This is a genomic window from Chitinophaga eiseniae (assembly GCF_012641265.1).
GTDB lineage: Bacteria > Bacteroidota > Bacteroidia > Chitinophagales > Chitinophagaceae > Chitinophaga > Chitinophaga eiseniae_A.
Genome location: NZ_JABAHZ010000001.1, coordinates 173,015 through 634,387, shown reverse-complemented (window position 1 = coordinate 634,387; position 461,373 = coordinate 173,015). Strand labels below are relative to the sequence as shown.

The 461,373-nt window shown below is 47.4% G+C and carries 346 protein-coding genes, 4 tRNA genes, 2 pseudogenes and 1 riboswitch (2 of these 353 only partly in view); of the genes and pseudogenes, 137 read left to right on the top strand and 215 right to left on the bottom strand.

Going from position 1 to position 461,373, the window contains the following annotated elements; translation table 11 throughout:
* Positions 1 to 362, bottom strand: partial view of a DUF6934 family protein gene (locus HGH91_RS02450; protein ID WP_168736865.1) — the 5' portion only. The gene continues 178 nt to the left of window position 1, outside the view; only the first 362 of its 540 coding nucleotides appear in the window; its start codon is at positions 360 to 362; its stop codon lies off the left edge, out of view.
* 225 nt (positions 363 to 587) lie between these two features.
* On the opposite strand from HGH91_RS02450, the gene HGH91_RS02445 reads away from it, so the two are divergent.
* Both HGH91_RS02445 and HGH91_RS02440 read left to right on the top strand, forming a co-directional pair.
* Positions 588 to 3,035 (top strand): outer membrane beta-barrel protein, encoded by a 2,448-nt coding sequence (locus HGH91_RS02445; protein WP_168736864.1) that lies wholly within the window; start codon positions 588 to 590, stop codon positions 3,033 to 3,035.
* Between the two features lie 19 nt (positions 3,036 to 3,054).
* The gene (locus tag HGH91_RS02440; RefSeq protein ID WP_168736863.1) at positions 3,055 to 3,540 is read left to right on the top strand and encodes a MarR family winged helix-turn-helix transcriptional regulator; all 486 of its coding nucleotides are present in this window, start codon (positions 3,055 to 3,057) and stop codon (positions 3,538 to 3,540) included.
* 31 nt (positions 3,541 to 3,571) lie between these two features.
* Here HGH91_RS02440 and HGH91_RS02435 read toward each other — a convergent pair whose 3' ends face one another.
* Positions 3,572 to 4,228, bottom strand: coding sequence for an RNA polymerase sigma factor (locus HGH91_RS02435; RefSeq protein ID WP_168736862.1), 657 nt, complete (start codon positions 4,226 to 4,228; stop codon positions 3,572 to 3,574).
* A 139-nt stretch (positions 4,229 to 4,367) separates the two neighbouring features.
* Here HGH91_RS02435 and HGH91_RS02430 point away from each other — a divergent pair, with 139 nt between their 5' ends.
* Positions 4,368 to 4,739, top strand: a complete 372-nt coding sequence (locus HGH91_RS02430) for a hypothetical protein (RefSeq protein WP_168736861.1) — start codon at positions 4,368 to 4,370, stop codon at positions 4,737 to 4,739.
* Positions 4,740 to 4,793: 54 nt separating this feature from the next.
* Positions 4,794 to 5,117, top strand: coding sequence for a hypothetical protein (locus HGH91_RS02425; protein WP_168736860.1), 324 nt, complete (start codon positions 4,794 to 4,796; stop codon positions 5,115 to 5,117).
* A 30-nt stretch (positions 5,118 to 5,147) separates the two neighbouring features.
* Here the strand turns inward: HGH91_RS02425 and HGH91_RS02420 are convergent, their stop codons facing one another.
* Together HGH91_RS02420 and HGH91_RS02415 are read right to left on the bottom strand one after the other, a co-directional pair.
* Positions 5,148 to 5,942, bottom strand: coding sequence for a hypothetical protein (locus HGH91_RS02420; protein ID WP_168736859.1), 795 nt, complete (start codon positions 5,940 to 5,942; stop codon positions 5,148 to 5,150).
* Between the two features lie 17 nt (positions 5,943 to 5,959).
* Positions 5,960 to 7,081, bottom strand: a complete 1,122-nt coding sequence (locus tag HGH91_RS02415; protein ID WP_168736858.1) for a hypothetical protein — start codon at positions 7,079 to 7,081, stop codon at positions 5,960 to 5,962.
* Positions 7,082 to 7,231: 150 nt separating this feature from the next.
* Between HGH91_RS02415 and HGH91_RS02410 the strand changes: the two genes are divergently transcribed.
* The gene (locus HGH91_RS02410; protein WP_168736857.1) at positions 7,232 to 8,506 is read left to right on the top strand and encodes a Na+/H+ antiporter; all 1,275 of its coding nucleotides are present in this window, start codon (positions 7,232 to 7,234) and stop codon (positions 8,504 to 8,506) included.
* A gap of 17 nt (positions 8,507 to 8,523) precedes the next feature.
* Here HGH91_RS02410 and HGH91_RS02405 read toward each other — a convergent pair whose 3' ends face one another.
* The 4 genes from HGH91_RS02405 to HGH91_RS02390 form a co-directional block, all read right to left on the bottom strand.
* Positions 8,524 to 11,313: a family 78 glycoside hydrolase catalytic domain gene (locus tag HGH91_RS02405; RefSeq protein WP_168736856.1), complete on the bottom strand. Its 2,790-nt coding sequence runs from the start codon at positions 11,311 to 11,313 to the stop codon at positions 8,524 to 8,526.
* 233 nt (positions 11,314 to 11,546) lie between these two features.
* Positions 11,547 to 12,188 (bottom strand): hypothetical protein, encoded by a 642-nt coding sequence (locus tag HGH91_RS02400; protein WP_168736855.1) that lies wholly within the window; start codon positions 12,186 to 12,188, stop codon positions 11,547 to 11,549.
* Positions 12,189 to 12,237: 49 nt separating this feature from the next.
* The gene (locus HGH91_RS02395) at positions 12,238 to 13,143 is read right to left on the bottom strand and encodes a sterol desaturase family protein (protein WP_168736854.1); all 906 of its coding nucleotides are present in this window, start codon (positions 13,141 to 13,143) and stop codon (positions 12,238 to 12,240) included.
* 319 nt (positions 13,144 to 13,462) lie between these two features.
* Positions 13,463 to 14,278 (bottom strand): DUF1080 domain-containing protein, encoded by an 816-nt coding sequence (locus tag HGH91_RS02390; protein ID WP_168736853.1) that lies wholly within the window; start codon positions 14,276 to 14,278, stop codon positions 13,463 to 13,465.
* A gap of 98 nt (positions 14,279 to 14,376) precedes the next feature.
* Here HGH91_RS02390 and HGH91_RS02385 point away from each other — a divergent pair, with 98 nt between their 5' ends.
* Complete coding sequence (locus HGH91_RS02385) at positions 14,377 to 16,272, top strand: hypothetical protein (RefSeq protein ID WP_168736852.1); 1,896 nt, start codon at positions 14,377 to 14,379, stop codon at positions 16,270 to 16,272.
* A 50-nt stretch (positions 16,273 to 16,322) separates the two neighbouring features.
* Here HGH91_RS02385 and HGH91_RS02380 read toward each other — a convergent pair whose 3' ends face one another.
* From HGH91_RS02380 to HGH91_RS02320, 13 genes are all read right to left on the bottom strand, one after another.
* A complete protein-coding gene (locus tag HGH91_RS02380) occupies positions 16,323 to 17,132 on the bottom strand; it encodes a hypothetical protein (RefSeq protein ID WP_168736851.1) in 810 nt (269 codons plus the stop codon).
* A gap of 66 nt (positions 17,133 to 17,198) precedes the next feature.
* A complete protein-coding gene (locus HGH91_RS02375; RefSeq protein WP_168736850.1) occupies positions 17,199 to 18,671 on the bottom strand; it encodes a hypothetical protein in 1,473 nt (490 codons plus the stop codon).
* Positions 18,672 to 18,760: 89 nt separating this feature from the next.
* Entirely contained in the window at positions 18,761 to 21,997 is a 3,237-nt protein-coding gene (locus HGH91_RS02370) for a TonB-dependent receptor (RefSeq protein ID WP_168736849.1), read from the bottom strand.
* 105 nt (positions 21,998 to 22,102) lie between these two features.
* Positions 22,103 to 23,077, bottom strand: a complete 975-nt coding sequence (locus HGH91_RS31170; protein WP_168736848.1) for a FecR family protein — start codon at positions 23,075 to 23,077, stop codon at positions 22,103 to 22,105.
* Between the two features lie 101 nt (positions 23,078 to 23,178).
* On the bottom strand, positions 23,179 to 25,035 hold the full coding sequence (locus HGH91_RS02360; protein ID WP_168736847.1) for a sigma-70 family RNA polymerase sigma factor: 1,857 nt from the start codon (positions 25,033 to 25,035) through the stop codon (positions 23,179 to 23,181).
* A gap of 215 nt (positions 25,036 to 25,250) precedes the next feature.
* Entirely contained in the window at positions 25,251 to 27,389 is a 2,139-nt protein-coding gene (locus tag HGH91_RS02355) for a hypothetical protein (RefSeq protein ID WP_168736846.1), read from the bottom strand.
* A gap of 10 nt (positions 27,390 to 27,399) precedes the next feature.
* Positions 27,400 to 29,646 carry a glycoside hydrolase family 20 zincin-like fold domain-containing protein gene (locus HGH91_RS02350; protein WP_168736845.1) on the bottom strand — a complete coding sequence of 749 codons (2,247 nt, stop codon included), beginning with the start codon at positions 29,644 to 29,646 and terminating at the stop codon, positions 27,400 to 27,402.
* A gap of 92 nt (positions 29,647 to 29,738) precedes the next feature.
* Entirely contained in the window at positions 29,739 to 31,211 is a 1,473-nt protein-coding gene (locus HGH91_RS02345) for a SusD/RagB family nutrient-binding outer membrane lipoprotein (protein WP_168736844.1), read from the bottom strand.
* 18 nt (positions 31,212 to 31,229) lie between these two features.
* Complete coding sequence (locus HGH91_RS02340) at positions 31,230 to 34,694, bottom strand: SusC/RagA family TonB-linked outer membrane protein (RefSeq protein ID WP_168736843.1); 3,465 nt, start codon at positions 34,692 to 34,694, stop codon at positions 31,230 to 31,232.
* A 20-nt stretch (positions 34,695 to 34,714) separates the two neighbouring features.
* Positions 34,715 to 35,695, bottom strand: coding sequence for a FecR family protein (locus tag HGH91_RS02335; protein ID WP_168736842.1), 981 nt, complete (start codon positions 35,693 to 35,695; stop codon positions 34,715 to 34,717).
* An 80-nt stretch (positions 35,696 to 35,775) separates the two neighbouring features.
* The gene (locus HGH91_RS02330) at positions 35,776 to 36,372 is read right to left on the bottom strand and encodes an RNA polymerase sigma factor (protein ID WP_168736841.1); all 597 of its coding nucleotides are present in this window, start codon (positions 36,370 to 36,372) and stop codon (positions 35,776 to 35,778) included.
* Between the two features lie 90 nt (positions 36,373 to 36,462).
* Positions 36,463 to 37,407, bottom strand: coding sequence for a dihydrodipicolinate synthase family protein (locus tag HGH91_RS02325; protein ID WP_168736840.1), 945 nt, complete (start codon positions 37,405 to 37,407; stop codon positions 36,463 to 36,465).
* A gap of 4 nt (positions 37,408 to 37,411) precedes the next feature.
* Positions 37,412 to 38,956 carry a sodium:solute symporter gene (locus HGH91_RS02320; protein WP_168736839.1) on the bottom strand — a complete coding sequence of 515 codons (1,545 nt, stop codon included), beginning with the start codon at positions 38,954 to 38,956 and terminating at the stop codon, positions 37,412 to 37,414.
* 135 nt (positions 38,957 to 39,091) lie between these two features.
* Between HGH91_RS02320 and HGH91_RS02315 the strand changes: the two genes are divergently transcribed.
* Entirely contained in the window at positions 39,092 to 39,955 is an 864-nt protein-coding gene (locus HGH91_RS02315; protein WP_168736838.1) for an AraC family transcriptional regulator, read from the top strand.
* A gap of 66 nt (positions 39,956 to 40,021) precedes the next feature.
* On the opposite strand, the gene HGH91_RS02310 is transcribed toward HGH91_RS02315, so the two are convergent.
* The gene (locus HGH91_RS02310; RefSeq protein ID WP_168736837.1) at positions 40,022 to 41,104 is read right to left on the bottom strand and encodes a Gfo/Idh/MocA family protein; all 1,083 of its coding nucleotides are present in this window, start codon (positions 41,102 to 41,104) and stop codon (positions 40,022 to 40,024) included.
* A gap of 117 nt (positions 41,105 to 41,221) precedes the next feature.
* Between HGH91_RS02310 and HGH91_RS02305 the strand changes: the two genes are divergently transcribed.
* The 7 genes from HGH91_RS02305 to HGH91_RS02275 all read left to right on the top strand — a co-directional run bounded on the left by HGH91_RS02305 (position 41,222) and on the right by HGH91_RS02275 (position 47,168).
* On the top strand, positions 41,222 to 42,037 hold the full coding sequence (locus HGH91_RS02305) for a DUF4272 domain-containing protein (RefSeq protein WP_168736836.1): 816 nt from the start codon (positions 41,222 to 41,224) through the stop codon (positions 42,035 to 42,037).
* 236 nt (positions 42,038 to 42,273) lie between these two features.
* Positions 42,274 to 43,005 (top strand): HAD family hydrolase, encoded by a 732-nt coding sequence (locus HGH91_RS02300; protein WP_211092177.1) that lies wholly within the window; start codon positions 42,274 to 42,276, stop codon positions 43,003 to 43,005.
* The gene (locus tag HGH91_RS02295; RefSeq protein WP_211092176.1) at positions 43,005 to 43,847 is read left to right on the top strand and encodes a phosphoribosyltransferase family protein; all 843 of its coding nucleotides are present in this window, start codon (positions 43,005 to 43,007) and stop codon (positions 43,845 to 43,847) included. The genes HGH91_RS02300 and HGH91_RS02295 overlap by 1 nt, the downstream gene beginning before the upstream one ends.
* Positions 43,837 to 44,391, top strand: coding sequence for a TerD family protein (locus HGH91_RS02290; RefSeq protein ID WP_145667271.1), 555 nt, complete (start codon positions 43,837 to 43,839; stop codon positions 44,389 to 44,391). The genes HGH91_RS02295 and HGH91_RS02290 overlap by 11 nt, the downstream gene beginning before the upstream one ends.
* A gap of 25 nt (positions 44,392 to 44,416) precedes the next feature.
* Complete coding sequence (locus HGH91_RS02285) at positions 44,417 to 45,031, top strand: TerD family protein (RefSeq protein ID WP_168736835.1); 615 nt, start codon at positions 44,417 to 44,419, stop codon at positions 45,029 to 45,031.
* 60 nt (positions 45,032 to 45,091) lie between these two features.
* A complete protein-coding gene (locus tag HGH91_RS02280) occupies positions 45,092 to 46,192 on the top strand; it encodes a toxic anion resistance protein (RefSeq protein ID WP_168736834.1) in 1,101 nt (366 codons plus the stop codon).
* A 13-nt stretch (positions 46,193 to 46,205) separates the two neighbouring features.
* On the top strand, positions 46,206 to 47,168 hold the full coding sequence (locus tag HGH91_RS02275; protein ID WP_168736833.1) for a hypothetical protein: 963 nt from the start codon (positions 46,206 to 46,208) through the stop codon (positions 47,166 to 47,168).
* 42 nt (positions 47,169 to 47,210) lie between these two features.
* On the opposite strand, the gene HGH91_RS02270 is transcribed toward HGH91_RS02275, so the two are convergent.
* The 13 genes from HGH91_RS02270 to HGH91_RS02210 form a co-directional block, all read right to left on the bottom strand.
* On the bottom strand, positions 47,211 to 48,011 hold the full coding sequence (locus HGH91_RS02270; RefSeq protein ID WP_168736832.1) for a DUF475 domain-containing protein: 801 nt from the start codon (positions 48,009 to 48,011) through the stop codon (positions 47,211 to 47,213).
* Between the two features lie 24 nt (positions 48,012 to 48,035).
* Positions 48,036 to 49,544 carry a helix-hairpin-helix domain-containing protein gene (locus HGH91_RS02265; RefSeq protein WP_168736831.1) on the bottom strand — a complete coding sequence of 503 codons (1,509 nt, stop codon included), beginning with the start codon at positions 49,542 to 49,544 and terminating at the stop codon, positions 48,036 to 48,038.
* Between the two features lie 27 nt (positions 49,545 to 49,571).
* The gene (locus HGH91_RS02260) at positions 49,572 to 50,972 is read right to left on the bottom strand and encodes a protein phosphatase 2C domain-containing protein (RefSeq protein ID WP_168736830.1); all 1,401 of its coding nucleotides are present in this window, start codon (positions 50,970 to 50,972) and stop codon (positions 49,572 to 49,574) included.
* Positions 50,973 to 50,984: 12 nt separating this feature from the next.
* Complete coding sequence (locus tag HGH91_RS02255; RefSeq protein ID WP_168736829.1) at positions 50,985 to 52,040, bottom strand: TerY-C metal binding domain-containing protein; 1,056 nt, start codon at positions 52,038 to 52,040, stop codon at positions 50,985 to 50,987.
* Complete coding sequence (locus HGH91_RS02250) at positions 52,040 to 52,669, bottom strand: AIM24 family protein (protein WP_168736828.1); 630 nt, start codon at positions 52,667 to 52,669, stop codon at positions 52,040 to 52,042. The genes HGH91_RS02255 and HGH91_RS02250 overlap by 1 nt, the downstream gene beginning before the upstream one ends.
* A 12-nt stretch (positions 52,670 to 52,681) precedes the next feature.
* Positions 52,682 to 53,317 (bottom strand): vWA domain-containing protein, encoded by a 636-nt coding sequence (locus tag HGH91_RS02245; RefSeq protein WP_168736827.1) that lies wholly within the window; start codon positions 53,315 to 53,317, stop codon positions 52,682 to 52,684.
* Positions 53,318 to 53,333: 16 nt separating this feature from the next.
* On the bottom strand, positions 53,334 to 53,972 hold the full coding sequence (locus HGH91_RS02240) for a vWA domain-containing protein (RefSeq protein ID WP_168736826.1): 639 nt from the start codon (positions 53,970 to 53,972) through the stop codon (positions 53,334 to 53,336).
* Positions 53,973 to 54,020: 48 nt separating this feature from the next.
* Complete coding sequence (locus tag HGH91_RS02235; RefSeq protein ID WP_168736825.1) at positions 54,021 to 54,704, bottom strand: TerD family protein; 684 nt, start codon at positions 54,702 to 54,704, stop codon at positions 54,021 to 54,023.
* 9 nt (positions 54,705 to 54,713) lie between these two features.
* Positions 54,714 to 55,289 (bottom strand): TerD family protein, encoded by a 576-nt coding sequence (locus HGH91_RS02230; protein ID WP_168736824.1) that lies wholly within the window; start codon positions 55,287 to 55,289, stop codon positions 54,714 to 54,716.
* Between the two features lie 105 nt (positions 55,290 to 55,394).
* Complete coding sequence (locus HGH91_RS02225) at positions 55,395 to 56,852, bottom strand: aminoacyl-histidine dipeptidase (RefSeq protein ID WP_168736823.1); 1,458 nt, start codon at positions 56,850 to 56,852, stop codon at positions 55,395 to 55,397.
* Positions 56,853 to 56,948: 96 nt separating this feature from the next.
* Positions 56,949 to 58,649 carry a GMC oxidoreductase gene (locus HGH91_RS02220; RefSeq protein ID WP_168736822.1) on the bottom strand — a complete coding sequence of 567 codons (1,701 nt, stop codon included), beginning with the start codon at positions 58,647 to 58,649 and terminating at the stop codon, positions 56,949 to 56,951.
* A 129-nt stretch (positions 58,650 to 58,778) separates the two neighbouring features.
* On the bottom strand, positions 58,779 to 59,597 hold the full coding sequence (locus tag HGH91_RS02215) for an HAD-IIA family hydrolase (RefSeq protein ID WP_168736821.1): 819 nt from the start codon (positions 59,595 to 59,597) through the stop codon (positions 58,779 to 58,781).
* Between the two features lie 194 nt (positions 59,598 to 59,791).
* Positions 59,792 to 61,333: a DUF4139 domain-containing protein gene (locus HGH91_RS02210; protein WP_168736820.1), complete on the bottom strand. Its 1,542-nt coding sequence runs from the start codon at positions 61,331 to 61,333 to the stop codon at positions 59,792 to 59,794.
* A 180-nt stretch (positions 61,334 to 61,513) separates the two neighbouring features.
* Here HGH91_RS02210 and HGH91_RS02205 point away from each other — a divergent pair, with 180 nt between their 5' ends.
* The 9 genes from HGH91_RS02205 to HGH91_RS02165 all read left to right on the top strand — a co-directional run bounded on the left by HGH91_RS02205 (position 61,514) and on the right by HGH91_RS02165 (position 71,680).
* Positions 61,514 to 62,521: a lipid A deacylase LpxR family protein gene (locus tag HGH91_RS02205; protein ID WP_168736819.1), complete on the top strand. Its 1,008-nt coding sequence runs from the start codon at positions 61,514 to 61,516 to the stop codon at positions 62,519 to 62,521.
* Positions 62,522 to 62,652: 131 nt separating this feature from the next.
* Positions 62,653 to 63,567 carry a helix-turn-helix domain-containing protein gene (locus tag HGH91_RS02200; RefSeq protein ID WP_168736818.1) on the top strand — a complete coding sequence of 305 codons (915 nt, stop codon included), beginning with the start codon at positions 62,653 to 62,655 and terminating at the stop codon, positions 63,565 to 63,567.
* A gap of 227 nt (positions 63,568 to 63,794) precedes the next feature.
* Entirely contained in the window at positions 63,795 to 64,823 is a 1,029-nt protein-coding gene (locus HGH91_RS02195; protein WP_168736817.1) for an efflux RND transporter periplasmic adaptor subunit, read from the top strand.
* A gap of 52 nt (positions 64,824 to 64,875) precedes the next feature.
* Positions 64,876 to 67,995 carry an efflux RND transporter permease subunit gene (locus HGH91_RS02190; RefSeq protein ID WP_211092175.1) on the top strand — a complete coding sequence of 1,040 codons (3,120 nt, stop codon included), beginning with the start codon at positions 64,876 to 64,878 and terminating at the stop codon, positions 67,993 to 67,995.
* Between the two features lie 56 nt (positions 67,996 to 68,051).
* Positions 68,052 to 69,335 (top strand): TolC family protein, encoded by a 1,284-nt coding sequence (locus HGH91_RS02185; RefSeq protein ID WP_168736816.1) that lies wholly within the window; start codon positions 68,052 to 68,054, stop codon positions 69,333 to 69,335.
* Between the two features lie 12 nt (positions 69,336 to 69,347).
* Positions 69,348 to 69,947 (top strand): TetR/AcrR family transcriptional regulator, encoded by a 600-nt coding sequence (locus HGH91_RS02180; RefSeq protein WP_168736815.1) that lies wholly within the window; start codon positions 69,348 to 69,350, stop codon positions 69,945 to 69,947.
* Between the two features lie 279 nt (positions 69,948 to 70,226).
* Positions 70,227 to 70,547 (top strand): ArsR/SmtB family transcription factor, encoded by a 321-nt coding sequence (locus HGH91_RS02175; protein ID WP_168736814.1) that lies wholly within the window; start codon positions 70,227 to 70,229, stop codon positions 70,545 to 70,547.
* Positions 70,544 to 71,044 carry an SRPBCC domain-containing protein gene (locus HGH91_RS02170; RefSeq protein WP_168736813.1) on the top strand — a complete coding sequence of 167 codons (501 nt, stop codon included), beginning with the start codon at positions 70,544 to 70,546 and terminating at the stop codon, positions 71,042 to 71,044. Before HGH91_RS02175 ends, HGH91_RS02170 begins: the two co-directional genes overlap by 4 nt.
* 147 nt (positions 71,045 to 71,191) lie before the next feature.
* Positions 71,192 to 71,680 (top strand): DinB family protein, encoded by a 489-nt coding sequence (locus tag HGH91_RS02165; protein ID WP_168736812.1) that lies wholly within the window; start codon positions 71,192 to 71,194, stop codon positions 71,678 to 71,680.
* A gap of 3 nt (positions 71,681 to 71,683) precedes the next feature.
* Here the strand turns inward: HGH91_RS02165 and HGH91_RS02160 are convergent, their stop codons facing one another.
* The 10 genes from HGH91_RS02160 to HGH91_RS02115 form a co-directional block, all read right to left on the bottom strand.
* Positions 71,684 to 72,328, bottom strand: a complete 645-nt coding sequence (locus tag HGH91_RS02160; protein ID WP_168736811.1) for a class I SAM-dependent methyltransferase — start codon at positions 72,326 to 72,328, stop codon at positions 71,684 to 71,686.
* Between the two features lie 51 nt (positions 72,329 to 72,379).
* Positions 72,380 to 73,423, bottom strand: a complete 1,044-nt coding sequence (locus HGH91_RS02155; protein WP_168736810.1) for a Gfo/Idh/MocA family protein — start codon at positions 73,421 to 73,423, stop codon at positions 72,380 to 72,382.
* On the bottom strand, positions 73,395 to 74,501 hold the full coding sequence (locus tag HGH91_RS02150; RefSeq protein ID WP_168736809.1) for a radical SAM protein: 1,107 nt from the start codon (positions 74,499 to 74,501) through the stop codon (positions 73,395 to 73,397). Before HGH91_RS02150 ends, HGH91_RS02155 begins: the two co-directional genes overlap by 29 nt.
* Positions 74,502 to 74,715: 214 nt before the next feature.
* On the bottom strand, positions 74,716 to 75,678 hold the full coding sequence (locus HGH91_RS02145; protein WP_168736808.1) for a class 1 isoprenoid biosynthesis enzyme: 963 nt from the start codon (positions 75,676 to 75,678) through the stop codon (positions 74,716 to 74,718).
* Between the two features lie 240 nt (positions 75,679 to 75,918).
* Positions 75,919 to 76,893 (bottom strand): Gfo/Idh/MocA family protein, encoded by a 975-nt coding sequence (locus HGH91_RS02140; protein WP_168736807.1) that lies wholly within the window; start codon positions 76,891 to 76,893, stop codon positions 75,919 to 75,921.
* Positions 76,894 to 77,040: 147 nt separating this feature from the next.
* The gene (locus HGH91_RS02135) at positions 77,041 to 77,718 is read right to left on the bottom strand and encodes a hypothetical protein (protein WP_168736806.1); all 678 of its coding nucleotides are present in this window, start codon (positions 77,716 to 77,718) and stop codon (positions 77,041 to 77,043) included.
* Between the two features lie 10 nt (positions 77,719 to 77,728).
* Positions 77,729 to 78,697: a hypothetical protein gene (locus HGH91_RS02130; RefSeq protein ID WP_168736805.1), complete on the bottom strand. Its 969-nt coding sequence runs from the start codon at positions 78,695 to 78,697 to the stop codon at positions 77,729 to 77,731.
* Between the two features lie 69 nt (positions 78,698 to 78,766).
* Complete coding sequence (locus HGH91_RS02125; RefSeq protein WP_168736804.1) at positions 78,767 to 79,570, bottom strand: polysaccharide deacetylase family protein; 804 nt, start codon at positions 79,568 to 79,570, stop codon at positions 78,767 to 78,769.
* 79 nt (positions 79,571 to 79,649) lie between these two features.
* Positions 79,650 to 80,684: a ferredoxin--NADP reductase gene (locus HGH91_RS02120; RefSeq protein ID WP_168736803.1), complete on the bottom strand. Its 1,035-nt coding sequence runs from the start codon at positions 80,682 to 80,684 to the stop codon at positions 79,650 to 79,652.
* Between the two features lie 112 nt (positions 80,685 to 80,796).
* Complete coding sequence (locus HGH91_RS02115; protein WP_168736802.1) at positions 80,797 to 81,384, bottom strand: helix-turn-helix domain-containing protein; 588 nt, start codon at positions 81,382 to 81,384, stop codon at positions 80,797 to 80,799.
* A 220-nt stretch (positions 81,385 to 81,604) separates the two neighbouring features.
* Between HGH91_RS02115 and HGH91_RS02110 the strand changes: the two genes are divergently transcribed.
* Together HGH91_RS02110 and HGH91_RS02105 are read left to right on the top strand one after the other, a co-directional pair.
* Positions 81,605 to 83,635 carry a TonB-dependent receptor gene (locus tag HGH91_RS02110; protein ID WP_168736801.1) on the top strand — a complete coding sequence of 677 codons (2,031 nt, stop codon included), beginning with the start codon at positions 81,605 to 81,607 and terminating at the stop codon, positions 83,633 to 83,635.
* Positions 83,636 to 83,646: 11 nt separating this feature from the next.
* Positions 83,647 to 84,672: an AAA family ATPase gene (locus tag HGH91_RS02105; RefSeq protein WP_211092174.1), complete on the top strand. Its 1,026-nt coding sequence runs from the start codon at positions 83,647 to 83,649 to the stop codon at positions 84,670 to 84,672.
* Positions 84,673 to 84,913: 241 nt separating this feature from the next.
* On the opposite strand, the gene HGH91_RS02100 is transcribed toward HGH91_RS02105, so the two are convergent.
* Positions 84,914 to 85,789 carry a DUF72 domain-containing protein gene (locus tag HGH91_RS02100; RefSeq protein ID WP_168736800.1) on the bottom strand — a complete coding sequence of 292 codons (876 nt, stop codon included), beginning with the start codon at positions 85,787 to 85,789 and terminating at the stop codon, positions 84,914 to 84,916.
* A gap of 98 nt (positions 85,790 to 85,887) precedes the next feature.
* Here HGH91_RS02100 and HGH91_RS02095 point away from each other — a divergent pair, with 98 nt between their 5' ends.
* A complete protein-coding gene (locus HGH91_RS02095) occupies positions 85,888 to 86,880 on the top strand; it encodes an SUMF1/EgtB/PvdO family nonheme iron enzyme (RefSeq protein WP_168736799.1) in 993 nt (330 codons plus the stop codon).
* Positions 86,881 to 86,936: 56 nt separating this feature from the next.
* Here the strand turns inward: HGH91_RS02095 and HGH91_RS02090 are convergent, their stop codons facing one another.
* The 4 genes from HGH91_RS02090 to HGH91_RS02075 form a co-directional block, all read right to left on the bottom strand.
* On the bottom strand, positions 86,937 to 88,100 hold the full coding sequence (locus HGH91_RS02090; protein WP_168736798.1) for an acyltransferase family protein: 1,164 nt from the start codon (positions 88,098 to 88,100) through the stop codon (positions 86,937 to 86,939).
* Between the two features lie 212 nt (positions 88,101 to 88,312).
* Positions 88,313 to 89,878 (bottom strand): DUF6770 family protein, encoded by a 1,566-nt coding sequence (locus tag HGH91_RS02085; RefSeq protein ID WP_168736797.1) that lies wholly within the window; start codon positions 89,876 to 89,878, stop codon positions 88,313 to 88,315.
* A gap of 19 nt (positions 89,879 to 89,897) precedes the next feature.
* A complete protein-coding gene (locus HGH91_RS02080; protein WP_168736796.1) occupies positions 89,898 to 91,292 on the bottom strand; it encodes a M48 family metallopeptidase in 1,395 nt (464 codons plus the stop codon).
* A 101-nt stretch (positions 91,293 to 91,393) separates the two neighbouring features.
* Positions 91,394 to 91,726: a winged helix-turn-helix transcriptional regulator gene (locus tag HGH91_RS02075; protein ID WP_168736795.1), complete on the bottom strand. Its 333-nt coding sequence runs from the start codon at positions 91,724 to 91,726 to the stop codon at positions 91,394 to 91,396.
* Between the two features lie 108 nt (positions 91,727 to 91,834).
* Here HGH91_RS02075 and HGH91_RS02070 point away from each other — a divergent pair, with 108 nt between their 5' ends.
* Both HGH91_RS02070 and HGH91_RS02065 read left to right on the top strand, forming a co-directional pair.
* Positions 91,835 to 92,248, top strand: a complete 414-nt coding sequence (locus tag HGH91_RS02070) for a DUF6194 family protein (protein WP_168736794.1) — start codon at positions 91,835 to 91,837, stop codon at positions 92,246 to 92,248.
* Between the two features lie 84 nt (positions 92,249 to 92,332).
* Positions 92,333 to 93,151, top strand: a complete 819-nt coding sequence (locus HGH91_RS02065) for a helix-turn-helix transcriptional regulator (protein WP_168736793.1) — start codon at positions 92,333 to 92,335, stop codon at positions 93,149 to 93,151.
* 2 nt (positions 93,152 to 93,153) lie between these two features.
* Here HGH91_RS02065 and HGH91_RS02060 read toward each other — a convergent pair whose 3' ends face one another.
* A complete protein-coding gene (locus tag HGH91_RS02060; protein WP_211092173.1) occupies positions 93,154 to 93,600 on the bottom strand; it encodes a YybH family protein in 447 nt (148 codons plus the stop codon).
* A gap of 97 nt (positions 93,601 to 93,697) precedes the next feature.
* Here HGH91_RS02060 and HGH91_RS02055 point away from each other — a divergent pair, with 97 nt between their 5' ends.
* Genes HGH91_RS02055 through HGH91_RS02030 form a run of 6 tightly spaced genes read left to right on the top strand, consistent with a single transcriptional unit; the run spans position 93,698 to position 99,496 of the window.
* On the top strand, positions 93,698 to 94,756 hold the full coding sequence (locus HGH91_RS02055; protein ID WP_168736792.1) for a tellurite resistance/C4-dicarboxylate transporter family protein: 1,059 nt from the start codon (positions 93,698 to 93,700) through the stop codon (positions 94,754 to 94,756).
* 38 nt (positions 94,757 to 94,794) lie between these two features.
* The gene (locus HGH91_RS02050; protein ID WP_211092172.1) at positions 94,795 to 95,859 is read left to right on the top strand and encodes a hypothetical protein; all 1,065 of its coding nucleotides are present in this window, start codon (positions 94,795 to 94,797) and stop codon (positions 95,857 to 95,859) included.
* A 37-nt stretch (positions 95,860 to 95,896) separates the two neighbouring features.
* On the top strand, positions 95,897 to 98,110 hold the full coding sequence (locus HGH91_RS02045) for a molybdopterin oxidoreductase family protein (protein ID WP_168736791.1): 2,214 nt from the start codon (positions 95,897 to 95,899) through the stop codon (positions 98,108 to 98,110).
* Positions 98,111 to 98,134: 24 nt separating this feature from the next.
* A complete protein-coding gene (locus HGH91_RS02040) occupies positions 98,135 to 98,704 on the top strand; it encodes a 4Fe-4S dicluster domain-containing protein (protein WP_168736790.1) in 570 nt (189 codons plus the stop codon).
* A gap of 10 nt (positions 98,705 to 98,714) precedes the next feature.
* Complete coding sequence (locus tag HGH91_RS02035) at positions 98,715 to 99,239, top strand: Rieske (2Fe-2S) protein (RefSeq protein ID WP_168736789.1); 525 nt, start codon at positions 98,715 to 98,717, stop codon at positions 99,237 to 99,239.
* Positions 99,236 to 99,496 carry a DUF6755 family protein gene (locus tag HGH91_RS02030; protein WP_168736788.1) on the top strand — a complete coding sequence of 87 codons (261 nt, stop codon included), beginning with the start codon at positions 99,236 to 99,238 and terminating at the stop codon, positions 99,494 to 99,496. The genes HGH91_RS02035 and HGH91_RS02030 overlap by 4 nt, the downstream gene beginning before the upstream one ends.
* A gap of 68 nt (positions 99,497 to 99,564) precedes the next feature.
* Here the strand turns inward: HGH91_RS02030 and HGH91_RS02025 are convergent, their stop codons facing one another.
* Positions 99,565 to 100,116, bottom strand: a complete 552-nt coding sequence (locus HGH91_RS02025) for an RNA polymerase sigma-70 factor (protein ID WP_168736787.1) — start codon at positions 100,114 to 100,116, stop codon at positions 99,565 to 99,567.
* A gap of 184 nt (positions 100,117 to 100,300) precedes the next feature.
* Between HGH91_RS02025 and HGH91_RS02020 the strand changes: the two genes are divergently transcribed.
* The 3 genes from HGH91_RS02020 to HGH91_RS02010 all read left to right on the top strand — a co-directional run bounded on the left by HGH91_RS02020 (position 100,301) and on the right by HGH91_RS02010 (position 106,316).
* Positions 100,301 to 101,275 carry a FecR family protein gene (locus HGH91_RS02020; protein ID WP_168736786.1) on the top strand — a complete coding sequence of 325 codons (975 nt, stop codon included), beginning with the start codon at positions 100,301 to 100,303 and terminating at the stop codon, positions 101,273 to 101,275.
* Between the two features lie 222 nt (positions 101,276 to 101,497).
* Complete coding sequence (locus HGH91_RS02015; RefSeq protein WP_168736785.1) at positions 101,498 to 104,674, top strand: TonB-dependent receptor; 3,177 nt, start codon at positions 101,498 to 101,500, stop codon at positions 104,672 to 104,674.
* Positions 104,675 to 104,693: 19 nt separating this feature from the next.
* Complete coding sequence (locus tag HGH91_RS02010; protein WP_168736784.1) at positions 104,694 to 106,316, top strand: RagB/SusD family nutrient uptake outer membrane protein; 1,623 nt, start codon at positions 104,694 to 104,696, stop codon at positions 106,314 to 106,316.
* A 72-nt stretch (positions 106,317 to 106,388) separates the two neighbouring features.
* Here HGH91_RS02010 and HGH91_RS02005 read toward each other — a convergent pair whose 3' ends face one another.
* Both HGH91_RS02005 and HGH91_RS02000 read right to left on the bottom strand, forming a co-directional pair.
* Positions 106,389 to 106,982: a hypothetical protein gene (locus tag HGH91_RS02005; RefSeq protein WP_168736783.1), complete on the bottom strand. Its 594-nt coding sequence runs from the start codon at positions 106,980 to 106,982 to the stop codon at positions 106,389 to 106,391.
* 90 nt (positions 106,983 to 107,072) lie between these two features.
* Positions 107,073 to 108,005, bottom strand: coding sequence for a Dyp-type peroxidase (locus HGH91_RS02000; protein ID WP_168736782.1), 933 nt, complete (start codon positions 108,003 to 108,005; stop codon positions 107,073 to 107,075).
* Between the two features lie 97 nt (positions 108,006 to 108,102).
* Between HGH91_RS02000 and HGH91_RS01995 the strand changes: the two genes are divergently transcribed.
* Both HGH91_RS01995 and HGH91_RS01990 read left to right on the top strand, forming a co-directional pair.
* A complete protein-coding gene (locus tag HGH91_RS01995; protein ID WP_168736781.1) occupies positions 108,103 to 108,567 on the top strand; it encodes an ankyrin repeat domain-containing protein in 465 nt (154 codons plus the stop codon).
* An 84-nt stretch (positions 108,568 to 108,651) separates the two neighbouring features.
* Positions 108,652 to 108,855, top strand: a complete 204-nt coding sequence (locus HGH91_RS01990) for a hypothetical protein (protein ID WP_247651634.1) — start codon at positions 108,652 to 108,654, stop codon at positions 108,853 to 108,855.
* Positions 108,856 to 108,888: 33 nt separating this feature from the next.
* On the opposite strand, the gene HGH91_RS01985 is transcribed toward HGH91_RS01990, so the two are convergent.
* Complete coding sequence (locus HGH91_RS01985; protein WP_168736779.1) at positions 108,889 to 109,782, bottom strand: SDR family oxidoreductase; 894 nt, start codon at positions 109,780 to 109,782, stop codon at positions 108,889 to 108,891.
* A gap of 125 nt (positions 109,783 to 109,907) precedes the next feature.
* On the opposite strand from HGH91_RS01985, the gene HGH91_RS01980 reads away from it, so the two are divergent.
* Entirely contained in the window at positions 109,908 to 110,495 is a 588-nt protein-coding gene (locus HGH91_RS01980; protein ID WP_168736778.1) for a Crp/Fnr family transcriptional regulator, read from the top strand.
* 19 nt (positions 110,496 to 110,514) lie between these two features.
* Here the strand turns inward: HGH91_RS01980 and HGH91_RS01975 are convergent, their stop codons facing one another.
* Positions 110,515 to 111,036: a GNAT family N-acetyltransferase gene (locus HGH91_RS01975; protein ID WP_168736777.1), complete on the bottom strand. Its 522-nt coding sequence runs from the start codon at positions 111,034 to 111,036 to the stop codon at positions 110,515 to 110,517.
* A 172-nt stretch (positions 111,037 to 111,208) separates the two neighbouring features.
* Here HGH91_RS01975 and HGH91_RS01970 point away from each other — a divergent pair, with 172 nt between their 5' ends.
* Positions 111,209 to 111,778 (top strand): GNAT family N-acetyltransferase, encoded by a 570-nt coding sequence (locus HGH91_RS01970; protein WP_168736776.1) that lies wholly within the window; start codon positions 111,209 to 111,211, stop codon positions 111,776 to 111,778.
* 32 nt (positions 111,779 to 111,810) lie between these two features.
* Here HGH91_RS01970 and HGH91_RS01965 read toward each other — a convergent pair whose 3' ends face one another.
* From HGH91_RS01965 to HGH91_RS01950, 4 genes are all read right to left on the bottom strand, one after another.
* Entirely contained in the window at positions 111,811 to 112,227 is a 417-nt protein-coding gene (locus tag HGH91_RS01965; protein WP_168736775.1) for a DUF4345 domain-containing protein, read from the bottom strand.
* A gap of 123 nt (positions 112,228 to 112,350) precedes the next feature.
* The gene (locus tag HGH91_RS01960; protein ID WP_168736774.1) at positions 112,351 to 112,902 is read right to left on the bottom strand and encodes a dihydrofolate reductase family protein; all 552 of its coding nucleotides are present in this window, start codon (positions 112,900 to 112,902) and stop codon (positions 112,351 to 112,353) included.
* A 64-nt stretch (positions 112,903 to 112,966) separates the two neighbouring features.
* Positions 112,967 to 113,752: a helix-turn-helix domain-containing protein gene (locus tag HGH91_RS01955; protein WP_168736773.1), complete on the bottom strand. Its 786-nt coding sequence runs from the start codon at positions 113,750 to 113,752 to the stop codon at positions 112,967 to 112,969.
* A gap of 53 nt (positions 113,753 to 113,805) precedes the next feature.
* Positions 113,806 to 114,642 carry a hypothetical protein gene (locus HGH91_RS01950; protein ID WP_168736772.1) on the bottom strand — a complete coding sequence of 279 codons (837 nt, stop codon included), beginning with the start codon at positions 114,640 to 114,642 and terminating at the stop codon, positions 113,806 to 113,808.
* Positions 114,643 to 115,063: 421 nt separating this feature from the next.
* Between HGH91_RS01950 and HGH91_RS01945 the strand changes: the two genes are divergently transcribed.
* From HGH91_RS01945 to HGH91_RS01935, 3 genes are read left to right on the top strand one after another with little or no spacing between them, the layout of a single operon-like run.
* Positions 115,064 to 116,581, top strand: coding sequence for a hypothetical protein (locus HGH91_RS01945; protein ID WP_168736771.1), 1,518 nt, complete (start codon positions 115,064 to 115,066; stop codon positions 116,579 to 116,581).
* A 2-nt stretch (positions 116,582 to 116,583) separates the two neighbouring features.
* Entirely contained in the window at positions 116,584 to 116,946 is a 363-nt protein-coding gene (locus HGH91_RS01940; protein WP_168736770.1) for a hypothetical protein, read from the top strand.
* A 3-nt stretch (positions 116,947 to 116,949) separates the two neighbouring features.
* On the top strand, positions 116,950 to 117,672 hold the full coding sequence (locus HGH91_RS01935; RefSeq protein ID WP_168736769.1) for a hypothetical protein: 723 nt from the start codon (positions 116,950 to 116,952) through the stop codon (positions 117,670 to 117,672).
* A gap of 107 nt (positions 117,673 to 117,779) precedes the next feature.
* On the opposite strand, the gene HGH91_RS01930 is transcribed toward HGH91_RS01935, so the two are convergent.
* Genes HGH91_RS01930 through HGH91_RS01915 form a run of 4 tightly spaced genes read right to left on the bottom strand, consistent with a single transcriptional unit; the run spans position 117,780 to position 119,877 of the window.
* The gene (locus HGH91_RS01930; RefSeq protein WP_211092171.1) at positions 117,780 to 117,923 is read right to left on the bottom strand and encodes a hypothetical protein; all 144 of its coding nucleotides are present in this window, start codon (positions 117,921 to 117,923) and stop codon (positions 117,780 to 117,782) included.
* Between the two features lie 57 nt (positions 117,924 to 117,980).
* Complete coding sequence (locus HGH91_RS01925; protein ID WP_211092170.1) at positions 117,981 to 118,160, bottom strand: helix-turn-helix domain-containing protein; 180 nt, start codon at positions 118,158 to 118,160, stop codon at positions 117,981 to 117,983.
* Between the two features lie 6 nt (positions 118,161 to 118,166).
* On the bottom strand, positions 118,167 to 118,844 hold the full coding sequence (locus HGH91_RS01920; protein ID WP_168736768.1) for a LytR/AlgR family response regulator transcription factor: 678 nt from the start codon (positions 118,842 to 118,844) through the stop codon (positions 118,167 to 118,169).
* Positions 118,810 to 119,877: a sensor histidine kinase gene (locus HGH91_RS01915; RefSeq protein WP_168736767.1), complete on the bottom strand. Its 1,068-nt coding sequence runs from the start codon at positions 119,875 to 119,877 to the stop codon at positions 118,810 to 118,812. The genes HGH91_RS01920 and HGH91_RS01915 overlap by 35 nt, the downstream gene beginning before the upstream one ends.
* 193 nt (positions 119,878 to 120,070) lie before the next feature.
* Between HGH91_RS01915 and HGH91_RS01910 the strand changes: the two genes are divergently transcribed.
* From HGH91_RS01910 to HGH91_RS01895, 4 genes are all read left to right on the top strand, one after another.
* Positions 120,071 to 120,733, top strand: coding sequence for a DUF4395 domain-containing protein (locus HGH91_RS01910; protein WP_168736766.1), 663 nt, complete (start codon positions 120,071 to 120,073; stop codon positions 120,731 to 120,733).
* A gap of 2 nt (positions 120,734 to 120,735) precedes the next feature.
* A complete protein-coding gene (locus HGH91_RS01905) occupies positions 120,736 to 122,238 on the top strand; it encodes an aminotransferase class V-fold PLP-dependent enzyme (RefSeq protein WP_168736765.1) in 1,503 nt (500 codons plus the stop codon).
* Between the two features lie 94 nt (positions 122,239 to 122,332).
* Positions 122,333 to 123,124, top strand: coding sequence for an SDR family oxidoreductase (locus HGH91_RS01900; RefSeq protein WP_168736764.1), 792 nt, complete (start codon positions 122,333 to 122,335; stop codon positions 123,122 to 123,124).
* A gap of 16 nt (positions 123,125 to 123,140) precedes the next feature.
* The gene (locus HGH91_RS01895) at positions 123,141 to 124,058 is read left to right on the top strand and encodes a helix-turn-helix domain-containing protein (RefSeq protein WP_168736763.1); all 918 of its coding nucleotides are present in this window, start codon (positions 123,141 to 123,143) and stop codon (positions 124,056 to 124,058) included.
* Between the two features lie 50 nt (positions 124,059 to 124,108).
* On the opposite strand, the gene HGH91_RS01890 is transcribed toward HGH91_RS01895, so the two are convergent.
* A complete protein-coding gene (locus HGH91_RS01890) occupies positions 124,109 to 124,462 on the bottom strand; it encodes a hypothetical protein (protein ID WP_168736762.1) in 354 nt (117 codons plus the stop codon).
* A 91-nt stretch (positions 124,463 to 124,553) separates the two neighbouring features.
* Positions 124,554 to 125,300, bottom strand: coding sequence for a hypothetical protein (locus HGH91_RS01885; RefSeq protein WP_168736761.1), 747 nt, complete (start codon positions 125,298 to 125,300; stop codon positions 124,554 to 124,556).
* A 135-nt stretch (positions 125,301 to 125,435) separates the two neighbouring features.
* On the opposite strand from HGH91_RS01885, the gene HGH91_RS01880 reads away from it, so the two are divergent.
* Positions 125,436 to 125,753, top strand: a complete 318-nt coding sequence (locus tag HGH91_RS01880; RefSeq protein ID WP_168736760.1) for a DUF3175 domain-containing protein — start codon at positions 125,436 to 125,438, stop codon at positions 125,751 to 125,753.
* Positions 125,754 to 125,761: 8 nt separating this feature from the next.
* Here HGH91_RS01880 and HGH91_RS01875 read toward each other — a convergent pair whose 3' ends face one another.
* From HGH91_RS01875 to HGH91_RS01860, 4 genes are all read right to left on the bottom strand, one after another.
* On the bottom strand, positions 125,762 to 127,588 hold the full coding sequence (locus tag HGH91_RS01875; protein ID WP_168736759.1) for a cbb3-type cytochrome c oxidase subunit I: 1,827 nt from the start codon (positions 127,586 to 127,588) through the stop codon (positions 125,762 to 125,764).
* Positions 127,589 to 127,871: 283 nt separating this feature from the next.
* Positions 127,872 to 127,963, top strand: a riboswitch (TPP riboswitch).
* Positions 127,964 to 127,996: 33 nt separating this feature from the next.
* Entirely contained in the window at positions 127,997 to 128,452 is a 456-nt protein-coding gene (locus HGH91_RS01870; protein WP_168736758.1) for a protein-disulfide reductase DsbD domain-containing protein, read from the bottom strand.
* A gap of 157 nt (positions 128,453 to 128,609) precedes the next feature.
* Positions 128,610 to 129,401, bottom strand: coding sequence for an ABC transporter permease (locus tag HGH91_RS01865; RefSeq protein ID WP_168736757.1), 792 nt, complete (start codon positions 129,399 to 129,401; stop codon positions 128,610 to 128,612).
* A 2-nt stretch (positions 129,402 to 129,403) separates the two neighbouring features.
* Positions 129,404 to 130,315, bottom strand: a complete 912-nt coding sequence (locus HGH91_RS01860) for an ABC transporter ATP-binding protein (protein ID WP_168736756.1) — start codon at positions 130,313 to 130,315, stop codon at positions 129,404 to 129,406.
* A gap of 347 nt (positions 130,316 to 130,662) precedes the next feature.
* On the opposite strand from HGH91_RS01860, the gene HGH91_RS01855 reads away from it, so the two are divergent.
* From HGH91_RS01855 to HGH91_RS01845, 3 genes are read left to right on the top strand one after another with little or no spacing between them, the layout of a single operon-like run.
* Positions 130,663 to 131,535 (top strand): pentapeptide repeat-containing protein, encoded by an 873-nt coding sequence (locus HGH91_RS01855; RefSeq protein ID WP_168736755.1) that lies wholly within the window; start codon positions 130,663 to 130,665, stop codon positions 131,533 to 131,535.
* Positions 131,536 to 131,541: 6 nt separating this feature from the next.
* A complete protein-coding gene (locus tag HGH91_RS01850; RefSeq protein WP_317166800.1) occupies positions 131,542 to 132,315 on the top strand; it encodes an ABC transporter ATP-binding protein in 774 nt (257 codons plus the stop codon).
* Positions 132,315 to 133,082, top strand: a complete 768-nt coding sequence (locus tag HGH91_RS01845; RefSeq protein WP_168736753.1) for an ABC transporter permease — start codon at positions 132,315 to 132,317, stop codon at positions 133,080 to 133,082. Before HGH91_RS01850 ends, HGH91_RS01845 begins: the two co-directional genes overlap by 1 nt.
* A 19-nt stretch (positions 133,083 to 133,101) precedes the next feature.
* On the opposite strand, the gene HGH91_RS01840 is transcribed toward HGH91_RS01845, so the two are convergent.
* The 3 genes from HGH91_RS01840 to HGH91_RS01830 all read right to left on the bottom strand — a co-directional run bounded on the left by HGH91_RS01840 (position 133,102) and on the right by HGH91_RS01830 (position 134,726).
* Positions 133,102 to 133,542: a hypothetical protein gene (locus tag HGH91_RS01840; RefSeq protein WP_168736752.1), complete on the bottom strand. Its 441-nt coding sequence runs from the start codon at positions 133,540 to 133,542 to the stop codon at positions 133,102 to 133,104.
* Between the two features lie 114 nt (positions 133,543 to 133,656).
* Positions 133,657 to 134,202 carry a putative immunity protein gene (locus tag HGH91_RS01835; RefSeq protein ID WP_168736751.1) on the bottom strand — a complete coding sequence of 182 codons (546 nt, stop codon included), beginning with the start codon at positions 134,200 to 134,202 and terminating at the stop codon, positions 133,657 to 133,659.
* Positions 134,203 to 134,222: 20 nt separating this feature from the next.
* Positions 134,223 to 134,726, bottom strand: a complete 504-nt coding sequence (locus HGH91_RS01830) for a transposase (protein ID WP_168736750.1) — start codon at positions 134,724 to 134,726, stop codon at positions 134,223 to 134,225.
* A 148-nt stretch (positions 134,727 to 134,874) separates the two neighbouring features.
* On the opposite strand from HGH91_RS01830, the gene HGH91_RS01825 reads away from it, so the two are divergent.
* Positions 134,875 to 135,564 (top strand): MarR family winged helix-turn-helix transcriptional regulator, encoded by a 690-nt coding sequence (locus tag HGH91_RS01825; RefSeq protein WP_211092169.1) that lies wholly within the window; start codon positions 134,875 to 134,877, stop codon positions 135,562 to 135,564.
* Positions 135,565 to 135,627: 63 nt separating this feature from the next.
* Here the strand turns inward: HGH91_RS01825 and HGH91_RS01820 are convergent, their stop codons facing one another.
* The 6 genes from HGH91_RS01820 to HGH91_RS01795 all read right to left on the bottom strand — a co-directional run bounded on the left by HGH91_RS01820 (position 135,628) and on the right by HGH91_RS01795 (position 147,067).
* Positions 135,628 to 137,433 carry a glycoside hydrolase family 97 protein gene (locus tag HGH91_RS01820; protein ID WP_317166799.1) on the bottom strand — a complete coding sequence of 602 codons (1,806 nt, stop codon included), beginning with the start codon at positions 137,431 to 137,433 and terminating at the stop codon, positions 135,628 to 135,630.
* A gap of 157 nt (positions 137,434 to 137,590) precedes the next feature.
* Complete coding sequence (locus HGH91_RS01815; protein WP_168736747.1) at positions 137,591 to 139,303, bottom strand: RagB/SusD family nutrient uptake outer membrane protein; 1,713 nt, start codon at positions 139,301 to 139,303, stop codon at positions 137,591 to 137,593.
* Positions 139,304 to 139,314: 11 nt separating this feature from the next.
* Positions 139,315 to 142,608: a SusC/RagA family TonB-linked outer membrane protein gene (locus HGH91_RS01810; RefSeq protein ID WP_168736746.1), complete on the bottom strand. Its 3,294-nt coding sequence runs from the start codon at positions 142,606 to 142,608 to the stop codon at positions 139,315 to 139,317.
* Positions 142,609 to 142,885: 277 nt separating this feature from the next.
* Positions 142,886 to 144,055: a FecR family protein gene (locus tag HGH91_RS01805; protein WP_168736745.1), complete on the bottom strand. Its 1,170-nt coding sequence runs from the start codon at positions 144,053 to 144,055 to the stop codon at positions 142,886 to 142,888.
* 98 nt (positions 144,056 to 144,153) lie between these two features.
* Positions 144,154 to 144,762, bottom strand: a complete 609-nt coding sequence (locus HGH91_RS01800; RefSeq protein ID WP_168736744.1) for an RNA polymerase sigma factor — start codon at positions 144,760 to 144,762, stop codon at positions 144,154 to 144,156.
* Between the two features lie 523 nt (positions 144,763 to 145,285).
* Positions 145,286 to 147,067 carry a phospholipase D-like domain-containing protein gene (locus HGH91_RS01795; RefSeq protein WP_168736743.1) on the bottom strand — a complete coding sequence of 594 codons (1,782 nt, stop codon included), beginning with the start codon at positions 147,065 to 147,067 and terminating at the stop codon, positions 145,286 to 145,288.
* Between the two features lie 470 nt (positions 147,068 to 147,537).
* Here HGH91_RS01795 and HGH91_RS01790 point away from each other — a divergent pair, with 470 nt between their 5' ends.
* A complete protein-coding gene (locus HGH91_RS01790) occupies positions 147,538 to 148,107 on the top strand; it encodes a hypothetical protein (protein ID WP_168736742.1) in 570 nt (189 codons plus the stop codon).
* 211 nt (positions 148,108 to 148,318) lie between these two features.
* Positions 148,319 to 150,910, top strand: coding sequence for a protease pro-enzyme activation domain-containing protein (locus HGH91_RS01785; protein WP_168736741.1), 2,592 nt, complete (start codon positions 148,319 to 148,321; stop codon positions 150,908 to 150,910).
* 84 nt (positions 150,911 to 150,994) lie between these two features.
* Here the strand turns inward: HGH91_RS01785 and HGH91_RS01780 are convergent, their stop codons facing one another.
* Together HGH91_RS01780 and HGH91_RS01775 are read right to left on the bottom strand one after the other, a co-directional pair.
* Complete coding sequence (locus tag HGH91_RS01780; protein ID WP_168736740.1) at positions 150,995 to 151,588, bottom strand: dihydrofolate reductase family protein; 594 nt, start codon at positions 151,586 to 151,588, stop codon at positions 150,995 to 150,997.
* 47 nt (positions 151,589 to 151,635) lie between these two features.
* Positions 151,636 to 152,499, bottom strand: a complete 864-nt coding sequence (locus tag HGH91_RS01775; RefSeq protein ID WP_211092168.1) for an alpha/beta fold hydrolase — start codon at positions 152,497 to 152,499, stop codon at positions 151,636 to 151,638.
* Positions 152,500 to 152,663: 164 nt separating this feature from the next.
* Here HGH91_RS01775 and HGH91_RS01770 point away from each other — a divergent pair, with 164 nt between their 5' ends.
* The 3 genes from HGH91_RS01770 to HGH91_RS01760 all read left to right on the top strand — a co-directional run bounded on the left by HGH91_RS01770 (position 152,664) and on the right by HGH91_RS01760 (position 156,060).
* A complete protein-coding gene (locus HGH91_RS01770) occupies positions 152,664 to 154,367 on the top strand; it encodes a DUF4157 domain-containing protein (protein ID WP_168736739.1) in 1,704 nt (567 codons plus the stop codon).
* 70 nt (positions 154,368 to 154,437) lie between these two features.
* A complete protein-coding gene (locus HGH91_RS01765; protein WP_168736738.1) occupies positions 154,438 to 154,824 on the top strand; it encodes a hypothetical protein in 387 nt (128 codons plus the stop codon).
* 48 nt (positions 154,825 to 154,872) lie between these two features.
* Positions 154,873 to 156,060, top strand: coding sequence for an exo-beta-N-acetylmuramidase NamZ domain-containing protein (locus HGH91_RS01760; RefSeq protein WP_168736737.1), 1,188 nt, complete (start codon positions 154,873 to 154,875; stop codon positions 156,058 to 156,060).
* Positions 156,061 to 156,210: 150 nt separating this feature from the next.
* On the opposite strand, the gene HGH91_RS01755 is transcribed toward HGH91_RS01760, so the two are convergent.
* A complete protein-coding gene (locus HGH91_RS01755) occupies positions 156,211 to 159,933 on the bottom strand; it encodes a T9SS type A sorting domain-containing protein (protein ID WP_211092167.1) in 3,723 nt (1,240 codons plus the stop codon).
* Between the two features lie 593 nt (positions 159,934 to 160,526).
* On the bottom strand, positions 160,527 to 161,261 hold the full coding sequence (locus HGH91_RS01750; protein WP_168736735.1) for an SDR family NAD(P)-dependent oxidoreductase: 735 nt from the start codon (positions 161,259 to 161,261) through the stop codon (positions 160,527 to 160,529).
* A 127-nt stretch (positions 161,262 to 161,388) separates the two neighbouring features.
* Here HGH91_RS01750 and HGH91_RS01745 point away from each other — a divergent pair, with 127 nt between their 5' ends.
* Both HGH91_RS01745 and HGH91_RS01740 read left to right on the top strand, forming a co-directional pair.
* Positions 161,389 to 162,408, top strand: coding sequence for a phosphotransferase (locus HGH91_RS01745; RefSeq protein WP_168736734.1), 1,020 nt, complete (start codon positions 161,389 to 161,391; stop codon positions 162,406 to 162,408).
* A 141-nt stretch (positions 162,409 to 162,549) separates the two neighbouring features.
* A complete protein-coding gene (locus tag HGH91_RS01740; RefSeq protein WP_168736733.1) occupies positions 162,550 to 164,631 on the top strand; it encodes a DUF748 domain-containing protein in 2,082 nt (693 codons plus the stop codon).
* 65 nt (positions 164,632 to 164,696) lie between these two features.
* On the opposite strand, the gene HGH91_RS01735 is transcribed toward HGH91_RS01740, so the two are convergent.
* The 4 genes from HGH91_RS01735 to HGH91_RS31475 all read right to left on the bottom strand — a co-directional run bounded on the left by HGH91_RS01735 (position 164,697) and on the right by HGH91_RS31475 (position 168,435).
* Positions 164,697 to 165,308, bottom strand: a complete 612-nt coding sequence (locus tag HGH91_RS01735) for a hypothetical protein (RefSeq protein WP_168736732.1) — start codon at positions 165,306 to 165,308, stop codon at positions 164,697 to 164,699.
* A gap of 31 nt (positions 165,309 to 165,339) precedes the next feature.
* On the bottom strand, positions 165,340 to 165,765 hold the full coding sequence (locus tag HGH91_RS01730; RefSeq protein WP_168736731.1) for a hypothetical protein: 426 nt from the start codon (positions 165,763 to 165,765) through the stop codon (positions 165,340 to 165,342).
* Positions 165,766 to 165,881: 116 nt separating this feature from the next.
* Positions 165,882 to 166,523: a response regulator gene (locus HGH91_RS01725; protein WP_168736730.1), complete on the bottom strand. Its 642-nt coding sequence runs from the start codon at positions 166,521 to 166,523 to the stop codon at positions 165,882 to 165,884.
* Positions 166,513 to 168,435 carry an ATP-binding protein gene (locus HGH91_RS31475; protein WP_168736729.1) on the bottom strand — a complete coding sequence of 641 codons (1,923 nt, stop codon included), beginning with the start codon at positions 168,433 to 168,435 and terminating at the stop codon, positions 166,513 to 166,515. Before HGH91_RS31475 ends, HGH91_RS01725 begins: the two co-directional genes overlap by 11 nt.
* 80 nt (positions 168,436 to 168,515) lie before the next feature.
* Between HGH91_RS31475 and HGH91_RS01715 the strand changes: the two genes are divergently transcribed.
* From HGH91_RS01715 to HGH91_RS01655, 13 genes are all read left to right on the top strand, one after another.
* The gene (locus HGH91_RS01715; protein ID WP_168736728.1) at positions 168,516 to 168,977 is read left to right on the top strand and encodes a hypothetical protein; all 462 of its coding nucleotides are present in this window, start codon (positions 168,516 to 168,518) and stop codon (positions 168,975 to 168,977) included.
* A 189-nt stretch (positions 168,978 to 169,166) separates the two neighbouring features.
* A complete protein-coding gene (locus HGH91_RS01710; RefSeq protein WP_168736727.1) occupies positions 169,167 to 169,760 on the top strand; it encodes an RNA polymerase sigma factor in 594 nt (197 codons plus the stop codon).
* An 82-nt stretch (positions 169,761 to 169,842) separates the two neighbouring features.
* Positions 169,843 to 171,069, top strand: coding sequence for a FecR family protein (locus tag HGH91_RS01705; RefSeq protein WP_168736726.1), 1,227 nt, complete (start codon positions 169,843 to 169,845; stop codon positions 171,067 to 171,069).
* A gap of 57 nt (positions 171,070 to 171,126) precedes the next feature.
* Positions 171,127 to 174,495 carry a SusC/RagA family TonB-linked outer membrane protein gene (locus HGH91_RS01700; RefSeq protein WP_168736725.1) on the top strand — a complete coding sequence of 1,123 codons (3,369 nt, stop codon included), beginning with the start codon at positions 171,127 to 171,129 and terminating at the stop codon, positions 174,493 to 174,495.
* A 10-nt stretch (positions 174,496 to 174,505) separates the two neighbouring features.
* Positions 174,506 to 175,987 (top strand): RagB/SusD family nutrient uptake outer membrane protein, encoded by a 1,482-nt coding sequence (locus HGH91_RS01695; protein WP_168736724.1) that lies wholly within the window; start codon positions 174,506 to 174,508, stop codon positions 175,985 to 175,987.
* 17 nt (positions 175,988 to 176,004) lie between these two features.
* A complete protein-coding gene (locus HGH91_RS01690; protein WP_168736723.1) occupies positions 176,005 to 176,784 on the top strand; it encodes a DUF4397 domain-containing protein in 780 nt (259 codons plus the stop codon).
* A 60-nt stretch (positions 176,785 to 176,844) separates the two neighbouring features.
* Positions 176,845 to 177,564, top strand: coding sequence for an RNA polymerase sigma factor (locus HGH91_RS01685; RefSeq protein ID WP_168736722.1), 720 nt, complete (start codon positions 176,845 to 176,847; stop codon positions 177,562 to 177,564).
* 99 nt (positions 177,565 to 177,663) lie between these two features.
* Entirely contained in the window at positions 177,664 to 178,581 is a 918-nt protein-coding gene (locus tag HGH91_RS01680; RefSeq protein ID WP_168736721.1) for an ABC transporter ATP-binding protein, read from the top strand.
* A gap of 21 nt (positions 178,582 to 178,602) precedes the next feature.
* The gene (locus HGH91_RS01675; RefSeq protein WP_168736720.1) at positions 178,603 to 180,942 is read left to right on the top strand and encodes a Gldg family protein; all 2,340 of its coding nucleotides are present in this window, start codon (positions 178,603 to 178,605) and stop codon (positions 180,940 to 180,942) included.
* A 64-nt stretch (positions 180,943 to 181,006) separates the two neighbouring features.
* Positions 181,007 to 183,334 carry a Gldg family protein gene (locus HGH91_RS01670; protein ID WP_168736719.1) on the top strand — a complete coding sequence of 776 codons (2,328 nt, stop codon included), beginning with the start codon at positions 181,007 to 181,009 and terminating at the stop codon, positions 183,332 to 183,334.
* A gap of 1 nt (position 183,335) precedes the next feature.
* The gene (locus tag HGH91_RS01665) at positions 183,336 to 184,694 is read left to right on the top strand and encodes a MutS-related protein (protein ID WP_168736718.1); all 1,359 of its coding nucleotides are present in this window, start codon (positions 183,336 to 183,338) and stop codon (positions 184,692 to 184,694) included.
* Positions 184,660 to 185,982, top strand: coding sequence for a MutS-related protein (locus HGH91_RS01660; RefSeq protein WP_168736717.1), 1,323 nt, complete (start codon positions 184,660 to 184,662; stop codon positions 185,980 to 185,982). Before HGH91_RS01665 ends, HGH91_RS01660 begins: the two co-directional genes overlap by 35 nt.
* A 2-nt stretch (positions 185,983 to 185,984) precedes the next feature.
* Positions 185,985 to 186,929, top strand: coding sequence for a serine protease (locus HGH91_RS01655; protein ID WP_168736716.1), 945 nt, complete (start codon positions 185,985 to 185,987; stop codon positions 186,927 to 186,929).
* A 75-nt stretch (positions 186,930 to 187,004) separates the two neighbouring features.
* Here the strand turns inward: HGH91_RS01655 and HGH91_RS01650 are convergent, their stop codons facing one another.
* Complete coding sequence (locus HGH91_RS01650) at positions 187,005 to 190,154, bottom strand: TonB-dependent receptor (protein ID WP_168736715.1); 3,150 nt, start codon at positions 190,152 to 190,154, stop codon at positions 187,005 to 187,007.
* A 660-nt stretch (positions 190,155 to 190,814) separates the two neighbouring features.
* Here HGH91_RS01650 and HGH91_RS01645 point away from each other — a divergent pair.
* The 5 genes from HGH91_RS01645 to HGH91_RS01625 all read left to right on the top strand — a co-directional run bounded on the left by HGH91_RS01645 (position 190,815) and on the right by HGH91_RS01625 (position 199,050).
* Positions 190,815 to 191,402, top strand: a complete 588-nt coding sequence (locus tag HGH91_RS01645; RefSeq protein ID WP_168736714.1) for an RNA polymerase sigma factor — start codon at positions 190,815 to 190,817, stop codon at positions 191,400 to 191,402.
* Positions 191,403 to 191,501: 99 nt separating this feature from the next.
* Positions 191,502 to 192,629, top strand: a complete 1,128-nt coding sequence (locus HGH91_RS01640) for a FecR family protein (RefSeq protein WP_168736713.1) — start codon at positions 191,502 to 191,504, stop codon at positions 192,627 to 192,629.
* Between the two features lie 279 nt (positions 192,630 to 192,908).
* Positions 192,909 to 196,367: a SusC/RagA family TonB-linked outer membrane protein gene (locus tag HGH91_RS01635; protein ID WP_168736712.1), complete on the top strand. Its 3,459-nt coding sequence runs from the start codon at positions 192,909 to 192,911 to the stop codon at positions 196,365 to 196,367.
* Between the two features lie 12 nt (positions 196,368 to 196,379).
* Complete coding sequence (locus HGH91_RS01630) at positions 196,380 to 197,837, top strand: RagB/SusD family nutrient uptake outer membrane protein (protein WP_168736711.1); 1,458 nt, start codon at positions 196,380 to 196,382, stop codon at positions 197,835 to 197,837.
* A gap of 22 nt (positions 197,838 to 197,859) precedes the next feature.
* Positions 197,860 to 199,050 (top strand): thioredoxin family protein, encoded by a 1,191-nt coding sequence (locus HGH91_RS01625; protein ID WP_168736710.1) that lies wholly within the window; start codon positions 197,860 to 197,862, stop codon positions 199,048 to 199,050.
* 122 nt (positions 199,051 to 199,172) lie between these two features.
* Here the strand turns inward: HGH91_RS01625 and HGH91_RS01620 are convergent, their stop codons facing one another.
* The 7 genes from HGH91_RS01620 to HGH91_RS01590 form a co-directional block, all read right to left on the bottom strand.
* Entirely contained in the window at positions 199,173 to 200,261 is a 1,089-nt protein-coding gene (locus HGH91_RS01620) for a tail fiber domain-containing protein (protein WP_168736709.1), read from the bottom strand.
* 78 nt (positions 200,262 to 200,339) lie between these two features.
* Complete coding sequence (locus HGH91_RS01615) at positions 200,340 to 202,382, bottom strand: hypothetical protein (RefSeq protein ID WP_168736708.1); 2,043 nt, start codon at positions 202,380 to 202,382, stop codon at positions 200,340 to 200,342.
* A 28-nt stretch (positions 202,383 to 202,410) separates the two neighbouring features.
* On the bottom strand, positions 202,411 to 207,894 hold the full coding sequence (locus tag HGH91_RS01610) for a hypothetical protein (protein ID WP_168736707.1): 5,484 nt from the start codon (positions 207,892 to 207,894) through the stop codon (positions 202,411 to 202,413).
* A 14-nt stretch (positions 207,895 to 207,908) separates the two neighbouring features.
* On the bottom strand, positions 207,909 to 210,068 hold the full coding sequence (locus tag HGH91_RS01605; protein WP_168736706.1) for a hypothetical protein: 2,160 nt from the start codon (positions 210,066 to 210,068) through the stop codon (positions 207,909 to 207,911).
* 15 nt (positions 210,069 to 210,083) lie between these two features.
* Positions 210,084 to 215,555: a DUF6603 domain-containing protein gene (locus HGH91_RS01600; protein ID WP_168736705.1), complete on the bottom strand. Its 5,472-nt coding sequence runs from the start codon at positions 215,553 to 215,555 to the stop codon at positions 210,084 to 210,086.
* Positions 215,556 to 215,566: 11 nt separating this feature from the next.
* Positions 215,567 to 218,365, bottom strand: coding sequence for a hypothetical protein (locus tag HGH91_RS01595; protein ID WP_168736423.1), 2,799 nt, complete (start codon positions 218,363 to 218,365; stop codon positions 215,567 to 215,569).
* 572 nt (positions 218,366 to 218,937) lie between these two features.
* Complete coding sequence (locus HGH91_RS01590; RefSeq protein WP_168736704.1) at positions 218,938 to 219,246, bottom strand: RNA recognition motif domain-containing protein; 309 nt, start codon at positions 219,244 to 219,246, stop codon at positions 218,938 to 218,940.
* 301 nt (positions 219,247 to 219,547) lie between these two features.
* On the opposite strand from HGH91_RS01590, the pseudogene HGH91_RS31470 reads away from it, so the two are divergent.
* A pseudogene (locus HGH91_RS31470) lies at positions 219,548 to 219,688 on the top strand (transposase); the annotation flags it as partial.
* A 104-nt stretch (positions 219,689 to 219,792) separates the two neighbouring features.
* Here HGH91_RS31470 and HGH91_RS01580 read toward each other — a convergent pair.
* Positions 219,793 to 219,876, bottom strand: a tRNA-Leu gene (locus HGH91_RS01580).
* Positions 219,877 to 220,291: 415 nt separating this feature from the next.
* On the opposite strand from HGH91_RS01580, the gene HGH91_RS01575 reads away from it, so the two are divergent.
* Positions 220,292 to 221,776, top strand: a complete 1,485-nt coding sequence (locus tag HGH91_RS01575; RefSeq protein ID WP_168736702.1) for an arylsulfatase — start codon at positions 220,292 to 220,294, stop codon at positions 221,774 to 221,776.
* A 59-nt stretch (positions 221,777 to 221,835) separates the two neighbouring features.
* On the opposite strand, the gene HGH91_RS01570 is transcribed toward HGH91_RS01575, so the two are convergent.
* From HGH91_RS01570 to HGH91_RS01540, 7 genes are all read right to left on the bottom strand, one after another.
* Positions 221,836 to 222,588, bottom strand: coding sequence for an ABC transporter permease (locus HGH91_RS01570; protein ID WP_168736701.1), 753 nt, complete (start codon positions 222,586 to 222,588; stop codon positions 221,836 to 221,838).
* Between the two features lie 13 nt (positions 222,589 to 222,601).
* Complete coding sequence (locus HGH91_RS01565; protein WP_168736700.1) at positions 222,602 to 223,393, bottom strand: ABC transporter ATP-binding protein; 792 nt, start codon at positions 223,391 to 223,393, stop codon at positions 222,602 to 222,604.
* A gap of 204 nt (positions 223,394 to 223,597) precedes the next feature.
* On the bottom strand, positions 223,598 to 224,233 hold the full coding sequence (locus HGH91_RS01560) for a response regulator transcription factor (protein ID WP_168736699.1): 636 nt from the start codon (positions 224,231 to 224,233) through the stop codon (positions 223,598 to 223,600).
* 9 nt (positions 224,234 to 224,242) lie between these two features.
* A complete protein-coding gene (locus tag HGH91_RS01555; RefSeq protein WP_168736698.1) occupies positions 224,243 to 225,022 on the bottom strand; it encodes a sensor histidine kinase in 780 nt (259 codons plus the stop codon).
* A complete protein-coding gene (locus HGH91_RS01550) occupies positions 224,992 to 225,630 on the bottom strand; it encodes a hypothetical protein (RefSeq protein ID WP_168736697.1) in 639 nt (212 codons plus the stop codon). The genes HGH91_RS01555 and HGH91_RS01550 overlap by 31 nt, the downstream gene beginning before the upstream one ends.
* Before the next feature lie 30 nt (positions 225,631 to 225,660).
* The gene (locus tag HGH91_RS01545) at positions 225,661 to 226,200 is read right to left on the bottom strand and encodes a hypothetical protein (RefSeq protein ID WP_168736696.1); all 540 of its coding nucleotides are present in this window, start codon (positions 226,198 to 226,200) and stop codon (positions 225,661 to 225,663) included.
* A gap of 100 nt (positions 226,201 to 226,300) precedes the next feature.
* Entirely contained in the window at positions 226,301 to 228,502 is a 2,202-nt protein-coding gene (locus HGH91_RS01540; RefSeq protein ID WP_168736695.1) for a B12-binding domain-containing radical SAM protein, read from the bottom strand.
* Between the two features lie 267 nt (positions 228,503 to 228,769).
* On the opposite strand from HGH91_RS01540, the gene HGH91_RS01535 reads away from it, so the two are divergent.
* From HGH91_RS01535 to HGH91_RS01515, 5 genes are all read left to right on the top strand, one after another.
* The gene (locus tag HGH91_RS01535; RefSeq protein ID WP_168736694.1) at positions 228,770 to 230,026 is read left to right on the top strand and encodes a peroxiredoxin family protein; all 1,257 of its coding nucleotides are present in this window, start codon (positions 228,770 to 228,772) and stop codon (positions 230,024 to 230,026) included.
* Positions 230,027 to 230,105: 79 nt separating this feature from the next.
* The gene (locus HGH91_RS01530; protein ID WP_168736693.1) at positions 230,106 to 230,750 is read left to right on the top strand and encodes a YceI family protein; all 645 of its coding nucleotides are present in this window, start codon (positions 230,106 to 230,108) and stop codon (positions 230,748 to 230,750) included.
* Positions 230,751 to 230,946: 196 nt separating this feature from the next.
* Positions 230,947 to 231,912, top strand: a complete 966-nt coding sequence (locus tag HGH91_RS01525) for a cytochrome-c peroxidase (protein WP_247651632.1) — start codon at positions 230,947 to 230,949, stop codon at positions 231,910 to 231,912.
* A 20-nt stretch (positions 231,913 to 231,932) separates the two neighbouring features.
* Positions 231,933 to 234,488 carry a TonB-dependent receptor plug domain-containing protein gene (locus HGH91_RS01520; protein ID WP_168736692.1) on the top strand — a complete coding sequence of 852 codons (2,556 nt, stop codon included), beginning with the start codon at positions 231,933 to 231,935 and terminating at the stop codon, positions 234,486 to 234,488.
* A gap of 18 nt (positions 234,489 to 234,506) precedes the next feature.
* Positions 234,507 to 235,298 (top strand): DUF4397 domain-containing protein, encoded by a 792-nt coding sequence (locus HGH91_RS01515; RefSeq protein WP_168736691.1) that lies wholly within the window; start codon positions 234,507 to 234,509, stop codon positions 235,296 to 235,298.
* A gap of 212 nt (positions 235,299 to 235,510) precedes the next feature.
* Here HGH91_RS01515 and HGH91_RS01510 read toward each other — a convergent pair whose 3' ends face one another.
* Entirely contained in the window at positions 235,511 to 237,415 is a 1,905-nt protein-coding gene (locus tag HGH91_RS01510; protein ID WP_168736690.1) for a TonB-dependent receptor plug domain-containing protein, read from the bottom strand.
* Positions 237,416 to 237,529: 114 nt separating this feature from the next.
* Entirely contained in the window at positions 237,530 to 238,768 is a 1,239-nt protein-coding gene (locus HGH91_RS01505; protein WP_168736689.1) for a PQQ-binding-like beta-propeller repeat protein, read from the bottom strand.
* A 68-nt stretch (positions 238,769 to 238,836) separates the two neighbouring features.
* On the opposite strand from HGH91_RS01505, the gene HGH91_RS01500 reads away from it, so the two are divergent.
* Positions 238,837 to 238,965, top strand: coding sequence for an alanyl-tRNA synthetase (locus HGH91_RS01500; RefSeq protein ID WP_168736688.1), 129 nt, complete (start codon positions 238,837 to 238,839; stop codon positions 238,963 to 238,965).
* Positions 238,966 to 238,975: 10 nt separating this feature from the next.
* On the opposite strand, the gene HGH91_RS01495 is transcribed toward HGH91_RS01500, so the two are convergent.
* From HGH91_RS01495 to HGH91_RS01455, 9 genes are all read right to left on the bottom strand, one after another.
* Complete coding sequence (locus tag HGH91_RS01495; protein WP_168736687.1) at positions 238,976 to 239,740, bottom strand: isocitrate lyase/phosphoenolpyruvate mutase family protein; 765 nt, start codon at positions 239,738 to 239,740, stop codon at positions 238,976 to 238,978.
* Positions 239,741 to 239,761: 21 nt separating this feature from the next.
* A complete protein-coding gene (locus tag HGH91_RS01490) occupies positions 239,762 to 240,544 on the bottom strand; it encodes a PhzF family phenazine biosynthesis protein (protein WP_168736686.1) in 783 nt (260 codons plus the stop codon).
* 152 nt (positions 240,545 to 240,696) lie between these two features.
* A complete protein-coding gene (locus tag HGH91_RS01485; RefSeq protein WP_145673430.1) occupies positions 240,697 to 240,918 on the bottom strand; it encodes a CDGSH iron-sulfur domain-containing protein in 222 nt (73 codons plus the stop codon).
* 38 nt (positions 240,919 to 240,956) lie between these two features.
* Entirely contained in the window at positions 240,957 to 241,340 is a 384-nt protein-coding gene (locus HGH91_RS01480) for a VOC family protein (protein ID WP_168736685.1), read from the bottom strand.
* 95 nt (positions 241,341 to 241,435) lie between these two features.
* Positions 241,436 to 242,779 (bottom strand): MBL fold metallo-hydrolase, encoded by a 1,344-nt coding sequence (locus HGH91_RS01475; RefSeq protein WP_168736684.1) that lies wholly within the window; start codon positions 242,777 to 242,779, stop codon positions 241,436 to 241,438.
* An 11-nt stretch (positions 242,780 to 242,790) separates the two neighbouring features.
* Entirely contained in the window at positions 242,791 to 243,213 is a 423-nt protein-coding gene (locus HGH91_RS01470; protein ID WP_247651631.1) for a DUF6691 family protein, read from the bottom strand.
* 18 nt (positions 243,214 to 243,231) lie between these two features.
* On the bottom strand, positions 243,232 to 243,801 hold the full coding sequence (locus tag HGH91_RS01465; RefSeq protein WP_211092166.1) for a YeeE/YedE family protein: 570 nt from the start codon (positions 243,799 to 243,801) through the stop codon (positions 243,232 to 243,234).
* A 75-nt stretch (positions 243,802 to 243,876) separates the two neighbouring features.
* Positions 243,877 to 244,677 carry a sulfite exporter TauE/SafE family protein gene (locus tag HGH91_RS01460; protein WP_168736682.1) on the bottom strand — a complete coding sequence of 267 codons (801 nt, stop codon included), beginning with the start codon at positions 244,675 to 244,677 and terminating at the stop codon, positions 243,877 to 243,879.
* A gap of 44 nt (positions 244,678 to 244,721) precedes the next feature.
* Positions 244,722 to 245,369 (bottom strand): Crp/Fnr family transcriptional regulator, encoded by a 648-nt coding sequence (locus HGH91_RS01455; protein ID WP_168736681.1) that lies wholly within the window; start codon positions 245,367 to 245,369, stop codon positions 244,722 to 244,724.
* Positions 245,370 to 245,674: 305 nt separating this feature from the next.
* Here HGH91_RS01455 and HGH91_RS01450 point away from each other — a divergent pair, with 305 nt between their 5' ends.
* Complete coding sequence (locus HGH91_RS01450; RefSeq protein ID WP_168736680.1) at positions 245,675 to 247,534, top strand: tetratricopeptide repeat protein; 1,860 nt, start codon at positions 245,675 to 245,677, stop codon at positions 247,532 to 247,534.
* 146 nt (positions 247,535 to 247,680) lie between these two features.
* Here the strand turns inward: HGH91_RS01450 and HGH91_RS01445 are convergent, their stop codons facing one another.
* Positions 247,681 to 248,844 (bottom strand): FecR family protein, encoded by a 1,164-nt coding sequence (locus HGH91_RS01445; protein ID WP_168736679.1) that lies wholly within the window; start codon positions 248,842 to 248,844, stop codon positions 247,681 to 247,683.
* 47 nt (positions 248,845 to 248,891) lie between these two features.
* Complete coding sequence (locus HGH91_RS01440; protein WP_168736678.1) at positions 248,892 to 249,470, bottom strand: RNA polymerase sigma factor; 579 nt, start codon at positions 249,468 to 249,470, stop codon at positions 248,892 to 248,894.
* A 228-nt stretch (positions 249,471 to 249,698) separates the two neighbouring features.
* On the opposite strand from HGH91_RS01440, the gene HGH91_RS01435 reads away from it, so the two are divergent.
* The 5 genes from HGH91_RS01435 (at position 249,699) to HGH91_RS01415 (ending at position 260,198) form a co-directional block, all read left to right on the top strand.
* Entirely contained in the window at positions 249,699 to 253,178 is a 3,480-nt protein-coding gene (locus HGH91_RS01435) for a SusC/RagA family TonB-linked outer membrane protein (RefSeq protein ID WP_247651630.1), read from the top strand.
* Between the two features lie 24 nt (positions 253,179 to 253,202).
* Complete coding sequence (locus tag HGH91_RS01430; RefSeq protein WP_168736677.1) at positions 253,203 to 255,146, top strand: RagB/SusD family nutrient uptake outer membrane protein; 1,944 nt, start codon at positions 253,203 to 253,205, stop codon at positions 255,144 to 255,146.
* Positions 255,147 to 255,186: 40 nt separating this feature from the next.
* Positions 255,187 to 256,398, top strand: a complete 1,212-nt coding sequence (locus HGH91_RS01425) for a DUF5000 domain-containing lipoprotein (RefSeq protein WP_168736676.1) — start codon at positions 255,187 to 255,189, stop codon at positions 256,396 to 256,398.
* A gap of 19 nt (positions 256,399 to 256,417) precedes the next feature.
* The gene (locus HGH91_RS01420; protein ID WP_168736675.1) at positions 256,418 to 257,611 is read left to right on the top strand and encodes a DUF4998 domain-containing protein; all 1,194 of its coding nucleotides are present in this window, start codon (positions 256,418 to 256,420) and stop codon (positions 257,609 to 257,611) included.
* A gap of 205 nt (positions 257,612 to 257,816) precedes the next feature.
* The gene (locus HGH91_RS01415) at positions 257,817 to 260,198 is read left to right on the top strand and encodes an ABC transporter permease (protein ID WP_168736674.1); all 2,382 of its coding nucleotides are present in this window, start codon (positions 257,817 to 257,819) and stop codon (positions 260,196 to 260,198) included.
* Positions 260,199 to 260,283: 85 nt separating this feature from the next.
* Here the strand turns inward: HGH91_RS01415 and HGH91_RS01410 are convergent, their stop codons facing one another.
* Together HGH91_RS01410 and HGH91_RS01405 are read right to left on the bottom strand one after the other, a co-directional pair.
* Positions 260,284 to 260,910 (bottom strand): response regulator transcription factor, encoded by a 627-nt coding sequence (locus HGH91_RS01410; protein ID WP_247651629.1) that lies wholly within the window; start codon positions 260,908 to 260,910, stop codon positions 260,284 to 260,286.
* Entirely contained in the window at positions 260,903 to 262,858 is a 1,956-nt protein-coding gene (locus HGH91_RS01405) for a sensor histidine kinase (RefSeq protein ID WP_168736672.1), read from the bottom strand. The genes HGH91_RS01410 and HGH91_RS01405 overlap by 8 nt, the downstream gene beginning before the upstream one ends.
* Positions 262,859 to 263,032: 174 nt before the next feature.
* Here HGH91_RS01405 and HGH91_RS01400 point away from each other — a divergent pair, with 174 nt between their 5' ends.
* Positions 263,033 to 263,422: a hypothetical protein gene (locus HGH91_RS01400; protein ID WP_168736671.1), complete on the top strand. Its 390-nt coding sequence runs from the start codon at positions 263,033 to 263,035 to the stop codon at positions 263,420 to 263,422.
* A 79-nt stretch (positions 263,423 to 263,501) separates the two neighbouring features.
* Here the strand turns inward: HGH91_RS01400 and HGH91_RS01395 are convergent, their stop codons facing one another.
* Positions 263,502 to 263,852 carry a winged helix-turn-helix transcriptional regulator gene (locus HGH91_RS01395; protein ID WP_168736670.1) on the bottom strand — a complete coding sequence of 117 codons (351 nt, stop codon included), beginning with the start codon at positions 263,850 to 263,852 and terminating at the stop codon, positions 263,502 to 263,504.
* A 134-nt stretch (positions 263,853 to 263,986) separates the two neighbouring features.
* On the opposite strand from HGH91_RS01395, the gene HGH91_RS01390 reads away from it, so the two are divergent.
* The 5 genes from HGH91_RS01390 to HGH91_RS01370 all read left to right on the top strand — a co-directional run bounded on the left by HGH91_RS01390 (position 263,987) and on the right by HGH91_RS01370 (position 269,460).
* Entirely contained in the window at positions 263,987 to 264,364 is a 378-nt protein-coding gene (locus HGH91_RS01390) for a DoxX family protein (RefSeq protein ID WP_317166809.1), read from the top strand.
* A 100-nt stretch (positions 264,365 to 264,464) separates the two neighbouring features.
* Entirely contained in the window at positions 264,465 to 265,874 is a 1,410-nt protein-coding gene (locus tag HGH91_RS01385) for a TolC family protein (protein ID WP_168737826.1), read from the top strand.
* A gap of 45 nt (positions 265,875 to 265,919) precedes the next feature.
* Positions 265,920 to 266,876: an HlyD family secretion protein gene (locus HGH91_RS01380; RefSeq protein WP_168736668.1), complete on the top strand. Its 957-nt coding sequence runs from the start codon at positions 265,920 to 265,922 to the stop codon at positions 266,874 to 266,876.
* Between the two features lie 6 nt (positions 266,877 to 266,882).
* A complete protein-coding gene (locus tag HGH91_RS01375; RefSeq protein ID WP_168736667.1) occupies positions 266,883 to 268,052 on the top strand; it encodes an ABC transporter permease in 1,170 nt (389 codons plus the stop codon).
* 106 nt (positions 268,053 to 268,158) lie between these two features.
* Positions 268,159 to 269,460 (top strand): amylo-alpha-1,6-glucosidase, encoded by a 1,302-nt coding sequence (locus tag HGH91_RS01370; RefSeq protein WP_168736666.1) that lies wholly within the window; start codon positions 268,159 to 268,161, stop codon positions 269,458 to 269,460.
* Between the two features lie 60 nt (positions 269,461 to 269,520).
* Here HGH91_RS01370 and HGH91_RS01365 read toward each other — a convergent pair whose 3' ends face one another.
* From HGH91_RS01365 to HGH91_RS01355, 3 genes are all read right to left on the bottom strand, one after another.
* Positions 269,521 to 269,883, bottom strand: a complete 363-nt coding sequence (locus HGH91_RS01365) for a VOC family protein (protein ID WP_168736665.1) — start codon at positions 269,881 to 269,883, stop codon at positions 269,521 to 269,523.
* 128 nt (positions 269,884 to 270,011) lie between these two features.
* Positions 270,012 to 271,286 (bottom strand): hypothetical protein, encoded by a 1,275-nt coding sequence (locus HGH91_RS01360; RefSeq protein WP_168736664.1) that lies wholly within the window; start codon positions 271,284 to 271,286, stop codon positions 270,012 to 270,014.
* A gap of 159 nt (positions 271,287 to 271,445) precedes the next feature.
* Positions 271,446 to 271,521, bottom strand: a tRNA-Gly gene (locus HGH91_RS01355).
* A gap of 110 nt (positions 271,522 to 271,631) precedes the next feature.
* On the opposite strand from HGH91_RS01355, the gene HGH91_RS01350 reads away from it, so the two are divergent.
* The 4 genes from HGH91_RS01350 (at position 271,632) to HGH91_RS01335 (ending at position 279,947) form a co-directional block, all read left to right on the top strand.
* The gene (locus HGH91_RS01350) at positions 271,632 to 271,997 is read left to right on the top strand and encodes a DUF6660 family protein (protein WP_168736663.1); all 366 of its coding nucleotides are present in this window, start codon (positions 271,632 to 271,634) and stop codon (positions 271,995 to 271,997) included.
* Between the two features lie 201 nt (positions 271,998 to 272,198).
* A complete protein-coding gene (locus tag HGH91_RS01345) occupies positions 272,199 to 276,524 on the top strand; it encodes a CusA/CzcA family heavy metal efflux RND transporter (protein ID WP_168736662.1) in 4,326 nt (1,441 codons plus the stop codon).
* A gap of 21 nt (positions 276,525 to 276,545) precedes the next feature.
* Positions 276,546 to 277,850, top strand: coding sequence for an efflux RND transporter periplasmic adaptor subunit (locus HGH91_RS01340; RefSeq protein ID WP_168736661.1), 1,305 nt, complete (start codon positions 276,546 to 276,548; stop codon positions 277,848 to 277,850).
* A gap of 42 nt (positions 277,851 to 277,892) precedes the next feature.
* The gene (locus HGH91_RS01335; RefSeq protein ID WP_168736660.1) at positions 277,893 to 279,947 is read left to right on the top strand and encodes a heavy metal translocating P-type ATPase; all 2,055 of its coding nucleotides are present in this window, start codon (positions 277,893 to 277,895) and stop codon (positions 279,945 to 279,947) included.
* A 39-nt stretch (positions 279,948 to 279,986) separates the two neighbouring features.
* Here HGH91_RS01335 and HGH91_RS01330 read toward each other — a convergent pair whose 3' ends face one another.
* Entirely contained in the window at positions 279,987 to 280,487 is a 501-nt protein-coding gene (locus HGH91_RS01330; RefSeq protein WP_168736659.1) for a YdeI/OmpD-associated family protein, read from the bottom strand.
* Positions 280,488 to 280,742: 255 nt separating this feature from the next.
* Between HGH91_RS01330 and HGH91_RS01325 the strand changes: the two genes are divergently transcribed.
* From HGH91_RS01325 to HGH91_RS01315, 3 genes are read left to right on the top strand one after another with little or no spacing between them, the layout of a single operon-like run.
* Complete coding sequence (locus HGH91_RS01325; RefSeq protein WP_168736658.1) at positions 280,743 to 281,840, top strand: TlpA disulfide reductase family protein; 1,098 nt, start codon at positions 280,743 to 280,745, stop codon at positions 281,838 to 281,840.
* Between the two features lie 31 nt (positions 281,841 to 281,871).
* Positions 281,872 to 283,566, top strand: coding sequence for a sensor histidine kinase (locus HGH91_RS01320; RefSeq protein WP_168736657.1), 1,695 nt, complete (start codon positions 281,872 to 281,874; stop codon positions 283,564 to 283,566).
* The gene (locus HGH91_RS01315) at positions 283,559 to 284,311 is read left to right on the top strand and encodes a LytR/AlgR family response regulator transcription factor (RefSeq protein WP_168736656.1); all 753 of its coding nucleotides are present in this window, start codon (positions 283,559 to 283,561) and stop codon (positions 284,309 to 284,311) included. Before HGH91_RS01320 ends, HGH91_RS01315 begins: the two co-directional genes overlap by 8 nt.
* A gap of 74 nt (positions 284,312 to 284,385) precedes the next feature.
* On the opposite strand, the gene HGH91_RS01310 is transcribed toward HGH91_RS01315, so the two are convergent.
* The 6 genes from HGH91_RS01310 to HGH91_RS01285 all read right to left on the bottom strand — a co-directional run bounded on the left by HGH91_RS01310 (position 284,386) and on the right by HGH91_RS01285 (position 294,570).
* A complete protein-coding gene (locus HGH91_RS01310; RefSeq protein WP_168736655.1) occupies positions 284,386 to 286,371 on the bottom strand; it encodes an FAD-dependent oxidoreductase in 1,986 nt (661 codons plus the stop codon).
* Positions 286,372 to 286,384: 13 nt separating this feature from the next.
* Positions 286,385 to 287,833 (bottom strand): RagB/SusD family nutrient uptake outer membrane protein, encoded by a 1,449-nt coding sequence (locus HGH91_RS01305; RefSeq protein WP_168736654.1) that lies wholly within the window; start codon positions 287,831 to 287,833, stop codon positions 286,385 to 286,387.
* Between the two features lie 24 nt (positions 287,834 to 287,857).
* Positions 287,858 to 291,127, bottom strand: a complete 3,270-nt coding sequence (locus HGH91_RS01300; RefSeq protein ID WP_168736653.1) for a TonB-dependent receptor — start codon at positions 291,125 to 291,127, stop codon at positions 287,858 to 287,860.
* 241 nt (positions 291,128 to 291,368) lie between these two features.
* Positions 291,369 to 292,541 (bottom strand): FecR family protein, encoded by a 1,173-nt coding sequence (locus HGH91_RS01295; RefSeq protein WP_168736652.1) that lies wholly within the window; start codon positions 292,539 to 292,541, stop codon positions 291,369 to 291,371.
* A gap of 73 nt (positions 292,542 to 292,614) precedes the next feature.
* Complete coding sequence (locus HGH91_RS01290) at positions 292,615 to 293,217, bottom strand: RNA polymerase sigma factor (protein WP_168736651.1); 603 nt, start codon at positions 293,215 to 293,217, stop codon at positions 292,615 to 292,617.
* 84 nt (positions 293,218 to 293,301) lie between these two features.
* Positions 293,302 to 294,570 carry a Gfo/Idh/MocA family protein gene (locus HGH91_RS01285; RefSeq protein ID WP_168736650.1) on the bottom strand — a complete coding sequence of 423 codons (1,269 nt, stop codon included), beginning with the start codon at positions 294,568 to 294,570 and terminating at the stop codon, positions 293,302 to 293,304.
* Positions 294,571 to 294,816: 246 nt separating this feature from the next.
* Between HGH91_RS01285 and HGH91_RS01280 the strand changes: the two genes are divergently transcribed.
* From HGH91_RS01280 to HGH91_RS01235, 10 genes are read left to right on the top strand one after another with little or no spacing between them, the layout of a single operon-like run.
* Positions 294,817 to 295,449 (top strand): hydrolase, encoded by a 633-nt coding sequence (locus HGH91_RS01280; RefSeq protein WP_168736649.1) that lies wholly within the window; start codon positions 294,817 to 294,819, stop codon positions 295,447 to 295,449.
* 22 nt (positions 295,450 to 295,471) lie between these two features.
* Positions 295,472 to 296,863: an alginate export family protein gene (locus HGH91_RS01275; RefSeq protein ID WP_247651628.1), complete on the top strand. Its 1,392-nt coding sequence runs from the start codon at positions 295,472 to 295,474 to the stop codon at positions 296,861 to 296,863.
* Positions 296,864 to 296,883: 20 nt separating this feature from the next.
* Positions 296,884 to 297,639, top strand: a complete 756-nt coding sequence (locus HGH91_RS01270; protein WP_211092164.1) for a M17 family peptidase N-terminal domain-containing protein — start codon at positions 296,884 to 296,886, stop codon at positions 297,637 to 297,639.
* Positions 297,632 to 299,506: an amidohydrolase gene (locus HGH91_RS01265; protein ID WP_168736648.1), complete on the top strand. Its 1,875-nt coding sequence runs from the start codon at positions 297,632 to 297,634 to the stop codon at positions 299,504 to 299,506. The genes HGH91_RS01270 and HGH91_RS01265 overlap by 8 nt, the downstream gene beginning before the upstream one ends.
* A gap of 10 nt (positions 299,507 to 299,516) precedes the next feature.
* Positions 299,517 to 299,948, top strand: coding sequence for a DoxX family protein (locus HGH91_RS01260; RefSeq protein WP_168736647.1), 432 nt, complete (start codon positions 299,517 to 299,519; stop codon positions 299,946 to 299,948).
* A 9-nt stretch (positions 299,949 to 299,957) separates the two neighbouring features.
* Positions 299,958 to 300,431, top strand: a complete 474-nt coding sequence (locus tag HGH91_RS01255) for a Dps family protein (protein ID WP_168736646.1) — start codon at positions 299,958 to 299,960, stop codon at positions 300,429 to 300,431.
* Between the two features lie 26 nt (positions 300,432 to 300,457).
* On the top strand, positions 300,458 to 301,141 hold the full coding sequence (locus HGH91_RS01250; RefSeq protein WP_168736645.1) for a YoaK family protein: 684 nt from the start codon (positions 300,458 to 300,460) through the stop codon (positions 301,139 to 301,141).
* Between the two features lie 4 nt (positions 301,142 to 301,145).
* The gene (locus HGH91_RS01245; protein ID WP_168736644.1) at positions 301,146 to 303,398 is read left to right on the top strand and encodes a histidine kinase dimerization/phosphoacceptor domain -containing protein; all 2,253 of its coding nucleotides are present in this window, start codon (positions 301,146 to 301,148) and stop codon (positions 303,396 to 303,398) included.
* Positions 303,399 to 303,402: 4 nt separating this feature from the next.
* On the top strand, positions 303,403 to 304,767 hold the full coding sequence (locus HGH91_RS01240; protein ID WP_168736643.1) for a sigma-54-dependent transcriptional regulator: 1,365 nt from the start codon (positions 303,403 to 303,405) through the stop codon (positions 304,765 to 304,767).
* An 8-nt stretch (positions 304,768 to 304,775) separates the two neighbouring features.
* Positions 304,776 to 305,408, top strand: coding sequence for a TMEM175 family protein (locus HGH91_RS01235; RefSeq protein ID WP_168736642.1), 633 nt, complete (start codon positions 304,776 to 304,778; stop codon positions 305,406 to 305,408).
* Here the strand turns inward: HGH91_RS01235 and HGH91_RS01230 are convergent.
* Positions 305,405 to 307,021 (bottom strand): sigma 54-interacting transcriptional regulator, encoded by a 1,617-nt coding sequence (locus HGH91_RS01230; RefSeq protein WP_168736641.1) that lies wholly within the window; start codon positions 307,019 to 307,021, stop codon positions 305,405 to 305,407. The two genes, HGH91_RS01235 and HGH91_RS01230, sit on opposite strands and share 4 nt — an antisense overlap.
* A gap of 183 nt (positions 307,022 to 307,204) precedes the next feature.
* Between HGH91_RS01230 and HGH91_RS01225 the strand changes: the two genes are divergently transcribed.
* On the top strand, positions 307,205 to 307,786 hold the full coding sequence (locus tag HGH91_RS01225; protein ID WP_168736640.1) for a Crp/Fnr family transcriptional regulator: 582 nt from the start codon (positions 307,205 to 307,207) through the stop codon (positions 307,784 to 307,786).
* A gap of 3 nt (positions 307,787 to 307,789) precedes the next feature.
* Here HGH91_RS01225 and HGH91_RS01220 read toward each other — a convergent pair whose 3' ends face one another.
* The 5 genes from HGH91_RS01220 to HGH91_RS01200 form a co-directional block, all read right to left on the bottom strand.
* Positions 307,790 to 308,407, bottom strand: a complete 618-nt coding sequence (locus HGH91_RS01220; RefSeq protein ID WP_168736639.1) for an alpha/beta hydrolase — start codon at positions 308,405 to 308,407, stop codon at positions 307,790 to 307,792.
* Between the two features lie 7 nt (positions 308,408 to 308,414).
* Positions 308,415 to 309,350: a ring-cleaving dioxygenase gene (locus HGH91_RS01215; RefSeq protein ID WP_168736638.1), complete on the bottom strand. Its 936-nt coding sequence runs from the start codon at positions 309,348 to 309,350 to the stop codon at positions 308,415 to 308,417.
* 10 nt (positions 309,351 to 309,360) lie between these two features.
* Positions 309,361 to 309,672, bottom strand: coding sequence for a hypothetical protein (locus HGH91_RS01210; protein ID WP_168736637.1), 312 nt, complete (start codon positions 309,670 to 309,672; stop codon positions 309,361 to 309,363).
* Between the two features lie 9 nt (positions 309,673 to 309,681).
* Positions 309,682 to 310,407: a pirin family protein gene (locus tag HGH91_RS01205; RefSeq protein WP_168736636.1), complete on the bottom strand. Its 726-nt coding sequence runs from the start codon at positions 310,405 to 310,407 to the stop codon at positions 309,682 to 309,684.
* 161 nt (positions 310,408 to 310,568) lie between these two features.
* Positions 310,569 to 311,390, bottom strand: a complete 822-nt coding sequence (locus HGH91_RS01200; RefSeq protein ID WP_168736635.1) for an alpha/beta fold hydrolase — start codon at positions 311,388 to 311,390, stop codon at positions 310,569 to 310,571.
* A gap of 272 nt (positions 311,391 to 311,662) precedes the next feature.
* On the opposite strand from HGH91_RS01200, the gene HGH91_RS01195 reads away from it, so the two are divergent.
* Positions 311,663 to 312,190, top strand: a complete 528-nt coding sequence (locus HGH91_RS01195; RefSeq protein ID WP_168736634.1) for a hypothetical protein — start codon at positions 311,663 to 311,665, stop codon at positions 312,188 to 312,190.
* 50 nt (positions 312,191 to 312,240) lie between these two features.
* On the opposite strand, the gene HGH91_RS01190 is transcribed toward HGH91_RS01195, so the two are convergent.
* Both HGH91_RS01190 and HGH91_RS01185 read right to left on the bottom strand, forming a co-directional pair.
* The gene (locus HGH91_RS01190) at positions 312,241 to 312,696 is read right to left on the bottom strand and encodes a hypothetical protein (RefSeq protein ID WP_168736633.1); all 456 of its coding nucleotides are present in this window, start codon (positions 312,694 to 312,696) and stop codon (positions 312,241 to 312,243) included.
* 73 nt (positions 312,697 to 312,769) lie between these two features.
* Entirely contained in the window at positions 312,770 to 314,287 is a 1,518-nt protein-coding gene (locus HGH91_RS01185) for a serine hydrolase domain-containing protein (protein WP_168736632.1), read from the bottom strand.
* A 137-nt stretch (positions 314,288 to 314,424) separates the two neighbouring features.
* On the opposite strand from HGH91_RS01185, the gene HGH91_RS01180 reads away from it, so the two are divergent.
* Positions 314,425 to 315,228, top strand: a complete 804-nt coding sequence (locus HGH91_RS01180) for a DUF5995 family protein (protein ID WP_168736631.1) — start codon at positions 314,425 to 314,427, stop codon at positions 315,226 to 315,228.
* Between the two features lie 160 nt (positions 315,229 to 315,388).
* Here HGH91_RS01180 and HGH91_RS01175 read toward each other — a convergent pair whose 3' ends face one another.
* The 17 genes and pseudogenes from HGH91_RS01175 to HGH91_RS01095 all read right to left on the bottom strand — a co-directional run bounded on the left by HGH91_RS01175 (position 315,389) and on the right by HGH91_RS01095 (position 331,461).
* Positions 315,389 to 315,799: a VOC family protein gene (locus HGH91_RS01175; protein WP_168736630.1), complete on the bottom strand. Its 411-nt coding sequence runs from the start codon at positions 315,797 to 315,799 to the stop codon at positions 315,389 to 315,391.
* A gap of 85 nt (positions 315,800 to 315,884) precedes the next feature.
* Positions 315,885 to 316,292 carry a VOC family protein gene (locus tag HGH91_RS01170; protein ID WP_168736629.1) on the bottom strand — a complete coding sequence of 136 codons (408 nt, stop codon included), beginning with the start codon at positions 316,290 to 316,292 and terminating at the stop codon, positions 315,885 to 315,887.
* 89 nt (positions 316,293 to 316,381) lie between these two features.
* Positions 316,382 to 316,960 (bottom strand): Crp/Fnr family transcriptional regulator, encoded by a 579-nt coding sequence (locus tag HGH91_RS01165; protein WP_168736628.1) that lies wholly within the window; start codon positions 316,958 to 316,960, stop codon positions 316,382 to 316,384.
* A gap of 44 nt (positions 316,961 to 317,004) precedes the next feature.
* A complete protein-coding gene (locus HGH91_RS01160) occupies positions 317,005 to 317,637 on the bottom strand; it encodes a hydrolase (RefSeq protein WP_168736627.1) in 633 nt (210 codons plus the stop codon).
* Positions 317,638 to 318,120: 483 nt separating this feature from the next.
* Positions 318,121 to 318,642, bottom strand: a pseudogene (locus tag HGH91_RS31580) (PDDEXK nuclease domain-containing protein).
* Positions 318,643 to 318,741: 99 nt separating this feature from the next.
* Positions 318,742 to 319,134: a RidA family protein gene (locus HGH91_RS01150; protein ID WP_168736626.1), complete on the bottom strand. Its 393-nt coding sequence runs from the start codon at positions 319,132 to 319,134 to the stop codon at positions 318,742 to 318,744.
* An 81-nt stretch (positions 319,135 to 319,215) separates the two neighbouring features.
* Positions 319,216 to 319,908, bottom strand: a complete 693-nt coding sequence (locus tag HGH91_RS01145; protein WP_168737823.1) for a helix-turn-helix transcriptional regulator — start codon at positions 319,906 to 319,908, stop codon at positions 319,216 to 319,218.
* A gap of 205 nt (positions 319,909 to 320,113) precedes the next feature.
* Positions 320,114 to 320,197: transfer RNA gene (locus HGH91_RS01140), tRNA-Leu, on the bottom strand.
* Positions 320,198 to 320,291: 94 nt separating this feature from the next.
* The gene (locus tag HGH91_RS01135) at positions 320,292 to 320,702 is read right to left on the bottom strand and encodes a carbohydrate-binding protein (protein WP_168736625.1); all 411 of its coding nucleotides are present in this window, start codon (positions 320,700 to 320,702) and stop codon (positions 320,292 to 320,294) included.
* A gap of 196 nt (positions 320,703 to 320,898) precedes the next feature.
* The gene (locus tag HGH91_RS01130; protein WP_168736624.1) at positions 320,899 to 322,044 is read right to left on the bottom strand and encodes a glycoside hydrolase family 76 protein; all 1,146 of its coding nucleotides are present in this window, start codon (positions 322,042 to 322,044) and stop codon (positions 320,899 to 320,901) included.
* Positions 322,045 to 322,052: 8 nt separating this feature from the next.
* Complete coding sequence (locus tag HGH91_RS01125; RefSeq protein ID WP_168736623.1) at positions 322,053 to 323,177, bottom strand: SusE domain-containing protein; 1,125 nt, start codon at positions 323,175 to 323,177, stop codon at positions 322,053 to 322,055.
* 25 nt (positions 323,178 to 323,202) lie between these two features.
* Positions 323,203 to 324,810 (bottom strand): RagB/SusD family nutrient uptake outer membrane protein, encoded by a 1,608-nt coding sequence (locus tag HGH91_RS01120; protein ID WP_168736622.1) that lies wholly within the window; start codon positions 324,808 to 324,810, stop codon positions 323,203 to 323,205.
* A gap of 19 nt (positions 324,811 to 324,829) precedes the next feature.
* The gene (locus HGH91_RS01115; protein WP_168736621.1) at positions 324,830 to 328,312 is read right to left on the bottom strand and encodes a TonB-dependent receptor; all 3,483 of its coding nucleotides are present in this window, start codon (positions 328,310 to 328,312) and stop codon (positions 324,830 to 324,832) included.
* Positions 328,313 to 328,366: 54 nt separating this feature from the next.
* Positions 328,367 to 329,380, bottom strand: a complete 1,014-nt coding sequence (locus tag HGH91_RS01110; RefSeq protein WP_168736620.1) for a FecR family protein — start codon at positions 329,378 to 329,380, stop codon at positions 328,367 to 328,369.
* 147 nt (positions 329,381 to 329,527) lie between these two features.
* A complete protein-coding gene (locus HGH91_RS01105) occupies positions 329,528 to 330,142 on the bottom strand; it encodes an RNA polymerase sigma-70 factor (RefSeq protein WP_168736619.1) in 615 nt (204 codons plus the stop codon).
* Between the two features lie 190 nt (positions 330,143 to 330,332).
* The gene (locus HGH91_RS01100) at positions 330,333 to 331,085 is read right to left on the bottom strand and encodes a helix-turn-helix transcriptional regulator (protein WP_168736618.1); all 753 of its coding nucleotides are present in this window, start codon (positions 331,083 to 331,085) and stop codon (positions 330,333 to 330,335) included.
* A gap of 73 nt (positions 331,086 to 331,158) precedes the next feature.
* Positions 331,159 to 331,461 carry a hypothetical protein gene (locus HGH91_RS01095; protein ID WP_168736617.1) on the bottom strand — a complete coding sequence of 101 codons (303 nt, stop codon included), beginning with the start codon at positions 331,459 to 331,461 and terminating at the stop codon, positions 331,159 to 331,161.
* Between the two features lie 88 nt (positions 331,462 to 331,549).
* Between HGH91_RS01095 and HGH91_RS01090 the strand changes: the two genes are divergently transcribed.
* Positions 331,550 to 332,686 carry a TlpA disulfide reductase family protein gene (locus HGH91_RS01090; RefSeq protein WP_168736616.1) on the top strand — a complete coding sequence of 379 codons (1,137 nt, stop codon included), beginning with the start codon at positions 331,550 to 331,552 and terminating at the stop codon, positions 332,684 to 332,686.
* A 58-nt stretch (positions 332,687 to 332,744) separates the two neighbouring features.
* The gene (locus HGH91_RS01085) at positions 332,745 to 333,506 is read left to right on the top strand and encodes an XRE family transcriptional regulator (RefSeq protein ID WP_168736615.1); all 762 of its coding nucleotides are present in this window, start codon (positions 332,745 to 332,747) and stop codon (positions 333,504 to 333,506) included.
* A 68-nt stretch (positions 333,507 to 333,574) separates the two neighbouring features.
* Here HGH91_RS01085 and HGH91_RS01080 read toward each other — a convergent pair whose 3' ends face one another.
* From HGH91_RS01080 to HGH91_RS01040, 9 genes are all read right to left on the bottom strand, one after another.
* Positions 333,575 to 334,264, bottom strand: coding sequence for an ATP-binding cassette domain-containing protein (locus HGH91_RS01080; RefSeq protein ID WP_168736614.1), 690 nt, complete (start codon positions 334,262 to 334,264; stop codon positions 333,575 to 333,577).
* Positions 334,258 to 334,566 carry a hypothetical protein gene (locus HGH91_RS01075; RefSeq protein ID WP_168736613.1) on the bottom strand — a complete coding sequence of 103 codons (309 nt, stop codon included), beginning with the start codon at positions 334,564 to 334,566 and terminating at the stop codon, positions 334,258 to 334,260. The genes HGH91_RS01080 and HGH91_RS01075 overlap by 7 nt, the downstream gene beginning before the upstream one ends.
* Before the next feature lie 110 nt (positions 334,567 to 334,676).
* Positions 334,677 to 335,183: a hypothetical protein gene (locus tag HGH91_RS01070; RefSeq protein ID WP_168736612.1), complete on the bottom strand. Its 507-nt coding sequence runs from the start codon at positions 335,181 to 335,183 to the stop codon at positions 334,677 to 334,679.
* A 67-nt stretch (positions 335,184 to 335,250) separates the two neighbouring features.
* Positions 335,251 to 335,751, bottom strand: coding sequence for a 2'-5' RNA ligase family protein (locus tag HGH91_RS01065; protein WP_168736611.1), 501 nt, complete (start codon positions 335,749 to 335,751; stop codon positions 335,251 to 335,253).
* Positions 335,752 to 335,839: 88 nt separating this feature from the next.
* On the bottom strand, positions 335,840 to 338,098 hold the full coding sequence (locus HGH91_RS01060) for a GH92 family glycosyl hydrolase (protein WP_247651627.1): 2,259 nt from the start codon (positions 338,096 to 338,098) through the stop codon (positions 335,840 to 335,842).
* Positions 338,099 to 338,211: 113 nt separating this feature from the next.
* On the bottom strand, positions 338,212 to 339,771 hold the full coding sequence (locus HGH91_RS01055; protein WP_168736610.1) for a RagB/SusD family nutrient uptake outer membrane protein: 1,560 nt from the start codon (positions 339,769 to 339,771) through the stop codon (positions 338,212 to 338,214).
* Between the two features lie 47 nt (positions 339,772 to 339,818).
* Positions 339,819 to 342,818, bottom strand: a complete 3,000-nt coding sequence (locus HGH91_RS01050) for a SusC/RagA family TonB-linked outer membrane protein (protein ID WP_168736609.1) — start codon at positions 342,816 to 342,818, stop codon at positions 339,819 to 339,821.
* Positions 342,819 to 343,390: 572 nt separating this feature from the next.
* A complete protein-coding gene (locus tag HGH91_RS01045; protein ID WP_168736608.1) occupies positions 343,391 to 345,934 on the bottom strand; it encodes a galactose oxidase in 2,544 nt (847 codons plus the stop codon).
* Positions 345,935 to 346,073: 139 nt separating this feature from the next.
* Positions 346,074 to 346,361 (bottom strand): hypothetical protein, encoded by a 288-nt coding sequence (locus HGH91_RS01040; protein WP_145673267.1) that lies wholly within the window; start codon positions 346,359 to 346,361, stop codon positions 346,074 to 346,076.
* A gap of 352 nt (positions 346,362 to 346,713) precedes the next feature.
* On the opposite strand from HGH91_RS01040, the gene HGH91_RS01035 reads away from it, so the two are divergent.
* Positions 346,714 to 347,190 (top strand): group II truncated hemoglobin, encoded by a 477-nt coding sequence (locus HGH91_RS01035; RefSeq protein WP_168736607.1) that lies wholly within the window; start codon positions 346,714 to 346,716, stop codon positions 347,188 to 347,190.
* A gap of 9 nt (positions 347,191 to 347,199) precedes the next feature.
* On the opposite strand, the gene HGH91_RS01030 is transcribed toward HGH91_RS01035, so the two are convergent.
* Positions 347,200 to 348,168 carry a D-2-hydroxyacid dehydrogenase family protein gene (locus HGH91_RS01030; protein WP_168736606.1) on the bottom strand — a complete coding sequence of 323 codons (969 nt, stop codon included), beginning with the start codon at positions 348,166 to 348,168 and terminating at the stop codon, positions 347,200 to 347,202.
* A 130-nt stretch (positions 348,169 to 348,298) separates the two neighbouring features.
* Between HGH91_RS01030 and HGH91_RS01025 the strand changes: the two genes are divergently transcribed.
* A complete protein-coding gene (locus HGH91_RS01025; RefSeq protein WP_168736605.1) occupies positions 348,299 to 348,631 on the top strand; it encodes a hypothetical protein in 333 nt (110 codons plus the stop codon).
* Positions 348,632 to 348,643: 12 nt separating this feature from the next.
* On the opposite strand, the gene HGH91_RS01020 is transcribed toward HGH91_RS01025, so the two are convergent.
* On the bottom strand, positions 348,644 to 349,126 hold the full coding sequence (locus tag HGH91_RS01020) for a hypothetical protein (protein ID WP_168736604.1): 483 nt from the start codon (positions 349,124 to 349,126) through the stop codon (positions 348,644 to 348,646).
* Between the two features lie 89 nt (positions 349,127 to 349,215).
* Positions 349,216 to 349,917: a DUF2461 domain-containing protein gene (locus HGH91_RS01015; RefSeq protein ID WP_168736603.1), complete on the bottom strand. Its 702-nt coding sequence runs from the start codon at positions 349,915 to 349,917 to the stop codon at positions 349,216 to 349,218.
* A 155-nt stretch (positions 349,918 to 350,072) separates the two neighbouring features.
* Between HGH91_RS01015 and HGH91_RS01010 the strand changes: the two genes are divergently transcribed.
* Positions 350,073 to 351,125, top strand: a complete 1,053-nt coding sequence (locus HGH91_RS01010) for an AAA family ATPase (RefSeq protein ID WP_168736602.1) — start codon at positions 350,073 to 350,075, stop codon at positions 351,123 to 351,125.
* Here the strand turns inward: HGH91_RS01010 and HGH91_RS01005 are convergent.
* The gene (locus HGH91_RS01005; protein ID WP_168736601.1) at positions 351,122 to 351,862 is read right to left on the bottom strand and encodes a LuxR C-terminal-related transcriptional regulator; all 741 of its coding nucleotides are present in this window, start codon (positions 351,860 to 351,862) and stop codon (positions 351,122 to 351,124) included. The genes HGH91_RS01010 and HGH91_RS01005 overlap by 4 nt on opposite strands.
* A 429-nt stretch (positions 351,863 to 352,291) precedes the next feature.
* On the opposite strand from HGH91_RS01005, the gene HGH91_RS01000 reads away from it, so the two are divergent.
* Entirely contained in the window at positions 352,292 to 352,669 is a 378-nt protein-coding gene (locus HGH91_RS01000; protein WP_168736600.1) for an iron chaperone, read from the top strand.
* Between the two features lie 48 nt (positions 352,670 to 352,717).
* On the opposite strand, the gene HGH91_RS00995 is transcribed toward HGH91_RS01000, so the two are convergent.
* Positions 352,718 to 353,794: a M48 family metallopeptidase gene (locus HGH91_RS00995; RefSeq protein WP_168736599.1), complete on the bottom strand. Its 1,077-nt coding sequence runs from the start codon at positions 353,792 to 353,794 to the stop codon at positions 352,718 to 352,720.
* Positions 353,795 to 353,800: 6 nt separating this feature from the next.
* Positions 353,801 to 354,769 (bottom strand): YjgN family protein, encoded by a 969-nt coding sequence (locus tag HGH91_RS00990; RefSeq protein WP_168736598.1) that lies wholly within the window; start codon positions 354,767 to 354,769, stop codon positions 353,801 to 353,803.
* Positions 354,770 to 354,924: 155 nt separating this feature from the next.
* Between HGH91_RS00990 and HGH91_RS00985 the strand changes: the two genes are divergently transcribed.
* The 7 genes from HGH91_RS00985 to HGH91_RS00955 all read left to right on the top strand — a co-directional run bounded on the left by HGH91_RS00985 (position 354,925) and on the right by HGH91_RS00955 (position 361,720).
* On the top strand, positions 354,925 to 355,782 hold the full coding sequence (locus tag HGH91_RS00985; protein ID WP_211092162.1) for a helix-turn-helix domain-containing protein: 858 nt from the start codon (positions 354,925 to 354,927) through the stop codon (positions 355,780 to 355,782).
* Positions 355,783 to 355,869: 87 nt separating this feature from the next.
* Positions 355,870 to 356,631: an MBL fold metallo-hydrolase gene (locus HGH91_RS00980; RefSeq protein ID WP_168736596.1), complete on the top strand. Its 762-nt coding sequence runs from the start codon at positions 355,870 to 355,872 to the stop codon at positions 356,629 to 356,631.
* Between the two features lie 190 nt (positions 356,632 to 356,821).
* Complete coding sequence (locus HGH91_RS00975; RefSeq protein WP_168736595.1) at positions 356,822 to 357,286, top strand: GbsR/MarR family transcriptional regulator; 465 nt, start codon at positions 356,822 to 356,824, stop codon at positions 357,284 to 357,286.
* Between the two features lie 63 nt (positions 357,287 to 357,349).
* A complete protein-coding gene (locus HGH91_RS00970; protein WP_168736594.1) occupies positions 357,350 to 358,681 on the top strand; it encodes a TolC family protein in 1,332 nt (443 codons plus the stop codon).
* Positions 358,682 to 358,689: 8 nt separating this feature from the next.
* A complete protein-coding gene (locus tag HGH91_RS00965; protein ID WP_168736593.1) occupies positions 358,690 to 359,787 on the top strand; it encodes an efflux RND transporter periplasmic adaptor subunit in 1,098 nt (365 codons plus the stop codon).
* Entirely contained in the window at positions 359,784 to 361,046 is a 1,263-nt protein-coding gene (locus tag HGH91_RS00960) for an ABC transporter permease (RefSeq protein ID WP_168736592.1), read from the top strand. Before HGH91_RS00965 ends, HGH91_RS00960 begins: the two co-directional genes overlap by 4 nt.
* A gap of 2 nt (positions 361,047 to 361,048) precedes the next feature.
* Positions 361,049 to 361,720 (top strand): ABC transporter ATP-binding protein, encoded by a 672-nt coding sequence (locus tag HGH91_RS00955; RefSeq protein WP_168736591.1) that lies wholly within the window; start codon positions 361,049 to 361,051, stop codon positions 361,718 to 361,720.
* Between the two features lie 7 nt (positions 361,721 to 361,727).
* Here HGH91_RS00955 and HGH91_RS00950 read toward each other — a convergent pair whose 3' ends face one another.
* From HGH91_RS00950 to HGH91_RS00935, 4 genes are all read right to left on the bottom strand, one after another.
* A complete protein-coding gene (locus tag HGH91_RS00950; RefSeq protein ID WP_211092161.1) occupies positions 361,728 to 363,164 on the bottom strand; it encodes an MFS transporter in 1,437 nt (478 codons plus the stop codon).
* A 46-nt stretch (positions 363,165 to 363,210) separates the two neighbouring features.
* Positions 363,211 to 364,140: an alpha/beta fold hydrolase gene (locus tag HGH91_RS00945; RefSeq protein ID WP_168736590.1), complete on the bottom strand. Its 930-nt coding sequence runs from the start codon at positions 364,138 to 364,140 to the stop codon at positions 363,211 to 363,213.
* A 76-nt stretch (positions 364,141 to 364,216) separates the two neighbouring features.
* The gene (locus HGH91_RS00940; protein WP_168736589.1) at positions 364,217 to 364,777 is read right to left on the bottom strand and encodes a TetR/AcrR family transcriptional regulator; all 561 of its coding nucleotides are present in this window, start codon (positions 364,775 to 364,777) and stop codon (positions 364,217 to 364,219) included.
* A 120-nt stretch (positions 364,778 to 364,897) separates the two neighbouring features.
* Positions 364,898 to 366,109, bottom strand: coding sequence for an NAD(P)-dependent oxidoreductase (locus HGH91_RS00935; protein WP_168736588.1), 1,212 nt, complete (start codon positions 366,107 to 366,109; stop codon positions 364,898 to 364,900).
* A gap of 244 nt (positions 366,110 to 366,353) precedes the next feature.
* Here HGH91_RS00935 and HGH91_RS00930 point away from each other — a divergent pair.
* Both HGH91_RS00930 and HGH91_RS00925 read left to right on the top strand, forming a co-directional pair.
* Positions 366,354 to 366,437 (top strand) — tRNA-Leu (locus HGH91_RS00930).
* Positions 366,438 to 366,829: 392 nt separating this feature from the next.
* A complete protein-coding gene (locus tag HGH91_RS00925; RefSeq protein ID WP_168736587.1) occupies positions 366,830 to 368,011 on the top strand; it encodes an aspartyl protease family protein in 1,182 nt (393 codons plus the stop codon).
* A gap of 121 nt (positions 368,012 to 368,132) precedes the next feature.
* Here HGH91_RS00925 and HGH91_RS00920 read toward each other — a convergent pair whose 3' ends face one another.
* From HGH91_RS00920 to HGH91_RS00875, 10 genes are all read right to left on the bottom strand, one after another.
* Entirely contained in the window at positions 368,133 to 369,746 is a 1,614-nt protein-coding gene (locus HGH91_RS00920) for a hypothetical protein (protein WP_247651626.1), read from the bottom strand.
* Between the two features lie 55 nt (positions 369,747 to 369,801).
* Positions 369,802 to 371,820 carry an alginate lyase family protein gene (locus HGH91_RS00915; RefSeq protein WP_168736586.1) on the bottom strand — a complete coding sequence of 673 codons (2,019 nt, stop codon included), beginning with the start codon at positions 371,818 to 371,820 and terminating at the stop codon, positions 369,802 to 369,804.
* Between the two features lie 16 nt (positions 371,821 to 371,836).
* Positions 371,837 to 373,471 carry a hypothetical protein gene (locus HGH91_RS00910; protein ID WP_168736585.1) on the bottom strand — a complete coding sequence of 545 codons (1,635 nt, stop codon included), beginning with the start codon at positions 373,469 to 373,471 and terminating at the stop codon, positions 371,837 to 371,839.
* Positions 373,464 to 375,305, bottom strand: coding sequence for a glycoside hydrolase family 97 protein (locus HGH91_RS00905; protein WP_211092159.1), 1,842 nt, complete (start codon positions 375,303 to 375,305; stop codon positions 373,464 to 373,466). The genes HGH91_RS00910 and HGH91_RS00905 overlap by 8 nt, the downstream gene beginning before the upstream one ends.
* Positions 375,306 to 375,424: 119 nt before the next feature.
* Positions 375,425 to 379,909, bottom strand: coding sequence for a cellulose binding domain-containing protein (locus tag HGH91_RS00900; RefSeq protein WP_168736584.1), 4,485 nt, complete (start codon positions 379,907 to 379,909; stop codon positions 375,425 to 375,427).
* Between the two features lie 69 nt (positions 379,910 to 379,978).
* Entirely contained in the window at positions 379,979 to 381,439 is a 1,461-nt protein-coding gene (locus HGH91_RS00895) for a glycosyl hydrolase family 28 protein (RefSeq protein ID WP_247651625.1), read from the bottom strand.
* A 120-nt stretch (positions 381,440 to 381,559) separates the two neighbouring features.
* The gene (locus HGH91_RS00890) at positions 381,560 to 382,573 is read right to left on the bottom strand and encodes an IPT/TIG domain-containing protein (protein ID WP_168736583.1); all 1,014 of its coding nucleotides are present in this window, start codon (positions 382,571 to 382,573) and stop codon (positions 381,560 to 381,562) included.
* A gap of 35 nt (positions 382,574 to 382,608) precedes the next feature.
* Positions 382,609 to 384,381, bottom strand: coding sequence for a RagB/SusD family nutrient uptake outer membrane protein (locus tag HGH91_RS00885; protein ID WP_168736582.1), 1,773 nt, complete (start codon positions 384,379 to 384,381; stop codon positions 382,609 to 382,611).
* A 43-nt stretch (positions 384,382 to 384,424) separates the two neighbouring features.
* Positions 384,425 to 387,670 carry a SusC/RagA family TonB-linked outer membrane protein gene (locus tag HGH91_RS00880; RefSeq protein ID WP_168736581.1) on the bottom strand — a complete coding sequence of 1,082 codons (3,246 nt, stop codon included), beginning with the start codon at positions 387,668 to 387,670 and terminating at the stop codon, positions 384,425 to 384,427.
* 314 nt (positions 387,671 to 387,984) lie between these two features.
* Complete coding sequence (locus HGH91_RS00875) at positions 387,985 to 392,130, bottom strand: hybrid sensor histidine kinase/response regulator transcription factor (protein ID WP_168736580.1); 4,146 nt, start codon at positions 392,128 to 392,130, stop codon at positions 387,985 to 387,987.
* 364 nt (positions 392,131 to 392,494) lie between these two features.
* On the opposite strand from HGH91_RS00875, the gene HGH91_RS00870 reads away from it, so the two are divergent.
* Positions 392,495 to 394,954, top strand: a complete 2,460-nt coding sequence (locus tag HGH91_RS00870; protein ID WP_168736579.1) for a glycosyl hydrolase family 95 catalytic domain-containing protein — start codon at positions 392,495 to 392,497, stop codon at positions 394,952 to 394,954.
* A 116-nt stretch (positions 394,955 to 395,070) separates the two neighbouring features.
* On the opposite strand, the gene HGH91_RS00865 is transcribed toward HGH91_RS00870, so the two are convergent.
* From HGH91_RS00865 to HGH91_RS00805, 13 genes are all read right to left on the bottom strand, one after another.
* The gene (locus HGH91_RS00865; protein ID WP_168736578.1) at positions 395,071 to 396,276 is read right to left on the bottom strand and encodes an alginate lyase family protein; all 1,206 of its coding nucleotides are present in this window, start codon (positions 396,274 to 396,276) and stop codon (positions 395,071 to 395,073) included.
* A 261-nt stretch (positions 396,277 to 396,537) separates the two neighbouring features.
* Complete coding sequence (locus HGH91_RS00860; RefSeq protein ID WP_211092158.1) at positions 396,538 to 398,145, bottom strand: glycoside hydrolase 43 family protein; 1,608 nt, start codon at positions 398,143 to 398,145, stop codon at positions 396,538 to 396,540.
* Between the two features lie 12 nt (positions 398,146 to 398,157).
* Positions 398,158 to 399,528 (bottom strand): family 43 glycosylhydrolase, encoded by a 1,371-nt coding sequence (locus HGH91_RS00855; RefSeq protein WP_168736577.1) that lies wholly within the window; start codon positions 399,526 to 399,528, stop codon positions 398,158 to 398,160.
* A gap of 519 nt (positions 399,529 to 400,047) precedes the next feature.
* Positions 400,048 to 401,640, bottom strand: coding sequence for a GH39 family glycosyl hydrolase (locus tag HGH91_RS00850; protein ID WP_168736576.1), 1,593 nt, complete (start codon positions 401,638 to 401,640; stop codon positions 400,048 to 400,050).
* Between the two features lie 23 nt (positions 401,641 to 401,663).
* Positions 401,664 to 402,566, bottom strand: a complete 903-nt coding sequence (locus HGH91_RS00845) for an alpha/beta hydrolase (RefSeq protein ID WP_211092157.1) — start codon at positions 402,564 to 402,566, stop codon at positions 401,664 to 401,666.
* A gap of 22 nt (positions 402,567 to 402,588) precedes the next feature.
* Positions 402,589 to 404,694 carry a beta-galactosidase gene (locus tag HGH91_RS00840; RefSeq protein WP_211092156.1) on the bottom strand — a complete coding sequence of 702 codons (2,106 nt, stop codon included), beginning with the start codon at positions 404,692 to 404,694 and terminating at the stop codon, positions 402,589 to 402,591.
* Between the two features lie 34 nt (positions 404,695 to 404,728).
* A complete protein-coding gene (locus tag HGH91_RS00835) occupies positions 404,729 to 406,651 on the bottom strand; it encodes a glycoside hydrolase family 97 protein (RefSeq protein WP_168736575.1) in 1,923 nt (640 codons plus the stop codon).
* A 24-nt stretch (positions 406,652 to 406,675) separates the two neighbouring features.
* Positions 406,676 to 408,136, bottom strand: a complete 1,461-nt coding sequence (locus HGH91_RS00830) for a cellulase family glycosylhydrolase (RefSeq protein ID WP_211092155.1) — start codon at positions 408,134 to 408,136, stop codon at positions 406,676 to 406,678.
* 25 nt (positions 408,137 to 408,161) lie between these two features.
* Positions 408,162 to 409,379 (bottom strand): glycan-binding surface protein, encoded by a 1,218-nt coding sequence (locus HGH91_RS00825; RefSeq protein WP_211092154.1) that lies wholly within the window; start codon positions 409,377 to 409,379, stop codon positions 408,162 to 408,164.
* Positions 409,380 to 409,403: 24 nt separating this feature from the next.
* The gene (locus HGH91_RS00820) at positions 409,404 to 410,981 is read right to left on the bottom strand and encodes a RagB/SusD family nutrient uptake outer membrane protein (RefSeq protein WP_168736572.1); all 1,578 of its coding nucleotides are present in this window, start codon (positions 410,979 to 410,981) and stop codon (positions 409,404 to 409,406) included.
* A 27-nt stretch (positions 410,982 to 411,008) separates the two neighbouring features.
* Positions 411,009 to 414,167: a SusC/RagA family TonB-linked outer membrane protein gene (locus tag HGH91_RS00815; protein ID WP_211092153.1), complete on the bottom strand. Its 3,159-nt coding sequence runs from the start codon at positions 414,165 to 414,167 to the stop codon at positions 411,009 to 411,011.
* A 130-nt stretch (positions 414,168 to 414,297) separates the two neighbouring features.
* Positions 414,298 to 414,465 (bottom strand): hypothetical protein, encoded by a 168-nt coding sequence (locus HGH91_RS00810; RefSeq protein WP_168736571.1) that lies wholly within the window; start codon positions 414,463 to 414,465, stop codon positions 414,298 to 414,300.
* A 128-nt stretch (positions 414,466 to 414,593) separates the two neighbouring features.
* Complete coding sequence (locus tag HGH91_RS00805; protein WP_168736570.1) at positions 414,594 to 418,685, bottom strand: hybrid sensor histidine kinase/response regulator transcription factor; 4,092 nt, start codon at positions 418,683 to 418,685, stop codon at positions 414,594 to 414,596.
* Positions 418,686 to 419,320: 635 nt separating this feature from the next.
* Between HGH91_RS00805 and HGH91_RS00800 the strand changes: the two genes are divergently transcribed.
* Entirely contained in the window at positions 419,321 to 421,171 is a 1,851-nt protein-coding gene (locus tag HGH91_RS00800; protein ID WP_168736569.1) for a cellulase family glycosylhydrolase, read from the top strand.
* Positions 421,172 to 421,290: 119 nt separating this feature from the next.
* Here the strand turns inward: HGH91_RS00800 and HGH91_RS00795 are convergent, their stop codons facing one another.
* The 5 genes from HGH91_RS00795 to HGH91_RS00775 form a co-directional block, all read right to left on the bottom strand.
* Positions 421,291 to 422,307 (bottom strand): zinc-binding alcohol dehydrogenase family protein, encoded by a 1,017-nt coding sequence (locus tag HGH91_RS00795; RefSeq protein ID WP_168736568.1) that lies wholly within the window; start codon positions 422,305 to 422,307, stop codon positions 421,291 to 421,293.
* A gap of 9 nt (positions 422,308 to 422,316) precedes the next feature.
* The gene (locus HGH91_RS00790; RefSeq protein ID WP_168736567.1) at positions 422,317 to 422,652 is read right to left on the bottom strand and encodes an L-rhamnose mutarotase; all 336 of its coding nucleotides are present in this window, start codon (positions 422,650 to 422,652) and stop codon (positions 422,317 to 422,319) included.
* 13 nt (positions 422,653 to 422,665) lie between these two features.
* Complete coding sequence (locus tag HGH91_RS00785; protein ID WP_168736566.1) at positions 422,666 to 423,682, bottom strand: aldo/keto reductase; 1,017 nt, start codon at positions 423,680 to 423,682, stop codon at positions 422,666 to 422,668.
* A 17-nt stretch (positions 423,683 to 423,699) separates the two neighbouring features.
* Entirely contained in the window at positions 423,700 to 424,968 is a 1,269-nt protein-coding gene (fucP, locus tag HGH91_RS00780) for an L-fucose:H+ symporter permease (RefSeq protein WP_211092152.1), read from the bottom strand.
* 95 nt (positions 424,969 to 425,063) lie between these two features.
* Positions 425,064 to 426,710 carry an alpha-L-fucosidase gene (locus tag HGH91_RS00775; protein WP_168736565.1) on the bottom strand — a complete coding sequence of 549 codons (1,647 nt, stop codon included), beginning with the start codon at positions 426,708 to 426,710 and terminating at the stop codon, positions 425,064 to 425,066.
* Positions 426,711 to 426,979: 269 nt separating this feature from the next.
* Between HGH91_RS00775 and HGH91_RS00770 the strand changes: the two genes are divergently transcribed.
* On the top strand, positions 426,980 to 427,861 hold the full coding sequence (locus tag HGH91_RS00770) for a helix-turn-helix domain-containing protein (protein WP_168736564.1): 882 nt from the start codon (positions 426,980 to 426,982) through the stop codon (positions 427,859 to 427,861).
* A gap of 15 nt (positions 427,862 to 427,876) precedes the next feature.
* On the opposite strand, the gene HGH91_RS00765 is transcribed toward HGH91_RS00770, so the two are convergent.
* Positions 427,877 to 428,977: an endo-1,4-beta-xylanase gene (locus HGH91_RS00765; RefSeq protein ID WP_168736563.1), complete on the bottom strand. Its 1,101-nt coding sequence runs from the start codon at positions 428,975 to 428,977 to the stop codon at positions 427,877 to 427,879.
* Positions 428,978 to 429,022: 45 nt separating this feature from the next.
* Positions 429,023 to 431,929 carry a family 43 glycosylhydrolase gene (locus HGH91_RS00760; RefSeq protein ID WP_168736562.1) on the bottom strand — a complete coding sequence of 969 codons (2,907 nt, stop codon included), beginning with the start codon at positions 431,927 to 431,929 and terminating at the stop codon, positions 429,023 to 429,025.
* A 267-nt stretch (positions 431,930 to 432,196) separates the two neighbouring features.
* Here HGH91_RS00760 and HGH91_RS00755 point away from each other — a divergent pair, with 267 nt between their 5' ends.
* Positions 432,197 to 436,318 (top strand): two-component regulator propeller domain-containing protein, encoded by a 4,122-nt coding sequence (locus HGH91_RS00755; protein WP_168736561.1) that lies wholly within the window; start codon positions 432,197 to 432,199, stop codon positions 436,316 to 436,318.
* 67 nt (positions 436,319 to 436,385) lie between these two features.
* Here HGH91_RS00755 and HGH91_RS00750 read toward each other — a convergent pair whose 3' ends face one another.
* From HGH91_RS00750 to HGH91_RS00695, 12 genes are all read right to left on the bottom strand, one after another.
* Positions 436,386 to 438,533 (bottom strand): endo-1,4-beta-xylanase, encoded by a 2,148-nt coding sequence (locus tag HGH91_RS00750; RefSeq protein WP_168736560.1) that lies wholly within the window; start codon positions 438,531 to 438,533, stop codon positions 436,386 to 436,388.
* Positions 438,534 to 438,561: 28 nt separating this feature from the next.
* Positions 438,562 to 439,512, bottom strand: a complete 951-nt coding sequence (locus HGH91_RS00745) for a DUF5627 domain-containing protein (RefSeq protein ID WP_168736559.1) — start codon at positions 439,510 to 439,512, stop codon at positions 438,562 to 438,564.
* 52 nt (positions 439,513 to 439,564) lie between these two features.
* Positions 439,565 to 441,334, bottom strand: a complete 1,770-nt coding sequence (locus HGH91_RS00740; protein WP_168736558.1) for a RagB/SusD family nutrient uptake outer membrane protein — start codon at positions 441,332 to 441,334, stop codon at positions 439,565 to 439,567.
* A 33-nt stretch (positions 441,335 to 441,367) separates the two neighbouring features.
* Positions 441,368 to 443,917, bottom strand: coding sequence for a SusC/RagA family TonB-linked outer membrane protein (locus HGH91_RS00735; protein ID WP_410493790.1), 2,550 nt, complete (start codon positions 443,915 to 443,917; stop codon positions 441,368 to 441,370).
* Between the two features lie 316 nt (positions 443,918 to 444,233).
* Positions 444,234 to 446,111 carry a RagB/SusD family nutrient uptake outer membrane protein gene (locus HGH91_RS00730; RefSeq protein WP_168736556.1) on the bottom strand — a complete coding sequence of 626 codons (1,878 nt, stop codon included), beginning with the start codon at positions 446,109 to 446,111 and terminating at the stop codon, positions 444,234 to 444,236.
* Between the two features lie 11 nt (positions 446,112 to 446,122).
* Positions 446,123 to 449,260 (bottom strand): SusC/RagA family TonB-linked outer membrane protein, encoded by a 3,138-nt coding sequence (locus HGH91_RS00725; protein ID WP_211092151.1) that lies wholly within the window; start codon positions 449,258 to 449,260, stop codon positions 446,123 to 446,125.
* Between the two features lie 369 nt (positions 449,261 to 449,629).
* Positions 449,630 to 451,549: an alpha/beta hydrolase-fold protein gene (locus HGH91_RS00720; RefSeq protein ID WP_168736555.1), complete on the bottom strand. Its 1,920-nt coding sequence runs from the start codon at positions 451,547 to 451,549 to the stop codon at positions 449,630 to 449,632.
* A 68-nt stretch (positions 451,550 to 451,617) separates the two neighbouring features.
* Entirely contained in the window at positions 451,618 to 454,008 is a 2,391-nt protein-coding gene (locus HGH91_RS00715; protein WP_168736554.1) for a beta-L-arabinofuranosidase domain-containing protein, read from the bottom strand.
* A gap of 113 nt (positions 454,009 to 454,121) precedes the next feature.
* Positions 454,122 to 456,074, bottom strand: a complete 1,953-nt coding sequence (locus tag HGH91_RS00710) for a family 43 glycosylhydrolase (protein WP_168736553.1) — start codon at positions 456,072 to 456,074, stop codon at positions 454,122 to 454,124.
* A 360-nt stretch (positions 456,075 to 456,434) separates the two neighbouring features.
* Positions 456,435 to 459,320 (bottom strand): glycoside hydrolase family 38 C-terminal domain-containing protein, encoded by a 2,886-nt coding sequence (locus HGH91_RS00705; RefSeq protein ID WP_168736552.1) that lies wholly within the window; start codon positions 459,318 to 459,320, stop codon positions 456,435 to 456,437.
* A 429-nt stretch (positions 459,321 to 459,749) separates the two neighbouring features.
* Positions 459,750 to 460,958, bottom strand: coding sequence for a DUF4998 domain-containing protein (locus HGH91_RS00700; RefSeq protein WP_168736551.1), 1,209 nt, complete (start codon positions 460,956 to 460,958; stop codon positions 459,750 to 459,752).
* 28 nt (positions 460,959 to 460,986) lie between these two features.
* Positions 460,987 to 461,373 carry the final stretch of a DUF5000 domain-containing lipoprotein gene (locus HGH91_RS00695; protein ID WP_168736550.1) on the bottom strand. 783 nt of this gene lie beyond the right edge of the window, so the window shows 387 of its 1,170 coding nt (coding positions 784-1,170); its start codon lies beyond the right edge, outside the window; the stop codon is at positions 460,987 to 460,989.

Genomic DNA, 461,373 nt, shown 5'->3' with positions numbered 1-461,373 from the left:
TGTTTATTTGTTAGAAACATCCTGTGATAGAGATAGGCTCTTGCATCATCAGCCCCATTAATACCTATTGCTGTTGACGGATACTTCTCTAAAAACCATAATCCGAATAGCATGATTGTTGAAAATACCTTATCGCTCTCCGCATGGTCCAATTTTACATCATGATCAACATTTTCATCTCCTCTCTGGGGGCCAAAAGCAAGATTAAAAACATTTGGCAGCAACGGATTTTTGAGTGGTTCAATTTTTACTTTCAATAAGATATTTTCATTATTCCTTAACCTGGAATAGAATTTCATGTATCTCAAATCGGAGGAAAGATCAACCGGTTTAATCGTCTTTTTAAAGTTTATTTTAATCATAGATAACAGTCTTTTATTCAAAAATCATCTGTCAATACAAAAATACCTTTACTACATCAATCAAGTGTTTAACGAATGTTAACAACGAAATCACTTATCTCCCCTACCATTCCTCTGACAAAAAATACTCCGTAAGTAATAACATTTGCCGTACATGTAAATACCAGTACAAATTCATGTCACATGGCACAAACAGGCTAATTTTACTATTATAAAGACTCCAAAATGAAAAAGACACACGCCTATTTCTTTGTGCTTTTAATTTTAGTAACTACTTACATAAATAAAAGCTACTCACAGGCAAAATCTACGACTTCCGCCATTCATGGCCGCATTCTATCAACAGATAACGCACCCGTAAAAGATGTACTGGTACAACTTCGCCAGGCCACAGATAAAAAGTTGCTGAAGATGGAATACACAGACAGCACCGGGAACTTCCGGTTTGATAAGATTCCCGATGGCAATTACCAGCTGACTACACAAAGCATGCTGTTTATCCCGTATGAATCGGCCACCTTCCGTCATGAAGGCATTACCCGGCTGGCAGCTATTTCACTGCAGTTGCAATCCAAGCAACTCAAAGAGGCAACGGTAACAGCCAACAAACCGTTTGTACAACAGCAATATGATAAAACGGTTATCAATGTAGCCAGCTCCATATCAGCGGCTGGCAGTACGGCACTGGAAGTCCTGGAAAAATCGCCGGGCATTACCATCGATCAGAATGATAATATAGCCATGCGTGGACGCCAGGGTGTGCTGGTGATGATAGACGGTAAACAAGTACCCATGTCAGGGCAAGAGCTGGCGACGATGTTACGGAGCATGTCGGCCAATCAAATCGAAACCATTGACCTGATTACTAATCCCTCTTCAAAATATGACGCAGCCGGCAACGCTGGTATTATTGATATCCGATTGAAGAAAGGCAATAAATCCGGTACCAATGGGAATATATCATTGAGCTACGGACAGGGAAAATATCCTAAGGTGAACCCTGCCCTCACCTTCAATAGTAAATATCATCGCCTGAATATTTTTGGCGCCTATAACTACAATTATCGGCAGGAACTGAATGCGTTAACTATCTATCGCCAGTTTTATAACGCCGACAACCAGTATACCGGCGGCACCAACTACGACAACCGGTTCCGGTTTAACGCCGGCAGCCACAACGCCAGGATTGGAGCCGACTATAACATCAGCAAAAACATCGTGGCCGGGTTTGTGGTCAATGGTATTTTTAATAACATGCGCATCTTTACCAACAGCCCCGCACAATCGCTCGATGCAGCCGGACAGCCCGCCGGCACCTTTATTACTACCGGTACCAATACACCGCGCCGTAATAATCGCAGTATTAATTTCAACTATAAACAAACCCTCGATACCAGCGGCCGGCAACTTACCGCCGACCTCGACTATGCACGCTTTAATGCCAGCCAGGCACAGTATTATACCACCCGTTTTTTTGATAATCACCAGCTTGAAAGTAAAAATCCCTACGAACTTTTTGGTGATCTGCAGGGCGACCTGAGCATACGCTCCCTGAAAGCAGATTATACCCAGCCATTAAAAGCCCTGGGGGCCCGGCTGGACGCCGGCGTTAAAAGCAGCTGGGTAAAAACAGACAACGACGTCCGGTTCTTCGACAGGAGTAATGGTGGTAACGTATTAGATAAAGGCAAGAGTAACCAGTTTATCTACAAGGAAAATATTAATGCCGCCTATATCAATGTTGCCAAAAAATGGAAACGCTGGGATACGCAACTGGGGCTAAGAGTGGAAAACACCAATGCCGATGGCCTGCAGGTAACAGACAGCACGGCCTTTACCCGCCATTATACACAACTGTTTCCCAGTGGTTATCTCGGTTATGCCATTAATGCCGACAACGACCTGGGCATCACGGTGAGCCGGCGCATTGAGCGCCCCTCCTACCGCCAGCTGAATCCTTTTAAGATATTCCTGGACCCATATACGTACGAAGCCGGTAATCCCTACCTATTACCAGAGCTCACCACTTCTACAGAGCTAACATATACTTTCAAACAACAGTATACCGCCAAAATCGGTTACAGTCGCACGAAAGACAATATCATTGAGGTATTGTCGCCCGACACGGTAGTTGGTTCCGTTATCCAAACGGGCCGTAACCTGGCAGTATATGACTATTACAATATGAGTGTTAGTTTCCCCGTCAACATTGCCAAATGGCTTAGCAGTACCAACACGGTACTGGTATTCTATGGCCGGTATAAAGGCAACCTGGTGAATACCCACCTGGATGTTAGCCGGGTGGCGGTAGAACTTAATTCAGTGAATACCGTGACTATCAACCCATTGACCAGCCTGGAAATTACGGGTAGTTACAACAGCCGCTCCTATTACGGGTTCCTGGATGTGAAAGGCTATTGGTTTATGAATATTGGCGCACAGCGGCAGCTGTGGAACCGAAAGGCATCTGTCAAATTAAATGTCAGCGATATTTTCCTGACCAACCAAACCAACGCTGTAACACGGCTGACGGGTTATGGTGAAAGCTTTCGTCAACGGCGGGATACACGGGTAATGACCCTCACGTTCAATTATCGTTTTGGTGGTAACGGCGGAAATAATAACGCCAGGAAAACCGGTGGTGCGGAAGAAGAAAAGCGAAGGGCCGGATAAAAATTTATACATTTAGCGCATGAATTTAGTTAATGAACTGGAGGAACTGGCGCTGGCTACCCGCTTAAAGCGGTTGGGAGAACGTTTATCCGCAGACGTTAGCCAGATATATAAGGAGTCGGCGCTCGACTTCGAAGCCAGGTGGTACCTGGTACTGGAGTTGCTCAGCCGTCAAAAGCAGCTGGGAATTACAGAAATTGCTGCCATGCTGCAACTCAGCCATCCGGCGGTAGTGCAGTTTGTAGACCAGATGACAGAAAATGGATTAATTAAAACCGCGCCGGATCGCAAAGATGCCCGGAGACGGTTGGTGTCGCTAACGCCGGCAGGTAAACAGATGCATAAAAAGATGGCGCCGTTGCTGGAAGTGATTAAGGAGGAAAACAGGAAATGGCTGGCAGCTGCCAGTGCCGACCTGTTGCAAGTGCTGACTGAGCTGGAGCAGTCGCTGGATGAAAGAAGTATGTACAAACGGATCAAGGTGAGCCTGATAGAAAATTCCTGATGGCGAGCCCTGATCCGTTTGCGGATATGACCTAAATGCCCAGGTGGTTCATTACCTTGTTCACGATGCGGTCGCAACGGATCAAATGGAATGGGAATACCAGGTCATTTTTATAATACTCAGAAATTTTACCACGCAGGATCAATTTTGCCCTTAGTAGTCTCACCTTAACATTTACCGGCGAAATCTCCAGGACTTGCGCGGTTTCGGCGTTACTGAGCTGTTCAATTTCCCTCATAACAAATACCACCCTGTATTTCTCGGGTACTTGCATCAGGGCATGTTCCAGCGCCTCGCCTAGTTCTTTATCAATTACTTTCGCCACCGGGGATTCTTTTGTTTCGGTCATACCGGCCGAATGGTGTTCATCAATTACAGATATATCTTCCCTGACCCCACGTTTTCTTTTTTTCAATTGCTGATTACATTCATTAATCATGATTCGTTTCAGCCAGGTGCCAAAGGCAGCCTCCTGCCGGAAAGAGCTAAGATGCTGATATGCATTGATATAAGCTGTCTGCATGACATCTTCTACGTCTGCATCGTTGTTGAGGATAGTCATTCCTATCCGGAACATGCTCGGATTATGCCGGCGCATCAGCTGTTCAAATAGCTTTTTTTCTCCTGCCAGGATCTTATTGATTATTTCATTATCAATTTCCCTGTCTGTTAATGAGATTGTGGTCATTATATCTTATTGGATGATGAAAGTTGAGAAAAGTTACAAAATTTTTTTCCTCTTTTTTGTAACCCTGGAAACAATTTGCACTCTAATTAACAGGAGCCGGCCTTAAACCGGCCAGAATGCGAACCTAAAAACCGAAGTCATGGCAACTGTTAATCAACTCCAGCGCACGCTACAGGCTACTTATGGGATTGTTCCCATTGTTGCAGGGTTGGATAAATTCACCAATATCCTCACTGACTGGTCTGCTTACTTATCGCCTGCCGTAAAAGGTATGCTTCCATTTGATGCCCTGGTTTTCATGAAAATAGTAGGTGTTATTGAAATTGTAGCCGGTTTACTGGTATTCTTCCGTCCTCTTTTTGGCGCCTGGTTAGTGATGATATGGCTGATTTGTATTGCCCTGGAATTAATTACCACCGGGCACTACTTTGACGTAGCTGTCCGGGACCTGGTAATGGCCATAGGAGCCTATACCCTGGCGCAATTGACTAAAAATAAAAGTTTAGCATAGTACTTTATAACCCGTATCCGTTTACTATTATTAACCGTTTAAGCGACTCAGCCAATGCATAAGAGCAAAATATTTAACCTGCAGGGTATCAAAATGCCAGCGTTAACACACGAGCGTATCCAGGAACTGAAACTAACACCCAAAGGCAAGATGATCCTTAATACCAACATGGAAGCATTCCCATCTTTACTTAAAATGATGGAAACGTCCCTGATTGAGCAACTCGCCCAGTACGAATTGATGATCCGTAACAGCCAGGACGCTATTAAGCGTAAAATGAAACTACTGGAAATGCTGGATGACCACCTGTATTGGGAGTTCGCCTACCATATGATGTTCATCAAATGGCGGGAACAACAATTACCTAAAGCTTCCTGAGGCCAGGAAGGTCTGCCTTTCCGGACCTTTCTAGCCCGGCCAGTTGGCCAACAATATCTTAAAAGGGCCGTCTGCCTGTAAAGGCTCTGCCAATGCTATGATCACACAATAAATATTACCATTTCGATCTTTCAACTGTTCCCATTTGTGCTTCCGGAAAGTGTATAATGTTATCTTGTAGACGATTTCATTGGAGCTTTCCAGCAGTTCCCTTTTTACACCATTATCTTTAGCGATCACCTTGTTAATATCATCGTCAGAGAGCCCACAATGGATGTCTATAAAATCGAGATGTCCATCATGGTTGATATCGGCATAATGGAGCCCGGTAATACTGAAATTATGTTCAAACACCTGTAATACCGTGTCCTGGTTGGTGATGGCAATTACCGGGTACCGGTAATACGTACAACTGCTTCCATTACAATTGATGGTCGGCTCCGCCTCCATCGCGATAAAGCCCGTCCCGCCGTAACGTATTTCTCCGTGGGGAGTGTACCTATAGTGGTAGTATCCCCTGATCGTATCTTCAAATCGTTTGTTGTATATACCCAAAAAATCCGGATAGTCGACATACTTCGGTAAACGTTTGTCTATCCAGGTATAATATTTCACCACTCCCAGGCTTCTTCTAGCCCAGTATCCGCCTGCGGCAAACAAGGTATCGCGTTTACCCTTTCCCTTATTGATATTAATATCAACTACTTTTACATTGACAGCGCGAAAAACGCTGTCAATGAACCGGGTGAAGGAAGGATATTCTTTTTGTTGGGCCAATGCCGGGGTGGAGAAAAGCAGGAGTCCCCATATCAGGATTCGTTTCACGATGGCAGCCTTAAAAATTATTTTTGCAGTAATTTAATCTGTGCTTGTTGCTCATCTACTCTTTTATTCAACTGGATGATATACAAGGTAAGTTCTTCTACCTTTTTCAGTAATAGCCGGTTCATTTCACCTAAGTCCTGTCCATTTTCCACTACCTCTTTTGCAGAAGGAATTTCCGGGAGATGCTGGTGAGTAGCCACATATTGCTCCAGGGCCGCTATAGACGGCAATGAATAATCAGTAGCAAAAACATAGTCGGGCCAGTTAGTATATGCCTTCACCACTACCCTGGTAAACACACCTGCACCATTTACCGCCAGCTTATAACCTTTGGTATCGGGTGCGCCTATGCCTATATTACCATTGGCTTTTATTACAAAAAGGTTGTCGGTGTTATTGTTGACGGTGAATACGTTATTATTCAGGAGTTTCCGCTGTTGCGCATTTTTGGATAAGCCGGTTATCGTTACCGCACCTATATTGGGCTGATCGACCAGTGGTACAATATCTTCTGATTCGCCCAGCATATATAATCCGTAGCCACGGCCACGGGACCAGGCACGGCCACGCAGGGTGGGAATATAGTCGGTGTCGGCCCCCGCAGCATTGTATATCACCATTTCTCCATCTCCCCCGGTATTATCTACCTGGGTATATTTCGCTAACACAATGCCATAGGGCGCCGCTACATGGAACCTGGCAGCCGGTTTTTGGACGCCTACGCTGACATGACCACCGGAAGTGATCCGCATCCTTTCCAGTGGCCCGGCTACAGAACCAGTGGTATGAAAAGTCAGATCCATTCCCTGTACCAGTGCGGCATTTGCCTGGTAAATATTTATTCTTTCCGCCCGGATCCGTGCGCCGATGAGGCCAGGCGTCACATCTCTCCATCCGTGAAAATCGATATTATAAGCACCGCCGGTAGGCGCCCACAATGGGACGTTCTGGTTGCCGGGATCTCCGCTCCGGCCTATATCCAGCACGGGGATACTACTATCCATCGCCAACTTGGTGAATTGTGCATTGTAACGTTTAATGGAGTCTTGCGCAAAGCTTACCTGCGCCATTAACAAACAGGCCATTACAGCCAGATACATCATAGGCTGATCCATAAAGATCAGGGATACTTTTTTCATACGTTATATTATTATATCAACAGAATACCAGGTAATAGAAGAGGGTTTGTCAACAAACAATTCTTTTCTTTACAATGATAAATATAAATTCCCACCCCACAAATATCTATCTAAAAAAACCTACCTTATATCTTTGCAGTAAATCATATCATGGAACTCTACAGCATTGTTATCTTTATATTGGCTATTATGATCATCTTATCGGCGATGGCAGATAAGATTAAGTTGCCTTACCCGGTATTGCTCATCAGTGCTGGTATTGGCATTGGCTTTATACCGGCGTTGCCCAATATTTCGTTGAACCCTGATGTGGTGTTCCTTATCTTTCTGCCACCCTTGCTGTACGATGCCGCCTTTAATATTTCGCCACAGGAATTCAAAACCAATTTTAATACGATTGGTACCCTCGCCATCGGGCTTGTTTTTTTAACGGCAGCAGCTATCGCGGTGGTGGCGCATTACCTGATTCCCGGAATGACCTGGCCCCTGGCCTTTGTGTTAGGTGCTATCCTCTCTGCTACCGATGCCGTAGCTGCTATGAGCATCACCAAAGGACTAGGCCTTTCCCATAAAACCATTACCATTCTTGAAGGTGAAAGCCTGATCAACGACGCCTCTGCCCTGGTGACCTACCGTTTTGCCATTGCGGCAGCCATGGGTACGGCCTTCGTGTTCTGGAAAGCATCGCTGGAATTTATTGTGTTGATGGCGGGCGGCGTATTGGTGGGACTTGCCATCGGTAAGCTATTGCATATCATCCTGAAAGTGGTACATAAAAACGACCTGGTAACCATCAGTTTTATGCTCCTGATGCCCTTTGTTACCTACCTGCTGGCGGAAGAGCTCCATGTGTCGGGCGTGATTGCCGTAGTAGTGCTGGGCCTCATGACCGCCAGGATCAGCAACCGGGCCTTCCCTGAAAAGTTAAAGCAACAGTCAAGGGCTATCTGGGACATTATTATTTTCCTGCTCAACGGGCTCATTTTTATATTGATAGGATTACAGTTTCCTTATATCATTAAAGACATCCCTGCCGATATGATATTTCCCTACATCGGCTATGGTATTATCATTACCCTGGTAGCGCTGGTGCTACGCATGGCCCGTATCTTCACACAGCAACTCAACCTGGAACAGGCCTTTAAGAAAGGTAAGGGCAGGATCACAGAAAATGCATTACTGGATTTTAAGAACAGCCTGATTATCGGCTGGTCGGGCATGCGGGGCATTGTTTCCCTGGCCATCGCCATCGGGCTACCGATGACATTGGGAGATAATAAATCATTCCCGGAAAGAAATGCTATCTTATTTATTTCCGTGGTCGTAGTGCTGTTTACCCTGATCGTACAAGGTATTTCCCTGCCTTGGATTGTGAAGGCGGTGAAGCTACCAGGTACACATCCAAAGAAAGTACATAGTGCATAAAAAGGAGCGCATGTTTTTTACATTGTGGTGCTAAAAACATAATTACCGGCTGGCAATTCATATGCTACCTCTCCATTTTGCCTGCGCTGCTTTTTAAGTGGCGCCTGGCCAGCATTGAGGCCGGCAGCTTCCTGTTCCGTTAATTCCAGTGTGGCCGAGCAGTTAGGTGGCACCGACAGTTGTAACGTTAACTGGCCGTTTTCTTTTTTCCAGGCCGTTTTTATGATTCCTGCAGAAGATCCGAAACTGGTATTAGCCCAGGTCACTTGAGGACTATTGAAAGATGGCAGCCGTATAATAAAATGCTGAAATCCTTTCGTAGAAGCGGGATCGCGCCGTATACCAGAGACACCGTTGATATACCAGGCGCCCGGGTAAAGAAAGGAACTATGCAAAAGAGAATGTCCCGGTAAATCTTTCTCCCACATTTCCCAGATAGTGGTGGCATCGTTGGCCTTCATATAACCCCAACCAGGGTACGAAGTTTGGGAGGTCATGCTATACAGGAGGTCATCGCGGCTTTCATCGCGGAGCAACCGGAACAACATGGCGCCACCTGTAATCCCCACATTGATATGTCCTCTGCGTGCTACCAGGATTTCATTTTCCAGCCGTTTCATCACTGCGGCACGCTGATCAGGCGCGGGGACTTCAGCCAGCAGGGCGGCGGCCATGTTGGCCATGGAGCTATCGGAATAGCTATGGTCTGCGGCGTTATAAAACCGGGCGTTGATAGCGCGACTGGACAGCTCCGCCTGTTGCAGCCATTCAGCCGCTTCTTTAGTTTTGCCCAGCACTTTCGCTATTTTAACGGCGGTGCGCAGGTTAAATACGCGGTAACAATTGTTCAGGCAAAGCGTTTGTGGTTTATCGTTATTCATCCCTTCAGCGGTAGCGCCTGGCCAGAGCCAGTCTCCCAGGAAATCCCAGTTGCCGCCAAATCGCTGTAAGAGATGATCTTTGGTTTGGGTATCCAGGAAAGCCAGCCAATTTTTTATCATCTCAAAATTTCTTTCCAGTACCCGCCGGTCACCTTCCTGCTGGTAAATGAACCAGGGCAGGGATACGCAGATGCCGCCCCAGGGCGGACCACCCCCACCCATATACGTAGGTGCGGAATGAGGTTGTATGCCTTTATGCAGGTGACGGCCGCTCATCAGTCCCTTGTGTGCCCAGGCTGTATCGTACATGTTGCCTACAACGGCTTCCGATCCCTGTACATCGCGCCAGTCTTCCATCCACTTGGTATAAAAGGCGCCGAGGTGATAATTATACATCCCCGTTTCACAGGTGGCGTGTGCATCACCGCCGTAGCCCAGTCGCTCCCGTTGCGGGCAATCTACAATATACCCCCCGAGCGACAGGTTTTCGTAAGTCCATCGTACCCGGTCGTAAATCCAGTTTTGGAGGGAGTCGGAGCAGGTAAAAGTGCTGGCAGCAGTATATCCTGTTCGTACCAGCCACCCATGGATATCGGTAAGTGCAGGCGTGTATTTTAATCCCTGGATGGTGATCCAGCGCCCGGAGCTGTAATTAAAGCGATTGTGAAAAGTGGCGGTACCATCATTACCGATCACCACTGCACTGTGCAGCGCGAAAGTCATAGGTACCTGCGCTCTTTCTGAAAACAGGAACCGGATAGTATCGCCGGGATGACCATGCACCTGAATGGCTGTCCATCCGGCAAAGTTGACGCCCATGTCTGCTACATAGCTGCCATCGGGCGCTGTTGTGACAGATACGGGGTTTATTTCATTCATTACCAGGTTAGGTTCCACCATCTGGGCCGACAGCAACAGGCGTGGATGATACACCACCACTGATTGCCAGTTGCTTTCATCGCATCCGGCTGTATTCCAGTCGTTCATCTCTTTGCGTGCATCCCAGATCTCTCCGCCCATTTTATGGAAGTCCCAGGTGCCCAACAGCCTGTTGGGGCTGGGATGTGTGCGCCAGGAAGCATCTGTTTTAATGAGCATGAAAGGCGTAGTGGCGTTCCCGTTATAAAGTGCTGCCTGCGCAATTACAATAGGTGTATTGGGCTTACCCGGTGTAATGTATGGCCCGAATATAGACCAGGAAGTGCCCAGCCAAAGAGCAATTACATTCTTTCCGGGCTTTAGTTCCTTTGCAATATCGTAGGCTATATAGCGGGCTCTTTTAGTGTGATTACTTACCGCCGGGGCCATCACGCCATCACCGATTTTTTTCCCGTTGACATACAATTCGTGATATCCTACTGAAGCCACAAACATGTTGGCTTTGCGTGGCACCTCCGTTAAGTCAATTGTTTTTCTAAGCCAGGGGTCGTTGATATTACAATCGCGTTGACGCGGATCAAATACTTCTGCGGTGCCTATCCAGGAAGCTTGCCATTCGCCGGGCTGAAATAACCCGGTAGTCCACTGTGCCGTTTCACTCCAGGGCGAGATACGCCCCTGTTCGTCCTTTACACTTACTTTCCAATAATACAACCGATCCGACTGCAAGGGTTTGCCTTTGTATTCAATCTGCTGCATGTCGCTGGAATTGATCCATCCGGACGACCACCATGAACCTTTGTTGTCGTTTAATTCTTCCGGCGTGGCTGCCACCAGGATGCGATAGGCGGTTTGCCGTTGCCCGAAGGCCCTGGGATCGGTGGCTTCAAATGTCCAGCCCAGTCGTGGATGCGGTTCATCTATGCCGCTGGGATTTACCAGGTATTCACAACGAAGATGAGCGGGTAACAGGGAGCTTCCCCCGTTAGCCAGCGTGGGGGCAGCCCATAGTAACAATAGCCAGCCCAGGAATAAAACCCTTTTCATAGTTGTCAATGCAGCTCTTTTATATTAATAGATAGTACGCGGCCCATTTGTTTGCCGTTGCGGTATGTCACTACTTGAGCATTGTCTTGCTAAACAGATAAGACCAGGCTAACAAGGAATGCTGCAAATTTTCATTGTTCAGGGAGCAGCGGTTATCCAATATTACAGGTAAAATCTGATGCGGGCATCCTGTCCCATCCTGCCTCTACGTGTAAGGGATACGGTTATACCAACTAAAACCTGGCGATCAGGTCTTCCATAGTGATCTCCTCCGTGCTGAGCTGCCGGGGGCTTCCATATTTTTTCAGGTACTTCCATTTATGTGCTGCGGCAATTGAGAGCGGCATAATCTGTTCGCTGAGGGTGTATACCTGGTGGCCGGTAAGCCGGGTAAATTCTTCCGGGTAGATATCAAAATTCAGGCAGGGCAGTCGTTTGCTTAACTGGTAATTGTTGTCCCATAAATAAAGGACGGCATCTTGTTTATAGGCTACCAGGTATAAATCGCCTTCATCTTCATACTCCGCTGCCAGTGCTATCTGCAGGGCATTTACCCGGGTGACGGTAAGCCCGTTCTGCATCAGCAGCGAGTTGGCGGCCGACCATTTACGCTTTATGCGCCTGTTGTTCTGGTATCTCTCAAAAGGGGCAAATAAGACAACAAAAAAACAAAGTCCTGCCAGCGTACCAAATACCGCCACGCCCATTCCGGATTTGATCATGGTGGCCATATCCGCAAAGGCAATACCTGTGATAAAAATCAACAGGAGGTCATATACCTTCAGACGTGATACGGCCTTCTGGCTGTATTTCAGTTTCAGCTTATTCAACAGGCGGATTTCATCCGGGAAAAAGGGTCTATTGATTAGTTTCATATTAATTGACAGGTATAGGAGCAGGTAATAAAAATAGCCTGGGATACCGCTACACCACTGCACTCCCCTCTTCTTCCGCCAACTGCCGCTGCAGGTCTTTACTGGTTTGCGACTGTCCATCATGGCTCCATCCCGGCGCATAAAACAGGTATTTCAGTTTATCTGCCGGTGAATCGGCTTTTTTCATGTCCTGCCACAGGGCAATAAATTCATGAAAAATGATGTTCACGGGGCCACGGTTTTCCAATTCTTTTACCAGTCCGTACTTCACCTTATCTTCCGGCAGTTCTTCCTGGAAGGTGCCAAACAGACGGTCCCAGAGGATCAGGAGCATGCCCATGTTTTTGTCCAGGTACCGGTAATTGCTGGCATGATGTACGCGGTGATGAGAGGGCGTCACAAATATATACTCAATTACCGGGTGCAGTTTCCCGATAGCCTGGGTATGGACCAGGTTGCCGTAGATCTGTGTAATGTAGTAGGCAAACAGGATATCCAGGGCGCTAAAGCCCAGCAGGCTCAATGGCACGAAGAAGAATAACCGGTACATGGGTTCAAATACACTGGAACGGAACCCGGTGGTAAGGTTAAACTGTTCGGACGAATGATGGGTAACATGCACGGCCCAAAACAGCCTGATATAGTGCCCGGTGGCGTGCAGCAGCCAGTACAGGAAATCCTGTAGCAGGATCAGTACCGTCCAGTAAAGGAACACATTGGGAATGATAAAAAAGCGGTAGCGCCGATAACAGAAATCCAGTAAAAGGTAAGTACCGGATTTCATAACCACGTTTACGAGGAAGTTAACGCTCATCAGGTAAATGGTGGTCAGGGTGTCTTTGGAATCATAGTATTTCTTATCGTGTTTGTAGCTGAAATAAGATTCCAGGAGGCTTAAAATAATAATAGTTCCGAACAAATAAACAATAGCCGAACTCAAAGTTGATTCTGTCATAGGTAATACATTTCCGGGGGATTTCTCCCATTACAGGTTTCCCTTGCAAATTTAGACGAGTGCCGGGAAAAAAACCCCTATACTACCACTAAAAATTATTTTTTGCAAGGAAAAGGCGATCAGCGGTCGTGTATTGGCGATGAACGTTCTTATTTTACCGGCAGGAACCGGAAAGGATATTTTTCCCGCCAAGCTGCAAAGCAGGAAAGAATTTAAGATGAAAAGAGCGAATTTCAAGCCCGCAAAGCGGGTTTAAAATTCGCTTCAATCTCCACTCCTTTATTACTTTGCGTCCTGGCGAGAAACAGTGAAGTGCAATTTATTTCCTGGCAGGCGCCGGGGTCAAATCCATGATCTCAATATGCCTGAAGTCCACTGGTTGCCCTTCGCTCTGCAAGGCAATGTAGCCTTCCGACAAGAGCTTCCCATCGATCTTGATGGCCGGATTATAGTCATGCACTACGCCCCCGCCAATCTGCGGCTTGGAATATTGTAATACTGTATCGCCGTTGATAATATGCGTGATCAGGGAGTCGCCCAATACGATCAGCTCCCCGCGTACCCATTGTTCTCCTTCATAAGTATGGGAAGACGATTCGATGCAATGCGTTTCATCCAGCTTTCCTTTGTATACCACGTTGGTACCCGGGGAACACATGTTGCCCGTGGGCCGGCGCTGACCATTCCCTAAGCCCGCCAGCAGCTGCATTTCTATAGAAATAGGCCAGTCCTGCTCTTTAGGCATGGTACGCGGATCCTGTGAATGAAACATGACGCCACTGTTGAGCAACGTATATTCCGGCGCGGTAGGGCACCACTTCCCTACAAAGCGGTACTCGAACTTCAGGTGATAATGCGAAAAAGGCTGTTTATAATACAAGTGGCCAAACTGGTCATTAAAGTCGCCATACTGGTCATAGCGCACTTTAATAATGCTGTCCTCTACCCGGAAGGTATTGCCGAAGTTGTCGCCCACCTCATGGTGATGAATTTTGACTATCCAGTCATTGATATCCTTTCCATTAAAAAGAGGGATCCATTTAGGCGGGGTATCTTTTTTCACTGTTCCTGCACAAGAGATAAAACCGGCAAACAAGGCCATGGCCAGCGTCCGGGAAAAACGATGCTTTATCATAACGTTAGAATTATTCGACCGGCAAAATAGCTTTTTAAAACAAAGAATAAAAGTGTTTATTCCTATATTTGGCCCTTTGCCAAAACCCGGATAGCGGAATGAATAAGTTGATACTACTGGTAGCGCTTTGTTTGTTAGCCACCAATGCTCTAGCACAGGAATTACATGAAAACATTACCAAACAGGATATTTCCATCCTGCTATTGCCCAATAGGGAAAAGGGGTTGCTGAGAGGACCTGTAAAATCGTACCTGCAATGTATCACCAATTACGATGGGAAGGGTACGCCCAGCAATGCTTTAACTTATCAAGCGTTTGAGTTTACGTTATCAGGTTGGCCGTCGAAGCTGATGAGCTATACCAGCACCGATAAAAGTATCCCTACAGTATATTATTACACCGGTAACCGGATAGACAGCAGTGATGGACCCGGGAGGAAAATATACCTGTACAACGACGACAACAGCATCCGCCAGATAGATACCTATGGCTACATGGAGGGCGACAGGTATACCCTTCAGCAGTCCGTGCAGCTTTTCTACGACAAGCGTCGCCTGGTAAACAAAAGTATTACTACGCAACGGGATCAGCCGGAAACTACCACTACGTATACTTACAATAAAGCGGGGAAGTTAACCGGATCACATACGACCAGCACCAACCAAGATATGGAATGGAGCCGCGAGTTTGAGGAAAAGGCGCAACTGTTGCGGTTTAAGACCAGCTATAAAAATACGCCGGCCAACAATTTCATGACCACCATGGAGTTGAATAAACAAGGAGATATATCAGCTACCACCTATAGCGGTAACGGGAAAGTATATATTAATACCTACCAATATGAGTACGATGCCAAGGGGAACTGGATTAAACAAACCCGGTTAATGAATGGACAAATGGATTATGTGGCACGTCGCTCCTACCAGTACTACCCAGAAGGCAACGGGCAAACCGGGCTTGCCACAACTGCCCCCGACATGCCGGCCCTTCCAAACCTGTTGCTGGCAGCGGAAGTAGTAGACTCCTTTACCGCTGCACTGAACCAGCGCCAATATACGCATGCCTGGCAATACTGTACCGGTAAGCGCTGGGGCACTGCGGCACAGTTTTCCAGTGTAAAAATGTATGGTGGCATCACCGCAGCAAGGCTGCTAAAGCCGCTTTACCAGTCTATTCCCGGAGCTGAGCGTACTATCAACATCACAGCAACCGTGGCGGTCGACGACCCGGTAAACGGCAACGGCATCTTTGAGCAGGAATACCAATTGCAACGTGGCGATAATGGCTGGAAAATAGCAGGGATACGGTTGATCAGCAGCAGCCGGGCCAGCGACAACTGGAGCCTGCAGGTGGCACCCGTGCCGGACTTCAACGCAGACCAGGTGATGCACCTGTCCAAGGCGGTGTATGATACGGTATCCTTGTTGGCCGATGTAGGCGATCACGACAGCATCGTCAGATCCCTGGATACCCTGCGCTTCTTTAAAACAGATAAAAAACTATATGCGCTGGCAGTATTTACTAACCAGGGACCCCAATACGGCGCCGCCACTGGTTGGTGCGACATCCTGCTGTTTAGCAAAAACGCTGATAAATGGCGGCTGCAAACCTTTCTCCTGAATGCCGGTGGCGGTGGCATGTACGGCTATTCCGGCCGCTTCCTCAAACTATTGCGTACCGGCGATGAACAACTCGGTATTGTACTGGAAGGCGGACTTACCCACATGGGAGAAAATGTATCCTGGGTAGATGTTGTTGGATTACAGCGCGATCAGTTGTCGCCGCTTACGCACCTGGTTACTTCTTATGAATATGATAACGGTAGTGATAGCCGCCGGTGTTACGACAACAAATTCCGCTTTGAGAAAAACGGTCGCCCGGGATATGATCTGATCGTAGAAACCGCTTCTTCCTGCGGTGTGGCGCCGCGGAGATATATTATACCCTATAGCGACGGGTATAAGTTACCCAAGGCACTGGAACAGGAATTATAAATCATTTTCTGTAAAATAATGCCCCCGCTTCTGGCGGGGGCATCTTAATTTTATAACTGGAACGCTATCTGTGTATCCGTCATATAGTACACCTTACTGCCGGTATCGTATGAAAGAGGGAAAATGGAAATGCCGTTGATGAGACCGGCCGCCGCCTGGGCGTTGCTATCATCATTAATAAAGTTATAGGCAGAATTTTCGGGGGCACCAAAATCACGGGTATATTCTGCATTGGGGTCTACACCGTTTGCGGCGTCACGAATAACAATGACGTAGAGGTTCCTGGTGCCATCGGCTGATTTTACGGGCAGTACTACTTTCTCAGACATGCCTCCTAATGGTATATTTTTAAGGATAGTAACGGAATCTGCGGGATTTGCCGTATAGTCTTTACTGTTGTTGCGGAAGATCGTTACATTGATTTTTCCGGAACCGAAATTGGTAAACTTATTAATAAGAATAAATGCAATGCTGTCGGTAGAAGGATGTTCAAAATCGCTGCCTTTCACAAACTGGTTAAATCCTAATGCAGGATCGTAGGCATAGGACAATGACAGACTGTTGGTGGTGACATTCACGGTAGTATCTTTCAATACCGTGGCGCTGCCTTTTTTCCGTATGCTGAGCTGTAATTGACTTTTCTGTTTTAACAACACGCTAACGCTGTGGCCTTTAATATTTTCAGCGGTCCTTTCCAGGCGTCCATCCACAAATACATCCAGTGTATCCGTGGTGGTTAGTACAAAGGGAACTGACAATTCCATGAACTTCTCTCCTTCCAGCAGTGTGCCTTTTTTACAGGAAAACAATCCTATTCCTGCCAACAGGCAACATAAGAATCTTACAATAGAATACCTCATTTGATAATACATTGATTAAAAAGTGACCGATCCCCCGGAGGGGACCAGTCACGCCATAAAAACTGATTAGTAATTGAATTTAGTCCATCCGGTAGCCCAGTTGTTGGCAGCTACACCATCGAATGCACCTCTGTAGGTAGTACCTACTAAACCAGCAGGTAAGCCGGTAGTTAAACCACCTGTCAGCGCAGGAGAAGCTACCGCAGGAGCGCCTGTTCTTGGCAGATAGAAGTCAACAGGAACCCTGTTGAACGGATCTTTCAATCTGATAGCCAGGTTAGCATCTGTTGCATTAGCATAGCCGGTGTTGTTATCAGCCGGGTCAGCATAAGGCTTGGTAGCGCTGTAAGGATAAGCAGGATTGCTGTGGAAAGGCACATTGAATGCGTGTACCAGGTTATTTTTAATCTTAGATACACCATCTCTGTACTTTTCCTGAGTAGTCTGATCTGCTGCAGTACCACCGGTAGGAACAGTGTTATCCAGGAAGATACCGTTGTTGAAGCCCAGGAATACTGAGTTGTACACTTCAAACTGGCTGCTTCTTCTCCATTGTGCAGCTACACCATATTTGCCGGTACCAGAAGGGGCAAAGTTGGTTTTAGTAGCCAGCGCCTGGTTAGGCTGACCAATGATAGTGAGGTTAGCAATCAATGGTTTGGTTACCGGGGAACGAGGGTTACCAGTAGCGTTGTTGTCGGACTCGATACCGTTAGAACCGCTCTTATCAGCACGGGTAGTATCTTCTACTACTAACGCGTACTGAATACGGCCACGGAAGCCATTGTCGAAATCCAGACCATCATCCAGCGGGTTTACTACTACCACGTGTGTAGCATTTACAGTACCGCCAAAGAATTCGATACCATCATCAGCAGCTTTGTACACTTCTACGTAGTCGATAGTAGTACCACTACCAACACCGCCGAGGGTTAAACCGTTGATTTCATTGTCGGGTGACAATTCAAAACCAGCATACTCAATACGTACGTATTTCAGGATACCGGAGTTGTCGGTGTCAACAGAACCGCCATAGTAAGGAATCAATGGAGGTACACCGCCAATACCTTCGATACGGGCAGTATCACCCAGGTTGGTGGTAGCACGGCCCAGAATGATGATACCGGAAGTTTGGCCGGATGCAGGGCTGGCGCTGTTGGTAGTGAAAACAACGGGAGCGCTGGAAGTACCGTTGGCTTCAATTTTAGCACCACGGGTAATTACCAGACCACCACCTGGAACGCCGGCAGCGCCTGGGATTCCTTTGATAGTAGAACCGGCATCGATCTGGATTACATCCAGGGTGTCTACGTATACCAGGCCACTCAACAGGTAAGTACCGCCTGTGAGGTGAATGGTATCACGTACCGCTTTGCCGGTACCCAGTACACCGCTGAGGGTAGCACCATTAGGTGGTACAATCTGGGTAGCACTTACCGGGCGATCTGCTTGCTGATGTGCGTCTTTCTTACAAGAAACTGTGAGTACACTGGCAGCCAGGATAGTTGCAGCTGCAGCGTAGAGGTTAAACCTGGTCATCAATCAAAGATTTAAAATTAGAAAATAGGAAACTAAAAACTGTATATACCGGTAATACATTCATTTACTAACGCTGTGACGGGGTTTCCTTAAAAACTGTATCCCAGCGTAAAACTGTACGTTCTGCCTGGCGTGAGGCGATGCTGAACAAAGTCCTTATCCTTTTGATACATTAATTGCTTCGCGGTACGTTGCTCTCCGGATGTTTCTTCTCCATCGCCGTGGTTAATATAGATCAGTGAATAACTGTTTAACAGGTTGCTCACGTTGGCGCGAAAAATCATTTTATCTTTCAGTAGGCGAATGGCGACCTGTCCGTCCAGCGACTCCAGGGGGCGTTCATACTGTGAAATATAAAAGTTCTGGCTCGGTACAAACAGGCGGTTAGTCACATAATTATACATCAGGCTCACAGATACGGGCTTGATATCATAGTAGGCTCCTGCATTGACCATCCAGTTGCTGGCGCCCTGCTGCGGTCTGTTTTCCCACTCTCCTATGCTTTGTACCAGCACCATTTTATTGGAGCCCGGAGGGTCTTCCTTATACGTTATACTGGAAGCCTTTTTTACCCTGGCAAACAACCGGGTGCCGTTGGCGTATAAAGTAAGATTTCGGATGACTGGCACCCGTGTAAAAGCCAGTGATTTGCGTATTTCCACCTCTATTCCCCGGTTCTCCGCCACATGACTGTTACGCAGCGTGTAGAAGCCACCGTTGAAGTCCTTAAAGATCTCCATGGGGTTATCTATTTTTTTATAGAAAAGGGATAAAGACAAGATCTCTCCTGGTCCGGGATAATATTCGTAGCGGAGGTCCAAGTGTTTGATGCGTGTAGATACGATCGGGTCATTGCTCATGTATTCATCTCCCAATTCAAAATCATATTCCTTGAAAAAGGTCAGTTCGCGTAAATCAGGACGGATAATACTCTGGGCGTAGGAACCTCTAACATTCATTTTATTAGTAGGGCTGTAAGTCAGGCTGGCGGAGGGAAACAGGTTCCAGTTCTTTTCCCGGTTATACAGGGAGCTCAAGTCATACTTATTGGCATTGCCAATACTACCAATCACTTTTTCCAGCACTTCATTTACCTTATTCAGGTTATAATACTCTGCTCTCAGGCCCCATACCAATCTTAATTTACCCGCTAGCTTCTGGTCAAACATACCATACACAGCATGCAACGTAGCGAAGCGATGGAAGTCATCTCCAAAATTATCAAAGGCAAACTTGTAATCAGAGTTGGCGGGGTCAAAGAACGAAGGCACCGGCAGCGGTATTTTTGAAACCGGACCTGCTGTAGAAGCACGTGCTACGTAAAAAGAACGGTCTTTATACCAGCCTGCATACCCTGCTTTAAACGCGTTGGTTAATACGGTATTGCCTATATTAAAACGGAAAGGTATCTGCGTATTTACATCCCAGTTAAAGTCCGACTCATAGGCTCGTGTCCACCAGCGCATAGCCCCATCAATCCCCCTGGCCTCGGGCGGTCCCACCATCAGGTAGGGATCAGTAGTGATGCTATCATCCGGCGCCGCCGCATTCATGTGGTGATTGTCGGGACGTTGCCGGTCTAGTTGAACGTACGTGCCAAGCCATTGTATCTTAATGCCTTTTCCACCAATACTGTGTTCCCCTTTCAACTGGGTTTGCCACAAGCGGGTCCATTGCACGTTATCGTAATACCCTACTTTCTGTCCGATGATACCACCTCCCATATCACTTAATCCCTTCCCAAGGATCAACTGCTGATCCAGTGTATTAACGTATAACGATTGAAGACTGATCTTATGCTTGTTAGTGGTATACCCCACGCCTGCCAGGAATCCCATATTGGTGGTGAAGCCATATTGGTTTCCCCGGAAGATGATAGAATCATCGCCATTGATTTTGCTAGGTTCGTAGCTAAAACCATCCCGTTGTGATTCTACGCGTTGGGTTTGCAGCGTATTGCGATAGCTCACCGCAGCCAGCAGTCCCAGCTGACGGCTATTACTAAGGTTATTAACATGCCCCCATGCCAGCTGGTAATTTTGTGAGGGATGAGCTTTCATATTATAGAGTCCCCAGTTGTTATTCATCACCTGTCCTTTCTTCAGGGGATATTCATAGTTACCGGTTCCCGGCTGAGGGGTAAGGCCAGCGGTTTCCGCCCGGATAGAAGAAAGATTGGGCCAGCTAAGCTTTCCGAAAAGTTCCCGGTGCTCCGACGGGCGTCCCAGGTATTCTTTGTCCAGCTTCAGGCTGAGAAATTGTTTGCCGGTGGTATTGTCGTTTATGCTTCCTCCCACGCTGACAGTAAAGAAATTCTGTGTAGGAATGGCTTTCGTTTCCACGTTCACCAGCCCTCCGCCAAACTCAGCGCTCATATCCGGCGTAATGGTTTTATATACCGTGATATTATCGATGATATTAGAGGGGATGATATCGAAACTGAAATTCTTCCGGTTCAATTCTGTGCTGGGCATCAGCTGACCATTGAGCATGGCGCCGTTGTATCTTTCGCTCATACCGCGTACCACCACATATTTATTATCTACCGTCGCTACGCCGCTTACGCGTTTTAATACTTCTCCCACATTCTTATCTGGAGTACGGGCTATTTGTTCCGCGCTGATACCATCGGTTAAAGCGGCGGCATTTTTCTGTCGGTTATACAATGAAGCAATGGATTCTCTTTTAGCGGTAGCATTGACCGTTACGCCTTTCAGGTTGGAAGCAGTGGCTGCCAGCATCACGTCTTTTATGGTTGCCTGGCCAGCTTTCACCGCGATGTTAGCCACACGGGTATTGGTAAATGCCAGGTGGCTGAATTGTACTTCGTATATGCCTTCGGGTAAGGGAATAGTATAAGTGCCATCAACCCGGGAGGTAGTTACTTTAGTGCCTTTATTAACAGAGATGGTAACGCCTGGTACCGACTCATTCTGGTCATTAAAGATCCGGCCCTGTAGACTACCCATGGCGGATTTTCCGGCGCCTTCGTTTTTATTGCTTTTACTACGGATAGCAATGATATTTTCTTTCAGTTCCACCTCCAGTGGCAATTGTTCATCTACCAGCTGTAAGAGCGCAGATAAAGGCATCGGGCTTTTAGGAATATTCAGGCGCAGGGAAGCTATTTGTGCAGGGTCGTACAGGTACCTGTAATTTCCCTGCTGTTGTTGCAGCGAGGTTAGTATAGCGGCTACCGGCTGTTTGCCAACCGGTAATTTCACCAACTGCTGTAAGCCTTCCTGGTGCTGGGCATACAGCGTTGTTAAAGGTAGGAAAGAAACAAGACACATGATCAAAACGATACTTCGTACAAATGACCTCATTGATAGTATAGCTTTTATTTGTTTTTAAAAATGATCCGTATGGGCAATAGTATAGCTGCTCAGCATATTGCTATGCTGTAGTACATTACTTGTTGTATCAAAAATTTACTCTTTGCTGATCTTACACCCCGATGGTGTATAGGTCACCTGTAGCTGATGTACAAAGGTGATGGCTGCTACAATGGTTTTGAAATCGTCTGATGTATTGAATGTACCTGAAATACGCTGCTGGCCTGCCGTTTCCGTTGCTGTCAATTGCTGGTTATACTGGTACGATAACCGGCGGCATACTTCTTTCAGGGTAGTATTATTAAAATAGATCTTATCTTTTATCCATCCGGTAGATTGTTTTACCAGGCTATCCTGCATAGGTTCCATCAGCTGGTTATCTTCAAAATCCACTTTCATACCGGGTGTGAGTATACGGTCGCCGGCGCCGGCGGTGGTAACAGCCACCTTGCCTTCCAGCAGACTTACGCGGATAGCGGTATCCCGTATGGTAAAGGCGCTGATATTAAACGCGGTTCCGAGTGCCGTAGTGGTAATGCCGGCCGTGTGTACGCGAAATGGTTTGCTTTTATCGGGCGCCACTTCGAAGTACGCTTCTCCCAACAGTTCCACTTCCCTGGCAGCTTCATTATAATTATCCGGATAACGGAGCACCGCATTTTTGTTGAGCCATATTTTGGTGCCATCGCCCATTATTACCGAGCGGATCGCGCTGCCGCGGTTGTCCAGTTCCTTCCACTCCTGCCGGGCTACCTGGCTGACTGCCGCTTTCTTTTTACCGGCAGTCAGGGCGTAAAAGATGGCTGTTGACAAAACAAGTAAACCCGTACATACCGCTGCATACCTGGCCCAGCTGGCCCGTAGTATGCGGATCTTAGCCTGGCGGGGTAGCGTAATAGGCGGTGGTGTTATAGTAGCAGAAGGATTTTCAATGGCATCCTTCCATGTCGATTGTAAAAATCCATCCAAAAGGGCATGATCACCGGCATCCAGGTAGGCCTCCACCAGGACGCGTTCTTCGGCCGTGCATTGTTGTTTAAAATAACGTTCTAATAGTTGTTGTGTGATCACCTCTTAATATTTGAATGAATTATACAAACAGAACGAATGGCGATAAAAAAATGAGGAGGAGAAAAAGGTGAATTCACATTTTGGTAACATTGGAGATGAAATCAGGGATGGGTAACCATTACCGGGTAGGCCATGGCCCCAGGCGTAATGTGCTGCCGGGGGGCATTTGCGCTGGCAGGGGCTATACGGCCACCAGGAGCGCCTATCAACTGCAATGCCCTGGCCAGCAATGGATCGCTGGTATTGCCGAGTGGCTGCAGCGGCAGGCTGGCCAGTTCATCTACCGGGTAAGCAGGCACCAGGCCCTGGTGGTAGCCACCAGCGCCGGTAGCATTCAGCAGTTTATAGGTAATGGGCATGAGCACCCAGGGAATTCGTTTAGGGTTACGGGTATCCGTAATAGTGATCATGCCTTCATCTTTGCCGAGGGTGGTGCCGCCTACCTGGATCACTGTAACATAGGGTTTCAGACTGTTAACCACCATTTCTGCTGCAGAGGCGGTATGTGGCCCTGTTAATATATATACTTTATTTAAAGGTAGCTGCAGCGCCTTTACCTGTTCAAAGCTCACAGGAGTGCCTTGTTCCGGTAACGCCATCGCCCGTTCAAAAGTGATGCTACGGTTACCCAGCCGGCTATTACCGTTATATTGGGCAAAGATATCCGTGGATTTAATATTGTTGCTCACCAGGGCGCACAGTACCGCCGCCATGGCCACACTTCCGCCGGGACTATAGCGCAGGTCGATCACCAGGTGCTGAATGCTTTGCTGATGATAGGTATTGAATGCCTGGAGCAGCGCGGCTGATTGCAGGTCGTCGAAATAATTAAAGCAGAGATAAGCCACGGGTTGAGGCGTACGGGTAAGGATAAGAGACTGCTGCACTGCTGGTTCTTCTGTGATGCCCCCTCCGGTCACAGGTTGTTCGGTGGTTTCTGTTACCTTCCCGTCGGCAGCCTTGTCGGCCATCCTGAGCTGGCCTTTGCGGTCTTTGACCAATGCCGACAACAGCGTGGGAGCATTGCCTACGCTGAGCGTCTGGCCGTTGATACGGGTAAATAACTGGCCCCGCGTGAGTCCTTTGGACGCAGCGGGCGAGCCGGGTTGTACGAGCTGTATAATTCCCAGCGCACCACCTGGCGCTTTATCATCGCTCACCACCGTCACTTCCATACCATAAACGCTTCTTAAACTGGCGGGGTAAGTATTCCAAACCGCAGGATCATATAAAAAAGAAAAACGGTCGGCCGCATTTTTTAACGAGTTAAAATAGGCAGGCGCTTCGCTGGAACCATCGGGACTGCCCGGTAGTCCATCTTTCCAGTAGTAGAACCATTGCATGCTATCCAATATCCAGCGGTTTACTTCCGCTGTGGTAACCGGACCGGTGGGAGTAGATGGCCCATCATTTCCCTTGCGGCAAGACCATAATACCAAAGCACCCACCAATATCACGGTGGTGTTGCCAATTCTTTTGCGGATAAAATGAGTGGCGGTTTTAAGGTGGGTACGTACTGTTGTTACAGAGATGTTGAGCATAGCGGCTATTTCTTTATGTGAATACCCCGAATCGCGGAATTCGTATACGGTGCGGGGCTTGTCGGGCAACAGTTGCAGGATATTACTCAACCGGTGTTTCAATTGTTTGTAATCGATATTGGTAACGGTTTCGTCGACACTGCCGGTGGAGGTATGCAGTATATCCTTATATGCCTGGGCGCTGGTGGTCGCCCTTCGGCTCTCATCGATGACTACCCGTTTGGCAATAACAAATAACAAGGGAAATATATCTTCCTGATTACTATCAATGGTATCTATTTTTTCCCAGAGGCGGAGAAAACATTGCTGGGTAATATCTTTCGCCCGGTGTGGGTCGCCACAGAGCTTATAGGAGAAGTCATAGACCTTCTGATAGTTAACATTATACAACTTGATAAAAAATACCGCTGCAGACATTAGGTTGAAATATGATAACCAAAATAAGCTGTTACTATTAACGCAATGTTAATGGCGGCGGTTTTTTTTCAAGTCGCGTATTTATAGTTGGATTACAATTGTTTAAAAACTATTATTTGTTTCACGCAAAGGAGCTAAGGAGCAAAGACGCAAAGAAATACTAAGGATATCAGTAAAATTCCTCTGCATCTTTGCTCCTTAGCTCCTTTGCGTGACTATTCGAGCACTTTGAGGTAGCGCGCCATCCAGTAGGGCAACAGGAACTCGTCGCCGGCCAGCTCTGAATCGCCGTTATGACCGCCATCGAGGGTAAAAGCATTGGCATTGTGCCGGTGCACGGGCAGTTCATCGAGTGGCAGCAAGGTCGCCGTGGTCTGGTTGCGGAAATTAGCCGGCAGCAGCGTAATATCCTGACGGTGACTATTCGTGATGGTCCAGGTGATCAGATCCATGGGGAAGGTTTGCAACCACCAGGTGGTAGCTGTTGCATCAAAATCTCCGGCAGTAGCCATTGTAATGAGGTTCCACAATGCATTCTTTTCTGGCCGTTCCATTTCCCAATGATTGCGGATAGCTGTTTTATATTGTTCTTTCAGTTCCGGCGTAAAGGCATAACGGTATAACACCCAATAGGTAAGAAATGCCATTTCATCATCGGAGTGGTTCCAGCCGCCGTTACCCATATCGATGCCCATATGCAGGTAACCCGGCGTAGGCTTGATGGTACGGTAGTCGATGAGTATATTTTTCAGGTAACCATGTTTTTTGATCAGATCATAGGCAGCTGTTTTGTAGCGTTCTTTACCTGTGAGGGCATAGGCCAGTTGCAGCCCTGCCATGATGGTAGTGCTTCCCAGGCGGCGATCGCCGATGGTGGTGGGATACCAGTTGATGTACTCCGGTCCCCAGCGGCCCCAGAGCGTAGGCTTATTATCGATATCCGTGAGGGTATATTTATGGTCGAGGATATGCGTCATGATCTTATCAATGAAAGCAGTGACCCGTTGTTGCTCTTCCGGTGTTTCGGCCACCATTTCATGTAGTACGGCCGCAATCCATATATAGGCCACAAATTCGTCGCTGCTGGTATGCCCTTTCCATTCCCATTCGGGGTCTGGTGAATCTCTCCATCGTTCCGGATCTGAATTTTTGTATCCTTTTCTTTCGAAGGTACGGGAAGGAAAACCGGTCAACTGGTTAACAGACAGTATTCTTTCAAAGGCTTCAAAGGCTTCCCAGGCATAGCGTTTGGCTGCCGGCTCTTTGGTAGTGGCGTACCGGAATGCCTGGCTGCCCAGGTAGAAGCTGGACCACAGGCCGTCATTGTCGGTATCGGCCATTTGGGCGGTACTTTCATCCCCGGGGGGATCCAGCTGGAGATTCGCGATGAATCCATAGCGGATATGTTTTTCGCGGATCTTGCGCTGGAAATAAGCTGCTTTCTGTGCCAGCGTTTGCCGGTTGAAAGTGATTTTATTGAGACCTGTACCGGTTAAAACATACACATCGCCGTTACTATCCACGGTCATGCCTTTTACGCTGTCCTGGTCCAGCCAGCGGCGGGAGGCAAAATACCGGCAGGCGTTGTCGCCTTTCAGGAATGCGCCTTGTGGGGTACCGGCCCATACCTGTCCATTTACGATGAGTAACTGCTCAATATCGGTAACGGGTATACTCAGTTGTAACGATAAGCTGGTATCCCCGCTATGGCGATTTACGGCGTAATACCCGTGATGGGTGCCCAGCACAATATCCTGCCCGCTGAAAGCCATGGCGGTGGCGTTGTTTACGCGGTGTACGGGAATAAACTGATTATCTTTCAGCTGGTATACTGCTTTGGACGTTAGTATGAAAAATTCGCCCCCATTCGCTTCCATTGAAGTAACACCTTCCCGGATATCAGGCAGTGATGTTAGCTTTCCATTGTCGGCAATAGCCATCGCCTGAGCGCCTGCCAGCAACATACGACCATTCACGTCGACGGCTACACGCTTAAACTTTCCGGATGGGAGATTAATGTAAGGAATACCGGCATAGCCGTTGGTCAGGCATTTATCGGCATACAGGTAGTATAAATGTCCGCTGCCCTCGCGGATAGTAACATCCACGGGAATCTTTTGTGCCAGGGGACGAAAGCGCAGGTCCCTGACCAGCTCCTGCCCGCTCAGGCGATAAAAGCCTTCTTTGGTAAGCACCTGCACGTTATCATTGTAATCGGTGACTACCTTTACCATATGTAAGCCTTGTGGCACGGTGTATTTTACAGACACCGCCTGCGTAAAGGGATCATCGGGCGTAGCCCAGGCGGAGCATGACAGCAGCAGGCCCGTGGCCAGGTAAATAACTTTCTTCATCCGTATGCATTTATAATTTAATCAGCCACACTTCGGTGACCCTTGAATGTTGGCGCCAGTTCAGATGTTCTTCGTCGATGTTGTCCCAGGTGAGCAGCAGCGTACCGGTTTTAGTCAGGTCTGCCGGTACCGGAAATTCCTTTAGTTCGCCGATGCCTTTGCCATACAGACCGGGCGTGAGTCGCACGCCATTGGCTTTCAGCAGGCTTTCCCCATAGCCGGTTACCCTCACTACATACCGTGCGGTGGTGTCGAGGTGATCGTAACGCAATGCCGACGGCCAGCGCAGGCTCACCATCCACGACAGGCGTTTGCGGCTGTAGCCGCTCTCCCACCAGTCGAAGCCCGGCGTATCGCTGCGGCGTACGAGCGGATCGGTATGTAAATCTTCCGACCGGAGTACATGGGGAGATTTGGAAATATTGGCTACCGCGTCGTAAAAACTGCCCGGGCCGGGGTTTTCCCAGTGCGCCAGCGTATCCAGCGCTTTACGTTGTGCCGTTGCCGGTAGTGTGCGGATATATTTGAATTTATCTTCCAGCCACCAACGATTATTCAAAGGCCTGTCGAGGAAGTCGAGCACCGCTCCCCTTTCCGGGCCTGCGGCTTTGTATTTGGCGACGCTGGTTTGCAGCGCAACAGATTGATACAGTGCCTCGCATAAATCGACAATGCGCTGGCGCCATACTGGCGCTACTACCGTATCCGCCTGTTGTAATATTTTTTCTGCGCGGGATATTACATCGCCGCTATCCAGCAGTACCTGGTTCACGGCTGTTTCCAGCGCAGCGTCGCGAATGGCACGCTGCCGCGTATAGGCGTCGTAGTAAGCCCTGAGCAAGCACATTTGCCAACGCCAGTTGGTGCTGAGTTCCGGGTGCTGCTGTTCCAGCTGCTGCCACCATCCGAGGGTGGCAGCAATACCGGCGTTGCTGGCAATAGGCCCTTCCCAGTTTTTTTCCAGCGCCAGGATTCCTTCTGCGGCAGCATCCCTGGCGGTAGAACCAAAGAAGAAATTGGCGTATTGCTGTATAATTTCCCGGACATCTGCCTGGCTATTCCAGCCGAGCATACTCCAGGTCATTTTATTAATGTCATCATGGGCGCCATCAGAGTAACTGATAAATCCATCCATCACAGGCGCTATAAACCGGTAGATATTAGCGTAGTACTGCGGTTGCGGATTCACCGGTTCCCGGCCCAGGGTAAACGCAAAGGCCGGATCCCACCATACCACGGGGTAGTCGCATCGTACGGTGTGGGTAATATCAGGATAGTGGCGAATCTTATACCGGGCCGGCAATGCTGCCCGTGTATCTTCCAGCGAGGGGCTGGAGGGACCTACCACGATCCCTCCCAGCCACCGCGGCTGGTGTTGGGTGATATAGGAATAAACGAACGTACAGGCATCGGGGTTAAAGCCCTGGAGCGATAACCAGATCAATGCTTTCGGGTGATATTTTTTTAGCCGGGGCGCCAGCTCTTCGAGGAAGGGCAGCACCGACTGTGGGGTATTGTCGCCCGGATCGCCGCCCGGGAAGAATACGGCATCCAACCGGGGCGACTCCCGGAAGAGGGAATCGAATTGTAGGAGGAAATGATTTCTTTTGGCGGTATCCTGCAAATCAAAGGTGGCGGGCGTCCACACGGAAAAGTCCAGGTCGTATTTTTTACAGTATTCGCTGATGCGAAGATTCATGTCGTGGGAAGGAAGATGGAAATGCGGCGATGGCGGCATAAAGGGAATAGCCTCAATGCTGTTAGCCCCAAAGATGGCCAGTTCGCGGATATAGCGTTCGTATTGTTCCGGCGTCCATCCGTCGTAGGAGTTAGCGAGATTGCGGTAACCGATCTGGTGGCCGCGGATCGCCTTTTCCGGGGTAGCCGTCACATTGATCCCGTCTGCCAGCTGTACTTGCTGCGGCAGGTAGGTCATAGTACGGAGCAAGTACCCTACTCCATACAGCAAACCACGTGTATCCGGCGCCGTTACCCGGATCTGCCGGTGGCCAGCAGCCGGAATGTATTCAACATGATAAGATTCGGGGGCTCCAGGCGCTAATATTAACAGCATCACATCGCCGGTTGGTGGCATCCTGGTGGCAATAGGCCAGGAAAGACCGGTACGGCGCTGTACTTCTTCCTGCAATACCTGTGCAGCAATCTGTTTGTCTTTACAAACGATGGTAACCTCCTTCCATACAGCAGCAGTGCATAGCAGTGGAATTAATAGCAATAAAGTAAGGAATCCTTTCATTATTTCACCCAGGAAAATTTAACAGGAATAAAGTATAAGGAATAGCAGGACAGGTACAGCCCCCACCTCAGTGAGGGCTGTGTGTAATAATATTATTTCAGGTACCACATCAGGGTAGTCTGTTTATCCGGACCAAACTGCGTTAACGCCTTCAGGTATTCGTCGTTGTTCGTATCACGCTCACCGGTGGGATAGATGTAGCGCTTGGGCAAGCTGGTGGAGGCAGACAGCGGACCTAGTACGAACTTAGGAAAGCCGGTACGGCGGTTATCGAACCAGGCTTCTGCTCCTTTCAGGAACCCGGCAATCCACTTCTGACCTATCAGCTGTTCCAGCGTACCGTTATATTTAACAGACGGCTGATCGTAGAAGTGGGCATCGATGGCCACCTGGTCTACGCCGTAGTATTTCATACTGGCGCCAATACCATCGTAGTAGAGACTTTCCGCAGTTTTACCTGCTACGGTTATTTTACCAGCCTGTACACATTCTGCCAGGATGAAACATACTTCCGCATAAGTCATCATGGAAGCTTTCACCATAGGATGACTATTACTTTTGAACATAGCTGACAAGCGGGAAATATGATCTGCTCCGCCGTTGTAATCATATGGTGCAGGAATGGCATTGGGTACGCCCACGTATGGATTGTTATCAACAGTACCACCCGTCAGCACATCTACTTTGGCGATCCAAACACCGAGACGGGGATCGTTGCGTTGTTGTAGCGCATCAACGATTTCCTTACTGGGCTTACGTTTATCAAACTCTGAAAAAGAATTGGCCAGGAGCCCACCCGGCCAGCTGTTGGCGCCCACATCTCCCAGGTACTTTATTTCTGCGTTGTCTGCATTACTTTCAAAGATGGGATACTTTACCTTATCATTGATAATGGCCTGCATATCGGTAAATGCGGGCGCATAACTCTTTGATATGCGCAGCAGCATTCTTAACCGGAGCGAGTTGGCAAACTTACGCCACAGCAAAGGATCCCCGCCATACATCGCGTCTGCGGTAGCATCTACTCTATTGGTAATCGTAGCCAACTGGTCGTTGGCTTCTTTAAGTGACTGAAGCAAAGCAGGGTATACTACCTGTTGCTGATCATATTTAGGATGCAGGATCCGGTCCTCTTTCAGGCGCAACGCCTCACTATATGGGATATCGCCAAACAGGTCGGACAGATAGGCAAAGTTAAATGCCTCCAATACTTTTCCTACGGCTATATATTGCGGTACGTTCTGCTTTTTAGCCTGGTCCATCATTTCATAGTTGACCGAGAGTTTGGAATAGTTACCATCCCAACTCTGAGGGCCCCAATCGAACTTATCATTACCTTCGTTACGTACCATCGTAATGTAACGCCCAGCAGATGCGGGTTCATTGAAGTAGGCATCTTCCTGGTAATCATAAGCGGTATTGATCAACGAGGTAGACAGCAGGAATTCAGGGTTGATCACCTGCGATTTGTTCGGATTTACATTGATGTCTTCCAACCCCTTCTTACAAGCGGAGGAAAGTATCACCAGGCAAAACAGTAGATATATAACAGGTATGCGTTGCATAACCAACTATTTATTAGTTTAAAAATTGAATCCCAGTTTTACGCCATAGGAACGGGTATATGGTAAGCCCCAGCTGGTAACACCTGGTGAAAAACTGCCGTTGGCAATGGTCATGGCCGTTTCCGGATCATACCCTTGTTCAGCGGCGGTCCAGGTAAACAGGTTCCTGGCGATAAATGCGATGGAGAGATTGCTGATGGGCGCTCTGCCTAACACTTTCTTCGAAAAGTTGTATGTCAGGGAAGCTTCTCTCAGCTTCACATAGCTGGCATCGAAAGTAGAGCGACTATTGAAACTCCAGTAGTATTCCCCGTAGTAATTTTCCGGATCCGTCACGATATCATTGAGTTTATATTTACCTGGACTTTCTTCCACATATCCAAACAGGATCATTCCATCGGTACGGTTGTAAGTACCATCGTTCCAGGCCAGTCCGCCGGTTTGCGGATCGCGGCCATGGATGGTTGTTTGCGTACGTCCATCACTCAGGAGATTTTTAGCAACATAAGAGAAGAACTTTCCTCCCTGGCGCCAGTCGATCAGCAGATTCAGCGTAAACCCTTTGTAGGTAAAGGTATTAGTGATACCCACCATAAAATCGGGATTGTAGTTACCAATTTTAACGTAATCATTTACTTTCTGATAACTCCCGTCGTTGGCCAGCAAAGGCTGTCCTTTAAATTCTCCGTCTGGCACCGTAGCCCAGTTCTGGGCATACATATCACCCATTTCTGTTCCCTCGGCCACCAGGAATCGGATGCCTTCTGCCCCGCCTACGAGGTAGTTGGTAATGCCCGGCATCAGCTCAATGATCTTATTGCGATTCTTGGTGTAATTAACCTGTAAATCCCAGCGGAAGGCGCCTTTAACCGGGGTGGCATTCAACCCGATTTCAATGCCTTTATTTCCTACTTTACCTGCATTTGTCAACAAGTTGCTATACCCGGTAGCCATTGTTACCGGAATCCGTAGAATCTGGTTTTTGTTGATGGTATTATAGTAGGTGACATCAATTCCCAGTCTTCCATCCAGGAAACGAACGTCGGCCCCGAACTCATGGGAGGTAGCAATCAGGGGTTTCAATTTATTATTCAGCAAGGCATTGTCAATGGTGGCGCGCTTCACATTTCCCCAATCCTGCCCGAATCCAAAGGTGTTATATAAGCTATAAGGGTCCGTATCTCCCCCAACTTGCGCCCAGTTAGCCCTTACCTTCGCAAAAGAAAGTATGTTCGATTTGATATTCAACATATCCGTCAATACTACGCTGAGGGAAGCAGAAGGATAGAAATACGAGTTGTTTTCAGGAGGCAATGTACTTGACCAGTCGTTGCGGGCAGTGAGATCCAGGAAGGCGTAGTTACGGAAAGCCACCTGTCCCATGCCGTATACGCTGTTAATACGTTTTGTAAAACGATAAGAATCATTGAAGACTGTGCCTGCCTTGGCATTTGAAATACTGTATACGCCGGGCATTACCAGGCTTTCTGTTTTTTGCGTAGTACCGGCGCCGGACTGGTTCATCCGGTTAGCGCCACCAGATACAGAGAAAAAGAAATCCTTATTAAGTTGCTTCTTATAGCTCAACAGGAAATCTGTATTCTGTTCCCGAAAAGTTTCCGTTTCGATGCCATAGCCACCATTGGGATTCTTAATAGCGCTGAAGGCACGCTTACTTTCCCGGTATTCAGAATAGTAGTCCATACCGCTACGGGCCATCAGTGTCAGGTCCTTTGTGATATCTATATTCAATTCCACATTTCCCATGATACGATCACGGTTATATCCATTGGTCAGCTCATACGCTACGAAGTAGGGATTGTCAGTAGACCCCGGTACATGTGAGAACTGCTGCAGTCCTTCTTTTCCAGGAATCCAGTAGTTGCGGAGCTTCCTGATATCTACGTTTGGCGTGGTAGTATATACAATGCTGGATACACTTCCACGGTTGTAGGTAGGCCTGTTGTCGCTGGTGTTTTTCGTATAGCCAATATTGGTACTCACGCGTACTTTCGGATGCAGCGCATACCCGGCGGATAGATTAATGGTATTTCTTTTCAGATCGGTGTTAGGGGTAATACCTTCATTGGCAAGATTAGTATAAGACAGACGGAAATTACCATCTTTATTATTACCGGTTACGGCTATATTGTTGGTTAAAGTAGAGCCGGTACGGAAGAAATCTTTATGGCGGTTAGGATAAGATACCCAATCGGTGGGGATAGGGTTACCGTTAGCATCCAGGGGGCTGTCCCATTGTATATGTTTGGTACCTACATCGAGGCGGGGTCCCCAGGTGGCATCTGAAATAGTTTCATCGGACCCGGTACGATCCCCTGCACCAAATTCGTTCTGGAATTTTGGGAACAGGGTAGCACGGTCGAACAGGGCACTGGAATTAACGGAAACGCCTAAACCTTTTTTGGCGCCGCTTCCTGACTTCGTGGTAATCAGGATTACCCCATTGAGCGCACGGGAGCCGTACAGCGCAGATGCGCTGGCTCCTTTCAGTACAGTCATGCTGGCAATATCATCCGGGTTGATATCAGAAATGGTGCTGCCATAATCCACCACCACCTGTCCTACCGGTTGTTTGGGCGCGCGTACAGCAGGTGCAATGGGCACACCATCTACCACATACAGCGGTTGATTATATCCGTCCAGCTTACTTTGTCCACGGATCACTACCAGTGAAGTGGCGCCGGGATCAGAGCTGGTGCTGCGTACATTCACCCCAGCTACTTTACCCGACAAAGCATTGGCAACGTTTACATCCTTTACCGTATTTACCTGGTCGCTTTTTAAGGTGGCAATAGAATAACCGAGCGCTTTTTCCTGGCGTTTAATACCGAGGGCGGTCACTACCACATCGTCCAGGCTGCGTACTTCAGGGCTCAACTGTACCTGCAAAAGGCCGCTGCCTGCTACCAGTTCCTTCGCCTGGTAGCCTACATAATGAAATACCAGGATGGCGTTTGCGCCGGCAACCTTCAAAGAAAAGTTGCCATCCGCATCGGTAGCGGTACCATTGTTGGTGCCTTTTTCACGTATGCTTACGCCGGGAACAGGATTACCTTTTTCATCGGTCACCTTTCCTTTTACAATTTGCTCTGCTGCTTTGGTGTTGATGGCAGGCGCGGCATCGGCGCTGCGAATAGCATAGTCATGCTCACTTAATTTTACCGCCTGCAAACCCAGCGGCAGCAATGTTTTGCGGAGTTGTCCTTCGAGGTCGGCCTCTTTTCCGCGGGTAGTCCTGGTGGCTACAAATTTGCCGGCTACCTGTACGGGGGCATAGTTAAAGCTGACACCATAGCGTGTTTCCAGGTTGGCCAGCATTTGCTGTAAAGGAACTGATCCTGCTTCCCGGGAGGTGCTACCACTGCTGACCATCAATTGCTGCGCACCGGCGCTGGTGGCCCAAAGCAATAATAGCAGCATGACGCTCCAGGGAGCATAAAGCTTCGTAAAGCTCTTTTGCATAACTGTAAATTTTAAAAACTTTATTCAAAAATGATGACTGAATTGTTTTGTTTCATTTTCAGCTGATGCACCGTGGCGACCGCCTGCAATAATATTCCCGGGTTGCCTGCGGGTGCAGAACCGGTGAATAACAGGCTTTCCATTCTTTTATCCCTGAATTGAATACGATATCCGTAAAGATCTTCCAGTTGTTGTGCTACCTCAGATAAGGAGGTATTGTTGAACACCAGGCGATGTTGCTTCCAGGCTGTTAGCTGTGCCGGATCTGCGTGTAGCCGTTGAGAGGAGTGTTCTCTGAATTGCATCATGTCGCCCGGCAACATTTTCAGGCTATCATTGACAACGATTTTCCCTTCTTCCAGCAACACATTAATAGTATGGCGGCGGTTATATACATTAAAGGCAGTGCCTTTTACTTCTATGGTGACATCCGGCAGCAGTACACGAAATTTAGGATGCAATCCCGCAGGCGCCTTAGATACATTGAAATAGGCCTCCCCTTCCAGGCTCACGGTCCTTACCTGTTCTTTCGTCCATTGCGCAGGATAGCTTACCGCGGAATTGGCATTGAGTTGTACCACAGAACCATCAGGTAAATGGATGGTTTTAGTTTCGCCAAAACCGGTATGTACAAAAATTTTCTCCGGATGACGATCTTCCTGGTAATACCAAACTGCGACAAACATCAACAGTACAGCTGCTACTGCACTAACGGCATACCCTATACGCCTGATCCAAAGTCCGTTATTTTTTTTAACGGATTCGTCCAGCAATTGATCTATCTGCTGTTTTATATCGTCCATTTCATGAGGGCGTACTTCGTTGGTACGAAACCGGAGCGCCAGTACCATAGCTCGGGCTTCCTGTAACAAGGCTTCTTTTTCGGGATGAGCCGCCTGCCAGCTTTCCCAGAAAGCCCGGTCAGTACCGCCTTCCAGCACCCATTCCCGAAATGAAACATCTGCCGCAAAATCAGCAGCGTCATACACATTGTAATCCATAAAAATACCTTGTACTATTAAGAAGAGTCAAAAAACGGGCGGATGCCCTCAGGAAAAAGAAAGAATTTTTAAACTTTTTTTTAGCGCAGCATCAGGGCGGATTCATTGACCGCCAGCAACTCCTTTAATTCGGCGATAGCCCTATATATTAAAGTACGGGCGTACTTTACTTCCTTTAATACCATAATCTCTGCAATGGCTTCATAACTCAGGTTTTCGTAGAAACGAAGATAGATAGCTTCTTTTTGCCGCAGGGTGAGTGCCTGCAACTGCTGCCGCAGCAGGCGGGCAGCTTGTTCGTCGTGTTGCCGGTTAATCAGGATACTCTCCGGCGACAACTCCAGCTCAAAACCGGAAAGCGTACCCTCTTCCAATATCCCTGGCTGCCGGGTTGATTTTTCCAGGTAACGGAATAGCTTCCTGCGGGCCGACACCATCAGGTAGCTCTTGATATGTACCTCCCGCGCAAGACCAGCGCGTTGCAGGAACAACTGTGAGAAGAAGTCCTGCAACACATCCTTCACCAGTCCGCGATCGGCGGTAAACCGGATACAATAACGGAACAGCAGCGGAAAATACCGCCGGTATATCTCTCCGAAGGCTTCCCGGTCTCCATCACAAAGCCGGCTCCAGAAGAGCTTTTCGTCGTGCTGCGGATTGTAAGTGCTGGTGGACATCAAATTATGTGAATTAGGAATAAGGATCTTTCTCTAAACTACACATTAACCGCATGCAATCATCATTGCTACCCTAAATATAACAACGAATTAATGTGATGTCAAGGGGGCGCTTACCACTTCCCGGATTTGCAGCCGCTCGCACCATCCTTTAAAGTCGCGGTAAATCTGCTGCAATACCAATTTCTGTTCAGGCGTCAGTTCCAGCGCGTGTGCACGACTAATGGTGCGTACCGGCATGCCTCTCAGCTGCATAAAATATTTGGCGCTGAGGGGATAAGCCACATGAATCAACGGGTCTACCCTGCGCAATTCCTCCTGTATCCATTTTACGTCCTCCTGGCGGCTTTCGTCGTTCACATGGTTACAGAGCCAGACCAATATCTCCGGGTAAAAATTACCGGAAATAGACGACATACCCGCCGCGCCCATCTGCATGGAGCTTACCCCATTGGGTGTATGCGCATCATAGAATTCCAGGCGGCTTCCTTCCACTACGGCCAGCTTGGCCTTTACCTGGTCTACATTGCAGGAGGTATCCTTGTGGTAAATCAGGCGGTTGGTATCAAGTAGAGTGCGTAATATCTCTGGTGTAATGACCCGCTTATAAGGCGCCGGGCATTCATACAATCCCAGCGGGATATTGCCGGTTAATGAAAACATCTGTTCAAAGCGCTGCAGCAATACTTCGTCTGGCTCATCTACATTGGCAAAGTGCCCCGTGATCATAATTACAGAATCTACGCCGGTATCATACAACTTTTCGGTAAACAGGGCCTTATCAGGGATGGTAAGGCCAAATGAACCGGTGGCCACTACCGGCACCCGGCCATTAACATAGCGTACTACATGGCGGGTCAGGTCTAGTCGCTCATCTTCACTGATACTATACATTTCAGATGACAAACAATTGGCGAAAAAACCTTTTACCCCGGCTTCCAGGTAAAAGTCTACCAGGTATTCCACCATGCCCATATCAATCTGCGCTTTCAAATTAAACGGGGTGATCATCACCGGTACAAATTTCTTTTGCATATCACTAAGAGGTTTTAGACGAAGAAGATGGCTGTGCCTGCAGTCGCGAGAGCAGCATGCCCACCAGGAAAATAGACAGGGTGCCCACCACGATAATCATATGCACATGCAAAGGGCTGCGCAGATGCTGCCAGGTGGCCGGCAGGTATTTCGACAGCGACATCCAGATAATAATCAGCATCCCAATAATCGTTGCTGTCAACGCCGCCGCGTTCTTTGTTTTTGATATCATACCCAGGAGAAACAAGCCCAGCATACCACCGGCAAAAATGCCCGACAACTCCCACCACATGTCCAGGATACTCTTTACCCCTATCATAGCGATACCAAAAATGATAGCCAGCATACCACTCACGGTAGTGGCTATATATAATACCCGCATATCTTTCCGGGGAGTGGATACCGGGGAGATATACCGCTGGTAAATATCTTTCAGGAAAACAGTTGCCGTACTGTTCATACCACTACTCACCGTACTCATAGCGGCCGAAAGAATAGCCGCCACAATCAACCCCAGTAAGCCTTTCGGCACTTTCATCACCATAAACAACGGTAATACTTTATCGCCATAATCGGCGGGCGACAACGACTCCGGCGCTACCTGCCTTTCCGTGGCTACCTGTTGTTTTATCATCGCCAGCATATCGGGGTGCTGTTGTACATAGGCGTATAATGCCGTGCCGATAAAGAAAAACACCAGGCTTACCGGTACATACCACCATACGCATACCCAGATACTGCGGGAGGCTTCCTCCGCAGAGCGGGCTGTATGATAACGCTGCACATAGTTCTGGTCCATCCCGAAATTATTCAGGTTAATAAAGAACCCATATAAAAATACCACCCAAAAAGTAGAGCTGCCCAGATCCAGTATATTAAAGCTTCCCAATGAAAACTTCCCATCGGCCACGCCTATATGAAAAATGTCCGTTACGCCATGTTGCATGCCACTGATCACCAGCCCCAGTATAATCAACGCCCCGGCTGTTTTGATAATTCCCTGCAATACTTCCGTCCAGATCACTGCTTCCATTCCTCCCAGCACTGTATACACAATGATACAGCTGCCGGTAACGGTCATAATGGTACGCATTTCCAGCCCTGTGAGCGCCTGCAGTGCCAGTGCCACCCCAAAAAAAATAGTCCCCATCCTGGCCAGCTGCGTTAGTATAAAGCAGATCATGGCGTATGTCCGGGCCCAGGGACCGAAGCGCCGCTCCAGGTGCGTATACGCACTTACCTCCCCGCTGTGGCGGTAGAATGGTACAAAATAACGCGCGGCAATAAACGCTGCTGCCGGCATCGACAAACTGAAGACAAACGCGTTCCAGTTGCTGCCAAACGACTTCCCCGGCACTCCCAGGAAAGTATTACTACTTAAAAAAGTGGCGTACAGCGATAATCCCAACGCCCAGCCTGGAATATTTCCGGATGCTGTTGTAAATTGAGCTGCATTCTTATTTTTCCTGGAAAACCATACGCCTACCAGGATCATACAAAGCAGGTAAATCGCAATAACAGCCAGATCTATTAAAGGCAAATGATGCATATCAGTTTTTCTATTTATTGCTTACGTGGAAAACAGGAATATAACGCATTTCGGTTGATACCACTAAGGTTGATAATTTTTACGGTTCAAACAATGTTGAATGTTATGAAAAGAATGGCTTAAATTACTATCACCATGAGTCACACTGCCGCCAACATGCCGGGTACCTGGACGCTGCCAGCCCAGCTGCAACGCAAGCTGGAAAAGCACCCGCTGGGAAAAAATCTTTTCATTACTGCTATCGGGCATTACCCCGAACATACTGCCGGCGCCATCCGCGAATCAAATGGCACGCTGGTGTATACCCTGTTGTATGTACTGCAGGGCAAAGGTACGGTGGCCATCGGCAGGCGCAGCACTGCGCTGAAAGCTAACCAATACCTCCTGGTTCCCAAAGGCACTGCTTTCCAGGCCGATCCAGACACCGACCTTTCCTGGCGGATTTATACCCTGCAATTTGCCGGGCAACTGGCCGATGATATTTATGGATACCTGGGCACTAACCTGCAACCACGTACCATTCCCCCGCTGGTAGGCCGCAATGCACAGTTTGATGATATCCTGCACCACCTCGATCTCATGAATAATATTGAGAACCTGCTGTACGCCAACTTCCGCTGTTACAGCTTCCTGGGCACTTTCCGGCTCAGCGTTTTCAATTATATGAAAAAGGGCGCCGACAATATCATCGAGCAATGTATACAGCTCATGAAACAACGGCTGGACCAGCACCTGACGCTGTCCGGTCTATCCCGGGAAATGGGGATCTCCGCTTCTTATCTCTCTGCACTGTTTAAAGAAAAGACCCGCTATGCTCCGATACAGCTGTTCACCTCCCTGCGCATGCAGAAAGCCTGTCAGCTACTAAAAGAAACGCCCTGGAGTGTCAAAGAAATTGCAGCGGAAATGGGTTACCCCGACCCCTATACATTTTCCCGGTCATTTAAACTGGTGATGGGCGTAGCACCAAAAACTTTCCGGGACAAACGAGGCAACTAAGGGTCTATAATAAATGATGCCGTACCCGACGGGTACGGCATCATTTATTATAGAAATAGTTAACGGTTATAGCATCACCACTTTACCGGTACGTACCGATTCATCGCAGGCGAAGGCGATACGCAGGCTGTTGATGGCATCCTGCACATGATCGGTGAGATCGGTGTCCTGCTGGATAGCATGCAGAAAATAGCGCTGTTCACGGTTGCAGAGCTCCTGGTGATCCGGCTCTTCTTCCGTATTAATCCAGCTATCGGCTTCTACAAATTGCCCATTGGCATCCAGGGCGGCATGGTGGAAACGCAGGGACTCTGTTTTCGTATGTGCGGCCACGTTATCGGAGTTGCCACTGCGTTCCGCTTCTTTTGCCACAATAGAAACGGCGCCTTTAGGCCCGATCACATCCTTCACAAAGAAGGCGGTCTGGCTCATCATGGGCCCCCAGCCGGCTTCATACCAGCCTACGGAGCCGTCTTCGAAACGTATCTGCAACTGGCCGTAGTTATAGTTGCCATCTGCCACCTCGTTTGACAGGCGGGCGCCGATAGCGCTTACCTGCAATGGCTTAGAGCGGGTCATCTGGCACATTACATCGATGTAATGTACACCGCAATCCACGATGGGGCTCAGGCTTTTGAGGAGGTTGCGGTGTACCTGCCACATGTTACCATGACTTTGCTGGTTGAGATTCATCCGCATTACCAGGGGCTTGCCCAGCTGGTGTGAGAGTTCCACAAATTTTTCCCAGGAAGGATGGTGCCGTAAGATATAGCCTACCACCAGTTTTTTGCCTGCCTTGCGGGCGGCGGCCGCTACGCGTTCTGCACCTTCCACGGTATCAGCCAGTGGTTTTTCGATGAATACATGACAACCATTTTCAAAAGCGGTGATCGCAAAGTTTTCATGTGTGTCCGGGTAAGTGGATATGCAAACAGCATCCGGGCGGGTAGCTGCCAGCGCTGCTTCATAGTCGTTGAACAAAGCATAGCCTCCACCCAGGCTGTTGTTCAGTACTTCTTTACTTGTTCCGGTAGAGACAAGACCGCAGATGTCAAAGCCATCCAACGTATGATAGGCCGTTGCATGGGATGCGCCCATGTTACCACAGCCAACTACTAACACGCGTAAACGTTTTGCTGTTTCAGACATAATTTCCTTAGTTTTTCATTATCCAGATTCGTAAGATACAGTGCCGGCAATAGAATTGCAAGTGCCGGCAGCGCTAATTCTTTCAACAAACTGTATATTTACGTTTTAACCTACTGTATGAATCGAGCAAAAATAGTTGTTGTTGCCGGCGCAGCTGCGATGATAGTAGCCTGCGGACAAAGCCAGCATAATACTAAAGAAAAAGACCATGTTGATACGACGGCTGTTGTAAAAAGCAACGGCGCCTTTCCTTCAGCCAGCGTACCAGTAGAAGATATCGACCCAACTCCCGATCAACAGGCCCGGCGCAGCGCTTCCGAAAAGATCTGCGCTGCTCATGGCATCCCTATTTATAAAAACCCACGTGCATTGTTCACCATGCCGGAAAACGAAGTCACCCTCCGCAGCAAAGACGAAGTGGTAGACCGGGCCATTGCACTATGTTTCATGGAATTGAAAAGTGAGCAACCCGCTAAAGAAGTGCTGGATGAATATAGCAACCATTACCGGGTGATGGAAAAACTGAGCGATAAAGAAACCGCGTTTGTAACATCAACGAATCCTACCAGCCAGGATATGACGGATGCCAACTGGAGGGCAGAAGGCGCGCATGTGATGCTCTGGGCATTGGGGTATATCGACAGTTTGTCGTATCCTTCTGCACCTTGTAATGTGGCGGAAGATGTACATCATATTATCAGTACATCTGAAGCGGATTTCCGGAGTAAAGCAAAGCTGCGCAGCAGGAAAGAAATCCTGCAGCAGGCGGACCTGATTTTGAGATATGAGTGGGCCTGTGTAGATGCGCGTTTAAATAATGCACCAATGCCCGGAGGCCTGATCAGTGATGTAGTGACAGAACGGCACTATGCCCTGAACTGGTTGATCCGCTACCTGAACCAGGATTGGGACAATGTCAGCACGGATTCCTGAGAAAAGACACAGGTGACGGGGATGGGGAAAATCCGCATATTACCAATCCTTTAATTCACAAAAAAATCGCGCGGAATGCAGGATTATATGCTATATTAGACAAGTGGGACTAACGATCGGCAGGCTTTTTGATAATAAGCGACCAACTATACTTAGTTCAAAACGATGAAAACAGGCTTACAAGAGAGCCCAAATAATAACATGATGCCACGGGTTAACCCTGAAATTGTAGAAGCATGGGGCAACACCAGATCATAAAGCTGGAAAAATACATGAATCAATACCAACATTATTCTTTTGACCTCTGGTTAACACTCATCAAATCCAATCCTTTATTCAAACAGGAGCGGACGCGTTTTTTTTATACCCACTTCAACCCGCTGCAGAAGCCGGAAGCTGAGGTGGGCCGGATTTTCCGGAAGGTGGACCTGATGTGTAATGCTATCAACGAAAAAACGGGTGGCAATATCGATGCAGAGGAAATGTACCTGATGGTCATCAATGAGATCAGCGATTTCAGTCATTCGTTCGACAACATTGATCTGCCGGCACTTTACCAGGAAATGGAAAGCCTGGTGCTGCGGTACTTGCCCGTGGTTTATTGTTCGCAAACCATGAAGGTGCTGCAGCAGCTAAAACAAAACCCGGATACGACGGTGAGCCTGTTGAGCAATACGGCTTTCATCAAGGGGAGTACGCTGCGTAAAGTATTGCAACAGCTGGAACTGTCGCCCTATCTCGATTTCCAGCTGTATTCCGATGAAGTGGGCATGTCTAAGCCCAATGCGGCATTGTTCCGGCTCATGCTGGATACCGTGGCCGCCAACAGGCAGCAACCGGCTGCCTTAGCGGATATCATTCATATTGGCGACAACAAAAGAGCGGATATACTAGGCGCGGATGCCATGGGCATTGCTACGCTGCTGATCAATTCTAATCACCAATGTATTTCAACCCTGCTTAACTGATGACGACTACTTATTCATTGCACAAAATTACCGATACCGGCAATTTCGGATTTTGCCCTGATGACTACAGCCGTTTCAAGTTTGGAGACGATGAAGTGGCAGAACGCTTTGGCATTGGCCTGGCAGAAGGGTTTATCAAGGCATACCTGGAAAATGGCCCGGTACCCCAGCTGGTAGTGGTATCCAGCCCCTACTCTTTTATTCCTACCGCCACCTTTGCCATGAAAAACCATTTCGTTTTTCGGCTCAATCGCTGGCTGGCGATACATGGACACCCGGTGTTACAGGAAACCAAAGTACACCGCACCATTACCTATAAAGAGGATTATGGGGAGCTGGATGCGGCACAACGACTGAAACTGATCGGCAACGATAGTTTTCATATCGACAAAGCATTCCTGGAAGGGAAAAAAATCCTTTTCCTCGATGATATCAGGATTACCGGTGGACATGAGAAAATGATCCTCAAAATGGTGGATACCTACGATCTGCAGAATGACATCTACCTGCTGTATTATGCCGAATTGCAGAATAAGAACATCCATCCCAATATTGAGAACTATCTCAATTATCATTTCGTGAAGTCGATTTTCCACCTGGAAAAAATCATCCAGCAAGAACAATTCTTTATCAACACCCGCCTGGTGAAGTACATATTGAACTATGACTATGAATCTTTTTGTATTTTCCTGCAAAATCAATCGGATAAATTCATAAATCTTTTGTATAATATGGCACTGGGTAATGGCTATCACACCATTGAAGCCTACCAGAAAAACCTTAACTTTATCAGTAATTACTTATTCAACAGTAAACATAAAAGCGTACAACATGGCAATTAATTTGCAAAAGGGACAGCGGCAGGCGATCAATGCGCCTAAATTCACCATAGGATTAGGATGGGATGCCAACGCATCTACTACTGGCACCAGCTTCGACCTCGATGCCTCCATCTTTATCATGGGAGAGAACAGAAAATTATTGTCTGATCAGCACTTTGTTTTTTATAATAACCTGGTTTCCCCCGATGGCGGTGTAGAACATACCGGCGACAACCTTACCGGTGAAGGCGCCGGCGATGATGAGCAGATCAAAATTGACCTTTCCAAAATGGATCCCCGGGTAACAGAAGTATGCGTGGTAGTAACCATTCATGAAGCGGAAAGCCGTCGCCAGAACTTCGGACAGGTAAGGAATTCCTATGTACGTGTGTTTGACCCCGTAACTAACGAGGTGATCCTGAAATATGAGCTGGAAGAAGACTTTTCTATTGAAACAGCCGTAGAATTTGGCCGCATTTATAAACGTAACGATGAATGGAAGTTTGAAGCCGTAGGCGTAGGCATGAAAGGCGGACTCCAGGATTATCTCAACAAATACAATTAATCTATTTTTAAATTATTATATCCTTATGGCAATCAATCTTCAGAAAGGCCAGCGTATTAATCTCGAAAAAAGCAATGGCGCCAAACTGCAACACATTTGTGTAGGCATTAACTGGGGCGCTATCGAAAAGAAAGGCCTCTTTGGTTTATCCAAAACCAAGGAAGCGGTAGACCTGGATGGTAGCTGCGCCCTGTTCAACGAACAGAAACAACTGCTGGAAGTAGTATACTTCGGTAACCTCCGCTCAAAAGATAATTCCATTATGCATAGCGGCGATGACCTCACCGGTGATATGAACGGCAACGACGGATTGGATAATGAAGTGATTACCGTTGATTTCTCCCGCCTGAATGCCAGCACCAACTATGTGGCGTTTGTGCTCAACAGCTTCCGTGGCCACGATTTTGGCACCATTCCATTTGCCTCTATCCGCATTTATGAAGGCACGCCTTCCCGGGTAAACGAAGTATTTGCTACCTATGATATTGCCAGCGGTCCGGGCTTTGCCGGCCACGTATCCATGGTGATGGGCGTGTTTTACAAAAAGAACGGCGAATGGAAATTCAATGCTATCGGCGAACCTACCAGGGATAAGAAGCTCCAGGAAACGGTGAACACCGTAGCCATGAACTACCTGTAGTCCCTGTATTTTTCTGATCACTTATTGTAAAGTCATCATCACTATATAATCAGATACCTTATGGAAGTAAACCCAAATGTTACAGACCAGACCTTACCCGCAGTGCGGTTGGATAAAGACGGCAACGCCGACTTATCCCAGATTACGCCGCAGGATGCTCAAAAATATTCAGATCTGAATAAGTCGCTGGTCATTACGGATGTCAACTCCATCCTGAATTATGGTACCGAGGTACAAAATTCAATGGAAAGGTACAGCAACGAGTTTCTCACCTCTGTACGTACCTACAATTCCGGCGAAGTAGGCGGTTTGATTAACGACCTGCTCTCGGAATTAAACTATATTGACGTTGATGAACTGAACCAGGGCGCCTTTAAAAGCTTCTTGTCTAAGGTGCCTTTCCTGAAAAAGATTGTGTTCGACGCACAAAAGCTTTTCCAGAAATATGATACCGTTATTGCCAATATCGACAAGATCACCAACAAAATAAAAGCGGGTCGTATCAACTCCCTGAAAGATAACAGTTCCCTGCAAACGATGTTCGACAGCAACGTGAACTATATCAAACAGATGGAAGACCTGATCATTTCCGGTCAGCTGAAATTCAATGAGCTGAATGAGAAGCTGGCACAGATGGAAGTGAATGCTGCCAACTATAACGACTATGAAATTGCCGACCTGCGGGAATTCATCAGCCGTTTGGACAAGCGCCTGGCCGATATGAAAGTAGTACGTTTTATCATGCTGCAATCGCTGGCACAGATCAGGCTGGTACAAAACAATAATACGTCGATCGCTGAAAAAGCACAGTCTATTATTTCCACCACCATCCCGGTATGGAAAAACCAGCTGACCATTGCGGTGGCCCTGCAAAGACAGAAAGCCAACGTAGAAATGCAGCGCAAGATTTCTGATACGACCAACACCATTTTGCAAAAGAATGCCGACCTGCTGAAACAAAACAGCATTGAGGTAGCGAAAGAAAATGAAAAGACCGTTGTATCGATCGACACCCTGAAACGCACTACCCAGTCGTTGATAGAAACACTGCATGAAGTGAAAAGAATTCATGACCAGGGCGCTGAAAACCGCAAAGTGCTGAATGGCGAACTGCAAAACCTGGAAACAGAACTGAAGAAAAACGTAACTAACGTTAGCTAATTGAGATAAAGTGATGGAGGATAACCTGGCAAGAATATTAAATGACTCAAATAAAACCATCAGCAAACTACAATTGCTGTCCGCTTTTTTTGAAGAGGAGATTATTTACAAAATATACCTCCGAAGCCAGGTTGTCCATAAATTATTTGAAACCAACCCGGAACTGGATATCAATAAGCTGGAACTGTTTCACCTGCAATACACCGCCACCGCCATTGAATTGCTGAAGAAAATAAAAAACAGCAACGAACGGAATGTGAGCCTGATCTTCGACGAAATACAGATCAATAAAGAGTTGATCGACAAAATCAATGACTCCGTTTTTTCAGAAAAGAATTTTAACCTGGACAAACAAAAGCAGGCACTTAAAATTAACCTGTCTCTCCGGAAATTATACCAGGTACTCTCCGATGGCTCCGAAGACTATCCTTTCTCCAAAAACATCAATGCCTTTAGCGCACGCTTTTCCCAGGATTTTTATTTTGATATTTCCCCGGAAACACTGCAGGCATTGACGAGCTTTAACCCGGAAGAAGTTTACCGGAACAACTATGCCATTATCCAGAAAAAGCTGATGGGATGGCTTTGTAAGACGGATTTCCGCAACGAGTTCTTCTACGGACTGAAAGCAGGGAACGTAGTGGTGGAGATTTATAAATTCACTACAGAGGATAAATTCTTCATTTATTATCCTTCCAAAAATCTCTTTCTCTTTTGTGATCCTTCCCAGGTAAAAGATATCGACTGGACCAATACCCTTTCTAAAAAGGCAAAACTGATACAGGAGTTAACCGATAAAAACGATCAATTGATGAGCCGGGCCAATATCCTGAAAGTGGCCATACCGGACAATGTAAAAGGGGTACTGGAGGAGTATTGCGAAAAAATCGGGGATGTAAATTTCCTGCAGAATATAGGCAACTTCGATGTGCAGACGAATATTTTAAGGACGATGCTGAATACCGACGCTATCTGATAAAAGAATTGCACCAATCCGGAGACTGGTGCAAATCCTGTTTTATTTCTTTTCCAGCTCAGTGGAAGTATTGCGCTTAGGCACGTTCAGCAGGGCTGAGGTAATAATCGGTACGATAAAAATACCCACTGTTAAGATAGAGGTCATAATATCTGCCTGGGAACTTTCCAGGAAGTGTGTCAGTCCTGACTCCGGGAAGAAGTGCTCGTAGATAGACAAGGTCAGTTTTACACCCAGGATGCCGATCACAATAAAGGCGGCTGCTTCCAGGAACGCAAATTTCGTCATCAGTTTTACAAAGGCCTGCGCTACAAAACGCATGGCCAGGATACCAATAAATACACCGAGGCACACCAGGATGATATTGTCGGTAAAGGCTACCGCCGCAAAAATATTATCGATGGAAAAGGCCATATCCATGAGCTCTACCAGGGCCACAGTGGCCCAGAAAGGCCCTATGGCGCCCACAGTTACCTTATATAGCCATTTTTCAGATTTATCAATACTTTCTTCCTCTTCTTCGCCATTGGAAGCCTCTTTTGCTTTTTTGTCTCTCCACCAGCCATATACCAGGTATAACAGGTACAGACCGCCCAATGGTTTCAGCCACCAGATTTTAATGAGGAAGGAAGCGAACAGCATCGCTAAACCGCGGAACAGGTAAGCGCCCAAAATACCATATTTCAGGGCTCTGTCACGTTGTTTCTCCGGCAAATCCATTACCATAGTAGCTAATACGGCTGCATTATCTACTGACAACAGGCTTTCGATGATCACAAGGTTCCCTACTATGATCAGGGAAGGTATGGGATTGTCAATAATGTGTTGGATTAATTCATTCATCGCTGTTTGTTTTTTATATAGGTTTTATTGATTGGCCATTGTAATAATTACGACTCGTCCTCCCTCCTCCCGGGACAACAACAGTTTTTTCCCGTCTGTTAATTCCACCATGTTGCCAACAGGGATCTCCTTGTCTTCCGTGAGGTCTTTCAGTGTTGGTAATTGCTGGTTTACCAGTACCCATTTGCCGTGGTAAAAAGTAAAGTAGCCCACCGGCACCTTTTGTTCCGCGCTGAGCCGCTCATTGCGCACCACATTGCGGTTCACATGCCATTGAAACAGGTATTGGTTATGGTATACCATCAACCGGTGATTTTCGGGCCTCCACACCGTAGGTTTAAACTCGTAATAGAGATCCAATACTGGCAGGGTGCCTTTATGCGGCGTACCGCAGAACGGGCATTTGGGAGAAACCGTATTGTCGAACACGTACCATTGTTGTTCGCAGACCGGGTTGCTGCAAGGCTGCATCAGGTCGGTCGTTTTCAGTAGCGCCTGTTCCCACATATCGGCGGGTGGCCGCTGCGCGGGATCATGTAATCCTGTCACGAATGCCTGGTGAAACAGCTCTTTCAGGTAAGGGCCTGTAATGGTATATGGTATTTTAGTGACATCTGCCCAGGGCAGTTCTTTGGGATTAAGGTGCTGCACTTTGGGCCGGTTAGACGCATCTGCCGGGTGTTCTATAAACAACGCCTTTTCTCCCATCGACAACAGGTCATCTTTTTCTGTATCCAGGTCGTGTACTTTTCCACCTTTGAGGGGATGGCGGTACAGGAGGTACATATAAATCATCACTGCCAGCGCATGCAGGTCGGTAGTGCGATTGGGCAGCTTCCTGCCCGGGTCTTTCACATCCAGGTGTTTGGTAGCCAATACTTCCGGCGCAATGAAATCGGCGGTACCGATAACATCCGGCGGATACAGGCCAGGTACCACCAGTCCGTCGATATCAATAATGGCGGCAGATTTGCTAACGGGGTCTACCAGCACATTTTTATAGGAGAGATCTGAATGCGCGAGGCCTGCGGCATGCAAGCGCTTTACGCCACGGACTATATTTACGCATACCTGGTAATAGCTGAGCCAGTTACCCAGTTCTGTTTCATCGAGCCGTAGGGCAAATTGCTTATTGCGGAATTTGGGAGAAGCAAACCACTTCCCTTCTTTCTCTTTCCCTTTGATAAGATCGTTGGCGGCATATCCCTTCTTAAAGAAAAAATGGCCGGGATAGCAGGGAACAATGAGTCCTACCTGCTTATCGGTAGCGATCATGTCGGTAGGCCAGCAGTACAGGTCCTTATAATAGTTGCCGCCTTCGCGGTTAAAAAAGCTGGTGTGATAGTCGGTCACAATTTTTTTCAGCCTTTCTTTGGCGTTATAATCGGGCATATCCCGGTAAAAAGCCACTACATAGGATTTATCCGGGCTGAAGTATACGTCTTTCATCCCGCCGCGCATAGGTTGCCCGTTATCAACGTATTGATAAGTTTTCCCTGTATGAATGACGGAGGTGACTGTTTTTGTGTTCATATAGCTTGCATTACCGGCCCATGTAGGTTAACTGATAATCATTAAAGTCCGGTCGTCGTGATTACCGGGACTCCAGAAGTCCATCCAGTCAGATAGCTGTTGCGCTATGGCCGGAGGATACGTATCCAGTTCTACGATGGCATTCTCTTTATTATCTCCGCCCAGGTCGGCCAGCAGTGCATTCCAGGCACTGACTTTCTCCAGGTTGGCTTCTACTTCAAACTTAGGATCGTAAATACCGTCTGTCATGAGCATCAGGTAGGAAAAGTCTGGCACCAGCTTAAAACCGAAGCGGGTAGCAAATGTATCACTTTTAAAGATTTCCGGCATCGTGATAAACCTGGTTCCTCCTCCAAACTCCCCTACATCCAGGCGGTTCATCAGGGTGATGGCCGACAAATCCTTATTTAACAAGCCAATGGGGCAGTCGCCCACCCCAAAACTCATGATAACATAGCCACAAGGATACTTTTTCAGTAGTGCAAATATAAGGGTCGCATGAAAATCTTTAACAGGAACTTGTTGGTTATGCGCAAATTCCGCGATTTTTTTATGAGTGGTAAAGGCAGCTTTTCCCAGCTGGTCGTATACGAAGCGGGTGAGTTGCTTTTCCGTTTTTTCGCTGGGATTGGCGGCATGTTCTGCCAGGAGGGCATCGAACGGCGCCAGTGCCGCATTGGTAAAATGCTGTTCAAAGTATTCCACGATATGGGCGCAGGCCATGTGGGCACCTTCCCGGGCCAGTGCCGCGCTGCCGGCGCCATCAGACACCGCCAGCACCGTCCAGCCGGTATCGGGGAAATGCCGGAATGCGAAATCATCGTCCCGGAACCCACCGGTATTGGCGTGAGAACGCCCCCGCCGCGAGGCCACCACCAGTCGTTTATCGCCCAATACCGCCGATTCCGCCGCATTGTCCTCTCGCCAGAACGGCGCGGTGCTATCGCTACTGATATTCTTCCACAGCGACCTGGGGTCGGGATTCACAATAAGCGCCACCAGTTTTTCGTGCAGTGGCGTTTCCTCCGGCTCGCCCTGGAGGCGGTAACTGAACGTTATCCGCCAGTCGCCATTTTGGGTGGGTGTGCCGCTGATCACCGAGGCGATGCTATCGAACTGTAAACCCACGGCTTCCAGTCCTGTTATGGAAAAGGTGGTGAAATCCGTCCAGTTGAGTTGTTGGAAATCAAGCCTGGCTTCATATACTTTACCCACGGTGGCATTGGGAATCACAACGGTTTGTTGCTGAATATCCGCCAGCCTGCTTTTTAACTGCCATGTGTCCATAAGGAACTGTTGATTTTCCAATATTTGTTTTACCCGGTGCAGGTTTTCTTCCTCTTGTACAAAGGTCTCAAATAATTGCTCCCGGTTACTGATATCGATCTGTTGTGCGCGGAAGAGCGCCCGGATAAATGATTTTTCCATACAACGCTTATATTAGCCCTGGGCCCGGTTTACATCAAACCCGCCATCGCTGATGCCGTAGGTGTTGCGGCTACCACAACCCGGGCAGCTGCTCACCGTTTCCGTGCCGATACAATGAATCTGACCACAACCGCACATAGCGAAAGCGGTTTGATTGCCGCAACAGGGACAGGTGGGATTACCGATCAGCTCATCGCTATTGATGCGTACCGGGCCACCGCTGTGATCCGACAGCTCATCGTACGATGCATCTAACGGAAACGCTCCTACGAGACGGTACGACAACCGATCCAGGCTCAGGCCATAAATTTCGGCTTCTTCTACCGATCTGCGGTACTTCATCAAATAAGCGCGGCCGGTATTTTGACATTTGCCGGCTACCACGGCATAATTGCTGTCCACTCCCTGCATAGATGGCAGGGATTGGGTAGTATCTACTTTGGTGAGCGTATCATCTTCCAGTATACGGGCCAGCTCAAACCCCGAGGCGTTGTTTTCCACGCTCTGGCTACTGGTTTTAACGGAATCTGTTACCCATTTAAAGAATTCTTGATAAGCTGCGGCGCTGGTATTTTTGAAATGCAATACATTTTCGGTCAACTCCTTCAATAAACTCAGGTCGGCCTCATTACCGAAAGACACCGCCACCATATTGGCGGCGCGTTGCCAGTTTTGTTTCCACTCGGCAATAGCCGGGCGGGTATCATCGGTAGGTACCCCATCAGTAAATAAAAAGACGATTGGCTTCCAGTCGCCTTTTTTCTCGTAGGTAGTTTTCACCTGGTTTTTCCGGAGCTCCATCATCAGTTGTCCCAGCCCCCTGCTCAGGGAAGTGCCGCCGCCTACCGGAAAGCGGGGCGGATAAAATTGGATGATCTCCTGTAAAGGCACCAGCGTTTTCGCTTGCCCGGCAAACACCAGGATAGATACCCACACCGTTTCAATGGCATAGGGATCTGCTTTCAATGCCTGGATGACGGTCGACAATCCCTCTTCCACCTGCTGGATGGGTTCTCCCACCATGGATTCAGAAACATCTATCAAAAAGTAAATTGGTAGTCTTCTCATTATCCAAAATTTACAGAAGTGACGTAAACGGTGCCGGGGCCGGTGATCTTCAACATGGTAAGTCCCTCTCCTCCCAACATATTATTTCCTGAAAAGTGCGACGACATCCGGTTTTGCATGTCTGCATGCATGCAGATGAAACTTTTTTCATCTACAAACACCGTTTGTCCTGCCGCCAGATCCAGCGTGATAGGGGTTCCTATCACGTCTATAAACACCGTACAAAAGCCGGTCAACTTTTGCATGATCAAACCGGTACCGCCGATGAGGGAAGTCAGGTTCATTTTCACATCAATATCTACTTTATCGGACGAGGCTACATATACACCGGCGCGGCAGATAATGCCTCCCGACAATTGTTTCAGGTTAATGGGCAACAGCCCTACTTTGCCGGCTACCACGAGCTTTCTTGGCTGTGGATGGGCGTTATTGAGCGCTACCTGGAAAATGCTTTCGCCGGTTAACTTTCTCTTGATTAGTCCGGCTACTCCTTTATCAAATACATTGATGGTAGATTGGATACCTTCCTCATAATAAATCAATGCACCTTTTTCGCAATAGAATTTCTCCTGTGGGTCTAACTCTACCTGCAGGCACTTAAAGTCGTGCCCTATCAATTTTACGTTCATGCCTGGGGGTTATCAGATAATTAAATTCACTTCCTGGGGAGGTGGTGGCAGTACTACCTGTGAGGTAGTGCCCATACTTTTGTTGCCTTGCTCTATGGTGTCGGATACCCATTTAAAAAACTGTTTCAGGGTGGCGCTGTCGGCTGTGTCCAGGTGTACAACGGTATCTGCCAGTTCGCGCAGCATCTCATTGTCGGCTGCTTTGCCGGCGGCACAACCTACGATAGCAGCGAAGTTCAGTTCCTTTACCTTTGGAATCATGCTGCGATATAGCTGCAGATCGGAAGGCTTACCATCGGTAAAAATAAACAGCAACGGGCGCCAGTCGCCTTTCTGCGTGGGCGTTCCTTTACGCACGTCGGCGCTTACGCGGGCATGCAGGAATTCAAGGCCGCTGCCCGTGTGGGTAGGGCCGCTTTGCGGACAGGTGATTTCGGGCAACTGGAAGCTGACTAATTCAGTGAGTGGCATGAGCTCTTTTACATCCCGGTCGAACGTGATGATACTGAGCCACAGGGAGTCCAGTGCCTGTGCATCCATGCGGAGGGTATTTACCATGCCGCTCAGTGCATTGTTAAGTGCCTGAATGGGTTCTCCAAACATAGAACCCGAGGTATCCAATAAAAAATATACGGGTAGTCTTCGCATGGTTAAATTTTAATGCTTATACCACAATGTTCAATTCAGCCGGAGGGGGTGGTAGTTCGTCCAGGCCGGTGAGTTCTTTGCCGGAGTGTTCTATTTTCGTAGAGCTGACCCCGATAGAGGCGGTTACCCAGGCAAAAAATTTAGAGATGCTGTGACTGTCGGCGGTATCGAGCCTTACCACGTTGTCGGTTACCTGTTTCAGCACCGCGGAATCGGCGCCGTTGCCGGCAGCACAGGCCACGGTATATGCTGTTTTACGTTGCTTATAGGCAGCCAGGCCGCTTTGCCAGTTGTCGGTAGGGATTCCGTCTGTCATGATAAATACCAGCGGCTTCCAGTCACCTTTCCGCTCGGTGGTAGTTTGGGCCACTTCCCGGTCTATGCAGCTGGCCAGCAGTTGCAGCGCCTCTCCCATAGCCGTAGTACCGGACGCGCGGATATCGGGTACCTGGAAGGAAGATAAGTCGGTAAGTGGTACCGCCTGCCGGGCGGTACTATCAAAAGTGATGACACTGATAAATGCGGTTTCGATAGCCTGCGGGTTTTGCCGCAATGAACTGATCATTACCTGCACCCCATTTTTCACGGCTTCTATAGGCTCTCCGCTCATAGAACCGGAGGTATCCAGCAAAAGATACACGGGTAGTCTTCTCATACAATACAGAATTAAGTGTTGCTACAGAAAGGGGTTAACGGTTTAACATCAGGAATAGGTCAACTTCTTCAGTTCATCAATAAAACTATCAGATTGATGTGGCGTACCAATGGCCCTGAATTTCCAGGCGCCGTCTTTGCGATAGATCTCTGCAAAGGTCATAGAGCACATCCCGTTATAGGTGCTGTCGCCCGACAGGCTGAACTTCGCAATCTCCTTCCCCTTTTTGTCTACCGCGCGGATAAAGGCGTTCTCTATCATGCCAAAGTGCTGATTATTCTGACGGCCCTGGTAGATGGTGACCATGAATAATATTTTCTGATACCGGTTATCCAGTTCATTGAGCTTGATGATAATCTGCTCATCGTCGCCATCGCCGGCGCCGGTACGGTTATCACCGGTGAGCCAGATATGACCGGATGGATGTTTCATAGAATTGAAGAACACCACGTCTCCTTCAAAAAGGCCCATGCTTCTGCCATCGCGGGTTTGCACGGTGCGGCCCAGGTTCGCTACTTTGCCATTATTGTCGAGCAGCAAGGCTACTGCATCCAGGTCGTATTCTTCTTCTTTCTGCGCACCGCCAAACAGTTTGCCGAAAAAGCCATCATCCTTTTTTTTCTGTCTTACATCCCAGCCCAACCCGATAGTAACGGTAGATAGATCAAACTCTTCTCCGGAGTCGTTTTTACGAAGGTCTATCGTTTGACCTTTCACTAAATTAATAGCCATATGTGAGGTTTATTTAATGATCTGACCTTTAAAATATTTGGAGAGGAAGAACGCCAGGTCTTCTTTATAACCTTTGCCGGAAGCTTCAAATTTCCACTTACCATCTTTCACGTACAGTCGGCCGAATTCAACGCCTGTTTCAATCGAGAAATCTTCTCCCAGTTCATATTTGGCGATTTCCTGCCCGTTGGCATCGTCTACGATACGGATATAGGAATCGCGCACCTGTCCGTAGTTTTGCTTGCGGTTAAATGCGTCATGGATTGTTACTACAAACAGGATTTCTTTTACCTTAGGATTTACTTTGGAGAGATCTACCTGGATCACTTCATCATCTCCCACAGCGCTATTACCACCGGTAGGGTCATCGCCGGTATGGTGCAAAGCGCCATCGGGTGAGTCGGTATTACCATAGAAAACAAAGTATTCTTCCTGGAGAATTAATCTGTTTTCATCAATCATAAAAGCAGATGCATCGAGGTCAAAAGCTTCCCCGGTGCCTTCGTTGGGATGCCAGCCTAAACCCACACTGATACGGGAAAGGCCTATATCAATTCGTTGTCCTTTTTGTAAGTTAATCGCCATTGTTCTGAATTTTATCTCAGGAAAGGTAAACTATATAATCTTATCAGAAAAGAGACAGGGTATACCAGCTACCTGACACACCCTGATTTGTAATTATTTTAACAACTACTTCGCCGGTATTTCCCGGAGGATATGCAACAAATAATTATAGAACCGGCCTACAGAAGATATCTGTACCCTTTCATCCGGGGAATGCGCCCCGCGGATGGTAGGGCCAAAAGATATCATGTCGAGCTTGCCCTTGAAATGCGCACCTAAAATACCGCATTCCAGTCCTGCATGGCAGGCGCCCACTTTAGGCATATGTTCAAAATGATCTTTATACAAATCGAGTAAGAGGCGCAATATGGCGGAATCGGCATCTGGCCGCCAGCCGGGATATTCTCCGTCCTGTACTACTTCTGCATGGATATTTTCGAATGCTGCACGCACCGCAAAGGCCACATCTTCCTTGGTGCTGGCTACGCTGCTGCGCTGCAGCGACTGCGTAACAAAAACTCCATTCTTAGCGATGACCCTGGCCAGGTTGGAAGAGGCTTCCACCAGGTCGGCGATATCGGGACTCATCCGGAATACGCCGTTGTGGGTAGCGTATATAGCCCGCAGTAATTGCATAAAATAGGCCGGATCCATTATCACAGGCGGCGCCGCCACTGGCGTTAACTCCACTGCCAGCCCAGGTTCTATCGCCTTGTATTCTTCTTTGAGCGTTGCTGTAAAATCCTCTACGAATGCGGTGAACGAACGGCTATCCGCTTCCGGCAATACGATGGTAGCGGTGGATTCACGGGGAATAGCATTGCGCAGGCTACCTCCATCCAGGCTGGCCAGCTGTATATCGAACAGCTGTTTGGCTTTATACAACAGGCGATTCATCAGCTTATTGGCATTGCCTCTTCCTTTATGAATGTCCATGCCGGAGTGACCACCCAGTAAGCCTTTGATGGTGATGTCGAAACCCTCGGCACGGGCAGGTACAGGCACTTCCTGGTAAAGCCCTTTGGTATTGGTATCGAGTCCACCGGCGCAACCAATCGTGAGTTCATCTTCCTCCTCAGTATCCAGGTTTAGTAAAATGGTGCCGGAGAAATTGGAGGGGTCGAGTTGCTTGGCACCCGTCATCCCGGTTTCTTCATCGATGGTGAACATGGCTTCCAGTACGGGATGCGCAATGGTTTTATCGGCCAGCACCGACATAATCGCAGCCACGCCGATGCCGTTATCAGCGCCGAGCGTAGTGCCACGGGCTTTCACCCAGTCGCCGTCTACATACATATCGATGCCCTGGGTATCGAAATTGAATACGGTATCGTTATTTTTCTGGTGTACCATATCCAGGTGCGACTGTAGTATCATCGTTTGCCGGTTTTCCATCCCCGGAGTAGCTGGTTTGCGGATCACCACATTACCTGTGGCATCTCTCCGGGTATCGAGGCCCAGGCTTTTACCAAAATCTTCGATGAAGGCGATGACCCGCTCTTCCTTTTTAGAAGCCCTGGGCACGGCATTGAGGTCGGCAAAATATTTCCACAAAGGTTGTGGCGACAAATCTTTTAGTTCCATGCTGTTTATTGTTAGGCGCAAACCAGTGGCAGATAATTGCCGGCCAATCTGCGCCGGGGCAATGTATACAAATCCTTCCAATCCATCAAAAAAGCGTTACAGGTCCTGCCGCTTCAGGGCTTTCACGGCATAATCGGCAGCTCTTGCCGTGATAGCCATATAAGTAAGGGAAGGATTCTGGCAGGCGGAAGAAGTCATACAGGCGCCGTCTGTGACAAACACGTTTTTCACAGCGTGTACCTGGTTCCATTCATTCAGCACAGAAGTACGGGGATCCTTTCCCATACGGGCCGTGCCCATTTCATGGATGGCCATACCGGGATAGGAATCGCGGTTGAATGGTTGCACATTTTTCAATCCTGCGGCTTCCAGCATGGCTACCGCTTCCTGGTCCATGTCTTTGCGCATTTTTCGTTCATTGTCTTTGAATTCGCAATTGAACTTCAGTACCGGTTGTCCCCAGGCGTCTTTGATGCTGTGATCGAGGGTTACCTGGTTTTCTTCATAGGGCAGGCATTCGCCAAAGCCCATCAGTCCCATTTGCCAGGGGCCGGGTTCCGATAAATAGTCTTTGAAGGTATTACCGATGCCCAGTTCTGCAATGCCCCTCGCCCATCCACTGCGACTGCTATAGCCGGTGTAACCAAAGCCACGGAGATAAGCACGTTTATCGGCGCCTACATTTGCGAAACGGGGAATATAAAATCCGGCAGGACGTTGCCCGAAATAATATTTATCGGCAAAATCATCAGAGGTACCGCTGGCGCCTGCGTGAAAATGATGGTCCATCAGGTAGTGCCCCAATACCCCACTATCGTTGCCCAATCCATTGGGGAAACGGCTGGATACGGAGTTCATCAGCAGGAAGGTGCTACCCAGTGTAGAGGCATTGAGAAAGAGAATACGGGCGTAATATTCCGTCATCTCTTTGGTATGTTTATCGATCACCCGTACCCCGGTTGCTTTTCCTTTTGCGTCATCGTAGATGATACTGTTTACAATAGCGTCGGTATGTAAGGTGAGGTTACCCGTTTTCATGGCAGCAGGCAACGTGGAAGATTGTGTGCTGAAATAGGCGCCAAACGGACATCCGCGGCTACAGCGATCCCGGTACTGGCATTTTCCACGGTCGCCGATAGGTTGCGTGAGATTGGCCGTACGAAAAATGGTCATATGCCTTCCCGGAAACGAGGCTTCTATCCTGCCCTTCACCTGCTTTTCAAAGCAATTCATTTCCATAGGTGGTTGAAATACGCCATCCGGTAAATGCGGTATGCCTTCTTTTTGCCCGCTGATACCTGCAAAGGCTTCCACATGGTCATACCAGGGCGCCAGGTCTTTGTAACGTATGGGCCAGTCGATACCGATACCATCTTTGGCGTTGGCTTCAAAATCGAGATCGCTGAGCCGCAGCGATCCACGGCCCCACATGATGGAGCGACCGCCAACAATGTCGGGGCGCATCCAGTCGAAACGTTTTTCTTCTTTGTAGGGACTGTCACTGTCTTTCAGCCAGTAGTCGGCATTGAACTCGGTATACAGGCGGTCGCGCACCTGGTAAGGATGGTCTTTTTCCTTGTCCAGCGGCATTTTGCCGCGGTGCATAACTTCCCACGGCGCTTTGGTAGCGGTGGTATAATCTTTAATGTGTTCCAGTTGTTTTCCTCTTTCAAGCAGCAATACCTTCAGCCCTTTCTCACATAATTCTTTTGCTGCCCATCCGCCCGAAATACCCGATCCTACTACAATAGCATCATAGGTATTTAGTTCCTTTGCTTTTCCATTGACATTGATCATAACGTACAGATATGAATTGGTTGTCGGGAAAATAGTGAAATAATAGGAAAAGCAAAACAGAATTGGTACGGATGGAAAATGACGCTCCGCCCCCGCAGGCGCGGGGACGGCAGCCTGTCGTTTCAGTTGTTAATACATGACGTCTGTCAGCACGGTGTTACCCACTACCCGGGCAAACAGCTCTTCATTCAGCAGGTCTTTAATTGACCTGATAATGAAATCTGGAGAATAACCAAAATGCGTAAGGTCTTCTTCTTTGGTTACGCCTGAAAGCGTAAGAATGGTGGTAAAGCCCATGGATCCTGCACCTAAAATGTCGGTGCCCATGGTATCGCCTATCATCACCGTTTCGTCGGTGGTAAGTTGTAATGCTTTCCGGGCCATGCGCATCATCACCGGGCTGGGCTTGCCTACGCTGAAAGCTTTGATGCCACTGGCCGTTTCCAGCATGGCTACCATGGCGCCACATCCTGCGCGGTATTTGCCATCACCCATGGGGCAGTTGGGATCGAGGTTGGTAGCTATCAGCTTAGCGCCTTTCATAATCATATTGAGCGCTTTGTCTACCGACTCCAGCATGATCGTTCTGCCTTCCCCGATAATTACATAGTCGGGCTGATCATCTACAATAGAATAACCCGCATTATATAATTCGGTGAGCAGTCCTCCTTCCCCGATAACATAGGCGGTGCCATTTTCCTTCTTGGAAGCGAGGTAGCGCGCAGTAGCCATGGCACAGGTAAAGATGTCGGCATCCGTTACCCGGAATCCCATCTTATTCAGCTTGTAACAAACATCGCGGCTGGTCTTTTGACTGTTGTTTGTCAGGAACAGGAAAGGCAGGCCTTGATCTCTCAGACCATTAATAAATTCTACGGCACCTGGAATGGGTTCACTGCCCTTGTAGATAACGCCGTCCATGTCGATAAGAAATCCTTTTTTTTTCATAGCATTCAGATGTTGATTATTGTATAATGGTCAATAAAAACGATCATAAAAACTATGGAACGGATAAAGGCTGGAAGCTGTGTAGATACAGCGGTGTATGATGAAGCGGTGTATGAAGTGCAGATACCGGAGTACCAGATATCTGCACTAAAGATAAGGATAAATTCCAGGAAAGCAACAACTTTTTAAAAAAATTAATTAACCAGCACCTGGTAGATATATCGCACTACTTTCTTCTCTCCCGCCTTCAGTGCCAGCTGCCAGTTCATTTCAGAATAAGGATTTTTATCTCCCTGTTGTGTTTTACGTTTTACTACATTACCACCGTCGCTCAACGGGTCTACGGTACCATTCACGCATTTCTTTACATTCACGGTAACCTCCTTCTGTTGAAAATTATTAATTGTCACGGTACCGGTTACTGTCACTTTTCCATATACGGCTTTACCTACCTTTTTGAAATTATCCACGCGGCCGGTTTCTTCCTCTTTGTTCTGTAAAGTGATATCGATGGCTTTGGATATCTGTATAGCATTATCGGCGCCTACCGGCGTGTATTTCAACTGGTTTTGCGCGAGGAAGTTGCCTTGTTGATCCATGAGCATAATGGGCGCCGTGGTAAATGGTTTGTTTAGTGTATTTTTAATTTCGTACGCATGGTATACGTCTGCAAATCCGCCGCCCTCAGTACTTTCATCACCGCCCGACTGGTAAGTACCTACGTTGTCGGGGATCGTACAGCTATATTTTTCTTTGCAGGCAATGGTACCGGTGAAGATGGGAAAAGTAGCCGTAGCCTGTTTAGGCAGCGATATTTTGCCTAATTTGTAAATATAGAAATCGCCCTGCTTTTCGCCGTCCCGGGAGAAGTCATCCGGGGCTGCAGCTTCATCGACTGCGCCACGGGCTTCTGTCATCACGATGTTATTGCTCAACTGCGACATATGAAACTTCGCGGTCGCAACATCCACTCCCATTTGCATAAAATCGAAACTCATCGGATCGCGTTGTGCGCCGAAATACAATACCGGCGAACCCACTACCAGTTCAGTTTCCACATCGGTCATACGTTTACCGGGGTTGGTAAGGGTGGCCTTCATTTCCAGGTAAGCAGTTTTATCATCTGTTATTTTCAACAGATAGGAAGGAGTCCAGTTCAAACCATCCCGCATGTAGAGCTCTTTCAATGCAGTTTCCCTGACGCTGTTTTCCAGTTCCACGACGACCATCCGTGCAATGCTGTCTTTTGCGAAAGCCAGCGGGCTATTGTCCATATCTACCTGGTAAATGGACGATGTTTGCAGGGCCGTTACTTTGTTGTCGTCTTTTTTAAGCTGCACCAGGTTGGCCGCAGGACTTACCGACAGGATAGTACCTGTGATGGAGCGGTCGCCCCGTTCGCCTGCCATGTAAGACAGTGTTACCTTTTTGCCGGTGTTGGCCATCAGCATCTGGGGAATAGTACCAATGGCGCCCTGTACTTTCAGGGTATCTGTTTTTACATCTACTCTTTTGACGGTGTTACCTTTGGGGGCGCCTATCCAGTAGGTTCCCAGCAACACGGCGCCGGGATCGGGTAAGGTGGCCAGTTTTCCGTTTACCGGCACCGTGCCTTCGTTAACAATCAATGCGGTGCCATTTTTAAACACGGTTACTTTCTTTGGGGGAACTCCCTGCTGGGCCATGGCAGTATGCAGCACTAACAAACTGGCTGCGGTAAATGCTATCTTGTACATCTTTATAAGAAAAATTTTCGGTGAATATAGGTAAAATCCAATGGTCACGGCCTTTGCCAAGTAATCGAGTCCAGGAGTTTTTATGTATAGCGACGACAAACAACTTTCAAATGGGCGACAAACAGCACTTTATTTATTGTTCCCGAAGTACGATATTTGAGGAGTCCTGAAGAGCACAAGATGAGCAAAAAGATCCTGTCCCTTTTACTATACAGCTGCCTGCTGATAGTAGGGGGTAACGCCAACGCACAATTGAAAGACAATAGTTATTTATTCCGGCTGTACGACGATAACGACGGCATCAATATTACCGGCAATGGTACCGATGAAGCGTACACGAATGGTACCCGTTTCGACCTGTTTTATATGCCCCGGAAACTACCCCGGACTATACCTGACCGCTGGATGCCCCGGGCCGGCCAGGAGAGCGTGAATACCTATGGCTGGGGATTTATGCAGGCGATGTTTACTCCCCGGATCATTAAGCGGGAAGTACCGCCTCCTGGCGACTATGCCTATTCGGCCGGACTATTTATCATACGCAGCCTGCATTCGGCTAATCCCGTACGCAAATACAATCTTCAAACTTCCTGGGTAGCCGGCGTTATGGGCCCCTGGGCGCTTGGCAAAGAAACACAAACAACGGTGCACCGCCTGCTCGGCTTCCAGACGCCCAGAGGCTGGAGCAGCCAGCTCAAAAACGATGTACTGCTCAATTTAAATATCGCTGCAGAGAAGCAGTTGTTCGGCTATAAACGATTCATAGAAGTAATAGGCGGCACGGAGTTATGTGCCGGCACTATGCTCAATACCCTGTCGGCTTACTCGCTGATCAGGATCGGTAAAATGCAGCCTTATTTCAATGGCTATCTCTCCCAATACGCCACTAATACCGGGGATGCCCAACACTGGCAGTTGTACTTTACCGTGCAGCCCAGCGCCCGGCTGATGCTGACCAACGCGCTGATAGAAGGCGGTATGTTTTCGAACCGCGAGTCGGCCCACCGCACAATGGCCGATGGTCATTCCACCTTTGCTATGCATAAGCTGCTGGGAGGTATCGACTACGGCGTAGTAGCCGTTTATCGCCAGGTAGGTTTCTCGTTGTCGCAGAAAAGTGTTTCTTCTATGATTAAGGGACTACCGAGTGTGGAGACGGGCAATATTTCTCTGTATATTGCATGGTGACAACAACCGACTTTCTGACCAATTTTACCGACTTCTAAACCTTTGACGGCAACGCAGATCGGCTGAACTTCGCAACATGCTGACACCAGTAGCATCGGGAAAAGTAGACCGGGAAATTATTACTCCAGGAAATGGCACATAAAAAAGAGCGGGAACATATTTATAAACATGCCGCCTTCATGCAGGAAAACGGCCTGCCTGATATGGCAGGAAATATCGGTCTTTCCGTGTATACCGATATTAACCTGGCTGAATTTGATGCCGTAAAAACTGATTTCAGATCCGACTTCTTCACCATCCTGCTGGTACAAAAAGGTATCTTCAGGGGGCATATAAACAGGCAGGAACTCATGTTGGATGCCGACAGCCTGTTGGTAATTGCGCCTAAAATGATCAAGAGAATGGTGTCGGTAGAAAAAGACTGTGTTATTTCCGCCATGAGCTTTACGATGGACTTAATATCGGAAATAGGCATTCCTCCCGGCAAATGGGAACTGTACGATTATTTCACCACCAAGTACTCTCCCCTCTGGCATTTGAACAAAGCAGATGCGCAACTGGTATACCAGCATTTTAAGCAGCTGGTTTTCCGCTGTGAGCAACTGGTCAAAAGGGCGCCTTTTGCCAAAGAGCTGTTGCACCACACCTTTTTTCTCCTGCTCTACGAACTGTCGGCCATGGGTACACGGTACCTGGAGCAGAAAGGACAGACCACCGTTTCCCGGAAAGAAAGCCTGGTAATGAACTTTACCAGCCTGGTACAATCGCAGTTCCGGGAACACCGGCACCTGCAGTTCTATGCTGAGCAGCTGTACGTAACGCCTAAATACCTGACGGAAACGGTGAAGGAACTCACGGGGAAAAATGCGGGAGAAGTGATTGACGATTTTGTTACGCTGGAAGCCAAGCTATTATTGGATGATCCGCAGCTTAGCATTTCACAGATAGCAGAAATACTGCATTTCAGTGATCAATCCTTCTTCGGAAAATTCTTTAAAAGACATACCGGATTCTCTCCACGGGAATTCAGAAATCTTCATCTATAAAATATTAAAATAATTGTTACGAATCGTGTAACAGTTGTAGGTTTTATCAACAGGCCGGCGCACTCCTGCACCGGCCTTATATTTTCGTATATCCATTAACGTAACCACACTATAACAAACCGACTTTCTGACCAGGTTCCCCGATATATCAACCTTTTTCACCGCTTCCACCGCCCCTAATTTTGCGTTACATTTTTTGCATTCAATCATTGTTATAAAATCTGATTATGTCGACGACATTCCAATCTGCTGCATTTTTTATGGTGGCAGCGCTGCTTACCAGTTGTGGCCACCAGGAAGAAAAGAAAGCACCTCCGGCGCCTGTTAAAGTAAGTATACTTAAAGTACAGCAAAATAATATTCCGCAGGAGCTCACCTACTCAGGCACCATAGAGCCCGACAACACAGCGGAGGTAGGGTTTGCCGTACCTGGTGTAGTGAACAACATTGCAGTAGAAGAAGGACAACCCGTAAAGCAGGGCGCCTTGATGGCATCACTGGATGCCACCGAATACAGCAATGCGCTGGCCATTGCTAATGCAGGATTAGACCAGGCAGAAGATTTGTATAACCGTTTGAATGAACTGTATCAGAAAAACAGTTTACCCGCCAAAGATTACATCGATATTAAGACCAAGCTGGCACAGGCCAGGGCCAATAAATTGATCAGCGCCAAGCGCATTGCCGACAGCCGCCTGTATGCTCCCATTACAGGCATTATTACTGCCCGCAAGATAGAACGCGGCAGCGCGGCAGCTCCCGGTGTACCAGCTTTTACTATTGTAAAAACGGATATGGTTTATGCCAGGATATCCGTTCCTGAAAGTGAAGTCGGCGCACTGAAACAGGGCACTATCGCCCAGGTCTTTATTCCAACGCTGCACGACAGCATACCGGGTAAAATTACCATCATCAATCCCCAGGCCGATGCCACGTCCAGGACATACAGCGTAAAAATAAAACTCAATAATACCGGCGGACAGCTGCTGCCAGGTATGCTGGCAGATATACGGCTGCATACCGGCGCCAGTACCGCCGCTATCACCATCCCCGCCACCGCCGTGGTGAGAGATGCTGATGACCTGATCTATGTATTTGTAGCCAATGCGCAAAGCAAAGCGGTACGTAAACGCATCAGTGTAGGCGCGCTGACCGGAAAAAATGAAGTGGTAGTCACTTCCGGGTTAACAGATGGCGAACAGGTGATCGTTGCCGGGCAAACCCAGCTGAAAGATGGCGCCAGCGTGAGCCTGTAGCCACAACCCGCTATGCCGCAAAAATTTTATTTAGTCTGACAACCTTGGAAGAATGAAAAAAAGAAAGATAAGCTTCATTGAGGCCGCGATGAAGTACAAACAGGTCACGATTGTAGTCACCATATTACTACTCCTGTTGGGCACTTACTCGCTACGCAATATGCCCAGGTCGGAAAACCCGAAAATAGATATGCCGGTAGCCATGATATATGCGTTCTATCCCGGGGCCAACGAAGTACAGATGGAGCAGCAGGTTACCAATAAAATAGAACAATACCTGTTTTCCTTTGAAGAAGTAAACAAAGAGAAAACCAAGTCACAAACGAAAGACGGGCAGGTGTTTATCACCGTGGAATTATATACCACCATTAAAGACCGCAAAAAGTTCTGGAGCACCCTGCAACACGGGCTCAACAGCATGGCGGCACAAAACCTGCCCAAAGGCGTGGTGGGTCCTGTGGTGAACAGCAACTTCGGTGATGTAACCGCACAGATTATTACGGTGTCCTCTGCCCGGCGTAATTATGCCGAAATAGAAAAATACCTTGACAAAATAGAAGACGGGCTCAAAACCATCCCGGAAGTATCGAAAATAAACCGGTCAGGAGGCCAGAAGCAACAACTATATGTTACCATCGATGATCAGAAGATGCAGCAATATGGTTTTGACCTGTCGACTATTGTACGTACCCTGCAAATGCAGCATGTAACCGGCTACTCCGGTGAAATGACCATCAGCTCCAATACCTTTCCCGTTTTCACCAACAGCCAGTATAAAACGGAGGCCGACCTGGCCTCGCAGATTGTTTATACCACGCCTACGGGAACGGTAGTACGACTGAAAGATGTAGCGACTATTGAGCGGCGGTTTGAAGAGCCCACTTCGTTTATCCGTATAGGTGACGACAAAGTAATGATGCTGGCCATAGAAATGCAGCCGGGTAATAATATCGTACAGTTTGGGCATATTGTAGAAGAGCGGCTGAAAGCCATACAGCAGGATTTTCCGGAAGATATAAAGATCAACACGATCGTAAATCAGCCGGAAGTAGTGGACGAAAGTATTCGTCACTTTATGAAGGAATTCGGATTGGCCATTGCGTCTGTGATCGTGGTAGTGATGCTGTTGTTGCCCGTGCGCGTGGCCGCCGTTTCCTCATTGGCAGCGCCTATCTCCATCCTCATCACCTTTGGATTGATCAATATCATGGGTATAGAACTGCACCAGGTAACGCTGGCGGCCCTTATCATTGTATTGGGGATGGTGGTAGATAATGCCATTGTGGTGGTAGACAACTACATCGAAAAGCTGGATGAAGACATTACGCCCTGGACGGCGGCCTGGCAGGCAGCCCAACAATTGTCGCTCCCCATCTTCACCGCCACGCTGGCTATCATCTTTGCGTTTGCACCGCTGGCCATCTTTATGAACGGTATTTCCAAAGACTTTCTCGCCGCACTGCCGGTTACCATAGCGGTGGCGTTAATTACCTCTATGGCGGTGGCTTTGCTGCTAACACCTTATACCTGCTATGTATTTATTAAAAAGGGACTGAAGCACCGCGTCAGCACCACTAAAAAACACAAGAGCCTGCTCGACCGGCTGCAAAACACCTTCAACAAGGGAATAGAGGCGGCTTTTCGTTTCCCTAAAATAACCATAGGCGTTGCCTTTACTGCCGTGATGCTGGCGGTAATATTGGCGGGAAAAGTAAAGCAGGAATTCTTTCCCCTCAGCGAAAGCAAACAGTTTAACGCAGAAATATGGATGGCCAATGGTACCTCCCTGGAAGAAACCGAGCGGGTAGTGAAACTGGTAGAGGCAAGCCTGCAAAAAGACAAGCGGGTGCTGAGTACTGCCAGCTTTGTAGGTACCAGCTCTCCCCGTTTTAATGTGACCTATGCACCGGAAATGCCCCGGAGAAACTTCGCCCAGGTATTTATCACCACTTCCGGCAGCGATGCCACCAACGACCTGGTAAAGGAGTATCTGCCTAAGTTTGAAGGCTTTGTGCCCAATGGCTATGTGCGGCTGCGGCAACTAAGCATGCAGGAAGGCTCTCCGCTGGCGGTACGTATTATTGGCGACAACCTCGCGGATCAGAAAAAGGTAGCCGAACAGGTAAAAACCATTTTGCAACATACGCCGGGCACCAACTGGGTGCGTTCCGACTATGAAGATGATTACCTCGGCGTAAGCCTGAAGATAAAAGAAGATGCTGCCGCGAGGCTGGGCGTATCCAACCAGGCGATTACACAAACCATTGGCGCCGGGTTGAAAGGATTTGCCGTATCCCAACTATGGGAGGGCGATAAGCCGGTAGACATTTTTCTTCGCCTGGATGCCGGCAGCAGAAAGGATTTCAATGACCTGGGCCATCTTCATATCAACAACCTGTATGGCAGCAAAATAGCGTTGAAGGAAATCGCTGAGCTAACGCCCTCCTGGCATACCGGCGTAATTGCGCACCGCAATGGTATCCGTACCCTCACCGTATTGTCGGAAGCCCAGATGGGTATCATGGCGTCGGAAGTATTAAAAAATGCGCAACCGGAGATAGATAAATTATCGCTCCCTCCGGGCATCAGTATTAAATATGGCGGAGATGCCGAATCTTCCGCAGAAAATGCACCCGGCATGGCTACTGCGCTTGGCACCAGCCTGATCCTGATCCTGCTGACCCTCCTGTTCCAGTTTAAAACTTTTGGAAAAACGCTGATCATCCTTGCCACGTTCCCACTGAGCTTACTGGGTGCTTTCCTGGGATTGTATGTTACCGGTAACCCGATGGGTATGACGGCATTCATGGGCATTATCAGTCTCATTGGCATTGTAGTACGCAACGGTATCATCCTGGTAGACTACGCCGATGAACTGATTCACGATCACGGCTATACGGTTAAAGCGGCGGCACTGGCGGCAGCCAAGCGCCGTATGCGCCCCATCTTCCTGACCTCTGCGGCAGCAGCTATCGGCGTAGTGCCTATGATTATCGGGAAATCGCCCCTCTGGGCACCATTGGGCAGCGTGCTGGCATCGGGCTTAATCGTATCCATGATCCTCACCCTATTTGTGGTGCCGGTGTTGTACTATCTCTTTGTACGCCCCGTGCCGGAGCCTGTGGATGCACCGGATGCCACTACGGAAATCATGTATAAACCTGCGCATTAATAGATCTGTGTCCCCTGTGGTAGTATGCTGCCGGCGGGGGATTAAAAACAACGCGAATGAATATCAAGTCCATATTTACGATTGCGATGCTGCTGGCCGGCCACCAGGCCCTGGCGCAATCGCCCGTACTCACTATCGAAGCATGCCAGCGCCTGGCGCTGGAGCAAAATAAAAAAATCAAGGCAGCCCAATATAATATCGAAGCATCGCAGGCTGCCCTGCAATCGGCCGAAGCCAATGCCTACCCTTCGTTCGACGGGTCTGTTATGGGTGCTTACCTGGGTAAGCCTATCGGCGGTGCGCTGAATGGCGCCATTCCCCAATATTTCGGAAGCGCCATGGTGACCGCTACACAACCCATTTATGCCGGCGGAAAAATTCGCACCGGGAAAGCAGCGGCGCAAAAAGGCGTGAGTATACAAACAGCGCAAAAAGCACTGACCAGCGCAGAAGTATTACTACAGGTACATAAAGCCTATTGGCAGGTAGTACAGGTAAAAGAAAAGACTGTGCTGGCACAACAGTACCACCGTATGCTGGAGACCCTGCAACAGGAGTTGAAAAACACCTATGATGCGGGACTTATCTATAAAAATGACCTGCTGCGGGTAGAAGTAAATTTAAATGAAGCGGCGCTCAATATCCATCAGGCAAACGATGGACTGGTACTGGCTAAACTGAACCTGGCACAGGTGACCGGTATGCCGGGCAATACGGATTTCAACGTAGCCGATTCAGTAGTGGGCGATTTCCGGGAACTGTCGGAGCAAGCCTTGCTGAATGCCGCCGATAGCCGTCCGGAAATCAGACTACTGAAAAATGTACTGGAGGCGGAAACCTTACAGCAAAAGCTGCTGAAAGGCGACTTACTGCCTACCATTGGCGTTAGCGCAGCGGGTTTGGCTACCGGTGGAAAAGGAGTGAACATCAGCAATGGCAAGGACTTCATGGCATCGTATTATGGTCTTGCCAGTATCAGCATCCCCATTTTCGACTGGGGCAAAAAGGCTAATAAAGTAAAAGAACAATCGCTTAAAATAGCTGCACGACAGCAGCAACTGGAAGAGACCCGGGAGTTGGTGAATATAGAAGTGCAGCAATGCTACCTGGCGCTGAACCAGTCGGTGAAAAAAATAAATGCATCCCGCCTGTCACTCGCCCAGGCAGAAGAAAATCTCAAGCTGGCCAACGACCGGTTCAAAGCCGGTACTATTACCGGTAAAGATGTACAGGAGGCGCAAGCGATCTGGCAGCAGGCCTATAGCGGTAGCATCGACAGTAAAGTGGAATATAAAATCAATGAAGCCGCCTATAAAAAAGCGATTGGCGAGCTTCATTAAAATATAGGCAACATGAAAAAAGAACAGAAACAGATTCTTGCCGCAGCGGTGGCACTCTTTGCCCATAAAGGGATCAAGGGGGTTAGTGTAGATGAAATTGTGCGGAGTTGCGATCTGCCTAAGCGAAGTTTCTATGTGTATTTCGACGGCAAGGAAAGCCTGGTTCATACTATCATCTGCCATTGGATAGAGAAATCAGAAAAATACCTGTCGCTCAATAGCTATGTTGCCTCCAACGCGATTTCCGAACTGAATAACTTTTTCCAGTCGATGGAAAGCATCGCACATTATATCCAGCCTGTATTTTTCCAGGAGCTGAGAAAATATTACACTACCAGCTGGGAGTACCTGGAAAGCTTCCGGGAAGCATCGCTGATTCCATTCCTGGTGTTGAATATCAACCGTGGACTTAAGGAAGAAATATATCGTCACAATACGAATAGCCTGTTGGCTGCAAAAATATATTTTGCTCACCTGGAAATGGTGCTGGATGAGGGATGTATGCCTGGGGTGACACCCGATAAAATACTGCACGAAATAAATACTTTCCTGTTGCATGGACTGGTGAACCTGAGAGGGATGAAACTGATTTATGAGAAGACCATGACGTAGCGGGTCACGCAAAGGCGCAAAGCAGCAGAGATTGAAGCGAATTTTAAGCCCGCAGAGCGGGAAGATCATATAGTGTACTGCTATGTTATATGATCTTCCCGCTCTGCGGGCTTAAAATTCGCTGCTTTATTTTCTTAAATTCTTTGCTGCTTTTGCGCCTTCGCGAGAAAAATTCCCTACTTAACGCCGCCGCCCGCTAAAAAAATCACAAAAAACTTTGCGCAACCAATTAGTTTCATATATTTACAACTGAACGGTTGCTCGTTTTATTTTGGTCACATGAGAAGGGATGTATTTCAGGCAATAGCAGACCCAACCCGCCGGGCTATCCTTTTGCTGATAGCCACAAAGCCCATGACGCCGGGTGCTATTGCGGAGCACTTTGAAATATCGCGACAGGCCGTATCCAGGCACCTGCGCATCCTTACGGCATGCCAGTTGCTGCAACAAACGCAAACCGGCAGGGAGATATATTACCGGTTAGATGGAACGAAATTAACGGCCATCGCAGAGTGGCTGGAGAAATGCCGGACTACCTGGGAGAAAAAATTTGGTACCCTTGATATTGTATTGTCCACCATAAAAACGCAAAAAAAATGAACGCGAATTTAGCATTTGATTTCTCTGTGGATAAAGAGAAGAAAGCCATTACGGTAAAGCGCGAATTCGATGCCGCCTTACCGTTGGTATGGGACGCCTATACGAAAAAAGATCTACTGGATCAGTGGTGGGCGCCCAAACCCTGGAAGGCTAAAACAAAATCCATGGACTTCCGCGAAGGCGGACAATGGCTATACGCCATGGTTGGCCCGGAGGGCGAAGTACACTGGTCATTTGCCAATTACCAGGAAATTATCAACCAGCAGAAATTTATAGGGCTGGACGGGTTTTCAGACGAACATGGCAACGTAAATGCCGGTCTCCCTCAATCGCGCTGGGAAGTATCCTTCCAGTCTAAAGGCGATAAAACATTGGTAACCTGCCATATTACCTACAATAAACTGGAAGACCTGGAAAACATTATTAAGATGGGCTTCCAAGAAGGATTTACCATGGCATTGGGCAACCTGGACGAAGTACTGGCAACGCTCAGATAGTCACAGCAACGGCTCACAGCAACGGCAAGTTGGTTACGGGCACCAGCTTGCCGTTTTATTTTCCTGCTCCCGCTGGTTTCCCGTTGAAAAAGCGCTTTACCACACAACATTTTCCTATCTTCCAGTCCTGAAGTAAGGAGCATGCATATGAACAAAGTATACCGCACCGGCGCCGTGGGCGCCCTGCTGGACGAATATGAAAATGTGATCAAAGCGCTGCAGGAGGTCATTGCCGACGTGAGCGATCCGGCCTTAGCCGCCATAACCGACACGGCCACGACCGATCCTAATTGCCGCTCCATTCAATCCGTGCTGGCACATGTAATCAGTTCCGCCTACAGCTACGCCGTATACATACAACGCGGCAGCCGGGACAGTGTACCCGGTGTTGCTGATACCTTACGCACTACCGCAAAAGCATATATACAAAGCCTGACAGATGCCTTTGTTTTTACAGTAAATGTTTTCAGTAAGATCCCTGACAACGAACTCGAAGAATTTGATCCCGCAAAGAAAATAGCTACCCGCTGGGGGCAAGTATACGACATCGAACAACTCATGGAACATGCCATTGTGCATGTAATGCGGCACCGGCGACAAATAGAAAAATTTAAGCTTGTACTGGCTACGAGATAAGAATCAGCGTTTTTTCGCTATTAAGATCAGGTCGTCTGTAGGCCATCCATGTTGGTTAGCTGCGGGAATCCGCTGTACTGCCAGGAGACCAAAATCGTTTTGGTTCAATGCTGCAACGAGGTGGGCGGCCTGGTGGTAATGAATATATATTTCATCGCCAGACGAGGAGGAGTAATATCCCGACAGGTGCTCCTCTCCTTCCATGGTACTCAGGTAAAGCACGCCCCCGGGCGCCAGCAGATCATATGCATCGGCGATTAACTGTTCACTTTCTGTTTTGGAGAGATAGGGTAACCCGAACGCACATACGATAGCGTCAAACTGTTGGCCGATAGTGCGGATAGCCCGCGCATCCTTCAGCTCAAAAGTAGCGCCTGGATTGTTCTTCCGGGCCAGCTCAATCATATTGGGAGCCAGATCAATTCCCAGGATACGGAACCCCGACCGTTTCTGTAGCAAATACGCGGTTACATTGCCCGGACCACAGGCAATATCCAGCAAGGCAGCATCGTCTTTGGGAATGTAGTTGCAAAACAGATCAAACGTATCATGGTACATGGAAACATCCATGTATTTATCCTGGTATACTTTGGCCTGCTTGTTGAAAACTTCCACGGCCATCAGGGATCTGCTGTTGAGCTGATTCATTCGGGGACCGGTTTTAATAAAATCCGGTGCTACAATTTACATAATTTCTATTTACTTCCCCAAGCCTTGCGAAACAGCTTCCAATAAACGGAAGGTACCTTCAAAAGTATCCGGCGTTGCCTCCAGGGGTGATTTCCCCTGCTGTACGGCCTCTACAAAACAAGCAACTTCCTGATAGTAGCCATGTTGCCAGATACTATTGTTGGCGGCCACGGGCACGGCACCGGTAGCATTACTTACCTGCGCACGCCCCGTTCGTTTTAAAATTTTATCTACCGGGATACCACCGGGGCGATAGCCCAGCTCCTGTACCACGAACGTCCCCGGATAGTCGATAGCGACATGCCGTGCCGGCGTTACACATTGCAGCTGATCTGCAAAAGACGACCAGGCGTAACAAGTCGATAGCTCCATCGTACCGGTTACCCTGGCATGCTGGAGTAATAACTGCACCTGTACCCCGCCGTTGACCTGCTGCACCGTAAAATAATATTCCTTCACGGGTCCGAAGAGCTGCAATACATTATCTACCGGGTGGCAAAACAGTTCCATCACAGCATTGCCTTCCGGGTAAGGCCCTGTAACATACCGTGCCTGGTAACTGAACGCCTTATTGAAATCCTTTTGGAACTGTGCATTCACCGGGTTGAACCGTTTGTTAAAGGCAATCATACAGCGGTTGGCGTGGCGATGCGCCGTCAATTCCTCCCAGCCTGCATAGTTGGTCACTCCCGGCTTCTCCACGAAAACATATTTTCCCTGTTCCAGGCAAGTTTTCACCAGGGGTAGCTGGTATTCATTTTTGGTGCAAATGAATACGCCTTTGATGGTATCATCCTGTAAAATGGCCGACAGGTCGTTTACCCCCGTGCAAGCGGGAAACAACCGGGCGGCTTGCTGTGCCAGCGGTAGCTGCCGGGAGTAAATATATCTCACTGGTACGCCTAAACGTAATAATACCGGGTACAGGTTATCCAGGCTATGCTGCCCTATTCCTATAAATGCAAAATTGCATCCCGGCAATGGTGCTACCAGGGCGTCCATCACCTTTTTTCTTCGCCAGTTTTTATACCGCGCTGCCAGGGACCCTATCATATTTCGATATCACTGTTTTAAAACGTTCCCGTTGTTCATTCCATTGGTAATGGCCCAATACCGCCGCGGTGATGCTGGCACCGGCCAGTTGCTCCGCCTGGCGGAACAGGGTAACATCGTATTTCCGGTGAAAATTGATCCAGCAGCCATTACAATCACGGCAATGCTTTTTCTGGAGAGCAATAGTGGCGGCCTCATTGTAGATGGTATCCAGGCTTTTTTCATGGATGTTGCCCAGCTTCAGATCCAGGTTCTGGCAAATGGGCACATCGCCATTAGGGAGTACTACCACACTGTCGAAGATAGAATAACAAGGAAGTTTCAGCTCGCCCCGTTGCCAGTATTTATAAAGCAACAGGAAGTCCAGGTTCTCTTCAAAATTTCCCAGCTGTTGAATAATTTCCGGCGGAATTTCATAGCCGGCTGCTGCTGCCGACAACGCACCTTGTTCATGGGCTTTTTCCACTGTGTCGAAATAAGAGATATTGTTGTAAATCCCTACCCGTAAATCAATTCCATAGCGGGTACATACGTCCATCACATGTTGCAGGTCATCGAAGCTGTTATAAGGAGAAAGGGTAAACATCACAGAGATATTACAAGTACTGTGCAGGGCTTCTATAACCGTCAATACCTTGTCGTATCCATCTTTTCCCCGCATATATTTATATGATTCACGGGTACCGTCCAACGAAATAAATAAACGTTTGGGTGGAAACTGTTGCACTGCCCGGATCACTTTTTCTGGTTGCAGGCAATTGGACAACAAGTCGAAATTTGGATGGTGCTGATGAAACCATTCCAGTATTTCAAAGGCTTCGGGATGTAGCAGGAATTCACCGCCCTCCAGTCCTACCGTGGTAGCGGCGCTGATACAACTGCTCTGCATGATGTCTATAATTTTTTCTTTGGAGAGATAGGCCACGGGACGTTTGGCCCATATCAGGCAGTGTTTGCAACGGGAGTTACAAAGATCCGTAGCGTATATCATCAGCGTAGACAGCACCTTTCGGGAAGGGTACAACTGGTTACGCACAAAGCGGCTCCCCCTGGAGAGATAATCAGAAGTTTTATACATGGTCCGGCGTTATAATAAAATGATCAGTAGAATAATGGCGATGGAAATGAAGCCCAATGCGGGCAAAATCAGGTAGGCCAGCAGCCTGGCCAGCTGCTGGTGCATTTCGTCTTCTTCATATTGCATGTACGATAATTTGGAACTAATACACGCCACTGAAAAAATACCCTTATGTGCGGGGAAAATATTTTTTGGGGAAGGTAGTGATGCGCTATTAATTAGCCGCAACTATCGATAATTGCCAGGCTTTCGTTTTACGGTACGTGAATTTGATACAATACCAGATATTGGTTGCCTGCTCCATATCTACCACCAGCGCTTTCCGGGGTAGCTGGCGCAGGTTGGGCAGGCGTTCTTCTTGTCCCTGGAGCTCCCGGAGCCGGTGCAGGGCCAGGCTACCAAATGAGCAGATGCCCATGACACCCGACAGGAAATCCTGCCGCCTGGAGGTGTCATAAGGCAGCATCGCGATCGCTTTTTCTATGGCAGTAACTTCCCCCATAAAGTAATCCGAGAACTCGTAAGCGCTCTCCATCCGGTTGGGTAAAGTAACCGATCCCTGTTCCAGGTCTTTATAAATATCGAACAAATCATTTGTTAACTGGATAATGCCGCCAAGGCGATACCAGCAAGCCTGTTCTATAGCACAGGCCGGGGAGTCAAAATAAAAATGGCAAAGCAGCACAGAGTAGCCGCCTTTGCCCAGGGTGATGCGCGTTAATTCTTCCTGGCTGATAGCCGGATCAAATTGCTTGTCTGAGTCCACCTGTACCCGGAATAACTCCCTGGTGATTTCTTCATACAGGGATTGGTCAGCAACAAAGCCCTTCAATGCGAGGTGAGCATGCAGGAAAAGGCGCTCCTCCACACGGGTGGGCTGGTATTGCTCTGATTCATAAGATATCCGGTAGAGCAGCTCACGCGATAACTCTTTCCTGTCGCAAAAATCGTCAAATATGGTACTGCATATAAAGTACAATAACATCCGCTCTTTCTCCTGGGCAGAGGTTTTCCTCCCCCGGAGTCCCATAAAGGCATCACAGATCATGGGGATATAAATGCTATAGCTGTTGACAATTTTACGAAAAGAAGCCGGATCAAGCTGGCCGCCAAAGGAGCTTTCCAGGCGTCTGAGATAGTTAGTGGCCCATTTTTCTTCCTGCCTGCGGGCAGACATAATTTGATACAACTGGTAACAGATGCTTGCCCCGAACCTGACAAAATACATAATAGAATAAAAAAGGAATAGTTAGTGTAACGATAATGGTTGTAGGTAAAACTATATTTCCAAATATAATATAAAAGCGAATTATTTTCTCACGCAAAGAAACAAAGAGGCAAAGAAAATAAGAGGATTAGCGCCCCCCGGCGCTGATCTCTTTCCTGCTTTGCTCCTTGGCGTCTTTGCGGGCATCCGTTAGAAAATCATTTTATCCTTCTTCGTAAAACTATCCATCAACTGCATAGAAAGGATAGCTTCTTCAGCGGAACAGGGATTAGGACCTTTATCTAAAAAGAAGGCAGTTACCTGTTCTATCATAGGCTGCTGTACATGTTGCAGGGCATCAAATGCAAACACTTGCTCAGCTCCGTTTATGCTGAGGGTAAACGAATGCCCGAATACCGGGAACCTTATTTTTCCCAGGGAACCGGTGATCTCACAGACATCGGCTTTGTCGGCCGCGCCCACTGAAAAGCACCAGATGCCGTTGAATACGATCCCGTTTTCGAATAAAATATTGCCTGATACCAGGTCATCGGCCCGGTACATTTTGGCCTGGTTCCTGGCAATCCCGGTAGCGCTTCTGGCTCTTCCAAAAAACCAGGTCATGAGATCCAGCTGGTGGGGAGCCAGGTCATGAAAGAGCCCTCCCCCGGATACAGCGGGATCTACCCGCCAGTTGGCTTCCGGCGACACGGGTGGCTGTAGCATTTGCAGGGATACAAAACGAATATCACCAATGGCTTTTTCCTCCAGCAACGCTTTTATCTTCCGGAACATGGGCTGCGCCCTTCTGTAATGGGCCACTGTTAATTTTACGTTATGCCGTATGGCTGCCTCCTGCATACGGTAAGCCGATTCCGTATTCAGCGTCATTGGTTTTTCTACATACACCGGTTTACCTGCCTGAATGCATTGCAGGGTATACTCCTCGTGTTGTAAAGGAGGTGTAGCGATGTACACCGCATTTACTTCCGGGTCGTTGATGAGTGCTGCTGCGTTGTCATACCACCTAGGTACGCCATGCCTGCGGGCATAGTCTTCCGCCTTGGCGGCGTCCCGGCGCATGACCGCTACCAGGGATGAATTGGGTACTTTGTTAAATGCCGGTCCGCTTTTTACCTCTGTTACATCTCCGCACCCGATAATTCCCCATTTGATGTTGTCCATATTTTATTCGTCAGATTTTAATGATCCGGTCTGAAATGCAGGATACGGTGGGATAGCCGGTTAGCTGTCTGCCTTTTATTTCCCTCGTTCCATAGGTATAATATCAGAAAGATATATAATTTATTATAATAATTTCTTTCTTTTTGATTATTCCCGGTAGCAGCGGTCGATATTCCCGGTTGCCGTAAAGCTGATAAAATAGCGTTCCCGGCTGCCGCTGATGGAGCGGGGATACCAGGTGATACTATCTCCCCTGATAATGGCATAGATATGTGTGAGCGGGGCCACACCTTCGATACTATCGGCCTTCAGCCGGTAGTTATTATAGACGTTAGCCACATTGATAAAATGTACTTTATCCAGGTTTACCAGGCCTGCCTTGATATCGTCGTGTACAGATAACTGTACGGGTGCTGGCTCTTCCCAGCTACCCTTATTGAAACGATAGGCATCGATATAATCGGGCCTGGTGGGATGTTGCAGCTCCAGGTTAATTCTTCCGTCGTCATAAAAATGAATGGCTTCATACACAGCGATTTGCTTACCGGCAAATGCCGGTAAATTTCGCAGGGCACTCTCGGCCGCAGCCAGGGCGGCGGCGTTGCGCAGGAAATTGCCGCCGGACGAGCTGTGTACCTGGTGGGTGCTGCTATTCACAATAATAGTCGTACTACTGTGTTGCTCCACCCGGGTGGTATTGTCGCTGGTTGGCCCCTTCGCGGGACTCCCATACAGGGTATCGTGAATAGACTGGCGAAGTGGCTTACAGGACATGCTTCCCATGATCAATGCTGCCGCCAGGATATATCGCATATTCATCTCCATAAAAATAATTTTAGTCTTCCAGGTCACTGGCAAAAGCAATTTTTTCAGGGTGATCTTTCTGGTAAAAAATGGGGACAGACGGTTGTTTGGTAATCCCCAGGTCCAACAGGGAAATTACTTTCTTCAGGGTAGCGGTATGCGTGCGGCCACTGCTATCCTGGAAGCGCAATTCAAAGCGGATCTGCGGCTGTTCGTTGATATAAGTACCGGTTTGATTGGCAGATACAATTTCCGCATCCGTGCGAATACCGTAGTACTTAGTGCGCAACAGGCCGGAGGGCTTCCCTCCTATGAATTGCAACAGCTTAGTGAAAAAGAAGATTTCTGCCAGTAGTATCAGCGGGCATAATACCAGGGGATGATAGAAGCGCAGGAAACGCCAGCCAGCGCCCCCGTTTTCCAGCACATAAGAAAATTGATAATAGAAGATGACTGCTGCCGTAATGATACACCAGCTAATACCAAGCCACAGCATACGGGATATTTTGACGCCTACTTTCATGTCTTCCAGGCAAATGACGGGGATGGAGCGAAGGGTATCATCTATCAGCAGTGTTATTGTTTTCCCATTTTCATATCTTCTCAGCGCCGGCTGTGTATCGGTCAGCTCCATTTCTTCTGTAATGGTGGTACCTGCAAAATTGGTAAAGGAAAACGTGATCTTCCGCGCTTCAGCACCGCCGCTGTTTGTTCTTAATACTTTACTTTCCAGTATGCGGCCTTCTTTCCGCACGCCAGCTTTAGCCAGGCGGGCAAAATTCTTTTTCACAACAAAGGTTTGTATGATCCATCTGCTTGCTAACCGGCCCAGCACCAATCCCCATAACACCACTGATAACGCCAGCCAGGCAAGGGCCAGCCAGGGCGCCGTATCCGGTGATTCCTTTCCATAAGTGGAGGCGTAATAAATAATCATCGGAAACGGCACCGCAAAGAAAAGCATGTAGAGCATCCAGAAATAACGCCAAAATCCTGTCATATACTCGTTTTGTGATCAAAGATAATGGAAGGATAGCTGACTAATCTAATTTACCGTATGATAGATCTGTTATTTTTTGGGTGCATGCGTTACATAGTCCATCACTTCCTGGAAGGTGGCCACCCACACGTCCTGGCTATGAGCTGCCAGCCAGGCCAGTAGCTGCTCATGTGCTTCCCCGGGAGTGATGATATAATCGCCGCCTACGCCATGAAACATAAAAATACCGAGACCGTTTTCCTCCAGCGTACGGGTGGCAAAGTCTATCAATCTTTCCCCGGTGGGCTGATAGTTTACCGGCCAGCTGGGTATTTTGTATAGCTGAAGCGTATCGAAACGGATGATGATAGCGGTGCTGTCACCACCGCTGCGGGCGTATTTTATCAGGCCTGATTGCTGCAATGCCGGGGTATAGTCAACCCCGCCCACAAGCGACTGGCTGCAGGGAAAAGCGTAGGTGCGTTGCCGTTTGCCATCAATTCCGAAAAGCAGTTTGTTCATCATCCCCACTTCTTTTATCATGGTGTTGACGTCGTAGTTTTCGCTGTAGTATTGCCGGTTATTGGGATATACCCGTTCGCTGCAGGGATGATACAAACTATGGTTGGCCAGCTCCATCCCGTCGTCGGCAGCCTTGCGCCATTGCAGCATCTGGCCTTCCGTGATGTTGCCGGTAAGGAAGAAGGTACCCGTTAATTTAAACTTCCGGAGCTGGGGAATAGCCACGTCTAATTGTGAAGCCAGGGCATCATCATAAGTCAGCACGATCGCCGCTTTTTTTCCACCGGGCCATTTCATAGGCTGTTGTGCATGCGCTGTAAATGAGGTTGTTGCCGCTAATAACGCCAGCAGGGATTGACAGATCCATTTCATATAGTAACGTTCATATTACGCTCAATATAAGTATAAATCATCTTCCCTGTATGCCCCGTCCTGGTCACTTCATTGCCCGCTACTCTCCCACCACTACGGTTACATCGGCCGTGAGCGGATAGCTCTGACACAGCAATATCATGCCATCGGCAATATCGGAAGGCCGCAATGCATAGTTTTGCCTCATGGTAACTTTGCCGGAGGTGAGTTTAGCCGAACAGATACCGCAGGTACCTCCCTGGCAGGAAAAAGGAAGCGGAATCAGGTCGTCGAGGGCCGCCTGTAGAATGGTTTGCCCGGCATCTACATCCAGCAGGTTGGTTTGTTCAAAGAAATGCAGCAATACCTCCTGTGTTTCGTTAGGGAGTACTGTGTCATTATTGGTTACTCCGGGGGCGAACCATTCCATGAAAATATTATCTGGCGCCACTTGTAGGGCCGTCAGCATTTCCTGGTGCATGGTCATTAGTCCTTCCGGTCCACAAATAAAATAGTGTACCTGGTCGTGTGGGTTGGTCACTGCCTGCTGAATCAGTTTACGGGTAACCAGTTTACTAAGCCGTCCTTTCAGGTGGCCCGGTGTATTGACTTCCGTGGCAGCAGACAAAGCATGAAATACGTATAGCCGTTGGGGGTAGCGTGCCTGTAATGCGTCCAGCTCCTTGCTGAAAATGATTTCATCCGTGCTACGGCTGGCATATATGATGGTGATACGGGTATCCGGCGCTTCTGTCAACAAGGAACAGGCAATGGTATACAGCGGAGTGATACCGCTTCCACCGGCCAGGAGCACTACATGCCTGGCCTGGTAAGTAGCTGCTGTGGGGGTAAAGGTGCCATGCGGACCGGCTACCTGCCATTGCCGGATCTGGCTGGCATGATCAAGGATATAATTACTCATTACACCATCGGGCACCCGCTTTACGGTAATGGCAGGATGCCCACCAGGCACGGCGCTTAGCGAGTATGAACGGGTAACCGGCGCACCATTGATCGTTAAGGTTAGCTGGATAAATTGTCCCGGTTTATAGGAGAACGATTCTCCCTGCGTGTCAAATATAATGGTGATCGTGTTTGCCGTTTGCTGGATTACCTGTGCTGTCTGCCAAATCATATGTTGTAAATTTTCCTTGCCTGAAGCCCATTTACGCAGGAATTCAGTGGAACAAAGCTACTCCGGTACAACAGCGCTGCGTTGCACTATTCACCCGAAGTTGTATATAATTTTAAGATGATTGTTCTCCCGGATGGGTAAGTGATTGTTTCATTTTCCGTATTTCTTTGAAATGCGAGGTGTTAAGTCCTGTTTGGGCTTTAAACTGCCGGGAAAGATGCGGGGCGCTGCTGTAACCCAGCTTAAAGGCAATATCCGCCAGGGTTTCATCTGTATATACCAACAGCTCCTTTACCTTTTCGGTCCTGTATTCCATGATATACTTTTCCAGGGTAACGCCTTCCAGCTCAGAGAAGATGGCGCTCACCACGGGATAAGGCTGGTGTACTGCGCGGTTGACTACATCGGAAAACTTAAAATTATCGGAGAAATCATATGTGCCTGAATATACTTTTTCTACCAGCGATTTTACCTGCTTAATCAACCGGGTACGTTTATCTTCCAGTAAGGTAAAACCCAGTGCCGCCAGCTTTTCTTTCACCACTTTCATATCCGGATCCGACAGTGCTGCAATGGTAGTAACCTCCCCCAGTGTAATGCCGGTAATCGGTACATGCAGGTCGGCAAATATCTCCTTCACCGCCAGGATGCAACGTTCACAAACCATTCCTTTAATAAAAATCTTGTGGCTACTTAGCATGTATACAATATTTGGCAGCCACAAAGGTCGGCTATCCGCAGGAATAGCCATTATAAAATTCGGGAAAAGGTTTATATAATATCAGTACACGCCGGATTATATCGTATATGCGTTCCCGTGTTACACCTTGAACAGATAACACAAACGTGTTATCTTCAATAACAAACAGAATTATATATTTGTGTAATTATTACACTAATTATTGGATATTGGGAGGTAAATGATCAATATCACAGCCGTACACCATATGAATCAACGTTTTACAGCCATCGTGGGATGGCTTTTATCACCATTGTTGACCCGGGCCCAGGACAGCCTGCCAACTAAAAAAGACAGTACCCGGCGCTTACAGGAAGTAGTGGTGGCCTACCAGGCGGGTAGAAACACCCCGGTTACATATTATAACATGGATATGAAAGTATTGGGAGAGAAGAACACCGGCCAGGAACCTTCTTTTCTGCTATCCGAAACACCGGCAGTAACCGTTTACTCAGATGCCGGTAACCAGCAGGGTTATTCGTACTACCGTATCCGTGGGATGGATCAAACCCGCATCAATACCATCCTGGATGGCATGCCACTGAATGAGCCGGAAGACCAGGGCGCTTACTTTTCCAACTACCCCGATATCCTTAATGCTGTGAGTCAGTTACAGCTACAACGGGGCGTAGGCATGTCTAAAAATGGCGCGGCAAGCTATGCCGGCAGTATACAATTGTCGTCGCCCAACCTGCATGATACCGCCCGCACCACACTGGGTATCGGCTATGGATCCTATAACAGCTTCCGCGCTTTTGGCGCCTGGAACAGCGGCATCAAAAACCATAAAGCCCTGTACGTACGGGCTTCCCAGGTGTATACCGATGGTTATAAATACCATGCTTTCAATAATGCCCAATCTGTTTTTGTCAGCGGAGGATTGTTCTATGACAAGAGCACCTGGAAAATAAATATCATGGCCGGCAACCAACGAAACGGTATGGCATGGCTGCCGGTAGCCGACTCGCTGATTCAAAAAGACCGCCGCACCAACGCCAATACGCACGATGAAAAAGACCATTTTACCCAGGCATTGGTACAGCTGCAAAACACCTGGCAAACAGGCGCCCACTCCAGCCTCAGCTCCAGCATTTACTATACCTATCTGAAAGGCGGATACGATTTTGACGTCAATAATTTCAGCGGTCTGCCGGCCAATGGCGACCTGTTTAACTACGGCTTCCGGTCCCATTTCACGGGCTTTTTCAGCCACTATACACTGAGCGGTCAACACCTGAAATGGACCAACGGCGTACACGGCAACCTGTATCAACGCCGGCATACGGGCACGGATACACGTGAAGGAGAATTGTACCGTAACACCGGCTACAAAAATGAGATCAGCGCCTTTAGCAAAATAGAATATTACCTGCACCAGTTTACCTTCTATGCCGATCTGCAATACCGCTACGCCGCCTTCCACTACAATGGCAGCGTACCATTACAGCCCTTGCACTGGCAGTTTCTCAATCCCCGCGCAGGCGTCAACTTTGCCGTCAATGAACATACCAGCATCTACTACAGCCTGGGCCGCACCGGGCGCGAACCTACCCGCAACGACATCTTCGGCGGCAACGACGACCTCCCGGCCGACAGCACCGGCAAGCCCCTGCTGTATAACCACGATCCCGAATACGTGACCGATCACGAACTGGGCATACGGATCAACAGGCAACGCCTCCAGGTACAGCTGAATGGTTACTATATGAACTTCAGTAACGAAATAGTACTCAACGGACAACTGGGCCCCAATGGCTTACTACTCACCAACAGCGTAAAACGCAGCTACAGAACCGGGGTAGAGCTATCAACCAGTTATCGGTTAAACAAAACTTTCAGTTTCACCAACAACAGCTCCTTTAATTACAGCCGTATAAAAGAACAGTCCACCACTTTCAGCCCGGTACTCACCCCGGCGCTGATCATTAACCAGGAAGTAGCCTATCAGCACCGGCACCTGTTGCTGGCGCTGTCTGGCAGGTACCAGGGCCGCTCCTATATCGACTTTGCCAACACGGCTACCATTAAAGCATACGTGCTGCTCAACGCCCGGGTACAGTATAGCCTTGACCGTTATATTGTGTCGCTCTATCTTAACAACATCTCCGGAACAAAATACTATAACAACGGTAGTGTAGACGCCGCAGGTACCCTGAAATATTTTGTTCAGGCCCCGGCGAATGTATACCTTGCCTTTAAATATAGTTTCTGATACGCATAGCCATGCAGGAAAAAAAGATCACCAAAGCATTTGTATTCGGTAAGTTCATGCCCTTTCACAAAGGGCATGAAGCGATGATAAATTTTGCGTTGTTGCACTGCGACTTTTTATCCGTACTTATTTGCTGCAGCGAGGAAGAAACGTTGCCCTGCGATCTGCGGAAATCATGGATGGAGGCTACTTTCCTGGACAACCCGCGCATTGACATCCGCACTTTTCAATACGATGAAAAAGTATTGCCCAATACGTCGGTGTCCTCAGCATCCGTATCCGCTACCTGGTCGGAACGGTTTAAGCAGCTGTTTCCCGATTATTCGCTGGTGATAACCTCAGAGCCTTATGGCGATATGGTGGCGGGTTACATGGGCATACAACATATCCCTTTTGATATCAGCAAAAACCTGTACCCTGTATCGGCAACGCATATACGGGCCGACCTGTTTAAGTCCTGGGAATATTTGCCGGATAGTGTAAAAGCGTCGCTGGTGACCAAAGTGGTGCTGCTAGGAACAGAATCTACCGGCAAAACCACGCTTACGGAAAAGCTATCAGCATACTTTAACAGCAGCGCCGTCATGGAAGCTGGCCGGGATCTGATCCCGGATTCCCATCACTTCAGTGTAGCCGACCTGTACCTGGTTGCCCTGGAGCATGCAGCCCGTATTCAGCAAATGGAAACCGGTCCTTCTCCCCTGGTGATCATCGACACTGATATTCATATTACGGCCTCCTATGGCGTATATGCGTTTGGGGAAACGCTGGCCGTGGATCCTGCTATCTATGCCGCTAACAAGGCAGATCTCTATCTTTACCTGAATAATGATGTGCCTTATGTACAGGATGGTACGCGACTCAGCGAAGCCGAAAGGGATTTGCTGGATCAATCGCACCGGCAGGTACTGAAGCAGTACGATATTGCCTGTGAGGAAATTACCGGCGACTGGGAAGCCCGCTTCCAACAGGCCGTGGCACTGATTACGCACTTGCTGCAGCGCAAGATAACTGCCTGGCATAGATCATCTCTTTAAAAAGCAAACGCTCCGTCCCGGAATATCCGGGACGGAGCGTTTGCTTTTATCTGTAGTGACTTAATTTTTTGCGTATTTCCTTCTTACCCGGTTAACCCTGAAAATGATAAAGACCAGGTTATATACAATTTCAATAAAATTCAACATGCTGTCAGTTTTGTGCCGGAACAAGTCCCGGCGGGTACTTAACTTTCTTTAAGGTAATGTTTTCCGGTGATACTGCCAACACAGTTATTCCGGACTAGAAAAGCGTCATTTGTGGCTGAGATCGCGCTAATCCAAACAGGGCCTGTACTTCCTCGTAAAATCCTGCTTCATATTTACCGTCGTGTACATGCAGAAAAAAGTAAGTCTCCTCGAGCCCCCGGGCATTCCAGTCGTCCAGGCGGGTTTTCCAGTCCCGTAAGCGAATGCTGTCGAGCCGATGTCCTCCCTGAGTTACAAACCGCAGCATCAGCTTCGGAATGGTAAGTCCCATGTGGAGACAATCGCGGCGCCCCGGCGTATCGGTGATCACGGCGCCGATACCCAGGTTTTTCAATGTACGGAAAAGCTCCTCCCGTTCCGATGGATTTCCAAACCAATCGGGATGCCTTACTTCGACGAAAAAAGTCAGCTGCCGGGGCAGGGACTCGAGGTATTTGTACAGGTTGATTTTACGGACTGGTGAAAAGTATTCGCTCAATTGCAAAAAGATGGGGCCCAGGCGGTCTTCAAAAGCGGCAATGCCTTCCAGGAAAGCAGCTGTTTCCACACCGGCATTCAATAACGTGCTGTGGTGACTGATAGACTGTGGTACTTTGGGACAAAACTTAAAATCGCGGGATCCTGTTTTTTCCACCCATTTGCGCACTGCCTCCGGCGCATATATTTTGTAATGGGTAGCATTGAGCTCTACGCAATTAAACAAGCGGCTATATTCCGTCAGCAGTCCCATTTCTTTAGTACCCCTGGGATAGAGCGTACCCATATACTCCTTCCTGCTCCAGCCGGAAGTACCTATCCGGAGCGGATGTGGTACAGCCGTGCCAGTAAGTGTTTCGCTGGTCACCCATTCATCCGGAGGTAACGGGAGATACAGTTGATCGTATTGTTGCCAGTTGGCGCCAAAGTCCATACAGAGTATTATTGTCGTTCACGGTCTGCAAGATAGGTTAAACAATCCTGTTTGGTTATCTTTGCGTTTTCGTTTAAAAAAATTGTTTGTTTGTACACATGGATATCACACCCATCTTTAGCCGGAAAGCCTGGAATCAGCTCACACACGACGAGGCAGCCTATTTGTTGCAATACCTGGTAGCTACCCGGCTGCCCGGATTTACGATCCTGCGCTTTGAGCAATTCGATAAATTCGAGCAAAGCACTTATACGGCAGTGATGGCGTATGAAGGCTGCGAATTTGTTTTTGTACCAGGAGATACCGTTACCCTGGGCCTGGATCCTCTTGTAATTCCTGACACAACCCGGCAGCAGCTGGCTGAACTGATGGACGGCAATATGGACGAAACAAATACGTACCTGCAGGAACGACTGTCGCCCCTCCGTACTGCTACCATTGCCCCGATGATCGTAGAGCGGCAGGTGCGGGAAACCGGTTATTTCCCGGTAGCGTTAGACAATGAAAGACTGATAGCGGATGATTATTTTGAAAAGACGATGGCGGAAGTGAGCGCTTCTTCGCGGGAGCATTGGACCTACACCGTCAACGATAGTTTCCGGCTGGTAAAGAATGGCGCCCACATACAAGCCTTTCTCTATGAACCGGCCAGTTACCCGGCACTGTTACAGGAGATTTCGGCCACCGGTTTCAGTCTGCCTACAGAAGATGAATGGGAGTATTTATGCGGCGGCGGCAGCCACAGCTTATATCCCTGGGGTAATAGCGTAGACCGGTTGGAGAAATACCACCACTTTGCCGCCGGCACAGACGATGCTGAGCCTTATATACTGGATATACCCAATCATTTTGGATTAGTGATTGCCAACAATCCTTATCGGTATGAAGTAACCAGCAGCGAATGGTTTCTTAAATCGGGCGATGGTGGTTGCAATATATGCGGCGGCGCCAGTATGGAGCTTGGTTATCTGCCCGTGAGCAGCTATTACCGCGACCCCTATATTTTTGACGAGGAGATGAATTATAAAGGGGAGATCACCGGCGACTATACCTTTACCCGGCGCATTAAACATCTGCACAGGGCACTTTAAAAAAAGCGCGTAATACTGGTTGTATTACGCGCTGTATTCCGAACATTCCTTTCTCCTTATACTTTGAGAAATACTTTCTTCTTATACATAAAATATAAAAATAGCCATTTCACGAACACAAAAGACAGGGCCAGCGCCACAGCGCCGTAAGGCTCTCCTACCAACTGCCCCAGCCATTTAAACAATGCGTTATTGGAGTAATTCCAGTCCACAAAATGACCCGAGATGTAGATAAGAATAGAGTTCATACCGATTACGCGGAAGAAGAACGCCCACTTCTGATACCCCGCAATATCTATCACATAATAAAATAATGCCAGCAGCAGCAGGCTGATACCTCCTACCTGCAGTACGAAGGAGCTGGTCCAGAGGTTTTTGTTGATCGGAAAATCGAGGTTCCACAGTTGTGCCAGTACCAGGAATATCACCCCGGTGATGCTCATCAACGCTACTTTTCTCATCGGCGCCGTATGATTGCTGCGCAGCAGGTTGCCGGTCAGGATACCCAACAGGGCGGTGCTGATAGCGGGGAAAGTGGAGGCAACACCTTCCGGATCATGAATACCGAGATATAATTTACCGGGAACAATACACCGGTCCAGGTAAGACGCAAAATTACCCTGCATGGTCAGGTCGCCCGGGGGAAAGCCCGGAGCAGCTGTAAACTTCAGCAGCAGCCAGTATACAATCGGGATGGCCACAAACCAGATCATCTGGCCTCTTTCTTTTGTATAGAGGTAGATGATGTTAGCAAACATATAAGCCAGTCCGATTCTACCCAGGACGCTGCAAAAACGTATTTCAGATATAGGATGTAGTTGCAGACCATTGTTGTAGATGATCCCCAGCAGCACCAGGGTGAGACCCCGCTTTACTACCCGCCACAAGAGCTGGCTGCGGCGTTTTCCCTTCTCCAGTTCCCTTCCCACAGAATATGGGGTAGATACACCGGCCATAAACAGGAAGAGCGGGAAAATAAGATCATAAAAATGGAAGCCGTTCCAGTCCGGGTGTTCCAGCTGTTCTGATATGGTATGCCAGAAAGGAGCTCCTGTGGCCTTTTCCAGCGCGTGAAAAATGCCTGCGCCGCCCATAATCCAGAACATATCAAAGCCGCGAAGGGCATCCAGCGAATACAGCCGGCCTTTTTTTTCGTTGTCACCAGCGGCCGGTACGGATACCTCTTCTACCTGTACAGGGCTTGTTGTTAAAGTACTCATGAATGGTGTGATATTGAAGCGTTCAAACGATACATTATCATGCAGATTTTGGTTGCATATAGCCTACAAGCTACTAAAAATGAAATTAAATTTTTTTAAAAATAAATGAAGGAAAATTTACCGCGATGGAGATGGGGAAAAATGAATAAACTAACTATCAGGATAGAAGTACGTTAAAACGGGCTGCCGGTTCCCCGACAGCCCGTTGTTGATTAACTGATCTTTTCCAGACGCAGATCTATGCGCTTTTCTTTCTTAAAATACTCCAGGATCATCACGGAACCTGGCTTCGCAGGAAATACTTTTAACTTGCTGGCCTTCGATTTCAACTGTATCTTATCCTGTGTGAATTTACTCCCGTTGAAGTGGATAGTATTAAAAGTTTGCCCTTTGTAATCTTCTTCTCTTACATAATCGCTATAGCAAATGGAGAAATTGTCACTATCTTCTTCTCCAGTAGTAAATTCGTAGTCAAAAGCTCCCGTACCTTTTAGAAAAGCAGCCAAGAGGTGTTGACTTGCAAAATCTACCAATGGATTGCTCATTGCTGTATTATCTGTTTTTTCGTAAATTTTGGCATCCGTAACATGGTAATCTCCATCAAAAGACATAACAACGAGATCTGTAATTACCAGCTTTGTGACACCTGCGCTGCCAAAACTTCCTGCTGCTGCGGCGGCGGCTGTCAATGCAATACCAGCGGCATTCGCCTTTTTCTTATAGCCTTCTCCCACCACATACAACTGTCCATTAGTGCTCTGGATCATTTTATGGATATAGAGGTATCCTACATCCTCGATCTTTCCTTTACCAGTTGTTTTGATATATTTGGAAAAATCCTTATCCCAGCTATTATATGACTGGGATAAAATCTTCCCTTTGCTATTCATAGTATAAAACGCCAGGCCTTTGCTGGCATCCTTCATAACACTGGCCCCTTTATCGTAATAAGTACCCGCAATGATAAAGTTACCTGTATTCTTTTGCCGGACAACGCTTGCCGGGGAGAATAAAAAGTCCTGGTCCTCGTAATCCAGGTCGAATACTTTTCGCTTAGTAACAAAATTGATACCTACCAGGTGTCCCGATACATTGTTGCCAATCAGGTGTTTCCTCTTAAATACCTGTAAAATAACCAAGCTATCCGTATTACCCAGGTATTCCGCCATGGCGAAACGGCCTTCATCATCATTGGGGGTATACTTCCAGTAACCTTTCTTTTCTGAGCCATAGAAATCAACTTCATAAGTACGGTCTTTCCCATCCCTCAACGGCATCACTGAAACAAATCCCTTATGTCCTACATCAAATACATTCTGATTGGTACCATCATCAGTGTGCAGCGAAACATACTGCTTCATCAACTCTTCTGTTTGACGGGTATACTCATTGAGGTAGGTATATTTTAGTTTTCCGTCCATGGAATATACTTTCATTGTCAATTTCCTCTCCTTTTCATCCTGAAAGAAGAAAGAGATACTGTTGCCGTTGTAGGCCGCTTCCAGCAGGTTAACTGATTTACTATCCTGTAATTTGATGTCTTTTACTTTGTTTAGATTTTCATCGAGTATCTGTAGGGTATACTCGTTTGTTCTCCTGTCAATTTTATCGCTTTGATAAAAGAAAAAATAACCTTTTATCTGGCCATTTTCCGTGATAGTACCACTATTACGCAAGTAAGTGGAATAAACATTATCAACAGATAATTTATTTTGAGCATACAGCTGCTGTAGGCATAAACAGCAACACAATAGTGGGGCAAATATTTTTTTTATCATCTTATTTATTTTTGGCGGATTATTGATTTGTTTGTTTGGCTCTGTTGAATTCTTTTACAAAGGGGTCATATGCCTGCAGCCTACGATAAAACGGCGCGAGGTAATAAAAACTAATGCCAGGAAAATCTTCCAGATATAGGTTCTGGATCATCTGCAGCAGTACATTATAGTTAGTTCCATTCCCGGGCGATGGCAGTTCGATCAGCTTCCCCAGGGTATGCGATTTCTGAGCATCATAGCAACTATTGAGTACCTTACCCATATGCGTTACCAGGAAAGGATCATCCGGCGTATCCCGGAGCATACCGATCGTATAGTACAGGCTACGGGTATAATTATCATTCTCGAATGCATAGATAATGGTTTCGTATCCGAATGATTTTTTCAGGGAGTCGAAGGCCATTTTATCCAACCCGTTCAGCTGGCGGTTAGCCTGATGATCTGCGTTTACATAGGGTTGTAATAAACGCATCCTCAGCTTACAGTCAGGGTGTGTTTTAAGAGAATCGCTCAACGCAGTGTCTTTTTCCAGTACTGCATGGCCGCCTAATAATCCTTCTCTTTGGGCAATCCATCTTTTCTTGAAGGGATAGGCAGGCGCATTGAAGAGGTGTTGTAATTGAGCTGACATATCCACCGTATCTACGTCAATTTTGTCCAGCAGGTCCAGGGTAGTAAGGGCGCCCTGCAAACTGAAGCGCGTATGTTGCAGGAATACCAGCCCCATAGAATCGGCTTCAGACTCGTGGTCCCGGCTATGCCGGCGGCTATCAAAAGAAACATGCTGCACCAGGTTCTCCAGCCTTTCCCGCTTATTATACTCTGTTGCCTTTATTTTCCGCAGTTCCTGTTGTACCTCTTTCCCATTCATGGTAGCAACATACCGGCTGATACTTTGCTCGCTATGTTGCAGATAGTAGTGCGCCAACTCATGGCATAATACAAAGGCCACCTGGCTTTCGTTGTCCAGCGATTTAAACAATCCCATATTAAAAAGGATAACGCCCTGACCAATATAACTGGCGTTAGGAACACCCGAACGGGAAAAGCATACCTGCAATGGACGTGATTTTAGTACCGGGTTGGCATCTATAATTGTCTTTGTTAATTTATCAAGATACGCCTGCGCATAGGCCGTTTTATATATTTCCCTCTTATCGAATTTAGCTTTTATACTCTCCCACTGTTCATTATACACGGATAGATAGGCTTTCTTATTGTCGTTGGGTAATTGATCTAAAAAGGCTTTATAATTTGCCTCCAGCTGTTCTTCCATATGCTTTAACGGCTGCATGGGAGGCGAAGTATATGCAGCGACTTGTGCATGCACGGAAGGTAGCAACAGGCAACAGCTTACAGTGGTAACCAAACAGGCCCAGGCGATACTATACAGCCGGGGAAAATATAATTTCATGACGGTTATAGGTTATATACTTACGAAGCTAATATAATTACTTTAAATAGTGTGCTGCATAATAGTTGTAGGAAAGATACCATCATTAAATCCCTGTTTTTTTACAACAACTGCGCAACGGCCCAGGACTGTATCGCCGTCAACACCGGCTTCAACGACTCCCCTTTTTCCGTAAGCGAATATTCTACTGTTGGCGGCACGGTGGCATAGGCTTTTCTTTTCACGATCTTCTTTGCCTCCAGTTGTTTCAACTCCTTTACCAGCATCCGTGTATTGATACCGACTACGTGGCGCTCCAGTTCTTTGAACCGCATGGTGCCGCTCATCAACACATTTACAATAGACATGGTCCATTTGCCGGCAATTAAATCCATGGCTTCCTGGAAGGGACATTCCCCCGATTGTTTTGCTTTTTTCTTTGATTGTAATGCCATAACTGTAGCCAATACTTTACTTTAGTACACTATATGCCAAAAAGGTAACTACTTGCAAATGTAAAGCAGGCAGCCGACATTTGCCACAGATCCAATAAACTGTAGTATATGTCACTCACTGCCGTAGAACAATACCTGGGTACGCTGCCAGCCATCACTACCTCCGAGCATTTCGGGTATAAATTTTTCTTTTACGGAGCGGAGCAGGTGCTTCCGTTTGTCACCATTGCCCTGGCCGATAACGAACATGACCAGGTATCCCGGCTGGACCGCGACGGGATATTCCGCCTGAATATTGGCGTATCAAGGGCTACCTTTCAACAGCTGTTTCCTGACGAGACTACTGCGTGGGACTATACAGCCCTCAACAGTTTCATGCCGCATCCGCACTACGCCGCCCAGCATTTCATTTGTATCCTGAACCCGGAAGGGCCCCACCTGGCAGCTGCTACCGGTTATATAGCCGAGGCCTACGGCATAGCGAAAAAACGTTTTGACAAAAAGCACACCGCTGATCATTAAAGGAAAATGGTCACCCTCCGGAAAAGAGTGACCAATTTTTTCCTGCTTTCCTTGAAAAGTTTAACTTTATACAAGGACGATCATATGCAGTTTTTACCTTCCGCCGGCTTAGCGCCCTACATAAAGAATTATACCGTTGTTACGGTCCATAAACATCTCGACAACGAAGTATTTTACCCAAGCGGTTATGTAGACCTGGTGATCAATATCTCAGGTGGTATGGCGGCCACTATTATCAATGGTAAGCGAAAAGATACGCCGGCTATAGAGCTGCTGGGACATCTCACCCTTCCCACCCGGCTCACGGTAGCGCAAGGCACGTCAGTGTTGATTGCACGGATTTACCCCCATGCCAGTACCCTGTTCTTCGCAGATCCCCTGTCGGAATTCACCAACTACGCCACAGATATGTATGATGTGACGCTGCACGAAAGCCGGGAATTATACGACCGTATCATGCAGGTCGAAGGACTGGCACAAAAAATCGGGGTCTTAGAAACCTACTTTCTTCAACAACTGAAAAAAAATGAAACACGGTTAAAGAAAGTATCGATGGTACAGACACTCAGCCAACAGCTTTTCGTGGAACATCAGTCCCTCGATTTACCTGCCCTGGCCCGGCATTCAGGGCTATCCGGGCGATATATCCAGAAACTTTACCTGGCGAATATCGGTATCAGTCCGGCGGCCTTTACGGCCGTAGTGCGGTTCAACAGGAGCCTGGACCAGGTGTTGCATACCTCCGCCTCATTGACCGCCATTGCGTACGATTGCGGGTATTACGACCAGGCGCACTTCATTAAAGAGTTCAGGAAATTTACTGGTATCACGCCTTCTGCTGCCAGGCAATCGCTAATAAAAAATGGGGCGGATTTTCAGCAGGCCGTCAACATCGGCTTCTAGCGCTATTTTGCGGGATGGTTGCTGCTAAACATATCCCGGTACATCTTCCAGCCGTCCCTGGTATTTTTCCAGATAACGATTACTTTTCCATCATCCAGCTTTTTCCCCTCCAGGTCGGTCATCTCGTAAAAACTTTCCTCTGTCACAAATGTTTTACCATCTCCGTACAGGTGCTGGATCGTAAAAGTAACGTGTACTTTAGGGCCACCATTAAAGAAGACGGCCATTTGGTCAGGACCGCATACCGGCGCGGCATTGGGAGGAAAGAGACAGGCATCGTCCGTGTACCTGGTAAGGATAGATCCGTCGCCTTTGTTGGCAAGATCGGCATAAATCGCGTTGCTGGCTTCTATCGCCTTCCTGGCAGCCTTCAGTTCCGGGGCTTCCGTTTGGGCATTACACCAACAGGCCCATATTAACAACCCGCTTAAAACAAACATTCTTTTCATTTTGTATTTTTTATACAAAATAAGTTATTCCCGCCGGCAAGAAATTGTAAAATAGCGAACAACTTTTATTTTCAGTATCTTAGATAAAACCCTGCTCATGTCTACCACCACACTTGCCCATCCTGGCCAGCCCGTGAAGACTACGTCGCTGGAAAATTTCTTCCCTGGTTACTTTGCCCTGGTAATGGCCACTGGTATTGTGTCCATTGGCATGTTCCTGTGGGGGTATCGTTTGCCTGCGGAAATTTTCCTGGGGCTGAACATTTTTTTCTACACTCTTTTATGGGGTATCCTGATTGTGCGGATCATCAGGTATCCATTGGTAGTGTGGAATGATTTGCATCATTCTGCCAGGGGTGTTACCTTCCTTACCCTGGTAGCGGGCAATAATGTGCTGGGCAGCCAGGTGGCCCTTATCACCGGTCGCACGGATATAGCGCTGATACTATGGATAGCGGGGGTTGTGTTGTGGATATTGCTCCTGTATACTTTCTTCCTGGTAAATATTATGAAAGAGCCCAAGCCGACGCTCTCACAGAGTATTAGCGGGGCCTGGCTGCTGATAGTGGTGGCTACCGAATCGGTAGCTGTACTGGGCGCCATCATTGCCAACAGCAGTGCGCTGCACTGGCTGATCGCGTTTATTTCCCTTTGCACGTATATGATTGGTGGTATGTTTTATTTTGTGTTGATTGGATTGATCCTTTACCGCTGGCTTTTTTTCAGTATGAAAGCCGAAACGCTAACGCCTCCCTACTGGATTAATATGGGGGCCGTAGCCATCATTACGCTCGCAGGTTCCCGGCTGGTGATGTATGCACGTGTCCATGAAACACTCATGGTATGGGCCGGCTTTCTACAGGCGTTCACCATGTTTTTCTGGGCTTTTGCCAGCTGGTGGATTCCCCTGCTGTTCCTGATGTTTGCGTACCGGCATTTTATTGCCCGGGTTCCATTGCAATATGACCCGCAATATTGGTCCATGGTATTCCCGCTGGGCATGTACGGCGTGTGTACGTTCACGTATGCTGCCATTACCGGCTTCAGTTTTCTTAAACCCATTTCGGCTTTATTTGTTATATTAGCTTTAGGCACCTGGGTGATTGTATTGATAGGCTTGTTTATTGAAATGTTTTCAACAGGAAAGAAACAATAACCGCGTGTCCTCTTCCGGAAAACCTTAAACTGATCGCCATGCAATTTTCTCTCAATAAAAAAGCAGCGCTGATTTCATTGGTGGTAACGGTGGTTTGTGTGGTCGTTTCTTTTTACGGATCGCGAAAGCTGCAAAATTTTGACCCCGCCTTAATTGCTTATTTATTCGGTACGCTCTTCGCGCTCTTTGGTGGCATTTACCGCTACTGTGTATGGCTGCAGCGGCCTCCTACCTGGTTGTATTTCAAGCGTACCTGGCAACTGGTATTCACCGGCCAATTCTTTGTCCATGGCTGGACCTTAATTATTGATGCGATAAAAAACCTGCTGTTCCAACAGTTTATTTACCCTAGGGGAAAAAAACGCTGGATCGCGCATTTTATGCTGGCCTCCGGCTGTATGGCGGCTTTTGCCATTACCATCCCACTTACCCTGGGCTGGATCAACTTCACCCTGGATCCGGCTACCGCGTTGGACCCGGGCATGATCAAACGCTATAACGCCAATTTCTTCGGCTTCAAAGTGATGAGCTTTCAGCTGGGGTCTGCGCTGGCATTCTTTATTTTCCATGCGCTCACCTGGTGCTCATGGCTGGTGATTGCCGGAGCAGTAATATTTCTCGTGAGAAGGTTAACCAATGCGGGACTGATTGCTTCGCAAACATTTGAAGGGGACTTACTGCCACTGATACTACTGATCATCATTTCAGTGACCGGCCTGGGGTTGAATTTCAGCTATGCCTTTATGAAAGGTATTGCATACGACTTTATGTCTGTTACGCATGCTATATCGGTGATACTCTTCCTGGTATGGATTCCTTTCGGTAAGTTCTTTCATATCATCCAACGGCCCGCTCAAATCGGTGCACATATCTACCGCCGGGAAGGGGAGAAAAAAGGCATGGCTGTTTGTCCGCATACCGGCAAGGAATTTACCTCGCAACTGCATGTCGATGACCTGAAAACCGTGACCAAAGAACTAGGATTTGACTTCACACTGGAAGACGGCAGCTCACACCTGGACTATAGCCCTGAAGGGAAGCGTTCCCTGTTGGCAAAAGCGCACCTGAAAGCCAGGCAGGAAAACGGAAAATTATTTGGATAATCAACGTCCGCCTACCGGCGTATAAAATACGATCAGCATGGCTAAATTACCTGTATCCCCGGAAAAAATTATCACGCATTTTGGTCCGCATCTCAACTTCGCGCCGCAGGAAGGTTATCCCGGCAGAGATGAGCCCGATGCCACCGTGAAAACGCACTGCTGTTTTTGCGGTATGCAATGCGGTATCCAGTTGCTGGTAAAAAACAACAAGGTAGTAGGCTTTGAGCCCTGGATGGAATTTCCTTTCAACGAAGGCAGGTTATGCCCCAAGGGGGTTCAACGATACCTGCAGGACAATCACCCCGACCGCCTGCTGGAACCGCTGCAAAGAGTGGAAGGAGAAGGTTTCAAACCTATCGCCTGGGAGGAGGCGCTCAACCGCGTAACTACCGCCATCAGGCAGATACAGGCTACCCACGGGAAAGATGCCTTTTCTATTTTATCGGGCGTTTCCCTCACCAACGAAAAAAGCTATTTGATGGGCAAGTTTGCCCGCGTAGCAGTGAAGACGGCCAACCTCGATTACAACGGCCGCCTGTGCATGGTGAGCGCCGGCGCAGGCAACAAAAAAGCATTTGGGCTCGACAGAGGTTCCAACAACTACGCCGACCTGGAACATGCAGAGGTGATTATCGTTACCGGCGCCAATGTGAGCGAAACCTTTCCTACCCTCACCCACTGGCTTTGGCGTGCCAGGGATAATGGCGCCAAACTGATCGTAATAGATCCGCGGGTAATTCCGCTGGCGCGTACGGCCGACATACACCTCGCCATTAAACCAGGCACCGACTCCGCCCTCTACGGCGCTATGCTCAAGTACCTGGTGGATCATGACCTGCTTGACCACGATTTTATCCGTGACCATACCACCGGCTTTGCCGACACCATTGCCGCCGTACAAGACTATACGCTGGAATGGGCCGAAGCAGTAACCGGCATAGAAAAAGAGAAAATACGCCAGGCGGCCGACTTATGGGGCAGAGCCGGCACCAGCTTCCTGTTGCATGCCCGTGGCATTGAACACCATTCCAAAGGCGTGGAAAACGTATTGGGATGTATTAACCTGGTACTGGCCACCGGGCGCATTGGTCGCCCTTACTGCGGCTATGCTACCATCACTGGCCAGGGCAACGGCCAGGGAGGCCGGGAACATGGCCATAAATGCGATCAGCTACCCGGCAACCGCGACATCACCAATCCCGAACACCGGAAATATATCGCCGGCGTGTGGGGCATCCCGGAGCCAGAACTGCCAGGAAAAGGCCTCACCGCCTGGGAACTGATAGAAGCCATCCACCGGGGAGAAGTAAAAGGATTGCTATCTATCTGCTTTAATCCGCTGGTGTCGCTGCCTAACAATAACTATGTGAGAGAAGCACTGGAAAAGCTGGAGTTTTATGTTTGCATCGACTTTTTCCTCAGCGAAACCGCCCGGCATGCCGACATTGTGCTGGCAGGCTCCTTACATGAAGAGGAAGAAGGCACCGTAACCACCGCCGAAGGCAGGGTAGTTCGTATACGCAGGGCCGTTACCCCTCCGGGAAATGCCCGCACCGATACGTCTATTATACTGGACCTGGCGGCCAGGCTGGGAGCAGCTGATAAGTTCACCTACGCCAACACTGAAGCTATTTTTAATGAACTGCGGATAGCCTCCAAAGGCGGTACCGCCGATTATTACGGCATCACTTATAAAAAAATTGAAGATAATATGGGCATCTTCTGGCCTTGTCCTTCAGAAGATCATCCTGGCACGCCGCGGCTTTGGGAAGACAAAAAGTTTGCTACGCCTGATGGCAAAGCACATTTTAATCCCGTGCAATTCCGCGAGCCCAGTGAAGTAACGGATAGCGAATTCCCCGTAGTACTCACTACCGGCCGAGTGGTATCGCAGTATCTCAGCGGCACCCAAACCAGGCGTATCGGTAAACTGGTAGGCCTTATCCCCGAGCCGTTGCTGGAGATACACCCTGAGCTGGCGCAACGCTATAATATCCGGCAGCGCGAAACAGTGAGGGTCACCACCCGCCGCGGCAGTGCTGAATTTCCAGCCAACATTGTAGAAACGATACGGAAAGATACCGTATTCATTCCCTACCACTGGCCCGGAAAAAAATCGGCCAACCAGCTGACGATCGGCACCCTGGACCCGGTATCCAAAATCCCGGAATTCAAGGTATGCGCCTGCCAGCTGGAGCCATTGGGCGTTTTCACACAACCCGGCGAAACGAACGCCTTTGACAGTATCTGATTTGACGCTAAACAATATAACCATATGGAAGTTACCGCCTATAAAACCGATATGGAGTTTTTCGTGGACATGCAGCGCTGCATTGGCTGTAAAGCCTGCGAAATGGCCTGCGCAGAATGCGAAACCAACGGTCATGAAAGCATGATCCATGTAAACTATGTAGAGCGCGCCGTTACCATTCAAACTACGGTGCAGGTGTGTATGCATTGCGACAACCCCGTTTGCGCGCGGGTATGCCCCGCAGATGCCATTTCCAAAGATGATTTTGGCGTAGTACATACCGCCAACACCGCCCGCTGTATTGGCTGCTCCAATTGCGTAATGGCCTGTCCCTTTGGTGTGCCGATCAAAGAAGAGAAATACGATATGATGATGAAATGCAACATGTGCTATGATCGTACCAGCGCAGGCAAAAAACCGATGTGCGCCACCGTTTGTCCCAGCCAGGCCCTGTTCTACGGCACCCGGGAAGAAATCAGCCGTATGCGTCCCAACAGCACGCCGGTGAACACCTTCCTTTTCGGCGCGGAAACCGTGACCACAAAAGTGAATATTATGATGCCCAAAGGCAGTACTCATTTGAGAATACATTAAACTGGATCATATGTCCGATAAACCTATTACGGAACCGCACTGGAAACAGGACTTTCCCATTGAAAGAACCGAAGCGACTAAAATCAGTCGCCGCGATTTTGCCCGGTTCCTGTGCCTGGTATCCGGGGGACTTGCAGCAGGTAGCGCCTACGTAGCCGTGAAAGCCAATTTCTTTCCACCGGAAGAAGTAAAAGGAGAACATTTTATTTGCAAAGCCGACAGCGTACCTACCGGCGGCACCCGTTCCTTTACCATCGCGGGAAGCAACATCCCGTATATACTCATCCGGCTCGAAAACGACAGCTGGAGAGCTTATGAGCAAAAATGCACCCACCTCTCCTGCGCGGTATATTATAAACCTGGCAGCGGACAAATCGTATGCCCCTGCCATGAAGGTTTCTTTGATGCCATGACCGGCGAAGTACTCGCAGGACCGCCACCCAGGTCTTTACCAGCCCTGGAAGTAGTGCTGAAAGGAGAAGATGTATATGTGAAAGCGGTTAGCGGTGAATTAACTAAAAATGAGTCGTTATGAGTAACTTCAAAGATGCGCAAAACAAAGCGCATCCCAATAAAACCAATACCCTAATATCTGCGCTGATTATTATTCTTATTTTGAATATCGGCCTGCAGATATGGTTGTTGTATACCGGCCTTAACAATGCGCTGGGAGATAACCGGGATATTGCGCTGCCAGCCTTTATTGCATCATTGGTATTATTCCTGATCGGGTTCTTTTGGTTATATTTTTTACCGATGGGGTATAAGAAGGGTAAGAAGGAATTTCCCTGAACCGCTCGTAGCCATAAAAAGCATGCCACCTCAAATGCTGAGGTGGCATGCTTTTTATTGATAGGATATTAATAAGTCGTTAGTCCCCACATGACCAATACCAACAATAATATTTCTTCGTCGCCCAGCTGCAGGCGCAGCAAACGCAGTGCTTTACCCACGTGTTTTTCTACGGTGTTGACAGATATTTTCAGACGGGTGGCAATCGCTTTATAGGAAAGCCCGTCATAGCGGCTGAGGATAAATACCTCCCGGCACTTATCAGGTAACAGGTTAATGCATTGTTGCAGGCGAAGCGCCAGTTCCTTTCGTTCCAGCCGGTCTTCCAGGTAACAGGCTCCTTCCTGCTGCTGACGCAGCTGCTGATGATGGGAAGCATGCAAGAGGTCGACCCGGAAAATATCGAGGATACGGTGACGCAGCACGGTATGTAGATACCCTCCCAGGTTACCGGCATATTTGATCTCATTTTTTTTCAAAAAGAGGCTGATAAATACTTCCTGTACTACTTCTTTCGCTTCTTCTTCAGAGCGCAAACGCCTGAATGCGGCGTTTAGTAACGGGACCGCATATACGTTATATATGGCTTCGAACGCCTCCTCCTTTCCATCCAGTAGCATACGGAAAAGCAGGGCTTCGTCATATGGTTGATCCTGTTTGATATAGATTGATTTAATGCAACTAATGTACCCCTTTCCCCTGCGTCCAACAAATAGTATATTCTCGCAAACCAATATGATATTGTTTTTTTAAACGGAATGGCGGTAATGCCTGTTTCATTCGTTAGTTATGAAAAGGCACCCTATGGATAAAGACTCTTTGCTGATCCTGATTGAAAAATACCTGAATGAAGAAGTCACGCTGGCCGAGAAAAAATGGGTAGAAAACTGGTATGCAGGTTTTGATGCAGGAGCCGACTGGCTCGAAGCTGGCAGCGAGCGAGCCGGCCAGGTACGGGAGGAATTACGGCAATCATTACTAAACAAACTAAATGGGCTGCAACAGTTGCAGGCAGTAGAACAGCAGGTTTTTTCCATACGCAGAAAACAGCGTTGGTTCCGGGCGGCAGCCATTTTGCTGTTATTGGGAGGAAGCATGCTTTTTTATTTTCTATACCACGGTCGTCGTGCCAGTGAACAAATGCTGGTGATGGAAGCCACCAACGTGCCCCTTACCACTACCCTACCTGATAGTTCCGTAGTATGGCTGCAACCCCATAGTCGCCTTCATTACCCGGCTGATTTCAGCAGCCACCAAAGAACGGTGGTATTGGAAGGTACTGCGCTTTTTGAGGTAATGGCCCGGCCGCAACCTTTTGTTGTTAATAGCGGACGGCTTAGCACCCATGTTTTGGGGACTACATTCAGCGTGCAGTCTGGTCAGGCCGATAGTATAGCTATTACGGTACTGGAAGGCAAGGTAGCCGTAAGCCGGGACCGCGATGCCCTGGGGACCCTGGAAGCTTCCGACCGCCTCATATACCATTCCCACTCGGGCACCTGTACAATAGGCAAAGCAAACCGCCTTCAATTACAACAGATGCAACCCCAGGAAGTATTATTTGATAACCAGGCATTGCGGGAGGTGACCGTGATACTGACCCAATGGTATGGGTATACCTTCCAGGTGCAGGACTCCAGTATCATGGACGAGCGTTATACCGGCAGCGTCAATCGCCGCGATCACCTGGATGACCTGTTGAATATGATTCGCGATGTCAACCATATAAACTACCATATAGACCACCCGAACAAGCGGGTAACATTGAATTGGAAATAATAAAAAGTACCTCTTAAAACACGTTTATCGAAAAAAACTGAAATCAACAACGCAAAAAAAGGCCGCCTTGTGTTCGAGACAAGACGGCCGGTTAAGAGTTCTATTACGTAACACAAAACCTTGTACAAATCTATGCAATTTCATGTAATTGAAAAGGCACGGGCATTTTTTCGCCCATGGGCAAGAAAATGCCGTGTCATCAACCAAAATTTAATTCCGCTCATGCGTATCTCATCACTCCTACTCGCTCTTTTAACAGCCAGCGTGACCAGTCTGAGGGCGGACGATGCTTCCGCGCAGCGACTGAAGACGATGAAACTCACCATGCAGGTGAAAAACGAACCACTGTTGCAGGTTTTGCGCAGGATTGAACAATCCACCCCGTTACGTTTTGCGTACAACGCCGCACAAGTAAATGGCGCAGGGCTGGTGACCACTTCCTTCCAGGATATTTCTGTTGAAGAAATCCTGAACAACCTATTGGCTCCCCAGCATTACCAATGGAAAGAAAGGGGAAACAATATTCTAATCACACCAACGGTATTGGCGGCCAATGCAGATACCCTGTTGCTGCGGGGCCGCGTGCTGAACCAGGCGGAACCACCCGTTCCGATTCCTGGCGCCACGGTTACTGTAAAGGGAACTACCCGGGGCGTAGTAACCGATGCCGATGGTTTCTTTGAATTAAAAACCCAGGCCGATGAAATCCTGGTATTCAGTTTCATCGGGTATAAGCCAAAAGAGTATATCGTAAAAGGTAGCCAACGAAACGTGACCGTTTCCCTGGAGGAGAATGTAAACAGCCTGAATACACTGGTGGTAACAGGTTTCTCTGAACAAAAAGTGAAACACCTGGCCTCCTCTGTCAGCAGCCTGAATATGGCCAATGTCAATAATAAACCCATTACACAGTTGTCGCAGGCACTACAGGGCGGCGTAACCGGCATTAATGTCAGCCAGTCATCAGGGCTGCCTGGAGGTGATGCGGCTGCCGTCAAAATCCGGGGCGTCAGCTCTTTCCTGGGTTCTGATCCCCTGGTGCTGGTAGATGGCGTTCCTTTCGATATGAACAAACTCGATCCCAATACCATTGAAAATATTACCGTACTGAAAGATGCGGCTGCTGCCTCTATGTATGGAGCCAGGGCAGGTAATGGAGTAATCATCATTACCACCAAGAGAGGTGCGCCTGGTGTGGTAAATGTGCAATACAACGGCTACACGGGATTCCAGTCACCCACTTTCACTCCGCACTTTGTAGATGCAGCTACGTATATGCGTATGAGTAATGAAGCATTGCGAAACAACGGAGGAGATCCTTTATACACAGACGACGTGATTAAACAGACGGCCGACCACAGTGATCCGGTGAAATATCCCGATACCCACTGGCGGGAAGAAGTGATGCGCCAGCAGTCGTCCATACAGCAACATTCCCTGTCGGTGTCCGGTGGCAACAGCGCGGCCCGTTTTGCCCTTACAGCCAACTACCTGAGTCAACAGGGCATGATCCAGAACTCGTCGTTCAATCGCGGTACTGTGAGAGCAAATACCAGTGTAGATCTCCGGAAAAACTTTGTGGTGTTCATGGATCTCTTCGCTGCGCGTGATCAGCAACAGGAACCTTATGCCTGGGGAAGGAGTACCAGCGGTATTCTTAGCTGGGTGTACACCGCTCCTCCCAACATTGCCTCCAAATATCCCGATAAGCCGGAAAGACCCGGCTATACTTACTACGGCACCTATGGCGAAAGCTGGAATCCGGTAGCCAATGTAGAAAGAGGCGGCACCATCAACCGTATCCGGGATGAAGTGCTGATCAATCTGCGTCCAAAATGGGAAATACTGCCAGGCCTGAGCCTGAAGGGACAATTCAGCTATCGCGTATCTACCGGCGCCAACAAAACCAACCGCGACGCCTATATCTTCTTTGACTATTTCACCAATCAGAAAACAGGACGCGATTTCACAGATATGAAGGATGCAGGGCCCACCAACCGGTCCAGTTACTACTATACCGGCGGTAACCTCGATTATACCAAAACCTTTGGGCAACACCGTATCAATGCACTGGCAGGATATTCCAGGGAATTAAACAATACTGATACCTGGACAGAAATCGCGCTCAACTCCTATTTCGGTAAAGTATACTATAGCTATGCTGATAAATACCTGCTGGAACTGGGACTGCGCCGGGATGGCTCTTCCCTCTTTGCCCCTAACCGGAAATGGGGCAATTTCCCCTCTATAGCAGCCGGCTGGAACCTGGGCAGCGAATCATTCATGCAATCGCTCACTTTCCTGGATGAATTAAAACTGCGTGGCTCCTATGGTAAACTGGGCAATAATAATATCAGTCCTTACAGCTACCAATCTACCATCAATACCTATAATGGTACCGAAGCCAGTTTCGGGAATCCCAACATCACCTGGGAAAAAGTATCGATACTGGATCTGGGCGCCGATATTAGCCTGTTTAAAAACAAACTGGATCTCACATTTGACTGGTATGATAAAAAAACAACAGACCTCATCCTTTCGCCACAACCTACGCTTACCTCTGCCATCAATAAAACACCTGTCAACATTGGCAGTATGAAAAATGTGGGCTGGGAAATAAAAGCCTCCTACAATGCGCAGTTATCAAAAAATTTCTCCCTTACCCTCAATGCCGGGTATTCCCGCAACCGCTCCACTTTGCTGAAACTGGCGCAGGAGCGGCCTATTATTGAAGGTAATATTATCCGCCAGGTAGGCGGTCCATTAGCGGAATACTATGGGTTCAAGAGCCTGGGATTGATACAGCAAAGCGATATAGCCAAAGGTATTCCTATGTTGCCCGGGCAGGCAGCAGGCGATATCCGCTATGCAGATATCGATCACAACGGCGTAATAGATGATAATGACCGGGTACCCCTGGGCGCTACCGAACCCTATAACAACTACTTCGGCAGCATCTCCCTTAAATGGAAAAACCTGGATTTTGAAACGATGATTACCGCCGTGGGTAAGGTAGTGGCGATGTATAGCGGACGTATAGCCCTTCCGTTTAACGCGGCAGGAGAAGGTGGTACCCCGCTTACCTGGCATCTTGACTACTGGACACCTGAGCACACCGACGCCAGGTTCCCCCGCTTGTTGCCATCGCCGGGTGGTAACGAAAAAAGTTCTGATTTCTGGGCCTATAATGGCGCATTTACCCGGGTAAGATACATACAGCTAGGGTATAATTTTAAGTTGGAGAGAAAAATCAAAATAAAGACAGTGCGGGTATATGTCAATGCCCAGAATCCTTTTACCATTTCCCAGATAAAAGCGGGTGATCCGGAAAGCCGGGGAGACCAGACCACCTACCCGATTATGAAAGTGTATACTGCCGGCCTGAATGTAACATTCTGATCTCTTAACATCTCTGATTATGCAAAAAAGAAAATACAGCAAACAAATATATATCCTGGCAGCCTGCCTGCTACTGGGCATCACTGCGTGTAAAAAAGATTTCCTGGTACGCGACAACCCTACTGCCACCACGGATCCAAAATGGTGGAATCTTGAAATAGATCTGCAAAATGCGCTGGAACAGATATATGGTGGGTTGCCCTGTGGCACCCTGGGGGACTACGAGTACATCTCCAACTCCCGTATACACTTGTCAGGTACAACAGATGAAGCAGTGTTCCGCGGCAACTATGGCGATTGGCAGGTATACCCGGTAGGCCTGGCTACCAGTCAAACCGGCTCAGTACAGGCAATATACCAGAAGAGCTACTCTTATATCCGTAATGCCAGCCGTTTTCTCGAAAACTATCGTAAAGCTTATGTAGAGGATACTGCGCGCAAAGCCCGCTATGCTGCGGAAGCCCGTGCCCTGCGCGCCTGGTATCATCTCGACCTGTTCCTGCTCTATGGCCCTATTCCCATTGTGAACCAGTCGCTGCTGCCGGCAGGCCAATTTGTGAAACGGAACTCCAGGGAAGAAGTCGTGAATTTCCTCGTTGCTGAGCTGGATACAGCCGCTGCCAGCTTACCTGCTACCTATACCGAAAGCGATGCTTATCGAATGAGCAAAGGCACCTGCTATGCCTTACAGACCATCCTGTATATTAACGTAGGCGACTATACGAAATGTATAGCAGCTGCGAGGAAACTGATCGCGCTGAATGCCTATGAGCTATATCACAGTTCCGATCCTGCCATCAACAGCTATAGCGGGTTATTCTCCTATAGTGGAATCATCAACAAAGAACGTATCTTGTTCCGCCGCGGAGCACAAACAGAATCATTTTTCCGGAACGCGCCCAAAAGCCTGGGAGGCCAGGCCACTACCAACCCTACCGCGGCTATCGTTAACACCTACGAAACACTGCAGGGCAAAACGCTGAGTGAATTGGGAGCAGATAGTATGGCGATTTACAAACGCCAGCCGGAATACAAGCAAAACCGGGATCCAAGGCTGGCAGCCAGTGTTATGGTACCAGGAGAAACTTTCGTTAACCGCAAGCTGGATCCATTCACACCCGGAGGCCCCGATTTGATTGGTCAGACACAATCGACCCAAACCGGTTACTGGATTAAAAAGTATGTGGATCCGAGAGATGCCGGCACCCCCTGGGCGGGTTCTCTTAATTTCATGATTATCCGTTATGCCGAGATATTGCTGGATTACGTGGAAGCGCTGGTAGAAACCGGCGACTGGCAAAATCCTGATGTCGTAAAATACCTCAATATGATCCGCAACCGGGCGGGAATGCCGAATGTAGATATTAACCAGTATAATACCCAGGCGAAGATGCGGGAATTGATACGCCGGGAGAGACAGGTGGAACTGGCATTTGAAGGACAACGCCTATACGATATCCGCCGTTGGAAAACCGCCGAAATTGTACTCAATCAGGCGGCGGAAGGTGCTGTAGATCCTTCCACAGGCAAGGCCGTTGTAGTAGAGCAGCGCAAATTCAACCCTGCCCGCGATTACGTTTGGCCTATTCCGCTGGTAGAAATCAATGCCAATCCAAATATGCAACAAAACCCGAACTGGTAATCAACGCTATTAAAAAAGCAGGCCGTCTCCAGATAAGAGCCGGCCTGCTTTTTCAACCAGATAACTTTGTGATCAGTGCTTTCTGCTCAGTTTATATCCCTCCCGCATCATGTTCAATCCGTAAGTAAGGGTAGCCAAAGCGGTACCCAGTCCCACCAGTACTACCACTGATTCCTGGCTGGCCTGGCGAAAGGTAAGCCAGATTCCGGCCAATGCTACCAGGCAGGTCCAGGTAGCGGTGTAGTAGTCGAGCTTACGCTTAAACACCCAGCCCATTGGGTAAAAGTGCAGTCCCACTATCAATGCAATGGCAGGGATAACATATTGCTGAAGCCCCAGGCTGGAGAGCACAGTACAGGTGAGGAAAATAGCTACCCCTTCTCCCCCGAAAATAATACCAAACCATTTTCCTGTTCTCTTTTCCTCTGCTTTATCTTCTTCGCTGGTTACTTTGGGAAAAGCTGCCGCAATTTTATACAGGTAAATGGCGAAACCAAGTAACAGTACGCCAAACAGGATGGCTATTGCCAATAAAACATTTCCATAAGCAGCAGGTAATCCAAGGGAGGCTAAACGCAGCCAGAAAAAGGTAAATGCCGCCATTAGCAGCAGGCCGCCGGCAACGCCTCTCAGCGCTTTCCCGGGAACTAAAGGGTTTTCATTCATATCAATAATAAAAATTTACGCGGGAAAATACGAAGCTTCCCGCTATTTCGCCCAGGGCTAACATTAAAATCAACTTAAATATATCCTGCATCAATCGCCATCAGAAGAAAAAGCGTCCAGCATATCCAAGGTTGGCACAAAAAATAAACTGCCTGTTTGGGCAGTACTGAAATCCAGCAAGCGGTCGTAATTCCCTGCCGGCTCTCCTATAAACATGTTTTGCAACATCTTCTTTACCGTGCTGAAAGTGCTGGCATAGGCGATAAAGTAGGTGCCCATTTCATTGGTAGACATATTCCCGAAAGGCATATTATCGCGGATAATTTTGAAGTCATCACCGATATTCGCCACGGCCGTATGCGCATTTTTAGGCTTCACCTCATCAGGCATTTCGATATCGGTAGATTTATAACGGCCAAATACCTTCTCCTGCTCTGTTACCGGCAAATGATTAAAGGCTTTGAGGTCATGTATATATTTCTGTACAAATAAATAGCTGCCTCCTTTATACGCAGGATCGGCATCGCCAATGAGGCCAAAGTAAGCGCGGTCTTCTCCATGCGGGTTTTCTGTACCATCTACAAAGCCCAGGATAGAACGGCCATCCCAGTAACGGAAACCGTGTACCTCTTCTGCGGCAACGGCTACCGGCGCCAGTATATCAGTGATGGCGGCCGCCATGTCGTAGCAAATGCTGCTATTCGTTCCCCGCAGGTGAAAATGTAAATCGCCTCTCGTAGCCACCGCGGTATGCTGCTGGCCGGCGATAGGAGCAAAATTTTCCAGCTCTTTCGGAAGCGGCGCTGGCAGCTGCAATTTATTCCAGGCGTCATAACCAATACCCATTACACAACTGACGCCACCAGTGGGGAAACGGGTATAGGCAGAATGATTCAGGTTGACAACCAGCGCACAGATATCTTTAAAAATATTGCCAACGGCTATCTCGTCTTTGAAGTTCCACACCATGAATATGGTGTTGATACCACCATCATCTAATACGTTTTGCGGTTTAGGATTCATATCTGCATTTATTGTGCTAATGTATAATTTTCTTTGAATTGCTTATTCAATCGAAAATACAAACATCGTATATTGTTGAATAAAATTTGCTATCGCTATGTTGAACTCCTACATCTTCGATGGAAACCTTGAAATGGTCAAACGCCATTTTCACACCACTATCGTTAACACACCAGCAGAAGAAGGTGGCATGCACCCTATCCAGGTGGCCATTGAAGGCGGGCACCCCGATGTAGTAGATTTCCTGATCCGGATTGGCGCGGATGTAAATTTGGAAGTTTACGCGGGCTGGACACCTCTACATCATGCACTTGATCTGGCAATTGATGGTATGATACAATGCAACCTGGATCGACCTACACCGGAAATAATGAAAATAATCGACCTTTTAATTCAGGCAGGTGCAGACCCGGTAAAACAGGTTTCAGGCGGCGAAACAGCACTTGAATTACTAAACTCATATAGCGCCAACCAAGAAGGATTTGATGAATTGTTGGGCTTCTTCAGAGAAGTCGTACCTGGAATAGATAGTAAAATCCAGTTTCGAAAGGGGGAGAGATGACTATTTACAAAAATATCATGCGTAGTTAACAGGCACTTGAATATTATTATAACGTTTTCATTGCATAAAGCACCAATTAAACATATGAGCTTCCTGAAAAATAAAACCACCTGGACAAATGCAGAATTTATTCCTTTCAAACTATGCGTGGCAAGTATTTACGTTATCGTGGGTGCGTACTTTCATGACTTCTTCCGTCAGTACTATATACCGCTGGCGATCCTTTTTGGTATTACGGTAATATGGACAGTATGGCTTTGGGTAAAGAAAACAAAGGCGACCAAATAAAAAAGCCCTCCAGGCTACCTGAAGGGCTATACGTTATTTAAAATAAACGGGCCGGTCGAGGTCGGCCATGAGCGTAGGATGTGCAGGCTGCCACCCCAGCTGTTCCCGGGTTAGTTTACCCGAGGCCGGTACATCCAGCGAAAAGAAACGGGCCATCCAGCCGAAATGATCCGGCGCAGCCTCCGGCGACGTAGATTCCGCGGGTAACTGTAGCCCCTTCCCTATCATAGCCGCAATATCGCGGGTAGGGATACCTTCTTCCGCCACTGCATGATATCTCGCGCCGGCAGCGCCTTTTTCCAGTACGAGCCGGAATACCCGCGCCGCATCAAAGCGATGCACGGCAGGCCAGCGATTACTGCCATCGCCGATAAACGCCGCCACGCCTTTTTCCCGCGCAATGTTGATGAGTGCAGGTACAAAACCATGATCGCCCTCACCATGTACCGTTGGGGGCAGCCGTACAATGGAGGCACGCACACCACGTGCAACAAGGGAAAGTGCCAACTCCTCCGAAGCAGCCCGTGGAATAGTGCGCGGGGAGGCCGCCGATACATCATTTTCTGTAGCGATATCGCCAGTATGCACCAGCGATGTTCCGGACGTTATCAGCAATGGCCGGTGACTGCCTTCCAGCGCAGCTCCCAGGGCGCTGATAGCGCCGCGATCGGCTTCACAACTGGCTTCAAAGTTGGCAAAATCATGAATAAAGGCCAGATGGATGACCCCATCCGCCGCGGCAGCACCGCTTTGCAGGCTATCCCTATCGTTAATATCACCGCGGTGTACCGCCGCTCCTGCTGCTTCCAACAACCGGGCAGCGGCATCCGAACGCGCCAGCCCGGTTACCTCGTGACCAGCCTGCAATAACTCCTGTACTACAGCAGTACCAATAAACCCCGTAGCTCCTGTAACAAAAACACGCATAAATGTAATTTTGATCAACTACAAATTTGCAGCGGAAGACCACGCCATTACAAGGACATTTGACACAATTTTTCAAGGTCATTTGCCCTACCTTTGTACCGGTCAACCATATAAAACCGTTACCCATGTCTGACATTTTCGAAAACTACCTCCGATCTGTGATGCCGCTTACCCAAGAGGAGCTGCAACAAATATTATCGTTATCTGTTACGAAAAAAGTGCGCCGCAGACAGCTGCTGCTGGAAGAAGGAGAAGTATGCCTCTACAAAATATTTATTACAAAAGGCCTGCTGAAATCTTACCTGCTGAAATCCGATGGCTCGGAACATATTATGCGCTTTGCACCAGAGCAAACCTGGCTTACCGATCATGAAAGCTATATGCATCAAACGCCGTCGAAATATTACATAGAAGCCATTGAGGATACCCAAGTACTGTTATGGACACGCGATAATTTCAATAAGCTGATGGACAACATTCCTGCTTTAAAAGCTTATTCTATCCGTATTGTTTCCAATAGCCTCAATGCCAGCCAGGAAAGGATACGCATGCATATCAGCGCTACCTCTGAAGAAAAATACCAGGAATTTGTCGCTACCTTTCCACAGCTGGCCAACCGTCTCCCATTACACCTGATCGCCTCCTACCTGGGCGTTTCCCGGGAAACACTCAGCCGGATCAGGCATGCGCAACGCATGGTGAAGTCATCGTAAAGCAGATCATTGCGTTGCTTTAGCGCAACACTTTTTTCATCATGAGATCTGTTTGTTCATCATTTCCTACTTTAAAAATATGTTTGTCGAAAACGACAAATCCATTTTTTTCATAAAAGCGGATGGCCCTGGGATTCTCCTCCCATACACCCAGCCAGAGATAAGACTTTCCCTGTAGCTTCGCTATTTCCAACGCTTTGTCATATAATAATTGTCCTACCTTCTTTCCATGGTACGCGCTTTTCACATAGATGCGTTCTATCTCCATCCCTTCTTTCTCCCGCAATTCCGTTTGCGCCTGGCCGGTGTTCAACTTCAGGTAGCCCACCACTTCGGTCCCTTCTCTGGCAATAAAAAAAAGTGATTCCGGGTGATTCAATTCGGCCGTAATTTTAGCCTCACTAAAATGATCTTCCAGGTATTTATTCATATCTTCCCCGGTATTGCCCTGGGCAAAGGTTTCAAAGAAAGTTTGCCGCCCGATCCCCTGTATCGTAGCCATGTCTTCCAACGAAGCTTTGTGTATCATTATCTGTTCCATACTGTCACTAAGATTTGTACAAAGCTACCCCCGCAGAAGATTACATCGGTGGGCCAATTGTAATAAAATGGGTAGTCCAATCCCCCGTCGCAGGCCAATATTTCCGCCGGGTAATTGGCCCATATGCGCCATTCAATTATTATATTTATATTAAAGAGAAAACACCAGATAGATGCTTACTGTTCCAGGTGACATTGTAACACCGCGATTAATATTACGACTGCTCGGCACAGCAGCTACCCAGGCCTGCCTTGCGCATGATCCGGCAACTGCCGGGCAGTTACTGGGCGTTCCTGTTTCGCCCGAACTGCTGGATACACCCAGTGCTTTGGAACATGACCAGCGCCAGCTGCAACAAGATGCTGCCTACACGCCCTGGGCATCCCGGGCTATTATCCTGAAAGCGGAAATGAAAATGATTGGCCTGATACGATTTCACAGCAGACCCTCGTCGCCTGCGGACAAATTTTACCGGGAAAACGCCGCAGAGATGGGATATGAGATTTATGCTGACTACCAACGCCGGGGATACGCACGGGAAGCCATTACCAGCCTTATGCATTGGGCCCTGGAGACCTCCGGCATACATCGTTTTATTGCGTCGGTAGCGCCGGAAAATATAGCGTCGTTAACCCTGGTTCAGGGATTAGGCTTTATGAAAGTAGATGAAGTGATAGATGAAACCGATGGACTGGAATACGTCTTCCTGCTGGATACCAACGCCAATACAGGAGCCGGATAGCCTTCTTATTAAGGTATCCGGCTCCTGCGTTATCAATGATGGAGTTGGGCCACCGGCCGGCGAAGTGCTGCTAATAGAGAGACGCCCAGTATACAAAGCACACTTTCAATCACGAGCCATTGCGTTCCGAACGCGCCCAGCGGGCCTTCCATTGAAATGGTGATGAGCCTTGATATCGCGTAAAGTCCCCATAGTACACTTGCAAAAGTAACGCCCTGTTGCACGTCCTTCAATGCCCAACGTACCAGCGCCAGGGCAATGGTGAGTCCCACGCCGCCATATACGCCTCGTATAGAGCTGAATGCATCGTTATTAGGTAGCTTTACCTGCACCAGGTCCATTACCGACTGGGGATTAGAAAAGGCCATCAGGCTCACCATCAGGAGGCTTGCGGCAGAAAAAAAGAGGTAAATGCGGGACAGGATAATGCTTGCACGAGTATGTTTCATTGCTTGTTGTTTTTGATACTGCAAATGTGGGTGGATGCCGGTAGATAAATCTTGATATGGACAAAGATTTATGTCAGAAAAAAGGCGCTCCCCAGGTATGAAGTATCAAACAACGCCTTATGCTTATACTGCCGGTACATAAGTAATTTCAACTACCCCCTTGTCCAGTTCCTTTACCTGCTTGCATTGCAGGCTGGTGGACATGTCATCTGTAAAAAAGCGTAAGCCATTGCCCATGATATGTGGCTGTATCATTACTTTTAATTCATCCAGCAGCCCGGCGGCCAGCAAGCTACGCACCAAAGTACCGCTGCCCTGTACCAGTATATTTCCTTCGTCAGATGCTTTCAACGCTTTCAGTGTTTCGATAATGTCTTCATTGATAATGGTGGAGTTTTCCCAGGCGGCTTCCTCCATAGTACCCGACACCACATACTTAGGGGTTTTGTTGAGCTTATCGGCTACGCCCATTTCATTGTTTTTAAAGGCCGACCAGTACGGATACAACATCTGGTAGGTATTCCGTCCGTACAGCATCGCGGAACAATTATGAATGTTTTCGCTGATGAGCGCAGCGCGGCTGTCGCTGTGATAAGGGTTGAACCATTCGGCCATCAGGGTAGCGTCGAAGATGCCATCCAGGGACATCCATTCAGTAGCAATTATCTTTCTCATTGTTTTAAGTTTTAACCAAAATTAGCCCGGGTGGCGAGGTTAAAATAGAATGGACCCGACAAAATCATTCTTCGGCCGTGTAACCAGTGCGTAATGCCAGGTAGTCTTTAGGGCTCATACCGGTAAATTCTTTAAATACCCGGATAAAATGGCTCTGATCGGAAAAGCCATTGCGATAGGCGATATCGCTTAGCTTAGTAAAATCAAAATGATTAAGCTGTTGAAAGGCCATATGGAACTGGCAGATCCTTTTATAGAGCTTAGGAGAAATGCCCACCTGGTCTTCGAATAACCGTTGCACCGATCTTTCGGTACTAAACAGCTGATCCCTCAGTTTGCCTAACGCTTCTGCACTTGCATCTTTTTGCAGGGTAGCGGTAGCAAAAGCGATACGACTATAGTCGATACAGTCGTTGGCTATGCGCTGCAACAGGAAGGCATTGATGAGTTTTAATTGTTCTGCAATAGAAGACGCATTGAGCAATTGTTCCTGCAGGCTGATAGCCCTTGCCGGCTTCAGATCGTTCACATCTGCCAGTGTATTGGTCAATTCACTTGCGGTGACACCCAGTATGGCTTTAATGGCATAAGGATGGAGGAAGTAGGCAATGAGTACAAAACGTTCCCGGATAAAAAGATTGGTGGGCGCCACTGCCTGTCCATACACGCTGATATGTCCTACCTGGCTACCGTTGCGCTGGCCCCGGGTGCTTTGAAACACCAGCGTTGGCGTGCCATTGGCATACAATGGCAATACAAAACCGGTCCGGTCCTGCGGATGTTCAATGACCATGATACTTCTTACATAAGAAGACAGCGCTGCGGGTGGTAACAAGGATTGTATATTCACTGCCGTACAAGTTTGCGGTTACAACCTGTCAGAAAGATAAGCATTACCCTGCGCTAAAACAAACTCCCCTGTATCACTGCCGGCGGCATGGTAGGATGAAATAGCCCTACAATGGTAAATGGTTGCTTCAGGCTGGCATGCGCATTTTGGGTAGTGCCCAGGAAAAAATGCAGGTCTGTATTTCGTGCATACTCCTGCAGGTATTTCTTTCTTACCTGGTTGATAGCTTTCTGCTCCTTGTCCACTCCACCGGATGCTTTCAGGCTTTTCCAGTACAGGGACGCCAGTTGCCAGTCCTCTACCGGCAAGGTAATTTCCTCATTTTTATCATCTGTAAAACGGAAGGAAAATTTGTAGGGCAACTTAGGCATCACTGTAAAAGGATCTTCCGGTTGTTCAGTCACCTGCCCGCTTTCTTTCTCATCCGCCAACCTTTGCAATTGTTGCCGGTCCCAGTCCCGGCCTGTTTCTTCTACCAGGAAACCCAATATGCGGGTGGGTTTAAACACTGCCAGCGAAGTATAGAATGCTTCATGTTTGGCTTCCATCAGTAAGGTAGACAGGTTGTGATAAACAGTTTTTAATACCACTGCTCTTCTTTCGCTCCAGTGATCTTCTATTCCCAGGTGTCCAATTTTCTTTACCGGTGCTTCTGCTGAAGCCGGCCTGAAACTCTCCATTCTGAAATCCCTAGGATGCCGCACCAGGTCCATCTCTATCCAATCGTACAACTGGTATTGCTCTTCGTATAATTTTTTTGAAAACGGGATAGGATATATCCTGATGAAGATCCCATCTGGCGTGAAACCGGCAATGCTTACCTGCTCATCGTAATGGGAAGATATAGTGGGGTAACTTTTTACAGTGATTAAAACTTTTATCAAAGGCATGCGCACAATCTTTTTAAACCATCCGCAAAACTAAGGTAAATCATTGAAAATAAAAAAGTTACAACCAGCAAGATATTCCATAACCGATACTGTGTGCTGTAAGATCAACCCAGGACATCTACCTGTTCCTGGCAAGCATCACCCGAAAAATTTATTTTATTTATATTTTTTATTTTTTGTAACTTCAGCGAGGATGATATAAATCCTATTCACCGATACCTAAACTTTAACTCCAATTAACACTGCTGCTGTAGAGCAAAGTGCAACATTTACGGAGGTGCTGGCAGCATTCAATTATTCCCTATAAATTAAACGTTACCTCAATAACAGCAAATCATGTAGCGTTATGAAATAAATGGCTTCGCACGTAAGTATTTAAGTATTTCCCAAAACCTAAGTATCACTTCAATCTTCCCCGACAATGACCAATACCTATCTTAAAAGTATTTTCCTGCTGCTCTGTATTTTCTCTTTCGGAAAAATATATGGGCAACAGGTAGTATACGACTTCGACCGTCCCGAAGCACTGGATGGAAAAGTACCATTCGACAGGGCCTTCCAGCTAAAGCTGGTACATATTAGGCCGGAGGTAACCGCTATTTCCGCTACTATCTACCCGGTAGGCGTTACCAATTACCGGAAGCTAATAAAGGAAGCGGGCTTAACTAAGAAAGGAAAAGGAGTAAATGGAAAAAGAATTTTCCTTTCCAATGATGTGCTGCTGGACAACACCCTGACGCCTATCCTGGTGGACTCTGTTACCCGGAACGTTAACTTCGCCGATACCGGCACCCAGGTAATAATACCCCATCTGATCACACTTAAGCCCAGTACAGATTATTTCATACAAATAAACACTTACAGCAAGAAAGCATTGACGGATGCAGAATCGGCTGCTGTATTGGCCGCGCTGGTAAGCAATGATGCCATCCCTGCATTGCTGAACAATTTTGCCAAAGTCAATGTGGCTAATCCTCACATTCCTTTTGACCAAACATTCTCTAACTTTGTAAGAGCGATAAGAGAAAATGCACTCAGCACCGCCCGAAAAATTAACAAGGACTATACCCTCGAACTATCAGATAAGGATATCATCAGCCAATTACACGGCTATGCAGAAATGTATAATAACATTGCCACTGCAGCTATCCGGATTGAGGAGATAAGCAGAGATGCCCTTCTGAATGACTCTCTTAAAAAAGTTGCCAAGAATAATTTTGTTGCGCAGGCTACCAATAGCATGATGCAGGTTAACTGGTCAGCTATTAAAGAACCAGATATCCCAGCCATTATGGCGCAGCTTTATCACGTCATTCCTAAAGACAGCAGTTTATCTGTGAGCGGGACCTATGGGCTCATAGCGAAAAATCTCAAAGCCGCAATTGAATCCCGCGATGCAGCCAACAGGTATTTAACTTACAGCTTAATCGCCAGTTCCATCAAACTACAGGGCGTGCTGGCCTGTACCTACCCCGAAGAATTTGTGAAGCAGGCGAGCCAATTTATCGCTTCCGACTTAGGCCTCGCTTATGTTTGGGGCATTGGCCGGGTAAATCCATATATAGGTGTACAGGTAGCATTATCTCCATTGGATGATTCCATCCCGTTGCGGGAATATAGAGGCTTTGGACCTATAGTTCGCTCCAGGCTTTCTTTCCTTATCGGCATTTCTGTAGATGCTGTTGCCAAAGACAGTGTAAGAAGAGGGCTTATCGGTGGCCAGGCACTGATATTGGGCACAGGCATAAAATTATGGCCATGGCTCAAAGTCAATAGCGGCTTTTACCTGTATTACCGCGAACCAATAAATCCTACCACTGCAAAGGATAACCTCAGATTCCACGGATCTCCATTCGTGTCGCTATCTATTGATGTAAGGGTACAATCACTCCTGAACGGCGTGGGAAGTGCCATTTTCAGAACCCGTCAAAATATGTAACAATGGTACAACAACCAGTTCTTTTGCTCGACAACGTTAAAATACTGGCTTCAGATGGAAGCTCCAATGTAAAAAACGGACGCGATGTGTGTACCGTCTTCTATGATGCCGTAGTAACCAGCCCCGAACAGAACCCCGTACAGGTAGTGAGCTTTGTGCTTTCCGACCTGAAAGTAGCCATAGATCCCGCCAGCTGGCAAAAAACGATGCTGATCAGCGACGATTTCCTTACCTATACACAGATTGTTGAGATCCACTCCGACGTACAATCGGCAGATCCAATAGAGATAAGGGTAAGTCTTACGATCCAGGACCGGCTTAACAACCGGAGAGAACAAATTACCAGCTTCACACTAATTCCCTGAGCAATGATGAAAGCCAAATTAACCGTCCTGATAAATATCCTGCTACTTGCTCTCCTGCCCGCCTGCGACCGGGAAGATGATCTCTATTCCCTGGGTAATACATCCGGACCTAAACTGAGGGATATCATCACATTCCAGGAACTTTCTGTCACCTCGCTGGATGCTGACAGCGCCTCCAGCTGCCATATCAAGGTAAAAATCAACCCCGAAGCAAGCGCCGATAAGCGTACCGTAACCTTCGTGGCCAAGAGCGGTGCATTTCCCAACAATGACACCATCCTGGTTGTAAAGGCCAACGATGAGGGCATTGCTACCACCACCCTAGTTAGCAAGCAACCGGGTAAATGCATGATCAAGGCCACTACCGATATCTATACGATCGATACATTCATTACAGTGAACACCGCACTGCCAGATGATATACTACTTACCAGCGATCCCTACACCGGCGATACCAGTACAGCTTTCTCTATCTCCGCCGAATTGGTCCGTAATCCAGGCCGGGGTATGGTCACTGATCCCGTCAAAGTGTTTTTTGTGATCACGCCGCTGGATACCAGCATCAATCTCATTTATCCATCCTTCTCATTTTCCAGTATGCATCTCGCTACCATCAATGTTACCAATCCTTACAAGGTATCCGGAAAATTTAAAGTAGTGTCGAAAGTCTTGTCTCCACAAGGAGATACGCTCAGAAGAGATATTATGCTGCACATTAATAAATAGCGATATCTCTGACGAGACCTATAGTGGATGTGGCGTTCCCGTTGGCAACAACTGCTTGTTCGATGCCAACGGGAAACCGGTTAAAAGTAAAAAAGGAAGAAGGCCTTTTAACGGGTAGTATAACCTCCGTTGGCAAAAATGGTTTGCCCGGTAATCCACCAACCGTCTGTTACCAGGAACTCCACGAGGGGTGCAATGTCTTTGATATTGGTCAATCCGCCGAGAGCTGATGCAGATTTATGATAAGCCACCGCATCCGGTGTTTCTACTTTTTCCCTGAAATGCCCGGGTGTTTGCCCAGTTTTTTTTTAAAAAAACTTGGAGAAGTTGGAAGGATCGTAGGTCAGTATATTGGCAATTTCCTCGATGGGCTTATCTGTTTCGGCCAGCATTTTCTTCGCGGCGTCGATAATTTTCCCATCATAAAAATGACAGGGATGATGCCCCATTGTTTGCTGGATAGTGGCGGTGAGGTGTGCGACTGCCAAAGACGGTTATAATTTATCCATCACATCTTTATACCCTCTTCCTATCGGAATGGCCATTCCAGCCATTTCAATCGTTTCTGCCGTGTAAGATTCAATCTTATTCACCGCCACGATAAAGGACCTGTGCACGCGCTTGAAATTTTCCGGCGGTAACAGCGTTTCTATTTCATGCGTGCTCATTTTGGATATATGCTCCCCCTTGGCGGTAACGATTTTGATATATTCCCGCTGGCTTTCGATATATAATATTTCTGAGAGGAGAATGCGTACTTTACGCTTCTGCACCATTACAAAAATAAAGTCCCTGGCCGCTGTCGTGGTTTTCGTTTGCGCTACACGGACTTTATTTACTGCCGTTAAAAACCGCTCAAATTCAATGGGCTTCAGCAGGTAATCGGTTACATTCAGGTTAAATCCCTCTACCGCATACTGGTGATAAGCCGTGGTAATAATCACTGCCGGCGGATTGGCCAATGTTTTCAGGAAATCCATGCCTTTCAGTTTAGGTAAATGGATATCCAAAAACAGCAGGTCAGTTTCATCGCGCAACAGGAACTCGGCTGCCAGTATCGCGTCTTTAAATACGCCTTGCAGCTCCAGGAAGGGAACTTCTGATATATAGTCTTTCAGCACTTTTGCCGCAAGCGGCTCATCTTCTATGATGATGCACTTTATCCTGGACATGCGTATCGAGATTTATTTTTAAGATAGCGGTGAAAACGAATGCTTCCTGTTTTACCTCCAGCTGGTAATCCGTATACTGTAATTCCAGCTGCCGGCGCAGGTTAGAGAGCCCGATATTCTCCCGGACATCGGGATAGCTGGCTTCATCGCCGGTGGAATTTTTGACGATAAAAAACAGCCGCCTGTTTTTTATCGAAAGATGAATATCTATAAAAGGGTGCTCCCGGCTTTCCGACACCCCGTGTTTAAAAGCATTTTCTACCAATGGCATCAACAATAAAGGTGGTAACGACTGCTTCCTGTCTTCCAGGTCATGGTTAAAATTGATGCGGAGGGAATCGTCGTAGCGCAGCTCCTCCAGGGCTATATAATCTTCTATAATTTTAAGATCCTGTTCCACGGCAATATAGGGGCCACTGGTTTCGTACAGCATATACCTCAGCATCTTCGACAGGCGCAGGATGGATTCTGGCGCCAGGTCTGATTTATCCCTTGCCAGTGAATAAATATTATTCAGGGTATTAAATAAAAAATGTGGGTTGGTCTGGGATTTCAGGAAATTCAGTTCTGCCTGTTGACGCTCAATCAGCAGTTGCTGGGCAGTTTGCTTCAGTTTTATGTGGTTAAAGATATGCCGCACGATCGCAAAAAAACATGCCGAGCCGATCCCCAAACCGGTCAGCGCACCAATTCTTTTCCCGGTTGGAACGGCGGGGCCCAATGAAGTAAAAATATGCAGCGTTGCCCCCAGGGTACGCCACCCATAAAAGCCGAATGAATAAATACCCAGGTATAGTAGCACCCAGAAGATACCAGCAACCGGCTTCTTCCAGCTAAATTGGGGAAGCGTGCATTCCAGCAGGTAGTAGTTGACCACCGATAAATAGATGGTCAGCCAGGCTACATTGACACCCCGCAGTACCAGGAAATCATCCGCGCCATTTAATGTATCTGTCAACAGTTTCAACAGCAGGAATGCGGGCACCAGCCATACATACAATTGAAACCGCCTTATATCAGATAGTTTCTTCATTACGGTATTTAATGGGATAAATGTCGATAAATATTTCTCCATCTCCTAATTGTTCCCCGTGCTTGACGCTATTCCGTTGTTCGTTGGTCCCGACCCGTTGTTTGTTGACGGGGCACTCCTGTGGCAGCTCCTTTCTCCTAATTTTATATCAGGCAAACAAACGCCTCACTATTACACGTAACAATCCACCAACATGAACAACTTTATACAATTTGGCGAAAAAGTAACGGGCTATGATATTCCTGTGCTCAATGAACGGGAGATCAGGGCCGCCGCGGGCATCCTCTTCCTGGCCACCTATACTTCCCTGATGTTTATTGCTTTTGATGGTAACTTTATATTGATAAAGTATGTGATCCCCACTTTTTTACTCGACCTGCTGATGCGGGTATTCATCAATCCCCGGTATGCGCCTTCGATGATCCTGGGGCGGTTAATGGTTCGCCGCCAGGTGCCGGAATATGTGGGCGCCCCCCAGAAACGGTTTGCCTGGAGCATCGGCATTGTGCTATCTGCTACTATGTTTTATCTTTTCCTGGTAGAAAATGCCTACAGCCCTATTACCGGCATTATTTGCCTGGTATGCCTGCTATTCCTCTTCTTTGAAGCTGCATTTGGGATCTGCCTGGGCTGCCTGGCGTATCCGCTTTTCTTTAAGAAACCAATACAGCATTGTCCCGGTGAAGTGTGCGACACCAACACCCGGCAGCCGGTACAAAAAGTATCAGCTGCGCAACTGGCGATACTGGGTGTATTCGCCGCATTGCTTTTCCTGGCTTACGCTTTTCTGCATCCGCAACTGAGCAAGCCTCCGCATGCGCTGTTTAAATCTTCCACCACGGCTCAATCAAAATAGTCATGATCCAGCTATCAACACCCAGCCTGGAAAGCCATTTTTCAGTTTACCGCCGGCATGTTATCGGTCAGCAACAGTATTTCGATGGTCCCTTTGGGCGCCGGCAGCTCCTCTACGCCGACTGGACAGCCAGCGGCCGCGCCTATGGCCCGATTGAAAAGCGTATCCGGCAAGAAATACTACCTTTTGTGGGGAATACCCATACCGGTACCACGATAACCGGAACACTCATGTCGGAGGCCTATACCGAAGCGAAAAAAATAATAAAAGCACATGTTCATGCCAATGAAGAAGACGTATTATTGTTTTGCGGGAGTGGCATGACCAGCGCCGTCAACAAGCTACAACGATTAATGGGCCTGCGCATGCCGGAACATGCACGGTTATTGCCACTTGAAGAAGCAGCCCGGCCGGTGGTTTTTGTAACGCATATGGAACATCACAGCAATCATCTTAGCTGGCTGGAAACCGTTGCCACCGTGGAAATTATTGCGCGTAACAATAACGGGAATACAGACCTTATGCATCTCAACGCCTTACTGGAGCGATATAGACACCGGCCGCTTAAAATTGCCGCCATCACTGCGTGCTCCAATGTAACGGGCATCCAAACGCCCTATCACCAGGTTGCGCAGCTGATGCATCAACATGACGGCTTATGCTTCGTTGACTTTGCCTGTTCCGCACCGTACGTCGATATGAACATGCATCCGGAGGTGCCCGGCGCTCACCTGGATGCTATTTATTTCTCTGGGCATAAATTCCTGGGGGGTCCGGGTACGCCGGGGATATTGGTTTTCAACCGGCAGCTTTACCGCAATACCATCCCCGACCACCCCGGCGGCGGCACGGTGCATTACAGCAATCCCTGGAAAGTGCATGCCTACCTTACAGATATTGAGCAGCGGGAAGATGGCGGCACGCCCCCGTTTCTGGCCGGCATTAAGGCCGCCCTTTGCATACGGCTGAAAGAAGCGATGGGCACGCCTTATATCCTGGCGCGGGAGGCCGCCTTACTCCGCATTATTTTTCACCGGCTGGCCCGCATCCCACAGGTGCAGGTGCTGGAGCCGGATGTAAAAGATCGGCTGGGCGTAGTGGCGTTCCTGGTAACTGGTACACATTATAACCTGGTAGTCCGGTTGCTGAATGACCACTTTGGGATACAGCTACGGGGAGGCTGTTCCTGTGCAGGCACTTACGGGCACCTGCTGCTCGATGTGCCAGCATCCCGGTCGTACGCCATACTAAAGGCGATCCAATCGGACGATCTATCTGCGAAGCCAGGCTGGATCCGCCTGTCCATACATCCTACTATGACGGATGAAGAAATCCACTTCATCATGGATGCCCTTGAAACTATGGTATCTAATATATGCGAATGGGAGCAGGCCTACCATTACGATCCGCATTCCAATGAGTATTACCATAAAGCGGGAAACGCCCGGGAACGGCAACAGGTATTGCGGTGGTTTGATAGTAAACAATGGAATGATGACTGTTGACCCCGCTTTCGTCATTTTGGCTACAATCATCTTCATTATGGTTACGTAACATCCCTCCCACTGGTGGAATTTTGTGGTATAAATAGCACAAAACATGAAAACAATTTTTATTACCGGTGCTTCTACCGGGTTAGGAAAAGCCACCGCAGAATTATTCCAGCAGCAGGGATGGAAAGTGATTGCCACTATGCGTCAACCGGAAGGGTCGTCGCTGGCGCAACTCGACAATGTAACCGTATTGCCATTAGACGTCACCAATCCCGCACAAATTCGCTCCACCGTAGATCAGGCTATACAACTAGGTGTAGATGTAGTATTCAACAACGCCGGCTATGGACTGATGGGACCTATGGAAGGCTTCAATGATGAACAACTGACCCGGCAGCTGGACACCAACCTGCTGGGTGTATTGCGGGTAACCCAGGCCTTTATCCCGTATTTCAGGGAGAAAAAAAGCGGCTTGTTTATTACCACCACCTCCATGGGCGGCTTCCTTACTTTCCCACTTAGCTCCGTATACCATGCCACCAAGTTTGCCCTCGAAGGCTGGAGTGAAAGCCTGGCTTATGAGCTGTCGCTCTTTAACATTGGCGTAAAAACCGTTGCACCGGGTGGTATTGTTACCGATTTTGCCGGCCGTTCTCTTGATATGCTCTCCCACCCTGCCTATGATGACACCAGCAAAAAGGTATGGGCACTTTTCGACGTCAACAACTTTTCCAGCGCTGCACAGATAGCCGCCGTGGTATATGAAGCCGCCACCGACGGCAAAGACCAGGTACGCTATGTAGCCGGCAAGGATGCGCAGTCGCTGTACGCCCGCCGCCTCGAAATTGGCGCCGAAGCGTTCAGGAAAGAATTGGGTAAAAGCATACTAGGCGTATAATCCGTAAATTAGCCATATGAAAAGAGCTACGCCGGTTCCTTACAAGATTGATGACATCACTACGCTGCACCGGTTGCTGGGCTTACCCAGCCCGATGCATCCACTGGTGAGTCTTATCGACAACACCAAAATTGCAGCAGCGGTAGAAGAGTTACCCAAATCCTTCCTGCTCAATTTCTACAAGATATCTTATAAAAAGTTGCCGAAAGGCAGAATTGGCTACGGACAAGGTTATTATGACTTTGATGAGGGCGGCCTGGTGTTTACCGCCCCTCATCAAATCATTTCCATCATGGAAAATGAAACCGAATTATACGGCGTCACCCTGCTCATTCATCCCGACTTTATCCGCAACCATGCACTGGGTAAAGACATTAAAAAGTATGGCTTCTTTGCCTATGAAGCCAATGAAGCGCTTCACCTGTCGGAAAAAGAAAGAACCACCATCCTGGAAGTGCTGGAACACATCAACCGGGAGCTCAACAACCCGATAGATGATTTCAGCCAGGACGTGTTGCTGTCTTACATCGAGGTATTGCTTAACTTCAGCAACCGGTTTTATAAACGACAATTCATTACCAGGAAAGCAGTAAACAACGACCTGCTATCGGCCATGGAACAGCTGCTGAACAACTACTTCGATGATGAGAAAGCCCTGCACCAGGGCCTCCCCACGGTAGAATACCTGGCAGCACAGCTGCACCTCTCCCCCCGCTATCTCAGCGACATGTTACGCTCCCTTACCGGGCAAAATGCCCAGCAGCACATCCATGAAAAGCTGATAGAAAAAGCGAAAGAGAAGCTATCTACCAGTGATTTATCTGTTAGTGAGATTGCGTATGAGCTGGGGTTTGAGCATCCGCAGTCGTTTAGTAAATTGTTTAAGATAAAAACGAAGCAGTCGCCGCTGGAGTTCAGGCAGGGGTTTAATTGAGATTTTCGTAATGGACCATACGCCTTATTTAACGTCTGCACAAATAGATATTATTTTATAGCCAAGCATGAAATTTCAAGTACCTTCTTTCCGCTATTATTGATAATTACAACGGTGTTTTCTCCTGCTGCTTTAAATATTGAGTCTCCAACATTTACATTTGTCCATACTTCTCTTTGTGTCACCCCATTGCAAGTAGGTAAGTATTTTAGGGTATCGAATCGCCCTTGTGCCTTGACAATGATTTCACCAAAACAGTCTCTGTTAACCATTTTCTTCTTTTCCACCACCCAACCTGCCACTTTTCCAGGTTTTATGTGTTCACGCTGAAATTCCTCACAGCTAAAAGGGAATCCACAACCGACTATTAGCATTGCAAAAAACAAAAAAAATACCGTCTTCATAATTATTATTGTAAGTAACTAAAGAAATAATAGCCTTTATTCTATCCAAGTCTTATTTTACTGCAACATATCTCTGCTCCTTACCCAATCGCTAATACACATCATCCACTACTTCTTTCTTTGACCGCTCCTTTACCCCGTTAAACTCGTTCAACCCCGTATCAGTTTCAATGATATTGAGCCTGGGCCGGCCCACAAATGCCCCCATACCAATGGCGCATCGCACAAAATAAGCCCTCCCTGGATGGATGTCGATAGTTACTTCATCGTGGGATTCCGTCCGCGCAGATATTTTGGTTAAACCTGTTTGGTATATTTTAATGATCTTTTTGGAGCCATTTCTCATGCGACAGGCAACGGAATCATTTAAGGATACATTATAGGAAATAGCAGCGCCAATAGCAGATTCCACGCGATACACATAGAGCAGTGCATAGGACGCAGTATCCGGCAGCAGGGTTTGCATAATGGTATCGAACAATTTGAGCCGGTTGGCCATTAACCCGGACATATCGGGATGGTAATAAATTTCGCCGAACAGGCGGTAACAGGAACTAAACATATCCGGTGATTTCAACTCACGGATTTTCACAATATTACCACCTGCCTTGATAGCTTTAGCTTTGGCCTCTTCCAGCGTATGGTCGTATCCGCAGTTAACTTTGAAGCCACCATCGGTCACTTTTACATCGCCCACTTTCGTGGCGCCTTCGGGTACTGTTCCGTCTTTCTGGATAATTAATACCGTGGTGGTATCTGAGAAGTTAGTCGCATCGGCTTGCAGGTAAATACAACTAAAGCATATGAATGCGAGGACAGCTTTGGAATATAGTTTCATGTATACAGGGATTGTAAACGGGTAAACACGGTTTGACCGACCGTGCAATATTAGGGAATTATCACTAATAAAAAGGTTCCTTAAACCACCATTTTCTGGATTCATTGTTGATGGTTTCTTTCAAAAACCCGGGTTATGAAGAAGGAAACACCACATACCACCCGCAACCAAAAAAAGACCGGCAGAAAATGGTCGGCGCATGTTATGGCAACCAGCGATGCCCTGGATCTCAAACAGGGTATTTTCAAATCTGATGATCCACAGGAAATTGCGGAGTCGCTCAAACGCTCATCGCGTAAAAGCCACCGCAGAAAAGGCACTCCTTATCAGTCGGCGATGTCTATGTTGAACTTCTATATCAACCGGGCAGGTAAAAATCTCCCGGAAAAACAAAAGCAAACACTGGAAAAAGCCAAGGAGAAACTAAGAGTTGTTTTTGGAAGGGATAAATAATCTGCGCTTCAGGTGATGTCTTTTTCACCCGGCATTGGCGGGATCGTTTGCGGTATAAACTCCTCTCCATTTTTTCCATAGTCATAGGCCCAGCGATACACGACGGGAATTTCACCGGGCCAGTTGCCGTGCTCCGGATGAATGGGCGTTGTCCACTCCAGCGTATTGGCCTTCCAGGGGTTTAGGGTGGTTAATTTCCGTCCTTTGAAAATGCTATAGAAAAAGTTAAGCACGAACAGCAGCTGCGCTGCAAACACCACTATGGCTGCCAAACTTATGACTTCGTTTAATGTGCCAAATTGTTTAAACGATTGCCAATTGCTGAAATCATAGTACCGTCTTGGCATACCGGCCAGACCTTCGTAATGCATGGGCCAGAAAATCACATACGCCCCCATCAGCGTAATCCAAAAATGAATATAGCCCAATGTATTGTTCAGGAACCGGCCATATATTTTAGGAAACCAGTGATAAACGCCTGCAAACATACCCAGTATAGCTGATACACCCATAACCAGGTGGAAGTGTGCGATAACAAAATAGGTATCGTGCAGGTAAACATCTATCGTAGAATTACCCAGCCAGATACCTGTTAGTCCACCAGAAATAAAAGTGCTGACGAAACCAATGGCAAACAAAGCAGCCGGGTTGAAATGCAGCTGTCCCCGCCAGATCGTAGTCAGCCAGTTGAACACTTTTACTGCGGAAGGCACGGCGATCAATAACGTGAGCAACACAAAGAATGATCCCAATAAGGGGTTGACCCCAGCCACGAACATATGATGCGCCCACACCAGGAAAGACAACATAGTGATGGCAAAGAGAGAGAGTACCATCGCCGTGTATCCAAACACCGGCTTCCTGGAATGTACCGCCAGCACTTCTGATACGATTCCCATCGCCGGAAGTACTACTATGTATACCTCGGGATGCCCGAGAAACCAGAACAGGTGCTGGTACAAGATAGCGCTGCCTCCTTCATTCGGCAATATCCTGCCTCCAATAAATATCTCGCTCAGGTAAAAGCTGGTACCCGCATGCCGGTCCATGAGCAACAGGATAAAACCAGCCAGCAATACCGGGAACGATAGTACACCCAGGATAGCCGTGAAGAAGAACGCCCACATGGTTAATGGCAGCCTGTTCATTTGCATGCCCCTGGTGCGCATATTGAGTATCGTAGTAATATAGTTGATGCCGGCGAGTAGTTGCGATACCACGAAAAGCGCCATGCTGGCCAGCCATAAGTCCATCCCTATCTTAGAGCCAATGGAAGCATCTCCCAACGCGCTCAGCGGAGGATAGGACGTCCAGCCTCCGGATGCCGGCCCTGTTTGTACAAACAGGGAACTCATCATCACCATGCTGGAGAGAAAGAAGAACCAATAACTTAACATGTTTAAAAAAGGAGAAGCCATATCACGGGCCCCTACCTGTAAAGGAATCAATAAGTTGGAGAACGTACCGCTCAAGCCGGCAGTCAATACAAAAAAGATGAGAATGGTGCCATGCATGGTGATCATGGCGTAAAAGGCCTCTGCTGAAATGCGGCCCCCTTTGGCCCAATGCCCCAGTATGCTCTCTAACCAGGGAAAAGAAGCATCCGGGTACCCCAACTGCAGGCGAAACAATACAGAGAACAACCCGCCAATGATAGCCCATATCATACCTGTTACCAGGTACTGCCTGGCAATCATTTTATGGTCAGTACTGAAGATGTAGGTAGATAGAAAACTTTTTTTGTGTCCGTGATCCCCCGCCGGGGATACGGGATGTATAGTGTGCGCTTCTTCTGCTCTCAAACCAGTGTTGCCTGGCGTTGTGTTGCCGCTCATAGTGAAAGACCTTTAGAGAACCAATATGCCTCATTTACTATGCCAGGAAAGCCCATAGATGAGCTTTCCGGACAGCCTGAATGCTGGCTATCTATAAAAGTCTCCCACATATGCTGCTTCGTTCCGTTTGCAGAGTGGAAAATATATGCACAATCTGTATCGCAAATGTATCGCCTGTGGAAATCCTTCCTGCCTTTGGATGCCTGGAAATATTCTCTCTCCCTGGTAACAAGTGAATTAGGGTAATGGCACGATTTTTCCGCTGCTTATAGCGGAAGTTTCCCGAAAAGGGGTGGTCTCGTAAAACAGACCTGAGAACATACCCTCGGACCTGATCTGGATAATACCAGCGTAGGAAAAGAAAGAAACAACCATGGCTCCGGTCTTAGGACCAGAGCCATTTTTTATTTACTTCCCTGCTATATTGAAGGAAAAGGGTACATGTTTGGCTGGCAGGCACTGGTGATCATCACAGGCCATGAACTTCACCGTTCCATTCACCCTGGTGGCTGCCTTACCTTTCACGGTTACTTTTTGTACAAAATCTACCTGGTTTTCGTAGTACCTCATTTCTGAATTGAAGTTTTGGTCAAATGATTTCTTCAGCTTCCCTGTTTCCATTACCTTACCCACTTGCACTACAAGGGGATTTTTGGCCAGCGTGAAGGAAGTGGGCGTAGGTCCTTCTCCTGTATCCTGCGCATACACATGCCAGCCCGCATCTATCGTGGCGGTCATATGCAACTCATAAGTACTGCTGTTAATCTTCTTTGCGGCAAAGTTCCACTTAGCAGGATTTAAAATCTGGGCGCTGACCAATACAGGCAGACCAAACAGCAATAATGCGGTGAGCAATTTTTTCATACATACATTTTTAATGGTGGTTTATATATATGCTCCAGGTTGATATACAGGCTTCCCGGACTTTTACGAATTTACTGTAATGATCTAAAATCAAGGAGCCATTGACGGATAGTTACATCCGTTCATCCGGTTTGGGTCAATAATGATCTGGTTGGATTTAATGATCACCTGCAAAATTCCTGGTAAAGTCCCAATATCCCAATGAGCAAAACAATATAAAAAATCCGATGCTATACCATTCGTGCTCCGGCAATGGACCCCACGTATATTCATGAAAAAAGTAAGGCGTGGCAATCGATAAATAGTGATAGGCATAGGGAAAATATTTGATTTCCATTGCCGCTCCCTGGAAAAGCGCCACCATCACAATGGAACCGAAAACAGCCACGGCAATCGGGATAATCATATTCTTAAACCGTATACTCAGCCAAATATGGATGCCAATAATGCTCAGTGAGGAAATCAGGGAGTGACAACAATTCCTGAACAGCAGGGCATAATCCGGCGCATGGCTGGTAAAGTGCAGCGGAGGCTTAACAGCTCCCAGCAAATACCCCATAGCCACCCAAAATGGGATAAACAGCATATAATAGCAAACTACAAACACCGTCATCGAAAGCACTTTATTCAGGTATACTTGTCCTTTCCCTATGGGGAGTGTGAAAATATGTTTCCAGGTGTTATTTTTATATTCTATATTAAAGTACAGGCAGGTTAACAACACGATGAAAAAGACAGAATAAAAGAAAGACATCCCCTTCCAGGACATCTCAGCAAATAAACTCCAGGGATTATTTCCCGCCTCACGGGCTATATGTTCCCATTTGGTAAGCACAACAAAAGCCACAAATGTGGGCATAATAAACCCACCCAGTAATATTAGCCACCGGGCAAATGAATGCCGGATTTTTATAAATTCCGTTAATAAGGAAGGCCAGAACTTCGCCATTATTAGTTACTTGTTAATTTCATAAATATATTTTCCAGGTCGTGATGGTCTGTTTTTACTTCATATAGACGAAAGCCTGCCAGTACCATCTTTTGGCATAAATCGCCAATGGTTTCTTTATCCCCGTAAGGGATATGCAGCCTGTCGGCCACCAACGAGATCGCCGGATAGTCCTGTTTCAGCAATTGTAAACAACCGTGATTATTATCCGTATCGATCATCACCGTGGATTGGTGCTGTTGTATAGCGTCGAGTTCAGCAGCACTTCCCTGAAATATCAATTCGCCCTTCCGTAAAATGCCGATATGTGTCACCAGCTTCTCCAGTTCTGACAAAAGATGACTGGAAAGAAATATGGTAGTACCATATTCTCTGTTGAGATGAATCAATAACTCCCTGATCTCAACTATTCCCAAAGGATCGAGCCCATTTACCGGTTCATCGAGTATCAATAGTTCTGGTTGTGGAAGCAGGGCTATGGCGAGGCCCAGCCGTTGTTTCATCCCCAGTGAATAGGCGTCTACCCGCTTACTGGCAGCATCAGTGAGGCCCGTCATCTGTAACACCCTATCGATGCTGTCTTTTTGAAGTCCCCTGATCATGCAGGTAATGTTGAGATTGTCCCTGCCTGTTAGGTTTTCATATAGCGAGGGCTGCTCTACAAGACAACCTGTTTTCGATAAAATCTCTAACCTGTTGGCCTTTAAAGGCTTTCCAAATAACATGATCTCACCTGTATGATGCGGTAGTAAACCCAACAACAGCCTTATCAGGGTAGTTTTTCCTGCCCCATTGGGTCCCATAAAACCATAAATCGCAGCGGTTTCCACCCTGAGATTAATTTTATCAAATACGGCCGTTCGTTTGCTATAGCCAAAGGTCAGATTGTTGGTTTCTATAACCCATTTCCCCATAATAATCCTGGTTTAGCTCAAAGAAATACGAATGGCAGAGATCCGGAGGGTATTTGTGGCAGGCACTCAATAATTTGGGATGAAACAGGTAATTCCTGGGATTAAATTTTATTCTTCTCTAATATTTCCAATGGTGGGTTGGAGGTCACACGCTTCATTTTGACAGCCTCAACGCGCGATACCACTTTTTTCTATTAAATTGAATTTCAACTAAATACTACTTCCAGTTGTCAAATAACAACTACAAGTAGCGTCCATACAACTAAGGGTGGCGGTTGTTTTTAGGTGGCCCGGTATACATCGAAATACCTTTGTGGAGTCGACACAAAAAACAAAAAAACACATTTATGGAAACTAAAATGATCGGTAATAAAATTGCCCAGGCTAGAAAAAAAATAAATATCTCACAGGCACAGCTGGCACAACAGCTATTTATCAGCCCGCAGGCGGTAGGAAAATGGGAACGGGGAGAATCTATCCCGGATATCATTACACTTAACCAACTTGCGGAAATCCTGGGAGTTGACCTGAATTATTTCTCAGAAAAATTCACTTCCTCCCCCGAAAGCGCATCCATAGTTGTTTTGGATGAACAGCCCGTAAAGCAACCGCTCAACTGGGATATGTCGCTCGGGAATTGGGTAGATGCCGACTTCTCCGGGTTGAAAAACCTGCACGAGAAGTTCAGCTCGTCCAACATGCAGCGTTGCAAATTTATCGGGGCTGAAATGTCGGGGCTTTTACTGAAAAACAATATGATTACTGCCTGCGATTTCTCCGGATCCAACCTGGATAACAGCCACATAGGAAATTCCCATTTGGTAGATAATCATTTTAATGATTGCACCCTGAAAGCAGCTCAATTTTCAGGAAGTCACATTAAAAACTGCGACTTCTCCGGCGCCGATTTGACCGGGGCTACCTTTACATCTTGTGCCATGGAGAAAAATACCCTGGTAAATGTGCGGCTGCACCGCACGGTGTTTAATGCTACCCATTTAGCCAACCTCGTATTCGAAGGTACGCTGGAGGATTGTTATTTTGAAAATGCATCCTTTTCCAGGGTGACTTTCCAGCATTCGACGCTCACCAACACTTTCTTCAAATGCAGGAGCCTGAAACATATCCGGTTTACCGACTGCCAGGCAGACCGGATGACCTTCGAATTCCTGAAAAACGGGAAAGCAGATATGAGTGGCATCACATTGTTAACCGCATAAGTACGTATGTATATGTTATCAAATGAAATCGCTATCGCAGTAAAAGGACTGGAAAAATCCTATAAAAATATGCCGGTGTTGAAGGGCGTGGACTTCCAGGTAAAAAAAGGGAGCATTTTCGCATTGCTTGGCCCCAACGGCTCAGGCAAGACTACCATGGTTAAAATCCTTGCCACGCTGTTGAAACAAGACGGCGGGCAAGCCATTGTAAATGGATTCGATGTATCGTTGCAGTCCGAACAAGTGCGGCAGTCGATCAGTCTCACCGGGCAATTTGCAGCGGTGGATGAAGTATTGACCGGCCGGGAAAATCTTATCATGATGGCCAGGTTGCGGCATCTTCCCCATGCCAGGCAGGTGGCGGATGATTTACTGGAGCGCTTCGGTTTGACCGACGCCTCCCACCGGAAGGCCGCTATTTATTCGGGTGGTATGCGCCGGCGGCTGGATATCGCCATGAGCCTGGTCGGAAACCCGTCCCTCATTTTCCTTGATGAGCCCTCCACCGGGCTTGATCCGGAAGCGCGCATAGTCGTATGGGAGATCGTCAAAGAACTGGCCCGCAGCGGTACTACGGTCTTCCTGACCACTCAATACCTGGAAGAAGCTGAGCAGCTCGCAGATACCATCGCCATTTTGCATAACGGTAAAATTATCGCCAGTGGCACCCTGGAAGCGCTGAAGCAGCTGTTCCCGCCTGCACAAGTTGAATACATTGAAAAACAACCAACGCTGGAAGAGATATTTCTCGCCATTGTCGGTAAAAAAACTATCTACTAATGGAAACGATCAAAAACTATTTCTTTATAGACCTCGGCGTGATGCTGGGACGCTCTATGCGTCATGTTTCCCGCAGCATGGATACCATCATCACCGTTACCATCATGCCGATTGCCATGATGCTGTTGTTCGTGTATGTGTTAGGTGGCGCCATCCAAACCGGCACCGACAACTATGTAAATTACCTATTGCCGGGTATCCTGCTGATTGCCATCGCCAACAGCGTAGGTTACACCTCCTTCCGCCTGTTTACCGATGTACAGCGGGGTATTTTCGAGCGCTTCCACTCTATGCCGATTGCACGCTCCGCGGCATTATGGGGACATGTACTCACCTCGTTGGTATCCAACGTCATTTCGCTGACCGTCATAATTCTTGTGGCGCTCCTGATGGGCTTTCGCTCGCCCGCAGGCTTAATGTCCTGGCTGGCTATAGCTGGCATCCTGGCTATGTTTACCCTGGCACTGACCTGGATCGCAGTCATTCCCGGGCTCACCGCCAAAACGATCGATGGTGCCAGCGCTATCGCCTATCCCATTCACTTTCTACCATTGATCAGCTCGGCGTTTGTGCCCACGAAGTCAATGCCATCAGGCGTTCGTGCTTTTGCGGAGCATCAGCCGGTGACATCGATTGTAGAAGCGATCCGTGCATTGCTCTATCATCAGCCCGTAGGCAATGGAATATGGGTGGCATTGGGATGGTGCGGGGGCATTACATTGCTGGCTTACTTTTTTGCGATGAGGGTGTATAAGAGGCGGGGATAATTTGTAATGGGAGCGCCACTCAATGAGTGGCGCTGTTGTTAGAAGCAACATAATGTAGCATCTGATAAATGCCCTTGTAAGGATCTCCTTTTTCTACGCTTACCAAATACCGGTTTCCATTTTGATCCAACAACGCCAATCGCGTAAAGTATTTCAAATTAGCGACGCCGTTCCTCGCCTCTTCATGCAATGCCAGATCTATTCTTATCAGTTCTGAAAAAGGGATAATAATTTTTACGCCGGCTTGTGCTGTTAATACTCGTTCGTTGGTCAACAATAACCAGTTTAGTTCATTCTCTTTAAAACACAACAAAGGCTTTTCGTTCATCTCCAATAACGTCAATTGTTGGAGATAATCGGCTTTATTTTCATCCGTAATGATCTTAGTCAATAACCCTTCTCCTCCTTTCCTCTTAAAAATTGACAATAAGATGGATGCCTTTCCTGTGATACGTTCCATATGTGAGAAGTGGTTATTTTCTGTAAATCTACATAAACAGATTCATCTAACGAGGTTCTGAAATCGCGAATATCCCTTTAGAATTTATGTAAAACATAGGGAGCGCCAACATGTTCATTTTTTCATTTGAAGTGGATTGGCAGAAAGCTCATTAAACACTGACCAGCAGATATCATTCCGCAACCGCTGATCATCGAGCACCAGCTCCCTGATTTTTTCGGGGAGCTGGTCCCGTTGCCACTGGCATTCCTGTTGCCGGGCCAGTTCCTTTTTATCATCTGGCGCTGCAGCTATGGCGGCCCTGATGGCATAGGCCGCCGCGCCCAATTCATGTGCAGCCACATGTGCTACTGCCACTGCCTGCCCTGCCGACAATGCCGCAAATCTCGCGGCACCAGCTACATCTCTTGCGGCGGCATTGGCTATAAATGCCGTCATATGGGCCTGTTTCATAGTAATTTCTCCCTTTACCCACGCATCCGTTAATACAATGGCTCGCCGCGGACGATCATCATTGGGCTGCGCTGCTTCAAAGTAATGCAACACATGCTGCGCACATTCTGCCGCCCAAATGGCCAGTAGATGATGGTCTTCATCTGATAGCGTGCCGCCGCGGCGAACGGTGATCAATCTTTTGTCACGGATCTTAGGTAGTATCATATTACGTGGGTTGTTGTTTTTTAATGTCGCAAATGAAATAGCCTGATACACAAAGGAGCCAACCCAATCGACACCCCGATAAAAATAGCGACCCGCAGGTAGTTGAGTGTTTTCCAAAGCATAGTCTTATTTACCAGGTCGTTTACCAAAGCATTGGTTTCGGCTATCTTCTGAAAGTTGATGATGTTAGGCGCAAAAAAGGCCAGGGTCCATACTCTCACAGCAAAATGAATGGCAAATAAAATCAATAACCAGTTCCTGGCAAAATCAATTTTCCAGCAAAATACGATAGCTAGCAGGAACGTCACCTCATGCAGGGAATGAAAAACGATCCAGAAATTTTTCAGGCTTGCGCCATGTCCGTCCAATAACAATTTGAAGTTGGCCGGTGGCGTATCGGTCCACTTAGGCACAAATACCAGGGTCTCAAATACCTGCGCCCCGTTCATCAGGAAATAAATAAGCGTTGTAATGTATAACCATATCTCGGCCCTGGTCAGGTAGCCTGTTGTTAAATTATCCATCTTAAAAATATTTAATCGTTTTCGTTTTACTTTATATTTAAAAACATCTGTTTCGATGTAAAAATAGCTATAAAAACGATCCAACCAATATATCCGCCTGTTTTTTACTATATTTACATCGAATTCGATATAAATCATGAGTGAACTTGTGAAACTAATTAGCGCCTGGGAGACCTATACAAAGCAGCATCCGGGCACTTCCGCCACGGAATTCTGCATGTATTTCCTGGCTAAAGAAAGCAACAGCCAGCTATTCAGCGGCCTTACTCCTCCTGACCTGGATACCGTATTTGCCAAGCTGATAGGGCGACTCGCAGGTATGCAAACTGCCTATTCAAAAATGGCCCTGCAGGAGATACCGGAGTTTGAACTGGATTGGTTCTATTTTCTCAACTCCATCTACCACCTGAAAGAAGTAAAGAAAACACAGATCATTCAATACAACTTCACCGAACAAACGACTGGTATAGATATCCTTAACCGGTTGAAAAAACAGGGGTATATAACGGAAAGAACGGACCCGGAAGATAAACGGGCAAAGCTGGTGAGCCTGACAAAAGCCGGTGAAAAAATCCTGTTTAAATTATACCAGCTGCTCCACAAACCCACGCTGCTCATGTATAGCGACCTGGATGATAAAGACAAACAAGTGGTGATTAACCTCCTGAAAGACACGGAACAAAAACACCAGGAAGTATTGTCTAATGCTAAAAACAAAACAATAGATGAGCTGCTGACAGCAGCATTAGGAACAGAAAAGATGGCGCAGATAACACTGGAACAGCAAAAGAAAATTGCAGCGTTTTCAGGATCGAAACGTCATGACAAGCACGCTTAACACAAAAAAACCTACGCAATGCGTAGGTTTAAAGGCCATTGGTACCCGTGGAATTTCAGTTTATTATTTCAATGGGGTAAACCGGATCGCTTCCCCTCCTGACGCTAATAGATGCGCATCAAGTATACTGGAAGCGTCTACCTCCACTTGTTTTATGGATACTTTAGTGCGCACCGGAGACGCCGGGTCATCGTAGTAAATCTCTGCCTTATACCGCTTCCCACGGGTCAGAAAAGAGCAATTGATTTTAATATCCCGGGCGTCGTTATTAGTGATGGCCCCCACATACCAATCCGTTCCGCTTCTCCTGGCAACGGTAATGTACTCCCCGATGACTCCATCTACTACCCTGGTATCATCCCAGACCGTAGGAACGGCATCAAAAAATTTCAGCTCAGGCTCGTCCTGCGAGTCTTCCGGTTTATCGTACCAATACAGAAATTGCAGTGGACTATAATACACGACCGACAACGCCATTTGATGCATGGAGGTGGTTTTCAGTACACGTGCATTTTGCGTTTCCGCAAGGCGGCGTTTCAGCTCCGGCCGGTGATAGTAGCAGATCGTATAATCAGCGGCCCCACATAGGAACCGGGTAAATGGCAACACGGTGTTATGGGTAGCATCGGGCATTTCTTCATTTCCCTTTATCCCCTCCTGTGTAAGTAAGTTGGGGTAAGTCCGGCTAAAGCCCGTAGGGCGATACTCATCATGGATATCCACCATTAAGTGATAACGGGCGCATTTCTTTACCGCCTCATGCAGCCACACGGTCCATTTGTAGGAACCTACATTTACAAATCCAAACTTTATTCCTGCCACTCCCCATTTTTCATACAACGGCAACAAGCTATCCAGCTGCTTTGCCAACGCAATTTGATTTACGTATAAGAAAACGCCGATGCCATGTTGTTTGGCGTAGCTGATCACTGCTGGCAAACTCAAGTCATTCTTCGGATTACGGCGGGGATCCACCTGTACATGCGATGCATCTGAAGCAGTATCGTATTCATAACCATACCAGCCTGCATCAAAGTGGATGTATTGCAAATGTCGCTTCACGGCAAAGTCTACCTGCTTCATTGCCCCATCGGTAGATAAGGTCATTTCACGCATTACTTTACCAGGCTTTATCCAGGCGGTATTTTTAATGGCGCAAGGTAAATTCAGGTTCAGTAACAGGTCATTATGTTGTAATAACTGCGTAGGTTTTTCTGCTATCATGATTACCCGCCACGGCGTGGAAAATGGTTTTGACAACTCCACCGGTTCATACATAGCACAAGCTATGGTATTGGCTTTGGTGGAGTCTAATGCAAAATAGGTACGGCAGTAGTCTACTACTTCTGCTTCGGCCAGGGCAGCGTATAGCCCGTTCTTTAGCTGTAAGGTCAATGGTCTTTCGGCGCCTGATGGCCATTTCTCCAATGGCAACAAGCGGTAACTTCCCTGGGCATGATTGGTAAACCAGGCCATTGTGCCCGCCGGTAGCGTGAATGCAGACAGGTCTTTTTGAATACGTACTTTATTGCCAGCCCCTCCCGGAAAACAATAACGAAAAGCTACGCCTTCGTTATAGACCCGGACCTCTATTTGCAGCTGTTGTTTTTCATTTCCTTCGAATGTAAACATGCCGGCATGGTACTGGTCAAGCACTACGCTTCTCTCTCCATACACCGGCTTCCAGGAAGCGTCTTTTTCGCTCTGCCGAACGGTCATCAAATGCAAATGATCACTCCAGCCCTCCAGTCCCAGAGGGGAGCGTTCAATCACTTCCTGCTGCTGGTAAAAAATATCATACCCGATTTTACCTCCCTCGTCTACAAACAGCCGGAACCGGGTTTTCCCATCGGGGGCTTCTAACTGCACAGTCTTTTGTGCTGTTGCACAAAAGATAGATAAGGAAAAACAACAACTCAATAAAAGCAAGCGTTTCTTGCACCTGGAAAACATCATCAGACTTTTGTTTTTAATAAAATATCGTAGGAGGATGGCTTTCCCATCCTCCTTAAAACTAATATTATTCTCAATAACCCGGATTCTGCGCTAATGGAGCGCCGGTATTGGCCTGGATAACAGGGTTAGGAACAGGCATTTTGTTGACTTTAGGGTCCGGTGTATACCCTGTTTCCCTTACATCCCCGTTATATTTACTTAAATATTCGGTCAATTTTCCCAGGCGCATCAGGGTATTTAACCTGAACTCTTCCATGTATAGTTCCCTTGCACGTTCATCCAGGATTAAATCGATCGTAATATCTGCACCGGTCACCGGCGTAGCATGGGCTCTTGTTCTTATGACATTAATATCACTGGCAGCACCGCCCAGGTCGCCCTGCCGCATTTTAGCTTCCGCTCTTAAAAGGTAGGTTTCCGGCAAACGCATAATGTACCAATCCTTGTACGTTCTTCCGTTGTCGTGCCATTGTTTGCTTGTGGGGTCCTGGAATTTTTTATAATGCACACAGGAAACCGCCTTCACAAAAGTAGGCGCACATCCTGCCCTGAATAAGGAAGGATCCTTCATAGTCGCGCGGGTAATGGGCTGACCATAGTAGGCACTCGCCGGGTTCGTCCAGTAATGGGTACGGATAATATTGTATTTGGAGTTCCGGATATCGTTATTCCAATCTCCCTTATACTGCCAGATCAGGCTGTCGGCATATTTCGTAGCAGTGAGGGCGCCGTTGGGTCTTCCCATTAAAGTGTCCTGCAGGAAATTTGGTTTGCCATCGAGGTCCACCAATCCCCAGGGTTTGGGACACCACCATCTCTCCATTACGAAGAAACCGCCCGAAGCATTTACATCGGTATTGTTGCCGCCTATTACCGTTGAGCTTTGTTCAATATTCCAGAGGGCTTCCTGGTTACCTTCCTTGAAATTGAAATTGCCATCCTGGAACAGGTCAAAATAAATATCGCCCCATGGCTGGTAGGCGCCCTGGTACATCGGTGCATTCGACGAAAAAGCGGTCCATTTACCGAAGCGGGAAGTCATCAGATGGCAGTTCCCGCCAAGGATAACGGAATCGGCCGCTTTTACAGCGCCGGCGTAGTCTTTCAGGCAGATACTGATTTCACTCAACAGGCTAAATGCGGCTTCTCGTGGCGCTCTCCCGGAAATTTGATTATTGATACCCGTCATCCATTGGGTGGCAAATACTAAATCTGCTTTACACTGCTGATAAACTTCATCCTGGCTCGCTCTTGTATAATCAAATTTAGGCGATGTGGTTTCATTGACTACCAATGGTACCCCTCCCCACATATTGGCGAGAAAATGATAGGCAAAAGCCCTGAGAAAACGGGCTTCTCCTACAATGGCGTTCTTTTCGGCTTCCGATCCCCATTTCGCAGCGGGCAGTTCTGCCCGGCTAATAATTGTATTCGACTCAGCAATAATTTTATAGAGCTGCCCCCACCATTTATTGGCAAAGCCATTATCTGCATTGATAGTGTTCCACCTGAAATAAGGCACCACTGAATTAGTGAACGACAGGTTATCCGCAAAATCTGCGTCATAACCCAGCATATCATAATTACTCGCCGCATCAGTAGCAGCGTAGAAATAAGTGCGCACTTTAAGATAAATATCTGCCAGCGCGGACTCAAACTGCGCTTTATTGTTATAGGAATTTTCGGGGCTGTAAAAGTCCAGGGGGACTTCTGTCAGGGACTTTTTACAAGCTACAAATCCCGAAAGAATAACCAGTATGAAGAAGAATTTTATTACTCTCATAATAATGCTATCTAGAAGTTAAAAGTAAATACCGCCATAATCGTTCTGAGCGTGGGAATGGAGCCGTCGGTTAAACCACTATTGGTTTCCGGATCAAGCCCAATCCAATGCGGGGCGTAGGTAAACAGGTTATCGGCGCTAAGAGAGCAGCTCATATCGTTGATCCCATAACGTTTTGCCAGTGTTGACAGATTGTATGTCAATGCAATTTTCTGCACCTTGATAAAGCTCCGGTCAAAATATTTCACCCCTTTGTAAGCGGCGGCTGTCGGGTAATTGAGGCGGGGAAACACGGCGCTGCTATTTGCGGGTGTCCAGTAATCGTATACGATATGATTGATAGACGGATTGTTGGCATATCCATCGTTGTAAGGAGTATTGCTGCCAGATAGAAAATGGCCGCCACCGCCCCACATAGAATACACATATACCATCAGGGAAAGGTCCTTATAGCGGAAAGTGTTTGTAAAGCCCCAGGTAAATGCCGGTTTGGTATCTCCCAGGAAAACACGGTCCTTATCTGATGTAATCTTTCCATCGTTGTTAACGTCCAGCAACATGTAGGTTCCCGGTACCATCCCGGTCATGATCCCTCCATTATCCTTGTCGGCCTGTTGCCACATGCCGGTTACCCGGTAATCATAAATTGTTCCCAGCGTTTTCCCGATAAACAAATTATCTGAAGGGCGGTCGGGCTCTACGCCTGTTTTCGGATCCGGTCCATATGCGGTGATCAATTTGTTCCAGTTACGTGCAAATGCGATGTTGGAGCTCCAGGTAAATGTTTTCGATTTTACATTAACGGTATTCAGGTTTATTTCTATTCCCTTATTCCCTATCTTTCCCAAGTTGGTACTAATTGTTGTAAATCCTGATGTGGAAGGAATAGAGAGCGGGAAGATGAGGTTGCGCGTGGTTTTATCGTACCAGTCGATAGCGCCGGATATACGATTTCCGAGGACAGCAAAATCAATCCCCAGGTTCATTCCCTGGGTATACTCCCATTTCAGGTCGCTGTTACCCAGGTTGTTTACAAAAGAGGTAGTGACAAACGAGGTCCCATTATAAAAATAAAAGGAATTACCCATTCTCGCCAACGTACCATAGGGTGATATAGATTGATTACCATTGGTACCGTAAGATGCCCTTACCGCCAGGTTATCTATAAAGGTGGTATGCTGCATAAACCGCTCCTGCGACAATTGCCAGTTAGCCCCGGCAGAAGAGAACACGCCATATTTATGGTTTTCACTAAAGGCGGAATAGCCATCCCGTCTAACCGTACCTGTTAGGGAGTATTTGTTTTTAAAGCTATAGGTCAACCGGGCCATTTCGCCCACTGCGGCGCTTTTGGTGCCGCCGGTATTCACCGTTTGCGTCTGCCCGGTACTTAAACCGTAAATACCTAATGTAGGATCCGCAAAATTCTCTCCATGGGAACTTTGGGAAAATAATTTATAATCTTCGGTTGAATACAACAAGGTGGCATCAAAGCTATGGTCGCCGATGGTTTTATTATATTTTACCAGCTGATCAATCAACACATAAGTATTCCTGTCGTAGTAAACATCTCCACTTCCATTCTTAGGCAATCCTGTTACCGTACGCGGTCCATAAAAGGAGCCTCTTTCGTTCCAGTTCTGGGTGATGGAGGTAGTTAAATTATAAGATAATCCTTCCACCCAAGGCACTTTTACGGTAGCCGTTACAATGCCATTCAGGTTATTCTGCCTGTTATATACCTGGTCAGGGATTTGCCAATAGGGGCTGTTAAAGGAGGTAGTGGTTTGCGGGAACTGCAGGTACTTACCGTCCGGGCCGGTGAGAGAAGCATAGGGACTGAACTGATACGGGCTGCTGGCGCTACCGCCACCACTAACACCATAAATAGTTGCGCCAGGATAATCCTTCAGGCTGTAATATGCATTAACACCCAGTCTAAACCAGTTCGTCAGATCGCTGGAAAGTTTTACCCTCAATGAATAATGGTTGTACAGGTCATTTTTAATTACCCCTTTCTGTTTGATCACATTTCCGGAGATATAGTATTCCGTTTTATCGGTTTTGTTGGAAACGCTGGCAGTCGCGTTCAGCGATTGCCCTGTTTGCCTGAACAGGTTGTAAGGATCTTTCAAGGTGGCCTGGTGATCAGGCGTAGCGTTATAATTTGTCGCTTCAATCGGTTGCAGATATGCTGCTATATTATTCGGATCGGCTGTCAGTCCGTTAGCATCGCGGTAGTCAAGCACCCGCTGCAGGTATCCTTTTTCATCGTATACCCGTAAACGTTGCTGTTCATTCACAGCGCCGTAACCAACGTTCATATTGAATTTAGGCTTGCCATTGATACCGGCGCCTCTTTTTGTTTCAATCAAAATAACACCGTTGGCCGAGCGGGAGCCATACACCGCTGCGGCGCTGGCATCTTTCAGTACCGTAAAACTTTCTACATCGGTGGGTGGTATATCATTCAGTGATCCCCTGAAAATAGCACCATCTACTACAATCAACGGGGCAGTGCCGGACCTCATGGTGTTTTCGCCTCTGACAGAAATCGAAGCCACTTCGCCGGCCTTGCTGATACCACCGATATTTAAGCCTGGAACAATGCCTTTGGCGGTTTCCAGTATATTGTTAACCGGCACATTTTGGTACAGCTTCAGATTGGCGGAGGCAACAGACCCGGTGATGGCCTGTTTCTTTTGCGTGCCATACCCCACTACTACTATTTCCTGCTTTTCCATCACGTTCCGGGCCAATACAATTCTCAATTCTTTTTCTCCTGTAAAAGGTACTTCCCGGGTAACCATCCCCAAGTAGGAAACCACCAGGATGCCGCTGGCAGATGATGCCTGCAGAGAGAAATGTCCGGTTTTATCGGTATTGGTCCCCCTGGCAGTTCCTTTCAGCCCTACAGCAGCGCCCTCCAATGGACTACCACTTTCATCTACCACCACACCGCTGATATTGAGTACAGGCGGTGCTACATACTGATCGCCCCGCTCCTGCTTCCCGGCGTCATTTATAATAATTGTTTTGTCGATAATCGTATAGGAAAAAGGCTGACCTGCCAAACAGCGATTTAGCGCATCCCTGATGGATGCCCGGTGTACATCCAGGTTTACCTTTTTAGCCCCCTGCAATGTTTTGCTTTCATACCAGAAATAGAAGCCAGTTTGCTGTTCTATTTTTTGAAATACCGCTTCCAGCGGGGCGTTCCGCTCGGTAAGGGTAACATTTTGAGAGAATCCAGTGGCGCTTACCTGCATGGCGCCTGCGATCATCAATACGACGGCGAGCTTCATAATACAAAGCATTTTTGTAGCAATACCCCTCTCCTTTTTCCTTAGAGAGCGACTACAAAGAGTAATAAATTTCATAGATTTGTTTGTCCCGGTGCCCCCGGGACAAGGTTTGTGTTAAATAATCAATAGTCTGCACGACTGTGTTCATTATTTAGCCTAACACTTTGCCGGGTTCCGCGGGAACGGAACCTGGCTTTTCATGAACGTGGCCAGTTGGAATTTTTCTCGTTGTTTTTACCGCATATTATTATTCTTTTGGTTGATACTTTTTGGTTCATCAGGGCGTAACGACGATTCCCTGCGGGGTTACCCTGAAATGAATTTTACTTTGCTCCAGGATTTTAAGCACATTGGATATATTGGTGTTGCGACTGATTTTCCCGGAGAATGTTCTTTCCGGGATCTCTCCTTCGTAACTTACTTCAATATTATACCAACGGCCTAATTCCCGCATAATGGTTTTTATATCTGCATTTTTAAAATAAAATAAGTTGCTTTTCCAGGCGATTTCGCTCTCGGTATCTACGTCTGTTAGTACCGAAATGTTATTACCGGCCGGGGTTATCCTGGCCTGCTGCCCGGGATCGAGTAAGCGGAAATCATGCCCCTGATGAATGGACACCGCTACTTTTCCTTCCAGCAGCGTAATTTTAGCATATCCTTCTTCCGGGTAACTATTTATATTAAAGTGAGTGCCCAATACCTTTATTTCCGTTGCTCCATTCTTCACGATAAATGGAGCGGAGGTTTGTTTAGCTACCTCCAGGTAGGCTTCTCCTGTTATTTCCACTACCCGCTGGTTACCGGAAAAAGCGGTTGGAAAGTGTATAGAAGAGGCGGCATTCAGCCACACTTTAGTACCATCGGAAAGGGTTACCTCGTAATGCCCTCCCCGCGGAACGGTAATGGTGTTATACAGTATTTGGGCTCGCGTTCCGTTGGCCGAATACACCAATTGGCCGCTGTCTGGCTTGCTGATGCTCACAGATCCCTGCTTTGTAAGTGCTCCGATGCCGGCGCTATCCAATCCCACCACATCACCATTAGCCAACGTCAGCGTAGCTTTTGCGCTGCCGGGTGCAAAGTCTTTGGTGGATATGGACTTAGATGCGGCAATAGGGGTGTTGTTTTTCCTGTTAAAGAAAAACCAGTAACCAATCCCTATTAAAAAGACCACCAATGACGCTATGGCCAGCCGCTTCCATAGTAGGCGCACCTGCTTCGGCTTTAACTCCTGGCCGATACGCCTTTCAATATGATGATACACCTCCTGGATTTCTACCGCGTAATCCTGGTCATCCAAACCTGCTTCCAGCTGCCTGTGCAGGATGTCATTAAAGGTCGCGGCATCTTCCCCTGATGCAAAGGCCTCCATCAGTTGTGCTACCTCTTCTTCTGTACATTCATTATTCAGAAAGCGAATAAATAATTCTCTGGCATTTTCCATTGTTGACAAGCATTCCTATAAAGAATACAACTGAGGGAAAATTTCCCTCTGCTCCCCTAAAATATTTTTTCAATTTTTTCTGAGAAAAGAAAGTTGGCTTATTTAAGCAGTAAATCACCCGTTCTAAGTGATAACAGCGCCAGGATGATGATCAGTTCCCTGTTTTTGCAGGCGTATTCCTTCAGGAAACGGTTGGCTTTTACAATATGGTCACTAATGGTAGAAAGGGAAATGCCCAGTAGTTCACTTACTTCATGATAACTTTTGCCCTCTATTTTGCATAATTCAAATACCTGTTTCCGTTGCGGTGGAAGCTGGCCGATCGCCATCTGTAGAAATAGATGTTCTTCGCGTGAAATAACCCCTTCTTCAATATGTAAATATCCATTGGCAGAACCACCCGCCAGCATTTGCAGTAACGCCCTGTCCCTGGATGCTTTCACGTAAAAGTTAGACACCATATTCCGTGCGATAGTAAACAGATAAGATGAAAATGACTTATCTGTATCAATAGTAGCGCGGTGCTCCCATATTTTTATAAATACTTCCTGGAGAATTTCCTGTGCCACTGTGCGTGATTTGACAAGTTTCAGGATATTTCCGTACAACCTGCCACTATATAAAAAGTAAATTTCCTTAAACGCGACGTCACTACCGGCAGCCATTTGCTCCAATAACTCATTTTCATTATGCCCGGTAGCAATCATTTTAATGAATTTGATTCCGCAATTATTGATCAATGCTGGAATGTTTCCAACTCTTTCAAAAGTAACATATCTCTTAAAACTTTTTAGAGAATGTTTAGAGATTTTAGTTCCCCGGCATTTGTATAATGCCACAAAAACGATTTTATAGCAGGCAGTATTGAATAAACTAAAAAGCCGGCAACGCATACGCTGCCGGCTCGCAAGACAGGGCAATAATGTCAGTACCTCTTATGCCAATGTAAGTAACAACACATTTTCTGGCTGTGCCAGTCTGTATCAATCCTGGGTAGCTCCGCTAACAAACTCCTTTATTAAAAGCGGCGGAGTTTGCGGCTTTGAAATATTCAATCTGGCGGCCTTAACGCCTATTGCTCCTGATAAGAAATGGGTTTATACAGCGAATACTGATGGGCCGCTAACTGGAAAGAAATTTCATCGCTGTAATATTCATAAAAAAGCGTGATACATCCCAAAGGAATGTATCACGTTTCGCGATCTTCAAATGAACATACGCTGTAATTAATTATTCTGCTTTTGCTGCCTTTTTGGCCTTAGGCTTAGGTGCAGGCTTGGCTTTAGGCTTAGGCGTAGATTTGGGCTTAGACTCAGTCTGGGAGCTCGATTTAGCCGCTTGCTTAAAGTACCAATCCTGCCACGCATCCGTCGTTTTCAGACCATGATAGGCATCTGCCAGGGATGGACTGCTCTGCAGGATATATCTCCACCGGTAATGGTCGTATACGTCCATTACGTGTACGACATAAGCGTTTGCCAGCTCTTTGTTGCCTTTGATGATCAGCAGGTTTTCATCATTGGCGTAGGATGCCTTGTAGCCTAAATTGTGGCTGCCGGTAATCACTACCGGGTTGTCACCGTAAGCATCGATCACCACAATTTTATCGTGAATGATAGCATGTGCAAAATTGGAGGACTTCAGCAATTCCTGTTCCCAGTAAGCAAACTGGTCTTTTATATTTGACGCTGCCACCACGGTATCTATCTTATTTGATTCGTTGGCGAGCAAACTGGTATTATAGTCGCTGACAGCCTTGGCATCGGTAGCGGCGCCGCGAATATATAACTTAGGATTAGCCTGTTGAATTTCCAACGCTTTGGTTAATATGCTGGGCGAGCCGGGTTGGAAGGCGAGGAATTGAATTGATTTTTGCGCTTTTTCCATCAGCTCAAACACCTCCGCCATATCACCAGGTGCCGCCGGGTTGCTGGCAGGCTTTGTTTTCTTGGTGGTATTAGGAGAAAACCAGAGGTCAATTTTTGTAGGAGCGATGTTAACAGGATGTGCTTCGTCATTGTTTGTCCGGAAGTCAGCACCTTGTTCGGCATCGTCTGCCTTCAGTGCTTTCCAGTAGTCCAGGTAGCTTTTAGCTAATTCCGGAGAGGTAATGAGAATAGCATTGTTAGTTTGCGCGCACATGCCGGTATATGTCCAGTTGGTACTTCCGGACAATACTCTTTCTGCTTTCCCCTGGCTATTTACATACACGAGGAATTTATTATGGCCGATATGTCCGTTGCCCAATATCCTGTCGGTAATATCGATACCTGCGTCGTGCAATCTTCTACGGGAAGACCTTTGATCTTCCGGAAGTTTATCTTCATTTGCATTGGGATCATCGTCGCCATTAGCGCCGGCATTCGACAGGATGATGTGTAATTTCTTTCCAAGGCTTAATAAGCCATCTATGAGCTCCGGATCATTCAGTTCATACAACGCCGCATAGCACTCCCCTCCTTTTGTTTTCACTTCCTGGATGATTTCCATCAGGGCGTCTTTAATCTGCCCCATCAGGCGTTCTCTCAGCTCATTACCCGGTGTTTGAATGCTGGTCATCAACTTAGGACTGCTGGGTGTATGATTAGGTCCCTCAATGGCATGCGACACCGATTGGGTGGAAATAATCCCCCTGTTGAAATAAGCTTTGATGTTGCCACTGCCGGGCGACAGGGTCACTTCATTGGTATGCAGATGTAGCGATTTATCTGTTATTTGTTTCAGGTTTCCGGGAGTGCCAACCATGGGAATAACGTTGTAGCTGTAAGTCTTTCCCCTGGTAGCTGTAAAATCACGCCAGTTGAATTTCTGAACAGGCCAGATACTTGTATCCCGGGCCTTCCACTGTTCGTTTTTCTGGTTTTCAAAACCCACCCAGGCAGGAAGTATGGTGGCTACTCCGGTAGCTTTGTCGATCCGTTCCAGGCAAAAACCCAGGCATTGGGGAATTTTCTGATCATAGGACCATCTGATAAACGCCAGGTCGTTGTTGGCGTAAGCTTGTGCGTACATAAAAGAGATTTTAAGGAGTTAATAAATCGAATGATGATCATCAGGACATGACATACGAATCACGGACAGGTATTTCCTATCAGTTTAGGTATAATGCTTAGTAAGCTCAGGATTGCATTGGGGTACTTATGTAGACTGGTTTTTTGAGGTGATGACTGCTTGTTCCTTTCAGTGGTGCTATATTTCATCCGTTTTACGACAAATCCGTACCTATGGTATAGAAGATGGATACTGGCACCAATTTATAACTAATTGGTGAAATGGCACATTAATTTTTAAGGGAGGGGCAATGAAGATGACTAAACCCTTCTCTTTATTAAAGAGACTGATATTCAATAATATCGGCCATAAATTTTATTTTTTTCCATAAAAAAATCTTACCTTAGAATGCAATATTGAGCCCCATCCTTCACCCTGCCAGTCGTCGTCTTTGACTTGATCTATTATTTATTATTATAAAAACAATTTTTATGAGAACGATGTATCTTTTCGTATCGATTGCTTTTTTAGTAGCCTGTACCTCCAGCCCTAACAAATCAGAAACGGAAGCTGTAAAGACACCCGGTTCTGAATCGGCGAAACAGGAAATGCTGAAATATCCGTACATGGCGGCTTATTCTTCAGATTTTGAGATCGGTCCTGCCAAAAATTCACTAACACTGCTTGAATTGTACCAAAACTGGGACAACAACACCCTCGACAATTCAAGGAATTCCTTTGCGGAAAATGACACCATGTTTTTTGCAGATGGTAATATGTTTGCGGGTAGCCGGGACAGTCTCTTTGTTATTGCCAAAAAGATGAGAGGACAAATGGGTACTGTGGTTGATTCTATTCATGCCTGGGTACCTCTCAGAAGCAATGACAAAAAGGAAAACTGGGTAGTCATATGGACCCGGGAGATTTCAACAGACGCCCAGGGCAAAAAGATGGCCAGGGAACTACAAGAAACATGGCGATTTGATGAAAATGGGAAAGTGAATCTGATGTATCAATACGCGCAGCTTCCACCCAAAATGCCGCCAATGATGAAGAAATAAGAGGTGGTGGCTTACCATATAAGCACCTGGCCCGGCAAAACACTTTGCCGGGCTTTTATATGCCTTTCTATGAACCAAAGTTCATTTAACATTGTTATTCCAACATCTTAAATCAAATACAACAGATTATTACCCTTATCCCCCAAAAGGCATTTCCTCAAAAGTATTTCAATATACCACTCAACATCATCAAACCTCAAAATGACATCTTATGAAAGCAACACGGCGCCTCGCCATGGTAGTTAGCTATCCTACCCGACTACTCATCCCGCTGTTAATAGCGGCTTTTTTCTCTCTCTTACGGCTCCCTTGTATGGGCCAGGAGCGTAAATTAACAGGCCACGTGCCGCTGATTGTTTCACATTTAAAGCCTGTGGGCAGCCCGGCCGCGTCAAAAGACATAGAACTGGTCATCTCTTTGCCGTTGCGCAACCAGCCGGAATTAAATACCCTGCTGCACGACCTCTACGATCCATTCGGTAAGTCCTACCGGCATTTCCTGACGCCGGAGCAGTTCAATGAACAATTTGCGCCTACAGAAGCAGATTATCAGCGGGTACTTTCTTATGCAAAATCCTGCAAATTTTCTGTCGTCAATACGCAACCCAACCGAACGCTGGTAAGGGTATCGGCTTCTGTTGCCAATATTGAAAAGGCACTGCGGGTAAAATTACAAACCTATAAACACCCCACGGAAAACAGGAGCTTTTATGCCACCAACACCGAACCATCTATTGATAGCTCGCTGCCGATTTTGCATATAAGCGGACTTGATGATTATGCACAACCCCGCATTACATTGAGAAGTACGCCTATTTTAAATGAAAAGGATATGAAAACGAATGGCCCCTCTGCACCCGATGGAGAAGCTGGCCGGGGTCCGGGAGGCGCCTTTAGCGGCAACGATTTCAGGACGGCCTATGCACCGGGCATAACCCTGAATGGAGCCGGACAGGTAGTGGGCCTATTGTCCCTGGACGGTTACTATCCCAGCGATATCAGCAACTATGAAACAATCTCCGGTTTCCCGGCGGTGCCCATACAAAATGTTTACCTGAATGGCTTTACCGGTACGCCCAGCACTACCGGGTTTGGCAACCTGGAAACCTCCATGGATATGGAACTGGCTATTGCGATGGCGCCGGGTATGTCTACGCTCAATATATATGGCATCCGGTACAGCTCCCCCAACATAGATGAAGTACTTAACGAGATGGCCAACCCTACAAAAGGGGAACAACTCCCTCATCAAATCAGTACCTCCTATTCCGTGGTCTATGATCCCAGTGTTTACCAGTCGTTTCAGCAGATGGCGGCACAAGGGCAAACGTTTTTCGGGTATTCGGGCGACCAGGGCGCTTATACCACCTATACTCCCGGCTCTAAAACGGATATACTCCCCTTTCCCCCGGGAGACTATAGCTACGTGACCAGCGTAGGAGGTACACAGCTAACCACGGCGAGTCTCGATGGTACCTGGTCATCTGAAACCACCTGGTTTGGGAGTGGTGGTGGCCCCAGCCCATGGTTTACGATCCCCTCCTGGCAGCAGGGCATGGATGTTTCCTCCAACCTCGGTTCTACCACTATGCGCAATTGCCCTGATGTATCGATGGTGGCCACCAATATCCTCGTCATCTGCAATAATGGGAAGATGGTCAACGCCTCCGGTACCAGCGCATCTACCCCATTATGGGCCGGCTTTACCGCCCTGGTAAATCAACAGGCGGCCATCAATCATCTAGCCCCTGTAGGATTTATTAACCCCGCGCTTTATGCGATAGGCCGCCGACCGTATTACAGTAGCTGCTTCCACGATATTACTACCGGTAGCAATGCATCACGCAACCCCAGCCTATACCGCGCCGTACCGGGCTATGATCTCTGTACAGGCTGGGGCACTCCTAACGGCATCAACCTGATAAACGCACTGGCAATTGGGATCCCATTCAATACCGACGTGCCCACCGCAGCTACGTCTCTCAACAATTTTGTTTTCGATTATGCGAGAGACATGGATGGCCGTATCTACTTTAACCAAGCAAAGTATGGAGAGGCCTTTCGGGGCTGGTCTGAACTGGCCGGTCAGGGAAGAACCAATACAGCACCTGGCTGCGCCAGCATACTATCCAGTCTATTTGTATTCATCCGGGGCCTTGACAACCGGATCTATCTGAACCAGGCAGCGTTTGGGCACGACTACAGCGGGTGGTTTGAAGTACAGGGCCATGGCACTACAGACGCGGCGCCTGCCGCAGCCTCTATCGACAATGTGGTGTATGTATTTATAAAGGGAATGGACGGCAAAGTATATAAAAATCAAGCCACTTTCGGATATGGCTTTGGCGACTGGTTCCCGGTACCGGGCACCATACAAACCAATACGGCTCCGGCGGTAGTCACTCATGGGAAAACCATATACGTGTTTATCCGTGGACTCGATGGAAGAATATACAAGAATGAAGCTGACAAAGGGCATTCATTCGGCGACTGGTTCCCGGTGCCGGGCACTGTCCTGACGGATGCCGCACCCGCAGTAGCTACGATCAATAATACGCTATATGTGATTGTCAAAGGACTTGATGGGAAAATTTATAAAAATGAGGCCGACTTTGGTCATTCCTTTGGCGATTGGTTCGAATTGCAGGGTGGCGGCACCACCGATGCGGCGCCTACGGCCACTTCAATAGGACAAAGCCTGTTCGTTTTTATGAAAGGACACGATGGGAAAGTATATCTCAACCAGGCAGCTTACCGCCACGCCTTTTCAGGTTGGTTTGATGTGGGAGGCCGGTATTACTAATCCTCTGTAAACCGCTACCACCAGATCTTCCCGGGTAAAACCGGATAGATTTGGTGGTGGCTAGCCCGGTGGCTAAGTTTGGGCTCAAATGGTAAGATCCCCTGTCACCACTTCCCCCACGCGTTTGTAGCTGGCTATGATCACTCCTTTTGAGGTGACCAGGCTTTCTGTTAATGCAAATGCCGCCGGGATCGCGCCATTGCCGAACAGCTTCTTTCCTTCGCCAAGCACCAACGGGTAAATTTTCAGCCGGAGTTCATCTACCAGGTCATGTTTCAACAACAGCTGAATGAGCTGACTGCTGCCCCACACCTGGATGTCCGCGCCGTCTGACTGTTTCAGCTTTTCGATATCTGCCGGATTTTTGAGGACCACGGTATTTTTCCAGTCTGATTTCCCGATGGTCTGCGACAGGACGTATTTGGTGCCTTCATTGATGCCAGGCCAAAAGTCGGCATGGTGAGGCCAGTAGCCTGCAAAAATATCAAACGTTTTTCTACCCAACAGATAATCCGTTTGCTTCAACTCCTCCATCATCACTTTACCAAAATCTTCATCACCATAAGGTGCAGTCCAGCCGCCATATTTGAAGCAGCCTGACATATCTTCCTGGGGGCCGCCGGGTGCTTGCATAACACCATCCAGCGTAATCATCGATAATACAATTATTTTTCTCATGTTATTCGCTTTTTCTAATTAAGATAAAAGTTATTATGCGATACAGTTTATTTCAGAAAATCGTTCAGGTAGTTCAGAATGGTGGTTGTCTGCATCATTAAGGTAACATGGCTTTGTGCAGGAACAATGGCCAATTGCGATGCGGGCATTTTGCCCATATCGGCAGCAACAGCGCCTCCCAATAATTGATATGTTTTTATCAGCTCCATTTTATCCAGTCCGTCATTGTCGCCGGATATGATTAACACCGGTGCAGCAATTTTCGAAATATTGGCGTCGCCGAAGTCAAATGGCACAGCCGCGGAAGCAATCATCTGCTCTAAGAACTTTGTCCATTTTGTTTTATCGGGAGCTACTTCATCGTATGCGGTTTGCATAGGCGTGTTTGCAAAAAGTTCAGGCTTCATTTGCTTAAACGCACTGTTTATTTCGGGAAGCCAACCGCTGCTTTTATAAGTAGCAGAAATGATGACTAATTTTCTTAACCGTTTAGGACTTCGTATCGCAAACTTGTATGCTACTGCGCCGCCAAAGCTATATCCTGCTACATCCGCGCTGTCAATCTTCAGGTAATCCATTACGCCTTCCACATCACTGGCCAAAGTAGCAGGCGATAATTTTCTTTCTGAAAACGGTGTATGCCCATGTCCCTGCAATTCGATGGCAATTACCTTCCTGTTTTTTGACAGCTCAGGGATCAGTTGGCCCCAGTTGGTACCAATAGTCATAAAAGCGCCGTGTAGTAAAATGAGTGGCCTGCCTTCGCCATATACTTCATAATAAACTTTGAGACCATTAACAGGTGCATAGCCACTTTGAGAAGGTTTGATTTGTCCGTTCGATTGCGATGCTGTAAACATAATGGTGGCAATTAATAATATTGATTTAAGAGGATTGAATAGTTTTTTCATGACGTTATTTAAATTTTAGTTTGAATTTCTTTGACAACACAAAGATGAAACTCATTTCAGAATTTGACCCGGTGCAAAAGCGTCAACTTGAGGGGTGAATTCCGTCAAAAATCTCTGGGATTTTGTATATTTATTTAACCGGTCACTTATTCCATATACTATCTATGTTACAGGAAAGTAAAAACCCTCAGTCCACACCTGCTTCCCCAGCTGCAGCACCTACGCGGAATCGGATGGGAGTGGCCATACCTGCGGTTCAGCCGCTTCAGAAAAAACGGGATAGCCACCAGGAGGATGAACCCGCTCAGATGAAAGTCCGCTCAGATGAGCCTGCCAGGGCAAGTGCAAAACCATTTCAATTAAAGGCAAATAATTCGGGGCTCCCTGATCAGTTAAAAACCGGAATTGAAAATCTTTCTGGTTTTTCGATGGACGATGTAAAGGTGCACTACAACTCTGATAAACCAGCGCAGTTACAGGCTTTCGCTTATGCACAGGGCAATGATATACATATTGGACCGGGACAGGAAAAGCATTTGCCGCATGAGGCCTGGCATGTGGTGCAGCAAAAGCAAGGAAGGGTATCCGCCAATTTACAGATGAAAGGCGCTATGATCAATGATGACCCCTCGCTTGAAAGTGAAGCGGATATTATGGGAGAAAAGGCAGTTGCACTAAATGACGCCGGCACCCCACTATCGATGAAGCAGCAAACTACCGGCAGCAGCGTTATCCAGGCCAAAAAAGAAATTAAAGGGGCGCACAACTTCCCCAAAAAAGGAAAGCTATCGATCCACTTTGAAGAAATGCGCAAAGGCTCGTCAGTTGGTATGTATGGCTATATCTCTTTTTACCCATTATCGGGCGGGTACACAGCATACAAAATTGAACTGGTGCAGATTGCCTCTTTGAGAACGAATGATAACGAGCAAGCCAAATACATGGAAAGACTTATGCCTAAGAGCGACGAAGGAAAAGAAAAAAAGGAGGAAGCTTCTCCGGAAATAAAGGAAACCAACCTGGAGACGGAAGGCGAAAATCCGGTAAAAAATATGGTACGGAATGCATCGCCTCAGCAACATTTTATTGACCTTCTCTATACACATACTAAACCCAGGGAACAAGCCGGCGAACCCAATGTAGAAATGGCTTACAACGCAGAAAGACGGGGTAAGTGGGATGATCCCCTGGACACCATCCAGATGGGCAAAACAGATACCGTCAGGAATTTCTACAATTTGCTGCATCAAAAACCTGGTGCCGATGCCGAAGTCATTAAAATAGACCAGTTCCCGGGATATAATGATGGTCCTGAAGAGATAAAGGAAACAGCCTTACATGACTTCCCCGTAAGTGGTAAGCCATCGGTGTTTTCTTTCCAGACCTCCGTGGATGTTGATCCCGATAAAGCCGGCAAGTACCCCAAGGAGTACTGGGGCGTGGTAAAATGGGGATTCACTACTTTAGTGAATCCTTTCGAGGAAGAAGCATTTATTGACCAGGTAGCGCCTGTAGAATTTACAGAAGGCAATACGCCAGAATTAAAAGCCAGCAGGGAGAATTTTGCATCTATTTTTGCCAACAGCTCCGCCTGGACTTCACCCGAAGGCATTGCCGATATAGATAAGCTACTGAAAGCCGGTTCTCCAAAGGGCATAGATTACCTGGAAAATGCCGCGAAGGATTTCAACTTTGTTTTAGGCAGAATCCTGGATGAAAGCAAAAGTGACCCGGACGTATTAAAACGTATAGCAGGTCCACATCAAAAGAATGTATCATGGATACTGTTGAAACTAAAAGAAAAAGGACTTGATAAAAAAGAGTTTTCGGTTAGTTTAAGTGACCGGTATAAGCAACTTTACGCATAATTTTTTTACAATTTGTGCTATTATTTAGCGTCAAGTATGCTAAATTTCTTTATTTAAATGCTAGAAAATTATGTGGTCGCACCTTTACTGGTACTACGAGATACGGGGCAACGAAACTTATAGCCGCAGATTATTAACCAGCGATGTGCTCGACGTTTTGGAAAACACAGGAAAATTGCGCCGGACAGGACATCAGCAATTCGGTAACCTGGAAAATTTCCCATGGATTAACATCGTTGCCGTCAATTCAAAGGATGGTAATTATGGTAGAGACGAGGATTTTAACAGCGAGTGGATTAATTTAATTGCTATAGCTGGATCAAAATCCAATCCGGAAAACGAATCCGCGTATGTCACCCTGCTAACCAGGATTGCTGAAAACATAAATTGGGAATTAATACTGGAAGAAGATGACGACCACAATGAAAATGTTGTTCTGAGAAAGCAATCACTATAGTATGATACATTCTTTTGAATGGTATCACACTTTATGAAGGATCCTCCCATGCATAACCTACTTTTTGGCGTCGATGTTCTTTTGGCCCAACAGCCGCCCTGGAAAAGCAAACGCATTGCCCTGGTGACCAATCATGCGGCTACTACCCGGCAGTTTACCCCATCACGAGCGGCTTTACTGCAACAGGGATTTAATATCGTGGAACTGTTCTCACCGGAACATGGCCTCGATACAACAGGCGCCGATGGACATGCAATAGATAATGTAACAGATCCTCTAACCAGCCTGCCGGTAACCAGTTTGTATGGCGATAAACTGGCGCCGTCGCAATCGGACCTGGCTGATATCGACCTGGTATTATTTGACATTCCGGATATCGGCAGCCGGTTTTATACTTACTTGTGGACCCTGTCTCATGTGCTGGAAGCCTGTGTAGCCTTTAATATCCCTTTTATCATAGCCGACAGGCCCAACCCTTGGTCAGGGAATTTAACCCTGGCAGAAGGTCCCCTTCTCGATGAAGCACATTGCAGTAGCTTTATTGGCCGTTGGTCGATACCGGTAAGGCACAGTTGTACGCTGGGAGAGCTGGCCCGTTATTTCAACAGCTCACGGGGCATTAACTGCCAGCTGGAGGTGATACCCTGCGTTAACTGGCAGCGGAACCTATATTATACTGACTGGAGCCATTCGTTCGTGCCATTATCGCCTGCCATACCTACCTTTGAATCGGCCTTGCTATATTCGGGGCTTTGCTTCCTGGAAGCTACGAACTGCAGTGAAGGCAGAGGAACAACCATTCCCTTTCGCGTAGCCGGTGCCCCCTGGCTGCTGGCCGATGATACTGCCCGGCTATTTAATGACATGATACCGGCCCTTTCAGACAACGTATATGCCCGCCCGATAGTGTTTACACCGGTGGAAGGCAAATATGCCGGGAAACCATGTAATGGTGTGATGTTGCATATCACAGATCCTGCCTCCTTTCTTCCTGTAGCAACCGGCTGGTTGCTGATTAAAATTATAAAAACGCTACACCCTACAAATTTCCAATGGGCTCCCTACCCTACCCACGTAAATCCCACGGGCACAAAGCATCTTGATTTATTATCGGGCATATCGAATACTGAAATGCTTTTTGAAACGGCCTTACCTGACTTTATTAATGTGATAAAGCAGCAGGTGATGCCCAGTGATTGGCCGATGCGCATACAGCCATATCTGATGTATGCTTAAAGCTATCGAGGCCAAAAACAAGCCGATACCCTAAATAAAACAGTATCCCTCATTAAAATATTAGGCTGGTTAGTATAATGAACTAACCAGCCTATCTTATCCTTATCAACGTTCATAAATAGTAGTACCTTATTTTCCCTTACTATCCGGTTATTGTTTTACATGCACCATCTTATACGTTTTGGTGAAATTATCCATCTTCAACTGAAGGATGTAAATACCTGCCGGCAGATCCGGAGCTTGCCAGTTAACAGTCTGTATACCAGGTTGCATTACTTTATCCAGCAAACGTGCCACCATTCTGCCATTTGCATCATAAACAGTTAACTGAACCCTATGCTGCTCTTTCAATCCAAATGAAATGATGGTGTAGCTGCTGAATGGATTAGGATAATTTCCATTGAAGCTGAAGTCGATTAATTCCTTATCGCTATTCTCTTCCAGATTACCCAGCTCATCATTATTGTTTTCTCTCCACCATTTCGGATGATGATCCTGCATTGATTTAAGTTGATCAATAATCTTTTGAGCAGCAAGAATCAGTGCTTTCCTGTCAGCATCTGTAAGATGCGATCTATTTGTAGCGTTTTTCACCAATATGATGAATACCTTGAGCACGGCAATGGCAGGCTGTATCTTCCCCCTGGATTCCTGTCTTAATGAGAGTTCCAGGAGTCCCTTCAACACTTTGCCTTCCTGAGGAGTCAGTTTGCCGCTGTTTACCAATGCTGTTACCTGTTGTATAAGTAGTCTGTACTGTTCTGCTATATCAGGTTGTTGAACTACCTGGATGGTAACGCTGCTCTGATCATCTTCTGTAGCAACACCGTTGCCGGGGGTCGAATCCGGATCGGGTACGCCGCTTGCCGTAACTTCCGCTGTATTGGTAATAGTTCCGGGCTGCGTAACGGTGCCGGTAATCGTCAGTGTAGCCTGCTGGCCACTGTCTAAAGCACTAACGGACCATTTACCGGTAATGTTATCATAACTGCCCACAGATGCTATTACCTGGCCGAAAGTAATACCCGCCGGTAATACATCAGTTACCACAATTCCAGGTGCAGTACCTGGTCCTTTATTGATTAAATGGATAGTAAATGTTACCTGATCCCCAACGGAGTACTGCGTTTTATCGGCCTGTTTCGTTAATTCCAGGTCGGCTGTTTGTACAAGCACCTGTATGGTAACGCTACTTTGGTCATCTTCTGTAGGAACACCATTACCTGGAGATGAATCCGGATCAGGTACATCGCTTGCCGTAACTTCGGCGGTATTGGTAATAGTTCCGGGCTGTGTAACGGTACCGGTAATCGTCAAACTATCCTGCTGACCACTGTTTAAAGCACTGACTGACCATTTACCTGTAGTGTGATCATAGGTGCCCGCTGATGGGATTGCCTGGCCGAAAGTTATGCCGGCCGGCAATACATCTGTCACTACAATGCCCGTTGCAGTGGCAGGTCCTTTATTAATTAAATGGATAGTAAATGTTACCTGATCACCAACGGTGTACTGCGTTTTATCAGCTTGTTTCGTTAATTCCAGGTCGGCAGTTTGTATGTTTCCTGTTGGCAAACAAGCACTAAACTCGCTTGTATTGTGATTGGGATCGGTGGCGGTAGCTGTAATGACAGCACCTGCAGGAAACGTTTTACCTGGTAATATAGCCGTAAAAGCGGCATTACCGGCTCCATCTGTAGTAACCTTAAAAGAATCGAGGAAAGCTTGTCCTTCCCCAAAGCCCGAAGGGTTACATGCATCATTGGAGAAGAAGTCCAGCCGGAATGTAGTATTGGGAGTGCTGTTTAATGTACCTTGTATACTGGCGTTTCCACCTGTGTTACCCGCCGCCGTTAATACAGGGAAATTCTGAAGGTTGTTTGGGCCGGTATCTGCATCACCGGGATCATTGGGAGTAGGGCCGTCGTTGCCCAGATCGATACCAGGGCCAGTGTTCTTAAAAATGGAATTAGCAGTCAACTCACTTCCCGTTCCGGTTCCGCCCAATGCAACCCCTTTTCCATTAGCGGTAATAGTATTACCGATGATGCCGGCTGTTGCAGCGTCGTTCGTTAGTATACCAATACTATTACCGGAGATAATATTCCCTTCAATATGTGCTATAGTGTTACCATCCACTAATACGCCAGGGCCTCCGTTATTGGTAATCGTATCATTGAGGATACTCTTCCCGGTGAAGAAGCTGGTGACTTCGATACCACCGAGCGTATTTTTATCAAATAAATCCCTCTCAATAAAAGCGCGGACGGTAATAAGGTTTTTTCCATCGCTGATCCAGCGGAGTCCAATACCAGCGTTAACGGCAAATTTATTGTCCGTTGACATGAATGTAGCAATCGCATTGGCATCCGTAAACACATCTAACCGGTCCCCATCTTTCCCGTTATTAACCGCAGATGAGCCGGAGAGTGCATAGCTAAATTCTGTTCCACCCTTCAGCACTACCTTCCCTTTTCTCCCCTCGGCTCCATTGGCACTGTATGCCTCTCCACTTGCCTTTAAGGCTACCTGTGCACCTGGGCTAATATCTGCCACGTAATTAAAGGCAACACCTGCATTGGCATTGTATACGCCGTTCGTGAAATTTTTATTGCCCGAGCAGTGGAAGATAAAGTTAGCACCTACCTGTCCCAGCTTCATAGTATCTCCAAGAACGAGCCAGTCGATTTTGCCACTAACCGATTCTTCCACATCTATAGCCATGCCGTTATTGGTGTGCAAATTATTTTCATACACTATTTGAACAGTTCTGCCTTCTGAGAACCGCAGTTTGGCGCCAACTTTCATATCGCCTTCAATGCTATTTTTACGCACATTATAACTGCCATCTCCTTTTACAAACAAGTCAACACCTACGCCCACAATATCGGTGATAACATTACCTTCAATGGTAATTGGCTTTGCACTGGCGGCGATGCCTATTGCGAATTTGGCCCCCGTTTTATTTTCCCCGATAAAATTGCCTAGTATTTTAATGCCATCCGTCAGACTACCCGTGACCGTGACCCCGTTAGTGGTGCTATCGCCCGCCATTTTGTTTCCCTCATTTGCACCGGTTCCCCCGATGGTATTGGTGGGGGCATTATTAAGAATAACGCCCCCCTTTTTATTGGGTAGTGCATTGTTGCCCGATATATCAAGACCGATGAGATTACCTATTGCCAGGTTGTTCGATGCACCCTGGGTACCAAATTGAGATGAATCCAGTCCCTGGATATTAATGCCATAGCCACTGTTGCCGGAAATGATATTTCTCGACAGGCCCGTACCGCCAATGGTGTTTCCACCGGTATTATCAATGAATATCCCGTCTCCCCCGTTCCCTTTGGCAACGGCGCCTGTGGCGTCTGTACCTATATAATTGCTTTCGATGTGGTGACTGCCTTCCCCCGGAGGAGGAGTACCTGAAATAAAGATACCATGGGAGGAAAAGTTGTTGATGATAAAGAATGAAATCTGGCAGCTACCACCGAGTAGGCGCAGGCCGATTGCATTGGTTCCGGCTGAAGTGCCATCCAGTTCAATGCGCCTTCCGTCGCTGTTTTGGGCAAGGATAACTACCGATCCGAGGATTGGGGGCAATGGCCCTAATCCGGTGCTTCCTATTTTGATGACGATACTACCGGAACCTGGTGCGTTGGGTATATCAAACTTTATTTCGTTCTGACCCAGGTTACGATTACCATTTTGATTCTCAATAGCAGCGCGAAATGTACACTGATCACCCGGTGTATTGGGGTCTACATCACATGCTCCATCATCCCCAATTTGACCGGCATTGGGATCGCTTTCATCACCTACTGTATTTACAACAAAAGTTTTGGTGGCCTGGGCCAGCATCTTTGCCGGCATAAATAGTGAGAGCAGGAAGATGAAGAAAAAGCTCAATACTGGAAAAGTACAGAAATGCTTTGATCGTGCGCTGTTTAAATTAAGTGGTAAATTTTGCTCATTTAGATTTAGGTTTAGTTTCATGTTTTTGTACTTTAGGAGATGAATAATACACTCCTCATCAGGGAATGCAAATGACTCCTGATAATGCCGATCTATTGCATTATTCACATGCACGGGGCGGTTGAGTTACCCCATAAAAAATTTTCCCAAAGCGTTGAATTATTCCATTGGAGTAAATTTGAGAGAAAGTAACGGCGATATAAAACCTGGATATCGAGAACTGGTCACAGGTCCGGAGAGAGGGAAAACCATTTAGTTGATTTCAGCCATACTGACGAAAATATGCGCAAATTTTACGAAAAATTATTGAGAAATAAAAATAATATATAGATATACCTGTTACGCATATACGAAATTTCGTTGCATGTTGGATATGACATTTAAATCACTATAATTGGACAGCTAGTTACTTTTTTGATGAATAATCAGATCTTTATAAATATCATTTCTGATTAAAGGAATAGAAATAATTATGTTTCCTGAGATATTTACTACGGCAACCTGGCGGCAAGCCTTTCGGGCAAATACTTTAATACCTGGTGAATAAACTTCCATTTAATTCCGGGTACAATCGCGAAACTTCCACCGGCATTGACGATTGCACGGGCAATAAACGAAGGCTCCATTAATAAAGACTCCGGGAGGTCAAGCCCGGCGGTCATCTTACTACGGATATATCCTGCTACAATCACATTGACAATAACTTTCCTGGCAAACAGATACTGTCGCAGCCCTGCCAGGTACTGTGTAAATGCCGCTTTGGTACTGCCGTAAACAAAGTTGCTTTTACGCCCCCGCACGCCCGAAAGGGAAGATAGCCCAATAATCCGCTCCAGGTGATTATTGCCGCTATCCTTTATAATGAGATTAATAATAGACACCGCGCCGGCATAGTGCACCTGCATCATGCGATAACTCCCCTCCCAGTCAACGAGTGCCTGTTCATTTGTTACCTGGAAGCCCGCTGCATATACAACGATATGGGGCTTAGCAGGTAACGTGGCGTAGAATTTACCATGATCGTCAAAAGCAGTAGCATCAAAATAGCAGATGGTGAGCCGGTTGCCGGGAACTTTTCTTGCTTCCATAAACGCTGCTATCTCCGCTGTACTGCGGGAAGCCGCTATTACATCGTACCCCTTTTCGAGATACAATATGATGGCTTCTTTTGCTACATCGGAGTTGGCGCCGAGTACAAGGACGGTCTTGGATGTATTTAGCGTCATAGAGGGCAAAAATAGTGAATAGAACTATAAGCATTCCGTGATTCTTTTTGGACGATAGTATAAAATGCTTCTATATTTGCTCAATAGTTGAATTGCTCAGACTATTACTATTTAAATGCTTGTCCCTATGTCATTGAATTATTCAAACATATTTCCAGCTGATCGTACAGCTACCATAACTACTGCTCTTGAAAACACATTTGGCAACGCGGTTATCAGTGAAGCAACATTGCTGACCGGTGGGTTATCCGCCGCCTCTGTATATAAGATCGTTGCAGATAACCGTCCTTATGTGATGAAACTCGATATACCGCACGCCTATACCAGTGCAGATCCATTTGAGAAAATAGCCCGGGCATCGGCAGCAGGCATTGCTCCGCCCCTGCATTACAAAAATGAGGAAGCAGGCATCATCATCAGTGAGTTCGTCGAAAATAAGCCCATCAGAAGTATCTTCAGCGGCGAAACACTGGCCGTGAAGCTGGCGGAGGCGGTAAAGAAGATACACACGATACCTTACGCTGTACCCGGCGGCGATTTGCAGGAAACAATCGACCATTTGCTGGCGGGATTCCACCATAATAATATCCTGTCTGGCCCCGTACCGGATGAATGCCTGAAGCAGTATGAAAAGATAAAAACGTCTTATCCATGGCACGATACCGACAAGGTATTCAGTCATAATGACCTGAACCCTTCCAATATTTTGTGCGACGGAAAAGTTGTCTGGATCATTGACTGGGACACTGCGTTTGTAAATGACCGGTATTTAGACCTGGCCAGCGTAGCCAACTTTTTCATTTATAGTCCCGACCAGGAAGCTGCTTTCCTGAAAACATATTTTAGCGAAGTAAATGATTATCATATTTCCCGCTTCTATGTGATGCGCCAGATCAGCCGGATCATTTATGCGGTAATGATGCTACAACTGGCTGCCCAGGCTAAGCCCGCAGACTATGCACATGACCAACAAATGGAAGGCGTGTTTTTAAAGGATGTGGGTCCATTACTTGGCTCCGGCGCCCTGTCGCTTGCTACTTACGAAGGACAGTTCATGTATGGTAAAGCGCTGATGAATGAGGCGGTGCAACAGATGTGTACGGGGAGGTTTGAGGATGCCCTGGTGTTACTTCGCCATCGTAATTAAATAGCATATTGCCACGCCTGCCAGCCTCCTTTAGTTATCTACTGATCTAAAGCACCAAATACATTATAAAAATATATTCATCAAACAATTAGCAATCATCGGGTGTAAAAGATAAGAACCAATAGGTACCCAGGCAGGCTGATGGGCAGATTATCTAAAATACCCAGGAAATGGTTAATGCTGATTTACGGTGGCATCGGGATACTCGCTATACTGATTATCGCCAACATCCTCGTAAACCGGATCATCCAGCATACAGTCGGTGAGAAGCTGCAGCATCTTTCACCCCAACTAAAAATTAGTTATTCCTCTATCAAAAGTAATCTATTCACGTCATCGCTTGCATTGAGCAATCTTACTATAGTTTATACGCCGGATAACAGTAAACATCAGCATTCCGTTCATTTCCCGGCCGTAAAACTCAGTGGTATTAACCTGCTGACAATGTTGTTTCACCGAACATTATCTATCAATAATTTGAAACTGAGTAATGGAGAAATAAACCTGGACCGGTACTTAATGAATAGAAAAGATACGGCGCCAATGCAGCTGTTGGCACAAGTGCCCTTTAAAAGCATTGCTGTCAACCATCTTCAGTTAAGCACTTTCCAGGTACTGGAGGACCATCAACTATTGCTAAGAGGAAACCTTGGTATAGATGACATCAATATCAACGATCTAAAGGATGCATTCACCACCGGCAATTTTCACTTCGGTGTTGTCAAAAGCAATCTATCCGACATCAATTATGCCCTACCGAATGCTTATCACACGCTGATGGTGAAACAGCTAACAATAGACAGCCGCCAGGGACTATTGGAGATAGATTCCTTACAACTACTACCACAATATAGCAAAGCCGACTTCTTCAGGAAAACCGGTAACCAGCCTTTATTTGTGGAATCAAGTGTGGCGGGCATCTCCATACACAATTTTGATATCCGGCAACTGTTTGATAAAAAACTGGTGGCGGGAAAAATAGTTTTAAGCTATCCTGTTTTGAATATCTATAGTGAAGCTACCCCCGTCAAACAGTCATCTCTTTTTATTGACTTTAGAAAAATGCTTGCTGCGATACGAACAGATTCATTGAGGATGCGCCGCTCTTCCATTGCTTACGAAACCACCTCGGGCGCTCAATTGGCGCTACATAACGATATGGAGATGAATAAACTGGATATCCGGATAACAGATAGTCTTCCTCGTATTCATTTCAAGACACTCACCTGCGCGTTGACAGATATTCATGCTACCCTCCCCGGCTCTCGCCAAAACCTCCTGATAAAACAGCTGAATATTGATCGTGAAGGCACTTTGCAGGCTACTTCCTTGAGAATTACTCCGCAATACAACAAGATGGAAATGGGGCAAAAATCCGGCCACCAGGTAGATGTTGTGGATGCGACTATTTCTGGCATCACCATCAGCAAACTGGATGTTAGCCAATGTCTTCAGCAAAAACTGGTAGCTGAACAAATATGGATCAAGGAAAGCAACTTTTATATTTTCCGGGACAGGAGATTACCTCGCCTATCCCGGTATAAACCACTACCGGTTGCAGCCCTGAAGGATATTCCAATTGATATCCGGGTACAACATTTCAAGTTATCTACCTCAACACTGTTGTATGAAGAATTCCCGAAAGACAAGTTGCAAACAGGTGTACTGCGGTTTGAAAAATTGCAGCTTTCCCTGGCTCCGTTTATCAATCACCCTACCCCATCCGATCCTGATCATATGGAACTGACTATGGAAGGCGCTATCATGGGATCCGGCTCTATCAAGGCAGCTATTTATATGCCGTTCGCCCCGGGTAAAGATTACAATGTGAATGGAACAATTGACAACTTAGACGTAACCAGCTTGAATCCATCCGCAGAAAACCTGGGCAATTTTCATGTTGAATCCGGTCTGCTGAATCATTTAGCGTTTCAATTTAGTTTCAATGATGAAAAAGCCAGCGGTAAGGTAGTTGGGGAATATCACAACCTGGTATTAGACAAACTAAAAGGACAACAAAAGAAAATAGCCAAATTCCCGTCGTTTATGCTCAAACATGTTATCATTCCCAAAAACAAGGATAAATCACTGCCAGTGGACCATCGCACGGGTATAATAGACTATAAGTTTGATCATACACGCGCGTTGTCGTTTTACCTGTTGAAATCATTGCTATCGGGTATTGAGGCCAGTTTTACGTTTGGGTTTCTGCTGCCGAAGTGATAGTCTATCAGCAAATCGGCAGCAGATCAGATAGCATCCAGGGTTAAAAAATGAATGAAGGCCGGCTATTCAATGGCGAAACTGACTGACAGATAGATATATTGTTCTGCCATTGGTTTAAAGTAATAACTCTCTTCCATCGTGGTTTCCTGTTGGGTAAGATCCATCACCGCGAGCACCGGTCCCAGCTTTTTATTGACTGCTTTTGCGATCATGGCGGCTTTCTCTTTACTATTGAGGAATGCCGCTTCGTAGCCTTTTTCATCTTTCACCAGAGGCTTGAACTTTACCCGGGTACCTGTGATATTGATGATGCTGCCGTTGGCCAGTTTGGCAGCTTTCAGTAGTTCGTCGCGGGAACGGGTTTGGAACGTGTATAAACTGCCTTCCCTGAAAAGCTGCAATGCCTGGTACCCCATTTTATCCTCTTTAAACTGGTTTTCATCCAGACCAGCTTCCTTCATCTTTGCAAAAAAGTTCTTTTTAAGGTCTTCGAAAGACTTCTTGCCTTCCGTGTCTCCATATTCCGCTGCTATGGAAAAATCGATCAGGTAAGCTTCCACTTCACGGTTTACTTTGGCGGCGCCCCCCACCTGGATAGCGTGGTTTTGCTGTTCCTGGGCATGGCCCTTCCATGCCGACACCAATATGATGGCGGCCAGTATAATTTTTTTCATCGGTTGAAAATTAAGTGGTAAAAGAATACTGCTAGGCAATGGTAAAGAGGAAGGATGCAACGATCATCCATATGCCTACGATGATGCCCAGTATGCCCAGGCTACCTTGTTTGGGCGCTACCTGTGCGCGGATACGCGCCGCCTTTTCCCTGGCCTTTTCGTTGTTGGAGAGGAAGAATTTATTGATGAGGGGAAATCCGAGCAGGAAACCAAGGCATGCTTCTACCAAGTTGCCTGCGGTTAACGTGATCCACCAAATAGGCGCCGAAGTGAGCCAACCCACGTTTAAAATGGCCATTACAAGCCCCCATATACCCCAGCCACAGAAAATAATCCCTATCCAGCCCTGGTAGGGCTCCACTTTTTCCAACAATTCCTTTGCATTGGGTTTTCTGGATAAAATCAGGGAGGGAACGGCAATGATGCTCAGCAGGATTAATGTTATTCCGTAGATCATAATGTTGCATTTTTTAGTTTCGAGATGGTTTCTTTTGTTATGCAACAAAGGTAGCCAGGCACGACGGGGACAGCAACATCGTATTCAGTGAAATTCACCCCCCTGTTTTCAGGGGGTTAGCTGAGAAGACCCAATTTGACGGCGTACCTGGTGAGGCCTGCCAGGTTGCGTACTTTCAGCTTCAGAATGAGGGTTTTGCGGTAACTTTCAATCGTATGTTTGCTGAGAAAGAGTTTATCAGCGATTTCCTGGGTGGTGTATTCTTCCGCAATCAGCTTCAGCACATCCTTTTCGCGGGAAGTGAGCATTTCAAGGGTTTCCTTTTCCTTGTTGAACACGCTCTTGAGATATTCCTGTTTTACCGCCTCTGAAAAGTATTTCCCGCCTTTGAGGATCGTTTTGACCGCCTCCAGCAACTCCTCTGAATCCGCATTCTTCGATAAAAAGCCATCGACATTATTCTGGATAAGCGCATCGATGATATTACTGTCGGTGTGCATACTTACCACCAGCGTGCTGATCTCCGGTCTTTTTTCCTTGATATAGTTATTCAGTGTAATGCCGTCTATATCCGGCATACTGATATCGGTAATAACGAGATCGACCTGCTCATCCGGATGCTGATCAAGATAATTCATGACCAGTTGGCCATTATGCGCATAATACAGTACATGCAGGTCTTTTTCCTGTGCTATCAACCTGATAAGACCTTCCAGGAACAGTTTATGATCGTCGGCAAGGATAATATTATGCTTCATAACATTCCGGGTTTAAAGGTATTTCAATGTCAATTACGGTGCCTTTCGAGGGGAAAGAGTCGATGGAAAATACGCCATCGAATAATTTCAACCGCTCCCGGATATTCTGAAATCCGATGCCATATTTCACTGTTTCCAAGGAAAATCCCTGGCCATCATCTTCAAACAGCAACTTCAGCGTACCATCCAGCCGGGTCAATTGTATTTCTACTTTCGAGGCCTGGCTGTGTTTCTGGGCGTTGGTGATCAGTTCCTGGATGATCTTATAAATCTCCGCTTTCAGGGAAGTTCCGATCCGTTCAATTTCATCGCCGGGAAACGCCTGGAAGGTGATAATGGCATTACCAGGCATGTTGAATTGCCGGATATAGCCGGCAATGAGTTCGGTAAAGCCGGTATGACCAAATTTCAGCGGCACCAGGTCATGGGAAAGGTCACGTACCTGGCGGTAGGTATCGTCGACCTGCCGGATCAGCGCATCCAACCTATTTACGGCAGTTTGATTGGAGAGCTGGAGTTTGATAGCAGCGAGGTTGCCACCGATACTATCGTGCAGTTCGCCCGCAATCCGCTTCCGCTCTTTTTCCTGGCCGCTAACGGAGGCCTTAAGCAATTCCAGTTCCTTATCTTTCAGCAGCGCCGCGATTTTCTGCCGGTTCATTTCCTCCATCGTAGCATTTAGTTTGCTCTGTGCCTGCAGTTTTTGGTAATACATATACAGCAAGCCTATGATGGGTAGCAGGATAGCAAGAAAACCGATCAGCAGGCTGTATTTTATTGTTTTCTGATGGTTTAACTCGTTCTCTTTGTTCAATATTTCTTTTTCCTTCTGGGCGGTTTGGTATTTTATTTCGAGTTCGTTGATCTCTTTTTTATTCTGCCGGTTCAATACCTCCTGGGAAATGCCCAGGTACTGAGTCATGAGTGCATAGGCGTTTTTATAATCACCTGTTACCGCGTGCACGTTACGCAGGCTGTTCAGTACTTTCAGCTGTGTTTTCAGGTCGTTCCATTGCAGCGCGTTAGCGTATACCAGCGACAGCAAGGCTTTTGCATTGTCATAGTCCTTGTGGGCAATGAGCAGGTCGCCCATCCTTTGTCCTGCGTTGATGTACAAGTCAAAAAACTGGTGCTGCTGCGCCTTGTTTTCTACTTCATTGTAAATCGTGTATGCCTCCTCTGTTTGCTGGCTAAACTCCGCGATGATGCCCAGCGTTAGTTTCGCCTGTAGTGCCTTCTTTTCCTCGTGTTGCGCCTGGAAATAAGCCAGTGCTTTCTCGGTATATAGCTTCGCCTGGGGCAGGTTTTTCTGTTCAAGAAAAATGATGCCCAGCCGCTCATACACCCAATGTTTCAGTTTTTCGTCCTGGCCGGTATGTTGTAGCAGGTCCTGGTAGGCTGCTATGGCTTTGTCGTGTTCCTTACGGGCAGCATATACGTTGGCTATGCCCAGTTTGTTGTCATTAACGGCGACCTGGTTGTTGAGGGACGCTGCGATCGGGACGCCCTGCAGGTAAAAACGTAAAGCTTCGTCGTACAGGCCTTCCTCACTGTAGGCATTGGCCAGCATAAAATAAAGGAAAACCTGGCTGGAAAGTTTATCAGCAGACGGGAGGTCACTTTGATTAAGACCGCCAATCAGCTGTTGCGCATAAAAAATCACAGAGTCCGTAGTGCCATGGGCTGCATGAAAGGCCAACAGGGGCTGCACTTCCGCTATCTTCGCTTTAATATCGGTAGCCAAATGTATTTTCCGCAAAAGGGAATCGGGGGTTTTTACCGGTACCTCTCCGTAAGCCGTGAAACCTGTCTCATTTTGGGCCAGGCAGGGACGGGAAAGCGCCATCAGGACTACAAAAAACAGGACTGGTACTTTGTTTAGCCAGGTTTGGGTTAATATGGTAATTTCCACGATCAAGAAAAATATTTCCGTTTAGACGTTGAAGGTAATAATTAAATACATTTGTATCCTACCAATTTGTTAGCTAACCCATGGTCATTATTAAAAGAATACAGACAACCTATAACACCGTACTCCGTGCTAAAATGTACTTCTTTTTCAGAAAAAGCCTTTGGATGTACTTGCTGGGCATGTTGATGCTGGGCTATGCTTTTCCACTGGAAAATGCCGGGGTGGGTCCTTCCGCACTCATTTACTTTTTCATTTTCGCGTTGGTTATTTTAGTACCGGTTTATCATTTCAGCACTCAGGCGATGGTTCGGAAAGCTCCTTTAGATGCTAATATTGAATTTAATGAGCAATCTATTATTATAAGACATATCGACAGTAATAGTATCGAAACCAAAAGCTGGGACTGGATTAAACGAATTGACGTGACCCGAAAAGATATCCTGCTTATAGTGGATCATCCTACCCGTTTCCTTATTGCGCTGGAGAAGAGCAAATTGACAACGCCTGAAATCCAGTTTTTCCTGTCGAAAAAGAAAGGATAAGCGACGATTACAATAGCACATCTATACACTAAACACGCTTTTGACACGGCTCACACCTCCTATCTTTTTTTAAAAACTACCCCACTATTGCTATACAATTGAACACTTTTTTTGTACTTTTAAGTACAACAAGATTGTCATACACTGCTTATCAATCAATAACAAACCGGAGTACGAGCTCCGCAAAACATGCCACAGCAATTTGATCCGGCCAACGAAAAAATGTATATCCGCCTTGTCAAACAGGGCGATGCAGCTGCTTTTCATGCGATATACCAATATTACAGTCCCCGTGTTTACGGCAAACTACTCCGCGTGCTGAAATCGGAAGACCTGGCCGCTGATATTCTGCAAGACCTTTTTTCCATCATCTGGCAGAAGAGGGCTGAGATTGATCCGGAAAAATCATTTGGCGCATTCCTGTTCAAAATATCCGACAATCTCGTATTGGATTTGTTCCGGAAAGCCAAACGCAATCAGCAACTGATAGAACAGCTTGCCCAGGCGGGCGCCGAAGAATGGGAAAGTACGGAAGAGTGGCTGTTTAAAAAAGAGAACGAAACCTGGCTGGCCAGGGCTATAGAAAGCCTGCCGCCTCAACGCAGGCTGGTATTTCAGCTGTGTAAACTAGAAAACCGCTCACATGACGAAGTGAGTCAGTTACTGCATATTTCCCGTGCCACAGTGAATAATCACCTCGTTAAAGCCACGCAGAACCTGAAAGCATTGGCTACCGGTAAATCGGGGATGGCAGGATTGCTACTGATATGGCTATTCAGATAGTAGTTATTTTCCTTCATGATGACCGTTAAATTTTTTTTTAAGGAAGGATAGTTATTTTCCCCCGGAGCTACGTATTATATATATGACACCTGTTCAAAAAGAGGAAGCGCTGCGCCGGCTCTTTGATCAATGGATTAAAGGAGGCAACGACCGGCAAACGTTACAAGAGCTGGTAAGCTATGCGGATGACCCGGCATTGGCCGGCGCCTGGCAGGCATTGCTGGAAGAGGTTCCTGTGCCGGTTCCTGTCGATGATACGCATGCGGTAGTGATAGAAAAGGTGTATCAAAGATTAACAACGACCATACCTGCGTTGCAGCAACGTAAAGTGCTCCGGCGCCTGCCTGCGTGGACAAAGTACGCAGCCGCTGCTGCTATCCTGTTCCTTGCCGGCGGACTGGGTTATTATATTTTAACCAACCATATGCCGCACGGTAGTACGGCCATCACCAGTGCTCCTGGCGCCAACAACGTAATGCCGTTGCATAACCGCCAGGCATCCCTTACGCTGGCAAACGGCGCCAGCATAGCACTGGACAGCATTACAACGGGAACACTGGCGCATCAGAATGGGGCTGTTGTCCTTAAATCCAGCCAGGGACACCTGGCGTATCACCAAACAGCACCGGAAAATACATCCACTTCCCCATCGGCCTATAATACATTACGAACGCCCAATGGGAGCGATTATCAGCTGGCACTTTCCGATGGTACCAATGTGTGGCTGAATGCTGCGTCTTCCATTACATTCCCTGTTGCATTTACCGGCAATACCCGGGAAGTAGTTATCACCGGGGAGGCTTATTTCGAAGTATCGGGGAATGCTGCCATGCCCTTTCGCGTAAAAGTAAATGATGCGGTTATAGAAGTATTGGGGACGCATTTTAATATCAGCGCGTATACCGAAGACCATACCATAAAGGCTACCCTGCTGGAAGGCGCGGTAAGGGTGGTGAAAGGAGACAACAAATTATTGCTGCATCCCGGCCAACAGGCGTTGTTCAGCAACGGCAACGACGCCATCAGGCTGATACCGCATGCAGATGGAGAAGCGGCCGTGGCCTGGAAAAACGGCGTTTTCGATTTCCGGGACCAGGATATCGAAACCGTGATGAACCAAATCGGGAGATGGTATAACATGGAAATTATTTATGAAGGAGCAAAGCCACAGGCGCCTATCATAGGCATGATGAGCCGTAGCACAGATCTGGCCACGGCGCTGAAAAGCCTGGAGCTCACCAGTGGAATTCATTTCAGGATAGAGGCAGGACAACACAATGAAACGGGGAAGATCATAGTACAACCATAGCCCGCAGCAGACTACACCGGGTGTTCATTTATCAACCTATCTAAACAACCAGGATCAATGCAATTAACAGTACGACGCTCCCGTCGTTCAGGGAAGCTATTGCTCATTTTTATCGCTTTCATCTTATTCATGAATGTACGGGGATGGGCCCAAACAGTCAGCATCTCCGCGCAACATGTATCTATTGATGCTATTCTGAAAGATGTACGCCGGCAAACAGGCTACAACTTCTTCTGTAAAGCCGAATGGGCCCGGAAAATAGGCCCGCTTACGCTGGAAGTAAAAGATGTGCCGGTGACAGAAGTGCTGGAAAGATGCCTGCAGGGGAGCCCTTTCTCTTACAGTATCCTGAACCGGACTATTGCTATCTTCCCGATGATCGCCCCCAATGCAGGCACCTATATCGTAACAGGCACGGTAACGGATACACGCAATAAGCCATTGGAAGGCGCCAGCGTGGTGGTGCAACGTTCGCGCCAGGGTACTATCACTGACGCCAAAGGGCATTTCACGTTGAAGAACATACGCCCTTCCGATACACTCAAAGTTAGCTTCATTGGCTATAACGCCAGGCAGGTACCAGTAAACGGGCAAACGGAAATAAGTATTGTACTCAAAGACGCCAGCAGCCTGTTAGACGAAGTAGTTACCCAGGCTTACAGCAAAAGCAGCCCCCGGCTGATGACCGGAAATATCACCAAAATAACCGCTGCTGAAATAGAAAAGCAACCGGTGATGAATCCACTGGCGGCGCTCGAAGGCAGAGTACCCGGCATGGTGATAAGCTATACCAACGGTTTTGCCAGTTCGCCGGTAAGCGTGCAGATACGGGGCATTAACTCCCTGAACGCCGGCGTGCCAGCCGACCCGTTGTATGTGATAGACGGCGTTCCGCTTAATGTGCTGTCGCTGGGTAATTCATACAATCATATATCCAGCGGCTTTATCCAAAACGTCAACTACAATTATCCAAGCGGTACTACTACCAATGGCCAAAGCCCGCTTTTCAGTATTAACCCGGATGATATTGAAAGTATTGATGTGCTGAAAGATGCAGATGCCACCGCTGTTTACGGCGCCAATGGCAGCAATGGGGTTATACTGATCACCACCAAGCGGGGTAAGCCCGGTAAAACCAGGTTTGATTTCAATGTGGACCCGCCCATGCTCAGCTGGGGCCGCACCACCCGGCTTTTTAAATACGCCAATACCCAGGACTACCTGCAAATGCGCCGGGAGGCACTCAAAAATTCAGGCATTACCCCCAACCTGCAAAACGCTGCCGACCTGCTGCTCTGGGATACTACCCGGTATACCGACTGGGGAAAGCAGATGCTCGGTGCACGCGCTGTAGACCTCAATGTAACAGCAGGCATATCCGGGGGCTCGGAGCAAACCAGTTTCCGGATCAACGCCAACTATAACCGCCTTACCAATACCACCAGCATATCAGGCGCCACACAGCGCATTACTTTTGCCAGCAATGTAAACCATACCACGCCCGATCAGAAATTGTCTGTTAACCTCTCTGCTAATTTTTCCTACGGCTATGTGAATGTAGTACCACCTGTGATCGACCCGGGATGGGCGCCCAATGCCCCGCCGGTGTTCGATAAAAAAGGTAATCCCAACTGGGCCGAATGGGATGCTAACGGGCTGCTGAGCATCTACCCCTTTGGCGCTTACCTCAACCCTTCCAATCCGCAGGCCACTACTACCCTCACCAGCAGCCTGCGCCTGGATTACAAGCCTTTCCGGGGCTTTACCTTCAGCACCATATTGGGATATAACTTTGCTTATAACAGCACCAATGCTTTTATGACCATCGCTTCCCAGGGGCCTTATGCAAGTTATGCCACGGGCAGCGCCAATTTCAGCATTACACAGAATGCCGGCTGGACGATCAACCCACAGGTGACTTATAATACCCGCCTGGGAAAAGGCCATCTACAGCTAAGCGTTATAGGCAATGAAGTGGCCACCTCCACCAGGGGCAGCAACCAGTATGGCTTTGGATATGATAACGATATCCTGTTGGGTTCTATCGCCAACGCCCCCTCCATTCTTACGTCAGCAGCCTATAGCCAGGCAAAAACCGCCGCCTTTATAGGCGATGTTTCCTATAACTGGGATGACCGATACATCCTGCATCTGAACGGTACCAAACAAGGCTCTTCCAAGTTTGGCCCCCAGGCGCAATATGGCAGCTTTGGTTCTATAGGGCTGGCATGGATAGCTTCCGGGGAAAAATGGCTGCGCGAAAAACTACCCGCCGCAATCAGCTTTCTGAAATTCAGGGGCAGCTATGGCCTCACCGGCGACGATGGAGGACTCGATTACCAATACCTGGCCCTGTGGCAGGTACAAACCTATTCGTCTTTTGTGGGTGGCGGATATAACGGGCAAAGTGCACTCACCCCTTCCATCCGGCCTAACCAGCGCTACAAATGGCAGGAAAACCGCAAGCTGGAAACAGCCCTGCAGCTTGGCCTGTTTAAAGATAAAGTATCATTGGACGTCAGCTGGTACCGTAACCGCGTGTCCGATCAGATATCAGCGTCCCCCACTCCCGGGTTCATCAACTCGGTCAACATTAATTCCCTTACCACCAATGTACCGCTTGTTATACAAAACAGCGGCTGGGAAGGGAGCATATCCGCTCAGCTCATCGCTAAAAAAGATTTTTCCCTGTCTGCCAGGTTCAATATAGGCCTTAACAGGAACATATTGCTTTCTTTCCCTAACCTTGATAACACGCCTTATGCAGGGCTATATCGTGTGGGTCAGTCAATCAACACACAGTATGTTTTTCACTTCATTGGCGTAGATCCGCTCACCGGAAAAGCGGCTTTCCAGGATTATAATCATGACGGCATCATTAATGGAGCCGGTGGCGTTGCACCAGCTCCCGGCCTGGATGACAGAGGGCTGGCTTATGACCTGCAACCGAAGTTTGACGGTGGCTTTGGTATGGACGCTTCTTACAAGCGATTCCGGTTCAGCATTTTTTTCCGGTTTAAAAAACAGACCGGCATGAATATGCTCCAGAATATCGCTTACACGCCCGGCACTTTCAACCAGAACGTACCTGAGTTCATTGCCCGTTCCTCGCACTGGCAAAAACCCGGCGACGTAGTACCTTATCCCGCGTTTAACACCCTGCCGGTAGACAACAGCTGGTCACAGCTACGCTGGTCGAACCTCACCTTCACAGATGCCTCTTATATCCGGTTGAACAATGCCAGCATTTACTATACCCTGCCATCTAACTGGAGCAAAAAGGCAGGCATGAAAGAACTAACACTGAGCCTGCATGCGCAAAACGTACTCACACTGACCCGTTATGCCGGGGGAGACCCCGAAACGCCCGGTAATGTGATGCCGCTGGCCGGTCTTTATACGGCAAAGATTAACTGGCATTTTTAAACGTAAGAATATGAAACACGATACCGATATGAAAAATAAATGGTTTATCCTGTTGCTTCCCATGGTGCTGTTGTGTGCCTGTAACAAACTGGTATCTATTTCCGAGCCAACAGACCGGATCAGCAACACGGCCGTTTTCAGCTCCGACGCGCTGGCCAATTCCGCTATGAATGGCGTTTACAACAGTCTCCTGGCAGATGCCGCCTTTTCCAAATCTATCGCATCCCTGTATGGTAGCCTTTCTGCCGATGAAATGCTGACATTCAATAGCGTTAACAGTACTTACTATCCTATCAACACTAATCACATTACTGTAATGGGCATCGGTAACGCCCGTACGACGCCCACTGATAATATCTGGACGTCGGCCTACAGCACTATTTATAATACCAATGCCGTGATAGAAGGAATTGCTGCTTCCACCTCCCATGAACTTCACGATAGTGCGCGCCAGCAGCTTACAGCAGAAGCAAAGTGCCTGCGGGCCTTCTGCTATTTCTACCTGGTAAATTTTTATGGAGATGTGCCATTGATACTCACTATTAACTACAATGCCGTAGCAACTATTGCCCGCAGCCCGCAAGATGCCGTATATCAACAGATCATCACCGATTTGCAGCAGGCACGGAATAACCTGGCAGACAACTATAGTGCCGGCAAAGGGAAAAGAGTACGGGTAAATAAATGGGCAGCCACCGCGCTGCTGGCCAGGGTATACCTCTTCAAAAAAGATTATGCCAGTGCCACCGCCATGGCTACGGAACTCATCAACCAGCAGTCGTTGTTTGCCCTGGAACCCAGCCTTGGCAACGTGTTCCTGAATAGCAGCCGGGAAGCCATCTGGCAGCTCAATCCTAAAACTAAAGTCACCGATAATGATAATACCCCTGACGGTGTAACCTTCCTTCCCGGACTTTATATCCGCACGCCGGGAGATACAACCGGTATATTCCAATACGTATTGTCTTCCCAACTGTTGAACGCCTTTGAGCAGGGCGATAAGCGGCGAAGCGAGTGGGTAGATTCACTGCCTATTTACAGTTCACCCCTTACCGGTTATTACATGAAAAAGTACAAGATAGGCAACTTCAATTATACCCAGGGCGCCGACCCGGTTGAATATCCTACGGTACTGAGGCTGGCAGAGCTATACCTGGTAAGGGCGGAAGCACAGGCCAATGGAACGGGCGGCAACATCGCCGGTGCTATCGCAGATCTCAATACCGTTCGTGCCCGGGCGGGCCTGCCGGCGCTAATAGGTAACCTGTCGCCGGCCGACTTGCAAGCGGCCATCGCGCATGAATGGCAGGTGGAATTTTTCTGCGAATGGGCGCACCGGTGGTTCTACTTGAAACGAACCGGGCAAGCCACTAAAGTATTGTCGCAAATAGCGCTGAAACAACCATGGGCAGGCGACTACCAGTTGCTCTATCCCCTGCCTCCGTCTGATCTCAACAAAGATCTTCACCTGGTACAAAATCCAGGGTATTAAACCTTAAAATAAATACCATGCTATCAATATTTCATAAATACCTGGTCTATCTCGTATTACTGCTGGTAATAACCGCCTGCCGGAAAGAACGCAATACGCCACCCGGCACGGCATCGCTCACCGTGATTAATGCCGTACCCGGCACCGACGCCCTCGTTGTCAACTTCAGCGATGCGGATACCCTGCCGAATTACTATTTAAACACCCAGCGGATCCGGTATGCCACATTCCTCACCGACTATCAATTCAGCGCATACAGCGGAACGCAAACACTGCACTTATACAACTATCCGGATACTCTGCCCAAAAGTAAACCACTGGCGATGGTTACACTCCACCTGCCTGTAGGCTCCATCAATACCCTGTTTGTAACAGGTACACTGAGCCAGCCAGATACCCTGCTGAGCGTTGACCAACCGCCATACCGGGCAATAACAGACAGCACCACCGGCATACGTTTCGTGAACCTCTCACCGGGTAGCGCACCAATAAGTATCAACCTGCAGGGACAGCCAGCCGGCAGCGAAGTAAAACTGTTATCCTATAAAGGGATCACTGGTTTTAAAAGTTATGCCGCCCGGTCAACCGACAGCGTATATACGTTCGAGTTTCACGATGCCGGTAGCGGTCAGCTGCTCTGCACCTTTACCGCTACCGGTATCAACAACAGTTCATCCGATCCTAATAACCCCGCCAACACCTGGCGCTTCCGCAACCGTACCCTGGCGGTGACAGGACTTCCTGACAACGGATCTGGTAACAGTCCGCAAAATGTGCTGTTGATCAATAACTACTAAACCCGTAAGCTGCCCATGGCCGATAAGTTTGAATATATGCAACAAGAAATGTTCATCACAATGAAGACAACATCCGTTCACCTGTTTGCGCATAAACGGGAAACGAGCCGGGATCATGTCTTCCTGGAAAATAAAAATACTTTTGACAGGATTGTGCAAACCTATTCTCCCAGCCTGTTCCATGCTGCTCTCCGTATTACGCACGACACACCGGCAGCGGAAGACATTGTACAGGAAGCCTTCCTCCGCCTGTGGCAGCAACGCAACAGATTAACGCCCGACAACCTGGGCGGATGGCTATACCGGGTAGTCATTCGTCTCGCCTATAAACAACTGCAAAGAGAACAGCGGCAATCGCGTTTGGTGGAACATCTGCAAGCGGGGAAACAAGTACATTGCACCAATACAGAAAAACAACTGATTCAAAAAGAACAAACAGCATTGTTCCATGCCATATTAGACAAGCTGCCGGAAAAACAACGGCTGGTATATTACCTGAGCCGGGAACAGGGGCTGCGCCGGCAGGAAATTGCCAGCTACCTGAAAGTGTCGCCCAATACAGTAAAGGTGCACCTGCTGCGGGCTATGCAGTTTGTAAAAGAACATATGGTGAGCCTCTCCTTCTTCTTTCTCTTTTTTGTGCTCAACCAGATTTTTTTCAAAACAAGTAATACAATTGTTCCGCTCAGGGATTTATATAAAGTAAAGGAAACAATTAAAAAGCATTTACCCAACGCGCAATGCAGCAGCACCCAATTAGTGGTGCAGGTACATTCTTAAACATATCAATATCCTACTTCACCAGGCAATGACCCATCTTGGCCACGCGCTTTAATAGCGCGTGGCACAGGGGAAACATTTGCCGATAAAAAAGAAAACATGATCTTAAAAACAACGTCGCTCTCCCACAAATATACCAGCAACTGGGCTATACGGGATATCAACATTGAGATCGGGCAAACAGGCGTAATCGGATTACTGGGATCTAATGGCGCCGGAAAATCCACTACCATGAACATTATCTGCGGCGCATTACACCAAACGAGCGGCAAAGTATTCATCAATGGTATCGACCTGGAAAAAGAACCGGAAGCGGCCAAAAAAGAGATTGGCTTCCTGCCACAAACACCGCCTCTTTATACGGACCTCACGATCGATGAATACCTTACCTACTGCGCCCAACTGCGGCTAATGGATAAGCGCAAGATCAAGCCGGCCATGGACGAAGCCAAAGAACGTTGCGGCATTACGCATTTCAGTTCCAGGCTCATAAAAAATCTTTCAGGCGGATACCGGCAGCGCGTAGGGATTGCACAGGCCATCATTCATAAACCCAAACTGGTAGTGATGGACGAACCCACCAACGGCCTCGATCCCAATCAACTGATTGAAGCCAGGAAACTAATACGGGAAATAGCCCAGGAGCACACCGTGCTGCTGTCTTCCCATATCCTGTCTGAAATCAGCCTGCTCTGTAAGGAGATCATCATGATAGAAGCCGGAAGGATCGTATTCTCAGACAGTATGGATGCTTTCAACAACTATGCACAGGCCAGTACGGTACTGATGCAGATGGAAAATCCTCCCTCAAGGGAAGAACTCCTGCTCGTTAAGGGCGTTACCCGCGTGGAATTCCTCAGCAGTAAACAGGTGCGCATCTATTTCGACGGCGACCCCGACATTACAGAAAGACTGATAGCCGCCAGCATGCAACACGACTGGCGCCTGCGGGAGATCAGCTTCGATAAAGGATTGCTGGATGACATCTTTAAACAATTATCCGCCCGGTCGTACTAAAAGCCATATAAAGGAGCGCTTATGCAAACAACGTTCAAAATAGCGAAAAACGAGTTCCGTAACCTATTTTACTCACCAATAGCCTGGTTTCTTTCCATCATCTTCCTGGTGATGTGCAGTTTCTTTTATACCGGTATCCTCTATTCCTGGGCCAAGGCCAGTTACCTGGTATACAGTAATAAACCTTACGCCGACCTTTGGGTAACAGAATCCGTCACCGGGTCCATCTTCTCTAACCCGACCGGCAGCTTTTTCTTTAGTATTCTCCAGAATATCTATCTCTTCGTTCCACTGCTTACCATGAGCGTGATTAACCGGGAATTCAACAACGGTACCGCCAGGCTGCTTTATTCCTCCCCGGTGAAACTGCGCGAAATTGTAGTGGGGAAATACCTGGGAATACTTGCCTATAACGTCCTGTTGATATTGATCATTTGCATTTTTATTATATCCGGTTTCTTTGATATCCGGCATCTCGACTTTGGATTGCTTTTATCGGCCGTATTCGGTTTCTATTTGCTTCTAAGCGCATTGACTGCCATCGGCTTTTTTATGTCGAGTCTTACCCTTTACCAGGTAATCGCCGCCATTGCCAGCTTCACGGTACTCTTTATGCTGAATAGCGTTGGGCACTTATGGCAGCAATACGATTTTATCCGGGATCTCACTTATTTCCTTTCCATTGCAGGCCGCACAGAAAAAATGCTGATCGGGCTTATCTCTACCAAGGATGTACTCTATTACCTGCTGATTATTTACCTATTTGTCAGCTTTACACTGATACGCTTAAGGAGCGGACAGGAAAACCGGCCCTGGTATGTGAAAGCCTCCCGTTACCTGCTGGTGACCGTATCGGTATTAGTGATCGGGTATATCAGTTCCCGTCCACGGTTTACCGGCTACCTGGATACTACCGCGCGGCATGAGAATACCCTGCACCCGCGCACACAGGAAATTATAAAGCAACTGGGCGACAGTACGCTGGAAGTAACCCTCTATTGCAATTTATTTGATCAGAATGTGAACCATGGCCTGCCTGCAGCGCGAAATAGCTACTTATCAGATTTTTGGGAAAAGTACCTGCGCTTTAAACCAGGCATACAATTCAGGTACTGTTACTACTACGCGGTTCCTCCGGGCGACAGCTCCATCTATAAAACTTACCCGGGAAAAAGTCTGCAGCAGATTGCCGGGCTGATTGCGCGTGGGTTCCAGGTAGATTCATCGCTTTTCAAATCACCGGAAGAAATGCGCCGGATCATAGACCTGGCGCCGGAAAACTACCGACTCGTTATGCAGCTCAAATACCGGGGCCGCACTACCTTCCTCCGCCTGGGGCTTGAGGATATGCTGTGGCCGGAAGAAACTAATGTGAATGCCGCCCTCAGACGCTTGCTGCAAGCTCCCATCCCCAAAGTATACTTTGTAACCGGCCAGCTGGAACGCAACATTTATAAAACAGGAGAAAGGGAATATGCTGCACATGCTACCAGTAAAAGGAAAGGCCATGCATTGCTGCAAATCGGTTTCGACCTTGATACACTCAACCTGGCAGCACAGGACATTCCCGCGGATGCCCGGATACTGGTGCTCGCCGACCCACGCATGGAGCTGCCCGTTATTGTGCAACAAAAGATCAGGAATTATATTAATCAAGGCGGTAACCTGCTGGTGCTGGCAGAACCTGGCAAGCAACATATACTGGCTCCGCTGCTTGCCCCGTTAGGCGTTGAGCTGATGAAAGGGCAACTGGTACAACCCACTGCCAACGAAACACCGGATAAGGTATGGGTTTACTATACCTATGATGCGTTTAGCCGGGTGGAAGAGCCCTATTTCCGGCAATTTAAACGGGTATGGGACCATAAAATATATACCGACAGCATCAAGAACATATTTGCGGGCGTTACCGGTATTGCCTATACGAACGATAACGGCTTTACAGTACAGCCATGGGTAATGACGCTGCCGGAATCTGCCTGGCAGAAAGCCGGTAAGCTGGTAACGGATTCCACAGCTCCTGTTTATAACCCAAAAGAAGGCGATACTGCGCCCTCCAGTTTCCCGGCGGTCATCGCATTATCCAGGCAGCTAAAAGGGAAGGAACAACACGTTATCGTGTGCGGTGATGCCGACTGTATCAGCAACTTCCGGTTGGCCGATGATCTCTCTCACGCTTTCTACAGCTGGTTATGCAATGGCGAATACCCGGTATATACGCCCCAACCTTTTCCTCAGGACAACAGGGTGGTGCTTAGTCCTGAAGGAGCAGCCAGGCAAAAAATAATATACATCTACCTCCTGCCCGGATTGTTACTGCTGGCCGGTACTATGGTGTTGGTAAGAAGGAAAAGGAAATAGAGAGATAGCAGATGACGTATACCCGGCGCCGTTAGCATGTATTTAAACAGTTAAAAAAATCACAATGAAGATCATATTTAAGATAGCCAAAAATGAGTTTCGTTTCCTGTTCTACTCTCCCATAGCATGGTTTGTCATGATCGTGTTCCTGGTGCAATGCGCTATCTTCTACACGCCTGCTATATTTGGCATCGCCAACTGGCAGGAGGTGATGATAAAACTTACACCGAACTTTGAGGGATTTGGCAATTCGCTGACCACGAGCATATTTCTCAAAAGTGGCATATTCATAAATGTAGTACGCAACCTGTACCTGTTTGTTCCGATACTGACGATGGGACTTATCAGCCGGGAAGTCAACACCGGCGCTATAGCCTTACTTTACTCCTCTCCTGTCCGCCTGCGTAATATTATATTGGGGAAGTACCTGGGCATTATGCTATACAACCTGCTACTGGTAGGCATTGTAGCGCTATTTATGGTATCCGGTTTTTTCAGCATCCGGCATGCCGATTACGGCATATTTTTTTCTGCCGCCCTGGGGTTTTACCTGCTGGTATGCGCTTATTCCGCCATCGGCTTACTGATGTCGAGCCTGAGCGCTTACCAGGTGGTATCCGCCATCTGTACGTTTGCCATTATCTTCACCCTTAGCTATATAGGCGGCTTGTGGCAACGATACGACCTGGTGAGGGATCTTACCTATTTCCTGTCTCTCCAAAACCGAACCGGGAAAATGTTGACGGGGCTTATTACCACTAAAGATGTCATCTACTTCATCGTGATCTCCGCTATGTTCGTGTGCTTTACCTTGCTGAAGCTGCAAAACGATCGCCGGAGCAGCCCCTGGTATGTAAAAGCAGGCAGGTACCTGGCAGTAATGGCAGCGGCACTGCTGATAGGCTATATCAGTTCCAGGCCATCGCTGACAGGCTATTGGGATGTTACGGCCACTAACATCAATACACTTCACCCACGCACGCAGCAAGCCCTTAAACAGTTGGGCGACAGCACGCTGGAAGTAACGCTCTACACCAATTTATTAGGTGCAGGGATAGACCGGGGGATGCCGGAAATGCGCAATGAAGACTACCTGGCCACTTTATGGGAGCGTTACCTGCGCTTCAGACCGGATATCCGCTTCCGGTATGTTTACTATTACGATAATGATTCCATCGCCGACAATCGCTCGTTGTACCAGCAATACCCCGGTAAAACCCTGAAAGAAATTGCTGTGGAAAATGCAGACGCACGCGACATCAGCATCACCGCCTTCAAGACGCCCGAAGAAATGCACCGGCAAATAGATCTGCGTCCTGAGAGCTACCGGCTGGTGATGCAACTGAAATACAAAGGTAAAAGCGTCTTTCTCCGCACCTTCGATGACCCGATATTCTGGCCCGATGAAACCAATGTAAACGCAGCCTTACAAAAGTTACTGCAACCCGCCTTACCCAAAGTAACAGCGGTAACCGGCGACCTGGAACGCAGTGTTTACAAAACGGGCGAGCGCGGATACGCCTTCCACTCCGCCTACAAAGGAGGCCGGGGAACGCTGGTAAATACCGGTTTTGAAGTAGATACCGTAAACCTAAATACCCATAATATCCCCGCGGATGTAACTACCTTACTGCTGGCAGATCCTAAAACAGCCCTCTCTCCAGAGGTATCAGATAAGTTAAATAGCTATATCAGCAACGGAGGCAATATGCTCATCATGAGCGAGCCTGGCAAACAGGCTTTACTACGTCCTCTTCTCTCCCAGTTAGGCGTACAGCTATCGGAAGGGCAACTGGTGCGCCCTACCTATAACGAAACGCCGGATAAAGTGATCAGCTACCTGCTGCCTGCCTGCCATCATTTATCAGAAGGATTGGATTCCGTGATGGGGTACGATCCCGACGACACGCTGAAAATACTGATGCCGGGAACAACCACTTTATCTGCCGATAGCAACCCCCTCTTTACCATCACGCCGCTGGTCAGCACACTACCAGACCAAACCTGGCTCAAAGCCGGCACCCTGGTAACTGATTCCACGCTGCCTCCGTTCAACTACCAGGAAGGCGACCGGAAAAGCAGCACTTACTATACTATTCTCCAACTATCACGGGAGGTAAAAGGCAAAGCACAACGGATCATTGTTTGCGGGGATGCTGATTTTGCGAGCAATGTAAGGCTGGCCAGCAATGTTACCCTGCTGATGCCGGCGTATAGCTGGCTGGCCTACAACCGCTCTCCCGTATATACGCCAAGGCCCCGCCCTAAGGACGATATCATGGCCATTGGCACTTCCGGCGCGGAAGCACAACGGATCGCCTACCTATGGGTACTTCCCGGCCTGTTGCTGCTCAGCAGTACGATTTTATTAATCCGTAGAAAAAGGAAATAAGATGATCACCTATTTACAAACAGATGAACAAACCATAGAAGACCTGGGGCTGTTCGGGAAACGCGACAAAGGCGGGATCTACGACCTCTACAACCAGCTGCATACCCGGGGTGGAGAAGCGCTGCTGGAAGAGATGTTCCGTTCTCCTCTATCCGACGAGGGCGCTATCAACCAGCGCAGCAGCATCATCCGGCAGTTTGCCAGCCTGGGGCTCGGGTTTCCTTATGACGCAGCGCTTTTTGATATGGCAGAAAAATATCTCTCCAATCATCCCCGGCCGGGACAACATGGCCAGGAACATGTGCTGGGTGAAAAAGAGATACAGAACGGCGTCATGGCTGTCATCTCCCTGATCCACCTCACCAAAACCTTCATGGAAAAACAGGAGGTGGCGACCATAGCCGGCTATGCACCGGAAAGAACGGTGATCAATACCTTGCTGACAGAACCTGCCCTGGCGCCGGCGCTCAAAGAAATGCCCGGGAAAGGACATAAACTGCCCTATGCCGCCATTACTGCGTATGATGCACTTTTCCGGGTGAGCGAAAACGATAAGATCATCCGGCTGCTGCGCCACATTTATATGCTGGATGTATATCTCTCTGTTGCCCGCACCGCTGCCGAACGGAAATTCGTATTCCCGGCAGCGTTAGAGAAAGGTACCTGTACCCTGAAAGTAACGGGCGTGTACCACCCCTCGCTCAAAGCGCCGGTGGGCAACAATATAGAGATGTACATGCAACGCAACATCATTTTCCTTACAGGCGCCAATATGGCCGGCAAATCCACCTTTCTCCGATCCCTGAGCACTGCGCTATACCTGGCGCACATGGGCTTTCCGGTGGCGGCTACGTCGATGGAATTTTCTGTTATGGATGGACTGTATACTACCATCAATCTCCCGGACAACCTGGGCATAGGCGCCAGCCACTTCTATGCAGAAGTACTGCGGGTGAAGAAAATTGCCAAAGAACTGAGCGCGGGCAAATTGCTGTTTGTGCTGTTCGACGAATTGTTCCGCGGCACCAATGTGAAAGATGCCCAGGAAGCCACCATCGCTATTATAAAGGGATTTGCCAAACAGACACGCAGCCTTTTCCTCGTTTCCTCACATATCGTAGAAGCAGGAGAAGCGCTCCGGCAAGAAGCGCCTATTGGCTTCTTTTTTCTTCCCACCCGCATGGAAGGCCATACGCCTGCCTATACGTATACACTGGAAGAAGGTATTACCGACGACCGGCATGGTATGATTATCATTCGTAATGAAGGCATCCTTGACATCCTGCAAAAGGGAAAGCAACAAACCGACAACCACCCAAATAATTATGAGCTTCAGCACCGACAAACAGACATTGGATGAGTTGAACCTGCTGGGAAAGTTCCGGCAGGATTCTGTATATCACCTGTTTAACCAGGTAAAAACAAGAGGCGGCGGGCATTTATTGGACCAGATGTTTCGCCAGCCCCTGACAGCCGCTGCTGCCATCAATGAGCGCAGCCAGGTATTTCGCTTCTTCCAGGAGGCCAACCGGCCATTTGCATTTGATGTACAACAGCTGCAGCTGATGCAGGAATACCTCGATGTGCAGGTATCCGGTAACCCCGTGCTGGTGCTGGCAGGCACTATCGTCCACAAATGGCTGGCCGCGCTCACCCGCGATGAGCGCTACAAAAAAAAGGTACAGGGCTTACAGGCCACCATCATTACCCTGATGCATTGTTATAACTTTGTACACTCCTTCCCTGCTAATGCCGGTCCCTTTACCGCGCGCTTAGCCGATATCAGGAACCTCTTATCTGACAAACGACTGGAACGTTTGCGGGAGATAGACATCTATACGGCGCTGCCATTACGTACCCTCGCCTATTTTGAGCATTTGCTCAAAGGGAAACTACACGGGGAAATGCAAACCATCCTGACTTTTATTTATGAAGTAGATGTAAACATAGCTGTCAGCAATGTTGCCCGTAACAAGGGTTTTAATTATGCCACGGCCGTCGACGCCAATAAAAATGTGTTGTCCGCTACCGGCCTACGCCATCCATGTATTGATAAGGCCATCGGCAACCACCTGTTGTTAAACGGACAAACCAACCTGCTATTTCTCACCGGCGCTAACATGGCTGGTAAATCTACCCTGATGAAAGCTGTGGGAATCGGGTTGTACATGGCCCATATGGGATTTCCGGTAGCGGCCGGAGAGATGGAATTTTCCGTCAGGGAAGGACTGTACTCCTCTATCAATGTAGCGGATAATATAGGTCTCGGCTACAGCCATTTCTATGCAGAAGTAGTGCGCGTGAAACAGGCCGCAGAAGCGGCCGCCAGCGGCAAAAAGCTATTACTGCTGTTCGACGAGTTATTTAAAGGCACCAATGTAAAAGATGCCTATGATGGTACATTGGCCGTTACACAAGGTTTTGCTGATTACGGCAACTGTCTGTTCATCATCTCCACCCATATTATTGAAGTAGGCGAAGCATTGAAACAACGCGCCAACATCCATTTTGCCTATATGCCCACCGTAATGGATGGGAAGCGTCCCACCTACCCCTACGTGCTAAAAGAAGGTATTACGTCGGACCGGCAGGGTATGATGATCATACGCAACGAAGGCATCCTCGAATTACTCGACCAACCCCGTTAATCATGAAAACAAGCTACTTAATACTGATCGGCACTTTCTTGCTGTTGTGGCATACCAGCGCCCGCGGGCAGGCGGTAGCCAACAATAACAGGTACATCGATTACCAGCAATTCTTCAGTCATCTTCATTTAGATACACTTCGCGGCAAAGCCCTTATTTCGCTGAAAACATTGCAAGATAGCGCGGCCCTGCTGGCAGATGAAGCGCCGCCTAAAGGAGCTGCCATCACCACCCTTCGTGCCGGCAGAAAACCGCTGGACGGCGCCTCCATTTATGCGCGGCGAAAACAAAGTGTATTCATTATCGGTAAACTGCAGAAAGCACAGGCGGCGGGCGCCATGAATTTCGACCTGATAGGCACCGCCTTTGCCATCAGCACCAACGGCATTTGCGTGACTAACTACCATGTATTGAAAGATATCCTGCAAAAACCACTGCCGGGAAACGATAACGACAGCCTTTATTTTATCATTGCCCCCGATGGGCATGTACACTTTATTGACAGGATATTGGCTTACTCGCAGAACAATGACATCGCCGTATTCCATATCAATACCCAAAGCATGCCACTGGTTCCGCTGCCGCTGGGAAGGCCCGCCGAAACAGGCGATCCGGTATACTGCCTCTCCCATCCATTGGGGTATTTCTACTACTTCAGCCATGGCATTGTAGCCAGGAATGTAACCATTGATAAGCAGGCCGCGGCAGCAGGCTATAACCCGCTTGGCAAGCCTCCTGTTCGCATGGAAATTACCGCAGACTATGCCATCGGTTCAAGCGGCGGCCCGGTATTGGATAAATGTGGTAATCTGATAGGCATTGTGTCGTCTACTGCACCGATCTCAACAGACCAGGGGAAAGGCGCTATGACGACCGGCGTACATCAACAGCTGGTGGTGAAAGATACTGCGCCGGTGGCGGCGCTGCTGGAGTTGTTGGGGAGGTGAGCTGTAAAATGTCCATCGCCCAACTGAAGTGAAACTTCGGCTGGGCGATGAACAATATGAGTTTTGCAGATGATTTTAGAAGAAGAATCTTACTCCTAACTGCACCTGGTAAGGATCTCCACCCGGGTTGGCAATTCCGCTGGTATTAACGGAATAGTTGTACGAGCGGGTATCTTTGCTGAATGCAGAAGCACGGTATAACGAGGTATTGCCAAAGTTATGGCTGGCGCCCCATTTCTTGTTGAGCATATTGGCGAAGTTGAAAACATCTACAGAAAGCTCAAAACCGCTCTTCTTGGACACTTTAAGTGTTTTAGCCAGTCTTAAATCGAACGTGCCATAGAAACCATTGACACCCCCATTTCTTTCTGCAATCTTACCTTCCGATTTTTCAATATATTTTTTGAAACTACCACCGGCGCCTGAACTCAACAATTTATTCAAACCGTCTCTAACAGCCGCGGATGTTGCCGGATCATTGGGGTTAAATACATAAGCCAGGTCGTTGGTACCACTTACAAAATCCTGGTTGCTGTTTACACCAGCCAGCAGGCTGTAACGGGTGCCTCCGATACCGGAGAAGCGTACGCTGAACACAAATCCTGCAACGGTGGGCGATGTACCATAGAATACTACCTTATGACGGAATTGTGCATCCGAATAACTCATCTTACTCAAATTACGTGGATCATCTGCCACCGGTAAACTTAAGGTAGCAGTATTGGCAACGTTACCGTTGTAGGAGGTATTATCTTTGGAATCGTTCCAGGTATAGCTGGCGGTGATGCTACCATCTTTATAATAACGGTAGTTAACGTCATATACAAAAGTATAGGTATTGTTTTTACCCTTGCTGGTTAATTCCAGTACCCTACCGAACGCATTATTGATTCTGCCATCTAAGTAGTTACCACTGCCACCGCTGGTATTCATCTTATCTAAAGGAATATATACTCCCCTGTTGGCCTCGTTAGGCATCGTGAAATATGGGGTTTCCACCATATTCCTATCTATATAGAAATAGTTGTTACGGCCGTAGGTCAGGTAAGCAGAAACGCCCATTCTCAGGCGGCTGGTAATATATTTGGTATAATTGATATTAGCCTTGTAAACGACAGGTATTTTAGCGTCGGGACCTGTGTAGTTGATGAGTGGCAACTGGTATTGTGCAAAATTTGGTACGGTAGAAAGATCTTTCCTGAATGCCGCGAAATCAGGAGAAGGTATACTTACAGAACTCGCGTTCAGGTTAGCTGTTCCGAAATGCCGGCCATCAAATGTGAGGTTGTTGATGAGCATATAGTTATTAATATCGGAGCTAAATACACCTGCACCCACTTTGATATAATCGGTGTGCTTTTGGTTAACATCCCATGTGAACTGGATCCTTGGCTGTGGCACAAAAGACTTAATGCTGTTGTTGGTTCTTAAGCCCAGTGCCTTATACAGATCTTCGTTGAATGGCGCCTGGGGATAAGTAGCCATATCGAAACGTAAACCGGCCGTGAGGCTTACCCCTTTACCCAGGTCGGTTTGCAACTGACCATAGATACCGCCATTGAAAATACCGGAAGTTACGCTTGGATCGGCTACCAATGGCACTTCGCGATAAAAGGCATAGGGCGTATTATTACGGAAAGCATCCAGACCTCTGTACACATAGCGACCATTTACTTCGCTACCATACAGTGATTTGGCGTGCGTATACATGAGATCGATACCAAAGGTATAGTTTACTTTTTGGGTGTTGTAATACAGGTTATCCGTGAGCTGGAAAACGTTGTTGGTAAATCCTTCCTGACCAAAGCGGTGGCCACCGATCTGGACATTGGTAGACTTGGTAGATCCATCAGACAACACAGAAGTGACGTTTTCTACGATCGCTCTTGGAAGCGCACCTGGCAGCTCATCATTTTGCCTGCTGGCTTGCCAGGTATATAAATGCTGCGCCTTTAACTCGTTGGTCACTTTAGTGCTGATGGTAGACCTCAGCGTCAGCAACAGGCTGTTATCTTTGTTGAAGTCGTTACCGGTTGACTCATACAGGTCAATGGCCGTATTATCAATCAAACCCAGCTTGTTGATATCATTGGTATAGTTGTCCCTGATGGTCAACAGGTTTCTATCGTTAATCTGCCAATCCAGGCGCAGGAAGCCGGCATCGGACTTACGTGTCTTTCCAAAAGAGCCATATTGTGCATGGTTGGAAACGCCATACTTTGTTCTGGCAATATCTACAAATGTATCCAGTACATTCCTGGTGATATTATATACCAGTTGATCGGAATTAGATTGTACATCTGCGATTACCAGGGAACGGTTGTCGGTTTGATGGTCCCAGGCAAAGAAGTAATGCAATTTATCTTTGATGATGGGTCCGCCGATAGAACCTCCGAACTGGTAAGTGGAATAGTCGTTATTTCTTTTGTTGCCACGGATATCATAAGGGCTGGATAACCAGTTGGCACGACCATAGCCGAATACCGACCCGGATACCGTGTTGGTACCGGATTTGGTAACAGCGCTCACGGTACCGCCACCGGACCTGCCGAGCGTAACATCATATTGGTTGGTAACCACTTTAAACTCACGAACCGCTTCGATAGAGATAGAATACGGCGCACCGCTCCTGGACGTGGTAGGACCAGCAGAAGTAGGATTTTTCGCCGTCATACCATCGATCGTATAGTTGGTACCAGATCCCAGCTGACCACTGATACTGTTACCATTACCGGTAAGCGGTGACAATGCCGCTAGGTTAGCGAAGTTTCTTCCGTTGACAGGCAACCTGTTCATATCTGTGGGGGTAATGGTAGTAGCAGCGCCCGCATTTACAATGGCTTTCCTGTTGGAAGTAGATACGATGGTAACGGCATCTAGGTTTGAAACAGCTTGTTCCAGGTCAAAGCTCACCTGGAGCACATCTCCCTGGTTAAGGTTATAGTCCTGCTTTTTCTGCGCACCGAAACCCACTGCCGATACGGTAATCGTGTAAGGACCACCGAGTGGCAATTGTTTAAAAGTGTAAAGGCCTTTGTTATTTGACTGGGTTCTGTTGGTGAAACCAGTGGATTCATTTCTTACAGTAACAGATGCTCCAGGAATCAGGGTACCATCCTTGGCTTTGACCTGACCATTCAAATCGGCCAGCGTAGATTGGGCAAATACATAGGAAGACGCTAGCATACCTAACGTAATAAAGAACAGACAGAGTGATCGCTTCATCGATTTAGATGGTTTAAATTCAGTTCGCGAAATTATCTACGTGATGTTTATAGAATATTAACATGATGTTAACAAAATATTATATCTGGGTTTTCGTGTAGGCGTTACAGATAAGACAGGTTTAAATAAGGTCACGTTTTTATTGCGCTGCATATCGGTACAATTTATAACAGGAGACCGCATATTATATACTACATCGACAATCCGTCAGTACCACCATCTCCTCCCCTGCTACGCACCACCACAGGAAACCAATGTACAATTAATAGTCGTGCATTCATAGTTACATGGAAAAATCTTTTTCCAGCTATTTCTTGAATAATGTTTGGTGGTTATTAGAATTTTACTACTTTCGCGGTCCCAACAAAGAAAAATGGTATTGCCAGTGGGTGAAAAATGGTAATATTATAAACATCAGGTTTCATGGATGAGTGGTTAGGCAGGTCCCTGCAAAGCTCGTACAGCGGTTCGAATCCGCTAAAACCTCGAAACGAAAGCCGCTGGTGAAGCGGCTTTTTTGTTTTAAGCCGGTGCTGCAAAGATGTAGAAAAACACTTTCTTATTATCACCGTTTTTTATATCACTAGAAAAGAAAGACATTCATTTTGTATATTTACCGCGCAGTAACTAATAGCGCCAACCAAGGTAAATCAGCGGACAGTGAGTACAATTAACTACCAGTTACACCAGGACATAGCATTGCTGGAGCGCATCGCAGAGGGCGATGAGCAGGCATTCTCTTTGCTGTTCCGTGAACTGGCTCCTGTGGTGCGCACGCATATCCGCTGCATTATACAAGAGGATGAAGAAGCGCTGGAAGTGCTGCAGGAAACATTTATCCGCGTGTGGTTACAGCGTGATAAACTTCCGCAAATAGAACATCTTACAGCCTATATCAAGCAGATTGCAGCCAGGCAATGTTTTACGCTGCTACACAACAATGCAGTGAGAAAAAAGCGGCTGGGAGAACATCAGCCGGAAGCTATAGTGAATAATGAAGCAGAAAGTCTTCTCTCCTACAAGGAAGCACAGGAAGTATTGTCTGAAGCGGTGGCATCGCTCCCCGCACAGCGCAAACAGATTTACCTGCTGAGCAGATCGCAGGGACTGACTTCCGCGGAAATTGCGGCGCAGCTTAACCTATCGCACAGCTATGTACGCAATGCATTGAGTACCGCGCAACAATTCATCAGGGAACGGCTCCGCCAGGCGGGCAAGCATCTCCCCATCCTGTTCCTGATGCTATAAAAATTTTTTTTTGCCGGATGAGTACATTCATTCCTTTACGCTGGTTTAGTAAGTAAGGGCGTTTATCAGATTATGGAGCAGCAACGTATAAGGTATTTATTGGAAAGGTTGGCTAAGCACCAGCTGACACAGGAAGAACGGCAGGAGTTCGACTCCATGCTGTATAACCCTGCGAATGAAGAACTGTTTGTAGCGGCTGCTGCTGCTATGGAAATAGCGCCTGAAGATATTGCGCCATACGATGCCAGGCTGGAAGAAGTACTACAGGCAACACTGGCATACGACCGGCCAGCGAGTACCCGCCACCGCATCAGGCCCATGTTCCGCTGGGCTGCCGCCGCAGCGGTAGCCATAGTGATCATCTCCGCGGGAGGATACCTGCTCCGCCATCAGCAGCAAAAACAGCACATTGCTGCTGTACCACAACAAACTATCCCACCGGGAAAAGATGGCGCTGTTCTTACGCTGGACGATGGCAGCCAGGTTGTGCTGGACAGCATCGGCAATGGATGGCTAATATCTAAATCCGGTGAAAAAGTGCAAATGTCAAATGGAACACTGCAATATAAAAACGACAGCAGCCCGGGTAAAATCGCTTATAACACCATGCAAACGCCCAGGGGCCGCCAGTTTGCAGTGGTATTACCTGATGGCACCAAAGTGTGGCTCAATTCCGCCAGCAGTCTGCGTTATCCTACCTGCTTCCATAGCAGCCGCCGCGAAGTACAGTTGAGCGGGGAAGCATACTTTGAAGTAGCCCACAACGCGCGTCAACCTTTCATCGTAAATATCAGCGACCAGTCGAAAGTAGAAGTACTGGGTACAGATTTTAATATAAAAGCTTACAGCAACGAAAAAAATATAGAAGCAACGCTCCTGAGTGGAGCCGTACGCGTGGCAAAAGGCAATGAACATACTATATTGAAACCCGGACAGCAAGCCAGTATCAGGCAGTCCGGCATAACAGTCAATGAGCACGCAGACATAGAAAGAATTACAGCATGGAAAAATGGATTATTCTACTTTGATGGCGTGCAGCTGGAAGACGCTATGCGCCAGCTTGAGCGCTGGTACGACATTGAGGTACAATACGAAAACGGTGTACCGGATATCCGGTTTGGCGGAAAGATGAACCGCAATATCACACTGAACGAACTGTTGCGCATCCTTGCACGCGCTGATCTTAAATGCAGGCTGGAAGGAAATAAACTAATTATTATGCGCTGAGCTACCATACCAGGAGCACAGTACCATCATTAATCAGGCTTTACGAAAAATTCAATGGCTATCCATTGAGAGGGAAAGTATTGTCAGTAATATAAAACAAAAAATCAGATCCGGAAAAAACAAAGCCGCTTCAGGGTGAGAGCTGAAACGGCGGCGTTCGGGTCAATTTGGCCAGATATAGCTTTTATTAACCAAAACTGTAACAAATCTATGAAATTATGGCAAAGGGCGATGCGGTCTCCCGGAGTTAATCTTCTGTCGCGTAAAAATTTACTCATCATGAGATTCATAGCCTACTTTCTACTTGCAGGATGCCTGCAGGTACATGCAAGAGGCCTGGCGCAAACCGTAACACTGTCGTGCTCCGGTATGCCGATGAAAAAGGTATTCGAAAAGGTAGAAGCGCAGACCGGGTTGGTAATGTTCTACAACCAGGATGTACTGAAAGGTAGTAAGCCGGTGAGCGTACAGGTAAAAGACATGCCGGTGAACAGCTTCCTGGCGCTGATTTTTCAAAAAGAGCCGATCAATTACGAGATCATAGGCCAAACCGTATCGTTGTCCAAAAGGCCGGCCAGCAAGCTGGCGAACCTGGCTGCTGATACCGTTAAGCCGGCCATTGGCCAGGTGGTGGACCAGGATGGTCAGCCAATTCCTGCGGTAACCATCCGTCACAAGGTAACCGGTAAAACAGCATTCAGTGATCAGTATGGACGTTTTAGCGTAGAGGATGCCGGAGATATGCCGGTATACATCTTTTCCTCTATTGGTTATCAGCCTGCCCAACAGCGACTGCATCCCGGCAGAGAAACGAGGATAGTGATGCAGAAAACGGTGAATGAGCTGACTACGGTAGCAGTGGTGTCCACCGGTTACCAGACGATCCTGAAAGAGCGCGCTGCGGGCTCTTTCTCCACTATAAGCGCCAGCGATATGAGCGGTAAACTGCAAACCAATATCATGGACAGGCTGGAAGGGATGGCTGCCGGTCTTACTTCCTATCGCGGTAACACGCAGATTCGCGGCGTATCTACCATTAATGCATACAGCGCTCCGCTCATTGTGGTAGATGGTATTCCGTATGAAGGCGATATCCAGGCATTGAATCCATATGAAGTAGAAAGCATCAACGTGCTGAAAGATGCAAGTGCCGCCTCTATATACGGCGCGCGCGCTGCAAATGGCGTAGTGGTAATTACCACGCGCGGTGGTAAACCTGGCCCAGCAACGGTTACCTATAATGTGGGCGTAAAAGTAACGCCACTGCCCAGCAGGAGTTATGCCAACCGTATGAGCAGCGCCGAGCTGGTGAACTTCCAGCAGGATATGTTCAACTACAATTCCGGTGATCCCGCTGCGCTGGACCCGCGCAAAGCCATGAACGATGTATACGCACTGCTGTACCAGCACAAAGCCGGCAAAATCACCGATGCCCAGCTGCAGCAACAGCTGGACGTATACCGCAACCGCGATCGCTACGACCAGATGCTGGATGAACTGGTCAGGAAAACCTCCGTTACACAACAACACAACCTCACCGTTTCAGGTGGCGCTGATAAGTACCGGTACAATTTTTCCGGTAACTACACCGGCAACACACCGTTCGAAAAAACAAGCAGCCCTACCTCCCGATTCGGCTACAACCTGAAGAATGCATTTACCATGACCCAATGGTTCAAAATGGACGTTAACCTGCTGGGTAGCTATACCAAAGAGGATAACGACAATGGGTTCGCCACCATGAGCAACCTCAACGGCGGTAAAGCATCTTACTATATGTTGCGCGATGAAAATGGACATCCTGCTCAATGGCTGAATGGTAAATCACAGTATGAAATGGACCGCCTGAACGGTTTGGGATTGCAGGACGAAACCTACAGGCCTGTTACAGAGATGAGCCGCGCTCATAAACTGGCGACCTCTAAATACAATAACCTCAACATTGGCGCTAACTTTAAGCTGATACCAGGGCTGACACTCGACGTTCGTTACCAGACAGAGAGAACAGAAGGGTATACCAAACAACTGTATAGCAAAAACTCCTATACCGTAAATACACAAATCAACGACGCTACCGTGATCGACAATACCGGCAAAGTGATCAATTACATTCCAAAAGGAGGGCAGATCCGCGAAAACCGCTATGATGCCAATTCCTACACCTTGCGCGGACAACTGAACTACCAGGCTAATTTTCAGCATAAACACCAGGTGAATGTAATTGCCGGTGCGGAAAGAAGGAAAATTGTAAACACAGGTACAGATGTTTACAAGTATGGATACGATGACTACAACCTCAACTATAAACCCATTGATGAACTGGCGCTAAGCAATTATATCTATAACACCCAGGCGCTGTTCAAACAATTCCGTCTTTCCAGGGCTGAAAACGGTTTCCTGGTGAAAGACAACCGCTTTGTATCCTTCTATGGTAACGGTTCCTACACTTTCAACAACCGTATCACCGCCACCGGTAGTATCCGTATGGATCAGTCCAACCTCTTTGGTACCGATCCAAAATACCAATACAAGCCGCTGTGGTCAGCAGGTTTGCTATATGTGATGGCAGAAGATAAATACGACTGGCTGGATAGGCTGGCAGTACGCGCTACCTACGGTATCAATGGTAACGTGCAGAAAGATGCTGGTCCTTACCTGATCACGAAAGATGATACTTATACCAACTACTGGACTAACGACTTTCAGTCGTCTGTGTCCAGCCCGCCAAACTCTGGCCTGCGTTGGGAGAAAACACGCGTAACGAACCTGGGTATTGATTTCAGTCTCTTTAAGAGGCGTCTCTCCGGTACTATTGATGTATACAACAAGAAAACTGACGACCTGCTCGGCAACATGAACTCCGACCCCACTATCGGCTGGGATGCAGTAACGGTAAACTACGGCAGCATGTATAACAGGGGTGTGGAGTTGTCGCTCACCAGCAAGAATTTCGAAACCAAAGACCTGTTCTGGAACACCACCCTGAATTTCAGCTATAATAAGAACCAGCTTACCCGCCTGGAAAACGCCGGCAACTCTGTATACTACTATTATTACCAGGCACAGAACCGCGTAGGTAAACCTATGGGAGCATTGTATAGTATCCGTTATGCAGGCCTGGACGATACCGGTCACCCCCTCGCCTACACGGCAGACGGAAAAACTGTAAAAACTACGCAGCAGCTGACGGTGAACGACCTCGTGTATTCCGGAACTTCCGTACCACCTTATGCTTCCTCTTTACTGAACACGATTGGCTATAAAGGCATTGAACTGTTTTTTATGTTCACCTATTACGGCGGGCATGTGCTGAGAGATGTGAAATCGCCTTACCTCACCAAATTCCCGGAACTGAACTATAATTCCAACATAGAGCGCAATGTGCTGAAATACTGGAAACAGAAAGGCGACGAACTGGAGCCGGGTATGGCGCCCGCATACGGACAGGCAACCAGCGGCATTATCACCGATATCTGGGATGCGGCAGACACCTATGTTCGTAAAGCTGATTACATTAAGCTGCGCGATGTAACGCTGAGTTACCGCGTACCAGCAAAACTTATCCGTAGGGCTTACCTGAAGAATCTGAAAGTATCACTCCAGGTACAAAACCTCTGGAGGTGGAGCGCCAACCCGCAAAAACTGGATCCGGAAGTATGGAATGGTACAACGCTGGCGCCAAGCCGCGGCGCCCTTCCGGCCACTACCTATACTTTTGGTTTAAATGCAAATCTCTAAATTGAATCGAAAATGAAAAGATTAGTAGTATTCTTATTTACTGCTTCCACCATAACAACGTTCTTATCTTCCTGCAGCAAGTTCCTGGACGTGAAGCCCAAAGGCTATACTATCCCGCAGTTCTATGAGGATTACGCCAAGCTGATGAATAGTCAGGACCTGATCAGGGTGTCGGCCGCCTACCCGAACTATCTGACAGACGATGTACAGGTGGGAGAGCCGAATGATGTCATCAAACAGGCGAGTTATACCGGTTTGTCAGACTACAAGAAAAACCTGTATGGTTTTGCCCATAACGGCGTTTTTGTGCCAGGCACATCAGATCCCCTGTGGGAGGGTGCTTACAGCCACATCTATACTTACAATATCATTGTAAACAACATCATGAATGTGCCCGATGCTTCCGAGCTGGAGAAAAAGCAGCTGAAGGCAGAGGCATTGTTTGGCAGAGCGTTCGAATACCTCACCCTGGTGAATGCCTATTCCAAACAATATAACGCGGCCACAGCAGGGAGCGATTACGGTGTGCCGGTAATTCTTACAGAAGACATCAACGCTCCCTATAAACGCAATACGGTAGCGGAAGTATACGATCGTATCAAAGCTGACCTGGAAGCTGCTGTGCAGGACCTGCCCACAAAAAGCAAGAATGTGTTCCACCCCACCAAAAGCGTGGGATATTCTTTCCTCAGCCGCATGTACCTGTACATGGGTAAATACCCTGAGGCGCTGAGCAATGCAAAATCGGCGCTAGCCATCAACAGTAACCTGATCGACTATACGTTATACAGAACCATCAAGGGGGTAACTTTTGGTCGCGTATGCCTGATTTCCGATACTGCACAACGTTTCCCGGATGCGAACCTCAGCAGCGAAAGCGTGTGGGTGCGCTTTGCCAACGGCTCCTCCTCTTCCGTGAATGCCGAAGTGTATGTAAGTAACGACCTGCTTTCTGTATTCGGTAAAGACCTGCCGGCAGACGCCGTGGACCAGCGCAGAAACTTGTTCTTTTGTAATGGAGAGGCAACGTTTGGTGTGAAAACAGTGTACTTCCCCGGGAGGTCGTTGTATGCACCGTATATCGACTTTAACCTGGGCCTCAGCACTGCGGAAATCATGCTGATTGCAGCAGAGTGCGAAGCACGTGTAGGCAGTAAAGACGAAGCGCTGAAACTGGTGAATGCACTGCGTGATAAACGCATCAAAAATAACCAGGCGCTTACCGCTGCCACCAATGAAGATGCGCTAAAACTGGTGCTGGACGAGCGCCGCAGGGAGTTCTGCCTGATAGCCACCTATCGCCTGGTGGACCTGAAGCGTCTGAATACAGATCCGCGTTTTGCAAAAACAATTACCCATACCCAGGGCGCCAATAGCACTACGCTGCCTGCAAACGATAACCGATATATACTGCCTGTACCGCCAAAAGTGCTGGAATTCAGCAGCGGTATACCTCAGTATGAAAGGTAATTTCACCTCTAAAACGAACAAAATGAAGAGAAGATTATTAATGATACCCTTGCTGCTGGCGTGCCTGTTGTTTGCTGCCGCTACTTTTGCGCAGGAAGGCATCCGCTTCCGCAGCAACAGCCTGGCAGCATTGAAGCAACAGGCGATTGCAGAAAAGAAACTGATATTTATTGACTGCTATACCTCCTGGTGCGCGCCCTGCAAATGGATGGACCACAATGTATTTACATTGCCGGCGGTTGCTGAACAGTACAACCGGAATTTCATCAATGCGCGGTTTGACATGGAGAAAGGAGAAGGTATGGAGATACGGAAACAATATACCGTAAGTTCTTTCCCGACATACCTGTTCGTTGACGCCAATGGCAAGCTGGTATACCGCTCCGGCTCGCGGATGAGTGCTGAAGAATTCATGACCGTTGGTGAGAATGCGAACGATCCTGCCAAAGGCCTTGCTTCCCTGCAACAACAGTACGACAACGGCAAAAGGGATATGCAGTTTATGCTGGACTTCTACAGCGTATTACATCACTACGACAGGAACAAGCAAGAACGGATCGGAGAAGAAATTGTTAGCAACTTCCCGGAAGAGCAGCTGAATTCAGCGCTTGGCTGGAAAGCGATCCGCCTCCTCGCCAGAACGGACGAAGATCGCCTGGGTGGATGGTTCATGAAACATCAGGCCGACTTCAAGCCATTTGCAAGACAGGGAGAGATAGATACTATGGCCAACAGGCTGACTACTTCGCTGCTGTTTGGTTACATGCGCGATAATAAAGATGAGCTGTTCTGGAAGCGGATTGACTTCTTCCGTAAATCGACTATGCCTGCACGTAAAAAAGAAGGTCTGATGATGGAAGCAGAATTCTACCTGGCTCGTAAAGACTTCGATAATTATATCCGCGTAGCCAATGCAGGGTTGAAAGGTGTACTCAACGATGATCCGGATAAATTGAGTTTCCTGGCGCGCCGCTCTGGTTCCCGAGGTGTTGTGGAGCCCAAAACCTTGCCAGTATCTTACGCTATGGCGAAACGCGCGGTAGTGCTGGACCCGAAAGAATACAGTACACAGAGCACACTAGCGCAGATCTGCCTGGAAATGAAACGCAAGGAAGAAGGCCTGGAAGCAGCTAAGAAAGCTTACGCGCTGGCCGAAACTTCTAAAATTGAAAAGATTGTGCAACAGCTGATTGATCAATTGAATGCGCTGTAAATAATTATCAGTAACAGCTGAAATCTATTAAACCAACCTACCGGCAGGGCCACCGTTTATGCGGTGGCCTTTGCTTTTTAAGCAACAAGGCTCCTTTGTTGGCATTTCTTCCCTGCCCAAAGCTATTTATTTCTTTCTTCAAGTGCCTGCAATCTCACCTGGATATCCAACAGCAGCTTTTTATTAGCAGCATTTTCCTGGCTGAGCTTCAAATTCTCATTCCGGAGGGCGGTTATTTCTCTCGACAGCTCCTGTATTCCACTGATGCCCAGCGAAAATATCTGCTGGTAATCTACCGTACGAAAATCGCTCACTTGTTTACCATACACAAATAGCTCATTGACTGGTCCATTCCAGTTCTCCACTGTAAAAGTGTTGGCATCGGTTACGGCCACAACAGCATCCTGCGCACTAGTACCATTTACAATCAGTCTAACCTTGTCGCCTCCTGATAAATGATGTGGCATTTTTAAACTGACGTTCAGCGTCTTGTTAACAACGGTTACTTTTACTGCTTTTGCAAAAATATCCGGTAAAAAATCTGCATGTCTGCTAACAGCTTCCGGGAATACCTGTTCTACTTCCTGTGCAATAAATCCCTTGTAAACACTAGTCCCGTGAGCAATTTGATCTTTATACTGATAATCTGAGACCTTCAGTTTATTAATCCGTACCAGATCATTTACAGCATTGGACAAGACGATATTCGTCTTAACCCTGGCATCGGAAAAAGCGTAGAATGTTCTTCCCATAATACCGCCGGTGGCATAAATGGAAAGATCAAACATCCCCGAATTACCACTGCGGTCGGTCAGGTTTAAAACAACGTCGTTGCCCTTTTCAGGATTCCATTGATAGCCTAACTGGGTTACCTGGTCTTGTATGAAATAGTTCCTGAAAGTAGCATTACCTATCGTCAGCGGCGCATTGGAAGCGGATGGCGATCTGTTTAAGGACAACTGACCATTCACATTCAAACTACCATCCATCTGGCTGTTACCAATCACATTCAGGCGTCCCTCCAACTGGCTATTGCCAATTGTATGCAACCTGGTTAACGGTTTATTGGTGCCTATCCCTACGTTCCCATTAGGATCAATATACAATGGCGTTTGCGCCACACTGGCATTACCCAGCAAGCAAATAAATACCAGCATTAAAACTGCCAGATCGGGCTTAAGCCGTAAAGGACATGTAATGGAGTTATACATAAATAAAGATTGGAATTGTTAATGTTATAATGACTGGTGATACTCACCTGTTTTAATCCGGCATCAAAAATTTCCGGCTCATTTAAACCCTGGTTGAAAAGATAATTTTGCGCCGGGCTCAACAGTAAAGCCGTTTTGAAAGCCAATACCACCACCACTACTGATAACAGCGTTGACAGTATTCATCACGGTGCCGCTTACATTGACCTGGTTATTGGCCCGGTAAAGCGTATTATTTTTTATCGCTGTCAGATCCAGCGTATCTGTGTTTACTTTAGTAGTTTTAACAGCGATGAGCCAGTTGTTATTTGCACTGTACAATGTGCCATCAGGGGCCAGCACAATATTTTTCCTGAAGTTGAGTGAAGCACCGGAAGCCGGAGTAGTTACAAAGGTATTCCGCATGTACTGATTGCCCGTACTGAACCCGGCAACAAGGTTATTAACCGCATCCAATGCAAAAACCTGCAACGAATCGTTCACTACCAACAGGGAAGCATTATCTAATTTTTGTCCGCTGGCCTCATAAAACCTTGACCGGTCTGCAGGACGGTAATGCAGCAGGTAATTGTTAAAAACGAAATAGGCATTGCCCCGCGTATCTGCGACTGGTTGTGAGATGCCCGTATTCACTGTTTTTCCTGAAGTAATATTGTCCCAAAGCGATAATCTGCCTTTATCTGCGGCCCACTTGAAACAAAACAACGTATTACTGTTATCAAAACCATTCAGCACCAGAACACTGGAATCATCTGCTATCACCGGTGCAGGTATATAGTTTGTGTATTCATCATAAACATACGTGCTCAAATGATTTTGTGAAGAGGAATCCAGGGAAGTGCCGTCTGAATTGTCCAGTGCAATCAGCTGGCCATAATTTTTGTTTACTTTTATAAAGAAAGCATTGCGCTCACTGCTATTCAGTGATACAGGACCAGCTATTTCATTGTCTTTATCTATAGGGTAGCGCCAGAGGGTTTTGAGTTGGGGGAAAGGTGTAAGTGCTACTACTGCTGCACTGGCAGGCAGGTAAAGCATACCATCATATCCCAGTGTAGGCGTATTGATCACACCTCCCACATCATCACCCAATAGGCTGGACAGGGGCACATCCAACAGTTTGTTGCCTGTGTTATTCAGATCAAAAATAATTAGCCGGTTAGCGGTAATACAGTACATCCGGCCTTTTGTATCGATAAGCGGGCAAAATTTATTCATTTCTCTCATGGGTACACTCCATAACGTATTGCCGGCGCCATTTAACTGAACAACACGAATCGGTTCATCACTGGTTGAATCGCGCACAAATACAATAGGATTAGCGTTGTAGATCAGCATAGCACCTACGGGATCAGCTCCGGCAATATATCCCCTAGCCGGACGATAAAGTGTATCGATCGCTACGGCAGTAGTAAATGCATTCGACATCCAGCCGGTGTAGCCTGTATGCTGCCCGTTATTACGCAATTGCGACCAGTCAGACAGCTTAGGGTAAATATTCATCGCATATTGAACAATCAGCTTAGGCTTCTTCGAATACTGCACACCTAAACTCTGCGCTTTGTCGGAATAGAAAAAATTATCCTGGCTCTGCTGCGGGGAGCGGGCTGCCAGCGATAAACTGGTATCGGCTGTTTTCAGAAAATCGGTCACTCCTTCGGAACGGGCCGGTATAGCCAGCTTAATATTGACAATATCTGTCGAAGACACGATAGGGAACATACCAATCTTTTTGGTAAGATCAAAAACCGGGTTGTTCCAGCTGGCCGTTCCTATTTCCCAATAGGGCGTATAACTCTGCAATAATGTGACGGTTTGATGTGAGGCGCTTAGCAGATCTGTTTTCCGCTGCACATACAACCGTAGGTGTAGGTTACTTATCCGGGCATTATCAGGCAGAATGCCCAATCCAAATTTAAATAATGACCGTACCGTTTCCTGGCCACTGGCATTCGCTTTTATTTCCAAATGTACATCCCCCCTGCCGTCACCTGTACTATGAACATTCACAGCAATATCCGGCAGGATGGTGGTGTATTTCTGTGCATTTGCGCATGTAGATAGTGCCAGGGCGACTATCCCCATTCCTGTTCTTATAAAATCAAAATTTATAATAGCCATATGATAATTTTTAAAAATCATACTACAATTACTGTATGTCCAGCGGTATCTTATCTGTTTGTATAACAATGGAGCCCGGCTTTGCTATATACCAGCTGAGCACGCCCGTGTACTCAATGCCGTCATCTCCCTGATAAGCCATCGCCATAAACCACAGGCAGTTTTTATAATAAAATGAAAGTATTTTATTGAAGGATACGCTGTTCAAATCGTCAAACGGTACTAGCCTGTCGCGGGAAAGATACCTGTCGCTCACATCTACATCAATAGCTTTGAAAAAAGGCGCCATTCCCGCCGTAGCAGCAACACCCATATAGTTGATTCCCGTAGTTTTCCTGGTATCTTTTCCAAGAAATACCAGGGCAGTATTTATATAAGGCTGCGGAAAGAGCAGCGGCGTTTCATTTGATTGCAGCACAGGTTCCCAGCTTTGATCCTCCAGTTTCCAGATATCACCCAGCCCCGCCCCACCATCTTCTGTAAATCCACCACCAATCCATAAGGCTTTTTTAGCTTTGGTTCCCTGTTCACGCTCTACCGCTGCCCCAAAAAAACACCTGGATTTCCACGGCATTGCCACAGGGTCAGGCAGGGTGCTGACCATTCCTGATGTATCGAGATTATCCCAATGAATGCCGTCAGACGAGGACCACATATCCTGCAGGGCATTACCATATTCATCCAGCCCTCCTATCAGGCAAATCCTGTCTTCTCCACCAGGATTAAATACAATGCAGCTATGCCCCATACGCGCCGGCCAGTTGCAATCCTGTATGCTAACCAAACCGGTATCCAGATCTGCAACGGCTGTACGGGCCGACATCTGCGTAATTACAGCATAGCTTCCACCGCAGAAAACCAGCTGCCCGAAAGTATCTCCCACCCCTCTCAGGTGAACAACCGGCGACGTAGCAAAGGCGGTGAGTTTAGCCAGTTCTCCCGGCAGCAACGTTATCTCCGTCCACTCATCAGAAAAACCATCAACTGTATAATAAATGGCGCCAACACCGTTCCCTTGCGCCGAATCATTCAGCACCGTCAATCCAAACAACATACTTTCATCCTTAGATACACACACATTGCACAATGTTTCTTCTTCAAAATTGGGCCCGTTGATATAGCCGGAGGTTTGTGCGCTCAAAGCGCGTACGAGTAACGATTTTGTTTGGCTGATGCCGTTCTGCTTTACGGTAAGCCGGAACATATGATCGCCTATACCTACGCGCGTTGAAAAGGAAGTAGTATCCCCGTCTACTAAAATATCTTTCGTATTGCCTACATCAAATATGGAGAAAGTACTATCGGCAGGATCAATTGTTTCATCTGCAAAAGCCCAGCTGAATGTAGTAGAGGTACCGCCTGCCACTACCTGCGGATCGGCACGGAAAATAACTTCAGGCAAAGCCTGGTCCTGTACCGTAACAGGTATGGTAACCACTTTAGCATCGGGGTTTACAGCAGGATTATCATAGTAGCTAACCTGTAAAGCATAAGCAGGCAGGGTTTGGGCAGGATAACAAACTGCGTTTTGTATTTTCAGGATTAATACATTCAATGAGAAAACAACTTTCCTGTTGAGCAGGTGCATTATTTTACCCGGGCTGCTGCCTACATCAAAAGAGGCGACCGGAATCTGACTTGAGGTATCTTTTCCAGGCACCAGCCCATAGAGGTCCACTTTTAAAGATGACCAGTCACTGTTGCTGATAATGGTTGAAAGACCATCTATTTCAATTGCTCCGGATAATTGAATGGTTTTACCTGCAGGAGCAAATATCTGGATCTCAATATCTACCGGTTTATTTTTTGTAATAAATACAACCGGCTGGTCTGTACTTACCGGATTACTTCTTACTTGCATCTCAGGCATAAATAAAAGTTTAGCAGATAAAGTCTTTTTGCCGGCAGTAGGTTTAAACTTCAGCCATCCTTCATATGCCTGCAGGGGAACAAACCTTGAAGGCTGCTCTTTTGAGGCCTGGGCTGTTGATTCCGGCTCCCAAGTAGAAACTCCTGTTTTATGTACCCATTTCCAATCAGCACCAATGGCAGCAGGCACCGGGATACCAGGCTGCACTTTTTCAGCGAGAAAGGGCGCTGCCATAAAGCTTGTATTCAGCTTCGACAAAATCTCGTTGATTTTGTAGGGATGTAGCTCCTGATACAGTACAGGCAATATTCCGGAACTGACAAAGATCCCAGCAGAAGGGTCCAGCAATAAAGTCATAGCCTTCAATGGCTGATTTAAAGATACTCCTACTGCTGTATCATGGCTATAGTAAGGATCGGAACTGTTTATAAAATCGGGGGCATTACTGCTGGTCCTGAAGCAGGGAGCGCTATCTCCATCGAGCACATAGCCCAGCAGCCCGTCTTTATCCCGGCAAAAATCTCCCATATATAAAGAAAAGGTAACACTGTCAATATCGCCTGTATCAGTAACACCTTCTTTTCCCCATCCCTGGTCATTAAAAGGGAAACCCATAGACTCGATGCCAACACCGCATCTGGCCAGGGCAAGTGGCGGTCCTGTTATAAGGGAACTGGCATTATTTTGTAATGCTGCCGTTCCTGAAACTTTCAGGTTGACTTTTATTGCCAGGTCAATTAGCCCTGCTACTGCAATCGGGGTGCTAATCGAATTTATAAAATCGGATAATTGTTTTTTATCTCCCAAAGCAGGTATCACATCATTTCCCGGAAAAGGTTTTTTGACCAACCCTCTGCCACCTTTGTTTTTAGGATCGGTGGTCAGCTGTAACAGCAATACTTCATTACCATCCTGGTCGTACACCATCAGGTTATTGTCGAACTGATTGGGAATGACCCATCCAAATATGGGACTAACGTCACTATGACTTCCTGCATAAATCACTTCGTCCTGGGCATCCAGCCAGTTGAACACGATGCGGGAAGGCTGTACAATCCTTGGGCAAAGCGATATGAAATTAGGTGCTTGTTTTACATCAGCAACCGGGGAAAGCTGGCTGGAAGTAATGGCAACGGGATTATCCGCATCACCGCTGATCAATACATTTTTTACCTGCCCGAATACATCGATAATACGGAGGTCAAGTAACGCCATTTCTCCGGCACGTAAAGGAAAAAAGCTACCGGGAGAGGCCTGCCCGGATACTGGCAGTGGTCCGGGATTGATGCCAAGCCGGTATCCTCCGGTACCCATTATCGTCAACTCATCCTGGTCAATATGGTAGTCGGAATCAAAATTGTATATTTTATCCGGACGGTATTTTAACGGTGGAAACTGAAGATCCGGCTGCTGCATTAACAGGTATTTATTAAAACCACTCAGCGATTGTGCTACCAAATGTGCTTCGTCATACCTTTTTACCCCTGGCGCCAGTCTTTTGAAATTGGTGAGTACAGCATTGGAAAAAGGTGTAATGGAATTAAAAGTATAAGAAGGTCCTCCTGGTATTACTGCTTTATCCGTTTTATAAAACAAGTGATCCTGCAATGTCCAGTCAGGATGATTGATAAGATTGAGAGACCTGATACCCGGGAGTGTTGGATAATAGGCCACCTTCCAGGAAAGGAATAGTGGATGCCATGCCTGTTGCCATTTCACGATGGCAAATGCTGGCGGTGAAAATACCCGTTCCGTACCCGGGGGCTGGTTCAATAAACAATCTGCCTGTAAGGCCGCTATGGTTTTTCCCAGCTCCACAATACCGCTGTCGTTTTTATCTTTTCCTTTTCCGATACCCGCAATATTATAGGCTACTAGTGCCAAGTCAGTGGCAAAGGACTGATCAAAAAGCATGGTTTCGTAGCAGACGGCCTGTATTGCTGCTACCGGGATGTCGCCGGAGAGACTGTTCAATAATGCCATATTAAAAGTTTCCTTACCAGAAGGGACCGTTACCTTGACGGTTATGGCATCGTTGATTGTAACATCCAGCGCCGCTGGAATTTGTTCAATGGTGCGGCAACTGATGGTTGTTTCCTGCGTAGCAAGTTGATACCTGTCTGCCTCTCCTACTCCGTCACCCCAAAACAGGAGTACCGGATCATTGGCTTCCCAAAAAGCAGGCGCCTCCCGTTGCTTTAGTTCAAAGGTGGCCGGATTGGCATGGAAAGGAGGTAAATCATTTATTTTTTGCCGGGCTGCGGCAACCGTGGTAGTAAGTTGTACAATAGTTGCTTTTGCCGTTGTTATCTGGGCAAGTAATTGCGCTTTATTGGCATTGAAAGCAATGTCCCCGTTAAAATTCTCAACGGTAATGAGCGCCTGTTTGTACCATAAGGCATAATATTCCTGCTGCCAGCGCAGCAAGGTGCGTTGTTGCTGGTCAAGCTGGCTTTGACTTTTATTTAATGCCTGCAGCAGTTCACTGATACCTGGAATATCGGGGAATTGCACTGCTGCCGGGTCATTTTCTCCCAACTCATGATCAAACTCACACCTGCAGATCTCCCAGAGCGTTCCTCCTTTTTGGGGGTGAAAACCGCGGGTATGGATTTCCTCTTTTATTCTTTCTACAGAAACAGGGGTGTGATCATCTTCCAGTAACTGGTATTGCAGCGCATTCAGCAGATCTTCCATCAGTGCGCCTGATGCGGGATCATTCTTTAGTATACTGGCGCTGAATGCTTCGGCAGCCGTATTGCCCACTGCAATACTGACAGGGCCTGCAGGAACGCCCGCAGGAGTATTGGGCGACCACACAACGCTATGAACAGCCGCATGAAAAAAAGATCTGCCGGGATCATTTGCGCCGGTATATTCCCATTTTGTTTTAAACCAGTCGTGCCTTTTCTGTTGCATTTCCTGCTCATGGCTTACCGCATCTGTAAAAGACAAAGGAAATAAAGGGTCTGTTGCAGGATTATCGTACCAACCGGTAATCACATATGTAAAGGTTCCCCCTGTAATCGGTATCCCGGCTTCATCTTTCATATCATCATAGCAACCGAATACATTCCGGCAGCCAGGATAAAAAGAAGAAAAAAATGGGTTCCCGGCAGTAACGGCAGTAAGATACGGAACGGCGACAGGCGTATTTTTATATCCCGGCGTATATACCAGGCAGCGGCCTATTTTCTGAACTCCCAGCTGTTGGTTGTTTAACGATAGAAAATTAGGATCAACCTGGCTCAGATCCTGGTTATCGATGTTGTTAACGTAGTCGCTTTCAATCATCCAGGCTTTTGCCGGAATGGCATCCAGGCCATTATCTGTATTATACCGTATCACCATCCACCTGTTTGGCGCATAGGGGAAGTCTATATTAATATCTGTCTGCTCATCTATAAAAGCATGTTTCAGGGCTTTGGGCAGGTTCCAGTGGATATGGATACCATAGTCCGGTGGCGGCAAAGGCCTGCCATCCGCCTGGATACTGTCGCCTAATATGCTCTGGTCGAAGAAGGCCAGCCTGGGCCTTACATCTGCATAACTTATTTTTTGCCGCTCCAATGTCTGCTCATCCATAGACACTACCAGCGCCTCGGCAAACATGGGTACAAAAAGGGTATCATTGGTACTCATTAATTGTTTGTTTATCAGGCTTGCTTAATCGTGAATGTTTTTCTTACAGGGCTGTCTACCATCTGAAATGCAAACTCCGCGGAGGTAAAGATATCGGCAGCTAAATGCTGTTGCATAGCTATGGATAAACCACCCACATCAATAATCCTTTTTGTATTAATCAGTTGTTTCAGCGCATCATTTACATTCATGGAATTGTTGATCACTATGTCCCCTTTGCTGTCAGTTGATTTGAGGTCTTTTTCCCATTGACCATTATCTATTTTAACGCCGAAATGAAGCCCTTCATAAGGTTGCGTAATAACAACCCTTGCCACATTACCGTTGAATATTCCCAGGAAAATATCTTCATCGATGCGCTCAAAACGAAAAGCCGGTAACAGTTGGTCCTGGTTATCATATGCTGCTATTTCGATGCCCCTCCAACCCGAAACAAGATTGGACCGTAGCAGGAATCCGGTAACGTTTAGCACAAAGAAATCCTCCTCCTGTACCTGCACTTTTTGCTGAACATCATAAGCCGCCGGTAAAAAGTTGCCGGCCATCGCCTGGTCTATGATCAGCTGCGATCTGTTACTACGCCCTATACTCAGTGCACCATCCATTAAAGCAGCCATCCAGTTGGCATCTACATAAAAGAAAGCGAGGGATTCCTTTTCCAGGTATTTTTCATCCGGAACCAGGTACTTGAACGGAATGCCTTTGAGACAGAACAACTGGCCTAAAAAATCCTGTACTTCTCCGGGAATCCCCATTTCTGCGCCGATACCAGGCAGGGTCTCACCAGTTGAAACGGCTGTATTATTTCCATCCAGGTAGCTAATAACTTTTTCCCTGATAGTATCTCCGGGATATGCGCCCATCAACTTACTGACGGTATCTGATTTATTTTTCCTGATTTGTGCCTGTTTTACGGCAATGCGCCATGCCTGTACAGCCTTCGCAAATCCCTGCCGTTCCAGGCCCAGCATTCTTCCTAATTGCCATGCCGCTGCAAAAGAAATATCCATCATACCGGTAGTGGTATCATAACGCAGTGCTGCATCCGAAGAAGAAAAAGAAACCGCTGTGGCAGGCTGGTAGCTGAGTTGAGGCACCAGTGGACCATGATACCAGGAAGCGATACTGGCACCGGCTCTTGTGAGATGTTGTATGGCTGTATATCCTGTATCGAGGTATTTAGACAAAACTGCATCAACATTGGTGTTGCCGATCACCAATGGTTTCAGGGAGAGATCATTGATAAGCGTTGTAAAAGAAGTGTCCCCGGAATTGTGAAAACTCCAGCTGGCAAGGGCGGCCATCCTCACAATCTGCTGATCCGGTGATATTGTTTTCAATGCAGCGCCGCCCTTATTGGTAGCAATATAATCCTGGAAACCTTCCAGGGATACCAATACAGCGGTATTCATCTGGTTGCTGCCAGGTAGCCTGTTACCAACTATTGTTGAAAACAGGGCTGTGTCCTGATCATCCAGGTCCACAATTCCATTTCTGTCTTTATGAACGATCCTTACTTTTTTGGAATGTGCCAGCAAAGCTGCGGCACTCAATGCTGGTATGTATTCCAGGAATTGTGCGGCTGTAATATCAATACAGTTACAACTATCTGCGGCATCTTCCCAGGGCATGAGCTGTAGTCCATTAGCCGTTGTATTTTCCTTTCCTGCAATAGCAGGGCCTATAATACCCGGCCCCGGAGTAATCAGCTCTGCCAATTTACGGCTGGTCAGTGCAGGCGCCTCCGTTTCTTCAAAAAGCAGTAACGCCATCCAGGGCACCGGCGGGCTTTTTATTGGATCCCGCGGCACTCCGCGCGGCTCCTCTTCCGGTGCGCGCTGAAATACCGGCGGCTTTCCGTCTATCGTTCTTTCCCAGGGAAGTGTGCGTCTCGAAAAGACAATATGTGGCAGCGATTCGGAAAAATAGCCACCCTGGCCTTCCGGTGGATATACTGAATAAATATCTGCCGGGTTAAGTACAAACCTGGCAGCATCAATATCAAAAGCCAGGGATGCCTGTGCAACAGGTCCCGGCGGCGGCAGATATTTGCCATCAACAGGTTTTGCTGCGGTAATGGTTTGCGCAACGGTAACATCATACCTTCCAGCCACCATGGAAGGCGTAAAACACTGTATCAGCTGCGTTTTTTCAGAAATGTCTTCAATAGGCATACCGGCAAATAGTTTTTATTGTGTATCAGTTGGATATTGGGGTATTTGACCAGTCAGACAAAGTACCGGCGGAGCTGTAAAATAGTCTGCCGGAGATGCCATCATGCTGCTCATATCTGTCTCATCTGTTGTCAGGGCTGCGCCTGTAGCCTTGTTAAACAAATCCAGCAAGCGATTTCTTTCACTGACAACATCAGCGCTATCAAAGCTTGTACTGATCGTATCAAATACATCATAGGCATGATAGGCCTTTCCTGTTTCGGCCAGCTCCTGCTTCCAGGTAAACAGTGTTTCTGATCTGTCAAACAATTGGGAAAAATCCAGTTCACGGATACTGGAAACATGCTGTAAGGCCGGCGGACAGATCGTTAAACCGGACAATACGTTTTCCACCACCTTTGCCGTACCGGGATCCTGGTTGTTTGTGGTGCTCACCTCGCTCCCCCAAAGCGCATCTGCTACCCCTTTGGCAATGCAGGCGATAGTCATTTCCTGCTCTATATCACCTAGTCTGACAGTTACGTTCATACCAAACGCGAGGTGATCATCACTATTCAGTCCACAAGGCCTGATCCCTAACGCTTTCTCCCTCGCTCCATAAGTATTATTTACGGCAACATTATCCCTGGTGATAACGGTACCTGTACCCGATTGCATAGGAATAGTATCCTGCAGTTCCACGCCGTTGATGAATAAATTATTAACCGGGATAATAGTGTTAATATCCAGTCGCAGCTCGTGCGGATTAATAGTCGTATATTTTACCTGCTGGTTATCCCCCGGGTCTTTTATCTGTTTGATAATACCCCTGCTAATAACTATATTGATCGGGGCAGGCGGAAGATAAGTACCTGAAAACTGTTTCCATTCCAAAGGCGCCGGCGCTGTTTTATCCGAGGCGCCAAAAGGTATGGTAAATGAAAATATCGTCCAGTCTACATACGCTTCCCCGGCAAAAGGCGGCCCCCATATATGAAGTGTTGCATCCATTTCCAGGCTGAAATGGACACTGACAAAGAAGATAGTGATATGCGCATCTATTTTAACGCAAACGCCTATATCCAGGGAATATTGGAAGGGCGCCCACGATATCAGCATATTGGCCCATACCGTAAGCGAAGCACTGAGTACAGATATCTGGAAAAGGACTTCCATCCTTCCCCCGGCCATAATAGCGGTAGGGGTAAGTGCGTAATACATTTCCCCGGTGATGGAGAGCAGGCTGCCTATTTTCCATACATAGCCCAATCTCGGCACGACAGGGTAATGACCTGGTTTTTTAAATTTAGGATGATACCCTCCCAGCGTAATAACAAAATCACCTTCATGTTCACCAGCCACCCAGCTATGGCAGGCAAAGCCACCCGTTAAGATACAACTTCTCGAAAGCAGGTAAGAGTTGGGTGTGAGAATACCTTCTATGGCAATTACTTCGCTACCTGGTCCAAAATGGGCCAGCACCGCAAGTTCTACGTATACGATCGGGGATGGGAGAATACTCTTCTCCGGCCATGTCAACCTGGACAATCCAAGTATTGCAAATTCAACATCATGTCCGAAGTTTACTGTCAGCAACACAAAGGACTCTACAATTTTGAAAGAAGTGAATTTGATACCTGCTGCCAGCCAGTATTCACCAGTGGCTATTTCTATCGGAAGATTCCCATTACTGTCTCTCGTTTCCAGGCTGCTGAGTACTTCAGCAATCCCTTTGGATGCATCAGGCTGCATCGCCATTGCCACCAGCGGGAACTGATGAACCTCGTTAACAGCAGGAATATTTACCTTTCTATTATACCCAAAACCAACGGCAATTCCTGTTACAAAAAAGAAAACGGGTCCTCCGATATTGCCTTCATACAAACCGAAAATAAAAAGGGATGCATCATTACCTGTTTTAGCATAGGAGCCAATACCGGTGATCATGCATTCCTCCATTTTTAAAATAACGCCCCCATTATACACATCCACATCTACGTTGTTTATTTTTTGAGTAGAGCGTGTAAACGCGGCGCTAATCTCAACAGGTCCCTTCTCAAACGTTAGCCCCAGGCCGGATAACTGGAAAGACAGGGAATCCACTTTACCGTGAAACAGATCCGTGGGAAGAATACTTATTCCCATCCCTTGCAGCGCCAGGTCCAGTCCTCCGGCTGCAAGATCCCCATCAATGAGCAATGCTATTTTCTTACTGTTACCCAGGTTGTAGGCAAATCCTAGTTTGTTTACCGTAACTGGTCCCAGTTTTTGTCCTAACTGAAACCATTTTACCATAGCGCCTGTTTCGGCGGTATCAGCCGGGGTTTGTACAGAAGCTGATGCAGCAGGAAGACTCAGACCACCTGGTGGAAGCGACAGGAAAAAAGATCCATAACCGGGTATATCAATTTCACCGATAAGATTAAAGCCTTTACTGAAGCTCTTACTGGTGGCTGATAGCACCAGTTTCCCGTCGGATGCTGATGTAGTGTCTGAAAACGCAGCAACAATTTGTGGGAGGAAAAAATCTCCTGCGCCGGAAGTATATACAAACCCAGTTCCATTAAGACTCACCTCTTTTAATTCGCCTCCAACGAGCGGTAAATCTCCAAGGCCGGCCATATCTGCTGTTATACCAAATGCATAACCACCATTCGGAAGAGTATTGCTTTTAGACTGGCGCTGGAAAAATATTTTTATCACTTTACCTCCGGCAGTAATAAGCGCCGCTACATTTGTTTGCTTTGCTTTACCATCATAGGTAATGTATATATCCTGTATTACAATATCCGGGATAAAAGCAACGGGAATAAAGGTTTTATAATCCGGGCAAAGGGCTTGCAACAAGTCGTCCAGCACGTCTGTAACGGATAAATTGAGATGGCTGGTACTACCACTGAACTGCTTATCAGCAACTTTCACACCTGCATCTTCATTATCAGTAGCACTGGCTTTCAGATCAATACTAACGCCCTTTATAGTAAAGACAAGCGTTAACTCCATCGAAGAAACGGAAATATCTTTTACCGATTCCAGCAGGAAGTGCAGCCCACTGCTTTTATCATCCGGATCGGATAGCCAGGTAAAGTTACCTTCATAGTGCGCTTTATCACCCGCCTGGTCAACGGTCAATTGTAACTGTACTGTCTGATCTTCAATAACAATCGTACCGCTGCCGTTATATTTCGTTATCCCGGTGGCGCTGTCGTAGGAAAAACTGACGCCTGAGAAAATGAGATCATTTAAAATTCCCGGAACAGCAGTTCCGTTGAAACCAAAAGACACCGCCATATCTGCCAGGCTGGTCCGGGTATCTATAGCAGCATTAATTTTCTGCGTATACGATTGATCCGTGGCATGCACCATACGGATATCCAGGGAGATCACCGGCGTACTATCGCCCACTTTCATTGTTCCTTTAATAGCGAAAGCATAATCCCGGGTGGCCGTATTATAAACGATATTCAGCATGCTGACAGTGATGCCGGAAAGAAACCCAGGCAAGCTGACACCGGTAAACTTTGCGAATATGTCATCCACTAATCTCCCAGCCGGCAGTAAGGTGTTTACAGGCAAGCCGCCGGAAAAAATTAAGTCCTCATCTTTTTTCTCCGTATTCAGAAAGATGTCTACTCCGCCAACAGTGAGGTTTACAAGGCAATTACCGGTTAATACAGTATCTGTAACCGTTACCTGGTTAATGATTTTATTTATGGACAAGCATGGAAAATGCAATACGTTATCCAGCTCCGTAAATACCGAAAGTGTGCCCTGACCAATACTATACACTATTAAAAGGCTCTGTACTGTCATGTCGCCCACCAGCTGCTTCACGCTATCCATCATCGCCGCAGGCTTTGCCGACTGAAACGTTTGTATCACTTCCGGTAGCAGTGTGCTGATCGCTAACTGTTCATCAGGCGCCAGCCCTCCGGAGATGACCCATCCGTTCTCTTTACTATAGTCGCCACTAATAGCCATATCCAGACTGAATAATTCCAGTCTTCCATATATAGCGCATTCCGTTACCTCCTTATTAGCATAGGAAAGCGACAGCTCTACTTCTTCTATGGCAAAGGCAGCGCCGCCCAACTGCAAGTCCCAGTCGGAAAGGACGTCCAGCGAAATATCAAGGCTTTGATCATTTACCGAAGCATCAAACTCAAAATCTACGATCTCCAGCCCGGCAGGAATTACTTCTTTTCCAAACACCTTATCTGTAAGCGCACCAACGTCTAATGTTTGCCCCTGGCGCAAAGCGCCTGAGACCTGGTAATCTGTTTTTCCGTCTGCTGTTGTTTGTGTTAGGACAACCAGGTCAAAGAAAGAAGTACCTAATTCCCATGCTCCATCGATACGAATATCAATGTCACGGTTGTCATCATTAAAAGGTTCCCATACATCGAAGGTAAAATAAGGAGAGAGTGTGACTACATTATCTATTAGCGGAATAGCTTTTTCAGTGGTCAACTGAAAACCAACCTGGTTCACATGTCCATCGTCCAGCGAGATAACCGCCTGCATTAAAGCCACATAAAATACACCGTACGCTGTCACTGAACCAGGTAGCAGGTCGGTGAGGTCTGTTAATGCTGCTCCTGCAAATTTACCGGCAAAAGTATCCAAGGCATTCATCGCAATATGGATGTCTTCTACCTGGAAACTCAGCTCATGGCTAATAATATCGATATAAGCACTGAGATCAGCTACGCCGATACCGAAGTCCAGGTGTGCAGACAACCCAAAAGCCGGGAGGGAAAGCCCGGGTGAGGCGAGGTTAACACCGATGTCCAGGCTTTTCAGTGAGAAAGAAAAAGGGCCGAAAGTTTTGGTAATATTTAAAGAATATACCAGCGACAGCACGCCAGTATCGCCATCAATCGCTCCTTCCAGGATAAAGGTACCGGGGATCGATAAAACGTTCAGCGCTGCTGCTGTTTCCACGTCCAACGCTGCGGACAGGTTACAATAAGTTCCTTTTTCAACGTCTTTCCAGGGCTTTATTGCTTCAAAGGCGGAGGGATATTCCGTAAAATCCCGGATGCTGTCTGTGGAAGAAAAAAACAACACCGGCGCATCTTTATCACTAAAACTCAGCTCCAGTATGGCGCTGTCGGCTGAAGCATCTTCGATTACCTCCTGCCCTATGGCAAAATGCCGGAACAGGCTATCTGGCAAAAAGGTGGCCGGAAAATACAGGAACAGTAACAGTTTTCGGATGCTTTCATCGTCTGCCGCCGTTGTTGCGTCTATATCAAAAAGCAAAATTTTAGCCCTGACATCCGTGCAGGATAGCAAACTTTTGATGGTAGCTGAAAAAAGCAGATGTGACGTTCCGGCTTCCAGTACAGTGCAATTGGATAGCACGCAGGATTCAGGCGTAATTTCCTTGCGGAACCGGTCAACAGCTGTTTGCCCAACCAGGTTACCGTCCAACGGGATATCGCGTTGGGCAGCTATCTCCTGGACAACTGTTGAAAATAGGGTCAATGTTTCAATATCAGGCATCTGATAATTTTTTACTTCGTAGCTACAGGGTTCATGGATTGATACAAGCCTTTATAGAAAGCTTCCTTATTTAGCAAATACAACAATGTAGCTGAAATAATACGAAACTGGTTAATATCAAAAAACTCGCTTTGCCCTTCAAACGCGTAGTCAAATACCTTTTGAAAAGGTTGATTTACATTAGCACGTAAAAAAATCTTGTATCTTATAAAACCGGCTACAGGGGCGTTTGTCACCGTTTTCTGCATTTCCGCCTCCGTTTTTGGTTTATCCTTGATGGCCAGGTTGGTATAAGCCTTTCGAATAACAGATTGAAGTGATGTGCCCAGATAGGTTTTACCGCCGGCTTTTACTTCCATGGAAGAATCTGACAATAAATAAGCGGTTGTTTTCAGCATAAACAGGTTCTTGTAAGCGCCATTGTGGGTGGTCATTCTTTGCCCGGTTTCAATAGATAACTGTTCGCTATTACAATCCCTGCTACCGGAAACAAAATTTCCCACCCGCTCATCTCCGCCATCGCCATGTCCCAGCAAATGGCACCATTCCTGCGTGATCTCTCCCGGTTCATCTGTGTCTCTAACGGATTTAATAAGCTGCCAGGAATTAACAGCTTCAGTACTATATTCAGTTACGCTGTTAAAAAAAGTTGTTGCGCTAAGATTGTTATTGGAAAGAGCTACACTATTCTTATAGAATGGATAGATACTTGCCATTACCGCCCCTGCTGCTGCTCGCATTTTTTTATTGGCCTTTAAATAATTGCCTTTATTCTTAATGGTATTGCTTTTTTTCTTGAAAGCAACAAATGCTGCATATACAGCAGGCATCTGAAGGGGCACCGGCAAACTTACATTTTCAAATCCGCCATCACTACTCTTCACTATTTTATAGTATTCAGATCCCGGGTCTTCGCCGGCAGGAAGCATTGCCCTTCTGTAGTAAAAAAATTGAAAGTTGGTAAGCCGGTCACTATTCACCACATTAACTGTTCTTCCCGCAACCGGTACATAAGGCATGTTACAAAGGTAATAGCGGAAAACTGATTTATTAGGGAGCGTCAAATTGAAATATCTGCCATTGGCAGTTGGTTTAAGCCCACGGCACCATCTCTCCAGGGAATTGCCCGGTAAAGCGGTCCCTTTTTTTTCAATACCTATATAAGTAGCCAGATGGAAATCGTTGAATGTAAATGCTGCGTTCTGGAGCACCACTCTTGCTTCTGTGATAAGCTTATTTATGTTACCGGCAAAATACCACAAATAATTTTCCTTTGCTGGCTGTTCACATCTGCCGATAGATCCGCCCCCGCCCGTTTCCACGGGATTAATCAAGTGTGTTACCAGGGTTTTGTCCGTATCATTATAAACATAAAAAGGCTGATAGGTTCTTTGAAAATTAATGATCATCCCAATACCCTCTCTTCCCATTTGGGTATTGGTGCGGAACTGGGAATACATCCATAATTTTAATTGCATGTATCCGACGTCTTTCCCCGTTTCCAGCCCGGTGTAGGTGACCTGATTATTTACACCAAATAATTGTGGGAATGCAGGCGAATCGAAAGGAATAACATTCTTATCTGCACCATATAAATATATATTATCCTGCGTATTATAAAACGAGATTTTATCGCTCCCCTGTTCATTAAGCGGAATGTCTATTGTATTATCCTGGCAATACATGTAATCGTCGCCCGGAAAATTAGCCCCCGTCACTTTTCCCACATATGTTTTCAGCCCAAAGAAAGAATACAGGTTAAAAACATAGTTGGTATTTTGGTTATTTTTGGTATAAACACACTCCACGCTGATGCTATCCAACATTGTAGCCAGTAACTCATAAAGCACGCTAATATTTGCTTTCGTTTCTTCCGCAACAAAGGTATTAAAGTTATCCATGGATATTCTCGACAGCTTGTTGTAATACGTACTGTCGAAAACAACTTGCTGGAAATCATCAACTGCCGGTATGATAACTTCTGATATTTTGTCTAAAAAATAAAGATCCTTGTTAGTGAACAGATCTGCCGGTATTGTTCCCTGACCGGCATTCGGACATGCCATTGCTATCAATTTTTCCTTGACTTCCCCGAGATTTTCCGTATAGGTTTTAAAATAGCTTTCTTTAGGCCTGGCCAATAATCCTATTTTAAGCCGCAATTTATCAATACGGGCTTTGTCATTACGTCTCTTTTTAGCACGCCCCATCATCCGGTCCATAAGACATCCTATAAAGCCCAGCTTAAGTCCCTTATTTATGTTGGCCGCGTTTAAAAAAACTGGAAGCACATCTCTGATAGCGTCGTCCCTTAACCTAAACAGACTCATAAAATTACCAGCAGGGACATATAGTTTTCTAAGTGTGTCAGCCACTGCAATCACAGAAGCGGGCGTAGGCAAAGGCAAGTCTTTACCTGCCAGTCCGATCACCAGCCGCTCGAAATTATCTCCTCCAAAAACGGAGGTAATGATCACCTTTGTAGCCGGCTTCTTAAGGAAAATAAGAAAATCGTCGAGTACCGTCTTTTTACCATCAATCCACCTTAGTTTGGCCTGCTCAGTAAGGGCAAAATTTATTGATTTACAAGGTATTGTACCTACTATCTTCAAGTCGCCTATCTCAGTATCTATAAACTCATAATTCGCGGCATTCTTAATCAAAAAATCACAAATCAACAGGTACAATTGATAGCTGGAGTTGAAAGGATGCTGACGCAGGTATGTTTCCAGATCAGCCCTGGGATTTTTACCGGCTGTTACATCGGCACCAAAGTCCATGTCTATTTTGAAGGTCAGTTTGCAGCTCATTGGGGATGTAGCTTTATTTAGATTTTAAGCGAGTGTATAGGATTATCTGTTACGTTAAAATAGGTATGTTATCTGGAAGACTAAACCCGGCGATTCTCTTCACTTCTAATTTTGGATTGAGATAATTGTCATTCACAACAATCTTCGGTGTATATTGTTCATGGAATACTGCGTATCTAACATCTTCACATAACGGATATCTTACTTTTCACAATAGGGACAAACTTACTTGGGCAGATATACAGATGAACGATCAACCTGGATTTTCGCTGTTAACTATATTAAAGACTTACTTTTCTGCAAAATACAAACAATGCCTACAATTCTTAACACGTAAGTATACTCATTTTTTGCGTATATCTACGTTAATGGAGTTCTTGCTACCATATCCCATCCTGGATGGTTTATTAAGGGTATAATTAGAAAATAAAGTGGAAACTCAGCTTGGGTTGCTACTATCCGGTACATAGAAAAGTAAAAGCAAAGCTACAAACTACTTAACGTATTCTGCGGCTTTGCTCTTCTACTCTCTTAACAGATAAAGATAGTCGACGTTTTAAAACATCAAACTATTAGTATCTGGGTCTAAATCCAGGCCTTGGGCCGGATCTGGAGAAACGATTATTTTCTGGTCTTTCAGGTTTTGGACGAGCCTCATACACTACTATTGTCTGGCCACCAACTACTGAATTATTCAATTCCTTAATTGCCTGTACTGCATTGGAATCGTCTGGCATTTCAACGAATGCAAAGCCTTTAGAACGGCCACTGTACTTATCATACGCCACATTAATACTATATACAACTCCAAATGGGTCAAATAAAGACCATATCTCATCTTCGGTTGTTCTGTCACTTATGTTACCTACAAAAATATTCACAAATATAATTTTAATTAAATATGCATACTCCTGAAAAACAAGGACTAAGGAAGAAAAAGAAGCCCAAACTAAATCAGAAGAAGCTAAATGCAATCGTGCTAAAGGTAGCGCAAAAAATTGGGTATTACAGGAATTAATTTATGGGGATATTACAAGTGCGCTAAAAGTTAGCTCCTGCAACGCTAACGCTCTGTAAACTAAAAATGGTTGTTGGCCATTAGCTAACAACCATTTTTAGTTTATATGCAGAGAATAAAAGAGTGCGGTTTAAATATTTTCACCAACTCTCCATATCCCTTAATATATGAGTATCCGGAACTTCTTCAAGAATAGAGCTACCAACGCTGCCGCTGAATCATTTAATGCGAAGATAAAGTCCTTTAGAAACGCTCTTCGGGGCGTACGGGACGTGGAATTTTTTCTTATTAGATTATATAACTAATCCACCAAGTTTTAAACTTGATCCATCCTTTGCCTTGCCAGTAAAGGATCTGGAAGGACCCAAAAAAGGAAAAGATCGGAAGAAATTCCGATCTTTCCTTTTAGTGCCCAGAACTGGATTCGAACCAGCACACCCTTGCAGGCGCTGCGACCTGAACACAGTGCGTCTACCAATTTCGCCATCTGGGCAACTGATATCGTGTCAGGGGTTGCAAAGATAAGCAGCGATTTCTTTTTTCCAAAAATTTCCGGTGAAATATTTTTTCAGTCACGCGGTACTATAAACAATCTATGGCAGGAGTTGTTAATCCAGGTAATAACTATGCTGATTATGATTTCCATCCTTATCATATGATTACGTATATTAATGACCGTATGAACCGGGGAAAAAATAACGGAAACGGTTAAACGTAGTATCCGCCGCACCCTTCCGGTAGTCAGCGAAAGAGATGTGTTAGGCGCGCTGGGTGCAAAGGAATTTTCACTGTACCCCGGGAAACTGCTGTCGGAACTGATAGCGCCTGTCTCCTACGCAAACGCTTGCGCAATAAAACCGTAGTATTTTCGCCACCCACAGCTTATCTTGACGCAAAAACACGTTATAATGAGAGCTGCTTTCTTTTTTGTTGCTACGCTGCTGTATAGCCTGGCAACGACAGCCCAATCGCGGCGTCAGCCCAATATCATCTTCATTTATGCGGACGACCTGGGTTACGCGGAAACAGGCCCCTACGGGCAGCAAAAAATAAAAACACCTCACCTCGATCGTTTATCAGCCGAAGGCATCCACTTCAACCAGTTTTATACCAGCACACCGGTATGCGCACCAGCGCGGTGTATGCTGCTCACCGGCCGCCATGGCGGGCATTCCTACATACGCGGCAACTATGAAATGGGCGGTTTTGCCGACTCACTCGAAGGGGGACAAATGCCGCTGCCGGAAGGTACCATTACCATTGGCCATATGCTCCAACAAGCCGGCTACACCACCGCCGCTATCGGCAAATGGGGCCTCGGTATGCCCTTTACCACCGGCGATCCGAATAAACAGGGCTTTAATTATTTCTATGGATACCTCGACCAGAAACAGGCCCATAACTACTACCCTACCCATCTCTGGGAAAACGGGAAAGCCGACAGCCTGCATAATACCTTTATCGACGTACACCGGCATGTAGACCCACAAACCGCTACCGACCAGGATTTCGACTACTTTAAAGGAAAAGATTATGCGGTAGATGAGATGATGAAAAAAGCCACACAGTTTATCAGCAGTCATCGCAACGGGCCTTTTTTCCTGTATCTGCCCTACACCATCCCGCATGTGTCGCTACAGGTGCCCGATAGCGCCGTACAACACTATATCGGGCAGTTCGATGAAAAGCCTTACTATGGCCAGCAGGGATATGCGGCACATAAATATCCCCTATCGGCCTATGCAGCCATGATCACTTATCTCGATACGCAGGTGGGTATCATTATGCAGCTGGTAGCCAAATTGGGGCTGGACAACAATACCATCATCCTGTTTTCCAGCGATAATGGCACCACGTTTAATGGTGGGGTAAATCCGCAGTTTTTTAACAGCACCGGCGGTCTCAGGGGACTAAAAATGGACCTCTATGAAGGAGGTATCCGCGAACCACTCATTGCCCGTTGGCCTGGTAAAATACCGGCTGGCAAAACTTCCGGGCTGCCGGGTGTGCAATACGATATGATGGCTACCCTGGCGGAAATTGCCGGCGTTAAGGCGCCTGCAAATGATGGCATCTCCCTGTTACCGGAAATGACGGGAAAACATACCCGGCAAGCCAACAGGAAATATATCTACTTCGAATACCCGGAAAAAGGCGGGGCTATTGCTATTCGCATGGGTCCGTGGAAAGGCATTAAAAATGGCCTGAAGAAAAATCCCGGCGCCAATTGGGAACTGTACGACCTCAGTAAAGATAAAGCAGAAGAACACGATGTGGCCGGCGCTCACGCCGATCTGATAAAAGAATTTGACGCCATCGTGAAAAAAGAGCACCGGAATACCCACCTCAATGAATGGGAATTTATCAACTCGAAAATGAACGCAGCCAAATAATCATTGTATTTCATGGGGAGATGGATAAATACCCATCTCCCCGTAAAATAGGATCCTCGTTACTTACTCTCCCACTTAAACCACTTCACACCCAATACAATAAATACGGCAGCATATCCTGCCGATGCCAGCAACGCATAAGTGTTTTCTATTGTCCAGGTAGCCGGCGCCAGGCTGGAAGCCAATACCCTCCTCACCACACCATAGGGCGACCATACCACTACCTTTCCCAATATCTCGCCCAGCATACCAAACTCGCCAAACATACCGATCATGATAAACACGAAATATACCAGGCGGGTGGTAGAATTAACCGTATCCGGATTTTTAATACGTCCTACAATAGCCTGTCCCATGCCGAGGTACACGGCTCCTCCCAACATGGCCAGCAGCAATCCGGCTACATACCCGGCAGGGGACAGTTGTATATGATCTACGAAATAACCACCAATAAATATCAATATCGTCATGAGCAGGATCATGGCCACTTGTACCAGCAAGCGACTGGTCATAATAGTCCATGCCGATACCGGGCCTACCCTTAACCGCTGGAAAACGCCCCGGTCACGGTCCCGCGCAATGGAGTTGGTATAGCCCATCAGCCCTATACTGGTAAGACCAATAGTGATACAGGAAGAAAGTACAAATACGCCGCCCAGCTTATCTACCAGGCCTTTCCAGGAAAACAGGATAATCAGCGGCAGCAGTAATACCAACCGCAAAGAACGACGGTTGCGCCAAAGGATGGTAAAATCGGCTCTCAGCAAAGCTGCCAGCACCGCGCTATTTTTAGGTATGCTTGTTTCCAACATAACAGGTATATTTTTAAGAACGTACAGCCGTTCCCGTTAAGCCAATAAAAACATCTTCCAGGGTTACTTTCCCTTTCCTCACCGCTTTCAACACTTCCGGATCGTGCCGGTGCTTGTCTATCAGCGCTTCCGGCGTATCGATGGCAATAATCCGCCCGTGATCAATGATAGCGATCCGGTCGCAAACGGCTTCGGCTTCTTCCATGGAATGGGTAGTGAGTAATACGGCATGCCCGTTGTTGCGGAAGTGTTCCATCCGCTCCCATAGCTGCCGCCGCGACTGCGGGTCGAGCCCTGTGGTGGGTTCATCCAGCAGCACCAGCTGGGGATTATGTATGGTGGAAATGATCAGGGATACCCGTTGTTGTTGTCCGCCCGATAGCTCGGCTATCTTCTTGCCGGCGGCAGCTTCCAGGTCGATCGCGGCCAGCTTTTCCTTTACAGCCGCGTCATCCAGGTTAACGCCGTAGATGCTGGCAAAGAGGCGGATAATTTCTGCGATGGTTAGCTCCGGCTGAAAACTGGTAGCCTGTAATTGCACCCCCATGTTAGCGCGGGCATGCAAGGGCTTTTGCCGGGTGTCATAGCCGGCCACGGTAATGGTGCCTGTATCGGGTTTTAGCAGGCCTTCCACCGCACTGAGGGTGCTGGTTTTACCGGCGCCGTTGGGCCCCAGTAAGCCGAAAATTTCGCCGCCATATACGCTGAAAGATACCTCTCTTACCGCCTGGAAAGCGCCATAGCTGACATTGAGGTGCTGCACATCCAGGATAGGCGATGCGCTAGCGGGTGATTGTTCATTCATTGGAAGCGGGTTTAAACGCCCATCGAAAGTACAACAATCACCTTTTTGCCAAGGGCTAAAAAGGCAAAGACCGCCGAAATACCGGTAAATGGCGGCATCACGGCGGTGAAAACTGTCACGCAAAGGGACAAAGAAGCAAAGTAGCAAAGAGGTAAGGAAATACAAGGTCTTTGCTCCTTTGCTTCTCTGCTGCTTTGCGAGCACTTACAACGACACCAGTTGCCGGCGCAGCGCTTCCAGCACCATGCCGGTACGGCTTTGCACATTCAGTTTATTGAACAATATTTCCCGGTATCCATCTACCGTCCTTTCGGTAACGTTCATTTTAGCGGCAATCGCTTTATAGGTAAGATCGCTACAGGCCAGGGTCAGGAACTCATGTTCCCGCTCAGTGAGGGTTTGCTTTTGTTCGGATTGGAGCAGCAGCCGGCGGTAGTTTACGTTGGCCGCATCATTGTAATAGGTGCCGGTGCTGTATATTTCCCGTAGCGCTTTTTCCAGTTCCGTGGGATGGATATCTTTCAGGAGATAAGCACAGCAACCTGCTTTCAGCATTTCAACAATGGTAGCGTCGTTATCTTTCATGGACAGGGCAATCACCTTTACGCCGGGGTATAGCTTTAAAACGGCTTCTGTGGTTTTAGCACCATCCATTACCGGCATATTTACATCCAGTAACAGCATATCAGGAGGGGTGGGCAATAATTGTAATTTGTCCAGCATTTCTTTTCCGTTCATTGCTTCCGCTACAATCTGGAAGCCTTCAAAACCACCAATTAGTAAACTAAGTGATTTGAGGAAGAGTTGGTGGTCATCTGCAATGCCAATATGGATCTTCATAGATTAAAATTATTCTAACGGTAATGTAATTAAAACAGCCGTGCCTCCGGATGTAGTCACTTCCCAACGGATATCCCCGCCCAGCAGCCTGGTACGGTGCTGCATATTACGGATCCCCATGCCGATGGAAGCCATGCCGGCCTTATCAAACCCGGCGCCATCATCAGCAATAATAACGATCAGCTCACTGGCATCTTTCCGGATACTGATATCAATCACCTGTGGTCGGGCATGTTTGATACAGTTTTGAATAGCTTCCTGGATAATACGAAACAGGATGATCTGTGGTTCCGCCTGTAGCGGTAATACCATCACTTCATGGGTAAACTTTACTGCAATGGCCCTGCTGGAATTAATCCGGTCTACTTCTGCTTTCAGGTTATCTATCATACTGAACTGGTCGAGCCATTGGCGGCTGAATGATTTTGACAGCGCCCGAAGATGCTGAATGGCTAACACCAATGTATCTTCCGCTGCCTGCAAAGTATCGGGAATAGCCTCCATACTCCGTTGGGTTACATTAATCAGGAGTTTGGTGCTGCTCAGTAACTGGCCTATATCATCATGCAGTTCCTGCCCCAGGTGGGCAAAAGCTTCTTCCTGCATTTCAATCTGGGACCACATAAGCTGTTTGTCGTAATCTTCTTTCATAAGCTTCAGCTGGTGTAAATAAGCATCCTGCTTTTTCTTATAACTAATCACTGCAGATACTACCACCAGTCCCATGATGGTAACCAACAATGAAATAAAAACCACTGCTACAAAGAGATCCTGTTTGACCGGAAGCATACGATGCCTTTTATCAGCATAATATACAACAGGTAATTGGATAATGAGTTCAAAACCGCGAAAAAGTGCCGGGCCCTGTTGGTGTCATTCTCCAGCAAAAGGTTATAGAAAGCATTTACACTTACCGAAGCGGCGAAGTAAATAAAAAAAGCAAGGGTTAACCAAAAAATCGGGTGCTGAAATATAGACGCTTCACTATCCGGGGTTATTGAAAAAAAGGATAAAAGGCACCAGCAGATGACCAAAAAGCTTTCTATCGTGATGTTAATGCCGGGAAAGGCTTGCCATCCTCCCAATACAAAGCTGTAAAACAGGGAAACTATACTGAATACAAAAATAGACACACCCATTAATAGTCTCCAGCGATAGTCCCTGATCCCTGATCGAAGAATAATTGTTATCAGACTATATTCCAGCACCACAAAGAAATGGTATACTATAAAAAAGCCTAACCCCTTTGTACCAATCAACTCCACGATCACTTCCGTGATAATGGATACTGCCAGCAATACTGTCAATATCTTTACTTCCCGGTATTCCAGGTGAAACAAACTGATAATAAAACAGGCTACCAGCAGTACATAATAAGCATATACCCATCCGTTCATTGGCACAAAGGTTTAGATTCAATGTTGATATTAAAGTATCGTACCCAGGTCAACTGTCGCAAGTGGGGACCCTTGCGCCCTGAGTAAATCGAACAACTCTTTCAACGGTGGCGGATAGGGCGCGCCGTTGCCTCTTTCTTCAATCTTAGGATCAATGGCATCATGCACCATCGTATTAGTCGTGGCTTTTGCCAGCAATTGCGCATATCCCACCTGGTCCTGGCTCAGCGTAAGCCCCTCTGCTACCAGGCTGATCTTGTTGTTAGCTTCCGGAATAGCAAAATGGAAACGGACAAACTCGCAACCTTCCTGGCTCAGGATACGCAGCAACGATGCTTTACTGAAATCTACGAAGAAAGTACCGTTAAAAAATTGAAGTAACTCAGGATGTGCTATCAACTGCTTGTAGAAGTTGTTCAGCATCCCGAAATAAGCCGCTACGGTTATTGGCATTCCAAAGGTTTGTACCGCATCGGTAAATGGCATCCGGTAATCCAGTTGCTCGGTAGTGGGATTCAGGTGGCCCTGGTCATCACAACCATAGCCTGCAAAGGACATTTGATCACTCATAGTAGGTCAGTTTAATGGAAACAAATATTTAACTTTTCAGCCATGCTTAATACCGGGAAAATACCCGGTAAGCTAAAAATCAGTCGTTTCCACCAACCGCCTATAATTTTAACAGCCCTACCCGGTGCAATCCGTTCACCGGCTTATTATCCCAGAACAGCTCAAAATCCTCCAGTCCCGCCGCTTCATAGCTGTCCTTCACTTCCTGGAGGGTATGCGTTTTTGGATTAGATACCGCCAGCTGTTGCAGCATGCCCGCTAACCAGGTCCCTTGCTCTGGTTGCACGCTGATATTTATCTTCTCCCTTTTACCCTGGAAGGTAAAGGAAGACATCTCCCAGGTACTTCCCTTCTTTGATTTGGTAATGATTTCCATAGCCGGCTGCTTGCCAAGGTATACCACTTTCGAAGTAGGCTTGATCACCCCTGCCTCCTCTTCCAATAAGGCTTTCACGATAAAATCGGGCGCCACGGAGGTCTTGGGCACTTTAAACTCAAACCATTTCGACAAAGGATAGTCCAGGCAGGCCCCATGCATATAATTCAATAACGACTTCTTCAGGCCATAGCTGAAGCTTTCATGGTCGGCACCTGTAGGGTCGATATGCAGGATATCGTTGTTGGCAAAGGCTCCTATAGCGTTTGTTTCTTTTTCCACCTTAAATTTTGCAGGCTCCAGTCCTACCGGGCTATGGGCCGTCATGGTAAACTGGTGCCAGAAGGCCGATTGTAGTATACCTGCGGCAAACATCTGCCGCACCATTTCCAGGGCATCAATGGTTTCCTGGGCGGTTTGTGTGGGAAAACCATACATCAGGTAAGCATGCACCATGATGCCGGCTTCGGTGAAATGGCGGTTTACACGGGCCACCTGGGCTACGGTAATGCCTTTCTGTATGAGTCCCAGCAAACGGTCGGAGGCCACCTCCAACCCACCGGAAACGGCAATACAACCGGATGCTTTTAATAGCAGGCACAGGTCGCGGGTAAAGCTCTTCTCAAATCGGATATTGGTCCACCAACTCACGGTGAGCTTACGGCGGATGATTTCCAGCGCCAGCGCCCGCATCAGTGCCGGTGGCGCAGCTTCATCTACAAAGTGGAAGCCATTCTGCCCGGTTTGTGCAATGATTTCTTCCATACGGTCGCACAGCAGCGACGCCGTAATGGGCTCATAAATTTTTATATAGTCCAGCGAAATATCGCAGAACGTACACTTTCCCCAGTAGCAGCCATGCGCCATAGTGAGCTTATTCCAGCGCCCATCGCTCCAGAGACTGTGCATGGGGTTCACCACTTCGATAGCAGAAATATATTGATCCAGCAGCAGGTCGGTATAATCCGGGGTACCCAGCTGCGATTGCTTGTAGTCATGCGTCGCCTTATCGTTTACATAAGTCACCTGGTTATTGGCCAGTAGGAAGGTACGTTTCAGTTCCGCGGCGGTTTTCTGCCCTTCCAGGAACTGCAGGAGGTTTTCCAGCGGAGCCTCTCCATCATCCAGGGTGATGAAATCCACAAATTCAAATACCCGGGCATCTGCCAGTGAACGCAGTTCTGTATTGGGAAAACCGCCTCCCATGGCTACTTTCACGTCCGGGTAATGTTGTTTAATCCATTGCCCGCAGCGCAACCCGGCATAGAGGTTCCCGGGAAAAGGCACAGAAATAGCCACCATGACCGGTTGTACCCGCTCCATATGCGCAGCGAATATTGCTGTTAAAACCTGGTCGATATAGGTATACTCCGCCTGTAGGGCATCGTAGAGTTCATCAAAGCTGTTGGCAGAGCGGCTTAAGCGTTCTGCATAACGACTAAATCCGAAATGCGGGTCTACACATTCCATGATCAGGTCCGACAAATCTTCCAGGTACATGGTGGCCAGGTGCTTGGCCCGGTCTTGCGTGCCCATGGAACCAAACGCCCAGTTCAGGTCATCCAGCTGTGCAAAGCGGGACGCCTCCGGCAAATAATCCCGTTTACAGATGAGATGTGCCAACGTAGGATTCTTTCCCTGTAAGAATAAAATTACCGCATCTACTGTGTCTATATAATCTTCCTGTAATACCAGTATCCGGGCGATGTTCTCCGTTATTTCCTGCGGCGGATGCGCGGCAATATGCGCAAACAGCTGCTGCAATCCCTCTTTGGAGAATAAACGCAAGGTTACCTCAATACCCAGGTCAGCCTGGAAGGATGCAATATTTTTGGTATTCAAAAATCCTTTCAGGTAAGCAGTGGCCGGATATGGCGTGTTCAACTGGGTAAATGGCGGCGTTATTAAAAAAACAGTACTACTCAAGTCGGGAATTGTTTAAGGCGCAAAAATACCTTTTTTTGGGCAGAAAGCTTTATCCTTTGAGCTTTTCATAATAGTCTACCAAATTAATAGACTTTTATTTGGAAATAACAAAAGTCCCTTTTATCTTTGCTTTACCACCACTGATAAAAGCCACCACTCCATCAGTTTTATTTACATCAACATTTAATCACCTTATTCTTTTTACTGCTGGATCGCCCCACCAGGACCGGCATCGGCATGTATTACTCAACCAACAATTATACAACCATGAAAACGCATCGGCAATTATTTTTCACCGGCCTGATGGTGGCAGGATTATTCGGCGGTTCTTCCTTCGCCGCTCCCAAAAAACCATTTGTAAAAGAAGGTATCTGGAGAGGCGTATTTACCCTCAGCGAATCACAGGTACCATTCAACTTTGAACTGAAAGGCAAAGATCCTGAACACGCTACCTTTTCACTGATCAACGGCAGCCGCCGCGACCATTTCCATGTAGAACGCCTGGGCAACGATTCCCTGTTCATTAAAATGAACACCTACGACGCTGCACTGGTAGCCCATATTGAATCCGACGGCAAAATCTCCGGCGAATACAGAAGCCTGGTACCCAACTTCCGGGGCAACGCCCTCCCCTTCACCGCCGAATACGGCCAGGAATACCGCTTTGCCAAACCAGGCACAGAAGCGGCGCCCAGCTTCGATATCAGCGGTAAATGGGACCTGAAAATATATAGCAAGGAACCTACCCCCAACCGTATTGGCCTGCTCAAACAAAATGGTAATAAACTCACCGGCGTAGTAATGTCGGTAGTAGGCGACAGCCGGGAACTGGAAGGCACCGTGCACGGCAACGAATTTGAACTGTCGGGCTTTACAGGTCCAAGTCCCATTTACATCAAAGGCACTATCAACGACGATAAATCGCTGACCGGTGAAATCAGCCTGGGCATCTATAACAACATCAAATTTGATGGAGAAAAAAATGCCGCCGCAGAACTGCCAGATCCCTACAAACTGACCTACCTGAAGGAAGGCTATAAAAAATTAGACTTTACCCTCCCCGATCTGCAGGGCCACAACGTATCCCTGAGCGATGAAAAGTATAAAGGCAAAGTGGTGATCGTGGAAATTATCGGCACCTGGTGTCCCAACTGTACCGACCAGACCTCTTTCTTATCTCCCTGGTTTAATAAAAATAAAGACCGCGGCGTAGAAGCCATCGCTATTGGCTTTGAACAGAAAGACGACCTGGAATATGCGAAGTACACCCTGGGTAAATTAAAAGAAAAATACAACATACAATATGATATTCTTTTTGGTGGCATTGCTGATAAGAAAGTGGCGTCAGAGAAGCTTCCGGCGCTCAACCGCATGATGGCATTCCCTACCACCATCATCATCGACCGTAAAGGCGAAGTAAGACAAATACATACCGGCTATACCGGCGAAGTTACCGGACAGTATTACCAGGACTACGTGGCCAAATGGAATCGTGACCTGGATGACCTGATCGCAGAAAAATAATTTTAACATTATTTTCCGGATCTCGTAACCGCTAATCCGTCTGTCCCGCTTAAATTGCACCAAACTAAACACACACTATATGCAACGATTAGCATCTCTGTTCTTTATTGGAGGATCCGTTTTCCTCATGTCCTTCACTACACCTGCTACTGTCAACAAAGGAGAAAAACCAACCAAAACTGCTACCGCCAGGAAGGCCGTTGTTTTCCAGGTAGACAGTAAAGAGAGTAAATTGAACTGGACAGGTAAAAAAGTGACCGGTCAACACCAGGGTACTATCAACATCGCAGATGGTAAACTGGACGTTGAAAATAATGTCCTGAAAGGAGGTAGTTTTTCACTGGATACCCGCAGCATTGCCGTAACCGACATCAAAGATGAAGGCAGCAACGCCAAACTGCTGGGACATCTGAAAAGCGAAGATTTCTTCTCTGTAGAAAAATTCCCTTCAGCCAGCTTCACCACCACCAGCGTTACTGCTAAAGGTGGCGGTAATTACGAAGTAAGCGGTAAGTTAACCATTAAAGGCATTACCAACCCGATCACCTTCCCCGCTACGGTAACCGTAGATGGCGGCAAGCTGACGGCCAAAGCAGCCATCAAAGTGGATCGTACCAAATACAACATTAAATACGGCTCTAAAAGCTTCTTTGAAGGCATCGGGGATAAAGCCATCTATGATGACTTCGACCTGGATGTAGTACTGGTAGCTAACGCCAAATAACGCATTCATTTTTTACTACCCCATTCAATAATTCCTGGGGAGCAGGAGCAATATCGCACCTGCTCCCGGGAATGCCAATCACCACCGCCCTTTTTACAGCCTCTTTACAGCCCGCAACATTTTTTTAATCAACCAGTTATTTCCGGCAACCTCCGTTGCTGACAGGCATTGCATGCCATCCTTAATTTTTACCACCATGAAGCTGAGAAAAATGATATTCATTTTAACGGGTATATCGTGCGCTGCCATCATCATGGCAGGATTCAATACCAGCACTCCCAGCGCCGATCCGCCCACCCGGGCGCAACTGGGCGAAAAATTATTCTTTGAAACACTGTTGTCGAAAGACCGCACCATCAGCTGCGCCTCATGCCATATCCCGCAATTTGGTTTTGCAGATACCATCGCCTTCAGCCATGGTATTCATCATACGCCCACCAAAAGGAATACGCCGGGCCTGACCAACCTCTCCGGCCGGCCCAATTTCTTCTGGGATGGCAGAGCCGCCACCCTGGAAGACCAGGCCCTGCAACCGATTATTAATCCCGATGAAATGGGATTGCCCATTGCAGAAGCTGTACAGCGGCTCAACGACAACGAAACCTACCTGCACTACTTCCAACAGGTATTTAACAGTGCGCCCAACAGTAAAAATATACTACAGGCATTAGCCGCCTTCGAACGTACGCTGGAAACGGCCAATAGTCCCTACGACCGCTATATTGCCGGGGATGACAACGCCCTAACGGCGCCGGCTATACGTGGTCGCCTTTTATTTATTGGCAAAGCCAACTGCAATAATTGTCATTCGGGAGAAGATTTTACGGCCGACCGCTTCAAAAACATCGGTCTCTATAACGGGACTACCCTCACCGATGCCGGCCGCTATGAAGTAACGAAAGACAGCAGCCATATGGGTTTCTTCAAAGTGCCCAGTCTGCGCAACGTAGCCGTTACCGCTCCGTATATGCATAACGGTATGTTCAAAACCCTGCGGGAAGTGATTGCCTATTACAACACGCCCAACGCAGTAGTCCCCGGCGGTATTCACCGCGACTTATCGCTCAACAAACCGCTGAACCTGACGCCCGAGGAAATGGACGACCTGGAAGCCTTCCTGGAAGCGCTCACAGACGATCGCTTTCGTATTGCCAGGCACTAACCATAAAAATCAACCATCGGATGAAAAAAAATATACTATCCATCGTATCACCGCTGCTGCTCTTAACGCAAGCCCTGGCGGCGCAGGATAAACACCTTACCGACACCACGCGGCAGCTGGGCGAAATACAGATTGTGGGCTCCCGTAGCGCCAACCGCACCCGGCTTAACTCGCCCGTACCGGTAGACATTATTGATATTAAATCGTTGCAGGAAGCGGCGCCACAAACCAGCATCACTCAACTGCTCCAATATATTTCGCCCTCGTTTCACTCGGTGAATGGCAGCAATGCCGGCGATGCCGGGTCGGCGCTGAGCCTTGCGCAACTGAAAGGCCTGGGCGTAGACCAGCTACTGGTATTGGTAAATGGTAAACGCCGTCATAAAAGCTCCAATGTTAACTGGGGCGGCCTGGGCAACGGCGCTACCGGGTACGACCTCAACTCCATCCCTACCGGTGCTATCGAACGTATTGAAATATTGCGGGATGGCGCCGCGGCACAATATGGCTCCGATGCCATTGCAGGAGTAATCAATATCGTATTGAAGAAACAGGCCTCTAATGTGCTGGTGAGCAGCACCGGCAGCGTGCGGCGCCGCGGCGATGGCGCTACTACCCGTTCCAACCTCAACTACGGCGTTAAGATAGGCAACCGCGGCGGCTTCCTCAATGCCACCGCCGAATTTGCTACCCAGGCCATTGCGCTGCCTCCCGGCCGCGATGACGCTGGTTTGTACAACGGTCCTATTTACGGCGGCGGCGCCAACACCCGCGGCTACGACAACATCTACACAAAAGATATGGATGACGCCATACTGAAAAGCCGCGGCATCGACCGGCACTACTTCGACCAACGCGGCGGCGGATCCAACAAAGCGAAAGACGCCCTGCTGTTTTTTAATACAGCCATTCCCGTTAGCGACCATGCCGAAGTATACGCCTTCGGAGGTATCAGTCACCGCAACTCCCAGTTTACTGCCGTATACCGGCTCCCGGGCTGGACAGAGCGCAACAACACTACGCTCTATCCTGATGGATTTCTGCCGGCGATGGACAACAGCATTACCGACAAGTCCATTGCCATAGGCCTGAAAACACACACGCACAACTGGAATATAGATCTCTCCAATGTATACGGGAAAAATGATTTCGGCAACGTGATCAGCAACTCCCTCAATGCCAGTATGGGCGTTAAAAGCCCTACTACCTTCGATGCGGGGAAATACAATGCTTCCCAAAACACCGCCAGCCTGGATATCAGCCGCTATTTCAATACCGTATTACAAGGCCTCAATGTAGCCGTAGGCGGGCAATACCGCACAGAAACCTACCAGATCATTGCCGGCGAAGAAGCATCGTACAGTAAAGCGGACCTCCGCCCGGTATATGATATAGATACCAGCGTTAACAGCGTTCCTTACCTGACCGACGGAGGGCTGATTGCACTGAACGGGTTGTCGCCCGGATCACAGATCCATGCTGGCTTCCGGCCTTCCAATGAAGTGAATGTGAGTCGCGCTATCGTAGCGGGATATATAGACCTGGAGCTGAACCTTACCCGGCAATGGCTGCTATCCGGTGCGCTGCGGGCGGAGAACTTCTCCGACTTTGGCAACGTTACCACCGGCAAAATAGCCACCCGCTATAGCTTCGCTCCCTGGCTCAGCATCCGCGGATCGGCCAACAGCGGCTTCCGGGCGCCCGACCTGGCCCAGTTTTACTACACCGAAACGTCTACCAGCTTTCAGCAGGGACGCGCCGTAGACCAGGTGACGGCCTCCAATAAAAATGCCGCCACCCGTGCCCTCGGCATTCCTTCGCTCACCCCGGAAAGATCTACCGGCTATACGGCGGGCATTACCTCACAGCCTATTCCCAATATAGAACTCAGCATAGACGGCTATGCTATTGATATCAAAAACCGGGTAGGTAATACCGGTAATTTCTCCGCCACAGACACCAACCTGCCGGCAGATGTGCGCGCACTGTTGCTGCAAACCGGTACCACCCAGGCTAAATTCTTTTACAACGCGTTCAGCACCCGCACCCGGGGGATTGAATTTACCGGCAGCTACAAAATACCGTTTCAGCGAAACAACCTGCAACTCCTGGCTGGCGGCAACTTTGTAAAGAACGAGGTAACGTCTGTAAATACGCCCAAAGGATTGGAACAGTACAAGTATGTCATCTTCAGTGAAGCTGAAAAAGCGAGGGTGACCACCAATATTCCGCAAACCAAAATAACGTTACAGGCGATACTGAATACGCCCCGGTTTACTTTCCTGTTGCGTACGTTGTACTTCGGTTCCGTGACCACCGCCAGTGCACAGAATGCCAATTTCCCCCGCCCGGATTACTACTTCCAGGAACTCAAACCTATCTGGGTAACGGACGTATCGGCCGGCTACCGGCTTAGCAAGGCGATCCAGGTAACGGTGGGCGTCAACAATGTATTCAATGTGTTGGGCGACTATACCGCTGCCGCCATATCCGGCTTACGCAACCCCGGCATTGTTGGCATACAGAACGGTAGCGCAGGCATACAGCCCTTTGCCCGCCTGTATGCGAAGTTCTAATGTATAAAAATAAGTATCATGAAAAATTATCTACGTCTGGCCGGCGCCCTCTCTTTACTCAGTTTGAGCGCCTGCAAAAAAACGGATTATCTCGATGTCAATGCCGGCGATCGTCTTCCCCTGTCGGCTAATATACGCTTTGTGAATGCCCGGCAACAAAGCGCCGGCATCCAGTTCTGGACCTTTACTACTAAAATTACTACCGACGCCCTGCTGCCGGGCGCCGCTTCTCCCTATTTGCCGACTACCTATGGCAATGTGCAAATAAATTTTACCGAAGGTAACAGCGCCACTTACAAAGCCTCCCGACAGTTTGGCAACAGCGCCAGCTACAGCGCTACGGGCGGTCCTAACGGTCCTGTTGCCGGATACTACCATACTGTGTTTGCCGCGCCTGCCAGTAGCAATGCCACAAAAGACACCCTGATTCTCTTTTATGACGATTTATCCGCACCTCCGGCCGGTAAGGCCAAACTCCGCCTGGTGCACCTGGCATACGGCGTGGCGCCCATTAATGTTACCCTGCAGCAAGGCAGCAACAGCAGTACGCTTTATACCGCTATCCCCTATGGAAGCGCCGGCGGCAGCAACTTGCAGGGCGCTGCGTACGACAGCGCGCCGTTTACTAACGTAAATGCGGGTACGGTTTCACTCGTATTGCGCACCGGAGAAGGAGCTGCACCACTGGCAGTAAGTCAGCAGGCGCTGACCAATATTACCCTGGATGCAGGCGTTATTTACACCTTGTTCATATGGAGCGATAACAAAGGAACTATTTATGCTTCCAACATAAAAGCCAGGGCTAACTAATAGTTTTTCTCGCTGAAGCGTAAGGTTTCTCGCGAAGGCGCAAAGCAGCAAAGAATTTAAGAAAAGGATAGAAGCGAATTTTTAAGCCCGCAAAGTGGGGAGATAATGTAGTATAGAATTACATTACATTATCTCCCCACTTTGCGGGCTTAAAAATTCGCTTCAGTCTCCGCTTCTTTGCTGCTTTGCGTCTTCGCGAGAAACCTTATCAATTAGAATCTGTATCCGCCTCCCAGGGTGATCCATCTGCCAGGCATCGGCACTGCAGCCGCTTCAATGTAAGTAACGTCCAACAGGTTGTTGGCATCCACATACACCTGGTAACGGGAACGCTTATACGCTACACGGGCATCAATAACCGTATAGTCCTTGTAGTTGATACGCATATTATAACGCGCGGCGGCGGAGATATTGAAATACTGGCACACGGTGGTTTGTACATTGGCGCTGAACTGGTGACGAAGGCTTTCAATGACATACCGTGATATTTTAGTAGAGAGTGCCTCGCCTTGGAAAGAAGGCGAAAGGTAGTTATAACCAGCGTTGATGCCCAGACTGTTGAATACGCCATGGGCCTGCAATGTAGTGTTATAGCCGGCATTTAACCGGAATCCTTTCATATCCGCCCGCTGGAAGTTCTGCGGCTGCCAGTTGAGGATAGCCGGATTGCTCACGCCTGCAGTATCTTTTACATAGTCGATGAAGTTACTAACCTGGCGGTAAAATGCGGAAGCGCCATAAGAGAACTTGCCGGTAAACTTACGCAGCCCAAGCTCTGCATATTTGGCTTTTTCCGGTCCCAGGTTTTCGTTACCGATAATACCTTTCCCTTTGTAATAAAGATCAGTATAAGTAGGCAGTCGCTGGGCAGTACCCGCATTAGCATAAAGCTTCAGTGTTGGCGTTACATTAAATCCAACATCTGCGCCCGGGAAAAACTGCCAGCCATAGAAGGAATTATAGTTCAGGTATCCCCCGATGGTAAACGTAAAACGGCGGTCGGCAATGGATTTATATTCTCCAAACAGCCCCAGGTTGGTTCTGTCGTGGTTACCGAGACTTGTACTCTTAATATGTTCATAGCGTCCTTCCACCCCGGCTCCGAAGGTACCTATATGGGTGTTGAAAGTATTATTCAGCTCTGCGTCTACCACATGGGTATTATGGAGATTGCGGTACTGGTCGGGCTTAATGTAGACATAATCGTCTTTCGTATACCGGTAGCTGACGCGGGGCGTCATCACCCAGTTGGGATTGATCCGGGAAGTGTTGCTAACGGCGGCCAGCACGGTTTTTACCGTTTCCTTGGAGTTGAGGTCGCCCGGAGCAGCATAGAAAGCGTTAGCGCCGTAATCGTTGCTCACAAATCCCGCCATGACGTTGTATTTGTGGAGGGAGTCATTCTCAAACGCCGCCTGGTAAAAGGCCCGGTAGTTATCGAAATCGGTGTTATAGCGGTACCCATTGCCCTGGTTACGGCTAAAGGACAACGACTGGCTATTGCCTTTCTTTACCAGGGCGCCGTTGGCGCCGTATCCTACAGCCCCATACAAATTATTTTTCTCGTTCTTTTTAAAGCTGCTGCCCAGGCTCGCGTTTATCCCTATACCGCTTTCTGTGGCTTTGCGTGTCACGATATTGATGGCGCCATTCAGTGCGTTGATGCCATAAATACGGGCAGCGGCGCCTTTCAACACCTCGATATGATCTACATCGTTTAAAGATACCGGGAGGTTCATCACATTGTGTCCGGTTTGCGGGTCGGTAATTTTCACCCCATTGATCAGGATCAGGGTCTGGTCAAAAGTGCCACCATCAATGCCTATATCGGCCTGGATTCCGGCCGGACCGCGCTGTCTTACATCGAGTCCCGGTACATAGGTCAGCACTTCCGTGATGGAAGTAACCGGCATGGCCTCAATTTGCTTACGGGTAATAATGGTAATATTCCGGTTGATCGCCTTTACTGGCGCTGCCAGCCTGTTTTCCTGGACAATCACCTCATCGAGGTGGTAAGCAGGCAGGGAAGAATCTGTCCGTTGCTGTGCCGTGGTGCTGCCACAGAGGCCCAGGAACAGGGACAGCAGTAATTTGTTATTCGGTATTGCTACGCGCATTTGTTGAAATCGTTGCTAAAAGAGCGCAAAAGTACGCATTTAATCATTGTTTCCAAGGTAGATGCACACTATGCTGAAAACACCCGGTAACAGGACCTTACCCCGGAAAGCAACTTACTGCAGCGCATATACGTTGCCATCGGTACTGCCGAAATACAGGGTACCGGCTTCCAGCCAGGGGGTAGACAGGATGCTGCCCATGTCGAGAAAATCGTGGTACATCCTGATATAATCGCCTTTGTAGCGTTCCATCAGATCCGGTAGCAACTTTTTGGTAGCGGGGTCGTAAAAACGGTGCGCTTCCGCCTTACTGGCCGCCGTTTGAAACAGGGCAACACTTTCCCCGGTTTCCAGGTTTATTTTATGCACTTTACCATCCAGGCAGCCCATGTAACCATAGTGGGCGGAAGTGGTAATGCTGCCAAATACATTCAGGCCCACGGGGCTATTCCATTGAAGGCGACCGCTACTGGCATTAAAAGCCAATGCGCGGTGTGTGTCGGAGGTAGATACCAGCAGGCGTTTACCCGCCAGGCTGGGAACGCTGGTCCAGCTACCGCCTTCATGGAATACCCATAGTCCTTTGCCCGTGCGTAGATGCAGGGCATATACGTTATAATCGCGGGAGCAGAAATATACGCTGCTGTCGGCTACCACAGCATGAAATTGTACTTCTCCCAACGGGAAATATCTTTCTCCCATGGTATCAAATTTCCATCGCAGGGAACCGTTGCTGTTGAGCGCATAAAACCAGCCATCGAAGCTGCCGGCCAGGATAATATCTTCGGCAATGGTGGGCGCGGCATGTACGGCGCCACCCGTGCGGAACTTCCAGCGTAGCTTCCCGTTGCGGGCATCCAACGCGTAGATATGACCATCGGTACTGCCTACATATATTACACCTTTATGCAAGGCGGCGGATGACAGGTAGTAGTCCCACGGATCAGTGGCATGTTCACCATTTGTTTTAAACGTCCATAACCGCCGTCCCTTCAACTTATCCAGGGCGTAAAAATACCCGTCGCCGCTCATAAAGAATACAGCGTTGCTGTCGCAGGCCACCGTAGCGGTGAGCGGGCCATTGGTCCGGTATTTCCACAAGGGCGCTCCGTTACTTTTATCGATCGCATACAGGCAGGAATCGGCTGAGCCGATAAACAATATATGGCCGCTTACGACCGGGGAGCCTACTACGGCGCCGCCGGTTTTAAACTGCCATTTTACTGCAGGTTGATCGGGAAGATCAGCAGCAGTGGTGTTGTTGGTCCGGCTGACCGAACCGCCCAGCTGCTGCGCGTGTAGAGATAGCGAAAGGAGTATTGGCAGGGCCAGAAAACAAAACAGCGATTTCATAAGTAGGATTTAATAGTACGTTCAAGATACATTTTCTCTATTCAAAAAAACTGTAATTTTGATATACTATGAAAACCGATAACACCAGGAAAGCAAAAATTATCAAATGGATAAAAAGAGTGGGCTTCTGGGGCTTTCTTTTTTTCCTGCTGAAAGGGCTACTATGGCTTGCTTTGGGCTACTGGGTATTTAAATAGATCCAGCTGCTTATAGGTTGGCGAATGACCCCTGTTCTACGATTTTCCCGATCACATTTTTCAAGCAGTTATTTGCTGCGCGGTAAGCGCTGCCTCCCATACTGATTCTTTTGACGCCCGCTCCCTGTAAGGCATCGAAAGACGGTAACCCCTGCATAGATAATACATTTACCGGCAACGTAGTGGCGGCAGTTACCTCGCGTATTTCGGTCAGGTTGTATATGAAGGGGACAAAGATACCGTCGGCGCCCGCGTTTTCAATGGCTTTCATCCGCAACAACGTTTCCTGCAACCGGTTGGGCACATTCAGTAAATAGGTATCTGTCCGGGCATTGATAAACAGGTCGATATTTTTCCGGGAAAGCTCGTTCCGGATAAACTCCAGTCTGCGGCAAAATACGTCCAGTGGCTCCAACACACGGCTATCACCGACTACTGAGTCTTCCAGGTTAATACCCACTACGCCGATATCATGCAGCCGTTCGAGATGCTTCACCACCTGCACCTGGTCGGCACTGTAGCCCCGTTCTATGTCGGCCGACAATGGCACACGCACGTGGCGGGATATTTTCTCTATGACAAAAAATAACTCATCGAAGGATATCTGTTCCCCGTCTTCATATCCCAGCGTATCCGCAATCGCAGAGCTCGAGGTTCCAATGGCTGTAATACCGCTGTCCTGTAAAACACGGGCGCTGGATACATTCCAGGCATTACCGAGTAACAGCGGGGCGTCCTGCTTGTGCAGCGACTTAAATAATGCATACTGATTCATGATATGGAAATTATAGATTCATCAAATGCTGAACTGGCCTTTCATCACGGTAATGGCTTCCCCCTTCAACAGCACCCGGTCGCCCCGGAGTGTTACTTTCAGCTCGCCGCCCCGCTTCGAAGCCTGCCAGGCAAGGAATTCATTCTTATGCAGCCGCTCAGCCCAATAAGGTGCCAGGCAGCAATGGGCCGATCCGGTGACAGGGTCTTCATCCACCCCTATAGGTCCGGCAAAATAGCGGGAAATAAAATCATAGGGAGCTTCCACATCCGCCTTGCCGGTAATGATGCAGCGGTAGGGCCGCAAGATGGTGGCATCCGGCACAAAGGCCGCTACGGCCTCTCCAGAGGGCAATTCTATAATATAACGGTCAATACTATACGTTACCTGCACCACCTCTTTAAACAAAGGTTTTAAGGCATCAGGCAAGGTAGCCGGCTCGTGGCTCGCGGCAGGGAAATCAAGCACAATCCATCCGTCTTCCTGGTATGCCGTGAGCGTACCACTCAACGTATAAAACGAAATCGGCGCTCCAGCCGGCACCAGTCCATTTTCCCAGAGCGTATGTGCGCTGGCCAGCGTGGCATGCCCGCAGAGCCGGATTTCCACCAGCGGAGAAAACCAGCGTAGCCGGTAGCCCGCTCCTTCCGGCAACAGGAAAGCGGTTTCCGACAGGTTATTTTCTGCGGCAATAGCCATTAGCAACGTATCGTCCGGCATGGTTTCCAGCAGGCAGACACCGGCGGGATTTCCTTTGAAAGGCACACGGGTGAAAGCATCCACCTGGAAATAAGGTATGTTCATATTCTTCTGTAAATGTGAGGTACAAAAGTGCAATTAATTATGGTACAAAAACAGGTACAATTCTGTCAATTTAGACCATATCAGATGGAGCCGCGGGAAATAAAAAGGCACCATATCACGGTAGATATGATGCCCCTGGAAATGATTCGTTACTATTGTTTTTTAGGAGGAAGCGCAAAAGCTACGGCTTCATGCTCAAAATGTCCTTTATGCGAACCATCGCAGAAAGGCTTGTTGGCAGAGCGTCCGCAGCGGCAGATGCTCACCACTTCGCGACCTCCCAGGTCATACGCATTGCCGTCTTTATCTACAATCTGAAAATCTCCCTCTACTTTCAGGGAGCCGTTGTTGTTAACCGTAATCTTGGTAGCCATAAATATTTTCCTTATTTAGCCGGCAAAAATAGGAAAAACTATTTTCCTTCTACTACAGAAAGTATATTACCTGCAGGATCGGCAAACCAGGCCACTGTAGGCCCTTCCCCTTCAGCACGATGAATCCCTTTGGCATCGGTGGCGATGGGACCGGTATACTGTAAAAATTTTATCCCCTTCGCCGACAACTTATCTACTACCTCTTCTACATTACTTACCTGGAAGTTGAGGATCGTAAAGGTAGCCGGCACATGATTCGGTTTAGCATACACCAGGATCGGCGTACCTCCTGCCAATTTGAGGGTGAACATATGTTCATCCAGCCCTTCTGTTTCCAGTCCCAGCTGCTCCTGATAAAACGCCCTGGCTTTTTCCAGGTCGTTCACAGAAAAACCGCTGAATGCTTTTGTGCTACTGAACATAATACAAGATTTTACTGGTGAAGTAATGACCCGAAATTACAGCAATTATTTTATTAGTCAGGCATACTAACAACATTCATCAATGGCTTACGCCGCTATGGCAGGAACGCTTTTACCGCTTCTCCCAGATCGTATACGGCAACTTTATCCTGCAGGGCAGCAGCAACAATACTGCTGGCCGCCGCACTCCGGTAGCCGCCGGCACAATGCACTACAATAGGTTTATCGACAGGGATGTCAGCAATACGTTCCCGTAGCTGATCCAGCGGCAGCACCAGGGCATTGCTGAAAACGGGGAAAGTAGCTGCCTCACCAGCCATCCGTACATCCACGATGGTATATTGATCGGGGTGTGCGGTAAAATCCGCCAGCGGCGCCCGTTCCAGTATTACTGTTCCCTTGTTATACACGATGGCAGCTTTGATATTTACCTCGTATCCGATCTTAGCCGCTTTGCGGATCACCTGTTGTAACTGTTCTGCGCCGGCTGCCAGCAGGTAATAGGATTCTCCGGGCGCTACGATGCTGCCCAGCCAGGTTTCAAATTTTCCGCCGTCCTGCAGGTTGAGCGCCAGCGGGGCATGCCCCTGTTTAAATTCCGCCTCGGGACGGGTATCGATGATCAATACGCCGGGTTCAAAAACCGGTTCCCCGAATGTGATCACCGGCACCTTATTTAGTTGCGACTGCAATGCCGGCGCCCCACTCCTGTTCAGCGTTACGTCATACGGGAAATATTTTGGAATGAAAGGCTGTTGTGACAACAGCTCTTTTACAAATTCCGTTTCGGTATAATCTCCCAGGCTCCAGTTGCTCACCTTTTCGGCCGCAATGGTGCTGCTATCGGCATCGCTGAGCGATTTACCGCAGAGCGTACCTGCGCCATGCGCCGGGTATACCAGCACATCGTCTGCCAGCACCATTAATTTTTCCCGGAGAGAATGATACATCTGCTTTGCCAGTTGCTCTCTGCCAGCCGTAATGTTGCCGGCATTTTCGCGTAGATCGGGGCGACCACAGTCACCGATAAATAAAGTATCTCCCGTAAAAACAGCACTGTCCTGCCCCTTATAGGCCAATACGATGCTGATGCTGTCTGGCGAGTGACCGGGCGTATTCAGCGCCCGGAGGGTGATATCTCCCAACGAGATTTCGTCTCCTTCATCAAAACCGGTATACGGGTATGCCGCGCCTACCAGGCGGGAACAATAAATGGCCGCGCCGGTAGTTTCCTGCAACTCCAGGTGACTGCTCACAAAATCAGCATGAGGATGCGTTTCAATCACCCCCACAATCGTCGCCTGTTGCTGAGCCGCGTAATCGAGGTAGGGCGTTATATCCCTGGCCGGATCTATCAATACGATTTCACTTGTCTGATCACTGTAAATAGCATAAGAATAGTGCGCCAGTCCTTTATCTTCAAATTGTTGAATATCCATGTCTATACAATTTAATGAGGTAATTTTTCCCGAAACTTTCCATATACCCAGGTACCTGCGATAGCGCTCAGCAAGGTGATAACGATCACCGTAGCACCGGTACCAATCTGTGCGAACAATGGGCCCGGGCAAGCGCCCGTGATAGCCCAGCCCAAGCCAAATATAAGTCCCCCGTAGATCTGTCCCCGGTTAAACTTTTTAGGCTGAAAGGTAACGGTTTCTCCCTGGATGGTTTTGATGTTAAACTTCTTTATCAGCCATACCGACAACATGCCTACCAGCACAGCGCTACCAATTACGCCGTACATGTGGAACGACTGCAGCCGGAACATTTCCTGGATGCGGAACCAGCTGATCACTTCCGCTTTTACGAATATGACACCGAATACCAGGCCGGCCAATAAATATTTTAACTGACTTAACGATTTATACATAAAACGGTTCATTAGAAATTAAAGTGCAAGTATCCAGGGCAGGAAAACATTGGCCATCACAAATCCACCTATCATAAAGCAAATAGTGGCTACCAGGGAAGGCCATTGCAGGGTAGACAACCCCATGATGGCATGCCCGCTGGTACAGCCGCCGGCATAGCGGGTCCCAAAACCCACCAGGAATCCGCCACCCACCATCATCAGGAGGCCCCGCGCGGTGAACAGCGCCTGCCAGTTAAACAATTCTGCAGGCACCAGGGATTGGTAATTGGTAATCCCATACCCGGCCAGTTCTTTCGCCAGTGCAGGGTGTACGGTCATTGCCGCCGGGTTGGACAACCACGCTCCTGCAATAAGGCCCCCTAACAGGATCCCCGCTACGAAAAGCAGATTCCAGCTTTCGCTTTTCCAGTTGTACTGGAAGAAAGGGATTTTCGCGGGTACACAAGCCGCACAGATATGCCTGAGCGAGGCGCTGATACCAAAAGATTTGTTGCCGATTAATAATAATACCGGTACCGTAAGTCCGATTAACGGTCCCGCCACATACCAGGGCCAGGGCTGTTTTACAAAGTTGAGTATGTCCATTGCTATTGTGTATTTGCTCCTACAAAGTTGCGAAGTTCCTTTTAGTTAGTTGGTGACTTTGGTTACAGAGTGTCTTTATTTCAGCACTGTTTCCAACAAGATCACATAAACGCCCATGGCCAGTACAAACCACCCAAAGGCAGTTTTCAGCTGATGACTGCCTATCCGGGTGGCCAGCTTCCCTCCGAGAATAATACCCGCTACTGCTATAGCCGTAATAACCAGTAGCAAAGACCAATGAATGTCTGCTAATGCCGTATCACCCATAAAACCGATGCCCGTGCTCAGGGTCATAATCAGTAAAGAGGTGCCTACGGCTTTTTTCATAGGCAGCCCGGCGAGTAATATCAGCGCGGGGATGATGAGGAATCCGCCACCGGCGCCCAGTAGTCCCGTTACCAGGCCTATACCAATACCATACCCGGCCAATGCTGCTTGCTGACCGCCAGTCATTGGCGCAGCGGGTGTTTCAACCGCTGGTTGACGTCCGCGGATCATGAACAGGGAGGCTGCCAGCATTAATGCGGCAAAAAGCAACATGGTAGCCAGTTCCCTCGTAACAGGAACATCATTAATATAAAATAAATTTAAAGGGAGTGCGGGAATGAGCAGGCGACGGGTAATGAACACGGTGGCAATCGCCGGAATTCCCAATAACAGGGCCACCCGTACATCCACCTGTTTACGTTTGAAACTGCCTGCCGCACCAATCAGGCTGGTGGCGCCTACAATAAACAGGGAATAACTGGTGGCCAGGCCCGGCGGGATACCAAAGAGATATACCAACACCGGTAACGTAAGAATAGATCCTCCTCCTCCAATTAAACCGAGCGAAATGCCAATGAAGGCAGCCGCTATATAACCTATCGTTTCCATACCGCAATATTACGGTGGGCGTCTGCCAAAGTTGGTGACTTTGGTTACACAGTCAACACGGCAATATAATTCCGGTATAGTTTTACCATGCCTTTCTGTTCCATTTTCTTCAGCAGGCGGGAAATTACTTCCCGGGAGGAGTTAAGGTCGCTGGCAATTTCCTGGTGGGTTAACTTCAACTCACGGGTTTGCAGCTGCCTGGATTGCTCGCGGATATAGTTGAGCAGCCGCTCATCCATACTTTTAAAAACGGTGCTGTCCAGTACCATCAGTAACTCTTCGAAACGCCGGCGGTAAGATTCTATCACAAACTGGTACCAGCTCTTATAATCTTTCATCAGGGCTTCCATATGTTGTACCGGTATCATCAGCACTACCGCATCCTCTATTGCTTTGGCCATTACCTCGCTGGATTTACCGGAGGCGATACAAACCATGGAAATAGCACAGGCATCGCCCGGCTCCAGGTAATACATAAAGAATTCACCCGCATCCTCTCCTTCCCGGTATAACTTGATACGACCTTCGAGCACCAGCATGGTGTATTTGATATACTGTCCCTGCTTCATGAGCACCGTGCCGGCGGCTACTTCTTTCAACAGGCCTACGGCCGACAGGTGTTCCTGCAAATGTGTGTCCAGCATAGGAAAGTGCCGGGTAAGATAACGGAGAATCGCTGCTTTCTGATCCATATGGCCTGTAAGTTACAAATATACTGGGTCATTGAACTTTTGCGCGAACAGCTTGTTTGAGAAAGTATTTAACCCACAAATAGGTCTTATGAAACCCAACAAACAACTTTCTCTACTCTTTTTATTGCTGTTAACCCTCATTCACGGCGAGTAAACCATTTAAATTCCTTGGATTAAATAACTAGCGCTACGCCCTTGTTATAAGCCCTCGCCTATCCGGCGGAGGCCTGTTTTTACCCATTCAGATTTATCCCTATCTTTGCCACCCAGTACCAGCTTTATTGTTACATAAACTCAATTTCTGAATGAAACCAATGGTTAACCGGTTTGTCATGGCCCTGGCGCTTAGCAGCGCTATGTCAGCAGTATTTGGTCAAAGTAAAGACGTCGCAGACAATGCGTTAACCCAGCTGACCGAAGGAAATTTTAAACAGGCAAAAACACTGGCTACAGCGGCCATGAATGCAAATCCTTACAGCAGCCTGGCATATGCCATTCACGGCCGGGCGCTGGCCGCCGAAAACGACCTGGCAGGTGCGCAAACCGACCTGGAAAAAGCGATCAAAATGAGTCCCAACAACGGTGTGTTCTATGCCTTTGAAGGCGCCAACCTGAAGAATCAGCACCAGGATGCAGCAGCCGGCAAAGCGTATGACAAAGCACTAAAATTGCTGACCGCTCCAGCATCGGCCCTGGAATATTATGCCCGTGGCTGCATATATGAAGCGCAAAAGAAAGAAGAAGCTGCCCTGGCCGACTATACGAAAGCGCTGGAACTCAATTCCCGCTTTGCCCTGTGCTATACAAAACGGGGCCGTATCTACGAAAACCGGAAACAGGCAGATGCTGCCCTCACCGAATATGGCAAGGCCATTGGCATCAACCCGGCTTACGCAAGTCCCTATTTTCTGCGGGGAAATATCTACTACGGGCAACAACAATACGACGCCGCTATCGCCGACTTTTCCAAGGCGGTGGAACTGGATCCGAAAGACGTAGATGCCTTGTTTAACCGCGGGGTGATGTATAAGAAAAAAGGCAACTACGACCAGGCACTGGCAGATTATGCCAAAGTACTTACCCTAACGCCCAATGACGCCTCAGTATACGGCAACCGCGGAAATGTATACCTGATGCAGGACAAAGCCAGCCTCGCTTTCAGCGATTATACCCAGGCTATTAAGCTCGATCCCAACAAAGCACCGTACCGCGTGAGCAGAGGCAATATCTACCAACGCTGGGAGCAGGTGGATTCCGCCTTCAACGAGTATAACCGCGCCATCGCGCTGGACCCTCAATATGCCGATGCCTACCTGGAACGGGGGAATATTTACCTGAATAAACAACAATACGACCCTGCCCTGGCAGACTTCAATAAAGTGATCGCGATCGATCCCCACTCCTCCAACGGCTATTTGAACCGGGGCGTGGTACATCACGACAGGCAACAATATGCGGAGGCTATCGACGACTATACCAAAGCCATTGAAGCCGATCCGAAAAACATGCTGGCCTACCTGAACCGCGCCGATGCCTATGAAGCAACGGGCAATAACAAGCTGGCCAATGCAGATCGTAAGAAATACGCCGACCTCGGAGGTAAGTTATCGGCTACAGCAGCCAATACACGAAAGGAAATATACCCCCCAGGCACCTTCGACCCCAAACTGGCCGAAGCAGCGCTGGGAAGGGGTTTATCAAAGATCGTAGGACGTGCCTGCACGAAAAAAGACGGGCTGATATTCAGCGCTGCCGGGGTAAAAGTGGTGCTGCTTCCCGTAACACCCTACCTGGAAGAGTGGTACGAATTACGTGAAAAGAAAGAAGGTAAAAATACTAGTGTATTCATGTCGAAAGAAGCCAACCAATACGCCATTACCGCTATCAGCGGCAGCGATGGCCGCTTTGCCTTCGAAGGCCTGAAACCCGGCAAATATTTTATACAGCTGGTTCACAGCTTTAACCAACGGAAAACCGCCAGGATATACACCGGTTCCGACTCCTGGCAAAATGGCCCTGTAAGGGAGATCACCAATTACTACTATGACCAGGACTACCTCGTAGCCCGCTCCCAGCGGTTAGAGAAATTTGTAGAGATAAAAGAAGATGGAGAAACGAAAAAAATTACACTGGCGAATGGGTTGATTAAAACATGTGATTTTTAAGAAGCTGAAAGCGGAAAGCAAAAAGCTATTGTGGAGAATGATTAAAGCGAATTTTAAATACTCGCTAAGTTCTACTCCACAATAGCTTTTTGCTTTCCGCTTTATGCCTTCTGCTTTTCTAAAATAAACGTCACAATGACTATTCATCAAAGAATATGTAATACCCCATCTGTCAGCTGGTACCTGACATCTGTTGTTTTAGAGAGGTTATCCATAAATTCCATCAGCCCGTCCTTCTTCACCAGTACGCCGGTAATGCTGACATTTTCTGCACCAGGCGTATTAAATACTACGTTGGTATCAAAGAGGCGTTTGATCACGGCCGCAATTTCTTTCAGGGAACTGTTTTTGAAATAATATTTTCCTTCCATCCAGGAGAGGGTGTTCCGGGGATTGAACTCACCGACCTGAAATCCTTTACCGGAGGGGATATTCAGGATGGCCTCATAACCGGGAGTTAGCTGCACCGTTTCCCTGCTGGCCGTATTTTGCAACGACACCTTGCCACTGGCCAATGAAATTTTAGGATGCGTATTCGTATAGGTGTTTACGTTAAATGTTGTGCCCAGCACATTAACGGATACCTGCCCGGTATGCACAATAAAAGGCCGGTTCGATTCTTTCTTCACCGTAAAATAAGCTTCCCCGCTCACAAACACTTCCCTGCTGCGGCTATTGAATGCCACGGGAAAACGGATTTCAGACATGGCATTTAACCATACTTCGGTACTGTCTGACAAGGTGAGTTTATAGTCCCTCCCGGCGGGCACCTGCAACCGGTTCATCGCCGTGCTGGTGTCGCTGGCCCTCGCCTCGTATTGCATGCCCTGGGCCGACAGATGCATCTGTGCGGCGCCTACATGTAATAGGGACGCCTGGGTGGTATCAGAAAGGTCGATGGTTTCACCACTGGCCAGTTGCAACATAATACGGGGCTCCACAGCGGGTGGGTTATTTTTGGCCTCCGGCATGGCGGAACGATCCGGGTAGAAAAGATAGCCCAACACGCTGCCTGATAGCAATATTAAAGTTACGGCGGCGGCACGGTATAGCCACTGGCGGCGGATAGGTCGCACCGGCGTTTGCTGAAACAGGTGCCTGCGCGCTTCCCACAACTGTGCTTCATCCAGGTTATCCAGGTATTGCCGGGCATCCGGATGATGCAGCTGCTGTTCCAGACCGTGAAAACGGCTGGCCACCACGGGGTATTTTTCCATTAATTGCAGGAGCAGGTGGTCATCTTCCGGGGTAATATCTCCGGACAATTTCTCCAGCATTAACTGCTCTATATATTCCTGGTCGGGTATCATTGGTTTGAAAAGCTTGAAAGATAAATGGGTAACGGTGATAAAAACGTTTACTCAACAATAGGCGGAAACAGCTTATTACGCAGCGTTTTCACCGCAATCTTCAGATGGGTTTTGAGCGAATTAACGCTGATACCCATATTATCTGCTACTTCATGATATTTTTTCTGCTGCATGTATACCAGGGTAAATGCCCGCTGGCGTTGGGTAGGTAACTCTTCCAGCAGCTCGTGCAACTGCCGGTGCAGCTGTTCCTGTGCCCTCCACCGGTCTTCCGGATCTGGTTCTCTCGACTCGAAAACACAGTCCTGGTCTACCAACTCCGCATATCGCTCTATTCTTTTAAGAGCCCGCTGCTTCACTTTGTGGTAGTCGTTTACCTGGTTGCGCACAGATATCAGCAGGTAACTCTTTAAACTGCCATTAATATTATGGTACAATGCCCGCTCCCAGATACTGCTCAGTACAGATTGTACCAGGTCGTCTGCGTCGGTGGCATCACCCGTGCCCAGGTAAGCCTTCGTCCACATTAACCGGTAGTATTTCTTAAAAATAAATTCAAACGCATCACCGGTATTCCCAGTCTTCAATAACGCAAGTATAGCTTCATCTCCCGGATATTCAGGCATAAAAATACTTTTTTTGGCTGCTTAATTATATAACGTGGCTAATCTGTTGGGATACAGTGGTTAAATATAAGGAGTTTGTTTTATAAAATGTTAATTTGACAATTATTATTTTTTTTGCCCCATTTTTCTTCACCCGGTTTCAAATTGTGTCGTCTTATCATAGTGCCGCACAAATTCAGGCATGTAGTCATTACCACGTTACAATTTACTGTCAACCAAACCAGGAAAATGAAAAGAAGTATCCCGTTACTGAAAACTACCAGGCGATGTCTTGCCGGCAGGAGTTACTTTATGCTCACTTTTTTGCTCTTTCTTTCTGTCCTGACACAGGGTCAGCAACCAGTTCCTCCCGTTCCCACTGTGACCATCAAGGGGAGTAACATGACCCTGGAAAGTATTTTCCAGGCCATTGAAAAGCAAACAGATTTCACCTTTTTTTATAGTGATGAGCTGTTGAAACGCGAAGTGGTGGCGGGCCCGATCGATTATACCCGGGCCAGGGTGACCACCGTACTGAGCGACATCCTGAAAGAAAAAAACTTATCGTATGAGCTGAAAAAGAAAGTGATCTTAATTAAGCGGGTGGAAAAAACGGTCCCTGAAAGCAAGGCGGCCGACGTAAAACTGCGTGGAGCACCCACCGAACACCTGGTATCCGGGGTGGTACTGTCGGATGATAAGTCACCGCTGCCTATGGCTACCGTGATGCTGAAAGGCACCACCACCGGGACTAAAACAGACCAGGACGGTCACTTTACCTTAAAGCTGTCGAACGACAACAGCGTATTGGTCGTGCAATATGTGGGTTACATTTCCAGGGAAATCCCCGTAAAAAACGGGATCAATACCTACGAAATATCTTTGTCGGCCAAAGACAACACCATCAAGGACGTAGTAGTGGTAGCCTATGGTACCCAGAAAAAAATCAGCATGGTCAGCTCCATCACGTCGATTGAGCCGAAAGAGCTCAAGGGGCCTACCGGCAACCTCACCACTATGATGGCCGGTAGAATCCCCGGCGTGATCTCCTACCAGCGCAGTGGAGAGCCGGGCGCCGATAATGCCCAGTTCTTTGTCAGGGGCGTAGGTACCTTCGGAGCCGGAAAAGTAGATCCGCTGATCCTGATCGATAACATCGAATCTTCCTCCCGGGACCTCGCCCGCCTGCAACCCGATGATATTGCCGGTTTTTCGGTATTGAAAGATGCTACCGCTTCCTCCCTCTATGGCGCCAGGGGCGCCAACGGCGTGATACTGGTGACTACCAAAACAGGGAACCTGGGAAAAATGCGGTTCAACTTCCGCGCAGAAAGCTCCAACTCTGCCAACACCCAGAACTTCAAACTGGCCGATAACATCACCTATATGAAATTGGCCAACGAAGCCGTATTGACCCGCAATCCGCTGGGCGTACTTCCCTATTCCCAAAATAAAATTGACCACACCGCCGCTGGCGATGATCCGCTCCAGTATCCTAACAACAACTGGATACAACAGCTCATTAAAGACAACACCAACAACCAACGATATAACATCAATGCCAGCGGAGGCTCCGAACGGGCCAAATACTACCTGGCCATGACCTATAATATTGATAATGGTATACTGAAAGAAAATCCGCTCAATAATTTCAGCAATAACATTAAACTACGCTCCTATTCTATCCTGTCTAACGTTACCTTAAACCTTACCAAATCTACCGAAGCGCTGGTAAGCCTTAAAGGTCAGTTCGACGATTATAATGGTCCCATTGGCGGCGGCGCACGCACCTTTTACAATGCCATCTGGAGTAACCCGGTGGCGTTTCCGGCGGTATACCCCGCGGAACTCATGCCCTATGCCAAACATCCGTTGTTTGGTAACGCCCTCATTCCGGGGGGTGGTGGACTGTATGTAAATCCTTATGCCCAGTCCATTTCCGGCTTCCAGGCCTCCAACAACAGTACCCTCACGGCGCAACTGAGCCTGAGGCAAAACCTGGAATCCCTCACCCCTGGCCTTTCTGCCAGGATGATGGCCTATACCACACGCTATGCCGACTTTGCAGTATCCCGTCAATACAGTCCTTACTATTATCAAACCAATGCGATAGATGGTAAATTCACCGGCTTAAGCCTGATCAATGATGGCGCTGTAGGTAGTGTGGGCCCTACCCCCACCGAATACCTCACCTATTCGCCCGGCGATAAAAATGTAAATACCACTACTTATGTAGAAGCGGCGGTGAACTATTCCAGGATATTCAATGAAAAACATGCCGTGGGCGGTATGCTGATCGGTACTCTCCGCAATTTCCTTACCGGCAACGCATCTTCCCTGCAGCTATCGCTGCCTGCCAGGAACCAGGGCGTATCCGGAAGGTTTACCTATGGCTATGACAATCGTTACCTGTTCGAATTCAACTTTGGCTATAATGGATCAGAAAGATTTGCCGCCAATCACCGGTTTGGCTTCTTCCCATCTATAGGGGGTGGATGGATCGTATCGAATGAAAAATTCTTTCAACCACTGGCTAAAACTATTGACCAGCTGAAGTTCCGCTTTACTTATGGCCTGGTGGGTAACGACCAGATTGGTAATGCCAACGACCGCTTCTTCTATCTGTCGAATGTAAAACTGGATGCCGCCAACGCCGGATATTTCGGTACCAACTTTAATTATAGCCGGCCTACCGTGGGTATCAGCCGGTATGAAAACAGGAATATTACCTGGGAGATGTCTAAACAAACCAACATCGGTATGGACTTAACCATCTTCAAAAACCTCACCATAACGGTAGATGCCTATGAACAACAACGTAGCAATATCCTGATGGTAAGAAGTACGGTGCCAACCTCCATGGGATTGAGGGCCGACATTTCTTCCAATGCGGGCAAGGCTTCCAGCAAAGGAGTAGACCTGATACTCGACTATCGTAAAACATTCAACAACTCCCTGTGGATACAGGGTCGCGGTACCTTCACCTATGCCAAAAGCAAGCTGCTGGTGAATGAAGAACCGCAGTACGCCGACAATAACCGCAACTTGTCGAAAGTGGGCAACTCACTGGGACAGATATACGGATTGATTGCAGAGAAACTGTTTATAGACCAGGCGGAAGTGAACAACTCTCCTATGCAATATGGAAATATTATGGCGGGAGATATTAAATACCGGGACATTAACGGAGACGGGAAAATTACCAATGCCGATTACGTACCTATCGGTCACCCCTATACGCCGGAAATCATTTATGGTTTCGGCTTCTCCATCGGGTATAAAAACTTCGACATCAGCACCTTCTTCCAGGGCTCTGCGCGGTCTTCTTTCATTATCAATTCCGCCAATACAACGCCGTTTTACCTGAATGGCGGTAACCAGAACGGCTTGCTGCAGGCCATTGCCGACAGTCACTGGTCAGAAGATAACCGCAACTCCTATGCGTTCTGGCCCCGGTTGAACACCATCATCTCGGAAAATAATAGCCAAACCTCCACCTGGTGGCTGAGAGATGGTTCTTTCCTCCGTATGAAATCGGCCGAAATCGGTTATAACCTCACCGGCAACCTGCTGAAAAAATTACGCCTCACCAGTGGCCGTATCTATGCGAACGGGCTGAATCTCTTTAAGCTCAGCGCCTTCAACTTATGGGACCCCGAAATGGGCGACTCCGGCCTGGGATATCCTGTTCAGAAGGTATATAACCTGGGAGTAATGGTAGGTTTCTAACATTCAAAACAAAGACTGACGCACATGAACACGCATATCAACTTACATAGCACCGGCAAATATCTCCTCCTTTGCTCGCTGGGCGCCCTGCTATCGGTAACGTCCTGCAAAAAAGCATTCCTGGATGTGGTACCCGACAACATCGCTACCATCGACAATGCCTTTACTTCTAAAGCAGAAGCAGAAAAATATCTGTTTACCTGCTATTCCTATATGCCCGTAAACTACGATCCCACCTATAACGTAGGCCTTTCCGCCAGCGATGAGGTGTTTGTACTGGATCCGACGAATAATATCCGTTCTACCAACGTATTGCGGTTGGATTATGGAGATCAGAATACTTCAGATCCTATCGCCAACTACATGACCGGCAACAGGGACGGCGTGGCCTGCTACCAGGCCATCAGGGATTGTAATATCTTCCTGGAAAATGTAGGCAACCCGGGCAAGGTGGCAGACCTCGACATAGATACCCGCACCCGCTGGATCGCAGAGGCTAAATTTCTCAAAGCCTATTATCATTTCCTGATGTTCCGCGCTTACGGGCCTATTCCCATCATCGATAAAAACCTGCCTATCAGCACGCCGATCAACGATATGTATATCAAGCGCCAGCCGGTAGATTCTGTAGTGAGCTATATCAGCCACCTGCTTGATAATGCGGCCACCGACCTGCCGGTAAGCATCGCTAATATTTCATCGGAGCTGGGACGTATTACCAAACCTGTTGCGTTGAGCCTGAAAGCCAAATTACTGGTAACCGCCGCCAGCCCGCTGTTTAACGGCAACTCCGATTTTGGATCACTCAAAAGCAAAGATGGCATACCGCTGTTCAACACCGCCTTCAGCGCCGCCAAATGGCAGCTGGCTGCCGATGCCTGTAAAGCCGCTATCGACCTGAGTGAGGCACAGGGCATTAAGCTTTACGTATTCCCCCAACAAAACGTACCGCTCAGCCCCACTACGATGACGCAAATGAGTATACGCAATTCCATGAGCGAGCCATGGAACAGTGAACTGGTATGGGGTTCTACCAGCGGCGTTAGCTGGGGCTGCACTTTCCTGCAACGTTGCGGCATCGGCCAGTTCGACTTTGCTAACGCGGTAGCCTCCAAAACCGGTGGCCATCCATTGCTGGGGCCCACCATCAAAATGGCTAAACTGTTTTATACCAGCAACGGCGTACCGATTGATGAAGATAAAACCCTCGACTTCTCCAACATCGCGGCATTGCGCGTAGCCTCCCATGCAGAAAGATTCAATATCCGCGAAGGAGAAACGACCGCCCGCCTGAACTTCGACCGGGAGCCGCGCTACTATGCCGACCTGGGATTTGACCGCGGCGTATGGTACATGGCCAACAGCCCCTCTAAAAGCGATGAAAATACCTTCTGGCTGATGGCCCGTGGTAGTGAATTGAGTCAATCTTCTCCCGTACCCATTGCCGGATTCTATATGAAAAAAGTAGTGAACTGGCATATGGACTGGAACACCGTTACCTATCCGCCCTACCCTTTTCCGGAAATACGGCTGGCGGATCTCTACCTGCTTTATGCCGAAGCACTCAACGAAGTACAGGGCCCCGGCGGAGAAGTATATGATTACATCAACAGGATCAGGACCCGGGCCGGATTGCAAAGCGTGCAAACATCCTGGACCACCTATAGCCGCAATCCTACCAAATACACCACCAAAGAAGGTATGCGCGCCATCATTCAGCGGGAAAGAGCCATTGAACTTTGCTTTGAAGGGCACCGTTACTGGGACCTGCTCCGCTGGAAAACAGCCGCACAGGAGCTAAGCGGCAACATCACCGGGTGGGTGGTGAGTGGCAGAACCGCAGACTTGTATTACCGGGAAGTATCCTTTCTATCCAGGCACTTTGTGGCGCCCCGCGATTATCTCTGGCCTATCAAAGAAAGCGACCTGTTAGCTAATCCTAACCTGGTACAAAATCCCAACTGGTAATGATGGATGGAGGATGTATTTAACACTAAAAAATTAAGTCGTGAAAACAAGAAAATTAGTCGCCCTGCAATATATCACCTGCTCCTTGTTCCTGCTATTGGCCTGTAACCGGGAGGAGCTGAATAAACCTGTTACCACCAACACACATGCACCAGGCTTGGTAACCGGTATCAGCGTGAACAATCAAAATGGGAAATCGGTGATCACCTATTCGCTGCCATCAGATGTAGACCTTTCGTATATCAAAGCCGTGTATGAGACGTCCCCGGGACATCCGGCAGAAGCCAAAGCTTCCCACTACGTAAATTCCATCACGGTAGAGGGTTTCGGGGATACGCTGGCACATACCATTAAACTCTACTCCGTTAATGCCAGCGAAGTAGTGTCCGAACCGGTTGCCGTTACGGTGAATCCTTTAACGCCTGCGATCAATCTCGCTTTCAGATCGCTGTCGGTACAGGCTACCTTTGGTGGTTTCAATCTCGTCTGTAATAATCCTACCCTGGAAAACCTGGCCATCATTCCGCTGGTAGACAGTGCCGGCAATGGCAAATGGGTGCAGACCGCAGGTATGGACAATGTATACAGCAACGATCCGGTTATTAAAAACGCTGTACGGCAACAGCCAGCTGTCACCAGGCAATACGCCTTTGTGGTACGGGACCGGTGGATGAATTTCTCCGATACAATGCGTGTTTCGCTTACGCCTTTGTTTGAGCAGATGCTGCCTAAATCTGAATGGAGTAACTACGTGCTGCCCCAGGACGCAGGCATCCTCAACAATGGCGGGCGTACCGACGTGCCTTACATCTACGATGGCGACTTCCACCCCGGATGGCCACGCTGCCTCTTTACACTGGAACAAGCCGGCAGCCCGCAAACCGTTACGCTGGATCTGGGCAAAGCGCATATCCTGAGCCGCATGCAGGTAAATCCTTATAAGGAAGTGGGCAACAACTACTATGTGCGCGGCAACGTAAAAGATTTTGAGATCTGGGCATCCAACAGCCCTAACCTGAATGGTAACCTGGATGGCAGCTGGACCAAGCTCACCACCTGCCATGTGGTAAAGCCTTCCGGGTCGCCCTATGCCACAGAAACCGCGGCAGATCAGAAACTGGCGTACGATGGCTGGCAGTTCGACTTTCCGGCGGGGCAAACCGCTTATCGCTATCTGCGCATCAGGAGCTTATCGAACTGGCAGGGATCTTACTTCATCAACATCGCTGAGTTTACCCTGTGGGGCAATTAGTCATACAAACCTTACGTACATGAAACAACATACCTACATATGGATATTACTGGTACTGGTTGTCAGTGCCTGCACCAAAATGGATGCCTACCGGGATAAATACATGGCAGGCGGTGCGATTACCTATCCCGGCAAAATGGACTCTGTACAGGCTTTTTCCGGGAAGAGCCGGGTCCTGATTACCGGGTTATTTACTTCCGATCCTAAAATCACCAAATACCGCGTGTTCTGGAACAGCCGCCAGGACTCTACCGAAATTGCGGTAAAAAGAACGCCCGGTGTAGACACCGCCCGGGTTATTATTCCCGGCTTACCAGAAGGGCTCATGAATTTTGAAATACGGACTTACGATACGCTGGGGAATGTATCTATCCCCGTAAATACAGCTGCCAGCGTATATGGCGACCTGTATGCTTCTGCGCTGATCAACCGGGGTATTACCAATACCGCCATACAAAACGACGGTTCCGCACTCATTAGCTGGGTAGATGTAAATGCCGACGCGGGCATCGTAAATGTGCAGATCAGGTATACCGATAATGCCGGGGTGCCGCATGATACGATTATACCTTCCGTGCAAACAAACTTCTCTACAGTATTACCCAACTTTAAACCGGGTAACGGCATCAGCTACCGTACCGCCTATTTGCCCAATCCTACTGCGATTGATACCTTTTACACCGCCTTTAGCAGCCATGCAGTAAGGGCCGATGTAACCAGTTTATACCTGGGCAATTACGGACCATTTGTGCGCGCTAATTTCGACGGGGGCAGATGGGGCACCCTGGCGGCGCCCTGGATCACTACGCCTAATGTGATCAATCACTCCGGGTACGGCGGATATGCGTCTGATGCCGGCGGCGTGCTGGTAATGGAATCCGGCTGGAGTGGTACTGCCAATATTATCAACGGGAAAATATACCAGACCGTCACCTTGCCTGCAGGCAATTATATTTTCGTTGTCAATACCTATACAGAGGCGCTCGACCCGGTATACGTGGTAGCGGCTACCGGCAGTACCTTACCTGATATCGCCAATCTGGCGAGTGCAGCCGGGGTAGCGGCTTTTCCTACCTCCCGGAATGTAACCGCCACGATTGAATGTCCGTTCAGCATCAGTCAAACCTCCCAGGTATCGATGGGGTTCCTGGCCACGATGACCTCCGGCAATCAATACTGGCGGGTGCCTTCCGTGAAGCTGATTAAAAACTAGTCCAGCCCTATAGTTAACAAAGCAAAGCTGTCTCGAAAATAATTTTGAGACAGCTTTGTTCATCATATGCAGTGTACAAAAGCGGACAGTTTTCTGTATCGAAAACGGACAAATACCTTTACCCCATCTGGCTATCCCCCCGCCCATGCCGCCTATTTTTATCTGGCACCATCTTGGCGCCCCCCTTCGGCAATAATTACCCGCTATGATCAGGAATTTTTTCAAGGTGGCTTACCGCAGCCTGCTCCGCAACAAGGGCTTCTCCTTCATCAATATAACAGGACTAGCTATCGGTATGGCTGCCGCGATACTCATCCTGCTCTGGATACAGCACGAGCTGAGCTACGACCAGTTTCACACCAAAAAAGACCGGATATATGAAGTGTGGAACCGGGTGCCCCTCGATGGTAAAGTGCGATGCTGGAACAGTACTTCTACCCTGCTGGGGCCTATCCTGGAAAAAGACCTGCCCGAAGTAGAACGGGTAGCCAGGGCCAGTTATAATGGCGACTATCTGTTTTCTATCGGCGACCGGAAAATGATGAAGACAGGCAGCATAGTGGATTCGGGCTTCCTGCAAATATTCAGCTTTCCGATGGTGGAAGGAAATCCTGCTACCGCCCTTACTGATCCACATTCGGTTGTGTTGACGGAAACAACCGCTAAAAGCCTGTTTGGTAATGAACCCGCCATGGGCAAAGTGGTAAAAATCGGTAATAAGGACAACTTCACGGTAACGGGTATCCTGAAAGACTTACCCGGTAATTCAAGATTCGATTTCGAATGCCTGCTCCCCTGGGAATATTTAAAGACAAATAGTGACCGGCAGGATTTCGGCTGGGGTGATAACAGCACCCCTACCTATGTGCTGCTCAAACCCCATACAAACTTCGCCGCCGTAGCCAATAAAATAAAAGACCTGAAGCAACATTACCACGACGAGTCCAAAACGCTCCATTGGGAGCTCTTTATGTACCCACTGGATCGCTGGCGTCTGTATTCCAGTTTCACCAATGGCCAGGAAGACAGTGGCGGCCGCAGCACCTTTGTAAAACTCTTCAGCATTATTGCAGGATTTATCCTGTTGATTGCCTGTATCAATTTCATGAACCTGAGTACCGCCCGCAGTGAAAAACGCGCCCGTGAGGTGGGTATCCGGAAAGTAGTAGGCGCCCAGAAAATGTCGCTCATTGGGCAGTTTATCGGTGAATCTGTATTTCTCGCATTCCTTGCAGGGATAGTGGCATTGTTCATTGTGCAGTTAAGTCTGCCAGCCTATAATCAATTTACGGCAAAGAAATTATTCATAGATACCGGTAACGCCTATACGTTGGTGGCCTTCTTCGGCTTTATCCTGTTCACCGGCTTACTGGCAGGGAGTTACCCCGCTTTCTTCCTCTCCTCTTTTCAGCCGGTAAAGGTGTTAAAGGGCACTTTTAAAAGAACGCATGCGCTGGTAACGCCCCGGAAAATACTGGTGGTACTGCAATTTTCTTTTGCCATCGTGCTGATTATCTGCACCATTGTAGTAAAGCAACAAATTGACTATGCCCGTGAGCGGGAAACCGGTTATAACCGTGATCGCCTGGTCTATCATTCCCTGAATGGTGACATCACAAAAAATTATGCGTCCATCAGGGAAGAGCTGCTGAGTGCCGGCATTGCCACCTCCGTCACTAAAACCAGCTCTCCGCTCACTGACAGATGGAGCGATGGCTGGGGCCAGAACTGGGAGGGTAAAGATCCCAATGATCGTACCGACTTCGACCGGTTTATGGCCGATGATGGCCTTGGCGCCACCGCCGGGCTGCAATTTGTACAGGGCCGCGACTTCGACCTCAAAAAGTTTCCGACCGACTCCACAGGATTAATCATCAATGAGTCGTCGCTGAAAGTAATGAAGTTTAAAGACCCTATCGGCAAGATAGTATCTGACCTGGGTACCAACTATCATATTGTAGGCGTGATCAGGGATTTCATTCTTACCAGTCCCTATGAACCTACACGGCCCATATTAATCTGTGGCGCAAAAAGCAGTTTCTTAACGTTTAATGTGATGCAGATAAAGCTGAATGGCCAGCATAGCACTACTGCCAACCTCGAAAAAGCAGCCGGTATTTTCAAAAAATATAACCCGGATTTTGTTTTTGAGCCGAAGTTTGTGGATGCTGAATATGCCCGGAAATTTGAGAGTGAACAGCAACAAGGTACGCTCGCTGGTTTGTTTGCGGGCCTGACCGTATTTATTTCCTGCCTGGGTTTATTTGGCCTAACCACCTATATGGCGGAAACCAGGGTGAAAGAAATCGGGGTGCGGAAAATCATGGGGGCTTCGGTAGCCAATATCACTACCTTGTTGTCCAAAGACTTCGTAAAGCTGGTCATTATTTCTTTCTTTATAGCAGCGCCTTTGGCCTGGTGGGGAATGCACAAATGGCTGGAGAGTTATGCCTACCGCGTAGACATTGCCTGGTGGGTATTTGCGGTAGCAGGCATCTTATCTGTGTTCATTACTTTACTCACGGTCAGCTACCAGTCGATCAGGGCGGCCATCGCTAATCCCGTAAAAAGCCTGAGAACAGAGTAAACTAAATACCTGGTACAAGTGGCAGACATCCGGTCAGCCACTTTAGGAAAATAGATTTACGCGAAACGGAAAAAGCGAAGTCGTATTATAGCAATTGTTGCGCTGCGGCCATCCGGATAAGTGCAGCGGTGTTGCCGGCTTCAAATTTCTGCATCAGGTTACGCCGGTGTGTTTCCACCGTAAACTGGCTCACACACAGCTCTTCCGCAATGCTGGCGGAGGTTCTGCCGGCAGCGATCATGCCCAGCACCTGTTTCTCCCGCTTGGTAAGATGCGGCGCCGCTTTGGGTTCATTTTGCAGGGGGCGGGTCATGATCGTCATCACTTCTGCGCTGAATGCTACTTTTCCATCCAGCACATCATGAACGCAACGTACCAGTTCTTCGGAGGAGGCATTCTTCAGCAGGTATCCGCTGGCGCCCTGTTGCAGCATTTGCAGTATAATACTGCGTTCACTGTGGTTACTGATAATGAGTACTTTTGTTTCCGGAGATATTTTTTTGATCTGTTTACACACCTCTACGCCATTGATATCCGGGAGTGTAATATCCAGCAGCACGATATCTATAAAACCGGCGCCGGGCAAAAAAGATAAAAAGGCCTGGCCGGTAGTAAAGGTAGCTGCCACCTCCAGGGCTTTATCGGCCTGTAATAAAGCCGACAGTCCTTCTATTACAATAGGATGATCATCTACAATAACGATGTTATTCATTGACATTAAGTTCTATGTTGATAGTGGTTCCCTCACCTGCCACTGAATCGATTTCAATTTTTCCCTTGAGGAAGTCGATACGGTTGCGGATATTGTCCAGTCCCATTCCCTTCTTCGCGGTAGCGGGATTAAAGCCTTTGCCGTTATCTTCGATTGAGAGATAAAAGATATGCTGGTTCTGGCTGCATTGCAACATGATCTTGTCGGCCTGCGCATGTTTGATGGCATTGGCCAGCAGTTCCTGTGCAATGCGATAAATCAGGATCTGTGTTTTCTCCGGCAGGTCAGGTTGTACGCCCAGCGATTGGAAATCGATCGATAGACCCGACGCCATATTCAGCTCACACATATCTTTCAACGCGGTTTCCAGGCCAAAGTTCAATAGCGATTCCGGCATCATATTACGCGCTATCCTTCTTAGTTCGCTCACCGAATTATCGAGTTGCCCGATGATCTGGAACAGCTTTTCATCCTGGAGCGCACTGGCGGTGCCGGAAAGGTTCATTTTTACTCCAGCCAGCATACCTCCCAGCCCATCGTGCAGATCGCGGGCCAGTCGCCTGCGCTCGCCCTCTTCTCCTTCCAGCATGGCTTTGGTGACGTCCAGCTCTTTCTGCTGTACGATCTCCTGCATTTTCCGGGCTGCCAGCTTTTTCTGGCTCCGGTAATAAGACAGCGCCCATATCCCGAGCACCAGCAACAACAGGAATGCGGACGCCACTAACCCGGTAATCAGCCAGGCATTTTTGGTAGATAAGGCAGCCTTTTCATTCTTTGCTTTCAGCGTAATGATTTCCTGCTGGTTTTCTGCATTCCTGAATTTGATTTCCAGGGCATTGATATCCCGTTGTGTCCGGGTCTTATACAGGCTATCACTCAAACGGCTATACGTTTCCAGGTAATGATAGGCCTGGGGAAAATTCCCCAACCCCACGTACGCGGAAGTCAGCTTCTTCAACACCTTCACCCGGTTATAATCGAGGCTTGTCAGGCTTTCATCTTCTACCAACCGTAACAGGAGATCCCGGGCAGCAGTATAATTTTTCATCTCCAGCAGGGTTTCTGCTTTCATCATTTCCAGTTCGTCCACCCTGCTTGCTGCGTTTATCCCGCTGGAAGCCGCAATACCCTTATCAAAGCTGGCCAGTGCAGCTGCATATGCTTTCATCTTGTGATGGTAAAGGCCCTCCACCATGTAATAGCCGGTATATAAACCCGTTTCGGGATACGGCGCCAGCAATACTTTCATGGTATCCAGTATATCCCTGGCCGCTGCATACTTTCCCAGGTTGATATAATTTTCTCCCGCCCGGTAAAGCGCCACCAGCAACCTGCTGGGCTCTTTGGCTGCAGGTTTCAGAATAGCGATGGCATCATTGAAGTATGCTTCCGCCTTTTCATATTGTTCGGTATTGGTAAATGCCAGGGCTACGTTAGTATATTCAGAACCCAACAGGGAGCTGTCGCCCGACAAGACCGCCAGGGGAATCGCTTTATTCAGTATCAGGTCAATAAAAGTAGCATCATCATCTTTTCCCTGTTGCTGTACAGCATAATTCTGCCAGGCATTGGAACGAAGCAGGTAAGCATTTTTAGAGGTATCATTGCGCAGCAGGGAATCTACTTTCATATAGCAGGCTTCACTCCGGGGCACATCTTCATTAAAATACAGGTATCCTTCATGCGCAAAAGTCTGCGCCCACATCAAGGGATAATTTTTGGCCAGGCGCCGTGCTTCCATCAGGTATTGAGCGGCCCTGGCCTTATCGGTGTTCATCCAGCAAAATACCAATAAGGTATTGAGTTTGGCCTTTACGCTATCGTTGGTGGCTTTCTGTAGCAACAATGCTACACTGTCGGCATACCCTTTCTGATGTAAAGGCAGTTGGGCTACAGATGCTACAGACAGGTATATAAAAAAACAAAAAACTAGTAGAAACCGGGTCATGTAAACAAAGTAATTAACAATTACTGATATAAACGAAATAAATCAAAATATACTGGAAAACCAGTAGAAAAGAAATACAGGTTATCAGGATTGACTGGTAGTGCGCCCTGGCGCTACCTTTACATCCGCAGAAAAACCGAACTGCAAGGATGCATAAACATTAAAATCTCAATTATGAAACTATCACAGAAACTACTGCTATTATCTACATTGTTATTGGCCCTGGTTTTTACCGCCTGTAAAGGAAAGAAAGACGATCCAGCTCCATCAGGACACAAAGTTAAATTCAAAGCGATAGCCACCGCCGGCTCCAAAATTACCAATACACAATTCGGTGCATCCGGCGGCGAAGTTACCAGCGCTTCCAACCTGAATGTTACCACCTGGGAAAGTCCGGAAGTAACCTATCCCGGCAACGTAGTAAGCGTGTACATGGGTGTGGGCGGCGACGGCAAAGACGCTAATGCGGTACTGAAAGCGCAGATCTATGTAGACGGTGTGCTGAAAAAAGAAAGTGTAACTACCGGTACTGTATTTATTGCTAACGTTATTTATACCTTTTAACCCTCATCACCCATCGGCTCCCCTGGCCATGACCGGGGAGCCAGGTTGGGGTTGTGCCGTATCTTCTCTCCCGAAAAAATTATACTTTCTTTACATCCCGCATATGCTCACTTGCCCATTCGGCCAGCCGGTATAAATGCGGTAACAGGCTTTTTCCACGGGCCGTTAACGTATACTCCACCCGCGGTGGAATTTCAGGATACAGCTGCCGGGATATCAACCCATCTTCCTGCAAACGTTTCAAGGTAGCCGTGAGCATCTTCTGCGAAACATCGCCGATCCTTTCCTGCAACTCATGATAACGCAGGGGACTTTCCCCCTGGTCCAGTGTGATCATCACTAATACCGTCCATTTATCGCCAATACGGTCAAATACATCCCTTACCGGGCAAAAGTCGACGCTACTGTCATTTTTAAAAAAAACTTTCATGTTAATGGCTTGATTTTCATCATTACATACCTCCGGGTGCGTAAGATACCTATACGTGCCTTATTTGTTGATATACAACTAGTTAATAGCTTCGCACCGACACAAGCCCGCACGGGCCACAATAATCATCAAATATAAAACCATCAACGCACATCACGAAACTAACGTACCGCATTTCCACTATTCTCTTTTTATTACTAATGTTCGTCACCGCCATCACCGATATTATGCGGATGGACGCTGTACTGAAAACCGTACTGCACCTGGGATACCCGGCCTATCTCCCGGTAATGATTGGCAGCGGGAAATTAGCAGGCATCCTGTTATTGTCCCTGCCCCGTTATACCCGTTGGAAAGAATGGGGGTATGCCGGTTTTACAGTATTATTTCTCAGCGCTGCTATCTCTCATGGGGTATCAGGAGATGGTGTGGGGAAAGTGTTGTTTCCATTGGCGATGGAAGCATTATTGCTGGTATCCTATATCAGTATGCGGCGAGAGATAAACAAATGAAATGATATATAATTCATCGATATTTAGCATAGAATCAAACATTAGTTTATTTTATGTGTTATTATAGTAAAATGAAAAAGTAACGCCATATATGCTATCGATGAAAAGTAAGCTGCCCTTCCTGCTCCTGCCATTTATCAGCTGTTGTTACTATGCTAAAGCCCAGACTGCGCCCGGCTTTAAGGAGTTGCTCGACAGCGCTATGGTTCGGGATGCGGATCTCAAAACCCAACTTACCAAAAATAAATTGACCGGTCTTGATCAGCATAAACTGAAAGATGCGTACCTGCCTACGCTGGAGCTGAGTGGCATGGCAGGATATCTTAATGCCACCGCACATGTGATTTCCCCGGAACTAAACCTGCAACCTTTTCTCAATATTCCCGAAGGGAAGTACAACAATAATATCAATGTGTCCGGCTTTTCCGGCCTGGCAAAGGCCGACGCCAAAATGTTGCTCTATGCCGGCGGAAAGGTAAAAGCACTTGGTAAAGCTTTGGAAGAAAAGAAGCTGTCGGAAAATATTTTAGTGGAGAAAACAACCGACGACGTGGTAGTCGTTATTTCCCGGGCTTACGACCAGCTGGCACTGGTACACCAGTCGGGCAAAGTACTGGATGAAGGCAGGAAGCGGCTGGCTGCCAACCGCAAAACGGCCGATAAAGCCCTGGGCTATGGATTGATCACGCCTTATGATCATAAAAAAATAGAGCTGGCGCAAGCCACCTTAGATGCCAAGGTAGCAGAATATGAAGGAAAGAAGGTGCTCTTGCTCACGCAATTGGAAGTACTGACCGGCATCAGCCAGGATAGGCTACGCCTCATAGAACCCGCACTGGCAGCGGTAGTACCGGCTACGCCGCAAAAAACAATTCACGAACGCGCCGAAATCCGTGCCCTCGATCACGGCATCAACGCCTCCGGTTATAAAATCAAAGCCGAGCGAACCTGGTGGATCCCGAAAGTACAGGCTATGGCCTCTACCTTTTACCTGGGCCTGTATGGCAGCAGGGTTAAGTCTTCCGACAATATTATCCCGCCCATTCCCGCCATTGGTTACCCCGGCCACAAGCTCGACTGGCGCCCCACCAACCTCAACATTTTCCCGATAGTAATGGCCGGCGTGGGCTTTAAATGGGAAATTTTTGATGGCCGGGAAGGTAAACACGCCATCGAAGTAGCGCGCATCGACCGGGAGCTGCTGCAAAACCAGAAATATGATGCCCTGCGCAAGCTTACCTTAAACCAGGCCAACAACCAGTCTGAATACAACATCGCCAATGCACAGATAGCGCTGAAGAAAAAACAGAAAGAAGTAGCCGCCGACGCATTGGTACAGGCAGAAAAGGAATTCCGGTATGGTATGAGTAAATCCACCCAGCTGATAGATGCGGAAAATGACCTGGAGATGGCGGAGCTGGAATACCAGAATGCCATTTTCAATCAACGCCGCGCGGCTATTGAATTGATGCGCTCTACCCAGGAGCTGGACGTCAGCAAATTATACTAACTTATATTCCACCGGTCATTACTTACTAATATTAATTGCTATACAATGAGAATCTATACGGGCCTATTATTAATCAGTTTGCTGCCACTCTCCGCCTGTGGCCCCAAAAAGCGCGGTGCTGATGATTTTGAAGGGAAAGCCAAAAAAGAGGTGATCTCTTTTGCCCCGAAGGTGACTGGCAGAATACTGAAAATTTATGCGTCGGAAGGACAAACCGTGAAAAAAGGCGATACCCTCGCCCTGCTGGATGTACCGGAAGTGTCAGCAAAAATTGCCCAGGCCGAAGGCGCTGTCAACGCTGCCACCGCACAGGAACAGATGGCACGCAACGGCGCCACCGCCGACCAGATGAAGCAACTCCAGGCCAAGTACAAAGGACTGAAAGAACAATATGATTTTGCGCAGAAATCGTATAACCGGGCCACCAATATGTTCAACGACAGCCTGATGTCGCCCCAGGCCTACGATGAAATATACGCGAAGATGCAAGGCGCCAAAGCCCAATTCGATGCCGTAGTAGCAGAACTCGACGATGTAAAAAAAGGCACCCGCATTGAAAAAGTGAAAATGGCTGCCGGCCAGGCTTCCCAGGCCAAAGGCGCCCTACAGGAAGCCAACGTGGCCTACTCAGAAAGATATATCATTGCCACCAACGACATGGAAATTGAAACCATCAGCCTGAACCCCGGGGAACTGGCCACCGCCGGATTCGCCCTGTTCAATGGCTATATCCCGGGCAGCACCTACTTCCGCTTTACCGTGCCAGAGAGCAAGATCAGCAGATACAAAAAAGGCCAGGACGTAACCCTGCAGGTAGTATACAACAAAGAAGAACTGGCAGGCACCATTGCCTATATCAAACAACTCACCCGCTATGCGGATATCACCACGGCCTATCCCGACTACCAGATACAGGATGCCGTATACGAGATTAAAGTATTGCCGAAAGATACGGGCAAGACGAAAGAGATCCTGGTAAATGCAAATGTTATTCTGAAATAAGCAGGCATGAAAGAATTTATCCGATTGTTGAAACGTGAGTTTAAGCTGTTCCTCGGCAACTCCACCCTGCGCTCTGTATTCTTCCTGGCGCCGGTGCTGTACGCCACCCTGCTGGGATTTGTATACAAAAGCGGGAAGGTGGAAAATACTCCCGTCATCGTTATCGACAAAGACAATACTCCCCTCTCGAACCAACTGCTCGAAATGCTGGGCGATAATAAAAGCATCAAAGTGTTTAAATATCTCCGGGAGCCTGGTAATCTCAATGACGAAGTGATCAGAAGAGGAGCTGCCGCCCTGGTGATGATTCCCTCCCGATTTGAGGCCGACATCCTCCAGAAGAAATACCCCGAAGTAAATGTATACGTTAATACCGGCAACGTATTAACCGCCAACTTTGCCTCTAAAGCATTGCAATTGACTATTGGCACTTTCTCCGCCGGCGTATCTATCAAAGGGCTGCAAAAGATGGGCATGCCCGCGCCCAGGGCCGTTACCCAATACGAACCATTTAAAACCAACTATATTACCTTATTCAATACCACCAGCAATTACCTCATATTCATGTGGCCCGCTATGCTTGCCGTGGTATTGCAACAGGTGATCCTGCTGGCCATGGCAGTGAGCTTCGCAGCAGAATTCCAGCGCGGGTCATTTGTAAATGAATACCGTCACCTACGCCGCTGGGCCTTCCCTATCATGCTGATAAAAGTAATTCCTGTATGGGTATTCTCTATTCTGATTGTATCGATCTACTACCTGATGCACATTCTTTTTTATGTACCCCTGCCTCATGGTATCATCAATTTCATGTGGCTCACCGCCTTCTTTGTTGGATCAGCCTCTTTCATGGGCGTGTTTGTCAGTATCCTGATTCCCGATGCGCTGAAAGCTACACAGGTACTGATGGTGATTGCCTCTCCTGCCTTCATTATCAGCGGCTTTACCTGGCCGCTCAATGCCATGCCCGTGTTCGTGCAGGCGCTGGCCAACATCATCCCGCTCACACCCTTCCTGCAGGCTTTTAAAATACTGCTGATACAAAAAGGATCGGTAACGCTCACCTATCCATATATTCAGCATCTCGGTATTTTATTACTGGCCTATGCTTTCCTCGGCTGGCTGGCCCTGAAAATAAAGCTGAGAGGCCTGTTTAAGGCAGTGACCAACCAGTAACGCTTGTAGGCTAAAAACCTGGTTGTTGTAAGAAACAGCTAAAATAGTATTGAAGAAAGTCAACATGGTTCTTGTTTGTTCCGGCAGGCTGACAGACATTTGACACATGTGTAACAAGTACTTTTTTCTCCTCCTGGCAGCCTGTTTGAGCATGACTACCCTGCAGGCCCAGGACCGGCAGCAGCTGGCCCGCAAGATACTCGCCGACAAACAGCTGGATACCGTTCAGGCCATGGCAGCACGGCTGCTGGCCAAGGGTTTCAACGCCGGCGATGGATACCCCCAGGTGTGGATTCGCGATATGAATACCTTTATCGAAACCTCCTGTAAGGTATATAACATAGATACCATCCGCAAAAATCTGCTGACCTTCTATGCCCTGCAACAACCCAACGGCGAAATCGTAGACGGGTACGTACTCAAAGGGCATGTGACCTGGAATGATCCTAATATTTATACGTCGGACATGGAGCCGGCACATGTGGGCTTTAAAAATACTGTAGAAACAGACCAGGAAACCTCCCTGATACAGGCCTTTGCCAAATACATCCGGCTGACCGGCGACAGCGCCATTCTCCAGGAAGTAATTGGTGGAAAAACTGTTTTACAACGAATGGCCCTGTCGGTACAATATCTCCTGGAAAACCGCTACAGCAATAAATATAAATTGCTGACCGGCGCCACTACGCAGGATTGGGGCGATGTACAGGTAGAAGGCGGCGCCGTCGTAGATGTAGATGAACACACACACTGGTCAATAGATGTATACGACAATGCCATGTTTGTGATAGCACTCAAAAACCTGGGCAGCTTCTCTAAAACGGATGCCGATAAGCAACACTGGGCAAAGCTGGAAAGATTAACGGCCACCCATATCCGCAAATACCTCTGGGATGAACAACACCAAAAGTTCATTCCGCATATATATGTTAAAGACTCCCCTTTTCCACCGGACTTTAACGAAAACAAGATTCACTTTCACGGCGGCACAGCGGTAGCGATTGAGGCAGGATTGCTTTCTAAAAAAGAAATCGCACATGTCAATCAGCAAATGCTGGAAAATGTAAAACTATCGGGAGCCCCGTCCATCGGCCTCACGCTTTATCCGCCCTATCCGGAAGGCATCTGCAAAAATTCCAATGCCTCCAAACCTTATATCTACCAGGATGGCGGCGACTGGACCTGGTTTGGCGGCCGCATGATACAGCAACTTGTTGCCAACGGTTTCGTTGGGGAAGCCTATAGCGAAGTGCAGCCCATGATTAACCGGGTGATTAAAAACGGGAAGTTCTACGAATGGTATGGTATTGATGGGAAGCCAGCCGGCAGCGCCGATTTCAAAGGAAGCGCCGGCGTGTTGTCCAAGGCGATAGACATGCTGAAGAGTTGGGCAGCAGCAAACAAATAACTTTTTTTATTAAACGCGAAGAAGTGGGTAGTCACCCACTTCTTCGCGTTTTTACAATGATTATAACGACCAAACAGCCAGTTCATAGCCGTCCGGATCCGTGAAATGAAACCGACGGCCACCGGGAAAACTGAAAATATCTTTCACGATAGTGCCTCCTGCTGCTATCACCTTCTCCTGCGTAGCTTCCAGGTTGTCTGAATAAAGAATGATTAAAACCGTTCCCCGTACCGGTTTGCCGATGGTAAAACCACCATCCACATAATCGCCTTCAAATGCAGTATACTCCGGACCGTAGTCCGTAAATTTCCAGCCAAAACTTTTGCTATAAAATTTTTTCGCTTTAGATAGGTCTTTCGACAGGAACTCAATATACTGTACCTGTTCGTGTTTCAATTTGCGCTTAGGTTGCGTATCTGCCATGGTGCGGGTGTTTTATGTAAAGATATAGCATCGGGTGTTTTTCACGTTTGTAAAAAAACGACAATGTAAAGAGAATTGACAGTTTGATGGCTGCCCTAACAGGCAGCCGGCTATTTGCTGAGTATCCCTTAAATCAGACGCTTTACCTTAAATACGCCATCAATCTGGTGTTCTCTATATACAATATGATCACCTTCAGGTTTCTGTGAACTGGCACGATCCATACGGAACTTACCAGTGATATACCCTCCTACCGGACCAACACTGTAAACAGTCAAATACCCGGGACTGGGGAGCGATGTTTGTCCTACTACATAATAACTCAGGAAAACCTGGCTGCCTGGCAACTGCATCTGGTAATAGGTTTCTACGGACCAACCACGACTGCCCTCCGGTGTGCCCAGCCAGGTAACGCTACATTCAGGATAAGAACCTTCCCAGGGTAAGCCACCCACACGGTTTACTCCATTGCTGCTGCTGCCCGTAGCAGCTCCCATCAGTTGCCAGTCGCCTCCATCAATTTTCACCGCAATACCTTCCGGCATCACATATATCCGGGCCCATATCAGTCCTAGCGCACCGTCTTTTAATTTGAGCCGTATACTCACCGTAGCGGGATTGGTGGCGGGTATGTTAGCTGGCGCTTCATAGGTGGCATGGCTGCCATCCTGTGTTAACTTGCCGGCCCCTGACAACTCCCATTTGTCGATGTATTTCAACGGCAGATCGTTTTTAGGGCTGTTGATATAAGTCTCTACTCCTTCTTTCGTTAGCGGCGCTAGTAAGTCTTCCATATTAGCATTGAAATAACTTTTCACCGACAATTTCGTGGTGCTGCCTGGATCTACCACCGCTTCTCCGGGCTCTATAAATACGGCTTCAAAGAAGCTCCAGTCGCTGAAATGCGTAGTTTTCACGCTGACAGATTTCATTTCCTTATTCAGCGTTACGCCGCCTACCGCCTTCCATTTTCCATAATCGTCCTGGTAAGCAACGCCTAATGCTTCCGGAAAGGTTCTCAACAACTCATTCTCCCGGTAATGAAAAGTAACAGTGGCCGGTTTACTGAGCGCTTGATGTGGCGTAATACGAAAGGCCTTTCCCAGCCCTGCAATATTGGTATTGGTAATGGGCTGTATCGTAAACACCGTGGCGCTGTTGACCGCGCCAGCAGGGATATCTATGGATATATGGGCATCTGCCGTGGCAATAGTACCTCCTGCAGGGCCAATAGTTTTAGTGACTGGGGTACCATCTACCACACCTGCCGGCACTTTTAGGCCACCACTGGTATCTGTAACCGGATCAGGAGTTGGCTCGGGTACTACGTCATTATTTTTCTGGCAGGCGGCCAGGAGTACAGCCAGCAAAGTGGCTTTCCAAAAATGCTTTATTTGTTGCATATAATGTCGGGGGTTATTTGTCCTGGCACAAAATTACCCTACGGCAGTGTAGTCCAACTCAGTAGTACTACGGAGAAATAAAATTACGTTGTGATCATTGGCCCTGAACAGCGCCAAATGCAAAAAAAGCGCCCCGCATTAGCGAAGCGCTTGAAAATCTGGAGCGGAAGACGGGACTCGAACCCGCTACCTACAGCTTGGGAAGCTGTCGCTCTACCAGGTGAGCTACTTCCGCAGGATGACTAAAGATAAAAAATTTAATCATTCAAATGGCTGATTTCTCTTCAAGATAAAGATTAAGGTAAAACCGTAAATAAACAACAGAGGCAAGCTAAAATTTGCAACATGGTTATGATAATAATTGTTTATCACTATGTAAAATGCCCTATTTTTGTTTACGTGAGATATTTTGCTATCATATTAAGCATGGTCCTTCTGGCGCTGAGCACTGTAACGTGCAGCGATGAACTGCCATTGTCTGTAGCAAAAAGCAGCAGTTACCAGGTGAATAATGCCGACACCCATCAGCATGCTCATAAAGATTTCTGCTCGCCCTTCTGTGCATGCAGTTGCTGCGCAGCGCCGGTCATTCTTTCCATGACCTATTTCACAACAGTTCCTGCTACGCATACTACTTTTATTTATAGCGAAACACCTGTTGGTGTTATTTCCGACCTTCCCCAAACTGTTTGGCAGCCTCCCCGGGCCTGACCAATGCCTTATTTTTCTCATGGTTGCTGATGCAGCCAACAGCCTTATCGTAAACTTCCGTATCATTTTCTGCTACCGCGAAAAGGGAATCTTATGCTTGTTGGCATAAGGAGCGCACTTTCGTTACCAGGAAAGGATGATTAGCGCACTCCTGCCATTGCCCGCATTTGTTGCGCTATGGGGTACAATATATCATTAGCTATGCTTAACAAAATCATTCATTTTAGTATAAAGAACAAATTGATCATCGGCCTGTTCACGTTAGCGCTGATCGTGTGGGGCGTCTGGAGCGCCCTGCGTCTGCCCGTAGACGCGGTTCCGGATATCACGAACAACCAGGTACAGATCATTACCCAAACGCCTACCCTGGCAGCCCAGGAAACGGAGCAACTCGTCACCTATCCCATTGAACAGAGCCTGGCCAACCTGCCAGATCTCGTTGAAATGCGCTCTATCTCCAGGTTTGGCCTTTCTGTGATTACCGTGGTGTTTGAAGATGAAGTAGACATTTATTTTGCCCGCCAGCTGATCGGTGAAAAGCTCAAAGAGGCAGAGCAAAAAATCCCCAAAGGCATCGGCACACCCGAGCTGGCGCCGGTGAGTACCGGCCTCGGCGAGGTGTATCAATATATTCTCCATCCTAAGAAAGGGTCGGAGAACAAGTACACGGCGATGGACCTCCGCACCATGCAGGACTGGATTGTAGCCCGTCAACTGTATGGCACCAAAGGTATTGCAGAGGTAAACAGCTTCGGTGGATTGCTGAAACAATATGAGGTAGCTGTTAACCCGGCCAAACTCAAAGGCATGAATATTACCATGACCGAAATTTTCAATGCACTTTCCAAAAATAATGAAAATACCGGCGGCGCCTACATCGATAAAAAACCAAATGCTTACTTTATCCGCGGCATTGGCCTGGTAGGCAATATGGAGGATATCCGCAACATTGCCGTCAAATCAGTGAATGGTATTCCTGTACTGGTGCGGGATGTGGCAGACGTACAGCTGGGCAGCGCTATCCGTTATGGCTCAGTAACCTACAACGGAGAAAAAGAAGTGGTAGGCGGTATCGTGATGATGCTGAAAGGCGCCAACAGCGCTGCTGTAGTAACACGGGTAAAAGAAAAGCTCAACACCATCCAGAAATCTCTTCCGGAAGATGTGGTCATTGAAGCTTACCTCGACCGCACAGACCTGGTAAACAGGGCTATCAATACGGTAAAAACCAATCTCGTTGAAGGCGCTCTGATCGTTATTTTCGTGCTGGTATTGTTCCTCGGTAATTTTCGTGCAGGGCTGATCGTTGCTTCTGCCATTCCGCTGTCCCTGCTTTTTGCACTGGGCATGATGAATGCCTTCGGGGTAAGCGCCAACCTGATGAGTTTGGGCGCCATCGACTTTGGATTGATTGTAGACGGTGCAGTGATTATCGTGGAAGCCACCTTACATCATTTGTCGCTACGCAGCTCCACGCAAAAACTTACCCAGGCTGAAATGGATGAGGAGGTATATGTTTCCGCCTCTAAGATACGCAACAGTGCCGCTTTCGGGGAGATCATCATCATGATCGTGTATATCCCTATCCTGACGCTGGTTGGCATCGAAGGCAAAATGTTCAAGCCCATGGCGCAGACTGTGGCCTTCGCCATACTGGGCGCCCTTTTGCTCTCGCTTACCTATATTCCCATGGTGAGCGCGCTGGTACTACCCAAAAAAGTATCGCATAAAAAGAATTTATCCGACAAGATCATGGATTTCTTTCACCGGCTATATGCGCCGGTACTGAACTGGGCCATCCGCTTTAAAGTGGCCGTGGTGGGTGTTACCGTCGCCATCTTTGGTATAGCCGTATTGTTGTTTGGCCGCATGGGCGGCGAGTTTATCCCGCAGCTGGAAGAAGGCGATTTCGCTTTTCACTGCATTCTCCCGCAGGGAACGTCTTTGTCGCAGAGCATTGAAACCTCTATGCAGGCGAGCCGTATTATACGCACCTTCCCGGAAGTAAAGATGGTGGTAGGCAAAACCGGTAGCGCGGAAGTGCCCACAGACCCTATGCCACCAGAGGCTACCGACCTGATGGTACTGCTGAAACCGAAATCGGAATGGACTACCGCCAGGACTTACAACGAACTGGCAGATGCTATCATGGAAAAACTGGAAGTGATACCCGGTGTTTTCTTTGAAGCCAACCAGCCGATACAGATGCGTTTCAACGAGCTGATGACCGGCGTACGACAGGATGTAGCCATTAAGATTTTTGGTGAAAATATAGATACACTGGCATCGCTGGCCCCCAGGGTGGCAGCGGTGGTACAGTCGGTAAAAGGGGCTACAGAACCACAGATCGAAAGAACTACCGGGCTGCCTCAAATCACCGTACAATACGATCGTGCCAAGATAGCTGCTTACGGTATGAACATAGAAGACATCAACCGCACGGTAAGGACGGCATTCGCTGGCGAGGCCGCCGGCGTTGTGTTTGAAAACGAACGCAAATTTGATATGGTGGTCAGGCTCGACAGCGCCAGCCGCTCCTCTATCGATGATGTGCGCGACCTGTTTGTGGCCTTATCCGATGGTAACCAGATCCCGCTTTCCCAGCTGGCTGATATCTCCTTCCGGGAAGGACCTGCACAGATAAGTCGTGAAGATGGCCGTCGCCGCATTGTAGTTGGTTTTAACGTTAAAAACAGGGATGTACAGAGTGTGGTAAAGGACATACAGCAAAAACTCACCGCTGCCAGGTTGCTGCCATCCGGCTATTACTACACCTATGGCGGTACTTTTGAGAACCTGCAGCAGGCGTCTGCACGATTAATGATCGCCGTACCGGTAGCGTTGGCGTTGATATTCCTGCTGTTGTACTTTACCTTCCGCTCCATTAAAGAGTCGGTGCTTATCTTTACCGCTATCCCTATGAGCGCCATTGGCGGCGTTTTCGCCTTGCTGCTGAGAGGCATGCCTTTCAGTATATCCGCGGGCGTAGGCTTCATCGCCTTGTTTGGCGTAGCCGTATTAAACGGGATTGTGCTGATCAGCACCTTCAATCAGCTGGAAAAAGATGGCATCGGCGATCTCATAAAACGTGTCATCGAAGGTACGAAGATCAGGCTACGCCCTGTGCTGATGACAGCCACCGTAGCGTCTTTCGGCTTCCTGCCCATGGCCTTGTCGAGAGGCGCCGGTGCAGAAGTGCAACGGCCACTGGCCACCGTGGTAATCGGGGGACTGATCACCGCCACCTTCCTGACGCTGGTAGTGCTGCCGTTGTTGTATATCCTCTTCAATACTGATTTTAAGCGGAAATTCCCGCCCGCAGCCGCCGCAGTAGCATTACTTGGGTGCCTCTTATTCCCCCGGGCCGTAGTGGCACAGGAAGTTCCGGAAAAACGTATGGGCGTTAACGATGTATTATCCATGGCGCAACAGAATCTCCAATACAACATCAACAAGGCGCAGGAAAAAAGAACCAATATACAGATCCATTCAGCCGGCATGTTACCGAAGACCGGTGTATTTGCAGAAAACGAAGACCTCCGTCCCAGCGATCACACCGGCATCTTAAAAGTGGGTCTTTCCCAAGCCGTGGCTTGGCCCGGGCTCTACAAGGCGCAGAAGAAACTTTATACAGAACAGGCCAGGTATTACCAGGTGAATAGTACCATGCTAAATGTATCCATTAAGAAAGATATCCGGCAGGTTTACTACCAGCTCTGGTACCTCGATGATAAAGCCAGTCTCTATCGGCAGCTCGATAGCATCTACCAGTCTTTAACGGCAGCTGCAGTGTTGCGGGTAAAGGCAGGCGAAAATCCGGGGCTCGACAGCATCTCCGCCCAGGCCAGGCAAAGGGAACTGCGGGCACAACTGGAACAGCTGAAAGATGACATCACCATCCAGCAGCAGTCATTAAAACAGTTATTGAATACGAGAGATGCTATCCTGCCATTGGGTGCACCGCTGGAAAAACTCGGGTTTACTTTTACCGGTCCTGCTACCGATAGCCTGCATCCCGCACTGGCCCTGCAACAACAGAACGTGAACATTGCTTCGGCAAACGTGTCGGTGATCAAAAATGAGAACCGGCCTGAATTTTCCGGCAGGTTCTTTAGCCAGCGGCTATATGGCGCCACAGACCCTTACAGCGGTTTTTCCGTAACCGCGTCCGTTCCTTTGTTTGGTCTCGGCGCATATCGCAATAAGGTAAAAGCCGCCCGGGCGGAAGCAGATGTGCAACAGCAACAACTGGAATATAATAAACAGGTATTTAGCACGCAGCAATCGCAAATGACGAAAGAGGTGGAAAAGAATAACCGCATGCTTCAGTTTTATGAAAGCTCCGGCCTCAAACAGGCACAGGAGATCATCAAAGCGGCTACACTGGCCTATCGCTCCGGCGAGATCAGTTTCGCGGAGCTGTCGCAATTCCTGACACAAGCCATCACCATCCGGCAAAACTACCTGGACGTGCTGAATGCATATAACCAGGCCGTTATTCAACATAACTATTTCAACAATCTATAAATTATTTAAGCCTTGTATAAAATGAGCAGGAAAATTATCATCACTACCTTATGTGCAGGCGCCCTCTGGCTAACCGCATGCTCCGGATCCGGCCCCGGCAAAGGCACTGCCGGAGAGGAAGCCACAGCCAATGGTGAAGGCGGCCATAAAGAGGAACATGAAAATCCCAATACGGTTACGTTTTCTCCGGAGCAAATCAAAAGTATTGGCATCAGTACCGGCGCAATAGAAACAAAGCAGCTTAGCTTCTCTCTCAAAACCAATGGTACATTACGTGTTCCCAATCAGAATAAAGCAACCATCAATTCGCTTTACAGCGGCGTAATCCGTACACTGCTGATCCAACCGGGTAACACCGTAAAAAAGGGACAAGTGATTGCTACCATCAGCAACCCTTCTTTTGTACAATCCCAAAGTGAGTACCTGGCCGTAATGACCCGGCTAAAGCTCGCTGAACAGGAAGTGACGCGGCAGCGGGAACTGACCGCAGGCAACGCCGGCGCCCTGAAAAACCTCCAGGCCGCAGAAACGGAATATAAAACGCTGCAAACACAAAGGTCTACCCTCGGCCAGCAAATCAGGATGATGGGTATTAACCCGGATCAACTATCCAACGGCAGGCTCATCGCAGACATATCTGTTCGCAGTCCTATCAATGGTGTAGTCAGTAATGTAGCCGTGCAGATAGGTAGTTATGTGGACCTGACCTCCCCTATCGCAGATATCGTAGACAACAGCCAGCTGCACCTGGATTTATTTGTGTATGAAAAAGACCTTTCTAAATTGAAAGAAGGACAGACCATCCATTTTACCCTTACCAATAATCCCGGGAAGGAGTATGATGCAGAGATCTTTTCGCTGGGATCCACCTTCGAAGGCGAATCCAAAGCAGTAACCGTTCATGCAAAAGTAAAAGGCGACAAAACTGGTCTGATAGATGGTATGAATATCACGGCCATCATCAGTCTGCAGAAAGCAACGGTAAAGGCTATTCCAACGGAAGCCATCGTGAACTATCAGGGCAGGGATTATGTTTTCATGGCGACCGATGAGCATGCCGAAGCAGAGCATCACCAGGAGAGTGAAGCCGGCCACGACCACAGCGCCGGGGAGCCACATGATCATAAAGAAAAAGAGTCCCCAGCTGCGAGTCAGGGTACGGGCGTTACCTTTGAAAAAGTGCCGGTAGTGAAAGGTACTACCGATGTCGGGTATACGGAGATTACTTTACTGAAGGAAATACCTGCCGCTTCAAAAATTGTGGTAAAAGGTGCCTTTTTTGTATTAGCAAAAATGACAAATGCCGGGGAAAGCCATGAACACTAAGTTCATGGCCATCCGGACGTTCTAACTATAAATAAACTTTCTATGAGTACTACAACGTCTGCTTCCAAAACAGCGCCGGTGCGGTTGCCGGAAACCACCAATCATAATGATCATGATGATCATACGGAGACAGAAACCACACATGCTCATGGAGGGCTGTTGGGCAAACACGCAGAGCTCATCTTCAGTTTACTCTGTGGCGCATTGCTGGGTATTGGGTTTGGCTTGTCTTACCTGGAACTGGTGCCATCCACTGTTTCCCTGGTACTTTATATAGCGGCCTATTTCTTTGGCGGATTTTACACCGCCAGAGAGGCGGTGCAAACAATTGCGAAGGGAAAATTTGAGATCGATTTTCTCATGCTGGTAGCTGCTGCCGGCGCCGGTATTCTTGGTAGCTGGGCAGAAGGCGCCTTGTTATTATTCCTGTTCAGTCTTGGTCATGCGCTGGAACATTTTGCCATGGAGCGCGCTAAGAAATCTATCGCGGCCTTGTCGGAACTGGCGCCTCGTACCGCCTTCCGGAAAGAGAACGGCAGCACCCGGGAAGTACCCATCACGGATCTCATTCCCGGAGATGTGATCGTAATAAAACCCAATACTAAAATTTCGGCGGATGGCATTGTGGTGAAAGGTAATAGTAGCGTGAACCAGGCGCCTATTACCGGCGAAAGTATGCCGGTAGACAAGAAAGCAGTAGATGACCCCGAAATAGCGGTGGACAAAGCTGCATCGCTCGATGCCGCCTACAAGGTATTTGCCGGCACTATCAACGGAAATGAGTTGCTGGAAGTAAAGGTAACGAAGGCCGCGAACGACTCCACCTTATCCAGGTTGATTAAGCTGGTGAATGAAACACAGTCGCAGAAATCGCCTACCCAACTCTTTACTGACCGGTTTGAAAAATACTTTGTGCCGGCGGTCATCCTCATCGTTACGCTATTATGCTTTGCCTTCCTGGTAATAGACGAACCATTCAGCAAAAGTTTCTACCGCGCGATGTCGGTACTCGTAGCCGCCAGCCCTTGCGCACTGGCTATTTCCACTCCCAGTGCCGTATTGAGCGGCGTGGCGCGGGCCGCCAGAGCCGGTGTACTGATCAAAGGCGGCGGACCGCTGGAAGATCTGGGGGCACTGGAAGTATTAGCATTCGACAAAACCGGTACGCTGACAGAAGGCAGGCCAAAGCTCACCAAAATCATCCCGCTCGCAGGCATGACAGAGAACGAGCTGTTGAAGATCGTAGTAGCGGTAGAGTCGCTGAGCGACCACCCGCTGGCCAAAGCTATTTCAAAAGGTGGCCGGGAGCGATTAAAAAATGAATCCATTCCCGCTGCGCATGATATGGAAGCCGTGCTGGGCAAAGGCATCAAAGCTGCCCTGGGAGCCGATGATATCTATATGGGTAACATGGCCCTTTTCAAATCGCTCGACCATGCGCAGCCTGATGATGACATTGCTGCACAGGTAACCACTTCAGAGAAAGAAGGAAATACCACCATGCTCGTACGCAGAAACCAGGAGTACATTGGTATCATTGCCGTGATGGATACGCCGCGGGCAGAAGCCAAACAGGCATTAGCTGAGCTGAAGGCGGCTGGTATCCGCCGCATGGCCATGCTCACCGGCGATAATGAAGAAGTAGCCAAAGCGGTAGCCGCGGAAGTGGGCGTAACAGATGTATATGCCGGTCTCCTTCCCGAGCAGAAAGTAGCCGTTATCCAACAGCTCACCAAAGATGAAAGCAAGATTGCCATGGTAGGCGATGGTGTAAACGATGCACCTGCAATGGCCAAAAGCACGGTAGGCATAGCTATGGGCGCCGCCGGAAGCGATGTAGCATTGGAAACAGCCGATATTGCCCTGATGGGTGATAAGCTGTCGCTGCTGCCATTTGCCATAGGATTGAGCCGGAAAGCACGGAAGATCATTCGCCAGAACCTCGTGATTAGCCTGGGCGTAGTAGCTATTTTGATACCGCTCACAATTTTGGGTATTGCTTCTATCGGCCCCGCCGTGATAGCGCATGAAGGGTCTACGCTCGTGGTGGTATTTAATGCTTTACGTTTGCTGGCCTATAAATGGGGACAAAAATAGATGTTTATCGCTATAACAAATAAGGCTTGTAAGTAAACCTTACCGGCCTTGTTTACTTTTAGTGCCCAGGTAACTTCTCCCCGCTGCCAGGTGATTAATAGTATCGGCCATGCGTTGTATCCTCGCTTCCGGCACGGTTACCTCCATCATCCATTGCAGGCATTTTTCCTGTTCCTCCGGTGAGGAAGCCCGGAAATTGCGCAAGGCTTCAGGTTCGTCCTGCAGGCACTCGAGAAAATCGGCCGGTATAACTTCTTTTGTTTGTTGGCCTACAGGAAATAATATCAATCGCACCTGTTCGCCCGCTTCTTTCCTGATCTGCTTGCGGATGGCAGCTTTTACAGGCAACATCATCACGCCCTTTTTGAGGGGCATCAGGTTGCTGACCGGCAATTCATATTGATCAATGAACCCGCGGACTTTACGCATGCCGAAATAGCCCTGGCCTTTGGGCAGGTCCGGCAGGCGTATAAATGTCCAACCGCCTTTGCCGTCGAAACGTTCGAGTGGTAATACTTTATCGATGAGTGGTGTATCCATGACTGATGATAAAGTTATCATAAATGAGATGAATAAAAAAAACGGCCGCAGGTCCTGGATGATTACAACCAATTTCTGATACCAGGGTGATTCCGTTTCCCCGGAAATGTAAAAGGGGACGTCTCAAAATAATGGAGGCGTCCTTTTATGCTTTAGTCAGTTATCTGTTAAATTCAGGATGAAACCCACCCAATACAAGAAGTAAAACCCAACTATCAGTCACCCATTTCATTTTTGTGATATAAAACATATTCTATGCGACTGATCCTGTTATTGTTCCTCACCTGCTTTATTCGTTGCTATACCTTTGCCCAGGGGGCATTTACGCTGCAAGGTGAGACAGACACCATTTTCAACGGTTCCTATATTCATATCTATGGCGTGGACTGGTCGGGATTGAACCCGAAAATATCCGATTCAACACGGGTTGTTGATGGTCATTTTACTTTTAAAGGCCAACTGAATACGCCAGGCCTTCTATTTTCCGTATTTACGTCTGGTGAACCACGTGCAATGACCCAGGTTTATCTCGAGGGACATCATATGAAGCTGACGCTTAAGGGGAAGCGTTGGCACGATAAAGGGAATGCGGTACTAACCAACTCGCAGAGTAACGCAGATTGGCAGGAATTGCGAATTCTGACAGGCAGTGCCGAGCGCACACTTTTTGCCTGGTATCGCTACAGAGACAGCCTTACCGCTCTTCACCCGGACAGCACATTTGCTGCCATCAGTGATACGCTCAAAAGACTGCAACGCCAGGTAGTTGAGATTGAAAAGAACTGGGTAACACTTCATCCGCGCGCATATATATCCCTGGTAAAACTTTCCTACTCCCTATTCAATGACCTTACCCTGGAAAATCTGCAGGCGATGTATACCGGGCTCTCACCAAAGCTGCAAACCAGTGCTGAAGGTAAAGCATTATACAAGCGCATTAACAGCAGGGAAGCGATACATCCGGGAGCTATAGCGCCAGAACTGACGGCAAGGGATACGTCAGGAAAAATAATAGCACTGAAGGACTGCCGTGGCCGTTATGTGTTGCTGGACTTCTGGGCTTCCTGGTGTGGTCCCTGTCTGCAACAGATACCCCTCGTAAAAAAGTTCCGTGATACCAACCAGTCCAAAAATCTTACTATTATTGGTGTTTCGCTTGACGATGACATTGAAAACTGGAAAAAAGCGATCTTACAACATGGGCTGAACTGGAAACATGTGTCTGACCTGGTGGGATGGAAAGGTGAAACAGGGATAAACTACAATATCCAGTTTATTCCGCAGAATGTGCTAATTGGGCCGGATGGGCGCATAATTGCACTGAACATCAATCTCGATAAATATACATTATAATTTTCTCCGGAAAGAAATTTAATTTCCAACAATGCAATTGCTTTTGAAAACACTACGGGTGTTATTACCGTTGTTACTGACAACCGGCATTACTTGTGCACAGCAAGGCTTGCAGACGAACAACATCATTTACAATGATTCTACTGTTATTTATATTGCCAACAATTTTGTTTTCAATACGGAAGTGAACTACCAGCCATTCGACATACATCTGCCATTCAGGGACCTGCATTATGTGGTATATGGAAAGCAGCTGGAAGTAGCAATATTCCGAATGAAGGAGTTATTGGATAATGGCGGATATATTACCGGGGGATCACTCCGTGACACATGTTCCAGCGATACTTTCGTTTTTAATACCGCCAATATGTATTTCCAGGTAACTAAGAACGGAAAGCTAATTACTGATTGGACCCCCGTGACACATACAGGCGTTTACACAGATACTTTCAGAGCGACGCTGGAAAAGCCGACTAAAATTTTTGTGCGCAAAGGCTTGTTCCTGGTGGCTGATAGCTTATCTGAAGGCGACAGCATCCAAATAAGATTCCGTCAACATCAGGAAGCCCCATTCCTGGCTATCTACTTTCTGAAAAAAGACCCACTGAGTACACCTCCCTGCCTGATGGTATCAACGGATAATCATGACCCTGATCTAACGTTGGAAAATTTTATTCGCGATTTTTACACCAGAGGATATCCGGACAAGTGGTTAACGGCGGATTTTGAAAATTTTTATGCCGACATGCCTGGTCGCTCAGACAGGAAGAATACAAAGGGTTCACAGCTCACCAGGTATACAAAAACAGCATACGTATTCCGTTCCAGGAAAGATATTCCGAATGATTCCGCTTTTGAGTACCGGTTGGTGGTAAATGGTTCCACCAATGAAAAATGGCACAAATCCGGGCCTGTGATCTTCGTTGCGGGATTAGCATCCGGGAAGAGATATCAGCTGGAGGTAAGATATGCAGACAAACCGACCCAGGTGTTTGTAAAGAGGTTTTACGTTCCTCCCACCTGGTACCAGCAGCCATGGGTGATCATACTGGCAGCGGTGATTATACTGGCACTAATCACGCTCCTGTGGCTGTTCTTCCGGCAGCGGTGGAAGAAACGGCAGCTGGAGGCACAACGCGCCCGCGTTACGGCATTATATACACAGCTGAATCCTCATTTTTTATTCAATGCTTTGGGCTCCATCCAGGGATTGTTGAATGAAGGTCATGTGGAGAAAGCCAATCAATATCTTTCTGGTTTTGGCAGCCTGCTGCGAAATACACTCAACAACGGAGAGCGGGACTTTGTAACATTGGAGCAGGACTTACAGCACATGCAGCGCTATGTTAGCCTGGAGCAACTCCGGCGACCCTTCCTTTACCTGGTAGAGGTTGGACCAGGAATTACCCTGTCAGATATTGATATATTGCCGATGCTGTTTCAACCTGTTATAGAAAATGCATTGAAACATGGGTACAAGGGCCGGCCCCTGACCCTGGGCATCCATCTGCAAAAACTGGGAAACGACCTGCTGATAAAGATCCAGGACGATGGAAAAGGATTTGACGTAAAACAGCAACCTCCCGGGAAAGGTCTTCAGTTAATAGCAGAACGCGTAGCCATCTTCAACCGCTTCGAAAAAGCGAAGCGCATTTATTGGCGGGTGGAAAGCAGCCATACAGGAACTTTGGTTTACTTTACATTCAAAAACTGGCTGGATGATTAAAGCACTTATTATAGAAGATGAAGAACACAACCAGCACAACCTCCGGCAGCTATTAAGCAAATATTGCAGCCAGGTACAGGTAGTGGGAATGGCCGCTGATGCTACTGAAGCCAGGCAGCTCATTGCAACGCTGCAACCGAAGCTTTTATTCCTGGATGTGCAATTGTCCGGCACAAACGCTTTTACCTTACTCCAGGAGCTGGGCAGCTACGACTTTGAAGTAATATTTGTGACAGCCTTCAGCGAATATGGCATCAAAGCAATCCGCTTTTCCGCAATCGATTATCTCATGAAGCCCCTGGATATCCAGGAGCTGGTGAATGCCGTCAATAAAGCAGTGGAAAGGATTACGCAAAAGCAGGAAAATCTCCATCTGCGTAACCTATTACACTACCTGCAACACGCGCAAAATAAACAGGAACACCGGATTGCTATTTCTTCCCTGAAAGAAATGAGGCTCGTAGCGGTGCAGGACATTCTTCGCTGTCAGAGCGAAAACTCCTATACCTTTTTCTATTTATCCAATGGAGAGAAGATACTCTCTACCATTCCCATCTCCGACTATGAAGAATTATTGCTGAATTATGGTTTCATTCGCTGCCATCAATCACACCTGGTAAACCGCAAGTATGTCCGGAGCCTGCTGCGCAACGATGGATATATGCTGCAGATGACCGATAATACGACAGTGCCGGTTTCCCGGCAAAAGAAAGATATGGTAAAGGAGGCCTTGCTGAGAAATTAACAGCATTTACTGTAAAAGCCCGTCACGCGGAACACGTGACGGGCTTCCTCTCTCTAAAAAATATAACCGGCCGCCTACCTGGCAATAAACAACAATGCATCGGCTACCACGACTCCATCGGCCCCCACGTTACTGACTTCCACATAGGCTTTTTCTCCTGCCGGTAACCGGAAAGTACCCAAAGATACCCATTCGCCGGAGGTCTGGCCTTCCACCTTAATGGCATCTGCCGCCACTTTCACCGGCGTCAGTTTTTTCCCGTCAAACACTTGTACCTGGGTAACAGTCGCCATACTGGCCTGTTTCGGTACATAGCTGTAAATATGATATTCGCCCGCACGCTGAATGCCTGGCGTAAAACGGACCCACTTCTGCGTACTACCTTTACTGTCATCTACGTACAGGGAAGGACCATACCCTCCCCTTGTCTCTTTCTTCCAATCGCCCTGCAGCTTCACATGTGCGACATCGTCATTGTCTACCAGGATTTCCGGCGTGCTGTTATCTGCCAGCGGATTGGCGGCCAGCAATTGCTGTACCTTTTTTACTGGCACGTCCTGTACAGGCACGCGGCTGTCGATAGCCACCACTGCAGCGGTAGCCGCTGATTGCGCCAATGCCATAAATACCGGCTCCATCCGGATGGAACCATAGGCAATGTGGGAAGCCGACAAACAAACCGGTACCAGCAAGTTGGCACATTCGCCTGCTTTGGGGATCAATGCACGATAAGAAACAGGATACGGGCCGAAACCTCCCACCTGCACATCGCCCTCGTTCTTTACCATACCATTGACTACCAGGCGCTGACAATTATGCGAATCCATCGTATATGCTGCCATGCCTACACCGTCGTTCACGGTAGCACGACCTTCACAATTGGCCTGCGTCATCACGTAAGCGCCTACCATGCGGCGCACTTCCCGCACATATAGCTGGGGCGACCAATGCCCGTTGTTTGTATATTCATCTTTAGGATATCCCCATTTTAACATCTCACGGCGTAAGTGCTCCGGCATCCGCGGATCGTGACCAATGAAATACAACAGCCCCTTGTTGTATTGCTCATGTTCACGGATAATCTGCTGACGGGTGGCCGCATCTGCCTCGGGATAGTTGTAATTCATCCCTATCATATCGGTAGAAAACGCACCATTGTTGTTGATATCTGTTTTACCATTAGGCATCTCATCAAACTTCAGAAAACTCCCCAGGCCTTTGGCTGGCGCCTTTTCCAGCACACGCAGTAAGAGCTCATACCGGGAAGCATCATATCCTTCCGGTTGCGTAATGGGGATCATGTTGTTGGCCTGGTTGGTGAGACAGATACGGAAATTATACGCCTGTACACTTTTATCGCCCGTACCTTTTGCCAGCAAGGATACAGGGCTGATTCCCCATAACAAGCCGCTTTCCGGCTTACCCGGCGTCTTATAGGGATCTATTCCATCGGGGAACTGGTGCTTATCCCTCAGCTGCACACCATTATAGGTTTCCTGGTAAACGCTATTGTCCTCACGGCCTACGGTATACGAAACGCCGGCTTTTGCCATCAGGTCGCCCTCATAGGAACAATCGATAAACACGCGCGCTTTTACTACGATGGGAGATGTTCCCTGCACCGTAATTTCACGGATGTAGCCATTTTCCTTATGCACGGCTGTGAGTGGATGTTCCCTCCACACTTCCACGTTAGCGCTTTTCAGATAGCCATCAAATGTTTGCGACGCCACACCCGGCTCAAATATCCATTGTTCAAACTTGCCATAGTGCTGGCCGATACGCCGGTAAAAATCGCGGGCAAGGCCGGTGATCGCATATTTATTACCGATGTCGGTATAGCCCAGGCCGCCGGTAGTAAGCCCGCCCAGGTGTTTACCAGGCTCTATCAGCAATACGGATTTATGCAATTTTTTGGCGGTATACGCCGCCATGATACCGGCGGAGGTACCACCATACACGCAGATGTCCACTTCTTTGGGCGTACCGGCCTGTAATGCAGCCGGCATGGTTAACAGGCAACAAATAGCCAGTATCCATAATCTGATTGATTTTATCATGATCGTCATTTTTTTAATAGCCAGGGTTTTGGTCTTTGACCGGGTCAATCGCTTTATTATAGTTGTATTCAGTAGTGGGAATAGGCCACAGCAGGTGCTTATCGGCTACCGTAATTCCTTTCACCGCCTTAATCACTTCTTTCACAATACCCAACCGCTTCAGGTCCAGCCAGTGTTTGCCTTCGCCGCAATCTTCATAGGCACGCTCCTTTACTACCTGGTCTATAAATGCCTGCAGGCTCCCATAGTCCGCCAGTTTAAAATCAACCGTAGCATCTGCCACCAGTGGGTTCTTACCATATCCCCGCCGGTGTACCATGTTCAGCTTTTCCAATGCATCGGTAGTGGGACCACTATTGACACGGCTGTCGCATTCGGCATAAAACAACAGCAGATCCGCATAACGGTACATCGGGTAATCGTTGCCCGCCGCTGTGGTGGTAGTTTTGTCGCTGAATTTTTTATTCAGGATAGTACTCGGCCCCAGGCCAAACGTTTGTACGTACCAGTTAAAGTCATATCTCAGGTCTTTTTTGTCCCAGTCGCGTACAAAAGTATTGTTCACCGCATCGCTGTATAAGGTATAATACCCTCCGGGAGGATAGTATCCCGCTCCGGGATAATGGGCATACATCGGATACTGAAACCCTTGCCCGTTGGGTTGCCGGGAAAATTTCATGTAGAAGATTTCTTCCGGCGTAGTAATAATATCCGGACCAAACAGTTTATCAAAATCGGCCGATACGGTTACATTTACCAGGGAAAATTTATTGGACCCGATTACCGCCAGCGCTTTGTCGCGCGCTTTCTGGTAGTCGCCAAGATTCATATATACGTCGGTGAGTACGGTTGCTGCCGCCCATTTGGAAGGGGCGCCTACCAGGCGGCCAGCATCCGGCAGATTAGCTTCTGCAAACAGCAGATCGTCCGTGATCAGCTGGTACACGGCTGCTTTGGAGCTTCTTGGCACATTCAGGGAATCCATATTGGTTTCCGTACGAATAGGCACGCCTGCCCAGTTGCGCACCAGGTAAAAATACAGTAAGGCCCGCATAAACCTCGCCTCAGCAAGAAACTTGCTTTTGTCTGCATCCGGGAGATTTTTGCCGGCAGGCGTCCGTTGGATCACGATATTGGCATTACGGATCGCTTCATAAAATGCCGCCCACATATCGTTGGTACGGGTGATGTTATTATTATCCAGTCCCACGTAATCATTCAACGGCGCATGGCTGCCACGGCCATACATGTACTCTGTATAGATTTCCTGCTGCACCTGGTAAAGCGCTCCCAGCGAGCCTCCTACACGTATAGGCGTATAAATGGCATTCAAACCGGCCTGTACTTCGGCCGCATTATTGTAAAATTGTTCTGCAGCGATCGATTGTGGTTTTTCTTCCAGCAACTTGGCACAGGAAGCAAACAACAGCACTGACAATATAGCGAGGATATTATATTTCATAACAAGAATTGAAAGGTTGGAAAATCAAAAACCACACCTGATACCAAACGTTACCGACTTATTGGTGGGATAGGTAGCATAGTCAATACCCTGGTTGACAGAACTGAGAGCGCCGGGCGCTGTGAGCGATCCATAGGCGTTGATTTCCGGATCATACCACGAATAGCGTGTGATCGTGATCAGGTTTTGTCCACTCACATACACCTGCGCTTTCTTAAACCATTTCACATGCATTTTCTCCAGCGGAATGTTATAAGCCAGTTGTATGTTTTTAAACCGCAGGTAAGAGCCGTCTTCCACAAAGCGCGTAGATACATTTCCGGCCAGCGTACGGGTGATCTTTGGATATTTAGTGTGTGTATTTTCCGGTGTCCAGTGGTCGTAAGCCACATCTTCCGGCAGGTTCAGTCCCATTCCCAGATCCAGTGTGGCAGCCTTGTTCAGGTTAAAAATATCATTGCCCTTGGAGCCCTGGATAAACACAGACAGTTCAAATCCCTTGTAGCTGGTCACTGAATTGAACCCGTAGGTAAAGTCGGGGTTCGGATTGCCAATGTAGGTTTTATCGGCGGCGCTGATTTTCCCGTCTTTATTAAGATCGGCGTATTGAAGGTTCCCCTTGTCAGTGTAACCTGTTTCTTCGTAGCCGTAGAAGATACCAAATGGCTGGCCTTCCCGCAGCAGGTTGACATAATCATTCAGCGAACCGGTATAGAATGTATTGCCGAAGATATCCTGTCCGTTGTACAATTTCACAATCTTGTTACGGTTAAAGGAGATATTGGCGTTTACATTCCAGGTAACGGCCTTCTGCAGGATGTTTACATCGGCAGAAAATTCCATGCCCTTGTTTTCCATTTCGCCTACATTCTGGAACGTCATGCGGTAACCCATAGAAGCGGGCAACTGCACGGTATTCAACAGGTTCTTTGTTCTTTTATGATAGAAATCGGCCGTAAAGTGCACCAGGTCATGAAACAGCGCTACGTCTGCACCGAAATCTGCCTGGTAGGTAGTTTCCCATTTCAGATTCCCGGGCATCACCGTACCGGGGGCAAAAGCGGTGTATAATGCATCTCCAAAAATAGTGTTGCCCGGCGTCAGCTGGTTCATGGTTTGATAGGGGCTGATCGCTGCGCTGCCGGTGGCACCGTAGCTGGCTCTCACTTTCAGGTCAGATATAACATTTGAATTTTTCAGGAAGGGCTCATCACCGGCTCTCCAGGCGATAGCTGCGGAAGGGAAATTGCTCCATTTATTACCCGATGAATAACGGGAAGACCCATCCCGGCGCACGCTCACGGTAAAGAGGTATTTGTCCATCACCGTGTAGTTCAACCTGGCCAGGTAAGAGAGCAATACCCATTTTTCATAGCTGCTGGTCGGAATTCCCGGTGTGCCAGCACTGCCGAGCGAGCCGGTTTGCGTAACATCGCTGAGGAAACCGATGCCGGAGCCATTCATGGTGGTACGCACAAAATCCTGGTAAGTGAAACCGGCTATGGCATTGATGCTATGTATCCCGAACTTCTTGTTGTAGGTCAACACATTTTCATTGAGCAGGCTGGTCGATTGCGTCGTCTTAACCGTTGCCGATCCTACAGAGTTGGTAGAAGGTTCAATGTTTGCATAGTAATCAGACCTGTCGTTGAGGTTGTCGATTCCACCCGAGATGCGGAGCGACAGATCTGCCCAGGGTTTGATGGTCAGCGCTGCATTGGAAAATACGCGGTCTCCTTTGAGGCGGTCGGAAATCTCGTTGAGCGGTATCATGGGGTTGATGATCGCATTGGAGATAAAAGGATACGCCGTATTGAGCCGGCGGTAGCTGCCATTGGGCAGGTAAGGCGTGAGGGTGGGCGGCGCCATAAGCATAGCAGAAATGAGGTCGCTGCCACGGTTACCGAGACTCGAATTCTGGCTACGTGTATTCATGCGCGTTAACGTAGCATTGTAGGACACGTTGAAAATCTTACTGATGTCGTGATCTATGCTCCCGCGAACGGAATACCGTTTATAGTCGCTGTTGCGTACAATACCATCCTGCAGGAACATACCGGCGGAGAGAGAAAACCGGGTTTTGTCTGAACCGCCACTAACGGTAGCGCTGGTATTATAGATAGGCGCATGGTGCATGATGAGGTCCTGCCAGTTGGTGCCGGGATTCAGACCGAACGTGTCGATTTGTCCTTTCGTAAAATAAGGCGCCAGGCCATCGTTTGCCGCCTGTTCGTTATACAGGGTGGCATATTGTTGTGCATTCATCAGTTTCATTTTCCGGGAAACAGACTGAATGGTATAACCGGCTGTTACTTCCACATTGGTAGGTTCTTTTCTCCGCCCGGTTTTGGTGGTAATGATCACGATGCCGTTGGCGCCACGGGAGCCATAGATCGCTGTGGAAGAAGCATCTTTGAGGATCTCCATCGATGCAATATCGGAAGGCTGTAAGAAAGTGGGATTGCCATTATAAGGGAATCCGTCGATGACGTACAGCGGATCGTTTCCACCCATGATAGAATTGATTCCCCGGATGCGCACACTGATAGCGCTGCCGGGAGCGCCATTGTTCTGGATCACACGAACGCCTGGTGCACGACCGCTGAGCGCCTGCATCACATTGGTATTAGGTTGTGCGGTAATGTCGGCAGATTTTATTTGTGATACAGATCCGGTGAGGTCACTCTTTTTGGCGGTGCCGTAGCCGATCACCACTACCTCCGTAGCGTTGTTAACGTCGGATTCCAGGCGAATTTGCAGCGGCTGTTTTGCAGCGGCCGGCACTTCCTGGGGCTTATAGCCGATATAGGATATAACGAGAACGGCTGTACGGGGGGCAGTTAATTTAAAGTAGCCGTCAGCGTTAGTTTGCGTGCCTACCTTGCTGCCTTTCACCACCACGGTGGCGCCGGGCAAAGGTTCTCCGGTGGTACCCACCACACGCCCGCTTACCTCCTGCTGCTCCTGGGGCGGCGCGGTAGGTTGGTTGCTGCGCGTGGCCTCCGCCGGTTCTATGACGATGTTTTGTCCTACGATACTCCAGGCAAGCGATTGTTGGCGGAGACACAGCTCCAGTACTTTTTCCAGGGGCGCCGATTTCACGTCAACTGTCACCAGGCTGGCGTTGTCGAGCAGGCGATGATCAAAGAAAAAGACGTACCCGGTTTGCTTTTCAATGGCACGGAAAATTTTTTCAAGTGGCGCATTCCTTTCAGACAGGGATACATTCTGGGAATAGCCCCTGGCGCTTACCTGTAAACAGGCGCATAGTAAGATGACGGCGGACAATTTCATGGCCAGAAACATTTTGGCGATACCGTTTGGTTGATGGACCGGTCGCCTGCAAATAGAATTAAATTGCATACTTTTGAATTGTTTGGGTAATAAAAGCCCTGTCCCGGTATAAAAACCAGGGAGAGAGAGTCGTGGAACGATTTTCATGGGTTACCCAAACGCCTGCCGGGAGTGCTCCAACACTTCCGGTTTCTTTTTGAGCCCCGCGATGTTAATTACTCATTTTTCATAACGTTTGTTTTCATGGTATTACAATGATCTTCTTGTTTTCTATCCTAAAATGAACTTTACTTAACGCGAGTATTTTCAGTACGTCTTCTATGCTGCTGTTCCGGGAAATTTTACCACCGAATTCGCGGTCAGGAATACCGCCGTCGTAGGCAATGTCTACATCATACCAGCGGGAGATTTGCCGTAATACACCCGGTAGTTTTTCATGATAAAACTGGAAGTACCCGTTCTTCCAGGCAATGATTTCATCTATATCTACATGGTCAATAAGAGCCAGCTGCCCTTGCTGGTCCATCCGCAGTTGCTGACCAGGGCGTAGCATGGTTTGCTTACCGCCGGCATTCACTTTCACGGCACCTTCCAGCAGCGTGGTTTTGATGGCTGCTTCTTCCGTATAGGCCATCACGTTAAAGTGGGTGCCGAGCACCTGTATATCCATGTTGTTCACCTTTACATGGAAAGGTTTTCCCGGCATGGCCGCCACTTCAAAATAAGCTTCACCGGTGAGTTGTACGGTACGGTCAGACCCGGTGAAGGCCGTTGGATAACTCAGGCTGGATGCGGCGTTGATCCAAACCCTGGTACCATCCGGTAAAATGATGCGGAACTGCCCTCCACGTGGAATGGAAAGGGTATTGTATTGCTGGCTCCCGGAGGTATTGCTGCCATTGGCTTTATAAGCCAGTTGTCCGCTATCTACCTGTACAATCTGTACATTGCCCTGCTGGGCAAGCGCGCCATTGCCAGTACTGTCGAGCGTAATGTTGCTGCCATCTGCCAGCGTAAGCATAGCCTTGTTACTGCCGGGCAGTACGCCATGCGACGGCGACGGCGTGTAAACGGCTATTGGCTGTTGTGGACTTCGGATGTGGCGGAACGCTGCTGTCATGCCAACTATCAACAGTAAGATAGCAGCGGCGGCAGCCGGGTATATCCAGCGGCGCCGTGTCACGGGTACGATGGGTGTTTCAGCCGGCCGGATGGCTGCATATATTTGTTCCATCCGCTCCGGGTCGGCATAACCATGCCGGGTTTTATCCTGCAACAGGGCCAGCAGGGCCTCCTGCCATGCTTCTTGTTCATGGCCTTCCCGCAGGGATTCCCAGAGTTGGAGGGTTTCTTCCCCACTCAGTTCCTCGTTGAGGTACCGTGTGATCAGGGTTGATAAAGGTGTTGATTCCATAGCCGGTATACGACGTTATATAGTAAAGACGCCCGGATGGAAAAGAAGGAGGTGCCCGTTGGAAAAATTTTTTTTACCCGCCAACCACAGGTTGCAGCGCCCAGTATAACAGCAGCGGCACACCGGGATAATGTGCGAGGAATTTACGGAGAGAGGCTAACGCCTGTACAATATAACTCTTGATAGTAATGCGGGATACGCCCATGGCCTGCGCAATTTCTTCATGCCCTTTACCTTCAAAGCGGCTCATCCGGAAAGCTTTCTGTTGCTGGGGTGGCAAACGGCGGATAGCGCTATGGATGGCGCCCTCCAGCTCTTTGAACTCCGCCCTGGCTTCTGCCCCCGAATGGGCCACTTCCTGGTGATAGTCGAGCAGGTACCGCCGGTAAGCATCCTGGGAGGATAATTTACGCAAGCGGCTATAAAGCTGGTTGCGGGCCATCACAAAAAAATAAGATTCCAGCTTCTCTACCTGCACCAGTTGTGCACGTTTTTCCCAGAGTGTTACAAACACCTCCTGGGCAATATCTTCTGCTATATCGGGAGAACGGGAAAGCAGTAACGCGGAGGAATACACGGCATCCCAATGACGTACGAACAGTTCACGATACGCCGTGGCGTCGCCCTCAGCCAACCGCTTCAGTAGTTCATTTTCACTTGGTGGAATTGCTTGCATCGTTGGTAATGCCGGTTATCGCTGTTATTCCCGGTGTTTCAAAAATAATAAAACTTATCTATTGTCCGACATGACTTCCCATTATCAGATGGTCCACTCCCCTTTTAACTTCCTCATCAATAACTGATCAGCTTCTTTGTCGTTTAAAAAGTTCTCCATTGCAGGATCCCACTTTAGCGGGCGTTTCAGCTCATAGGCAATATTACCCAACGCACAAACGGAAGAAGTCCGGTGCCCGGTTTCCGCATCTGCTACCACCGGTTTCGACCGGTCGCGCATGGCCGACAAAAAGTCTGTGTAATGATTATCGCTGAAGTGTACCCGTTGCTGCCCGTCGCTGATAACAGTATCCCGGAGCGCCGACGGATTCGTTTCCAGCTTACCGCGTTCAATAACAATATTTCCTTTGGTACCGATGAATTCAATATTCTTCTTACCGGTGTCATGCTGCGTCATCACCACACCGTTCTGGTAAACATAAGTCAGGTAAGGATGTTCCTGGCCATCCGGCGGATAGATCTCTACCGGTCCTGAATGATCCATGTTCAGTCCCCATTGCGCAATATCATACATATGCGCGCCCCAATCGGCCTGAAAACCGCCGCCAAGGCCTTTGTAATAACGCCATTCCGCCCACAGTGAAGCACTGGGATAAGGATTCAGTTTGTTATTATAGGGGACATACTCGTTTGGACCAAGCCACATCTCCCAGTTGAGATCAGCCGGCAACGTTTCCGCTGCCAGGTCAAACGGCCGTGGACCATCACCCACGCTGATTTTGATCTCTTTAATATCACCAATGTAGCCATTGCGCACCAGTTCTACTCCCTGCCTGAACTCACGCGCGGAGCGCTGCATACTACCGGTTTGGAATACACGACCATATTTTTTTGCAGCATCGGCCATTGCCCGGCTTTCTTTTACCGACAGTGCCAGCGGCTTCTCACAGTAAATATCCTTGCCCGCGGCAGCTGCCTTCACCGCCATCACAGCATGCCAGTGGTCGGGTGTTGCGATCACCACCCCATCGATATCCTTCCGCTGTAATATCTCCCTGAAATCACCATATCCTTTACAGGCCTTACCCCGCTTCTCTCCCAACGCCTTAATGAATTCATCCACCTTGCGCTGATATACATCCGCTACCGCCAATATCTCCACCTGGTCTGTTGCTGTAAAGCGGTCCCGTAACCCTATCGCCTGGTGACCGGCGCCAATAAAGCCAATGTTGATCCTGTCGCTCGGCGCCAGGAATCCTTTTCCGCCCAGTACATGCCGCGGCAGGATAAAAAAGGTGGATAATGCAGCGGCGTTCTGCAAAAACTTTCTTCTGGAAGTTATTTTTTTGCTCATTGGCTGAATAAGGTTTTAACGAAAAGAGGGGAAATAAATTCGGCACTTAAGCTAATACATTAAAAATCGATATGCAATAGTTTGTTCCAACCATCTCCTTCGTAACAGACGCACATTTTCTCTGCGCTGTTCATAATTTTACGAAATAACGTAAAAATTAAATTCATCAAAATACACATAATTAATTGACAATCAAATAAATACAAATAGGCACCTGAATTGCCTTAGCGGGAGCAAATTTTTAAAATGAAACCATCTACCCACTTATTGTCTCCCGACAATCATGCACTTATCCTGATCGATTTTGAAGGCCAAATGGGCTTTGCTACCAAAAGCATTGCTTTAAGCGAGTTAAGAACCAATACAGCCATTATTGCCGGTGCATCCAGGATATTTAATGTTGCCACCGTGGTGACCACTGTAGCAGAGCAATCTTTCTCTGGTCCTGTATTTCCGGAAATCGAAGAATGCTACCCACAGGCTACCTCCGGCTATATCGACCGCACTTCCATGAATACCTGGGAAGATGAAGCCGCTTACAAAGCCATTGTCGGAAAAGGAAAAAAGAAACTGGTGATGGCCGGTCTGTGGACAGGCGTTTGCATTGTAGGCCCGGCCTTATCTGCACTGGATGAAGGCTATGATGTATATGTTATCACCGACGCCTGTGGCGATGTAAGCACCGAAGCCCATGAACGTGCCGTTCAGAGAATGGTGCATGCCGGCGTGAAACCGATGACTTCCATCCAATACCTGTTGGAACTACAGCGTGACTGGGCCCGCCAGGAAACCTATCAAGCGGTTACTGATCTCATGAAAAAATATGGCGGTGCCTATGGCATCGGTATCCATTACGCCCACCATATGCTGAAACACTAACTATCCGTTAAAACCGTTCCAATTGCCTGTAAAAAGCCTCCTCCGTCTCGTTCGTATAACCGTATTGGTTATAGTTTGTCTGTCGCCTGTTACCCGGGCAGCAGGACAAAGTTTCAAACTGATGCGCTTTGACGAAGACTATTCCTTCCTCAAAGACTCTACCGGTAATTTCTACCGGAAAATAAAATATAATCGCCTATCCAAAGATGGCAGCGCCTACGTTTCATTCGGAGGGTCCGCCAGGATGGAATATGTCGACTTTAACAACGAAGACTGGGGCAGGCTGGGCATTGGGCATAATCGCTTTCTCCTGCAACGTTACGACCTTCACGCAGACATCCACCTGCATGAGCGGTTCAGGGTTTTTGCACAAATCAGGAGCGCCTGGGAAACCGGGAGAAAAAATGGTCCCCGTCCTATCGACGAAGATCATTTGAACATCCAAAATTTGTTCGTTGACGCCGCAATCATTAAAAGGAAAGATCAACAGCTCATACTCCGCGCCGGCAGACAGGAACTCGATTATGGAAGCGGCAGGCTCATTTCTGTAAGAGAAGGACCCAACCTCCGGTTGTATTTCGATGGAGCCAAACTGATGTACACCACCCGCCGCTGGAGTATCGACGGATTTGCCATGATGGCCGATACCATCAGGACAGGCGCTTTTGATAATACATCCAGCAAAGCAATAAATCTCTGGGGATTATACAGTAAGATCATTATTCCCGCTTTTCCCAATATTGACTTGTATTACATCGGCATTCAGCGTGACCAGTCCTTGTTTGAAGAAGGCCTCCACCGCGAGTTGCGTCATACCATGGGCACCAGGATATGGCGATACGGCGGGGGATTTATTTACAACCTCGAAGCCGCCTGGCAATTCGGCTCCTTTGGAAATGGCCACATCAACGCCTGGACTGCCTCCGTTGAAGCAGGCTACCTGTTTGAGAACATTCCCGGGAAACCTGCTATCAGTCTGCGTAACGACTATATCTCAGGAGACCGGCGTAAAGGAGACGGGAACCTCCAGTCTTTCAACCCGCTTTATCCCAAAGGCGGCTATTTTGGATTCAGTCCGCAAATCGGTCCGGTAAACCTTATCGATCTACACCCCTATGCCACTATCAATATTGGTAAAAAAATAATGGCGCAGGCGGATGTAGTATTCAACTGGCGATACTCGCTCCAGGATGGTATCTACAGGCCCAGTGGAGGATTTAATCTTCCCGGGGTCACGTCTGCGGAAAGGCATATCGGCACCGCCTATCTCGCCAGCATTGTATACAACGTAAACAAGTTTATCTCATTCAACTCGGGCATTCAATATTTCCAGGCCGGCGCCTTTATCCGGGATATGACACCCAATTCAAAGGATGGCCTGTTCATCAACACCCGGCTCAGTGTCAAATTTTAGCATATAAAAAACGATAAACCATGAACAAAACATTCATTACCCGTTATCACAAAGCACTCATCACCTTTATGAGTGCTTCCTTTCTCCTGCTGCAGGCCGTTTCATTGGTGGGTCAGCAGGCTACAACTACTCCCATTGGCACCGCCAAAGTATGGGGCAAAGCGGAAGGGATATCCATCATAGGACTGGTACAAGGCCCTGGCGCCGCTGTTGCGCCCTTGCTGGTAGCCTGCGTGTTTGAATATACGGAGGGAGATATTTTCAATCCCCCGGCTTTGCCGGCAGCACTCAACGGGATGGTACATCTCGACCAGGCGCTGAAAGGACAGATCACCGAACTGAGAAAAAGTGGAAAGTTCGAAGGCCATTACCTGGAAACATTGCTGATCACTCCTCCTAAAGGCGCTTTGAAAGCACCCCGGCTGCTGCTGATTGGCCTGGGCGACCGCCATCAGTTCAATGCAGACATGATGATCAGCGTAGGCGCAGTAGCACTTCGGGAAGCCAGCCATATAGGTGTCACCAGTTTTGTCTTTGCCAGTGATATCAAAGATGCAGGCATCGACTCACCTACGGCATTAGTAGCAGGCAATGTCACCAAAGGCATCATCAACGCCTGTCGCACACAACGCTACCTGCAACAACATCACCTTGCCCCTGCAAAACCAGTCATAAAAGCCACCCTGCTGGCCGGACCCGCCTTTTTTGAAATTGCCGGAGAAGGCATCCAGGCAGCCATTGCATCCTTCCATCCTTTAACACCCACTCATGAGTAAAGCAGCAGCCATCGTTTTATACAATGGAAAGATACATACCGTAGATCCATCCCAACCACGGGCTACCGCCGTTGCCATCAGCGATGGTCAGTTCGTTGCCGTAGGCGATGATAAAACCATTCTTCAGCAATACGGTGTGAACGGAACCGTACAAATAGACCTTAAAGGAAAACGGGTTATCCCGGGATTGAACGACTCTCACACCCACCTCATTCGCGGTGGTCTGAACTATAACCTGGAGCTCAGGTGGGACGGCGTTCCTTCCCTGTCCGATGCTTTAGCGATGCTGAAAAAACAGGTAGCCATCACTCCTTCCCCCCAGTGGGTAAGGGTGGTAGGCGGATGGACCGAGCACCAGTTTGCAGAAAAAAGGATGCCCACACTGGAAGAAATCAATGCGATCGCACCGGATACACCTGTTTTCATTATGCACCTGTACGACCGTGCCTTCCTCAATCGTGCAGCCCTGCGGGCAGTGGGCTTTACCAGGGATACCCCGACCCCTCCCGGCGGCGTGATTGAAAAAAATAGCCACGGCGAACCTACCGGGTTAATGCTGGCCAGTCCCAATGCCATGATCCTCTATTCCACCCTGGCAAAGGGGCCGAAATTGTCTTTCGAATACCAGGTCAACTCCACCCGCCATTTTATGACGGAACTGAACAGGTTTGGCATCACCAGCGTAATTGATGCTGGCGGCGGATTTCAGAACTACCCCGATGATTACCGGGTGATCAGCGAGCTTCATGAAAAACAACAGCTCACCGTTCGCATTGCCTATAACCTCTTTACACAAAGGCCTAAGCAAGAACTGGAAGATTTCCGTAACTGGACCAGCACCGTGAAACTCCACCAGGGAGATAACATGTACCGGCACAATGGCGCCGGTGAAATGCTGGTATTTTCCGCGGCCGATTTTGAAAACTTCCTGCAACCGCGGCCCGACCTGCCGGAAACTATGGAAGCAGACCTGGAAAAAGTGGTGCGCCACCTCGTGGAAAACCGCTGGCCCTTCCGCCTGCACGCCACTTACAATGAAAGCATCACCCGCTTTCTGAATGTTTTCGAAAAAGTGAACAGGGATATTCCCTTCAACGGTCTTCACTGGATATTTGATCATGCCGAAACCATCGATGAAAAGAACATTGACCGTGTAAAAGCGCTGGGGGGCGGTATTGCCGTTCAAAGCAGGATGGCCTTCCAGGGAGAATATTTCACTGACCGGTATGGCAAAGCCGCCGCTGCACACACGCCACCGGTAAAACGGATGCTACAGGCGGGCGTGCCGGTGGGCGGAGGAACAGATGCCACCCGCGTAAGCAGTTACAATCCATGGGTGGCGCTGTACTGGCTATCTGCCGGAAAAACAGTGGGAGGCCAGCAGCTGTACGATGATACCACTAAACTAAGCCGGGAAACCGCCCTTGAATTATACACCCGGGGAAGCGCCTGGTTCTCCAGGGAGCAGGACAGTAAGGGTTGCATCAAAGCCGGGCAGCTCGCGGACCTGGCCGTACTCGATGCCGACTTTTTTGAAGTACCGGAAGAAGCCATCAAACACATCGAATCTGTATTGACCATCGTAGGTGGGAAGATTGTATTCAGCCGTGGTGAATTTTCCCGGTTCTCCCCCGCTCCCATTCCGGTGCTGCCAGACTGGTCGCCGGTGAAGGAGTTCGGCGGCTATTATGCCGGTGCAAAAATCAATGTTGCGCCAACAGCCGCTGTTACCAGCCAGGTACATTGCTGTGCTGGCAGCTGCGACGTTCATGGACACGAGCACAATACAGCGCGACTAAGCAATATTCCTGTTAATAATTACAGTGCATTCTGGGGCGTATTTGGTTGTTCCTGTTTTGCTTTCTAAACTTTCTTTTATGAACGAAATCGTCCACCATATACTGTATTCAGATGCCGGCAGCACCGTCAACAACTATGCTTTGCTGGCCTTCCGGGTGTTGCTCGCGGTTGAGTTGTTCCGGGTACATGGTATGAAAAAATTCCGCCTGGAAAATGGCCAACGGGAACATGTTCCCAATCCATTGCACCTGCCGGACCAGCTAAACGGGCTGGTAGCTACTTTTTCTGACACGGTCGTTCCGTTCCTGCTGGCGCTGGGATTGTTTACCCGGCTCGCCATTCTGCCTACCATCGGGGTAACAGCCATCGGTTATTTTGTCGTACACCGGAACGACAATCTTGAAATACGGGATGTGCCCTATATGTACACCCTGTCGCTTCTACTGCTGCTGGTACTGGGGCCCGGCCGCTATTCTATCGACGTACAACTTTTATATCACCTTTTCTAAATTTTCAACATGCAAGTCAACATTGGCATTAAACAAGCACATCTCGCAGCTGTATCTCATTCTCTCGGTAAAATACTGGCAGATGAATTTATTTTGTATACCAAAACGCGTAAAGCCCATTGGTGTGTAACCGGGCCTGATTTTCATAACAAGCACCTGTTTTTTGAAAACCAGTACCAGCAACTGGAAGAGATCATAGATGACATGGCAGAACGGATCCGCACCCTGGGCCACTTTCCACCGGCTACGCTAAAAGAATTCCTGTCGCTTACGCATCTCACAGAAATGAGCCGTGAAAAAAATGATGGTATCGGGTTTATCAAAGACCTGCTGCATGACCATGAAAGTATCCTGATACACCTGCGGGAAAACATTAATGATTATGCCACTGCCTTCCATGATGCAGGCAGCAGCGATTATATCACAGGGCTGATGGAAACGCACGAAAAAATGGCCTGGATGCTGAGAGCACACCTGGAATAAATTATCTATATAAACAAATCACCGGCATGACAGAACAAAAACATAGTATCAACTGGGTCACCTTCCTGCTGGCATGGGTGGCTGGCTATTGCGATACCGCCACCTTTGTATCCGGCGATTCCATTTTCTCTGCCCATGTTACCGGCAACTTCATTGTATTTGCCGCGCAGGTATCATCTGGAAATACCAGTGCTGCCGCATGGATAAAGCTGATCACCTTCCCCGTATTTGTCATCGCTGTGATGACAGGCGGCTGGCTGGCAGAAAGATCTCCTAAAAAATACCGGATTTTGCTGGTAGAAGGCTTAATTTTGCTGGCTTGCGGATTAGCAGCGTTCCTGCTGCCTCTTTTAACCACATGGGAAGACAAGCTGGTGACATACGTCATCGTGATGGCGACGGTGCTGGGAATGGGCTTGCAGAATGCATTCGGAAAACTTTTTGCCAAAGAAACACATGGTCCTACCACCATGATGACCGGCAATGTTACACAGGCTGCGCTGGACCTGGGAAATATCATCCGGAAAGGCATTTCCGGGAATGAGTTGTCCTTGTCCAGCCTGCAAAAGCAGGCTGTTACCATTGGCGGTTTCCTGGCCGGTTGTATCATTGGCGCCCTTCTCTCCCGTTGGGTGGGATTAAGCGCGATGATGTTACCCGGTGTGGCCATCGTAGTATGCTACCTGCAGGGACAAAAATCGGAAGGATAAACCTATGCTACAATTCATGATCAACTCCCGGTGGAAGGTATTATTCATATGCCTGCTGCTGCCGGCTTATGTACAAGCCCAGTCGGATACAGACGTTAAAAAAGCGAATGAACTGCTCCGGAATGACCAGGCGGATACCGCCACCATTGGGCGGATGTTGCGCGTAGGCGAAGCATTCCTTGATAAACCGGAATCCAGGGAAGAAGACATGAACATGGCCTTTCGTATGGCGGATCAGATGGAAGCCAGGAGCCGGCAAATTAATTACACCAGGGGTCTTGGCCTGAGCAAATTGCTGCGGGCCAAGGCCTTTCGTGAATCAGGACATGCAGACCTGGGAAGATCGAGTAGTAAAGATGCCTTGCTGTTACTGACCCAATACGGTACGATAATAGAAAAAGCGCAGGCCCTCCTTGAGCTGGGTGGCACTTATTCCAACAATACCAATGACCTTCCCCGTAAAATAGAGCTGTATCAGGAGGGAGCAGATATCTACCTGAAAAACGGGGATGAGTTATCGGGAGCTAAGTTAAAAGAATTCGTCGGAGACCTCCTGCAGCTAAACGAAGATTATCCCCATGCGCAGAAAGTACTTGAAGAAGCCCTATCCATCTACAAAAAGAAAGGATACCCAAGATTACAGGGCCTGTATTCTATTCTGGGAAAAGTATATCAAGGATCCAACAACTTTGTGCAATCCCTCCGTTACAACCTGCTTGCAGTCGAAACTGCCGAAAAATTGGATGAACAGGGACCGCTGATGTCCGCCATCTACAACCGGGTGGGATTGAACTACTATAGCGTGCAATACTATGACCAGGCGCTCGATTACTTTGACAAAGCGCTGGCCCATGCAAAAGGCCTTCATGATACAGGTACAGTGAGGTCTATGCTGTTAAATATATCAGACGCGTTGCGGCTTGGGGGAGAATATCGCCGTAGCCTGGATACACTACGCGTTGTCGAAAACCTGGGCATAGCCGGTGAAACGGAAACCGTGCAAACGGAGATAAGTTACCTGAAAGATTACCTCGCACTTCATCTATTGCAAAAAGCCACTCCTCATTACGAAAAACTAAAAGCACTTCTTGAAAAAGAAATCACTACCAAAATACTCATTCAGGCGGCGCGGCTGGCAATAGTATTCTATCTGCAGGAAACAGGCCGCTTCCAGGATGCCGCCCAATATCTCACCGCATATCAGCGAGATATCAAAGATTCACCCGCCGGACTGGTACGACAGGCAGAAGCAGCCTATCTCGCATTCCGTACCGACTCCGCTCTGGGCAACCTTTCCGCGGCCCTCGCCCACTTTCAGCGTTATAAACAACTGTCCGATTCCGTAACCAGCACCAACCAAAGCAAACAACTGGATGTGCTCCGGCTGCAATTCGAAACAGAAAGAAAAGATAAAGACATTCAGTTACTGACCCAGAAAAGTGCCTTGCAGGAAGTGTCTTTACAAAAAGGAAGGGTATTCCGCAACGTGATCATGGGAAGTATCTGTATGCTGCTGCTCATCCTCGCGCTGTTGTACAACCGGTACCGGCTGAAGAAGAAAACCACCTTCCGGCTGGAAAAGCAGCAGGAATCCATCAATACACAAAATGAACTGCTGCAAAAACTGGTGGATGAAAAAGAATGGCTGCTAAAAGAAATACATCACCGTGTAAAAAATAATCTCCAGATTATCATCAGCTTGTTAAATACCCAATCGCTGTACCTCGACAACGCCGATGCTATCGCCGCCATCAAAAACAGCCAGCACCGCATGTATGCCATGTCGCTGATCCATCAGCGGTTGTATCATACCGACAACCTCGGCGCCATCGATATGAACTGGTATATCCGGGAACTGGCCGGCTTTATGCAGGAAAGCTTCGATAATGGCTCCAGGATATCTTTCTCCATCAATAGTGATGTGATGCTACTGGATGTAGTGCAGGCCGTTCCACTCGGATTGATCCTGAATGAAGCCGTTAGCAATGCTATCAAATATGCCTTTCCCGGCAACCGGAAAGGCGCTGTGTCCATCACCTGCAAAAAAGATGAAACGCAATATTGCTCGCTTACCATTGCAGATAATGGTGTAGGGCTACCTAAGCATTTTGTTCCGGAAGAATCACGATCGTTGGGCATGAGCCTCATGAAAGGGCTGGCAGAACAACTGGAAGGATCGTTCAATATCCAAAGCAGTCCGACAGGCGTTTCTATACAGGTGCTGTTTTTAGCAAGATCAATTAACCAGGTAAACTAAAAGTATGGCTGACAAAGAAAAAATACTAATCGTAGAAGATGAGTTCATCGTGGGGAATGATCTGAAAATGATGCTGATGAAGGGCGGTTACGACGTTTGCGGTATCGCAGCATCCGTAGAGCAGGCCCGGGTATTGATTACGGAGAAAAAGCCCGACTGGGTGCTGCTGGACATCATCCTGAAAACGCCTACCAACGGTATTGAACTGGCAAAAGAATTGTTGCTGCTGCATATCCCTTTTCTTTACATTTCTGCCAACACCAACCAACAGACACTGGAAGCCGCCAAAGCCACCCAGCCCTATGGTTTTTTGGTGAAACCGTTCCGTGAGCGGGATCTTTTCGTAATGCTGGACATTGCCCGTTACCGCTATGGCGTTGAAACCGGCATGATCAGGACAGCGCCTCCGACGCCCGTAGCAACCACGTTTGATCCGGACATTATCGGCAACAGCAATGCCATGAAAAAAGTGCAGGACCAGGCGAGAATTGTGGCCACCACCAATACCTCTGTATTGCTGCTCGGCGAAAGCGGCACTGGTAAAGAACGTTTTGCCCGTGCCATTCATAAAAATTCACTCAGGAAAAATAAACCATTTATCACCGTCAACTGTGCAGCGCTGCCCATTACCTTGTTGGAATCGGAACTGTTTGGTCATGAAAAAGGCGCATTCACAGGAGCCGTTCAAAAACGTACCGGTAAATTTGAGCAAGCGCATGGCGGCACACTTTTCCTCGATGAAATCGGGGAACTTCCGCTGGATGCGCAGGTAAAGCTGCTCCGCACACTCCAGGAAAGAGAGATAGAAAGGCTGGGCGGCGGTCCGCTGATTAAGGTAGACGTACGCGTGATTGCAGCCACCAACAGGAACCTGGAAAAAGAAGTAGCGGAAGGAAAATTCCGGCTGGATCTATACTACCGGCTCAATGTATTTCCCATTGCATTGCCACCGCTACGCGAACATAAGGAAGATATTCACCCGCTGGCACTTTATTTCCTTCAAAAATTTTCAGACAAAGCCGGCAAAAAAATGCCCGGTCTCAGCGAGGAGGCCTGGCAAACGCTCCGGCAATACGACTGGCCCGGCAATATCCGGGAGCTGGAACACGTGTTAGAGCGACAGTTTATCCTGGCAGCCGGCGAACAAATCGATGCCATAGAAATCCCTGTTACGCAAATGCCGCTCCTGCAAACAACTGAAAAGCTGGAAACAATGGAAGAAATAGAAAGAGCGCATATCATGAAAGTCCTGAAAGCCTGCAATGGCCGGGTGTCGGGGAGTATGGGTGCTGCTGATATTCTCAACATATCTGCACAAACACTGTATTCAAAAATGAAAAAACTGGGTATAAAAACCACCTATAAATGACCCATTAAATGGAAAAAGAAACGGCGAGAATAGAAGGGTTCAGCGACGGCGTATTTGCAATCGCCATTACCCTGTTGGTATTGGAACTACGCATTCCTGCTGCTGAAAGCAACAATAACCCGCAAGCGCTGATAAACAGCCTGTTGGCACAGTGGCCTTCCTTCCTTGCGTTCAGCCTGTCTTTTTTCAGTATTTTCATTATGTGGGTCAACCATCACAAGATGTTTAAACAGATCTACCGGCGCAATAGTACGCTGATGTTTGCCAATGGACTTATCCTGTTTCTGGCGACCTGTGTCTCCTATCCCACGGCATTGCTGGCCAGGTATTATGGCACGCCGTCAGTAACGGTGGCGGTAGCTGTTTACACCGGCCTGTTCGTGTTGATTAACCTCGCGTTTAATTTACTATGGGGCATTGCCAGCCGGAACCGAACGTTGCTGCGACCGGAAATCAGCGAGGTAGCTATTAAAAAAATCAGGAGAAATTATCAATATGGTATACCTGTGCATCTATCCGCATTTTTACTTTCCTTTTGCTGGCCTGGCGGCGCATTAATACTATGCGCTGGGCTTTGGACGTATTGGGCGTTTACTTCCCGCAAGCTGGATCTGTCTGCCAATCTCGCTAAACGGTCTTAGTCGTGCTCTTTCCCGGTATCAATAAAATGTTCTTTCCTGATACCCAGCTTCTGCATCTTTGAGATGAGGGTGGTAGAAGGTAATTGCAATTTGGCGGCTGCACCATTAGGTCCGGATATCTTTCCTTTCGACAGCTTCACCATTTTCAGGATATGTTCCCGCTCCACGTCTGCCAATGGACGGACCTGCGTTTCAGGGTCCCGTGAGGCAAACAATATTTTATTCCTGGTAGGCAGGCTCACCTCCGTGATGGCGCCAGTAGCCGTTAGCAGCACCGTTCTTTCGATCAAATGCTCCAGTTCGCGGATATTTCCCGGCCAGGAATAAGCCTTTAATTTCTCCAGTGCTTTTGGGGCAATGCCAGTTATCTTTCTACCACTGCTGACCGCATATCTTTCGATAAAAAAGGAAACCAGTTCAGGTATGTCTTCCCTCCGTTCCCGCAATGGTGGTAACGAAATTGGAAACACGCAGAGGCGATAGTATAGATCGCTCCGGAAACGGCCAGCCACAATTTCCGCCTCCAGGTTTTTGTTGGTAGCGGCGATAATGCGCACGTTCACTTTTATCACCGATTTTCCACCAATTCTTTCAATCTCTTTTTCCTGCAACGCTCTCAATAATTTCGCCTGCATTTCCTGTGGCAGCTCCCCGATCTCATCCAGGAAAAGCGTGCTGTTATTGGCCAGTTCAAACTTGCCGATTCTCTTCTCCAGTGCGCCCGTGTAACTACCCTTCTCATGGCCAAACAATTCACTTTCCAACAGGTTGGCCGGAATGGCAGCACAGTTTACCTTGATCATCAGTTTGTCGTGCCGCGGAGAGGCGTCATGTACCTGGTGCGCGATCAATTCCTTCCCGGTCCCCGTTTCTCCCAGGATTAATACCGTAGCCTCCGAAGGCGCCACCTTTGAAACGAGATCGTATATCTTCCGCATGGCAGCAGACTTGCCAATAGCCTTGCCGGTGAGCTGTTTATCCTTCCTTCGCTCTTCTTTCAGATAACTGTTCTCCTCTTCCAGCTGGGTCTTGTACTTCCGGATTTCTTCCAGTTGTAGTTCAACTTTTTCATTGGCAAGTATGTTGGATATCCCTGTTCCTAACTGATCGGCAATACCTTTAAAAAAGCTGAACCGGCTTTGCAGGAAAACGCCCGTCTTCAATGCATATAAATACAGCACGCCTTTGGGTTCCTTCCCATTACAAATCCTTACCAACATGATTTCTTTCACGCCAGCATTGTACCAGTGAATGATATAGGTAGGAATTCCTTTCCGTCGTACCAGGCTTTGCATATTGAACACCACCGGCTCTTCCTCTCCAATGGCTTTGTCAAATATCCCGTCGTGAATGGGATGTTGCTGGAGCATCACCGGGTTTTCGCCGGTAACGGTCCTTATTTTATTTTTCGGGCTGTATAGAAATGGTGAGTGAGTAACGGCATCTTCGTTGATCAGGCAAAGCGTATAATAGCTGGCGCCAATATTTTCCAGCAATTGTTCATTGACGATTTCCCAAAGATCCGAGCGGTGCCGGGCAGCAGCTACTGCATTGGAAAAACAAAGCAGTGTTTCAAATTCATCTTTTTTAGCACGGGTGTCTGTGTTCATCATACAATAATACAAAAGCTTTCATAAAATTACGATATATCGTAAAACGATATTTTCAACAAACCATCATTAACAATTCATAATCAACTAGTTACATTCAGGTATATGGTTTGACTATAGGGTGTCGCGTATTTACCGGGAAACGGCGAAGCGTACAAGTACTAATAAACCTATCTTTAACAGACTATGTTTGAACAGATTGATCAATTCGTGGACCGTATCATATCGTTGACGCCGGAGGAGCGGCAGCTCTTTCATTCCCTGCTCAAGTTCAGGCGGGTAAGAAAACGTACTTATCTTTTGCAGGATGGCGAGATCTGCGACTTTGAAGCGTATATCGTAAAAGGTTGCATCCGCACCTACTATCTGAGTGATGATGGCACAGAAACAATACTTTCCTTCGCCATAGAAGACTGGTGGGTAAGTGATCCCTACAGTTTTACGGAGCAAACGCCCTCCAATATGTTCATCGAATCGCTGGAAGATTGTGAACTGCTGGTCATAGACTATAAGAGCAAAGCGGCGCTGTACGAAAAAATACCCAAGTTTGAGACCTTGTTCCGGCTGCTGATACAGCGATCGCTCTTTGCATTGCAAAGGCGCTTTCACAGCCTTGTTTCACAAACCGCAGAACAGCGGTACATCGCTTTTCTGGAAAAATACCCCCAGGTGGTGCAACGTGTACCACAGAACCAGATAGCCCGTTACCTGGGGGTATCGCCGGAATTTTTGAGCAAAGTGAGAAGTACCATGCACAAAAAGAAATAGCGGCTAACTAAATATCAGTTCATTGGCCTGCCTGATCTCATCTTCGATGATCGTATGTCCCATATTATCATAGATCTTTTCCGTTACGCTGGCGCCCATCTTTTGTAAGACGGCGGTGGATTCATGTACCCTTTGTACCGGTACATGGAAATCGGGATTGGAACTACCGATGAAGACAGGCATGCCATCAAATGTTCCGTTATAATTTTCGGGGTATACCCGGTCTCCAATCAGCCCGCCGGTGAAAGCAACTGCGCCGCCATATCGTGTCGCGTTTCTGGCAATGAATTCAAGCGTAAGACAGGCGCCCTGGGAAAAGCCGAGGAAGTAAATATGCTCCGGTGCAATGTCCTGCTGCTGCAAGTTATCTGTCATATTTTTCAGCAGGCTTAGCGCAGAAGAAAGCCAGGGCTCATTCTCCGCCGGCGGCGCCAGGAACGACTGCGGATACCAGGTATGGTTGGTGGCCTGTGGCGCCAGCAGCGCATAGTCGCCAACAGGAAACCATTTGGCGAGCGACAGGATATCTTCCGCCGACGCGCCTCTGCCATGCAGCATGATCAATGCTTTGGAAGCTGCTGTCACCGGTTTTCCGGCCGTGATGATATTTTCTTTATGCATGTCAGAATTATTTTAATACTGGTAATACCTTTTCAATCTCTCCCCTGGATGGCTCATACTGTTTTGGAAGCTTGAGACTGGTGCCCAGTTTGTCGAGCGGCTCGTCTACCGTAAAGCCGGGGTTGTCTGTCGCAATTTCAAACAATACGCCACCCGGTTCTCTGAAATATAACGAGAAAAAATAATCCCGGTCAATTTGAGGTGTGATTTGTAGCCCTTTGCTTAACACCTTTTCCTGGTATTCCATCTGAATAGTGTCGTTAGCTACCCTGAAAGCCACGTGGTGATTGATACCAGCGCCACTTAATCCACGTTGTCCTTCCGGCAATGCCAGCAAATCGATGATGCCTGCCTGTTGTACCGTGTCGGTGATAAAGCGGTAACGGTTTCCTTCCTGGGCCAGCAGGCGATAACCGAATATGTCTGTGAGCACGCTGGCGGTGGCGTCTATTTCCTTCAATGACAAAGTAGTACTATGAAAACCCCTGGTGGCCATATCTGCTTTTACCTGGTCTGTTTCCCAGGGCGTCCTGGTATCCGGTGTTTTGGGCACCATCAGGTTGATGTTAAGTCCATCGGGATCTGTGAAAGCAAGATAGGGTTCGCCGAAGTGTTCTTTTATTTCGGAGAAAGGCACATTGAAGCGTGACAGCCGTTCTTTCCATACGTCCAGGCTGCCTTCCGGCACGGCATAAGTTATTTCAGTTGCCATACCCGTTCCCGCGCGTCCGGAAGCAATATTTCCCCATGGGAAGAAAGTAAGGATGGTACCTGGGGTGCCATGCTCATTCCCATAGTAAAAGTGATAAGTACCCGGATCATCGAAGTTGACGGTCTTCTTCACCATTCTGAGTCCAAGTACGCCGGTATAAAAATCATAGTTGCGTTGGGCATCACCCGCAATAGCGGTAATATGGTGAAGACCCAGTATTTGTTTTTCCATAGTTTTATTTTTATTGTTGATGATCGAGTGCGGCACGCAGTTCATTTTCCAGCAGTCCACTGCCGCCCCCGTAATGTCTTATAATGATGGTTGACAGATGATGGTTGTTGACCACCCTGTGAAACGCTTCCTCATCGTCGGCGCTTACGCCTACGCAAAGCAACAGGGCGTCGTAGTTTTCTTCGAGCAATTTTTCCAGCCCCTCTTCCCTGGTAAGCGCAATAACGCCATTCCAGCCGGCGTGGCTATTTAGCAGTCGCCCTACCACCTGCATGATAGCAGGATCGTATCCAACAGCGAGCAGTTTTAAGTGATTGTCCATAGCAATAAATTATTGCGGGTTAATGATCATGGGTACCTCCATTATCAACAGGCGTGCATCCTCACTTAGTCCTTTTATTTCGATATGCTCAGAGTCCCATATGCCCAGTCCATCCCTCGCAGAAAGTTCCTTCCCATCGATGTAGAAACGGCCATCTATTACAAAAGCATACACGCCATTACCCGGCTGGTGTACCGCATAAGTAAAAGAAGCGCCGTAATCGAAATGCCCGGTGCTGAACCATACATCTTTGCGAACAGCAATACCCTTGGGAGTATCAGGCCCGATAAACGTATGCAGTTGGTTTCTTTCCGTATGAGGTGGTAGTTCTCCCAGCGTATATCGCGGTGGCGTATTCAGGTCTTCGGGATACACCCAGATCTGAAGAAACTCGGCTACCTCGTCACTGCTGTTATTGTATTCACTATGAAACAGGCCGCTACCCGCGTGCATTACCTGGATGGTTCCGGCCGCTGCGATGGCCTTGTTCCCGGCCGAATCCTCATGTCTGAGGCTTCCTTTCAACGGAATACTGATAATTTCCATATTATCGTGCGGATGCTGCCCAAATCCTTTGCCGCCAGGCAGTGTGTCGTCATTCAGCACCCTCAGTACGCCAAAACCCATTCTCCTGGGATTATAATAATCGCCAAAACTGAATGTTTTCCGGCTGTCCAGCCAGTCGTGATGATCATGCCCGCGGGTGTCTGCTTTATGAAAAATATACTGTGCCATCGCCTTTATATTTATAAAACAAAGTTCCGTTATATGGACCCTTTTGCCTATGAACCAGGTTAAGAAACCGGGTTAATCTATATTAAGATTTCGGCCCCCCTCAAAAAACCAATGGCCTGGAGTAACTCCCGGCCATTGGTTGTAAATGATCACCTTCATTGCTATTCTTTAATGAAAGCCAGCAGGTCGGCATTGATGGTAGCCGCTTCTGTAGTAGGCATTCCATGCGGGAAACCAGGATAAGAAATCAAACGGCCATTCTTCAGGAGTTGAGCAGCCTTCACACCGGTAGTAGCGATGGGTACAATCTGGTCGTCTTCTCCATGCATGACCAATACAGGAATATCAACGCTTTTAAGGTCTTCTGTAAAGTCTGTTTCTGAGAAAGCCTTAATACAGTCATAATGTGCCTTGATGGCTCCCATCATTCCCTGACGCCACCAATTGTCCATGATACCTTGTGACTTCTTAGCGCCTTCCCGGTTGTAACCGTAAAACGGAACCGTAAAGTCCTGGAAAAACTGTTGGCGGTGGGCAGCGGTATTAACGCGTATTTCATCGAATACAGACATTGGCACACCGTCAGGGTTGTTTTCATTCTTTACCATGATCGGCGTAACGGCGCTTACCAGCACAGCTTTAGCCACGCGGCCCTTGCCGTGTTTTGCTACATAACGGATCACTTCACCTCCACCGGTGGAATGCCCGATATGTACCGCATTTTTTAAATCAAGTGCTTTTACCAGCTCCGCTACATCTGATGCATAGGTATCCATATCATGCCCGATAGCAGTCTGGCTGGACCGTCCATGGCCTCTGCGATCAAAAGCGATGACCCTGAAGCCCTGGTTCAGGAAAAAAATCATTTGAGCGTCCCAATCATCGCTGGATAATGGCCAGCCATGATGGAAAACAATGGGCTGACCAGTTCCCCAATCTTTGTAATAAATTTCGGTGCCGTCTTTAACAGTGATCTTGTTCATGTTTTTCGAGTTTAGGTGATAGTTAATTTTAGTATGGTTCTCCGTTTAACGAATGAATAAAAGGCCCACTCGTAGTCATTCTTTACCAGTGGTGTTGAATGATGACACAAAACTCCTGCTTTAAGCAACTATCGCCAATAACCTATATTAAGAACTGGGATTAATCTAGTTTAATAACCGGGAGTCACAACAAACCTCCCTTATATTTGGGCATATAGATATTATGATACTATTAGCATTTTGATAAAAAAAGGATGCTTATCTTTATCGCTATGTTACGGACCATTCTTTTTGCCGCTTTTTTAATGTCAGGTGTGGCTGCAAAGGCACAAACAGATCCATCTTTTGGTGCTATGCCCTCCTCCTTTAAACAGCCTCAACAGACAAATGATACCAACCATATTTATAAGAAATGGTTTGTAACGAAGTATGCGGGCGTTTCCACCGGTTTCGTAGCATTTAAAGGAGGGAGCGGCTCTTTTTTGTCCGTGCCGCTGGCATGGCAGCTTAACCGTCAGCTGACCAATAACCTGTTCGCCTTTGGGGGCGTATCGGTGACACCTTCTATCTTCCGTTACAACAACATCCCTTATCAGCCTATGGTTAACAAAAACAGTAGCCTGATGCAACCTAACCACTTTGCAGCCTACCCCGAGGCAAAAATTGGCGTCATGTATATCAGCAACGACAGGACATTTTCTATTTCTGGTAGCGTTGGTGTAAGCAGGGGCAGTTACTATGGTTATTCTCCTTTTTATGGCCCTGCGTATGCTCCTATGCAGGGGAACATGCAGCGGTAGGGATTTATATGGACCGGATGTTTAGCTTTTTGTTATTAACCGTTGATCTCTTAGTTTTTCCCTGATCTAGCCTTGGCATCCGCAAAAGCCTGCAACAAAATCATAAATTGTGAGGAGGGGAATCCCTTTCGGCTATCTACGTAAAATTTGTCCTTCCCATGCTCGATGATATGTAGCCAATCATATTTGTAGATGGGGCCAGTTGGCCATTTTCCATTATGACGCAATTCATCGTATCTTCTTATCTCTAATACGGTATCGGCTATATTAAAATGGGCTGTGCACCGGCGAAAGACTTTCACATAATCTACCTCCAGCTGATTTCCCTGAATGCGTAATGTTGTCACAAACCGGCTACCCAAACCGAAAATTATCGAGCAAATCAAGGCTGGAACAGCAAACACGATACCAGCTTCTCCCATGCTACATAAAACAAGAGGTATAAGGAGATAAACAGCGTTAGAAAGCAAATGATCACTCATTGTTTGGGTACATACAATCTCCATAGGTTCACTTTTTCATAAAATGTAAAGGGACATACGCAAATATACCTAAATCCCGATAATGACAAATGGGAGTTCATTTGCTCACAGATACATGAAACACTTCATTAATTTTATGAGTCCCTTCTTTAATCGAAACCTTACTCCCATTATCCCCCATTTTAAAATCAATCAGGTATTTATTAATCTTGGACAGCATATTAAATTCAATTTCAAACTCATTAGCAGTTTTCCAATACCCTCTTAACGCATATAGATGGCCAGAACCAGCGTCCTGATAAAATTTATAGGCAGTACCCGTCCCTAAAGGATAGGTAACGGCTTGCTCCCCTGTTTGCTTTAGCATAAGGGATAGATTCCCTTCTTTCGATATAATTTCTGCGCTTTCAATAGCTAAACTGTTTGCAGGAAAAATAATCGTTTTATTAAACAACTTCTCTTTTTCAGCAGTATTAGAAATGTACTTTGGCGAATCAGTCACTGTTTTTGCCGCCAGCAGCTCCAGTTTTTTAAGGCTATTAAAGGCAACCGGATCACGAGGCAATTTTTTATCCGGGTGAAACGAATTACCAATAATATCACCAATCCGTTCTTTCTGATCGTCGTCAAGTCCTCCCGCCGTAACTACAACAATGGCGTTGTGTATGGAATCGATATGTAACCGCTGTGTACCTCTACCCTCCGCATTGTAGTTACGGTCCTTATCGATCCAAAAACCATAGCCGTAGCCATTTCCGTTTGGAAACAGGGTATTCATAGCTTTAGCTTTTTGTATCCAGTTTGCAGAAATAATGATTTTATTATGCCATTTGCCACCGTCTAACAATAGTTGGCCAATTTTGGCGAGATCAATTGGCTGCAGCGCGAGGTCTCCCCAACCGTAATTAATGCCATGCTTATTTTTCGACCAATAAACCGACTTTATTCCTAAATCATTAAAGAGATATTTCTTAGCAAAACCTTCTGGGGATAACCCGGTTGCCCGGTAAATAATTTCCGCCAGCAGGTAATAATTACAACTGCAATAGGAGAATTGCTGGCCGGGATTAGTTGCAAAAGGAACATTGAAAATAAATTTTGGCCAATTGCCGGATGGAAATAATTCATGGAACAGGCTATCTTCATTTGAAAAGCCGCAATCAAAACCCGATTTCATCGTGAGCAGGTCTTTGATGGATAACATTTCAAAGCCCTTACCCGTTAACCTGATTTCCGGGAAAAATGATGCTGCCAATTGATCCTCGCTTTTGATATAGCCCTTATCTATGGCTATTCCAATAAGCAGGGATGTCACCGATTTTGTGCAAGAGGCTACGTCATGCCGTAAACCTGGGCGGAAAGGATAAAAATAGGCATCCAGTACGATCTTCTTATTCCGTACGATTAAAAGGCTGTGAATATTTAATTTGTTTTCCTTCACATAAGTGAATATATCGCTTAAGCCTTTAGAGGAGAATCCTTCGTCTTCCGGCGCAGAAAAAGAAAATGTTTCGTTGGGGATCTTAGAAACCTTTGTTATTTGGGAAAAAGTCAGCGCTGTTTTAAACAGCAAGAGTAACCATAAAGTGATCTTTTTACAATGGAAGCTGTGCATATATAGAGATTCATTTAAGATAAAAAATTTCCCTGCGGCATGGTACTCCAGGAAATCTTAGGTTAGCACTTGATCGGTAAAATTGAATATAGCTCTTTTATTTGTAATATTGCGACAACAACCAAAAACAAGTGTAAATGTCTTCAACCCCAATAGTAGCACAAACTTTAGATGAAGTTTTGGCAAAGCTGGAAGATATCATCGGCAACGCCATCAAGACTGAAGATCGTAGCGGCTATTTCGCCGCCCTGTATTACAAAGTGACATTGAAAGTAAAGGAAGGCATTGCAGCAGGCCAGTTTGGCGATGGAAAAAATATTACCCGGCTGGATGTTCAGTTCGCGAACCGGTATTTTTATGCGTTTGATCAGTGGCAGCAGGGAAAGCCAGTCACCGGATCCTGGGAGGTGGCCTTCAATGCTATAAAGAAACGTTCCTATTTAATATTACAGCACCTGTTACTGGGAATGAATGCCCATATCAATCTCGACCTGGGCATTGCTGCCTGTGAAGTATCCAATGGCAACCTGGATAGTATGAGAACAGATTACAATAATATCAACCTGATCCTGGCTTCACTTACATATGGGGTCATCAATCAGCTGAACGTGTTGTCTCCTTTTATGTCGATACTTGGTTTCAGAGGTACCAAATCAAATTCGATGCTGGTGCAGTTCAGTCTTGGCAACGCCAGGGATGGATCCTGGTGCTTTGCGGAGGAACTGTCTTTGAAAAAAGGCAGTGCCTACGATGATTTTATTGCCCGGCGCGATAATGAAATCGCGGAGCTGGGAGGCAGTTTGATTAAGAACAGAGGGTTCCTGAAAATTGGCGTCTGGCTTATACATTTATTCGAATGTAAAAAAGTGAGCTATATTATTGATATGCTGAATGACTTTAAAAAGCCGTATAAGAAGGATTTGAAGGGGTTTAAGTTATAGTGCCTGTTGTGCTTTACAAGCCAAAAAGGCCTGTAAGCCTTAGCTTACAAGCCTTTCTATTGCCCAGAACTGGAGTACTATCTTTCTGGCTATTATTACTTAAAGTTCCTGAGTGTCAGATAAGTGTCGAAATTTTTAGAAAAACAGACCGTAATCCGTTTTACTGTTGAGCCGGGAATTTAGTAATGTCCATATAGAAAACTTCCCAGGTGTGTCCGTCTAAATCTTCAATGGTTCGCTGTTGCATGAAACCATAATCTCTTAGTTCATTTGGTTCAGTTCCGCCAGCTTTAAGTCCATTCGTTACTAAATTATTTACTTCGTCCAGGCTGTCTAACGATAATGAAAAAAGTCCGGCTAAATTTGATTTCGTGTCTGCTAATGGCTTAGTCGCAAAAGTTTTAAACTTTTCGTGTGTCATTATCATCACAAAAATGTTTTCGCTCCACACCATGCATTTTGCTGAGTCGTCTGAAAATTGAGGATTGTTGGAAAATCCTACTGCCGTGTAAAAGTCCAATGATTGCTGAAGGTCTTTTACGGGTAAATTGATAAATACTTGTTTTGCCATGATTTTATTTTTTTGGTGAATAAAGTTGATGATAATAAAAAGCGTTCTTTACTATACGTACAGCGCATTTATAATTCAGCCTTAGCTACGAATTTGGTATGTTCGTTGGGTCCATATAAACAATTTCCCATTGATGTCCATCAGGGTCTGCAAAGCTGTGCTGGTACATCCATCCATGATCTTGTGGTTCGGCATAAATGGAGCCACCAAGTTCGGTTGCTTTTGTAATGGTTTGCTGCACTTCTTCACGGGAGGCGGCATCGAGTGCCAGCAATACTTCAGTTGCCTGGTGTGCGTTGCTTATCTCTTTCCTGGTGAATGTTTTAAAATAACTTTCTACCAACATCATTACATAAATGTGTTCGTTGACTACCATGCAGGCTGCCCTGTCGTCAGTAAACTGCGGGTTAAAGCTGTAGCCAAGTCCGTTGAAAAATGCCATTGACCGTTCCAGGTCTTTAACTGGCAGGTTGATGAAAACTCTTGTTGCCATGATTTAAATTTTTGGGCTGTTTACTAAAGCAAAATTGCGGCAACCGTTTTTCCTAAAAATTTACATATGTTGAGAAACGCGAAAAATCTTTATTTATTCGCAAAAAATATCCGGCTTAGCTGTGTCGGCGTGATGCCGAGGTAGGCGGCAATATGCTGTTTCTTTAACCTTTTCACTAACCCAGGGTATTTGCGGAGAAAATTGTCGTAATTGGTTTTAGCTGATTCATACCGTAGCGAAACTTCATAGGGTTCCTTCTCTATTATCCAATGCTGCTCCATATAGCGGATATAAAAAGCGGCGATATCAGGATACATCGTCACAAGTTTTTTAAATTCCATGAAATTATATTCAAGCACAGCTGTATCCTCCAGGGCCTTTATGGTAAAATTACTCGGCGACTGCGTGAGCGCAGCTGTCATAGAACCGGCAATTCGGTTCTCGGGGAAGAAATATTTAATCACCATGTCGCCGTTGTCGGCGGCGTAATATTGATACATTAAGCCCCCTACAATAAAGGCCACTTTTTTAGGTGTTTGACCTTCGGTGATGAAATTATCGCCCTTTTTGTAGGTGTTTTCGCGAAGCAAAGCAGCCCACGCCGCTTCGGCTTGCGGTGAGAGGTCAACATACGTTTTTATTTTCTGAAAGAAAACATCGTGGCTCATTGTCTAAAGATAGTTGCAGGAAAATTAGTTGTGAGGTATTTGGATTACCACCGTAGCGTTTCCACAAAAAACGATCCGTTTGCCATCAACGCGTCGAAAAACACGGGTTTGGTCTCCAGTCTGTTCCAATCTCTTTGCAGTTCACAGGCGTACTGTGTAACGGAAGACAGCTGTACACCGGCTTGTTCTATTCTTCTCAGCGCTGTTTCATGGGCGATACCCGAGGTACCACCCACCGCATCCACAATGGTATATACCTCGTATCCCTCTTTAAGGAGATCCAGGGCGGGGAAGGACAAACACACTTCCGTCCACAACGCGCAGATGACGAGTTTCTTTTTCCCAAGCGCTTTTACCGCATCCTGAAATCCTTTGTCCTCCCACGAATTTACCGTCGTTCTATCTATTTCCTTTACATCCGGTAGCACCTCTTTAAGGTGTTTGATAGTCGGTTTATTGATGCCACTTTCTACATTCACCGTGGTTAGAATGATGGGCACATTAAACCCTTTGGCGACTTTGGTAACAATTACGATATTCCTGACCAGTTCCTCGTGGTCCATAGATTTTATAGAATTAACTTGTAATGGCTGATAGTCGATCAGGATAAGCGCGGAGTTTTCCGGAGAAATCAAATGATCTGTTTTAGGATCTCTGATGGGTGTAATGCTGCTCATTGTTGATACATTTTAAATCAGGAATGATATGATGTTTTTTCTCTATTCAATGATCTGGCGTTAAGAAACGATGCCTTCGTTTATCCCTTCGCCTGCCACTTCAAAACAAGCTGGACCAGTCAGCAACTAAACTTCTTCTACCCTACAATATCGGAAACCATCCAACAAGCGATCCGCTGCTGTACATCTAAGTTAAAAAATCAGCGCCATAAAACCCGGATTTTATATAGTTGATGAAGGTGCATTATGCCCTTTTGACGTTCCAATATAAATGGAACGTCACTAAAGCCGATTGAGAGACGATCTTTGAGATTTTTAACGCAATAGTACAAGAATGAAGCTGGCAAAAGCCAAACAATCAATTTCCTCACGCTGCTGCATTTGAAGTATAATTGACGACGCCATTACTCCAGCATCTTCTTGCATTCAATCCTTTCCTTAGCTTCAATAAATAGATGATGTATTTTTTTCTCCAGTTCTTTTTTAGACGGTAGTTCTGTCCAATATTCTGCTACAGATACCATCCTTGTGCATTTCCAACAGTTCTACTTGTTCTCGTCTACTTTCGGCACATAAGATTAAGCCAATCGGGGATTGTTCTCCTTCTTGCTTTTCGTATTTATCCAGCCACTTTAAATACAATTCCATTTGTCTCTTGTGCTGGGCTTCAAATTTTCCCAGTTTCAGCTCTACAGCAACCAGTCTTTATAAATTTCGGTGGTAGAACAAAAGATCCAGGTGAAAGTCTTCACCATCAATAATCATCCTTTTCTGGCGCTCTATGAAGGCAAACCCTTTGCCCAACTCCAATATGAATGACTCTAGTTCCCGACTCTTTAATTGTGTCGACACAATCTGTTTAGCATACTCCGCCCGCTTATTTTGAAGGATTTCATCGTTAATGCGTTGGCCAATCCGCCAGAAAAGCACCGTAAGAGTACTGTTAGCATACGAAAATACTTGCCGTTGACTTTGTTCGATCAGCTGAGAAAGCTCAATGAACAATGATTGTTCAATTAACGTTACGCTTTTCAATTAACACTTCATGAAAAAATAAAGCCGGAGATCATCTCCGGCTTTTATTGTAGGACGTTACCCCAATGCTTATCTTACCACTGTTGCTTCCAGTTCTACCGTCAGCGTAGCAAATAATTCTTTCACACCCAATAAAGTAGTGGCTTGCTGGATACTGTACTTTTGAATAAAAGGCACATACACATCCATGCAGGTTGTAAAAAAATCCTGTGTAGAGGTAGTATACACGTTCAGTCTTACAATGTTCTTGCACTCATAACCTGATTCGCTGATCAGCTGTTCCAGGTTCTGAATAGTTTGAATAAGCTGTGAACGCATGTCCGCACCGCTTGGTATCCCATTGGCATCTATCGCTACCTGCCCGGAACAATAGAGTGTTCCTGCTACATTTTTAACTTCTACTCCCTGTACTGAATTAGTATTTTTGCCCCATACCCAAGGGTCGAAAGTCTGTTTTTCCATTTTTGTTGACTATTAATTTGTTATTGATAGTGCAAACCTAAAACGGGGTCGCGACAGCCTTATGTCAGGGGTATAAATAAATTAGTAATATTTATCAAAATACTCCTGCAGCGTCATTTTATGCGGGGTGAAATTTTCGGAAAGAACTTCCAGTCTGGTAATCCTGTCCAGGCGGAAATACCTGAACGCTTTACGCATGCGGCACCAGGCTATCAGCAACCAGTTTTCATTGGTGCTGATCAGGGCAAAAGGCTCAAGGATCCTGTCTGAGACTTTATTTTGCTCGTTACTGTATTCCACTTTTATTAAGAGAAAATTAGTCAGCGCATTTTGTAGCTGCGATATATTATTACTGTTTCTTTCCCTGTTTATATTCTGCTCAAAACGGGTACGGTCAGCGAGCAAGTTGGCTTTGTCTTTTTCCGGCTGCCTTAGCACTGCTTTTATTTTATCGATAGCCTCGGTGTAATCTTTTACAAAAGAAGTGTCTTTATTTTTTAGCACCAATTGCTCCGCCAGAATAAGTGCATTGGCCTGGCTTTCAGAAAACATCACCGGCGGAATTTTATAGCCTTCCATCAGCGTATACCCTTTTCCCTCTTCTGTAAGAATAGGCACCCCGGCCTGTTCCAATGCCCTGATATCTCTGTAGATGGTTCTTACATTGACATTAAATTTTTCAGCAAGGCTGGTCGCTGTCAACAATCGCTTTGTCTGCAATTGTGTTAAGATAGCGGTTAGCCGTGAAAGTCGCTTGGTATCATTTTCATTCATTTTCAACTTGATCCGTTTTACAGAGGAAATAGTTGTTTTGGAATAGTGTTACTCCCGAAGTAATAGGGAAGCACAAACAAACTGAGTGTCATTGTGGGTGTCAATTGAATGTCGCAAATAGTGGGAGAAAGCACTAAAAAGCGTCGATCTTTGACACTCATAGAAATAAAAAAGGTTGCAGATCAGATATCTACAACCTTTTTTGTGCCCAGAACTGGATTCGAACCAGCACACCCTTGCAGGCGCTGCGACCTGAACACAGTGCGTCTACCAATTTCGCCATCTGGGCAACTGATATCGTGTCAGGGAGTGCAAATATAAGCAGTCATTTCTTTTCTCCAAAAAAATATCAACTTTTTTTCAAACTAACGTGAAAGGATATACTAATAATTATAAATAAACCCGAAGGAGGTAATACTAAAAGGCATCGCTCCCCGGGCCACCAGGTATAGGTCGTGCACCCCTTCGGCATGGCGCAGGTTACCGGTCAACTTCAACGCATAGGTGCTGTCACCTGTATAGGGAATCTCCAGGGTACCTATAATTTTCCCTTTGGGTTTGTCGATACGAAACTCTAAACGCGCATTGCTCTTCTTGTGCTCCGAGGCCACCTCCACCCGGAAACCTATTTCCCCCAGACTCAGGTTTACCTGCGCAAAACTCAGGTAGCTCCCCTCCTTCATCTGGAATTCCGTGGCCCTGTTCCCCTTCTTTGCCGCTGGCGCCGGCGCCGCCGTCTGTCCTGCGACAAACAATGGCACAAAAGCAAAAAGCAGCAATAACATCAGCCTCATAGGGATTGGATAGGTGTCTTCTCTTTATATACGTACCGGTATGATTACTACCAGGGCGATAAATTAATAATAAATATCATAAAATTAAGGAATTATGTAATATCATAGCAAAATAATAACAGTGTCCAGGTAAAATGAAAAGGCCGGCGCCCGCAACGCGGGTACCGGCCTTTATTTACTATCGTACTGAATACAACTATTTGATAAGCCCCATATCCTTCAGTTTAGCCGCCGCCTCTATCAACATCGCCCCGCTCAATTGCGTAGTGAGGTCACTGCTGGCCGCCTGGGAGGTCCAGTCTTTATTAAAGAGCACCTGCGGACGGGTAGTTCCCTTCAACCACAGCGTTTCTGCATTCAACTGCAGGAAGGCCGCAAACCTGGCCGCATCGGTACTGCTGATGCTGCCGTCGGTAATCAGCAACATCAGGTAACGTACCAACACCCCTTTAAATAAACCACCATCTCCGCCCCCTTCATCCTTCAGGATGTTGGCATTGGTAAATCCACCTCCTAAAGTATTGTTGGCGGTTTTCATGGCGTCGTTGAGGTAGATATTCTGACCAGTCAACTTGTACAACTCCACCCCGGCGCCTATAAACACGCCCTGGTTATAGGTAAAGTTCCAGTTCTTAGTCACCTGCCCGCTGCCGTCCTGGTTAATACCATCCCATACCAGGCCACTTGACGGATCTACCAGGGTGCTTTTCTCCCAGTCGTAGATCTTCTTTGCCCAGGCAATGTCATCGGGATTTTGTGTAACGGCATACATCCTGCAGGCAATGATACAGGCGGGCGCATTGGCCGGCGTATTTTTATAGTTCTTCGACTTGTCCTTATTCCAGTGAATACCACCGCCCCATACATCGTCCCAGCCGCCTTTGATATCATTCCAGAGCAGTACTGCTACGTCTTTGTAACGGGTATCGCCGGTAGCTTCAAAGGCGCGTAAACAGGCCAGCGTCATCCACTCCATATCATCATAGAAATAGTTGATATAAGTGCCGCCATTCTTCACCTTCATGCCCGCCAGCAAATCATCCATGCGTGATTTAATGGCCGGATCATTTTTACGTATATAGGCGTCCGTTAGCACGTCCAGTGCGTGCGCATTAGGCCAGTAGTTAAAAGTAGTACCTCCGCTGCTGTTCTGGTTAAAGTACTTTTCCTGGTTCCAGAAATTGCTGGTAAGCCCCTGTTGGGAGGAATCGGCTATCTGTGGCCAGTTGTAAACATACCGGGCCTTGCCCGCTCCCGGACCCGGACCATCATCTACCGGCTCTTTCAAACACGCGGCATAGGCAAAAGACAATAATAGCATTGAGTATCGTATAAGCTTCATAGTTACTTTTATTTAACGATCACTTCGTGGGTGTAATTCTTATCTGCCGTGAAGTATACATTAATATCACAGTTCTTCGTATCTGCTTCGGCGGCAAATTTGTAGCAATAGTTCCATTGGTCATTGTTGCTGATAGGCTTCAATTCCCAGAAACTCAGCGGCGTAGCACTGGTAGGGCGACTGTTATCTGCATTGGAACTACCTATCCATTCGTCGCCGGCATTGCCATCGCTATCTTTAACGGCTATACGGAATTTATAACGCTCATCGCGGCCCCACGATTCCTGCTTAAACGTGATCAGCTGGCTCTTGATGCTCCAGGTGCTGTTGCCGGCATAACTGATTTCAAACAAGAACTTGTTCAGCGGCGCAAACCAAAGACCAATAGAAGTGATCTCGGTAACGGTAGCAGCGGCATTGTTGAAGTCCAGGCGCAAACGGTATACTTTGGTGCCGGTAGTTTGCTCGCTTTCGCCCCCTTCTTTTACGGCCGTACCCATTACGGAATAAGTGCTCGGCGTACCGGTATTCCGGTTGGTAAAATGATATTTACCATTTTTGAGAGAGGTGTAAATTTCATATACCCCCGGCGCGGTAGACTTCAGCTTCAATGCTTTTGATAAATCGGCGCCCGCTTCTGTGGCTTCCCCGGTGAGATACACATCAGTAGGAATTTCCGCAAAACCATTAGGCCTTTCTACTTCTATCGTTTTCGACTCCGCCGCTTTCTGGATGTTATAGCCTTTGGAAGCCAGCACCGTCCATTTCAGTTTGCCGGTGGCCAGCGAAGCAATACCCGCTTTGCCCGCAATGCTGTTCAGGTCTTTATGCGACAAGGTCAACCTGTTTTGTACCCCGCCCCCATCTGATGAATATTTAGCCACAGGCGATGAAAAATCTCCGTCGGCTTTATCAAAAGCCACTTCGTACACCACCAGCGAACCGTCTTCCGCGCGGGCCTGGTCCCATTCAAAACTCACGGTAGCACTGGTAGTGGGTTGCAGCTTAATGTACTTGTTGTCCAACGGCGCTGTGAGCTTAGACACCGGCTGCAGGTTGGTATTGAGTGAATAATCATCTCTCTTACAGCTGAACAATAAAACACTCAGTATAATGATTAAATATTTTTGCATGTGATTACAGTTTTAGGTGGAAGGATTACCAGTCCTGGTTTTGTGAAAGATTTTTATTCTGATCGCGTTCTACCGTAGGCACCGGCCACAGGTAATGTTTAGGGTTGGTGAACAACCGATTTTCTACAATAATATATCCATTGGGATCTTTATTGAAAGCCCCGGAACTTACTTTAATCCCTCTCACCGCCTTGTTCATTACTACGTCGGCAGTTTTCCAGCGACGTATATCCAATATCCGCAAACCCTCAAACGCCAGCTCTGCTCTTCTTTCCCGGCGGATCACGGCGCGTTGCTGGTCCTGGCTCAGGGCCGCGTTAAATTGCGTAGCGCCGGCATCTGCGAAGCCTGCCCGCACTCTCAGCGGCTGAATGGTCTGGTTCCAGACAGTAGCATTCATTTGCCCCAACTCGTTCTTCGCTTCGGCATACATCAACAATACATCCGCATAGCGGATCAGGATCAGGTTTAAGCCCGACGAATAATTGGTGGCCGACCGGTCGTAGTACTTATAGAAATAATACCCGGTGGGAGAAGCACCCTGGTCATCTACCGTGTTGGTAGCCGGTACGGATCCCGGTTGCGTTAAAATGGTTTGTTGCACCCCGTTGAAGTCAGTTACTCTGGAGCCGTGATGCAGGATGGTGGCCTCAAAACGTGGATCCCTGTTTACATACGGGTTGTTTTCATCATAGCCCGAACCGGCTTCGGCAATAGCTTTGCCATTGGTCATGATATAATCATTCACCAGGTCCTGCGTAGGCACCAGCACACTCCTCAGCGCGGCAATAGTTTGTGGTAAAAACTGGCGTTGCTTATCATACGTGCGGCCACCGCCGTATTCCAGGTCCAGGATCACTTCAGGGTTGTATTCATTCGCTACGGTAAACAGGTTGCTGTAGCTGGAAAACAGGGAGTAAGTTCCGTTGCTGGTCTTACCGATCAGCTGCTCACAATCATTCACTACTCCCTGCCACTCGCCACGGAACAGGTGTACACGGGCACTCATAGCAATGGCAGCGCCACGGGTCACCCGGCCACGGTCGCCCTGCGCCTGGTCGGTGTTGGCGGGCAGGTCTTTTTGGATATCGGCCAACTCTGATAATACAAACTGCTGTACGGTGTTTTTGTCGGTACGGGCAATCACGCGCGACTGATCAATCGTAATCAGGTCTGTATAAAAAGGTACGTCCCCGAAAGATACGGTCAGCTGGAAGTAAGCATAGGCGCGGATAAAACGGGCCTCTGCTACTATACGGTGCTTCAGGGTGGCATCCATCGCCGGCACCCGGTCGATATTGGTGGTAACGGTATTGCACCGGCGAATAGTGGTATAGTAATAAGACCAGGTATCTGCTACGCGGCCATTGGCGCCATCATAACCGCCGTTGGCAATGGCATTTACATTCAGTAATCCTCCCCCATTGTTATAGGCATTGTCGCTCAGCGCCTCGTCTCCAAAGAAATAATCGTCCTTGGATAAATGCTCATAACAGGCAGCCAGGGCATCTAACGCATCCTGTGAGTTACGCCAGTAGGAGGTTTCGGTAAACTCCCGTGTAATCGGTTGATCCAGCTTACGACAGCTAAACAAACCCGCGGCAACTATTATCGATAAAATTAACTTCTTCATACATGTGATTGTTTAGGCATCAAAACTTTACATCTACACCAAAAGAAAACGTGGCCGCATTCGGGTAATTACGCCCGGCAATAGGGTTGTAATTAGACATGCTCAACTTATCATCGAATTGCGAAAACTCAGGATCCACTCCCAGTTGACGAAAACGTTTAGGCGTAATGGTTATCAGGTTCTGGCTGGTGAAGTATACCCGAACACCCTGCATGCCTGCTCTTCTCATCAGCGACGCAGGCAGACTGTAACCGATCTGCAGGTTCTTCAGGCGCAGGTATTTGGTGTCAAATAACCAGTAATCGGAATAAGCAAAGTTGTTGGCATCTGCCGACCCAATGGTTAAACGGGGATAGCTGGCATCGGGATTAGTGGGCGTCCAGCGATCCAGGTGCTGCACCATGGCATGATCTTCATTGTTGTGAAAGGCCTCTACGATATCGCCGCGCAGGAACTGCGAACGCTTACCCACTCCCTGCCAGAACATGGTAAAGTCGAAGTTTTTCCAGCTCACATTATAGGTAAACCCAAAAGTATAGCGGGGGAATGGGTTCCCAAAGATATAGCGGTCGTTTTCATCAATCACGCCATCCTTGTTACGGTCTATGTATTTGATATCTCCCGGCATCACCTGCTGGTTGTAGGCAAACGGTACTTTAGGCGCGTTCTTCAGATCGTCGAGGTTCTGGTATAAACCATTGGACTTATAACCATAGTAAGACGCAATCGGGTAGCCTTCTTTGATGATAAAGGTGACGTCCGAACCACGCACTGATTCCTGTCCAAATTTGATCACCTTGTTCAGGTTATCTGCCAGGTTAAACCCGAAGTTGTGATGAAAAGCTCCTGTAGTAGCGCGATAGTTTATGGTAAACTCCCAGCCTTTGTTATCTACCTTACCTACGTTTTCCAGCGGCGCAGATGTACCCGCGGTACCCGGTACGGTCTGGAACAGGTAAATACCCGTGGTCATCTTATCAAAATAATCGAAGGAAGCAGTTAACCGGCCATTGAAGAAATCGGCGTCCACACCATAGTTGCTCATGGTGGAAATTTCCCACTTCAACAGGTCGTTGTAAGTAGAAAAGGTATTACCAGGCGCGATAGAGTTATTAAAGGAATAGTTGGCGTTGTTGATACTTACACGCGACAAATAGTTGAAGCCACCAATATTGGAGTTACCCACCTGTCCCCAGGAATAACGCAGCTTAAAGTTACCGATACGGTTTTTCACTTCTTCCATGAAGGCTTCATCTGTCAGTCTCCATCCCAGTGAAAACGCGGGGAAGAACTGCCAGCGGTGACCCGGCGCCAGTTTGGAAGAACCGTCATACCGCCAGGTAAACTCTGCCAGGTACTTGTCGTTGTAAGCGTAGTTCAAACGGCCAAACAAGGAATTCAGCGCATATAAATTCGGATTACGTATATCGTTGTACGTGCCTATATCCCGGTAGTCGTAGGTACCATCTGGTTTAGGGATATAACCGCCACCGATAGACCAGTCGTTGTCAAGATTGGTGGTACCAAACCGGTCTGCTCTCAGGCCATAGCTTTCATTGATAGCATCACTGCGCGCGCCTACCTGTCCTTTCACATAGTGCTTACCAAAGGTATTTTCATACTCCGCTGTAGCATAGATGTTGGTGGTCAGGTCTTTGTATTCGTTCTGATGCAACTCGTTATACATGGGCGGTGTGGCCGTTGTATAATAAGGCGCATAGCTAAATTTGTTGGTACGGCTGGTATTATTCTCCATGTTATAATTACCGGAGGCATTCAGGTTAATCCTGAAATGATTCACCGGTGTGATCACCACATCGAGTCCTCCCATCAGGTTATCGACCGATTTCAGGTTATATCCCATATCGGCCAGCTGCGCAAATACGCTGTTGCTGGTGAGGGCCGGCACGACCCAGTTACCCAGGGTATCTTTTACCGGGTAAATGCGTGGTACGCGCATTGCATCGCGGATCAGCATACCAATATCGGCTACTTGTGTACGGAAATTGGAACGGGTATACGCCGCGTTACCACTCACTTTCACGTATTTACTGACGTCGACGGATACGTTTAAACGGGCATTATATCTTTTATAGAAGAAGTCCTGTGGCACATATTTATTTTGCAGCATGTTTCCCTGATCGAGGTATCCCAGGGAAAGCAGGTAGCTGCTGGTTTTGCCACCGCCGGTCAGGCTGATATTGTGATTTTGCTGCGGCGTATATTTCCGGATCATTTCGGAAAGCATACCAGGTTCGGAACCACGGTCGTGCCAGTACCTGATATCGGAAGGTGAAAACTGCGGTGTTTTACCGGAGTTCACCAGCGCTTCATTTTTCAGGGTCATATACTGCCAGGCTTCTACCTGCCGGGGCAGTGTAGTAGGCGTTTGCCAGCCGTACATGCCGTTATATTGTACGGAAGGGCGCTCATCTTTCTTACCTTTTTTCGTAGTAATATATACGACACCGTTAGCCGCCTGGGAACCATAAATAGCGGCCGATGCGGCATCTTTTAATACAGAGATGGTTTCTACATCATAAGGGTTCAGGTTTTGCAAGCCGCTGTTGCCGGCTTGTATACCATCAATGATTACCAGTGGTGCGTTACCGGTTAAGCTACCTACTCCACGGATGTTCATGGTCATAGCCGCTCCCGGTTCAGCGGTATTCTGCTGCATGATCAGGTTGGGCGCCTGTCCTTGTAAAGCCTGGAACATGTTCACAGAAGGCCTGCTGGTAATGTCTTTGGAAGATACGGTGCTGATGGCGGCGGTCACCTGCTTTTTCTGCTGTTGTCCGTAGGCGGTAACCACTACTTCTCCCAGGTCTTTTGAATCGGCGCTGAGTGTTACCATGATACTGGTTCTTCCGTTGATGGCGATTTCAGTGGCCGTATACCCGATAGAAGAAAATATCAGTACCCCGTTTGCCGCTACCGCCGGCACTTTCAGCGTATAGCTCCCTTCTGCGTTGGTAACAGTACCTATGCTTTGCCCTTTCAGGCGGATATTTACGCCGGGAATGGCTTGTCCCTTGTTATCCACTACCCGGCCGGTGATGATCAGTTCCTGTTGTTGTGTGCCGATAGTGCTGGCATCACCTCTTTTGAGGATAATTTTATTGGCGATGTATTCATAATGGATTTCCAGTGGTGGCAGGATCATCTGCAACACATCATCCAGCTTATTATCCTTTACGGTAAGGGATATTTTTTGCGCTGCTTTGATATCGTCGTTGGCATATACAAATACCAGGGAGGTTTGTGCTTCTATTTTTTCCAGTACTTGTGCCAGCGTGGCATTTTCTACCTGCAGGCTAACCAGGTAGTTGAGCGCTGGCGGTCTTTCCCGTTCCTTTGCCGGCTGATGCTGTACCTGCCGCCGCAGGCCTGCCGCATAGGCCACCTGTGCATGCAGGTCCAGCACACTCAGCAACGATAAACAAACAATCAGTGACAGGAAAGGCTGGCGAAAAGAAGGCTTGTATAGTTCCTTTCTCATAACGTAGTGGTGATTAAAATGAATAAATGTTTGACGTTGGCTTAGAGATACCTGTTATTCCCCGATAACAAGCGTTGAGTCAGTGATACGATAATGGAATGCTTTTGATCTGCTTAAGTAATACATAATATCTTCCAGCGAATTATTATGGAAGGAGCCGGTAAGGCGGCACTGCCTGGGTGCATTGTTTTCGAAGATGACCTGCCGGTTGAAATTGCGTTGCAAGCTCGCGCCTATTTCCTCGAGCGTTGCATTTTTGAAGATCAGCCGTCCTTCCGTCCAGGCCTTATCTTCGGCGCCGATGGTATTATTTTTCACCAGGGTACCGCTGCTGGCGGTGTAGGTAATCTTTACATCCGGTGTTACCAGGATGGTATCGCTGGCTTTCCGGGCATCTTCATACCGGGGGATGAAGGCAATTTTTCCCGTTACCACAGCGGTTTGTACCGGTTCGTTTTCGTACGCCCGGATGTTGAAGGAGGTACCCAATACTTTGATGGTACCGGTCTTCAGGTGCACAATAAACGGCCGTTTCGCATTGGTGGCGATATCGAAAAAGGCTTCTCCTTCCAGGTAAATTTCCCGGCTGTTGCCGTTGAATTGCTGCGGATAGGTGAGCATACTTTCTGCATTCAGCCATATCTTACTGCCATCTGCCAGCTCGATAAAGGAGCGGGTAGCCTGGCCATTTTTACGTTTCAGCCATTGTTGGGCAACGGGAGCGGTTACCTTTGCCGGCTGATTAAAAAAGTAAAGCATTCCCCCAAGCAAACAGGCGGCGGCAGCCACTGCTGCGGCCCATTTCCAGGTGGTCATGTGTTTTATTTTTACCGGCGCCGCCACGGGAGGCGATTTAATTTTAGCCCAGGTACGTTGCAGGGCCTGTTCTGTATCTTCCGCCGCCAGGTGCCGGGCATCATTAAAATAGTGGCACAGTTGGTTGTACCGCTCTTTTAATGCCGGATGTTGGACCAGCAGTTGTTCCAGCTCCGACAGCTCTGCCGGGCTGGCAGATCCTGCCAGCTTGCGCGTGACCAGTAATACAAAATGCGCTTCGTTTATCATCATATGGAATCTGTTCAGGAATAAGGACAGGTACCGAAGCAGGAATTACTTACAGGCCGGGAAAATATTTTTTTATTTTTTTCGGGAGAGATGATAATAAGCGGAGCAAAAAGACAAAACAATGGTCCAAAACGGTACTGTTGATATGGGTCAGCATATTCCCGGGAAAGAAAGCGCCAGCAATATCAGCAAGGGGGGCAACACATTCTTTGGTTTTCCCAGGGCGCCCAGGCCTTCATTCAAGCGGCGCATGGCCCGGAACAACTGGGTTTCTACGGTTCTCGGAGAAATACCCAGGATTTCGGCCACCTCTTTATATTTAAAGCCATCTTCTTTGATCAGCTGGAAAATACGCCGGCATTGAGCGGGTAGGGCGGCCACGATCTGGTCCATTTTGAAACGCATTTCCTTCCATTCCAGGTCCCGCTCCAGGTCTACACTATTGCACAAATCCGCTGTATCCGATCCTGATAGCGGTACAATACGTAAATGGGAATATTGCTCCAGGTAATTGAGCGAATGGTTTTTCACCGCCACGAAAAGATATACCTGTAAATTGGATACTTTCTCCAGCTCACTGCGGCGGTTCCAGAGCTTTACAAACACATCGGACACAATTTCTTCTGCCACTTCCCGTACGTGTACGTACCGGATACAAAACTGCAACAACCGCTCGTACTGGTGACGAAACAGCCTCGAAAAAGCCTGCTCATCATCATAACGTGCTATCTGCATCTGCCATTCACTGATTTCACCCATGCTCATGGTTGCGCTAAAACGTTTTTGCTAAATGGACAAAAAAAAAGAAAACGCTGTATTGATTTGGTTGCCTGGTAAGGGCTATATTTTGGTTGGCGCCCTTCCGGGAGCAATAATAAATAAAAGGAACAATAAAAACAACAACGTCCCCTGCCCTGTTTAAGTGTTAAAAATACGCTTTATTAAGCTCAGCAGCCTATACCCAACCTTCCTTCAGGGCTTTTACCACCATTTCGGCGGAAGAACGGATACCTGTTTTTTGCAGCATGTTCTTGCGGTGCTTGTCCACCGTTTGACGGCTGATATTTAACTCTTCCGCAATTTTCCGGCTCGGCATGCCCAGCAGCAACAACTCCAACACCTGTTTTTCCCGCCGGGTCAGCACTTCATGCGAGGGGCTAAACCCTTTCTTAATATCTATATTTAAATAAGACGGCTCTCCATCCATTCCCACAAAAGATAAGACCGGCGGCCCGGATGATTTCAGGTGGGTAATATCGATATGTACCCCGAAAGTACGCAATATGGCGCCATCTTCGCCATGCTGCAGCGGCGTGGTTTGGTGCAGCATCCGCAGGTACTGCCCGTCGGCCTTGCGCACGCGCAGATCGTAGCGCACTTTATATTTCAGTATTTTATCAATAGGCAACCATTCAAAAAAAGCTACCGCCTGCTGTTCAAAATCCAGGAACCGGCCAATATCTTCGGGATGTATATAACTCATTATTTTGGCCACGGTACATTCCTCTGCCTTATAGCCCAATATGTCAGCAATACCGGGATGTACATAATCAAACTCTCCCCTGGTGGCATTAAAAATAAAGTAATAACAGTCTCCTACCTGGAAAAAGGGAAGTATCTTTTTTTGTATATCCAATTCGGGTATCGACAGCGGTGGCGCCACGTTTTCCGCGACTACCTTCCATATTTTTCTGGCTGCTTCATACATAGGCATTTCAAATTTACTAACAGGAAAACCGTTACCTATCGTTGTTAACGGGTACAACCAATAGCCAGCTTTTTTAGCTCAGGATATTAAAAGATACAAAAACAATTGTAATACTCACACATATCAGTGCCACGAGGAACGTATAATCAGCTATTTGCTCCAGTCGTTCTCCACGTTTCTCCCGGCGCGTTTTCATCGATAAGAAGGATAGCAAACAACTCGCCATCAGCAATATGGCCGCAATCCCGGTACAATCGTCAATAATAGTGGCATTATTCAGCCGGGCCACCTTGATGGAAGTCAGCACAATCAGGCAAAATCCCAGGAGATTGGTAGAGGTATTGAGTATATGAGGCGATTTACTATGATTGGCCATACTTTTTTTGTTATTCCTGATTAACAAATAGATTCGAACACGAATTGAGCAAATTTTGTTAATAGTTTCGGATGCAGATAAGTATCTTATGAAAAAAATAACAATTTGCGCCTTATTGAGCTGGCCCATTTTTATGACCGCCCAGCCTGTAACCTACGTACTAAACGGAAAGTTTACCCGCCAGAATGGACCCGCCAAAGTATACCTGCATAAAATAATCAATGAAAAATTAGTGGTGGATTCTACGGAAGCCGTTAATGGAGCATTTCATTTTGAAGGAACGATAGACGGACCTGTACATGCCATGCTGGTGGTAGATCATCACAACGGATGTATGGATGCCAACCAACTTCCCCCCAACGCCGACCTGAAAATATTTGTGCTCGACCGGGGCGATACCAGGGTAACGGCCACCGATAGCATCAACGGTGCACGCATCAGTTCCCCCATTGTACTGGAACTAAAAAATTATAACAGCTACTTCAAAGCCGTCCGCAAACCCATGGAGCGACTTACAAAAAAATATAACCGTAGCGGCGCCACGCCTGCCGAACAGGCTAAAATCACCCAGGAATACCAGGTGGCCAACGAAGCCAAAAAATTGCTGCAACATAAATACATCGCCGAAAACCCCGATTCTTACTATAGCCTCGTAGCCCTGATAGAACTTGCCGGCATACAAATCAACCCCGATGAAATAGAACCCATCTTCAAAAAACTGTCGGAAAGAATACGCAGTACCCCCGCCGGTAAAGACTTTGGAGAGGAGATACAACGAGCCAGGAACCTTACCATCGGCTCCGATGCGCCGGATTTTATGGTACCCGATATCAACGGGAAGCCGGTACACCTCTCCGACTTTAAAGGAAAAGTAGTGCTGCTCGACTTCTGGGCCTCCTGGTGCGAACCCTGCCGCCGCGAACACCAATATATCCGGGATGCCTACAATGCCTTCAAAGACAAAAACTTTACGGTGATCAGCATCGCCCTCGATCCGCCGGTTGACCGGAAATATATGCTGGAAGCCATCCGGCAGGACAGCCTCACCTGGACGAACCTCTCCGACCCTGCGAGAGATAAAAACGATGCCGCTAAAACCTACAGCGTGAAAGCCCTTCCACAAAACTATCTCATCGATTCTACCGGTATGATCTTTAATAAAGACCTGCATGGCGAATCTATCAAACAACAACTCAGCAGCCTTTTACAACCGCAGAATCCGTAAAAAGCCCTACATTTGTCCTTATTAATTATAAATATAATTTATTATAAATATATAATACATGGACAAACAGCCCCTTTTCTGGGCCGCTAATCTAAAACTATTACGGACACGAAAGAAAATCTCACAACAACATCTCTCCGGTTTACTGGGACTCAACAGGAATAAAATCACCGCACAGGAAAGCGGTAAAACGCGCAACCCACGGATGGAAGACCTGGTATTGATTGCAGGATTCTTCCAGGTAGACATGGACCTGCTCATAAAAACAGACCTGTCGCTGCTCCCGGAGGCCCAGCTGGAAGAGCTGGAAGCTGGCAAAAAGATAGATCTCACGGGCAGGCATATACGCATTTTGCCTATTACCGTGGATGACCATAACGAAGAAAATATGGAGTATGTGCCCGCAAAAGCCAGAGCTGGCTACCGCAGCGGCTTTAGCGACCCGGCATTTATCGCGGCACTGCCTAAATTCACGCTACCGGAACTACCCAGGGGCAAAACCATCCGCATGTTTCCCATCAGCGGCGACTCTATGGAGCCCATCCCCGATGGCAGCCATATTATTGCCCAATACCTGGAAGACTGGTCACACCTGAAAAATAATACCGCCTGCGTACTGATATTGAAAGGTGGAGAGGAAGAAATCGTTTTCAAAGTAGTGGGTAATCACATTAAGCAAAACAGGACGCTGTCGCTTCATTCGCTCAACAGTGCCTACGATACTACTACTGTGCATATCGACGAAGTCTTTGAAATATGGACGTTCATAGGATATATCAGTAAACAACTGCCTGAGACAAAGGGCACGCAAAGGAGCTAAGGAGCTAAGCAGCAAAGAAAATAAGGGAAATAAGGACAGACTTATTCTCTCTTTATATTCTTTGCTGCTTAGCTCCTTAGCTCCTTTGCGTGCCCCGGTGGCAAATACTGCCAGTGTTCCAGCTCTTCCAAATCGCTGATATTTTTAAACACGCCATTGGTGACTAAAATAATACGATCGCTGGTGGCAATAATATTACGATAATCGTGATCAGTGATAATAAACCCTTTACTGGCACGGGCAGCCTGGATCAACGCTACCACCTTTTCTTTCATCAGCGGATCCAATCCATTAAACGGTTCGTCCAGTAATATGAATTGAACGGGAGAATTGACCAGCAACAATATCTCCAGGTAGCGGCATTCCCCTCCGGATAAGGCATCCACTTTATGACGGAGATAAGAAATGACCCAGGCATGTTGTAAAAGGCGCTCCCGCTCTTCCTTGCTATCTGCATACAAACGGATTACCTCTTCCACTGTCAGATTACCCGGTAAAAAATCATGCTGCGGCAAATAAGCCATCAGCCCTTTTGTTTTATACGGCGCATCATACTTTTTGCCATTTATGCTGACATACTTATGTTCAGCAGCCATGGCGCCAAAAATGATTTTCAGGAAAGTAGACTTGCCACAACCATTTCTCCCTAAAATACCTATTACCTCCCCGGTATAACAACGCACAAAACAATCTGTTAATATTTCCCAGCTACCAAAGCATTTATATACACTGTCGGCCAACAATTCATTTCTCACCATAGTCCTATATTTTTGATAAGCTGGTAAACACCCCACAGGCCTACATTTAAGAGATAGGATATGCCCACCAGCCGCGTTTTGGAATAACCTTTATTATAATAGAAATAATAACGGGATGCATATCTCAACTCATAAAAAAATACCGACAGCAGGAAACCGCCACTTAGCAGCGACAACAAGAAACCGGTCATATAACCACTAAAAGTATTGCCATTCATCGCACACCCAAATCCCCCCGCAAACAATGAAAAAGGAATATTAAAACTGCTGAGCGATTTATGATAATGAAGTAAAAGTTTCATGTAGTGCGTTTACACATTAAATATAACCTACAAAAACACAAAGCAGCAAAGCCACATAGAGGTAGATAAGTTCCCTGCGACTTTGCTGCTTTATTTCTTGCGTGCCCGCCCTATTTATAATTTTCCCGGAAGGCCTGCAACCCCTGCTCAAATCGTGCCTTCAGGCGTTCGCCATTCGGGCCGTCGCCAGGCATCGCAATATGAAAGAGGTTTATCTTATTGCTTTCTTTCAGTTCCCGGCTGCCTTTGTCGCTTTCAGTAATGTTTACCACCGCTCCTTCAAACTCCAGTCCTATATAATAATCATAGAATACGCTCTTTATGGCGCTGATAGGCGCGGTAAGGCGATATAGGGCAAAGCTGTTTTCTACCGGGTAACGGAAAGTAACCGATAAAGTACCGTCTTCACTGATCCGGAAAGCAGATTCAATTTTAGCCCCCTGCTCTGTCAGGTAAGACAAATGCGGCGGATAAGCCATAGCTGCTTCTTCCAGTATTTTGGTAAACTGGATGGCCGCCTTGGCCCGGCTGCCGGGATTGCTCACATTTTGCTGAGCCGACATGGAAAAGAAGGACCCCATCAATAGGATAAGGAATAATAAGTAGCGTTGTTTCATAGGTAGGTATTTCGCGTATGTGGTTTTTGACGATGTAAATATAAAAAATTTACATCATACATACATTTTATCTCTCGCGCATATCAAAAGCATACAACTGTTTTAGTTTCCACGGGCCCTTCTGGTATTGCCACAATCCTATCCCGGTGGCCTGTACAACAAAGGGCTGAAACGATGACTGCAACTTTTCATACAGCTGCTGGGCCTTGAAATCGGTTACCCCATTCATAATAGTAATATGCGGACGCAAAGGCTGGCGGTCGCGCGGAATAAGCCAGGGTTCCCAATGCTGTTGCAATGCCTGGTGCAGCGACAATAAAGTGTCGGCCGTGAGCGTATAGGCCAGGCCGTTAGGATAGCGTTGCAACCCACTCACCTGCAGCGAAAAAGGGGTATGGGCCGTAAAGGTGGACAAGGTAGCAGGAATGGCCGGCTCGTCGGGCAGGGAGTAGAATAAACTCAGGTGAGCATTTACCTGGTTGGCATGGGCGGGGTAATATTGCTGGCGCAGCTGGTTAAAGAAGTTGTTGGCTGCGGTATCCAGTTCCAGTGTAACGATCATCTTCATACCAGCGAAGATAAGGTTTCCCGCAAAGGCGCAAAGGAACAGAGCAGCAAAGGAACAAAAGTGCTTTGCTCCTTTGCTGCTTTGCGAGCTATTGTACGCCCCAGCTCTTATTGGGCTTGGGGCCCATAAACAACTCCAGGGTGCCGCCATCCACCAGCTGCTGGTGAGTAAACGTGGGCTTATTCAAAGGTTGCCCGTTGAACTTTGCCTGCTGGATATATTTATTTACGACAGAACTGTTATGCGCAATGACGGTAAATTGCTTTTTGTTGGGCAAAGCAATACTTACCTTTTCAAATACAGGACTACCGATGGTATATTCCGGGATACCCGGCGTTACCGGGTAAAATCCCATGGAAGAAAATACTACGAAAGCCGACATACCGCCACCGTCTTCATCGCCGGGAATGCCGAAGATATTGTCTTTAAACCAGGCATCGAGTAAAAACCGGATGCGCTGCTGCGTTTTCCAGGGGGCGCCGGCATAGTTATACAGGTAAGGAATATGGAAGCTGGGCTCATTTCCCATGGAATACTGCCCTACCAGGCCGGTGGCATCGGGAAACTTATTCCAGAAAGTATACCGCGACATGTCCAGCGGTTCGCGGAACAGCTGATCCAGCCGGTTAACGAAGGTCTGCTTCCCTCCCATTAACCCAATCAACCCGGGAATGTCTTGTTGTACCTGCCACAGGTAAGTCCACCCATTATTTTCATCATAATAATCGCGCCCACCCAGGCCACCATCATACTTTACATTGATATCGATCCACTCGCCTGTGTCATCTTTCGGAAGAAAAAATCCTTTATCGGCATTCCACAGGTTTTTATAATTTTTAGCCCTGGGTGCAAACAGACGCTGATCACCGGTTTTGCGCAGATCGCCCGCCAGTTCGGCCACGGCCCAATCGTCGTACGCGCCGCCCAGCGTCACCGCTACGGCCTGTCGTTTTTCAAAGCTATGTACTTCGGGCACCGTTTCTTTTTCCCCTTTGTGCAGGGCGGGGAAATATCCTTTCTCCCGGTATACATCGTCCAGCACCGTCTTTGGGCCATTACGCCAGGGCAGCATGGTAGCCTCCGTGGCATTTTTGCGCATACCTTCATACGCTTTCTCAATATCGAAGCGCTTCAGCCCTTTGCGCCAGGCATCCAGCATTACCACGGAAGAATGGAAGCCATTCATACAGGCATGGTCGCCAAACAATACGGGAAAAGTAGGCATCCAGCCGCTTTGCTTGTACATATGTACATACGATTCCAGCATGTCTTCCTCCCTGGCTGGGTTGAGGATCATTCGCAACGGATGCAGGGCCAGGTAGGTATCCCAGGACCAGTCATCTACATAAAACGGACGGCTGTCGCGGTGAACCTGTTTATCGAAACCGCTATAATATTGTCCATCTTCCGTAATATCCACCGCCCTTTCATAACAGCGGTATAAGGCAGTATAAAAAGACCGCTGCTGCGCCAGCGTACCTCCTTTCACCTGTACCTGCGACATCACCTCCGACCAGGCCTTTTTGCCATTGGCAGCTACGGCGTCAAAGTCTTTTTTGCTGATCTCTGTTTCATAGTTCTTTTTTGCCTGCTCGGCGCTGATATAGCTGATACCATATTTAAAGGTCACTTCTTTGGTGGCGGCCGGGAAAGTGATCCAGGCCTTGCTGCCTTTGCCGCTAACGCTGGTATGGTTCGTTAACTGGTCCTGTTCTACTACACCAGGCGTGCCGGTTTCGCTGAATACGCCGTACAGGTATATCCTGATATCGCCGTTATAGGTTTCCATGCCGGTAAGCACGTTGCCAGGTAAAAATTGAAAGGCCGATGCACCATCATTATATACATCGAGCAAGAGCGACTTGCTTTTGTTTTGCGGGAAACGAAAACGGTAATACCCTGTTTTCCTGCCGGCAGTAAACTCCACGTTGATCTCATCGTCGAGCAGCCAGGTAGCATAATACCAGGGCTTGTTCACTTCCAGGTTATGGTCATACGCCATCCTGGCTTGCCAGGCTTGCTTTGAAGGCGTCTGCAAAGTGGGTTTGAGCGCAAATACCTGCCCTAAGCGATGCGATACAATGGTTAATGGAAAGTTGTCGATCTGGTCGTCCATAAAATCTTTCCGCTGTGGCGTAAACCGTATTAGCTGGTTAGGCAACTGCACAGTGGGCCGGGTTGGTTCCAGCAGTTGTCCTACGTTGCCAATGGTAGGATCTATCAGGTCGATACTTTGCTTAGGTCCGGGAACAGAGTCGTGGCCGGCCGCAGTGGCGGCATAGCCCGGCAAGGATACAAAAGGTGTGAGCAATAAAAGGCTGCACAGCTTCCACATTACTTTATTCATTCACTATAGTTTATACGCCGAGAGAAATTGCTGTTGGCTGCACAACGAATTAACAAAATAGTTTAATCATGCACAAGGCATGATTAAACTATTACGGGTCAAATCAGGAAGCATCAGTAGCCAGGGTTCTGCGTCCAGCCGGGGCTGAGACTCAGATCACCAAATGGTATCGGGGCCAGGTACCGGGGCCCCGGGTTCGTCAGCGAATTGCTGTTGATCTTATTTTGTTCTGCCGTAGTGCTGCGGGCTGCCAACACTTTGGGTAACAGCTGCAATCGCACAATGTCAAACCAGCGTTGACCAAATTCGCCGGCAAACTCGTAGGCTCTTTCATATACCACCGAATCGCGGAAGGCGGCTGCCGGCAAGCCTGGTGTTAAAGGGGGTAATCCCGCCCGGTGCCTTACTTCATTTACGGCACTATACGCTTTAGCGGAAGGATTTCCCTCCGACATAGCGGCAGCTTCTGCGTAAGTGAGCAGCGTTTCGGCATAACGGATCACGTCTGTGGTTTTATTGGTGCTGGGCTTAATTTGTATAATGGTGTTGTCTGTTTCCTGTACCCCGTCTCCTACACCATAGCGGAACTTCTTATAATAAGGATGCCGGGCATTGGTGAGCGGGTTGTCCCAATTCACCAGCGTGTACGTTTTATTATCCGCATTCCGGAGTTTGATGGTGGTGTAAAACGTTTCATCGGTACGTTTACATTTGGGCGCATTCAGGTAAAAATTGACCTCGGGGTAAAAATCGTCCCAGCCGCCGGAACCGTCCAGTGCGGTTTCTTCCAATGGTACGCTGGTAGACCCGAAAGAGCGGTTAGGCGCATTACCACCTACATTAAACTGGATCCCGAAAATGCTTTCTGCGTTATTGTTGGTTCTGAATACCTGCAGGTAGTCGTCCATCAGCGTATATTGCTTTGCCTGGATCACCGCATCTGCTTCGGTGGCCGCCAATGCGTAATTGGCCGTTTGATTCAGGGGCCAGCCCGCCATGGTCAGGTATACGTTAGACAACAACGCCCTTGCCGCCAGGCTCGTAGCCCTTCCCACATCGGCTCCAGACGACCATTTGGCCGGTAACAATGTAGTGGCCTGTTTCAGGTCGTTCACAATGAATTCGTAAATGTGTGCTACGTCTGCTCTTGGCGGCACTACAGATATTTCTGCCTGCTTGTCTACAATAGGTACGGAGCCGAAAGTCCTTACCAGCATAAAATAACAGAGGCCGCGCAGGAAATAGGCCTGCCCGGCCGAATGGTTGCGGGCATCCACACTATTAGCATCAGTGGTAGGCACTTTCTGGTAGTTGAGCAATACATTGTTGGCCTGGTAAATGGCACTCCACGGGCCATTCCATTGCGCCTTCAGGCCTTCATTGGTACTGGTGCCTTCCAGCTTGTCAAACTCGCGGAAGTCCTGCTTGTTCAGCCCCTTATCGGTGGTGAGGTCATCTGCGCCGAAATAAGAAGTGCTTTTATTAGTAAAAGCCCAGGCGCCGTCTACGCTCAGCCGCTGGTAAATAGCGCTTACTGCTGCGTCCAGGTCTTTCTGGGTAGCGAAATAATTGGTAGTGGTTAAATTTCCTTTCGGGTCCTCTGTCAGCTTCACGCAGGAGCTGGTTCCCATCACCACCGCTGCCGCCAGGGGCATTAAATATCTGAAGTTCATAATCGTAGTTTTTAGAAAAATGTAATCCTTTGCTTTTCCTTCGCGGCTTATAAGCCTAGTCTTAATCCCACTGTATATGTTTTGGGGTTAGGAATAGTGCCTGTTTCCAACCCTTGTGTAATGGCGTTGGTAGCATTGGTCACTTCCGGGTCATACCCGGGGTAGTTGGTGATGGTCCAGATGTTCTGGGCGCTCACGTAAATATCCAGGCTGTTGACATGGATCCTGCTGAGTATCCTCTCCGGGAAAGTATAGGTAAGCGATATGTTTTTCAGCTTAATATAGCTGGCATCATATACCCAACGGCTGCTGGTCAGGAAGCTGTTGCTGGTATAGGTAGGCACGTTGGTTTGATTTTCCGGCGTCCACATGCGCAGTACTTCCGTAGACGTTGCATGGCGGGCATCTCCCAGTCCACCGAGGGTGTATGGGGTAGTGAAAGAATAGATCTGGTTGCCATGGGTGCCCTGGAACATCACATTCATGCTCCAGTTGCCATAGCTGAAATCATTGATAAACCCGAAACCAAACTTCGGGGTACCATTACCTACTACCTGCAGGTCGGCCGACGTATAGGAGTGGCTGTTATCCAGGTCTTCGTACCGGGCATCACCGGGTTTGGCATTATACAAGGCAGCTTCCGCGGCCTGCTCTGTTTTCCAGGTGCCCAGGAATTTATACCCGAAGAAAGAACCCAGCGGCTGACCCACTTTCAGGATGGCAGCGCCATTTTGTGCGGAGCCTATATTATTGACAATCACATTGTCAATACCCCCCAAGTTCAATACCTTATTGCGATTAAAGGAAATATTGAAGTTACTGGTCCATTTGAATTTATTACCAGCTACCGGCATCCCCCCGATACTGAACTCTAATCCCTTGTTTTCCAGGCTGCCCAGGTTCTTCTGGTAGTTGCCGCCACCATAATAACTGGCATTGGGAACGTTGTACAGCAGGTCGGTAATCTGGCGGTTATAGGCATCGGCGGTGAAGGTGAGGCGGCCGCGGAACAACTCCGCATCGATTCCTACATCATAGGTAGTATTCTTTTCCCATTGCAGGCTTTGTGATACTGGTGTTCCCAGCGGCGTAGATACGGCCGGTGTGGAGCCATCGAAATAATAAGCGGGACCGCCGCTGTTGATCTGGGCAATAGTAGCATACGCCGGAACGGCCTGATTGCCGGTTTGTCCGTAGCTGGCCCTCAGCTTCAAACCTGTCACTACGCGCGACTGCTCCATAAAGCCCTCTTTGTTGATCACCCAACCCAGGGCCACAGAGGGAAAGGTGGAATATTTCTGCGTGAGGTGGGACGATCCATCAGTACGAACGGCGGCGGTCAACAGGTATTTATCCTTATAGGCATAGTTCACCCTGCCCATATAAGAGATAAGTGCGTCTGCCCAGTATCCGCTGGTGGTAAGCTGTGTACCACCCAGGCCCAGGTTATAATAGCCGTTGTTGTAGCTGGATAGATTTTTTGCCTGTGCCTTTACGTTGGTGTTGGTTTTGGAGGCCTGCTCAAACAGGGCAGTTACCGTGAGCGCATGATCGCCAAACCGGTTGGTGTAAGTAAGGAAGTTACTGTTTTGCCAGCTCCGGTAACGATTGGTTTCTGCCTGTGCATAGTCGTTTTTCACGTTGCCTTCATTGGTTTCGAGGGGGAATACCGACTGGCTCAACTGCGATTGCAGCTCGTAGCTGTTGTTGGACGTGAAGGTGAGGTGATCGAGGATGCGATAGGTGAACACACCGGTAGCCGTAACGTTGGTGGTGTTTACATCTACCGACCGGTTCCTGGCATTGGCTACAGGATTATACTGGTTAGAAGCCCGGGGAGAACCAGGGGTATATTTCCCGCTGGCATCTTTTACCGGTACGGTAGGATCGTATTGATACGCCTGCGCAAACGGATCGGTGATATCGCCGGAGTAGTCGGTATTATGTGTTTGAGGTAATACGGCGGTGATGTTCACCTTCAGGTTCATCCGGTCGTTGAGCTGTGCATCCATATTGGCTCTCAGGGTATTTCTTTTATACCATTGATTGATGAGGATACCTGGCTGGTCGAGGTGATTGTAAGAGAAGAAATATTTCACATTGGCCGATCCGCCGGAAACGCTTACCTGGTAATTCTGAATCCAGGGTTGCTGAGTGATGGCATCCTGCCAGTCGGTGCCGGGATTGTTTTGAAAGCCTTTCAGATCGGCATCGCTGAAGGGAGGCGTAGCGCTGTTATCTTTTGCGAGGGTATATTTATTTACCTGTTCCGCAAATTGAAAGGCGTTCATCAAACTCAGTTTTTTGGGGATGCTGGCTTTGCTGAGCCAGGAGCTGAAGTTTACCCTGGGCTTCCCTTCTTTGCCTGACTGGGTGGTAACGAGCACTACGCCGTTAGAACCCCTGGAGCCATAGATGGCGGTGGCAGAGGCATCTTTCAGGATTTCAACGGAGGCAATGTCGGCGGGACTCACCGATTCAATATTGCCGCCAATGTAGCCGTCGATTACGTAAAGCGGGTCGTTACCGCCGCTCACGGAGCTGGCGCCGCGGATACGTACACTCAGTCCTTTTCCCGGTTGGCCACTGCCGCTTTGTACGGTTACGCCGGAGGTAGTGCCCTGCAAGGCCTGCTCTACCCTCACCAGCGGGCGTTTGGCAATGTCTACTGCCTTGATGGAGCTGGTAGCGCCGGTTACATCTCTTTTCTTTTGGGTACCATAACCTACTACTACCACGTCGTTTAAAGAGCGGGGATCAGTTTTCAGCTGCACCGATACCGCACCGTTCCCGGTAACCGGCGCTTCCGCGGTAATATATCCAATGTAGGAAATGATCAATACCGGGTTGGATGTTTCCGCGGTATTCACCTGGAATTCGCCCTGGGCATTCGTGGGGCTGGAGATGGTAGTCCCTTTTACCCGTACAGTGGCGCCGGGTAGCGGATGGCCGGTTTCATCCAGCACTTTACCCTTTGTCAACTGCTTTTGAGCATAGGTCTGTAGCAGACCTGATGCAAGGAGCATCAGCAATAGAACTCTTTTCATAACGCGATTGATATTTCGATTGATAAAAAATAATACCCTGCAAGTAAGCGCCAGGGGGCTAACAGCAGCGCTAATAATGAACTAACTGGAGCATTAATGGGGCATTTTCTTAAATTTTTTTTCCGGAGAAAAGACAAGAAGGCGGGCTATTTCGTTGGTCTTACACATCGTCCCGGGGAGGCGTACCCGGGACGACATTCTTATATATGACGGGCACGGCGCAGGTGCCTGTTCACTTAAAGTAAAATATTAAATACAATAAAAGCACCCTAACAAACAACGCCCACAACAAATTAATAATCAATAAATTGAAAAATATTCATTTCATATCACTTTAACTGATCAAACTATCCCGATTTCGTTCTTTTCGTAGGCGGGTTCAGGTGAGTACCCATAAAAAAAATGCTGGTGAACTACCTCACCAGCATGCTGTCATTCGTAATAAAAACGGCCTAAGTGCCCAAGACGTGGAATCTTGTCTTATTCATTTCTTACCTGCAAGGTAGCTGCCGGCCCTTAATGAAGGCACTAATAAAGCACTAACACCGGTATTAGAACCGTTAAAATATTTTTTATTTATCGCCGGAGAAGTCGGTAAACACCTGCGGGAATTCTTCTCCATACATATGGAGGTACTCTTTGGTGAATTTGTTGAACGCTGCTTTCGCCAGCGAATGACGGCCCAGGGAAATAAGACTGCTGCATTTGAGTCGCAACGCCTCTTCATTTACCAGGTCAAAGAGGAAAATACTATCGGCTATTTCGATCAGGAACTCGGCGTCGGCGGGAAACTGCTCCGCGGCATCGGTCAACATCGTCAGCGCAGCATTGGAAATCTCCGACTGAATGTCTTCCAGCCAGGTGTAATGGGCATCGGGCAGAAAAGCGCCCCGACGCAGGATGCCCAATAGCTCCCGTACCCGGTCCTTACTGAATGGGCGCGGCGCCTGCAACAGCTGTTGAAAATCGGCCAGGTCCATCCGGATATCAGATGGCGCATATTGTAAGCTCCAGCGGTCAGCCTCCTTCACAAATGCACAGGCGCCCAACTTATCCAGGATCGCTTTCAGCTTTACCATATTCACCGAACGGTTATTCTGCGCTTCCTTATTTGACTTATCGCGCCAAAGGGTGGCATACAGCCTTTCCGATGAAATACCTTTGCCGGTACGCAGGGTATGAATGCTGATCAGGAGGAACAATTCCTTCAGGAGCGGCGTAAAGAACCTGGTAACATCCTGCCCTTCTTTATCCTGTACTTCAAAAGGACCGAAGAAAAAGACATGTCCCCGTTTACCAGGTTCGGGTAATACTGCTATCTCCTGCTCCGGCATAGCTTCTGCCAAAACTTCCTTCTCTTCCGGTGCTACCGGCGCAGGCTGCACGGCTACCACCGTAACCGCCTGCGGGCGACGGCCTTTCCACCACCATACCAACAGTCCCAATACCGGTAGCACCAGTAAATAGTACCAACGGAATGGCGATGAAACCGGTAAAGCTGCATCGGCTGTCAACAGTTCCGGCGGAAACTCCAGCGTGTATACCTTCACGGTAGTCATGTTGTCTTTCGACGTATATAATGTTACAGCCACCAGTTGCTTACTGTCTTTACAATAATAGAGGTCGGCAAATGACTTGATGTCGTGAAAAGAATAGGGAATGGTACCCGCCAACGGGGTATAGCCCGGCGTTTCCAGCGAGCCGCGAATCAGCTGTAAAGCTGTATTGAATTTGTCGTCGGGGAAAATCAGCGCATACCAGGTTTTATGATCGGCATCAAGCACCAGGCTGTTGGCAAAGCAAAACTGTGCAGGCGGGTCGGGCAACTGGTATATTTTATGAAACGCCCGGTCCTTTACCACGTACCGCACCAGGTCGTAGTAATGGCGGGGGTTCACCACCTGGTTACCGCTATTGCTGCCGTATCCTCCCAGCACATACGCGGTATCGCCATTAGGCGTGGCGCCTACTGCCGCCAGGTAACGGGGCGTAATCCGCTCGCCGGTAGTGGCAATGGAATCCCATTGTTTATCGGCCAACCGGTACCGCTGTACTTTGTTCTTATATTGTAATTGTCCATACCCTAGTAGTACATACAGGGACGAGTCGGCCCTGGACACGAACTTATTGGCCTGCCAGAAAACCGTGAGCAGATCCGGCGCATAGCTCACATCCCATTTGCGGGCCACCGTATCGTAGACTCCTGCTTTCTGATGATCTATATAATAGTTATACAAGCGATGATTGAAAGGATTGAATACCGACTGGTTGCCGGGCATGAGGGAATCCAGCGGCTGTGATAATTTCCCGGCGTGTTTCAGCTCCTGCTTAAAAGAGATATCATACAGGGAGTCGCGCGACACCACATACAGCACTTCGTTGTCCCGGTCGAAAGCCACGCTGGGGTTACCGTTTATTTCCCAGCTTTGCAACAGGCGCCACTGGCGGTGTTTAGGCCCAATCCAGTCGGCATTCCGGATGGCGGCCTTTTTCCCGGCTATCACGTCCACGGCTATATGCCCATCGTTTTCCGACAGGGGCCACTTGTATTTAACCTGTCCTTCCTCACTGATCTGGATATCGCGTATGTTCATTGGCGGAATATCCACCGTTTGAAATCCTTCGTAGGTGTTGGTGCCAAAAAACACGTGCATACAGGTACCTGCCTGTAGTTTCACCGGGCCATGGGCAATGGTGCGGCCATTTACGGATACGGAAGCCTGGTGCCCGGTCACGTCAAATGCAATCCCTATGCGGGTCCATTGGCCAAACAGGGCAGCAGAATCTACCACGAAAGCGGTGGAGTAATTTTCACCGATCAGGAAGTTAAAGGTGCGTTCCTTTTGGTTATATACCAGGTCTATATTCTGGTGACTATCCGTAATAATGCGCACTACGTAGCCGAAGTAAGTTTCTTTATAAGGGAGAAAATTGAGGTTGAACGACAGCGAGGTATTCTTTTTAATACACAGTGAGCCGGCGGAGGTAAGATCCAGCGAGGTACGTTTTTCCTGTACTGCTTCATGGCTGGAAAAGCGAAGTCCATAAGACTGCGCATAATCAGCAGGTATAAAAAGAAGAACAGATAAGAACAGTAAAAGGATAAATTTCCACATACTCCGGTAAAGACTAAAATAACTAACGATTCAATAATAAACTGATCCGGGCTTCGTGGAATATACAAATAATTAGTGTTTTTCTATACACTAATAATCAATCACAAATGTAGAAAGTACCCGTAAAGTGTGTGAGATATTACTTTATAAAATGGTGAACCAGCAGCTCCCACTCTTCCTGCAGGGAACAGGCGGGACGTTTTTCTCCGGCCTGGCGATACCAATAGTCCGCGTTGCCAAGGTCGCCCTCTACCCGGTGTAAGTAGGCATGCACGCGGGCAGCAGTCGTTCCGGGCAAATCGTCGACCAGGTCGTGGGCCCTGGCCCAATCGCCTTTGCCATCGTACCATAATGATTCCAGGAACACAGAGATATGTTCCGGTGGACGCGCCTGTTGCAAGGATTGTTTAAACTGATTAAAATCCATCTTATAATTTTACCTGCCTGTGAATATCACCCTCAAATATACGGCAGTGAGATACAAATTGTCAACGCCGGGCTTGCTGCTAATATTAAATTAGCACTTAAGAAGACATATCGTTACTTTTATGCGTTTATCCTATATAATTTCTGCTCATCCGTTTTCCGGGATAAAATGTTTACGTATACCCATGGCGTAAAACGTACTATCGTTGGCGTTAGCCTGCCTTTTCTTCTCTCCCGCAAACAAAAAATGATGGCCCGGATATTTCTTTTCTTATTGAACTTACTTTTTGGTAAGTTGTTGATTTCGTCGTGCGACGATGGTAGCTTTATCATTTATTGTTAAACCAAGCAACATGGAAACGAATAAACAAGTCCCTTCGCTTTATGAATGGGCGGGCGGGATGCCGGTATTTGAAAAATTGATGGTGGCATTTTACGACAAGGTATTGAAGGACGACTTACTGGAACCAATCTTCAGGCATATGTCGCCCACCCACCAGGTGCATGTGGCGCATTTTTTTGCGGAGGTATTTGGAGGGCCTAAAATATATAGTAGTAACGAAGGGTCGCATGCAGCGATGGTAACGAAGCATCTGGGCCGGCATCTCACAGAGGAACACCGGAAAAGATGGGTACAACTGCTGGTGGCCACAGCCGATGAGCTGGAACTGCCGGCAGATCCGGAGTTCCGGTCGGCATTTGCAGCCTATATAGAATGGGGTACCAGGATAGCGGTCATCAACTCCCAGGATACCAACCTCACGATGAACCCTCATGAGCCCATGCCTAAGTGGGGCTGGGGAGAACCCGGCGGCCCCTATCAGCCCTGATAGCTACAATCAACGCAGCACCTGCGGGTTTACAATATGCGTAGGGGCGCCCTCGAGAAAGTTGATCACATTTTCAAAGGCTGCCCCGAAATATAATTCGTATCCATTCTTTTCTACATAGCCTATATGTGGTGTACATACTACGTTCGGCATTTTCAGTAGTTCGTCATGGGGGTTATATACCGGCTCTTCTTCATATACGTCGATACCGGCAAAACCGGGCCGTCCCTTTTTCAACGCATTCAGCAGCGCATCCGGCGCTATTAATTCCGCCCTGGCAGTATTAATCAATACCGCGGTGGGTTTCATCATATCCAGGTCAATTTCCTGGACAATGCCGGTGGTGGATTCATTCAGGCGCAGGTGCAGGGAGATCACATCGGCCTGGGAAAAAAACGCCGCCTTGCTGGCAGCTTTATCAAAACCATCCTCCAGCGCTTTTCCCCGGGAGTCCTCGCTCCCCCATACCAATACACGCGCGCCAAACACCTTCGCATAGTTGGCCACCATCTTACCGATTTTGCCGTATCCCCAGATGCCAATAGTTTTTCCATGTACCGATTGTCCCATATTCACCTGCCATTTCCCATGCTTCATCCCTTCAATGGCAGCGGGAATCTGGCGAAGTACATTCATGATCAGGGCCCAGGTCAGTTCCGCCGGCGCAATGGGAGAACCTACGCCTTCCGCCACGGCCACACCATGTTTGTTGCACGCGTCGAGGTCTATATGCCGGGAAATTTTACCGGTTTGGCTAATCAGTCTTAAATGAGGTAACCGGGACAACAAAGCTTCGTTGATATCTGTTCTTTCGCGGGTCAGCACCAGCACTTCTACGCCATCCAGGGCGGCGGCAAGGCGGGCCGGATCTTTTTCTGCGGTATGTAAAATAAGTACTTCCTCCTGCTCATCGAGCATATTGAAACATTCCAGCCCCTGGATAACGTGCTGGTAATCATCTAAAATGGCGATACTCATATAGCTCCTCCACTATTTTATGCAAGTTACCACCATTCGCGCGATTAACCAGATAAACCTGTCTTGTTTACAAGAGTCTTTACAAATGCAATATTTTTTTATATCTTAGTAGTAAAAAGGAAACTACCCCATGCGCCTCTTTCCTATCGTTGTTTGTATGCTATTGACAGCCACCGCTTGTAAATTTTCAGCTCACCGGAAAGGCATCCTCGCAGCTCCTGAACACCCAGCTCCCAACGATATCGTATTGCAGGAAAGCATTCCGGCAGATTTTTTAGATAGTACCGCCAACGACTATACGCCCAAACACCCGGCAGTACATGCTGCTACCTCCCCCACCCGCGATTCTTTTTCGGAAAGAGCCATGATAGATACCGTAGCAGAAGTGGAACCGGGTCAGGAATTAGTGCCGCAAGCAGTAATACTAGTGGAAGAAGACCGGTATCACGTGGTGGAAGAATAATGCAGGTATAGCTTATGGCCTCGACATATCGATTGCCTCCCATTTCGTTCTGACCTTCCATAGCATGATGGCGTAAGGTATTTCCAGCGCCAGGCTAATTACAGCGGTGCCAATGGTGGAAATCACAGGATTAAGATGATCTCCTGGCCACAAAAGAACGCTTCCGATATTAAAAAACTGCAGTAATATAGAAATGCCGGTAACGATCAATGCCAATAGGATGCCCGGTTTCTTTTCCCTCAAAATGAGTAAACTTGATAAGACCCACAAAACCAGGAATACCAGGATCAATGCTTGCCCAATTGCCTGTTCTTCCCGGTCAGGGTCACCGATAGCCCTATAAAGCTCCTTCATGGTGTGGAGCGCACCCAGGCTACAAAGTACCAGGAACCACCAGACATATCGCTTTAATGGCTTGGATAACAGGTGGCGACGTCGTATAGTCGTTTCCGTTAAAAACTCTTCGTCGAAAATGGAGGATGGTTCGTTTTCCATATCTTGAAAATTAAAACAGGGGGTATGCCTGTTCCCCCAATTATTATATAGGATGATTGCGGGAGATTTCTGATCTCCCGCATAAAAAGCTATGCTTCCTCGCCATTGGCATCGGCTGTTAGCGCCATGCTCATATAATCGAAGAAAGGCCGCATTCCCTGGAAGGTGCGGTTAGCCTCTGCCAGAAAAGATTCACTCAATACCTCTTTATCAGAAAAATTACGGATAAGAAGAAACTGCTTATACCTTAACAGGTCAATGGCTTCATGATCCGCATCAAAGCCTTTAGGGGCGGTTTTCAGCTGCTCCCCTTGTAAAGTGCCAAACAGGGAGGTAAATGCCCGGCTTTTCAATATTTTCCGTAGCGGCGCCGCGTCAAAGGCAATTTCATCCCTGATCTTTTTCAGGTCGTCGGCTACGGGGCCAAAAAAGCCACCGCCAATAAAGCTGTTGCCAGGTTCCAGCTGCATATAATATCCACCCCTCCGTTGCCTGGTAGCCCGTCTAAAAGCCAGGCTCCAATGGGATTTGTAAGGCGTTTTATCTTGTGAGAAACGGGTATCCCGGTAAATGCGGAACAGGCTCTTCTTGCCTGAGGGCGTTTCTATCAGGTCGTGGGTCGACAACTGCTCCAGCAGGGCATCTGCGAATGCCGCTACCGCATCTTGTTCCTGGATAAACGTTGTTTTATGTTCATTAAACCAGTCCCTGTTATTATTCGCCTTCAGCTGTTGTAAAAATTTAAAGGAAGACGGGTTGATCTGTGGTATTACTGTTGCACGTTTTGCCATATAGCGTCTGTCATTTTATTCCCTGCATATCACTGGTATGCGTATACGCCGGGCCGTTACAAAAGTCGATTTTTTTGGGGAGAGAAACCGCCTTCTCATCAAAGTATTTTTATCTTTACCGGCTATTATTGCATTCCTTATTCCTATTTGTACACATGAAGCGTGCTATTACAAGTAAAAATATGTACCGGCAGTTGCTGGCCGACCTGATTGGTAAAGATTCCTACCGGGGTGTTACCCTTACTTATTCCTGGCTGGCCAACCAGTTCGGTCATTTTTCCCTGGGCTTTATTCCTACTTTCCTGTTCTTTCTTTTCCTAAAAAAAAGGATGGCAGATACCAGCGCTGCTCTCTGGGCCGCTTCGGTGATAAGCGCTATATGGTTGCTTTTTGAAACCTTCAATTTCCTGGGACCTTTACTGCTCTCTAAACGTGGCGATGTAAAAAAGGCCTATGTATTTCAACCAGCCTGGGGCAATATTGCGTTCGATACCGTTACCGATCTGCTGTTCTTCTGGTTCGGCGCCTTCACGGCTTCGCTTTGCTGCGCTCCTACCGACACGGCGCTGATGATAGCCATTGTGCTGGCGATCGGCATGATATATCCCGCCTATTACTGGTATCTCACCAAAATGTACCTGCAAACACCGGCTTATCCCTTCCAGTTCCGCCTCAGCCAATGGAATACGGAAAAAATACCGGACACTGATGTGGCCATTGTACAACGTTTTTTGGATAACGAAGTACAGGGAATGCACCTGTTCCTGTTTGGCCCGAAGAGAAGCGGCAAGACCAGCCTCAGCGTGGCCATTGCCACCGAGTTATCTATCCGTCACCACGCAGCTGTATACACCTCTGCCATGAAATTGTATTGCATGTTCTTTGAACAGGACGAACACGCTACGGCCGACACCCTCTGGACCTGGCGCCGGGCTTCTATATTGGTGATCGATGATATTAATCCCGGTCACCCCATCAAAGAAGAGCTGATCAGCCCCGAGCGTTTTCTCAGCTTTGTAGATACCTTTTCTTCCAATGATATCAACCGCACGGTACTCAAACAAACCAACGTGATCTGGGTTTTGGGCGATGATGATGACGCCAGGAAATTATCTGAAAGATGGAAAAATATGCTGCACAGTATAGGCGTAGAAAAAGAGAAAATGCTCTCCCTTAACCTGGAATTAGCCGAAACACCTGTTTTCTAAGGCAGAATATGATTGGCAAAGGCAAAACTGATCAGGTGTGTCAGGCTTTTTACTTCAAACCTTTTATACATCGGGATAATCCTTTTTTCGATGGCTGACTGGGAAACACCGAAGCGGGCGGCTATCTCTTTAAACGAAAATCCTTCCGCTACCAGGGAGAGGGCTTCCTTCTCCTTCTCTGAAATGGCATAGTGCCGGAACAACTGCTTATTGAGCTCATCTTCGAACTCCGATTTTTCGGGGCCATAAGCGGCATAGCGCATCACGTTACCCAGTTTGATACTTTCATTCCGTTGCGAATGGCCAATAATGCTGGAAACGTGGCCCTGCTCTGCTTTAAACACACCCACTTTGGAAATCAACGGGATGTGTGTGCCATTTTTATGAATCTTTTTTAACTCGATCATAAAACTGTATTGCTCCAGGTCAGTGGTTTTGTTGTGCAGGAACATCAATGCCTTGTCGTTCAACTCATTGGAAAATGGGGCATACTCCGGCGCCGTGATATTCACAATCGTTAACATGGTAATTTCATCATCCCGGTACCCCAGTAAGTCCTCCCAACCATCGGCATATAACATGCGGTTTTCCTTAAACGAATAAATATAGATCGCCTCATCCGGGAAGCGCCGGATGGTTTTCTTAAATTCCTTTGCCTCCGGACTGTTGAGATCAGCCGGCACGTCTGTGATAAAAGTCTTTGAATAGTTCCCTAAGTCCAACCTGTCGGATTGCATGCTTTTTTGCCCTAAAAGTAACAAAGAAAATCAGAACCTGCGAATTTACGCAGTTGACCAGTCATGAATACTATGATACTTTTGCCGCTGTAATACAAGCTGTTAATAATAGCAGGACAAACGCTGAAAGGCCTTTTATCCGGTACCCCATAAACCATACTTCTTTATCAGCTGATGGTTTATCATTATAAAGTTGAGTTCGAAAAACCTTCTCCGTCATTCTTGTCATGTTCCCCAAACATAGCGCGGCTTTCACAGCAGCGCTATGTTATTTCCGAATACACCTGCTTTCATTTTATGCTGACAGTGCCGTCCGAGCCTATGACCTGAAATGGGGATGTCGCATCTGCCCCAGATACTGTCGCTTTTACACCGCCTTATTCCGGTAATCCGTATGTAAATTTGTTACAGGTCAAATTCTCATGCGCCATGAATAACGCCAATTTCGATTCCATCGATGCATACATTGCCACTTTTCCCGGGGCCATACAAACCATACTGGAAGAAATCCGGGTCACGATAAGAAAAGCTGCGCCGGATGCGGAAGAAGCTATCCGATATGGTATCCCCACATTCAGGCTACAGGGTAACCTGGTACATTTTGCTGCGTTTAAAAATCATATCGGCTTCTATCCTACTCCCAGCGGTACCGAAGCATTTAAAGAAGAAATAGCTCCCTACCGGGCGGGGAAAGGCACGATACAGTTTCCGCTGAATGCACCCATGCCGTTAGGCCTCATTACTAAAATCGTTAAGTTCCGGGTGAAGGAATCCCTGGCAGCTAAAACGGCTGTAAAGAAAAAATAAATGCGGCGGTGATATTTCGTATACTCCTTGACGGTATGATGCAGTGGATTAATGACAGGCCTCCTTTAATTGTTGAAATAGCGTTGCCATAACAGGATGTTGCGTAGCGGTAGCCGGATGTTCGGCAATCTGCTGCCGTACATAACGCACGCGGTGATCTGTGAGCGGATGTGTGCTGATAAACTCGGGGATATGATGCTGGTGATCCAGTTGCTGCAATACTTCCATCAGCGCCAGCATACCTTGTTGATTAATGTGGTTTTCCCGCAGGGTAGCCAGCCCGGTCAGGTCGGCCTGCTCTTCATATTTACGGGAATACCGCAGGCTATTGAGCGAGGCGGCATTGGAAAACAGCTGCCCGGTAAGCGTACCTCCCCCGCTGAAGATAAGGTTGATGAGCAGCATACTGCTCATATTGCTGCAGAGGGCGCGGATAGAATGACGGCGGGTAACGTGGGCCACTTCGTGTGATAATAATGCGGCCAGCTGCTCCGGCGTTTTCAGTTTTTTCAGCAAGCCGGTATACACCACAATATATCCACCCGGAAGGGCATACGCATTTTCTATATCCCGGCGGGATACAACAAAGGTGAGGGTATCACCGGTATCCCATTGTATTTGCCGGGCGAAGGCGGTAAGCAGGGCGCTGGCCGCCGTATCCACCGGTTCGGGGTTGCTGCTGCGCGCCATTTCTCCCAGCTGCCGGTCGAACGAGTGCGGCAACCGCTCTGCTGCGATGCCGGCGCACCAGGGTAATACCACGAAATTACCAACCAGCAAAAGGGCTATCATACCCAGCACAATACCCAGGCTCCATTTAAGACCGCCACGAACCACCAGCTGCTCAAGGCGGGTAATCCGTGACGGTTTATAATATTGCAGGAACGTTTTTACAAACGCCGGATCGCTTACTTCCAGCGTACCTGCATCCGCCCCCCGATGGGTAATGCGGATAAAGCTGCGGTCGGCCAGGTCGGTCTGCATATCGGTAAACAACCAATATACCGGCTGGACGACGCCTTCTTCTGCAGCAGGCACCTGTAGTAACAAACCCGCCTCTACTACCAGTACAGTAATAGTGGTAGATTTGGCCACCTGGTGATTGTAAAATTGTCCTGTAAACATTCGTGATTAAATAATGCTCAGATCCAGCATGTCTGCCAGGTCTTCGCCGGTTGCGTTCTTATATTCCTCTTCTGTTTGCGCCAACTCATCCAGTGCGATATTGCCTTCTATTTCCACGTTCTCCATCAGGAATTTGATGGTACGGGTTTGCACCCATGCATAACCGATGCCCAGCGTGAAAATCAACAACAACATATTCAAAATCAACAGCCCGGCAAAAGCGCCACCAGATGCGGTAGAACGGAAGTTAAACACTTTATCGCCGTGCAGCAAACGCATATGCTCAATATTATAGCGGAAAACATCTGCCTGCCACCAGAAGCCATAAATACCCAGGGTGATAATGGTCAGGAGATATCCTTTCAGGTTCATCTTGAAATATTCCCAGCCATCGCCTTCGTAGAAAAACTCACCGCTTCCAAAACGGATATTGCCAACAACATAGTTGCGGATATTCATAAACATCCAGGAGCCATAAAAGCCCAGTGTAACGATGGTCAGCAACATTTCTTTGATAAACAATTTTACAAACTCGTTCCGGTTGCCACGGTATCCGAAACGAATACCTCTCCAGGTAGTCCGGGACCAGTGATAACGGTTAGCGCCGTGAATGGCTACCGGCACCACAAAAACGATGGCCGCCAGGTATACCAGCAACCCCAGGAAAGGTACTTTCATCCAGGCAAAGAGGCCTACCAGCAGGGCGATAACCACGAGAATACCCAGCGCTTTCAGGAAGCCAATAAACATTTCCTTCCCCGTGCCATTCCAGGCAAAACGGGAACCTTCCATTTCCGTAGAGGAATAAAGAAAACGCAAACGTGCTGCCCGGGCCCAGGGATAATAAAATCCAAGTGTTACCATCGACAGCAACATGTTCATGATCAGGATACCAAAATAAGAAGATCCACTCCCCTTAAAACTTAAGGAAGGAGTGCCTGCTACAGTCCCCGAAGGGCTATACTGTTGTTCCATAGATAGGGATTAAAATGATATAGATTAATAAAGTAAAAATATAAATATTTTTCACAATACAAAATTACCTAATTAATATCGCCTCCCGCGACCATGATATTTCCTTACATTTGGCGACTGGACCAACAACTATGCAGGCACCTTTAAAAACTATCTTGTTCCAAAAAACGGAGTGCGGCGTCGACTTTCTCCTGAATGTGCTTAGCGGCAATCAACAGCAAAGGCGGTGGACCAATAACAACACCTATAACACCGACTTCTTCGAAATATCCTTCTTTAAGAACGCCAAAGGCCAGCTATTGCTGGATCAGCGACAGGTTGATATAGGCGATAATACCGTCATTTTCATTTCCCCCTTCCAGAAAAGGCAATGGCCCGCGGCCCTGGAAGATCCGGATTTTACCACGCTGATATTCCAGGAAGACTTCCTGAATGATTTTTTTGCCGACAAGCTGTTCACCTATCGCCTGCTTTACTTTTACCAGCTGGACTATCCGCTGAACATGACCATCCCTGCCGACGAAATGGACAGGGCCTGCCATATTTTGCAGGAAATAAAAACAGAACTTACTGCTACCAAACCGGATAGCGTACATATTATCCGGTCGCTACTGTATTACCTGTTACAAAAATTAAACAGGCAATATGCCCATCAACATCATCTTCCTATAGAAAAAACAGAAAACAACTATGCCTACCAGTTCAGGAAGCTGCTGGAAGTACATATCCATGAAAAGCAGCGCATCAGTGAATACGCTGCACTGATGGGTATTAGCCGGATTTCACTGAATAAAGCCGTGCAGGCCCAATTCAATGTAACCGCTACCCACCTGATGAAACACCGGTTACTGGCTGAAGTCCAAAATTACCTCCTGCACGAAAGGCTCACCGTGGCGGAAATTGCCGACAAGCTGCACTTCTCCGAGCCTCATCACCTTATGCGATTCTTCAAATCGCAAACGGGCCTTACTACCAGCGAGTTTATGGCCAGCTATCAAAACCCCGCTATATAAGCTTATCAAAATGGTAGCTTCGCGTGCTGTTTGGGTAGGCCGCAAGCCACCCGGAGCCTGTATCTTTGACGTATAAAATCATTTGATATGTCGAGCATACAGTTAATAAGAAACGCTACATTGGTGATCCATTACGCCGGGAAAAAGATATTGGTCGATCCTATGTTCGCGCCCAAATCAGGTTTGCGCTCTATCGCAGGAAAGGTGAAAAGTCCTACCGTAGAACTTCCGCTGCCCATCGCAGACATCATCCGCGACACCGACCTGGTATTGGTGACCCACACCCACCAGGACCATTTCGATGCAGCTGCCAGCGAAGCCTTAGATAAAGCCCTGCCGCTGATCAATCAGCCCGCAGATGAAGCTTACTTCCAGGACGCAAAATTCACCAACGCTATCACGATACACGATACCATCACCTGGGAAGGTATTACCATTCAAAGAACAGGTGGTGAACACGGCAGTGGCGAAGTACTCCTGAAAATGGGTACTGTGAGCGGGTTTGTATTAAGCGCTGCAGGCGAACCTACCATTTACATTGCCGGCGATACCATCTGGATCCCGGAAATAGCGGGGTACCTCCATACCTATCAGCCAGATTACGTGGTGATTAATTCCGGGGGCGCAGTCATGCCGGGCTATGAAGACACGCCCATTCTCATGGAAGAAAGCCAAACCATGGAGCTGATTAAAGGAAGCGGCCATGCTAAAATAATCGCGGTACACATGGAAGCCATTGACCACTGCCTGACTACCCGGGAATCCTTACGCCAGAAAGCAAACGCGTGGAACGTGCCGGAAGGGAAACTGACTATTCCGCAGGACGGAGCGGTGGTAACGCTGCAATAAGATCGGTCTAAACCAAAAGCATATACGAAAAAACGCTCTCCGCATATAATGGGGGGCGTTTTGCGTTTTTATAACTGTTATAGCGCTTTCGATTATATACCACGTGACAGCTACTCCTCAAAACAAAATTGGTTCTCTTTTTGGAAAACCAATTTTATTTATCCAACTTTGTCCAGTAAAAACAGCAGCATTGGAAAAACACAGGGAGAAGATCGAGCAACTGAGCGTTGCCATGGAAGGCCTGGGCCTTACACCGGTGGCAGCACGGACCTATATTTATCTCTTGCTGTGTAAAGACTCCCAGGCTACGTTTGAACAGATAGTGGAGTATTTCGGCGTGAGTAAAAGTGCTGTATCTAATGCCATCAAAATGCTGGAATCCACTAAGATGATCACGTCTAAAACCGTGGGCGGCCAGCGAAAACGCTACTTTTCAGCCAACCTGGCCGGTATCTTCAATGAGCAGACCATGACCGACAGGATCAGGGTGTTTTTCGGCATCCTGGATGAAATCAGGTCTATCCGCCACACCGATGACACATTGAACGAGGAATTGGAAGCAGTAGCCCTGCTCTATAAAATGATGTTGGTAGAATTACCGTTGATACTGGAACGATGGAAACGGACCGTCGCGCTCAATAAAGCCCACCCATAGCGGCTTTTTTTTGTCGCGCCTGGTTCTTTAAGTTCAGAACTAAAAGAATAATAACTACTTAAGATGAAAACAGGGATTATTTTTCTGTTGCTGGCTACCCAGATCCGGGTAGCGACAGGACAAACCATGCCGGAGAAAGACACGGGGCAACCTGCCACTACCCTCAGCTTACAGCAATGCCTTGACTATGCCAGCATCCATAACCAGGAACTGCTTGCCCAAGCGCAATCGGCCGATGCGGCGGCACAAGACCGGAAAGCGGCAGCAGCAGCGCTTCTCCCGGACATCACCGTTACCGCAGCTGTCAACAACTACTGGAAAATACCCGTACAGGTATTTCCCGGAGAACTGGTAAACCGGCCTCCCGGCACCTTTGTACCGGTACGCATGGGTACGCCCTGGATGGGCAACTACGGCGCAGAAGCCAGCCTGCCCCTGGTAGATGTAAAAACCTGGCAAAACATCCGCCTGGCCAAACTGCAGCAACAGGCCGCCAGCAGCGAGTACCACTCCTTACAACGGCTGCTGCGGAAGAATGTAAGTATGGCCTACTATAGCGCACAGCTGCAGCAAGACTACCTCGCGGTAACACAACAACTATATGGCAACTACCAGCAAATCCATGACCTGGTACAACTCCAGTTTAATAAGGGACTGACGGATAAAATTGCTTTCAATCAATCGGCTGTCCTGCTCAAAAACAGGCAACAAGCCGTGCAACAGGCCACTACATCATTGCAGGAAGCCAGGCTCGATCTGAAATTCTGGATGGGCTTTCCGCCCGACAGCCTGCTGCACACACAACCTACAGATCCTTTACCACCGCTGGACATCCATAATTATAACGCCACCCAGCTACCCGACTATGAGGCGGAGCAGCTGAAAGTATCCATCGCAGCGCAGCAATACCGCCATACACAAGCCACATTATATCCCAGCTTACACCTGAAAGGTTCTTATCAGCAACTGGGATTTGGCGACCAGATAAACTTCATCACCCGCTCGCCCTGGTTTACCGTTGGCTTCGCAGGCGTGGAATTACGTTTCCCGCTGTCGTGGTCTAATTTCTCCACCAAACCCCGCAGCATGAAAGCCCAATGGCGGGCAAGTTCCAGCCGGTTCAAACAATACGAAGCAGCACAGGAAAAGAAATACCGCCAGGAAAAACTACTGCTGGAAAAAGCAGCGGGCGACATACAGGTACTAAAAGAAAATATTGTGCTGGCGCAGGAAAACGAAGCCCTCAGCAAGCAGAAGATCAATAAAGGGATCATCGATATGATACAGTTGAAAGAAATACAACAGGACCTTTACGATGCCGAGGTAAAGCTCAACGACGCGCGTACCGACTTTTTCAAACACTATACAGAACTCAACTATTTGCAACATCAATAACGATCTGCATGAAAACATGGCTCACTATAACAGGAATGACGATACTGTTCATTGCCTGCAAACCGAAAACGGCTACCTATATGGTGCAAGCCCGCACCCTGAATGAGGCCGTATATGCTTCCGGAGAAATTATGCCTGAAGCCTACTATTTCCTGAAAGCCAATTCCGCCGACCTGTTGCTGAAAGTGTTGGTAAAAGAAGGCGACACCGTGCGGCAAAACCAGCTACTGGCAGTGTTAGGCACACCCGGTCAGCTGGAACAAATGAATATCCTGCAACGGCAGGTGGATCTGGCCGGCGCCAATACACAGGAAAATTCCGCTCCGCTAACGGAATTGACAAAGCGGATCGCGCTGGCCAAAACCCAGCAGGAACAAGATGCCTTTAACGCCAACCGCTATACGGAGCTGGCGCAAAGCAAGGCCGTTTCAGAGAAAGAGGCCGAACAAGCCAGGATACAGGCTGCTACCAGCGCTACACAATATAAAACCTTACAGGATCAGTACCATGCCATGCAAAGCGACCTTTCCGCCAAGCTGCTACAGGCCCGGCAACAGCTAACCGCCACCGCGCAAGACCGCGAAGGCAAAGTGCTGAAAAGCCCCGTGAGTGGACGCGTATACAAGGTATACCTGAAGCCCGGCGAGCTGGCACAGCTCAATGATCCCGTAGTAATGGTGGGACAGCCCGGCTCATTCAAGCTGGAGCTGCTGGTAGACGAACGGGACATCAGCAAAATACATAACAGCCAGCAAGTATATTTCGAAACCGATGTCTACAAAGACAAACAGTTTGCAGCGACTATCAATAAGATCATTCCGCTGCTGCAAAAGGAAAGTCGCAGCTTCCAGGTGGAAGCCGCTGTACAGGATACCGCTCTCTTTTACCCACAGTCATCCGTGGAAGCCAACATCGTTATACGGGAACACGTAACAGCGCTGGTAGTACCGGCCAATTATCTATTGAAAGGCGACAGCGTGTACCTGCAACAAGGCAAAGCAGTACAGAAAACCGCGATTGTTGCCGGTATCCGCAATGGCGACTGGGTAGAAGTTAAATCTGGTCTGAAAGCAGGTGATGTTATCGCCTTAAAAGAAGCACCATGAAACTAATTACTAATATCAAACTGGCAGCCACCATCGCATTCACCCATATGCGGGCCCGGCTGAAACAAACGCTGATCGCCACTGCCGGCGTCACTTTTGGGATTACCGTGTTCATTTTTATGGTCAGTTTCATACAAGGCTCCAATGATTTCGTACAGGCGGTAGCGTTTGAACAGTCGCCCCACCTGCGGCTATACAACGAAATACAAACGGCGCCGGCCAATATCATCGACAGAACCTATCCCGGTAATATCAACCTGGTCAGCCATGTTAAACCGAAAGACATCCTGCTCAACCTGAAAGATGGCCCCCAGGTGGTACAGGCACTACAACAGGATCCACGCGTAGCCGCTGTTTCCGGCGCTGTTAGTTCCCAGGTCTTTTATCGCCTGGGCTCCAGTAGCATTAATGGCACCATCAACGGTATTCGTTTCGAACAGGAAAATGCCCTGTTCAACCTGCAAGCCAAACTGGTAGAAGGCAGCTTCAAAGAGCTGGCTACCCTGCCCAACAGCCTGGTAGTGGGCATTGGCCTGGCCAGGCGGCTCAACGTTAAAACTGGCGACCGGTTGGAAGTGACGACCGACAAAGGCAACAACTTTTCGGTGAAAGTAGTGGGCATCTTTAAAACGGGACTCACCGACATCGACAAACAACAGAGCTATGCAAATTTGCATACCGTACAACGGTTCCTGGAAGTGCCGGTGTCCTATATCACCGACATCAAAATAAAACTGCATGACATGGAACTGGCCCCGGCCATGTTGCCGGAATTGCAGGCTAAATACGGCTTTCATGGTTCCGATTGGAAACAGGACAATTCTGCCCTGCTCGAAGGCGATGCCCTCCGTAAAATGATCGTATATGGCGTAGCCGTTACGATCCTATTGGTAGCCGGCTTTGGTATTTTCAACATCCTCACCATGATGATCTATGAAAAGATGAAAGACATCGCCATCCTGAAAGCCATGGGTTTTTCCGATACAGACATCCGCTGGATATTCCTCGTGCAGGCGCTGATAATTGGGATCACCGGTGCTTTAATGGGACTGGTATTTGGATTCCTGGCTGCGTATGGCATTTCCAAAATGCCTTATAAGAGCGATGTAATGATCACGCTGGACCATCTGCCGGTAAGTTTCAGCGCCGTGTATTATGTGACCGGCTTCACTTTTGGTATGCTTACTACTACCCTTGCCGGTTACCTGCCTTCCCGCAAGGCGGCCCGGGTAGATCCTATCACTATTTTAAGAGGATAACCATGAACCTGATAGAAGTTAGGAACATCAATAAATACTTTTACCAGCCCACCAAAATGCAGGTGCTGAATGACGTAGACCTGGACATTGAAAAGGGCCATTTTGTTTCCATCACCGGAAAATCGGGTAGCGGTAAATCTACCCTGCTATACCTGTTGTCTACCATGGATACCGATTTCGAAGGCAGTATCTGCATTAACGGCGAGGAAATGCAGGGCAAACGTAACCGGTGGCTGGCCGACTTCCGGAATCATCATATCGGGTTTGTGTTCCAGTTTCATTACCTGCTACCGGAATTCACGGCGCTCCGCAACGTGATGCTGCCCGCATTAAAACTGGCCCGTTATACGCCCGCTGAAATAGAGCACCGCGCCATGGACCTGCTGCAATTACTGGGAGTAGGTACACAAGCCAACAAACGCGCATCGCTGCTTTCCGGGGGACAGCAACAACGTGTAGCCATCGCCCGGGCACTGATCAATGAGCCGCTGATCATTATGGGTGATGAGCCTACCGGTAACCTCGACAGCCAGAATGCAGCCATTGTCTTTGATCTTTTCCGTGAGCTCTCTTCTGAACGGGGACAAACGATCCTCACCGTAACACATGACGATGACTTTGCCCGCCGTTCTGATAAGGTAATTCACCTGGTAGATGGAAGGATTGCGGATTAATACCTGCTTACGCCATGGTTTCCGCCTCCCGTACTTTCCTGGTGGTGCTGGTATGGCTATCGGGCAGTATCACCAGGAAACCAATCACGATGACCAACATTGCAATACTCAATATAGCGGCGGCGCGGTAAGCCGTAACATAATCCTGCAAGGAAGGATTATCTCCTGTGAAGCAAAAGAAAACGCCTCCTACAATACCGGCGCCCATGGCAATAGCTGATTGTTGTGCCGTGTAATAAGAGCCGGATGCTGCTCCTGCAAATTCATGCGGAATACCTTTGAGAGAGAAAGCCAGTAAAGAAGGGAGTACAGCGCCGCATCCAATGCCATATAGCAACAGGATGGCAACAAATGCGAATGGCCCCGCCTGCGGATTGTCCAGGAAAAGTATATGCAGCACGAAAGCGCAGATCATGATAACCACGCCAGCCACCAGTACTTTCTTGCCAAATAACGGGATCAGCTTTACCGATAAAATAGACGCCATCACATAACCGATTCCCTGGAATACAAAATAGCTACCGGTAGTATAAGAAGGAATACCCAGGCCATTTTGAAAGAATACCCCTGTGATCAGGAAATAGGATTCCTGTACCAGGAAATAAAACAGGGAGGCCCATAAGCCAATGCGGAAGTCTTTGTAATGAAACAGCCGCATATTAATTAACGGCTCTTTTCCCCCTACCAGTTTATTCCGCTGGTGAATGTAAAACAGGTAAAAAAGCGGTGCCGCCGCCAGGAGCATTGCCACGCTCCAGGCTGGCCAACCGAGTTCCCGGCCCTGTATCACCGGAAAAACCAGGCAGAACAATGCTGGGGTAAGCAGCAATACGCCCTGATAGTCGAATTTCAGCGAGGTGTTACGGGGCGTTTCTTTTAAGAAAAGTCCTGCGAAAATCACCGCAACGATGCCCACGGGCACGTTGATGAAGAATATCAATCGCCAGCCTTCCACGGCAAAGTGTGTATCTGGCAACAGTCCTCCGAGAAACTGCCCGATGACGGAGGCCGAGCCGGCGATGATACCATAAACGCCAATGGCCTTCATCCGTTCCTTTTCTTTGGGAAACAATACCTGTATATAGGACACGCCCTGGGGTGTCATGATAGCAGCTGTAATGCCCTGGAAAAAACGGGCAACGTTCAGTTGCCCCGTCGATTGTGCCAGTCCGCAAAAACAGGAGCTGACTGTGAAGAGCAACATGCCGGCAATGAAGACTTTCTTCCTGCCGTAGTAGTCTCCCAACCGGCCGCCGGTAATCAGCAAACAGGAATACCCCAACAGGTAAATGGCAATGACCAGTTGCAATTCACCATTGGTGCCGTGCAGCCCTTTCTGGATAGCCGGCAGTGCTACATTCACTACAAATATGTCGATTACCGCCAGGAAAATGGCGGACGATACGATAAGCATGGAAAGCCACCGGGACGTTTGTTGTTTCATAAAACAATTATATAGATAGATCTATCTATTTATAAATAAAAAAAATTTAAATAACGGAAACGGTGGTTGCTTCCAGGAACCGGCTGATCAGCTCGCCTATTGCATCAGGCGCATCTTCCAGGCTATAGTGCCCGGCATGTGGCAGTTCATACACCTCTCCTTCCCGGAACAGCGACTGGAATAGTGGAAGGAAGTATTTCCCATGCAGTGTGTGATCGGCGGTTCCCCAGATGGCAATTGCCGGCAAAGCGCTGATCTTTTCCAACGCGGCCGCGTTGGGATGCTCGAACTGGTGGGCGCCGGCAGCAAATCCTGCGGCCCATCCCAGTACGCCGGCGCAGTCGGCCGGAGTTGGAAAAGGAGCGCCATAGGCATCCAGCCAGGTGGGCGTAATGAGTTCGTTACGCTCAAATCCGTTCAGCTTCAGCGTGCTGAGAATATTGTAACCACTTTCATTGAGCACGCTTTTTAGTCGTTCCTCCTTCGCGGCCTGCAATATCCAGCGGAACCAGGGCGACTCCCGGGCATTGGCTTCCAAAGCAGCTTGCAAGCCGGGTTGCCCAAAAGCAACGGGGCCGTTTATGCTCACTACCCGGGATATACGACCGGGATGTCTTGCTGCCAGGCCCATTCCCGCAGGGCCGCCAAAATCATGCATCACCAGGGTAATATCCTGCAAATCGAGGTCCAGCACCAGCTTTTCCAGGTTATCGATGTGATCCTGCAGCCAGTACGTGCGGCCTGCCGGCGTTTCACTTTTTCCAAATCCCATATGGTCCGGAGCAATGACCCGGTGGGTATCAGATAGCTCCCGGATCAGGTGCCTGAATAAATAGCCCCAGGTAGGCTCTCCGTGCAAACAAAGCACTACCGGCCCTTTACCTTCATCCACATAATGCATATTAAAGCCGGGCGCCGCGCTGAAGTGAGGCGCAAAGGGATAGGTACCCTTAAAGGTTTCATCTCGAGGTATCATATTTATTAGTTTAGTAGATAGATATATCTATTTATTTTTGAAGTTTAAAAAAAGTCCCGGTGACGGGACTGATAAATCAGGAGATCATTTTCTTTATAAATTTTTTGACGCCTTCCAGTGGTTTGATGTTCCTGGAGATAGTGGCGTTTACCGTAGCCCCCTCTACCATTAAGAAGAAATTATCCGCCAGCAGTTTCTTATCTATCGGACCATCATAATCCAGTTGCTGGAAGAGCCCCTGCAACAGCATGCGTTGCCTGCTTTTATGCCCTTCTACCAACTGCTGTACCTGCTGGTCCTGCGTTCCTATCTCCGCAATGATTTTGATAAAAGGGCAACCGTAAAAGTCCGGTTGCTGCTGCGCAATCCGGTAGTCGATAAACTTCAGTATTTTTTCGCGGGGATGACTGCTACCCTGGGTGAATTTCTCCAGGCCCTCAAACCACTCCTCCTCCTGCTTCCTCAGGTAGGCCAGCAGCAAGTCGTTTTTAGAGGGGAAGTGATTATACAGGGAACCAATGGCGATGTTAGCCTCCGCAATGATCTGGTTAATTCCCGTTTGGTTAAATCCCTGGTGATAAAACAAATCGGTGGCCACGTTCAGGATCCGGTCCCTCACTTTTACTTTTTCCTTCATAACCTTGTTTGAGCAGCTAAGGTATAAAAGTTTTTTAAAAAATAGATAGATCTATCTATTTTTTAAAAATAGCTGGTTGGAATGATTTAATGAGTAAACAGCGGTAAATGCATTATGCCTTTAAATTCCGCTGGCATAGTCTTCCAGGTATTGAAAAGTGGGCGTCAGCCGGCCTTTATCAGCGATGGTAGCCTTCCGGATCATCTCATTATCTTCTTTCAGTAATTCTTCAAATACATATTTCATCAGCTGGTCGCCGAAATACTGCGAGGCATCCCGGGGTAGTTCATTGGGTAAATTGCTCACGCACATCATATCGACAGTGCCCGGAAGATAGGGTGCCGTTTGTTCCATAGTATCCCTGTTAACGCCGTATACCGGTTGGTCAATGGTACTATCGCCCAGGTTGCAGGGTATGGATCCGTTGGTATCATCCGTAATATCTGCGATCACCTGTATATGGAAATTATCTTTTTTCAGATCATCCGCCTGGAAGAGCGGAGGGATATTATGGTCCCAATAAATACCATTCATGAGAATGTCGCTCACGGTAACATAAGGCAGGAAACGACATTCATACTCCTCCGGATGGGCGTGAAAGTCGCTTCTACTATAGGTTTTATCCTTTTTACGCAGATACAGCTCCCCTGCTTTCAGCTGGGTATATACCGGGTAGCTATACTTGTTGATCAGATATTCTTCGGGTGGGATGTACTTGATACCGAGCAATCCCATAATTTCCAGGGCGCCCGCTGCTACCCGCCCGGAGCCGGTAATCACCATTTTCATAGGAGGCAGTTTGATCCCAAAATAATGGCCGATCAGCTCCTGGAAATCGTGACAGGTATGTACCCTTTTAAAATGAAATTGCCTGGTTTTCTCACCATAAGCCATCAGGCCATTGTGCGCACCTACTACGCCGGCAAAGAAGCCAAAGCCCAGGATACGCTGCCCATCAGGATGTACCAGGCATTCATAGTCGATGAGTGTTATATTCTTTTCCAGGATGGCCTGCAGCATATGCTGGTTATGCGGCTGTTTCTTTTTTGTGTGACTGAAGAACAGGTAAGTCTTTCCCCCGATTAATTTCTCTACCGGCACTTCTTTGATACCCATCAGAATGGAACAGTGGGAAAGGTCTTCCTGCAGGGTAATGCCAGCCATTTCATATTCTTCATCTTTGAAACAGCGCCAGAGCGATGGTTGTACGTATAGGCGTACCTGTGGGAAGTGATGTTGTATCCAAACACATTGCTTGGGTGTAAACGCCACCCTATTGTCGTGCGGCAGTTTTTCTTCCCTGATAAGTCCTATATGAATCGTGCTTTCCATACGCTGAATGTACGGTATTTTAGTGAACCGGGGAGGCGGTTGTAAAATTTTTATGCGACAAAATAAATTCAGCTCACATGCGATAAAATCCTTTACGGCAGACGGTTTACAGGATTTTATTTTTAGTACAAGAGAACAGTATTGAGAAAAATATCAGGCAAAATGAAAAAAAATATTGGAGATTAAAAAAGAGTTTCTATATTTGCATCCCGCAATTGACGCGGAGAGTTCTTATAAAATGATTGCCCAGATGGCGGAATTGGTAGACGCGCTAGACTCAAAATCTTGTTTCGGCAACGGAGTGCAGGTTCGATTCCTGTTCTGGGCACGGAAGTTATAGAAGTATAACTGAACTGCTTTTTACTACCTAATTAGGGTTACATCTAACGATGTAACCCTATTTTTTTTGCCTTAGACCCTCATAATTTAGAAGAACTAAAATAACCTTTTCGGTAACCTCTCTTTTTATTTTACTTTAAATACAGCAGCTAACTGTTCATTTCCATAGCCTACGGCCTTTGTATGTAAAAAGAACAACAAATTATTTTTGCCGTCACAGGAAGATGCTTGTTTCCCATCAGTTTCGTATCTTTAAATACCTCGATTTTTATACTTAACATTGGCCCTATAAAAATGGGAGGACCTCAAAACAAGTTAACACTGATTCTTACAGCCCAAGATTATAAAAATCCCATTATTACTATATAATATATTCTAACTATGAAAAAAGCATTCTCTGTTGCCCTGTTCATTCTATTGCTCATTGGTGAAAGTAAAGGGCAGATAGCGACATTTAAATATGTTCATTATGATAGCCAGATATTTATAAAAGTTAGATTAAATGATGAAACTGATACCTTGAATTTTATATTTGATAGCGGCGCCGGCAACACGGTTATAGACTTAAATACTGCGAAAAAAATACCCTCTCTGTCTGTAGACACCGGTGCAGGTATCAGCGCCACCGGTGCGGGCGGGGCACAGAAGGTATTCCTGATATCAAACTACGCTATTATCCACTTAGGCAATATACAGCTTGGCTCAGTACCTATGATCGCTATGGATTTACTCCATTTATCAGAACAATTTGGGAGGAAAATAGATGGCATTATCGGCTATGACCTTTTGAAATCTTTTTTAACGGAAATGAATACAGATGATAGCACCATCTATCTCTATTCATTTAAAGACAAGATCAAAGCAAAATATAAAAGCCCTCTTTCCTTTAAGTTTTACAGTAACATTCCGATAGTTCAATGTGCCTTTAAGCTAAAAAATGGCGCTGAATATAGCGGACCATTCCTTTTTGATACCGGGGCTGGGATTACAGCTTTCATTAATACTCCTTACGTAAGAGCCAACGGCCTTCTTAAAAAGTCAGGATCAGCCATTATGCATACCACCGAAAATTTAACAACATCATCTACTTCTTATGATGTTAGAATCCGGGGATTTTCTATTCAGCACAACACTTTTAATGATTTGATTATTTCTTTAACAGATGTTAAAGAGGGAGTCAATGCGATGAAAGATATAACAGGGATTCTGGGAAATAAAATTATTCTTAGGTTTAACATCTTATTTGACTATAGCAACAGAAGAATATACCTATCCCCTGGCAGGCAGTATGAAACTCCTTTTGAGTCAATCTTCTCAGGCCTATCTTTTAGAATCAAAGATCAAAAAGTACTCATTAATTCAGTAGTTCCCCAAAGCGTCGAAGAAAGGCTAGGTATTATAGCCGGAGATGAATTGTTAAGCGTTAACGGTAACACAACAAAGGAAATGTATGCGATTAAGAAATACTTTAAAATACCAGGTGAGAAAAATATAGTGGTCGTCAGATCAAAAAGAAATAATGAAATTGCAACTTATAAAATTGAAAACAGAAAAATTCTCTAAACCTGCTTTTAAAAGTGACTCAGAAGAATACATTTTTAACGGTGGCGGTACAACGTTTTGAATTGTGTTTTTAATCCTTCAATGTGCTCTCAAAGCCCGATGAGCCTTTCAACACACTTAACTATGGAACAATAAAAAACGACCGCTCAACTGGCAATGCCGACTGATACTTTCCTGTAATACCGTATTGCCAGGCCACCACGGTAACTTTTAACGGTAGTTTTGCACGTGGTGGCACGCCTGTAAATACCAGTTTATTGTCTTTAATAAATGCGGGGCCTTCTTTTACATAATAATTTACGGGCAAACCAGATGTAGTTTGAGCCGTTAAAGATAGCTCCTTCACTCCCTTTTGCTGGTCTGGCAATGATTTGAAATATATTTGCTGCGCTTCGCCGGTAGTTTGCGGCAACGGTATTTTAATATTTAGTTGTTGCACGGCGCTCTTAAACACATCATCTCCCCTATTTTCAGCTACCAGCCAGATATCGTTGCTTCGCTTGGTATTATTGAAGCCCATACGATAGAAATCCAACCGGAAAGTGGTATCATTTATCTTCTTAACAGGACCGCATATACGATTAATCATTAGCGGCGTTGACGCATGTTCAGTAACCTGCCTGGTTCTGGTGGAATCCGCGAAAAATGCGCTGATATGAAAGGTGATACCGTCGGGTAGCAGCTGAACGTTTACGGCATATACCGCATGGGATTTGCCAGGCACCTGTATTTTACCGTCCCGGATAAATCCGATGAACTGCTGGCGTTTTCCTCTTGCGGTCTTGTAGTAATGTTCGGTGGCATTGGCCATTGAGCTATCGAATACCCATGAAGCAGATTGCCGGTTTCCGGTATATGCGTTAAAAGGCGCCGCGGGTGCAGTGGGTTGGCTATCCTTATGCCATTTGCCCATCAACCATCCGTCTTCCCGTTGCACCGGATGTAAGCCGTTTGCACGCCAGCGATATTTCATTGCCTTGCGTATAAACAGGGAGATATAATCCACCAGTGCATCTGATGCATCAAAATGGCCATGCCCCGCGTCTGCAAATAAAGAGATGACGCTATGCGGATGCATTTGTGTGTAAGAGATTGCCGGGAGCATCCGGTCTTCCCACCATTCATATTCCCCCATTATGAAGAGAGACGGCACACCATCTATGTTCCTGTTGCCCCAATCCGGGTTAGGAGCACCACTCCCGGTCAGTTTTGTAAGCGGCGCATCGCCATGAAGAGAAATCACCGCCAGTGTTCTTGCCGGATTCCATGCGGCAAAATTCCAGGGAAAACTGGCCTGGGCAGAATGACCGATAGGAATGACTGGAATTGTTTTTAGTGCGGTGTATCCGGATACCTCCGCCAGGCGATTCATCATTCGCTCAAAATCCGCCGGCGCATTTTTGGTAAAATCAAACATTTGCGTGATAGCCGGGGTAACCCATATCTCTCCTATCCCAAGTTCAGCCAACGTTTTACGGAATGCAGGATGTTCCAGTACAGTTGCTTCGGTCATGTTGTGTTGTCCCCATACTACCGCCTTCAGCTGCTTACAGTGCTCAGGTATCCAGAGAAATGCCTGGGGAGCGGCTTGCGTTTCGCCGGAAATAATACTGTCTACCGAAATGCGCCACTGCCAGACGGGTGCAGCTGCCTGGGAAACGGTGTTTTTTTTGTTGACTAACTGCAAGTGCTGTCCAAAAGCCCCGGATGTAACGAGCGCAAGGAATAAGATCATTGCAATTTTTGCTTTTGTTCTATGACATTTTATTGGATGCGTCATTTTTTTGGATTTAATGCAGGCGAATCCTCACCGTCGTTGTATTTGAAATATTGGATGCTACTGCCACACCAATCCATGCCGGGAGGCCGGCACTCCAATTTATGGATGCCAGCTGTATCCAATTCATACCGTCATAGGATCCAAATCCTGTTATTCTATGGCCAGACCGCTTTATTTTTAGCCAGTAAGCCCCTGTCAAACGACCGTAGGTTACAGCTGGCGCCGCCAATGGATGTGTCGCTATAACCGCCGTATTCATTCCGGCATCCCCTCTTTGCAGGAATTGCATCATCCACTTAGGGGCTTCTATTTCGGGTGTTTTTCCGGGGTACAACATCAACGCGGCAAAAGAAGCATCTGGCTGCAGCCCTGACTGAATCATCAGTCCAACCGTTGTAAACTGAGAACTGGGCTGCGGGCATACCTGGATAGCCATCTCATCATTCTTCAACACCTTCCTATAGGTGTAATTAAAACCGTACTGCAATGTATCTGTGAATACACCGCCGGCTTCTACCCTCAGCAGATGGCCGTCGTATTGTGCATAGCCTGCCTTTTCTGAATGTCCGATATCTTTATTACCCCATCCTTTTTGAAGTCCTCCACCAGCAACAGATACGGGAATTGAAGCGGCTGATTCTCTCCCATTTCTTACGCCGGCAACCGTGTAATAATACACAAGTCCTGTTCTGACGCTGGAATCACAAAAGAGATTTTCAGTAGTGGTTCCGATAGTCCGGAAAGGCCCTCCTCTTTTCTCTGCCCGTTTGATGATATAAGACGACGCTCCCACCAGGCTAACCCAGGTCAGCGTACTCGTATCAGGTCTTACAGTCAGTGTCAGTCCCGCAGGGCTTCCAGTCAAAAACTGCTGCGGAGTAGCATCTTCGGCTCCCGGGTTGATGGAGTAAAACAAGGTGCCATAACCGGGATGATCCGCTCCCGGGTTACCGGGGCCTTCAGGCCTTAGCTTATCAGCCGCCGCTTTTGTAAAGGGCGCCTGCATTCCCACCCTATGTACATAGTGATTATAAACCTGTTCAAATACTGCGCGAAGATTACCGCGTGCCACCTCCGAAGGATGGGTATGAAGGTATTTACCTGTGCGGTCGGGCAGCGGCGTATAGGGGATATCGTTATATCCAAGGTTGTACTTCGCGGTATATTCAAATCCTTTTAGTAAACGACTATCGGCATAGGAATAAAGGTTCAGTCCCTGGTGCCAGGCCATTTCGCAACATTCTGCCAGCATGCCAATGCCGAGCTGCGTATGGGCCTGATCTCTTCCTGTTTCCTGTACCTGGCCGGCATCATTAACAACATAGTGAGTAAGACTTCCGTTTCCCCATCCGTTTACATAATAGCGGATAGCTTTTTCAAAAATTTCACGGTCATTGCAGAAAATCCCTATAGCCATTACCGTTTTAAGCGCAGCAGCATCCCAATTACCATTTGCAAAAGGCGCAAACTCAGCGACGACAGGATAAATTACCTGGCGGAAATGTTTCTCTGTACGCTTTGCCGCTGCCTCTGGCCACCCTGCGTTACTGTACCGGATGATTTCTGCTGCATTCACCATCTTAAATGGTCCTAATCCGGCCATTAGTATAGCATCTTTGCCGGTAATCGATTTCAGCGTATCACTCCATGCGTCAATAATGCCAATGGCCGTTTGCGCATAACGTTTATCGCCGGTAATAGCCCACATCAGCGCATTCTGATAAGCCGCATTGGCATCACTGTCGTAATCAGACTGCCCTATGCCTGGATTTCTTCCCACTATAGGAAGTGGCCCCTTCATCCTGTAATCGTAGTGAGAAAAGGGGCTTCTTTTAAAAACGAGATACCCTTCATATATAGGCGCCGTTTGCGCTGCTACGCCAGTCTTCATGCGCTGTAAGTCACGTTGGCTATGCAGCAGGCCAGGGTGCAGAAATACATGCGACTGCGCGCTGGCGGCATGATGTAACAAAATTGTGTATGTCAGACAGGATGCGATGATCAATATCACATATTTCACACGACTCATTATCTTTTTAAGTATTTTATTTTTCCAGGTAAAATGACTGTAAAACCGGTTTTGCGGTCTGAACAGCTTGTGCACCGGTCCTTCCATATTGCCAGGCCACTACGGTAATTTTTACCGGATACTTTGCCGCTGGTGGCACTGGTGTTATAATTATTTTATCTCCTTTTATATAAGCGGGTCCTGATTCAATGTAATACCTTACCGGCAATCCACTGCTTGCCCTGGCTTTCAATATAATCCGCCGTGTATGGGAATCCTGGTTGCCGATGACCGGAAAAAATATCTCCTGGGATGTGCCTTCTGTGTTACATACGGGAAGCGTCAATTCTGCCTGTTGTACAAAAGGTTTATACTGTATATCTCCAGGATGTACTGCTGCCAGGTACAAGCTATACTGACTGGCAGTTCCATGAAATCCATTCCTCATTGAAAACTGAAAGGTGGTGTCATTGATTTTCGTAACGGGTCCTGTAATCGTTTCTATGTGCACCCGAATTTTTCCTTCCGCATGTCCCAGGGCTGAACCTGGAGGAAGGCCGGTTTGCATACGTGGTCGTTCACTTTCACCCGGCACAGTATCCAGGAATACTCCCTTTAGCCGGAAACTAATTCCATCTTTCTGTGGGATAAACGGTATATGTACCTGTAAATGTGTATTCCGTTGTGCAATAATGTGACCATCCTGTTGAACGCCGGTCAGCTGCGGCTTACGATGCCGCGGTACCTGCTGATACTGCTGTGTAGCCCTCACCAACTCCTCATCAAAAAACCAGAATGCCTGGGCTGTATCGCCCTTATATCGGGAAACCGGCGCAGGGCTTACCATTGGCAATTCATCCTGTTTCCATTTCTCCATCAGCCATCCGTTGTGTACCGGATCAATTGGGATCAATACTGCTGGCTTATCGGCGGTATAATTCGCTGGCATCCGATACTGCACAGCCTTACGAATGTACAGGGAGATATAACGTACTTTTTTGTCGGATGCAGCGAAATGTCCCTCTCCCGGACAAGCCAACATACTTAAGGGCATATACGGGTGCTCCTTCCGTTCTTTCAAACCTTCGGCGCTCCAGGTGGCAGCTGCTTCATATTCACCCATTGTTTCAAGGCAGGGCACATGATCGATATTCCTATTGCCCCAGATATCGGGAGCAAACCGGGGATCCCTGAACCAGGGCCATTGACCGCTAGTGGAAATAGCGCACAAGGTACGTTCCGGGTTCCAGGCGGCATAGTAATACGGCCAGCTTGCCGCGGCAGAATGCCCCATTACCACCAGGGGAACATATTCCAATTCCTTGTATCCTGAAGAATCTGCCAGCGCCCGGAGAAATGTATTGGATATTTCTCCCGCCCCTTCGTTAAAGCGGAAAAGATGATCAAATGACGGTGATACCCAAACAATGGCAAAAGACAGCAATTTCATCTCTTCCCGAAAAAGCGGATTCTCTAAAATGCTGATCTCCTCCATATTATGCTGCGCCAGTACAATGCCTTTGACTTTCCGGGCATTTTCCGGAATCCACAGATATGCGGTAGCATCTGCGTTACGGGCTCCCGCCACGGGAACGGACCACTGCCATACCTGGGCCGTTGCGGTCAGCCTACAGAAAAAAAACAACAGCAGAAAAAAGTATGGTCTATTCATGGGTTCCCGGTCTGAAAATGATTGCCTGACCGCCTTTGGCCGAAAGTTTCACCGGCAGTTTGTCGCTGCCGGTGAGCTTAACGGTTCTTTTATTGACGGATTGATTATCACCATCTTCATAAATAGTGGCAATATAGGTACTACCCCGCCGGAGAAAAGAGAGATCCAGCATAGTCTCCCAATCCTCCGGGCCAGCGGCACAACCAAGGTACCAGGTATCCCCTTTCCTTCTCGCCACGGCTATACCTTTTCCAATATCTCCCGCCAGGTAATGTGATTCATTCCAGGTAGTTGGCACATAGTCGTAGAATGCTATTTCCTCATCATTGGTATAGTCATTCGGCTGGCCATACCAGAATATCGCCTGCAGCGGGCTGTAATAAATCACGCTCAGCGCCAGCTGTTGCGCTTTAGAAACTTTTATATTTTTTGAAAAACTATTCTTTGCATTCGGAAAACAATAGGTGAAATCTGCCGCTCCTGCCAGAAAGCGCGTAAATGGGAGTGTAGTATTATGAAAAGCATCCGGGCTGTTTTCATCTCCTCTTATACCTTCCTGCGTTAACAATGCAGGATAAGTTCTGCTAAGGCCTGTAGGCTTATAGTTATCGTGTATATCCAGCACAAAACCATATTGCTGCACTTTTTGAATTGCCTGCGACAGCCAGCTAAGCCCTGCCTGGGTAAGGCCATCCACGAAACCGAATTTAAGGCCTGCCACCCCCCATTGCTTATAAAGCGGGAGAATGGTATCCAGTTTACTTTTCAACCCTACATAGTTCACATACAGGATAACACCGATATTTCTTTCCTTACCATATACTATCACCTTCGGCATGTCAATGGCCGGGATTACCTGACAGGGATCCGATGATGACCGGAACTCAGCACCATACCAGCCCGCATCAAACATGATATACTGGAAATGATGCTTTACTGCAAAATCAATACAATCCAACCCACTCCGGGTATTCAATTGTGCCCGGATAAGTTTGCCAGGCCTGATCCATGATAAGTCGCCAGGTACGGGAGGCTCCGCCAGTTTTAAATTCAATGTACGGCAATGCGCCAACGCAATAGGGGAACTAGCCACACTCAGGGTCCTCCACGGTGTTTCGATCATTTTACGAAACAGTACGACTGTATCACGTGGAAACGCCACCGCCAGCGTACTCCCATTAACTCCGCGGGCGAGCTCCGCTTTCGTGTAATTCAAATTCGCGGCCTCTCCAAGCTGACAATAACTTCCATTGGTCAGGAGTGTAACCGGCAAGTCGGTTATAGTACTGAAGGTATCCACCCGCATAGGTGTAAAGACAGACTCCTGGTTGTATTGATAGATGAGTGGAGAAGAAGGGAAAGAGAAGGTAGTCAACTCCCGGAGCCGATGTAACGCAGTATCAGTAACGGATACCGCATACCGGAACGCCACACAGCTATCCATCACCCTGACATCCAGCCTTACCTGGCTGCCATTATTGGTTTTCAAATACAATTTTGCCTGCCGGTAATTACTGTGCAGCGAGTCTTGCTCGCCTATCGGGCTCGCAAATGATTCATGATGTAATACAGGCTTATCATATCCAGTAACTTTTGCCGTACTTAACGACGTTCCGTCAACTGTAATATCAAGCACAGACCTATCCGTAATTTCTCTTCTCTTAAAAGAGAGCTGATAACTGAGCTTTCCGCCTTCAGCACGCAAAGTCAACACTGTTGTTCCTTCCGGCGATGTCACAGCGTATACTTTTTGTGCGGCCAGTTGCCCTTGCTGCAAAAAAAATATAAGCCCCAGCATTCCGAGTGCCTTCCACCCAAAAAAATTTCGATTCATTTCCCAATTTTTTGTCAATCTATAAATTAATGATGGCCTTCCCTGAAAAGGTTTGGCCCCGGCGGATATTTTTGCCGAAGCCAACTCCTTTCGAGCTGATCATGCCAGGTTATTACCTGCTAATTCCCTGTTATCACCACCGGCGCCACATTATTACCTATGCGAACCCAGTAGGTACCTGCTGGTAGCCCGGATGGAAGGTTTACCTTCACCTGGAGAGCACCAGCTGGCAATACCTGCGCTAATACCTGCTTCCCATGTACATCAACCAATGTCAGGAAAGAAGATTTATTATGCGGCAGGGAAAGCATTTTTGTATCAATATAAATATAGTTGCTGGCAGGATTAGGATATAATTTCAGATTTCCTGTTTTCGCTGCCGCAAATACAGCAGGCGATTTTGCCATTGTCAGGCTATGTTGCCCCTCTGATGGCTCCGTTCCATAAATGAGCGCTCCTTTCAGGTATACCGTCACATTCGGATTAGCCAGTAGGCCCGGCTGTTGCGGCATAGAAAAGTCGTTATTCTTATCAAAGGCAGACCAGTCGGACTTCGTTATCCGGAATTGAATATTTCCGCTGGATGATTGAGGATAAAACAACGCAGTACTATCAACAAATCCAAGTTCCAGGTAATGATCCGCATTTTGCAGACCTGCCGTTTCCGTGAATGCAGCGGATATCTTACCTGATCCCAGTACGGCAAAATCTATCCAGCTGTTTAAAGTACCACCACCATCTTTTGTGAACCAGTAGCGAATCTTCAAATCATTGTATTTAACGGGTGTGTTCCCGCTATGCTGCAGATTTAACTTTGTTGAAATAGTATTACTGCTGCTATTCAAACTTTCTGTGAGTGCAGTAACAGCAACGACCGGTTCAGTAGTAAGCGGTTCGTTACCGGCCACCAGTAACCCTTTCCTATACAGCGTAATGTTGGGATTACCTGTATAGCTGCTGGCAGTAAGATAAGAGTGATCATTCGTTTCATCCAACAGCCCCCACTGCATATTTGCCCATCTCGACTGAATATCTATAGCGTTACCCGTGCCTACATATCCGGCTTCCGGCAAGAATCTGTATTGAACGTATCCCCAGGCACGCTGGTAGGGTGTTGCTAACGGAACATACTGTGTGGTAATTTTCGTTGCGCCAATCGAAGCGTAATCAATCCACGTATTGATACCCGTATAATTCTCAGGTGTCAGCCAATATCTTATTTCCAGTTCATCCAGTGCAATACCTGAAGTATCTGAACTGCTGAGTTGCAGGAATGGCTTTGCCATGTTATTGAATGTTTGCCCGTTATCACCGTCTCTGTATTTAAGTGTGAGTCCCAGGCTTTTCACCTCCACAGATTGTGTTACTGCCACAGCGGCATAGTAACCATTGCCGGCCTGCGATGCTTTTACCTGCACAGCGCCAGCCTTTAACGGATAGAGCTTGCCGGCAATAATCCTGGCAGCAGTTGAGTCCACCAGGCTTAACTGCACTGACAATCCGGCGCTGGAGGAAGCCAGCATATATCCGGAAGTGTCGCCTAACAGTACTGGCTGAATATTTTCGAATGTAATTTGCTGCGTATCCGGCGCTGGTTCCAGGCGGAACGGAAAGCTGAACGGCATAGGATCGTTGGTATTACCACCCACTGCATTTATTTTCTGTGTGTTGATATACCAGTAGCCGTTGCCGGAACGGGCCGCACGTTGAATAGCGTAGCCGTTGCCATCAGCATAAATATTGAAGGTATGCCAGGTAGAGTCGTATACGTTAGTGCCAAACTGTGCATTTTCGTTGATATAATTCTGGTAGTTCTGAGGCGCGGAAAAGCAGATAATTTTATAGCGGCCATTTGTTTCTTTCGTAATACGCCAGCGTTGATTGCCAGTCAGTGCGCCGCCCTCAACGAAGTCGGGTGAATTGGTTGTACCAGCTGTCCACCGGCTGGTTCCAGCCAATGGTTGAATAGTATAGATGCCGTCATTGAGCGTATTGAGTAACACGTACATAGCTCTCCTGTACCTGTCTATTTCCGTTTGCAGCATTTTAACGTAGGCATATGATTGGGAGGAAACGGTGATAGATGAATAGGCCGACACGACACTATTTACAGAATCCTGTAAACGATTTTTTGCTGCAACAGGGTATTTCCCTGGTTCAGCCACACTGCTGGATACCGTACTATTCAATACTGCATTTGCTTCCCTTATCCTGGCATCCAGTACACTGTAAAGATCAGGCTTCAGTTCAAATGGAAAAGTAACAGGAATATTACTGTTATTGGCGCCTGTCTGGGAGGCGATTGTTTGTCCGCTCAGGTACCAGAAGCCATTACCAGCCTTTTCAGCGCGCTGCATCGCATAGGTGGTACCGTTGAAATAAAGATTAACGGTATTCCAGGTTGCATCGTAGTTATTGCGCCCAAACTGGGCATTCTCATTGAGATAATTCTGGTAGCCGGGCGGAGGCGTGCCTGTTGTCATTATCTTATATCTGCCGTTGGGCTCTTTAGTAATGCTGAACACTTGCAGGTATGCGCTATCCAATGGTATATCAAACCTGGGGGCATTCGTTTGATTAACCGTGAGTACAGAATCACGCAGCGGAATTTTTATATAGTACAAGCCATCGGCTAAGTCATTAAGACCATAATACTGTGCCTGCTTATACCGGAGGATGGACCGGTCCAGGAGGTTGATATAGCTAATAACCTGCGAATCAGTAGAGGTAGTACTATCGTATACGCTCCGAACATACAGAATAGAATCATTTAATAAGGCCTTTGCAGCTGGTGGATACCTGCCGGCAATGGGCTGCACGCTGGTAAGGGTAGAATCGCGGAGTGTTTCGGCTTCCTTGAGCTTCTGCTTTAATTCATCGTGTACCTTTCTCAGCTGAATAGTGAAAACGGCGGTATCGCTTTGTCCGCATGGGCCGGTGTAAATCAGCGTCAATAAGGTATCTTTCTGAATATTTGCTACCAACACCTCGCTGGTAGAGTCGCCGGTACTCCATTGGTACCTCCCTGCACCTGAGATCCCCCCTCCTTTCCCCTGAGGACCCAGTTTAATGGTAGCGCCACGTTCTACTACCGCCTGGTTAGTATTCTGCCATACGCCATTTATCTGGATATAGGGAATAATAAAAGCCGGTTGGCAGTCGCCCTCAATGGCCAATGCAAAAAGCTGTACTTTTTTAGCGCCGCAGGCGTTGGTCAAAGTTACCCGGTATACCCCTTTATGCTGGATATTGTTTAGCACCAGGTCCTGGCCGGATGCGCCGGTAGACCATGACCAGGAGCCGCCAGCATCGGATTCAGGATGCAAAGTAAGGTTGCTGCCCATTTTCACCTGTATGGTAGAAGTTTCCAACGTCTGTCCATTATATTGAATTTTCGCCCTGATCATAGACGGCGGACAGTTGGTTGTCATGGAATCCAGTGCGCTTGTAAGCGTACCAAAACCCAGGTGATCAAAACCGCCGCTGGTAGAGCCATAATCCCCACCACCACCTTCAGGCCTGGTGAGGGCCAGATATCGTTTGGAGTATGGTATAGAAATGCCCATACGGTTTTGATAGTGATTTACCAGGCGTTCCCAGATAGGCCGTATTCCTCCCCTGCCGGTTTCGCCGATATTCTGCTGGTTTGCGTTCTCGCAGTTATTGTAGGGGATATTGGGGACAGTATCTCCCAGGTTATATTTGGCTACATACTCAAAGCCAGCCAGTAACCTGCTATTATCATAACTATATAAATCTTCTCCCTGGTTCCAGGCCATTTCGCATACATCGGCAGCCAAACCTACTCCCAGCAGGGAATGGCCCTGATCGCGATTACTTTCCTGCCACTGTCCCAAAGTGGGCGTGTGAAGGTAGTACACCACATTTTTGATTGCCTCTGTATAGTTCCCGGATTTAAGATAGAACATCGCCTCGTTGAAAATATAAACATCGTCACAAAGAATACCAATGGCCATCATGGTCGACACATTGGACATTCCCCAATTGGCCCAGTAATGGCTGGGACAGGTCCCATTCCGCCGGTAAAGAAACCCTGAGGCATAGGAATAGAAAACATCCATCATGAATTTCTTGAAGCGTTCAAAATCTGCGGGAGCCCATCCGGAGTAATCGCGTACCAGTTCGGCAGCGTTGGCAAAAGCAAAACCCTGGAAGCCTACCGCCAGCGCGCCATTGGTGTCGCCCCCTACCCCTTTGCAGACTGCCGCCCAGGCATTGAGGATTTGTACCGCCTTAGCAGCATAATTTGGGTCGCCTGTTATTTTCCACCGCAGCGCACACTGGTATGCAGCCGCGGCGTCGTTCATAGCACTTACGTATGTTTGGGGAACAGAGCCGCCACGGTTAATGGCCTCCGAAGGATTGGGCGTATACCCCAGCTGCGCATGTGAGTTTGCGATCAGCTTATCCCAGCCGGATTTCCATGGCTGCGCGCCGGTTTGCAGTTTCAGCTTTATACGCTGAAAATCGGCATCGGTATGCAATATGCCCGGGTGAACAAAGGTTTGGCCCCTCGTTAGGTGGCTGGCCAATAGTAGTAAAAACAAAAAACAAATAGTGTAGAATTTCAATAGCGGTTTCATTGTGGAATTTTTATATTAGTAATAGGAAATACCGGTATATGAACCACGAACAACCCTCCATTCCGTACATTATTCTGTTTTCCTGAATACCAGGCTATCTACAAACTCACCCACAAACATCCGCGCCATATCTGCTGTTTTATACCATCCGGGCTTTCCGCTCATGTTATCGGAGATGAGTGTGCCATTAATTTTCAGGTTTTCGAATATAACGTTCCTGACCCTCCGGTCTTCACTGTAGCCCGTGATAATAGAAAGTTCCGGGCTATCGCCGTTGTAGGTTACATTTTTGAATAGTATATTTTCTATGCCCTCGCCAGGTGCTGTGCAATACTTCTTATTAAATGGGATCTGCAGATGCACTAACTGTCCACACCTGATATTCTCTACGCGGATATCTTCAAAGGATACATCTCTCACCAGGTTATTATCTCCCGCATTAATAGCCATACATCCCTGGTAATCCACCTGTTTCTCCTGGTGTTCCAGGATATCGATGTCGATATAGCGCACATGCTCGATCGTATCCGGATGCGGCGTATTCCCATGCAGCCCGATATGAATAGGATGAGCAACATCTGCCCAGAGCGTGGAATGCTGCATGACTATATTCCGGCACCCGCCAACAAAACCTTTCCTGGTGGCATATACCGTACTGCAATCGTCCGAGTTACGGCAGAATACACCATCATACAATACATTGTTGCTGGCAAATACATTCATGCCATCTCCCCATTTGTAAGAGCTGATACTTTTTATATTCCTGACTATCACGCTGTCTGAACTACCCACCGGGCATTGTGTGAGGATAATGCCCTCCAGCAATACATTTTTTGAATACGAAATCCTGACGCCTTCCTGCCCGGGAAAATCAATAATACCTCTGCCGGTTATTTTCACATTCCGTGCGCTATCCACCACAAAATGGCCCTTCACTACAGCGCCACCAGCGAGGTACACAGATTTTCCGGACGGAACCGGGAACACACCGCCTTTGATCTCGTGGAAACCCGGGCCGAAGAAAATCACATTTTCAGTAGTGGCATCCGGGGCCGAAACTTCAATGGGGTTAGCAAACAAATGGAGATTATGAAATTTGTCGCCATTAATTTCAATGGAAAGGTTTTTGGGCTGAAGCAGCCGGAAGTAAACCGTATTGTGCGTTACTTTATGCTCAATGCCATACGAAAGCGGCCGTATAACAGCCTGACGTATTTTCTGCCTGTTGCTGGTTACAGCGACTTCCACTTCACCTGAAAAATCGAAGGCCGCCATGGAAGCAATTTCCACATGATGATTAATTCCTCTTACCTCATCTACTTTTACGTTATACTCGTATAAGTCCAGCCACTTGCCGCCCGGTTGCCGCACCTTCACTGTAAAATCAGCATTATGCGCAGGGCTTCCTGCTTCCGGTGCGGGAAAGGGATAGGTCACCAATTGCTGTTGCTGTGCTGTACATACTATCGAAAACAACAAGTAAATAATAATACCAGTTAGCTTAGTCAATATCCGATCGAAATTCATCATTGTAAAATTGAAAACACTAATAAAACAGGACAGCTCCCGGAAGTGGAGGATCTGTCCATTTAAAGCATGGTTAAAGCCGGCAGGCGCGGCTGACTTATCATCAGCCGCGCATCAGCATTGCTAGCGGCTGCCGTAAAATTCAATTTCTGCTATGTTACAGAATCCAGCCGGAGAGTAATAATAGATATAGCGATAACTATTGGTCGTTGAAATCTGTGCGTCGGTATACACACCATTAGGCGGTGCTGCCGCAATGGTGTAAAGCACCACGTAGTCAGACAGTGAAGCATCATTGGCTGCTCTTATCTGTCCGCCCACCATCCTGCCGGCATTGCCGCTCCGGGGTGCGTAACGCACCGATTTCAGTAATGCTGATTTCCCTTCTCCCAGATCGTATCCGACATAACCGGTTGCGGTAGCTCCATCTATGTAGGTATTCAGGTTACCGTCTACAGCAGCGGGAATCATGGTGGCCGGGTTATTGGCCCAGGATCCTGAATGCCCGAACAGTGTACCTGTAAGTTTTTCCGCGTTGATCAGCAGGTATTGTCCAACCAGGTTCTGACCATCAACCACCAGTGTTACCGACCCGGGAAGCGCATCTGGAACCTTGAATTTCACCTGCTCTGATGCAACACCCGTCACTTCTGCTTCCTTTGTTCCCACAAACACATGAACGAGAGATTTATCTGTTCCGAAATTGTTTCCTGTCAGCGTAATTTCATCTCCCGCCTGCGCTTTGTTTGAACTCATGGATATCAGGCGGGCAGCGGGCTTTAAGGTAAAGACCTGCGGTATGGAATCCCGTTTGCCGAATATCTCGACGGTAACTGCACCGGCAACACCTTTTGCAGGCACCTGTACTACAATCTTGTTGTTGGTAACGCTTCTGACAGTATCTGCGCGAACACCTCCAAAATATACTTTTACGGCGCCCACTACTTCTCCGAAATCCTGACCATCGATCGTCACATTGCTCAATGCATATCCCTGCTTAGGGGAGAAGTCTTTTACCACGGGAGCGGGATAATTGAACTCCCTGTACTGTGCATCCTTCTCACAGGCGGAGAAGACTACGCCGGCAGCCAGTATTATTCCCGGCAGGACCAGGCTTCTGAAAATATTTCTAGTCATAATAAAATGCGCGGTTGATAATGAATTAAATGATATTAATATCCAGGATTCTGCAGCAGATTTTTATTTAAGATCATCTGCGAAGTGGGAACCGGGTACAGGTAGTGTTTCTTTGCCACGCTGTTATTCCGTGAACTGGCTACCACTATACATTTCAGCATACCGGCCGGCGTTGCCACCGCTTCCTCTCCAAATACATAAGTAGAAGCTTTATAGGCTGATGTAGGGTTACCTCCGGCATCTTTAAACGGTGTTGCATAAGAGGCATCCCCTACTACCCTGCCAAGCCTGGATGGATTCAACGATGCTTCCAGTATACCCCAGCGTTTCAGGTCATCAAAGCGTTTACCTTCACGATACAATTCCACGGTGCGTTCTCTCCTGATCTCCTCTTTCACATCCAGCGCGTTTGCAGCTATCATGGCATTGGTGAGATGTGCTACGCCCGCACGGTCACGCAGTTTATTGATAGATGCATCCAATTGTCCGTCTGAAATGTTTCCATTCAATTCCACCAGTGCCTCCGCATAGGTCAGGTATACTTCCGCCAGGCGGATAACAGGCCAGTTGGCGGATTCAGTACGGTCAATCCTCCGGCTGCCGTAACCGTATACGCCATATTTAGTGTTGCCATAGCCGCTTGACCCCAGGCTGCCATAGTCCAGCGTTGCTGTTGCAGGCGCCGTGGTGGAAGCATATAAGTAATTCAGCAAACGCAGGTCGCGGTTCTCAAACTCGGAGGAAGCGGTATGATAACCCTGGAACAGGGGCGACTTGGCCGGTGGCAAACCATCTGTACAAACGGCCATATCTACAAACTTGCGGCTGGGATATAGCTGGCCTACCGTCCAGGAGATGTTGATACCTGATTGTCTCAGCGTATAGTCGTATACGGTATAGAGAATAAATTCCTTATTGGATTGTTTATTGTAGCCGCCGGGATTACTGCCTTCGTCTTCAAGATTGAATAAATACCAGGAACTTGAGTTGGCCATTTTGGAATCGTTGTTCTTGTTCCACAACTCATAACCGCCGTTGTTCATAATCTGCTGACATAGATTTACCGCATCATTGAGGTATTTATTGCGATTGGCAGGATCATAGCCGGTAGTACCAGCCCCGCTGCTCTGCCCATCGCCATCTGGCGACTGTCCTACATACTTTTCCCAGGTAGCCTCATATAATTCTACCTGTGCCTTCAGGGCCATCGCCCCCCATTTGCTAATCCTTCCTTTATCGGCCGCACCGATATTCTGTTCAGTAGGCAATCCGGCAATGGCCAGGTCCAGGTCAGCCAATACCTGGGCTACTACCTCGTAGCGGCTGTTACGTTTGTTATAAAGTTCAGGCGACTCCACCCCCAATACCGTTGTCACAATTGGTACACCACCGAATGTCTTGAGAAGATTGAAGTAAGAGAATGCGCGAAAGAAATAGGCTTCTGATACATACTGGCTGATATCGCCCCCTCCTGTATAGGCAGTCGCCTTTGACAACAGGATATTGCAACTTCTTATACCGCTGTAATTCCAGTTGGTGCTACCCACCGCAATAGTACCGGTACCAATATCTGATCCATTGCCATTTGCATTGGCAGATAAGTCCGAGCCATTGTCCATTGAACCAAAACTCCATCCGGGTAGTTGGCCATAGAATCCTGTAGCAAAATCTTTGAAATCAGATGGCTTCTTAAAGTAAACTGCGTCCGTAAATTGTGCATTCGGATTCAGGTCAATAAAACTTTTCTGGCAGGCCACCATTCCCAAACAGAGGCTTCCTATGATGATATTATTAAGTAAAGATTTCATGAGTTCAGTTTTTATAAGTTCCGGGTAAGGAAAGATGAATAGCCTATAACCCCAGGTTTAAACCAAAAGACCAGGTCCTTCCGAAGGGATAACCACTGTTGATGGAAGCTTCTCCCATTTCAGGATCAAACCCGTCTTTAATGGAAGTCCATTCCCAAAGGTCATTACCGGAGAAGTATACGCGCACCCTGTTCAGTTTTGCTCTTTCCGTCCATCGCTGAGGGAGCGTATAACCGACAATGAGTGATTTCAAGCGGATATAACGATTATTTTGCAGCATGAAATCGTTATTGGCATAGTTCCAGCCGGCGCGGGTTGGATTAACAGTCAAACGCGGATACAGGGCTTCCGGGTTACTGGTTGTCCAGGTTTTGCCAAGGAATACCGGATTCTGGTTAGTGTATAGTGCGGAATACGGATAGGCCATATATCCGTTACGCATGATGTTTTGTTTCAACTGCCCCTGGAAAGTGGTGAAGAGATCGATACCTTTCCATGATGCGCCCAGGTTAAGACCAAAGGTGAGATGAGGGGTACCGTCGCCTGCATATACCAGTGAACTTTTTTCATTCCCGATGTTGGTAATATTTTTTGTATTGGCAACATCTACCCGCCTGGTATCACCAGGGCGCAATGCAACCGCCTGGTTGTTTTGTGGCATATTTGCCAATAAAGTACTGCCTCCATAGGTAGCATAATAAGCATCTACATCAGCCTGGTCCCTGAAATAGCCGTTTGTTTTGAAAACGAACCACGACTGATAAGGATAACCATTTACAATATCATTTCTCCCGGCGCCATAACTATCTTTCCCCTCTACGCCGGTAACCAGTGTATTGGTATTGCTGATATTAAAGGTGGCACTGTAACTGAAGTCTTTCTTTGAGTCTTTCCAGGAGAGGATAAATTCCCACCCTTTAGTTTTGAACCTTCCACTATTGGTTTTTGGGGCGGATCCACCCAACACGGAAGGATAGGTAACATCCACCAGCATGCCGATATTTTCTTTAACAAAGTAATCGACATTGGTAGAAAGCCTGTTAGACAGGAAATTCAGGTCCACCCCGATATTCTGCTGCTTTACTTTTTCCCAGGTCCTGTTATAGCTGATCAGGCCATTATTATTAAGGCCGGTTGATTGCTGCTGCGTTACAGGAGATCCCAGTGCCGTTGATCCGATATTGACGGTAGAAAGATAGTCGAATGCTCCCAACCCGGACGCCTCATTACCGGTAGTACCATAGGTAGCACGGATCTTACCAAAACTGAGAATAGTGTTTAATCTGTCCATGAAAGCTTCATTGGTAAATACCCAGCCCAACTGCACGGTACCAAAGTTTTTGAACTTATAGCCCTGGGCAAACCTGGAATTACCATCTCTTCTTCCCACTAACTCCACCAGGTATTTTTCCGCGTAGTTATAATTCAGACGGCCAAGATAAGAATAGCGGCCATTCAGACTTTTAGACCCGGCATTGGTTTGTGTGGTGGTAGACCCCAGACCAATGTCGTATACGCCCATATCGGCAAAGCCAATACGCTGGGCTGATACCCACTGTGTATTATTTTTTTCGGCATTGATACCCGCTATTGCCGCAATATTATGCTTCGATGCAAAGACCTTATTATAGCGGAGTAAGCCTGAATAGTATTGATACGTACCCTGCCAGGCATAGGTATAATAAATATTATTGGTTCCCCCTGTATTAAGACCAATACCCGTAGGTACGTTGTACCAGTTGTATAACTGTACCGGTAGTACGTAGCGCTCCTGGTTGAACCTTTCGTTCTGGAGAGAAGCCAGACCTTCCAGCGACAGGTCTTTTGTAATCTTGTAGGTGGCTTTCACATCCGCCCGGCCTGTCAGTGAATTCTTGTTGCTGCGTCCACCGGCCGCAGTCATAGCCGCTGCATTCCTATTGGCGCCGCCATCAATACCATTAAAAGTGGCAAACCAGTTGCCATAGGGATTTTTAGCTGGAAAGAACGGCATATCATATGCATAGAGCGTATTATCCAGCCCTACGGAAGGCTCGCTGGTTTTTGCGTCGATGAGGCTGATATTGGTTTCCAGTTTCAGGTTCTCTGTCAGATTGTAGTCGTAATTAAACCTGGCGTTGTATTGTTTCTGTCCATCGTAAGCGGTAGCGAGGTTCCCCTGGTTGTCGGCATAGCCGAAAGACAGGCGGTAGGACGACTTTTCCGTACTGTTGGAAAGGCTTAAATTATGTTGATAGGAATACCGGGGGGCAAACATTTCCTTAATCCTGTTGGCATTGTATATATAGAAATCGGTTCCGAACAGTTGGTAAGCACCTTCAACACCCTGCTGCATTTTTTTCAGGTTATCTTCGCCCCATACCCACCAGTTGGGAACCGTTTCCTCCTTGTTTGCTTCCAGCCACATGGTGGCATATTCCTGCATAGAAGGAGAGTAACCGGTGATGCCATTTGTAACGAAACGCATGTTACCGTTATAATCTACTTTAAGTTTTCCCTTGCCTCTTTTGGTGGTAACAAGTATAACCCCATTGGCTGCACGGGATCCGTATATGGCAGCAGATCCGTCTTTCAGCACAGAGATGCTTTCAATATCATCCGGGTTAAGATTCTGGAAAGAGTAATAATTGAGAATAGGCACACCATCTACTACAATAAGCGGATCGCTACCATTTACAGAGGAAGCGCCGCGGATACGCAGGGCAATTCCTTCGTTACCAGGGCGCGGGGAACTCCTGGTCACCACCAGGCCAGGTGTTTGTCCCTGGAGTGCCAGGGCGATGTTGGTTACTGCCCTGCTTTCAAATATTTTGCCAGACACCTGCTCTACTGCGCCAGTGAGGGTAGCCTTCTTTTGTTGGGCATAGCCCACCACCACTACTTCGTCCATATTACCCGCAGGCTTCAGCTTAATATTCAGCGACCCGTTTGTAATAATCACTTCCTGTTTTTCAAAACTCAGGTAACTCACCGTCAGTACGGAGGAGGAAGCAGATGCCGAGAGAGAAAACAATCCATTTCTATCAGCAGTTGTTCCCACCTTGGTTCCTTTCACCAAAATGGTAGCGCCAATTAATGGTTCCCCGGTTTCTGCATTAACAACCTTCCCGGAGACAATCTTTTCGCCGGTTTTAACCTGTACAAGCGTGGAACTGGCCTTCGACGTACCATACCCGGAAACAATCTTTTCACCGGTTTTAACCTGTGCCGGCAATAATTTTGCAAATAACAACAATAGCAATGTCCCGAAGAATCCGGCACATGTTGGTAATAGTCTGATTTTACGCATACCAGTTTTTTTAAGCGTGGTTGAACGTGGATAATAAATCTTGATAAAGTGTTTTACTTCTTATACTGACAAGAAATCAGGGATAAATGACTCTTCTGATAATTCATGAAACGTAGAATGATTGTCATAACGAGCAAATTCAATTTTGATTGATAAGTATCGCTGGCCAGCATGCAAAGTAAACGCATACTCCCCCCAACTATAAGGGGGAGTAGTCTCATAAAAAGGGGGGTGTATTGTGAAATTCAGGGATAATTTGCCCCTTGCCGGGGCATTTGCCGGGAAAGACGCTGCAGTTTAAGATACCCCGGGGGTCAGACTTGCTTCCGGGCGGCGCTCTTTTTTCTTACCTCTGTTTGTTCGAGGTTGTATTTATCTTCGAATACCTTCCGGTAACGTCTTATATATTCAGAAGGATTCATGCCAAACACCTTATTGAATTGTTTCCTGAAAAATTTAACGTCGTTAATACCGACCTGGAAACCTACCTCATTTACATTCAGGCTTGTATTTATCATGAGCTCAGCTGCCTTCCTTAGCCTTATAAAGCGGACGAACCCTCTCAGCGATTCTCCGGAAACCAGCCGGATTTTTTTATAAACCGAGGAATGGCTCATACCAATTTCCCTGGCTAACACCTTTATATTGAATTCGTCATTATCGAGGTTAGCCTCCACTATTGTAATACATTTTTCAACAAACTCCTTATACTGCCCTGAAACCTTGAAATCATTTTTGCGGAGTGTCACTTCATTGAGAAAATAATTGCGCAGATTATCTCTCGTTTGCAGCACACCCTGTACTGCCGCTGCCAGCAATTCTTTTTCAAATGGCTTTGTGATGTAATAATCGCTGCCAACTTCAGCACTTTCCAACTTTCCTTCTTCTGCTGAGGAGCCTGTGAGCAGGATTACCGGGATATGATTCAGCGCAGTACTCTGTTTGATCTCTTTACAGAGCTCCAGCCCCGACATCGTCTCCATCCTGATATCACTGACCACAATGTCTGGTAATATAGCAATTGCCTTTTCCAGTCCTTCTTTCCCGTTACTGGCCTCCTCTATGTTAAATGCCGACCGGAACATGCCTGAAATATATTGGCGTATCTGCGCGTCATCATCTACGATCAACATAGTTTGCCTGGCCGTTATCATCGTTCCGATCGCTTCTTCGTCTGACTGCGCAGGCTGTAGTCTTTCCAGCGCGTCATCTTCCATTGCAGTCAAAAAATTGGTTCTATCACCGGGAACGTCAGGCAGCGGCTCAGCAGGTGAAGTTGCATTACCCACGGGTAAAACAACTTTGAATACCGTCCCATTGCCCTCCCTGCTTTCAAAACTGACGTTACCACCGTGCAGCATTATAAATTGCTTTACCAGGTACAAGCCAATTCCGAATCCTGATTGCGGTGTATGACTGAGGCTCTCCGACCTGTAGAATTTCTCAAATATATGCCTGGCGCTGTCGGGCGCGATTCCATAACCCGTATCAGCAATTGTTATTTCCACCTGGCCGGCAGCAGAGGAAAGCTTCATTTCGATGCTGCCGCCGGCAGGCGTATATTTCAAAGCATTCGATAACAGGTTGAACAGCGCTATCTCCAGTTTCTCCCTGTCGCCGGATATCCATAATGCCTCCCTATCACAAACGAATGAATAGTGCTGATTGGCTGACTGGGCCTGTTGTTCAAAATATTGGAATACGTCCCAACATAATTCCGTGAAATTAAAACGGGCTGGTTTCAAGTGGTCAATATCGCTGTCTACCCTCCTGAACATCAGGAGCTGATCGAGCAAACGAAGCAGCCGGCGGGCATTCCTATATATCGTAACCAATTCACGATGATGCTTTCCATCTGGCTCTTGCCTGGTCATCAGATCCTTCACAGGATTAATAATGAGCGTGAGTGGCGTACGAAACTCATGTGATACGTTGGTAAAGAAGGCAATCTTTTTTTCATTGAGCTCTCTTTCTTTCTCTGTATTCATATTTGCCATGGCCACCTCGTACTTAAGCCGCCGCTGCTTAGTCTTATAGGTAATATAAATTGCAACAGCAGCCATCATCATAAACAGGTAAAACAGATATGCCCACCAGGACGCATACCAGGGAGGTAATACTATTATTTCCAGGCTTATTTCATTGGCGATCCACCGGCCTTCGGCGTTCGTGCTCTTTACCCGAAATGTGTAATGGCCTGCAGCAAGGTGCGTGTAGGTAGCTGTTCTTGTATTGCCGGCCTGGTTCCAGCTTTTATCCCAGCCAACCATATAATAGGCATAGGAGATCTTATCGGAAGTGGAATAATCCAGCGCCGTGAAATCGAAAGAAAAGACGGCATCGCGGTATGGTACCCGGATTTTCTGTATGTTATCTCCCTGCTGTTCCGTAATGTAGCCTGGTCGCTGCCCGATAGGCATATTATTAATATGAATATCGGTGAAAAGCATTTTGGGCTTTCCGCCCGATGCGGTGATATTGGATGGCTGGAAGATGTTCAACCCTTTAATTCCGCCAAACATCAATTCGCCGGACTTCAGCCGGAGAGCAGCATTATAGTTAAATTGGTTGCTGGAAAGCCCATCACCCTGGTAGAAATTGGTAAAATTCTTCCGGGTGGCATCAAACCGGGAAATGCCATAAAAAGTACTTATCCACAGATCGCCCTTGTCGTCTTCCAGGATATTGAGTACGGCATTGTTACAAAGCCCTTCGGCTGCCGTATAGCGTTCCAATACTTTCCCCTGAACGCGATCAAGCAAAATCAGGCCTCCTCCTTCTGTTCCAATCCAGAAACGCCCTTTACTGTCTTCATGAATGGCTCTTACCGGGTTGCCCAGCATATAGGATGTATGCTTTTTGTTTTGCGGATCAATCTTTATGAGGCTGCGGAGATTCCCTGCCCATAGTTGTCCGGACCGGTCTTCTTCCATAGTAAAAAGATCAGTAAGACTATCGTCAAATAGCCTGAAGGAGTCCTGCGATCTGTCATATTTATATAGCGCCCCCTTATACAAAGAGCCCCTGCCAAAGGTTCCCGCCCATAGCGTATTTTTGCTGTCTTTATGTAACAGGTAAACGGTTTTACTCTCTTTATTGCTATTATTATAGGTCAGCCTGTAATGCCGGAAGGTGTTTGTTTTTTTGTCAAACCTGTTAATACCTCCCCAGAAAGTAGACACCCAAATATGCTGTTCATTGTCGCATCGTATATTTGTTACGAAATTATCACTGAGAGAAACAGGTATCCCTGGCTGATGAACGAAATTGGTGAACTGTCCTGCTTTCCGCTGCCACCTGCTTAACCCGCCGCCATCGGTACCTACCCAGATGGTGCCGTCGTTTTCTTCGCAAAAGGCAAAAATGAAATTGCTTATAAGGCTATTGCTGTTCAACGGGTCATGGAGGAAAGACTGAAATCTATCTTTCTTCGGATCTATGATGTTGACCCCACCCCTTAGTGTCCCGATCCACTTTCTGCCATCCACATCTTCATAAATTGCGCTTACTGAGCTACTTGCAAGCGTATAATTGTTATTGCCGGAGGGAATATTTCCCGCCACGGTTCCGTTTCCCGTAAGAATAATATTTATGCCTCCACCATTAGTGGCAATCCACAGCCTGCCACTTTTATCGAGGAACAGGCCGGATACTTTATTATAAGAGAGTTTCCCATTTTCCTCCGTATAGGACTCCTGGTATTGATTGGAGGAAATAGCATACCTCTGCAGTCCGTTGGGCGTACCTATCCAAAGCATATCCCTGTCGGCTTTTATACAGTCGCCCGTTGGAAAGGTTCCGTTAACAAGAATGACCCGGGCAGTGTTTTTATCCATGCGGCACAGTCCCCGCCCCTGCACAAACAACCAAACATCACCATTGGGGGCTACCTCGATAGCTCCTGCGTCGTACGAAAAGAGGCGCTGACCGTCGGCCTCCAGCGGTATTGGCACGGCAGTATATGTTCCCGCAGGGCAAAACAGGAGGCCCAGCCCCTCTGTTCCAATCAACATATTCCCTTTCGCATCTTTTTTAATATCCCGTACAACTGCGGTGATCCGCTCATATCTTGTTGTACCGGTTAGCCGGTACCGTACACTGCTGAATTTTCCGGATACCTGGTCATATATATTCAGCCCCTGTCGCGTGCCTACCCAAAGTTTATACTGCAAATCCTCATTGATGGTGAATACCCAGTTATTTACCAGGGAGCTGCTGTCGTTGAACCTGTTCCGGAATACCTTGAATACATTACCGTCATACCTGTTCAGCCCATCATAGGTTCCAAACCACATAAATCCTTTATGATCCTGGAATACACAGCGTACCGCATTATTCGACAACCCCTGTTCTATGCCCAGGTATGATATAACATGGTGAGTATTATCGCCGGCCAGGGAACCAGGTGCGTGGAACGCTGCCACCATCAGCAGCAAACAGTACATTAAAAATTTTTTCATCCCGTGAAATTGAAACTAGTATAAAAGGATATCAGCAATGCCTGCTATCGCTCTATTATGACCTTGGTTGATTGGTTGGATTACGAATTTACCCCACGCCTCCTATCGCAATCTACAACATCATCAGCCGGCAAAAAGGGGGGGTATTCTCATAATTTGGGGTGTATTATAGTAATTTTTGTCTAAATGACAATTTTTAATTCATTAATCTTTATTTTGGGATGACGCCATCCGCCCGTCCGGGATACCAGGACAGCCGTAGTATTTCCTTTGGTGCTTTAAGACATCACCCAATTAATCATGACGATTATATCTCAGACTTCTCCGGTATTTTAATAATTAGCATAAAAAACTTAGATACTTCATGTTAAAAGTCAATTTGACATTAAAAAAATTTACATTCATTTTTTCTCCTTTGCTGGCAGGATTACTGTTAAATTCCGGGAAGGTTTCGGGCCAAAAGGAAAACCTGCAGCTATGGTATAGGTCGCCCGCAAAGGAATGGATTGAGGCATTGCCGGTGGGTAATGGTGCATTTGGCGCGATGGTATTTGGTGGTATCGGGAATGACCGGCTGCAGTTGAATGACATTACTATATGGTCCGGAGATCCACAACCGGATGCCGACAGAAAGGATGCCTACAAATTCCTGGATACCATCCGTGCGGCTATACGCCAGGAACGGTATAAGGAAGCACAGGAGCTCACCACCCGTTATATGACTTCTCCGGCCCCTTACTATTCTTCCTATCAAACCCTGGGGGATATTTTTCTTCATTATAAGACCCCTGCCACCGTTACCGACTCCTACAAACGCTGGCTGGATATTAAACAGGCGATCGCAGGGGAAGCGTTCAGCCAGCTGGGAACCACCTATCACCGCGAAACTTTTTCAAGTGCGCCGGACAGTGTGCTGGTACACCATTTAAAAGCAGATGGAAATAACCCGATTGAAGTCAGTATCCTGCTTAACCGGAAAGAAAAATCACAGACCCGCTTTGAAGCGCCCAATAAACTGGTAATGACGGGCAATACCGGGGCAACACTGGAATTTGAAGTACAACTGGCAGTGGTTACGGATGGTATTGTCACTGGTGGTGGCGATAGCCTTAACGTCAGGAACGCCAGGGAACTGACCATATACGTAACGGCCGGTACCTCGTATATACTGGATTATGACAAAGGCTTTAAGGGAGAACATCCTCACAGCAAAGTAACCCGGCGTCTGCAACAAGCCATAGGGAAAGGATATAACCGATTAAAAGCAGACCACATCGCCGATTACAAAAAATTCTTCAACAGGGTTCAGATCAACCTTGGTACCACAGCCGATTCGCTTCCCACAGATGAGCGACTTAAAGCATATGGCGATGGGAAAAGCGATCCGGGATTTGCCGCATTATTTTATCAATACGGTCGCTATCTCCTGATCTCTTCCAGCCGCCCGGGCAACCCGCTGCCGTCCAACTCTCAAGGTATATGGGGCGACGGGTTCGACCTGCCCTGGAAATGCGACTACAAATCCAATATCAATTACCAGATGAACTACTGGCCCGCAGAACCTACCAACCTGGCGGAATTGCATGAACCCATGATACGCCTGATTGCGGCACTTGTTGCGCCGGGCAGCAAAACAGCCCAAGCCTATTTCGGCCCGGATACACCTGGTTGGTATTATGGGTACACTACCAATGGCTGGGGATGGACAAGTCCGGGAGCAGCGCTGCCATGGGGGGTATTCGCAGGAGGTAGCGGCTGGGCGTGCCAGCACCTGTGGGAGCATTATGCCTTTGGACGCGATATAAATTACCTGAAACGCATATACCCTATATTAAAAGGCGCAGCCGAATTCTATCTTGCCACCATGGTCACTGATAACGAAGGCCACCTGGTTACCTCTCCTTCCACCTCTCCGGAAAATAATTTCATTACTGACAACAAACAGAAAAGTAATGTTACGGAAGGCGCCACTATGGAAAAGGCAATCATCTGGGACCTGTTCGACAATTTGGCGATGGCCAGCCGCATACTTCATACAGATGAGCCATTCAGAAAGAAAATAATTGCCGCCAGGGATAACATCAGTCCACTGAGGATAGGTAAAGGAGGGCAGCTGGAAGAATGGAATAAAGACTGGGACCTCAACTCTGATGATCCTCATCACAGGCATGTTTCGCATCTTTTTCCACTTCATCCTGGCCACCAGGTAACTGTTTTTAAAACCCCGGAACTCGCGGCTGCCGCAGGCCGTACGCTGGAATTAAGAGGCGACGACGGTACCGGCTGGTCCATTGCATGGAAAGAAAATTTCTGGGCCAGGTTACGTGATGGCGATCATGCCCATCACCTGCTATCCTACCAGCTCCGGCCTACTGCACAAAAGAGAACCGTCATGGCCGGTGCAGGCGGTACCTACTCCAATCTTTTCGATGCACATCCCCCTTTCCAGATTGATGGAAACTTCGGCGCCGTCAGCGGCATAACGGAAATGCTGCTGCAAAGTCATGAAACCTATACTACTAAAGACAGCACCTATGCTTATGTAATTGATATTCTTCCTGCACTGCCAGCTGCATGGCCTAATGGCGCTGTAAAAGGGTTGCGCGCCAGGGGTGGATTTGAGATAGACATCAACTGGCGCAACGGCCGGTTAACTGATTTCTCTATCAGATCTGCAAATGGAGAGCCCTGCAAAATACGTACGTCTGTTCCTGTGAGACTGAATAATAGCAGCAGCAGTGCATCTGTACAAGGCAGTTATATGTATGAGCTGTTTACACAAAAAGGGAAGGCTTACCGTGGGATGGCATCACCTGGAAGATAATTAAAAACCAGCGCAGGGAAATTTCCCTGCGCTGGTACCCATTTTTACTTTTAGGAATAATTAACCTGCATCCCATGGTTGGTTTGCCCGTTATTTAGGCTTGACTGGATATGTGCTTATTTCAATGAGAAAGTTAATGTTCCATAGCCCAGCTGGTCGTACCCCCCACTATTGGGGCCATAATTTCCACCACCACCCTCCGGGCGTACTTTCTGGGCGAACCGCGCACAATTAGGAGCAGCCAGTCCTTTGCGGTTTACATAATGATTATATACCAGTTCCCAAACGGGGCGGGTATTTCCCCGGCTGTTGCTGCTGATAACATCCTGTACAACGCCCACACAATTGGTATAGGGCTTAAAGGAAACCGAATCGCCCAGGTTATAGGCGGCCACATACTCTGCACCTTTTAAAAACCGGTTGTTGTCATAACCATACATATCATCGCCCTGATTCCAGGCCATCTCACAAAAGGTACCCATCAAACCGATGCCCAGCGTGGTATGTCCCTGATCGCGCCCACTTTCCTGCCATTGGCCCAGGCCATCCGGGTGAATAAAATAAATGGCATTGGCGATTGCGCCATTTCCTGCACCATGTTTAAAATAATTGATCGCTTCGTTATATATATTGCGGTCATCGCACAATACTCCCGTAGCCAGGATGGAGTTCATAACGCATAGGTCCCAGTTTGCATAGAAATGGCTCATACACCTTTCCTTTCTTACCAGGAAGGCATGATTCATGGGATAAAAAACGTTCAGCATCATTTTCTGGAATCTGGCAAAATCTGCAGGCGCCCAACCACTGTAAGTTCTCATGATTTCTGCGGCATTGGCGAACTGATATCCGTATATCCCTGCCGCCAGGTTGGCGTCGTTGTTGCCGCCGATACCTTTCAGCCTGGCCGACCACGCGTTCATGATTTGTACCGACTTATCAGCATATCGTTTGTCGCCCGATACTTTCCATCTTAATGCCGTGGCATAGGCCGCGGCAATATCATTATACAGCTGGCCGTAGTTCTCATGATGCCTCCCATCATTCCCCCGGTAAATTGTATCTGCCGGGTTGGGTTGCCAGCTAAGTGCACTGTGCGAATTATTGGTCAGCTGGTTCCATCCCGAAAGCCAGGGTTCTGCTCCTGCATCCACTTTGCTTTTCATGCGGTCGAAATCAGACTGTTTATGCAATAATCCCGGATGCACAAAAACAGTATCATGATTGTTTAATGCCAGTTTTTTCGCAGCAGTGGCCATTTCTTTTCCACATGATGTCACCACGAAAAATAAAAATATTCCTCCAATGGTCCCTCGATTCATTAATTTCACAGGTTTTTCAATTAAATAAATGTTAAAATGACAATATAAATAATATACGATAAATCATTAACGCAGGTTGCCCGGCAATATTTTCTCCGGACAAATACTTAACATTCATTTTCTTTGCATAGTCAAAGTATAGAAACGCTTATCCTTCGAATTTATCCGCTTTGGGGTCAGGGGTGAATCAAGAATGGGAGTGAAAGATTAAAGGTGGGATAACAAACTAACATAATGAGACCCAGCGCATCTAGCAGGAATTTATTTTGAATACCTATAATGGAAAAAATCGATATCAACAAAGCCGCATTCCTGCTCTAGATTAAAGTTAAAAATACCTACCCGGTCGCCACGATAGCTTCCCCAGACCAACTGGTTCTCCCCTCCGAATGGTAAAAACAATTTACCATCAAGACTATAGAAATACCTGTTAATCCCCTGGAAATCCCATGTAGACCTCAACCACACCGTATTATTTCTTACTGCTGGTCCCACGCTATCTCTATTATGGCTTATATAAGTAAAATACCGGGAGTTATTGACCTGCTTTATCCCAATGCAAGAGGTACCTGAGGTTGAAAAATGGGTCAGGCCTGCATACCCGCCATTGCACATACCTTTAATTTCCATCTTAATGGTCACTTCATTCGACGTGGTACGCAAACTTCTTTGGGTGATGGTATTGCCGGCTTTCAATAGCATATTGCCGCCTGTTGGATTTACCGGCGCATAAGCATGTAATCGTAAGAACCCTTTACGCTCGCTCAATGACCATTTATCGTTCCTTGGCTGGTAGTTCCATTCCCATTGCGGTTGTAAAACGGATGAATGAAAATCATCATTAGTTTGCATCCCTTTTTCAACATTCGGAATATTAATTGGCTTAGGAGCATTCCAAACCATTGAACCGATACCATCCTCTCCTGGTTCCCCGATAACCGGCCAGCCCTCCAGCCAGGTAACCGGCAGCAAGCTGGCAGCACGGCCTTCCCAATCGCCAGACCCATGATGTGTAAAAAAGTACCATTTCCCGTTAACCAACTGTATAAGTCCCCCCTGGTTAGGCTCTTTATCCGACGTCTTGTTTACGTGATTCAATTGCCTCATTTCCCAGGGTCCTACAATGTTTTTTGAACGCTTCATCATCAGTACCCGCCCCTCAGGCTTTACTTCGCTGAAGAGATGATAGTAATACCCGTTTATCCTGAACAACTTATTTGCTTCACTGCCCGGCGACTGGTGAATAATACGGTCCGACTCCATCAGTAAGTTTTTGCCATCAGACGTCATCCTGAAAAGATGTATATTATATTTCTTATTATTCTTCGGATCATTTTCGAAATTGGTGGCAATGAAATATAGTTGTCCGTCCTCATCGCAGAAAGAACAGCAATCATCCCATCCAGACACCTTCCACACCTGGTGAAGCGGGGTCCACGGACCTGCCGGGTTTGTAGCAGTACTCATAAAAAACCCATCGTCGGGTGTACCAAAATACACCCAAAACTTATGCTTGTAGTAACGTATGGACCCTGCCCAGACCCCTTTTCCGTAACTGTCCATTTTACTCCAGTTCAGATTTGGGCTAATTTGCGTCAGGTCGTTAACCACATGACTGATAATTTTCCAGTTGACAAGATCACGTGAATGCAAAACGGCCATACCCGGAGAATACTGCATGGTGGAGGATATGGCATAGAAATCATTCCCCACACGTATGGCATCAAGATCACTAAAATCAGCCGGAATGACGGGATTGATATAAGTCCCGTTTCCCTGGTCGCCCCACTTTTCTGTTTGCTGGCCAAATACGTTGAAGAACAGTAATGTAAAAACCAGCGATGGTATAAATATTTTAACATTCATCATTCCTGTCGCGTTTTAGTAAATACACCATTCCCAAATACCTTTTACTCCCTCAGCAATTCTGACACGGAGATAGCGGGTTTTGAGTCTGAGCACATCGGAATGCGGAGATTGTATGCGGACGTCGGGGTAGCCGCCGCAGGGGCTCCAATGTTTACCATCAACAGACGACTCCAATACATAGGAATGCCCTGCCGTTGGCCGAACAAAGTAAATGTCACTACGTTTTACCGGTACCACCCTGCCCAAATCAGCTATCATCCAGCACGCTGTATCCCCCTCCGACGCCATCCAACGGGAGCCATTAGCACCATCAACAGCAAAGGAAGGTGCAAAATATTCCACCCGCTGAAGAGAAGAATCTTTTGCGGGCTTGATTTTTACTTCAGCACGAAAGCTGGATGCAGTAACTTGTTTAATTTGTTTGGGAAGATCCGTTTTAAATTTACGTAGTGCCCCAACGCCAGACATGCTAAGATCAACGGGTTGGATAGTACCATCATCATTAAAACGAAGTTTATTTACATAAGTCTGCCGGTTCGTACTCCCCCTGCCGTATTCGAGATAAGCGAGATAATAATCATCTGTACCCTGCACGTTAAAAACACAGCCATGTCCAGGCCCGAATATCTGGCGTTTATAATTGGTAGTGGCAATAATATCGTTGCCTTTAGGCTTATCAAATGGGCCGAATGGCGACACACTACCTGAAACATAAGCATATTGGTACCTTTCATCTCCTCCCAGCGTATAAAGGAAGTAATAAATACCCTTCCGTTTAAAAAAGATAGGTCCTTCGGAATAACCGCTACGCGGCGTTTGAATTATTGCCACATTTGTGTCAACTGTTACCATATCTTCATGCAACCTGGCTGCATGCCTTAACTGCCAGAACAAATAAGTTTTTTTATCGTCGTCTGTAAAAATTTCAGCATCTATTCCAACAGGGTCATGAGACGATCGCGGCGTCAGTAAAGTATTAACTGAATACGGTTTTATAAACGTATCGGTTCCTTTAGCAAGACGGAAAGGGCCTTCCGGAGAATCGGAAACAGCTGCATACATGTATCCGTTAACTGTCGGGTAAAGATAATATTTTCCGTTGGCAGCGATAGCTTTACTAGGCGCCCAGTATACCTGCCCTGCTGCTGAAGGAAAACAAATCCCCGAAAAACTCCAATGCACAAAATCCTTTGATTTCCATACCACAGGCGGCCCTGAGGTGCTGAGTCCCCCGTCGTACCCATCGGTTGTAGCATAACAATAAAACGTGCCATTAATTTCCTGTATACTGGCATCTGCAATCATATCCGGGATAAGGGCATTCCCAAAAGGATTGGACTGTGCGGTAACAGGTATGGAACACAATAGTAGCCAAACTAGCATTCCATACCATTTGATAAATATGACGGTTCTTATATGCACGTTAATATATTTTGTTCGCCAAACTTCCGGAAAAAACATACTTCAAAATAATAACCATTGCACATTCTCACGTACATCTATTCTTCTGTCCGGGGTAAATAAGGTGCAATTTTAAAAAACATAATTGTCATTTTTACATTTATTTTAATGATAAGAGATTTGCTGTGCCTCCACAAGGGTCATCTATCTTTGGATCATTCCCTTCCATTGGCCAGTCCTGAAAGGCACAACAGCCAAGCCTGCAGTGATTGCCGCTAAATACTTTAAGCAGGGATAACTGCCCCTAACAGCATGCTTGAGCTAATACCACCGTACTTTTATGCTCAACGCATCTTCTGATAAGCCAGTTGAAGATACCTAGGCACCCAATACAACGCAACTAATATCCCTATAATCTTTCTCCAAATCCCTGTTTCTTTTTACCAGTCACAAAACCGCAATAGATTTTATCTGCCTCTATTGCATTAGTTTTCCAGACACTTAAAGTTTAACAAGATTCAGAAAAAAAACATCATTTTCACGGATGTCAAGTTCTTTACCAAAACCCGCCTTGCCTTGTACCGTAATAATTTCCCTGGAAAGTGGGGATCCGTCGTTTTGTCTTTTAATCTGGGCTACCTGTTGCCTTGTGAGCTGCGCCGGTGTTCCCAGGGAGAGGTAAGTCGAATAGGCATCATTGGAACGATAGCCCACTTTGTATATTTCCAATGCATATTTCCCCTCAGGTACGTTTGCAATATTAATCTTCAGTTTTCCTTTGGATGTCGACGGAAGATCACGGATATAATATTGCTGATTATGTACAGAATCTCCAGGGTGAGTATTGGTGAAATCCCAGGCCAGCACCTGTATATTTCCCTGCCAATCCCTGCAGATCCAGGAAGAGGAATCATTATTCACCAATTCAATATTTCCAAGCCGGTTCATAAACTGGTATGCATAGAATACCGGTTTATTAATACCCTGGGTATTGAGCATACCGAAGCCCCCATGAAAAGGCGTAAAACGGGGACCGGCTTCTTCGAAAATGTCAGTAAAAACCCAATATGACATTGAATTGGCCGCGTTGCCCACTTGTTTTAGCTTTTGCAGCACATAAGCTGCTTCGTGATAACTATCATGGATAGGATCCGCCGGGGTATAGGAAGCGCTCCATTCGGTATAATGAAGCTCCAGATGAGGCATCGCAGAACCGTTAATCTCTTCCCGCGATTGAAGCACATCGCCGCTGATGCTCATGGGATTTTTATCGAGTACAGTACCCGAGTGGCCAAATTCATCGAGATATCCCTGTTTTACCCCATAAGCATGGGTACTTATAAAATCTACAGGCACCTGATGCTTATCGCAATATTCAATCATTTCAGGCTCCCAGGCAGCGCCGGCCGTACCCGGGCCACCAACACGATAAGATGTGTTAACACTTTTAATAGCCCTGGCACTGTAAGTATATAATTTGAAATACTCCTCCTGCGTCCCTGCCCAAAAACCATCCAGGTTAGGCTCATTCCACACTTCGAAATACCAGGTTTTCACTTCTTCAGCGCCATACCGCTCCGTAAAATGCCTGGTAAGATCCTTCACCAATGCCGCCCATTTTTCATAATCTTTGGGAGGAGTTACATTGCCCCGCCACCAAAAAATTGTTTTAGAACCGCTGGCCAGTGCAGAAGGCATAAATCCCAGTTCCACAAAAGGCTTCATTCCAATGCTTTGCAAAAAGTCAAATAAAACATCAATGTACATGTAGTTATACACCGGTTTACCTTTACTATCCTCCGTATATACGGCCATATCATCTGTTAAAAGGCCATGCATACGGATATATCTGAAGCCACATTCTTTTCTCACATATGCCAGCTGCTGCTGCCAATCTGCCCGGAGTCCTTCATTGGCGCGGCCAGCCCCTACACATTCATTAAACATGGTATTGAGTTTCCCGGCTGCTTTATTAAAGTCAATATTGATAATCCGTTCGGGGATAGCTGACTTGCTCTCTTTTATCTTTTGGGCTACCACTGTCTCTACCACGATACTAAACAGCAGCATCAAAAGAATGCCATTTCTCTTCATCTCTTAATGTATTTACCTTCTTACTACCTTTTAAAAATATGCTGGGAAAAGAGATACAGGTTACGATCCCACTCCGCGTTGTCATGCCCGTTAGTGTCTACATTCCAGATGTGGGGCATTCCTATTTCGTTAAGATACTGATGAGCCTTTTCATTAATGTTCAAAAGGCCATCTTTAGTACCACATCCTATCCATAGCAATTTTAATTGTTCCCGGGCAGCATTAATATCCGGGATAAATTTTACATCCGTATACATTCCGCCAAATTTATTCGTATTGGGGGCCGAAGAAAATCCGCCTACATAGGCAAAAGTTTCGAGATGATACAGCCCTATATTTAACGACTGTCCCCCACCCATTGATAAACCTGCTAATGCACGATGTTCGCGGTCATTGCTGGTGGAATAATGTGAATCGATGTAAGGAATGATATCTTTCAATAAATCATCTTCAAAAGGTTTTCTATATCCTCCAAAACCGTCTGCTCTCCCTGAACGGCTGGCTGCTGCTGTATCTGTTACTGTCAGCTTAGCATCGCCATTGGGGAAAACCATTATTAAAGGTTGTATTTTCCCGGCTGCAATCAGGTTATCTGCAATATTATCTGCCTGGCACCATTCCGTCCATTGACGATAGTCCGATCCCAGGCCATGCAACAGGTACAGCACCGGGTACTTCTTTTCAGGCGAATATCCCGGAGGGGTATATACACTCATTTCCCGGAGTTTACCAAGCGTTTTTGAGTTGTACTGAACAACTGTTAATTTTCCGTGAGGTACATTATCATGCTGAGCATTAAACCCGGCCGGCGGATCGGGAAACGTAGGTACCGAGTCCACTTTGGAAGAAACCTTTTCTGTTTGTGCCAGACAAATATGACTGGCCATCATAAATACGATTGAAATAAATAAATACCTGGTAGTCATTTTATTTTTTTTAAACGTTATTTTATTCGCTCCAAACCAATACTCCTGCTGGTTTCAATACTTGTTCCCCAATCAGTATATGGGACTGACCGGGTATTTTCATTTCATAATTATCAGAAGAATAATTCACCGCCACATAAAAGCCATCCCGCCAATAAACATATACCCCTGGCGGATAACGCTCAGTAGTAACACCTGCATCGTTGTAGATCTCCTGCAGTACATCTGATTCCAATTTCGAATCATCTGTATCCACCCCGATATACGTAACACTACCTTTGCCTGTCTTATGTTTTACCACTGCCGCTTTTCCACTATAGAACTGGTTGTCATATGTGGCAAGCGGCGTTGTATTTTTATCCGGCACCAGTAAGTCAGCCCAGTTATTCCAGCTATAGTGCGTTGATTTCATCAGGATATCCCCTTTAGCGCTATTTGAAAGCATATCAGTTGCTTTGACCCGGGCGCCTATCAGTCCGGACATAGGCTCCGCCCATCCTGTCTCCCAAAAGTGTCCCATACGATCCTTGGTGCCTGTACGGCAGGTAATGATCAAATGACCGCCTTTTGCTGCATACTCCTGCCATTTTTTAATCAAAGCACCATCTACCATTTCGTATGCAGGCACAATGACAAACTTATATTTCGACAGATCGGCACTTTCCGGGATGACATCTACCTGCGCGCCGAATGACTTGGCTATTTCCAGGAATTTAACCGGGTAATTCCAGGAATCCCATTGCCAGGTTTGCTTTTGCCGGTCTATTGTCCAGTAATTTTCGAGGTTCCAAACAATGGCTGTTGAGCGGGCCGCCACCTTTTCCGGCATGGCGATGCCTGGTTTGTATTCCTTTCTTAGTGCCTTTATTTCCTTCATAAATTGCATATACTCCTCACCACCAGGCGAAGGCGTTACGCCATCTGTTTGCATCACACCGGCATGATATTGCTCAGCGCTGTAGTTGATCTGGCGGAACCGGTAAGAGCTGGCCAATCGCCCTCCTGTGGCAAATGTGTGATAAAGCCACATACGCACGGTACCCGGAAGCAATAGCGGATTATAACTGCCCCAGTTGACAGGGCCCGGCTGAATTTCCATCACGCCAGAAATTCCGCCAACCGACTTATAATATTCAGCTGCAAAAAGAATTACTTTACTGTTTCCCAAACGGAAGCCCAAATCCCCGATATTGTTGGTTCCTCCATTGGGATAGGCCGTGTAGGTAGCGAAATCGAGTTTATTCGTCCGCCGGGGATCGGCTCCTGTAGAAACCGCGGTGTAATTGGTAGTGATATATTGGTCCTTTGAGATATTTTCCCGTAATAGGTCCGCCTGAAAATCGAGAAATGCGCCCTGTGCATCTGCGCAATACCTTTTAAAATCCAGCAGCGTATGGGGATTATTACCCCACCAGCCTACCAGGTTGGTATTTGGAATGATCACCTGGTCGAAATTATTGTACCATTGGCTCCAGAAGGCCGTTCCCCAGGCGGTATTCAATGCTTCAATGGTTTTGTATTTTTGTTGCAGCCATTGCCTGAAGGCTTCCTGGGAAGAAGGGCTGTAATCAGCTTTCGCGTCCGGTTCATTATCCAGTTGCCAACCCACCACATGCTTATTGGTGCCGTAACGTTTACCCATCTCCGTTACAATGTTCTTTACAAACTTCCGGTAGGCGGGATTAACGATCGATCCCAATCCGCGGGTGCCTTGTTCTCCGCGGATATAGTGTCCATCCATCACGAAGGTTTCCGGGTAGTTAGTCCTCATCCATGCCGGCGTGGTGGCAGAAGGAGTACACATGAGTACTTTTAGATTATATTTTGCGCAGAGGGTTACTACCTTGTCAAGCCATTCAAATTCAAATTTCCCCTCTGTGGGTTCCATTTTAAACCAGGCAAATTCAGCCAGGTGTACAAACTCAAAACCCATCTCAGAGATCTTCTTTATATCCCGCTCCCACTGGCTTTCATCCCAATGCTCGGGATAGTAATAGATACCGGTAGTAATAAGGTGCTTCGCAGGAAAAAACCGGCTGGCATCCTGTGACCTGGCCTTCCATCCCAACAGCAGCAGCATTAACAGGCTGGTGATCCCAAGTGCAAATCGTCTTGCTATTCTTTTCATTTCTATCAAATTTCTATTTCAATACGTTCTTTTATCAGGGTATGGGCTCGACTACTGCCACAAATCCACCACGACGAAGCACGGGAACGTCTATTGTGCTGGATCTGTCTACCACCAGGTACCTGGTAGTAAATGCTTTATCGTGTTTCCCATCACTAATTAATGTCAGCTTATATTTAATACCTTCTGGCAGAAAACTAAAACTTACCGCTTCCTTCTTTTCCTGCATTTCGGCGTTAATGCCACCGATAAACCAAACATTATTTTTGCGACGTGCCAGCACCACATCTTTACCCGGATACCCGGCCAGTAACCTGGTATCATCCCATGCAGCCGGCACTTCTTTCAGGAATGTTTTGGCGGCATCCGGTAGTTGGCGATAGCCTTCCGGGCGGTCTGCCAGGTGCTGAATGCCGGATTCAAAAACAATGCTCAATGCCAGCTCGTGCCCATACGAAGTAATATGCGGATATTGAGAATTGGTAAAGGTAACCGGTGTATAATCCATGGGGCCTACTACGTTACGGGTAAAGGGCAGAACAGTATTATGCGCCGGGGCAGCCATGGTGAAATCCGGGCCATTGTTGTACCATTCCGCCCCGCGTACCGCCTCATGCGTCATCAGGTTGGGATAGGTCCTTGTCCATCCCCGCGGCACCAGGCAACCGTGGAAATAAACCATCATTTCGAATTCGGCTGCATCTTTCAGAATATCAAGATAGTATTGGATCATATCCTGCTTCTCGCTCTCAAAGAAATCGACTTTTATACCTTTAACACCCAACTTTTTCAATTTTGTAAATTCTTCCACCCTCTTTTCATGCGTCAGCAACCTGTCGCGGGGTGTAGAACTAACATAAGTATGAGGACCACCAGAGTTATACCACATCAATGGCTTTACTCCTTTTGATTGAATGTACTGCAGTGCATCCTCCAGGTTTCCTCCATTACCCATGTTATCCCATTCCCAGTCGAGCAAGGTATAGGGCCAGTTCATTTCCGCTGCCAGGTCGGCAAACTCACAAACAATTTTATAATCCCGTGTGCCGTGGTTGCTGGACCAGTAATTCCAGGAAGCAATTCCAGGTTTAATCCAATCGGTATGCTTTACAACGGAAGGAGCCGACACATCATCCACCAGGGTAGATGCCACGATATCAGGCAGGGAACCTGCAATGATCACGCGCCACGGCGATTGCCACGGCAGCGTGATGGTAGGTTGTGATGCCCCCAGTCCTCTCCCATCTCCCGGATCTGGAAACGTCAATTTGTACACCGATTCATCATGGGTGTTACTGAGCTTAGTACCGCAATAGGTTCCTGTTACATCAGCTTCATGTAACAGGAACCAGCTGGAATTATCTTTTAACTTAAACAGCGCCGGGTAACACCATTGCTGCCTTTGAATACTACTATCGCTCATGGAAGTATAAAATCCTTCGTTGGCCGTATTCCATTTTTCCATCCATCGGTTTGTTTCTTTGGGGATGGTGTAAGCAGTCAGTTCATCCTTTACCACAAACGTTCCTTGATTCTCCGGAAACTCATAACGGAAAGCAATGCCATCGTTATAAGCCCTGATAACAAGGTTCATTTTTGCTTTGGAGGGATTCTCAAAAGAAACGATCACTTCATTCCCTTCATTGGTACAAATCGATCTTTTACCATGTAATGCAGTATACTGCTCATGGATCAGCCGGGGTTTACCCGCTTTAAGAAACTTCAGCTCCTTTGAAAATTCCTGATCGCTGCGTACCAGTCCAATATCAATACGTGGAATTACTTCCGCCATCTTTCCCTGGTTGTTGCAGGATGCTTTGATATACCATCCACTATCCTCCGTAGAAAATAAAGAAACACTTATCCGTTGATCCGGCGATTGCACCGTTACCTTTTGGGCAAACGATGTCATCACGTAAAAAGAAAAAAAGGAAACAACGCCAATCGCAAATTTCATATTTACCATGTTTGTGCTTAATTGTTAGTTACCACCCGCCCTTAGTGCATTCATAGTGCGTTGATCAAGCACCGTGTTATTCCGCCTGTCCAGCGCCGTGCCAATATCCCAATAGAAGGGTTTCGCACCGCTGGCAATTGCCTGTTTGGTAACATAGGTCAACCAATAATCTACTGCATCGTTGTGAGTAGCCAGGTCTTTTGGAACATACCTGCTGTTACCGCGTCGATAGGTGCCGTATTCACCCAATATTACAGGGATCTGTTTATCAATAAATTTCGTTTTTATCAGGCCGAAGGATTTATCCACTTCACTTTCTTCGCCCCAGGTAGCATTCCGGTCAGGCTCAATAGTAGAATGATGACCGGCGCCCCAGTAATAAAACATTTTACCCCAGGAGGCATCGCCGTCCATCAGTATACAGAACTGGGCGGGAGAATAATAGTGTACCTCTACCATCATACGGTCTTTCACCGCATCGGCAGGAAGTGTATTCATCAGGTCATTGCTTTTTTCAATATTGGTTGAGGGGCCCTGCACCACCAGTACCCGGTAGCTGTTACGGCCACCGGTGGACCGCACGGCATTGACAAAGGTTTGGTGGTAGCTGCTAAGAACGCTCATCTGTTCCGCATTATCCACTGCGGGTTCGTTGGCGCTGGCAAACATCAGGTGCTCATCAACATCACGCATTTTGGTGGCTATTTGTTCCCAGAATGCTTTTTGTTTCGCATTGACAGAATCCTGTTTAGCCTTGCTGATGTTATTCTCCAGCCAGCCGCCATCCCAGTGGATATTGAGCAAAACATACATATCGTTATTTACACAATACTGTACTACCTGTTTCACGCGGTTCAGCCATTCATCCTGGATCTTAGCGGTAGCTTTATCCGAATAGTGGTCCCATGAGCAAGGCAGGCGGATGGCATTAAATCCCTGCTGTTTTACAGCCTGGATATAACTTTCCGTAATCAATGGGTTTCCCCAGGCGGTTTCTCCCCCAATCGCTTCTAACGTATTTCCAATATTCCAGCCCAGTTTGAATTTCGCCGCCAGTTGTACCGCATTGCTTCCCATACCGCTGGCATCGGCTGGCGCCGGTGATGTATTGTAGCCAGGATATAAGCTGCTGGACTGTTTTATATTAACCCTGCGCACCTGGCTGTTTCCGGCACTAATCACCAATACCGCTGACCGGGTTGCACCGGTTGTATTGGGTGTAGTAGTGACCATTACAGCCGCCTTACCGCTATTTCCGGTTGCCTGGCTAACCTGTAGCCAGCCGGAAGCGGGATTGCTAATATTCCAGTCTACGTTGCTGGTAATAGATACGTCAGCGACGCCTCCATCGGGCTGAAAAACAATTTCCGACGAAGAAACTGACAGCTCTGGCGTAATAGGGCTCTTTTTGCTACAACACGTAGCCGTAACGGTAAAAAAGAGCAGGCTCACCATCGCATACCGTCTGTTGATTTTCATATTCATATAACTTGGTTAAAATTTGCTCATGCTATTTAATCTTTACCACCCGGATATTATCAATAGCCGCTTGTAAACCGGAAGCAGAAGGAGAACCGGAAAAGTTCTTTGTCTGGATATTTACAGCACCGGTGGCAGTGGCCCCTAACAAAGTGGTCAGGCTTGCAGCTGCTGTACCCTTGCCATCATTGGTCCTGAACAGGGATAAAGGTATCGTTACCGTACGCCAGCCTTTTGTAGTAAAGGGAGCAACAGTACCATCAGTTCCCTGCCATGGCTCGTACCTGGCCAGGTAGTCAAATGAAAGACCTTTTACCACATAAATAGAGGTGCCGGACCAGGCAGTACGAACATTGATCTCAAACTTAATGGCATAATCACCTACAGCAACGCCCAAACTATCGGTAGGCACCCACTTTACATCGCCGGTATTGATACTGCGCCCAAAACCCCACCAGGTACCATCTCCTGCCGGCAATACATCGTTTTTCAAAACGGCATAATAGCCCCTGTTTCCCGGATACGTGATACTGCTGTTATCGGTGCTCGTGCCCCAGCTAAACGTATTGACATTATCAAAATTGCAGAGCACACCCGTTTTGTCGTCATTCACATTAAACGGAGTGGTAGCCGTGCCGGATTTAGTGGTGATAACTACTGGCCCTGCCTGGGCCAGCGCCGGCAGTATAAATCCGACAGACGTACCATCGCCGGACTCGGCATAATGAGTAATCGCGGTACCGGCAAAGGTGAGTTGCTTTATAAAGAACAGATTGAGACCGGAAATATAAACGGAATCGCCTTCGTTGGCATTTTCGTTGGAAATTGCCGTGATAGATGGCGGCGGCGCAGCAATACTGAAGGAAAAGGTAGTCGTCCCCTGCCGGGTTACATAGCGAATAGTGTTCAGGGTTTCTGCAGGCACCGATGGAAACGGTATCACAGCAGGTACCTGCACCGTAGCACTGGTATCCGAAAACAGTACGCTGTTGATGGAAGCCGGCACCCCATTAAAAGAGATCTGTACCGCATCCTTTAAATTATGCCCGATCAGCACTACCCGCTGGCCAGTAGTGATCGTGTTGACGAGGGTATCTGCGGGAGACGCTGCGTAATTTCTAACGCTTGTTATTTCCGGTGCCCCGGCCGTCACATCCTTCTTACAGGCAGATGGCATACTAATAAAAATCACTGCAAGCACGAAAAGCGGCCAGCTTTTATATATGTGGTGGAATGTTGCTTTATTCACGGTATAATAATTTTGAGTTTTTTTTTAATAATATGATACCGGAGGTTCCTGTAGTTTCGGATTGGCAGTCACCTCAAAAGAAGGTATAGGGAAAGTAAAGCTCTGGATAGTGGGCGGAGTAATTACCCCATATGGACTGGCTGGTGTTAAAACACCGCCTGATATCGTAAAGGTTACCCTTGTTTCACCTTTTAACATATTGATGGCCTTTGCCGGGTTATAATAAGATAATCTTACGAGGTCTGTCCAGTATTGGCCCTCTGCTGCCAGTTCAATTCTTCTTTCAAGCAACACGCTATCGGCGTCTATTTTTGGTGCGGGAAGCATTCCTGCCCTGGCGCGCACTTTGTTAAAATATAAAAGCGCGTCGGCGTCGTTCGTGGAGGCATTGTTGCCCAGTACCGCTTCTGCATACAGGAGATAAACATCTGCCAGCCTTAACAAGGCATTATGCTCTGTAGAAGTTGTTTGCGTCATGGTAGGCGCATTATTATCCTTGGCGGTGCCGATAACGTGTTTTTTCAATGCACACGATCCGGTAAATTTAAATCCACCGCCGGCAGCATTCAGCTCGGGATAATAGTCGCCGTTGATCATAAAAGTAGCTTTACGCCTTATTGAATCCCTGGTAGCGTATAACTTGTACATATCTACCGTTGGCCCTATCCCAAACCAGCCAGCCGATCCGTTGGCAGATATTTCTGCACTGGTGGAGTAGATCTGCAACATATTACCTTCCAGCCAGGAGCCGCTTGGCGCCCATTGTAAGGCAAACAGTGACTCAGGATTATCATTAAACTGGGTTTTAAAAAGATCAGCATAATTGGCAGACAATGCCAGCCCGCTGTTCTTACATACATTTCCTGCATATTTTGCTGCGCTATCCAGGAATTGCTGATTCCTGGTGCCTTGCCGGTTCAATCCGGCAGCGGTTAAATAAACCTTCGCCAGCATACCCTGTGCCGACCAGGTGGTCACTCTTCCTGCCACATCAGCAGCGGGAAGATTCCCGGCTGCAAATGTGAGATCGTTGATCGCAAATTTGTATACGTCTTCCGTTTTTATCCGGTTAATCAAGGGAGAGATAATCAACTTGCTGTTATCTTCAATAACAGGAACAGCGCCCCAGTGCACAGCCAGGTTGTAATAGGCATATCCGCGTATAAACCGGGCCTCCGCAATCGCGGCATTTTTGTTCCGGCCAGCTATGGAATCAGGCGCTTTCTGCTGGATAGCATTAATGGTAACATTACAATGCGCGATGACTTTATACATCGACTTCCAGTTGGCAATCATAATCCCATTCAGGCCGGTAACGGTAAACGTATTCAGCTGCACGGCATCACCCCAGTAACCCACCGCCATATTTCCACTCAGTACATCGCCCACAGGTAAATAACAGTTGTAGTTCCAGTCGCCCCAGGGGCTACCGGCATAAAGCGCAGCTGTAGCCAGCCTTAAATCATTGGTACTTTGATAAAAATTATCGGCACTTATTTGTGATAACGGCGGACGATCCAAAAAACTTTTGGAGCATCCTGCCATCACCATCATTATTATTATGAACAGGAATGCAGTTATTTTATCCAATATTGATCTCATAATGATTGATATTAACAGATGAATATTTTATTTGGTCAATTTAATGTTAGCACCAATGGTAAATACCCGGGGCTGTGGATAATAACCATTATCTATACCGGCGCTCAACGGATCCCATGATCCGATTTCAGGATCCATTCCCTTATAGTTGGTAATGATGAAAGCATTTGAAACGTTGAAGTAAATTCTCAGGTACTTAATACTGGCCCTGGAAATCAGGCTTTCAGGGAGCGTATACCCTAAAGAAATATTCTTACATCTCAAAAAAGTTCCGTTTTCCACGAACTTATCAGAGTTCCGGTTATTATCATTGGTGTTATCATTCCTGATGCCCACAATCCTGGTATCGGGATTCGTCACCTTTATATTATCAATATCAGTGGCACTTCCATTTGGATCAATCAAAGTAAGTTTTGCATAGTTGCTCAGCGCCTTCAGGTATCCATAACTGGTACCCGGATACTCGCCATTTATACGTAACTGGTTATATACTTTATTGCCGACATTGGCGGCGAAAAATATATTCAGGTCAAAATTTTTATAGGAGAAGGTATTGTTAAACCCAAGCTGGTATTTAGGTATGGGGGAACCCAGAAACGTTTGATCATGTTCATCAATCACACCATCCCCATTAAAATCTTTGAATTTCAGATCACCGTACCAGATGCTTCCACCGGCAGCTCCTACAGGTAATGGCACCCCATTTTTTGTAGGTAATGCATGGGTCTTAAAATCTTCTCTCGTTGCAAATACGCCTCCATCAATCACGTACCCGTAAAACTCGCCAATAGACCTGCCCACAACGGTTTTGCTATATTGTCTGTCCAGCGAAGCGCCATCTGTATTCAGCTTCAACACCTCGTTAATATTACGCGAAACCGTTAAGTCTGTTTTCCAGGTGAAATTTTTCCTTTTGATGTTGGTGGAACTGATTCTAAAATCAAAGCCCTTGTTATTAACGGTACCTACATTGACATAGGGAGCATCCAGTGTTCCCGGCGAATAGCCAATAGCCGTTCCGGAATACAGTGGTAAAGGAATCTGCAGCACCAATCCATCTGTTTTACGGTTATAAAAGTCCACAGAGAAATTGATCCTCCAGTTAAAGAGCGTACCGTCCAGTCCTATATTTGCATACTTTGTTTTTTCCCATTGCACATATGGATTACCCACATTTTGGGTAAGTTGTGCGATGCCCGTCAACCCCGTAGCCACAGTGGCCAACGTAGATGTATAGGCATAATCCCGGATATTCTGGTTGTTCGTTAAACCATATCCCAGCCGCAGCTTCAACTCGTTGAGCGCTTTCACCTGCTTCAGGAATTCTTCATTATTTAATTTCCAGGCAAAGGCGCCTGAGTAGGTAGTTACCCAGCGGTTATCGGGTGCAAACTTTGAAGAACCATCTGCGCGGACGTTGGCGGTAAACAGGTATTTATCATCAAGGCCAAAGTTGATACGGCCAAAGTAAGATTCCTGGGCACTTTGTCCTTTGGTTCCGGCATTGGTGGCCGTGGTAGGATCTCCGCTGCTGATGACCTGCACATTATTGGAAGGGAAATTACTTCTGCCTTCAGCCGAGCTTTCATTCGTGCTCAACTGTGCTTCATGTCCCAGCAACACATTTACATTGTACTTATTTTTAAACAAATGCGCATAAGTCAGAAAATTTCTGAGTGTGGTAAATGAGTTTTGCGAAGTGCTATAAGATGCGCTGTTAAGGTTGTTTTTTACCAGCCCAAATGTATAGGAAGGGTTGAACCGGTCTTCTGTAGCCATTGAAAAGCTTCCTGTTACTTCATTCCGAAGGGTCAGGTCCCTGGTAAATGCAATTTCTGCATATAAATTACCAAAAAGCTGGTTTCTCTTTGCCTCATCTTTATTAATAAGGGCGATGGCATAAGGGTTTACGGTACTATTCACCCATCCATTGGGATTATAGGCGCCTCCCCAGCTACCATCCTCATTTTTCACCGCTATATCGGGTGTCTGGCTTAATGCTGTATTAATAACATTGGAGCTGGTAGCGTTTACGTTTTCTTTAATATTAACCAACTGCAGACTGGTACCGATCTTCAGCCAATTGGTTGTTTTATTGTCGAGATTCAATCTTACTGACATCCTGCGAAACTTAGACCCGAGTGCAATACCTTCCTGGTTGAAATAGGAACCGGACAACAGGTATTGTGTCCTTGTATCGCCCCCGCTAATGGTGAGGGTATGGCTCGACATCGGGGCATTCCTGAAGAGTTCTTTCTGCCAGTTGGTGCCGTTGCCAAGGTACTTGGGATTCGCAAATTCCGGCCGGGTATCAAACCCCCATCCTAGTCCGGTGTTTCTGTCATTTATAAAAGCGGCATATTCCCTTAAGTTCATCAGGGGCAGCCTTTTCGGTATTTGCTGGTAGCCTGTGTACATATCATAGGTAATGCTGGGCGGAGCCACCTGTCCCCGTTTGGTTGTTATCACGATTACCCCGTTGGTAGCCTGGGAACCATAAATAGCCGTTGCAGAGGCATCTTTCAATACGTCAACAGATTCGATGTCAGACGGATTGATGCCTGCCAATGGGTTCACACCGGCGCCCAATGTGGCGGTGCCACCAATAATAATCCCATCGATAACGTACATAGGTGAACCGCCTCCAAAAGAAGACAGGCCACGGATCTGTACAGATACCGCCCCTCCTGGTTGACCTGATATTTGCTGGGCCACTAAGCCGGGAACTTTCCCCTGTAGCGCCTGATCAAAGGTTACCGGTTGTGTTTTACGGAGTTCATCACCGGAAACAGACGATATGGCGCCGGTTACATCAGGGCGTCTTACTTTACCATAGCCAATCACTACTACATCTCCCAGTTGTGAGACATTTTCAGTCAGCGCTACCTCGATAGCCGCAGTTTTGTTTATAACCACTTCTTTTTTCTGGTAACCTACTATGGTAATTACCAGGGTATTCCCTATGGACGCATCAATGGTAAATTTTCCCGCGTCATCAGTAATGGCGAAGCGATTGGTGTTTTTTAAGCTAACAGTTGCCCCGGGGATAGCAGCGGAGTTACTTTTATTGATCACCTTACCGGTTACCTTTATCGTTTGTGCAAAGAGGGATGTGCTGGAAAGGAATCCCAAAAGGACACCCAATAGCGGTAGCATTCGCGCGCGAATCATTTTGGTTGATTTCATTTTAATTTTTTTACATAAGTGGACGATTATCTCCCATCGACGGAGATGATATTTCATTAGGTCATAACATTCGTGACAGGACCAGGCTATTAAAATGGTAGTGCGTTCAGGCATCAAACCTATTATCCATTTATAAAATATGACCTGGTACCTTTAAGTGGATGTGTTTGAGGTGAACGAAGTAGTAAAGCATCATCATGGTAAAAGGGAGGCCCCGGCCTGTCCCGGGATAGCCTGCCAGCGCTTCCCCAAGGTGAGTATCAGCCGGCATGTAAAGCGGTAGTAGTTGTAGTTTCATATACGTGGATTGAATGTTGTAAAGCTAATGCTACACAACAAAAAGCTGGGGACTCAAATGATTCAACAACAGGATTCAAATGTTACAAATAACTGAATCTCATCGATTGCATACTAATAAGCGGGGAATTAAAGGCTTTTCTTTTTAAGATTCGCCGCATACTCTGAAGGCGTTATCCCAAATTCTTCCTTGAAAAGCTTACTGAATACTTTCGGATTATTAAACCCTACCTGGTAGGCTACTTCTGCAATAGACATTCCGCTTTTATTTAATAACTGCGCGGCTCTTTTCATACGCATAGACCGGATAAACTCTAGTGGCGACCTGCCGGTAAGGGAGTTAATCTTTCTATACAAGGTCACCCTGCTCATGAACATCTCCCTGCTGAATTCATCCACAGAAAAGTTCGGGTTATCTATTTGGTTCTCAATTATGTCCATTGCCTGCTTCAGGAATTTTTCGTCTACCGGTGTTATTGTCACCTCTTCCGGGTTAACCTCTATCTGCTTCATGAATCTTTTTTTCAATAATTGCTGTTGCGCCAGCAGGTTATTAATGCGGGAGGCCAGGATCTCGAAGGTGAAAGGTTTTGTAATGTAATCATTAGCGCCGGCCTTCAGGCCCTCCAATTGTTTCTCCTCGCTGCCCATGGCAGTAAGTAAAATAACGGGGATATGTGCAGTGAGCATTTCCGACTTAATTTTCCCGGTCAATTCAACCCCATCCATTAAAGGCATCATAATATCGCTTACCACCAAATCGGGATTTAACCGTTTTACCTTCTCCCAGCCTTCACTTCCGTTAGTAGCCTCCTCTACATGATACCGCTCTTTCAGATTATCCTTCAGATAAAAGCGCAGATCCTCGTTATCTTCTATTATCATGATGGTCTTTTTCCGGGTCTGCTTCTTCCCTTCTTCCATTATTACATATTCTACCTCATCTACAGGTACCGGAGGAGTTACAGCAAGGGGTGAAACATACATCTTCCTTGCAGGAAGCAATACCGTAAAACAAGTACCCTGATCCGGCTCACTTTCAACAGTAATGATACCGTTATGCAATTTCACAAACTCTTTTGTGATAGCTAAGCCGATCCCGGTACCCTGGTTCACCATACTATCCGGTACTTCTGTCTGAAAAAAGCGCTCAAATATCTTTTCGTGCTGACCGGCAGGAATACCAATGCCAGAATCTTTTATGCTGATGGCGAGCGTTCCGTCGGCGTCACCCGCAACAGGCACGTTATATGTCAATTTGACACTCACATTTCCATTATCATAGGTATATTTAAAAGCGTTGGAAAGCAGGTTAAATAAAATCTTCTCTATCTTATCCTTGTCAAAATAAATTTCGAGGTGGTCGATATTGCTCAGGAACGAAAATTGGATTTTCTTCTTTTCTGCGATATCGGTGAAAGAGTGGCTGGTTTCCCGGCAAAAACTGATGATATCACCTACTGCGGGATGCAGTTTTGTCTCCTGTACTTCCATCTTTCTGAAATCAAGCAACTGGTTTACCAGGTTCAAAAGCCGTTTTGCATTCCGTTGCACCAGGTTCAGTTGGGCCACCTGCTCCTGGTCAGTAGCCTGTTTAATGATTTTATCCAATGGTGCAATGATAAGACTTAAGGGCGTACGGAATTCATGGCTCACATTGGTAAAAAACTTTGTCTTTAACTGCTCCAGGGCGTGGGCCCTTTCCGCTTCTCTCCGCTGCTGCCTCACTTCAAAGCGCATGTGTATCCGGTCTAATGTAATGCGCCGGATAAGCAAAAACAAACCGGCAGCGATCAGTAAATACACCAGGTAAGCAATGGGTGTTCTCCATAATGGCGGCTCAATATTGATCTGTAAAGCCTTTATATCACTCCATAATCCTGTTCTGTCCAGCACTTTTACCTTAAAAGTATACCGACCAGGACTAAGGTTGGTATAAGTGGCTCTTCGCTGGTTATCATCCGTCAACAGCCAGTCGGTGTTAAATCCCTCCAGCATGTATGCGTATTTGTCATTGCGGTTATGTGAGAAATCGAGCGACGCAAAGTCTATGGAGAACACATTTTCCTTATATTTCAGATCAATACTTTGTAGCCGCGACAAAGCACGGCTCAACAACACCCGGTTATTGACGGTTTCGCCGGGCTCAATATTTTTATCTGCTATCTGGAAACCGGTGAAAACTATTGCCGGATGCCCAACAGGCTTTTTTATGGAAGCAGGGCTGATGATATTAAATCCCGATGGTCCTCCAAAGATCAATTCCCCGTTCCTTGTTCTCAATGCGGCATTCTCATTGAATTCCCGGTCCTGAAGGTTGTTAGTTGCATCGTAACTAATTACAGAAAAGGTAATAGCGCCATTATTCTGCCCGGGAATAACATTGCATAACCCATTAGGTGTGGAAATCCATAATGTTTGATGACTATCTTCCAGGATATTTAATATCATATTGTCTGGAAGCCCATCTGATACAGTGAATGCCTGGAATTCGCCCGTTTGCCTGTTAAACAAATTGAGCCCCTCTCTCGTTCCTACCCAAATGCGTCCCTTGCTGTCTTCCAACAAGGAGAAAATACCATCATCGCTTAGACTGTTTTTCTTGTTCGTATGTTTATAAAGCGTAGCAAGCGCTTTATTCTTCCCCAAAACAGTAATACCTCCACTTGTTCCAATCCACAAATCGCCTTTTTTCTCCTGCATGATAGCAGAAACATAGTTCGCTCCTCCCCCGCTTTTATAATGGATGAACCGGTTTGCTGTTCTGTCAAAACGATCCAGCCCACCGCCTAAAGTGCCTATCCACAGCCGCTGCTCCCTGTCTTCAAATATCTCCCAAACTATGTCATCTGCCAAACTGGAGGAGTCATTATCATTATGCCGGTAGTGTGTAAACTTCCGGCCGTCGAAACTATTAAGGCCTCCCAGGTAAGTACCCACCCACAGCGTATTGTCGTGGTCTATCCACAAGCTCACAATAACGTTATTGCTCAGGCTATTGCTATTATTGGGTTCATGCAGGTATTGTTTGAACGTATTATTCTTCCTGTCAAAACAGATCAGCCCACCGCCGTTTGTACCTATCCAGATATTGCCAGACCTGTCTTCAACAAAACGGTTTACATCATCAAACTGTAAGCTCTTTGGATTTGACTCCAGGTGATGATACCAGGGAAACTGTACAATGTTGCCATTATAATAACTTACACCTTGCTTGTAAGTGCCCACCCATATAATTCCCTGATCATCTTTATACATGGAGGTGATACTGTTTTGGCTAACACTCTTGGGGTCATTTGGATTATTTACCAGGAAACTGGTGTTGAACCCGTTCTTTTTATCGATTAAAGTGATGCCCCCATGATCGGTTCCTACCCAGATCAAACCATTATTATCCTGGACAACCTGGCTTACCAATTCCGAATTCAGCCTCGCCGGAAAAGTATTCTTTCCCATCCGTATGAGGGTGTTATCTTCCGGATGTAAAAAAAAGAGCCCATTATTATAAGACCAGCACCAAACATCTCCATCTTTGTCAATAAAAAGACTAAAAGGTCTGTCTCCTTTATGCTGCTTTTGTAACGCAGCACTGGAAAAAACCTCCTTTCCCGTCTGTACGTCATACTCCTGCAAAAAGCCGGTTTCATATACCAACCATAACTTTCCATCTTCCGTTTCCTTTACTGAAGCAATCTTTTCTGCAGGCTGGATGCCCCTCTCCGGGCTAAACGGTTTTACACTTCTGCTACTGGCTGAATATAAATATAATAAGCCCCTGTCTACGTAGAGGAACCAGTAGCGCCCCTCCTTTCCTTTTACTATATTGGAAATTGAACCGGGAGGTAAGCCCATAGAAGATAAATACCTGTTATAATCTCCATCAAATTTCTCTGTATCGGGGTTATAAATACAGGGGCCTCCCATGGTCGATATCCATATTTTCCTATCGGGAAGCTCATAAAAACCTATGACATTATTGTTCTTCAGCGAAGCGCTATCGTTGTGATCTTTACGGAAAATTTTGCAGGCATAACCATCATAACGATTCAGTCCATAGGTAGTCCCAAACCACAAAAATCCGTCCTGGTCCTTTAGCACTGCGTTTACCTGGTTGTGAGACAGACCATTATAAGTATTAATTTTTGAAAAATTATAATGCTCACTTTGTGATAAAACAATAAGGGATTGGAGTAACAATACCATCCCAAAGAGGTAACGCATTGTGATAAATTTTAAGTATAAATAATACTGCACCAGCCCCGCATCCATGCACTTCCCCACTGGTGTTGTTTTCCGGTTCACATTGCCGGGAGAGAAATTTTTTCAGGATGTTGTAACATTCTATACCCTAATCCGAAATATTTGACTCCCCTTGTTACGGACCGGACTAACTAACTTTATAACATTCTTCCACGTCATCAATCTGCCTCGTTATGAAAATATCGTTACTGTTTCCTGTTACCCGGCCCACCCGCCATTGTGATGCCTGTTTAAAATCCCCGTCATTACTAAGCACCATATTTAAGCGTCAATTAGACACATAAAATCTACTGCAACAAATTACCTGACAACCGGCTGCGCCGGTTGTACTTCATGCTTTTATAAATGATGCTGATTGGCTGTTAAAAGGGCTGCTGCAATGTCATTGGTTATTCCATCTGAATTCCTGGTAACTGTAGTATTCGCAGGTAATCTGCGATTATAATTTATCGCCCAACAAAAAGCAAAAGGTCCTTCATTGCTGTGTGACAGACCCTATTTCACAAATATAGCTTTCCTCTCCCAGACATACTACAATCAGTCAATAAAAATATAGATAACAATCACCTTCAACCTAATCTAAAAAGATTAACACCATGAAACACTTCCTATTTTTATCAGCACTGTTAAAATCCAAATGTAAACTGCTGTTAGCAGCGGCCGGCATTTTTCTATCTATTCCTGCCTGGGGCCAGCTGCCCACCGCACAACAGGTGGCCAGCCAGATGAAAGTCGGCTGGAACCTCGGCAATACGCTGGACGCCATTTGTGGCGAAAATGCCTGGGGTAACCCCACTACCAGCCAGGCGCTTATCAACGCTGTAAAGGCAGCCGGCTTCAATACAGTTCGGATCCCCTGCGCCTGGGATTGCCATACCAGCAATGGCGTAATTGATGCCGCGTGGATTGCCCGCGTAAAAACAGTAGTAGATTACTGTATCAATAATAACATGTACGTTATTATAAACATCCACTGGGATGGAGGCTGGCTGGAGAACAACTGTACCACCAGCGCACAAAACGCGGTAAATGCCAAACAACAAAATTACTGGACCCAGATTGCCAATTATTTTAAAAACTATAACGAACGATTACTTTTTGCCAGTGCCAATGAACCGGCTGTCAGCGATGCAACAGGGATGTCGGTTTTATTATCCTATCATCAAACTTTCATAAATGCTGTTCGTGCAACCGGTGGCAATAACAGTTCCCGTAGTCTTATCATACAAGGGCCATCAACAAGCATTGACAATACCTATAACCTGATGAATACGATGCCCACCGACCAGATTTCCAACCGGTTGATGATGGAAGTCCACTACTACGCACCCTGGCAATTTTGCGGTTTGACGGCAGATGCCTCCTGGGGAACCATGTTTTACTACTGGGGAAATGGCTACCATTCTACCACCCAAACAGACCGCAATAGCACCTGGGGAGAAGAGAGTGAAGTAGAACGCGCTTTAGGATTGATGAAAACAAAGTTCGTAGACAATGGTATCCCGGTAATCATCGGTGAATTTGGCGCCATCAAAAGAACTAATCCATCAGACCTTTCACTGCACCTGGCATCCAGGGAGTACTTTAATAAGTATGTTACCAGCGCTGCTAAAAATAAAGGCATGGTGCCGGTGTATTGGGATAATGGCGCCTCCGATTTTGGCCTGTTTAACCGCAGCACGGCAGCCGTAAATGACCAGGGTGTCATCAACGCCATTATGCAGGGCGCCGGCGGTTCTTCGGCTGGCTATATTACACTGGCTAATCGCACCACGGGCCTATTGATGGATGGAATGGGCGCTACAGCCAACGGATCCAACTGTTCGCAATGGAGCAATAGTGGAAGCTATAACCAGCAATGGGCTTTAGAAACAACAGGAAGTTATGTAAAGCTAAAAAACCGTGCTACCGGATTATATTTAGATGGAATGGGAAGAACTTCCAATGGGTCAATTGCCGGACAATGGGCCAGCAGTAGCAGTAACAACCAGCAATGGACCATGGAAAACACAGGTGGTTTTGTGAAATTTAAGAACAGGGCCACCGGTTTATACCTCGACGGACTTGGCCAAACCGGCAATGGTTCCGACCTGGCGCAGTGGACTACAAGTTCCAGTTACAATCAGCAGTGGACTTCTTCTGCCACCACCAATGCCCGAACCGCTGCACAACCGGTGTTTGTCAGCAATTCCACTATTGACAAACAAACGTCGCAGGTTACGGTATATCCTAATCCGTCATCAACAAGTTTTAACCTGGTAGTTGGCAACAATGAAAAGATAATGCTTATTGAAATAGTTGATATCACCGGCAGGGTAGTTGAATCTATAAAACCAGTGGCAATTAAAAACCGGTTAGAATTTGGCGCCTCGCTCAAACCCAATACCTATATTATAAAAGTTACAGGAAATACATGGACAAAATCATTCAAGGTCATAAAACAATAGCAGCATTATAACATCTTTTCCTATAGGACTATATCCCCATAACGGCAATAATCATTGCAGTGATTATTGCCGTTATTTTTTCCGGAAGCCGCCGTTGCTTTAGCAGAGAAACCCCGCTATCAATCCAGCTCTATCATTGCTTTAATAACTCCATTGGAAGGATCAAGCAAACTTTCAAATTCCGCTGCAACTTTTTCAAACGCTATACGATGGCTGATATAATTGGCCGGTTGTACCCAACCTTTTTTCATAGCTGCTATAACGTGATCAAAATCTTCCCGTGTTGCATTACGACTACTCATCAGGGTAGCTTCCCGCTTATGGAACTCCGGATGACTGAAACTGATATCTTCTTTCTGCAACCCCACCAGGATATACCTGCCGCCATGAGCAATGTATTGAAAGCTGTTATTTATTGCCTTTAAATTACCGGTGGCATCTATCACTACAGCCGGCATATCTCCGTTGGTGATAATAGCCAGTTGCTCCACAACGTTTTCACGGGAGGCATCAATAACACGATCAACTTTCAATTTTTCTTTACAAAATGCTAATCTTTGGGCATTAATATCTACAACAATTACTTTACCACCGGCAATGCGGGCAAATTCCATAACACCCAATCCAATGGGGCCGGCGCCAATAACCAGCACAAATTCACCGGGTTTTACATCCGCCCTCCGGATACTATGCGCACCGATGGCCAAAGGTTCTACCAGGGCCAGGTCGTCATAACCCAGGCCATCACCATGTACCAGCGCATAAGCAGGTACGTTCAGGTATTCCGTCATTCCCCCGTCAACATGCACACCACAAACATTCATCTTAACGCAGCAATTGGGCTTTCCTGACCTGCAGGCAATACAAACGCCACAATTAAAGTAGGGGATAAAAGTTACAATCTCTCCGTTTGAAAACCCCGCTGCACCATTTGATTCCACTAAATCACCCGAAAGCTCATGTCCCAAGACACGCGGATAATTAAAATAAGGTTGCGTTCCTTCAAATGCATGCAGATCTGTACCACAAACGCCAACCCTGCGGATCCTGATCTGGACATACCCTTCTCCTGGCGCCGGCCTTTGGGTATCCTGAAGTGTTAATCTTCCCGGCTCCCCACAAACTATTGTTCGCATACTATTCTTTTAAAGTTGAAAGATCTGTTCCATCTTCACCCATTTCTCCCCTTCTTTTGCCCAGGGTAACGGTTGTTGGAATTTCCACATTAATTGCTCCCACTCCTGCACTTTAGGATTGGCTGCATCTGACGCATTTTTCGACGCTTCATCATACCGCTCATTAGTTTCCATAATCATCATTAATCGATTACCCGTTCTATAAATCTCCATTGCTGCAATTCCTGCATCAAGGATGCTCCTTCTTATTTCCGGCCAACCATTTTCCGCTTTATGCCAATATTCATATTCTGCAATCAGTTGCGGATCATCCTTCAAATCAAGGGCTAAACAGTATCTTTTCATAGTCGTTTAACATTTACAAATATCTGGAAGCATACGCCGGGTCAATCAACCCCTCATTTTCCATTTCCTGCCAAAATCCCTTTGGGATCATTGATTGGGGTAATGAAATATTCTCTTTAACCCTTTCTGCCTGTGTGGTATTTAAAGCGATACTCCTGACACCGGGTGCATTCATACCAAAAATTACGCACGCAGCTACTGGTTTTATGCTATAGCGGAGACATAACTGGTAAAATTGTTCCCGCCAATCGTATAATGCTTTATCTTTTACCGGGTCTGTTAACTGATAATTATAATAAGCAGATCCCGTTAAGAAGCCGCCATTAAAAACGGACGAGTTTATAACGGTAATATCCTCCTGCTCCAACCTCAACATAAAATCCACCAACGCCGCAGGATGACTATGAACCGTCATACTATTTGCAATCATTACCCAATCCAGCTTTACATCTCCGGCTATCTTGGCTATTATCTTCCAATCCTTTGCCCCTACGCCAATCGCTTTAACTTTACCAGCAGCCTTTAATTCGTGTAAAGCCCGGTAAGCATCCAGTATATCCTGGTAACGCTGTTGCTGTTCCTGTTCATTCTTCGAGGCCGCGAGGTATTCATCCGGATCATGCACAGATACCAGCGCAGCATGATAATCACCCAATAATTTATTGCCCTGTTCATAGCATTCCAGGATGCCATGGTAGCTTATTCTCTGAACGGCATCATGTTCCAGGTTCTTCCATACGCCTGGTTCAAAAGTGGGTTCTGTTGTTTTTAATTCGGTACGCAGCCATCCCAGCTTATTGCTAATCAGCACATCCGACGGGGCGACCTCCAATTGTTTCAAACTGCGGCCCAAAGCCTCCAGGGCCAGCCCGGCGCCGTATTTACCAGCAGAATCAAATACCACCGGACCGGGCGAACACTTTATGCATTCGTTAACAATGGATACTTTCACCTCATCCGGGAGCGCTACATATAAATTTCCTAATCCACTGGTACCAAAAATTACTTCCGGCAATGTGATTTTATTCATATCAGAGACCACTAATTTTAAACAATAGTTGAAACAATTAATTTCTCCTGTTTCGCCTTTATGCGATGACCTTTGAATCCAAAAAAGGCCACCGCTACGAAACAGATCAACGGCACCACGTAACCATATTGGATATTTCCCGTTACATCACTGATGTAGCCAAATGCCCGTGGTAAAATTGCTCCCCCAACAATAGACATAATGATTAAACTACTTCCAAACTCAGTGTCGCCGCGTAGTTCCTTAATACCCAGCGCAAAAATGGTGGGAAACATAATAGACATAAAAAAGCAAATACCTATCACGGTATAAATTGTGATCATACCAGATCCGCAGATCGCCATGATGCAAAGAAAAATATTGATGACGGCATATACTGCCAGTAACCTGGCCGAACTGAAATATTGCATTAAATAAGTACCAACAAATCTTCCTGTTAAAAATGCCAGTCCGCATAAACCCAGGTAGTCAGCAGCCTTTACTTCTGTTATACCGGCAGCTTTTGTTGCATAAAGAATAAACAGGCTAAATACGCATACCTGGGCGCCTACATAAAAAAATTGTGCTACAACGCTCCAGGTCAGGTGATGGTGCTTAAAGGCATGAAAAATATGCCTGCTGGCGGTATGCCCTTCGTTTGCCTGGATAGCCGGTAACCGGGTAAAGGCGAAAATGATGGCTATCAATACCAGTACGCTTCCCAAAATAAAATAAGGCATTTTTACAGTGGCTGCTTCCGCAGCAAGCGCGAGGTGACGGCCTTCTTCCGTCATTGTACTCAATTGTGCAACGGTATAACCTTTTGTAAGGATCACCCGTGCGCCGACCACGGGGGCAAGCGTGGCTGCCAGCCCATTAAACGACTGCGCAAGATTGAGCCGTTGTGTAGAGGACGCCGGATCCCCAAGTGATGATGCGTAAGGATTAGCCGCCGTTTCCAGAATCGTCAGGCCACAGGCAATAATAAACAACGCGATAAGAAAAAACGTGTACTGCTGTGTATTGGCTGCAGGAATAAATAAAAAAGAGCCCAATGCAAAAACCAGCAACCCGGCGATAATGCCTGCTTTATAGCCATACTTTTTCATAATAAACCCCGCGGGTAAAGCCATGACAAAATAAGCGACAAACACGGCAGAATCAACCAGGGTAGCCTGAACGGTAGTCAACGTAAATGATTTCTGCAAATGCGGTATTAATATGGGATCAAGGTTATGTGCAAAACCCCATAAAAAAAACAGGCTTGTAATCAATATAAACGGGAATAATGTATGGTTCTTTGCCATATAAATCTTGAATTTTACGCGGATAGATTCCCCGGCATATATGCCACCGGTCTATTCCGGAATCAGATAACGGATATATCTTCTAGTCCCGGTAATCAGGCGATCGCTCCTTCAATTTTCAATACAAAAGCTTCTTTACAAGGAGGATTTTCCGGCAACTGTACCTTCAGACCTTCAGCAGTTTGCCGGAAGTTGAGCCTGTCGTTTCCCAACAGGCTTACCTGGCTCACTTTTCCTGCCTGGTCGTTTGCAGCCAGGGCTTTCACTGATATTTCATTATTTGCCGGCCAGCCCAACATTACTGCATACAGGGTTTTACCCTTAGTAGTAAAACGAATGTCTTCTGCTACAAATGGTTGGCCCTTTCCTTCGTTAAAACCCTGGGCATTCAGCGCAGCTACGGATTCCATGGCAGGCCCCTCTCCAAATACTTTCCAGGGACGTGTACTGTAGATCGCTTCACTGTTGACCTGCATCCAGGCCGCAACTTGTTCTACAACTGCGCGCTCTTCACTGTCGATAGTACCATCACCACGTACAGGAATATTAAGTAAAAGATTACCATTTTTACTTACTACATCCACCAGCGTGTGCACTACTGTTTTGGCGCTTTTATAGCCCTTATTGTCGAACAGGCGACGATCGTAATGCCAGCCCCCAATACAGGTATCTGTTTGCCAGGGCAGCGGTTCTATTTGATTGCTTTGTCCACGCTCAATATCCCAGATCATACATTTGCGTTGCTGTTCATTCAGCCTTTTTCCAAACAGGGCGGCCTGTAATTTTCCGTGTTTTTTGATACTGGTGTTATAAAGGTGAGCGGCTATTTTTAACCCTGCATCGCTTATTGGCCAGAGTGGCAGCGCATTATCATCAAAATAAACGAGCTCGGGTCCATACTTATCAATGAGATCAATGGTCCGGTTTAAAAACTTGCCGCAGTAGGCTTTATCCGGCACATTTGCACCATTCCCCCAGTCCCAGTAAGCGCCCATATCTCCCTTCAGACTATCCTTACTCAACGCATGATTTTGAGCATACAGTTCCTGGGGATCATACCCTTTCCACCATTTATTGTGACCGTCGGCTTTAGTCAGTTTGCCATCATACGGTACTCCTGCATAGGGTCCCCTTTTGTCGGCACGCTGTGCTACCTCGTACCAGGTCCAGGCATGGGAAGCGTGGATGCTAACTCCGAAGGGTAGCCCTTGCTCCCTGGCCGCTTTTGCCCAACCTCCGATGAGATCTTTCTTTGGTCCCAGCTTCGTAGTATTCCATCGGTGGTATTGGCTATCGTACAAGTCAAGATTATCATGGTGATTGGCCATCGCCATAAAATATTTGGCGCCGGCCTTTTTATATAAGGCGACCAACTCTTCCGGATGCCAGTTCTCCGCCTTCCAGTCGTTTATTACATCCTTAAAGCCAAACTTTGAAGGATGACCATATTTTTGAAGATGATATTTATAATGATCACTTCCCTCCTCGTACATACCGCGGGCGTACCAATCGCCATGTTCCGGCTGGCACTGCGGTCCCCAATGCGCCCAGATGCCAAACTTTGCATCACGAAACCAGTCTGGTACCTGGTATTGTCCGAGAGAATCCCAGGTAGATTGAAATGGACCTGGCGCCATACGTGGAACAGACCGAGTATTTAACAAACTGTGTGCATAAAGATCTGATAGATACAGAGAGGATAGGCCTGTGGCCAGACCTTTTATCAGCGTTCTTCTTTTCATGGAATTTAATTTTATCACCAACAGCTATATGACGGGAATCACCTGTTTTTACTGGCAATTCCCGGCTTATAACAGCAACTTGTAATTAACAAATCAAACTTACTCCGAAATACTTACCCAATATTTGGCCTAATTAGACTTTTTTTTATACAAATCCGACTATTTGACTATCATTGCTACGGCAAAACCGTAACATGGGAATAATATGGTCACCCTAAAAGCAGGCAACAGTACACCCGATCGGGTGTTTGAGCCGGTAATTATATTATATGATTAAGAGAACGCTAAAACAAACATTCACGTTATTGAACGTTGACCATGTAAAGCTTGATTCCAAATGGAATTACAAAAATGTGATCAGCCCATATTTCAGGATATATTATATTGATGCCGGAGCTGGGGAAATCTGGGACGCGTCGGCTAAGGTCCGCCTTGAGCCCGGCTTTCTATATATCATACCAAGCTTTACACTATGTAACCTGGTATGCCCTGATTATCTAAGCCAATACTTCGTCCAGTTTTTTGAAGAGTCGTCGGATGGTATTTCCCTGTTTGAAAATAACAGGTCCATTGCCAGGGTAAAAGCGACTGAAATTGATACCCTGAACTTCAAGCGGCTATTGGAAATAAATCCAGGGCGAGGCATTAATCGTTCTGATAATCCCAGGGTATATGAAAAGAATATTTTCTACAAAGAGTACCAGGAGCTTAATAACCGTCAAAGCATGTCAACATTCACGGAAACGCATGGTATTCTCCTCCAGATGGTTTCCCGCTTTCTGACACAAGAGACCTTTAAATATATGGACGCAGGACATGTACCGGCTAAGATCCTGAATGTAATCAGTTATATTCAGCTGAACCTGCAACGTGATTTATCGGTAGCCTATCTGGCGAAAAAAGTGAACCTGCATACCGATTATTTTTCGCGCCTTTTTCATCAACACACTGGCGAAAGGCCTGTTAAATATGTACATGAAAAAAGAATCGAGCGGGCTCAATATCTAATGTTAACCACCCAGATGACCTTTGCTGAAATTGCTCTGCAAACAGGTTTTGACAATGTATTTTACTTCTCTAAAATCTTTAAGAAAATAACAGGAATGTCGCCCGGGAACTACAAAAAACAGATGGATACAGGCGGATTTTAGATCGTCGTCTGCACCTTAAAACTTAACAACCGCCCAAAATGCTTTCTTGGGTTGCAGCTCCTTATCAAATAACAATGGATAGTCCTTCCGGCCGCGCACAGGAAAATTGTCAAGCCAGCTATACCGATCGGAGATGTTCCAAAACGTTACACCTGTTAAAACATCGCGATACTTGCGGAAAGATTCGAAACACCGGCGGAATTGTTCGAGCTGTTGCTGCTCCTTTACCGCGGTAAATTCCATGGCACTGTCGCCCGCTTCCCGGCTCCTCATCTCATGTTCCTTGCGGTAAACGGAAACATCAAATTCAGTAATTTGTATTTTCAGCCCCAGTTTCGCAAAATCTGCCATCGTTTTATCCAGTTGCTCTGCCGATGGCTCATTTACTGCCCAGTGCGCCTGCAACCCTACCCCATGAACAGGCACTCCTTTGCTGACCAGGTTATTGAGCATACGGATCATTTTTTCCCGCTTCACCGTATTAATCTCATTGTAATCATTGTAAAACAATAAGGCATCAGGGTCGGCTTCATGTGCCCACTGAAATGCTTTCTCTATGTATTCTTCACCGCAGATCTGGTACCACAAAGAATTCCGGTAGAACTCATCCTTACGGTCGCTGATCACTTCGTTGGCTACATCCCAGGCATATACGATTCCTTTATATCTCTTTACCACCGTCATAATATGCTCTTTCAAACGTTGTAATAATACATCTTTGGATACCTGCTGCCCATTGGCATCTTTAAAGATCCATTTGGGAGCCTGATTATGCCAAACCAGGGTATGTCCCCTGAGCTTCATCCCATTCCGGCGGGCAAAAGCCGCTATGGAATCAGCATCCCTCCAGTTATATTGCTGTTCACCAGGATGGATCACGCTCATTTTCATGGCATTTTCCGGGGTAATGCTGTTAAATTGCCGGGTCACCAGCCCCGCTTCATCTGTATGCAGCGCATACCCTGAAACGGCTACGCCTATAGGAAAATAATCCCTGTAATAGTCTTTTAGACCCGGCGCTTCCGGCGAAGCAGGATGATGAGCGCGATAAGCTACGCAGGACATACTGATGGCTGCGGCCAGCAAAATAATAACAAGGTGGCTGAGATACTTCATATATATCTTGATTCATTAATTGTTTAGGAAAGGTATTACGGGCATTCACCTGAATGCGCTCAACGTTTGAATAGTGCCATCACTATTATACTTCAACTCCATTACCTTGATGTTTCTAAGGTGTGTTTTGCCCGACAACTGCGTATCATGATAAAACAAATACCATTTATGCCCGATTTCAATAATTGAATGATGGTTGGTCCAGCCTTCAACCGGTTTCAGTATAACACCCTGGTAGGTAAAGGGGCCATAGGGACTGTCTCCAATCGCATATACAATATTGTGTGTATCACCTGTTGAGTACGAGAAGTAGTATTTGCCATGGTATTTGTGCATCCAGGCCGCTTCAAAAAAGCGTTTGTCGTTCTCCTGCTCGTTGTATAGGCGGCCGGTACGATCTGTTATTTTTATGGTCAACGGCGCGTTTTCCAGGCTTTTCATATCCCCGGAAAGCTTGGCCACCCGGGGAAGAATGGCCGGTTCATTCTTTTCACGCAGATGGGCAGTGGCATCATAGCGGTTATCGTTCCAGTTTTGTAACTGTCCTCCCCAGATGCCTCCAAAGTACAAATAAAAGGAACCGTCGTCGTCCCTGAACACACAGGGATCGATGCTATAACTTCCGGTAATGGGTTCCTTTTCCGCTACAAACGGGCCTGTTGGCTGTTTGGAAGAAGCTACCCCTATTCTGAATACCCCCTGTTTATCCTTCGCAGGAAAATATAAATAATATATCCCTTTTGAAAACGCTGCATCCGGCGCCCACAGCTGTTTAGCAGCCCATGGCACGTCCTGCACCCGAAGCGCGGCCCCGTGGTCTGTTACCCTGCCTCCGATGGAATCCATGGAGAAGATATGGTAGTCGGCCATCTGGAAATGATCACCATTATCGCTTTCTTTCGTTTGGACTGCTGTATCATGTGAGGGGTAGATATATATTTTCCCGTTAAAGAGATGCGCCGACGGATCGGCGGTATAGATATGTGAAACCAGTGGGGACGAGATATATGCCTGCTGGTTACTATCTGCAAAAGTAAACCAGTTAAAACGTGCCGCAGATGGTATGTTTCCCGTAAATGCAAATGTCAGCCGGTGTCTGCCAGTAAGTGGCTTCACAGGTACACTTATGGTCATATATTTCAGCGAAGGTTGTTCCGGCACCGCTACGGCCGCATAGGGGTTTAAGGTATCTTTATCAAGATATACATTGATATGCCCTCCCCGGGGAGCTACCCGTAGTAACAGGTATTTATATTCCCCGTCAAAATCCACCTGGTTAAACCGGATCCATGCCCCAGCTGTCAAATGGCTTATTTCCTGCTCTCCCGGCCCATTGCCATCTTTTCCGGGCACCACACGGGCGCCGTAAATGTCATCATACCTGTCTGCCGCAATTCGCGCGGAAGCCTTAAAGAGATTGGGAGGCCCCTTCCGGGTATCCAGGTGGAACCAATCCACATCAACATGACCACCACTTTGAACGGTGGCATAATTAAATAACGTAAACCGGTTACCTGTAAACATCTTCAGGTCAAACCTCATATTCAGCGTATCACCCAGGGGGATGAATGTTTTATTATCGAAGCTATAGCAGAAATAAGCCTGGTTTGTCACGGTGTTAGCGGAAGCCTTAAAGAATACCCTGGACTCCTTCCCTATTACAACACTATCTACCCTCTTGCCGGCATGCTCCATCACGATCAACTTTGCAGCACCTGTTGCATGGATACCAATGAAGGCATAGGGTAGCTGTAGAACAGCAAGTCCCGCTACATCGCCCTTTTTCATTCCGCTGATATCAAATACCGTGGTGGCGTCAGAAAACGGGCCGAATATGCGTTGCGTGAGCGAATTTCGTGCATGGAGCAAATCGGCGGCAACACCGGTGGTGGTGAGCCGCAATTGTCCCTTCCGTTCACTTAAAGACCAGGCACTGTCGTCAGGATTATGATTCCAGGCCCATTGCATGCCCAGCTTATCGCCGTTAAACTCATCACTGCCGGGAAGTACCTCTACCGGAGCAACGGTCTCTGTACGGGGTTTAACATGTGTAACTACAGCTCTTCCATCTTTCCCTACTACAGGCCAGCCATCCACCCACTGCACCGGCTGCAGGGTGGGTACTCTTCCGACTCCGTCCCTATCCTGGAAGATGACACTCCACCATTCTCCTCTGGGTGTTTCAATCAATGCTCCCTGGTGAACACCTTTGCCATAGAGATTCATATCGTCTTTCAGTACCACTTTTTCCTCATAGGGACCGTAGATACTTTTTGACCGGAGGCAAACCTGGTAGCCGTCTCCCCCGCCGTAGGTGGCATAAATGTAATAATACCCATCTTTCTTATACACATGCGAGCCTTCCAGGCCGGGCCGCTGCACTTTGTCAAATATAACGCTGTCGCGGCTGAGGGGAGCCAGGTTAGCATCCACTTCCGTCACAGACAGTTTAGAATATCCGTGAGCAATATAGATGCGGCCATCGTCATCAAAAAACAACCCCGCGTCATAGTACGGTCTTACGAGCTTTTTAATGTCCCACGGACCTTCTGCTTTTGACGCGGTACACAAAAAGCCGCCCTCATCCAGGGTCAGGAAAAGTATGTAGAACTTTCCCTGGTGGTAGCGAATACTGCTGGCCCACTGCCCTTTTCCATACCTGTTCCCTCCTTTTAAATCATAAAAGGGATGCTGTTTAAACCGCTGCACCGCATTGGCAGCATAAGTCCAGTTCACCAGGTCTTTCGACTGCAACAAGGGTACACCTGGAAAAAAGTACATAGAGGTAGCTACCATGTAATAGGTATCTCCAACGCGGATCACGTCATTGTCAGGGAAGTCGGCCCAAATGATTGGATTGGTATAGGTGCCATCTTCATTGTCCGACTGCTGCGCATGAAGTGATATACTAAAAACGGACATGAGTACTATAACGAGGAATTTCTTATACATCTTTAAAAACGTTATTCAGTCATTTTGGTTCTTTATTGCGGCCTGCATGAAAACAAAAATAGAGAGATGGTTACTTTCCCGTTAGTTCATTTGTTGAAATTGATAGAAAAAATGTCTTTTAGACAATAATCATGGCTCAACAACAGGTTATTAGGGCAATTTAGTATCATAATGATGATAAATTTCATTACAATACTTAAATTGGGTGCAAAGAACCACGTTCGTATCACACAACCAACATCTTGTTTTTTTTAATGACCGCCCAATATGCTTAGACATACATTCACGTTCCTGTGTTGTTTATTATCCCTGGCTAAAACCGGTTGGACGCAATCCGGTCATATCAACTTCACTTCACTTACCTCTAAAGACGGATTAGTATCTAACGGTGTGAATGCCATTACGAAAGATCACTACGGCCTGATGTGGTTTGCCACTGACGACGGCTTAAATAAATTTGACGGCACTCACTTCACCGTTTACCGGCATCGCCAGGGCGACTCTTCCAGCCTGAGAGCCAATGAGGTATTGGCGCTGCATGAAGACAAATCCGGTAACCTCTGGATAGGTACCAGCGGGGGCGGTATTAGCCTGTACGACCGTAAAAAAGATGCCTTTGTTCACTTCCCCCTCCACGCGGATGCGCCGCAACTCCCTCCCAACGCAGTGATACTGGATATTTCCAGCGATACGGCCGGCAACATATGGATAGCGCAGTTCGAGCACTTATTTATGCTTGTTCCCCGTACCCACCATATTTCCAAAATCAACCTGGTGCCGGGAGAAGAGGGACCGGAAGCGAAGGCCAGTCCACACTGCGTTTTCGTGGACCGTAAACAACAAGTCTGGATTGGTACTGGCCATGGCCTCTACCGGTACGTTTCTTCCACGGGGACTGCAAAATTGATCACCAACAACAAAGCCGGGTTTACCACCCAGGATAATGAAATCAGGACAATTACCGGCGACAGCGACGGGCAAATCTGGGTTGGCACTGCTACAGGTTTATATACGCTGCAGCCCGATGGCGCCAGCATCTCCCCCTATCCTGCTTCTTCATTTCTGGACAATAAGTTAATTAACTGCATCAAACCGGATAAAGATCATCAGCTATGGATTGGCACAGAAGAAGGGTTGATTGTACTTAATACCCGGACCAATACAGCTGATCATTATCTTCCTGCCGACGAAAACATTTATAGCCTTACCAACAAATCGATAAAATGTATTTATAACGACGGGCAGGGTATCTATTGGCTGGGCACCTTTCGGGGCGGCGTTAACAAATATGATAAAAATCTACATCTTTTTAATTTCAAACCAGGTACTGCCTTCCATGAAAATAACCGCCAGTCCTCAATTGTTACCGCACTGGCCGAAAACGGCGAAGGCAATGCTTATGTAGCTACCGATGGCGGCGGTATGTTTGAATTTAACCGCAAAACCGGGAAAGTTCGCCCTATCGACATTCCACTTCCGGTAAAAGGGAATAAGGTGTCCATTATGGCACTCAGTTATACCCATGACAAAAAATTATACATTGGCACTTATGCGTTGGGATTATTTATCATGAATAGCGCCACCGGCAGTTATAAATATATTGCCAAAGGCACCGGCGCCAACCATCTTGGCTCCAATGATATTTTTTGCATAAAGGAAGACAGCAAAGGCAATGTTTGGATAGGGACCAATGGAGAAGGCCTGGACGTTCTCAAAAATGAACAGGTGGTTGCCAGGTACACGCCTCATCCAGATCCTGCGCTGTCTAATGAAAAAAAACTGCCGTTTAACGGCTATATCAGGGCTATCGAGGAAGATGCAGAAGGGAATATCTGGGTTGGCTCCCATGGAGGAGGCATTGGTGTTTATCATCCCGGCACCGGGCAATGGGACATCTACACGCAAAGCAACAGCCTGTTACCCAACGATAAAGTACAAACACTGCTGCGCGACAGTAAAGGCCGCATGTGGATAGGCACTTTTGGGGGCCTGAGTCTTTTTGACAAAACGCAGCAACGGTTTATCAATTTCTCTGAAAAAGACGGACTACAAAATGTGACCATCTACCAAATCCTCGAAGACAAAAGCGGTACTATCTGGCTAAGTACCAACATGGGTATCAGCAGTTTCCAGGTTGAATCAAAAAAATTCAGGAACTATACCCACTACAATGGCGTGCAAAATAATAACTTCGTCCATAACTCCGGGATACGTTTGTCTGACGGCGATCTGATGTTCGGTGGGCTGGAAGGTATTAATTACTTTACCCCTTCTGATCTGGCGGTCAATAAACATGCGCCGGTGGTACTGCTAACTGATTTAAAAGTATCCAATAAATCGATACTCCCCGATGAAAACGGTCCTATTAAAGCACATATTTCTATAGCCGACGAGATACGCCTGACCTACAAACAAAACTTTGTGATCAGCTTTGTTGCGCTCAACTATACGCTTCCCACCGAAAATTACTACGCCTACAAACTAGAGGGATTTGATAAAGACTGGAACTATACCGGTACAACAAACAGCGCCGCCTATACGAACCTGGATCCGGGAGAATACACCTTTCATGTAAAAGCCGGCAACAATGACGGCATCTGGAGCAACCAGGACACCAGGATAAAGATCTATGTGCGCCCACCTTTCTGGCGTACTATCTATGCATACATCTTTTATTTCTGTACCATTTGCCTGTTACTGCTGTATAGCCGGTACCGGGGGATCAAGCGGATCAGAAAAAAATTCCTCCTGGAGCAGGAAAGGCTGGAAGTAAAAAGATTGCAGGATATAGACCGGCTTAAAATTAAATTTCTCACCAACCTCAGTCATGATTTCAGAACGCCTATTTCCCTGATCATGGGCCCGGTGGAACAGCTCATTAGCGGGGAAACAACCGGTCCCCGCCTCGACAAACTAAACATGATCAAAAGAAACTCCCGGCGGCTACTCAACCTGGTCAACCAATTACTGGATTTCAGGAAAATGGAAGAGCATGAGTTAAAATTACAGCTTGCTACGGGAGACCTGGTATCTTTTATCAAAGAAGTAACAGATTCCTTCCGCGACTTTGCCGAGCGAAAAGACATCCAATTTACCTTCCTCAGTGTACCGGATACATTGCCTGCTGTATTTGACCATGATAAAATAGAACGCATTCTTTTCAATTTGCTTTCCAATGCATTCAAGTTTACACCGGAAAAAGGTGTGGTTACGGTAGCGCTAAAGCTGCTGAATAAAAATGAAACGACCGGCCAGCAATGGATTCAGATAATAGTAAAAGATACCGGCATGGGCATCCCCAAAGACAAAAGAGAAAAGATATTTGAACATTTCTTCCAGACAGATACTGCTTCCGCCATATTAAACCAGGGAACAGGTATTGGATTGTCTATTACGAAGGAATTTATAAAAATACACAGCGGAACCATTGAAGTAGAAAGTGAGCCTGGAGAAGGCGCCACATTCTCCATACAACTTCCTTTAAAAGCAGCCGTAGAGGCCCCGGTGCAGGAAACGCCCGCTATAACGCCGCTGCTGCCGCCTGCCGAAGCAATGCTGCAAGCGCAGGAAGTAATAACATCCCAGCAGGGAGAAGAATTACCGGACAGTTCGAAAACATCTGTGATATTGCTCGTAGAAGATAATGAAGACTTCAGGGATTATCTTAAAGATCATCTTCGCAGGAACTACAAAGTAATAGAAGCTACCAATGGGAAAGAGGGCTGGCAAAAAGCGTTGTTATTACATCCACATTTGATTGTTAGCGATATCACCATGCCGGAAATGGATGGTATCAGCCTGCTGCAGAAATTGAAACTGGATAAAAGAACCAGCCATATACCCGTGATATTGCTTACCGCACTTACCAATGAAGAACAACAGATTGCGGGGCTGGCTACAGGCGCCAACGATTATATCACCAAGCCCTTTAATTTCGAAATACTTCACGCGAAAATCAGGAACCTGCTGCATCTTAACGACACCCTGAAAAATACCTATACCAAACAAATAAAATTACTGGCGCCTGAAATAGAAAAAGTATCGTCGGAAGAAAAACTGATGGCGCGGATCGCAAGCCACCTGGAGGCCAACCTGACAGACTCCCAGCTCTCTGTGGAAAGCCTGAGTAAAGAAGTGGGAATGAGCCGGAGCTCTCTCTACAATAAATTACTGGAATTAACCGGTCAAACCCCGGTAGAATACATCCGGTCTTACCGGCTGGAAAAAGCAGCGATGCTGATGAAAAGAAGTGACCTGACCATTGCTGAAATTGCTTACCAGGTAGGATTCTCCACACCTAATTACTTCGCCAAGTCATTTAAGATAAAATACAATATGCTGCCCTCCGAATTTATAGCCAGGGTGCAAAAAGACAAGGCCCTGGAGTAATGATACAGCAACAAAAAGCCCCCTTATAGTAAGGGGGCCGTTATCCGTTTTTTTGTCGTTATACCTGTTATTTCGCATTGGCTTCAAGCGCCTTAGCGACTGCGGAATAAGCCAGCTTGCGCACATAACCTTCCGTCCATAGTCCTACAGGTTCTCCCGGGCGCCAGCCGGAACCAACGGGGCTATCAAGAGGGCTCCAAATTGTAATGCCATAGCGTTGTTTAGCAGGGATAAGTTCAAAATATTTATCAATGACATACTTGTACATATCCGCCTGGGCTTTATAATGTTCGGCCGTAGCAGCGGTGGTTTTCACCCCAACGCCCATATCCAGTTCGGAAACCTTTATCATTTTCCCGGTAGCCGCCAGCAGTTTAAACATCGCTGCGATGTTATCTTTATTGGCATTAATGTCAATATGCATCTGGGTGCCAATACCATCTACTTTAGCGCCCTGGCTTTCAATATAATTGACATAAGCAATCAGGCCACGGCATTTATCCAGGTTAAATTCGAGGTTATAATCATTTATAAAATGAATATCCGTGGCATTACCGTATTGACGGGCCATTTTGAAGGCCGTTACTGCATAGTCCTTACCCAGGTAATCCTGCCAGTAAAATTCATCGGATGCCATGTTCGTTTTGCCCACGCCTGTTTTTAACTCATAGGGGCTGCCATCATTCATCGGTTCATTTACCACATCCCAGGCTTTCACCACGGATTTACCAGCGCCTACCATGCCACTCATCCATTTATCCAGTGCTTCCGTGAGAATATATTTTTTTTCTGCGGCCGTTTTTTCTACCACCGTCGTACTTCCGCCCGTTGCCTTGGCATTTTTCAATACTACATCATCGATATAAACGGTGCCCGCAAATTCACCATAACTGTAAACGAGCCGCGATCTGTCACTTGCAGTGGCAGTAGTGGAAATCGTTACCAACTGCCAGTCTGTAGTCACCTGCACCTGCCCAAACCCATTAGACGAATAATTGGCGCTCTGCAATTCCGGGCGGATAATTCCCGGTGCGGTACCCTTCACCCAAAAACTCAATTCGTACGTGGCACCATTTTCCAGGGGTGCCGCAAAATCATAGCTGGTTTGTACATCCCAGTAATTAGCCGATTTAGCCGGATTCGTAACATAAAAGGCTTTGCCTTTATTTCCTACGCCCATGCCATCGGCGGTTACACCACGGGAAGAGTTACCCCCCCAACCACCCCAGCCACCACCGGATTCAAAATTGCCATTCGCCACCAGGTTGTTGATCACCGGTGCACCTTGCGTATCGTATACATACAAATTATTGATATCGATATAATACGATACTCCCGCTTTATTTTTCAAATCAAAATGCAACTTAATATTATCAGCAGCGAAATCGTTGATAGTAAAGCGGATTTCTTTCCATGAAATGCCGGTAGTGAAGGTAGCTGTAGGCGTTCCGGACTTTGTCCAGTCTACCAATGGTGTATTATTATTCAGCCCTTCGAAAGAGATCCTTCCCTCTCCCACCCCATTTGACCGGACATACATTACCACCTCATACTTATGTGCCCTGTTAATGGCTATTCCCGGACTAACGAGTTGCAAATCCGTGGCGCCGCCGTTAGCATTTAGCTCCACCGCATTATTGCCCGTTCCCATACCCGTTCCGGCTACCACTGAAATACTGTTACCGCCGTTGAGTTTTGTCCAGTTAGCAAAACTATTGTCCTTTAATCCGGCGGAATTCAGGTCATTGGGATATGCCGGAGCCGTTACCAGCAAAGGCGAGATCAGTCCTTTCAGGTAACTGGCATTCTGATTGGCATGCCACATCAGGGTATGGCCATATACCTGCATACCTGCTTCTCCTGCTGTTTGCAACAACGACTTTACCTTTGCCAGGTCCAGGCTTCCATCCGCCTGCACCACAGCGCCATGTTTCATTTCATAGCCCAAAACAATTTCATCGAAGTTCCGGTTGGCCAGCCGGTACTTCACACCTTTATCAAGGTATTCCTGCAAACCGAGCGCTACTCCCCATCTGAATACCGGCTGCGAAACGCGGTTAATATAGCTTTTAAGTGCCGGGTAGGCATCTATTTCCTCCTGGGTAGCCACGCTTTCCGGCTTATCTACGTTGAATTCCAGCTTCTGATATTTATTGCAGGAAGTTATCACAACAAATGCAAGGAAACCGGCAGCTATTTTATGAAGTTGATTCATACCAATTACTTTAATGTCGGGTAAAAAATTATTTACTCACGGGGGTAAATGTTTCCATGGTGACAGACCGGTCTCTCATTACCAATGTGTCTGATGTGGATACCTGCATGTTGGGAAACGTGATCTGGTATTGCAGATAAAGCGCATCCCTGTCTTTGCTTCCCCAGCTGTTCTTTTCTCCCCTTTTCACAAACTGGCCTTCTCCGGTAGCGCTGATATTGGCCGTAGCTGAAGAGATGGCACATTTTTCACCATCATGGAAGGTGAGCAGCAATGTGCAGTTTATATTATTACCATCTTTGTCTTTATATACTACGGGAAATTCCAACTCTTTCATAGACCTGGTGCTTAATTTATTCACCTCATCTTTTTCCACGTACTCCGCATGCCGCACTAAGGTTTGATTTACACTTCCTGTCACTACATCTTTTCCTCTCCGCAGGTAGTTACCATGCCACTCATTCACATATTTAATGGCATAGAGGATAAAATCCTTTCCGCTCAGAATGGAATCCGCGCCCGACTTGTCGGTGATACGCAAAGGAATCACATAGGTGTTTTTGATAGCCTTGGGATCATTAAAAAACGCGTCGGTCAGTTGCACTTCTACGCCGCCTGCCAGGCTACCCTGGGGGATGATAATCTTATTGTCTGCCAGTGAATAATAATTGGCGGGCATGGGCAGGATTTGATCTTTACCGGCACCAAACAGTAAACCACTTCCCAAGAGGGTATTATCTACTGCGATGCCGATATTCAGGGTCTTTTTACTGGAATAGACACCGCCCGTTGTAGCCATTATTTTGCATTTGCGCTGGTTATCCAGCTCTGTACTGAAGATATCTTCTCCAAAAGTAATGGTACGTACAGGATATTGATAGGCGAAATATACCGTTTGATAGGGATAATCCGGAAACGTTACATTCTTGTTACATGCTGCAAGTAGCAGTAATACCATGGGCATTAAAAACTTTTTCATCTTTGCTGTTTTCAAAAAATCAATTAAAAATGATCTCCAAACCTGTTTTTTACTACCGCCAGCCTTTGTTTTGCTCCAAAGCGCCGAACTTCAGTATTTCTCCATAAGGGATAGGGCCATAGGCCATGAATGGCTGGAACTGGCGGGTTTCCACATTCATAACAGCAGGAACATTATTTTTTATACTCACCCCTCTGGCCGTTTCACCAAGATTAACCTTCCAGCGGCGCAGATCCCAGAAGCGAAATCCTTCAAAGCATAATTCTATTCTCCGCTCATTCCTGATCAGGTCTCTCATCTGGTCTTTATTGCCTTTTGCTTCTTCCAGGTAGGCGTCGCCGTTAGTAGTGCCCACACCAGCTCTCTTGCGAATAGCTTTGATCACGTCATAAGCAGAAATTCCATATTTGCCGGCGCCTAGTGGTCCCCAGGCTTCATTCGCCGCCTCAGCGTAGTTGAGAAAAATTTCTGTATACCGGATATGAGGCTTGTAATGCCGTTGATTATTGGTAGAATTAGGGTTCAGGTTCACATCCTGGCGCAGCAGCTTGCGCAAATAGTACCCGGTTCGGGTAGATGTTCCTACTATGTTAAGTCCATCATTGGTACCACCATCTGCAGCTGTATTGATAACCGTATTATTCGGCCCGGCTGTTCCGCCGTTCACCAGGATAAACATGCGTAACCGGGGATCTCTGCCTGTATAAGGATTGGTGGCATCATAGCCGCTTCCCGCGCTGCCAATGGGCATTCCGTTGGCCATAGGAAAAGCATCTACCAGGTTTTGGGTGGGATTGATTCGTCCGTTACCAAACAATCCTGGTGGATAATTGGCTTGCTCCAGGTCGCGGTTGTCGCCGTAATTATTCCGCCAAAGTATCTCGGTGGGGTTGGCACCATCGGCCAGTCCGGCAATTTCAGCGGCATTAGCATACCAGGTGAGACCATTGGAAGCCAATGCACTTACACCTCCTTTGAGAGAAAGCACTTCCCCGGCATAATCGGCGGCATCGGCCCAGGTAGTGGTATTACCGGTGCTAAAGGCCGGGCTGGCGGCCAGCAATGCGGCTTTGGACCGGATAGCCTTTGCAATACGCCCGGTAAGGAATCCACGGAAAGCAGCGCCAAAGGCCCGGTTATACTGTTCAAGGCTAACAGCACCATATTTCGCAGGAATGAGCGCGGCGTTTACAATATTTTCATAGTCCAGTGGAAGCAGTTGATCTGCCGTTGACAGATCACTGTATATTTGCTTCATACAAGCTTCAAAAGTAGCCCGGGGCTTGTTGAAATCAGTATTGGAACCCTGTACTTCCGTGATAATCGGCACCCCCAGCACGGCACCGCTTTCAGACATTCCAGCGTGTGCCTGCAATAAGTGATAATAGAAAAGAGCGCGTAAACCAGCGGCTTCTCCCTTTATCCGCATCGCAAACAATTTACTTACCACAGGGTCCGACACCCAGTGTACGGTATCCACATCACGTAATATGATGTTAAGGTACTGAATGGCTGCATATGCGTTGGTCCATTGGCTCAACGGGTTGTTATTTGCCGTCCACTGTCCGTTTGCCATTTTCAGGAAACCATTACTCTGGTCATTCGTCACCGCATCGTCTGTGGCTACATCATTAAATGACCAGGAATTAGTAGGTATCCGGTTATAGCCGTTCAGCAATATGCCAAATGGCAGCGCGGCATCGTTGGCAGGATAGTTACCTGAATTCAGGTTCCGGTTATTCTCAATTTCCGGCACCATCAGATCTTTACAACCGGCCAATAGCGAAAGGCAGACCAGCAAAAAGATAATATTTCTTTTCATAAAACGGGAACTTAGTTATGCGAATGAAATAGATTAAAACAATCCCTTTATACCAAGGTTATATAAGCGTGTTTGCGGAGCGCTAGCCACATTCATTTCCATTGTTTTGCGTTCGGCCGACACCGTTAGTAAATTAAAACCGCTGACGTATACCCCCATTTCTTTCAATACCTTTTTCCTGCCCAACAAGCTGCTCATATCATAAGAGATCTGGACTTTCGCCAGGTCTATGCGGTCGGTCTTGTACAACCAGAAATCTGAATTGCGGAAATTGTTATCGCTCGCAAACGTAGTCAGGCGGGGATATTTGGCAGTTTGCGCTGTTTCAGGCGTCCAGCGGTCTCTTACCACAGCAGAATATTTATCTTCTCCATCTACCCAAAACCAGGAACTGTTCTTCATACCATACGCACCAAAACGTCCTACACCCAGCGCAAAAAAGGAGAAGTTTCTCCATTTGGCACTCAGGTTAAGTCCCAATGTAAGCGGCGAACCAGCCCAGCCGGCACGTCCCAGGTATACTTCATCGCGGGCATCAATAATGCCGTCTCCATTTTGATCTTTATACTTGATATCACCTGGTTTTACCTGGCCAAAAGCCTGGGCCGGAGAATTTTTAATATCATCCGCATCCCGGAAAAATCCCTGACTCTGTAATCCCCAGATAGCGTCCAAAGGCTTGCCCTGACGATATTGATAGTTGTCAGCGTACAACTCAGCACGCTTCGTAGCCGTCGTTTTATAGTAGCTGCCTACCAATCCTATCGTATAACTCACCTCCCGCAACTTGTTGTGGAAGCTAATACTGAAATCGGCGCCCACCCGTTTATCATCGTTATAATTGATGTAGGGAATAAAAGAGGATGATGGGAACCCGGTGGTGAAATAAGATGGGTAAAGCACATCTGGTTGAATAATGTTGCCGGTAATTTTATTGACAAAGAAATTACCTTCCAATTTTATTAACTGATGAAAGAAAGAACCATCCAGGCCAATGCTGATTTCTTCCCTTTTGGGAAAACGCATACCAGGATTGGCACCCCGGCGCGATTCTGTAGCCTGCACACCCGTACCATCTTTCCAGCCAAACCAGCTTCCCTGTGTGGTATATACACCCTCGTACAAATAATACGAGGCTATATCCAGGTCGGTATGCAACACTCCGGCAGAAGCAGTTAAACGCAGGTCATCAATGGCCGATATTGCCCGCAGGAAAGGTGCATTACTAATTCGCCAACCCAGCGACACTGTTGGAGAAAAAGCATTTCTATTCCCTTCCGGCAACTTCGCGCTATGAATCATGGCACTGCTAAAATCTACATAATAGGTATTTTTAAAATTATAGCCCAGCTGTAAACCCAGGTTAGCATTGCCGGTGCGGTGATATACCGCCGACTCTGATTGCTGGAAACCATTCACCAGTAAAACAGCAGAGAGATGATGCTTATCACGGATGGTATTCAGGTAATTAAACTGGCCAGTAGCTGCAATAGTCTGACGATACCAGCTATTGCTAACATTCTGCACACCGGAAGTAGCATCCTGCCCATATTGTGTAAGGCTACTGATTAAGTCCTTACCAGAATAGGTATTCCAGGTGGGTGCATACACAGCATAATTATTATTGTAAGCCAGGTTGTAAGATGTATTATAATCTACTGCAAACGTAGCGCGGAAAGTAAGTCCTTTCAGCAAATTTTTCAAGTCCGCATTCACACCAGTATTAAACAGGAACTGCCGGCTTACATAACGGTTGTTACCGCCGGCGTAGATGGCAGCAAAAGGGTTTGTCTGATCCAGTTGTGTACCTCCCAGCAAATATTTCCCATCAATAATGTGGTTACTGTTTTTCACGAGTACATTGGATGCTTCATCATCTCCTTCTATTCTGTCTAAAGGAATAAGCGGCGCAAAACGATAAGGGCGTAAAGTAGCAGCACTTCCCCAGTAATCCGTATTTACTCCCCTGCCGGTATAAAAAATAGCACCGGCATCTACATTACAGGAAATATAATCGCTCAGGTTAACGTCTACGTTACCACGCAGGTTGAGGCGATCAGACTTTCCATTTTGCCGGGCCTCTCCAAAATTGAGCAACGATCCGGAAGCCTGATAGCCGATATTCGTATAATAACGCGCCTTATTATTTCCACCGGATATCTCTGCCGTCACATCATAGCGACTGAAGAATTTTTTAAGGTATTCATCTGAATAATAATCTACGTTGGGATACCTGTATTTATTTTTACCGGAAGCATACTGATAAATAGTCTCAGGGCTATATAGTTCTGTGAGTCCATCATTGCGGCGAGCCTCATTATAGAGCGTCATATATTCTGCCGATCCCAGGTATGCGGGATATGCTTTGGGAACGTTAATCCCACCATTGGCCCTTACATCAATCCGCTGGTTACCGGCTTTTCCTCTTTTGGTAGTAATATAGACCACGCCCTTGGCTGCCCGGCTACCGTACAATGCCACTGCATTTACCCCTTTGAGAAAAGAGATTTGTTCTATTTCAGTGGGCAATACGTTGGTAGCATCCCGGGGCACACCGTCAATGACAAGCAGGTAGCTGCCCATTCCCCACATACTGTTACCATTAAAGCCACTGGCCCAGCTCTCCATATTTTCAAGGCTGTAGTTCATATAGTTTTGTGTCATTTGTGGCGACACGTCTACTACTGAGATACCGCCCAACAGGTCTTTTTTGTTTAGCTTGCGGAATGCCACCTGCACCGTGTTATTGTCAGGAACATTTGATATGGCAATGCCCGTAGTATCTTGTGCCTGCACTACCGGCATGAGGCCTGTCAGCGCTATAGCGGCTATTAATGCTTTCATCTGATTCATGAATTTTTGAAATTAGCGTAAACGATACAAGTAGGAACTGTACGTTTTACCAACCAGGGTTCTGTTTAAACTCCAGGTACATATTGGCATCGGCATTTTTCAGCGGCAACCAATAGTGTTTCTCGGAATACTTGCGTTCCAGGATTACCGCTTCACGTAAGTTGAGTACCTTATTATTCGTAGGGTCGGTAGTACTGAATGCTGGCGACCGGTCAAACTCAACAGATTTTTTCAGGGTATACGGGCTCTGTATCAGCAACATCCACCTTCTCAAATCATTAAAGCGATGACCTTCAAAGGAGAGTTCCACCGCCCGTTCGCGCCGGACTTCGCTCATAAATTCATCCAGTGCCCCGGTATAGCGTGCGGCCACATGTCCCGCGCCGGCCCGGTCGCGGATTACGTTTATGGCGTCTAATGCGGTTTTGGTATAATTACCAGATTTGCCGGCAGGAGTACCATAACCTTCTGCAGCTGCTTCGGCATACATCAGGTACACATCTGCCAGACGCATGTAAGGCAGGTGGATATTAAGTGCCTTATCGTAACTCCAGCCGTTATCAAATCTATTGGCAGTCATTGGTACAAACTTGTGGAGCAAATAACCGGTGCGGCTGGCGCTACTAATATCGCGGTAACTACCACCGGTGTAGAGATTTGCGTAGCGGTTCTTTTCATCCGTGGTGGCGCCTTGCACACATTTCATACCATCGAAAATGATATCATTATAAAAACGGGGGTCCCTTCCTTTCCAGGGGTATGCCGGATCGTAACCCGATTCCGGATCTGCCTGCGTAATATCTTTGATGGGTAGCCCATTAGCCATGCCATAGTAATCTACATAGTTAGCAGTTGGCGCAAAAGTGATGGTTTCCCCTGTCAGCAAAGCGGAGCCATACTGTTTTGCGGTGCCATAGGTAGAACCATGTGCGCCGTAGTAAGGGCCGCGAAAAATGGCTTCCGTGCTTCCTGGCATTAGCCAGTTTTGGCCGGCGCTATAGAAATTAGTATAGTATTTTGAAAAATCTACGAGGCTATAAGGTGCGTCGCCTGACTCGCAGCGTTGCAACAGTTCACCGAAGGCTTCCGCTGCTTTCTGGCAGTAGGTGGTGTTGTAGGTTTTGCTACCGGTAGATACATAATTCATCAACGGACTTCCTGCCCACAGGTAATTTTTTCCGAGATACCCCAGTGCCATGATCTTATTAATGCGTAACTGATTTTTTCCCAGCGTTCTTTTTCCGGCAGTAGTATTATCCCAGTTCACCGGCAGCAGTTTTGCCGCTTCACTGAAATCGGCAGCTGCTTTATCTGCGCATTCGCTATACTTCAGCCGGGGCAATGTTAGCTTCTGATCGCCCGGAAGTACTTTATCGATATAAGGCAGGCCGCCGAAATACTGAATGAACATAAAATGAAACCATCCTCTGAAAAACAACAGCTGACCTTTGATCAGGTCTTTTTCTTCCTGGGTGGCATCGGTGAGCTTATTGAGGTTTTCGAGGCCCATATTGGCTTTACGAATGCCATACCAGCCCAGTTTCCACAATGATTTTGCCATCCGGTCGTCGTTGGTGCTGGTATTATTCCGGTCCATCCAACCTGCCTGCCAGCCATCGAATTGTGATTGCCAGCCCCAGAAATCACCATTATCTATTTTTATGATGAAATGAAAATCACGTGCGGTGGATTGAATTTCATCTTCACCCCAATTCCAGGAATTCGTCCAGTAAGCATTGGTAAAATCCGGGATACAATGATAGAGTTCTTCGGTATACCCCTGAAAACTAATGAAGGTTTTAAAGGCATTATCTGCCGATACAATAGATTGTGGTTCCCTGTCGAGAAATTTTGTACAGGATGACAGGCCATGAATGGCGGTTATGCCAAAGGTTGCCAATAACAGCTTTATGTATTTATTCATAACGGTCATGTTTAGAAATTGAAATTGGCGCCGAGATTATAGCGCTTTACAGTAGGATAGGCCCCCTGCGATGCCCAACCAGTGCCGGCAAAGTTTGATTCGCGGTCATCCGGCATCTTGCTCCAGGCGGCCAGGTTATTACCGTTGAGATATACTCTCAGCGATTCAAGTCCCACACGCTTTATAAATCCTGTATTAAATGTATAGGCAATTTCTGCGTTCTTTAATCGCAGGTAGGAACCATCGTACATATATTGCGTACCCCGGTAATAATCTGCGGGTGTTGACAACCAGCGGGGCATGGGCACATTTGCATTGGTGTTGTTCTTTGACCAGTAACTACCTTCATCATAAACGGTGTGGCCCTGAGATCCCAAACTATTAAAAACCACCTGGCGGGTAACGTTGTTAGCGGCATAGAATTGTACAAAAACACTGAGTCCTCTCCAGTCTACGCCCAAAGTGGCATTGTAGGTATTAGTAGGCCAACCACTATGTCCATAAGGGATATTATCCCGCGCATCAATCACACCATCGCCGTTGTAATCCACGAGGTAATAGTTGCCCGGTAACTTCTGATTGTCGTTGGTATTATGTATTGTACTACCATACAGCTCATCCCAGGTGTTATAGTATCCCTGACTCACGTAGGAATAAGCCTGACCAATTTGCATGCCTTCCGATTTTTGATAAGCCGGCAGCAATGCGGGGTTATCAGCCTCGATGACTTTATTTTTTGTATGGGTCATATTCAGATCGGCCCAGACCCGGGTTTGTTTAGATGCGGGGTAGTTGAAGTGCAGCTCCAGTTCATAACCCTGGGAATTTACCCTGCCCAGGTTAGCCACCGGTGGCGTGGTACCATAATAAGAAGGTACGGAAGACCGGTTAGCCAGTAATATTTTAGAGCGCCTATCCTGGAAGAAATCCGCCTTACCTTTTATGAATCCTTTGAATAATTCAAAGTCGGTCCCCACGTTGAATTTCTCTGCCTGCTCCCACTGCACATTGGGATTACCTACAGTAGCTTCGCGGTACCAGTTATATGGACTTTGCTCGGCGCCTTCACCGGTCGTCCCCAGTCGTGCCTGTCCGCCATATGCCCAGTCAGTGAGGTATAAAAAGCGGCCCGCCACGTTATCAAAACCCGTTTGTCCGTATGAAGCACGGAACTTTAACAGATCCAGGAACCTGATATTCTTCATGAACTTTTCATTGGATACAATCCAGTTCACCCCACCTGAAGAAAAGAAGGCAAACCTGTATTTGGGGGCAAATTTTTCGGAACCGTTATAAGCGCCATTATACTCGAACGTATACTTATCATTGTAGGTATAGGTGGTACGAAACACCCAGTCTTCCCGGTACGAGGGTATCATGCTGCCGTAAGCGGTAACATTGCGATTTAGCAGTCCCATGGCGGTTACGGCGTGTTTATCCGCAATTGTTTTGGCATAATTCAGCTGCAACTGGTAGAATAACCTACGCTGGTTATCCGTTACCGCTCCTCCTGCCGGGGCCCATTTTACGCCTTCCTGGAAATCGAAATTGGTAACGCCGTCAAACGCGCTTTTGTAAAATACATTTCCTGTGGCAGGATCAATCCATTTGCGTTGTACATCATTGTAAAGATCATTGACTCCCCTGTTACTTTCCACGAAAGTATTGTCCATGGAAAGCGTGCCATTAAACTTTAGTCCTTTAAGGAGCATATCCAGGTTTTGTTCAACGGTAAAGTCGGTGGTGATACGGGTAGTGGTCTGATATTGGATACCGCCTACTGCCAGGTTTCTGGCCGAATTTTCTGCCCGTCCTTCATTAGGTGCATAATACCCCCAGGAACCATCGGCATATACCGGAAGAAATACATCAGGTGCAGTGGTATAAGCATCAATCCAGGATCCGTACTGGTTGCCTGAAAAGCCCCATGGACTTTTCCGTACACCATACGACCCGGCAAGGTTTACCTTAAAAAGTGTGGAAGGCGTTAATTGGAAATCCAGGTTAGACCGGGCATTTAGCCGGTTAAAGCCGAAACCCGGTTTATATCCGCGTTTATTATCATAAATTTTGAAAAGATCTGCTTCATGCAGAAAGTCTACGCTGGTAAAATATTTAACAAAATGAGTTCCCCCGCTGATATTGACGTTGGCATTTTGCGACATCGCATAATCCTTGAATAAGGTTTTTGCCCAGTCTACATTTGGATAGCGTTCGGCTTCTTCCTGGTTAGCCGGATGCCGGTATTTATCTAAAATAGCCTGAGGATAATAATTATTCCAGCTTTCAGGCTTTAATGCCAGCTCGTACTCGATAGCTTCGTTAACGGTGCGAAGCGCATCATATGAATCTGCTTTGCCCGGTAATTTAGAAGGCGCTTTCATAATGGTATTTACGGTAGCGCGAATAGATGCCCTACCTGCTTTTCCTCTTTTGGTGGTAATGAGGATAACGCCGTTAGCGCCGCGTGAGCCAAATACGGCTGTTGCCGAAGCATCTTTTAAAACGGTTACGGTTTCTACAGAACCGATATCTACACTGCTCATAGGACGCTCCACCCCATCCACCAGGATCAGGGGATTACTGTTATTCCAGGTGCTAAGACCACGGATAAGCAGCTGGGGATCTTCCTCACCAGGCAAGCCTGTACTTTGCGCAGTAATCAACCCAGGTACATTTCCGGTGAGTGCAGCGCCAATATTTGATACGCCCCCCGCCCGTTCCAGTACCTTGCCGGTGGTTTGTGAAACAGCAGCCACCACGCTTGCCTGTTTCTGCCGGCCATAACCCACTACTATCACATCTTCCAAACCAACCACCTTGCCTTTCATGGTAACCGATATATCCGATCGGTTTTGAATATTTACTTCCTGGGATACTTTTCCGATATAACTAAAAACAAGTACCTGTTTACCGGAAGGAACACGAATGAGAAATCTACCATCTGCATCGGTACTGGTACTGACCTTTGTTTCTTTTACCAGTACTGTTGTACCCGGGATGGGCGCCTTTTTTTCATCCAGCACTACTCCGCGGACCACACCTGCGTCCTGGGCCTGTAACGGTGAATAGCCGGATGCAGCCGACAGCATTAACGCCATCACAACCAGCCATTTCCATGACATCTGCGAAAGAATCATTTTAAACATGGAATTCAAAAAATTTAATGTTAGGGCAATAAGGGTTCTGACAGCCTGTAAATAGCCATCACGCCGGGAGGCCGGCAGGAACAATCACAATGCGATAAAAGACAGCATCGTTATAGAGATGCAGATACTACCTGGTTAAGGATGAAACTGAAATTGGTTGAAGCGGGACGTGGTAACCCGGGCGCATTGAAACTTCATAAGTAATCATTTAGCGTTTAAGTAGAGAATTTTTTCATAACGTAAAAATTGAAGATCGGTCAGAAGACACAACAACTAAAAACAATCATCGAATCTACAATAGGGATGTATATATCAAGGGCACAAATCTCCAAAAGGGTAGCAATAATGTCTAAATAACCTGTACAGCATTTATTTAAAAAGCTGTTGTGCAAAATTGAACAGGTTATTTCTCCATACCGGCCAGGTATGGCCACCCGGGTATTCGCTGTAAGTATGTCTGATATTCAGCTCATCTAATTTTGCCAGCATCAACTGACAGTTCTTATAGGCAATATCTTCTTTTCCACCCATTGAAATCCACAGCACTTTCAGATGGTTGTTAATGCTGGCGGCATTAGCTTTCATAAAATCATACTGCGCTGCTGCAGTACTCCCCTGCCGGGGTTGCATCCATCCTGAGCTGAATACTCCCAGGTAGGAAAATAGATCCGTATTTTTAATGCCGGTATAAAGCGTATGGATGCCTCCCATGGATAAACCAGCCAATGCCCTTTTTCCCGCACTGGTTTCGACATGGAAATTTTTTTCTACCAGGGGAATAATAACGTCCTTTAGCTCCGACTCAAATGTTTTCAAGCCGGATTCATCGAAAGCAGCCCCGCCCACATTAGCGTCTGGCATCACGATCAGCATTGGCTCAGCTTTTTTTGAAGCAATCAGGTTATCCATGATTAAATCGGTTTTGCCCTGCGTAGCCCAGCCGGTTTCGTCTTCCCCACCACCGTGTAAAATATAGAGCACCGGGTATTTTCCGTTTGTATTTGTATCATAGCCTGGCGGGGCGTAGATATATAACTGTCGCCAGGAACCGGTCACCTTTGAAAAATATCTCCTGATGCGGATATCTCCATGCGGTACCTCTTTTAATGCATAATAGTTGTCGCCGGTAAAGGGTATTTCAATACCACTGGCCATTCTTCCCATGCCATAAAAAGTTGCGCTGGCCGGATCTGCAACTGCTACACCATCTATCAACAGTGAGTAGTAATGGAATCCTTCGCCTAAAGAATCTGTTGTTATGGTCCATAAGCCGCCGGTGTCTTTCATCATATCATACCTGCGACCGAGGTCTACCTGTACCTTCTGCGCTTCCGGTGCCTTAACGCGGAAGATCACGCGGTGGTCGGCCGATATCTGCGGATACTTCGCATTGCGTACGTTGGTTTCCGCGGGGGTACCCTCCTCCAGGTATTTGGAGAAGGTGGTAGTATCTACTGGTTTAAAGATCAGCTGGGAGAACATATACAATCCATTCTTCCACACCTTAAAGTCGTGTACGCCGGGTTCAATGTAATAGATGTGCGGAACACTGTTCTTTTGCAGGTATTCGTGTGTACGTTTACTGAAAGTAATTAGTCCGTCGCTGGCGCCGCAGGAGATCCAGAGCAGCTTTATTTGCCGTTTTGCAGCCACAGGATCCGGTACCAGCTGGTCTGGTGTCTTTGTATTGGGGGCGGAGGAGAAACCACCTATCCATGCAAACTTATCCAGGTTGCCGAGACCAAAATTCAGTGACTGCCCACCTCCCATCGACAAACCGGCAATGGCCCGATGATCCTTGTCGGTGTAAACCGGGTAATTCTTTTGTACATACGGAATAAGATCGTTTATCAAATCTTTTTCAAAAGTGGCAAACGCCTGTACCTTGTCGGGCGCCATTATGTTACCGGTGGCCCGGTCGTCTTTCATGGCCCTGCCGTTAGGCATGACTACAATCATCGGCTTAATTTTCCCCTCAGCGTAGAGGTTATCCAGGATTACCTGGGGCGAACCGCCGTTTAACCATTCCTTTTCGTCACCGCCAATACCATGCAGCAGGTAGAGTACCGGGTATTTTTGTTGCCGGGAAAATCCGGGGGGAGTATAAATCAATGCTTTTCGCGGATTGCCCACCGTTACCGAGTGATAGCTGATGGTATCAATCCTGCCGTGAGGTATAGCCGCACGCGGGGCATCAAAACCGGGCGCAGCGTGTTCAACAACGTTTTGTGTAAAAGCTGGTATGGTAAATAACAGCGCAATGGAAAGGTTAAATAATGCTTTTTTCATATCGTGGGATTTTTTGTTAACTTTTATTAAATTTCTTTAACCCGATGTTCCGGCAAACAGCTTTCTGGTCATTCCTTTTTTAACAGCCGTATATAATAAATGGCGCTGGTCCTGCCCTGCTGTAATGACTGAAACTTTATGCGGACATGATCTTTATCTTTTATCATTGAATCAGGAACAGCATAGATTACGTTAAAGAACCCAGGGTGTCTCCAACGCGCCGTATTATCTTCTGAAACAAGTTTTTCTCCGTCAACATAAATGTCAAATTTCCTGTCGCCCTGCTCCGCGCCCTGGTAACGTACCATTAATTCAATACTGGTTTCTTTGTTAGTAGTCAGGTTGTAGCTAAAATATCCCCCGTTGGCTGCCTCTCTCCAAAATTCGTCTGCAGAAGATCCAGTCCTGGATTGATCGCTCCGGATACTGTGATCGGCTTCGGGCTGCTGCTCTCCTGGTGCAACAAAATCGACTGTGCGCTGCTGTAAAGCAAGTCTGTCCTTTTCTGTAGCTGCCAGTGAATCGAGATAAGTTTGATATTGCGTACCACTCAATACCATCCAGTACATCATATACCTGGCATCGTGGATTTGATAGAACGGCTCCAACACCAGCTTCGCCGGGTTGATCATTTTCAATGCGGGGAAGGTAAAGCACAGGGGCTTGTCTTTCACCGGGATCAGGCCATTGGCCATAGCAAGCAGGTTGTCTTCAACAATAACCGGCGCCTTGTCGACTGGTAATTTTTTTCCGGCGGCAATATGGCCCCAGCGGCTATCATTGGCAACCAGACCAGTTAGCTGTTCTGTACCTGTTTTCGCTGCCAGCAAAACAGGGCCATGCATGATGGCGATATAAGCTGGTACGTTGGGCAGATGCTCAATAGTGTTATGCATAGGCAACTGAATGTCTACCACGTCGTTCTTTTTCCATGTCCTTTGCAGGGCTATATAGGAAGAAGGGCCACTGGTATAGCTTACCGGATGGCCATTCACCCATATCTTCAATGCGCCTTCTTCTACCCAGGCGGGGTAACGTACCATCAATACAAACCGTGAAGTACCACCGGTTACTATCAGCCTGGTTTTCTCTGTATAGGGGAATTGTGTCTCCTGCCTGATGGTAACACCTTTTGCTTTCCAGTTGAGTTCCGATGCTATAAAGAGATTGAGCGACAGCGAATCGTTTCTATGCGTATAGATCAACCGGTTGTATTGTCCATGGTTTTCCATACCGGTGCCTACACAGCACCACATGGCCTCATTGGGTGCGGAATATACCTTGTAATGGCGTGGGCGTAACGGGGTAAAATATACATATCCCCCGTGAACAGGGTGTTGGGTAGACAATATATGATTATAGAGTGTTCTTTCGTAATAGTCCATATATTTTGCCTGCGGATCAGACCTGAAAAGATCTTCTGTTAGCTTTAACATATTATTGGAGTTACACGATTCCGGCCCCTCCACATCATTGATAAAATCCATGCAGGCAGTTGCGCCGGGAAAAAACTCCCTTCTGCTGTTTCCTCCAAACGCCACGCTGCGGCTGGTGGTAACAGTTTCCCAAAAAAAGCGGCCGGCTTTGAAGTATTGCAGATCATGGGACAGTTCACCTATTCTCTCAAATCCAATGGCTTTTGGCACCTGTGTGTTCGCGTGTTGGTTGTCGAGATTATCAGTTCCCGCGGCCATAGGTTTTAGCAACATGTTATGTGAGAATTTCCTGGCGGCGTCCAGGTATTTATGGTCGCCCGTGATCTGATAAGCGTCTGCGAAAATCTCGTTCATTCCTCCATGCTCTGTATCCAGCATAGATTGTACCTGGCTATCTGTTAATGCGGCAACAATATTTATTCCCCAATCGCAGAACTGCAGGAATAGCGTTTTAGCCTGCTGGTTGCCGGTGTACAACCAGGCATCCCGCAGGCCAGCGTACATTTTATGCACATTATACCAGGGAACCCAGGCAGCATGATAAGCGGTAAAGTCCCCCTTCTTTAATGATGACCATATCACTTTACTATTGGGAACTCCTCCTGCATATCCAATCCCCCATTCCGGGTTATTAACAGCATTGGCATCCATGCAGGACTTTAGCTCACTCAGCATGTATTCCATCCTGCTACGGCATGCTGCATTATGAGTGGCGGCGACATTAATGGCTAATGCCGACAGATAGTGGCCACCGATATGACCACTTAAACCGTCCCAGTTGGAATATCCTTTTGCTTTTGCAGGCAGCCCGGCTTCTTTGCGGTACGGAGCCAGCAATCTATCCGCATCATATTTCAAAAGGGTTTGAATATTGAGATCCCGGGCATGTTTGAAAGGGCCCTCCAGTAATTTAACATCTGAGAGCGGAAATGCATTGTTGTACAGGCTGTCCTGGGCGTGGAGATTACTATTCGTCAAAAGGGTGCACAGCATCATTCCAAGCAAACCTTGCGCAATTCTCATATTTACTGCTTTTTAAAGATAAATACTTCTATTATTTTTAAAAATAATAATTGTCTTTCAAACAATTAATATAATAAATAGTATCATGCAACAAAGAAATTAGCAGCGGTTTTTTATTTCCCTGCTCTTAACAATCGGATGCTTTGTATAATGATATCTTCGGAAGATCCTTCGGGGAACCGGATAAAAAGATCGTGTTGACCTGACACCCGTTGCGACCCACCGGTATGTTCATACATGCCCGGCCTGACAGGTACCACTGCGAATGGCTGGCTGTTTTTAAGGTCATCGATCAACAGCTCCAGTTTACCACCTTTGATCGCGTTGCCTGTTATTTCAACAGCCTTTGCTTCACCGGCAACACCAAAATCCACCCCCGATATCATCAACCAGCCACCATGCCCGGAAGTATTAGTCACGCCTACATTCTCCCCCCGTTTTACTTTGCTGATCCCGTAATAATTACTGTTTCCTACTGCACGTAATTGGGAGAACCCGTCTTTACAAATAAAAAACTGGAAGTCAGCAGGACCTCTTTCCGCGAACAGCCCAATACTGGTACCTACCCAACTATTAAAATCAGGTTGCGCTTTATCGATGGGCACTGCGCTCACCGGTGCGCCTATCTGTTGCCAGGCTTTGCCATCGGTACTAAAGAAGCCGGTTAACTGATGTTCAATCCTCTCCAGTTTAAGCCAGATATCTTTCCCTTTGGTACAAGGCAGTTCTCTCAACGCAGTATCTAATTGGAATACAACACGTGGGTTAACACCGGAGGCATAATAAAGACGGGCAAACACACTTTGTTTTCCATTTGTAAGATAAATACCACCATGCGCTTCGTGAATATCGCTGTCAACATTTACGCGGGTAACGGCCGAATAATAATGATCCGTTTCTTTTTGCACCAGGTGTGTTCGTCCACTATCCGGTAATAAACGGATCCACCCCTTGCGTTGTGTCAGCGAATACCGGGTAGCTGCGGGTTTGGTTAAAAAATGCCACCAGGGGCCAAGGCTGTCGGTATCAAAACGATCTGTATGTACACTGCGCCAGGGGGTGTTATTATTATCCAGTGCAGGCTTTACTATAGGCCCACTGACCGGCGCTTCTCCCCAGGGACGGTCTCCTTCCCACACTACCCGGTAAAGTGACGTCTGCCGCCCCATACCGGACCAATCGTCATTGCCGCGCTTTTCATAACTCTGACCTATGGTCCACCAGGTGCCATCTGCCAGTTGTACAGGCGCTGCAATATGGTTAGGGCGCGGGAAGGTATTATTGGCATCCGTAATGGGTTTGAAAAAATCGCCCAGCCGTTCCCATTTGGAGGAATCGGCCGTTAATTCCTTTGTCCGTAAAACATACTGGCCGCCCGAAACATCACCGGCGGGGAAATAATAATAGTAGCCATTCCGCTTGCACATTACCGGACCTTCTGCCCAGCTGTACTGGAGTTTCGCGTTCATCCAATCCAGGTTGATCACCGAGTCCATGAGCTGGCCATCCTGTCCGAGTGCCTGGAGCCTGTTCACCTTCTGGCCATTTTTTATCACCATATAAGGCTTACCATCATCATCCACAAAAATGGAGTTATCATAGCCCAGCGGCCCCGTTTGAGCATTTTCCTTTACCCTCACCGGTGCAGACCATGGCCCCGCCGGTGATGATGCCTTCGAAAACCATTGCCCCTGCGAAGAAAAATAAATCCACCAGGACCCATAAAAATAGGTGATGGCGCCCTGCCATACGCCGGCACCGGGGCGGTCTGTTATTATATTGGTATTTGCCGGCGACAGCACACGGCTAATCACTTTCCAGTGTACCAGGTCTTTAGATTGATAAATGGGGAGATAGGGATTAAAATGAAAAGAAGAACCACAGTGATAAAAGTCGTCCCCTACCTTCAACAAGGTAGGATCAGGATGGTCGCCGGGCAAAACCGGGTTCACATAGGTATGTTCCTCCGAGTAAAAATGTGCGGCATCTGCTTCCGGTACCGGCTGCGGATCAGAGAACCGGGGAGAAGCACTCTGCTGGGCAAGCCCATTTTGAATCGTCAGCATTAAACATATAAAGACAAAAGCAATTGATCTAAATAACATTTGGCGAGCGAATTTTTGCGAAGGCAAGATAAGCCTGTACCCCACCAGCGGGCTGCCACAAATGTTGAAATGATGAGTAAAAATGTTTTATTGGACAGGTACGCCAGCTTTTTTGAGTGGTGTAGATAAGCGCTCACCCGGGAAAATCCATCCGGGCAACGCAGTTTGATCAGCTGCTGATGTAGCATTATATATCCAGGAACATCAGATTAAAAAACAGGGGCTGGCAAATAACGCCAGCCCCTGTTTTTCTGAGTAAAAATGTTCTACCGGAGAATAAAAACTCCGCTGGTTAAATACCGGCGGAGTTTTATGCCCGGACTACCTGTCAAATTTCGCCTCCACGGTTACAAATCCCATAGCAGGCACCAGTATTTCCTCCGGCTGTTTGTTATCCATTGCTGGGTTATCACTCAATAATGTTACAGACGCAGGTTTGCGGCTCAACCAATTCAATTTTACACTTTCATTCTTGTCAGATACCGAACGAAGTCTTATTTGAACAACATTACCGGTATTGTCAGTTTTAAGAATAGATATCACTACTTTTTTATCTCCCTGGAGGGAAAGGAGCGGTACAGTTTCTTTATTATCTTTCACCGGACTAACCATCAGCGGCTGCAGCTGTTCAAGTCCGAAGCGATTAGACAGTCCTGCATCATAACCGGTATTGTGAGGCAGGAGACGGTAACGGAAGGCGATTTTTCCTTCCTGGCTCAATGGAAAATTCGTATGCCAATGATTATTCAGCGCCCAGGAATAAATAGTGGCGCTTGGATCTATTCTCTTAATCCATTTTTCTGAGTTGGTGGCGCCCCCTATAATATTTGCCGTCATATTGCCCACTTCAAAAACCGGTGCATCCAGCGAACACCAGGTAACTCCCATATCCGGACCTGAAACGTCGACCCATCTCTGAAATCCTATCCAGTTACGGTTTGCCCCTGTGAGCTGATCATCGTCTATTTTTACAATTCCCCATGGAATATCCATATGGGTGGTAGGACTGTTGACCTTAAATGCAAATCCAAAGTGAATACCCTCCTTCTTAAGGACTGGTTGTTTGTCAACAATATTCTTTATGTCAACATATGGCTGCCCTGCAATAACAGTGATTTCCCGGATTAAACTATTGCATCCTTCCGCAGATGATTCCACCATAATAGTAGCCATCAGTGGACCGTTCTCTTTAACGGAGATCTTAACATCTGAAGTTCCGCTGGCCTTCTCCGGGCTGTCATCTCCATGCAGATACCTATAGCTATTTAACTTTGCAGGGGACGCGCTATCGGCAAATTCTTTTGCGCCACTTGTTAAGCTGGAGATATCGCCCGTTTGCGGGTTAATCACCACCCGAACCAAACCATTATCCAGGATATTGTCATGTACTAATATCCGGGAGTTGTTGTGCTTCTCTTTTCTGAGGAAATAATTGCGCTGACCTAACGCAGGGATATCCTTCGCAATAAACACCAATTCTCCTGTTGAAAGGCGCTGCGATAACACAGGTTTACCTTTGTTATCACTAATACTGCTGAATTTTTCGCTTTGTTCTTTGGAAAGACTCACTAGTCCTGAGCGTTCCCACGAAAGGGTATTGAAAACGGCTACCGTTGATTGACCGTTTTGAGTAACAGAAGACAGTGCCAGGGCTCTTAAGGAATCACTTATATCTGCCCCATGCTGGAAATAACCAAACTTAACCTGTAATATATCGTTGGTAATAGGTTGTTTGGAAGGGTCGAAATAACACCAGGTATGCTCGGTACCCATGCTTACATTTCTCCAGGCCTCCTTTATTTCTGAGCGCGGTGCTGGTTTTCCCGGATGCAGCATTGTCCAGAGCGTTTCATCTTGTATCAATTTCTCTTTCGTAGCACGGTTCATGCTGGTTTGCTTAGCTGCCGAGCCAAGACCATCTGTCCAGTATTCAGTAAAATCACCAGATAATACCGGCAATTGATCTCCGTATTTTTTTTCAAATGCCTGCATAATTTCCGTTCCACCCGAAATAACAAGGTGTGGAAAGGCATAATCCTCATTCCAGCTTTTAACGGCATCAGGTAAATCTGCATCAACGGGAGTATTATCCGCCATCGCCCATGACATCGCGAATATGTCATAAGGATAATACCCGGATTTTTCCAGTTCCGGTAATTTTTCAGCAAGATACTTGTCAACAAACTGCTGGCGGGGATGATCCGTTTTCACAATTTGCAATAATTTGGAAGTATCCGTTTGGCCCAGCATTTTTGGCCAATAATCATGACCTTTTGCTCTTTCTCCGGGGGTATAGCTACCGGGTTGCAGGAAAAGAACTTTTGATTTACCATCAGGCCCCTTCCACCAAAATGGCTTAAAACTCAGCTCTGTGGAACGGCCTACTCTGTCGGAACCATTGTTGAACGCTAAAACATACTTAATGCCGAGTTTGGCAGCTACCGGAACTATTCCCCAGGACATTCCGGGAACATCCACCTGAACATAGGTCTTAATTTTCGTTCCGGTTAAATCCTCAAGATCTTTGCCGTGACCAATGAATTCAAAAAGCTCCTCATCAGCAGCAGCACTGGTGTTTGTGTTTACGTAACTGGCGTCCAAATTTAGATATCCCCTTTTTACAGCGTCTATAATATACTGTCTTTGCTGGGGACTTGCCGTTTTTAAATATCTTTCTACTGGCCATAATACTTCTGAGTTCCAGGAATACCGGGCACCTTCAGGATAATTGGCCGTTTTTTTTGCCAATTCAATCCCATTAATAAGATTCCTGGTGTGGATAACCTGCACATTTTCCTGCGTGTTTGTATAGCCGATATCCACGTGCGAATGCGGATAAATATATGCTGTCCACTGGCGAAGCGCCGGTACCCGGATCACTTTCGTTAATTCTTTTTTTCCACTGCGGAAAGTCAGCGTTGCTTCACCCGCTGATTTTACACCGGCGCCATCAGGCAGTAAAACAGCCAGGCTGTCGATCCCGTTGTTTGCAGTAACCGGTACCACTTCTTTCTGCCCTTCCCATACTATATCAACCATTCCTTTTCCAGTGAATGCAACACCTTTGAAGTACAGCATCACTTCTCTCCCTGGTTTTCCATCCGGACGGTGGCGATAAAATGACTGTACTTTATAATCTATCGCTTCAGGAAATTTCTGCCCCGCACCCAGCATCCCAGCAGGAGCCTTCTGCTTACCTTGTGCCATTAAAGAAGCATTGCCTGACCAGCCAAGAAAAAGCAAGCATGAAATAAGGGGAAGATTTTTTTTGTTGATCATATATCTAATATGTTAAGCAAATCCACTTGTTCAGTATATCTCAGTGCGGAAAACAAGTGTAAATATGTTCAAACATATGACTATTTAAACAAAAAAGCAACTTTTTTCCTTGGCTGGCGACGACAATAAAAGATTCCTAATACCGGTAAGCCATATAATAAAAAACCATACTAATAAAGGATTACATCGAAATAAAAGAGTTTTTAGAAAGGTCAATTGTAGACTTTAGTATGATTTTTTTGATCAAAACTATGTTCATACATATAAATATATCTGAAACCCTTTCTTTTCTGTTTGCCCACAAAAACTGTTCAGGTAATTTCACAATAGTGCACACAAATATCTTTTCGTCTGTCTTTACTTATCGTGTGTATAAAATGTAAATTCTTCCATGGTCATAAACCCACTATTGCCCCAGTTGGTCAGCAACTTAAACCGGTAATACCTGAATGGCGCAATATCAGCCGGTACGCCAAATACTTCTCCTGCTTCCGCGTAGGTGACATCGTTATCCGAATTTTGTCCGACAGGCAGACCAGATGGTTTGATCGATGCGTAAGAGCCGATTTTCGTCCAGCTGCCCCAACTGCCATCTGCTGCGGGACTATTACTGCCATATAATTCAAAAGTCTTTACGCTCTCCTTTTTATATAGCCGGTCGTTGGCCTGCCATACTTTAAAGCGACTTAGCCTCGCTGCCTTACCACAATCAATCGTAAACCAGCAAGGGATGATGGATTGGGTGGCAAAACCAGGCGGGTTGTAATTTTCATCCCAGAGGTAGTTGATCAGCCAGCCATAGCCGCCGTCCTTTACATCAGTAGGTAGTTCAAGTACACTAAAGCCGGCTTTGGGCAGCTCTCTTTCAAACGCGGGTAATGTAACCGTGCCTGCTTTCGGATAGAAGTATTCAAATGCTGTGGAGTCGGGCTTATATTTTGAATTGTAGGTCAGTGATGAAAGCGCTTTATAATCCGGCAACACAGTGCGGGTTTCAGTAGCAGGTACTGTTATTGTACGCGCTGTTCCATCGGCGGCAGTATAGTTCACATCAATGCCTTGTTCGCCCGCAGCCGGTGCGCCCCAGTTCAATATCACCTGGTTGCCGTCGGCAGATTGCAACACAGATTGCAAAGTACGGTTAATGAGGGCACCAACGTAGTTTTGGCCTTTGGCTGTTCCGAAAGCATTTACCATTACCGAGCGGTGATTCTCCTTATCATAGGTATAAATGGTAAAATTATAATCGCCTTCGTTCAGGCCAGCTACAAGTACGGTAACGGTATCTACTCCGGTAGTCCGCTTCACGGGGAGCTCCAGGGAGTCGGTGTTATTATTCCAGAACACCTTTAACCGGGTTACCAATGGATCGCTTCCTAAAATAACAGACAGCTGGATGCGGTTGAGGCCTGAGCGGGCCAATACCGTATCAGCTCTTCCAGGATAGGTGATTTCGCCGCCTTCCATGTACCTTCTGTAAGCATCTCCCCTGGTTTTAGTGCAGGATACGATAAAACCAGTGATGATGAGTATCCATAAAAAAGTGAAAAGCCTGATATCTTTCATATTGTTTATTTCTTGGTTGACAGATGATTTATTTTGTATCTCCCCAGGTCATGATTTCATAGAAGTTGACATAAGTACCGTTAGACCAGTTCTTCAGCGTTTTAAACCGGATATAGCGCACTTTGGGCGTATTCAACGGGAAGGTGACTGTCCAGCCGGCTAATGCGGCATCTATATCCGCTTGCGAAAGCTGCCCCTCAGGTAAACCGGATGGCTTCACCTGGGTAGTGGTGGTCAACAATGTCCAGCTATCGTCAAAACTCCCGTTGGGGTTGGGTTTATTTGATCCCCAGATTTCTACCACCCGGGGATTATGCAGGGAGTAATAGAAACCCGGTCTCATGAACCATACCAGCCGGCTTAATTTGGCGGTTACGCCCATATCGTAGGTAAACCATTGGGGCATACTGGCGGC

Bases quoted from the DNA above. Each gene is read 5' to 3' on its own strand.
- HGH91_RS02185 (WP_168736816.1), top strand. From the start codon at position 68,052: ATGAATATCAAGTCCATATTTACGATTGCGATGCTGCTGGCCGGCCAC.
- HGH91_RS01830 (WP_168736750.1), bottom strand. From the start codon at position 134,726: ATGGATAATTTAACAACAGGCTACCTGACCAGGGCCGAGATATGGTTA.
- HGH91_RS01745 (WP_168736734.1), top strand. From the start codon at position 161,389: ATGTCATTGAATTATTCAAACATATTTCCAGCTGATCGTACAGCTACC.
- HGH91_RS01010 (WP_168736602.1), top strand. From the start codon at position 350,073: ATGAAGCGTGCTATTACAAGTAAAAATATGTACCGGCAGTTGCTGGCC.
- HGH91_RS01415 (WP_168736674.1), top strand. From the start codon at position 257,817: ATGATCAGGAATTTTTTCAAGGTGGCTTACCGCAGCCTGCTCCGCAAC.
- HGH91_RS00840 (WP_211092156.1), bottom strand. From the start codon at position 404,694: ATGAAAAGAATAGCAAGACGATTTGCACTTGGGATCACCAGCCTGTTA.
- HGH91_RS00845 (WP_211092157.1), bottom strand. From the start codon at position 402,566: ATGACTACCAGGTATTTATTTATTTCAATCGTATTTATGATGGCCAGT.
- fucP (WP_211092152.1), bottom strand. From the start codon at position 424,968: ATGGCAAAGAACCATACATTATTCCCGTTTATATTGATTACAAGCCTG.
- HGH91_RS00935 (WP_168736588.1), bottom strand. From the start codon at position 366,109: ATGGAAAGCACGATTCATATAGGACTTATCAGGGAAGAAAAACTGCCG.
- HGH91_RS01240 (WP_168736643.1), top strand. From the start codon at position 303,403: ATGGCTGACAAAGAAAAAATACTAATCGTAGAAGATGAGTTCATCGTG.
- HGH91_RS02300 (WP_211092177.1), top strand. From the start codon at position 42,274: ATGGGGCAACACCAGATCATAAAGCTGGAAAAATACATGAATCAATAC.
- HGH91_RS01490 (WP_168736686.1), bottom strand. From the start codon at position 240,544: ATGAACATACCTTATTTCCAGGTGGATGCTTTCACCCGTGTGCCTTTC.
- HGH91_RS01305 (WP_168736654.1), bottom strand. From the start codon at position 287,833: ATGAAATATAATATCCTCGCTATATTGTCAGTGCTGTTGTTTGCTTCC.
- HGH91_RS02235 (WP_168736825.1), bottom strand. From the start codon at position 54,704: ATGGCTATTAATTTAGTGAAAGGTCAAACGATAGACCTTCGTAAAAAC.
- HGH91_RS02240 (WP_168736826.1), bottom strand. From the start codon at position 53,972: ATGAGAAGACTACCCGTGTATCTTTTGCTGGATACCTCCGGTTCTATG.
- HGH91_RS00910 (WP_168736585.1), bottom strand. From the start codon at position 373,471: ATGAATAGACCATACTTTTTTCTGCTGTTGTTTTTTTTCTGTAGGCTG.
- HGH91_RS01675 (WP_168736720.1), top strand. From the start codon at position 178,603: ATGCAAACAACGTTCAAAATAGCGAAAAACGAGTTCCGTAACCTATTT.
- HGH91_RS02125 (WP_168736804.1), bottom strand. From the start codon at position 79,570: ATGAAATGGATCTGTCAATCCCTGCTGGCGTTATTAGCGGCAACAACC.
- HGH91_RS01575 (WP_168736702.1), top strand. From the start codon at position 220,292: ATGAGAGCTGCTTTCTTTTTTGTTGCTACGCTGCTGTATAGCCTGGCA.
- HGH91_RS01785 (WP_168736741.1), top strand. From the start codon at position 148,319: ATGAAAGCAACACGGCGCCTCGCCATGGTAGTTAGCTATCCTACCCGA.
- HGH91_RS00705 (WP_168736552.1), bottom strand. From the start codon at position 459,320: ATGGCACAAGGTAAGCAGAAGGCTCCTGCTGGGATGCTGGGTGCGGGG.
- HGH91_RS00735 (WP_410493790.1), bottom strand. From the start codon at position 443,917: ATGGGCAGCTACCTGCTTGTCATTGACGGTGTGCCCCGGGATGCTACC.
- HGH91_RS01365 (WP_168736665.1), bottom strand. From the start codon at position 269,883: ATGGCAGATACGCAACCTAAGCGCAAATTGAAACACGAACAGGTACAG.
- HGH91_RS01245 (WP_168736644.1), top strand. From the start codon at position 301,146: ATGCTACAATTCATGATCAACTCCCGGTGGAAGGTATTATTCATATGC.
- HGH91_RS02070 (WP_168736794.1), top strand. From the start codon at position 91,835: ATGTCACTCACTGCCGTAGAACAATACCTGGGTACGCTGCCAGCCATC.
- HGH91_RS02205 (WP_168736819.1), top strand. From the start codon at position 61,514: ATGAGCAAAAAGATCCTGTCCCTTTTACTATACAGCTGCCTGCTGATA.
- HGH91_RS01670 (WP_168736719.1), top strand. From the start codon at position 181,007: ATGAAGATCATATTTAAGATAGCCAAAAATGAGTTTCGTTTCCTGTTC.
- HGH91_RS02075 (WP_168736795.1), bottom strand. From the start codon at position 91,726: ATGGCATTACAATCAAAGAAAAAAGCAAAACAATCGGGGGAATGTCCC.
- HGH91_RS02025 (WP_168736787.1), bottom strand. From the start codon at position 100,116: ATGCTACTGGATGGAAAGGAGGAGGCGTTCGAAGCCATATATAACGTA.
- HGH91_RS01090 (WP_168736616.1), top strand. From the start codon at position 331,550: ATGAAAAAAATAACAATTTGCGCCTTATTGAGCTGGCCCATTTTTATG.
- HGH91_RS01550 (WP_168736697.1), bottom strand. From the start codon at position 225,630: ATGAACGGATGGGTATATGCTTATTATGTACTGCTGGTAGCCTGTTTT.
- HGH91_RS00700 (WP_168736551.1), bottom strand. From the start codon at position 460,958: ATGAAAGATATCAGGCTTTTCACTTTTTTATGGATACTCATCATCACT.
- HGH91_RS01980 (WP_168736778.1), top strand. From the start codon at position 109,908: ATGTCTGACATTTTCGAAAACTACCTCCGATCTGTGATGCCGCTTACC.
- HGH91_RS01500 (WP_168736688.1), top strand. From the start codon at position 238,837: ATGAAAACCGATAACACCAGGAAAGCAAAAATTATCAAATGGATAAAA.
- HGH91_RS01525 (WP_247651632.1), top strand. From the start codon at position 230,947: ATGAAGCTGAGAAAAATGATATTCATTTTAACGGGTATATCGTGCGCT.
- HGH91_RS02190 (WP_211092175.1), top strand. From the start codon at position 64,876: ATGAAAAAAAGAAAGATAAGCTTCATTGAGGCCGCGATGAAGTACAAA.
- HGH91_RS01765 (WP_168736738.1), top strand. From the start codon at position 154,438: ATGTGGTCGCACCTTTACTGGTACTACGAGATACGGGGCAACGAAACT.
- HGH91_RS00835 (WP_168736575.1), bottom strand. From the start codon at position 406,651: ATGAAATTTGCGATTGGCGTTGTTTCCTTTTTTTCTTTTTACGTGATG.
- HGH91_RS01465 (WP_211092166.1), bottom strand. From the start codon at position 243,801: ATGGACATACTCAACTTTGTAAAACAGCCCTGGCCCTGGTATGTGGCG.
- HGH91_RS01965 (WP_168736775.1), bottom strand. From the start codon at position 112,227: ATGAAACATACTCGTGCAAGCATTATCCTGTCCCGCATTTACCTCTTT.
- HGH91_RS02280 (WP_168736834.1), top strand. From the start codon at position 45,092: ATGGAAGTAAACCCAAATGTTACAGACCAGACCTTACCCGCAGTGCGG.
- HGH91_RS01255 (WP_168736646.1), top strand. From the start codon at position 299,958: ATGCAAGTCAACATTGGCATTAAACAAGCACATCTCGCAGCTGTATCT.
- HGH91_RS02160 (WP_168736811.1), bottom strand. From the start codon at position 72,328: ATGAATCAGCTCAACAGCAGATCCCTGATGGCCGTGGAAGTTTTCAAC.
- HGH91_RS00830 (WP_211092155.1), bottom strand. From the start codon at position 408,136: ATGAATATGAAAATCAACAGACGGTATGCGATGGTGAGCCTGCTCTTT.
- HGH91_RS01900 (WP_168736764.1), top strand. From the start codon at position 122,333: ATGAAAACAATTTTTATTACCGGTGCTTCTACCGGGTTAGGAAAAGCC.
- HGH91_RS01410 (WP_247651629.1), bottom strand. From the start codon at position 260,910: ATGAATAACATCGTTATTGTAGATGATCATCCTATTGTAATAGAAGGA.
- HGH91_RS01110 (WP_168736620.1), bottom strand. From the start codon at position 329,380: ATGATGATAAACGAAGCGCATTTTGTATTACTGGTCACGCGCAAGCTG.
- HGH91_RS01435 (WP_247651630.1), top strand. From the start codon at position 249,699: ATGAAAAGAAGTATCCCGTTACTGAAAACTACCAGGCGATGTCTTGCC.
- HGH91_RS01940 (WP_168736770.1), top strand. From the start codon at position 116,584: ATGGTACAACAACCAGTTCTTTTGCTCGACAACGTTAAAATACTGGCT.
- HGH91_RS01380 (WP_168736668.1), top strand. From the start codon at position 265,920: ATGAGAATCTATACGGGCCTATTATTAATCAGTTTGCTGCCACTCTCC.
- HGH91_RS00965 (WP_168736593.1), top strand. From the start codon at position 358,690: ATGAAAACATGGCTCACTATAACAGGAATGACGATACTGTTCATTGCC.
- HGH91_RS02370 (WP_168736849.1), bottom strand. From the start codon at position 21,997: ATGAGGTCATTTGTACGAAGTATCGTTTTGATCATGTGTCTTGTTTCT.
- HGH91_RS01195 (WP_168736634.1), top strand. From the start codon at position 311,663: ATGTTACGGACCATTCTTTTTGCCGCTTTTTTAATGTCAGGTGTGGCT.
- HGH91_RS01055 (WP_168736610.1), bottom strand. From the start codon at position 339,771: ATGAACTTCAGATATTTAATGCCCCTGGCGGCAGCGGTGGTGATGGGA.
- HGH91_RS01600 (WP_168736705.1), bottom strand. From the start codon at position 215,555: ATGCCTGATATTGAAACATTGACCCTATTTTCAACAGTTGTCCAGGAG.
- HGH91_RS01200 (WP_168736635.1), bottom strand. From the start codon at position 311,390: ATGAACAAGATCACTGTTAAAGACGGCACCGAAATTTATTACAAAGAT.
- HGH91_RS00715 (WP_168736554.1), bottom strand. From the start codon at position 454,008: ATGAGAATTGCGCAAGGTTTGCTTGGAATGATGCTGTGCACCCTTTTG.
- HGH91_RS01170 (WP_168736629.1), bottom strand. From the start codon at position 316,292: ATGGCAACAAGAGTTTTCATCAACCTGCCAGTTAAAGACCTGGAACGG.
- HGH91_RS01915 (WP_168736767.1), bottom strand. From the start codon at position 119,877: ATGAAGAAACTATCTGATATAAGGCGGTTTCAATTGTATGTATGGCTG.
- HGH91_RS02215 (WP_168736821.1), bottom strand. From the start codon at position 59,597: ATGAAAAAAAAAGGATTTCTTATCGACATGGACGGCGTTATCTACAAG.
- HGH91_RS00815 (WP_211092153.1), bottom strand. From the start codon at position 414,167: ATGAAATCAACCAAAATGATTCGCGCGCGAATGCTACCGCTATTGGGT.
- HGH91_RS01630 (WP_168736711.1), top strand. From the start codon at position 196,380: ATGAAAAGATTAGTAGTATTCTTATTTACTGCTTCCACCATAACAACG.
- HGH91_RS01345 (WP_168736662.1), top strand. From the start codon at position 272,199: ATGCTTAACAAAATCATTCATTTTAGTATAAAGAACAAATTGATCATC.
- HGH91_RS00800 (WP_168736569.1), top strand. From the start codon at position 419,321: ATGAAACACTTCCTATTTTTATCAGCACTGTTAAAATCCAAATGTAAA.
- HGH91_RS01225 (WP_168736640.1), top strand. From the start codon at position 307,205: ATGTTTGAACAGATTGATCAATTCGTGGACCGTATCATATCGTTGACG.
- HGH91_RS00945 (WP_168736590.1), bottom strand. From the start codon at position 364,140: ATGATACCTCGAGATGAAACCTTTAAGGGTACCTATCCCTTTGCGCCT.
- HGH91_RS02425 (WP_168736860.1), top strand. From the start codon at position 4,794: ATGCATAAGAGCAAAATATTTAACCTGCAGGGTATCAAAATGCCAGCG.
- HGH91_RS01890 (WP_168736762.1), bottom strand. From the start codon at position 124,462: ATGAAGACGGTATTTTTTTTGTTTTTTGCAATGCTAATAGTCGGTTGT.
- HGH91_RS02340 (WP_168736843.1), bottom strand. From the start codon at position 34,694: ATGCAAAAGAGCTTTACGAAGCTTTATGCTCCCTGGAGCGTCATGCTG.
- HGH91_RS02265 (WP_168736831.1), bottom strand. From the start codon at position 49,544: ATGAACACAAAAACAGTCACCTCCGTCATTCATACAGGGAAAACTTAT.
- HGH91_RS01780 (WP_168736740.1), bottom strand. From the start codon at position 151,588: ATGAGAAAAATAATTGTATTATCGATGATTACGCTGGATGGTGTTATG.
- HGH91_RS01705 (WP_168736726.1), top strand. From the start codon at position 169,843: ATGACACCTGTTCAAAAAGAGGAAGCGCTGCGCCGGCTCTTTGATCAA.
- HGH91_RS01315 (WP_168736656.1), top strand. From the start codon at position 283,559: ATGATTAAAGCACTTATTATAGAAGATGAAGAACACAACCAGCACAAC.
- HGH91_RS00775 (WP_168736565.1), bottom strand. From the start codon at position 426,710: ATGAAAAGAAGAACGCTGATAAAAGGTCTGGCCACAGGCCTATCCTCT.
- HGH91_RS01460 (WP_168736682.1), bottom strand. From the start codon at position 244,677: ATGGAAACGATAGGTTATATAGCGGCTGCCTTCATTGGCATTTCGCTC.
- HGH91_RS01455 (WP_168736681.1), bottom strand. From the start codon at position 245,369: ATGGATCAGAAAGCAGCGATTCTCCGTTATCTTACCCGGCACTTTCCT.
- HGH91_RS01625 (WP_168736710.1), top strand. From the start codon at position 197,860: ATGAAGAGAAGATTATTAATGATACCCTTGCTGCTGGCGTGCCTGTTG.
- HGH91_RS01700 (WP_168736725.1), top strand. From the start codon at position 171,127: ATGCAATTAACAGTACGACGCTCCCGTCGTTCAGGGAAGCTATTGCTC.
- HGH91_RS00755 (WP_168736561.1), top strand. From the start codon at position 432,197: ATGCTTAGACATACATTCACGTTCCTGTGTTGTTTATTATCCCTGGCT.
- HGH91_RS00810 (WP_168736571.1), bottom strand. From the start codon at position 414,465: ATGAAACTACAACTACTACCGCTTTACATGCCGGCTGATACTCACCTT.
- HGH91_RS02090 (WP_168736798.1), bottom strand. From the start codon at position 88,100: ATGAGTACTTTAACAACAAGCCCTGTACAGGTAGAAGAGGTATCCGTA.
- HGH91_RS01295 (WP_168736652.1), bottom strand. From the start codon at position 292,541: ATGGAATCAACACCTTTATCAACCCTGATCACACGGTACCTCAACGAG.
- HGH91_RS01280 (WP_168736649.1), top strand. From the start codon at position 294,817: ATGAAACCATCTACCCACTTATTGTCTCCCGACAATCATGCACTTATC.
- HGH91_RS01375 (WP_168736667.1), top strand. From the start codon at position 266,883: ATGAAAGAATTTATCCGATTGTTGAAACGTGAGTTTAAGCTGTTCCTC.
- HGH91_RS00820 (WP_168736572.1), bottom strand. From the start codon at position 410,981: ATGAGATCAATATTGGATAAAATAACTGCATTCCTGTTCATAATAATA.
- HGH91_RS01960 (WP_168736774.1), bottom strand. From the start codon at position 112,902: ATGAGAAAGATAATTGCTACTGAATGGATGTCCCTGGATGGCATCTTC.
- HGH91_RS01440 (WP_168736678.1), bottom strand. From the start codon at position 249,470: ATGCCTGAATATCCGGGAGATGAAGCTATACTTGCGTTATTGAAGACT.
- HGH91_RS01450 (WP_168736680.1), top strand. From the start codon at position 245,675: ATGAAACCAATGGTTAACCGGTTTGTCATGGCCCTGGCGCTTAGCAGC.
- HGH91_RS01470 (WP_247651631.1), bottom strand. From the start codon at position 243,213: ATGTATAAATCGTTAAGTCAGTTAAAATATTTATTGGCCGGCCTGGTA.
- HGH91_RS00725 (WP_211092151.1), bottom strand. From the start codon at position 449,260: ATGTTTAAAATGATTCTTTCGCAGATGTCATGGAAATGGCTGGTTGTG.
- HGH91_RS01025 (WP_168736605.1), top strand. From the start codon at position 348,299: ATGCGCCTCTTTCCTATCGTTGTTTGTATGCTATTGACAGCCACCGCT.
- HGH91_RS01290 (WP_168736651.1), bottom strand. From the start codon at position 293,217: ATGCAAGCAATTCCACCAAGTGAAAATGAACTACTGAAGCGGTTGGCT.
- HGH91_RS01265 (WP_168736648.1), top strand. From the start codon at position 297,632: ATGAGTAAAGCAGCAGCCATCGTTTTATACAATGGAAAGATACATACC.
- HGH91_RS01800 (WP_168736744.1), bottom strand. From the start codon at position 144,762: ATGATTGCTACCGGGCATAATGAAAATGAGTTATTGGAGCAAATGGCT.
- HGH91_RS01285 (WP_168736650.1), bottom strand. From the start codon at position 294,570: ATGAGCAAAAAAATAACTTCCAGAAGAAAGTTTTTGCAGAACGCCGCT.
- HGH91_RS02285 (WP_168736835.1), top strand. From the start codon at position 44,417: ATGGCAATCAATCTTCAGAAAGGCCAGCGTATTAATCTCGAAAAAAGC.
- HGH91_RS02140 (WP_168736807.1), bottom strand. From the start codon at position 76,893: ATGGACAACATCAAATGGGGAATTATCGGGTGCGGAGATGTAACAGAG.
- HGH91_RS00970 (WP_168736594.1), top strand. From the start codon at position 357,350: ATGAAAACAGGGATTATTTTTCTGTTGCTGGCTACCCAGATCCGGGTA.
- HGH91_RS00870 (WP_168736579.1), top strand. From the start codon at position 392,495: ATGTTAAAAGTCAATTTGACATTAAAAAAATTTACATTCATTTTTTCT.
- HGH91_RS00770 (WP_168736564.1), top strand. From the start codon at position 426,980: ATGATTAAGAGAACGCTAAAACAAACATTCACGTTATTGAACGTTGAC.
- HGH91_RS01595 (WP_168736423.1), bottom strand. From the start codon at position 218,365: ATGAGCTGCAAACTGACCTTCAAAATAGACATGGACTTTGGTGCCGAT.
- HGH91_RS00980 (WP_168736596.1), top strand. From the start codon at position 355,870: ATGTCGAGCATACAGTTAATAAGAAACGCTACATTGGTGATCCATTAC.
- HGH91_RS00880 (WP_168736581.1), bottom strand. From the start codon at position 387,670: ATGCGTAAAATCAGACTATTACCAACATGTGCCGGATTCTTCGGGACA.
- HGH91_RS01725 (WP_168736730.1), bottom strand. From the start codon at position 166,523: ATGAAGCATAATATTATCCTTGCCGACGATCATAAACTGTTCCTGGAA.
- HGH91_RS01635 (WP_168736712.1), top strand. From the start codon at position 192,909: ATGAGATTCATAGCCTACTTTCTACTTGCAGGATGCCTGCAGGTACAT.
- HGH91_RS01715 (WP_168736728.1), top strand. From the start codon at position 168,516: ATGGTCATTATTAAAAGAATACAGACAACCTATAACACCGTACTCCGT.
- HGH91_RS02275 (WP_168736833.1), top strand. From the start codon at position 46,206: ATGGAGGATAACCTGGCAAGAATATTAAATGACTCAAATAAAACCATC.
- HGH91_RS02360 (WP_168736847.1), bottom strand. From the start codon at position 25,035: ATGTCTGCAGCGGTATTTTTTATCAAGTTGTATAATGTTAACTATCAG.
- HGH91_RS02130 (WP_168736805.1), bottom strand. From the start codon at position 78,697: ATGACAGGATTTTGGCGTTATTTCTGGATGCTCTACATGCTTTTCTTT.
- HGH91_RS02375 (WP_168736850.1), bottom strand. From the start codon at position 18,671: ATGACCAGGTTTAACCTCTACGCTGCAGCTGCAACTATCCTGGCTGCC.
- HGH91_RS01840 (WP_168736752.1), bottom strand. From the start codon at position 133,542: ATGGAACGTATCACAGGAAAGGCATCCATCTTATTGTCAATTTTTAAG.
- HGH91_RS02250 (WP_168736828.1), bottom strand. From the start codon at position 52,669: ATGAACGTAAAATTGATAGGGCACGACTTTAAGTGCCTGCAGGTAGAG.
- HGH91_RS01935 (WP_168736769.1), top strand. From the start codon at position 116,950: ATGATGAAAGCCAAATTAACCGTCCTGATAAATATCCTGCTACTTGCT.
- HGH91_RS01750 (WP_168736735.1), bottom strand. From the start codon at position 161,261: ATGACGCTAAATACATCCAAGACCGTCCTTGTACTCGGCGCCAACTCC.
- HGH91_RS01020 (WP_168736604.1), bottom strand. From the start codon at position 349,126: ATGGAAAACGAACCATCCTCCATTTTCGACGAAGAGTTTTTAACGGAA.
- HGH91_RS01770 (WP_168736739.1), top strand. From the start codon at position 152,664: ATGTTACAGGAAAGTAAAAACCCTCAGTCCACACCTGCTTCCCCAGCT.
- HGH91_RS01850 (WP_317166800.1), top strand. From the start codon at position 131,542: ATGTATATGTTATCAAATGAAATCGCTATCGCAGTAAAAGGACTGGAA.
- HGH91_RS00805 (WP_168736570.1), bottom strand. From the start codon at position 418,685: ATGCGTTACCTCTTTGGGATGGTATTGTTACTCCAATCCCTTATTGTT.
- HGH91_RS02095 (WP_168736799.1), top strand. From the start codon at position 85,888: ATGGATATCACACCCATCTTTAGCCGGAAAGCCTGGAATCAGCTCACA.
- HGH91_RS01040 (WP_145673267.1), bottom strand. From the start codon at position 346,361: ATGGATTTTAATCAGTTTAAACAATCCTTGCAACAGGCGCGTCCACCG.
- HGH91_RS02390 (WP_168736853.1), bottom strand. From the start codon at position 14,278: ATGATAAAGCATCGTTTTTCCCGGACGCTGGCCATGGCCTTGTTTGCC.
- HGH91_RS02315 (WP_168736838.1), top strand. From the start codon at position 39,092: ATGAGTCACACTGCCGCCAACATGCCGGGTACCTGGACGCTGCCAGCC.
- HGH91_RS02060 (WP_211092173.1), bottom strand. From the start codon at position 93,600: ATGAAAAGAATGTTTGTTTTAAGCGGGTTGTTAATATGGGCCTGTTGG.
- HGH91_RS01045 (WP_168736608.1), bottom strand. From the start codon at position 345,934: ATGTGGAAATTTATCCTTTTACTGTTCTTATCTGTTCTTCTTTTTATA.
- HGH91_RS00925 (WP_168736587.1), top strand. From the start codon at position 366,830: ATGAAAAAAGCATTCTCTGTTGCCCTGTTCATTCTATTGCTCATTGGT.
- HGH91_RS00860 (WP_211092158.1), bottom strand. From the start codon at position 398,145: ATGATGAATGTTAAAATATTTATACCATCGCTGGTTTTTACATTACTG.
- HGH91_RS01530 (WP_168736693.1), top strand. From the start codon at position 230,106: ATGCAACGATTAGCATCTCTGTTCTTTATTGGAGGATCCGTTTTCCTC.
- HGH91_RS01835 (WP_168736751.1), bottom strand. From the start codon at position 134,202: ATGATACTACCTAAGATCCGTGACAAAAGATTGATCACCGTTCGCCGC.
- HGH91_RS02445 (WP_168736864.1), top strand. From the start codon at position 588: ATGAAAAAGACACACGCCTATTTCTTTGTGCTTTTAATTTTAGTAACT.
- HGH91_RS01495 (WP_168736687.1), bottom strand. From the start codon at position 239,740: ATGAATCAGTATGCATTATTTAAGTCGCTGCACAAGCAGGACGCCCCG.
- HGH91_RS01250 (WP_168736645.1), top strand. From the start codon at position 300,458: ATGACAGAACAAAAACATAGTATCAACTGGGTCACCTTCCTGCTGGCA.
- HGH91_RS00940 (WP_168736589.1), bottom strand. From the start codon at position 364,777: ATGAAGGAAAAAGTAAAAGTGAGGGACCGGATCCTGAACGTGGCCACC.
- HGH91_RS02135 (WP_168736806.1), bottom strand. From the start codon at position 77,718: ATGGAGATGAATATGCGATATATCCTGGCGGCAGCATTGATCATGGGA.
- HGH91_RS00855 (WP_168736577.1), bottom strand. From the start codon at position 399,528: ATGCTAGTTTGGCTACTATTGTGTTCCATACCTGTTACCGCACAGTCC.
- HGH91_RS02415 (WP_168736858.1), bottom strand. From the start codon at position 7,081: ATGAAAAAAGTATCCCTGATCTTTATGGATCAGCCTATGATGTATCTG.
- HGH91_RS01730 (WP_168736731.1), bottom strand. From the start codon at position 165,765: ATGATCTACGGAATAACATTAATCCTGCTGAGCATCATTGCCGTTCCC.
- HGH91_RS01605 (WP_168736706.1), bottom strand. From the start codon at position 210,068: ATGCCTATTGAAGACATTTCTGAAAAAACGCAGCTGATACAGTGTTTT.
- HGH91_RS01710 (WP_168736727.1), top strand. From the start codon at position 169,167: ATGCCACAGCAATTTGATCCGGCCAACGAAAAAATGTATATCCGCCTT.
- HGH91_RS02220 (WP_168736822.1), bottom strand. From the start codon at position 58,649: ATGATCAATGTCAATGGAAAAGCAAAGGAACTAAATACCTATGATGCT.
- HGH91_RS01570 (WP_168736701.1), bottom strand. From the start codon at position 222,588: ATGTTGGAAACAAGCATACCTAAAAATAGCGCGGTGCTGGCAGCTTTG.
- HGH91_RS01795 (WP_168736743.1), bottom strand. From the start codon at position 147,067: ATGTACGCACAAGCTTACGCCAACAACGACCTGGCGTTTATCAGATGG.
- HGH91_RS01015 (WP_168736603.1), bottom strand. From the start codon at position 349,917: ATGGCAAAACGTGCAACAGTAATACCACAGATCAACCCGTCTTCCTTT.
- HGH91_RS02010 (WP_168736784.1), top strand. From the start codon at position 104,694: ATGCAAAAAAGAAAATACAGCAAACAAATATATATCCTGGCAGCCTGC.
- HGH91_RS01150 (WP_168736626.1), bottom strand. From the start codon at position 319,134: ATGGAAAAACAGACTTTCGACCCTTGGGTATGGGGCAAAAATACTAAT.
- HGH91_RS02395 (WP_168736854.1), bottom strand. From the start codon at position 13,143: ATGACAGAATCAACTTTGAGTTCGGCTATTGTTTATTTGTTCGGAACT.
- HGH91_RS01620 (WP_168736709.1), bottom strand. From the start codon at position 200,261: ATGTATAACTCCATTACATGTCCTTTACGGCTTAAGCCCGATCTGGCA.
- HGH91_RS01810 (WP_168736746.1), bottom strand. From the start codon at position 142,608: ATGAAGCTCGCCGTCGTATTGATGATCGCAGGCGCCATGCAGGTAAGC.
- HGH91_RS01505 (WP_168736689.1), bottom strand. From the start codon at position 238,768: ATGAAATCGCTGTTTTGTTTTCTGGCCCTGCCAATACTCCTTTCGCTA.
- HGH91_RS02005 (WP_168736783.1), bottom strand. From the start codon at position 106,982: ATGAATGAAAACCCTTTAGTTCCCGGGAAAGCGCTGAGAGGCGTTGCC.
- HGH91_RS02400 (WP_168736855.1), bottom strand. From the start codon at position 12,188: ATGAAACTAATCAATAGACCCTTTTTCCCGGATGAAATCCGCCTGTTG.
- HGH91_RS01340 (WP_168736661.1), top strand. From the start codon at position 276,546: ATGAGCAGGAAAATTATCATCACTACCTTATGTGCAGGCGCCCTCTGG.
- HGH91_RS01520 (WP_168736692.1), top strand. From the start codon at position 231,933: ATGAAAAAAAATATACTATCCATCGTATCACCGCTGCTGCTCTTAACG.
- HGH91_RS02245 (WP_168736827.1), bottom strand. From the start codon at position 53,317: ATGCGAAGACTACCCGTATATTTTTTATTGGATACCTCGGGTTCTATG.
- HGH91_RS00895 (WP_247651625.1), bottom strand. From the start codon at position 381,439: ATGATGAATTTCGATCGGATATTGACTAAGCTAACTGGTATTATTATT.
- HGH91_RS01775 (WP_211092168.1), bottom strand. From the start codon at position 152,499: ATGAAAAAACTATTCAATCCTCTTAAATCAATATTATTAATTGCCACC.
- HGH91_RS00885 (WP_168736582.1), bottom strand. From the start codon at position 384,381: ATGAAATCTTTACTTAATAATATCATCATAGGAAGCCTCTGTTTGGGA.
- HGH91_RS02435 (WP_168736862.1), bottom strand. From the start codon at position 4,228: ATGACCACAATCTCATTAACAGACAGGGAAATTGATAATGAAATAATC.
- HGH91_RS01995 (WP_168736781.1), top strand. From the start codon at position 108,103: ATGTTGAACTCCTACATCTTCGATGGAAACCTTGAAATGGTCAAACGC.
- HGH91_RS02110 (WP_168736801.1), top strand. From the start codon at position 81,605: ATGATCAATATCACAGCCGTACACCATATGAATCAACGTTTTACAGCC.
- HGH91_RS01320 (WP_168736657.1), top strand. From the start codon at position 281,872: ATGCAATTGCTTTTGAAAACACTACGGGTGTTATTACCGTTGTTACTG.
- HGH91_RS01230 (WP_168736641.1), bottom strand. From the start codon at position 307,021: ATGATGAACACAGACACCCGTGCTAAAAAAGATGAATTTGAAACACTG.
- HGH91_RS02410 (WP_168736857.1), top strand. From the start codon at position 7,232: ATGGAACTCTACAGCATTGTTATCTTTATATTGGCTATTATGATCATC.
- HGH91_RS02270 (WP_168736832.1), bottom strand. From the start codon at position 48,011: ATGAATGAATTAATCCAACACATTATTGACAATCCCATACCTTCCCTG.
- HGH91_RS00730 (WP_168736556.1), bottom strand. From the start codon at position 446,111: ATGAATAAATACATAAAGCTGTTATTGGCAACCTTTGGCATAACCGCC.
- HGH91_RS00955 (WP_168736591.1), top strand. From the start codon at position 361,049: ATGAACCTGATAGAAGTTAGGAACATCAATAAATACTTTTACCAGCCC.
- HGH91_RS02345 (WP_168736844.1), bottom strand. From the start codon at position 31,211: ATGCAACGCATACCTGTTATATATCTACTGTTTTGCCTGGTGATACTT.
- HGH91_RS00905 (WP_211092159.1), bottom strand. From the start codon at position 375,305: ATGAATCGAAATTTTTTTGGGTGGAAGGCACTCGGAATGCTGGGGCTT.
- HGH91_RS01300 (WP_168736653.1), bottom strand. From the start codon at position 291,127: ATGAAATTGTCCGCCGTCATCTTACTATGCGCCTGTTTACAGGTAAGC.
- HGH91_RS01615 (WP_168736708.1), bottom strand. From the start codon at position 202,382: ATGGCTATTATAAATTTTGATTTTATAAGAACAGGAATGGGGATAGTC.
- HGH91_RS01065 (WP_168736611.1), bottom strand. From the start codon at position 335,751: ATGAAGATGATCGTTACACTGGAACTGGATACCGCAGCCAACAACTTC.
- HGH91_RS01430 (WP_168736677.1), top strand. From the start codon at position 253,203: ATGAACACGCATATCAACTTACATAGCACCGGCAAATATCTCCTCCTT.
- HGH91_RS01075 (WP_168736613.1), bottom strand. From the start codon at position 334,566: ATGAAACTTTTACTTCATTATCATAAATCGCTCAGCAGTTTTAATATT.
- HGH91_RS02050 (WP_211092172.1), top strand. From the start codon at position 94,795: ATGCAATTTTCTCTCAATAAAAAAGCAGCGCTGATTTCATTGGTGGTA.
- HGH91_RS02320 (WP_168736839.1), bottom strand. From the start codon at position 38,956: ATGCATCATTTGCCTTTAATAGATCTGGCTGTTATTGCGATTTACCTG.
- HGH91_RS01360 (WP_168736664.1), bottom strand. From the start codon at position 271,286: ATGCAACAAATAAAGCATTTTTGGAAAGCCACTTTGCTGGCTGTACTC.
- HGH91_RS01030 (WP_168736606.1), bottom strand. From the start codon at position 348,168: ATGAGTATCGCCATTTTAGATGATTACCAGCACGTTATCCAGGGGCTG.
- HGH91_RS02200 (WP_168736818.1), top strand. From the start codon at position 62,653: ATGGCACATAAAAAAGAGCGGGAACATATTTATAAACATGCCGCCTTC.
- HGH91_RS01740 (WP_168736733.1), top strand. From the start codon at position 162,550: ATGGGCAGATTATCTAAAATACCCAGGAAATGGTTAATGCTGATTTAC.
- HGH91_RS02325 (WP_168736840.1), bottom strand. From the start codon at position 37,407: ATGCAAAAGAAATTTGTACCGGTGATGATCACCCCGTTTAATTTGAAA.
- HGH91_RS02330 (WP_168736841.1), bottom strand. From the start codon at position 36,372: ATGTCCACCAGCACTTACAATCCGCAGCACGACGAAAAGCTCTTCTGG.
- HGH91_RS00785 (WP_168736566.1), bottom strand. From the start codon at position 423,682: ATGAATAAAATCACATTGCCGGAAGTAATTTTTGGTACCAGTGGATTA.
- HGH91_RS01815 (WP_168736747.1), bottom strand. From the start codon at position 139,303: ATGAGAGTAATAAAATTCTTCTTCATACTGGTTATTCTTTCGGGATTT.
- HGH91_RS01755 (WP_211092167.1), bottom strand. From the start codon at position 159,933: ATGCCGGCAAAGATGCTGGCCCAGGCCACCAAAACTTTTGTTGTAAAT.
- HGH91_RS01145 (WP_168737823.1), bottom strand. From the start codon at position 319,908: ATGAATGAAAATGATACCAAGCGACTTTCACGGCTAACCGCTATCTTA.
- HGH91_RS01855 (WP_168736755.1), top strand. From the start codon at position 130,663: ATGGAAACTAAAATGATCGGTAATAAAATTGCCCAGGCTAGAAAAAAA.
- HGH91_RS00875 (WP_168736580.1), bottom strand. From the start codon at position 392,130: ATGAAAAAATTTTTAATGTACTGTTTGCTGCTGATGGTGGCAGCGTTC.
- HGH91_RS02260 (WP_168736830.1), bottom strand. From the start codon at position 50,972: ATGGAAAAATCATTTATCCGGGCGCTCTTCCGCGCACAACAGATCGAT.
- HGH91_RS01665 (WP_168736718.1), top strand. From the start codon at position 183,336: ATGATCACCTATTTACAAACAGATGAACAAACCATAGAAGACCTGGGG.
- HGH91_RS02035 (WP_168736789.1), top strand. From the start codon at position 98,715: ATGTCCGATAAACCTATTACGGAACCGCACTGGAAACAGGACTTTCCC.
- HGH91_RS01185 (WP_168736632.1), bottom strand. From the start codon at position 314,287: ATGCACAGCTTCCATTGTAAAAAGATCACTTTATGGTTACTCTTGCTG.
- HGH91_RS01920 (WP_168736768.1), bottom strand. From the start codon at position 118,844: ATGTCCAGGATAAAGTGCATCATCATAGAAGATGAGCCGCTTGCGGCA.
- HGH91_RS01260 (WP_168736647.1), top strand. From the start codon at position 299,517: ATGAACGAAATCGTCCACCATATACTGTATTCAGATGCCGGCAGCACC.
- HGH91_RS01135 (WP_168736625.1), bottom strand. From the start codon at position 320,702: ATGAGGCTGATGTTATTGCTGCTTTTTGCTTTTGTGCCATTGTTTGTC.
- HGH91_RS02255 (WP_168736829.1), bottom strand. From the start codon at position 52,040: ATGAGAAGACTACCAATTTACTTTTTGATAGATGTTTCTGAATCCATG.
- HGH91_RS02380 (WP_168736851.1), bottom strand. From the start codon at position 17,132: ATGAGGTATTCTATTGTAAGATTCTTATGTTGCCTGTTGGCAGGAATA.
- HGH91_RS01350 (WP_168736663.1), top strand. From the start codon at position 271,632: ATGGTTATGATAATAATTGTTTATCACTATGTAAAATGCCCTATTTTT.
- HGH91_RS01400 (WP_168736671.1), top strand. From the start codon at position 263,033: ATGAAACTATCACAGAAACTACTGCTATTATCTACATTGTTATTGGCC.
- HGH91_RS01385 (WP_168737826.1), top strand. From the start codon at position 264,465: ATGAAAAGTAAGCTGCCCTTCCTGCTCCTGCCATTTATCAGCTGTTGT.
- HGH91_RS00740 (WP_168736558.1), bottom strand. From the start codon at position 441,334: ATGAAAAGAAATATTATCTTTTTGCTGGTCTGCCTTTCGCTATTGGCC.
- HGH91_RS00850 (WP_168736576.1), bottom strand. From the start codon at position 401,640: ATGAAGAGAAATGGCATTCTTTTGATGCTGCTGTTTAGTATCGTGGTA.
- HGH91_RS02115 (WP_168736802.1), bottom strand. From the start codon at position 81,384: ATGCTAAGTAGCCACAAGATTTTTATTAAAGGAATGGTTTGTGAACGT.
- HGH91_RS02295 (WP_211092176.1), top strand. From the start codon at position 43,005: ATGACGACTACTTATTCATTGCACAAAATTACCGATACCGGCAATTTC.
- HGH91_RS01975 (WP_168736777.1), bottom strand. From the start codon at position 111,036: ATGGAACAGATAATGATACACAAAGCTTCGTTGGAAGACATGGCTACG.
- HGH91_RS02150 (WP_168736809.1), bottom strand. From the start codon at position 74,501: ATGTATAAAACTTCTGATTATCTCTCCAGGGGGAGCCGCTTTGTGCGT.
- HGH91_RS02120 (WP_168736803.1), bottom strand. From the start codon at position 80,684: ATGATTTGGCAGACAGCACAGGTAATCCAGCAAACGGCAAACACGATC.
- HGH91_RS02000 (WP_168736782.1), bottom strand. From the start codon at position 108,005: ATGAATCCTAAACCGCAAAACGTATTAGATGATGGTGGTATCAACACC.
- HGH91_RS00750 (WP_168736560.1), bottom strand. From the start codon at position 438,533: ATGAATCAACTTCATAAAATAGCTGCCGGTTTCCTTGCATTTGTTGTG.
- HGH91_RS01545 (WP_168736696.1), bottom strand. From the start codon at position 226,200: ATGAGTGATCAAATGTCCTTTGCAGGCTATGGTTGTGATGACCAGGGC.
- HGH91_RS01100 (WP_168736618.1), bottom strand. From the start codon at position 331,085: ATGTATGAAGCAGCCAGAAAAATATGGAAGGTAGTCGCGGAAAACGTG.
- HGH91_RS01330 (WP_168736659.1), bottom strand. From the start codon at position 280,487: ATGGATACACCACTCATCGATAAAGTATTACCACTCGAACGTTTCGAC.
- HGH91_RS02100 (WP_168736800.1), bottom strand. From the start codon at position 85,789: ATGGACTTTGGCGCCAACTGGCAACAATACGATCAACTGTATCTCCCG.
- HGH91_RS01270 (WP_211092164.1), top strand. From the start codon at position 296,884: ATGAACAAAACATTCATTACCCGTTATCACAAAGCACTCATCACCTTT.
- HGH91_RS01695 (WP_168736724.1), top strand. From the start codon at position 174,506: ATGAAACACGATACCGATATGAAAAATAAATGGTTTATCCTGTTGCTT.
- HGH91_RS01165 (WP_168736628.1), bottom strand. From the start codon at position 316,960: ATGAGCCACGATGTTTTCTTTCAGAAAATAAAAACGTATGTTGACCTC.
- HGH91_RS01105 (WP_168736619.1), bottom strand. From the start codon at position 330,142: ATGAGCATGGGTGAAATCAGTGAATGGCAGATGCAGATAGCACGTTAT.
- HGH91_RS01650 (WP_168736715.1), bottom strand. From the start codon at position 190,154: ATGAAGCGATCACTCTGTCTGTTCTTTATTACGTTAGGTATGCTAGCG.
- HGH91_RS01805 (WP_168736745.1), bottom strand. From the start codon at position 144,055: ATGGAAAATGCCAGAGAATTATTTATTCGCTTTCTGAATAATGAATGT.
- HGH91_RS02065 (WP_168736793.1), top strand. From the start codon at position 92,333: ATGCAGTTTTTACCTTCCGCCGGCTTAGCGCCCTACATAAAGAATTAT.
- HGH91_RS00920 (WP_247651626.1), bottom strand. From the start codon at position 369,746: ATGATCTTATTCCTTGCGCTCGTTACATCCGGGGCTTTTGGACAGCAC.
- HGH91_RS02310 (WP_168736837.1), bottom strand. From the start codon at position 41,104: ATGTCTGAAACAGCAAAACGTTTACGCGTGTTAGTAGTTGGCTGTGGT.
- HGH91_RS01420 (WP_168736675.1), top strand. From the start codon at position 256,418: ATGAAACAACATACCTACATATGGATATTACTGGTACTGGTTGTCAGT.
- HGH91_RS02055 (WP_168736792.1), top strand. From the start codon at position 93,698: ATGTCTACCACCACACTTGCCCATCCTGGCCAGCCCGTGAAGACTACG.
- HGH91_RS01860 (WP_168736756.1), bottom strand. From the start codon at position 130,315: ATGGGGAAATGGGTTATAGAAACCAACAATCTGACCTTTGGCTATAGC.
- HGH91_RS00995 (WP_168736599.1), bottom strand. From the start codon at position 353,794: ATGTTTACAGGACAATTTTACAATCACCAGGTGGCCAAATCTACCACT.
- HGH91_RS01870 (WP_168736758.1), bottom strand. From the start codon at position 128,452: ATGAAAAAATTGCTCACCGCATTATTGCTGTTTGGTCTGCCTGTATTG.
- HGH91_RS00890 (WP_168736583.1), bottom strand. From the start codon at position 382,573: ATGACTAGAAATATTTTCAGAAGCCTGGTCCTGCCGGGAATAATACTG.
- HGH91_RS01095 (WP_168736617.1), bottom strand. From the start codon at position 331,461: ATGGCCAATCATAGTAAATCGCCTCATATACTCAATACCTCTACCAAT.
- HGH91_RS02225 (WP_168736823.1), bottom strand. From the start codon at position 56,852: ATGGAACTAAAAGATTTGTCGCCACAACCTTTGTGGAAATATTTTGCC.
- HGH91_RS00900 (WP_168736584.1), bottom strand. From the start codon at position 379,909: ATGAAACCGCTATTGAAATTCTACACTATTTGTTTTTTGTTTTTACTA.
- HGH91_RS01510 (WP_168736690.1), bottom strand. From the start codon at position 237,415: ATGCGCGTAGCAATACCGAATAACAAATTACTGCTGTCCCTGTTCCTG.
- HGH91_RS02430 (WP_168736861.1), top strand. From the start codon at position 4,368: ATGGCAACTGTTAATCAACTCCAGCGCACGCTACAGGCTACTTATGGG.
- HGH91_RS01080 (WP_168736614.1), bottom strand. From the start codon at position 334,264: ATGGTGAGAAATGAATTGTTGGCCGACAGTGTATATAAATGCTTTGGT.
- HGH91_RS01480 (WP_168736685.1), bottom strand. From the start codon at position 241,340: ATGTTCAGTAGCACAAAAGCATTCAGCGGTTTTTCTGTGAACGACCTG.
- HGH91_RS01120 (WP_168736622.1), bottom strand. From the start codon at position 324,810: ATGAAGAAGTTAATTTTATCGATAATAGTTGCCGCGGGTTTGTTTAGC.
- HGH91_RS01685 (WP_168736722.1), top strand. From the start codon at position 176,845: ATGAAGACAACATCCGTTCACCTGTTTGCGCATAAACGGGAAACGAGC.
- HGH91_RS01335 (WP_168736660.1), top strand. From the start codon at position 277,893: ATGAGTACTACAACGTCTGCTTCCAAAACAGCGCCGGTGCGGTTGCCG.
- HGH91_RS02170 (WP_168736813.1), top strand. From the start codon at position 70,544: ATGAACGCGAATTTAGCATTTGATTTCTCTGTGGATAAAGAGAAGAAA.
- HGH91_RS01160 (WP_168736627.1), bottom strand. From the start codon at position 317,637: ATGAGCAGCATTACACCCATCAGAGATCCTAAAACAGATCATTTGATT.
- HGH91_RS01910 (WP_168736766.1), top strand. From the start codon at position 120,071: ATGAACAACTTTATACAATTTGGCGAAAAAGTAACGGGCTATGATATT.
- HGH91_RS01985 (WP_168736779.1), bottom strand. From the start codon at position 109,782: ATGCGTGTTTTTGTTACAGGAGCTACGGGGTTTATTGGTACTGCTGTA.
- HGH91_RS01395 (WP_168736670.1), bottom strand. From the start codon at position 263,852: ATGAAAGTTTTTTTTAAAAATGACAGTAGCGTCGACTTTTGCCCGGTA.
- HGH91_RS01790 (WP_168736742.1), top strand. From the start codon at position 147,538: ATGAGAACGATGTATCTTTTCGTATCGATTGCTTTTTTAGTAGCCTGT.
- HGH91_RS00720 (WP_168736555.1), bottom strand. From the start codon at position 451,549: ATGAAAAAAGCATTATTTAACCTTTCCATTGCGCTGTTATTTACCATA.
- HGH91_RS00990 (WP_168736598.1), bottom strand. From the start codon at position 354,769: ATGGAACAACAGTATAGCCCTTCGGGGACTGTAGCAGGCACTCCTTCC.
- HGH91_RS02290 (WP_145667271.1), top strand. From the start codon at position 43,837: ATGGCAATTAATTTGCAAAAGGGACAGCGGCAGGCGATCAATGCGCCT.
- HGH91_RS01190 (WP_168736633.1), bottom strand. From the start codon at position 312,696: ATGGAGATTGTATGTACCCAAACAATGAGTGATCATTTGCTTTCTAAC.
- HGH91_RS02305 (WP_168736836.1), top strand. From the start codon at position 41,222: ATGAATCGAGCAAAAATAGTTGTTGTTGCCGGCGCAGCTGCGATGATA.
- HGH91_RS01875 (WP_168736759.1), bottom strand. From the start codon at position 127,588: ATGAGCGGCAACACAACGCCAGGCAACACTGGTTTGAGAGCAGAAGAA.
- HGH91_RS00915 (WP_168736586.1), bottom strand. From the start codon at position 371,820: ATGAGTCGTGTGAAATATGTGATATTGATCATCGCATCCTGTCTGACA.
- HGH91_RS01560 (WP_168736699.1), bottom strand. From the start codon at position 224,233: ATGAAGATCCATATTGGCATTGCAGATGACCACCAACTCTTCCTCAAA.
- HGH91_RS02155 (WP_168736810.1), bottom strand. From the start codon at position 73,423: ATGATAGGGTCCCTGGCAGCGCGGTATAAAAACTGGCGAAGAAAAAAG.
- HGH91_RS01950 (WP_168736772.1), bottom strand. From the start codon at position 114,642: ATGCCTTTGATAAAAGTTTTAATCACTGTAAAAAGTTACCCCACTATA.
- HGH91_RS02440 (WP_168736863.1), top strand. From the start codon at position 3,055: ATGAATTTAGTTAATGAACTGGAGGAACTGGCGCTGGCTACCCGCTTA.
- HGH91_RS00865 (WP_168736578.1), bottom strand. From the start codon at position 396,276: ATGAATCGAGGGACCATTGGAGGAATATTTTTATTTTTCGTGGTGACA.
- HGH91_RS01060 (WP_247651627.1), bottom strand. From the start codon at position 338,098: ATGAATAAAGTAATGTGGAAGCTGTGCAGCCTTTTATTGCTCACACCT.
- HGH91_RS02165 (WP_168736812.1), top strand. From the start codon at position 71,192: ATGAACAAAGTATACCGCACCGGCGCCGTGGGCGCCCTGCTGGACGAA.
- HGH91_RS01610 (WP_168736707.1), bottom strand. From the start codon at position 207,894: ATGAGTACCAATGATACCCTTTTTGTACCCATGTTTGCCGAGGCGCTG.
- HGH91_RS01535 (WP_168736694.1), top strand. From the start codon at position 228,770: ATGAAAACGCATCGGCAATTATTTTTCACCGGCCTGATGGTGGCAGGA.
- HGH91_RS02355 (WP_168736846.1), bottom strand. From the start codon at position 27,389: ATGAAGAAAGTTATTTACCTGGCCACGGGCCTGCTGCTGTCATGCTCC.
- HGH91_RS01760 (WP_168736737.1), top strand. From the start codon at position 154,873: ATGCATAACCTACTTTTTGGCGTCGATGTTCTTTTGGCCCAACAGCCG.
- HGH91_RS02030 (WP_168736788.1), top strand. From the start codon at position 99,236: ATGAGTAACTTCAAAGATGCGCAAAACAAAGCGCATCCCAATAAAACC.
- HGH91_RS01690 (WP_168736723.1), top strand. From the start codon at position 176,005: ATGCTATCAATATTTCATAAATACCTGGTCTATCTCGTATTACTGCTG.
- HGH91_RS01990 (WP_247651634.1), top strand. From the start codon at position 108,652: ATGAGCTTCCTGAAAAATAAAACCACCTGGACAAATGCAGAATTTATT.
- HGH91_RS01130 (WP_168736624.1), bottom strand. From the start codon at position 322,044: ATGAAGCTTATACGATACTCAATGCTATTATTGTCTTTTGCCTATGCC.
- HGH91_RS02020 (WP_168736786.1), top strand. From the start codon at position 100,301: ATGGATAAAGACTCTTTGCTGATCCTGATTGAAAAATACCTGAATGAA.
- HGH91_RS01565 (WP_168736700.1), bottom strand. From the start codon at position 223,393: ATGAATGAACAATCACCCGCTAGCGCATCGCCTATCCTGGATGTGCAG.
- HGH91_RS01085 (WP_168736615.1), top strand. From the start codon at position 332,745: ATGGACAAACAGCCCCTTTTCTGGGCCGCTAATCTAAAACTATTACGG.
- HGH91_RS01895 (WP_168736763.1), top strand. From the start codon at position 123,141: ATGAAAAGAGCTACGCCGGTTCCTTACAAGATTGATGACATCACTACG.
- HGH91_RS01680 (WP_168736721.1), top strand. From the start codon at position 177,664: ATGATCTTAAAAACAACGTCGCTCTCCCACAAATATACCAGCAACTGG.
- HGH91_RS02105 (WP_211092174.1), top strand. From the start codon at position 83,647: ATGCAGGAAAAAAAGATCACCAAAGCATTTGTATTCGGTAAGTTCATG.
- HGH91_RS01070 (WP_168736612.1), bottom strand. From the start codon at position 335,183: ATGAAACAACGCTACTTATTATTCCTTATCCTATTGATGGGGTCCTTC.
- HGH91_RS01880 (WP_168736760.1), top strand. From the start codon at position 125,436: ATGAAGAAGGAAACACCACATACCACCCGCAACCAAAAAAAGACCGGC.
- HGH91_RS02175 (WP_168736814.1), top strand. From the start codon at position 70,227: ATGAGAAGGGATGTATTTCAGGCAATAGCAGACCCAACCCGCCGGGCT.
- HGH91_RS00790 (WP_168736567.1), bottom strand. From the start codon at position 422,652: ATGAAAAGATACTGTTTAGCCCTTGATTTGAAGGATGATCCGCAACTG.
- HGH91_RS01405 (WP_168736672.1), bottom strand. From the start codon at position 262,858: ATGACCCGGTTTCTACTAGTTTTTTGTTTTTTTATATACCTGTCTGTA.
- HGH91_RS00760 (WP_168736562.1), bottom strand. From the start codon at position 431,929: ATGTATAAGAAATTCCTCGTTATAGTACTCATGTCCGTTTTTAGTATA.
- HGH91_RS01215 (WP_168736638.1), bottom strand. From the start codon at position 309,350: ATGGAAAAACAAATACTGGGTCTTCACCATATTACCGCTATTGCGGGT.
- HGH91_RS01905 (WP_168736765.1), top strand. From the start codon at position 120,736: ATGATCCAGCTATCAACACCCAGCCTGGAAAGCCATTTTTCAGTTTAC.
- HGH91_RS00795 (WP_168736568.1), bottom strand. From the start codon at position 422,307: ATGCGAACAATAGTTTGTGGGGAGCCGGGAAGATTAACACTTCAGGAT.
- HGH91_RS02195 (WP_168736817.1), top strand. From the start codon at position 63,795: ATGTCGACGACATTCCAATCTGCTGCATTTTTTATGGTGGCAGCGCTG.
- HGH91_RS01235 (WP_168736642.1), top strand. From the start codon at position 304,776: ATGGAAAAAGAAACGGCGAGAATAGAAGGGTTCAGCGACGGCGTATTT.
- HGH91_RS02080 (WP_168736796.1), bottom strand. From the start codon at position 91,292: ATGAAATTATATTTTCCCCGGCTGTATAGTATCGCCTGGGCCTGTTTG.
- HGH91_RS02040 (WP_168736790.1), top strand. From the start codon at position 98,135: ATGGAAGTTACCGCCTATAAAACCGATATGGAGTTTTTCGTGGACATG.
- HGH91_RS01310 (WP_168736655.1), bottom strand. From the start codon at position 286,371: ATGATAAAATCAATCAGATTATGGATACTGGCTATTTGTTGCCTGTTA.
- HGH91_RS00710 (WP_168736553.1), bottom strand. From the start codon at position 456,074: ATGCTGACGATTCAAAATGGGCTTGCCCAGCAGAGTGCTTCTCCCCGG.
- HGH91_RS01005 (WP_168736601.1), bottom strand. From the start codon at position 351,862: ATGCAATCCGACAGGTTGGACTTAGGGAACTATTCAAAGACTTTTATC.
- HGH91_RS01035 (WP_168736607.1), top strand. From the start codon at position 346,714: ATGGAAACGAATAAACAAGTCCCTTCGCTTTATGAATGGGCGGGCGGG.
- HGH91_RS01555 (WP_168736698.1), bottom strand. From the start codon at position 225,022: ATGCTTCCGGTCAAACAGGATCTCTTTGTAGCAGTGGTTTTTATTTCA.
- HGH91_RS01325 (WP_168736658.1), top strand. From the start codon at position 280,743: ATGCGACTGATCCTGTTATTGTTCCTCACCTGCTTTATTCGTTGCTAT.
- HGH91_RS01050 (WP_168736609.1), bottom strand. From the start codon at position 342,818: ATGAAAAGAGTTCTATTGCTGATGCTCCTTGCATCAGGTCTGCTACAG.
- HGH91_RS01205 (WP_168736636.1), bottom strand. From the start codon at position 310,407: ATGGCACAGTATATTTTTCATAAAGCAGACACCCGCGGGCATGATCAT.
- HGH91_RS01970 (WP_168736776.1), top strand. From the start codon at position 111,209: ATGCTTACTGTTCCAGGTGACATTGTAACACCGCGATTAATATTACGA.
- HGH91_RS01370 (WP_168736666.1), top strand. From the start codon at position 268,159: ATGTGTAACAAGTACTTTTTTCTCCTCCTGGCAGCCTGTTTGAGCATG.
- HGH91_RS02350 (WP_168736845.1), bottom strand. From the start codon at position 29,646: ATGAAAGGATTCCTTACTTTATTGCTATTAATTCCACTGCTATGCACT.
- HGH91_RS01845 (WP_168736753.1), top strand. From the start codon at position 132,315: ATGGAAACGATCAAAAACTATTTCTTTATAGACCTCGGCGTGATGCTG.
- HGH91_RS01475 (WP_168736684.1), bottom strand. From the start codon at position 242,779: ATGGATATTCAACAATTTGAAGATAAAGGACTGGCGCACTATTCTTAT.
- HGH91_RS00960 (WP_168736592.1), top strand. From the start codon at position 359,784: ATGAAACTAATTACTAATATCAAACTGGCAGCCACCATCGCATTCACC.
- HGH91_RS02335 (WP_168736842.1), bottom strand. From the start codon at position 35,695: ATGGATTACAATGTGTATGACGCTGCTGATTTTGCGGCAGATGTTTCA.
- HGH91_RS02210 (WP_168736820.1), bottom strand. From the start codon at position 61,333: ATGTACAAGATAGCATTTACCGCAGCCAGTTTGTTAGTGCTGCATACT.
- HGH91_RS02015 (WP_168736785.1), top strand. From the start codon at position 101,498: ATGCGTATCTCATCACTCCTACTCGCTCTTTTAACAGCCAGCGTGACC.
- HGH91_RS01000 (WP_168736600.1), top strand. From the start codon at position 352,292: ATGAATAACGCCAATTTCGATTCCATCGATGCATACATTGCCACTTTT.
- HGH91_RS01735 (WP_168736732.1), bottom strand. From the start codon at position 165,308: ATGAAAAAAATTATACTGGCCGCCATCATATTGGTGTCGGCATGGAAG.
- HGH91_RS01445 (WP_168736679.1), bottom strand. From the start codon at position 248,844: ATGATACCCGACCAGGAATATATAGAGCAGTTAATGCTGGAGAAATTG.
- HGH91_RS01175 (WP_168736630.1), bottom strand. From the start codon at position 315,799: ATGGCAAAACAAGTATTTATCAATTTACCCGTAAAAGACCTTCAGCAA.
- HGH91_RS00765 (WP_168736563.1), bottom strand. From the start codon at position 428,977: ATGAAGTATCTCAGCCACCTTGTTATTATTTTGCTGGCCGCAGCCATC.
- HGH91_RS02230 (WP_168736824.1), bottom strand. From the start codon at position 55,289: ATGGCGATTAACTTACAAAAAGGACAACGAATTGATATAGGCCTTTCC.
- HGH91_RS01655 (WP_168736716.1), top strand. From the start codon at position 185,985: ATGAAAACAAGCTACTTAATACTGATCGGCACTTTCTTGCTGTTGTGG.
- HGH91_RS01515 (WP_168736691.1), top strand. From the start codon at position 234,507: ATGAAAAATTATCTACGTCTGGCCGGCGCCCTCTCTTTACTCAGTTTG.
- HGH91_RS01115 (WP_168736621.1), bottom strand. From the start codon at position 328,312: ATGAGAAAGGAACTATACAAGCCTTCTTTTCGCCAGCCTTTCCTGTCA.
- HGH91_RS02085 (WP_168736797.1), bottom strand. From the start codon at position 89,878: ATGATAAAAAAAATATTTGCCCCACTATTGTGTTGCTGTTTATGCCTA.
- HGH91_RS01660 (WP_168736717.1), top strand. From the start codon at position 184,660: ATGAGCTTCAGCACCGACAAACAGACATTGGATGAGTTGAACCTGCTG.
- HGH91_RS02145 (WP_168736808.1), bottom strand. From the start codon at position 75,678: ATGTCTGCCCGCAGGCAGGAAGAAAAATGGGCCACTAACTATCTCAGA.
- HGH91_RS01485 (WP_145673430.1), bottom strand. From the start codon at position 240,918: ATGGCTACCAAGATTACGGTTAACAACAACGGCTCCCTGAAAGTAGAG.
- HGH91_RS02385 (WP_168736852.1), top strand. From the start codon at position 14,377: ATGAATAAGTTGATACTACTGGTAGCGCTTTGTTTGTTAGCCACCAAT.
- HGH91_RS01945 (WP_168736771.1), top strand. From the start codon at position 115,064: ATGACCAATACCTATCTTAAAAGTATTTTCCTGCTGCTCTGTATTTTC.
- HGH91_RS00950 (WP_211092161.1), bottom strand. From the start codon at position 363,164: ATGAAACAACAAACGTCCCGGTGGCTTTCCATGCTTATCGTATCGTCC.
- HGH91_RS02180 (WP_168736815.1), top strand. From the start codon at position 69,348: ATGAAAAAAGAACAGAAACAGATTCTTGCCGCAGCGGTGGCACTCTTT.
- HGH91_RS01180 (WP_168736631.1), top strand. From the start codon at position 314,425: ATGTCTTCAACCCCAATAGTAGCACAAACTTTAGATGAAGTTTTGGCA.
- HGH91_RS00745 (WP_168736559.1), bottom strand. From the start codon at position 439,512: ATGAAAAAGTTTTTAATGCCCATGGTATTACTGCTACTTGCAGCATGT.
- HGH91_RS01210 (WP_168736637.1), bottom strand. From the start codon at position 309,672: ATGGACAATCACTTAAAACTGCTCGCTGTTGGATACGATCCTGCTATC.
- HGH91_RS01220 (WP_168736639.1), bottom strand. From the start codon at position 308,407: ATGCATAAAGAAAATATCATCACGGCCGGAAAACCGGTGACAGCAGCT.
- HGH91_RS01885 (WP_168736761.1), bottom strand. From the start codon at position 125,300: ATGAAACTATATTCCAAAGCTGTCCTCGCATTCATATGCTTTAGTTGT.
- HGH91_RS02045 (WP_168736791.1), top strand. From the start codon at position 95,897: ATGGCTAAATTACCTGTATCCCCGGAAAAAATTATCACGCATTTTGGT.
- HGH91_RS01865 (WP_168736757.1), bottom strand. From the start codon at position 129,401: ATGGCGAAGTTCTGGCCTTCCTTATTAACGGAATTTATAAAAATCCGG.
- HGH91_RS01125 (WP_168736623.1), bottom strand. From the start codon at position 323,177: ATGCAAAAATATTTAATCATTATACTGAGTGTTTTATTGTTCAGCTGT.
- HGH91_RS02405 (WP_168736856.1), bottom strand. From the start codon at position 11,313: ATGAAAAGGGTTTTATTCCTGGGCTGGCTATTGTTACTATGGGCTGCC.